We start from the raw sequence: 461,373 nt of genomic DNA on the forward strand, positions 1-461,373 counted from the left end.
AGTCCGGCGCCGACCTCGAAGGCAACGGACTCAAGCGCACGATGGGTCTCTTCCAGCTCATCTGCTTCGGCGTCGGCGCCATCGTCGGCACCGGCATCTTCGTCGGACTCTCCGACTCGGTCGCCCAGGCCGGACCCGCCGTGGTCGTCTCCTTCGTCCTCGCCGCGATCACCTGCGTCTTCACCGCCTTCGCCTTCGCGGAGCTGGGCGGCGCCATCCCGGTCTCCGGATCCTCGTACTCCTTCGCCTACGCCGGGCTCGGCGAGAGCACGGCCTTCCTGGTCGGCTGGTGCCTGCTGCTGGAGTACGGCGTCTCCGTGTCGGCCGTCGCGGTCGGCTGGAGCCAGTACGTCAACGAGCTGCTCGTCAGCCTCACCGGCCTGCACCTCCCCGCCATGCTCTCCGCGGGCCCGTCCGACGGCGGGATCATCAACCTCCCCGCGGTCGTCGTGATCGCGCTCGCCTCGGTCCTGCTGGTGCGCGGTGTCCGCGAGAGCGCCCGCGCGACCGCCGCCATGGCCGTGCTGAAGCTCGTCGTGCTCGTGCTGTTCTGCGCGATCGGGTTCAGCGCCTTCAAGGACGGCAACCTCACGCCGTTCTCGCCCGCCGGACTCGGCGGCATCGGCGCCGGCACCACGGCCGCCTTCTTCTCGTACATCGGCTTCGACGCGATCACCACCGCCGGCGAGGAGGCCAAGAACCCCCGCCGCAACATCCCCATCGCCATCCTGGTCTGCATCGGCGTGGTCACCGTGCTGTACTGCGCCGTGGCCCTCGCCGCGATCGGCGCCATCGGCGGGGACAAGGTCGGCAGCCGCCCCGCCGCGCTGTCCTACGTCGTCAACGAGGTCACCGGGTCCACCGTCGGCGGCGGAGTGATCGCCTTCGGCGCGGTCGTCGCCATCGCCTCCGTGGTGCTCGCCGTGATGTACGGCCAGACCCGCATCCTGATGTCGATGTCCCGCGACGGCCTGGTCCCGCGCGTCTTCGAGAAGGTCTCCCCGAGGACGTCGACGCCGGTCGCCGGCACGTTGATCGTCGCGCTCGTCTTCGCGCTCCCCGCGGCCTTCGCGTCGCTGGACTCCGTGGTCAACCTGTGCACCATCGGCACCCTCGCCGTCATGGTGGCCGTCAACATCGCGGTGATCGCGCTGCGCCGCCGCGAGCCGGGCCTCGCCCGTACCTTCCGGGTGCCGCTCTACCCCGTGGTGCCGGTCCTCGGCGTGGGTTTCTGCCTCTACCTGATGTACGAGACCGGCTGGACGACCTGGCTCCAGTTCGCCGGGTTCCTCGCGGCCGGACTGCTGGTGTACCTCGTCTACGGGCGCCGTAATTCCCGGCTGGCCCGTACCGGGGCCGACACCGCCGTCAGCGCACCGGACGCCGCTGAGCGGGAACCACAGGCAGTCTGAACCAGACCGCCTTGCCGGAGTCGGTGGGGCGGTGCCCGCAGGACGAGCTGAGGGTGCGGATCAGCAGCAGACCGCGCCCGTGCTCCTGCCAGGGGTCGGGCTCGGCCGGGTGCGGAACCGTGAGGTCGCCCGGCGGCGCCGGGTCGGGGTCGTGCACCTCGACCTGGCAGCCGGTCGGCAGCAGTTCCACGACCAGCTCTATCGGCCCGTCGCCCGCGGTGTGCTCGACGGCGTTCGCGACCAGTTCCGCGGTGAGCAGCTCGGCGGTGTCGCTGTCGGCCGCGTGCTCCAGCTCGGCGAGGGCGGTACGGACCAGCGCACGGGCGACGGGCACGGCCGCGACGGAGTGCGGCAGCGCGATGCGCCAGGAGGTGGGGGCGGGGGTGTCGTGCAAGGCGGGTCCGTTCATGGAGCAGGCTGTCCTGCTTTCAACCTTAGGAATGGTACGGCTCTGTCGGGCAAACGTGCCCGGCGGGCTTTCTCCGGACATCTGCCGCTGTGTCCCCGGGCCGTCCGGGGCTCCTTTCGGGACGTTCGGTCCGATACGGGGCTCTGTACCCAGGGGAACGGTCCCGCTCCCGTGTGTGCTCCCGCCGTTACACGGCTATCGAAGATCCGTGACGCCGTGACGGACGGGCCGACGGTTCTCCCGCCCCTCCAGGCCCCAGGGCCCCGACATCCCCTCGCGGCGCGGGCCCGGCGAGGACACCCGCGGAGCGCCCTATCGCGCACTCGTGACGACAGTCACGAATGAGTGATAACTTCGGAGAGCAGTCGCAGCGTCGCCCCCGCCCGAGGAGGCCGCACCTCATGAGTCCCTTCACCGGCTCCGCCGCCCGCACCCCCGAGTGGGAGCATCTGGGCTACGAGCTCACCGACGGGGTCGCCACGGTGACCCTGGCCCGCCCCGAGAAACTCAACGCCCTCACCTTCGGCGCCTACGCCGACCTGCGGGACCTGCTCGCCGAGCTGTCCCGCGAGCGGTCCGTCCGCGCCCTGGTGCTGGCCGGGGAGGGACGCGGATTCTGCTCCGGCGGCGACGTCGACGAGATCATCGGCGCGACCCTCGCCATGGACACCGCCCAGCTCCTGGACTTCAACCGGATGACCGGCCAGGTGGTCCGTGCCGTCCGGGAGTGCCCGTTCCCGGTGATCGCCGCGGTGCACGGCGTCGCCGCGGGCGCCGGAGCCGTCCTCGCGCTCGCCGCCGACTTCCGGGTGGCCGACCCGAGCGCCCGGTTCGCCTTCCTCTTCACCCGCGTCGGCCTCTCCGGCGGCGACATGGGCGCCGCCTATCTGCTGCCCCGCGTGGTCGGGCTCGGTCACGCGACCCGGCTGCTGATGCTCGGCGAACCCGTGCGCGCGCCCGAGGCCGAGCGCATCGGCCTCATCAGCGAACTCACCGACGAGGGGCACGCCGACGAGGCCGCGCAGGCGCTGGCCCGCCGGCTCGCCGAGGGGCCCGCCCTCGCGTACGCCCAGACCAAGGCGCTGCTCACCGCCGAGCTGGACATGCCGCTCGCCGCCGCCGTCGAACTGGACGCCGCGACCCAGGCCCTGCTGATGAACGGCGACGACTACGCGGAGTTCCACGCCGCGTTCACCGAGAAGCGGGCACCGAAGTGGCGGGGGAGGTGACCGGCGGATGCGCGCGGACGACGGACAGGGGAACGGGACCGACGACACGGGCGCCGGGCGCGGTCCGGGAGCCGGGACGGGCGCGCGGCGCGTCGCGGTGATCGGCGGCGGACCCGGCGGCCTCTACACCGCGGCCCTGCTCAAACGCCTCGATCCCGCCCGCGAGATCACCGTCTGGGAGCGCAACGCCCCCGACGACACCTTCGGCTTCGGCGTCGTCCTGTCCGACGAGACCCTCGGCGGCATCGAACACGCCGACCCGGTCGTCTACGCGGCGCTCCGTGCGGAGTTCGTCCGCTGGGACGACATCGACGTCGTGCACCGCGGCGTCCGGCACACCTCGGGCGGCCACGGCTTCGCCGCGCTCGGCCGCCGCCGGCTCCTCGCGATCCTCCACGAACGCTGCCGTTCCCTCGGCGTCGACCTCCGCTTCAGGGCCGAGGCCCCGCCGGTCGCCGACCTGATGACCGCGTACGACCTCGTGGTCGCCGCCGACGGCGCGGGCAGCCTCACCCGCGCGGCGCACGCGGACGTGTTCCGCCCGTCCGTCGAGGAACACCGCTGCCGCTACATCTGGCTGGCCGCCGACTTCGCCTTCGACGCCTTCCGCTTCGAGATCGCCGAGACCGAACACGGCGTGATGCAGCTGCACGGCTACCCGTTCGCGGCCGACGCCTCCACCGTCATCGTCGAGATGCGCGAGGAGGTCTGGCGGGCGGCGGGGTTCGCGGACCTCGACGAGAGCGGATCCGTCGAGCGGTGCGGCAAGATCTTCGCGGACGCGCTCGGCGGACGCCCGCTCACCTCCAACACGTCGGCGTGGACGCGCTTCCGCACCGTCGTCAACGCCCGCTGGTCGCACCGGAATCTGGTGCTGCTCGGTGACGCCGCGCACACCGCGCACTTCTCCATCGGCTCCGGCACCAAGCTCGCCGTCGAGGACGCCCTCGCGCTGGCCGCCTGCCTGGAGGAGCACCCCTCGCTCGACCGGGCGCTGACCGCCTACGAGGAGGAGCGACGCCCCGTCGTCACCTCCACCCAGCGGGCCGCCCGCGCCAGCCTGGAGTGGTTCGAGGACATCGACCGCCATCTCGGCCAGCCCTCACGGCAGTTCACATTCAACCTGCTCACCCGCAGCCGCCGGGTCACGCACGACAACCTGCGGCTGCGCGACCCGCGCTTCGTGGCCGCCGTCGAGCGGGAGTTCCGCTGCCCGCCCGGGACCCCGCCCATGTTCACCCCGTTCAGGCTGCGCGGCCTGACCCTGCGCAACCGGGTCGTCGTCTCGCCGATGGACATGTACTCCGCCCAGGACGGCGTGCCGGGCGACTTCCACCTCGTCCACCTGGGAGCACGCGCCCTCGGCGGCGCCGGCCTGGTGATGACCGAGATGGTGTGCGTCAGCGCCGAGGGCCGCATCACCCCGGGCTGCGCGACGCTCCAGACGCCCCGGCAGGCCGACGCCTGGCGGCGGATCGTCGAGTTCACGCACCGGCAGGCACCCGGCACCGCCATCGGCGTCCAGCTCGGCCACGCGGGGCGCAAGGGCTCGACCCGGCTGATGTGGGAGGGCATCGACGAACCCCTGCCCGACGGCAACTGGCCGCTCGTCGCCGCCTCCCCGCTCCCGTACCGGCCGGACAGCCAGACCCCCCGCGAACTGACCCGCGCGCAACTCACCGACCTGCGGCAGCAGTTCACCGAGGCCGCCTGCCGCGCCGCCCGCTGCGGCTTCGACCTCCTCGAACTGCACTGCGCCCACGGCTATCTGCTCTCCGGCTTCCTCTCCCCGCTGACCAACCGGCGGACCGACGCCTATGGCGGATCGCTGGAGAAACGGCTCCGCTTCCCGCTCGAAGTGTTCGACGCGGTACGGGCCGTGTGGCCGGAGGAACGGCCGATGACCGTGCGCATCTCCGCCACCGACTGGGTCGAGGGCGGCACCACCGGGGACGACGCGGTCGCCGTCGCCCGGGCGTTCGCCGCGCACGGCGCCGACGCGATCGACGTGTCGACCGGCCAGGTGGTCGCGGACGAACGCCCCGACTACGGCCGCTCGTACCAGACGCCGTACGCCGACCGGATCCGCCACGAGACCGGTGCCCCGGTGATCGCCGTCGGTGCGATCTCGTCCTGGGACGACGTCAACTCCCTGATCCTGGCGGGCCGGACGGACCTGTGCGCGCTCGCCCGGCCGCACCTCTACGACCCGAACTGGACGCTCCACGCGGCGGCCGAGCAGGGCTACGAGGGCCCCGGCGTCAGCTGGCCGGAGCCCTACCGCGCGGGCAGCAGGCGCCCGCAGACCGGCCGTACGGACGCTCCCCGGCCGCGCCTCACACTGGGCCCGTAGGAGAAGGGGTGTCGCAGGCCGGGTGCGGGGTCACTCCGCCCCGGGATGCCCCGACCGCGGGGACACCCCGGCGAACTCGGCTCCCGCGTCCCGCAGTCGGTCGTGCAGGGCCCCGAAGACCTGCGCCGAGCGGGAGCCCGGCCAGTCCTCGGGGAGGAGGGCCGCGGGCAGTCCCGGGTCCGTGTAGGGGAGGTGCCGCCAGGAGTCCAGAGCGAGGAGGTAGTCGCGGTAGGCGTCCTCGTGCGAGGTGTCACCGCGCGCCTCCCAGGCACGCAGGACGGGCTCGTGCTGGTCGAGGAACGCCTCGTGCTCCTTGGCGATCGCGGCCAGGTCCCACCAGCGGGCGACCGCGTCGGCTGTCGGGGCGAACCCGAGGTGCTCGCCGCGGAACAGCTCGACGTACGCGTCGAGGCGCAGCCGCTCCAGGGTGTGCCGGGTCTCCTCGTACAGCCGGGCGGGCGCGAGCCATACGCCGGGGGCGGCCGTGCCGAAGCCGAGACCGGCGAGCCGCGAGCGCAGGACGTGGCGCTTCTGCCGCTCCGACTCGGGCACCGAGAAGACCGCGAGCACCCAGCCGTCGTCCTCGGGTGCCGCCGACGCGTACACCCGGCGGTCGCCGTCGTCGAGGAGCTGCCGCGCGTCCGGCGACAGCGCGTACCCGGCCGCGCCCCCGGCCGTGCGCGCCGGTTCCAGGAGCCCGCGCCGCTTGAGCCGGGACACCGACGAGCGTACGGAGGGCGCGTCCACGCCGACCGCCGCGAGCAGCCGGATCAGCTCGGCCACGGGCACCGGACCGGGCATGAAGCGGCCGTACGCGCCGTAGAACGTGACGATGAGGGACCGGGGGGCGTGCTGCTCTGACACGTTGATCACTCTAGTGCGCGAAGATCACTTGGGGCCCCCGCCGGGGGACGTATCACCCTCCGGCGCGACGGGTGACGGTGCGTCAGCGACAGGTTCCGCCCGCAGCAGGAACCGCTGGAGCTTGCCCGTGGCGGTGCGCGGCAGCGCGTCCGGGAAGACGATCTCGCGGGGGCACTTGTACGGCGCCAGCTCGGACTTCAGGAAGACGCGCAGCTCCTCGGCGTCCCGGCGGGCGCCCTCCGTCAGCACCACATGGGCCACCACGATCTGGCCGCGCTCCTCGTCGGCCCGCCCGACCACCGCCGCCTCGACCACGTCGGGGTGCCGCAGCAGCGCGTCCTCGACCTCGGGTCCCGCGATGTTGTACCCCGCCGAGATGATCATGTCGTCGGCGCGGGCCACGTACCGGAAGTAGCCGTCGGGGTCGCGCACGTAGGTGTCGCCGGTGATGTTCCAGCCGCCGCGCACGTACTCCCGCTGGCGGGGGTCCGCCAGGTAGCGGCAGCCGACCGGGCCTCGCACCGCGAGCAGCCCCGGCTCGCCGTCCGGCAGCGCGGTCCCCTCGGCGTCGACCACCCGCGCGCGCCAGCCGGGCACCGGCACGCCGGTCGTGCCGGGCCGGATGTCGCCGTCGGCGGCGGAGATGAAGATGTGCAGCAGCTCGGTCGCGCCGATGCCGTTGATGATGCGCAGCCCGGTGCGCTCGTGCCAGTCCCGCCAGGTCGCCGCCGGCAGGTTCTCGCCCGCGGACACGCAGCGCCGCAGCGACCCGGTGTCGTGGCCGTCCAGGTCCGCGAGCATCGCCCGGTAGGCGGTCGGTGCCGTGAACAGGACGGAGACGCGGTGCTCGGCGATCGCCGGCAACAGCTGCCTCGGGCCCGCCTGTTCGAGCAGCAGGGAACTGGCACCGGCGCGCAGCGGGAAGACGACGAGTCCGCCGAGTCCGAAGGTGAAACCCAGCGGAGGGCTCCCCGCGAAGACGTCGTCCTCACGCGGGCGCAGCACATGCTCGGAGAAAGTGTCCGCCGTCGCCAGCAGATCGCGGTGGAAGTGCATGCAGCCCTTGGGCCGGCCGGTGGTGCCCGAGGTGAAGGCGATCAGCGCCACGTCGTCGGCGGCCGTGTCCGCCGGTTCGAACGGCCCGTCGGGAGCGCCGGTGATGCGCAGCAGCAGGTCGTCCGGCGCGTCACCGCCGTACGGCGTGATCCGCAGGCCGGGGACGCCCGCCCGGGCCAGGTCGTCGACCGAGCGGAGGTCGCACAGGGCGTGGGTCACCCGCGCGATCCCGCAGATGGTGCGCAGCTCGTGCGGCCGCTGCTGCGCGAGCACGGTGACCGCGACGGCGCCCGCCTTCAGCACCGCCAGCCAGCACGCGGCCAGCCACGGGGTGGTGGGTCCGCGCAGCAGCACCCGGTTGCCCGGCACGACGCCCAGTTGGCCCGTGAGGACGTGGGCGATGCGGTCGACGCGGTCGCGCAGGTGCCCGTACGTCCAGGGAGGGCCGGACGGGGTGTGGAAGGCGGGGCGTCCGGGATCGGTCCCGGCGAGGAGTTCCGCGGCGCAGTTCAGCCGGTCGGGGTAACGCAGCCCCGGCAGGTCGAAGAGGAGCTCGGGCCACTGCTCGGGGGGCGGGAGATGGTCGCGCGCGAAGGTGTCGACGTGGGCCGAGTGTGCCGGCGCCAAGGTGTCCGCGGGGTCCACGGGATGCATGGCGGTTCGCCCCCTTGCCTTTGTGGGCTGCCTTCGTGGGCGTCGTGGTGGGCTCGCACAAGGAGCGTATCGTGTTGGTGACGACAGTCAACGGTTCGCGATAACGTGGGACGGTGTCCGACGGGGAGAGGGACCGGCAATGACCGCATTCTCACTGGAACCGGGACAGACCGCCTGGTGCGCCGAACTGCGCACCCTGGCCGCCGACCACCTGCGTCCGCTGGCCGACAAGGGCGAGCCGGGCCACGTCAACCGCCCGCTGGTCGCCGAGCTCGGCCGACTCGGACTGCTCGGCCGCCTGTTCACCTCCGGCGCACTCGACCTCTGCCTGATGCGCGAATCCCTCGCCCAGGTCAGCACCGAGGCCGAGACCGCGCTCGCCCTCCAGGGCCTCGGCGCCCACCCGGTCCACGCCCATGGCACCGCCGCCCAGCGCGAGCGCTGGCTGCCCCGCGTCGCGGACGGCGAGGCGGTCGCCGCCTTCGCGCTGAGCGAGCCCGGCGCAGGCTCCGACGCGGCCGCGCTGGCGCTCCGCGCGGACGAGGACGGCTCCGGCGGCTGGCGGCTCACCGGCGAGAAGTGCTGGATCTCCAACGCCCCCGAGGCCGACCTCTACACGGTCTTCGCCCGCACGGGACCCGCCTCCGGCGCCCGCGGCGTCACCGCGTTCCTCGTCCCGGCCGACCGCCCCGGCCTCACCGGCACCCCGCTCGACCTGCTCTCGCCGCACCCCATCGGCGCCCTCGCCTTCGACGCCGTCCCCGTCACCACCGACGACGTCCTCGGCGAGCCCGGCCACGGCTTCCGGGTCGCCATGAGCACCCTCAACCTTTTCCGGCCCAGCGTGGGCGCCTTCGCCGTCGGCATGGCCCAGGCCGCGCTGGACGCCACCCTCGCCCACACCACGCGCCGCACCGCGTTCGACGGCCCGCTCAAGGACCTCCAGACCGTGTCCCACCAGGTCGCCGAGATGGCCCTGCGCACCGAGGCGGCCCGCCTGATGGTCTACGCGGCCGCCGCGGCTCACGACGCCGGGGCCCCCGACGTGCCCCGCCGCGCCGCGATGGCCAAGCTGCTCGCGACCGAGACCGCCCAGTACGTCGTCGACGCCGCCGTCCAACTGCACGGAGCACGCGCCCTGCAGCGCGGCCACCTCCTCGAACACCTCTACCGCGAGGTGCGCGCGCCGCGCATCTACGAGGGAGCGAGCGAGGTCCAACGAGCCGTCATCGCAAAAGAGTTGTACCGAAAGGCCGCACAGCCCCGGCCGACGGGATCGGAGACCGTATGACCGCCGAACGCGTCAACCCGCCCGAGCTGTCCCCGCCGACGGGCTTCTCCCACGCCGTCGTCGCCACCGGCTCCCGCGTCGTCTTCCTGGCCGGCCAGACCGCGCTCGACGCCGACGGCAAGGTGGCGGGGGAGACCCTGCCCCTCCAGTTCGAACGGGCACTGGAGAACCTGCTGACCGCGCTGCGCGCGGCGGGCGGCGCTCCCGCCGACCTCGCCCGCGTCACCGTCTACACCACGGACGTCGCCGACTACCGGCTCAACGCACCCGAACTCGGCCGCATCTGGCACCGGTTGGCGGGCCGCGACTACCCCGCGATGGCCGTCGTCGGGATCACGCGCCTGTGGGACGAACAGGCGATGGTCGAACTCGACGGCTTCGCCGTGCTCCCGTAGGGCCCGGGACCAAGAGCCGGAGGCCCGGGAACAGCACGGGGAGCGGATCAGGCGGCGACGACGAGCCGCTCGGCGAACAGCCGGTGCGGAGCGACCACGCTGCCGTCGGGGAGCAGTTCACCGCTGTCGTCGAAGACGATCGCGCCGTTGCACAGGAGATTCCAGCCCTGCTCGGGGTGGGCCGAGACGATGTGCGGGGCGACGGCGTCCACGGACGGGCACGAAGACCGGTGGGAACACATGGTGCACCTCCACGTCGGATGCGAAGAGTGTCGGCGGCGTTGTCGTCGCCCTCGCATATACAGACCATGCGCGCTCGGCGAACTCACCGGAACCGCGGGCGGTGAAGCGTGACAACACGGGGACAACTCTCGAACGGGGCCGCGACGGACGTGGCCAACTCGCCACCAATGGGGTGATGATCACCGGCCCCGGGGCGTCGGACCGGTACCTGTTGAGCGCTCGTTCCCGGGCCCTCAGCGGGCCCCGTTCCAGGAGGTACCCCATGTTCGTCCGCCAGACCGTCGGTACGGCCGCCGCCGCGGCGCTGTTGCTGCTGCTCGCCCCGTCCGCCGTCGCCCGGTCCGCCGTGTCCGACGAGGTGACCGTCGACCCCACCGCCACGGTCGCCGCCGACGGCACCATCACCCTCTCCGGCACCTACCGCTGCGCCTCCGCCGCGGGACCCGTCTTCGTCTCCTCGTCGGTGTCCCAGGGCGACCCCCGGGTCCGTCACGGCATCGGCGGCTCCTCGGCCGTCTGCGACGGCGCCGAACACCGCTGGACCAACTCCGAGAAGCGCGCCCAGGACACGCTGACCCCGGGAACGGCCCACGTCGAGGCCACGCTGATGGAACTCGCCGGCACGGGCCTCCCGCTCCCGACGTTCCACGCGAGCCGGGAGCAGGACGTGACCGTCAAGCAGGGCTGAGCCGTCCGGGGCGCCGGGTGCGACGCGGCGCCCCGGACACACGAGTGCCGCCGCACCCGGCCCCGTCCTGCGTCCAGCAGGCCGGGGCCGGTCACGACGGCATCCGTGCGGGCCGTGCTCAGATGTCCCGGAAGATCTCGATCTGCGCCCCGATCGAGTTCAGGCGCTCCGCGAGGTCCTCGTAGCCGCGGTTGATGACGTACACGTTGCGCAGCACCGAGGTGCCGTCGGCGGCCATCATCGCGAGGAGGACGACCACGGCGGGGCGCAGTGCGGGCGGGCACATCATCTCGGCGGCGCGCCAGCGGGTCGGGCCCTCGACGAGGACGCGGTGCGGGTCGAGGAGCTGGAGCCGGCCGCCGAGGCGGTTCAGGTCCGTGAGGTAGATCGCCCGGTTGTCGTAGACCCAGTCGTGGATCAGCGTCTTGCCCTGCGCGGAGGCCGCGATGGCCGCGAAGAACGGGACGTTGTCGATGTTCAGGCCGGGGAACGGCATCGGGTGGATCTTGTCGATGGGCGCCTCCAGCTTGGAGGGCCGCACCGTCAGGTCCACCAGTCGCGTACGTCCGTTGTCCGCGAAGTACTCGGGCGTGCGGTCGTGGTCGAGGCCCATCTCCTCCAGGACCGCGAGCTCGATCTCCAGGAACTCGATCGGCACCCGCCGCACCGTCAGCTCCGACTCGGTGACCACGGCGGCGGCGAGCAGGCTCATCGCCTCGACCGGGTCCTCGGAGGGCGAGTAGTCGACGTCGACGTCGATGTTCGGCACGCCGTGCACGGTGAGGGTCGTGGTGCCGATGCCCTCCACCCGTACGCCCAGGGCCTCCAGGAAGAAGCACAGGTCCTGGACCATGTAGTTGGACGAGGCGTTGCGGATGACGGTGACGCCGTCGTGGCGGGCGGCGGCGAGCAGCGCGTTCTCGGTGACGGTGTCCCCGCGCTCGGTCAGCACGATCGGCCGCCCGGGGGTGACGGACCGGTCGACCTGGGCGTGGTACAGCCCCTCGGTCGCCGCGATGTCGAGCCCGAACCGGCGCAGCGCGATCATGTGCGGCTCGATGGTCCGGGTACCGAGGTCGCAACCGCCCGCGTACGGCAGCTTGAAGGCGTCCAGGCGGTGCAGCAGCGGGCCCAGGAACATGATGATGGAGCGCGTACGACGGGCGGCGGCCGCGTCGATCGCCTCCATGTCCAGCTCGCTCGGCGGCACGATCTCCAGGTCGACGCCGTCGTTGATCCAGCGGGTGCGGACACCGATCGAGCCGAGTACCTCCAGAAGGCGGTACACCTCTTCGATGCGGGCGACCCGGCGCAGCACCGTGCGGCCCTTGTTCAGCAGCGTCGCGCACAGCAGCGCGACACACGCGTTCTTGCTGGTCTTGACGTCGATCGAGCCGGACAGACGACGCCCGCCCACGACACGCAGATGCATCGGACCCGCGTAGCCGAGCGAGACGATCTCGCTGTCCAGCGCTTCACCGATACGGGCGATCATCTCAAGGCTGATGTTCTGGTTGCCGCGCTCGATGCGATTGACGGCGCTCTGACTGGTGCCGAGCGCCTCGGCAAGCTGCGACTGTGTCCAGCCCCGGTGTTGCCGGGCGTCACGGATGAGCTTGCCGATACGTACGAGGTAGTCGTCTGCCATGGCGCGACCGTATATCGGATGTGAGATAAAAAGAAATGGAGCGCCGCCTTCCGGGTGACGGGCTCCATCGGTGGGCGGGCGTGGGGGAGTTCGGGTGTCGCGGGCCTGCGCATCACGGCACGGCGGCGACCGTCGAGGGGCTCCCGAAGGTGCCGCCCGTCGACGTCGCCGCCGGTGAGTGCCGTGAAGGAACGCGTCTGTGACGGTTCGTCGAGACTGCCGACCTATGTCTCTCTTGCGTCACTTTGCCTTGCGGGTCTTGCGCCAGCCGAACGGACCCGGCAGGTCCATCGACGTCGTCCTGCGCCCGGTGGTGCTGTGCGTGTAGCGCGGGCCGTGGTCGCCGCCCGTGGTGATGGACATCGACTTGCGGTTGATGTTCAGGCGCACGCCGGGAAAGATCTTGAAGCTCTTGCGGAATGTCAGCGGCATGACTGCCCCCTGGTCTCGGTGTCCGCCGGGCCCTCCCCGGCAGACACCGGATACCCCGAAAGTGCTCCGACGTGCCTGCCTCTGTGGAGCGGGTCCGCCAACTTCCGGCTCCGGGCGAGAAGTTGGCATGGTTCGCCCGGTTTCGGGGGTGCGGCGGTGGAATTCTGCCGCCGAGGGGCACTCCTCGGAGGCCGTCGCGGGCCCGCGACCGGCGTACGGCCGGCCTGCTGCTGCTTGCGCCCGCGGTGCGGCGCCGTCCCGGCGGAGGCGTGGTGACGACCCTCGCGACCCGATGACACGGGTCACGGGCGCCCGGACATGACCTGCCCGCCCCCATGTACTAGAGTTATCTCGACATCGAGATATCTGCCGAGGCGTACCGCAGCCCCACTGCTTCGTCGATCCGGTGGTAAGGGTTACCTAACTTAGCCTTACCTTAGCGGATTGGCCAGGACGCCGTGGCGGCAGGATGCGGTGGGAACGCGCACATCAATGAAGGAGACTGTCGTGTCGGCGAACAGCTTCGACGCCCGCAGCACGCTGCAGGTGGGCGACGAGTCGTACGAGATCTTCCGGCTGGACAAGGTGGAAGGCTCGGCTCGCCTTCCGTACAGCCTGAAGGTGCTGCTGGAGAACCTCCTCCGGACCGAGGACGGCGCGAACATCACCGCCGACCACATCCGGTCCATCGGTGCCTGGGACTCCCAGGCCCAGCCCAGCCAGGAGATCCAGTTCACGCCCGCCCGCGTGATCATGCAGGACTTCACCGGCGTGCCCTGCGTCGTCGACCTCGCCACCATGCGTGAGGCCGTCAAGGAGCTCGGCGGTGACCCGGCCAAGGTCAACCCGCTCTCCCCGGCCGAGCTGGTCATCGACCACTCCGTCATCGCGGACAAGTTCGGCACGAAGGAAGCCTTCGGCCAGAACGTGGAGCTGGAGTACGGCCGCAACAAGGAGCGCTACCAGTTCCTGCGCTGGGGCCAGACCGCCTTCGACGACTTCAAGGTCGTCCCGCCGGGCACCGGCATCGTCCACCAGGTCAACATCGAGCACCTGGCCCGCACGGTCATGGTCCGCAACGGCCAGGCGTACCCGGACACCCTCGTCGGCACCGACTCGCACACCACGATGGTCAACGGCCTGGGCGTCCTCGGCTGGGGCGTCGGCGGCATCGAGGCCGAGGCCGCGATGCTCGGCCAGCCGGTCTCCATGCTCATCCCGCGCGTCGTCGGCTTCAAGCTCACCGGTGAGCTGACCCCCGGCACCACCGCCACCGACCTGGTCCTCACGATCACCGAGATGCTGCGCAAGCACGGCGTCGTCGGCAAGTTCGTCGAGTTCTACGGTGAGGGCGTCGCCGCCACCTCGCTGGCCAACCGCGCCACCATCGGCAACATGTCGCCGGAGTTCGGCTCCACCGCCGCGATCTTCCCGATCGACGGCGAGACCATCAAGTACCTCAAGCTCACCGGCCGCTCCGAGCAGCAGCTCGCGCTCGTCGAGGCGTACGCCAAGGAGCAGGGCCTCTGGCTCGACCCGGCCGCCGAGCCCGACTTCTCCGAGAAGCTGGAGCTCGACCTCTCGACGGTCGTCCCCTCGATCGCCGGCCCGAAGCGCCCGCAGGACCGCATCGTCCTCGCGAACGCCGCCGAGCAGTTCAAGAGCGACGTGCGCAACTACGTCGCCGACGACGACGAGGCGGGCAAGGAGTCCTTCCCGGCCTCCGACTCCCCGGCCGCCACCAACGGCGTCCCCTCCAACCCGGTCCAGGTCACGGCCCCCGACGGCTCGACCTACGAGCTCGACCACGGTGCGGTGACGGTCGCGGCCATCACCTCCTGCACCAACACCTCGAACCCGTACGTCATGGTCGCCGCCGCGCTCGTCGCGAAGAAGGCCGTGGAGAAGGGCCTGACCCGCAAGCCGTGGGTCAAGACCACCCTCGCCCCGGGCTCCAAGGTCGTCACCGACTACTTCGACAAGGCGGGGCTCACCCCCTACCTCGACAAGGTCGGCTTCAACCTCGTCGGCTACGGCTGCACCACCTGCATCGGCAACTCCGGCCCGCTGCCGGACGAGGTCTCCAAGGCCGTCAACGACCACGACCTCGCCGTCACCTCGGTCCTCTCCGGCAACCGGAACTTCGAGGGCCGGATCAACCCCGACGTCAAGATGAACTACCTGGCCTCCCCGCCGCTGGTCGTCGCGTACGCCCTCGCCGGGTCCATGAAGGTGGACATCACCAAGGACGCCCTCGGCACCGACCAGGACGGCAAGCCGGTCTACCTCGAGGACATCTGGCCCTCCGAGGCCGAGGTCAACGACGTCGTGGCGAACGCCATCGGCGAGGACATGTTCAACAAGTCCTACCAGGACGTCTTCGCGGGCGACGCCCAGTGGCAGGCGCTGCCGATCCCCGAGGGCAACACCTTCGAGTGGGACGCGCAGTCGACCTACGTGCGCAAGCCCCCCTACTTCGAGGGCATGACGATGGAGACCACCCCGGTCTCGGACATCGCCGGCGCGCGCGTCCTCGCCAAGCTCGGTGACTCGGTCACCACCGACCACATCTCCCCGGCCGGTGCGATCAAGGCCGACACGCCCGGAGGCAAGTACCTCACCGAGCACGGTGTCGAGCGTCGTGACTTCAACAGCTACGGCTCGCGCCGCGGCAACCACGAGGTCATGATCCGCGGCACGTTCGCCAACATCCGCCTGCGCAACCAGATCGCGCCGGGCACCGAGGGCGGCTACACCCGCGACTTCACGCAGGACGGCGCCCCCGTCTCCTTCATCTACGACGCCTCGCGCAACTACATCGACCAGGGCATCCCGCTGGTCATCCTGGCGGGCAAGGAGTACGGCTCCGGCTCGTCCCGCGACTGGGCCGCCAAGGGCACCGCGCTCCTCGGCGTCAAGGCCGTCATCGCCGAGTCGTACGAGCGCATCCACCGCTCGAACCTCATCGGCATGGGCGTCCTGCCGCTCCAGTTCCCGGAGGGCGCCACGGCCGAGTCCCTCGGCCTGACCGGCGAGGAGACCTTCTCCTTCACCGGTGTCGAGGAGCTCAACAACGGCACCACCCCGCGCACGGTGAAGGTCACCACCGACACCGGCGTCGAGTTCGACGCGGTCGTGCGCATCGACACCCCCGGCGAGGCGGACTACTACCGCAACGGCGGCATCATGCAGTACGTGCTGCGCAACCTGATCCGCAACTAAGCGGTCCGGCAAGCCAGTAGAGGGCCGCATTCCCGTCCGGCGGGGGTGCGGCCCTTCGCGTTGTCCGCCACCGCCCGCGACGACGACGCCCGGCGGTGCGGGCCGTCGACGGGCCCGCACCGCCGGGCGGGTGGAAGCTCAGGGCGGACCGGGCGGGTGGGTTCGGGCCCGTCCGGTCCGCGAGCCCGGACAGATCGGGGGGAGTCCTGCCCAGGATGGTGCGGCTTGTGACGACCAGGGTGCGCGACAACGTTGTCTGCCTGGTCTGCGATCGACTCTACCGCCTCAACGGACAACGATGTCAAGGTAGTTGCCGGACCACTCGACCGCCGCACCCGTCCCTCTGGCCGGAACGCGCCTGCCCGCCGGAGCCGGCGACGAGCGCGTCGTCCGGGACGCACGCGGTCTTCCGTGGTACCCGTGGCGCACGTTACTGTCCCAGCGGCTTGTGCGACCCGTGGTGCGCGACCCGTCCGAAGGAGGAGGGGCCGCGTCATGCGTTTCCGTCCGTCAACCGTCCTGCTGGCCGTCGCTCTGACGGTCGCCGGCGCCACTCCGGCGCTCGCCGCACCCCCGACCGGTCCACCGGACCTCGTCCAGGACCCCACCGTCCACGTCGACCCGCTCATCGGCACCAAGAACGGCGGCAACGTCTTCCCCGGCGCCGTCACCCCCTTCGGCATGCTCTCCTGGAGCCCCGAGAACACCCGCGGGGACGCCACCCGCACGGCCGCGCCCGGCGGCTACCAGTACGACGCCACCCGCATCCGCGGCTTCAGCCTGACCCACATGTCCGGCACCGGCTGCGCGGGCGGCAGCGGCGACATCCCCTTCTTCCCGTACGCCGGTGAGGTCACCTCCTCCCCGGCGAGCGACACCAAGGACGCCGTCTACGCGGCCGACTTCACGCACACGGACGAACAGGCCGAGCCCGGCCACTACCGGGTCGGCCTCGCCTCCGGGGTGAGCGCCGACCTCACCGCCACCGCGCGCACCGGCTCGGGCCGCTTCACCTTCCCCGAGGACAAGCCCGCCTCGCTGCTGATCCGCACCGCCAACTCCGAGGTCGGCTCCACGGACTCGACCGTGCGGATCGACCCCAGGACCCGCACCGTCTCCGGCTCCGTCACCTCCGGCAACTTCTGCGGCTACCTCGACCCCGAGGGCCAACGCTCCTACTACACCCTGTACTTCACCGCCCGCTTCGACCGCGCCTTCAAGACGACCGGCACCTGGCAGGACGACCGGCTCAGCCCCGGCTCCACCGAGGCGAGCGGCGGCACCGGAGGGTTCGCGCAGGGCGGCCGTCCCGTCGCGGGCAAGGGCGCCGGCGGCTACGTGCAGTTCGAGCCCGGCGCCGACCCGGTGAACGTGAAGGTCGGCATCTCCTACGTCAGCCAGGCCGGCGCCGCCGCCAACCTCGCGGCCGAGAACCCGCCGCACCGCACCTTCGCCTCGGTCGAAAGCGCCGCCCACCGCGCCTGGCGGGACCGGCTCGGCGCGATCGGCGTCGGCGGCGGCACCGACGGCGACCGCACCACCTTCTACACCGCGCTCTACCACTCCCTCCTGCACCCGAACGTCATCAGCGACGCCGACCGCAGATACCGGGGCGCCGACGACAAGGTGCACACCGTGAGCCGGGGGCACACCGCGCAGTACGGCACCTTCTCCGGCTGGGACGTCTACCGCTCCCAGGTCCAGCTGCTGACCCTGCTCGACCCGGACACGGGCTCCGACATCGCACAGTCCCTGCTCGAACTCGCCCGGCAGAACGGTGGCGTCTGGGACCGCTGGCTGCACGGCGCGAGCGGCACGCACGTCATGAACGGCGACCCGTCACCCGCCGCCCTCGCCGGCATCCGCGCCTTCGGGGGCACCGACTTCGACCTGCGCGGCGCGCTCGACTCCCTGGTGCAGGCGGCCACCGTGCCGACCGAGGGCGACCTGTCCTCGGCGGGCAAGCCCGTCCTCTCCGCCGGCCAGCGGCCCTCCCTCGACAAGTACCTCGACCACCACTACATGCCGTCCGTGACCAACGCCTGGGGCGGCGCGGCCGAGACCCTGGAGATGTCCGGCGCCGACTTCGCCATCTCCCAGCTCGCCGGAGCGGCGGGCCGGAGGAAGACCGCCGCCGACTTCGCCGAACGCTCCCAGTGGTGGCAGAACAACTTCAACATCGCGGCCGACCCCGGCGGCGGCTACATCGCCAACCGCAAGGCCGACGGCAGCTGGGTCACCGGCTTCACCCCCGCGACCGGCAACGGCTTCGTGGAGGGCACGGCCGCCCAGTACACCTGGATGGTGCAGCACGACCCCGCGGGCCTCTTCGCCGCGATGGGCGGCCGGGACAAGGCCCTCGAACGCCTCGACACCTTCTTCCACGACGCCGACGGCGGCTGGGCGTTCACCGGCAGCGGCGGCGACAAGTCCGAGCTGGACAACGAACCCTCGATCAACGTCCCCTACCTGTACGACTACGCGGGCGCCCCGTACAAGGCGCAGGAGACCGTCCGCGCCGCGATGACACGACTCTGGTCGACCAAGCCCGAGGGCATCCCCGGCAACGACGACCTCGGCGAGATGTCGTCCTGGTACGTCTTCTCCGCGCTCGGCATGTACCCCCAGGTCCCCTCCCGCGCCGAACTCACCCTGGCCTCACCGCTGTTCCCGAGGATCGAGATCGACCGGCCCGGCGGTCGCGACATCGAGATCCGGGCCCGCGGCGCGGCGGCGGACGCCCCCTACGTCCGGTCGCTGCGCGTCGACGGCCGCACGACCGACCGGCCCTGGCTCCCTGCCTCCTTCGTCCGCGACGGCGGCACCCTGGACTACACCCTCTCCGGAACACCCGACAAGGCCTGGGGCAGCGCCGAGAACGCGGCGCCGCCCTCCTTCCGCACCGGTGAGCAGCCGTACCAGATCGGAGTCGGTCCCACGGCGGCGACGCTGGCGCCCGGCGGCAGCACCGCGCTCGACATCCGCGCCCTCGCCCTGAGCGGCGGCACCGGACCCGACGTGCGCTTCCACGTGGACACCCCCGACGGCGTGACGGCCACACCGGCCGAGGGCACCGTCACCGACGGCGCCCAGCGGATCACCCTCACCGCCGCGGACGACGCCGAGCAGGGGTTCTACGACGTCAAGGTCACGGTGACCTCCGCCGACACCTCCTACGCGCAGCCGGTCGCCCTGACCGTCGCCGCCCCGGGTTCCCTGCTCGCGGCCTACGACAACACCGGGGTCTCCGACGACGCCGGTGACCACGACGAGGCCGACTTCGACGGAGGCGGCTGGAGCTACTCCCGGCAGGCCCTCGCCGACGCCGGCGTGACTCCGGGCGGCCGGGGAACGGTGGACGGCCTCACCTTCACCTGGCCCGACTCGCCCCCCGGCCGGCCCGACAACGCCTCGGCGGCCGGCCAGACCATCGAACTGGCCGATCCGGCCGCCCGGTTGTCCTTCGTCGGCAGTGCCGTCAACGGCAACCAGGAGAGCCACGCGACCGTGACCTACACCGACGGCGGCACCGACTCGGTCGACCTGGCCTTCACCGACTGGACCGTCGGCGGAGGAGGCGGCACCGTCCAGTACGGCAACGCCACCGTGGCCAAGGCCGCCTACCGCAACGTCGCGGGCGCGGACAGGGACCCGGTGGCCACGTACGTCTTCGCCACCAAGCCCTTCGAGGCCCCCTCGGGCCGCACCGTCCAGAGCGTCAAGCTCCCCGACAACGCGGACCTGCACGTCTTCGCCCTCGCCGTGAACAAGTGAGGCCGTAGCGGAACGAGCTGATCCGTCCGGAACGCGGGGCGGGCCCGGAGTCTCCTCCGGGCCCGCCCCTTTCCGCCGTGCAGCGCGCGTCAGGCGAGCAGTTCCACCTCCGCGAGGGTCGCCGCGTCGTCGAGCACGAGACGGTAGTGGGCGTAGGAGCCCGGATGCGCCACGGTGAACGCCCGGGTCTGCTTGTCCCAGGGGAACGACTCGCCGGACCGCTTGTCGAGGTCCTTCCACGTCGTGCCGTCCGAGGACCCCTGGAGCGTCCAGCCGGCCGGCGCCTTGGTGTGGTCCGCGGAGGTCAGCGTGTACTGGACCCCCTTGGTGGCGTCGCCCGCCGGCAGGTCCACCGAGGTGACGGTGGCGTCGGTGCCCGAGGTGTTGTCGAAGAGCGGGCCGTCACCCTTGAGGGTGTCCGAGCGCGGCGACGGCACCTTGTCGTCCTGGGCGATCGACGGCGGAGCCGCGTTCTTGCCGGTGCCCCACGAGGACGGCTTCGCGCCCATGTCGAACTCCAGCACCCCGCCCTTCGAGATCAGCGAGTTCGGGAGCGAGGTCGAGCTCCACCGCTTGCCGTTGACCCTGACGCCCTGCACGTAGATGTTCTTCGCGCTGTTGCGCGGGGCCTTGATCACCAGGTCCCGGCCGTTCTCCAGGTGGACGGTCGCCTTCGTGAACAGCGGGGAGCCGATGGCGTACTCGCCGCTGCCCATCACCAGCGGGTAGAAGCCGAGCGAGGAGAACAGGTACCAGGCCGACTGCTCGCCGTTGTCCTCGTCGCCGTGGTAGCCCTGCCCGATCTCGCTGCCGGCGTAGAGCCGGGAGAGGACCTCGCGGACGTTCTTCTGCGTCTTCCAGGGCTGCCCGGCCGCGTCGTACATGTAGTTGACGTGGTGGGCGACCTGGTTGGAGTGCCCGTACATGCCCATCCGGACGTCCCGGGCCTCGGTCATCTCGTGGATGACACCGCCGTAGGAGCCGACCACGTCCGGCGAGGCCGTCTCGGGGGTCGCGAAGTACGTGTCGAGCTTGTCCGCGAGCGCGGCCCGGCCGCCGTACAGGTTGGCCAGCCCCCGGGAGTCCTGCGGCGCGGTGAAGGCGTAGCCCCAGCCGTTGGTCTCCGTGTAGTCGTAGCCCCACACGCGCGGGTCGTACTTCGCGGAGTCGACCCGCCAGTCGCCCTTCGCGTCACGGCCCTGGAAGAAGCCGGCCTTGGAGTCGAAGAGGTTCACGTAGTCCTGGGCGCGGTTGAGGAAGTAGTCCGACTCCTCCTTGTAGCGCTTCTCGCCGGTCTTCTTGTAGAGCGCCCGGCCCATCTCGGCGATGCCGTAGTCGTTGTTGTAGCCCTCCATGGCCCACGACAGGCCCTCACCCGTGTCGGTGTTCGTGTAGCCGAGGAAGGGGGAGGTGGACATGCCCTTGCGGCCGACGCCGGAGGTCGGCGGGACGACCGTCGCGTTCTTCAGGGCCGCCTCGTACGCCGCCTTGGCGTCGAACTTGACCCCCTTGACGTACGCGTCCGCGAACGCCACGTCCGAGGAGGTGCCCGTCATCAGGTCCGCGTAGCCGGGCGAGGACCAGCGCGAGGTCCAGCCGCCGTCCTTGTACTGCTGCACGAACCCGTCGACCATCTCACCCGCCTGACCGGGCGTCAGGAAGGAGTAGGCCGGCCAGGTCGTCCGGTAGGTGTCCCAGAAACCGTTGTTGACGTACACCTTGCCGTCGACGATCTTCGCCCCGGTGTGGGTCGGGGTGTCCGGGTTCGGCATGGGGGAGAACGGCGAGGCGTACTGGTACGTCGAACCGACCTTCTCGAAACCGGAGTTGGGGTACAGATACAGCCGGTACATGCTGGAGTACAGCGTGGTCAGCTGGTCCGGGGTCGCGCCCTGGACCTCGATCTTGCCGAGCAGCCGGTCCCACTGCTTCTGCGCCCCGGCCTTCACGGCCGCGAACGAGGTGCCGTCCGGGATCTCCTGGCGCAGGTTGTCCTTGGCCTGGTCCACGCTGATCAGCGAGGTCGCCAGGCGCAGCGTGACGGAGTGGTCGGCGCCGGGCTTGAACTTCATGTAGCCCTTGACGCCCTTGGAGCTGCCCTCGGTGACGGGGGCGTCGAAGACCCCGTAGACGAAGAGCCGGGTGGCGCCGGTCGACAGGCCGGACTTCACGTCCGAGTAGCCGGTGACCACACCCGCGTCGCTGTCCAGCGTCAGCCCGGCCTGCTCGGTGACGTTGTCGAACACCACGTTCGCGTCGTCACCGGGGTAGGTGAAGCGCAGGGCCGCCGCGTGGTCCGTCGGCGCCATCTCCGCCTTCAGGCCGTTCTCGAAGGTCACCCCGTAGTAGTACGGGCGCGCGGTCTCGTTCTCGTGCCGGAAGGCCAGCTCGCGGGCGTCCCGGGCGGTGTCCGGGGTTCCGGCCGCGACGGACGGCATCACCTGGAAGGTCTGCCGGTCGCCCATCCACGGGCTCGGCTCGTGGCTCGCGCTGAACGCCTCTATGGTCGGCAGGTTGTCCGCGTTGTTCGCACGTGCGTAGTCGTACAGCCAGCTGAGCGAACCCGCGTTGGTCACCGGCGTCCAGAAGTTGAAGCCGTGCGGGACCGCCGTCGCCGGGAAGTTGTTGCCGCGCGAGAAGCCGCCGCTGGAGTTCGTGCCGCGGGTGGTGAGCGCGTAGTCGGACAGATGCGCCTTGGGCTTCTCCGGCGCGACCGTCCTCAGTGACACGTCGTCCAGCCAGCCGCGGAACTTCGCGGGGCCCTTCGGCGAGTCGTACGCGAGGAGGATCCGGTCGACGGTCTTCCCGGCCGCGACGGAACCGATCCGCGAGGTCACGTTGTTCCACTGGTTGACGTACAGCACCTTGGACGCGCCCTGGCCCTGCGGGGTGAGCGCGAACCCGTGCTGGTCCACGGCGTTCAGCCCGCTCAGCGAGGTGCCGTCGGTGAAGACCAGGTCCACCGACACGTTGGTCGCGTCGTAGTCCCGGTCACCGTCCGCCATCGCGGGGAAGATCCGGTATCCCAGCTCGGTGTCCCGGCCCACGCGCACGTTCACGTCGAAGACCTTGTTGTAGGAGTACGCCCGGCCGTCGCCCTTGTGGGTGCCGGCGTAGCGCAGGGCCCGCTTGCCCGTGAAGCCGGCGCCCGCCTTCGCGGTGGGCGAGCCGCTCGGCCCGCGGTCCACGAGCGAGAGCATGTCCTTGGGCGTCGGGTCGTCGCTCTGCCCGGTCGAGAACTGGACGTCGGCGAGCTGGAGTATGTCGCCGCCGTTGTTCTTCGTGACGTCGAGGCGGAAGTGCTGGTACTCGGCCGGGCTCGCGATGTCGTACGACTTCGTCTGGAACCGCTCGCCGAAGGACTCCCCGGTGCGGGTGTCGAGGGTCTTCCAGTCCTTGCCGTCGGTGGAGCCCTGGAGGGTCCAGTCCTTCGGGTCGCGCTCGTCGTGGTCGTTCGCGGAGGTGAGCGCGTACGTGACCACCTTCACCGGCGCGTCCAGGTCGAACTCCGCCCAGCCGGTGGTGTCGAAGGTCAGCCACTTGCTGCTGGGCTCGCCGTCGACGAGGTTCTCCTTGACCTCCCCGCCGCCGGTGTTCTCGTCGCTGGCCCGTACGTCGGTGACGTGGTCGGTCACGTTTCCGGGGATACCGGTGCTGTAGCCGCCGTCGACACCGGAGGATCTTTTCGTCCCGTCCGGTGCCGTATCCACCGTGTTGATCCAGTCCGGCGCCGGATCACCCGATTCGAACGACGAGCTGAAGTCCCGGTCGGGCGCCGCCGCTTGGACCGGCAGCGCGACCGCCACGCCCTGTGAGGCGGCCACCAGGGAAAGTGCCGCCACCCCCAGAGCGACGGGGGAAAGCCGTCCGACGCGACCCGTGGAACTCCGTCTGTACCGAGCTCTCTGCTGCATGCCCGAGCCCTCCCAAGACATCGACAACGTTGTCAATTTCAGTACGCAAGGACCATTGGGGCGTCAAGTTGTCTGTGCTGTCAAGGGTGTTGGATGTGGCATCCGGGGTGAATGCGTGCGACGAACCAGGCATTGGTTCCATTGCGGGAGGTTGGCCCCCTGGGGGCCTTCGCCGGGGTGATCCGTGGCTGCCCCATATTTCCGGGAGGTCTCAACTCGGAAAAGACCGACGGGCAAACCTGCATTCGATCTTGCTCCGCTGGCGGGAAGTGGACTATACCTGTCGCGTCCGGCCAGTCGATCGACTGGCTCTGGACAGGCAGGACCCAGGGGGGAAATTCGAGGGCCGGCGGACCGTGGTCGATACACCTACCGCCGATTCGTCCCAGTGAATCCCCCATGCACGACCCCAGCTTGACCTAACCGCGGTGCCGGGGAGGATCCGGTTCACCGCCTGAGTCCTGGAGAAGGCGAGGACTTGAGCATGGGATCCACTTCCGCCGAGAACAGCAGCCCCGAGGGTGTCGGCCGCCGTGACCTCATCAAGAGGTCGGCCGCACTTGGTCTGATCACCGTTCCGACGATGAGCTTCCTGTCCGCCTGCGCGAGCGGCGGCGGCGACGACACGTCGGACGACAAGGGCGCCGGCAAGACCAGCAAGGACAACCCCTTCGGCGTGAAGAAGGGCGGCGGCAAGCTCGATGTCGTCGTCTTCAAGGGCGGCTACGGCGACGACTACGCCAAGGCCTGGGAAGCGGCCTTCGACAAGAAGTGGGGCACCAAGAGCGCCCACACCGGCACCCAGGAGATCACCGGCAAGCTTCAGCCGCGCTTCAACGGCGGCAACCCGCCGGACATCGTCGACGACTCGGGCGCCCAGCAGATCAAGCTGGACGTGCTCTACAAGAGCGGCCAGCTCCTCGACCTGGCCGCGGTGCTCGACGCCCCGTCCATCGACGACCCGAGCAAGAAGGTCCGCGACACCCTGATCCCGGGCACGCTGGACCCGGGCCTGCAGGGCGGCAAGGTCGTCTCCCTGAACTACATCTACACGGTGTGGGGCCTCTGGTACTCCGGCAAGCTCTTCAAGGAGAAGGGCTGGGACGTCCCCAAGACCTGGGACGACTTCCTCGCCATCTGCAAGGACGCCAAGTCGCAGGGCATCGGCGGCCTCGCCCACCAGGGCAAGTACCCGTACTACATCAACGTCGCCATCATGGACCTGATCGCCAAGAAGGGCGGTCTGGACGCCATGAAGGCGATCGACAACCTCGACCCCAAGGCGTTCGTCGGTTCCGACGCCGCCCTGGCCGCCGTCGAGGCGATCTACGAGGTGGTCGAAAAGGGCTACCTGATGCCGGGTACGAACGGCCTGACGCACACCGAGTCCCAGACCCGGTGGAACCAGTACAAGGCCGCGTTCATCACCTGTGGATCCTGGCTGGAGAACGAGCAGCTCAAGCAGACCCCGGACGACTTCGACATGAAGTTCATGCCGATGCCCAACCTGCCGGACAGCGCGCTGCCGTTCGAGGCGATCCGGGCCGGCTCCGGCGAGCCGTTCATCATCCCGGCGAAGGCCGCGAACCTGCCCGAGGCCAAGGAGTTCATGCGCTCCATGCTCTCCAAGGAGTGGTCGACGGTCTTCGCGCAGAAGGCCAACTCGCTCACCATCCTCAAGGACGGTGTCTCCGACGGCGTGCAGCTGCGTCCCGGTACGCAGTCCACGGTCGAGGCCTCCAAGGCGGCCGGCGACAACACGTTCAACTACCTGTACCCCAACTGGTACAGCGAGATGGGCACCTCCATCGAGAACGCGTCCAACGAGCTGATGTCGAAGCGCATTCAGCCGAAGGAATGGCTGAAGCGGGCCCAGGCAGCGGTCGACAAGGCGGCCAAGGACCCGGAGTCCAAGAAGAACCACCGCGACTGATCACGTAAACCCGGCACACCAGGGGCAGGATGCCATGCGAAAAGGGCAGTACCGGTTCGTCGCGGGGTTTCTCCTCGCACCTTTGGCGCTGTATCTGATCTTCGTGATCTGGCCTTACATACAGACCATCGGCTACTCCTTCACCGACTGGAAGGGCCAGTCGCAGACGTTCAGTTTCGTCGGCCTGGACAATTACAAGGCGCTGTTCCAGGACGACGTATTCCTCGGAGCGATCTGGCACAACATCCTGTTCCTGGTGTTCATCCCGGTGATCACCATCCTGCTCGCCCTCTTCTTCGCCTTCATGGTGAACGCGGGCGGGCGGGGCGGCGCCGGTGGCGTGCAGGGCGTCGCCGGCTCGCGCTTCTACAAGATCGTGTACTTCTTCCCGCAGGTGCTGTCGCTCGCGATCGTGGCGGTGCTCTTCGGAGCCCTCTACCGCAGTGACAGCGGCGGTCTGCTCAACGGCCTGCTGATCAAGCTGGGCCTGGTCGACGCCGCCAACCCCATCGAGTGGATGAACGAGCCCAACCTGGTGCTCTGGTGCCTGATGGCGGTCGTCGTCTGGCACGGCGTCGGCTTCTACCTGGTGCTGTTCTCCGCCGCCATGCAGTCCATCCCGAAGGACATCTACGAGGCCGCGCTGCTGGACGGCGCGAGCCGCACCCACACGTTCTTCCGGGTCACCCTGCCCCTGCTGTGGGACACGGTGCAGACCGCCTGGGTCTATCTCGGCATCATCGCGATGGACATGTTCGTCCTTGTCTCGACCATGACCCAGGGCACGGGGTACGGCGGCGGACCGGACCACCACAGCGAGGTCATGTCGAACGTCATGATGCGCAACTTCCTCTACTACGGAAAGAGCGGCTACGCCTGTGCCATGGGCGTCATCATGCTCCTTCTCACCCTGATCCTGTCCGTGGTCACGCTGCGCGCCACCCGCCGCGAGCGCATCGAGTTCTGAGCGGGAGACACGACTATGAGCGCACCCATCACGGAGCCGGCGAAGGTCGACGGCGCCGGAGTACCCCCGCAACGAACCGTCAAGAAGGCCCCGCCCCGGCCGGGTGACAAGCGCACCGAGGGCATGGCCCTCAACGTCTTCTCGCACGGCTTCCTGGCCCTCTGGGCGATCCTGATCATCCTGCCGCTGCTGTGGCTCGTGCTGAGCTCGTTCAAGACGGACACCCAGATCGGCGGCTCGGCCCTCGGCTGGCCGACCAACTGGCAGCTCGACGTCTTCAGCAGGGCCTGGAACAAGGGCATCGGCGACTACTTCGCCAACACCCTGATCGTGCTGGTCTTCTCGGTCCCGCTGACCATGCTCCTCGGGGCGATGGCGGCGTACGTCCTGGCCCGCTACGAGTTCCCGGGCAACCGGCTCATCTACTACTTCTTCGTCGGCGGGGCCATGTTCCCCGTCTTCCTCGCCCTGGTCCCGCTGTTCTTCATGGTCAAACGCCTCGACATGTTGAACTCGTACCAAGGTCTGATCCTGGTGTACGTCGCCTACTCGCTGCCGTTCACCGTGTTCTTCATGCACGCGTTCTTCCGGACACTGCCCGGGGCGGTGTTCGAGGCGGCGGTCCTCGACGGGGCCTCGCACACCCGGGCGTTCTTCCAGGTCATGCTCCCGATGGCCAAGCCCGGACTGCTCAGCGTCGGCATCTTCAACGTGCTGGGCCAGTGGAACCAGTACATCCTGCCCTCGGTCCTGATGCAGCCGCAGAGCAGCTCCGACCCGGAGCGCTACGTCCTCACGCAGGGCCTCATCCAGCTCCAGCAGCAGCAGGGATACGCCACCGACCTCCCCGTCCTCTTCGCGGGCGTGACGATCGCGATGATCCCGATGCTCATCGTGTACCTGTCCTTCCAGCGCCAGGTACAGGCCGGCCTCACGTCGGCGACGCTCAAGTAGGTCTCCGGCCCCTTCCGCGCCAACGCCACCCCCGTCTCGCGGGGGTGGCGTCCGCGTGTCCGGGCGGTGACGGAAATCGAACAAGACTGGACGGACCCGATTTCCGTCAAGGACTTGACTGCGGTAACCCGTTCAGCGGAGCTTGGAGTTCACAACTTGTAAGTGACCGGCGTCCCGTTGCTGTGACCCGGATCACACGGGTGGCATCGGGGCCGCCCGGCTGAGGGCAGGAGTGGATGAGTCGATGGAGACTCCGGGGTCGCAGTCGTCGCTGCACCGAGCCAATCTGGAGCGCGTCGTAAGAGCGGTGCGCCTTGCCGGATCGCTCACGCAGGCGGAGATCGCGAGGACGACGGGCCTGTCGGCCGCGACCGTTTCCAATATCGTCCGTGAACTCAAGGACGGGGGAACGGTCGAGGTCACTCCCACTTCGGCGGGCGGGCGCAGGGCCCGCAGCGTGTCCCTGAGCGGGGATGCCGGCATCGTCATCGGGGTCGACTTCGGTCACACCCATTTGCGCGTCGCGGTCGGGAATCTGGCCCATCAGGTGCTGGCGGAGGAGTCCGAGCCGCTGGACGTGGACGCCTCGGCCGCGCAGGGCTTCGACCGGGCCGAGGAGCTGGTCAGTCGCCTGATCGCGGCAACCGGTGTCGACCGGTCCAAGATCGCGGGTGTGGGGCTCGGTGTGCCGGGTCCGATCGACGTGGAGTCGGGGACCCTCGGGTCCACCTCGATCCTGCCGGGCTGGACCGGTGCGAGGCCCGCCGAGGAGCTGCGGGGGCGGCTCGGCGTGCCCGTGCACGTGGACAACGACGCCAACCTGGGCGCGCTCGGCGAGATGGTCTGGGGGAGCGGGCGCGGGGTCAGGGACCTCGCGTACATCAAGGTCGCGAGCGGTGTCGGCGCGGGCCTGGTGATCGACGGGAAGATCTACCGCGGCCCGGGTGGCACAGCGGGAGAAATCGGGCATATTACTCTTGATGAATCCGGCCCCGTGTGCCGTTGCGGCAATCGCGGCTGCCTGGAGACCTTTGCGGCGGCGCGCTATGTGCTGCCGCTCCTCCAGTCCAGCCACGGGACGGACCTGACCATGGAAGGCGTGGTCAGGCTGGCGCGGGACGGTGATCCGGGCTGCCGTCGGGTGATCGCCGACGTCGGCCGACATATCGGGAGTGGAGTCGCGAATCTCTGCAATTTGCTGAACCCGAGTCGGGTGGTCCTCGGCGGCGATCTCGCCGAGGCCGGAGAGCTCGTCCTCGGGCCCATCAGGGAGTCTGTCGGCCGCTATGCGATCCCCAGCGCCGCACGTCAACTCTCGGTGTTGCCAGGGGCACTTGGAGGCCGCGCGGAGGTGCTCGGGGCGCTCGCTCTCGCGCTCAGCGAGATGGGCGATTCGACCCTTTTGGACGGGTCTCTGAATGCCGTCACGCCTGCCTTCACTTAGAGAACGCATGGCACCGTTGCCATCTCGTTAAGTATTTACTTCTTGACGTCGCACGTGTGGCCGAGTTGACTTCCAGCCACCTCGGCCGCAACGACGCGGCCTCGTCAGGGAGGTTTCAAAGTGAACACGCAGATGCGTCGTGCCGCTGTTGCCGTTGCCGCTGGTGCGATGGCCGTTTCGCTGGCCGCTTGTGGCAGCGCCAAGGAGTCCGGTGGCGGGAGCGACAGCTCCAGCAGCTCCGCCAAGAAGGGCGACGCGATCAAGGTCGGTCTGCTCCTTCCGGAGAACCAGACGGCCCGCTACGAGAAGTTCGACAAGCCGCTCATCGAGAAGAAGGTCTCGGAGCTCACGAACGGCAAGGGCAAGGTCATCTACGCCAATGCCAAGCAGGACGCGAGCACCCAGAACCAGCAGGTCGACACCATGATCACCAACAAGGTGGACGTGCTGATCGTCGACGCTGTGGACTCCGCCGCCATCAAGAGCTCGGTCCAGAAGGCCAAGGACGCCGGCATCCCGGTCGTCGCCTACGACCGCCTCGCGCAGGGTCCGATCTCCGCCTACACGTCGTTCGACAACAAGACCGTCGGCAAGACGCAGGGTGAGGCCCTCCTCAAGGCCCTTGGCTCCAAGGCCAAGGACGGCAAGATCGTCATGATGAACGGTTCGGTCACCGACCCGAACGCCGCTCAGTTCAAGGCCGGCGCCCACGAGGTGCTCGACGGCAAGGTGAACGTGGGCAAGGAGTACGACACCAAGGAGTGGAAGCCGGAGAACGCCAACTCCAACATGGAGGCCGCGATCTCGGCGATCGGCAAGAAGAACATCGTCGGTGTCTACTCCGCCAACGACGGCATGGCCGGCGGTATCATCACCGCCCTCAAGGCCGCCGGCATCAAGGTTCCGGTCACCGGTCAGGACGCCGAGCTCGCGGGCGTGCAGCGGATCGTCTCCGGCGACCAGTTCATGAGCGTCTACAAGCCCTACGCCCCGGAGGCCGACGCCGCCGCGGAGATGGCCGTCTCGCTCGCTCAGGGCAAGTCGCTCGACTCCGTCGCCAAGGACAAGGTCGACAGCCCCACCACCAAGCAGGTCCCGTCGGTGCTCGTCCCGGTCACCTCGCTGACCAAGGACAACATCAAGGACACCGTCGTCAAGGACGGCGTCTACACGGTCCAGGACATCTGCACCCCGGCCTACGCCGCGGCCTGCAAGAAGATCGGCCTGCAGTAACAACCCTCGCAAGTCTCTATCCGCGTACGGGAATTCGGACTTGAATTCCCGTACGGGACTTGCGTGATTCGAAGCCCCTCCGGCGCCCCGCATCCAACAGCCCCGCAAGCTAGGCGGGGCGCCGGACGGAACACCCCTCCAGAAACTTCTGCACAACCTCCCGCCGGGTCAGGCGGCGAAGGAGATGGTTCACGTGTCCGCTACGCCTGTTCTGGCGTTGCGCGGGATCTCCAAGCGATTCGGTGCCGTCCAGGCGCTCACCGACGTCGAGCTCGAGGTCCACGCCGGTGAAGTGGTCGCCCTGGTGGGCGACAACGGCGCCGGAAAGTCCACGCTGGTCAAGACGATCGCCGGCGTGCATCCCATCGATGAGGGCGCCATCGAGTGGGACGGCAAGCCCGTCCAGATCAACCGCCCGCACGACGCCCAGCACCTGGGCATCGCGACGGTCTACCAGGACCTCGCGCTGTGCGACAACATCGATGTCGTCGGCAACCTCTACCTGGGTCGCGAGCTGAAGAAGCGCGGCATCCTGGACGAGGTCGAGATGGAGCGCCGCTCCCGCGAGCTGCTGGACACGCTGTCGATCCGCATCCCCAGCGTCCGCATCCCGATCGCCTCGCTCTCCGGCGGTCAGCGCCAGACGGTCGCGATCGCCCGATCGATGCTCGGTGAGCCGAAGCTCGTCATCCTCGACGAGCCCACCGCCGCCCTCGGCGTCGAGCAGACCGCCCAGGTCCTCGACCTGGTCGAGCGACTCCGCGAGCGGGGTCACGCGGTCATCCTCATCAGCCACAACATGGCCGACGTCAAGGCCGTGGCCGACAAGGTCGCCGTCCTGCGCCTCGGGCGCAACAACGGCATCTTCGAGGTCAAGTCGACCTCCCAGGAAGAGATCATTTCCGCCATCACGGGCGCCACGGAGAACGCCGTGACCCGTCGTGCGGCGCGCAGCAGCAACGGGGAGGCTCAGAAGTGAGCATCGACAAGACTTCTGAGACCCCTGAGGGTGCCGTGGAGAACCCCGAGGCGGCCGCCAAGGCCGTCACCGTGGTCGACCCCCGGCTCCTGGTCCGCGAGCAGGGCTTCGCCGGCTACGTGGGCGAGTTCAAGCGCAAGATCAAGGCGGGCGACCTCGGTTCCATCCCGGTCGTCATCGGCCTGATCATCATCTGGGCGATCTTCGCGTCGCTGAACTCGAACTTCCTCACCGCGGGCAACCTGTCCGACATCTCCGTCGCCATGGTCGGCACGGGCATGATCGCGGTGGGCATCGTGTTCGTGCTGCTGCTCGGTGAGATCGACCTGTCGGTCGGTTCGCTCTCCGGTGTGGCCGGCGCGACGTTCGCCGTGCTCAGCGTCACGCACGGCATGAACGAATGGCTCGCGTTCGTCCTGGCCATCCTCACCGGCACGGTCGCCGGTGCGATCCAGGGCTTCTTCTTCGCGCGGATCGGTGTGCCGGCGTTCGCCGTCACGCTGGCGGGTCTGCTGTTCTGGAACGGCCTCATGCTCCAGATCCTCGGCAGCAACGGCACCATCAACCTGGACAGCGAAGGCGTCGTCGCCAAGCTGACCAGCTACTACTTCACCGATGTGGCCGCCTCGTACGTCCTCGCGATCGTCGTGACCGCCGGGTTCTTCCTCAGCTCCTTCCTCGGCAACCGTCGCCGTGAGGCGGCCGGTGTGCCGTCGCGTCCGCTGAGCGAGACCATCGCCCGCACGGTGCTGCTGGGCATCCTGACCTTCGCCGTGGCGATCGTCTACAACCAGTACAAGGGCCTGCCGCTCGCCGTGGTGATCTTCGTCGCGGTCCTGCTGCTCACGGACTTCGTGCTGCGCCGCACCTCCTACGGCCGGAAGATCTTCGCGCTCGGTGGCAGCGTCGAGGCCTCCCGTCGTGCCGGTATCAACGTCGAGCTGATCCGCATCTCGGTCTTCTCGATCTCCGGCACCTTCGCCGCGGTCGGCGGTCTGTTCATCGCCTCGAAGATCGCCTCCGCCAACCAGGGCGCCGGCGGTGGTGACCTCCTGATGAACGCCATCGCGGCGGCCGTCATCGGTGGCACCAGCCTCTTCGGTGGCCGGGGCCGCACGTGGAACGCCCTCCTGGGTGTCCTCGTGATCGTCTCGATCCAGTACGGCCTGGCCCTGCAGGGCATCGCCTCGCCGGTCCAGTACATGATCACCGGTGGTGTGCTTCTCGCCACGGTCGTCATCGACGCCGTCACCCGCAAGACCCAGAAGACGGCGGGTCGCGCGTAGGGTTCACGCCCTTCACAGCCCTGTGCCCGGCACCAATGGCGGTGCCGGGCACAGTCATGTCCGGAAAGCGAATGCGTGTTCCCGTCCGGTACGGCCGATCGTGTGGCGTGGATCGCCGGGCCCGGCCCGCGGCCGCAAAGGCGGAACATTAGACTCGACAAGCCCGGCAACAGCTCTACTGCAAGGAGGCACGGGTGCCGCTGCTGACCCGCATCACGGGACCGCGCGATCTGGACCGGCTCAGCCTGGAGCAGCTGGACCAGCTGGCCGGCGAGATCAGGACCTTCCTCGTGGACGCGGTCTCCAAGACCGGCGGCCACCTCGGCCCCAACCTCGGTGTCGTGGAGCTGACCCTCGCCCTGCACCGCGTCTTCGAGTCGCCCAAGGACAGGGTGCTGTGGGACACCGGCCACCAGTCCTACGTCCACAAGCTGCTCACCGGCCGCCAGGACTTCTCCCGGCTGAAGATGAAGGGCGGCCTGTCCGGCTACCCCTCGCAGGCCGAGTCCGAGCACGACGTCATCGAGAACTCGCACGCCTCCACGGTCCTCGGCTGGGCCGACGGTCTGGCGAAGGCGAACGAGGTGCTCGGCCGTGAGGACCACGTGGTGGCCGTCATCGGTGACGGCGCCCTCACCGGCGGCATGGCCTGGGAGGCGCTGAACAACATCGCCGACGCCAAGGACCGCCCGCTGATCATCGTCGTCAACGACAACGAGCGGTCGTACGCACCGACCATCGGCGGCCTCGCGAACCATCTGGCGACCCTGCGGACCACCGACGGCTACGAGCGCTTCCTGGCCCGCGGCAAGGACCTCCTGGGGCGTACTCCGGTCGTCGGCAAGCCCCTCTACGAGACGCTGCACGGCGCGAAGAAGGGTCTGAAGGACTTCATCGCCCCGCAGGGCATGTTCGAGGACCTCGGCCTGAAGTACGTCGGACCGATCGACGGCCACGACATCGAGGCCCTGGAGTCCGCCCTCGCCCGCGCCAAGCGGTTCGGCGGCCCGGTCATCGTGCACTGTCTCACCGAGAAGGGCCGCGGCTACCAGCCCGCCCTCCAGGACGAGGCGGACCGCTTCCACGGCATCGGCCCGATCCACCCCGACACCGGCCTGCCCATCAAGGCCTCCGGCGCCGACTGGACCTCCGTCTTCGGCGACGAGATGGTCGCGCTCGGCACGGAGCGCGAGGACATCGTCGCGATCACCGCAGCGATGCTCCAGCCGGTCGGCCTGAAGAAGTTCGCCGACGCCTTCCCGAACCGCATCTACGACGTCGGCATCGCCGAGCAGCACGGCGCCGTCTCCGCGGCGGGCCTCGCCACCGGCGGACTCCACCCGGTCTTCGCCGTCTACGCGACGTTCCTCAACCGGGCCTTCGACCAGGTCCTGATGGACGTGGCCCTGCACAAGTGCGGAGTCACCTTCGTGCTGGACCGCGCGGGTGTCACCGGCACCGACGGCGCCTCGCACAACGGCATGTGGGACATGTCGATCCTCCAGATCGTCCCCACCCTCCGGCTCGCCGCACCGCGCGACGCCGACCAGGTCCGTGCCCAGCTCCGCGAGGCCGTCGAGGTGACGGACGCGCCCACCGTGGTCCGCTTCTCCAAGGGTGCGGTCGGCCCGGCCGTGCCCGCCGTGGGCCGGATCGGCGGCATGGACGTCCTGCGGGCGCCCGGCACCGACGCACCGGACGTGCTCCTGGTCTCCATCGGCGCGCTCGCCCCGATGTGCCTGGAGATCGCGACGCTCCTCGACCAGCAGGGCATCTCCACCACCGTCGTCGACCCGCGCTGGGTCAAGCCGGTCGACGAGGCGATGGCGCCGCTCGCCGAGCAGCACCGCGTCGTCGTCACCGTCGAGGACAACTCGCGCGTCGGCGGTGTCGGTTCCACGATCGCCCAGGCACTGCGCGACGCGGGCATCGACGTACCGCTGCGCGACTTCGGCATCCCGCCGCGCTTCCTCGACCACGCCTCGCGCGCCGAGGTCATGGCGGAGATCGGGCTGACCGCGCCGGACATCGCCCGGCAGGTCACCGGCCTCGTCGCCAAGCTCGACGGGCGCTACGAGCGCAGCACCCCGCAGGCCGTGGACGCGGTGGAGCCCGCGCGCGACTGACGCGGGGACAGCGCGACAGCAGGGCCGAAGGGCCGGTTTCAGCACCCTGGACGGGTGGTGAAACCGGCCGTTCGCGTTAACGGGGCCCGCGTCGGGGCATACGTGTCACCCGCCCTCTCGATGATGTCGAGGACGACAAGCGTGGGAGGTACGCCCGTGAGGAACACCCTCTTCAGGACGAAGAAGATCGAACAGTCGATCTCCGACACCGAGGAGCCGGAGCACGCACTCAAGAAGTCGCTGTCGGCTCTGGATCTCACCGTGTTCGGTGTCGGTGTCATCATCGGCACCGGCATCTTCGTCCTCACCGGCAAGGTCGCCAAGGAGAACGCGGGGCCGGGCGTCTCGCTGGCCTTCGTCGTCGCGGGCGTCGCCTGCGGCCTGGCCGCCCTCTGCTACGCGGAGTTCGCCTCCACGGTCCCGGTCGCGGGGTCCGCGTACACCTTCTCCTACGCCTCCCTGGGGGAGCTGCCCGCCTGGATCATCGGCTGGGACCTCGTCCTGGAGTTCGCGCTCGGCACGGCGGTGGTCGCCGTCGGCTGGTCGGGCTACGTCCGATCGCTGATGGACAACGCGGGCTGGCATCTGCCCGAGTCCCTGAGCGGCCGTGACGGGGCCACCGGGTTCGGCTTCGACATCCTCGCCGCCGCCCTGGTGCTGGTCCTGACCGCCATCCTCGTCGTCGGCGTGAAGCTCTCCGCCCGGATCACCACCCTGGTCGTGGCCATCAAGGTCACCGTCGTCATGATCGTGATCATCGCGGGCGCCTTCTTCATCAAGGGCGACAACTACAAGCCGTTCATCCCCAAGGCGCAGAACGTGGAGGCGGGCAGCGGCATCAAATCGCCGCTGATCCAGCTCATGTTCGGCTGGGCCCCCACCAACTTCGGCCTGCTCGGCATCTTCACCGCCGCCTCCGTGGTGTTCTTCGCCTTCATCGGCTTCGACGTGGTCGCGACGGCCGCCGAGGAGACGAAGAACCCGCAGCGGGACATGCCGCGCGGCATCCTCGGCTCGCTCTTCATCTGCACCGCGCTCTACGTCCTCGTGTCGATCGTGGTCACGGGCATGCAGAAGTACACCGAGCTGTCCGTCGACGCGCCGCTCGCCGACGCGTTCAAGGCCACGGGGCATCCCTGGTACGCGGGTGTCATCAGCTTCGGCGCCGCCGTCGGTCTCACCACGGTCTGCATGATCCTGCTGCTCGGCCAGACCCGCGTCTTCTTCGCGATGAGCCGCGACGGGCTGCTGCCGCGGTTCTTCTCCCGCGTCCACCCCCGCTTCCGCACCCCGCACCGGCCGACGATCCTGCTCGGGGTGATCATCGCGATCGTCGCGGGCTTCACGAGCCTCAGCGAGCTGGCCGAACTGGTCAACATCGGTACGCTCTTCGCCTTCGTCGTGGTCGCGGTCGGCGTCGTCATCCTCCGCCACACCCGCCCCGACCTGCACCGTGCCTTCCGCACCCCGCTGGTGCCCTGGGTGCCGATCCTGTCGGTGCTCGCGTCCCTGTGGCTGATGCTGAACCTGCCCGCCGAGACCTGGCTGCGATTCGGGATCTGGATGGTCATCGGCTGCGCCGTGTACTTCCTGTACGGCCGCACGCACAGCCGCCTGGCCGGCTCCCAGGACCCGTCCCCGAGCACCGGCGGCACCCCGCCGGCAGGCCCCCCGTCGAGCGGCCCCACGGCCTAGCAGGCCCTTCGCGCCACAGCCCTCCGGCCCCGTACTTTCCCCGCCCCGGCGTGGACGTACGGGGCCGGAGGCGCGCGAGGGACGGGTTCGGAGCCTGTTCGGAGGCCGGTTTCGCAAGCCGGTTCGAAACGGTTCAGGAAGCGGGGCGTACGGTGCGCGGGCCGGTGACCTCGGCGCCCAGTTCGGTCACCCGCCGCCGCAGTTCGCGGTCGGCCGTGACGACCAGCCGGGGGCGGTCGGGTGACCCGGCCACGAGCTCCACGATCCGGTCGTCACCGCTGCCCGGGGCCTCGTCCACCCGGACCCCGGGGACGGAAGCGACGCCCCGGGCGGCGCCCTCCACCACGAGGACGATCTCCAGCGGGCCGGGACGACCGGGCACCCCGGCCTCCGCGAGACCGGCCAGCCCCTCCCGGAGCCGCTCGGCCGCTCCACGTCGGTCGCGCCACCATCCGTCGGGCACGGATCCGACCACGTTGGCGCCGTCCACGATGAGCAGAGTCGTCATGCCCTCACCCTGCCAGAGCGCTCCCGGCCCAGCCCCGCGTCACGACGGCCAGGGCTTCGGCGGCCCGGGCCGCCTGACGACTGTTCCTTCGCGGTCCCGGGGCGAATTCCACGTGCAGGAACGGTACCCGTGCGTCGGCCGCCGTCCGGCCCTGCACGTTGTCCCGCCCGGCGAGCGGGCAGGAACGTGCCCAGGCACGGCACACGGCGAAGTCCCGGTCGCCCAGCGCGTCGGCGAGCCGGCGGCCGTCGGTGAGACCGTCCTCGCCGGCTCCCGTCGAGGCGATGACGTCGTAGTGCGGGGCCGACTTCTCGGCGAACCCGTGCAGTTGGATGCCGGGGACAGCGCGTCGGACGAGTTCGGCGCAGATCGTGTGGAACACCGTGTCCCGTCGGTGGGCCACGTCCGCCGCATTACCCTCTCCCGATTTGCGATGTGCGCCAGCAATCACAAGGAGACCTCCTGGCGCACCCCTGAGGACCCGTATCCCGAGCAGCTCCGTATCCTGGTCGGCGACCGGATGGGGGACCTGCACCGACCATCGGACCGGGTGTTCCAGGTCGACGAAGACGCGTCCCCAGCCGCGTGGTGACGGTCCCTGGTCGACGCGGTCGTACACCTCTGCGAATCGTCGGCCGGTCGAGCCGTCGACGACGGTGCGCAGGGCGAAGTCCACCTCGGCGAGTCGCTGTTCAGCCTGCTCACGGCGGCCCTCGAGGAGGAGGCCGACCCCCTCTGCGATGGTTTCCCGCTCGGTGCGGGACGGTGGCTGGAAGGCGCCGTCCGGGGCGAACCGGTCGGTGTAGGCGCCGACGGAGCGCGCCAGGTCGACGGACGGAAGGCCGTCTCCGTTCTCGTCGACGGAGGGGCTCTTTCCCTTGTCGTGGCTTCCGCGCACGACAACCGTGCCCAAACCGGCCAGAGTGGTGAGGAGTAGGAGAAGTGTTGCGATCGTTATCGTTCTGGAGCGGTTTGCCCTCATGGTTGTATCAAGATATCTCGGTGACCAGACGTCGTAGCCGCCGCACCCTGCCCGCTCTCCTGACCCCGCTCGCCCTCGCCGGCGCCCTGGCGGGGTGCGGTCTCGTCGGAGGCGGCGAGGACTCCGACTCCTCGCCGAAGGGCGGTGGCCGGTCGTTCACCGTCGCCGCGGCCGGGGACATCCTGATCCATCCTCAGCTGATCGACCAGGCCGGTGCCGACGCCAAGAAGACGGGCAAAGGGACGAACGGCCTGGACTTCGGCCCGCTGATGGCCGGGATCAAGCCCGTGATCAGCAAGGCGGACCTGGGGATCTGCCACATGGAGCCGGTGATCGGCAAGCCGAAGGGCCCCTTCGAGAGCTACCCGAACTTCCTCATTCCGCCGCAGATCGCCGGGACCATCAAGGACGTCGGCTACGACACCTGCTCCACCGCCTCCAACCACTCGATCGACCACGGGTACGAGGGAGTGAAGCGCACCCTGGACACCTTGGACGCGGCCGGCCTGAAGCACACGGGCTCCTTCCGGACGAAGAAGGACGCCCTCACCCCGCTGATCATGGACGTGAAGGGCGTGAAGGTCGCACAGATCTCCTTCGCCTTCGGCTTCAACGCGCACGAGCTGCCCAAGGACAAGCCCTGGCTGGTCAATCAGAACGACCTGAGCCGGATCAAGGCGGCGGAGAAGCGGGCCCGCGCGGCCGGCGCCGAGGTCGTGATCCTGTCCATCCACTGGGGTCGCGAACACCATCCCAACCCCTCGACCCCGCAGCTCAAGTTCGCCCGGCAACTCGCGCGCGAGACCACGGTCGACCTGGTCATCGGCCATCACGCGCATGTCGTGCAGCCGATGGAGAAGGTCGACGGCACGTGGATCGCGTACGGCCTCGGCAACCAGGTCGCGCGTCACGACGTACCCACGGGGTTGACCGAGGAGGGCGTGATCGGCTGGTTCACCTTCACGCAGCACGGTGGCACGTGGGACGTCCAGGCACGTTACGAGCCGACCCTCGTGGAGATTCCGCCGGACCCCGAGGTCACCACGGACGGCACTCCGGCCGAGCCCGCCAAGGGGCAGGTCGAGAACTATCGGCTGGTGGACGTGGCAGCCGAGCTCAAGCGGGACGACCTCAGCGACCAGGAACGCTCCCGCCTCCGGCTGGCCTTCGAGCGGACCGAGGGAACCATGCTGAACCGCGGCGCGGCGAAGGACGGCCTGGAGCCCCTCACGGAACTGCCCGGCTGAGAGAACCGGACCTCAGGACGCGCCCGGCCCCCGCGAGGGGCCGGGCGCGCACCACGTCCGAGACCGGACTGTGTTCGGCGAGGTGGAGGTGTCCCCGGCCGGATGTCCGAAGCCCGACATCTGCCTGAACTTCACCTGAACCGGAATTGACGACTCCTGCCCGAAGATGCCCATCTAAAACATGATGTTGCCCAGATCACTTTTGATCTGTGCAACTTCCTGACGGCTTCGCTGGTCTGACACGCGCGGAGACTCGGTTTTCCCACTTGTGTTCCCGCGCCACACCCGCACCCGAACGCGGGCCGTTTCCGTGCCCGCACGCCCGTACAACCGCTTGAGAGGAACCGTCCGTTGGCGCCATCGCCCCCGGCGCGGCAGCACCGTGCTCGCCGCAGAGCTGACATGTCGCTGCTTGGCGGCATACGACCGCCCATTGGGGTTCTGTCGGCGCTCCTCCTCTCCCTGGCGGCCGTCACAGCACTCGTCCTGGGCCCGGCTGGGGACACCTCCGTGCCCAAGGCCGTGCAGACCTCGCAGCAGCACTTCGCGGAGGACGGCGCCATCGCGATGCGTGCCTCCATCGATGAGTCGGTGACCGACCTCGACCGCTCCGCCGCGCTGTTCAGCGCCGGTGCCCCGGTCTCCGCCGACACCGTCCTCGACAAACTGGGCAACACGTACCAGAAGTGGATGGGCACGGCGGTCGTCGAGATCCGGTCCGGCAAACTCGTCGCGACCCGCGGCGAGACTGTGCCGCTGACCTCCCTCGACCGGTCCACGCTCGGTGACGAGGGCGGACTCGCGCCCCGCATGGTGCGCCTCGAGAACGGCGAGATCCGGCTGCTGTCGTTCGCGCTGCTCTCCTGGCCGGGGAAGCCGCAACTGCTGCTCGTCGCCTCCAACAGCCTCAAGTTCCCCGGCATCAGCCTCGGCCAGTTCCGTTCGATCGCGGTCGTGGACCGCTCCGGGACGATCCTCAGCAGCGACGGCATCCCCGAGCCCGAGCAGGTGCTCACCGACCTCCAGCGCGAAGAGGTAGCCGCCTCCAACAAGCAGCTCAAGGCCTTCGCCAAGAAGGCCGCCGGCCGTGCCGCTCAGCACCCGCTCAGTAGCAAGGAGCCCGGCTCCGGCGGCTACCTGGGAGTCAGCGGCAGCCTGCTCGGCGGCAGCTTCCTCAGCGACCGGTCCGTGGCCGGCTACGCCGCCCTCTCCTCGCCCGAACCCGGCGAGACCACGACCGCGACGGCCCTCGGCCTCACCGTGGTCGCCATGGTGAAGGTCGCCGAGGACCCCACCCGATCGACCTCACCCGTCTTCGGGCTGATCGCTGCCGGAGCGCTCCTCGTCGTCGGCGGCATCGCCGTCGCCGTCCTGCTCGGCACGGTGCAACGACCTCTCATCCGGCTCTTCCTGGAGTCGCGCCGCCTCACCCGCGGCGACCTGGCCCGCCCGGTGAGCGTCCCCGGCTACGGCGAGGCACGCCGGATCGGCCTGGCCCTGGAACGGCTGCGCGGACAACTGCTCGGCGGACCCGCGGAACGGGACGACTCCGCGCCGCGCCCGCGTGGCCTGCGCCGCGTCGGCACCCGCGCCCTCCTCGCCGTCTGCGCCGTCCTCCTCCTGGCCTGGTCCGCCCCGCTGCTGCTCATCCTGAACCGCGCCGACGGCACCGTCGTCGTCCCGCAGCAGCTCGTCAACGACCAGCGGGAACGGACCGACACGCTCACCGACCGGGTGCGCCGCGCGCTCAACGAGGGCGAGGCCGACCTCCAGTCCGTCGCCACCCTGATCGGCGACCGCACCACCCCGGCGGACATGACCAAGGTCCTCGACCGCACCCTCAACCAGCACCTGCGCTACCAGGCGCTCTACGTCGTCGACGCCTCGGGGGACGTGGTCGCGGGGGTCGGCGACGAGCCCCGCGAGGCTCGGCCCAAGCCCGCCACCGCCGACCCGCTGCAGCTGCTCGGCCGGGGCGGCAAGAAGCCGCTCGTCGTCGGTACCGCGGAAATCCCCGGCCGTGACGGCTCGGCGCTTGTCGGCGAGTTCCGCATCGACTTCCTCAACTCCGTGCTCAAGCGGCCCGGCCTCGGCGTCGTCCGCCTCGTCGACGAGAAGGGCGAGGTCATCGCCGGCAACACCGGCTACCTCGCCTTCCAGTCGCTGCCCGACGAGCGCCTCAAGGACCTGGTCTCCGCGTCCGGCCAGAAGGTCGGCAAGTCCGCGCACGCCGCCGGTGTCCTCTACCGGGAGAACGGCGTGCAGATCGCCGCGGCGGCCCCCTTCGTGGGCGGTGGCGCGGCCAAACAGCTCGGCTGGACCGTCGTCAGCTGGCAGCCCGCCGACCGGCTCGCCATCCCGGAGTACGACGTCCAGCACCGCACGGTGCTCGCCGGACTGCTCGGCGCCGCGGCGGCGGCCGCCTGCCTCGGCTGGATGCACATCGTGGTGGCCCGCCCGCTGCGTGCCCTGGCCGCCCAGGGCGAGTCACTGGCCGACGGCGACCGCAAGACCGTCCTGTTCCCGCGCAACCACGACGAGGTCGGCGCGGTAACCCGCTCCTTCGAGCTCGTCCGCCAGCAGCTCCAGGAGCAGCGCAGACAGCAGCCAACGCCACGCCGGAGCGCACCCGGCACGGCCCAGCAGCAGCACGTTAGGAACTGATCGGCCGTGCTCTTCCTCTACACCGTCCTTATGGTGTGCTGCGCGATCCTGCTCGTGGCGGGCATCGTCGAACAGCGGCGCCATTTCACCAACCTGGACAACATCCCCACCCGCGTGCTGGTCAACGGCATCCGCGGCAAGTCGTCCATCACCCGGCTCTGCGCCGGCGCGCTGCGCGGCGGCGGCCTCACCACCGTCGCCAAGACCACCGGCACCGCCGCCCGGTTCATCCATCCCGACGCCACCGAGGAGCCGGTCTACCGCAAGTTCGGCATCGCCAACGTCGTCGAGCAGATCGGCATCGTCCGGCGCGCTGCCGCGTACAACCCGGACGCGCTCGTCATCGAGTGCATGGCAGTGATGCCGGCGCTCCAGGAGATCAACCAGTCCAAGCTGATCCGCTCCACGATCGGCGTGCTGTGCAACGTCCGTGAGGACCACCTGGCGGAGATGGGCCCCACCCTCGACGACGTGGCCCGTTCGCTCTCGCGGTCCATGCCGGAGGGCGGCATCTGCGTCACCGCCGAGCAGGAGCGCTTCGCGATCCTCCAGGAGGAGGCCGACTCCCGCGACTGCAAGCTCATCTACGCCGACCCGGAGACGGTCTCGGACGACGAGCTGCGCGGGTTCAGCTGGTTCACCTTCAAAGAGAACGTGGCGATCGCGCTCACCGTCGCCGAACTGCTCGGCGTGGAGCGGGAGACGGCCCTCCAGGGCATGTACGACGCCCCGCCGGACCCCGGTGTCCTCTCCGTCGAGCGGTATGTCACCGAGGACGGCAAGAAGGTCCGCTTCGCCAACGTGTTCGCGGCCAACGACCCCGAGTCGACACTGATGAACATCAACCAGCTCCTCGACCTCGGCGCCATCCACCGCCCCCTCAACGTGGTCATCAACTGCCGCCCCGACCGCGTCGAGCGCAACGGCCAGATGGGCGAGATCATCCCGGAACTGGACCCCGACAAGGTCTTCGTCATCGGCCACCCGGCGAAGAGCGCCATCGACGCCATGCCCGCCGAGTACCGCTCCCGTGCGGTCGACCTCGGGGGCGACCGCCGTGACCCGGACGAGTTCATGCGGCGCCTGCTCGCCGAACTCGGTCCGGACAGCTCGCTGGTGGCCATCGGCAACATCCACGGCCAGGGCGAGCACCTGCTGGAGCACCTCGCCGAACTTCCCGCCGACGAGAGCGCCGACGACGGAGCCGGGAGCGACGCCGTCGGCCGAAGGGACGCCAAGGGGAACGGGCCCGGCGCCTCCGCCGCCCCGCACACCGCGGTGGCGGTGCGCGAGCACGTCGAGACCGTCCAGCTGTACGCGCCGCGGATCGACCCGTACCAGCGGTACTCGGAGGCGTACGAGACGCGGTACGCACCGCAGACCAACCAGCCCCCGGCCCACGTCCCGACGCAGCGTTCCGCGGACAACCCGTACCCGCAGTCGGCGCAGTACGCGAACCGGCCGCAGCATCCGCACCCGACCGAGGGGGCGGCACGCGAGAGCCGCCGGCCGGAGCAGGCGCGCGCTACCTGGCCGGACGTATCGCAGGGACCCGCCGCCGCGCGGCCCCAGCCGCCCGGGCGCGGCGAACAGCCCCCGTCCCGGGGGCTGTTCGAACCCCGTGTTCCTCCCACCCACCCCGCCGACGACCAGCAGTGGCACAGCCCAGGAGAGCCCCGTTGATCCCCTCCGTCCTCACCCCCGAGATCGCCGCGATCGGCATCGGCCTGGGCCTGATGTTCTCGCTGATCTGCTATCTCACGACCAACCTCTCACCCGGCGGCATGATCACGCCGGGCTGGCTGGCGCTCACCCTCATCGAGGACCTGCAGCGCGCCGCCCTCGTCGTGGGTGTCACCGTCCTGACGTACGTCACCACGCTGCTCCTCCAGCGCTTCGTGATCCTCTACGGCAAGCGTCTCTTCGCCGCCGTCGTGCTGTCCGGCGTGCTGATCCAGGCGACCGTGATCATCGTGCTCCAGATGGAGTTCCCGCTGCTCTACGCCAACCAGACCCTGGGCTTCATCGTCCCGGGTCTCGTCGGCTACCAGCTGGTGCGCCAGCCCAAGGCGGCGACGCTGCTGTCGACCGGCTCGGTCACGCTCGCCACCTATGTCGTGCTGACCGCCGGAATCCTTCTCGGCGCCATGCCGACCGCCTGACCCGCCTTCTCTTCGGAACCTCTGGAGCCGTCACCATGCCGAAGCGCAAAGGCCGTCCCGTTCTTCACGCGGCCACCGTCCTCGTGCTGCTCACCGGCAGCGCCTTCCTCACCTTCGAACTCCGCAAGGACGAGGAGGCGAAGGTCCCGGCCGTGCAGGCCGTCACCGACCGGCCCGACCTGGAGAACTCGGGGAAGGCCACCGGCAAGCAGACCTGGGAGCGGCTGAACAATCCCACGCGCTCCGTCCTGCGCGGGGAGAACGGCGACATCCTTGCGACCTTCACGGACGGAGCCCGCACCGCGACCCTCCGCGGCCCCTCTCGCACCTTCACCGAGCCGGCCAACACCCAGTCCCGCGTGGTCACCCAGGACTGGGTGCGTCTCATGCCGGAGGCCTGGCGGAAGGGCGCCGAGAAGGAGAAGTGGTTCAAGGACTGGTTCAAGGAGTTCTACGGCAGCGAGGCCGACGACATCTTCGCGATCGCCTTCCAGTACGTCGACGGCGCGCCGGTGAAGAAGGACGACGAGGGCGTTCCGTACGCGGGTGACGCGGTCTTCGGTCCGTTCAAGGACGACGGTGTCGACCGTCTCGAACAGAATGACTTCTACGACTACCTCGGTATCAACTACACGTTCCGCGACGGTTCCACCATGCAGGCCCGCAAGGAGCGCTACCGGGCCCTGGACTGTTCCGGCTTCATGCGGATGATCTGGGGCTACAGGGCCCGCTACCCCCTGATGGCCAGCAACACGTCCGGCGACGGACTGCCGCGCAGTGCCGACGGCATGGCCCGCTCCAAGGTGGGAGTCGACATCCTGAAACTCTCCGGTCCCGCCCCCTGGTACACCCGTCCCAAGAACATCGATGTCGTCCAGCCCGGTGACCTGCTGTTCTTCAAGATGGACCACCGCACCGGCAACCACCTCGACCATGTGGCCCTGTATCTGGGCGTCGACACCGACGGGCACCGCGTCTTCATCTCCAGCCGTAAGGAGGTCAACGGGCCGACCATGGGTGACAAGGGCGGCGCGTCCCGGATCGACGGCAACGGCTTCTACGCCGGGCTGCTGCGCAGCGCCAAGCGCCTGTGAGCGGGCGGGGGCGGGCCTCGGCGGGCGGCGCGTCCCCGATTAAGGTGAACCGGTGAACGTCGACTGGCTCATACGCGGCCGCGACGGCAGGCTCAGTGTGTACCTGCTGTCGGAGGCCGCCGTCCGCTGCCGGGCGGAGCGTGGACCCGGTGGCCCCTGGGACCCGCCGCGCACCGTGGGCGGCGGCCAACGCCTGCACCCCGTACTGGCCCTGGGCCAGGGATCCGACCGTTACGCCCACCTCGTCTCCTGGCGTCCGACGGTCCGTGACGAGTCCGGCCTCGTCCACTCGACCCACTACCGGCCGGACCTCGCCGCGCTCGACTGGCACCCGATCGGGCATCCCAACCGCACCGGGGACCGGACCGGCACCCCGGCCGTCGCCGTCGACGCGCAGGGGCGTGCCCATGTCTTCGTCCGCAACAAGGGCGGCGGGGTGAGCATGATCGCGCAGAAGCTCAAGGGCGGCTGGGGGCCCTGGCGCGACCTCAAGGGGCGCGATGTCCAAGGGGACTTGGCGGCCGTCACGGGAACGTCCGGCCTGGTCGAGCTGTACGCGGCCGTGCCGGACGGTGTCCTGCACTGGCGCCAGGAGGAGGCGGGTGGCCAACCGGCCCTGGAGGAGGCGCTGGAGGCACCGGTCCGCGCGGACACCCTGCGCGCGCTCGCGACGTCCTTCGACTCCACCACGCTCTTCTTCACCGACGCGTCGGGCGACGTGTGCGCCTGGCGTCCCGGCGCCAAGCCCGCGCCCGTCCTCGCCTCCGCCGGACCCGGGCCCGTCTGCGCCATCCGCTGCGAACTCGACGGGCACGACTGCACGTTGCTCGCTCAGCGGTCCGCGAGCGGGCGGGTGGCGTTCGCCGCGTATCCCACCGAGGACGAGGCGGCCGGGGCGTGGTGGACGGAGTCGGGGCCCGAGCTTCCCGCCGACGCGTTGGTGTCGTTGGCGGAGGACGAGCACGGGCGGGTCGTCGCCGCGAGTCTCTCCCCGGCGACCGGGGAACTCCTGCTCACCCGGCGCAAGCCCGAACCGGTTCTCGCCCTGGAGCCCTGGCACCCGGTGTGACCCGGGAGGCTCCTTTCGCCCCCTCCGCCCCTGTCCGTCCCGTACCCGGGGCGCTGCCGTGGGACCCCGTTCCCAATCGCCGGAGGGGCTGGATTCTCCTCGTCGGCTCCCCGGACACGACGGTGCCCCGCAGGCCGACTGGCCTGCGGGGCACCGGTGTGACTCAGCGGAGCGTCACGCGGGGACCGAGGCGAGGCCCTGCGCGAGGAAACGCTTGCCGGTGGCCCGCTCGGAGACACCCTCGCGGTCCAGGTACGGCGTGATCCCACCGAGGTGGAACGGCCAGCCGGCACCGGTGATCAGGCAGAGGTCGATGTCCTGCGCCTCGGCGACGACACCCTCGTCGAGCATGAGCCGGATCTCCTGGGCGACGGCGTCCAGGACGCGGTCACGGACCTGCTCCTCGGTCAGGACGGAATCGCCCTGCTGGAGGAGAGCCGCCACCTCGGGGTCCAGCTCCGGCTTGAAGCCGTTCTCGGCGGAGTAGACGTAGAAGCCGCGCTTGCCCGCCTTGACGACCGCCGCGAGGTTCGGGGAGACCGTGAAGCGGTCCGGGAAGGCCCGGTTGAGGGTCTCCGAGACGTGCAGACCGATCGCGGGACCGACCAGCTCCAGGAGGACCAGGGGAGACATCGGCAGGCCCAGGGGCTCGACCGCCTTCTCCGCGACCTCGACCGGCGTGCCCTCGTCGATGACGTTCTGGATCTCGCCCATGAAGCGGGTGAGGATGCGGTTCACGACGAACGCCGGGGCGTCCTTCACCAGAACCGCGGTCTTCTTCAGCTTCTTGGCGACGGCGAACGCCGTGGCGAGCGAGGCGTCGTCCGTCTGCTCGCCGCGCACGATCTCCAGGAGCGGGAGGATCGCGACGGGGTTGAAGAAGTGGAAGCCGACGACCCGCTCGGGGTTCTTCAGCTTCGACGCCATCTCGCTGACCGACAGCGAGGAGGTGTTGGTGGCGAGGATCGCGTGCGCCGGGGCGACCGCCTCGACCTCCGCGAACACCTGCTGCTTGACACCGATCTCCTCGAACACGGCCTCGATGATGAAGTCCGCGTCGGAGAAGCCCTCGGCCTTGTCGAGCACACCGGAGACCAGGGCCTTCAGGCGGTTGGCCTTGTCCTGGTTGACGCGGCCCTTGAGGAGCAGCTTGTCGATCTCGGCGTGGACGTAGCCCACACCCTTGTCGACGCGCTCCTGGTCGATGTCGGTCAGCACGACCGGCACCTCCAGGCGGCGCAGGAACAGCAGCGCCAGCTGGGAGGCCATCAGGCCCGCGCCGACGACGCCGACCTTGGTGACCGGACGCGCGAGGGACTTGTCCGGCGCGCCCGCCGGACGCTTGCCGCGCTTCTGGACCAGGTTGAAGGCGTAGATGCCCGCCCGCAGTTCGCCGCCCATGATCAGGTCGGCGAGCGCCGTGTCCTCGGCGTCGAAGCCCTTCTGCAGGTCCCCGTCCTTCGCCGCGGCGATGATGTCGAGCGCGCGGTAGGCGGCCGGAGCGGCCCCGTGCACCTTGCCGTCGGCGATGCCCCGGCCGCGCGCGACGGCCTGGTCCCAGGCCTCACCGCGGTCGATCGCCGGGCGCTCGATGGCGATGTCGCCCTTGAGGACGGCGGCCGTCCACAGCAGCGACTGCTCCAGGAAGTCCGCGCCCTCGAACAGCGCGTCGGCGATGCCGAGGTCGTAGACCTGGCCGCCCTTGAGCTGCTTGTTCTGGTTGAGCGAGTTCTCGATGATCACCGAGACGGCCTTGTCGGCGCCGATCAGGTTCGGCAGGATCGTGCAGCCGCCCCAGCCGGGGACCAGACCGAGGAAGACCTCGGGCAGCGAGAACGCCGGCAGGGCCGCGGAGACGGTCCGGTAGGTGCAGTGCAGACCGACCTCGACGCCACCGCCCATCGCCGCGCCGTTGTAGTAGGCGAAGGTCGGGACCGCGAGGCCCGACAGCCGCTTGAAGACCTCGTGGCCGCCCTTGCCGATGGCGAGCGCGTCCTCGTGCCGCTTGAGCAGCTCGACACCCTTGAGGTCGGCGCCGACCGCGAAGATGAACGGCTTGCCGGTGATGCCGATACCGACGATCTCGCCGGCCGCGGCCTCCTTCTCGACCTGGTCGAGGGCGGCGTCGAGGTTCGCCAGCGACGCCGGGCCGAAGGTGGTCGGCTTGGTGTGGTCGAAGCCGTTGTCGAGCGTGATCAGCGCGAAGCGCCCGGCGTTGAACGGCAGGTCGAGGTGGCGTACGTGCGCGGACGTCACGACCTCGTCGGGGAACAGCTCGGCCGCGCCCTTGAGGAGTTCGGTGGTGCTCACTTGTCGCCTCCGGCGTCCTTGTGGTGCGGGTTCTCCCAGATGACCGTGGCGCCCATGCCGAAGCCGACGCACATGGTCGTGAGGCCGTAGCGGACCTCCGGCTGCTCCTCGAACTGGCGGGCCAGCTGCGTCATCAGACGGACGCCGGAGGAGGCGAGCGGGTGGCCGTAGGCGATGGCGCCGCCGTACTGGTTGACGCGCGCGTCGTCGTCGGCGATGCCGTAGTGCTCCAGGAACGCGAGCACCTGGACGGCGAAGGCCTCGTTGATCTCGAAGAGGTTGATGTCCTCGATCGACAGACCGGCCTTCGCGAGCGCCTTCTCCGTCGCCGGGATCGGGCCGTAACCCATGACCTCCGGCTCGACACCCGCGAAGGCGTACGAGACGAGGCGCATCCGCACGGGCAGGTCGTGCTCGCGGGCGAAGTCCTCGGAGGCGATGATCGAGGCGGTCGCGCCGTCGTTCAGACCGGCCGCGTTGCCCGCGGTGACCCGGCCGTGCACGCGGAACGGGGTCTTGAGACCGGAGAGGTTCTCCAGCGTGGTGCCCGGACGCATCGGCTCGTCGGCGGTGACCAGGCCCCAGCCCGTCTCACCGACCTCCGCGTTGGTGTTGCGCACCGAGACGGGCACCAGGTCCTGCTGGATCTTGCCGTTGGCGTACGCCTTGGCGGCCTTCTCCTGCGAGCGCACGGCGTACTCGTCGGCGCGACGCTTGGTGATCGTGGGGTAGCGGTCGTGCAGGTTCTCGGCGGTCATGCCCATGAACAGGGCGGACTCGTCGACCAGCTTCTCGCTGACGAACCGCGGGTTCGGGTCCACGCCCTCGCCCATGGGGTGACGGCCCATGTGCTCGACACCGCCGGCGATGACGGCGTCGTACGCGCCGAAGGCGATGGAGCCCGCGGTGCTGGTGACGGCGGTCAGCGCGCCCGCGCACATGCGGTCGATGGAGTAGCCGGGGACCGACTGGGGCAGCCCGGCGAGGATGCCGGCCGTGCGCCCCAGGGTGAGGCCCTGGTCGCCGATCTGCGTGGTCGCGGCGATGGCGACCTCGTCGATCTTCTGGGGGTCAAGACCGGGGTTGCGGCGCAGCAGCTCCCGGATGGCCTTCACGACGAGGTCGTCGGCGCGGGTCTCGTGGTAGATGCCCTTCGGGCCCGCCTTGCCGAACGGGGTGCGGACGCCGTCGACGAAGACGACGTCCCTGACGGTACGAGGCACGATGGCTCTCCTCCAGATGCGGGATGGCACTGCTGCGCGGGCACACGCCTGAGCGCGCGCTCAGCACCCATGCTACTTACGAGTAACCATCGTGCCCAGTCCCGCGGCCGGGAGCGGCGAAGGTCACATCCGTAAGGCGTACGCAGGGATCCGCGGGCAGGGCGGCGTGTGCTCCCGCCCGGCTCGCGGATCTTGGCGTGATCTCGACGCTCCGGGCCGGCCTCCGGAGCCCGTTCGGCGTAGTCCCGGTGGCCACAGGCGTCGCGGCGCGCCCCTTCAGGGGCTGTCCAAGGCCCTACGAGGGGTCTCTAGGCCGCCTTCAGGGACAGCGCGGTCACCAGGACGGGCGTGACCAGCTCGACCTGCCAGGGCCGCGCCCCGTACCCGGTGAGGGCCGCGCCCACGGACTCGGCGTCCGGGGTCGCCGGCGGTTCCCAGCACACCCGCCGCACGGTGTCCGGGGTGATCAGGTTCTCCTGCGGCATGTTCAGCTGCTCGGCCAGTGCCGACACGGCGGCCCGCGCGGCGGAGAGCCGGGCGGCGGCGGCCGGGTCCTTGTCGGCCCACGCGCGCGGCGGCGGCGGACCGGTCACCGGCTGCCCGGGCTGCGGCAGCTCGGCGTCCGGCAGTTCCCTGGCCCGGTCGACCGCGGCCTGCCACTGGTCCAGCTGGCGCCGTCCCATGCGGTGTCCGAAGCCGTTCAGCGCGGACAGCGCGTGCACGTTGGCCGGCAGACCCAGTGCGGCCTCGACGATGGCCGCGTCCCCGAGCACCTTGCCCGGCGAGATGTCCCGGCGCTGCGCCACCCGGTCCCGGGTCTCCCACAGTTCCCGCACGACGGCCATCTGCCGGCGGCGGCGGACCTTGTGCATGCCGGACGTGCGGCGCCACGGGTCCTTGCGCGGCGGGGCGGGCTCGGCCGCGGCGATGGCGTCGAACTCCTGGCGGGCCCAGTCCAGCTTGCCCTGCCGGTCGAGCTCCTTCTCCAGGGCGTCGCGGAGGTCGACGAGGAGTTCCACGTCGAGCGCGGCGTAGCGCAGCCAGGGCTCGGGCAGCGGGCGGGTGGACCAGTCGACGGCGGAGTGGCCCTTCTCCAGGACGAAGCCGAGGACGCTCTCGACCATGGCGCCGAGGCCCACGCGGGGGAACCCGGCGAGCCGGCCGGCCAGCTCGGTGTCGAAGAGGCTGGTGGGGATCATGCCTATCTCGCGGAGACAGGGCAGGTCCTGGGTCGCGGCGTGCAGCACCCACTCGGCGCCGGAGATCGCCTCGCCGAGGCCCGACAGATCGGGACAGGCGACGGGGTCGATCAGCGCGCTGCCCGCGCCCTCGCGGCGCAGCTGCACGAGATAGGCGCGCTGGCCGTATCGGTACCCGGACGCGCGTTCGGCGTCGACGGCCACCGGGCCGGTGCCCGCGGCGAACGCCGCGACCACCTCGGCGAGGGCGGCCTCGTCGGCGATCACCGGCGGAATGCCCTCGCGGGGCTCGAGCAAGGGGATCGGCGCCGATTCGACGTCGTCCGGAGGGCCGCCTCCGGTGGTTCGCAGTGAGCTGTCTGCTGCGGTCTCTTGGGCGTCGGTCACCTGTCAAGGGTATCCGTGTATGGACAACGCCCGTCGACGGAACGTTCCGTCGACGGGCGTCTGAGGGTCGTAAACCAGTCAGCTCGGTGAAAGATCCGGTTCACGCACAGGGGGGAGGAGGCCGGGTGGGGGAGTGCGGAGCGGTGCGGGGGAGAGGTCAGTGGATGATGCCGGTCCGCAGCGCGACCGCGACCATCCCGGCGCGGTCACCCGTGCCGAGCTTGCGGGCGATGCGGGCGAGGTGGCTCTTGACGGTCAGCGCGGACAGGCCCATGGAGACGCCGATGGCCTTGTTCGACTGGCCCTCCGCGACCAGGCGCAGGACCTCGACCTCGCGGCCGGACAGTTCGCGGTAGCCGCCCGGGTGGCTCGGGGCACCCGGGGGGCGGCGGTGCATACGGGCGGCGGCCGAGCCGATGGGCGCGGCGCCGGGCCGGGTGGGGAGCCCGACGTTCGTACGGGTGCCGGTGACGACGTAGCCCTTGACACCGCCCGCGAGGGCGTTGCGCACGGCGCCGATGTCGTCGGCGGCGGAGAGGGCGAGGCCGTTGGGCCAGCCCGCGGCTCGGGTTTCGGACAGAAGGGTGAGGCCGGAACCATCCGGCAGGTGGACATCGGCGACGCAGATGTCGCGCGGGTTGCCGATGCGGGGACGGGCCTCCGCGACGGACGACGCCTCGATGACGTCGCGCACTCCGAGCGCCCACAGATGGCGGGTGACGGTGGAGCGGACCCGAGGGTCGGCCACGACCACCATGGCGGTCGGCTTGTTCGGGCGGTAGGCGACCAGGCTTGCGGGCTGCTCGAGGAGAACGGACACCAGGCCTCCTGGGGGTGCGGGGACGGGGACCGGCTCTGGGGGGCGAGCCAGGACGAACCGTGCTTTCAAGGTCACAGACGTCTTCGGCATCAAACCCGTGGACCTTTAGAGAATGATCACGATGTGGTGAGTAACAATCCGTGCAATTCGGACACGCGATCGATCATCCGAAGATCGAACCGAGTCGCTCCACGTCGATACGCGGCCGAAAGTGGTCGTATCGACAAAGAAACCGGCAAGCGGGTGAAGACCGGCGGTCGGACGGACGGGGGTGTGGGGGTCGGACGGATCGGGGTCGGGACATGCGAAAGGCGCGCGTCGGAACGCGCGCCTCTCGCGGGGGGGGGGGGGGGGGGAACGGGATCAGCGGGACTGCGGCCCCCGGCGCTGCGGCAGGGTGACCACCGAGGCGTCTCCCGGAGGCACCGGCGGCAGACCGGCGATCTGGCACAGCAGGTCGCACCAGGCCGCGAGGTGCGCGGCGGTGTCCGGAACACCTCCGAGGCCCTCCCGCGGCGTCCAGGACGCCCGGATCTCGATCTGTGAGGCGGCGGGGCGTTCCGAGAGCCCGCCGAAGTAGTGGGAGCTCGCGCGCGTGACGGTGCCGCTCGGTTCGCCGTACGACAGCCCGCGGGCCTTCAGCGCGCCCGTCAGCCACGACCAGCAGACCTCGGGGAGGAGCGGGTCCGCGGCCATCTCGGGCTCCAGCTCCGCCCGGACCAGGGTCACCAGACGGAACGAGCCCTGCCAGGCGTCGTGCCCGGCCGGATCGTGCAGCAGGACGAGCCGGCCGTCGGCCAGATCCTCGTCGTCCGCGACGACCGCGGCCTCCAGCGCGTAGGCGTGAGGCGCCAGGCGCTGCGGTGGTCGCGTCGGGTCGATCTCGATGTCCGGCCGCAGTCGCGCGGCCCTCAGGGCGTCGACGGCCGCCCGGAAGGGCAACGGGGCCGTCTCCACCGCATTCCTGTCCTCCTCCTTCGCGTCGTCCATTCCGCCAGCGCCGTCCGACAGTCGTCCCTGAGCCGCAGCCATGCGGGGAAGATTAAGGGGAACGGAGCCCGCGTGCAGGGAGAGACACCCGTGCGTGGGACCCCTGTCCGGATCGCGCCGCGCGAACACCGCTTTCCGCGCACCCCCTGCGAGGGGGCGCGGTGGTCACCGGGGGTCGCCGGAGCCCGGGACCGGGCGGTCCGCGCGCCGTGGGAGACTTTCCGTCGTGAGCGCCAACCACAGCCCCGCCGGGCAGCAGCCGACAGCCACGTACGAGTCCGCCTTCCTCAAGGCGTGCAGGCGCGAGCCCGTGCCGCACACCCCTGTGTGGTTCATGCGGCAGGCGGGTCGCTCACTGCCCGAGTACCTCAAGGTGCGCGAGGGCATCCCCATGCTGGAGTCCTGCATGCGGCCCGAGCTCGTCGCCGAGATCACGCTCCAGCCGGTCCGCCGGCACGGCGTGGACGCCGCGATCTACTTCAGCGACATCGTCGTCCCGCTGAAGGCCATCGGTGTCGACCTGGACATCAAGCCGGGCGTCGGCCCCGTCGTGCAGAACCCGATCCGCACCCGCGCCGACCTGGCCCAGCTGCGCGATCTGACCCCCGAGGACGTCTGGTACGTCACCGAGGCCATCCAGCTCCTGACGGCCGAGCTGGGCGAGACCCCGCTCATCGGGTTCGCGGGCGCGCCGTTCACCCTCGCGAGTTACCTCGTCGAGGGCGGACCGTCGAAGAACCACGAGCACACCAAGGCGCTCATGTACGGCGACCCGCAGCTGTGGGCCGACCTGCTCGACCGTCTCGCCGAGATCACCTCCGCCTTCCTGAAGGTGCAGATCGAGGCGGGCGCGAGCGCCGTCCAGCTGTTCGACTCCTGGGTCGGCGCCCTGGCCCCCGCGGACTACCGCCGCTCGATCCTGCCCGCGTCCACGAAGGTCTTCGACGCCGTCGCCGGATACGGCGTCCCCCGCATCCACTTCGGCGTCGGCACGGGCGAGATCCTCGGCCTCATGGGCGAGGCCGGCGCGGACGTGGTGGGTGTCGACTGGCGCGTCCCGCTCGACGAGGCCGCCCGCCGTGTCGGCCCCGGCAAGGCGCTCCAGGGCAACCTCGACCCGGCGGTGCTGTTCGCGCCGACCTCGGCCGTGGAGGCCAAGACCCGCGAGGTGCTGGACGCCGCCGCCGGTCTGGAGGGCCACGTCTTCAACCTCGGCCACGGCGTCCTGCCCTCGATGGACCCGGACTCCCTGACCCGGCTCGTGGAGTACGTCCACACCCGGACGGCGCGCTAGCACCGGCCCCGCCGTGACGGCCGGCCCCGCCGGCTCACCAGCCGTGCCGCGCCTGTCTGCCGAACAGCAGGCGGCGCGGTTCGGGCGGCGGCGGGGTGCCGGGGCGCAGCGGCCAGGCCAGCAGCATGCCGGCGAGGAAGCCCACGACGTGCGCGGCGTACGCGACGGTGCCCGCGTCCGGCACCGCCGCACCCGACGAGTACGCGGCCTGGAGCACGAACCAGAAGCCCAGCACGATCCACGCGGGCAGCCGGAGCGGCAGGAACACCAGGAACGGGACCAGCACCCAGACCCTGGCCCTCGGATACAGCACCAGGTAGGCGCCGAGGACCCCCGCGATCGCTCCCGAGGCGCCGATCAGCGGGTCGCCCGAGTCCGCGTTGACCAGCGCGAAGCCGTAGGCCGCGGCGTAGCCGCACGCCCCGTAGAAGAGCGTGAAGCGGACGTGGCCCAGGCGGTCCTCGATGTTGTTGCCGAAGATCAGCAGGAAGAGCATGTTGCCCAGCAGGTGCAGCCAGCTCCCGTGCAGGAACATCGCCGTCAGCACCGACAGTGGGGGCGACTTGTCGTAGTCCGGCGGCCCCAGCACGCATCCCGCGCCGTGCGCTCCGGCCCCGACCTCGCCGGTCGGCACCAGACGCGCCATCCGATGGTGGATCAGTTCCTGCGGCACGGCCGCGTACTGGTCCGTGAACGCGTGCAGGTGGCACAGCTGCGAGAGGGCGCTGTCACCCGCCGCGGATCCGGCCAGACCGGGTGTGTAGAGGAACACGATGACATTGGCGGCGATCAGGGCGTACGTCACATAGGGCGTGCGCCGCGCCGGGTTCACGTCATGGACGGGGATGACCACAAGGAAGTACTGCCCGCGATGCACGGGGTGAATGCGCGGGCCGTCCAGCCCCAGGGCCCCCGCGCCCGGCCGGAGTTCACCACCTCGCCCCACTGAACACACCTGCCCCGCCGGCCGTATGTGTCCTCAACCGCCCCCGCCGTGACGGATGTTCCGGCGTGGGTTCGACGCGACGACGTGATGACGTGAGGACACAGGCGATGAACGACCGAGTTACTCCTCCGATGCAGGCCCTGCCCGACGGCGAGGCGGAGATCGCCCTCGTGGTCCACCTCCCCTGGGAGGACGTGGCCGCGCTCGGCCAGGAGGCCGGACGGCTCGCGGCCCGGATGCAGCGCCCGGTGACCCTGGACGAGGCCGTGAGCCACCGCCTGCGGTCCACCCGCTCGGCGGCGCACGCCAAGCCCGCCCAGACCCCGCCCGCGGTCACCCCGCCCGCCTCCGTCTCGTCGCTGCCCGCCCGGCCGCCGGGGGAGCAGGCCCGCCAGGCGATAGACCGCATTAACGGATCGGCGGGCCACGAGTCCGCCTAGCGGCCGGCGTGACGACGGACGCGACGAGGTCCACCGTGGGGCCGTCGGCGTGGGGGAGCGGCGCGCGCCGTCACGAGGCGCCGGCCCGCACCTTCGCCGTCGCCTTGCGGGCCGCCACCAGGACGGGGTCCCAGACGGGGGAGAACGGCGGCGCGTAGCCGAGGTCGAGGGTCGTCATCCGTTCCACCGTCATGCCCGCGGTCAGCGCCACCGCCGCGACGTCCACCCGCTTGCCCGCCCCCTCCCGGCCGACGATCTGCACGCCGAGGAGCCGCCCGGTGCGCCGCTCCGCGAGCATCTTCACCGTCATGACCTCGGCCCCCGGGTAGTAGCCCGCGCGGCTCGTCGACTCGACGGTGACGGTCTCGAACCGCAGGCCCGCCCGGTGCGCGTCCTTCTCGCGCAGACCGGTGCGGGCGATCTCCAGGTCGCACACCTTGCTCACCGCGGTCCCGACGACCCCGGGGAACGTCGCGTACCCGCCGCCCACGTTGGTGCCGATCACCTGGCCGTGCTTGTTCGCGTGGGTGCCCAGCGCGATGTGCCGCTCGCCTCCCGAGACCAGGTCGAGCACCTCGACGCAGTCGCCGCCGGCCCAGATGTTCTCGTGCCCGCGCACCCGCATCGCCAGGTCGGTGAGCAGACCCCCGTGGTCGCCCACCGGCAGCCCCGCCGCCCGCGCCAGCGCCGTCTCGGGGCGAACGCCGATGCCGAGCACCACCACGTCCGCCGGATACTCGGCGTCGTCCGTGACGACCGCGCGGACCCTGTCGTCGTCACCCGTGAGCACCTTGGTGACCTCTGCGTCGTCGACCATCGTGATGCCGAGGCCCTCCATGGCCGTGTGCACCAGGCGGCCCATGTCCGGGTCGAGCGTGGACATCGGCTCCTTGCCGCGGTTGACGACCGTCACCTCGTACCCGCGGTTGATGAGCGCCTCGGCCATCTCCACCCCGATGTAGCCCGCCCCCACGACCACGGCACGGCGCCCCCGCGACCTCTCCAGCGTGTCGAGCAGGGCCTGCCCGTCGTCCAGGGTCTGCACGCCGTGCACGCCCGGCGCGTCGATGCCCGGCAGATCGGGCCGCACGGGCCGCGCGCCGGTCGCGATCACGAGCTTGTCGTACGGCGTCCACGCCTCGGTCCCGGTGTCCAGCTCGCGGGACCGCACCCGGGCGCCCTCGACGTCGATCTCCGTCACCTCCGTGCGCATCCGCAGGTCGATGTCGCGTTCCCGGTGCTCCTCCGGGGTCCGCGCCACCAGCCGGTCGCGGTCCGTGACGTCGCCGCCCACCCAGTAGGGGATGCCGCACGCCGAGTACGAGGCGAAGTTGCCCCGTTCGAAGGCGACGATCTCCAGTTCGTCGGGCCCGCGCAGCCGGCGCGCCTGTGACGCGGCGGACATGCCCGCCGCGTCACCGCCGATCACGACCAGTCGTTCCCGGCCCCCACCACTACCGCTCGTTCGGCTCATGCTCATACGAACACGCTACGGGGGCCCGGCATTTCAGTCCCGCTCACCGCCGCCCTCGGCCCTGCCGCCCGCCGGGGGGCCGGCCTGCGGAGCCGCGGTGCCCGCGTCGGGGCCCGGGGACGGGCGTGACGCCGGGACGGCGGCCGGTCCCGCGGCGGTCGCCGGACCCGCGGCCGCGGCGGCGGGCCGGTGACGCAGCCGGGGCCGCACCACGAACAGCCACACCGCGGCGATCAGCGCGACGCCCGCCGCGAAGGGGAGGACCGCCCCGATCGCGAGAGCAAGCCAGCGGATCATGGTGACCAGCACGTTCCAGCCGCCGGCGAGCGCGTCCAGGAAGCCCGGGTCGTCGTCCTTCTTCTCGGCGTGCCGCACCGCCGTCTGGGACAGCGACAGCGTGATCGTCGCCAGACTCGTACGGTCCTTCAGCGAGGCCTGCCGTGCGAGCAGCGCCTCCAGATCGGCCTCGCGGCTGCTCAACTCCCCTTCCAGGGTGACCACATCGCTGAGCTTGGTCGCCTTGTCCATCAGCTCGCGGACCCGGGCCACGCTCGCGCGCTGCGAGGCGATGCGGCTCCGCACGTCCACGACCTCGTCGGTGACGTCCTGCGCCTTGGCCGTGCGCTCCAGGACCTTTCCCGTGCCCTCCAGGTCGCCGAGCACCTGGTCGTACCGCTCGGTGGGCACCCGCAGGACGACACGGGTGCGTTCCCGGCCCTCGCCGTCCCGCGTGGTCGTCTCGTCGCCCACGTAGCCCCCGGCGCTCTCGACGGTGGTCCGCGTGTCGTCCAGGGCCTGGGGGACGTCCTTGACCCGAACCGTCAGCGAGGCGGTGCGGATGATGCTGTTCGCGGACAGCTTCGGCGGGGCGGTGGCCCTGCGGCCCGTCGCGCTGTCACTGCCCGCGGCGCCCGAGTCCGCCTTCTGCGCGCTCCCACCCCCGTCGTCCGCCGCGGCCGCCTTGCTGTCGCCGGCGCTGTCGGACGAGCTGTCGCCGGCACCGCATCCCGTCAGGGCGAGCGCGGTGACGAGGAGCACCCCGGCCAGGACACGCGACGGCCGGGACGGGCGCGACGGGAGAGCGGGAAGAGGGGACGGTTCCGGCGACGCCGATCGTGCCGGTCGTGCTGACGTACGTGTGCGCATGGCCTACCCCCGGGACGGTGACTGACTGACGCTCCTTCGACGCCCGGCCGCCCCAGGACGTTGGCCGGATCCGGTCCCGATGCGGTCACGGTCCGGACTCGCACCGGACACCGGGCTCCCCGGCAAAGGCGCCGCCGGGGTCTGAGAAGGTGGAGACATGCGCGAAGAGGACGTTCGTACGGGTTCGGGACACGTCGTGGTCGTCGGGGGCGGCATCGCCGGGCTGGCCGCCGCCCACCGCCTGCTGGGGCGCGGGTTCCGCGTCACCGTGCTGGAGGCGTCGGACCGTCTCGGCGGCAAGCTGCTGACCGGCGAGATCGCGGGCGCGCGCGTGGACCTCGGCGCCGAGTCGATGCTGGCGCGCCGCCCCGAGGCCCTGGCCCTCGCCCGTGAGACCGGCCTCGGCGACCTCCTCCAGCCGCCCGCCACCGCCTCGGCCTCGCTGTGGAACCGGGGCGTCCTGCGCCCCATGCCCAAGGGACACGTCATGGGCGTCCCCGGCACCGCCTCCGCCCTCGCGGACGTCCTCTCCCCGGAGGGCCTGCGCCGCGTCGAGCGCGACGCCGACCTCCCGCGCACCGAGGTCGGCGACGACATCGCGGTGGGCGAGTACGTGGCCGCCCGCATGGGCCGCGAGGTCGTCGACCGTCTCGTCGAACCCCTCCTCGGCGGGGTGTACGCGGGCGACGCCTACCGGATCTCCCTGCGCCTCGCCGTCCCCCAGCTGTACGCCGCCGCCCGCACCCACACCTCCCTCACGGAAGCGGTCCGCGAGATCCAGGCCAGGGCCGCCGCCGCGCAGCAGACCGGGCCGGTGTTCATGGGCATCGACGGTGGTGTCGGCCGACTGCCCCTCGCCGTGGCCGGGTCGGTGACCGCACGCGGCGGCGAGATCCTCACCGGGACCCCGGTCACCGAACTGCGCAGGACGAGCCGCGCGTCCGACGAGCGGCCCGGGTCCGCCTGGCGCATCGTCGCGGGCGGCCGGGTCCTGCACGCCGACGCGGTCGTCCTCGCCGTGCCCGCCCCGGCCGCCGCCGCGCTGCTGCGCGCCGAGGCACCCGCCGCCGCGACCGAACTGGCCGCCGTCGAGTACGCGTCGATGGCCCTCGTGACCCTCGCCTACCGCAGCGCCGACGCCACCCTCCCCGAGGGCAGCGGATTCCTGGTCCCGCCGGTCGACGGACACACCATCAAGGCCTCGACGTTCGCCTCCCGTAAATGGGGCTGGATCGCCGACCGGAACCCGGACCTGACCGTGCTGCGCACCTCCGTCGGGCGGTACGGCGAGACGGAGGTGCTCGGCCGCCCCGACGACGACCTGGTCCGGGTGTCCCGGCACGACCTGCGGGAGGCCACCGGCCTCGACGCGGACCCGGTGGAGACCCGGGTGACACGCTGGGACGACGGACTGCCCCAGTACCCGGTGGGCCACCACGCGCGCGTGGCCCGGGTCCGCGAGCACGTCGGCAAGCTGCCGGGCCTCGCCGTCTGCGGAGCCGCCTACGACGGCGTCGGCATCCCCGCCTGCATCGCCTCCGCGTACGCCGCCGTGGACGGCCTCGGCGGCGACTTCGGCGGCCTGGACGCGTTGCGGGCCGACCCGGTGCAGAGCCTGCACGGCGGAGCGGGAGAATAGCCCCATGAGTGACGACGCCCCCACCACCGAGTCCGGCAGGGTCCCGAACAAGGGCAAGCTGGCCAAGGACCTCAACGAGGCCATCCGCTACACCTTGTGGTCCGTCTTCCGGCTGAGGGACGTACTGCCGGAGGACCGCGCCGGTTACGCCGACGAGGTCCAGGAGCTGTTCGACCAGCTCGCCGCGAAGGACGTCACCGTCCGCGGCACCTATGACGTCTCGGGGCTGCGGGCCGACGCCGATCTCATGATCTGGTGGCACGCCGAGACCAGCGACCAGCTCCAGGAGGCGTACAACCTCTTCCGGCGCACCCGCCTCGGCCGCGCGCTGGAGCCGGTCTGGTCGAACATGGCGCTCCACCGGCCCGCCGAGTTCAACCGCTCGCACATCCCGGCGTTCCTCGCCGACGAGACGCCCCGCGACTACGTGAGCGTCTACCCCTTCGTGCGCTCCTACGACTGGTACCTGCTGGCCGACGAGGACCGTCGCCGGATGCTCGCCGACCACGGCAAGATGGCCCGCGGCTACCCGGACGTGCGCGCCAACACGGTCGCCTCGTTCTCCCTCGGCGACTACGAGTGGATCCTCGCGTTCGAGGCCGACGAGCTGTACCGCATCGTGGACCTGATGCGTCATCTGCGCGCCTCCGAGGCCCGGATGCACGTGCGCGAGGAGGTCCCGTTCTACACGGGCCGTCGCAAGCACATCACCGAACTGGTGGCAGGACTCGCCTGACCGGCACGACACGACGGCGGGCGCCCCTGTTCCGGGGGCGCCCGCCGTCGTCATGTCACCGAACCGTCCGTCAGGGCGCCTGCCCGGCGCTCCGGGCGGCCGGCCCGGCCTGTTCCGCTTCCCCGGGCGTCGCCGCCGCGCCCTTCGTGCCCTCGGTGCCGCGCTCACCGTCGGGCGTCTGCGCCGCCGGCTCCTTGTGCGGTGCGCATCCGGCGTCCCGCCCGGGAAGCCGCCCCTCCAGCAGGTAGGCGTCCAGATAGCCGTTGACGCACTTGTTGGGGCCGCCGCCGATCCCGTGGGTCCCGGCGCCGTTCTCCGTCACCAGCACCGAACCCCACAGCCGCCTGTGCAGCTCCTTCGCCCCGTCGTACGGCGTCGCCGCGTCCCGCTCGGCCGCCAGGATCAGCGTCGGCGGCAACTCTCCGGGCAGCGTCCGCACGTCGAGCGGCTTCTGCCGCGGCACCGGCCAGTACGCGCACGGCAGGTTCATCCACACGTTGTCCCAGGTCTCGAACGGCGCCACCCGCGCGAGCCGCGTGTTGTCGCGGTCCCAGGTGCGCCAGTCGGTCGGCCAGGACGCGTCGTTGCACTCCACGGCCGTGTAGACCGCGCTGCCGTTCTCCTGCTCCGCCGCCGCCTCCGGATGCGGCCCCGCGATCTGCACCAGCGGCTTCGGGTCACCCTTCAGATAGGCGGACAGCGCCAGGGCACGCCGCGGCCAGTAGTCGTCGTAGTACCCGGCCTGCAGGAAAGCCCCCTGGAGCTGGGCCGGCCCCACCTTGCCCCCGGCCGGCTTCGCGGCGAGCCGGGCCCGCGCCCTCTCGTACGAGTGCAGCACCTCATCGGGTGTGCCGCCGAGGCCGTACACCTCGTCGTGACGCGCGATCCAGCCGCGGAAGTCCGCCCAGCGGCCCTCGAACGCGGCCGACTGGTCGAGGTTGTTGCGGTACCAGATCTGCTCGGGATCCGGGTTCACCGCCGAGTCGAAGACCATCCGGCGCACGTGCGAGGGGAACAGGGTCGCGTACAGGGCACCGAAGTACGTCCCGTACGACGCGCCCATGAACGTCAGCTTCCGCTCGCCGAGCCCCGCGCGCAGCACGTCCAGGTCTCGGGCGTTGTTCAGCGACGTGTAGTGGCGCAGGCCCGCTCCGGAGCGCTGCGCGCAGCCGCGCGCGTACGCCTTCGCCTCCGCGATCCGCTCCTTCTTGTACGACTCGGAGGGAAACGTCGGGGACAGCGAGGGCGCCTTCTGGAACCGCTTCGGGTCCTGGCAGGACAGCGGCGCGGAACGGTCGACACCGCGCGGCGCGTAGCCGACGAGGTCGTAGGCGGCGCCGATCGGCTTCCACTCGGGGAGGAAACCGATCAGCGGGAAGTACATGCCGGACGCGCCGGGCCCGCCGGGGTTGTAGACGAGGGCGCCCTGGCGGGGGACCTTGCGCTTCGGGTTCCGCACGTCCTTGCCGGTGGCCTTCACACGGCTGACGGTCAGCTTGATCCGCCTGCCGTCGGGGTGGGCGTAGTCGAGGGGCACGGTGACCGTGCCGCACTGGAGGTTGCCGGGCAGCTCCTCCACCTTGGGGCACGCGCCGAAACGGATGCCGGCGGCCGCCGCGCGCTGTGCCGCGACGACGGCGCCGCGCGCCTCGGCCGAGGCGGAACCGGTCCCGTCCGGCCAGGCGGTGGTGCCGCCGGCCGGGGCGGCGACGAGCGCCGTCAGGAGCAGGGACCCCGCGGTTCCGTGGAGGACGGCAGCTCTCATCGCGAATCCCTTCGGCGCACGGCAGCGACAGAAGGATGCTTCGTTCGGCCGTCGGCGATGTAAAGCACCGGCCGCCGGTGTCGGCCTCAATGACCCCGATGCGCCCCCCGGGGCGCCTCCCAGCCCCCGTGCGAGCCCCCGCCGTCAGGCGCCGTGGCCGGCGCCGCGGTCCCGGTGGGCGAGTGCCGCGCGCACCTCCGGTTCGCCGATGGCCCGGACACCGCGCACGGCGACCGAGGTGAGATACGTACGGTCGTCGCCCGACGCGTCGGAGTGCCGGGCGAGGGTGCCGAGCAGCCGCTGACCGGCGGGAGAGGCCCACCGCGTGTACGGGTGCACCTCGATGCGGGCGATCGCGAGACAGCTCAGGGTCAGGACGAGCGGGAGGGCGAACCAGACGGCCACCGGGACCCCGCTCCCGCTGGGCCCGGCCGGCAGCAACAGGGCCGCGACGGCGAGCACGAGGACCGCCGCCGCGGCGGCCTGGACCTGGCGGACGGCGCCCGCCACCGTGGTGCGCGCCCCGTCGGGCACGGCGAGCCCCGCCGCGACCAGACCGTCCGCCAGCCGGTGCACCGAGTCCGCGGCGGCCGTGGCCGCCCGCACCGGAGCTATCCGCGACTGGCCCTCCGGACCGATCGCCCCGAGCACCGAGCGCTCCATGTCGTCCCGCCCGCGCGGGTCCACCACGGTCGCCCAGCCGGTGTGCGCGAGCAGCAGCCGGCGTTGGCGGGCCATCGAGACCAGGGTCAGATCGGCCACCCGCGCCGGGCCGCCCGACAGGAACGCCGCCTCGTACAGCGTCAGGTCGTGCCCGTGCGCCTCCCGGGCGTCGACCGTCGCGGCGCGCACGGCGGCCAGGCACAGCCGCGTGCACGATATGCCGGCCGCGGCCCAGGCCAGCAGCAGGAGAAGGACCCAGAACATGGCGTGTTTCTATGCGAAGTCCGGGGCGGGCGCCATGCCTTATTCACCATGTGGACGGAGCGTTGCGGGTCTGTGACGTTCCGCTCGACCCGGTGAGGAGCGGGCGCGCGGGACGCGGACCGGTGGCGGGCGGCCCGGTGCCGTCAGGGACTCGACGTCGGCCGGGGGCGCGTCGCCGGCGGCGGGAGCGGATACCCCGAGGACGGTGTCACCGGGACCGGCGACCGCGGGGCCTCGGTCGGGCCGGGCGGCGCGGGGGAACTGGTGAGCGGTGGCGGGCTCGCCGTCGCGGCGTCCCGGGCCAGCGCGTCGAAGTCGACGTAGCCGGTCGCCTCCAGCACCTTGATGTGGTCGAGCACGGTGGTGTTCGCGTCGTCGGCGAGATCGCGGACCAGGGAGTTGCGGGTGGTCGCGCGGACCTGCGCGACCACGGCGAACACCTTGCCGTGCGCCGCGCGCAGGAGGTTCGCGAAGTCCCGGTCGTACGCGGTGCCGTGGGCCGCGCTCAGCGTGGCCAGCCACCCGCGCTGCTGCGGGTTGGGCTGGTTGGGCAGCTCCAGGCCGAGGCGGGCGGCGACGTTGCGGACGCGTGCGTCGAGGAACGTGTGCCCCTCGATGAGGTGCTCGCCGGCCGTCCGTACGGCCTGGGTGGTGCCGCGTTCCTGGGCCTGCTGGCCCGCGGGCAGCTCCCAGAGCCCGGCCAGCCGGACCTTGGTGACGAACTCCCGGTCCAGGGCCGACAGCGGTCCGTACCGGGTCGGCACGGACTGCGCGTTCAGGGTGTCGAGGCCGGTGCCGGAGCGGTCCGCGTACGACCAGATCGGAAAGGCCAGGGCGGCGAGGGTCGCCAGGAGGGCGGTGATGATGAGCCCTGTTCCACTGACCAATCCGGTGCGGTTGATGGATCGCATGGTGCCTCCTGTTGCGGCACCGCACGCTAATGCGCTTCGCGTGCGGGTTGGCATGCTACTGCGGGGGCTACGCCAACTGCCGTACAGGAAGATGGGGTTGCGCGGAGGGTGGAAGGCGCCGGTTGCGGTGGTTCGTGCCTACGTCAGACCGCACGGAACCCACCGGAAACGGACGCGCACCCCTCCTTCACGGAGAGCGGTGTTAGTCCGGGCACACTCCGCGGACGGCTCGTGTCGCCCACGCGTGCTCGAAGCGGGGCACCGCCGCCGGGCCCGGGCCGCGCTCCCGCCCCGCCGCGGGGCGCGTCCGCACCCCGCGACCCGTCCGCTCAGCGACCCAGCAGCACCCTGCGGGTGGCGCGGACCAGCCGTGCCCCCGGGCGCCGGGACAGCGGGGCCGGCCCCGATCGCTCCAGCCACCACTCGCGCAGCAGCCGGGTCTCCGCGCTCTCCGGGAGCCCCGCGAGCAGCAGGTGCTCGGCGAAGTCCAGGGCGTCGCGCCGGTAACCGCCGGACATCGGGTGCCCCTGCGCGTACGCCAGGAAGGCCGGCCGGTACACCTCCGCGAGGATCTCCGGCAGTTCGGGGGCGACCTTGGCGACCACGTCCGCCCGCTTCGCGGCGAGGGCGCGCGCCTGCACCCCGAGGCGGACCCGGTCGAACCCCTCGGGCGCGGGGGTCCCCGCGACCAGCGCCGACAGCAGGGCGGCCTGCGCGAGGGCGAGCCGCTGCCGTGCGGCGTCCTCGACCCCCGTCGCCGGCTCCACGGGGGCCGCGGCAGTGTGCTCCGGGCGTCCGGCGGCCCCGGGGTCCGGCACCACGCCGTCGCCGGTGATCGCCTTCGGCGGGGTCGGCGCGTACGTCACGCCTCCTCGCGTGCCCGCCCCGACCGTGGCGCGCGCCCGCGCCCTCGTCACCGTGCGCCGGATCGCCGCCAGTTCCCGCTCCAGTTCGGCGGGCCCGGGGAAGTTCTCGTCCCGTTCGAGGAGGACGCCGGGCGGTGCGACCCGGGACGCGAGGTCGGCGAGGATGCCGAGAACGGCCTCGGGGACGGGGTGGGCGTGGCTGTCGTGCCAGACGCCGTCGCGTTCGAAGCCCCCGGCGACGTGGACGTAGGCGATGGCCTCGACGGGGAGTTCGTCGAGTGCCTTGGAGGGGTCCTCGCCGCGGTTGACGTGGTTGGTGTGCAGGTTGGCGACGTCGATGAGCAGATGGACGCCGGTGCGGTCGGCCAGGTCGTAGAGGAACTGTCCCTCGGTCATCTCCTCGCCGGGCCAGGAGATCAGCGCGGCGATGTTCTCCACGGCGAGCGGCACGGGCAGCGCGGCCTGCGCGGCCCGGACGTTCGCGCACAGGACGTCCAGCGCGTCCCGGGTCCGCGGCACCGGCAGCAGGTGGCCGGCCTCCAGGAGCGGCGAGGCGGTGAGCGGTCCGCCCGCCCGGACGAACGCGATGTGCTCCGTGACGAGCGGCGACCCCAGTGCCTCGGCGCGCTCGGCGAGCGCGGTGAGCCGGGACTCGTCGGGACGGTCGGCGCCGCCGAGGCCCAGCGAGACGCCGTGCGGCACGACCGTGACACCCCGCTCGCGCAGCCGCAGCAGCGACTCCGGAACGTGGCCCGGGCACACGTTCTCCGCCACGGCCTCGACCCAGTCGATGCCGGGCATGCGCTCCACGGCCTCGGCGATCTCCGGCCGCCATCCGATTCCCGTCCCCAGCCGCCTCAGCTGCTGCATGTCCCCTCCTCCGTCACGGTGCCCGTCCGGCCTGCCTGTGTGTCGTCTCCTCACGACGGCCCGTCCCCCGGCGTGACGGTGTCATGGCCCAGTCGGCGAGCGTCCAACCCGTCGGGGCGGACGTTCAGAGCAACATTTGAGGTTCGGGACCGCCGGCGCGGGGACCGGACCGGCCGGCGGAGCATGTTGACCGGGGCGCGGGTTCCGGCCGGCCGGGCCCGCCTCGGAGGGAGGCGGGGCAGACGGCCGCGGAATGTTCCGGCTTCCGGGACGGTCCGGCACGGTGTGCGGGATGGTGGAGGGCGAGGCCGGGGGCCCGTCCTCCACCTCCTGCTCCGTCGGGGGACTGGTAACGCCAACTTCCGCTTACCTACTATGTATTGACCGTCGGGCCAGTTCTTTGGCGCGGCACTGATCTGGGGGAATGATGCAGCCTGACCAGCAGCTGTCCACGGCGATCGATGCCACCGTGCCCACGGCCGCGCGCATGTACGACCACTATCTCGGCGGCAAGGACAACTACGCCGCGGACCGGGCGGCGTGCGAGGAGCTGGACAAGGTCGTGCCGAGCACGCGCGCGCTGGCGCTGAACAACCGGCGCTTCCTCCAGCGCGTGGTGAAGACCCTCGCCGAGGACTACGGGATCCGGCAGTTCCTGGACCACGGATCCGGCCTGCCCACGCAGAACAACGTGCACCAGGTCGCTCAGCAGATCGACGAGACGTCCCGCGTGGTCTACGTCGACAGCGACCCGATGGTCCTCGTGCACGGCCGGGCCCTGCTGGACCAGAACGACCGCACCGCCGTCATCCACGCCGACCTGCGCGAGACCGAGCAGATCTTCACGCACCCCGACACCGAACGGCTGATCGACTTCTCGCAGCCCGTCGCGGTGCTGTTCAACTCGGTGTTCCACTGCATCCCGGACAGTGACACGGACGGGCCTCTCTCCGTGATCGCCCGCGTCTCCGAACGGCTCGCCCCCGGCAGCTTCATGGTGATGTGCCAGCTGGTCAGCGAGGACCCCGAAGTCCGCGCGTTCGTCACCGACTTCATGGACACGGCGACGCAGGGCCACTGGGGCCGGGTGCGCCAGGAAAAGGACGTGGCGGAGTACTTCGCCGGCCTGGAGATCCTGGACCCCGGGCTCGTGGAGGTGTCCACCTGGCGTCCCGACACCGACGTGGTGGCACGGCAACTCACCCAGGAGTGGATCGAGTTCGGCGGGGTCGGCCGCATCGGGTGAAGCGGAGAGGGTGCTTCGGCGTGCCGCGCCGAAGCACCGCGGGGCCGTGCCCCGTGAAGCAGGGGGCGGCCCTCCGGCGCGTGGGTGCCGGAGACGGCGGTGTCAGTCCGCCACGCTGTAGCGCCGCTCCATCGTCTCGCGCAGCAGCGCCAAGGACTCGCGCGGGTTGAGGGCCTCGTCGGCGAGCCGGTCGAGCACCACGCGGTACTCCTCCGTCTCGTCGCGGTCCTCCAGGAAGTTGGCGCTCCTGATGTGCTCCAGGTAGACCACGTCGGGCAGTTCGACACCGCCGAAGCGCAGATAGGTGACCGGAATGGCCGGCGCGGACGCGTTCGTCACGTCCAACGGCACGATCTGGACGATCACATGGGGGCGCTCGGCCATCTCCACGAGGTGCTCCAGCTGCCGGCGCATCACCTCGGGGCTGCCGAGGACCCGCAGCAGCACGGACTCGTCCACGACCGCCCACAGATGGGGCGCGTCCTCCCGGTCCAGGAGCTCCCGCCGGCGCATGCGCAGCTCCACCCGGCGTTCGACCTCGCCGGCCGGGGCCGTCGGCAGGCCGCGCTGCACGACCGCCCGTGTGTAGTCGGCGGTCTGCAACAGGCCCGGCACGTACTGGATCTCGAAGGTGCGGATGGTGGTGGCCGCCTCCTGGAGCCCGACCAGCCGGTCGAACCACTCGGGCATCAGCCGCTTGTCGTAGCGCTGCCACCATCCCGGCTCACCGGCGCGCCGGAGAAGCCGCAGCAGGACCGACACCTCGTAGTCGTCGGTCCCGTACAGGTCGAGGAGGGCCCGGACGTCGGCCTCCGTGGGGGGCTTGCGGCCCTTGCCCGCCTCGATGCGCGACAGCTTCGCCGGGCTGAACCCGAGGGCCCGCGCCGCCTGTTCCTGGGAGAGGCCGGCGTCGTCGCGGGCACCCGTCAGCTGTACGCCGACCAGCATCTTCAGCAGAGTGGGCGCGGGCTCCTGCCGACTCAGATACGGTTCGAGGCGGGAGGCGCGGGGTGACTCGACAGACATCCTGGCTCCCAGTCGACCGGCAGAAGACAGCTCAAATTATCGCACCGATGCGGTCTGCGCCGCATGCGTCGACAGAAGTGGAAAATCACTCCTCCGCTTCGCCGGGACCGGGATCCGGGCTCCGTGACGCGGGAGACCGATCACAGGAGGTGGTCGAACTCGCCACCCTTCGCACCCGCCAGGAAAGCGGCCACCTCCGCCGGGGTGTAGACGAGGGCCGGGCCCTCCGGGTCGCGGGAGTTGCGCACCGCGATGCCCTCTTCGCCCAGGCTGGCCACCTCGACACAGTTCCCCTCGGCGTTGCTGTGGCTGCTCTTGATCCAGCGAGCGGCCAGTGAACTCGCCCGCACTCCGTTCGGCACCGATCGCACCACGCACTCTCCTTGCTGACGTTCCATCACGCGGTCACCGGCCACCCCGTCCCGGAATCGGGCGGACACCACGTGGCTTGATCTTCTCCCTCCACCGTCGTGCAATTTCTCGTGCAATTGCACGAAGGTGGTGTCAGGTGGATACTAGCGGCGGCGCCAACGGGCTTGCCAGCACCGGTTACTGACGTTCTTTCAGAAAGCGCCCCCAAGGGGGGTACCGGTGCCGGGACGTCGAGCGGCCCGCACCGCCTGACACTGTCCGACGCCCTCGGAGGGAGCGGAAATGGCAACACCACTCGAGAACCTGGAACACGTGTCGTGGGAGGAGATCAAGGACTCCAGCGGCTCCGCTCAGGCCATCCCGTTCCTGCTGAACGCCGTCGCCTGGGGTGACGAACCGACGGCCCGGGCAGCACTTCACGACCTGCGGGAACGAATCTGCCAGTACGGATTCGTGGTCGAACAGGCCACCGCCGCCACGGTCCCCTTCCTGTGGGAACTCGTCGAACTCCCGCAGGTCACCTGCCGCGTGCAGATCGTCCAGCTCCTCAAGGACATCGCCGACGCCCGCCAGTGGGAACGCACGGCCCGCGCCTGGCCCAAGCTGCTCAACCGCCGCGAGAACTATGTGGGGTGGGAGCGCGAGGCCCGCCAGGCGGTGCGGGCCCGCCGTGGCGCACTCCAGCACCTGCTCGACGAACCCGACACCGAACTCGTCCGGGTCACCACCGAACTCGCCTCCGCGCTGGCCGACTGACCCGGCCGGCCGCCCGTCCGTACCGGGTGGCGCCCTGCCCGCTCGCCGCGATCGCGGAGCGGACGGCACCACCGGGGCCTCGGCGGCACGGGTGCCGGCGTCGTCGCGGCCGGAGAGACGTCAGACGGCCGGACCCGGCTGTCCGAGGGTCCGACGGACCGCGTCGCGCAGCCAGTGATGGCCGCCGTCGGCCGCGTGCCGCGGATGCCAGGCCATGCCGATGGACAGTGGCGGCAGGGGCAGCGGGATCTCCAGGAGCCGCAGGCCGAGCGCGCCGGCCGCGTCCGTGAGCGGTGACGGCGCGACGCCCGGCGGCGAGGCGGGGATGAGACACACGAGGTCGCTCCCGGCGGCCAGCGTCATCGCGGCCAGATGTCCGGGCAGGACGACAGCGACCCTGCGCCGCAGGTTCCGCTCGGCCAGGGCACTGTCCAGCGGGCCGGTGAACCGCCCCCGGCGGCTCACCACCACATGCTCGGCGGCGGCGAGCCGTTCCGGCGTCAGGGCGCCCTCCGTGAGCGGGTGCCCCGGCCGTACGGCGGCCGTCATCCGCAGGGTGACCAGTTCCTCGACCCTCGTCTCGGGGTCGACGTGGTCGATCGAGCCGACCTCCAGGTCGATCCGTCCGTCGCGGAGCGCCGGACCGGCCTCCAGTTCCTCGGCCCTGAACCGCAGCGAGACCGCGGGAGCCTCCTGGCGCGCGAGCCGCAGCAGGCCCGGGGCGAGGGCCGCGCCGACCAGGTCGGCGGCCTGGAGCGTGAACGTGCCGCGCAGCGCGGCCGGATCGACACCGGTGCCCGGCGAGAGCAGCGCCCCGACACGGCGCACCACCGCGGCGGCCTCGTCCCGCAGGGCCTGGGCGCGGGGGGTGGGGACCATGCCCTGACCGGCCCGGACCAGCAGCGGGTCCTGGAGGACACGGCGAAGGCGGGCGAGGGTCCGGCTCATGGCCGCGGGCGACGTGTGCAGACGGGCGGCGGCCCGCGTGACGCTCTGCTCGGTCAGCAGAGCGTCCAGCGCGACCGCGAGATTCGCGTCGACGACGGGCTCTGGTGTGCTGGTCATGGGGATTGTTCCGTTCCAGGCAATGATCCCTTGCTTAAGTTCCCATTGTGGCAACACCGGCGGGCTCCGCACGATGAGGGACGTACCGATCCGGCACGACCCACGAGGTTTTCATGATCGTCATCACTGCTCCCACCGGGAACATCGGCCGCCACCTGCTGCCCCTGCTCCTGGAGTCCGCACCCGGCCACGGCGAGGAACTGCGCGTGATCGTGCGCGACCCCGCCCGCCTCCCCGACGCGGTGCGCGAGCGCGTCGAGGTGGTCACCGGTTCGCACGGCGACGCCGACGTCGTCGACCGTGCCTTCGAGCGCCGACGCCGTCTTCTGGCTCGTCCCGCCGGACTCCTCCCGGACCCCCGAGGAGGCCTACAGCGGCTTCAGCCGTCCCGCCGCGAAGGCCCTCGCCACCCACGGTGTCGGTCACGTCGTCGGCGTCTCGGCACTCGGCCGCGGCACAGCGGCCGCCGGACGCGCGGGACTGGTCACCGCCTCCCTCGCCCTGGACGACCTCATCGCCGGCACCGGCGTGGCCTACCGGGCGCTCGCCAACCCATCGTTCTTCGAGAACCTGCTGGAGGAGGCCGACTCCCTCCGCGACAAGGGCGTCTTCACCGACGTCGTGACCGCCGACCGCAGGGCTCCGCTCGTGGCCGTCGCCGACATCGCGGCCGTCGCCGCCGGCCTGCTGCTGGACCGCTCGTGGACCGGCAGCGACAGCGTTCCGGTGCTCGGCCCCGAGGACCTGTCGCCCGACGACCTCGCCCGCATCATGACCGAGCAGCTCGGCCGCCCCGTCCGCTACGAACGGCAGCCCCTCGACGAGCTGTACTCCACCCTCGTCGGACACGGACTCGACGAGGCGTTCGTCCAGGGCATCGCCGACATGAAGCGCGCCAAGGACGAGGGCCTCGACGCCGGGGTCGTCCGCACCCCGGAGACCGCGACCCCCACCACCTTCGAACAGTGGTGCGCCCGGACCCTCAAGCCGGCCGTCCTCGCCCGATGACGCATCACCCCACCACGGACCGCACGAGGTCCGGCGCACCCCAGACGTCCGTCACCACGGAGGCACACGCCATGTCCAGCCCCGCGGCCGCACCGCCGGTCACCGCGTTCATGCTCATCAAGACCAGGCCCGAATGGCTCGCCATGACCCCGCAGGAACGCATGAACGCGTTCACCGGCCAGGTCGTCCCCGCCATCGAGGCCAGGACACGCGGCGTCCGGTCACGTTTCTACGACACGGAGTTCTACTCCACCCGCGTCACCGACGTGTGGGTCTGGGAGGCCGACGACCACGACGCGTACCAGCGCCTGGTCGACGCGCTGCGCGAAACCGCGTTCTGGGACCACTACTTCGAGGTCGTCGACCTGCTGGTCGGCACCGAGAACGGCTACGCCCGCACCTACGGCTTCGACCCCGTCGCCACCATCACCACCTGAGCGACGCCCGACCGTGCCGACGGCCCTCCGCTTCGCCGAACCCGAGGCCGTCGGCGCCGGACGGACCCGCACGGGGCGCGGCCCGTCGCGGGGGCGACGTCCGGCGTCAGTGCTTCAGCGACCTGACACGGTCCACGCCCTCGACGGCGACGGTCTCCCCGGGCGCGATCTCCGTGAAGCCCGCGTCGCGCACCAACGGCCCGTCGGACAGCATGAGTTCGCCCCAGTGGGCCGGCCGCGCGGTACGTACGGTGAGGGGGAAGCCCGCGTCCCGCCAGGCCGCCTTCTCCTCGTCCGACAGCTCCCACCAGGTCAGTTGGGCGCCATGGCCGGTCTGCGCCATCGTCTTGCCGGCCGACATGTCGAGCCCCGGATTGAGCCACAGCACGGGCGCGTCCGGATCGGCCTCGCCCGGCGGCTCCGGATCGTCGAGATCCGTCCCGGAGACCTGGAGGCGGGCCAGGTCCTTGGGCCAACCGTCCAACGGCACCGGCGGGAAGACCCGCACCTCGGCGGACCCGCCGGTCACCGTGATGCCGGGGAGCGCCTCGGCCCGCCGCCACTCGGCGCCGCGGGCCCGCCGGACGACCTTGCGGATCCGGGCGTCCTGCCAGTCCCGCATCGCCCGCGCCCACTCCCCGTCGCCGAGCGACCGCTCGTCGCTCAGGATCGTCAGGACCGCCCGGGCCGACGTCTCCAGCGCGTCGGTGCGCGCGGGCGGAGCCGCCTTCTCGATGTGCACGACCAGCGGCAGCACGAACTGCGGTGCCTCGTCGCGCGCGGTGGGCTCGGTACGGAAGGGACTGTCGTCGGCGGGGGTCGGCTCGCTGGTCACGCGTTCCAGTCTGCCAGGCGCAAGATCGGTCCCGAACGGACGGTTCGTACGGCCGTCCGGCCGCGTTCCGCGCGGGTCAGCCCGAACAGGCGGTGCGCTGCGCTTCCTGCCACGCGCAGACGGGGCACAGGGTGACGCCCTTGTGCGACTCCGGGTACTCGGTGGGTTTCCGGCACAGGACGCACTCCGCGTACGGCGGACCCGGATCGCCCGCCGCCCCGGGGTCGCGGGACTCCCCGCCCGGCCCGTCCGCGCCGGTGGCGCAGTAGTCGTCGCTCATGCCACCAGCGTACGGACGAGGCGTGGGCCCGGGGAGGCGCGGGGAGGGTCAGTGCCGTCCGGCGGAGGCGCCGATCAGCTGCGACACCTTCACGAACCGGAAGCCCTTCTTGCGCAGCTCGGGCACGATCGTCCGCAGCGCGCGCTCGGTGACGGGGGCCGCGCTCCGTGTGCAGTGCATGACCACCACCGAGCCGGGCCGGACGCCGTCGAGCACCTGCCGCGCCACGGCGTCGGCGTCCGTCGCGAAGGCGTCACCGCTGATCACGTCCCACTGCACGGCGGTGACGCCCACCGAGCTGAGGGTCCGCAGCGACCGCTGGTCGTAGCATCCGCCGGGGAAGCGGAAGTACGGCATCGCGTTCCGCACCCCCGCCCGCTCGAAGGCGGCGTACGCCCGCTCCACGTCGGCCCGCATCCTGTCCTCGGACACCGTCGGCAGCCCGTAGCAGTCGCCCGTGAAGGCGTAGTGGCTGTACGAGTGGTTGGCGATCTCGAACTGCGGGTCCTGCCCGATGTCCCGGGCCTCCCGCGGGTACTCGTCGGCCCACCGGCCCGTCATGAACACGGTCGCGGGAACCTTGAACGCCCGCAGGGTCGCGATCAGCCGCGGGTTGTCGAAGTGCTCCCCGGCGGCGGCCCGGGGCCCTTCGTCGGCGGTCATGTCGGCGTCGAACGTCAGCGCCACGGTCTTGCCCCGCGTCCGCGGTCCGTTCTTGAAGACGGGGGTCAGCCCGGCCGGACCCGGCGCGAGCGTGGGCGGGCGCGAGGGCGCGGCGCTGGTGGCGGGTGCGTGGTGGCCCTGGCGCGCGACGGGCGGGCCGGCCGGGCCGCCGCACGCGGTGAGTGCGGCGCCGAGGGCTCCGAGGGCACAGGTCAGGGCGAGACTCCGTACGGAAAGGATCACCGCACGAAGATATGAAATGAAAAGTGACTAATCGCCCGTCTTGGGCGTGTGGCGCCCGCATACGGTCACCACGTCACCCGGCTGGTGCCGTGCCCGGACCGGTGTCACCGGTGAGGAGCTGCCTCCGGCACTCCTCCACGTCGAAGTCCGCCTTCGGGTACTGCGGATCGAGGGCCTCCAGGTGCTCCTGGAGAAGCCTGCCGATCGCCCAGTTGCGGTACCACTTGCGGTCGGCGGGGACGACGAACCAGGGCGCGCCCGGGGTGGAGCAGCGGTCGAGGGCGATCTCGTACGCCTTCTGGTACGCGGGCCAGGCGGCGCGCTCGGTGATGTCGCCCGGGTTGAACTTCCAGTACTTCTCCGGGTTGTCGAGGCGGGCCAGGAGACGGCGGCGCTGCTGTTCGTAGGAGACGTGCAGGAAGCACTTCACCACGGTGACGCCCTCCTCCGCGAGGGACTCCTCGAAGCGGTTGATCTCGCCGTAGCGGCGGGCGATCTCCTTGCGCGGGGCCAGTTCGCGCACGCGGCCGATCAGTACGTCCTCGTAGTGCGAGCGGTCGAAGATGCCGATCTCGCCGGGCTCGGGCAGGGCCCGCCTGATCCGCCAGAGGAAGGAGTGCCTGCGCTCCTCCGGTGTGGGGGCCTTGAACGCCCGGATGCGGCAGCCCGACGGGTTCAGCTGGCCGATCACGTGCTTGACGACACCCCCCTTGCCGCTGGTGTCCATGCCCTGGAGGACCAGCAGGATCCGCCGCTGGTCGCCTGCCGTGCTCGCCGCGTAGAGGCGCTCCTGGAGGTCGGCGAGCTGTTCGCCCATCCGGGCGGCGGCGTCCAGGCCGGAGGCCTTGTCGTGCGGTCCGCCGGGAGTCGCCTCGGCGTCGTAGGCGGAGAGGTCCACACCCTGCCCGCCGGGCACGCGCAGCAGTTCCCGGAGCCGCGCGGGGGGCCTGGCCTCGTCCTGTCCGTGGTGCTTGTGCTTGCCGCTGTGCTTCTTGTCGTGCTTCTTCTCGTCCTTGTCGTGCTTCCCGCCGTGCTTCTTGCCCACCGCGCGCCCCTTCCGGCCGTGTTCCTCGATGGTGCGCCGGGTGTCCGGGGCCCGCTACCCGTTCGGTGCGCCCGGACGGCCGGTCACCACGTGCCCGCAGCGGGTGCCCCGAGCCGGACGGGGTCAGTCCAGCGGCTTCTCCCCGAGTTCCTCCGGAGCCTCCGGCTCCCGGGACTCCGGCAGCCTCCCCGGGGCGTCCAGATCCCCGAAGGCGCCCGGTATCCCGAGCCCGTCCGTGTCGCCGAAGGCGTCCGGAACGCCGAGGCCCTCCGGCAGCCGGCCGGCTCCGTTCGCCAGGGCGGGCGGCTCGGTGTCCTCGGTCACCTGCCGCGCGTCCGTCGGCGGCGGTGTCTCCGGCGGACGCTCGGCCTGCGGCTCCGGAGCGACCGGAGCCTGTCCGGACTGTGCCCGCTCCAGGAAGCGGAGCAGTTCGACGGGGAAGGGCAGGACGAGGGTGGAGTTCTTCTCGGCGGCGACGGCCACCACGGTCTGCAGCAGCCTCAGTTGGAGGGCGGCCGGCTGTTCCGACATCACCTCGGCGGCCTGTGCGAGCTTCTTCGAGGCCTGCAACTCGGCGTCGGCGTTGATGATCCGGGCCCGCCGCTCACGGTCGGCCTCGGCCTGCCGGGCCATGGAGCGCTTCATCGTCTCGGGCAGCGACACGTCCTTGATCTCGACGCGGTCGATCTGCACGCCCCAGCCGATCGCCGGGCTGTCGATCATCAACTCCAGTCCCTGGTTGAGCTTTTCGCGGTTGGACAGCAGGTCGTCCAGGTCGCTCTTGCCGATGATCGAGCGCAGCGAGGTCTGCGCCATCTGCGAGACCGCGAAACGGTAGTCCTCGACCTGGATGACCGCGTCGGCGGCGTTCACGACCTTGAAGTAGACGACGGCGTCGACGCGGACCGTGACGTTGTCGCGGGTGATGCCCTCCTGGGCCGGGATCGGCAGCGTCACGATCTGGATGTTGACCTTGCGGAGCCGGTCCACGAACGGAACGATCATGGTGAAGCCGGGGGAGCGGATCTCGCCCGCGAGCCGTCCGAGGCGCAGGACGACCCCGCGCTCGTACTGCTTGACGACCCGGGCGCCGGCCGCGACGTAGACCACTCCGGCAGAGCCTGCCACCGCGATCGCCGCGATGATTTCCTCGACCATGACGACCCCCTTCCGAGTCGTCCGGTGCGGGCGGTCCCCTTCCGGGCCGTCCGACATGCCTGACACGTCCAGGTTACGTCGCCGGGTCGGTGTCCCCGCGGGCCGCCCGGCACGCCTCCCTGCGGGGCTGGGCGGCGGGATCGGCCGGGCCCGCCGGAGGGCGGGCCCGGCCTCCGGGTCACATGTCCGGGGTGACCCTCACCGGCTCGGTCCCGGCGGCGCTGTGCCGCGTCGACCAGGTCTCCAGCGCTGACCGGCACGCGTGGTCGAGGTGGTGCAGACCGGAGACGTTCAGCTCGACCGGACGGTCCTGCGGCAGCGCCTCCAGGCTGCCGAGGATCCTGGGCAGCCGCAGGAAGGTGGCGTTGCCCGACAGGTACACCTGGACGGGACCGGCGCCCTTGTCTATGACGTCGAGCCGCACGTGCGAGGCCTCCCACGCCGTCTTGGCCACCGCCAGCGCGAGGCCGATCAGTACGCCCTCGAACATGCTGACGGCGACGATCGACACGGCGGTCACGACGAGGATCAGCGCCTCGCCCCGGTGCTCACGCCACAGGGACGCGACCTCGCGCAGCGGGATCAGCTTCCAGCCCGCGTGCACCAGGACGCCGGCGAGGGCGGGCAGCGGGATGACACCGAGCGCGGCCGGCAGCAGCGCGGCGAAGAGCAGGAGCCAGACGCCGTGCAGCACCCGGGACGCCTTCGTGCGGGCGCCCGCCCGCACGTTCGCCGCGCTGCGGACGATCACGGCGGTCATCGGCAGTGCCCCGAGGAGGCCGCAGACCGTGTTGCCCGCGCCCTGTGCCATCAGTTCCTTGTCGTACGCGGTCCGCGGGCCGTCGTGCATCCGGTCCACGGCCGCCGCGCTGAACAGCGACTCGGCGGAGGCGATCAGGGTGAACGCGAGGATCGTGCCGAGCAGCCCGACCGTCGCCAGACCGCCGAACGCGTCGAGGGGCGGCGGCTGGATCGAGCCCAGGAGCCCCCGGACCTCGACCGTGGCGACGGGCAGGCCGAGGAGCGGCACCGCGACGGTGGCGAGGAGCACGGCGCCGAGCGCCGCCGGAACCGCCCGCACCCGCCGAGGCAGCCGTGGCCACAGGACGAGGACGGCGACGGTGCCGACGCCGAGGCCGAGCGAGGCCAGCGCGTCCGGGTCCCCGACGGCGTCCGCGAGCGCCCGTGGCAGCCCGGTGAGCTTGTCGACGCCGGACGCCGGTGCCTTCAGACCGGCCATCGCGTAGAGCTGGCCCGCGATGAGGACGAGCCCGATGCCGGCCAGCATCCCCTCGACGACCGAGAGGGAGATCGCCCGGAACCAGCGCCCCAGTTTCAGCGCGCCCATGAGGAGTTGGAGCAGCCCGGTGACGAGCACGATCACCCCGAGGGACGCGAGGCCGTACTCCCGCACCGCCTCGAAGACCAGCACGGTCAGTCCCGCGGCGGGGCCCGACACCTGGAGGCTGCTGCCGCGCATCAGACCGGTGACGACGCCGCCCACGATGCCGGTGACCAGGCCGATTTCGGCCGGCACGCCCGAGGCGACCGCGACGCCGACGCAGAGCGGCAGCGCGACCAGGAACACGACGACGGAGGCGGCGAGGTCCTGCCGCAGATGGGGGAACCTCGCCGGGAGGCTCCCGAGGCCGGACCCGCGGGTGGGGCCCTCGGTGTTGTGGGGGTCGGTCATCGCGCGCCTCACAGCGCTTCGAAGGTGTCGGTGTCCGGGCGGTGTTCGAGCACCGCGCCGGTGTGGACCTCGTAGTACCAGCCGTGCAGCCGGAGCCGACGGGCCGTCAGGGCCCGTTTTACGCAGGGGTAGGAGCGGAGGCGGAGCAGTTGCGCGAGCACGTGGGACCGGACCGCCCCGGCGACGGCGGGGTCGTCGTCCGGCACGTCCGCCGGCGGCTCGGTCTGGGCCAGCCAGTCGCGGACGGCCGGTACGGCGGTGAGGTCCTCGCCGCGCACCAGGGCGCCGACGGCGCCGCAGTGCGAGTGGCCGCAGACCACGATCTCGCGGACGCCGAGCACGTCCACCGCGTACTCGACGGTCGCCGCCTCGGAGGTGGGGCGGCCGGGGACGTAGGGCGGGACGATGCTGCCCGCGGTACGCAGTTCGAAGAGCTCGCCGGGGCGGGCACCGGTGATCAGGGCGGGAACGACCCGTGAGTCGGAGCAGGTGACGAACAGCACCTGCGGGGACTGGCCTTGGGCGAGCGAGGCGAAGTCCTCGGGTCGCCGGCCGAAGGAGCGGGCATGGTCGATGAGAGGCTGCATGTCGGATCCTCCTGGCGCGCCGTCGGGGCGCGTCGGCTTGCAGAGCGGGGTGTGGGGGGAGGTGCCCTGCTCAGCAGCGGAAGACCTGAAGTCCCGCGGGGGAGTGCGCGGTCGAGGCTCTGGACGTGCCCGGGTGCGCGGTACGAAGGGGTGCGGGCCGGCAGTCGGCGGCGGGGTCGGACGCCTGCGGGACGAGGACCGGCGGTCCCGGCTCGGGGTCCTCGTCGTGGACGCGCCGCCGGGTTCCCTGGGCCGGTGCCACCTTGTGCGGGTGTTCCGCCTCGGCGCAGGCGACGACCTCACCCCGGTGCGCGGACGCGAACGACTCGGCGGGGGCGAGGGGTTGCAGGCTCAGCAGGACGGCGGCGAGCACCACGAACAGGGTCCGGGCCGTCGTACCTCGGAACATGGGCCCCCTCCCGGCTGCTCACGCATGGCGACGGTCAGCTTCGTTCCGTAGCGTAACGGGCGGAGTTGTTTGCAGGGTCAACTGCGCGTTCCGCCCGTGAAGACCGCCCGAAAGGGGGCGGGCGGTTGGCGTGAACCCGCTCTCCGCCGGGCCGTGCTCAGTCCCCCGGCTTCTCCACGAGGCCCTTCGCGTCGCGGGCCAGCGCCGTGAGCCGGGAGATCGCACGGAAGTACTTCTTGCGGTAGCCGCCGTTCAGCATCTCCTCGCTGAACAGCTGGTCGAAGGGTTCTCCGGAGGCGAGGACGGGGACCTCGCGGTCGTACAGCCGGTCCGCGAGCACGACGAGCCGCAGCGCCGTCGACTGGTCGGGGACGGGCCGGACGTCGGTGAGGCAGACCGCGGCGATCCCGTCGGTCAGGGCGCCGTAGCGGCTGGGGTGGACGCGTGCGAGGTGTTCCAGCAGGTGCGGGAAGTCGTCCAGGGAGGCGCCCTCGGTGGCGTACGCCGCCTTGGTGACCTGCTCCTCGGAGAACGGCGCCGGAGCCTCGGGCAGCCCGCGGTGCCGGTAGTCCTCGCCGTCGATGCGCAGCGGCCGGAAGTGCGCGGACAGGCCCTGGATCTCCCGCAGGAAGTCCGCCGAGGCGAACCGGCCCTCACCGAGCTTGCCCGGCAGGGTGTTCGACGTGGCGGCGAGCGCGACGCCCGCGTCGACGAGCTTGCCGAGCAGGGTCGAGACGAGGACGGTGTCGCCCGGATCGTCGAGCTCGAACTCGTCGATGCACAGGAGGCGGTGCCCGGAGAGGGTCTGCACCGTCTTCTGGAAGCCGAGCGCGCCCACCAGGTTCGTCAGCTCCACGAAGGTGCCGAACGCCTTGAGCGCCGGCTCCGCCGGGGTCGCGTGCCACAGGGAGGCGAGCAGGTGGGTCTTGCCGACGCCGTACCCGCCGTCGAGGTAGACGCCCCGCGGGCCGGCCGGGGTCTTCGGGGCCTTGCCGAAACCGAACAGCTTCCGCTTGGGGCCGCCCAGGGCGTGCGCCCCGCCGAGTCCGGCGGCGAAGGTTTCGAGGACCCCCACCGCCTCGGTCTGGCTGGGCTGGTTCGGGTCCGGGATGTACGTGGCGAAGCGGACCGAGTCGAAGCGCGGCGGCGGCACCATCTCGGCGACGAGCCGGTCGGCGGGCACGTGCGGCTCGCGGGCGCACAGGGACAGGGGGGCCGCTTCGGCTATCGGGTCGATCCCGGAGGCGGTGGTGGAGGACGACACGGTCACCCACTCTATGCGCCGTGCCACACTGCACGTCATGCGACGCCTGTTCCCTGTGACCTACGAAACAGCAGCCCAGGCCTCCGCGGGGGCTCCCGGGGCGGATGTGACGGACCGCGAGTGGGGTCTCGGAGAACTGGCCGAGGCCTACGCCTACCCCGAGACCGACGGACCCTGGCTGCGGGCCAACATGGTGTCCACCCTGGACGGCGCCGCCCAGCACGAAGGGCGCTCGCAGCCCATCTCCAGCCCCACCGACATGCGGGTCTTCGGGGTTCTCAGGGGTCTCGCCGATGTCGTCCTGGCCGGTGCGGAAACGGTACGCCAGGAGGGTTACCGGCCGGCCCGCGCGCGGGAGGCCTTCGCGGACCTGCGGAAGGCGGCGGGCCAGGGTCCCGCCCCCGCCGTCGCGGTGGTCACCGCGGGTCTCGACCTGGACTTCTCGCTGCCGCTCTTCACCTCGCCCCTGGTGCCCACGCTGATCCTCACCGGCGCGACGGCCCCGTCGGACCGGGTCGCGGCGGCCGAGAAGGCGGGCGCCCGCGTGGTGATCGCCGGGGACGGGGCGGGGGTCGACCCGGCCCGTGCCGTCCGGGCGCTCGGCGACCTCGGCCACCCCCGGCTGCTGACGGAGGGCGGCCCGCGTCTGCTGGGCCAACTGATCGCGGCCGACGTGCTCGACGAGATGTGTCTGACGCTGTCCCCGATGCTCGCCGCCGGAGAATCCCAGCGCATCGCGGGCGGGCCCCCGGTGCCGCTGCCGCGCCGGTTCGAACTAGTGTCGCTGCTGGAAGAGGCCGGGTTTGTGTACAGCCGATACCGTCGGCCCTGACACGTAATCGGAGTATCACGTTCCGTTTGCTGTCCGCCGGGCACACTAAATCGCGCAGTCCCCGTGCGGTCACGGGGCAGGATGGTTTTTGCAGGGGGCCGGGACGGCCCACGGACGAGAAGGGCGCCTGTCGTGTTCACAAGCGTATTGATGATCGAGAAGGCCCTGACGTCCGCCGACGTGGAGTTCGTCACCACCTTGCACGGTGACGAGACGGTCGCCTTCCACGTGCTGCTCCAGCCCCGGGGCGATCAGGCGGACCGGCTGCTGCGGGCCATCGACGACGTGGCGCTGGGCGAGATCGACGAGGCGGCGCGCGAGGGCGAGACACCGGAGGGCGAGGCCGCAGCGAGCCAGGGCGAGCGGGCACTGGAGGTCTCACTGATCGCCCTGCGGGCGTCCGGCAGCGAGGCGGAGGGCCGGCTCATCGAGGACCACCCGCTCGACGCGCTGAAGGACCTGGTCGACGAGGTCAAGGCCGACGAGGTCATCGTGCTGACCGACCCGCACTACGTGGAGGAGTTCTTCCACCGCGACTGGGCCTCCAAGGCCCGCCACAAGGTGGGCGTGCCGGTGCTGAAGCTGTTCTCGCACAGCAAGGCGTGAGGTCCGCACCGAACTGAACAGCGGGATGCGGCTCCGGTGTCCCTTGTGGGGCGGCGCCGGACGCACCCCATAGGCTGGGGGCGCGTTCTCCGCGGAGGACGCGCCCACCTTCGTACCGGATCTTGGGGAGAAACACGCATGGCACCCGGCCTTCCTACCGCGATGGACCGACCGCACTTCATCGGCATCGGCGGCGCCGGGATGTCGGGCATCGCGAAGATCCTCGCGCAGCGCGGGGCCCGGGTGGCGGGCAGCGACGCCAAGGACTCCGCCACCGCCGAGGCGCTGCGCGCGCTCGGCGTCACGGTCCACATCGGGCACGCGGCCGACCACCTCGCCCCCGACGCCAGCTGTGTCGTGGTCTCCTCCGCCATCCGCGCGGACAACCCGGAGCTGGCCCGCGCGGCCGAGCTGGACATCCCCGTGGTCCACCGGTCGGACGCCCTCGCCCGCCTGATGGACGGCCTGCGGCCGATCGCGGTCGCCGGCACCCACGGCAAGACGACCACCACGTCGATGCTCGCCGTCTCCCTCTCCTCCCTCGGCCTCTCCCCGTCGTACGCCATCGGCGGCGACCTCGACGCCCCCGGCTCGAACGCCCTGCACGGCGACGGCGAGATCTTCGTCGCCGAGGCCGACGAGTCCGACCGCAGCTTCCACAAGTACGCCCCCGAGGTCGCGATCGTCCTCAACGTCGAACTCGACCACCACGCCAACTACGCCTCCATGGACGAGATCTACGCGTCCTTCGAGACCTTCGTCGACCGCGTCACCGAGGGCGGCACGCTGGTGATCTCCGCGGACCACGAGGGCGCCCGCGAGCTGACCCGCCGGGTGAGGGCGGGCGACGTGAACGTGGTGACGTACGGCGACGCCGCCGACGCGGACCTCAGGGTCCTCTCCGTCGTCCCGCGTGGCCTCACCAGCGAGGTGACCGTCCTGCTGGACGGCGCCGAACTGACCTTCGCGGTCTCCGTCCCCGGCAAGCACTACGCGCACAACGCGGTGGCGGCCCTCGCGGCCGGTGTCGCCCTCGGGATCCCGGCGGCCGAGCTGGCCCCCGCGCTCGCCTCCTACACCGGCGTGAAGCGCCGCCTCCAGCTCAAGGGCGAGGCGGCCGGCGTCCAGGTCGTCGACTCCTACGCGCACCACCCGACCGAGATGACGGCCGACCTGGAGGCCATGCGCGCCGGCACCTCGGGCCGCATCCTCGTCGTCTTCCAGCCGCACCTCTTCTCCCGCACCCAGGAGCTGGGCAAGGAGATGGGCGAGTCCCTGGCCCTCGCGGACGCCTCCGTCGTCCTGGACATCTACCCGGCCCGCGAGGACCCGATCCCGGGCGTCACCAGCGAGCTGATCCTCCAGGCCGCACGCGCCGCGGGCGCGGACGTGACGCCGGTCCACGACACGGCGGACGTGCCGTCCGTCGTCGCGGGAATGGCGAAGCCCGGTGATCTCGTTCTCACCATGGGCGCGGGTGACGTGACGGATCTCGGACCGGAGATCCTCGCCCGCCTGTCCGAGTAGCAGTGGGCCCCAGCGGGCCTCCCGGAATGTGAGGGGTTGAGCTTCATGTCGTACGACATCGAAAAGCCGGACGAAGAGTGGCGCGCGGAGCTGACCCCGGCCGAATACGCGGTGCTGCGCCAGGCCGGCACCGAGCCCGCGTTCAAGGGTGAGTACACCGACACCAAGACGAAGGGCGTCTACTCCTGTCGCGCCTGCGGCGCGGAGCTGTTCACCTCGACGGAGAAGTTCGAGTCGCACTGCGGCTGGCCGTCCTTCTACGACCCGAAGGACACCGACGCCGTCGAGCTGATCCAGGACCGCTCCCACGGCATGGTCCGCACCGAGGTCCGCTGCTCCCGCTGCGGATCGCACCTCGGCCACGTCTTCGAGGGCGAGGGCTACCCGACGCCGACGGACCAGCGGTACTGCATCAACAGCATTTCGCTGCGGCTGGCGGCCGAGGAGGGCTGAGTTCCACCCCGGGGCGGGCCGCACGGCGTGCCCCGGGGATCGGTCCGGTCACCTGTGGCCGAGCGGCGCCGGGGACGGTGGGGCCGGGTGGGGCGCGGCCTGGAGTGCGGTCATGCGGTCGATCAGCCGGATGGCGAGGACTCCGGCGGCGCACATGAGGGCCTCTCCCAGGACGAGAACGGGCAGCGACGTGGGGGCCGTGAGCGAGCCGACCGGGACGAGCAGGGCGTGGGCGAGCCAGACGCCCCACCAGACGTTCACCAGGATCTCGTCGCGCCCCCGCTTCCCTCCGGTGCTCGCCCGCAGGACGTCGAGCACGAACCGGCGCGGCAGCACGAGATTGACGAACGGCACGAACCAGCCGACGACGGGCCAGGCACCGGTCGCGAGCCCGGCGTCACCACTGATGACCTGGGCGTTGTGCCGGCTCTGGTCGAACCAGACCAGGAACAGGACCGCCGCCCCGAGCATCACGTAGGTGAACACCAACGACGTGGTCCCCGAGGCGTCCTGGTTGGCGGCGGTGTCATGCACGGCCCGGGCTCTGTGCGCGGTCGCGCGGAACACGTCCGCGACCGCGGCCACGGCTATCGCCCCCTGGGCGCAACGGGCGAGGATCCAGGGTGCCTTGACGGTGGGACCGGTCACGTGGGCCGACCTGCTTCTCTTGGGCGGCACGCGCCGCGACGGGCGCCGCGGAGGAGCGGCGGATCGGATCATATGGCCGGACGGGTCGTCACAGAACCTTGCGGTGGACCAGCGCGGACAGCACGAGGGTGCCGGGCAGCAGCGGCACCCACACCGTCAGCACGCGGTAGCCGATCACGGTCGCCGTCGACAGGCTCATCGGGGCGCCCAGCGCGACCATGGTGAACACCAGGGCGGCGTCCATCGGGCCGATACCGCCGGGCGCGGGCACGGCGCCCGCGGCGGTACTGGCGACCAGGAGGGCGAACATCACCTGGGCCCATGACAACGGCAGTCCGAGCGAGAACCCGACCGACGCGATCACGCTCCCCTGGAGCAGCGGGGCCGCGGCGGACCCGCCCCAGAGAGCGATGACCCGGCTGGGCCGGGTGTGCAGGATCCGTATGTCGGTCAGCGCGGTGCGCAGGAAGTCGAGGAGCGGACGGCGCAGCGGGCGGACGAGTGCCGGCAGTGCGAGGACGACGGTGAGCGCGAGCGCCGCACCGCCCGCGGCGGGCAGCACCGTCCAGCGGTCCGGGGCGAGCCGGCCGAGCCGGAGGGTGTCCTCGGAGGCCACCAGGAACACGATCAGGACCGGCATCTTGGCCAGCGGTTTGACCAGCGAGTAGAGGGCGACCGACGCGGTGGCGCGAGGCAGCGGGATGCCCTGTCGCCGCAGGAAGCGCAGGGTGACGGCGTGGGCGCCGATTCCCGCCGGCAGGACGTGGTTGGCGGCACCGGCGGCGAACTGCGACGCCAGCAGCAGCCCCGGAGGCAGCCGTTCCGGAAGGGCGCCCTGTCGTACGCAGGCGGCGGCCACCCAGCCGAGAGCCGTGAAGAGGGCTCCGGCCAGCAGCCACCAGGGGTCGGCAGCACCCAGCCGGACGGCTCCGTCCAGCAGCGCGTGCCGGTCCAGTACGACCCACACCCCGATCACCAGGAGCGGCAGCAGGACCATCGTGAGACGGGTGAGGCGTCCGAGGGGCGTGAGGCGCTCGGCGGTGGGGGCGCCGACCGGCGCCGGGACGTCGACGGGCACGGCGGCCGGGCAGGTGGCGGGGGCTTCGGGGGCCGCGGTGAGACTTTCGAGCGGAAGCAGGGACACGGCGCACGTCGTCCTTCCGCGTCACGCCCGCATGCGGACGGACGGATCCAAGGCGATGCAACGGGGACAGGAGAAACGTTCCCGTACGGGGTGGCGTCCATGTGTCCGGCAGCGGAAGGGGGGCGAGCTTGTGGGCGACACGGCAGGGGGTCCGGGGGGAGGGCGCGGGGCAGGAACGGTACCGACCGGGGATGGGGGAGGGCCCCGCGGCCGGGACGTGTGCGCGGCGTGGAGTACGCCTCGACGGGCCGTGCCCGGCCCGCCCCGCGTCCAGGGCCCGGCAATCGGTGTGCCGTCGACCTCGGATTCCTCAAGATCCCTCTGATGAGCAGGAGTTGATGAACTGTCAGAGGCCGACCGACTTCCGCTCGCCGTCCGTCAGGGGCGGACCGTCCAGGAGAGGCTTCTTACGGCCCAGGAACACCCTCCACAGCATGTCGGGGGCGAGAAGCCGGACGGGTGCCCGCTCCATGCTCATCACGTCCAACAGGGCGCGCAGAGCATGCGGGTTGCGGGCTCCGGCGTCCACCGCGCGGTCGATGAACGCGGCCATGAGGCGCTCGATCCGGGACGGCGCCTCCGCGGTGGCTCCGGGATAGAACGCGTCCTGCCCGACGGCGAGATCCCAGGCCTGCCCCACCGGGCGGGCCGCTGCGCGCTGAACGAGCCGAGCGGCCTTGGCCGAGCCGAGGTCATGTCGGGCCAGCACCTCCCGCATCGCGACCACGCTCTGCGCCGCCGCGGTCAGGCCGTGCCCGTACACCGGGTTGTATCCGGCGACGGCGTCGCCGAGCACGGCGAATCCGGCCGGCCAGCGGTCCAGCTTCTCGAAGTAGCGCCGTTTGTTGGCGGTGCTCCGTGTGGTGACCACGTCGGTGACCGGCTCGGCCCGGGTGAGGAGCTCACCGATGACCGGGTGGGCGAGCGACTCGGCGAAGGACACGAACGCGTCGTTGTCCCGGCTCGGCCGGCCGCCCCGGGTGCCCGCCAGGGTGACGAGCCACTGCCCGTTCTCGATGGGAAGGATGATGCCGCCCTTGCCCGGTGGGCGGGTGGGCTCGGCCTGTACGTTGACGATCGGGAAGTCGTCCGACGCGGAGGCCGGGGGGCGGTACATCCGGCTGGCGTAGCCCACGCCGGCGTCGACGACGCGTTCGCCCACCGCCGGGAGGCCAAGCCCGGTGAGCCACGCCGGTGCCCGGCTCCCGCGCCCGCTCGCGTCCACGACCAGGTCGGCGTTCAGGGTGCCGGCGCCCGCCGCGTCCCGTGTCCGGACCCCGGTCACACGGTCGGCGGTGCCCTCCAGCCCCACGGTCTCGGTCCGCTCCAGCACCGTGATGCCGGGCCGCGCCACGACCTCGGCCCGGATCGTCGCGTCGAGCAGGTCGCGCGAGCACACGATGTTCACGTGGTGGGCGTGCTCGAACCGGCGGAACCACTGTCCGGACGGCGCCTTGCTCACCATGCCGGACATGATCGGCACGCGCCGCGCCCCGCGCTCCAGCAGTCGCTCCGTGATCCCGGGCAGCAACTGCTCGATCGCCCCGACCCCGCCGGACCACAGCACATGGGCGTGCCGGGCCTGTGGCAACCCCCTGCGAGGGGACGGCTGTTCGGGCAGAGTGTCCGCCTCGACGACCGTGACGTCCCCGAAGCGGGCGAGCACGGAGGCCGCGAGCATGCCGGTCATACCGCCACCGACCACCACGGCGGTGGGCCGGTGGCCCGACGTTCTTTCAGACATCGGCGCAAGCACCCTCTCTGGCGGCCGTGCGGCCGCGGTCGTTCCGGGCAGCCGGTGTGCGGAGACGAACCGGGCCGCCGTACACCGTCGTACCGCCCCCGGCCCCGTGTTCGTCGGCTCGTGCCTCGCTCGGCCCGGCACGTTCATGATCGGGCCTGAGCTGAGGCGCGCGCACCGGAACGGCCACCGAAGAAACGGACTTGGGTCCGCCAGCCGGTGTGGCAATCGAACATTACGTGAGGAATCGATTCGGCACGGGGTGGTCGTCCTTCTCCGTCAGGTGCGGAGAAGGCTCCTCGGCGGCGGGAACCCCATGTTCCCCGGCGGGCGGGGGGCGGTGCGGCCTCCGGGCGGCCCGACGGACGTGTCAGTTCCGGCGGACGTCGTGCAGAGCGGCCCGGCGACGGGCCGCGGCGACGACGGGCGAGGATCTCAGTGCCTGGGCGAGGCCGACCCGCAGATGCGGCTTCTCCATGCTGTCCAGCGATCCCGTCCGGTCCGCGTCGCAGGGATCGTGACGTCCCGCCATCCGGACGCGGGCGGCGGCGAGCATCGCCGCCTCGGCGACCACCGTCGCGTGTTCCTGCGGCGTCAGGCGCACGGTCGTTCCCGGCACCGCCCGGGGAGGTGAGTCCGGCGCCGGCTGTCCGGAGACCTCCGCGTAGGCGGTGTCCCGCACCTCCGGGTCCAGATAGGGCCCGCAGGCCAGCACGCCGTCCAGTATCGCGATCTCCTGCTGTGTCAGCCGGACCACGGGAGGTGTCCACCAAGGGATACCCGCGCCGGACGGGGTCGGCAGGCCGCGGACCTCGGCCCACAGCGGCCTCAGCAGCCGGCAACGGCGCCGGGCGCGCAGCGAGTCCGCGACGGAGGGGCCGAGCCGGGGCAGCGCGAATCCGGTCGCGACGAAGATGCCGGCGGTCGCCACCAGCGGGGGTGACACGTCGGTGCTGAGGAAGTCCCAGTCCCGTCCGCTCCAACGTGCCGCGATGGCGGTGTACTTGGCCGCCTGGAACGACAGGTCGAAGCAGGCGCCGATCACGACCAGGACGAGGCCGGTCCGTGTGATGCCGCTGACCGCACGCACCCAGCTGAGGCACATGCCCGTCAGGAGCAGACTCGCGACGGAGTGGAACGCCAGGTACAGCAGGATCATCTCGCGCATGTACGGGGTGCCGGCGTAGTACGTGTCCAGGTCCCGGGTGCGCTCGACGGGCACGTCCGCGAGCGCGAACAGGACCACGATCCCGAGGACGACCGCGGTGCAGAAGGAGGCGATCAGCAGGATGCGCCGGTCGAGCCGGTGCCGTGGTCCGCCCCGCCAGGCGGTCATCAGGACGAGGTAGCCGCCGCTGAGCGCCGTCATGCCGCAGTACACCAGCGGGGCACTGAAGTTGGAGATCCCGGTGGCGGCGTTGACGACCGTGATCGTCGGAGGCGCGGACAGGACGCACACCACCGCGCCGATCAGCAGGATGGCGTTGCTGGAGGCGATCAGTGGATCCCGCCACGTGTCCTTGAGGGAACGGGCCTTGAGCGCGAGTACGACGGTGAGCGCGACACCGGGAACGTAGAAGACGACTCCGCTGTCCATCGCTCACAGACCTCCGGTCCGCGGGCCCGGCGGCCGTCGGCGGTGGGGCACGGTCGGCGTCATGTGCGGGACCTCTCGCCGTCCTGGACGGCCGTGGGGGACAGCGCGTTCGCTTCCGGGAGGGGCTCCATGACGCCGGGGGAGGCACGCAGCGCGCGCGACAGCCCCGGCAGGTCGGCGCGCAGGGAGGCGACCGACGCGTCCGTGGCCACGAGCGACGCGGCAGGGTGGCCGTCCCGCGTGGCGCGCACGGCGGCGTGGACCATCGCGGCATCGCCCGCGAGCGCGGCCTGCTCAGGAGCCGCCCCGGCAGCCGTGGCCGCCGCCCGGGCACGGGCGCGCACTGTTTCGTCGAGGTGCGGTCGGATCAGGCTGAGGCCGTCCTGGATGCCCGCCTCCCGCCGGGTGAGTCGGACGCGGGGAGAGGCGTACCAGGTGACCGGGCCGGTGAGCTGCACACCGGGTGCGGCCCTGCTGAGCTCCCGCCACAGGGCGCCGAGCCGGCGGCAGGCTGCGAATGCCCGGAGGGAGGCGGCGGCCCGGGGGCCGATCAGCGGCAGCAGGAAGCCCACGGTGGCGCACGGCGCGGCCACGGCCGAGACGAGCGGGGAGAAGGTCGTGCTGAGGGTGTCCCAGTCACTGCCGGTCCAACGGGCGCTCACCGCGGCCAGTTTGAGGGAACTGAAGGACAGGTTCAGCAGCCACCCCGCGCACAGCACCACCAGACCGGCCCGCAGCCAGCCGTGCACCTGGAGCGCCCAGCGCCAGCACAGCGACGTGGTGACGATCGCCGCGGTCATGTGGGCGAGCAGGTAGAGCACGATCATCTCGGCGATGAACGGCTCCGAGGCGTAGTGCGTGTCGAAGTCGGTGCGCCGTTCGACCGGTGCGTCACCGAGCGCGAACAGGGCGATCAGCGCGGCGATGATCAGGAGGTAGGCGATCCGCCAGCGCCGCGAGACCCGCCGCACGTACTCGGGGGGCCCACCCCGCCAGTGCACGATGAGCAGCAGGCACGACGCGCTGAACGCGGAGATGATGACGTAGACGAGCAGGGAGGACGCGTTCGGGATGCCGCTGACGTCGTTCACCGCGGCGATGGTCGGCGGCGCGGCGAAGACGAAGCCGGCGCCGCCGAGGGCGATCACGAGGCCGACCGACCGGACCAGCGGGTCACGCCAGTCCCTCAGCAACCCGGGGAGCCGCACGGCGAGACAGGCCCACAGCGCGAGCGCCGGTATGTAGTAGTCCGAGGATTCCATGGCTCAGACCTGCCGACGACGGCTTCCCAGCGAGGCGCCGATCCGTCCGGCGATCTCGCCGAGGTCGGCGGACGGCCCGTCGTCCTCGCCCTCCAGCCACATACGGAACCGGGTGACGGCGAGAAGGCCGAACCGCTCGGCGTCCGCCTCCTCGACCCGGCTGAAGTCCGAGCGCGCCGCCACCCGCCGAACGGTTTCCGCCAGTTGGGGGAGATCAGGACGGGTCGAGAGCATGCGTGCCGCCACGGGACGGCCGACGACGTGGCTTGCGCAGGTACCCGTCTCCAAGTGCCACACCTCGTGGAAGAAGATCGCCAACTGGTGCAGCGGGGTGGCCCGTTGCTCCACCACGACGAGGTCCCGGTCGGGCAGGTCCAGCCACAGGCCGCTGGCCGTCCCGTAGGGGAACCGCTCCTTCACCAGCTCCAGTTCCCGCCCGGTCCCCTTGCCCACGGCTCGGATCAGCTCTCCGAACAGGGCGTCCGGAGTGGTGGGCACCGGTAGCCGGACCTCGTCGACCAGTGTGTCGACGAGGCGCCGCATGACCTTTCCTTTGCGCACGCTTCTCCCCGGGAACGTGAGGTACGGGAACGCCGTGGAAGCGGGACCACCCTCTCGTCCCGCGGCTCCGTCGATCCCTCGGCGGACCGCCGCGTCATCCGGTGTGGCCCGTGTCCGAGTGCCCGTCAGGTTATCGCGGCCGTCAACCGGTCGGTCGGCGCGTCGGCGGCCGTGATGCCCGGGGACGACCGATCCTGGCCTGACCTGCGGCCCCGGATCCCCGGCCGGGCCGCGCGCCCCCGACGGTCCCGTGCCGCCCGGACCCTATGGAGAAGCATGGACGCCGACAGCAAGCACCCCGACGACGACGGCCATCGCGACCCGGTGGGTGACCCCGTCGGTGACCCGGTCGGAGACGCGACCGGTGACGGCCTCATCAGCGGCGGCCGTGGCGGCCGTGGCGGCGGAAGCGGCGGTGTCGGGTCGGGGGCCGGAGGAGGGCCGCGGGGGTCGGGAGGTGGCGCCCGGGCCGGCGCGTTGCTGTCGCGGCCGAAACTGTGGATCTTCCCCACCGTACTGACGGCGCTGCTCGCCCTGCTGCTGTCGCTGCTCTACATGGGCGGCATCGTCAATCCGGAGCGGAACCTGCACGACCTGCCGATCGGGCTCGTCAACGCGGACCTCGGCAAGCCCCTCCCGGGGCAGCGCCAGAACGTCGGCACCCAGGTCACCACCGCCATCGTCTCGGACGGCACGTCCGACACGGTCGAGTGGCGCCGGCTGACCCCCGCCGAGGCGCAGGACGAACTCGCCTCCGGGAAGATCTACGGCGCCCTGGAGGTCCCGACGAACTTCACCGACTCCCTCGCCGCCCTCACGACGGCGAACGCCACGAAACGGCCCACCCTCACGGTGCTGACCAACCCCGGTATGGGCAGCCTCGGTTCCTCCCTGGCGAGCCGCATCACCACGGCCGCGGCACAGCAGGCCTCAACCACCATCGGCAAGCAGCTGACGGCGTCCCCCGCGACCGCGAAGGCCGACCCCACCACGCGCCTGCTCCTCGCCCAGCCCGTCCAGGTCGTCACCCGCGTCGGACACCCCATCGGACGGCACAGCGGCCTCGGGCTGAGCGCCTTCTACTACACCCTGCTCCTGGTGCTCGCCGGGTTCCTCGGCGCCAACCTCATCAGCACCGGAGTCGACACGGCCCTCGGCTACGCCGACAGTGAGATCGGCCCCTGGCACACCCGCCGGCCGACCGTGCCGATCAACCGCACGCAGACGCTGCTCCTGAAGATGGGCATGACCGTGGGGATCACCCTGCTGACGGTCTCCCTGGTCATGCTGGCCACCGTCGCGATCCTCGGCATGGACGCCACACACCTGCCCCTGCTGTGGATCTACTCGTACTGCGCGAGCCTCGCCGTCGGGCTGGGCGTGCAGGCCATCAACGCGGCGTTCGGCGGCATCGGCCAGCTCGTCTCGATGTTCGTGTTCATCGTGCTGGGCCTGCCGTCCTCGGGAGCCACCGTGCCGCTCCAGGCCGTCCCCGGCTTCTACCGCTTCCTCTCGATCTTCGAGCCCATGCGGCAGCTGAGCGACGGAGTGCGGGCCATCCTCTTCTTCGACGCGCGGGCCGACGCGGGCCTCGACCGGGCCTGGCTGATGATCGGCGTCGGGACCGCGATCGGCCTCCTCTTCGGCTTCGCGATGACCCGCTACTACGACCGCAAGGGGCTGCACCGCATGACCCCGCAGCCCGTCCCGCCCGTCGGGCCGGCCGGATCCGCGTGAACAGTCCTGTAGAGCGGGCCGCCTGACGGGTTCTCAGGTCATGTGGCGCAGCAGCGCGGCGACCACCGGCGGGGGTTCGCCGGCGGGGCGTACCAGCATGACCTTCCAGTGCGGCGCGTGCCGGTCGAACCTGTGGGTGCCGAGGTCGGGGAACCGCGCGGCGATCGAGGCGGGCATGACGCAGACGCCGAGGTCGTTGCGGACGAGTTCGGCCGCGGCGACGATGTCGTTGACCTCGAAGGTCGTCTCCCGTTCCACCGCGGCCGCGCGGAACGCCCGGTCCACGGAGAGCCGGATCGCCCAGCCGGGCACGAAGTCCACGAGCGGCAGCCGCGCCGTCTCGGCGAGCGTGACCGTACCGTCGGGGCCGGACGCGGCGAGCGTCCGCCGCGGGGCGGAGACCAGCACCATCTCCTCGTGGGAGAGCAGCCGGGTCACCAGACCGCGCTGCTGCTGCCGGTCCAGCGCGACCACGGCCAGGTCGACCGTGCCCTCGCGCAGCGCCTGCCGGATGTCGGTCACCGCGGCCTGCCGCAGCCGCACCACCACGCCCGGATGCTCGGCGCGCAGCGCGGCCAGCGGCTTGTGGAGGTCGGCCCAGACACCCTGCATCGTGCCCACGGTGAGCCTCCCGCGCAGTTGTCCCCGCGCCAGGTCGACGGCCGCCCGGGCCTGCTCCGCCGCCCGCAGGGCCAGACGCGCCGCGGGGACGAACGCCTCACCGGCCGCGGTCAGCGACACCCGGTGCGTGGTGCGGTCGAACAGCGGCGTTCCCAGCTCCCGTTCCAGCGTGCGGACCGTGCTCGACACGGCGGACTGCACCACGTGCAGCCGCTGGGCGGCCGCGGTGAATCCGCCCTCCTCGGCCACCGCGACGACGACCTCCATCTGCCGCAGATCCATCTCCACTCCCGAAGCAGCCCGTCACCGGCCCCGGCCCGCCCATCTCCGAACGAGATGACGTCCTGTGCCGATTGTCGCAGGTGACGATCGTGCGGGGTGGTGCCGAGCGGCGTCCGGGGGTCAGCGGCGGCGGCGCAGGGTGACGGCGACCCCGCCGGTGAGCAGCAGCGCCGCCGCGGCTCCGGCGGCCAGGGGGAGGGTCGCGCCGCCGCCGCCGGACGTGCTGTCGGCGGCGGGCGTCAGGTGGTCGGTGCCCGCCGACTCGGTGGGTGACGAGGTGACCAGGGAGGGCGACTCGGAAGGGGAGGGCTTCGACGTCCGGCCGGCCGACGACGCCACCGACGGGGACGACGTGTGGGTGTGCGTGGTCCTGCCGCCGGCCGACGTGCCCGCCTTCGCCGACGCGGTCCGGGTGGGCGTGGACGCCGCGCGCGCTCCGGAGAGCACCACGTCCGAGCAGGAGTAGTACGTGTCGGTCGTGCTGGTGTTCTGCCAGATGGTGAACAGCATCTGGCGGCCGGTGCGGTCGGACGGCAGCTTCGCCCGGATGCGGTACGCGCCGTCGACGAGCGCCGGATCGGTGGCCGTCGCGAACGGCTGCGCGGGCAGGTCCGACCACCGCAGCGGTCGTGTCGGGTCGTAACCGGGCTTCGTCAGGAAGAGCTTGAAGGTTCCCGTGTGCGGGATCGTCGAGCTGTAGGCGAGGGTGAAGGACGCGCCGGGCGTCAGGCGCGTGGACGGGAAGTCGGCGCGCGCCAGATCGAGCCCCTTGTAGGCGGGCAGGCCGCCGCTGCACAGCTTGCCGTCCGGAATCACCGAGCGGTCCCGGCCGTTCACACCGCCCACACGCAGGTTGTCCCACGCGGTGAAGGGCGCGCCGTTCGCGGCGATCGCGGCCCGGCAGGCGTTCGTCCGGTTCAGGCCACCACCCTCGGGAGAGCACGCGAACACCCTGCTGACCGGTGACGTCGGGGCGCCGTGCGCCGACGCGGGGCCCGCGGCCCACGTCGTGAGGAGCAGCGGGGCCGCCAGGGCGACAGCGGCCGCGGTGGCGGTGCGGTAGGCGGTCATCCGGAGATCTCCTCGGTGCGTCGGCGAAGCGGCGTGCCGCCGCGGGCGACCGGACGGTCACCCGCGCGGGGCACCGTGAAGTACGGGGCCGCCGTGCCGTGTGTTCAGGCCGGGGGCGGGCGGCAGCCGCCGGGCCGGCGCTGGGCCCTCCGGGGGAGCGGCCTCCGGCGCGCCCCCGCCACGGCGGGCCGGTCCCGCCCGGCCGGTACGGTGAACGGCATGCCCGATCCCCACGCCACCGCCCCGTCCACCGCCCCCGACGACGCTCCGGTGGTCGTCTCCTCGGTGCGCGGCTCGTTCCCGTGGAGCGTGCTGGCCGAACGGCATCCGGCCCTCCTCGCGAAGGTCGAGGACGCCTTCCCGTACGGACCCGAGCAGCGCCGCGCGCTCGCCGCGCTGCTCACGAACAGCTCCGAGGGCGTGATCGAACCGCTCCCTGCGTCGGCGCCGGACCGCGCGCGATGGGACGCCTGGGGCGGCAGGGCGTACTACGGCCGCTCCTGGTTCGACGTGCCCTTCCTCTGGTCCGAGAGCTACTTCTACCGCCAACTCCTCGAAGCCGTCGACTACTTCACGCCTGGTCCGTGGCAGGGCATCGACCCCTTCCGGCCCTTCAAGCTCGCCGAGCTGGACAGTGCGGAGGCCGAAGAGGAACTCGCCGCGCTGGACGAGCTCGCGTCCCGGCCGGTCGAGGAACAGGAGAAGGCACTCCTGCACGGTTCGCTGTGGGGCAACCGGGCCGACCTCGGCTTCCGGCTTCAGGCCGCCGGAGGCGAGTCCACGGCCGACTCCCAACTCGTCGCGGACGACAGCACGATGCTGCGCTCCCTCCTCGCCGGAGGCACGCTCTGCCTGGTCGCGGACAACGCGGGCCGCGAGCTCGTCCCCGACCTGCTCCTCGTCGACCACCTGCTCCGCCACGGCCGGGCCCGACACGTCGTCCTGCACCTGAAGCCGTACCCGTACTACGTCTCCGACGCCACCACCGCCGACGTCCTCGACGCCCTGCGCCGGCTCCCCGCGGCCGACGGAGCGGCGGGCGAGGCGGGCCGGCGGCTCTGGGCGGCCCTCGCCGACGGCCGGCTCACCCTGCGCGCCCACCCCTTCGCCTGCGCCCCGCTCCCGTACGCCGACCTGCCCGCGAACCTCCGGCAGGAGTTCGCCGCGGCCGACGTCACCGTCCTGAAGGGCGACCTCAACTACCGCCGCCTCATCGGCGACCGCCTGCACCCGGCCACCACCCCGTTCGCCGAGGCCACCGCGTACTTCCCCGGAGCGGTGGCGGCGCTGCGCACCCTCAAGTCCGATGTCGTCGTCGGGCTCGCCCCCGCCACCGAGGCCGCCCTCGACGCGGCCGAGGGCGGCCACTGGCGAACCGGGGGCACCCACGCGCTGATCCAGGCGCGACGCTAGGACGGGGCCGGTGCCAGGTCCCGCCGCCGGACCCGAAACCGTGCCGCCGTGCGCGGCTTTCGCACCGATTCACGCGATGGTGTGATCATGTCCGGGCCTGCGGATGCTCGCGTGGGGCCGTGGGTAGGGCCCGGCCATGACGCAGCCGTTCGAACTCCCGCACTTCTACATGCCGTACACCGCCCGGCTGAACCCGCATCTGGACGAGGCACGGGCCCACACCGTCGACTGGGCCCGCGGAATGGGCATGCTGGAAGGTTCAGGCATCTGGGAGCAGTCCGACCTCGACGCCCACGACTACGGCCTGTTGTGCGCGTACACCCACCCCGACTGCGACGGGCCGGCCCTGTCTCTGATCACCGACTGGTACGTGTGGGTGTTCTTCTTCGACGACCACTTCCTGGAGACCTTCAAGCGCACGCAGGACCGCGAGGGCGGCAAGGCCTACCTCGACCGGTTGCCGCTGTTCATGCCGCTCGACCTGTCGGCTCCCGTACCGGAGCCGGAGAACCCGGTCGAGGCGGGCCTCGCCGACCTGTGGGCGCGCACCGTGCCCGCGATGACGGAGGACTGGCGCAGGCGGTTCGCGGTCTCCACCGAGCACCTGCTGAACGAGTCGATGTGGGAGCTGTCCAACATCAACGAAGGGCGGGTCTCCAATCCCGTCGAGTACATCGAGATGCGCCGCAAGGTCGGCGGCGCGCCCTGGTCCGCCGGTCTCGTCGAGTACGCCACCGCCGAGGTCCCGGCGTCCGTCGCCGAGACCAGGCCGCTGCGCGTCCTGATGGAGACGTTCTCGGACGGCGTCCATCTGCGCAACGACCTCTTCTCCTACCAGCGCGAGGTGGAGGACGAGGGCGAACTGAGCAACGGGGTCCTGGTCCTGGAGACGTTCTTCGGCTGCACGACCCAGGAAGCCGCCGAGACCGTCAACGACATCCTCACCTCACGGCTGCACCAGTTCGAGCACACGGCGCTCACCGAAGTGCCCGCGCTGGCCCTGGAGAAGGGACTCACCCCGCCGGAGGTCGGCGCGGTCGCCGCGTACACACAGGGACTCGTGGACTGGCAGTCCGGCGGCCACGAGTGGCACATGCGCTCCAGCCGCTACATGAACCAGGGCGCCACGGACGAGCCGCGGCCCTTCGCCATGGGCGGTCTCGGCACGTCCGCCGCGGACATCGGCGGTCTGCTCTCCGCGGCCGGTGCCGAGCGGATGCGCGCGTACACCCACGTCCCGTTCCAGAAGGTCGGGCCCTCCCGACTTCCCGACTTCCACATGCCGTTCGAGGTCACCCTCAGCCCGCACCTCGCCGGGGCCCGCGAGCGGCTCACCGGCTGGATGCACGGCACGGGCATGCTCCAGGAGGGCGTCTGGGACGAGGACAAGCTCATCGCCTACGACCTGCCGCTCTGCGCGGCCGGCATCCATCCGGACGCCACGCCCGAGGCCCTCGACCTCAGCTCGCAGTGGCTGGCCTGGGGTACGTACGGCGACGACTACTACCCGCTGCTGTTCGGCAACCGGCGCGACCTGGCCGCCGCCAAGGTGACCACCGCGCGCCTGTCGGCCTGCATGCCCATCGACGGCGACGAGGTCCCCGTACCGGTCAACGCGATGGAGCGTGGACTGATCGACCTGTGGCGGCGGACCACCGCGGAGATGCCACCGGAGGCACGCAGGACCGTGCGCGCGTCGGTGGACGTGATGACCGAGAGCTGGCTGTGGGAGCTGTCCAACCAGATCCAGAACCGCATCCCGGACCCGATCGACTACCTGGAGATGCGCCGGGCCACCTTCGGTTCCGACCTGACCATGGGCCTGTGCCGGCTCGGCCACGGCCCCGCCGTCCCGCCGGAGGTGTACCGCAGCGGCCCCGTCCGCTCGCTGGAGAACGCGGCCATGGACTACGCCATGCTCCTGAACGACGTGTTCTCGTACCAGAAGGAGATCGAGTACGAGGGGGAGGTCCACAACGGCATCCTCGTCGTGCAGAACTTCTTCGGCTGCGACTATCCGAGCGCGCTCGGGATCATCCACGATCTGATGACCCAGCGCATGGAGCAGTTCCAGCACGTCGCGGCCCACGAATTCCCCATCCTGTTCGAGGACTTCAAGCTCTCGGAGGAGGTGCGGGGGATCATGCGGGGCTATGTGGTCGAGCTGCAGAACTGGCTGGCGGGCATCCTGAAGTGGCACCAGGACTGCCGCCGCTACGGTGCGGCGGACCTGGCCCGGCGCGCCCACGGGTTCGTGCCCGACCAGGCCCCCGGCCTGCCGTTCGCCTGGCGGGCGGAGCCCGTCGCCCTCTGAACGGCCCGCACACCGCCATGAGTCCGGGGTGAGTCCCTGTGACCGACAGCGTCGGCGGTGCGGGGTCCGGTTCGCACGGACCCCGCACCGCCTTCCGTCATGTCACCGTGCAGGTACCCCGTACCACCGGCCCGGAGGGGGATTTCTCGAACAGGGGCGCCAGTCTCACTCGTTGGGGAACCATCGCGCACCGGGGTGCGGGGTAGGGCAGAAGCCGCAGGCGATCCGCAGAGCATCCGCCGGAGGCGACCCCATGGAACAGACCGCGTTGCGTCCCAAGCCGATGCCCGGGCAGGAACCGGGCACGGGGGAGCGTCCCTCCGGCGGAGTCCGGCGACCGCACGCGGCGAAGCGCCGCGGCAGGCGGCTGGTCACGCTGCTGTTCAGCCTCTTCGTCGGGGTGGTGCTGGTGCTCTCCGGAGTGGGGCTTGGCACGGTGGGCGCGACCGTGATCGGCATGAGCAGGCTGGCCGCCCTGCAGAAGCAGGCCGGAGCGGCCGGACAGGCGCACGGGCCGTCCGGCGGACCGGGCACCTCGGCGGCGCCGCGGCCGGGCGGGACCACGACCGCGTCCGGCGGCGGCGCCCCGCTCCCGCCGGCGAAAGCCGCCGGGGCGCCGGAGCGGGCGGCGCTCGGGGTGGAGGCCGTCGACGCGCCCAAGGGCGGAGGCGCCCTGCTCATCGGAGTGCACACGCCTGGCCCCGGTTACACCGCCGGTCTGGTCCGTGGAGACGTCCTGCTCGGCGTCGGCGGCAGAGGGATCACATCGGCGGCTGACCTCGCCCACGCGGTCGCCGGCGCCGAGCCCGGCCGGGACCTCACCCTCGACGTCCGGCACGCGAACGGCACCCGGGCCCGCCTGTCGGCCGTCCCGGGCATCGCGACATGAGGGCGGCGCCGCCGGCTCGCACCGTCCTCCCGGTCGGCGCGTTCCGCGGCGACGAGGAGCGGAGCCGGCCCTCCGCCCCGGCGTGGGGTCGCGGGAAACGGAGGCGGCCCCGGGGACCGGCTCGCGCGGGCTCCGGCGGAGGGGGAAGATGCTGCCCGTAGCCCTCTGGGGAACTCCGCACACGGAGGCATGGATGACCGCCGCCACACCCGCGCCCTTCACCGCCGTCGACTACGCGGCCCGTATGCGGCGTGCCGCCGAGGCCGCCGCCGACGCCGGCCTGGACGGTGTCCTCGTGGCGCCGGGACCCGACATGGTGTGGCTGACCGGATACCGCCCGGTCGAGACGGAGCGGCTCACCCTCCTCGTGCTCAGGGCCGGCCAGGATCCGGCGCTCGTCGTGCCCACCCTGGAGGCACCCGACGCGGCCAAGTCGACCGGCGCTCCCGCGCTGACCCTCCACGAGTGGACCGACGGCACGAACCCCTACGAGGCCGCCGCGCCCCTCATCGCCCCCGCCGGCCGCTACGGCATCAGCGACAACGGCTGGGCGCTGCACCTGCTCGGTTTGCAGAAACGGCTGCCCGGCACCCGGTACGCGGCCCTGACGGAGGCGCTGCCGATGCTCCGCGCCGTCAAGGACGCGGCGGAACTGGAGCGGCTCGCCGCGGCCGGAGCGGCCGCCGACGCGGCGTTCGAGGAGATCCGGAAGGTCACCTTCGCCGGCCGCAGGGAGGCGGAGGTCTCCGCCGACCTCGCCGACCTGCTGCGCCGCTTCGGCCACTCCCAGGTCGACTTCACCATCGTCGCCTCGGGACCGAACGGCGCCGACCCGCACCACGAGGCCGACGAGCGCGTCATCGAGCACGGCGACATGGTCGTCCTGGACTTCGGCGGCCTCAAGGACGGCTACGGCTCGGACACCTCCCGCACGGTCCACGTCGGGGAACCGGACGACGAGGAACGCGCGGTGCACGACATCGTGCGCGCGGCCCAGGAGGCCGGCGTCCGCGCCGTCCGCCCGGGAGCCGCCTGCCAGGACATCGACCGAGCGGCCCGTGCCGTCATCGAAGAGGCCGGGTACGGCAAGTACTTCATCCACCGCACCGGACACGGCATCGGCGTCACCACCCACGAACCGCCCTACATGGTCGAGGGCGAGGAACAGCCTCTCGTCCCCGGCATGTGCTTCTCCGTCGAACCCGGCATCTACCTGCCGGGCCGTTTCGGGGTCCGGATCGAGGACATCGTCACGGTGACGGAGGACGGCGGCCGCCGGCTCAACAACACCTCCCGCGAGATGGTCGTCGTCGACTGACGTGGACGCACCGACCGCGCGGCGACCGCTCCGCCCCCGCCCCCGGACGACAAGGGCGCGACCATGAGCCAACCGCCACCGACCCCCACCCCGGACACGGTCAGCCGGCTGGTCCGCTCGCTGCTCGCCGACGACGGCGCCCCGAGTCCCGGACCGGACGTACGGCCGGTCACCGAGGAGGGCGACCACCTCACCTGGTGGGTGGGTCCACGCCATGTGCTGCGGCTCGCCGGGGACCGCGACGCCTCCGTGCGGCAGCGCCGGGAGCTGCGGCTGCGTGACCTGGTCCGCCCGCACATCGGGGTGCCGGTCCCGGTCAGCGTCGCACGGGGCGAATGGGCGGCCGGCCTGGCCTACACGCTCGACACCCGGCTGCCCGGCGCCTCCGCCGAGGAACAGGGCGTCACGGCCGTCGGGGAGGCCGACCTGGCGAGCCTGCTGACCGGGCTGCGCGAGGTGCCCGTACGCCAGGCGGGGACCCTCGGCGTGCCACAGGTCCGGCCGCGGTCGCTGGAGACCCTGAGGTCCGCCGCGATCCGCGCGGCCCGCGGGCTGCCCGCCGAGGAGTTCGACCCGGTGGAGCTCGACCAGCTCGCCGAGCCCGCCGCCGTCCAGCTCGCCGCGCAGCAGGGCGTCGCGTTCCTCGTCCACCACGGCCTGCGGGGCGACCACCTCGTGACCGCCGCCGGCGGACGGGTGCGGGGCGTCCTCGGCTGGAGCGGAGCGACGGTCGGTGACCCGGCCGAGGACATCGCCGGACTCGCCGTCGCCGTCGGCGCCCCCGCCGCCGTCCGGGCCGCCACGCTCGCCGGCTACGGCGCCCGGCCCTGCCTGCGCGGTCTGTGGCTGGCCCGCTGCGACACCGTCGTCCGCCTCGCCGACCGCCTCCGCGGCCGGAGCGGCGACCCCGTGCCGCTCCTGGAGGCACAGCTGCGGCGGGCCTGGGAGACCATCCTGCTGGAACGCGTGACGGACCTGCGGGACGGGCCGGACGAGGCGCCCTAGGGGCGGCGCCCGGTCCGTCCCGCACGGCGTCTCACGCCTGGGTCAGCACCACGCACGACTCGCCCGGCACGTTCAGTACGCCGTCCGTGAGCGGCGCCGCGACCGGGTCCCAGGACGCCAGCACACGCCCCTTGCGGACGCCGAGCGGGATCACCGCCGGATCCTTGGACAGGTTCACCGCCACCCGGACGTCACCGCGCCGCACGGCCAGCCAGCGGGCCTCCGGATCGTGCGCCACCCGGACCGCCGCGAGATCGGGGTCCGAGAGGTCGGCCTGCCGGTGGCGCAGCGCGATCAGCTCGCGGTACCAGGCGAGCAGACGCGCGTGGGCCGGTGCCTCCGGCTCCGACCAGTCCAGACAGGACCGGTCCCGGGTCGCCGGGTCCTGCGGGTCCGGCACGTCCTCCTCCGCCCAGCCGTGCGCCGCGAACTCCCGCCGCCTGCCCCGGCGTACGGCCTCCGCGAGCTCGGGGTCCGTGTGATCGGTGAAGAACTGCCACGGCGTTCCCGCGCCCCACTCCTCGCCCATGAACAGCATCGGCGTGAACGGCGCGGTGAGTGTCAGCGCCGCCGCGCAGGCCAGCAGCCCGGGGGAGAGGGAGGCGGACAGCCGGTCGCCCTGGGCGCGGTTGCCGATCTGGTCGTGGGTCTGTGTGTACCCGAGGAGACGCTGCGCCGAGATCCGCGCGCGGTCGATCGGCCTGCCGTGGTGCCGGCCGCGGAAGCTGGAGTAGCTGCCGTTGTGGAAGAAGCCCGAGGTCAGCGTCTTGCTCAGGGCCGCGAGCGGCGCCCGCGCGAAGTCGGCGTAATAGCCCTGCCCCTCGCCGGTCAGCGTGGTGTGCAGGGCGTGGTGGAAGTCGTCGTTCCACTGGGCGTCCAGACCGAGACCGCCCTCCTCGCGGGAGGTGATGAGCCGCGGGTCGTTCAGGTCCGACTCGCCGATCAGGAACAGCGGCCGGCCCAGCTCGCCCGCGACCGCGCCCACCGCCGCCGACAACTCCTCCAGGAAGTGCAGCGCCCGGGTGTCCTTCAGCGCGTGCACCGCGTCCAGGCGCAGCCCGTCGAGCCGGTAGTCGCGCAGCCAGGCCAGCGCACTGCCCACGAAGTAGTCGCGCACCTCGTCCGAGCCCGGCGCGTCCAGGTTCACCGCCGAACCCCACGGCGTCTGATGCGTGTCCGTGAAGTAGGGCCCGAACGCGGGCAGGTAGTTGCCGGACGGCCCGAGGTGGTTGTGCACGACGTCCAGGACGACGCCCAGGCCGAGTTCGTGCGCCCGGTCGACGAAACGCTTCAACGCCTCGGGGCCGCCGTACGGTTCGTGCACCGCCCACAGGGAGACGCCCTCGTACCCCCAGCCGTGCCGCCCGGGGAACGGACACAGAGGCATCAACTCGACGTGAGTGATGCCCAGTTCGGCCAGATGGCCGAGCCGCTCGGCCGCCGCGTCCAGCGTGCCCTCGGGTGTGTACGTCCCCACGTGCAGCTCGTACAGGACCGCTCCCGGCAGCGCGCGCCCGGCCCACTCGGACCGCCACGCGTACCGCGCCTGGTCGACCACCGCGCTCAGCCCGTCAGGACCGTCGGGCTGCCGTCGCGAGCGCGGATCGGGCAGTACGGGCCCGTCGTCGACCGCGAAGCCGTACCGCGTCCCGTCCCGCGCGTCCGCCTCGGCACTCCACCATCCCGGACGGCCCGGATCGCGCTCCATCGCGCTCGTGACGTCGTCGCAGTGGAGTGTCAACCGGTCGGCGTGCGGTGCCCACACCTCGAATCGCACAGAGTTCCCCCTTGTCGGCTCAGCGTGACCCAGCCCGTCCATGGTGCTCCACGCGAGATCAATGCGCTTTCCGATCCACCCTTTTGCCGCGTGTCCGTCGCCCATTGGGCGCGAACCGACCCTGTCGGCTTCCCCTGCTCTCGACCGGTTTTCTGGACACGTCGTCGTCGCTGACCGACAATCACGAGCGTGACGTCGTCCTTCGAGTTCCACACGTACCCCGCGCGGCTGTCCGACGCGGAGCGCGACCGGGCGCTCAAGTCGCTCCGTGACGGCGTCGCCCTCGGCCGCCTCTCGCACGACACGTTCATCCGCCGGATGGAGCTGGCCCTGGCCGCCCGACGGTCCGAGGAACTCGCCGTGCTCACCGCCGACCTGCCGACCGAGAACCGCTGGTCGAAGGCGGTCTTCGGGACCGTGGAGGCCGTCTCCGGCTTCACCGTCCGGCTGCGCAGGGCCTGGCAGGCCGAGCGGCTCCCCAAGCTCCAGCTGCCCAACCCCGGCAGCCCGTACCCGCTGCGGATAGGCCGCGACCCGGCCAGCGGGCTCCGGCTCAACCACGAGACGGTCTCCCGCGTCCACGCCGAACTCAGCAGGCAGAGCGGCGTATGGGTGCTGCGCGACCTCGGCTCGACCAACGGCACGACGGTCAACGGCCGCCGCGTCGTCGGCGTCTCCGTCGTCCGGGACGGCGACCAGATCGGCTTCGGCCGCATGCTGTTCCGCCTCACCTCGGACTGACCCGGCGCGGTCCGGCGCCACGGACCGTCCCGGGTGCCTGCCCGTCGGCCGGGGGCGGCCGACCGGACATCGGTGCCCTCGACATCCTTCGCGCGCAGAGGTGTTGACGTGGACCGGAGCCCGTGACTGACTGTAGGGACACCGTGTACACCAGGTGAGCCGACGGCACCGCGTGAGGGGGTGTGTCCTGCCGCCTCTGCGCCGCTACCCGACCGTGCACGAACTCGGCGTCCACGCCGCCGCGCTCGCCGCCCGCCGCCCCGAGGACGTCCGGCTGCGCCGCGTGGGCACCTCCCGGGCCGGCGCGCCGCTGTGGCTCCTGTCGGTCGGACACGGCAGCCGGCAGGCCCTCGTCGTCGCCGGACCGCACGCCAACGAACCCGTGGGCGGGGCCACCGCCCTGCGACTGGCCGAGCGGGTCCTCGCCGACCCCCGGCTCACCGAGGGCGCCGACGCCACCTGGAACCTGCTGCTGTGCCTCGACCCCGACGGCTCCCGCCGCAACGAGACCTGGCTGTCCGGCCCGTACACACTCGGCCACTACTTCCGGCACTTCTTCCGGCCCGGCTTCCTGGAGCAGCCCGAGTGGCTGCCCGAGGGCGAGGGCGGCGCCGTCCTGCCGGAGACCCGCACCCTGCTCGACCTCCAGGACGAACTGCGGCCCTTCCTCCAGTGCTCGCTGCACGGCGTCGACGTGGGCGGCGCCTTCGTCGAGCTGACCCGCGACCTGCCGGGACTCGCCCAGCGCGTCGCACACAGCGCCGCACGCCTCGGCATCCCGCGCGAACTCGGCCCGTACGACACCCTGTACTGGCCGATGCTCGGGCCCGCCGTCTACCGCGTCCCGCCGCCGCGTACCGGCGATCTCGCCGCCGCCATCACGGAGGCCGCCGTCGAGTCCACCTGGTTCCACCCTCAGCCGTACGGCACGGTGACCGCGATCGTCGAGGCGCCCATGTGGGGCGTCGACGCCGTCGAGGACCCCGCACGGCCCGCCGACCCCGACGCCGTCCTGCGCTCGGTGAGCCATGTCCTGCGCCGCGGCACGCAGCACCTGGAGAGCGTCCTCGCGCGCGTGCGGCCCGGCCTGGGCACCTCGCCGGCGGTCGCGCGGCTGCTCGCCCCGGTCGACGACTATTTACTGGTCGGCCCCGGCATCGCCGACTCCTGGGACCCCGACGTACGGGACTCCACGACCCGCGCCCTGCCGCCCCTCGACACCGCCCGGCTGACCGCCCTGCGGCTCGCCGGGCGCCGGGTCGCCCTGCGCACGGCGGGACTGCTGCACCAGCTCGTGACCGCCACCGGCCGCGATCCGGGGGGTGTGCTGCCCGAGCTCGACCGGCTCATCGACCTGTGGTGCGCCGACTACCGCGACGGCTGCGGCGCGTACTGGATACCGGTGGCCCGTCAGGTCGAGTACCAGGCGCGCGTGGTGCTCGCCGTGTTCGACCTGGCGGGACGGCACCCGCGCGTGAGCCCCGCCGCGCGCGACTCCGGGTGGGGCGCGGTGCCGCGGCCCACGGCACCCGTGCGCCGGGACTGACCCGGGCGCGGGGACAGGGGCGGAGCGACCGTTCGCGGGGTCAGGCGGCGCTGTCGCGCGCGTGGCGGGCCGCCGCGACGACCGTACGGGCCTGGTGCTCGACCTGGTTCTCCAACGGCACCCAGCGCGCCCGGAACCGCTCGGCGAAGGCCTCGCTCCAGGAGGCGACCAGATCCGCGAGCAGCGGGACCTCGGAGTCGTCCACCTCCTGGAGGACCCGCAGCAGCATCGACGCGGCCCGCAGCGGAAGACGCCGGCCGAACGCGTCGACGCTGCCCACGTACGCCATCGTCAGGTCCGCCGGGGGAGTCTGCGACCAGTCACCGGCGAGACCCGGCACCAGTTCCAGGGCCCACTTCGCGGCCCGCAGCAGCGGACCGTCGGGTCCCCGCAGCCGGGGCGCGGCCCGCCCGAGCACCGCCTCCACCTGCACCGCGTCCGTCAGCAGCCGACGGGCCAGCCGGCGCAGCGCCGCGGCGGGATCGGGGTGCGGCGCCGGATCGTCGACCAGGTCGCTCGCCCACATCGGCACCTCGACGACCGCCGTCAGACCGCCGTAGCGGTGGGCGTGGTACCAGGTGCTGTGCCGCGCGTCGTCCGGCATGCTCGGGTACGCGGTGTCCGAGCCGGGCGCCGGCATCACATGCACCCCGGGCCCGGAGGCGGGCCAGCCCGCCGCGTCCGACGCGGCCGTCTCGACGGGTATGTGCAGCTCGGCGGCCGACTTGGCGAACGGCTCGGCGAGACCGGGGATGTCCTTGGTCAACTGCACCCAGCTGCCGCCCAGATCGGTCCCGTGCAGGGTCACCTGGAGGTAGGGCCGCAGCTCGTCGATGACCCGGGTGAGCGCGCGGGTCTCCGGCGGCAGCCGGTCGGGCGGCAGCACGGAGGGCGACCACTCCGGCTGCTCGGGACCCGCGGGGCGGAAGAAGCCCAGGTGGTAGTCGAGGAGCGTGCGTGGAGCGGGCGTCACATGCAGGCTCGCCCCGTCCGGGTCCGCGCAGAGCAGGAAGTGCCACGAGGTGTCCCTGCGCAACTCCCGCTGGAGCAGGATGCGTTCGGCCAGATGCAACGACGTCGAACCACCGGTCGGTTCGTTCGCGTGGGCACCCGCGACGACGAGGACCGCGCGCCGCGCGCGCCCGACCGACAGCAGGTGGAGGGGTCTTCCCCCGCGGGAGACGCCCACCTGCCTGAGGACACACAGGTCCGGTCGGTGGGCCGCCAACGCCCGCGCGGACGTCACGATTTCGGTCACACTGGGGTAGCGCAACTCCGGCAGGTGACTCACCCCCGACCTGTCCGCCCTGCGTCGCTTTCGGCAGTACTCCACGCTCTTGGAGAACTGTCGAGGATTTGAAGGGGCGGCGCCAGAGGGCACCCGGCGGCACTTCTCCCCGCGCCGGGCCGAACCGGCCGGACGGACCGGCCCGTCCCGCACGCGCGCCCCGTTCCGGGCCGGCGCGGAACAGCCCACCGGCCTGCGGAGAACCCGGCGGCCGTCCGTGAGGAACGGCGGCGCAGCCGTGCGCGTGACCGGCCCCACGGTGCCTCCTCCCGCGGAGCCCGGCACGGCGATTCACCCGTACGGGCGTACGTGGACGGCGGCCCGACCCGCGCGATGGTCCGCTGGGAGGAACGCGCGCCCGGTCCGGCGCTCAGACCCGAGATGGAGGCCCGCGGTGCTCTGTCCACACGGCCTTCCCGGCGAAGGCGCCCCGGCCGCCCCGCGATCCGCCCCGTCCCTCCCGGCCGGCCCGCCGTCCGGGCGTCCGTTTCCACCGTCGGCGCCCGCCGGGCACCTGTCGGACGTGCCGCCGGCAGCCTCGCCCGCCGTCCCGACGGCCCCGCCGCGTCCCGCGCGAGGAGGCCCGTACGGAGCCCCGCCGCTCCGGCCCGCGCCCGCGGGCAGCGCGCCGAGCCTGCTCGACCCCGGCACCGAGCGCGACCCGTACCCCCTCTACCGCACCCTGCGCGGGCGCTTCCCCCTGCTGTACGACGAGCCCTTCGGCGCCTGGCTGATCAGCCGGTACGCCGACGTGCGCGCCGCCCTCGCCGACCCCCGGCTCGCCGCTCCGGAGCCCGGCCCCGCCCTGGCCCACCTGGACACCGGCGCACCCGACGCCCACCGGGCCCTCGTGTCCGCGGCGTTCCAGGACGGCGCGCCCGCCGCCCTGGCCGCCGGCGTCGAGCGCGCCGCGTACGTCCTGGCCCTGCGCCTGGCTGGCCGTCAGGACGTCGATCTCGTGGCCGAGTTCTGCCAGTGGCTGCCGACCGCGGCGGTCGTCTCCGCCCTCGGGCTGCCGTACGAGGCCACCGCGCGGGTGCACTCCCGGTGCCGGGCGGGCCTCGACCACCTCGGGGGTCACCACCCCGCACTGGCGGACCTGCTGGGCCCCCACATCGCCCGCCGCCGCGCCCACCCCGGCGACGATCTGCTGTCCCTGCTGTGCACGGCCCGGACCGACGGGCGGCCGCTCACCGACGAGGCCGTGACGGTCGTGGCCGGGGTCCTGCTGGGCGCGGGCGGCGGCACCACCGCGCGGGCCCTCGCCACCTTCCTCGCCAACCTTCTCGACCACCCGGGCCAGTTGGACGAGATCCGGAACCGCCCCGAGCTGGCGGACGGCGCCTGGGCCGAGTCGCTGCGCCGCGATCCGCCGCTGCACGTGGTGCCGCGCCGGGCGCTGGAGACGATCGGCCCGATCCCCGCCGGCGCCACCGTGGCCTGCCTGCTCGGCGCCGCGGGGCGCGACCCGCGGCGGTTCGCCGACCCCGACCGCTACGACGCCTTCCGCGCCGACCCGGGCGCCCTCGCGTACGGCTCGGGGCGGCACTTCTGCCCGGGCACCTCACTCGCCCGGCTGACCGCGGTGCACGGACTGCGGGCCCTCCTCGACGTCCTGCCGCACCTCCGCCGGGTACCGGGGGACCGGCCCCCGGCGGAGGGACTGGTCAGCCGCTCGCCGCGGACCCTGCCGGTCCGGCTGTGCCGACCCGCTCCAGCAGCACCGCGGGCGACCGCCCGAAGAGGTCCGCCACACGTGCGTGGCCGGTGAACACCCGCTCCGGGGTGTCCGGGGAGAGCACGTCGGCCCATCGTCCTTCGGGGAGCGCGAGACGGGTGTCGCCCCAGCCGCCGGCCTCCGCGAGCCGCAGCGACAGCCGGGTGACCGCCGTGACCACGTCACCGGACCGGACGAACGCCAGGCAGTGCCCGGCAGCGGGGCCCTCGGCGGACAGCGGCGTGTACGTCGCCGCGTCACCGAAGACGTCCGGGCGCCGGGCCCGCAGCCGCAGCGCGGCCACCGTGAGCGCCACCTTCTCCTCGGAGGTGTCCCGGGGGGCGAACGCCCCCCGGTTGTCCGGGTCGACCAGCGCCCGGTACTCGCCCTCCGTCCCCTGGTACACGTCCGGCACCCCGGGCATCGTCAGATGGACCAGAGCGGCCCCGAGGACGTTCGCCCGGACGTGCGGCGCCAGCGAGGCGCGGAAGGCGGCTACGCGCCGCCCGGGAGGCCCGCACGGCCCCGCGGCCACGAACGCCGCCACCGCGTCCTCGTAGGCGGGGTCCCGCTCCGTCCAGGCGGTGTGCGTGCCGGCCTCCCGGATGTGCTTCAGCAGCGCGTCCTGGACCCGTGCCTCGTGGGCCGCGGCGGATCCGGCCGCGGCGCCGTCGCCGGTGACCGCCTCCTCCGCCGGGCCGAGGCCGAACACCGTCTGCCACGCCGCCCACGCCACCTGCGGGTCCGGCATCCCCGCACCCTCGCCGGACACCTCCTCCAGGACGTCGGACCAGCGGTCCGGGCACTGGGAGAGGACCGAGACGGCGGCGCGCACGTCGGCGCTGCGTTTCGCGTCGTGGGTCGACAGGACGGTCCCGGCGACGGGCCAGTCGCGCTGGACGCGCGCGCAATAGGCGTGGAAGTCCTCCGGGGACACCGCGGGCCTGCCCGGATCCCCGCCCACCTCGTTCGCCGACAGCAGCGGCACATAGCGGTAGAACGCGGTGTCCTCCACGGACTTGGCCCGCAGCGCCGACGACGTCTGCGCGAACCGGGCCCGGAACTCGGCCCGCTCCGGCCCGTCGCCGCCCCGGCCGAGCACCAGGTCCCGGACGACGTCCACGGCGTGCGCCTCCTCCGGCACCGTGAACGCGGCCCTGGCCTCGTCGGCGGCCTGCTCGGTCACCACCAGGGAGGCGTCCGTGGACGGGTACGGCCGGTACACCTCCATTCGGACCAGCAGCTCGCGGAGCGCGGCGCCGAGCGCCCAGGGGGCGTGATCGCGCAGGGCGGGGTCGGGGGAGGCGGCGCACAGCCGGCTCACCACGCGCGTGAGGCGGTCGACCTCCGTGGCCAGTTCGTGCGTGACCACCTTGTACGCGGCCCGCCGCACCGTCGTCGCCCAGTGACCGCCCCGGTCCGCCTGCGGGGCCGCGAACCGCCGGTAGCGACCGAGCAACTGGCTCGCGCCCGCCGCATCGGCGAACAGGCCGTCGACCTGGCGCAGCGCGTCGTACCCGGTGGTGCCCGCCACGGGCCACGCGGCCGGCAGGGGCTCGCCGTCCGCGAGGATCTTCTCCACCACCGTCCACCGCCCGCCGGTCGCCTCGTGCAGCCGGCGCAGATACGCGTCCGGGTCCGCGAGGCCGTCCGGGTGGTCGATGCGCAGCCCTTCGACCACCCCCTCGTCGAGCAGTTCCAGGATCTTCGCGTGGGTGGCCGTGAACACCTCGGGATCCTCGACCCGCACCCCGATCAGCTCCGAGATGCTGAAGAAGCGGCGGTAGTTCAGCTCGGTGCGGGCCAGCCGCCACCACGCCGGGCGGTACCACTGGGCGTCCAGGAGCTGCGGCATCGGCAGCTTCTCGGTGCCCGCGCGCAGCGGGAACACGTGGTCGTAGTAGCGCAGTATGTCGCCGTCGACCTTCAGGTGCCCGATCTCGGCACCGAGCCGGTCCCCGAGCACCGGCAGCAGCAGCCGGCCGCCCTGGGCCTCCCAGTCGATGTCGAACCACCGCGCGTACGGCGACTCGGGGCCCTCGCGCAGCACCTCCCACAGGGCACGGTTGTGGCGCGGGGCCATCGCCATGTGGTTCGGCACGATGTCGACGACGAGGCCGAGACCGTGCTCCCGCGCGGTGCGGGCCAGCGAGCGCAGGCCCTCCTCGCCGCCCAGTTCGGCCCGCACGCGCGCGTGGTCCACGACGTCGTAGCCGTGCGTCGAGCCCGGCACCGCCTCCAGGATCGGCGACAGGTGCAGATGGGAGACGCCGAGCGAGGCCAGGTACGGCACGGCCGCCTCCGCCCTCGCGAAGGGGAACTCCGGCTGGAGCTGGAGCCGGTAGGTGGAGGTGGGGACGACGGGGGGCACCGGGCCGGGGACCACCGAGTCCGCCAACGTCGGTTCGGGACGCTCAGGTGTCATGGGGACTTACGTACCCGCCCCGCAGCCTTTCCTGTCACCCCTGCGCCGCACAGCGCTCGCACGGCGTCGGCGGGGGCCCGGCGCGGGCCGCCCCCGCGCGGTGAGGCGCACACGAACGCGTGCGCCTCCGGGAAGGGAGGCGCACGCGCGTGTGCCGGTGGCCGGGCGGTCCTAGGCGGGCCGCTGAAGCACCGTCATGCTCCGGTCGACGAGGGTCAGCCGGTCACCGGCGTCGACCTTCGCGCCCGCCCCCGGCGCGATGCCCCCGGGGAGGGAGGTGTCGACGACGACCTGCCACTGGCGGCCGTGGTCGACCGGCACGACGAAGTCCAGGGACTTCGGCGAGGCGTTGAACAGCAGCAGGAAGGAGTCGTCGGCGATGCGCTCCCCGCGCGGGCCCGGTTCGGAGATCGCGTTGCCGTTGAGGAAGACCGACAGCGCCCGGGCCGTCGCGGAGCCCCAGTCGTGCTCGGTCATCTCCTGGCCCTCGGGCGTGAACCACGCGATGTCGGACAGCTCGTCGTGGGTCCCCTGGACGGGCCGCCCGTGGAAGAAGCGCCGCCGCCGGAAGACCGGGTGGTCGCGGCGCAGCCACACCATCGCGCGCGTGAAGTCGAGGAGTTCGCAGTCCTCCTCCGGCCACGGCACCCAGGCCAGCTCGCTGTCCTGGCAGTACGCGTTGTTGTTGCCGCCCTGGGAGCGCGCGAACTCGTCGCCGTGGCTGAGCATCGGCACGCCCTGGGAGAGCATCAGCGTGGCGATGAAGTTGCGCCGCTGTCGGCCGCGCAGCGCCAGGACGCCCTCGTCGTCCGTCTCGCCCTCGGCGCCGCAGTTCCACGAACGGTTGTGGCTCTCGCCGTCGCGGTTCTCCTCCCCGTTGGCGTCGTTGTGCTTGTCGTTGTACGAGACGAGGTCGTTCAGGGTGAAGCCGTCGTGGCAGGTGACGAAGTTGATGGAGGCGAGGGGCCGCCGTCCGTCGTCCTGGTAGAGGTCGGAGGAGCCGGTCAGCCGCCCGGCGAACTCGGCGAGCGTGCGCGGCTCCCCCCGCCACATGTCCCGCACGGTGTCGCGGTACTTGCCGTTCCACTCGGTCCACAGGGGCGGGAAGTTGCCGACCTGGTAGCCGCCCTCGCCGACGTCCCAGGGTTCGGCGATCAGCTTCACCTGGGAGACCACCGGGTCCTGCTGGACGAGGTCGAAGAACGACGACAGCCGGTCCACCTCGTGGAACTGGCGGGCCAGGGTGGCCGCCAGGTCGAAGCGGAAGCCGTCCACGTGCATCTCGGTGACCCAGTAGCGCAGCGAGTCCATGATGAGCTGGAGCACGTGCGGGGAGCGCATGAGCAGCGAGTTGCCGGTGCCCGTGGTGTCCATGTAGTAGCGGGGGTCGTCCGCCAGCCGGTAGTACGAGGCGTTGTCGAGGCCGCGGAAGGACAGCGTGGGGCCCAGGTGGTTGCCCTCGGCCGTGTGGTTGTAGACCACGTCGAGGATGACCTCGATGTTCGCCTCGTGCAGGGCCCGGACGGCCGATTTGAACTCCAGGACCTGCTGGCCGCGGTCGCCCCAGGAGGCGTACGCGTTGTGCGGGGCGAAGAAGCCGATGGTGTTGTAGCCCCAGTAGTTGTTGAGGCCCATGTCGACCAGACGGTGGTCGTTCACGAACTGGTGTACGGGCATCAGCTCCAGTGCCGTGACGCCCAGTTCCGTCAGGTGTTCGATGATCGCCGGATGGGCGAGGGCCGCGTACGTGCCGCGCAGTTCGTCGGGAAGCGCCGGATGGCGCATCGTGAGGCCCTTGACGTGGGCCTCGTAGAGCACGGTGTGGTGGTACTCCGTACGGGGGCGCCGGTCGTCGCCCCAGTCGAAGTACGGATTCACCACGACGGACGTCATCATGTGGGGGGCGGAGTCCAGGTCGTTGCGCTTGTCGGGCGACCCGAACGGATAGCTGTACACCTCCTCGCCCCACTTGATGGCGCCGGAGATCGCCTTCGCGTACGGATCGAGCAGCAGCTTCGCCGAATTGGCGCGCTGCCCGTGCTCGGGCGCGTACCGCCCGTGCACCCGGAAGCCGTAGCGCTGCCCGGGCATGACGCCGGGCAGGTAGGCGTGCCGGACGAACGCGTCCGTCTCGCGCAGTTCCACGGCCGTCTCCGAGCCGTCGTCGTCCAGAAGACACAGCTCAATACGGTCGGCGGCCTCCGAGAAGACCGCGAAATTGGTACCGGCACCGTCGTACGTGGCACCGAGTGGATATGCCTCACCAGGCCAGACCTGCATGGATATGACTCTTCCAGTAGTGCCGTGCCCCTGGGGGCGAGTCCGAGTCGAGTCTCCCCGAAAGTGATGGAACCTCCTATGACTTACATCCCTCTTACCCCGCGACCAGGCATACCTCGTATGCCGAACCAGTGGGGCTTCGAACGACTCCTGCAAACGCAGGGGGAGTAGGGGGAAATGTGCGCAGGACAGTGCACCGCCATCTGGGCAAGGTGGTGGCGGGCGCGGCCATCGCGGTGGCCGGTACGGCCGTGATGATCGGCATCACTCTTCCGGGGTCGGCGGGGGCCGACGACACCGGCGGGGGCAAAGGGGGCGGGGGGAGCGCCGAGCAGGTGGCGCAGGGCCAGGCGCCGGACGGCGCGGTGCGGCCCGGTGTCGTCGAGCAGGCGCCGGCCCAGGGGGAGAAGGGGACCGGACGTGACCCGCTGACCGACGACGAGATGAAGCGCGTCGAGCGCATCGCGGTGAGCCGGCAGCTCTTCGACTCCAGCGAGAACGTCGAGGGCGCGCGCGGACCGCAGCGCCTCGGCATCGACCTCACCGAACCCGAGACGTCCGAACTGGACGACCCGAACGCGCCACGCCGCGCCGACGTCTCGTTCTACGACTACAAGGACGACACGCTCGTCACCCGGACCGTCAACCTCGACACCGGCAAGGTCGAGCACACGGGCGTCCAGCACGACGTGCAGCCGCCGATCAGCCGGGCCGAGATGACCGAGGCCGCCGACCTGCTGATCGCCGACCCGCTCGGCGCGGGTCTGAAGGCCGACTACAAGGACGCGACCGGCGAGGCACTGACCTCGTCCGGACAGCTCGTCCTGAACAGCATGGTCTACCGCGCCACGCCCGGCGCGCAGCCCGCCGTCCTGGACGCCTGTGGCGTGCACCGGTGCGTGCGGCTCTTCCCGAAGGTCAAGAACGGGCCCTGGATCGACAGCCGTGACCTGGTGATCGACCTGAGCGCCCGCAAGGTCGGCAGGCTCGGCTGAGCGCCGGCTTCCCGCCCCGTCTTCCTTCCCACCTTCACCGCTTTCCGCAAGGAGTCACGTCCTCATGCGCGTCAACAGAAACAGCCGTGTCCGCAGCCGGGCGGCGGCGGGCCTCTCGGTGCTCGCCCTGGCCGCCGGCGCCACGACGGCGGCGGGACCGGCCGTCGCCCAGCCCAAGGCCGCACCCGCTCCGGCCCCCGACTGCAGCGCCGCCTACCGCATCGAGCAGAAGCTCGCCACCGGCACCACCTGGCGGATGTGCTGGCACTACGAGAGCGAGGCCGGACTGGTCCTGGAGGACATCTCCTACCAGCCCCCCGGCGAGGCAGCCCCGATCAAGGTCCTCAGCACCGCGAAGCTCGCCCAGATCGACGTCCCCTACGACGACGGCTCCGTCGAGTACAGCGACCTGACGGGCGCGGGGTTCGGACAGGGCCTGATGAACATGGCCCCCACCGAGTGCCCCGGCGGCACCATCAAGACGGTCAAGGTCCCCGAGGCCTGGGACCCGCAGCACGCGAACGTCAAGGGCCTGTGCACCACGACCCGTTCACGCGGGCACGCCTACCGGATGCAGGCCGACACCGGCAACAAGGTCTTCCAGAAGCAGGGCAAGGACCTGCTCGTCTACACCGTCAACAAGGTCGGCTGGTACGAGTACATCACCGAGTGGCGCTTCCAGGACGACGGCACCCTCAACATGAACGTCGGCGCCACCGGCAGTCTCTCGCCCGGTGACTACGACGCGGGCGACGGCCGCGGCTGGCCGCTCGGCAAGGGCGCCAAGGACTACGCCACCAGCCACAGCCACAACGTCTTCTGGCGGCTCAACTTCGGCCTCGACGGCTCCTCCAAGGCCAAGGTCGAGCAGTACGACTCGACGGTCAGTCCGCCCGCGCGCGGTGCCGAGGCGCCCAGCAAGAAGACCACGCTCACCAAGGTCACCAAGGAACTGGCGGGCGACGCCAAGAACTCACGCTGGTGGCGGGTCGTCAGCAACTCCGGCAAGAACAAGGACAACCACGCCCGCTCCTACGAGCTGATCCCGGGCGCGACCACCAAGTACCTCGGCCGCACCTTCACCCAGCACGACGTCTACTTCACCGAGTACAACAAGTGCGAGCAGTTCGCCAGCGACAACCTGCGCAACTGCGGTGCCGGACACGGCAAGTCCGTCGACAAGTGGGTCGGCGGACAGACCCTCACGCACCCCGTGGTCTGGGTCAACGTGGGCTTCCACCACATCGCCCGTGACGAGGACCAGCAGCCCATGCCGGTCCACTGGCAGGGCTTCTCCATCGCCCCGCGCGACGTCACCGCTATGAATCCGCTCACTCCGCCGGAGCTGGCGGACCAGAACGGGCAAGCGCAACCGCGGTAGTTGGGAAACAGCCTGTCCATCGGGCTGCACCGCCGACCGCTCCCGGAGTACCCTTCCTTGATCGTTGATTGGGGCCTGGCCCCTGGGGATTGCTCGGGGGAGCGGAAGGCGGTGCGTGGGTGGGCTCGGGAGGGCTGGAGCTGCCTCCTGGTGACGAGGGTCACGAGGGGAACTCCACAGATGTCCCACCCGGCGCGGTGTCCCTGGCACGGCCGATGGAGATGGGATCCATTGGACCGGAACTGGACTGGGGCGCCGACGCCTGGCGCGAGGTGCGCACCCGCGCGCAGCGGGCCGGCCGCGCCTACATCTGGCTGAACCTGGTCGAACAGCGGCTGCGCGCGGTCGTGGCCGCCGTCCTGCGCCCCATCTACGAACCCGTCCACGGCGACGACTGGGTGGTCGCCGCCGCGGGACCGGCCGGACAGGAATGGGTGCAGCGCGCGGTCGCCGTACGCGAAGTCAGCCGCCGCAAGGGGTACTTGCTCGATCCGGCCGACGACAACGTGCTGAGCTTCCTCACCCTGCCGCAGCTGCGCGAGCTGATGGTGCAGCACTGGCCCTGCTTCGAGCCGTACTTCGACGAGCGCCGTGACGTCGAACTCGCCCTGGACGAACTGGAAGTGACCCGGAACGTCGTCTCGCGCAACCGCGCCCTGTCCGAGGCGGTCCTCGGTCAGGCGGAGCGGGCCGCGGGGAAGCTCCTGGAGATCCTCGGCGCCGGGAGCGACGTGCCCTCCGCGCGCCGGCTGCCCGTCGACGCCGTCGAGGAGCTCGTCGGCGACCGGTACGCGGACGTCGTCGGGGTGCACTCCGACCGCGTGCGGCTGCTGCGCCAGTTCCCCGCCGAGGACCTCTTCGGGGACGCCCGCCGGCTCGACGCGATCGGCATCGGCCTCAACCTGCTGGTGCAGAACTTCTCCGGACGCCGGCTCGTCCGCCTCGCCGAGTCCGGCTGCCGGGTCCGGCTGCTGTTCCTGAACCCCGCCTCCAGCGCCGTCAAGCGGCGGGAGCGTGAACTGGGCATCAAGCGGGGCGAGTTGAGCCGCGCCGTCGAGATGAACATCCTGCACATGCGGCGGGTGCGGTCCAAGCTGCGGGACCCGGACGCCTTCGAGATCCAGGTCTTCGACGAGACCCCCCGCTTCACCGCCTACCTGGTGGACGGGGACGGCTCGGACGGCATCGCGGTCGTGCAGTCGTACCTGCGCCGCACGCGCGGCATGGAGGCGCCGGTGCTCGTGCTGAGAGGCGGCAGCCGGACGGTCAAACCGGACGACAAGGGTGAAGAGGGCCTTTTCCCGACCTACCGCGAGGAGTTCGAGGTGGCTTGGGCGGATTCACGGCCCGTGTCCTGAAACGGCACACCCGGCGCACCCGTCCCGCGCGCACCCCTCCGTCGGCGAGCGGAACGCGGTCCACGGATTGTCAGTGGCCCGTGCGATCGTGGAGACCACTGGGGGAAAGCACCACGAAGAAGGGGGGCCATCCATGGGCTGGCACCGGGAGCTGCTGATCGGCTTCGACCTGGAGACGACCGGGACCGATCCGCAGGAGGCGCGCATCGTCACGGGTGCCGTGATCGAGGTCAGGGACGGCGAGCCGAGAGGGCGCCGCGAGTGGCTGGCCGATCCGGGCGTGGAGATCCCGGCCGACGCGGTGGCCGTGCACGGGATCACGAACGAGCGGGCGGCCGCGGAGGGCCGCCCCGCCGACGAGGTCGCCGAAGCGCTCGCCGACGTCCTCACCGGCTACTGGAAGACGGGCGTCCCCGTCGTCGCGTACAACGCCGCCTTCGACCTCACGCTGCTCTCCGCCGAACTGCGGCGCCACGGGCTGCCGTCGCTGCGCGACCGGCTCGGTGGCAGCGACCCGGCGCCGGTCATCGACCCGTACACGATCGACCGCTCCATCGACCGATACCGCCGGGGCAAGCGCAACCTGGAAGCCGTCTGCACCGAGTACGGCGTGGCCCTGGACACCGCGCACGACGCCTCGGCCGACGCCCTCGCCGCCGCCCGCCTCGCCTGCGCGATAGCCGACCGCCACCCCAAGGTGGCGAGCCTCGGCCCCGCCGAACTGCACCGCAGCCAGATCGACTGGTATGCGGCGTGGGCGGCCGACTTCCAGAGCTTCCTGCGTCGCAAGGGCGAGGCCGACGCCGTGGTGGACGGCACCTGGCCCCTGCGCGACCTGGCCGGCGAACGCGTCTGAGGCGGCCCGCCCCGCCGTCCTGCGCCCTGCCCCGCTCCGCCCCTCAAGGGCTCGGCCCGTGGGTCAGAAGGGATACCAGCGCACGGTCTCGTCCCCGTCCCGCAGGGAAGCCACCCGGCGTGCGAACTCGGCCCGCGCCTTGGGATTGGCCGGCGCGTGCTGGGCGACCCAGGCGCAACTGGCGGTCTCCCGGGCGCCCCGCAGCACCGAGCAGCCCTCCCACGCCCGGACGTCCCAGCCGTAGGTCCCGGTGAACGCGTCGTACGCCTCGGCCGGAAGTCCGTAGCGGTCGCGGGAGAGCGCCATGACCACGAGGTCGTGCTCGCGCAGATCCGCCGAGAAGGTCTCCAGGTCGACCAGCACCGGTCCGTCCGGGCCGACATGGACGTTGCGGGGCAGCGCGTCGCCGTGGATCGGCCCCGGCGGCAGATGCGGGGTGAGCGCGGCGGCGGCCGAGGCGAATCCGTCGCGTCGCTCCCGCAGGTACGCGGCGTCGGCGGGATCGATCGCGTCGCCCGCCAGGCGCAGCCAGCGCTCCACCCCGCCGAGGAGCTCCCGGGGCGGCAGGGCGAAGCCGGGAGAGGGCAGCGCGTGCACGATCAGCAGCAGCTCGGCCAGATCGCGGGGCTCGGCGGGGCGTACGGCATCGGGCAGCCGGTGCCACACCGTCACCGGATGTCCGTCGACCAGCAGCGGCGCCGGCTCGGCGGCCCGCACGGCGGGAACCTCCGACGCGGCGAGCCAGCCGGCGATGTCCAGTTCCCGCCGTGCGCGGTCGAGGAGTTCGGCGTCCCGGCCGACCTTCACGACCAGGTCGCCCGCGGCGAACACCGCGTTCTCGCCGAGTGCGAGGAGCGTCGCGTCCCGCGCCGGACCCGGCAGTACGTCCGCCGCGGCCAGTACGTCCCGCGCCCGTGCCTCGTCCATCGCTCGCCTCCGTGTCCTCGCGCGCGGCCCGCGCGCTGTCGCTCGTCACGGCGTCGGGTTCACGCCATCCGTCCGCCAGTGTCGCATTGCCACAGGTCGGACCAGGTGCACGGTGTCTTGACGACCTCCACCGCCTTCACGACCATGACGGGGGCCGCCTGGACGGCCGGTCCCCGCGAGCCGCCCGAAGGAGCTGAGTCACGTGACCTTGACGGCCGGGGCGGAGCGGTCCGCGCGGGGAACGCCCCGCGCCACGGGCCGGGAGGGCGGGCCCGGCGATCACGGCGCCTGGTTCCTGGTGCTGCCCGCGCTCATCCCCATCCTGGTGCTCAGCGTCGGACCGCTGCTGTACGGGATCGGGCTGGCGTTCACCGACTCCCAGTCCGGGCGGACGGCGCCCACGCGGTGGGTCGGCACGCTGAACTTCCAGGACCTGCTCCACGACACCCTGTTCTGGGAGTCGTTCCGCATCGGCCTGGTGTGGGCGGTCGGGGTGACCGTCCCGCAGTTCCTCCTCGCGCTCGGGCTCGCGCTGCTGCTCAGCCAGGACCTCAGGCTGCGCTGGCTGGCCCGGGCCCTCGCGATCGTCCCCTGGGCCATGCCCGAGGTCGTCGTCGGCATCATGTGGCGGCTCGTCTACAACCCGGACGCGGGCATCCTCAACGAGACCCTGCGCGACCTCGGTCTCGGTGACGGCCGCGACTGGCTGAGCGGACTCGCCACCCGTCCTGGTGATCATCCCGCTGTTCCTCGTGCTGAAGAACCTGCGGCTCATCGACTCGATGACGGGGCTGATCATGGTGTACGTGGTGTGGGCGCTGCCGTTCGCGCTGTGGATGCTCGTCGGGTACGTACGGGCGGTGCCCACCGAGCTGGAGGAGGCCGCCGCGGTCGACGGCGCCGGCCGCGTGCGCACGCTGGTGTCCGTGACCGCGCCGCTGCTGGCGCCGGGCATCGTGGCGACGGCGCTGTTCGCGTTCATCAGTGCCTGGAACGAGTTCTTCTTCGCGCTGGTCCTGCTCAAGACCCCGGAGAAACAGACCCTTCCGGTCGTCCTGACGCACTTCATCGGCGCGGAGGGCGTCGCGGACCTCGGACCGTTGGCCGCGGCGGCATTCCTCGCGACCTTGCCGTCGCTGGTGGTGTTCGCGCTCATCCAGAAGCGGATCACGGGCGGCATGCTCGCCGGGGCGGTGAAGAGCTGATGCGCACCCGCCTCCTGACGGTCCTCGCCGTCCTCGGTCTGCTCCTCACCGCCTGCACGGACGGCGACGGCGGCCGTTCGCACGGCGTGATCACCCTGCGCTTCCAGTCGCTGGCCTGGCAGCAGGACTCCGTCACCGCCAACAAGGAGCTGGTGAAGGAGTGGAACGCGACCCATCCCGGCGTCAAGGTGGAATACGTGCAGGGCAGTTGGGACAGCGTCCACGACCAGCTGCTCACCTCCTTCGAGGGCGGCGAGGCCCCCGACATCATCCACGACGCCTCGGACGACCTCGCCGACTTCGCGTACGGCGGCTATCTCGCCGACCTGCGCGGGCTGTTGCCCACCCGACTGAAGTCGGAGATCCCGCAGCGGAGTTGGGAGGCCGCCACCTTCGGCGACGGGGTCTACGGCGTGCCCTTCCTCCAGGAGCCGCGCGTCCTCGTCGCCAACTCCCGTCTGCTGAAGGCGTCCGGCGTGCGCGTGCCCACCCCGGACAGGCCCTGGAGCTGGGACGAGTTCCGCTCGGTGGCGAGGAAGCTCACCGGGAAGGGCACGTACGGCGTCGCGTGGCCGCTGAAGGAACCGGTCTCGGCGACACTCAACCTCTCCCTTTCGACGGGCGGGCGGCTCTTCCACCGGGGCGCGGACGGCAAGGTGACCGTACGGTTCGGGGACGCCGACGCCGTGGTGCCGCAGACCGTGCGCGACCAGGTGGCCACCGACCACAGCGCGTCGGGCGCCACGCTCGGCATGGGCGGATCCGACACGCTGCCCGGCTTCTTCGGCGGCAAGTACGCGCTGGTCCCCCTCGGCCTCTCCTACCGCCAGCAGATCGCGCAGCAGGCACCGAAGGGCTTCGACTGGCAGGTGCTGCCCGCACCCGCAGGAGCGGACGGGCTCACCCAGGGCGTCAGCCCGCAGACGCTCTCCATCGCCGAGGACAGCCCGCACAAGAAGGAGGCCGCCGCGTTCCTCGACTTCCTGCTGCGGCCGAAGAACATGGTGCGGCTCGCCCTCGGCGACTGGATGCTGCCCACCGGTACACAGGCGCTGCGCGATCCGGCCCTGCACACCGCCAAGGACGACTGGGCCACCGGCACCGCGCTCGCGGACCGGCTGCGCCCGGCGCCCGCCCAGTCCGTGCGCGGCTATCCGGAGTGGAAGGACAAGGTGGCGACCCCCGCGTTCCAGGAGTACTACAGCGGCGCGATCGGACTCCGCGAGCTGCGCGAGCGGCTGGAGAGGGACGGGAATCTGGTGCTGGCCCGCTACCAGCGCTGAGGTCGCGGACCTCGTTAATGGTTGGACGAGACGTCTCGTCTCGCTTATGGTCGACGCATGACCAGTCGACCTGCCCATATCGCCATGTTCTCCATCGCCGCGCACGGCCATGTGAACCCGAGCATCGAGGTGATCAGGGAACTCGTCGCCCGTGGCCACCGGGTCACGTACGCGATCCCGCCCGCGTTCGCCGACAAGGTCGCGGAGACGGGCGCCGAACCGAAGCTGTGGAACTCGACCCTGCCCACCGACGACGACCCGGACGCGTGGGGGACCGAGCTGATCGACCACATCGAGCCGTTCCTCGCCGACGCCCTGCAGGCCGAACCGCAGCTCGCGGCGGCGTACGCGGGGGACGAGCCGGACCTCGTGCTGTACGACATCACCGCCTATCCGGCCCGGGTCCTCGCCCACCGCTGGGGCGTCCCCCTCGTGCAGCTCTCGACGAGCATGGTGGCCTGGGAGGGGTACGACGAGGAGGTCGGCAAGCCCCTGTTCGAGCCGCTCAAGCAGACCCCGCGCGGCAAGGCCTTCTACGAGACCTTCGGCGGCTGGATCGCCGGGAACGGCATGGACCTGAGCGTCGAGGACTTCATGGGCCGCCCCGACCGCTGCCTGGTGCTGATGCCGCGGGCCCTGCAGCCCAACGCCGACCGGGTCGACGAGGAGCGCTACACCTTCGTCGGCGCCTGCCAGGGCGACCGTTCCGCACAGGGGGAGTGGCGGCGTCCCGCCGGTGCCGGACGGGTGCTGCTCGTCTCGCTGGGCTCCAGCTTCACCAAGCAGCCCGCCTTCTACCGGGCGTGCGCGGAGGCGTTCGCGGACCTGCCGGACTGGCATGTCGTCCTGCAGATCGGCAAGTTCGTCGACCCCGCGGAGCTGGGCGAGCTGCCGGGCAACGTGGAGGTCCACTCCTGGGTGCCGCAGCTGTCCGTCCTGCGCCAGGCCGACGCGTTCGTCACCCACGCCGGCTCGGGCGGGAGTCAGGAGGGCCTCGCCACCGCCACGCCGATGGTCGCCGTACCGCAGGCGGCCGACCAGTTCGGCAACGCCGACATGCTCCAGGCGCTCGGGGTGGCCCGCCACCTCCCGGCGGCCGAGGCGTCGGCCGCGGCGCTGCGGGAGGCGGTCCTCGCGGTGGCCGACGATCCCGCGGTGGCGCGGCGCCTCAAGGAGATCCAGGAAGGGATGGCGGGGGAGGGCGGCACCGGCAGGGCGGCGGATCTCATCGAGGCGCAGTTGCGCCGCTGAGCCGGCCCGACGGCCCGACGGCCCGACGGCCCGACGGCCCGACGGCCCGACGGAGCGGCGGCGCAACGGAGCAGCGGCGCGACGGAGTGGCGGCGGCACACGAAAGACCCCCGGAATCTCACCGTCCAGGGGTCGTGCGGTGCCGCCGCGTCACGGTTGCGCGCGAACCGTGAAGTCCTGGCGCGCTTTGGATCACGGTCGGGTATTTATGTAACGCTCAGGTAACGCGGGGCTCGCCGGGCATATCCATCGACTCGGTATTCAGGAAGACCGTTACCCCTTCCAAAAGGTTGCACGGAGCGGATCTTGCGACTTTGGTGAGGGGATTCCTAGCGTGAGGTTAATTCCAGTCGAACACCAGGAAGTTGACCCATGCGATCCACACGCCGAGACATACCGCACCTCGCCGAGGTACGCCGCATCACGGAGAAGAAGCGCGACGCCTGGTGGACGGTGCTGCTCGTCGATCCGGTCGCCACGCCCCTGGTGCGGCAGCTCGCCCTGCGGACGAGGGTCACGCCGAACCAGATCACCTGGGGCGCCTTCCTCCTCGGACTGGCCTCGGCGGCCTGCTTCGCGCTCGGCGACTGGCGCTGGCTCGTCGCGGGCGCGGTCATCTACCACGTGAGCTTCATCTTCGACTGCATGGACGGCAAGCTCGCCCGGCTGACCGGCCAGGGCTCGGTGTTCGGCGCCTGGCTCGACTTCGTCTTCGACCGCATCCGGGTGGCCGTGTGCGCCGTGGCGCTGATGGGCGGCCAGTACGAGCGCACGGGGGAGACGCTGTACATCTGGCTGGCGCTCGCCGTCGTCGGCCTCGACACCCTGCGCTACATCAACTCCCTGGAGATCTTCAAGATCCGCCACACGATGCGGAAGCAGATCAAGTCCAGGATGCGGGAGGCGCGCCGCGCGGAGAACCAGGCCGAACTGAGCTTCATGGAGGACCTGCTCCGCGACAACCCCGAGGCCGACATCGAGCAGGACATGACGAGGGCCGAGGAAGCGGCCAACGCCGCGGCGAAGGGCGACGAGACGGCGGAAGAGGCGCTGGTCGAGACCCTGGCGGGCCCGGTGGCTGTCGCCCCGGCCCGTGTCATCGACCTCCAGCAGGAGTTCCGCCGGCGCTTCCCGACGTATCTGCGGCTGCGGTCGTTCCTGCTGCGGCACCGGATTCGCGCGCACCTGGTGAGCGGCATCGAATTCCAGATGGGTGTCTTCATGATCGGCCCGCTGCTCGACTCCGTCATGGGGGCGACCATTGTCTCCGGAGTGCTCCTCCTCGTCTTCGAACTCGCCATCATCTACAAGCTCCTGCTGTCCACCCGGGACTTCACGCGCACGATCGACTCCTTCGAGCGTGACGCGGTGGCCAAGGCCGCCTGAGCCCTCCGCGCCCTCACGGCGGGACGGCGAGGTGGCCGGGGCGAGCACGCGCCCCGGCCACCCGATCCGACCGGCCCCCGGCGACCTCGCCGACGGGCCGGTCCTGTGTCAGGCCCCCACCCGCTCGCCCTCCACCGCCGCCGCCGGCGGGGTCGGTGCGACCGCCTCGGCCGCCTCGTCGTGGGTCAGGTCGGGCATCCGGTTCAGCCACTTCGGCAGGTACCAGTTGCGCTCGCCGAGCAGCGCCATCACCGCGGGGAGCAGGACACCCCGGATGATCGTCGCGTCGATGAGCACCGCGGCCGCCAGGCCCACGCCCATCTGCTTCATGGACTGCATCGACAGGGTCCCGAAGATCGCGAAGACGGCCACCATGATGACGGCGGCGCTGGTGACCACGCCCGCGGTGGTGACCACCCCGTGCCGGATCGCGTCCTTGGTGTCGCGGCCCCGCAGCCGTGCCTCACGGATCCGGGAGACCACGAACACGTGGTAGTCCATCGAGAGCCCGAAGAGGATCACGAAGAGGAACAGCGGCAGCCAGGCCACGATGGCGCCGACGCCCTCCGCCCCCACCAGGGAGGCACCCCAGCCGTGCTGGAAGACGGCGACCAGGATTCCGTACGCGGCGGCCACGGACAGGAGGTTGAGCACGATCGAGGTGATCGCGATCGTCAGCGAACGGAAGGAGACGAGCATCAGCAGGAAGGCGAAGACGACCACGAAGGCGAAGACCGGCGTCACCGAGCCGATCAGCTGGTCGTTGAAGTCGTGCGACCCCGCGACCTGTCCGGTGATCGGCGCCTGGACGCCCTCGACCTTGCCCAGCGTCTCGGGCCGCACCGTGTCCCGCAGCAGTTGCAGGCTCTTCTCCGCCTTGTCCTGGTCGGAGCCGCCGACCAGCGGTACGTACACGAAGGCCACGTCGTGCTCGGCGTGCACCTTGATGTCTACCGGCCCGCGTGAGGCGCCCGAAGCGACCGCCCGCTCACGGAAGTCGGCGAGTGCCGCCTTCACGTCGCCGGCGTTGATGTTCCGCGCCTTGACGACCACCTCGGCGGGCTCGGAACCGCCGGGGAAGGCGTCGTTGACCCGGTTGTAGGTGCCCACGATCGGCAGCGAGTTGCCGAACTCCTGGTCCAGGGTGAGCTGCTGGGTCTTCATACCGAGGGCCGGCGCCGCGATGGCGAGCAGGGCGCCCGTCGCGACCACGAGGGAGATCGCGGGCCTGGCGAGCACGACCCGCAGGACCGCTCCCCAGAACCGGCTGCCCTCGGCCGCCGGACGACGGTTCTTCCGGCCTCCGCCGGCGTCGCGGCGCTTGGCCCGGTGCAGGAACGGCACACGGCCCTTCTCGACGCGCTCGCCGAGCAGGGAGAGCAGTGCCGGCAGCACGGTGACCGAGCCGACCATGGCGACCGCGACGACCATCAGCGAGGCCAGGCCCATCGCCTCGAACTCGGCGAGCCCGGTGAAGAGCATGCCCGCCATCGCCACGCACACCGTGACACCGGAGACGATGATGGCGCGGCCACTGGTCGCGGCGGCGATCCGCAGGGCGGTCGCGGCGTCCCGTCCGGCCTCGCGCTCCTCGCGCTCACGCCGCAGGTAGAACAGGCAGTAGTCGACACCGACGGCCAGACCCACCAGCAGCATCACGGAGTTGGCCGTGTCGCTCATCGGCATCAGATGGCTGACGACACCCATGAGGCCCATCGTCGCCATGATGGCGGTGACCGCGAGCGCGACCGGGAGCAGCGCCGCCACCAGCGCGCCGAACGCGATGAGCAGGATGCCCAGCGCCACCGGCACGGCGGACAGTTCGGCCTTCTGGAAGTCGTCGCCGAACGCGTCGTCGTACTGCTTCATCATGCTCGCGCCGCCGATCTCCTCGATCCGCAGCCCGGCGTGGTCCTTACCGACGCTCTCGACGGCCTTGAGCACGGGTTCGACGCGCTCGCCCGCCGTGTCGGAGTCACCGCGCATGTCGAACTGCACGAGCGCGCTGCGGCCGTCCTTGGAGATCGTCCCGGTGTCGTACGGCGAGGTCACGTCGGTGACCTTCCCGGTGGCGCCGACGGCCTCGACCACGGCGGCGACCGCGCTCCTGAAGTCGGAGTCGGTGGCCTTGCCGCCCGCGTCCTTCGCCTGCACCAGCACCGACTCGCTCGCCGGCTCCTCGATGCCCGCGTCCTCGATGATCTTGGCAGCGGTGTGCGTCTCGCCCTTGAGCTGGTCGCTCTCGTTGACGTCGACACGGCCCGCCGCCGAGCCGAGGCCCATCGCCAGGACGACGAACAGCACCCAGATCCCGACGGCCGCCCATCGGTGCCGGGCGCTCCAGCCGCCTGCCCGGGCGGCGATGCCCCGCACCCGTGTGTGTCCGTTAGCCATGACGGGCCAGCCCCCTTGTGCGCGGTGACGGCCCCTGCCGCCACCTTCCACCTCGACGGTATGGGCCGCGTAAGAGCGTCTCGTCGTGCTGTCCGGTGAGCCCCGGGCCCGGCGTCTCCTCCCCGCGGACCCCGCGGCCTCCGCACTGCGGAGGAGTAAGCCCCCTACATCTAAAAGGAGTTCTCGGGGGCGACCGTCAGGGGCGGGCGGCCCGGTCGGTCTGCCGAAGGGGACCCGGCCCAGCGCGCCGCCGCCCTCACCGGCGGCGCCACCGCGGACACGATCCCCCACCCGGCCCGGGCACGCCCGACGCACTCCTGAAGTCCGTCGGGCAGCCCCACGGGCCGCGGTCGTCGTGCCCACCCCCACGGGGCCCGACGGCCGCTTTATGGTGTGCGGATGACGACGACGTACGCGGCGCTGTTGCGCGGCATCAATGTGGGTGGCGCGAAGAAGGTGCCGATGGCCGAGCTGCGCACCCTGATGGAGGGACTCGGGCACGGCGACGTCCGTACGTATCTGCAGAGCGGGAACGTCGCGTTCAGCAGCGCGCACGGTGACGAGGAGAGCCTCGCCGCCGAGCTGTCCGCGGCCATCGAGCAGCGGTTCGGGTTCGACGTCGGCGTCCTCGTCCGCGACCACCGCTATCTGAAGGCCGTACGGGAGGCGTGCCCCTTCCCCGCCGCCGAGCTGGAGGCCAAGCAGCTGCACGTCACCTATTTCTCGGACCCCGTCGACGCCGAACGCTTCGCCTCCGTCGAACCCGCGGCCTTCCTCCCCGAGGAGTTCCGCCTCGGCGACCGCGCCCTGTACCTGTACGCGCCCGACGGCCTCGGCCGGTCCAAGCTCGCGGACGTACTGGCCAGGCCCCGGCTGCTCAAGGGTGTCCTCGCCACCACGCGGAACTGGAACACCGTCGTCAAGATGGAGGAGCTCACCGGTGTCTGAGCGCAACCCCGCCGTCGAGGCCGCCGTCGAGGGCGAACTGCGCCTGCTCGACCCCGAGGTCCGCCGCTCCGCCGATCTCGTCGGCGCCCTGCTGCACCCCGACTTCTACGAGTTCGGCTCGTCCGGCCACATCTGGGACCGCGCCTCGATCATCGCGGCCCTGGCCGCGGAGACGGAGACCGGCGGCCACAGCACCACCTCACGCATGAAGGGCGTCCAGCTCGCCGAGGATCTCGTGCATCTGACGTTCGACACCGACAACAACGGCCGCCGCGCGCACCGGAGTTCGCTGTGGCGGCGCTCCGGTGACGGCTGGCTGCTCTACTTCCACCAGGGCACCCCCTTCGGCGCCACCGAGGCCTGACCGGCCGCGGCGTTGCGGGTGGCCGCTACACCCTTCTGTGCGAGGCTCGTCGTATGCGCTACATCATCATCGGGGCGGGAGCGGTCGGCGGCGCCGTCGGCGGGCGGCTGGCGGAGGCCGGGCACGAGGTCGTCCTCGCCGCGCGGGGAGCCCATCTCGCGGCGCTGCGCGCCGACGGCCTGCGCCTCGTGACCCCCGAGGGCCCGCGCGTCCACCGGCTCCCCACCGTGGCGGGTCCGGCCGAACTCGGCGAACTGCGTGCCGACGACGTGCTCGTGCTCACCGTCAAGACCCAGGACGGCGCGGCCGCGCTCGGCGAGTGGGGCGCCGCCCCCGTGGCGGGTGGCGGTTCGGCCGCCGAACGGCTCCCGGTCGTGTGCGCGCAGAACGGCGTCGAGAGCGGACGTCTCGCGCTGCGCCGCTTCCGCCGGGTGTACGGCGTCTGCGTCTGGCTGCCCGCCACCTTCGTCGAACCCGGCACCGTGGCGGCGGCCGGCTCCCCGCTCACCGGGATCCTGCACCTCGGCCGGTACCCGGACGGCACCGACGACACCGTCCGCCGGATCGCCGCCGACCTGGAGACGGCGCACTTCGAGGCGCCGGTCGTGCCGGACGTCGCGCGCTGGCAGTACGCCAAACTGCTCGGCAACCTCGCCAACGCGATCGAGGCGGTCAGCGGCGTCCTCACCAGCGAGGCGGGCCTGGAACTGTTCACACGGGTACGGGCGGAGGGCACCGCGGTCCTCGACGCCGCCGGGATCGCGTACGCCGGCGAGGAGGAGCAGGCCGAGGCCCGCGGCGACAAGATCACCTTCAAGCCCTTCGACGGCTCACCGCGCCGCGGCGGCTCCTCCTGGCAGTCCCTCGACCGGGGCACCGGCACCATCGAGGCCGACTACCTCAACGGTGAGATCGCCCTGCTGGGCCGGCTGCACGGCGTTCCGACCCCGCTCAACGACCTGCTCCAGCGGCTGGCGAACACCTTCGCCCGCGAACGCCGGCCCGCGGGGTCGATGCCGGTGACGGAACTGGTCCGCCTCGCCGACGAGGCCGTCGCGTCCGTACCGGAGGGCGGGGCCCCGCGGCCCCGTTGAGGGCGCCACCGCGCGCACGCCCCGAACGGCAGGGGACCGGGCGCGGAAGGGAGCCCGGGCGGTCCCGCACGGCGAGCGGGCCGCCGAACTCTTCGACGGTTTCCGCGTCCTGGCCGCCGAAGCCGGCTTCTTCGAGCTCAAGCGGTCCCGCACCGGCGGGCTCTCCTTCGGCCGAGCGTCGAGGAAGCCCGGCCGCGCCTCAGGCGCCGAGCGCCGCCAGGGCCGGCAGCCGGGCCTCGTCGTAGCGGTCCAGCAGAACCCGGGCGACCTCCGGCGCGGGACCGAGGACGTCGGCGAGGACGTCCGCCCGTTCCGCGCCCCGCGCGATGCGGTCCGGGAGGAAACCGGGCGCCAGCACGTACGGGGCGACGGCGACGCGCTCGCAGCCGAGCGCCCGCAGGTCGCGCACCGCGTCCTCGGTGCGCGGCAGGGACGCGGAGGCGAACGCGGGCCGCACGGCGCACCAACCGGTGTGCCGCCACTCCCGCGCGATTGCTGCGATCACCGCGATCGCCTCCGGGTCGGTGGACCCCGCCGAGGCCAGTACGACCCCGGTCGAGGACTTGTCGGCGGGCGTCAGCCCCGCCTCGTACAGCCGGCGTTCGAGCGCCGCCGTGAGCAGCGGCGACGGACCGAGCACCTCCGCCTGCCGCACGCGCATCCTGGACGGTGCCTCGCGCAGCACCGCGGGAATGTCCGACTTGGCGTGGAAGGCGCGCGTCAGCAGCAGCGGCAGCGCCACCACGTCCCGTACGCCCTCCGCGTCCAGGGACGCCAACACGCCCTGGACGGAAGGGACGTTGAAGTCGAGGAACCCCGTCTCCACGCGCAGGCCCGGGCGCTGGGCGCGCACCCGCCGTACCAGGGCGTGCACCGTCGCGGCATGCCGCGGATCGCGGCTGCCGTGGGCGATGACGACGAGGACGGGACGCTCGGGCCTGCTCATGACGGTGTCAGCCCTTCACCAGGAGTCCGCGGCTGCGCAGCACCCACCGCTCCACCGGGCTGAAGATCAGCAGGTCGATGGCGATGCCGACGAACAGGATGAGGAAGATGGCGAGGAAGACCATCGACATGGAGCTGGCGTTGCGGCCGTTCTCCAGCAACTGGCCGAGGCCCACGCCGAGGTCGGGCGAGGAGGCGATGATCTCCGCGGCCATCAGCGACCGCCAGGAGAACGCCCAGCCCTGCTTCAGACCGGCGAGATAGCCGGGCAGCGCGGCCGGCATCACGACGTGCCAGGTGCCGCGCAGGCCCGTCGCACCCATCGTGCGGCCCGCCCGAAGGAACAGCGGCGGCACCTGGTCGACGCCCGACACCAGACCGTTGGCGATCGAGGGAACCGCGCCCAGCAGGATCACGGCGTACATCATCGAGTTGTTCAGACCCAGCCAGATCACGGCCGGCGGCACCCAGGCCACCGACGGGAGCGACTGGAGGCCGGACAGGATCGGGCCGATCGCGGCGCGCACGAACTTCACCCGGGCGACCAGCAGACCCAGCGGCGTCCCGATCACCAGGGCGAACAGGAAGCCGAGCAGACCGCGCGAGACGCTGGTCCAGATGTAGTCGAGCAGTGTGCCCTTGAGCCAGGCGTCCTGCACCTCGCCCCACACGTCGGACGGCGAGGGCAGCTTGGTCGGATCGTCGACGATCTTGAAGGTGATCAGGGCCTGCCAGGCGATCAGTACCACCGCGGCCGCGATGAGCGGCGGCAGCACCTTCTCCCGGAACGTCGTCCCGTAGGACCTGCGGCGGGTGACGGAGGACTCCAGCGCGTCGAGTCCCGCCTCCAGGCCGCCCAGTCCGTCGGTCTCCCTGACGGCGGCGTCGGCCTTGGTCTCAGTGCTGGCCATGGCGGCGGATCTCCCCACGCAGTTCTTCGGTGATCTCGATGGACAGTTCGGCCACGGGGGCGTCCTCGATGCGGCGCGGCTGCGGGATGTCGACCGTCCACTCGCGGGCCACGCGTCCCGGTCGCGACGACAGCAGGACCACGCGCTGCGCGAGCCGCACCGCCTCGCGCACGTTGTGCGTGACGAACAGGACGGACACGCCCGTCTCGCGCCAGATCCGGGTCAGCTCGTCGTGCAGTACGTCTCGGGTGATCGCGTCCAGCGCCGCGAACGGCTCGTCCATCAGCAGGATCTGGCTGTCCTGCGCGAGCGCCCGCGCCAGTGCCACCCGCTGGCGCATACCGCCGGACAGCTCGTGCACGCGCTTGCCGTACGCGCCCTGGAGCCGGACGAGCCCGAGCAGCTCCTCGGCCCTGCCGCGCCGCTCGGCCTTCGGAACTCCCCGCAGACGCAGGGCGAGTTCGATGTTCTTGCCCGCGGTGAGCCACGGGAACAGGGCGTGCTCCTGGAACATCAGAGCGGGGCGCCCCTGGGTCGTGATGTCACCGGCGGAGGGCTTGTCGAGGCCCGCCACCAGGTTCAGCAGGGTGGACTTGCCGCACCCCGAGGCCCCCAGGAGGGTGACGAACTCGCCCGGCGCGACATCGAGGGTGATGTCGTCCAGGACGAGCTGGGGCCCCGCAGGTCCGGCGAAGGACTTCGAGACGTGCTCGATGCGGGCGGCGTACTCCGTCGTACCGACGCCGTCCGCGGCCTTGGCGAGGGTCGTGGCCATGGTCGTCACCTCCTGGGAACTCTTCGGGATCCGGGCTTACTTGACGCCGAGACCGGCGTTGTCGACCGGGCTCTCGCCCGCGTCCTTGAGGACCTTGTTCAGGAGCGTGAGGTCATAGATGCCGTTCAGGTCGGGCTTCTCCAGAAGACCGGCCTTCACCGCGTGGTCCGCCTCGGTGGTCAGGGTGGAGGCCAGCGGGTCGTTGGTGATCTGGATGGACTTCCAGGCCGGGTCGAGGACATCGGCCGGCAGGGCCTTGCCGGAGTCCGCCTCCAACTGCTTGTTCGCCGACGCCTTCGCCTCGTCCGGGTTGGCGTTGATCCACTTGTTGGTCTCGACGGAACCCTTCAGGACCGCCTCGACGACCTTCGGGTGCTCCTTGAGGAACTTCTGCGACACGATGATGTTCGTGATCACGAACTTCTTGTCGGGCCACAGGTCCCGCTCGTCGAGCAGCACCTTGCCGCCCTCGGCGACCAGCTTGGACGCGGTCGGCTCCGGCACCCAGGCGCCGTCGATGGAGCCGGACTTGTAGGCGTCCGGGGTGATCTTGTTGTCGGTGCGGACGACCGAGACGTCACCCTTGCCGCTCTGCGCGTCGACCTTCCAGCCCTGCTCCGCCGCCCAGTTGAGGAAGGCGACGTCCTGGGTGTTGCCGAGCTGCGGCGTCGCGATCTTCTTGCCCTTGACGTCCTTCAGGGACGTGATCTTCTTGGGGTTGACCACGAGCTTGACGCCGCCCGAAGCCGAACCGCCGATGATGCGCAGGCTCTTGCCCTGGGACTTCGTGAAGCCGTTGATCGAGGGCGAGGGGCCGATCCAGCCGATGTCGATGGACCCCGAGTTGAGGGCCTCGATCTCGGAGGGGCCGGCGTTGAAGATCTGGTACTTCGCCGAGGTGGCGCCGAGCTCCTTCTGGAAGAAGCCCTTCTGGTTGCCGACCAGCGCGGTGGCGTGCGTCAGGTTGCCGAAGTAGCCGATCTTCACGGAGTCGAGTCCGTCGATCTTCTTCGATCCGGCGGCGACCTTCGCCTTGGTGTCGTCCTTGGCGTCGGAGCCGTAGCTGCACGCCGCGAGGGCGAGCAGGGGCAGCGCGGTGGCGACGGCGAGGCCGCGGCGCACCAGGGCGGAGCGGTGGGAGCGGATGGCAGGCACGGGAGGTGTTCCTCTCGTTGGCCCGGCGGTCACGCCTTTCTCAGGTCGTGGCCGGGAGGTCGGCAGGTCTTCGTCTTCGCTGGCTGTGGGGGGACGGGGCGCGCAGGCAGTGCGCGTACGTCATCGCGCACATCGCGCGACTCCGCCCTGCCCGCTGCCGAGGGCGCCGCTGCCGACGCGGCCGCCCTCCTTCGCGAACGTGGAGTAGTAGTCGATGGGGTTCATGTCAGAAGTCCCAGCCCTCGGCACCGGCGTCGACTGCCTCGTCGGTGACCGGCTGCGGCGCGGCGAACGACTCGCCGACCATGCCCGCGGTCAGGGTCGTGCCGTCGGCCGGGTCGATCAGGATGAACGCGCCGGTGCGCCGGGAGTCGGCGTACGCGTCGAGCGGGAGCGGTTCGGCGGTGCGGATCTTGACGCGGCCGATGTCGTTGGCGACCAGCCGGCCCGGGTGCGGGTGCAGCGAGAGGTCGTCCAGGGTCAGCCGGGACGGGATGTCCTTGACGATCCCCTTGACCGTGCGGGTGCCGTGCTTGAGCAAAACCCGGTGGCCCACGGTGAGCGGCTCGTCCGCCACGTGGCAGACCGTCGCCTCGACGTCCTGGGTGGTCGGCGGCGCGTCCTTGCTCGGCACGAGCAGGTCGCCGCGCGAGACGTCGATGTCGTCCTCCAGCAGGAGGGTCACCGACTGCGGGGTCCAGGCGACGTCGACCGGGGTGCCCAGCAGGTCGATGCCGGCCACCTTCGAGGTGCGGCCGGACGGCAGCACGGTGACGCTCTCGCCGACGCGGAACGTACCGGCGGCTATCTGGCCCGCGTACCCCCGGTAGTCGGGGTGCTCGGCGGTCTGCGGGCGGATCACGTACTGCACGGGCAGCCGCGCGTGGCAGTGCGCCAGGTCGTGGCTGACGGGCACGGTCTCCAGGTGTTCGAGCACCGTGGGACCGCCGTACCAGTCCATGTTCGCGGAGGGTTCCACCACGTTGTCGCCGGCCAGTGCCGAGATGGGGATCGCGGTGATCTCGGGGACGCCCAGCTCGGAGGCGTACGCCGTGAACTCCTCGGCGATCGTCGCGAAGACGGTCTCCTCGTACGCGACGAGGTCCATCTTGTTCACCGCGAGGACCACGTGCGGGACGCGGAGCAGGGCGGCGACCGCGGCGTGCCGGCGGGTCTGCTCGATGACGCCGTTGCGGGCGTCGACGAGGACGACGGCCAGGTCCGCGGTGGAGGCACCGGTGACCATGTTCCGGGTGTACTGCACGTGCCCGGGGGTGTCGGCGAGGATGAACCGGCGCCGCGCGGTGGCGAAGTAGCGGTAGGCGACGTCGATCGTGATGCCCTGTTCCCGCTCGGCGCGCAGCCCGTCGGTGAGCAGGGCGAGGTCCGGGGTGTCCTGGCCGCGGCCGGCCGAGACACGCTCCACGGCCTCCAGCTGGTCCGTCAGGATCGACTTGGAGTCGTGCAGCAGCCGGCCGACGAGGGTGGACTTGCCGTCGTCGACGGAACCGGCGGTCGCGAAGCGCAGCAGGGTGGTCGCCGACAACTGCTCGACCGACAGCGGCTCGGTGGGTTCGGTGGTGCTGGTCATGTCTAGAAGTACCCCTCGCGCTTGCGGTCTTCCATCGCGGCCTCGGACATCTTGTCGTCGGCGCGGGTCGCGCCGCGCTCGGTGAGACGGGAGGCGGCGATCTCGGCGATGACGGCGTCCAGGGTGGTCGCCTCGGAGTCGACGGCGCCGGTGCAGGACATGTCGCCGACGGTGCGATAGCGGACGAGCCGCCGCTCGACCGTCTCGCCGTCCTTCGGGCCGCCCCACTCACCGGCGGTCAGCCACATGTTGGACCGCTGGAAGACGTCCCGCTCGTGCGCGAAGTAGATGTCGGGCAGCTCGATGCCCTCGCGGGCGATGTACTGCCAGACGTCCAGCTCCGTCCAGTTGGACAGCGGGAAGACGCGGACGTGCTCGCCGGGCGCGTGCCGGCCGTTGTACAGCTGCCACAGCTCGGGGCGCTGGCGGCGCGGGTCCCACTGGGAGAACTCGTCGCGCAGCGAGAACACCCGCTCCTTGGCGCGTGCCTTCTCCTCGTCGCGGCGCCCGCCGCCGAAGACGGCGTCGAAGCGCTCCGCCTGGATCTTCTCCGTGAGGGGCAGGGTCTGCAGCGGGTTGCGGGTGCCGTCGGGGCGTTCGCGCAGCACCCCGCGGTCGATGTAGTCCTGCACGGAGGCGACGTGGAGCCGCAGCCCGTGCTCCGCCACCGTGCGGTCGCGGTAGGCGAGGACCTCGGGGAAGTTGTGCCCGGTGTCCACGTGCAGCAGCGTGAAGGGGATCGCGGCGGGCGCGAACGCCTTCAGCGCGAGGTGCAGCATGACGATGGAGTCCTTGCCGCCGGAGAAGAGGATCACCGGCCGCTCGAACTCGCCCGCGACCTCGCGGAAGATGTGCACGGCCTCGGACTCCAGGGCGTCCAGGTGCGACAGCGCGTACGGGCTGCTGTCCGTGTCCCCGGTGACACTGGCGACGGTCGTCATGCGAGACCCCTCTCGGTGAGCAGCGCGTGCAGCGCGGCCGCGGACTCCTGCACGGTCTGGGTGTGCGACGCGATGCGCAGATCGGGTGACTCGGGCTCCTCGTAGGGGTCGTCGACGCCGGTCAGGCCCGAGATCTCGCCCGCCGCCTGCTTGGCGTACAGCCCCTTCACGTCCCGCACCGAGCAGACCTCGACCGGTGTCGCCACGTGCACCTCCAGGTAGGCGGTGTCCCCGGCCCGGTGACGGTCCCGGACCGCCGCGCGGCTGTCCGCGTACGGCGCGATCACCGGGACGAGCGCCTTGACGCCGTTGCGTGCCAGCAGTTCGGCGAGGTAGCCGATCCGCCGTACGTTCGTGTCGCGGTCCGCGCGGGAGAAGCCGAGGCCGGCGGAGAGGAACTCGCGGACCTCGTCGCCGTCGAGCACCTCGACGCGGTGGCCCTCCTCGCGCAGCCGGCCGGCCAGTTCGTACGCGATGGTGGTCTTGCCGGCACTCGGCAGACCCGTGAGCCAGACGGTGGCTCCGGTCGTCACTTGCTGCTCCTGGGAGATCGTGGGGTTCGCGGCCGTCGCGGCTGCCGTCGTCGTCGGCGTCATCCGTGCAGCCCGCACTCGGTCTTCGAACGGCCGGCCCAGCGGCCCGCGCGCGCGTCCTCGCCCGCCTGCACCCGTCGGGTGCAGGGCGCGCAGCCGACGGAGGCGTAACCGTCCGTCAGCAGGGGGTTGGTGAGGACCCCGTGCTCGGCGACGTACGCGTCGACGTCGTCCTGCGTCCAGCGGGCGATGGGCGAGATCTTGACCTTCCGGCGCTTCTCGTCCCAGCCGACGACCGGGGTGTTCGCCCGGGTCGGGGACTCGTCGCGGCGCAGCCCGGTCGCCCACGCGTCATAGGCCGTCAGGCCCTCTTCGAGCGGCTGGACCTTGCGCATCCTGCAGCACAGGTCGGGGTCGCGGTCGTGCAGCCGGGGCCCGAACTCGGCGTCCTGCTCGGCGACCGTGCGGCGCGGGGTGAGGGTGATGACGTTGACGTCCATCACGGCCTCGACGGCGTCCCGGGTGCCGATGGTCTCGGGGAAGTGGTAGCCGGTGTCGAGGAACACCACGTCGACGCGGCGGTCGCCCGGGAACGCGCGGGAGGCCAGATGGGCGACGACCGCGTCCTCCATCGAGGACGTGACGCAGAACTTCCCGCCGAAGGTGTCCGCGGCCCAGCGGAGGATCTCCGGCGCGGAGGCGTCCTCCAGGTCGCGCCCCGCCCGCTCGGCGAGGTTCTTCAAGTCCTCGTCCGTACGCTCTTGCTGAAGTGCCGTCATATCTCCGCCCCTCCACGGTCGTCCTGCCGAAGGCCCCGGGACAGCAGCCCGAGGAACTTCAGCTGGAAGGCCCGGTTGCACGCCGCGCATTCCCACGCGCCGTGACCTTCTTCGCTGGGCCGCAGGTCCTCGTCCCCGCAGTAGGGGCAGTAGAACGGTGCCGCTCGCTCGCTCATGACAGCGCCTCCTCGGAGGCGCGCGAGGCCCAGAGCGCGAAGCGTTCGCCGTCCTCACGCTCCGCCTGGAAGCGCTTGAGGACCCGCTCGACGTAGTCCGGCAGTTCGTCCGAGGTGACCTTCAGACCGCGGACCTTGCGGCCGAACCCGGCCTCCAGGCCGAGCGCCCCGCCCAGGTGCACCTGGAAGCCCTCGACCTGTTCGCCCTGTTCGTTGAGGACCAGCTGGCCCTTGAGGCCGATGTCCGCGACCTGGATGCGGGCGCAGGCGTTCGGGCAGCCGTTGATGTTGATGGTGATGGGCTCTTCGAACTCGGGGATGCGGCGCTCGAGTTCGTCGATGAGGGAAGCTCCGCGCGCCTTGGTCTCGACGATCGCGAGCTTGCAGTACTCGATGCCGGTGCAGGCCATCGTGCCGCGCCGGAACGTGGAAGGACGGGCCGTCAGGTCGAGGGCCTCCAGGCCTTCGACGAGCGAGTCGATCCGCGTCTCGTCCACGTCGAGCACGATCATCTTCTGCTCGACCGTCGTGCGCAGCCGGCCCGAGCCGTGCGCCTCGGCCAGCTCGGCGATCTTGGTCAGGGTCGCGCCGTCCACGCGGCCGACACGCGGCGCGAAGCCGACGTAGTACAGCCCGTCCTTCTGCCGGTGCACGCCGACGTGGTCGCGCCAGCGGGCGACGGGCTGCGCGGGGGCGGGTCCGTCGACCAGCTTCCGCTGCAGGTACTCGTCCTCCAGGATCTGGCGGAACTTCTCCACGCCCCAGTCGGCGACCAGGAACTTCAGGCGGGCGCGGGTGCGCAGCCGGCGGTAGCCGTAGTCACGGAAGATCGAGATGACGCCCTCGTAGACGTCCGCGACCTCGTCCAGCGGGACCCAGGCGCCCAGGCGCTGGCCGATCTTCGGGTTCGTGGAGAGGCCGCCGCCGACCCACAGGTCGAAGCCGGGGCCGTGCTCGGGGTGGTGCACCCCGACGAAGGCGATGTCGTTGATCTCGTGCGCCACGTCGAGCAGCGGCGAGCCGGAGATCGCCGACTTGAACTTGCGGGGGAGGTTCGAGAAGTCCTTGTTGCCGATGATCCGGCGGTGGATCTCCTCGACGGCGGGCGTGCCGTCGATGATCTCGTCCTCGGCGATGCCGGCGACGGGCGAGCCGAGGATGACGCGAGGGGTGTCGCCACAGGCCTCGGTCGTGGACAGGCCCACGGCCTCCAGGCGGTCCCAGATCTCCGGGACGTCCTCGATGCGGATCCAGTGGTACTGCACGTTCTGCCGGTCGGTGAGGTCGGCGGTACCGCGCGCGAACTCCTGCGAGATCTCGCCGATGACGCGCAGCTGTTCGGTGGTCAGCCGACCGCCGTCGATACGGACGCGCAGCATGAAGTACTTGTCGTCCAGCTCCTCCGGCTCCAGGATCGCGGTCTTGCCGCCGTCGATCCCGGGCTTGCGCTGGGTGTAGAGACCCCACCAGCGCATCCGGCCGCGCAGGTCGTTGGGGTCGATCGAGTCGAAGCCCCGCTTGGAGTAGATCGTCTCAATGCGTGTCCGCACGTTGAGACCGTCGTCGTCCTTCTTGAACTGCTCGTTGCCGTTGAGGGGGGTGAAGTGGCCCACGGCCCACTGACCCTCACCACGGTGACGGCTCACCTTGCGGCGGGGCGCGGCGTCGGGATTCTGCGGGGTGGCGGCCATGGCTGTTACGTCCTTCGAGACTGCGGGACAGGTCTGTCTGCGGCTCTGACCTGCGCGTACGGGCGCATACGGAGGTATGGGCGCGAGGCTGCGCGGGGAGTGCAGAAAGGGAGGAAGTCGGCGTCGCTGTGCTGATCAGCTCGCCGGACAGATGGCGCTGGACATGCGGCCGAGGTCGACGTGCCGCCGACTCACCAAGGCAATCCCAGTTCCAGACATGACGGAAGCGTGTCACGCGGATCTCGGGCCAGTCCACCATCATCCAAAATGTGGACACCCTTGTCCCGGATGGCGAGACAAGGGTGTCGCCGGTCACAGAACCGGGTTCGCGCGCGTGCGCGGGAAGAGGCGAGGAGAAGGGGAAGAACGCGGCTCAGGCGGTGTGGGCTCCGGGCCACGGGCCCGGGGTGGCCACCTCGCGCTCCTCCTCGACCTTGGTGTCGAAGAGCTTGAAGCCGCGGCGCTGGTAGTTGTCCATCGCGTGCTCGCCGTCCTTGCTGCAGGTGTGCAGCCAGACGCGCTTCGTCTCGGCCAGCCCGGGCCAGCGCCCGGCGAGGTCCCAGGCGCGCGCGGTCCCGTAGGACAGCAGGTGCCCGCCGATGCGGCGGCCGCGGAACGCGGGGAGGAGTCCGAAGTAGGCGACCTCGACGACCCCGTCGTCCTGTGCGCTCAGCTCGACGTAGCCCGCGGGCGTTCCCCGGTCGTAGGCGACCCAGGTCTCCACGCCCGGCCTGTCGAGGACCTCCTGCCACTGCGCGTACGTCCAGGAGAGCCGGTCGGTCCAGCGGATGTCGCCGCCGACGGAGGCGTACAGGAAGCGGCTGAACTCGGGGGAGGGGACCTCGGCGCGGACGATGCGGACGTCGCCGTCGGGGGCCATCGCGGGGAGCAGGTCGGTCGGTGCCGTCTGCTCCAGGGACCAGGTGGTCACGCTGACGTTGCTCATGCCGGTCAGGGAACCACGAGAGCCGGGGCCCCTCCAAAAACGGCCCCGGGCGGGCGGCCGCCGCTCCTACTCCAGCGACTTGTCGACCGACGACAGCGGTACCGCGTACAGCACCCGTCGCGCCGCCGCGTCCGTGAGGGTCCACAGTTCGCCGGTCTGCGGCCAGTAGGAGAGGGCCCCGGGGCCGACACCCCAGCAGGCGTGCGACTGGTCCGCCGTGCAGATGGCCGCCTGTGCGCCGTCGCCGTTCTGCCGCCACAGCGAACCGTGCAGGCCCCCGCCGTTGTCGGACGGCCGGCCCACGTACCACCGGGCCTCCCGCGTGCCCGCGGACCGGTGCGAGAGGACGCCGGACACGCCGGTGCCCTTCGTCGAGTAGGCCTCGACCGCGTCCACGTGTCCCTGGGCGTCGGCGAGCAGCCCCGTGCGGTACGCGGCGGTGCTGAACGGATAACGCCACACACGGGTCCGCTCCGCGCGGCCGCCCGCGGCCTCCGTGGCCACCAGGCTGGCCGGCGTGGTCGTACGGTCCAGGGAGAGCGAGCCGAAACAGGGGACCGCCCCGTCGCGGCCGCGCGTACAGGAGCCGCCGTCGGGGTCGTACGAGCCGATGGCGGGCATCACGTACCGGTAGCCGGCGGCCGAGTAGCCGTCCCCGGTACGGCCCACGGCGGCGCCGGCCACCCCGGTGCGCAGCACGCGGTGCAGGTCGAAGACGAGGAGGCCCGCGCCGTGCGCCGCGGTGACGATCAGCTTGTCCTGGTACCAGACCATGCCGCCGAGGCCCGAGCGGACCGCCGTGAAGTCCTTGCCGCCGGAACGCGGGGCGACCAGCAGGACCCATCGGTACCGGAGTGCCTCCGGGTCGGTGGCGTCGACGAAGGCGACCTTGGCGAAGCCCTCACGCCCGGCCGCCGGGGCGGTCTCCGCGCCGTGGCGGGTCCAGCCCGCCAGGATCACCCGGCGGGTGCCCCACTGTCCGGTGACGTCGGCGTCCCCTGAGGTGGTCACGGAGCGTGGCTGCCACTGTCCGGACCGCGCGTCCGCGCGGTCCCAGCAGTACGCGCGCGTGGCCGTCGGTTCGACGGGCAGCGCGGACCGTTCCCGGGCGGAGCAGTCGGCGGTGTTGCGCAGGGCGTGGTCGGTGTCGTCCAGGACGCCCTCGACGCCGACGTTGCCGCCCATGTTCCCGCTGAGCGTGTCGAGCGACTCCCGGGACGTGAGGTTCTCGTGCAGGCCCAGTTGCTGGGAGGCCGAGCCGGCCCGGAGTTCGGTGAGGCCGCCCGGGCTGTTGCCGCCGGTGGCCTGCGAGGTGCTGATCAGGGTGGCGGCCGCGGTGAGCGCGAGCGCGGTTCCGGCAAGGGTGGCGCGCAGCGCCTGACCCCTTCTGCGACGACGATGCCTGCCGCGCTGCTTCATGCGTCCTCCCGACTAGGCCAACTGCCTCCCCCGCCGAGGGCGTTGACGGAGAGACGGGTGGGGTGGCCTGTGAAGGGGATGCTACGACAGAGACCCCCGGGCCAGGACAAAGTCCACGGAAGACGCTCACTAAATACGCTCACGTCATACCCTTCGTCGGTCCTGCGGGGAGACACACGGCCTGCCCGTCCCCGCCATCCGTCCGCCCCATCCGCTCTCAGGACCGTCCGGGTCCGGCCGCCGACCGGGCTCCGAGCACCGCCGGAGCCGTCGAGTGCGGCAGCAGGTCCAGCGGGTCCTCGGGCAGCAGGACCTCGACCTCCAGCTCCTCGCGGAAGCGGTAGGGCCGGTGGTCGAGGAGCCCCGTGAGCCGCCGCCGGACCCGCGACAGTTCGGCCCGCACGGTGACCGTGCGGGTCGGGTCGCCGAACAGGTCCACCGCGAGCTGCGCCGCACTGCGTCCCTGCCGGTGCACGGCGAGGACGTACAGCAGCTCCGCGTGGCGGGGGCTCAGGTCCTGGGCCCAACTGCCCGCCGTGCCCGACACGGTGACACGGGGCCGCCGCGGGTCGGCGAGGTCGAGGAGGATCCGGGCGGCGCCGGCGCCCGCGTCGTCCCCGGTCCCGGTGACGCGCAGCAGCCAGCCGCCCGGCATCGGCTCGGCGACGCACGCCCCGAGCGTGGGCAGCCAGGTCCGGCCCGCGCCGAAGTCGTCCGGCAGCGGGACCCGGTCGACGGGCGGCATTCCGGTGACGGCGGCGAGCCAGCCGTGCGTGTCCACCACCATCGCCCGGCCGGACAGCCGTGACAGCAGGGGGGCGGCGACCGCCCGTAACCGTTCGATGGCCGTCAGGTGCCGGGTGCGCAGTTCACTTTCGGCCAGCCGTGACACCGTGTCGACCAGGGCGAGCGTGGCCGGGTGGAAGGTGGTGTCCGGGCCGCTCACGTCGACGACACCGAGCAGCCGTCCGTCGCGCGGGTCGTGGACGGGAGCTGCGGCGCACGTCCACTCGTGCAGGGCGCGGACGAAGTGCTCGGCCGCGTGCACCTGCACCGGGGCGTCCACCGAGAGGGCCGTGCCGATGGCGTTGGTGCCCGTGGCGTCCTCGCTCCAGTCGGCGCCTTCGGCCAGGCAGACGGCGTCGGCGCGGCGCAGCACGCCCGCGTTGCCCTCCCGCCACAGCACCCTGCCCTCCGGGTCCGCGACCACCATGATCTGCAGGGAGGCGTCGGCGACCGCTCCGAGCCCGGCGCTGAGCGTCGGCAGCACATCGGCGAGGACGGTGGACGTCCGCCGGTGTTCGAGTTCGTCCGACGGCAACCGCACACTGTCCGTTCCCTGTTCGGGATCGACGCCCAGGCGTCTCATCCGCTGCCACGACTGGCCGATCACCGGCCGTGGAGCGATCAGCGCGCGTCCGCCCTTGACCGACGACGTCCAGCTCCCCCGGAGAGGGGCGGACGTTTCGGACGCGTCGAGCGGTGCGAACGGGGTGGGACGGATCGATGTGGTCTTCACTGGGCACTCCCGGAACGAGGACCGCGGACGAGCCACGACGCCGCCGTCCTCCCACATCGTGCCTGCTCTGGGCCCGGTCCGCGCGCACTTCGCACAAGGTGCACAAAGGAATGCAACGGTCTGCAACTCTCGCCAACGGTCACAAGGTTCCCTGAAACTGACAGCGACGCCGCCTGAGCGGCGTCCGAGCTCCTGAACGGGGCCAAGCCGGGGGTGGTGCCGTGTCGGCGCAGCACCACCCCCGCGCCGGGACCCCGTCAGGCCACCGGCCGGGCCCGCTCCACCACCGTGGCCAGATCCAGACTGTGCGGCAGCGTGCCGAACGCGGAACCCCAGTCCCCGCCCAGCCGTGACGCGCAGAACGCGTCCGCGACCTCCGGCGGTGCGTACCGGACCAGCAGCGACCCCTGCAGCACCGTCGCGATCCGCTCGACCAGCCGGCGGGCCCGGCCCTCGATGCCGTCCAGGTCGGCGAGTTCGGCCAGCAGGTTCTTGATGGCGCCGTCCAGCCGGTGGTCGGCACCGCGCGCCTGTCCCACCTCCCGCAGATAGGCGTCCAGCGCGTCCGGCTCCCGCTGCAGCGCGCGCAGCACGTCCAGCGCCTGCACATTGCCCGCTCCCTCCCAGACGGAGTTGAGAGGGGACTCGCGCAACAGCCTCGGCATGCCCGACTCCTCGACGTAGCCGTTGCCGCCCAGACACTCCAGGGCCTCCGCCGCGACCGGCGTACACCGCTTGGTCACCCAGTACTTGGCGGCCGGCACGGCGAGCCGCAGGAAGGCCCGCTCCTGCTCGCTGTCGTCGTCGTAGGCCGCGGCCAGCCGCATCGCCAGCGTGGTGGCCGCCTCCGACTCCAGCGCCAGGTCCGCGAGGACGTTGCGCATCAGCGGCTTGTCGACGAGCCGGCCGCCGAACGCCTCGCGGTACGTGCAGTGGTGCACCGCCTGCGCGACGGCCTGCCGCATCAGCGCGGCCGACCCGAGCACACAGTCCAGCCGGGTCGCCGCGACCATCTCGATGATGGTCCGCACCCCGCGGCCCTCCTCGCCCACCCGGCGCGCCCAGGTCCCGTCGAACTCGACCTCGCTCGACGCGTTGGAACGGTTGCCGAGCTTGTCCTTCAGCCGCTGGATGCGGAAGACGTTGCGGGTGTCGTCCTCCAGGACGCGCGGCACCAGGAAGCAGGTCAGGCCGCCCGGCGCCTGAGCCAGCACGAGGAAGCCGTCCGACATCGGCGCCGAACAGAACCACTTGTGTCCGGTCAGCCCGTACGTCCCCTCCTCGGCGAGCGGACGCGCCTCGGTCGTGTTGGCCCGTACGTCGCTGCCGCCCTGCTTCTCGGTCATGCCCATACCGAAGATCACGCCGGGCTTCCGGGAGGCGGGCCGCAGCTCCTGGTCGTAGATCGTGGACGTCAGCCGCGGCTCCCACTCGGCGGCGAGCGCCGGATCGGTGCGCAGCGCGGGCACGGCCGCGTGGGTCATCGACAGCGGGCAGCCGTTGCCCGCCTCGGCCTGGGCCCAGACGACGAAGCCCGCCGCGCGCCGCAGGTGTCCCCCGGGCCGGTTCCACGCGGAGGTGAGCCCCGCCGACACGCCCTTGCCGAGGAGGCGGTGCCACGCCGGGTGGAAGTCGACCTGGTCGATCCGGTTGCCGTAGCGGTCGTGAGTGCGCAGCTTGGGCGGGTTCTCGTTGGCCAGCGCACCCCACTCCTGCACCTGGGCGGAACCGGAGGACCGGCCGAGCGCGGACAGTTCGTCGTGGGCCTCGTCGAGAAGCCCTGGATCGAGGTGCCGGTCGACCGCCTCGGTGAGGGCCCGGTCGGCGGCGAATACGTCATATCCGACCAGGGGCGGAGCCTGGTTGGTCACGGTGTGGGTGCTGGCTGCCATACGGATACGGTAAGGACGTGCACCAGGCAAAAGAAACACCTGAACGGCCCCGCCCGGGCCGCTTCCACCGCGCACGCGCGCTGTACCGGAACGTTTCGAAGCGCAGGACCGCCTGGCTGCTGCTCAAGGACACCGTCAACTCGTGCATGGAGTACCGGATCCTGGGACTGGCGGCCGAGGCCGCCTTCTTCACGCTCCTGTCCGTGCCTCCGCTGCTGCTCAGCATGATCGGGCTGCTCGGTTACGTGGACGACTGGACCGGCGCCGACACCATCGCCAGCCTGGAGTCCAACCTGCTGGAGGCGTCCCGCACCGTCCTCACCGAGAAGGGCGTGCACCAGATCGCCGAGCCGATCCTGCACGACGTGATGAAGGGCGGCCGGCCCGACATCATCTCGCTCGGCTTCCTGTTCGCCCTGTGGTCGGGCTCGCGCGCGGTCAACGTCTTCATCGACACCATCACCGTGATGTACGGCCTCGACGGCACCCGCGGGATCGTGAAGACCCGTGTCATGTCGTTCCTGCTGTTCATCGTGGCGCTGCTGATCGGCTCGGTCGCCCTGCCGCTGATGGTGGCGGGACCGGACGCCGTGGTGAACTTCGTGCCCTGGTCGACGACCGTCGTGCAGGTCCTGTACTGGCCCGTCGTCATCGTGCTGTCGGTCGTCTTCCTGACCACGCTCTACCACGTGTCCGTGCCCGTCCGTTCACCGTGGGTGGAGGACGTGCCGGGCGCCCTGGTCGCCCTCGCCATGTGGGTGCTCGGCAGTTTCCTGCTCCGCATCTATCTCACCAACACCGTCGAGGGCCCCACCATCTACGGCTCGCTCGCCGCGCCGGTCGCCGTCCTGCTGTGGATCGGTGTGTCCGCGTTCGCCGTCCTCGTCGGCGCCGCGGTGAACGCCGCGATCGACCGGGTCTGGCCGGCCGCCGCCACGGCCGCGGCCCGCGCCGCCAACGAGCGGATGCGCGAGGCCCAGGCAGCCGAGTACGTGGCCCGCGTCGCCGCGACCCGCTCGTACGACTCCGACTACGACGCCGATCCCGACGACCCCGACATGCCCTCCGAGTTCCCGGAGCGCTGGTCGCGCTTCCTGCCCCCGGAGGACGTCACCTCCCGCCTGCGCACCCACATCAGGAACACCCAGCACGGCCACCGCCCCGAGAAGGACGGCGAGGAGCACCCCCCGCACGACACCCCCTGACCCGCACGTCCCTCGCGTCCGTCAGGCCTTCCACACCCCCGCCGCGGCGGCCTCCCGCGCGAACTCCGTGAAGTCCCGCGGCGCCCGCCCGAGGATCTCCGGGACACCGTCCGACAGATGCGCGTTCCGCCCGTCGAGCAGGCTTCCGAACAGCTCGACGAGGAACGTGACCTCCTCGGCGGGCACCCCGGACCCCGCGAGGACCTCGCCGTACTCCCGTGCCGACACCGGGGTGTACGTCATCGCCTCGCCGGTGGCCGCGGAGACCTCCGCGACCGCCTCCCGGAACGTCAGCAGCCGCGGCCCCGACACCTCCACCTCCCGCCCGGTGCACCGCCCGCCGCCGGTCAGCACCGCCACCACCACGTCCGCGATGTCCCGGACGTCCACGAACGGCTCCCGCACCTCACCGGCCGGGAAGACCAGCTCTCCGTGGCGCAGCCCCTCCACCAGCGGACCCTCGCTGAAGTTCTGCGCGAACCACGCAGCCCGTACGACCGTCCAGTCCGCGCCGGACGACCTGAGCGAATCCTCCGTCGCCAGGGCCTGCTCCTCGCCCCGCGACGACAGCAGCACCAGCCGCCGCACACCGAGCCCCACCGCCTCCCGGGCCAGGGCGCCGACCGCCTCCGTGGCGGCGGGCGAGCCCACGTCGGTGGGATGTACGAGGTACGCCGCGCCGGCGCCCGCGAGCGCCCCCGCCCAGGTCGACGGCTCGTCCCAGTCGAAGCCCGTCGCGCGCGACCCGGGCCGGACCGCCAGTCCGGCCGCCCGCGCGGCCGCCGCGACCCGGCTCCCGGTCCGTCCCGTCGCGCCTGTCACCAACACCGTCATGTTCCGCGTGTTCTCCGTCATGTCTTCGAGTCAACTGCCGTGCCGGGCACGGAACCATCGCCGAGCGGCTCGTCCCCATAAGCGGACGTCCACGGCGTCCACCCGGCCGGTCTACGCTGGCGCCATGGACGCTCGCCCGGGCTCGGACCCGCTGACGCGGGGGGACCCCCTTGCCGGCCTGCTGGAGGGTCCCCGCGCGCGGGGCGCCTTCATGATCCGCGCGTGCTTCGACCCGCCCTGGTCGCTCCGCGTCGAGGACCGCGCCCCGCTGACGATCATGCTCGTGGTGCGCGGTGACGCCTGGGTCGTACCGGACCGCGGCGACCGCGTCCGACTGCGGGCCGGTGACCTCGCCATCGCGCGCGGCCCCGACCCGTACGTCTGCGCCGACGACCCCGACACCCCCACGCAGGCCGTGATCCTGCCGGGCGGCGCGTGCTCCTACCCCGACGGGCGCTCGCTGAGCGGCCACTGGGACCTCGGGGTGCGCACCTGGGGCGACCGGCTCGACGGCTCCACGGTGCTGCTCATCGGCACCTACCTGATGCGGGGCGAGGTCGACGGCCGGCTGCTGGACGCCCTGCCGCCGCTGCTGTCGCTCACCTCCGACGTGTGGGAGTGCCCGCTCACCTCGATCCTCGCGGACGAGATGGTGCGCGACGAACCCGGTCAGGAGGTCGTCCTCGACCGGCTGCTCGACCTGCTGATGATCGCCGCCCTGCGGGCCTGGTTCTCCCGCCCCGAGGCCGCGACGCCCGCCTGGTACCGGGCCCTCGCCGACCCCGTCGTCGGCCGCGTCCTGCGGCTCGTGCGGGACGATCCCGCACACCCGTGGACGGTCGCGACGCTCGCCGCCAAGGCCGGTGTCTCGCGGGCCGCCCTGGCCAGGCGCTTCAGCGACCTCGTGGGGGAGCCCCCGATGACGTACCTGACCGGCCGGCGGCTCGCGCTGGCCGCCGACCGGCTCCGCGAGAGCGACGACACCCTGGAGACCATCGCCCGCCACGTCGGCTACGGCAGCGCCTTCGCCCTCTCCAGCGCCTTCAAGCGGGTGTACGGGGTCAGCCCGCAGGAACACCGGACGGGTGCGGCGTAGCCTGGCCACCATGTACGCGGAACGGGCGTCCAGGCTGCCCGGCGCGGTCGTGTGGAGCCGCGTCCCGGGCCCGCCCGCGCCCGGCGCGGACAACCGGAGCGCGGCATCGGGCGGCGGCCCGGGTGAGCCGCCCGCCACGCCCGTCGCGGCCGTTCTGCCGGACGGCTGCATGGACCTGCTGTGGACCGAGGGCCGCCTGCTGGTGGCCGGCCCCGACACAGGCCCCTACGTCCCGGACGAGGTGTCCTCCGGCGGCGGCTGGGCGGGCGTCCGCTTCTTCCCGGGCACGGCGCCCACCTACCTGGGCGTCCCGGCGGACGAACTCCGCGACCGGCGCGTCGAGTTGACCGACCTGTGGGCCGCTTCCGAGGTACGCCGCCTCGCCGCGCGGATCGACGCCGCCGACGACCCCGTGACCGCGCTCGAAGACGTCGCCCTGCGCCGGGCGGCCGACACCGAGCAGCCCGATCCGGTGCTCCTGGACGTCGTGGCCGCCCTGGACGCGGGGCGCCCGGTCGCCCGGACGGCGGATGAACTGGGCCTGGGCGCACGGCAGTTGCACCGGCGCTCCCTCAGGGCCTTCGGGTACGGACCCAAGACCCTGGCCCGCGTCCTGCGTCTGCAACGCGCCCTCGCCCTGGCCCGCGACGGCGTGCCCTTCGCGGAGACGGCGCTCCGAGCCGGATTCGCCGACCAGGCCCATCTGGCGCGCGACGTGCGGGAGCTGGCGGGCGCGACGCTCGGTGAACTGGTCGCCCGCCGATAGCCGCCCGTACTACTGGGCGGCCGCCCCGCCGCCGGGCAGCGGAGCGAACAGGTCCACGCCGTTGCCGTCCGGGTCGTGCACGACGGCGTACCGCATGCCCCAGAAGGCGTCCCAGGGCTTCAGCTCGCCGTGATGCCCGGCTCCGACCAGCGCCTCGTACACCGAGTCGACCTCGGCCGGGTCGTCGCAGCGGAAGGCGAGGGACGTCCGGCCGCCGCCGGACGGGGGCCGCCACCCCGGGTGGAAGGACCGCACGGTCTCCTCCGTGTCCAGGGCGAGACGCAGTCCGCCGGGCAGCGCGGCCTCGACGTGCGGCTCGGCCTCGGCACCCGCGGGGAAGTCGAGCCCGAGACGGCGGTAGAAGGCGAGAGAGGCGGCCATGTCGGAGACGACGAGGCCGATCACATGGAATCGAGGAGTCATACAGCCACGGTAGGGGGCCCACGAGACGGGGTCTTGAAGGAAACGGACAGGGTGGCCGGGCCCGGGGCAGCGGGGCGGAGGAGGCGGGCATCCTGGGGTCATGACCTTCCGCGTCCTCGTGTACACCCGTACGGCCGACTACCGGCACGACTCCATCCCGGCCGGGATCGCCGCCGTGCGGGGTCTCGGGGAGGCGTGCGGCTTCGCCGTCGACGCCACCGAGGACCCGGCCGTCTTCGAGGATCCGCTCGACGCGTACGCGGTGGTCGTCTTCCTGTCGACCAGCGGCGAGGTGCTGACGCCCGCCGGGCGCGACCGGCTCGCGGCCCACGTCGACGGGGGCGGCGGGTTCGCCGGGGTGCACGCCGCCGCCTGCACCGAGTACGACTGGCCGTACTACGGAGAACTGCTCGGTGCCCGATTCGACCGGCACCCCGACCTCCAGCCGGGCCGCGCCGTCGTCGAGGACCACGGACATCCGGCCACCCGACACCTCCCGCCCGTCTGGGAGTTCACGGACGAGTGGTACGACTTCCGCGCCAGCCCGCGCAGTTCGGTGCGCGTGCTCGTGTCGGCCGACGAATCCTCCTACGCGGGTGGAGGGATGGGGGATGACCACCCCCTCGCGTGGTCCCGGTCCCAGGGCGCGGGCCGCGTCTTCTACACCGCCCTCGGACACACCGCGCGGGCCTACGACGACGAGGACTTCCGCCGGCACCTCCTCGGCGGCATCACCTGGGCGGCGGCCGGCGCCTGAGCCGACTCCGCGGTGACGCGCGGACCAGGGGCGCACCGCGATATGGGCCGAATGGGGACGTCCGCAGGAATACCGGGACGTGATGTGATGCTCTGATCTTTACGACGCGCGACGACGAGGAGCTGGTCCCGGATGGTGGTGGACGCGGTGGAATCGGCGGAGACGAAGGACCCGGTGGCCGTCACCCCGCACGGCAGGGTGCGCGGCCGGTACGAGAACGGCATCGCCGTCTTCCGGGGCATCCCCTACGCCGCTCCGCCCTTCGGCCCCCACCGCTTCCGCCCGCCCGTGCCGCCCGAGCCGTGGGACGGCGTGCGGGACGCGGGCGCGTTCGGCCCGACGCCACCGAAACCGCCGTACTCCGAGGCGTTCGGGCGGCTGCTGTCCGACCCCAGCGTGCCCGGCGACGACTGCCTCAACCTCAACGTGTGGACCCCGGCCCCGGATCCCGCCGCCCGGCTCCCCGTCATGGTGTGGATCCACGGCGGCGCCCTCACCCGCGGTTCCTCGGCGGTTCCGGTCTACGACGGGCGCGCGTTCGCCCGGGACGGCGTCGTCCTCGTGTCCATCAACTACCGCCTGGGGGTGGAGGGGTACGGCCTCTTCCCGGATGCCCCCGCCAACCCCGGGCTGCGTGACCAGCTGGCCGCGCTGGAGTGGGTGCGGGCGTCCGTCGCCGCGTTCGGCGGCGATCCCGACCGGGTCACCGTCTTCGGCGAGTCCGCGGGGGCCATCAGCATCGGCGCGCTGCTCGCGAGCCCGCGGGCCCAGGGTCTCTTCCACCGGGCCGTCCTGCAGAGCGGCCCGCCCGAGGCGAGCGACCGGGACAAGGTGCGCCGGATGGTGCGCAGGATGGCCGCCCGGCTGAAGATCCCGGCGACGGCCGAGGCGTTCGCCGCCGTCGACCGCGGCCTTCTCCTGCGCACCCAGGCCGAGGTGGGCCGGCTCAGCAGCCCCGTCCTCGGCGGTCCCGCCTTCGGCATCGTCGTCGACGGCGACCTCGTCCCCCGCGACCCGTTGGAGGCACTCGTCGAGGGCGCCGCGCCGGACGTCGGCCTCCTCCTCGGCTGGACCCGCGACGAGTACCGGCTGTGGCTCGTGCCGGGCGGCCTCCTGGAACGCGTGGACCGTCTCGGCCCGGTCGCCCTGGCCGGAGCCAGGGCCCGCTGCCACTGCGGCCACGAGGTCCCCCGCGGCTACCGTGCCCTCCACCCGGAAGCGGGCACCGCCGATCTCGTCGGCCAGATGGTCACCGACCACATCCTGCGGGTCCCGCTGCACCGCCTCGCCGACGCCCGCGACGGCCGGCCCACCGCCGCCCTCGACGCGGACGCCCGAGGCGTCCCGCGGGCTCCGGCGTACGTCTACGAGTTCGCCTGGCCGTCCAACGTGCCGGACCTCGGCGCCTGCCACGCCCTGGAACTGGGCTTCGTCTTCGACACGCCCGACGTGCCCGAGTCGGAGAAGCTCGCGGGCGAGGGAGCCCCGCAGGAGCTCGCGGACGCCATGCACGGGGCGTGGGTGCGGTTCGCCGTCGACGGCGATCCGGGGTGGGACGCCTGGGACAGCTCGCATCCGGTCCGGATCTTCGGCGCCGGCGACCCGCACACCGTGCACGGCCCGCGCGACCGCGAACTGGCCCTGTGGGACGAGGACGCCGCGCGGCCCTCCCCGCCCCCGGCCGAGCTCGCGGACGGACTCCCCGAACCCGGAACCCCGGCACACCGGACCTTCTCCACGACGACCCGCACGGTGGCTCCCCTGTCCGTCGTCCGGCGTTTCCGCAGGCCGGGCGCGCGGGACGCCCCCGAGGGCGGCACCGGCACAGGTCGCCCGTGAGCGGCGGGGCGCTGTGGGCCGTGCGGGCGGGCGGCGGCGCGGGACACCAGGGAGGGTGGGGAGCCGCGGGCCATGCCGGTGGACGGACCGCGGCAGTGGCATCGGGCGGTCCTGCGCGTGAGGCGCCGCGGGTCGCGCCGGTGGGCGGCACCGGCCGATGACCGGCGGTTCGGTGCGGGCCACGTCGGGAGGAGCCGGGGTCGGGAGGGCCCTACGGGCGAGAGCGGGCGCCCCCGCGTCGACCGCGCTCAGTCGCCCCGCACCGCTGTCGCGATTCCCGCGATCGCCTCCGGACCCACCCGGCAGCACCCGCCGACGAGCCGCGCCCCGGCCCGCTCCCACCCGGCCACCTGACCGGCGGTGAACGACGAACTGCCCTTCCAGGCGCGGGCCTCGGCGTCCCAGGCCTCGCCGCTGTTCGGATAGACCACGACGGGCTTGCCGGTCACGCGGGCCGCGACGGCGACCGCCGCGTCCACGTCCTCGGGCGCGCAGCAGTTGACCCCGACCGCGACGATCTCGTCGGCCTCGGCGGCCGGTGCGAAGGCCTCCTCCAGCCGCTGACCGGCCCGCGTCCGGTCACCGGAGACGCTGTACGACAGCCAGGCCGGGACACCGAGCCCGCGCACCCCCCGCAGCAGGGCCAGCGCTTCGTCGGAGTCCGGGACCGTCTCCAGGGCCAGCACGTCGGGCTCCGCGGCGGCCAGCACCTCCAGGCGCGGGCGGTGGAACCGCTCCAGCTCGCCGACGCTCAGCCCGTACCGCCCCCGGTACTCCGAACCGTCCGCGAGCATCGCCCCGTACGGACCGACCGACGCCGCCACCCACAGCGGGCGCGCGACGCCCTTGGTGACCGCGCGCCGGGCCGCCTCGCGCGCCGACCCGACGCTCAGGGCGAGGAGCTCGGCCGCCCGCTCGTGCGTGATGCCGCGCCGCGCGAAACCCTCGAACGTCGCCTGGTAACTGGCGGTGATCGCGACGTCCGCGCCCGCCTCGTAGTAGGCGAGGTGTGCCTCGACGACCGCCTCGGGCCGCTCCGCCAGCAGCCGTGCCGACCACAGCGCGTCACTCAGGTCGTGCCCGGCCGACTCCAGCTGGTTGGACATGCCGCCGTCGAGCACGACCGTGCCGCGGGAGAGCGCCTCGGCGAAGGTACGGGGGGTGTCGCGGGCCGGGCGGCCGGCCGTGTCGCTGGTCATGCCACCGACGCTAGCCGATCCGGTCCCCGTCCTGCCGGGGAGGCCCGGACGGCACCGGGCCCGGAAGATCCTGACGGCACCCTGCCGGGAGAGGACCGGGCGGAGGCGCGCCGGCCCGCCCCCACTGGTTCGCCGACACCGGGATGCCGTCCTCGACGACGCCGCCGACCGCGGTCGACGAGAGGTCGGACGCCCGCTTCCTCGGGATCGTGCCCGAGGAACTGGAGCCGCTCCGGGCCGAGTTCGTCTCCTCTGGGAGTACGCGCCGATCGGTGGCAGCACCGTCGGTCACCGGTCGGACGACGCCCCCCCGCGGAGCCCCCTCATCGGGGAACGAAGGCGCGGTGCGGCCGAGGTTGTTTACCGGGGGCCCTGGGGGCCCGCACTCCTGACAGGGCGACAGCGGCCGCCCTCCGGGGTGAACGTCCTAGCCTGGACGCATGCTGCGAGACGTGTTCGACGAGGACGCCGAGCTCTACGACCGCGCCCGTCCCGCCTACCCGCCCGCCCTGGTCGAGGCCTTGATCGGCGAGGCGGCCCTGACCCGGGACACGCGTGTCCTGGAGGTGGGCCCGGGAACGGGACAGCTGACCGTGCCCCTGGCCCGGACCGGCTGCCGCCTCACGGCGGTCGAACTGGGGCCCTCCCTCGCGGCGGTGACCCGGCGCAACCTGCGGCCGTTCCCGGCGGCCCGCGTCGAGGTCGCCGCGTTCGAGGAGTGGACGCCACCGGGTCCGGTCTTCGGACTGGCGGTCTGCGCCACCGCCTTCCACTGGATCGACCCGGCCCTGCGCCTGCCCAGGCTGACCGCCGCCCTCGCTCCGGGCGGCACCCTCGCCCTGGTCACCACCCACCATGTGGCGGGCGGTTCCGAGGAGTTCTTCGCCCGGGCCCAGCGCTGCTACGAACGCTGGGACCCCGCCACCCCGCCCGGCCTGCGCGCGTCGGACGAGAAAGACGTCACCTCCGACACCGGCGAACTCGACGCCTGCGACCGGCTCGGGCCGGTCGAGGTCCGGCGCTTCTCCTGGGAGATCACCTACACCACCGAGGCCTACCTCGACGTCCTGCGCACCTACTCCGGACACCGGGCGCTGCCCACGCCGGCCCGCGACGGCCTCCTCGCCTGCCTCGCCGGCCTGATCGACGACCGCCACGGAGGCAGGGTCACCAAGCGCTACCTGCATGAGCTGATCACGGCCCGCCGGGTGGAGCGGCCGGTCGCGTAGTCGTGGGATCCGGGCCCCGGACCCCGGGCCCCTGGTCCGGGCGGCAGGCGGCAGGCGGAGAGCTGCGGGCTCGGACCGGCGCGCTGACCGGGTGGCGGCACCCCGGCGGCCCGGAGTCTAGAAAGCGCTTGCCCAAAGGGGGTAGCGTCCTGCCGCCAGGCGGTGCTGCCCTGCCGCACCGCCACGCCTTCCCGGACGCCCCTGAGACAGGAAGCCCACCTGATGCACGCCGAGCCCGCCGAGGACCGCAGCCTGAGCCCGTACACCGGCCGTACGCGCGCCCACTGGGAGGCGACCGCCGACTCCCTGCTCGCCGCCGTGGCGCCGTACGCGACCGACGGGGGCGCCCTCTACCACCTCCCCGGAAACCGCCCGAGCGCCTCCGGAAGGCTCTCCGACGGCCTGGAGGGCTACGCCCGCACGCTGCTGCTGGCCGGCTTCCGGCGGGACGAGAAGGTCCTGGAGCGGTACGCGGACGGGCTCGCCGCCGGAACGGCGGGAGTCTGGCCCCGGGTCGAGAGCCGCAGTCAGCCGCTCGTGGAGGCGGCGTCCATCGCGCTCGCGCTCCGGCTGACCCGCTCCCAGCTGTGGGACCGCCTGGACGACAGTGTGCGTCAGCGCGCCGCCGGCTGGCTGGGCGACGCGCTGAGGGCCGAACCCTGGCCCAACAACTGGGAGTTGTTCCCGGTGACGGTCGGCGGATTCCTCGCGGACGTCGGCTACGAGCCGGACCTCGCCCGCGCGGTGATCGACCGGGGCCTGGAGCGCATCGAGCAGTGGTACCTCGGCGACGGCTGGTACACCGACGGCCACGGCCGCAAGGTCGACTACTACAACGGCTGGGCGATGCACCTCTACCCGGTGCTGCACGCCTGGCTCGGCGACGACACCCGCCTCCTCGACCTGTACGCGGGCCGTCTGGAGGCCCATCTCGCCGACTACGCGCGCCTGTTCGGCGGCGACGGGGCGCCGATGCTGCAGGGCCGCTCCCTGACCTACCGCTTCGCGGCCACCGCACCGCTGTGGCTCGGCGCGCTCACCGGCCGCACGCCGTTGGCGCCGGGCGAGACCCGGCGCCTCGCCTCCGGAGCCCTGCGCTACTTCCTCGACCGGGGCGCCGTCGACGCCGACGGCCTGCTCACCCGCGGCTGGCGCGGCCCCGACGAGGCGTTCCTGCAGGCATACTCCGGCCCCGCCTCGCCGTACTGGGCCGCCAAGGCGTTCGTCTGCCTGCTGCTGCCCCCCGACCACGAGGTGTGGACGGCCCGCGAGGAGCCGGGCCCGGCGGAACGCGCCGACGCGGTCACCCCGGTCCGGCCGGCCAACTGGCTGATCCAGTCCACCCGTTCGGACGGCCTGGTCCGCCTCCACAACCACGGCAGCGAGGACGCCCGCTACGACCCGTACTACACGCGGCTCGCCTACTCGACCGTCACGGAGCCCTCGCCCTCGTACGACAACAGCGTGATCGTCGGTGGCGAAGCGAGCCGTACCGGGATCGTGCCGCTCGGTGCCGGCGACGGCTGGGCGGCGTCCCGGCACACCGTCGCGGAGGGCGTCGCCGTGGCCGGCCTCGTCGTCGCGCGGGGCGCCGTCGAGGTGCGGGCCCACCTGGTGTCGGGCGCGGCCCCGGGGACCCCGGTACGGGTCACGGGCTGGGCGGCGCGGGACGGTGCGCGCTCCGAACTCCACGCGGCGCACGGCCTGTCGGGGGCGGGCACGTCCGTGGACGGGCTGCCGGAGGCGGCGGAGGGGACCACCGGAACCGACGCCTCCCTCTTCGTCGCCCTCGTCCGTCTCACCGCGGACCCGGACCCGCGCCCGCTCACCGACCTGGTCTCGGTGCGGGTGACACCGGCGGAGGACGCGGGACCCGGCGCGCACGACCTCACGGTGACCTGGGCATCCGGCGAGGGGGCGACCTTCCGGTTCACCTCCGCGGACCCGGACGGCCCGTCGCAGGACGGCCCGGAGACAGGGCCGCGGGAGTCCTCCCGCGGCCCCTCCCCGAGCGTGTTCGTCCGAACTCCCTAGAGTGGAGAGGCCAGTGCCGACGCGGACGCGGATCCGCAGGGGGAGGGGAACGGGCCATGGGCGGACCGGACAGGACCACACGGGCGGGCCGGGGAGCGGCCGACCCCGAGCAGATGATCGCGGAGGCGCGGAAGGCGTTCTTCGTGATGTTCGCCTTCCTCGCGATCGTGTGGCTGGTGCAACTGGCCAACTCCGCCGACCACTACGCCCTCTCGCGTGACCACGGAGTCGTCTCCGGAGACCCGGGTACCCTTCCCGGCATCCTCAGCGCACCCTTCCTGCACTGGAGCTGGGCCCACATCGAGAGCAACTCGGGCCCGCTGTTCGTCTTCGGCTTCCTCGCGGCGTACCGCGGAGTGGTCCGCTTCCTCGGGCTGAGCCTCCTCGTCGCCGTGACGAGCGGCCTCACGGTGTGGCTCTTCGAGAGCGGCGGCGTGGACACGGTGGGCGCGAGCGGCCTGATCTTCGGGTACTTCGGCTACGTCGTGGTCCGCGGTCTCTTCGACCGCCACCTGATCGACGCGCTCATCGGCGTCGTCATGGCCGCCTCGTTCGCCTACATGCTCACCGTCACCGTCCCGGGGACCCCGGGCGTGAGCTGGCTCGGACACCTCGGGGGGCTTGCCGGCGGCCTCCTCGGCGCCTGGCTCCTCCGCGACCGCCGCCCCCGCAACACCCCGCCCCCCACCCCACCGGGCACACCGTCCCCGGGCACGGCGCAGCCCACCACTCCGGACAGCCCCCGCGCGGACCTTCACAAGGAGCTGGGGGATCTGGGGCTTCTCTAGGGCCGCACGAGCGCGCCCGACGGTTCGGCCGGTGCCGAACCGTCGCGGCGCTATCGTCCCCGTATGACCGCTGCCCCGAGTGAGGACCCGGTCGGCGCCGCCGCGTTCGCCGCGCTGCACCGTGCCGACGCCCCCCTGCTGCTGCCCAACGCCTGGGACCACGCCTCCGCGCTCGCGCTGGCCGGTCAGGGGTTCGAGGCCGTGGGGACCACGAGTCTCGGGGTCGCCGCCGCCGCCGGGCTGCCGGACGGCGCGGCCGCCACCCGCGACCTCACCGTCCGGCTCGCCCGGCAGCTCGCCGGGGGCGGAATCCTGCTGTCGGTGGACGCGGAGGACGGCTTCGGCCGGGACCCCGACGAGGTGGCCGCGTCGGCACGCGAACTGGCCGACGCCGGAGCGGTCGGTGTCAACATCGAGGACGGCCTCGGATCCGCCGCACTGCACGCCGCGAAGATCGCGGCGGTCAAGGCCGCGGTGCCGCACCTGTTCGTGAACGCGCGGACGGACACCTACTGGCTCGGCGACGGAAGCCACGCCGAGACGTGCCGCCGCCTCGACGCCTACCTCCGGGCGGGAGCCGACGGTGTGTTCGTGCCGGGCCTCAGCGACCCGGACCGCATCGCCGATCTGGTGAAGACGTTCGACGCGCCGCTCAACATCCTGTACTCGCCGCTCGGCCCGACCGTCGCCCGGCTCGGCGACCTCGGTGTCCGCCGGGTCAGCCTCGGCTCCCTGCTGTACCGCCGTTCCCTGGGCGCCGCCCTCGACACGGCCCTGGACATCCGCGCCGGCCGGACCCCGCAGGGCACCACCCCGACCTACGCGGACGTGCAGGCCCTCAGCGCGCCGCGGCTCGACCCCTGACCCGGAAATCCTGCTGATCGAGGGGCGGTTCAGGCCCGGCGTTCGATCACGACCGAGCGTCCGGACGTGCCGTCCGGCCCACCAGCGCCTCCGCCAGGAGGTCCGCGAACTCGACCGGGTGTTCCAGACAGCCGAGGTGGCCGCCGGGGAAGTCGAGCAGCGTGGCCCCCGTGGCCGCGGCGAGCGACTCGGCCGTACGGCGCGGGAGTTGCCCCCCGGAGGCGCGGCCCGCGCCGAGGACGAACCGGTCGGACAGCTCCTTGAGCCCGTCCACGTCCGGCGCGCGCGTGGCGAACGGGCGCAGGACGTGGGCCAGGAAGACGGCCATCGGGGTGTCCGCGGGGATCTCCGCGGGCCCGGCCGTCCGCGCGCCGGGCAGAGGTCCGTCCGGCGTCTCCGCGGGCTCCGCGCTCGCGTCCTTCCGGCCGCTCGCCGCGCCTCCCCAGGCCCGGCCCTCCAGGCCCGCGGCCAGCCGCGCCGTCGCCACCGAAGGGCCCTCCGTGCGGCAGAGCCGGCCCACTTCCCCGACCATCGCGATCTGGGCCTCCGCGTCCGGCAGCACGGTGACGCTCGGCGGTTCGTGGGCCACCACCCGGCGCAGCCGCTCGGGGTGCCGGGCCAGCAGGTCGAGGGCCACGATGGCGCCCGAGCTGCTGCCGAAGACGTACGCCGACTCGCCGTCCGGGAGGACGGAGCCGAGGAGCCGGTGGGCGTCGTCGCTCCAGTCCTCCACGCGCTGGTCGCCGACCGGGCCGTCCAGCGGTGTGTGCGCCAGACCGAGCGGGTCGAACGTCACCACGGTGAACCGCTCGCGGAGCCGGTCCGTGAGGCCCTCCAGGCCCATGGGGTGGCCTGCCCCTCCCGGTACGACCAGCAGTACGGGACCGCTGCCGCGCACCTCGTGGTGGTACGCGCGTGATCGGTGCGCGGGGTCGTTCATCGTCCTCGTCCCTTGTCGTCCGTGAACCGGTCTCCGGCGTCCCGATGTGGCACACCGGCCTTCTCCGGCCGGTCCACCGGCAGATCGTAGGTGCGGCCGGGCACGCAACTCCACGGAATTCCGCCCCGGCGGACGCGACCGGGCCGGACGGGTCGAGGACCCGCCCGGCCCGTCGGTCCGGTCCGGGCGCCAGGCGTCGCCGGGCAGGCGAGACCTTGCGGATCCGCCCTAGCGGACGCCCGAGAAGACGAACGAGAACTCCGCAGGTTCCGCGTCCAGCCGGTACGGCGGAAGCACACCGGGACCGCACGACTGGGAGCCGATCCCCTGCTGGCCGTGGTCGAGGTTGACCCAGACCGTGTCGCCGGCCCGGAGATCCGACAAGTGGTCCGCCGCGTCCAGTTGTTCGGTCGTCCAGCGTCGTGCCGTGAACCAGAACCGCGGATCGCCCTCGACACGCAGACCGCCGATCTCCGCCCAGCGGACGTCGGGCCGGGCACCGTTCTCCTGCGGGCGCACGTACGGGGTCTGCAGGGCGTCCACGGTCGACTCCCACCGGCCGCTCATGGAGGCCGTCCCGGTGTCGGGGTAGCCCTCGCCCGGGCCGCCGCCGAACCAGGTCACGCGATCCGCCGGGCCGGAGAGCCCGAGCCGGACGCCGAGCCGGGGCAACGGCAGCCTCCAGTCGCCCTCGGGTGCCACGGACACGGTCAGCCGCAGCCGGGTGCCGTCGGACGTCCAGCGGTACACCGTGCGCAGGCCGACCGCGCGGGCGGCGGGCGCCACCCTGGTCCGTACGGTCAACGCGTCCTCGCCCGGCTCCACCGCGTCCAGCCGGTGCCGCATCCGGTGCAGGCCCAGCGCGCGCCAGAGCGGACCGAAGCGGGCGTCGGGCTGCCAGTGCGCGCCGTTGTCGTTGTCGGTCGGGGCCCGCCACACGTCCAGCCGCAGCCCCGTGACACCGACACCGCCGAGGGTGAGCGGCTCCCCGGTGCGGGCGTCGAAGGTGCCCGGTCCCAGGGTGATGACGCCGTCACCGGCCACCGGGGCGACGAACCGCCCGAGGGGCGCGGACACGGCCTCGGCGGAGGGGAGTTGGGCCCAGGCGATCTCATGGCCGCGGGGCGCCCACGCCGTGTCCTCGGCGAGGACCGCCCGTACGGTCCAGTGCGCCTCGGCGCCCGCCGGGTCCACGGGCGGCGCGGGGAGTTTCACGTCCGCCGACTCGCCGGGGGCCAGCTCGGGCACCTGGAGGGCGCCCGTCGCGACGGTCTCGCCGTCCACCTGGTAGGACCAGGAGAAGGCGAGCGCGGCGAGGTCGGCGAAGTCGTAGCCGTTGGTGACGCGCACGACGCCGTCGGCACGGGCGGCGTCCAGAGGCCGGTCCAACACCCCTTCCCCGTCCCGGAGCCGGTCCGGTCCGGGGAGGCCGGACGTCCCGCCGGTGTCGATGCGGACGGGTTCGATCACCTTCTTGTACTCGACGAGCCCGGGGGAGGGTGTCCGGTCCGGGAAGAGCAACCCGTCGCAGACGAAGTTCCCGTCGTGCAGTTCCTCGCCGAAGTCGCCGCCGTACGCGAACCCGTGGCGCTCGTCCTTGATGCCGTGGTCGATCCACTCCCAGATGAAGCCGCCCTGGACCCGGTCGTACGCGGTGAACAGTCGCTGGTAGTCGGCGAGACCGCCGGGACCGTTGCCCATGGCGTGGCCGTACTCGCAGAGGATGAAGGGGAGCCCGCGTCGCTTCGCGTCGCCGTCGTCCTCGTGGCGGCCGATGCGCTCGACCTCGGCGTGATCGGCGTACATGCGCGAATAGACGTCCGTGTCCCGGCAGGTGGCGTCACCCTCGTAGTGGATGAGGCGTGAGCCGTCGCGGTCCCGGATCCAGTCGGCCATCGCGGTCAGTCCCCGTCCCGTGCCCGCTTCGTTGCCGAGCGACCACATCACGACGGACGGATGGTTCTTGTCGCGCTCGACCATGCGGGCCGCCCGGTCGAGAAGGGCGGGCGTCCAGCGGTCGTCGTCGACGGGGTTGCCCTGCCAGCCCTCCTCGGTGAAGCCGTGGGTCTCCAGGTCGCACTCGTCGACGACCCACAGGCCGTAGGTGTCGCACAGGTCGAGGAAGGCGGGATGCGGCGGGTAGTGCGAGGTACGGACGGCGTTGATGTTGTGCCGCTTCATCAGCAGCACGTCGGCGAGCATCGTCTCCGCGTCGAGGGCGCGGCCCCTCTCCGGGTGCCACTCGTGCCGGTTGACGCCCTTGAACAGCACCGCGCGGCCGTTGACCGTGATCTGTCCGTCCCGCAGAGCGACGGTGCGGAAGCCGATCCGCAGGGGTACGCGCTCGCCCTCCGTGACCAGTTCGCCGTCGTACAGCCGGGGCGTCTCGGCCGTCCACGGCGCCACCGGCACCGTGACCTCCACACCGGTCGCCACGTCGACGCCCAGGGCCGGCACGAGGACCCGTCCGTCGACGTCGGAGTCGACGCGCAGCGTTCCGAGGCCCGCGCGGTGGTCGTACCCGGCATGCACGAAGAAGTCGAGCACGCCGCCCGGGGGGCGGTGCAGCAGGGTCACGTCACGGAAGATGCCGGGCAGCCACCACTGGTCCTGGTCCTCCAGGTACGAGCCCGCCGACCACTGGTGCACCCGGACGGCGAGCGCGTTGCGCCCCGGCCTCAGCAGATGGCCCACGGCCAACTCGTGCGGCAGCCGGGACCCCTTGAACTCGCCGAGGTCCGTGCCGTTCAGCCAGACCCGGGCGCAGGACTCGACCCCGTCGAAGCGCAGCACCGTACCGCCGTCGGCGGGCCAGTGGGCCGGCAGGTCGAAGAAGCGCAGATGGTCGCCGGTCGGGTTCTCGGTCGGCACGTGCGGCGGGTCGACCGGGAACGGATAGAGGTGGTTGGTGTAGATCGGCGCGCCGTGCCCCTGCAGCACCCAGTGGCCGGGGACCTGGACCTCGGCCCAGCTCTCGGCGTCCTGGTCCTCGTGCGGCGCGTACCCCTCGGCGGCGAACGAGTCGTCGCGCGCGTCGGCGGTGGGGGACAGCCGGAAGTGCCAACGCCCGTTCAGGGAAAGGCTCGCGGCGTCCGAGGCCGCGTAATGGGCGCGCGGCGGCAGCGCGCCGTGGCCGGGGGACACGTCCTCGACGTAGCCGGTGTCGGAGGGTGCGGCGGTCGGATGCGAGGGGGAGGTGCGGAAGGACATGCGTCTCCTAGATCAGCCCGTGGATCAGCCCGTGCGTCGTGGTTCCGGTCGGTGCGGTTCTCCCGGGGCCCGCGCCCGGTCTCTCAGGAGCGGGGAGGGAGGAGGTCCGCCACGAAGGCGTTGGTGAAGGTGCCGGCCGGGTCGAGGCCGTCGACCAGCGTCCGGAAGTCGGTCATGCGCGCGTAGCGTTCCCGCAGGATCCGCGGCGGTACGGCGAAGACCTTGCCCCAGTGCGGTCGCGGCGCGAACGGCTCCAGCGCCCGCTCGACGCTCCGCACCACGGGCAGCACGGCCTCCGTGTCGTCGACCCAGGTGAAGTGCAGTGCCACGGTGTCCCGTCCGTACGCCGGGCTCAGCCACTGCCGGTCGGCGGCGACGGTCCGCACCTCGCAGATCTGCAGCAGCGGCGCGATCGTCCCGCGGATCGCGTCCAGGGCGTGCAGCGCGGCGAGGGCGTCCGAGCGCGCCAGCAGATACTCGGACTGCAGCTCGGAGCCGCTGCTCGGCGTGAACTCCGCCCGGAAGTGCGGGAGTCGCTCGTGCCAGGGGCCGGGCACGCCGAACTGCCGGGTGCAGTTGCGGGCGGGCATCCCCGGCACCGGGTGCATGGCCTCGGTCGCGGGCTCCGCCCAGGGGAAGTCCGGCAGGGGCCGGTCGGTGCGCCGCTTCAGCCACACCTGGCGGAAACCGGGCCGCTTCCAGTCGGTGAACAGGCTCACGCTGTACGCGGAGGCCGCGACCGCCTCGAAGTCCAGTCCCTCCAGCGGGAGTTCGGTGAAGACGTGCTGGCTGACCTCGAAGTCCGGCTCGACGTCGAGCGTGAGAGCGGTGACCACGCCGAGGGCGCCCAGAGCCGTCACGGCGCCGTCGAAGCGGTCGTCGCCGCGGCCGATGACCGACGCGGAACCGTCCGCGGTGACCAGCTCGATCTCACGGACCGCCGACGCCAGCGAACCGTTCGCGACCCCCGAGCCGTGCGTGCCGGTGGCGACCGAACCGGCCACCGAGATGTGCGGCAGCGAGGCCATGTTGTGCAGCGCGAACCCCTTCGCGTGGACGGCGCCGGCGAGTTCCGCGTAGCGCACGCCGCCCGACACCCGGACCGTACGGGCCGCCGTGTCGACGTCGATCGCGGGCGGCAGCGCGGCCAGCGACAGCAGGACGCCGTCGGCACCCGGTTCGGCGATCCGGTTGAACGAGTGGCCGCTGCCCAGTACCCGCACCCGGGGGCTCCGCGCGACCAGCGCGCGCAGCGCGTCGAGCGAGGCGGGCCGGTGCAACTCCTCGGCCGCGTACGTGATGTTGCCGGCCCAGTTGGTCAGCGTCCCAGTCATCCTGCTGTTCCTCCTCGGATGTCCGCCGCCCGTGCGATGACCGCCCGGCGAACGTACCGCGCCGGTCCGCCCAGGTGACAGACCTCTTCGTTGACCCTCTCACGCGCTGCGATCTACCGTAGAGAGCGGTTGCTGCCGCTGTCACGAGGCCGTCGACGCTCGCCGACCCTCACGCGCTCGCGGCGAGGCCCCGCACCGCCGCCGGACGCCGTCGGGCGTCTCCCGAACCGGAAGGCCCCTCCGTGCCGAAGCGTCCCTTGGCGATGTTCGCCATGACGGCCGAGAACGTGCCGCGCGTCTTTCCGCCGGACCTGCTCGTCCGGCTGCGCGAGCTGGTGGAGATCGATCCCGCCCTGGTGGCGGGAGATTTCACCGACCCCCGGGTGCGGGAGCGTCTCGCCACGACCGAGGTCCTGATCACCGGCTGGGGCTGTCCCGTCCTCGACGCCGGCGCGCTGGAGGCGGCGCCGCGGCTGCGGGCCGTGCTGCACGCCGCGGGCTCCGTGAAGGGGTTCACCACCCAGGCGGTGTGGGACCGTGGGATCGCCGTGTCGTCGGCGGCCGCCGCGAACGCGCTGCCCGTCGCCGAGTACACGCTCGCCATGATCCTGCTCGCCGGCAAGAGCGTCTTCACGCACCGCGACCGCCTCCGCGACGAACGGGCCTTCCCGTACGGCGAGATCCTGCCCGGCGTCGGCAACTTCGGCCGTCGCGTCGGCGTCGTCGGCGCCTCCCGCGTCGGCCGACGCCTCATCGAGCTGCTCCGGCCCTTCGACCTGGAGGTCGGCCTCGCCGACCCCTACGTCACCGAAGCCGGCGCGGCGGCGCTCGGGGTGCCGTTGCTGCCGCTCGACGCCCTGCTCGCCGGCAGCGACGTCGTCACCGTGCACGCCCCGCAGACCCCCGAGACCCGGCATCTCGTCGGCCGCCGCGAACTCGCCCTGATGCCCGACGGATCGGTCCTCGTGAACACCGCGCGCGGCTCCCTCGTCGACCACGACGCGCTCGTCGGGGAACTGCGGTCCGGCCGGATCAGCGCCGTCCTCGACGTCACGGACCCGGAACCGCTCCCGGCGGACTCCCCGCTCCTCGACCTCCCGAACGCCTTCGTCACCCCTCACCTGGCCGGTTCCCAGGGCAACGAGGTCGCCCGGCTCGGCGCGGCCGTCCTCGGCGAGCTGGAACGGCTGCTGGTGGGGCGGGAGCTGGAGTTCCGGGTGGACGAGACGGAGCTGGGACGGACGGCCTGACGGAGGGGACCGCGAGGCCGGCGTCGGCAGGGGGCCACCCGCGCCGCGGGGCTGCCGGCCTGCCGGGCCTCCGCGCGCCGGGCGGCTACCCGGCCGGTCGTCCGAGGAAAGCGCCGATGGTCCGGGTGAACCGCTCCGCGTCGTCGAGCCACGGAAAGTGTCCGGCCCCGGCCTGGACGACCAGCTCGGCACGCGGGAACACGGCGGCGAGGGCGGCCACCGCGGGAGGCGGGGAGTTCAGGTCCACCTCACCGGCGAGCACGAGCACCGGACAGGGCAGACGGCCGAGGGCCGCCCGGGTGACGTCCGGCGTGAACGCGCCGTCACCGAAGCGGCCCGCGGCCTCCTGGTTCCGGTGGGCGTCCTCCGCGGCCCGGTGCGCCCGCGCGCTCTCGTCCCAACGGCCGTACCAGAAGGGGGCGATGGCCAGGAAGGCGGCGCTGTCCCCGTCTCCCGCGACGATCCGTTCCAGCGCGGCGAAGGCCTCCGGGAACCACGGCTCCGCGGCCCGCAGCAGCGCCGTCTCCCGCCGGACCTCCCCGGTGACGTCGATGCCGGCCGCGTACGGGCTCGGCGTGATGAGCGCGAGCCGCTCGACCCGGTCCGGGTGACGCTCCGCGTACAGCATCGCCAGGTTCGTCCCCGCGGAGTGCGCGAGCAGGTCCAGCCGGTCCCGGCCGAGGTGCTCGCGCAGCGCCTCCACGTCGTCGACGAGCCGGTCGCAGCGGTACGTGCCGGGGTCCTCGGGGACCGCCGAGCCGCCGGTGCCGCGCGGGTCCGCCATGACCAGGGCGCGCTGCGCCGACAGACCGCCCAGCTCCCCGAGGTAGGCGCAGTCCTGCATCGGCCCGCCCGGGAGACACACCATGGGTGGTCCGTCCCCGAGGACCTCGTAGGCCAGCTCTGTTCCGTCGTACGCGGCGAAGGTGGGCATGGCGGCGACTCTCGCAGCGGGGGCCGTGCGGGGCAAACGGCTTCTTGGGCTGCCCCGGCATCGCTCCGCCGTACAGGGAGTGCGAATTCCGTTGTTCATGATGCTGGAAAGTGCTGATTCGGTTGTCTTGTAGTCAATGTGCGATGGATATCGTTACTCTGTCGCTCATGACCTACGGACCGCTTCCCGACACCGACCTCACCCGGCACCGCCGACTGCGCGAGCAGGGCAGCCTCGACCGCGCCGACCTCGACGCCGTCCTGGACGCGGGGTTCGTCTGCCACCTCGGAGTGATCGTCGACGGACGCCCGATGGTGGTGCCGACCGTGTACGGGCGGGGCGAGCGTGACCTCTACGTCCACGGCTCCGTGGCGAGCCGGAGCCTGGCGGGGGACGCGCCCGTCTGCGTCACCGTGACGCACGTCGACGGACTCGTCCTCGCGCGGTCCGTGTTCGAGCACGGCGTGAACTACCGCAGCGCGATGATCCACGGCGTGCCCCGGAAGGTCGTCGACCCTGACGAGAAGACCGAGGCGCTGCGCCTCCTCACGGAGCACACCGCCCCCGGCCAGTGGGACTACGCGCGCGCCCCCAGCCGCAAGGAGCTGGCCGCGACCACCGTCCTCGCCCTGTCCCTCGACATGGCCTCCGTCAAGATCCGCACCGGCGCCCCGGACGACGGGGACGGCCCGGACGCCGCACTGGGCCTGTGGGCCGGCACGCTCCCGCTCACGGCCACCTGGGGAGCGCCCGTCCCCGACCCGCTGCTGCCGTCCGGACAGCCCGTTCCGGACCACGTCGCGCGCCGCGAGGGGACCCGGCACGGCTGACGCCGGACCGGGGGCATACCGTGAGGAGTCGAACACGACAGACGAAGCAGGTCGGGAGCGAGGAGAACGGGATGGGCAGCCGCACCGCGCTGGTCGAGGATCTGATGGAGCGGTTCCCGCACGTGCCGCGGGAGGCCGTCTTCAAGGAGGACCTGCTCCGCGGGGGTGTGGCCTTCGACGCGTCCGCTCTCAGCGACAACGAGCAGGGCGAGGTCAAGCCGAAGTCGTACTTCATCTTCTCGTTCGACCACGGCACCCTCCCCGAGCTGGGCGAGGCCGCGCTCAGGCGCCCGCCGGAGGAGATCATCCTCACCGGCGGCCCGTACGACCTGCGACGCACCGTGGTCTCCGTGCGTGTGAACCCGGCCTCGCCCTACCGGGTCGCCGCCGACGACGAGGGCGTCCTCGGGCTCTACCTCGACGGGAAGCGGATCTCCGACGTCGGCGTGCCGCCGATGCCCGAGTACTACAAGCACAAGCTCTCCAACGGGAAGTCCGTGATGGAGGTGGCCCCCACGATCCAGTGGGGCTACCTGATCTACCTCACGGTCTTCCGGGTCTGCCAGTACTTCGGCGCCAAGGAGGAGTGCCAGTACTGCGACATCAACCACAACTGGCGCCAGCACAAGGCGGCCGGCCGCCCGTACACCGGGGTGAAGGACGTCGAGGAGGTCCTCGAAGCCCTGGAGATCATCGACCGGTACGACACCGCGAAGGCGTCCACGGCCTACACCCTCACCGGCGGCGCGATCACCAAGACCGTGTCCGGCCGCGACGAGGCCGACTTCTACGGCCACTACGCCAAGGCCATCGAGGAGCGGTTCCCCGGACGCTGGATCGGCAAGGTGGTGGCCCAGGCGCTGCCCCGCGACGACGTCCAGCGGTTCAAGGACTACGGCGTGCAGATCTACCACCCCAACTACGAGGTGTGGGACGAGTACCTGTTCAAGATGTACTGCCCCGGCAAAGAGCGTTACGTCGGCCGGGACGAGTGGCACAAGCGCATCCTTGACTCCGCCGAGATCTTCGGCGCGCGCAACGTGATCCCCAACTTCGTGGCGGGCGTGGAGATGGCCGAGCCGTTCGGGTTCACCAGCGTCGACGAGGCCATCGCTTCGACGACCGAGGGGCTGCGCTTCTTCATGTCCCACGGCATCACGCCCCGCTTCACCACCTGGTGCCCGGAGCCGACGACGCCGCTCGGCAAGGCCAACCCGCAGGGCGCGCCGCTGGAGTACCACATCCGCCTGCTGGAGGCCTACCGCGCCACCATGGACGACTTCGGTCTCAAGTCGCCCCCCGGGTACGGACAGCCGGGCCCCGGACGGGCGGTCTTCTCCGTCAGCTCCTTCATGGACAGCCTGCCCGCCGAGGAGCCGGCCACCCGGCTCTGACCCACCGCCGCGCCACCGACGCGCCGTGCCTCCGGGCACGGCGCGTCCGGCGTGCGCGGTCCGGCGGACACGCGTGTGCCCCCCTCGGGTCCATCGCACCCCCGTCCATCGCACCCCCGTACACCACGCCCCCTCACACCCTGAACGCCTCGCGCGGCCCGGACGTCCTCCACGTGTCCGGGCCGTGCCCGTTCCCCGGCGCCGGGGGCTGTCGCCATCACCGACGCGTGACCGTCCGGTCGCGCGATGTGAGGGAACGGCTTGTCAGTTGTGTCGGAGGCGTGAAAGGCTCGGGCCTGTTGTCGGGACGGTCTCCAACTCCCCGGTGCAGCAAGCCGAGTTGGGCGTTACCTGACGTTGCACATGGACGCAGTGGATGCAGGAGCCCCCCATGCCCGACCTGCCGACCCCTCAGGACGCCGCCGAGGCCGCGCTGTTCTCGGACTGCTGGGACGCGGTGCTCTCGTACGCCGACCTGTGCACCTCCGGCTCGGCGGCCGCGACCCAACTCGCCACCGAGGCCTTCACGCACGGCGTCCACGAGGCCCGCGCGGCCGAGGCCCGCGCGAGGAGCACCGGGCGCAGGACACCGGGGCTGCCCCGGATCCCCCTGCTGCTCAACTCCGTACGCACCACCGCCGCGGGCTGGGAGGCGCACGGCCAGGGGCACCGGCTGGACCCCGACCTCAGGCTGTGGCTCAACTCCGAGAAGGCCGCCCGCTTCACCGGGCCCCCGCTGCACCGTCCGATCGCCCTGCGCGGTCTCAGGGACCTCCAGGACGCCGACGCGGCCCTGCTGTGGCTGGTCGAGGTCGAGGCACTCCCGCTGCCCGCCGTGGCACGGCGCCTCGGCCTGGATCCGGTGGCGGCGGCCGAGGAACTCGGCGAGGTGCGCGCCCTGTTCAGGGCCCGCTGCCACCGCGGCCACCTCGACACCCCGATGGACGCCGCCTGCCGCAGCTACGCACGCCTCCTCGACGCGGTCACCCGCTCCCCGGCGGCCGAGACGCCCGAGGACCTCTCCCGGCACCTCGCCCACTGCGCGGAGTGCGCGGAGGCCGCCGCCTGCCTGCGCCTGCACGGCGGCGGACTGCCCGCCGCGCTCGCGGGCGGGGTGATCGGCTGGGGCGGCCTCGCCTACCTCGAACGCCGCCGCCGTGCCGCCGAAGCGGGACTCGGCGGCGGCCGCACGGAGGCCGCCGTGGACACCGGCATCGCCGAGAACCGGGAGCCCGCGCCCCGGATCGGCCGTACCGGGGTCCTGGTCGCCGCCCTCATCGTCTCCGGACTCGCGCTCACCGTCTCCCTGATGCCCTTCGGCCCCGACGGCGACGCCGCCGTCGAGCCGCGCGGCGACACCGCCGTCGCCGACCGGCCGGTGGCCGCCCCGGCCGTGTCCTCGTCCCCGCCGGCCACCACCCGAGCCGACGGCACGCTCGTCTCGCCCGAGCCGACGCGGGCGACCGCCGACGCGCGGCCCGATCCCGAACCCCAGGGCCCGACCTCGCCGCCGGCCCGCGTCGTCGACCACACCCCGGAGCCGACGAGGAAGTCCCCCCGCTGCGCGGCGAAGTACACCCTCGACAACGAATGGCCGGACGGCTTCCAGGCGACCGTCTCCGTCACGACCACCGAGCCCCTCGACACCTGGCGGCTCGGCTGGACCTTCGACGACGGCCAGCGGGTCACGCAGATGTGGGACGGCACCGCCGACCAGCACGGCTCCCGGGTGACGGCCACCGCCGCCGACTACAACAGAACCGTCGCCGCGGGCGGTTCCGTCACCGTGGGCTTCCTCGGTTCCTGGCAGCACACGAACACGGCACCCGACACCATCACCCTCAATGGGGCGTCCTGCGCGATGGCGCGCTGAATCCACGCGCGGGCCCTTTCCCCGAGGCCTCGTGAATTGGCCCGATCCCTTCGCGGAGAGGCCGGAAATCGCACAACCTTCGAAGTCGTGTCGGGAGTCACATCGTTCGGGCGTGCGGAGTTTCCCGTCGCGCCGATCGGGCGACCGTCATAGGTCTGTTCGCGCGGTGGCGGGTGCCTTAGCGTGCTCGCGGGATCTTCTTCCGGAAGTTCCTTCACGGGGAGCGGGGGACGTGTTCATGGTGTGCGGTACGGCTGACGGGGAATGCCGACGCCTTCCGGGGGACCGGGAGCGAGGAACGACGGTCCGGTAGCCCCGAACGCGCCGTCCTGTGCCCGCCCTCGGAGCGTTCTCCCTGGCCGGACGGGTCGGCGCCCTCCAACACCCCGGTCCGCGCCGCGTGTTGCGCGACGGTGGCCGGAACGGCACCCCTCGGTGGCCGAACACTTCCAGTACGCCCTCCCCTTTCCTTTCGACTCACACTCTCGTGCGGCCCGGTGCCGTATGACCGGAGACAGGAAAAGACTTGGCAGACGAGAAAGTCCTCGAAGCGCAGAAATGGGTGAACTCCACCTACGGCACCGTGGCCGGATACGTTCCGTGTCCGGAAGACGGCCGTACCGGCTGGGGCACCATGAACTCCCTGATCATGGCCCTTCAGCACGAACTCGGCATCAGTCCCGTGGTCGCCAGTTTCGGCCCGGGAACGATGTCCAAAATGCAGGCATTAGGTGATATCGGATTCGGCTGGGACGCGAACCGCAACATCGTCGCCATCCTCGAACACGGCCTGTTCTGCAAGGGCTACTGGGCCGTCGAGCCCGACAGCTACGGCTGGTTCACCGGCGTCACCCGCGAAGCGGTGAAGAGCCTGCGGTCCAACATGGGCATCCCCGAGGGTGACGGCGTCATCAACGCCAAGCTCGCCAAGTGCATCCTCAACATGGACGCCTACGTCGTCGTCGCGGGCGGCACCGACAAGATCCGCGGCATCCAGCGGTGGCTCAACGGCGGCTACTGGCAGAAGGACGCCTACAGCATCGGCCCCTGCGACGGGATCTACTCCCGCGACGTGCAGAAGGCCCTCATGATCGCCCTGCAGTACGAACTCGGACTCAGCCCCACCGGCAACTTCGGCCCGGGCACCCAGGCCGGCCTGAAGAACCACACGCTCACCGAGGGCAACTCCGGCATCTTCGTCCAGCTCTTCACGGCCGCCTGCGTCTTCAACGAGCCGGTCATCCTGCACGGCCAGGACGACCAGGAGGTCCGCACCACCTTCAAGGACAACTTCGACTCCAAGACCAAGGAGTTCGTCCAGGTCTTCCAGAAGTTCTCGCAGCTCCCCGAGACCGGCCTCGGGGACTACCAGACCTGGTCCCAGCTCCTCGTCTCCATGGGCGACCCGGACCGCGAGGCCCACGGCAGCGACACCCGCTACGAGATAACCGCCTCCCGCGCCAGATGGCTCTACGACAACGGCTTCCGCATCGTCGGCCGCTATCTGTACGACCCGCCCGGCTCCACCCTCGACAAGGAGATCAAGCCCGGCGAACTCAAGACCATCTTCGACGCGGGCCTGCGCGTCTTCCCCATCTACCAGGACAACGCACGCCAGTTGGCGGACTTCACCTACACGGCCGGCTACCAGCACGCCCTCAACGCCCACGCCCTCGCCACCGGCTACGGCTTCAACCGCGGCACCACCATCTACTTCGCCTGCGACTACGACGCCACCCAGGAGGCGATCGACGGCTATCCGCAGGGCATCGTCACGTACTTCAACGGCGTGGTGGCGGGCCTCGCCAGCCAGGGCAAGAAATACCTCCACGGCGTCTACGGCTCCCGCAACGTCTGCACCAACGTCACCGAGAAGACCCTCGCCCGGTACTCCTTCGTCTCCGGCATGTCCTACGGCTTCTCCGGCAACCTGGGCTTCCCGCTGCCGGACAACTGGTCCATGAACCAGATCAAGGAGTTCAAGGTCACCAACGGCTCCGACACCTTCGACCTGGACCGCGACGTCTGGCGCACCGGAAGCGACCCCGGCACCAACTCCGTGAACAGCACGGCGGGTCCGGCCGACGGCTTCATCGCCTACGTCGAGAAGCTGTACGGCATGGCCGTCGCGTACGGACACGACAAGAACGCCAGCCAGCTCGTCATGGAGTACATCCGCCACGAGAAGTACGCGGGCATGGCCTGGTGGTGGCTCGCCGGCAGCTACGACTCCGGCTTCGTCGAGTACTGCAACAACCGGGGCATGTCGGTGATGGACAGCTTCAAGGACCCCATCTCCGGCTACGACCTCGACGCCACGCACCTCATGGCCACCGCCAACGGCTTCCTCGTCAACTCCGACCCCAGCGACAAGAAGTCCGCGACCGGCGGCGACATCGCCGGCTGGGGCGGCGACATCATGACCTTCTACGCCGACTGGCGGAACTCCGAGGAGCAGTACGCCTCCGGGCACGCCTTCTGCGACGCCAAGCTCGCCAAGCCCGCCGTCGTCTCCAGCTTCGGCTTCACCGACATGGTCGAGGACGCCGACGGATACCTGCTGGCCAAGGCCGTCGCGGGCGGCCAGAACATCGTCGACTGGGTCAAGGCCCAGTACAACGGAGGCGGCGGGCTGCGCCGGTTCCGCAACAACTACGACACCCGCTGGCAGAACGGCGGGAACTGCTACCAGTCCTGCTGGAACATCCTCACGGCCGCCGACGACGTCACCGTCGACCTCGCCCGGAAGAAGCTCATCATGGCCTCCGGTGCCATGCTGCCGTCCGTGATGATCAATCTTCCCGGCGGCGGCGACAAGCTCGACGCGTTCGTCCTCGGCTTCAGCGACCGCATGCTCGGCCTCGTCGGCCTGGAGAACAGCCTGGCCGCCACGTACAAGAGCAACCTGCAGAAGTACCTCAAGGCCGCCGAGCAGCGAGCCGCCGTACGGGCCGGCCACTGATCGATGGGTGTCATCGCGAACTTCCTCCTCCTCGCCGTTCCCGTCCTGATCGTGCTGGGACTGTGGAGCCGGCCCCTCCTCACCGGCCGGTGGAGGACACCCGGCTGGTTCCTCGTGACAGCGGGGCTCTGTCTCATGGCCATGCTCGTCACCTGGATCGTCGGAGCCCTCGCCGGTTCCTCGATGGACGCAGAGGAGTCCTGCCACGCGGCCGGCACCACCTACGACCGCGCCTACCGCTCCGTCCACTGGCAGGAACCTTCGCGATGGTTCCCCCTGCACGACAAGTGCAACGCCGGCTACGACCTGGTCCCGGTATGGGTCAACCCGGCCCTGGTGATCCTGCCCCTGCTGGCCGTCACCTTCCTGGGCCTGGCCGTACGGCTGGCCGTCGTCAAACAACGCACCGAGAAGGGCACAGCGTGAACGAGCTGACCAGGCGCCACTTCGTGGGCGCAGCCGCCGGGTTCGCCGGAGCCGCCGCGATCGGGTCGCTGGGGGCGGCCCCCGCCTCCGCCGCCCCCCGCCGGACGGACTGGGCGGGGAGCCGCTCCGCCAACGGCTGGGAGATCCTGCCCGAGGCGAAGAGCTACCGCATCGAGGGCAGCGACCAGTCCGTCCACCTCGCCGGAGGCACGGCCGCGACCCTGCTCCTGTACGTCGCACGGCGCTTCCACTACGAGATCGACCAGCTCCGCGACGGCGACGTCCGGGGCCACCGCACCTCGCGTCGCGTCCAGGACCCGCACGAGTCCAACTACCTGTCCGGGACGGCCGTCGAGATCAGACCCCAGGCCTACCCGCTGGGTGCCAAGGACGGCTTCTATCCCCGGGAGCTGGTCGTCGTCCGCGACATCCTCGCCGAACTCGACGGTGCCGTGGTGTGGGGCGGCGACTTCGCCACGCCCAAGGAGTCCCACTTCGAGGTCGCGCACAAGCCCGGGCATCCCAAGGTGAAGGGGGTCGCCCGGAAGATCGACGCCTGGAACTCCGGTCCCGGCAACGAAGGCGCGGGCGCCACCGACGCCTTCGACCCCGCCCGCCGCAGACGCGCCACGTCCTTCGCCCGCCGCACGGCTTCGTAGGCCCGCGGGGGAAGGACAGCCGTCCGCCGGCGCGGGGTGCCGCGCCGGCGGACGGCGCGGCACCGACGGCTTTGCGTACCCGCTGGGGCGCCCCGCCTTGTGTACGCGGCCCAAAGACTGGAAAATCAGCCGGCGAACCCAGGAACACCTTCCGTCACAGGAAGAACTGGGTTTCGCGTACGCGGCGGATCCGGGGAATCCGTGCGCGGGGGTGTGCGGTCGACGGTGCTCGGGGGAGGACTTTCATGAACCTGCGACAGATTCGTGCGCGTCTGGACGAGATCCAGGACTGGTCGCTCACGACGGAGGAGTGGCGCACGGTCGGCGATGTGCTGACCAGGCTGGAGTCCGTGCTCCCCGAAGAGGACGACGCCGAGACCCTTCGGGTTCTGGCCCTTCTGGAGCCGCTGGACCGAGAAGGGGCGCGTCGCGCGCAGGCCCGGTTGGGCCCGGGGCGCACCCCCATTCCGGCACAACAGCGCGAGCAGCGGAATCACCTGATCGCACGGCTCACCGCTGACATGGGCGGGGCGAACGACCGCCCCCGGGACGGCAGGAACGCCCGAGGAGAGACGGCGTGAGCGGCCGCGGCCGAACCGCTCGTCCGCGTTCGCACGCGTAGGAACACGCATCGACGAAGCCTCGGTGCTCGTCGACAGCCCCTCGGGATCCCGGAAGCAGGTCGCACGGCATGAGCGGAATCACCAAGCCTGCTTTGCTCGTCATGGCGTTCGCGCCCGCCGAAACCGACATCGGTGGCCGCGCTCGCGACCACCTCGCCCGCATGTGGCGAGCATGCGGTTCGTTGGGCATGCGTGAGCCGGTCCCCGGGACCTCCGTGCCGGCGGACCGCATCGACTTCGGCTCGGCGCCCCCGGTCGCGCCCCGGTTCACCTTGTTGGCGGCCGCGCAGCGGACGGGCGACGACTCCGTCTATTCCGCCTTCGCCTTCGCCGACCACGATGTCGTCGGCGTGGTCGCCCTGCTGGCACCCAACGACACGGCCGGAGGCCTCACCCAGTGGGCCGATCTCGACGCCGAGTGGAATGCCGCCGTGGCCGCCGCCGGCAGACCGCCTGGACCCCCGGACTTATTGGGGGAGTTCCGCGTGTTCGAGGCGCTGCACGGCCCCTGGCTCGGGCGGCGTGACCGCGCGATGTGCGAGCTCGTCCGTCGGCACGCTCCCCGGACCGGCAGCGAGCCCTGGTGGGCCGGCTTCGACCGCACGGAGCACGGCTTCTCCGTGTGGAGGTCCACCGAGGCCGCCGAACCCGGGGATGCCACCGACCTCTACGTCCTGGCACCGGCCCGGTACGAGGCCGACCTGGACGAATGGGCCTGGGCCGCCGACGGCCGGAACGGACTGAGGCCGCTCGCGCGTTATCTGCTCCAGCTCTCGAAGATCCGGTACCAAGGACGGCTGTACGCCTTGTCGGAGCCGTCGCGCGCCCAGATAGCGGAGAGCGACGAGCGGACCACGGCGCTCCTGCGGGAGCTGGACTCCGCCGCCCGGCGTCCGGTGCCCCTCGAACGCCTGCTGAGGACGTCGCACCTGCTGGACGAGACGCAGTTCGGGCCCCAGGGGCTGCTGTGGACCATCACCCGCCAGCGACAGTTGACCCGCAGTCTCTCCACCGCCGTCGCCAACATGGCCTTGCACACCCCCGATCCGCGCAGGCACGGCGCGGGCGTCTCCTGGACCGTGACGGACCTCGCCGACGCCGAATGGCTCATCAAGCAGGTGGACGAGGACCGGCTGCATCTGGAAGCCGCCCGCGAACGGGCGGACAGTGTGCGGGCCGCGGTCTCGGTCCTGGTCGAGCGGGAACTGGTCAGCCACCGCAGCTGGCTGACGCTGGTCCAGACCTCCATCCTGGGATCGCTCCTCACCGCGCTGGCAGCCGTGCAGACCATGAACTACAAGATGCCGCTGCGCAAGGCCCTCGAGTCCCCGGTCATCGTCGCGGTCGCGGCCCTGGCCCTCGCCCTGCCGCTGGCCACCCTGCGCTGGGCGGGCGTGGCGCCGACGACGTCCCGCTACCGATGGCTCGACTCGGGCGTCGCGGGGCTGTTCGGCGCGTCCCTGGGATGGCTGGCCGTCACATGTGTGGCGCTGGGCAGAGGAGGAGGGCCTCCCGCCACCCCGTGGTCGCTCACGGGTGCCGTCGTGGCGGGTCTGATCGCTTCCGCCGGTACGCACCTTCTGACCCGACCGCGCTAGCGCGCCCCCTCTCCCTCCCGCTCCGGGCACCGCCGCGAGCCCGCGGTTCCGGAGCCACGAACCCGACGGAACCACCGAGGAGTTCTCCGCATGCGTCAGGACAACGGGCGGCACCCGCAGGACCCCAGCTCCGCGATCAGGGCGTTCGTCGAGGCACTGGACGTCGAGGATCTGATCATGAGGTTCGACATCGACTTCGACGCCCCGATGCGCCAGGCGGACGCCATCGGCATGTTACGCATGGCGCGAGCCCACACCAAGGAGCCGCAGGCCGGTGCCCGGGGCATCGCCCGACGGGTCGGCGCCCACTGGTGCGAGATCGTCCAGGCGGACATGGGATACGAGTTGCTCTCGGCGCTGCGGCTGATCGAGGCGTCACGGCCGGACGCCGAGCGGCTGCTGGCGTCGCGGAGCGACGGCACGGTCGACCCCGAGGACCCCTTCGCCGCCTACGCCCTCGCGCGGTGGTACGACGGAGTGGGCAGGATCCGCTACCGGCTGGGGAGTTACACCGCCTCCCGGCGGGTCTTCGGGACAGCCGTGCGGGTGGCCGAGTCGGCCCGGCTGTGGTGGGTGCTGCCCGACCTGCTCAGCAACCACACCCGCGCCGAGTTCGAGGAACGCGAGCAGGCGGCGCGTGAGAAGGACGACGGCAGGACCACGGGGAGGGACGCCGACGCGAGGGTCGCGCCGATGCGGCGGAACCACGACCGACTCGTCGAGCAGGCGAACGAGCACGGTGTCGCCATCGATACCGTGCCGGATCAGGAAACACCCCTGAGGCACAGGGAGTTCCTCCGCGGCTACTCCAATGCCCTCCACAACCTCGCCACCGCTCTGCGCCAGGCAGGGGACACGGAGCAGTCGCTGCGCGTCACCGCACGCTCCAAGGCCATCTCGCGGGGCCTGAACGACACCTACCGCACGGCGCAGTCGCTGTTGAACGAGGCCTTCTGCGGCGACAGCCCCGAGAGGAGCTTCGCGACCCTGCGCGATCTGGGTCACGGCCGCGGGGAGCACGCGGGGCCGGGGTGGGAACGCGGACGGCGGATCGCCCGCCAGAACCTCGCCCGACGCGCCGGCGGCCCCGACGGTCTGGCCGATCTGGGGAACCTTCTGGACGAGCTGGAGGACGACGCCGTCGGAACGGGCCGACGAGCCGGGCTGGACGTCGACTTCTACGCCTACACCGTGCGCTACTACCGGGAGACGGCCGCCGCCCTCCCCGCCGCCGACCGACCGCGGGACGTCCTGGACCGCCGGCTGAGGATGGCGGAGTCGGTGCGCGAGGCGATCGCGCTGCCCGTGTACAAACGTGCCTACGCCCACCACGTGAGACCCGCGTATCTGCGCGCCATCGGTGCCCGGATGGCACGCGGCGGTCACCGGCAGGAGGACCTGGAGAAGATCGTGTCCCTGGTGGAGGAGTCCTCGGGCCGGGAACTCCTGGACCTGCTCGCGTCGTCCCGCCCACCCGTCCTCGGCCGCCCCGCGCATCCGCTGCCCACGGCTCCCGAAGGATCCCGGGCCGGGAGGGACTCCTCGGAGGGGCGCCGCACGCCCCTGCGCACACAGGAACCTGCCGGGGCGGCCCAGGGGCGGGAGTGGAGGGAACTCCTCATCGAACGGGAGCAGCAGTACGAGGACCACTTCCTCCAGCACCCGCTGACATCGGCGACCCACGACGAGGACATCGCCCACCAGCTGGTCCAGTACACCCTCAACCACGAGGGCTCCTGTGTCGTGCGGTACTTCCGCTTCGGTACGTCCGACGCGCCGCTGGAGGGCGAGGAGGCGACCGCGCCCGACTCGCTCGGCATCGTGGTCTGCCGGGCCGGGGTGCTCACGCTGCTGCCCTCCGTTCCGTACACGGATGTGGCCGACCTCGCGCGCACGGTCTTCGAGGACCTCGCGGACCCCGCGTTCCCGGTCCCGAAGGAAGGAACCTGCCGGCGCATCTGGGAGCTGCTCGTCGGGCCGGTGTGGGAGAGCGCCGGCGAAGGAGGGCCGCCCGACCACCTCACCCTGATCCCCACCGACGACATCTTCGCGATCCCGCTGCACGTCGCCACCGCGCCGGGTGACAACCGGCCGCTCGCCGCCCGGGTCCCGCTGTCGCACTCGGTGAGCGTGGCCGCCTTCGTCACACGGGGCCGTCACCTGCTCAAGAAGCAGCTCATGGAACACGACGACGACCTGGCCGCGCTGCTGTCCACCGACACACGGGCGACGGGCGACGAGATCGTCGACGTCGGCTGGACGGCGGAGCACGTCCATGTGGCCGGAGAGGTCCCCGACGCCCTCAAGGGCAAGGTCGCGGGCGCTTTCACCGCCGACTGGGACGGACTCGAGCAACTGGTGTCCGTGAAACCGGAGTTCTTCGTCTACGCCGGGCACGGCGTGTACGTGGAGGAGCCCGAGGTCTCCGGCCCGCTCATCCACCTGGGAAGGACGGACATGCTGTCGCAGTTCGACCTCGCGTTGCGCGTCAGCCTGCCGAGGAACAAACTCACCGTGCTCGGCGCCTGCCTGGCCGGACAGGGCATGCGGTCCGACGGCGGCGACGTCCTCGGGTTCATGCGGTCGCTGATCATCAGCGGTGCGGGTGCCATCGGCGTGCCGCTGTGGTCCGTCCGTGACTCGGCGATGGTGGCGACGGTCGGTACGTTGCTCCGCGAGAGCAGAGCGGTCCTCGGATCCTCGGCCACCGGCGTCTTCGACGTCGTGCAGACCCTGCACGACCACTACCGGGAGAGTATCGAGACGTACACCTCGGTGGAGGCCCGGGTCGATCGGCTCCCCATCGCCCTGTATCTATGATCCGGTCGTGATCGCCCCGGCGCGGCGCCGCGACCGACAGCGCACGCGGACGACACGCGGACAAGCGGACAAGAGGAGAGCCATGGGCGCACACGACGCAGCCACCGGCAAGCAGACCGCACTCACCGACTACGAGGCACTGCGGGAGCACCGTCCCGAACTCTTCGTGAACCCCCCCGGCGCGGCCTTCGAAATCCTCTTCGACCGAGCCGACCAGGACCGGGCAGCCGACGCCATGGCACGGCTGGCCGTCGCGGCGGGGCTGCCCGAGAGCGTCGGAGACATCGGTGTCGTCTATCGCGACGCCTACTTCTGCCTGGTCCGTGACGCCGTACGGTTCGCGAACGGCCGACTGGGGACGTACATCCGTATCGTGCCCGCGTCCGCGTCCGGAGGAGCCGCCGTGCTTCCCCTGCTCGCCGACGGACGAGTCGTCCTGCTGCGTCACTTCCGCCACGCGAGCCGGGAATGGCACTGGGAGATCCCCCGTGGCTTCGGTGCTCCGGGAGAGGACGGCGCCGGCACTGCCGCGCGGGAGCTTCAGGAAGAACTGGGCGTCCACGTCGTGGACTTCACCTATCTCGGCGCGCTCTCTCCCGACACCGGCCTGCGTGCGGGCGTGGACCATCTGTACCTCGCGCACGTGGGGACGGACCAGGTGGCCGACGAGCCGGCCGGGGACGCCCGGGCGGAGGGGATCCAGGCGTACCGGGCCGTATCGCAGGGGGAGTTCCGGACGATGGTCGCGGACCGGCGGATCTCCGACGCGTTCACCCTGTCCGCCTACGCGCTGGCCACGGCCCAGGGCGTGCTGAAGGCCGACCCGGGCTGACCGGCCCGACGGGGAGACCACCCACGGTGCGGGCAGCGGCCTCTGTCCGTAATTCGATGGCGCCGTCGCCGCGGGCTCTCTAAAGTGGTGCCCGTTGGAGCGGCGACGGGGTTCGTTGTCGCGGGTGACCTGGATTGTGCACTGGGAGGTGTGACCGATGGCTGTCATTGAGATGGGCGCTGCCCGCATCCAGAAGTTCATCAAGTCCACCTCCGTGGCCGCCGGCTGACCTTCCTCTTCCTTCGCGCCGTAGTGCGCGTCGCCGGGGCCGCCCTTGTGAAGGGTCTCCCTTGACTTCCAGCTCCGCCCTCCCGACCTCGTTCGCGTCCCTGGACCTCTCCCCGCTCGTGTCCTACGGCTGGGACGACGCCTGGGCCGACGAGTTCGCTCCCCACCTCTCCGAAGGTCTCGTCGCCGGACGCGTGATCCGCGTCGACCGCGGTCAGTGCGACGTGGCCACCGCCGACGGGGTCATCCGCGCGGACACCGCGTTCGTGACACCGCACGACCCGATGCGGGTCGTGTGCACCGGCGACTGGGTCGCCGTCGAACCCTCCAGCCATCCCCGCTACGTCCGGGCGTACCTGCCGCGCCGCACCGCTTTCGTACGCTCCACCTCCTCCAAGCGGTCCGAGGGGCAGATCCTCGCCGCGAACGTCGACCACGCGGTCGTCGCCGTGTCGCTCGCCGTCGAACTCGACCTCGGCAGGGTCGAACGCTTCCTGGCCCTGGCCTGGGAGTCCGGCGCACAGCCCGTGGTCGTCCTCACCAAGGCCGACCTGGTGCCCGACCCGGTGACGCTCGGCCATCTCGTCCAGGACGTGGAGACCTCGGCACCGGGCGTGCCCGTGCTCACCGTCAGCTCCGCGACCGGCGAGGGGCTCGACGTCCTCGAAGCCGTGCTCGCCGGGGGGACCGCGGTCCTGCTCGGCCAGTCCGGCGCCGGCAAGTCCACCCTCGCCAACGCCCTGCTGGGCGCGGACGTGATGGAGGTCCAGGCCACCCGTGACATGGACGGCAAGGGCCGGCACACCACCACGACCCGCAACCTGCTCGTCCTGCCGGGTGGCGGCGTCCTCATCGACACCCCGGGACTGCGCGGCGTCGGCCTCTGGGACGCCGAGACCGGCGTCGGCCAGGTGTTCGCCGAGATCGAGGAGTTCGCCGCCGACTGCCACTTCCAGGACTGCGCCCATGTCGCCGAACCCGGCTGCGCGGTGCTGGAGGCCGTCGACTCCGGGGCGCTGCCGGAGCGGCGGCTCGACAGCTACCGCAAGCTGATCCGGGAGAACCAGCGGATCGTCGCCAAGACGGACGCCCGGGTACGCGCCGAGATCCGCCGGGACTGGAAGCGCAAGGGCGCGGAGGGCCGCGCCGCCATGGAGGCCAAGCGGGGCCGCTGGTAGCCGCACCCGCGGAGGGCCGCCGGTTCTGGCTCTCCGCTTCCTCCACCGGTCCGGCCGGGGTACGGCGACGGCGCGCCCGCCGCTCCACCCCGGCCGGCCGTGGCCGCTGCCTCCGGCGCCTCCACCCGGCCCGCAGCATGGTGTCCGAATCCCGCCAGCCGCGCTGTCCGCTCCGGGCCACACTGGAAGGGTGATCGACGACGACACCAGGTACGAAGCCGTACGCAGCCGGGACGCCCGCTTCGACGGGGAGTTCTTCTTCGCCGTGCGGACGACCGGGATCTACTGCAGGCCCAGCTGCCCCGCGGTGACGCCGAAGCGGCAGAACGTCCGCTTCTACGCGACGGCCGCCGCCGCGCAGGGCTCCGGCTTCCGCGCCTGCCGCCGGTGCCGGCCCGACGCCGTGCCCGGCTCCGCGGCCTGGAACGTACGCGCCGACGCCGTCGGCCGCGCCATGCGCCTGATCGGCGACGGCGTGGTGGACCGCGAGGGCGTCGGCGGGCTCGCCGCGCGCCTCGGCTACAGCGCCCGCCAGGTACAGCGCCAGCTCACCGCCGAGGTCGGCGCGGGCCCCGTCGCCCTCGCCCGGGCCCAGCGGGCGCACACCGCGCGCATCCTCCTGCAGACCACCGGCCTCCCCATCACCCAGATCGCCTTCGCGGCCGGATTCGCCAGCGTGCGCCAGTTCAACGACACGATCCGCGCGGTGTACGCGTCGACGCCGAGCGGGCTCCGGGCCGCCGCGCCCCGCACCGGCCCCGCCGTCCGTCGCGCCGCCACCCCCACCGCCGGTGTGCCCCTCCGCCTCGCCTACCGCGGCCCCTACCAGTCCATCGCCGTCTTCGACCTGCTGGCCGCGGAGGCGGTGCCCGGCGTCGAGTCCGTCAGCGGCCACCGCGGTCGCCGCACCTACCGGCGCACCCTCCGACTGCCCTACGGGACGGGGATCGTCGCCGTCGACGAGCGCGCGGGCGGAGGAAGAGGCCGTACGGCACCGGCCGCGGTGGGCGGCGAAGGCCCGGGCGGGGCGAGTCACGGTGCGCCGCACGGCACGGACGCCACCGAGGCAGAGCGGGACCGGTCCATCCGAGACGGGTCCGACGGCCGCCCGGGCGGCTGGCTGGACGCCCGGCTGCACCTCACGGACCTCCGCGACCTCACCACCGCGGTCCAGCGGCTGCGCCGCCTGTTCGACCTCGACGCCGACCCGTACGCCGTCGACGAGAGGCTGGGAGCCGACGCGCGGCTGGCCCCGCTCGTCGCGGCACGACCGGGACTGCGCTCACCGGGCACCGCCGATCCGGACGAGCTGGCGGTGCGCGCGCTGGTCGGGAAGGACGAGTCGGAACGCCTCGTGCTGCGCTACGGAAAGGCGCTGGACGCCCCGTGCGGCCCGCTCACGCACCTCTTCCCGGAGGCCGCCGTGCTCGCGGAGGCGGAGCCGGACGGTCCCCTCGGCGCACTGACCGCCGCTCTCGCCGACGGGGCCCTGCGCCTCGACCCCGGCGCCGACCGCGACGCGGCACAGGAGTCCCTGCTCACCCTGCCCGGCATGGACAGCGCCACCGCCACCGTCATCCGCACGCGCGCCCTCGGCGACCCGGACACGGCGCCCCCCGGCACCGACCTCCCGGACACCTGGCGCCCCTGGCGGTCGTACGCGGTCCAACACCTGCGCGGGGCCGGGCAGCTGTAGACGGACGCGGGGAGGACCGAGCACCGACGGGGCAAGGGCCGGACGGCATCATGTCTCCCGGACCCGGGCGCGCGGGTGCCGCCGGCCGTTCCGGGAGCCCACCGGCGAACAGGCGGCTCTCAGACGCCCGGCGCGGCCAGTTCGCGGGGTTCGATGCGGGACTCCGTCGCCGTGTCGCCCTCGCGGGTGACGACGTAGGCGGCCTTGCCGGGGAGCTCCGTGACGGCTTCGGCGAGGCGCGTGCCGCGGTAGACCAGGCCCACGCCGTCGTCGGTGCAGTGGGTCTCGGGGAGGGTGCCGTCGGCCACCAGCCGGTGGACCAGGGGGCGGCGGCCCGGGTCGCTGTCGTAGTGGACGCCGTTGCCGAACGGCAGATAGCCCAGTCCGTCGGTGAGCGCGCGCAGTTCGGGGCCGAAGGAGTCCGTGGTCCCGCCCTGGAACCAGCAGAGCGAACCGGCGCTCACCCCGCTGAGCACGACCCCCGCCTCCCAGGCGCGGCGGAACACCGCGTCGAGTCCGTGGACCCGCCACACGGCGAGCAGGTTCGCCGCCGAACCACCCATCACCCACACGACGTCCTGTTCGAGGACGGCGCCCTCGACGTCCTCGACGTTCGGCATCGGGAACAGGTGCAGCGGTGTCAGGTCGAAGCCCGCCACCCGCGCCGCCTCGCTCATCCTGGACGCGAAGTGCTCGGCGTCGCCGATCGCCGTCCCGACGTACATGACGCGGGGGCGGCGGCCCTCGACCCGGGCCAGTTCCACCGCGTGGTGGACGAGCGGCCCGAACAGGACGCGGGTGCGGTCGCCGACGCGGTGACCACCCGAGGTGGCCAGGATCGTGGGTTCCGTGGCGGTCATGGCTCGGGACCCTACCAAGGTCCAACGGCCCGGCGATCTTGGGCCGTTGTGTCTCCAGATGGCCCCTCATCAACGGGTTCGGGCCGCTTGGCCGTTCAGTCCTCCAGGCCCCAACTGTGGATCCGCCGCGGGTGGATCCGGATCAGCTCCTCACTGAAGTGCGGGCCCAAGTCGTGCTTTCCGGTGAGGAGTTCGGCCTCCCCGCGGATATCGAGACCCCGCACCTTCCACGGAGACACGCTGACGATGTCGTCGACGACCAACGCGACCTTCGGGTTCTTCTGCAGATTGCGCCACTTCTTGGTCGTTCCCATCGCGTATCCGCCGATCAGGATCGTCCCGTCGTCCTGCGGGAAGAAGCCGACAGGGTTGGCCTGGGGCTGCCCGAGAGGGTCCACGGTGGCCAGTCGCCCCAGCCGCTGCGACCTGAGGTACGCACGCTCCGCCTCGCTGAATTCGGTCATGACAGCAGCCAAACACGCGCCATCCCTCGACGCATCGGGTTCCGGACCTACGTCCGTCGGACGACACCGGTTCGGTTGCGGTGGGGGAGGGCGGTGCGCGTGAGGAACGGGCCGTTCACCGACCGTCCCGGACGCCGCGGGCCGGCGTCCCGCCGCCATTGGTGTGACCCCGCGTTGCGCGGTCCCGTGGTCAGGGAAGCCATGGCCCCATGACCCGCGCGATCATGCTCAGGCGTCTCCTCGTCGTCCTGGTGACCACTCTGGTTCTCATCCCGCCGGGCGTGCTCGCCGAGGCGGCGGACTCAGGCCCCGGCCCTCTCGCCGCACCACGGCCGGAGAACCGGAGCGCTGCCCGGGACACCTGGACCGGCACCTGGGAGGGCGCCGCCTCCGGCACGGCTCCCGCACTGCCCGGCGCCTCGATCCGCAACGTCGTGCACACCAGCGTCGGCGGCCGGGCGGCCCGCGTCCGCCTCTCGAACCGGCTCGGTACCGCGCCCCTCCAACTCGGCTCCGTCACCCTGGCGTTGCAGCTCCCGGGCAGGCCGACAGGACCGGGCGCCGTGGCCGGCAGCGTGCGTACGGTCACCTTCGGCGGCGCCCGTTCGCTCACCCTCCGCGCGGGCCGGGACGTGGTCAGCGACCCCGTCGCCCTGACGGTGCCCGCCGACGCCAACCTCCTGGTGTCCGTGCACACACCGGCCGACTCGGGCCCGGCGACGTTCCACCGCTCCGCGCTCCAGGCCAACTTCGTCGCCCCCGGCGGCGACCGCACCAGCGACGAGAGCGGCGCGGCGTACACCCGGACGATCGGCAACTGGTATTACGTCACCGGCGTCGACGTGCTCCGCTCCTCGACCGCCGGCAGCGTCGTCGCGCTCGGTGACTCCATCACCGACGGGACGGGCTCCTCGTTCAGCGCCGACCACCGCTGGCCGGACCGGCTCGCCGACCGGCTGCGCGACCTCCCCGCCGGTCGCCGCCCCGGCGTCCTCAACGCGGGCATCTCCGGCAACCGGGTCCTGCGCGAAGGACGCGGCCCGAGCGCGCTGACCCGCCTCGACACCGACGTCCTCTCCCGCGCGGGCGTCCGCACCGTGATCGTGCTGGAGGGCATCAACGACATCAAGGGCAGCCCCGAGGTGACGGACCCCCTCGACCTGGAGAACGCCTACCGCCTCCTCGTGCGCCGCGCCCACGCCCGCGGCCTGCGCGTCATCGGTGCCACCATCACCCCGTACGGCGGCCACAGCGCCTGCACCCCGGCCCGCGAAGCGGTGCGGCTCGCCGTCAACCACGCCATCCGCACCGGGCGGATCTTCGACGCCGTCGCGGACTTCGACGCGACGGTCCGCGACCCGCGCCGCCCGAACCGGATCCTCCCCGCCTACGACCCCGGCGACCATCTGCACTTCAACGACACCGGCATGCGCGCGCTCGCCGACACGATCGACCTGACCGCCCTCGTCCCGACCGGCGCGGCGCTCCACCCGTAGCCCCCGCCGCTCCGGAGGCGCCGCCGTCAGCCCGCGATCACGGCACCCAGCCACCCGCCCAGGATCAGCAGACAGGCGAAGAACTCCGTCAGGACGCTCCAGCCGCCCGACCGCATCGCGGTCCGCACCGACGTCCACGCCTCGCCCCGGCCGCCCAGACGCAGCCGCTCACAGAGGTAGATGCCGCCGAGGAAACCCGGGATCGCGCCCACCACCGGCACCAGCACGAAACCCAGGAGGGACCCGGCCCCGGCGTACACCGCCATTCGGGTGGTGGCGCCGCTCTCCCGCAGCCGGCGCGGGGGCAGGACGAAGCGGACGGCCTGCGCGAGCAGCAGGACCACCGTCGCGCCGACGAGAACCCCCCAGGACGAGGGCCGGGGATCGGACAGCGCCCACCACAGAATCGCGGCCCAGACGAGCCACGACCCCGGCAGACCGGGCACCAGTACTCCGGACAGGCCGAGCAGAATCACCACGCCGACCAGCAGGAGTTCCCACACTCCCATCTGCCCAGCCTGCCCGAGCGGACGCGGAACCGCAGATCAGTCCCGCGCGACCCAGCCCCGTTCGTAGGCGTGCCAGCCCAGCTGGAGCCGGGTCGCGACGCCCGTCAGCTCCATCAGCCGCTTCACCCGGCGCTGTACCGTCCGCAGCCCCAGATCGAGCTGTTTGGCCACGCTCGCGTCGGTCAGCCCCGCGAGGAGCAGGGAGAGGATCTCCAGGTCGGCGCCGTCCGGGCCGTCCGGCTCCTGCTGCAGTACGCCCCGGCTGCCCAGGCGCAGCGGCAGCGCGTCCCGCCACACCGACTGGAACAGCCCCGACAGCAGCTCCAGGAGCCCGCTCGCGTGCACCACCAGCGCCGCCGGCTCCGCCGTGTGCGAGGTCAGCGGCACCATCGCCAGCGAGCGGTCGGCGATGACCAGCTTGGTCGGCACCTGGTCCACGACCCGCACCTGCTCCTCGCGGCCGAGCGCGGCGGACAGCTCGGTGATGCCGTTCGGCAGGTCGAGGACGGACCGCTCGACGACGACGCGGTAGCGCACGCCCCGGTCCGCCGCCTGCTCCTCGGCGTCGTTGTCCGTCCCGGACACCACCAGCGGGTTCCCGGTGACCAGCGCGCAGACCTCCTCGGCCGCGCCGAGCTGGAGCTGGAGGAACCGCTGGGAGACCGCCGCCGCGCCGATCACCACCTCCACCAGGTCGTGCACGGCCGGCTCGGCGGCGGAGGCCCGGTACTCCTCGGCCAGCAGGGCCGCCGCCAGCTCCGCCTTCTCCAGTTCGTGGCGCTGCTGGGTGAGCAGCGCGCCCAGCGCGACCCCCGGCGGCGCGGCGACCCAGCGACCCGGCCGGGCGGAGGACTGCGCGGCCAGACCGTGCCGCTCCAGGATGCGCAGCGCGCGCTCCGTGTCGTACTCACCGAGCGTGAGCCGGCGCGCGAGATCGGGTACGTCGGCGGCGCCCACGGACACCAGTGCCCGGTACGCCGACTCGTGGGTCTCGTCCAGACCTATCGCTCCCAGCATGCGGCGATGTCCCTCCCCAGAAATGCGTTCCGGCCGGTCGGCGGCACCGTGGCGGGAAAAGGCCACGGCGCAAACCCGCCTCCGCACATCATCGCCGCACCCCCCGCCCCTCTGACAAGCTCACGCCACCGCAGCACCAACCACCGCCCGTAATGCCCTGCTTGGGCCTGGCCTGCGCGAACGCGAGCCGAACCGGCCCCGCGGACCGCGCCGGCACCGGCACGCGCGGCCGGGCGGACGACCTTGGGGAGTGGGACTTTTGGGGAGAGGGATATCGCGTACGGCCATGGGGGCGGCGACCGCCGCCCTCCTCGCCGTCACGACAGCCGTACCCGTGGCGGAGGCCGCGGAACAGCCGCGGCCGCTGACCGGCACCGGGGCCGCCGCCTCGGGCTCCGTCGTCACCCTCGTCACCGGTGACCGCGTCCTGGTGACGAAGGACGCGGCGAACGTCCTGCCCGCCGCCGACGGCAGCACCCCCTTCGTCCAGACCCGGCAGTCCGGCAAGGACCTGTACGTGTACCCGCAGGGAGCCGTCGCCGCGATCGCCGCGGGCCGCGTCGACGAGGAACTCTTCAACGTCACCGGCCTGGTCCGGCAGGGCTACGACGACGCGCACACCTCGACCGTGCCGGTCATCGCCACGTACGACACCTCGGTCGCCCGGAGCCTGCCGGTCACCCCGCGCGGCGCGAAGCGCGGCCCGGTCCTCGACCCGATCGACGGTGTCGCGCTGGAGGCCGACAAGAAGAAGGCCGCCGAGTTCTGGGCCGACGTCACGAACTCCCGCAGCCGTGCGGCCGGTTCGCTGAAGAAGCTGTGGCTCGACGCCAAGGTGCAGGCCACGCTGGACCGCTCGACCAAGCAGGTGCACGCCCCCGAGGCGTGGGCCGCCGGATACGACGGCAAGGGCACCAAGGTCGCCGTCCTCGACACCGGCGTCGACGCGGACCACCCCGACCTCAAGGGCCGGATCACCGCGTCCGAGAACTTCACCGACTCCCCGGACACGAGTGACCACCAGGGTCACGGCACCCACACCACCTCCACGGTCGGCGGCACGGGCGCGGCCGGCGGCGGCAGGAAGAAGGGGGTCGCCCCCGGCGCCGACCTGCTGAACGGCAAGGTCCTCAACGACTACGGCTCCGGCGAGACGTCGTGGATCATCGCCGGCATGCAGTGGGCGGTCGACCAGGGCGCCGACGTCGTCTCGATGAGCCTCGGCAACCCGGCGCCCACCGACTGCACCGACCCGATGAGCGCGGCGACCGAGGAACTCGCCCGGTCGCGCAGGAACACCCTCTTCGTGATCGCGGCCGGCAACACCGGCCCGACCCTCAACTCCGTGTCCTCGCCCGGCTGCGCGCCCGGCGTCCTCACCGTCGGCGCCGTCGACCGCGACGACTCCACGGCCTCCTTCTCCAGCCGCGGCCCGGCCTACGGCTCGCACACCCTGAAGCCGGAGATCACCGCGCCGGGCGTGGACATCTCCGCCGCCAACGCGGGCGGACGGGGCGTCCACGCCTACCAGTCCATGAGCGGTACGTCGATGGCGACCCCGCACGTCGCGGGCGCCGCCGCGATCGTCAAGCAACGCCACCCCGACTGGAACGCCCAGCAGATCAAGGCCGCCCTCGTCTCCGCCGCCGACACGGACATCCCCGGCGACGTACGGGAGACCGGCGGCGGACGCCTCGACGTGAAGGCCGCCGTCGACGAGAGCGTCCTCGGCACACCCGCACTCCAGGGCGGTTCCTTCACCTGGCCGCAGGACAGGAGCGACCGCACCACCGTCGACGTGCCCTACACCAACACCGGCACGAAGCAGGTCGAGTTGAAGCTCACCCTCGACGGGGTCACCGGCAACGACGGCTCCGCCGTGCGCAGTTCCGTCGCACGCCTCGGCGCGCGTACGGTGACCGTCGCCCCGGGTGCCACCGCCACCGTCCCGCTGAAGCTCGAACCGGACGCCGGCCTGACCCGCGCCCAGTACGGCGACGTCACCGGCCGCGTCCTCGCCACCGCCGACGGCGTCGCGGTCTCCACCCCCTTCTCCCTCTACGTCCAGCCGGAGACCGTCACTCTCCGCGTCGAACTCGTCGACCGGCTCGGCCGACCCGCCGGCTCCGCCTCCTCCCTCGACCTCATCGGCACGGACGACGCGAGCGGCGAACGCCGCTTCAACGAGGGCGCGGCCGACCAGACCTACGAGATCCGCCCCGGCAGCTACTTCCTCTCCAGTTTCGTCGCCACGCCCGAGACCGAGGGCACCCTCGTCAACTCCCTGACCTACCTGGCCCGTCCGCAGCTGGAGATCCGCAAGGACACCACCGTCGTGCTCGACGCCCGCACGGCCCACCGACTGAACGTGCGGACCGACCGGCCCTCCGAACTGCGCGGCGCCACCCTCGGGTTCGCCCGCTCCTGGGACGACACCTGGCTGCACGCCGGAACCGCCGCCGGAGGCCGTTCCGTACGCGGCTACTACGCCTCGGTCGACGGCCGGGCCAGTGACGGCACCTTCGAGTTCGACAGCTTCTGGCGGGCCGCGGCCCCGCAGATCTCCGAACTCGCCGTCGTCGGAGGGCCGGCCCTGCACCCGGTGACCGGCTCCACCTCGTCCGCCAACCTGGACGGGACCGGACGCGCCGCGCTCGTCGACGCCAAGTCCGGCACCGCGGACGAACTCGCGGGCGCCAAGGGGAGGATCGCGCTCGTCAAGCTCCCCGACACCGGCAACGCCAACGCCGTCGCGACGGCCGCGAAGGCGGCGGGAGCGCTCGCGGTCCTCGCCTACCGTGACGCACCCGGCCGCTGGTACCCCTCCACCGGCTTCACCGGCGGCCCGCTCCCGGTCCTCGGCATCCCGGCCGACGAGGCGCGCGCCCTGCTCGCCTCGACGGACGTGACGCTGCGCTGGAAGGCGACCGCCAAGAGCCCCTACCTCTACAACCTGTCCTTCCCCGAGACGGGACAGCTCCAGCACGCCGTCACCTACCGGGTCCGTGACCGTGACCTGGCGGCGAACCGGGCCACCTACCGCGCGATGGGCACCGCCACCGACTACGTCGACCTGCCCTCCTTCACCCGCCCGAGCGGACTCACCGGCGCCTTCGCCGACATCGAGACCGTCCCCGCGCCCTTCGAGCGCACCGAGTACTTCTCCGCCGGCACCACCGGCTGGGGGCACGAGGTGTCCAGCAGCTTCCCGTTCGGCGAGTACATGATCGACCCGGTGCGCACCTACACCAAGGGCGAGCAGCGCACGGAGGAGTGGTACGGCGGGGTCCTCTCCCCGGTGGCCCCCCTCGACGCCTCCGGTGAACAGGCGCTCGCCGCGGAGCGCCAGGGCAACCTGATCGGCGTCGCCCCCGGTTTCTGGGGTGACGCCCGGCATCAGGGAGTCCAGGGGAGCTTCGGGGACATCGGCTCCATGGAACTGCGGCGCGACGGCGTATCGATCGGCGAGTCCTCCGTCCCGTACGGCGTGTTCGACGTACCGGCCGAGGACGCCTCGTACCGACTCACCCTCGCCACCGCGAAGATCGGATCCCGTGTCTGGAACCGGTCGACGCAGACCGTGACCACCTGGTCGTTCCGCTCGCACCTGGACGAGGACGCCTTCTCGCAGGGCATCCCGCTGCTCTTCCCGCGCTACGCCCTGCCGGAGGACGGACTCAAGACCCTTCCGGCGAAGGACGGTCAGCGGATCACGCTGTCCGCGACCGGACACGCCGGCTACCGGCCCGGAGCGCTCACCGCGGTGAAACTGTCGTACTCCTACGACGACGGGAAGACCTGGACGTCCGCCGCGACCGCCCGGCACGACGGACGGTGGACGGCGACCGTCGATCACAGCGGAGCCCAAGGGAAGCAGGTCACACTCAAGGCCGAACTGACCGACGCCAACGGCAACTCGGTCGGCCAGACCGTGAACCGGGCCTACGACGTGCGCTGAGCCCGGGCACACCAGGACGCCGCCGGGCGGTTCTCCCGTGGGGGGTGGGACCGCCCGGCGGTCATGCGCGGGGGCGTTCCGCCCCGCATTCCTGTTCGACGACTCCCTCGACACGCCGTTCGACGGCCAGCACCTTGGCCGGTTTTTCCGGATGCCCCGTTTTCAACAGGCCACCGCGGTGGACAATTACGGGCATGAGCCAGCAGGGGGAGAAGCCCACCGGTCACGAGGACGCATGGTGGGGGGAGTTGTACGACGACTCCACCGAGGACACGGGACCCGCGCCGGCGGCCGACTCCCTGGACGACCGGTTCGCGTCGGCGGCCGGGACACTGGGCGACGGCACCGGAACCGACCAGGAGGCCGCGGCCGACGGGGAGTCCGGATCTCGACGGGGGCTCGACCCGGGGCCGGAGCACGCGCCCGGAGCGGGGTCGGTACCCCGGCCGGGGTCGGCGCCGTGGACCGTACCCGCGGCGGAGCCCGTGCCGGAACCGGGGCGCGACGGGGGAGGGATCCCGGGCCCGGGATCCCCCACCGCGCCGGTGCCCGGGTCCGGGGCCGCGCCCGGACCGGGGTCCGAATGGGGACCCGCGCCGGGCCGCGGCAGCGGGACCACCCAGCCCTCCGACTCCTTCGACGACGAGACTCGGGCGCCGTACCCCGGCCGGCGGGCGCCCGGTGCTCCGGACGTGCCGCGGCCGGTGACCGGGGAGGAGTCCCCGGGCGTCCCCGGGCAGGCCCCCTCCGGCTGGGACCGCCCGTCCCCTTCCCCGGCCTCCCCGGCCTCCCCGGATTTCCCGGCTTCCGGTGAAGCGGACGAACAGGCCGCGCCGTACCCCGGCCGGCGGGCGCCCGGCGCACCGGATGTGCCCGGCCCCGAGGCGGGGGAACAGCCTCCCGCCGTGCCCGGCCCGGCCCCCGCCGCCTGGGACCGGCCGTCCGCCTCCTCGACGGACTGGAACGGAGCCCCGGCGCCCGGTGCCTGGACCGGCGCCACCCCCCGCGGTGAGGCGGCGGCACGCCCCGGCCGGTGGGAGCGCGGCCCGGGGACGGGAACGGATTCCGCCGGGACCGCGCATCCGGACAGGGACACGCATCCCGAGCCGGACCGGCCCACCCCGGGAGGGCTCGGGCAACGGCCCGGCTTCTGGGACGCCCCGCCCGCCGACCCCGCGACTCCGGCTCCCTTCCCGCCGGGCCCGACCCCGCCGGGGTTCACCCCTCAGACGTCCCACCCGGAGGCGCACACCGAGGCGGCGTCGGGCCGGGTGCCCGGATCGAGGATTCCGGCCGACGCGCCCCCGCCACCGGTGGACGCACCACCGAGGCCAACGTCGGCGCCCGGACTCCCGAACACGGCGGGGCCCGCCGGTTCGGCGGGCGGCCCGGGTTCCGCCGGCCCCGCACCCGCGGGTCCGCCCCCTGCCGGCCCGCCGCGGACGGGCCCGGGGCGGGCCGACGAGACGCCCACCGCTTCCGCACCGGCCGGCCCGGGCCCCGCAGGGCCTGCGCACGGGGGGCGGCCCCCTGCCGGTTCTCCACCGGCCGACCCGGTTCCTGCCGGTCCCGCGCCCACGGGCCCGTCACCTTCCGGCCCCGCATCCGCGGGTCCGCCTCCTGCCGGTCCGCCCGCAGGGCCGGGACCGGTGGAGTCGGCCCCCGCCGGGTCCGGCGACCGCCCGGCACCGGGTGATCGCGGCCGGTCCGGCTCCGTCCCCGCCGGCCTGCCTCCTGCCGGTTCCGCACCGACGGTCCCGGGTCCCGTGGGCCCCGTACCCGCAGACCCCGTAGCGGCCGCACCAGGACCGGCAAGGCCCACGCCCGCCGGGCCGAACCCTTCCGGGCCGCACCAGGCCGGTGCGGGCCCCGCAGGGCAGGCAGCGAGTGAGCCCGTGCCCGCCGCCCCTACCGGGCTCCCGCGGACCACCGGCGGTTTTCGGACGCCCGGGGTCGCGGCCGAGCCCGCGGACGTCCGGGCCGGGGCGCCCCGGGAACCCGTGCTCTCCGTGCCCCAGCAGCCACCCGCCGTCGGTCACGTCGGGTCCGGTCCGCCCACCTACGACGCCGAACCGACCGCGCTCCCGCCCGCCGACCCGGACGAACTCGACGATCTGGTCGCCGACACCGTGCTCGACGGAGCCCGCTACGGGACGAGCACCCTGCGGGCCGTGTCCGTGCGCGGGGACTCCGCCCGGTACCGGGGCGAGCCGCGCCGGGACGCGCTGCTCACCGCCCGGTTCGGGGCGGGCGAGCAGGCGCTCGTGCTGGTGGCGATGGCGACCGGCGCCCGGGCCACCCCGGGGGCGCACCGGGCCGCGGCGGAGGCGTGCCGGTGGATCGCGCGCGCCGTCGGCCGCAGCCACGACCGGCTGGCCGACGACATCCGTGCCGCGCGCCGCGGCGACCTGAAGTCGGGGCTGCACCGCCTCACCGACCGCAGCCTCGGCAAGCTGCGGGCGAGCGCGGCGGAGCAGGGCGTCGAGCCGGAGGAGTACACCGCCAGCCTGCGCTGTCTGCTGCTGCCCGCCGACCCCGAGTGCCGTACCCGGGTCTTCTTCGGCGTCGGCGCCGGCGGCCTGTTCCGGCTGCGCGACGGCGAGTGGCAGGACATCGAGCCGCGCGTCGCCGAGGCCACCGGGGAGCCCGTGGTCGGCTTCGGCTCGCCGCCGCACGAGACCCCGGAGGGCGACCGGCTCACCATGGATCTCGGGATCACGACACCCCCGAGCCCCTACGAGCCCGCGCCCCGCCCACCACGGCCCCCGTTCCGGTTCCGGGCCTCGATCGCCCGCCCGGGTGACACGCTCCTGCTCTGCACCGGAGGCATGGCGGAGCCCCTGCGCGGGGAGCCGGAGCTGGCCGAGTACCTCACGACACGGTGGTCGGAGGGGGGACCGCCCGGCCTCGCGGCCTTCCTCGCGGACAGCCAGGTCCGGGTCAAGGGGTACGCCGACGACAGGACCGCGGCGGCCGTTTGGGAGGCGTAACCGCGCACGGTGTGAATTCATGGAGCCGGGGGACGGACGACGGGACGGGGGACCCGGGACGCCTGAGGGCTTCGAGGATCACGAAGAGGTGCGTGCAGCATGGCCAAGCAGAACGTCGCCGAGCAGTTCGTCGACATCCTCGTCCGTGCGGGCGTCAAGCGGCTGTACGGGGTCGTGGGCGACAGCCTCAACCCCGTCGTGGACGCGATCCGGCGCAACGCGGCCATCGACTGGATCCACGTCCGGCACGAGGAGACGGCCGCGTTCGCCGCGGGAGCCGAGGCGCAGATCACCGGCAAGCTGGCGGCCTGCGCCGGCTCCTGCGGGCCGGGCAACCTGCACCTGATCAACGGTCTCTACGACGCGCACCGCTCCATGGCGCCCGTGCTGGCCCTCGCGTCGCAGATCCCCTCCAGCGAGATCGGCCTCGGCTACTTCCAGGAGACCCACCCCGACCAGCTGTTCCGCGAGTGCAGTCACTACAGCGAGCTGATCTCCAGCCCGAAGCAGATGCCGCGGCTGCTCCAGACCGCCATCCAGCACGCGGTCGGCCAGTCCGGGGTCAGTGTCGTCTCGCTTCCCGGTGACATCGCCGCCGAGCCCGCCCCCGACCGGACGATCGAGACCGCCCTCGTCACCTCCCGGCCCAGTGTCCGGCCGGGCGACACCGAGATCGACGAACTCGTCGCGATGATCGACGACGCGCAGAAGGTCACGCTCTTCTGCGGCAGCGGCACGGCGGGCGCGCACGCCGAGGTCATGGAGTTCGCCGAGAAGATCAAGTCGCCGGTCGGGCACGCCCTGCGCGGCAAGGAATGGATCCAGTACGACAACCCGTTCGACGTCGGGATGAGCGGTCTCCTCGGCTACGGCGCCGCCTACGAGGCGACCCACGAGTGCGACCTGCTGATCCTGCTGGGCACCGACTTCCCGTACAACGCGTTCCTGCCCGACGACGTCAAGATCGTCCAGGTCGACGTCCGGCCCGAACACCTGGGGCGGCGCTCGAAGCTGGACCTCGCGGTGTGGGGGGACGTCAAGGAGACCCTGCGCTGTCTGACCCCGCGGGTGCGGCCCAAGGGCAACCGGCGCTTCCTCGACAAGATGCTGAAGAAGCACGCGGACGCGCTCGAGGGCGTCGTCAAGGCCTACACCCGCAAGGTCGACAAGCACGTCCCGATCCACCCCGAGTACGTCGCCTCCGTGCTCGACGAACTCGCCGACGACAACGCGGTGTTCACGGTGGACACCGGGATGTGCAACGTCTGGGCGGCCCGCTACATCACGCCCAACGGCAGCCGCCGGGTGATCGGTTCGTTCTCGCACGGGTCGATGGCGAACGCGCTGCCGATGGCGATCGGCGCCCAGTTCACCGACCGGAACCGGCAGGTCGTGTCGATGTCCGGCGACGGCGGGTTCTCCATGCTGATGGGCGACTTCCTCACGCTCGTCCAGTACGACCTGCCCGTGAAGGTGGTCCTCTTCAACAACTCCGCCCTCGGCATGGTCGAGTTGGAGATGCTCGTCGCCGGTCTGCCCTCGTACGGCACCACCAACAAGAACCCGGACTTCGCGGCCGTGGCGCAGGCGTGCGGGGCGTACGGCGTCCGCGTGGAGAAGCCCAAACAGCTCGCCGGAGCCCTCAGGGACGCCTTCGCGCACAAGGGCCCCGCGCTCGTCGACGTCGTCACCGACCCGAACGCCCTGTCCATCCCGCCGAAGATCAGCTCGGACATGGTGACGGGCTTCGCGCTCTCGGCGTCGAAGATCGTGCTGGACGGCGGGGTCGGGCGCATGCTCCAGATGGCCCGGTCCAATCTGCGCAACGTGCCCCGGCCGTAGGCGGCGGCTTCCGCGCGGGTTCTGTCAGGGGCCCGGATCATGTGCCGTCCGGGTCCCGCCGACCGTCGGGCGGCGAACTCCTGAGGGTTCGCCTCCTCTTCGTGTACGGCGAGTTCGGCAGACGCGTGTCGGCGGTTCGGCTGACTGCCGGCGGTCGGCGCGTCTCCCGAACGTGTAGTCCCGGAGCCGTCCCGTGCACACGGCCGGCCGCTCGCCCCGCCGTAGACGCGACGCCGCACCCCTCCCTCGCCGGAGTCCGGACGCCGGACGGGGCGAGGTCTCCGTGAGAGCGGACCGGAGTGTCGTGCTGCACCGGCCCCGGCCGGAGACCGGGACCGCCGACGACGGGACGGCTGCCGCTCGCGGACCGTCGCCGCCGGGGCCGTCGATTCCGCGCACGCCCGGTCCCGGCGCGACCCACTCCGTCACCCCCTTCGTCGACCAGGGGATTTGCGCGACCGCGGCGGTCCTGAGCCGCCCGCGGGCGATCCGGAACTCCCGTACCCCGTCAGCCGGATCGTCCCGAACATGCCACAGGTCCACGCCGGTGGCACCTGGTGCGCCCCGCCGTGCGGCGCGTGGTGACGGCCACGGGGCCCGTCCCCGGTCCGCCCCGGCGGACACCGCGCCGGCGCACGGAGTGGATCCGCGGCGTCCGGGCGGCTCCGTCGCGCCGATCGGTGCCCGGTGCAGGCGTCGCGCGACCGTTTCCGTGGACGCGGCGACGGGCGATCCGACATGACTGTCACGTTCCCGTTGGGGCATGGATCCCGTGAACGTGTTCGAGCAGGGGGGATCCGACATCGGCACGCAGGCGGGGGTCATGAAGAGGCAGGCAAGCGGAGGCGCTCCGACGGCCGGGGGGACCTCCTCCACCGATCCGGTGGACGACATGTCCGACGGGGCGGCCGACCAGCCGGACACGACGCAACTCCGGCGCCGGCTCGTCAAGGCGGACCTGCGGGCGGTTCCCGAGGTGCGCAGGGCGCTGCGTGAGCTGTTACGTCACTGGGGGATGCCGGGCCGGTCCGAGACGGCCGAGCTGCTGACCAGCGAGCTCGTCACCAACGCGCTGGTCCACACCGACCACGACGCCGTCCTGACGGCGACCGTCGGAGCGCGCCGACTGCACGTGGAGGTGCGGGACTTCGTGGGACGCAGGCCCCGGCTGCGCGTCCCCGACGCCGACGACGGCACCCACGGCAGAGGTCTGGTCCTCGTGCAGTCCCTGGCGGACGCGTGGGGCGTGCGGGCGCACGGCGTGGGCAAAGCGGTGTGGTTCGAACTGGACGGCGGCACGGTGTAGAACACCGTGCCGCCGTCGTCGTACGTGTCCGGGCCCGGCCGGAGCCGGACCCGCCCGGACTGTCGCCCGGGCGGAACAGTGCCTCAGCCGAACTGCTGCTCCAGATCCTTGAGCTTGCGTTCGAGGGAGTCGAGCCGCGGAAGGGCCATCGTGTCGTCCTCCGTGGTGAGGTCGACGGTGATCGGCTCAGTGCTCTTGCGGACCGGGGTGAGGGAGGGCCGCGAGCGTACGGGCAGCTGCTCCGCGGTGGATATGGCAGGCTCCGCGGAGCCCGCGGCGGGTGCCCGCTCCACGGTCGCCGTCTCCAGTTCCCGGCCGCCACCCCGCCCGGCGAAGCCGCGGTGTCCACGGCTCAGGGCCTTGAGGTGGGCCCGCTCGACCCGCTCCTCGTTCCGGCGGCGCAGGCGGTTCTGCTCCTTCTGACGCCGGTCCTCGCGTACCTCGTCCACGGCCTCGTCCAGCGTGCGGACGTTCTCCAGGAGCATCAGCGACCACGCGCTGTACGTCTCACGGGGGGCCCGCAGCCAACGGACGATGCGGATCTGCGGCAGCGGACGCGGCACCAGACCCTGCTCGCGCAGTGCGGCACGACGGGTCTGCTTCAGCGCGCGGTCGAACAGCACCGCGGCCGACAGGGACATGCCCGCGAAGAACTGCGGGGCACCGGCGTGGGCCATGCCCCGGGGCGCGTGGACCCAGTTGAACCAGGCCGCTGCACCCGCGAACGTCCACACGAGTATGCGGGAACCGAGAGCCGCGTCACCGTGGCTGGCCTCGCGCACGGCGAGGACGGAGCAGAACATGGCCGCGCCGTCCAGGCCGAACGGGACGAGGTACTCCCAGCCGTCGGAGAGGCCCAGGTTCTGCTGGCCGAAGCCGACCAGGCCGTGGAAGGAGAGTGCCGCCGCGACCGCGGCACAGCAGAACAACAGCACATAGGAGGCCGAGCCGTAGATGGCCTCCTTACGCCTGCGGCGCTCCTCGCTGCGTTCCCAGGAGTCGTCGCCGCTCGTGTCCCCGGACCGCTTGCCGCGCGCGAGCACCGCCACCGCCGCCAGCAGGCCCAGGAGCAGAACGGCGCCTGGAAGCAGCCAGTTCAGCGATATGTCGGTCAGTCTCATCTGGGGTCCCTTGCATTGGGATAGGGCGTAACGCCCGCCATAGTGGCCCAATCACGTCGGCCCTCAGGGGGTTTCGGGGCAAGAGGCCGCCAAGGGAGTGCAAGGGGATGCGCAGGGCGACGTTCTGCTCGAACTGCCGCGCGAGGGACGGGAGTTGAGTGCGAATAAGATTACCCGTACGGATGGTTCGACGGAAAGTTCCTGCGACAAGTGAGGAACTTGTGAAGTACCTGTGATCCGGGGAACGTCTCCGAGATGCCCTCGGGCGATGTTGATCTTAGGGCACGTGCGGGCCCGCGCCCGACCGGGGTGCCTCAACTGGCGTCGGCGGCCGTCAACTTGCGGACACGGTCCGCGTCGCAGGTGCGCGGGCAGGTCACGCAGGTGTCCTCGGGGTCCAGCGTGTAGAAGAGGCAGCAGCTCGCCCGGTCGCGGGTGGGCAGCGACCGGCCGGCGGGGCCGGTCAGTTCACGGAACGCCGCGGAGCCGACGTACGGCCGGGTGGCGCCGGGGAGCAGCAGCTCCAGCTCGCGCCGGCCGCGCGCCTCCTCGCCGAACAGGGGTGCGAGGTACCAGAGGCCTTCGACGATCTCGTCGGTCGCCATGCCCCACAGGGCCCGGCCGCGCCGCCGCATGCGCGGCCCGAAACCGCCGAGGACCGGCTCCAGGTGCTCGGCCACCGCGGCCCGCACCTCGGCGCGCAGCGCCTCCTCGTCCGGCACGACCCGCGCGCCGGGCAGCGCGGCGGCCGGGTCGTCCGGCAGGCAGGCGAACGTGGTGACGCGGACGGCGAACCGGCCGAGCTCGCGGTGGTAGGTGACGTGCTCCACAGGCATACGGGGCACCCGGCGCTGCAGAAACCACGGCACGGTGATCAGGAGGCAGGCGGGCCAGGCGTACCGGTGCAGTCCGAAGCTCGCCACGACATCCGGCCGCGCCCGCTGGCCGTAGTCCCGGGCCACCTGCGCCTCGTCCCACGCGAGGAACGCGTCGAGCGCGGGTCCGCCCTCCGCGAGCCCGGCGGCGTGGGCCCAGCCCGCACCGCGGGGCGCCGCCTCTCCGGCGGTCAGTTCCGTGACGCTCAGGTCGGGCATCACCTCGGTCATCCGCGCGTAGGCGTCCGCGACGGGCGACACGGCGCCGAGTGTGCCGGGGCCGGTCGGGCCGGCGGCGCCGGTCGGGGCGGCCACGACGGCCTGGACGGAGAGAGCGGGAGCGGACATGCGGAACCATCGCTTCACGATCGTTTGCAGGTAAGCCTTACCTTACCCTCCCTTTCGAATGTTTGAACTGAGGCGATGTGCGCCTATCGTGCTTGACGGACAAGTGACAATCGCCGCAATGACCCCATGCGGCACCCAGCCGGAGGAGGACCCGTGGAGCAGGCCGGTCCGCGCAGCGCCCACGCCTCCGAAGGGGCGGGGGTCCCGGGCGCCGCAGCGGCAGCCTCGCGGATTCCGGCACAGCCCCGGCCCACTGAACGGAGCCGGCCCGGAGACGTCCCCTCGGACGCCGTCGGCGACGGGACCGGCAGTCGGCCGGGAGGCGCCACCACCGCGGCCCGCGGTGAGCACACCCACGGCGAGACGCCGGTCCCGGGCGGCACCCGTTCCCCTTCCGCCGTCCCCGCACAGGGCACCCGCCCCGGAACACGGGACAGCGGCGGACGGGCCCGGGTCCCCGACGGGCACCGGTCCGCCGGACCGGCGGACGCCCACCGTCCCGGCGCACCGGCCGACGACCCGGCATCCGGATTCCGTGCCCGGCCCGTCGTGCAACGGGCCTCGGTGCGCGGGCAGATCCTCGACGCGCTGCGCACCGCGCTCGTCGCGGGCGAACTCGCGCCCGGTGAGGTGTACTCGGCGCCCGCGCTCGGCGATCGCTTCGGGGTGTCCGCCACGCCGGTGCGCGAGGCCATGCAGCAGCTCGCCCTCGAAGGTGCCGTCGAGGTGGTCCCGAACCGGGGATTCCGTGTGATCGAGCGCGGTACCCGCGAACTGGCCGAACTCGCCGAGATCCGCGGGCTGATCGAGGTCCCCGTGATGCTCCGGCTCGCCCGCACGGTGTCCGCCGCGCAGTGGACCGAACTGCGCCCGCTCGCCGAGGCCACCGTCCGCGCCGCGTCCTCGGGCTGCCGCGCCACCTACGCCGAGACCGACCGCACCTTCCACCGTGCGGTCCTCGCCCTCGCGGGCAACGCCCAGTTGGTGCGCATCGCCGACGACCTGCACCGCCGCGCGCAGTGGCCCCTCGTCGGCGGTCCCGTCTCCCGGGGGCGCGCCGATCTGGTGGCGGACGCCGCCGAACACACCGCGCTCTTGGACGCGTTGATCGCCGGAGACCTCGCGGTCGTCCAGGCACTGGTGCGGGAGCACTTCACCGGCGCGTCCTGAACCGGGCTGTCGCCATGCCGTACCGGCCCGGCAGCCCCGAGCGCGCCCCCTGTGCAACCGTCCGGAGTGCCTCCGTCACGGAACCGTACGGTCCGCGCAACACTCTCCGCCGCCGGGAACCCGCACCGCCCGCGGTCGCGTGCCCCGGTGCACAGGGTCCGGGCGAGAGCCCGACCGCAACCGGGGGAGAAAGCCATGCCAGACCCTTCCTGGGCGGCGCAGCAGCAGGCGCAGCAGGCCGCTCATCAGGCCCAGCGGATCCACCAGAACCACGTCCGCATCCACCACCAGGCGCACGACATGGCCCGCCTCCACGGGGGTTCTCCCCGCACCCATCGCCCGACGGCCCGCACCGGCGCCGGCCGGGGCGGCGGCCTCGGCGGCTTCCTGACGTTCCTCGTCGTGGTGGCGGTCGTCGTCTGCCTGGTCCGTGACCCCGGACTCCGGCACGACGCAACCACGTTCGCACGCGACCTGCTGGCACGGATCCAGAACGGCTGACGGCCGCCCGGCCTCCCGCGCGAAGGCGGGGACACGGCCACGGCACCTCGCCGGGTCACCGGCACGACTCGTCCTCGGTGGTGTCGTCCGCCCGGCGTGGTGCCTCCCCGACCGGAACCGCCGTGGGCGCACATGTCGTGCGTGCGCCCACGGGGCCGGTCAGGCCGTCGCCGCGGGGGGTGCCAACTGGGCGGCCAGCCAGGTGGGTACGCCCCCCAGCAGGCGGAACAGGCGGCCCGCCTCCGCGCGGAGCCGGGAGGCCTCGGGCTCCGACTCGGCGTCCGCGAGCGACGCCAGCGCCGGGGCCGTACCGACGAGATAGCCCAACTCCTCGCGGATGCGCAGGGACTCGGCGAAGCCGTGCCGGGCCTCCGTCAACTCCCCCTCCCGCAGGGCGAGTCCGGCGAGATGCCGCCAGGTGAAGGACATCAGCAGGGGATCGTCCTGGGCGGTCGCGCCCGCGTGCGCCCGCCGGTACGCCGCCCGGGCCGCCTGCGGCGCCCGGGCCAGGTTCTCGGCGAGCAGGCCGCGCCGGAAGTCCAGCAGGGCTCGTCCCGGAGCGCCGGGGGCGATCAGGGCGGCGGCCCGGCCGAGCGCGGCGCGCGCCTCGTCGGCCCGGTCGCGCACGCTCAGCAGGGTGGAGGCATAGGCGAGCTGACCGCGCTCACAGGCCGCCGCGCCACGCTCGTCGTCGCTCTGCGCGAGAGCCTCGGCGGTGCGCAGCGCGTCCTCCGCCTCCGCCCACCCCTGCTCCGTGTAGAGACAGCGTTCGACGAGCAGGGAAGCTCTCTGGAGCGAGGCCTCCGCCGTGTGCGGCTGGAGCAGCGCCGCCGCGTCGGCCCAGCAGGCGCGCGAGCGCAGCCGCCATATCGCCGTCTGGAGTGGATCGTCCCCTGCAGTCGTTCCGGAACCAGACATGGCGGTATGCGCCACGTTGCCCTCCCCGAGCACACCATTGAGCTGTTGAGTGGTGGCATCTCAGCACGGATCACCGGGCCCGGCCAAGAGGGTGGGTGAAGGATTTCACAAAGTGGCGGGGCGGGGCCGGCCCTCCGGGACCCCGCCGGGGTTCAGCTCATCCGCAGGGCCAGGAAGAAGTCCAACTTGTCCTCCAGGCGCGACAGGTCACGGCTCGTCAACTGCTCGATCCGCCCGACGCGGTAGCGCAGCGTGTTGACATGCAGGTGGAGACGGGCCGCGCAGCGCGTCCAGGAGCCGTCGCAGTCGAGGAACGCCTCCAGGGTGGGGATCAGCTCGGCACGGTGCCGGCTGTCGTAGTCGCGCAGCGGGTCCAGCAGTCGCGCGGTGAAGGCGCGGCGGACGTCGTCCGGCACGAAGGGCAGCAGCAGGACGTGCGAGGCCAGCTCCTGGTGCCCGGCGGCGCAGACCCGCCCGGGGCGCGCCGCCGCGACCCGGCGGGCGTGCCGGGCCTCCTCCAGGGCGCCGCGCAGCCCCTCGGCCGAGTGCACGGCGGCACTCACCCCGAGCGTGAGCCGCCCGTCGTCGTTCAGCCCGGCCGACAGCGGGGCCCGTACGGCCTCCAGGAGCCGGTCGGCGTGCAGACCCGCGCCGGAGCCGTCGTCGTCGGTCGAGACCGCGGGAAGGGGGACCAGCGCGATGGCCTCGTCACCCGTGTGGGCGACGGCTATCCGGTCGGAATGTTCCGGGCCCGGGGACAGGGGGTCCACGAGGATCTCCTCCAGCAGCGTCTGGGCCACCGGACCGCCCTCGATGTCGCCGCCGTCCCACTCCACGCGGGCCACCACGACCTGCCAGTGCGGGGCCGCGCCGAGGCCGGGCAGCAGCACCGGCGCCGCGACCCGCAGCCGTGCCGCGATCTCGGCGGGCGCCGCCCCCGTCTGGACCAGCTCCAGGACCTCCTGCGCGAGCCGCCGCCGCACGGTGCGCGCCGCGTCCCGCCGGTCCCGCTCCACGGCGATGAGCTGGGTGACGCCCTGCAGCAGGTCGAGACGCTCCTCGGGCCAGTCCCCGGCGTCCGCCTCGACGGCGAGCAGCCAGTCGGAGAGCACCGTCTCGCGCACGTCCCGCGAGGCGGTCGCGGCGCGCGCGGTGGAGCGGATCGGGAAGAGCGAGTACGTCGCCTGGCCGGCCGTGACCCGGTGCGGCCCGCGGCGCCCGGTACGGACCGCCGCGAGGTGCTCGGCGGCCAGCCTGGCGCAGATGTCGGCGGGCAGCTCGCCGCCCGCCGCCTTCGACCCGGCGACGGTCCGGCCGGCGGGGGACAGCACCCAGGCGCGCAGGTCGAGGTCGGTGCCGAGCAGGTCGAGGACCACGTCGGGGCCCCCGCCCGCGGGGCCCGACGTCATCATCCGGCGGTGCCGGTCGACCACGGCGGCCAGGTCGCCCGCCCGCTCGCCCGAGACCTGGCGCACGACGTGCTCGGTGATGGTCGCGAACGCGACCGACTCGTTCACGGCGAACAGCGGCAGGCGGTGCCGGGCACAGGCGAGGACCAGGTCGTCGGGGATGTCGCCCAGCTCCGCCTCACCCGCCGCGAGGCCCGCGACGCCGGTGCTCGCGAGGATGCGGACGAACGGCTCGGAGTCACTCGCGTCGTGCCGCCAGGCGAGGCCCGTCAGGACCAGCTCCCCGCCCGAGAGGTACCGGCTCGGGTCCTTGAGGTCCGTGGTCATCACACCGCGGACGGTGCGGTCGAGCTCGTCCTCGCCGCCGAGCAGCCGCAGGCCCAGCGCGTCGGTGTCCAGCAGTGCGCGCAGCCGCATTCTCGTCGCCGCCGTTCTTTGTCTCGAAATCTACGATGAAGCGTCGGTGAGGTTCCCGCGAGCGGGTCCCCGGGCCACGCGGAGCCGGTCCGCGGGCGCCGGGCGTCAGTGAGCCCGTCCCCGGGTCGTGGCCTGGGCTTCCGTGATCCGCGCTCGCTGTTTCCAGGGGGCTGTGGTCACTGTTTCCAGGGGAAACCGAGGAGGTAACTGATGGCCTCCGTTCATACGAATCTACAAGATGCGCGCGCTGGCCAGCCAACTCCTTCATGGTTTCGGTGACTGACCCCCGTATGGGACAGCGCTGTGTACTGGCCTCACTCCGCGTTAACACCTCATGAACGAGCCGGGCCGCCCGCACACGATCTGGCTTGATCAGAACGACCGACGACACGAATGAAGAGAGCCACTCATGGACTTCCTTCGCCCCGCCAGCTGGGAGGAGGCGCTCGCCGCCAAGGCTGAGCACCCCACGGCTGTGCCGATTGCGGGTGGCACCGATGTGATGGTCGAGATCAACTTCGACCACCGCAGGCCCGAGTACCTGCTGGACCTCAACCGCATCGGCGAGCTGAGCGAATGGGAGGTCGGCGAGGAGAGCGTGCGTCTGGGCGCCTCCGTTCCGTACACCCACATCATGGAGAACCTGCGCGGCGAGCTGCCGGGCCTCGCCCTCGCCTCCCACACCGTGGCCTCCCCGCAGATCCGCAACCGCGGCGGAGTCGGCGGCAACCTCGGCACCGCCTCCCCGGCCGGTGACGCCCACCCCGCCCTCCTCGCCGCCGGCGCCGAGGTCGAGGCCGCATCCGTCCGCGGAACGCGCCTGATCCCGATCGACGCGTTCTACACGGGTGTGAAGCGCAACGCGCTCGAGCCCGACGAGCTGATCAGGGCCGTGCACGTCAAGAAGGCGGACGGCCCGCAGCAGTACTCGAAGGTCGGCACCCGCAACGCGATGGTGATCGCCGTGTGCGCCTTCGGCCTGGCCCTGCACCCCGACACCCGGACGGTCCGCACCGGCATCGGCTCGGCGGCGCCGACCCCGGTCCGCGCCAAGGCCGCCGAGGACTTCCTGAACGCCGCGCTCGACGAGGGCGGCTTCTGGGACAACGGAAAGATCATCACCCCGTCGGTCGCCAAGCAGTTCGCGGACCTGTGCTCCGCCTCCTGCAACCCGATCGACGACGTCCGCGGCACCGCGAGCTACCGCCGCCACGCGGTGGGCATCATGGCCCGCCGGACGCTGACCTGGACCTGGGAGTCGTACCGCGGCGGCGCCGCCCGCACGGAGGGAGTCGCGTAATGCGCGTCAATTTCACGGTCAACGGCCGCCGGCAGGAGGCCGACGACGTCTGGGAGGGCGAGAGCCTCCTCTACGTCCTGCGCGAGCGCATGGGCCTGCCCGGTTCCAAGAACGCCTGCGAGCAGGGCGAGTGCGGTTCCTGCACCGTCCGTCTGGACGGCGTGCCGGTGTGTTCCTGTCTGGTGGCCGCGGGGCAGGTGCAGGACCGCGACGTCGTCACCGTCGAGGGGCTCGCCGACTTCGCCAAGCAGCGTGCCGAGCACGGCGGTTGCGCCACCGGCGCCTGCGGCAGCGGCGAGAAGGGCGGCACATCGCTCGACGCCGCGAAGGGCTGGGCCGCCAAGGGCCAGGACTCGCAGACCGGCGAGGGCACCGAACTCTCCCCGATCCAGCAGGCGTTCATCGACGCCGGCGCCGTCCAGTGCGGCTTCTGCACCCCGGGTCTGCTGGTCGCGGCCGACGAGATGCTGGAGCGCACGCCGAACCCGACCGACGCGGACATCCGCGAAGCGCTGTCGGGCAACCTGTGCCGCTGCACCGGCTACGAGAAGATCATGGACGCGGTCCGCCTGGCGGCCGCCCGGCAGTCCGAGGGGGTCTGACCATGGGAACCACCGGCACGCCCACGAACATCACGCAGGGCTCCAAGACCAAGGGCGGCATCGGCGAGTCCACGCTCCGCCCGGACGGCACCCTCAAGGTCACCGGAGAGTTCGCGTACTCCTCCGACATGTGGCACGAGGACATGCTGTGGGGGCAGATCCTGCGCTCCACCGTCGCGCACGCCGAGATCGTGTCGATCGACACCTCCGAGGCCCTCGCGCAGGCAGGCGTCTACGCCGTCCTGACCTACGACGACCTGCCCACCGCGGTGAAGACCTACGGCCTGGAGATCCAGGACACCCCGGTCCTCGCGCACGGCAAGGTACGCCACCACGGCGAGCCCGTCGCGATCGTCGCCGCCGACCACCCGGAGACCGCGCGCCGCGCGGCCGCCAAGATCAAGGTGGAGTACAGGGAACTGCCGGTCATCACGGACGAGGCGTCCGCGACCGCGCCCGACGCGATCCTCATCCACGAGGGCCGCGACGACCACCACATCGGCCATGTACCGCACCCCAACATCGTGCACCGGCAGCCGATCGTCCGCGGAGACGTCGAAGAGGCCGCCAAGAAGGCCGACTTCGTCGTCAGGGGCGAGTACACCTTCGGCATGCAGGACCAGGCCTTCCTCGGCCCCGAGTCCGGACTGGCCGTGCCCTCCGAGGACGGCGGCGTCGAGCTCTACGTCGCCACCCAGTGGCTGCACTCGGACCTCAAGCAGATCGCCCCCGTCCTCGGACTGCCCGAGGACAAGGTCCGGATGACGCTCTCCGGCGTCGGCGGTGCCTTCGGAGGCCGCGAGGACCTGTCGATGCAGATCCACGCCTGCCTGCTGGCGCTGCGCACCGGCAAGCCCGTCAAGATCGTCTACAACCGCTTCGAGTCCTTCTTCGGACACGTCCACCGCCATCCCGCCAAGCTCTTCTACGAGCACGGGGCGACCAAGGACGGCAAGCTCACGCACATGAAGGCGCGGATCGTGCTGGACGGCGGCGCCTACGCGTCGGCCTCCCCGGCGGTCGTCGGCAACGCGTCCTCGCTCAGCGTCGGCCCGTACGTCGTCGAGGACGTCGACATCGAGGCCATCGCGCTGTACACCAACAACCCGCCCTGCGGCGCGATGCGCGGCTTCGGCGCGGTCCAGGCGTGCTTCGCCTACGAGGCCCAGATGGACAGGCTCGCCGACAAGGTGGGCATGGACCGGGTCGCGTTCCGCCAGCTCAACGCCATGGAGCAGGGCACCCTCCTGCCCACCGGACAGCCCGTGGACTCGCCGGCCCCGGTCGCCGAACTCCTGCGCCGCGTCCAGGCGATGCCGCTGCCGCCCGAGCAGCAGTGGCTCGCGGCCGGCGAGGAGGCCGACGTACGGCAGCTGCCCGGCGGCCTGTCCAACACCACGCACGGCGAAGGCGTCGTCCGCGGCATCGGCTACGCCGTCGGCATCAAGAACGTCGGCTTCTCCGAGGGCTTCGACGACTACTCCACCGCCAAGGTGCGCATGGAGGTCGTCGGCGGCGAGCCGGTGGCCACCGTGCACACCGCGATGGCGGAGGTCGGCCAGGGCGGCGTCACCGTCCACGCGCAGATCGCCCGCACCGAGCTGGGCGTCACCCAGGTGACGATCCACCCCGCCGACACCCAGGTGGGCAGCGCCGGTTCGACGTCCGCGTCCCGTCAGACGTACGTCACCGGCGGCGCCGTCAAGAACTCCTGCGAGCTGGTCCGGGAGAAGGTCCTGGAACTCGGCCGCCGCAAGTTCGGCACGTACCACCCGGCGTGGGCCACCGCCGAACTCCTGCTGGAGGGCGGCAAGGTCGTCACCGACGGCGGCGAGGTCCTCGCCGACCTGGCCGACGTGCTGGAGGGCGAGGCCGTGGAGATCGAGGCCGAGTGGCGGCACCGCCCCACCGAGGCCTTCGACCTGCGTACCGGTCAGGGCAACGGACACGTCCAGTACTCCTTCGCCGCGCACCGCGCGGTGGTGGAGGTGGACACCGAACTCGGACTGGTCAAGGTCATCGAACTGGCCTGCGCCCAGGACGTCGGCAAGGCGCTCAACCCGCTGTCCGTCATCGGACAGATCCAGGGTGGCACCACCCAGGGACTGGGCGTGGCGGTGATGGAGGAGATCATCGTCGACCCGAAGACCGCGAAGGTGCGCAACCCCTCCTTCACGGACTACCTGATCCCCACCATCCTCGACACGCCGACCATCCCCGTCGACGTGCTCGAACTCGCCGACGACCACGCGCCGTACGGGCTCCGTGGCATCGGCGAGGCCCCGACCCTGTCGTCCACGCCGGCCGTCCTCGCGGCGATCCGGAACGCGACGGGTCTGGAACTCAACCGGACGCCGGTCCGCCCCGAGCACCTCACGGGCACGGGCGCCGCGTAGCACCGGGCAGAACTCTCCGGGCGGCGCCGGGAACGTCACACTTCACCGCGCCGCCCGGAGTCCCGGAACCGCACCGCTCGCGGCCCCGGGAACCGTCGGAGAGCAGCACAACAGGCACGTACCGCAGCAGAGTTCCTCTGGTTTCACTCGTTCGCCTCGGGCCGTCCCCCGGGTCGTGCGGCCGAAGCACCTTCCCAAATCCCGTAACCGCGTTCGCGGTTCCAGCAGCCGTCAGGGCGGCTGTCGCGGGTGCCCCTTTGAACCTTGGGAGTAGGCCCACATGACCCAGCAGTCACTGGAGCCGAAGACCGCCGCGACGGACGCGGGCGCGGGCAGCCGCGTTCCGGCCGGACGGTCTTGGCTCGACCGGTACTTTCACATATCCCAGCGGGGAAGCTCGATCGCGCGTGAGGTGCGCGGCGGCGTCACGACCTTCATGGCGATGGCGTACATCCTGCTGCTCAACCCCCTCATCCTGTCCGGCAAGGACGTGGCGGGGGACGTGCTCGGCCAGAAGGCGCTGATCACCGCGACCGCCTTCGCGGCGGCCTTCACCACGCTTCTCATGGGGTTCGTCGGCAAGGTGCCGCTGGCCCTGGCCGCCGGACTCTCCGTGTCCGGTGTGCTCTCCTCGCAGGTCGCCCCTCAGATGACCTGGCCGCAGGCCATGGGCATGTGCGTGATGTACGGCGCGGTCATCATGCTCCTGGTCGTCACCGGCCTGCGCGAGATGATCATGAACGCGATCCCGCTGGCGCTCAAGCACGCCATCACCATGGGCATCGGCCTGTTCATCGCCCTCATCGGCCTCGTGAAGGCCGGCTTCGTCCACCAGGGCAAGGCGACCCCGGTCAGCCTGGGTGCCACCGGTGAACTCGCCGGCTGGCCCGTCCTGCTCTTCGCCGCCACGCTGCTGCTGATCTTCATGCTCCAGGCGCGTGGCGTCCCCGGCGCGATCCTCATCGGGATCGTCTCCGGCACCGTGCTCTCGGTCGTCCTCAACGCCACCGGGGTCATCGACCCCAAGCAGTGGGCCAGCGGGGCCCCCGAGCTGCACGGCAGCGCGGTCTCCATGCCGGACTTCTCGCTCTTCGGACACGTGGAGTTCGGCGGCTGGGGCGGGGTCGGCGCGATGACGGTCGGCATGATCGTCTTCACGCTGGTGCTCGCCGGGTTCTTCGACGCGATGGCCACCATCATCGGTGTCGGCACCGAGGCCAACCTCGCCGACGCCCAGGGCCGGATGCCGGGCCTGTCGAAGGCGCTGTTCATCGACGGTGCGGGCGGCGCGGTCGGCGGTGTGGCCGGAGCCTCCGGCCAGACGGTCTTCGTCGAGTCCGCGACCGGCGTCGGTGAGGGGGCCCGCACCGGCCTCTCCTCCGTCGTCACCGGCCTGTTCTTCGCGGCCTGCCTCTTCTTCACCCCGCTCACGGCCATCGTGCCCGGCGAGGTCGCGGCGGCGGCCCTGGTGGTCATCGGCGCGATGATGATGATGAACGCCCGCCACGTGGACTGGGCCGACCGCGCCACCGCGATCCCCGTCTTCCTGACCGTGGTGATCATGCCCTTCACCTATTCGATCACCGCGGGCGTGGCGGCCGGTGTGATCAGCTACGTCGCCATCAAGATCGCCCAGGGCAAGGCCCGCGAGATCGGGGCCTTCATGTGGGGCCTCACGGTGATCTTCTTCGTGTACTTCGCGCTCAATCCGATCGAGAGCTGGATGGGCGTCCACTGACGCTCCGGCTCGCTCCACGCAACCGCTGTTAAGGAGACCGAGATGCTGGACATCGCCGAAGAGCTGCACCGGTGGGTCGAGCAGGGCCGTGACTTCGCCGTCGCCACCGTGGTGGCGGTCGGGGGCAGCGCGCCCCGCCAGCCGGGCGCCGCACTGGCGGTCGACGCCGAGGGCACGGCCATCGGCTCGGTCTCCGGCGGTTGCGTGGAGGGAGCGGTCTACGAGCTGTGCCGGCAGGCCCTGGAGGACGGGGAGACCGTCCTCGAACGCTTCGGCTACAGCGACGACGACGCCTTCGCGGTCGGACTGACCTGCGGAGGTGTCATCGACATCCTCGTCACCCCGGTCCGCGCGCGGGACACCGCCCGCCGGGCCGTGCTCGCGACGGCGCTGGCCGCCGTCGCGGACGGGCGGGCGACGGCCGTCGCCCGGATCGTGAGCGGCCCCGCCGACCTGATGGGCCGCGCCCTCCTCGTACGATCCGACGGATCCCACGAGGGCGGCTTCGGGGCCCATCCCGAACTCGACCGCACCGTGGTGGGCGAGACGGTGGCCCAGCTGGACGCGGGCCGGACCGGCGTCCTGGAGATCGGTGAGCAGGGCTCTCGCTGCGGAGCGCCGCTCACCGTCCTCGTGGAGTCGTCCGTCCCGCCGCCGCGCATGATCGTCTTCGGTGCCATCGACTTCGCCTCGGCACTGGTCCGCATGGGCAAGTTCCTCGGTTACCGGGTCACCGTGTGCGACGCCCGCCCGGTGTTCGCGACCCGGACCCGCTTCCCCGACGCCGACGAGATCGTCGTGGACTGGCCGCACCGCTACCTGGAGAGCACGGACGTCGACGCGCGGACCGTCCTGTGCGTCCTCACCCACGACGCCAAGTTCGACGTCCCGCTGCTCCGGCTCGCCCTGCGGCTCCCGGTGGCGTACGTCGGCGCCATGGGCTCCCGGCGTACCCACCTCGACCGCAACCGGCGGCTGCGCGAGGTCGGCGTGACCGAGCTGGAACTGGCCCGGCTCAGGTCGCCCATCGGCCTGGACCTCGGGGCACGCACCCCCGAGGAGACCGCGCTGTCCATCGCCTCGGAGATCGTGGCCAACCGGCGTGGCGGCAGCGGCACTTCACTGACCGGCGCGCACACGCCGATCCACCACGACCCGAACTCGGTCCCGGCCCGGCGCATCGGCTCCGTGGCCTGAGCGGCGACCCGAGCGAGGCCCGTCACGGAAGTGGCGGGCCTTTTCCGTCTCCCCGCCCTCGCCCCCTCCCCCCTCTCGCTCTCTCCCCCTCGCTCCGGCGCGCACCGCGTCCCCGCCCGGTCGGCCCCGGCACGCCGACTCCCCGCTCGTTCCACCGATTCCGACGCGTGTATTGACGTAGGCATGCCGCTCGACGAGTCTCCTGTGGGAGCGCTCCCGCACGTCCCTCGTGACCGTTGTGACCCAGGAGTGAACCCGGATGAGACGACGTACCCCCACATGGCTCGCGGCCGTGTCCCTCGGCCTCACGGCCCTGCTCGGCGCACCCCCGGCGCACGCCGCGGAGACCCCGGACCCCGCCGGGCACGGGTCCGCGCTGTACGTCCCCGACGCCAACCCGGCGGCTTACCGGCAGGCCCTCGACCTCGCCAGGACGGGTCGGCTCCGCGACGCGGCGGGCATCCTGACGATGGTGAGCACCCCGCAGGCCGTGTGGTTCGGCGACCAGACGCCGGCCGAGGTGGAGCGGCAGGTCAGGGCGGTGGTGCGGGACGGGGGACACGATCACGCGACCGTCGTGCTCGCGCTGTACAACATCCCCGGCCGCGACTGCGCCAACTACTCGGCGGGCGGCGCCGCGACCACCGCGGAGTACGAGACGTGGATCGACGCCGTGGCGCGGGGGATCGGCCACGGCGACACGATCGTCACCCTCGAACCCGACGCCCTCGCCCTGCTGCCGAACGACTGCGGCCAGGACGACGCGCAGGGCACGAAGACCGCGGCCCGCTACACCGAGGTCAACTACGCGGTCGACGCGCTGGAGCCGCTGTCCGGCACGCGGGTCTACCTCGACACCGGGCACCCCGGGTGGCACACGGTCGACTCCATCGTGCCGCGCCTGATCAAGGGCGGTGTCGGCCGGGCCTCCGGCTTCTACACCAACGCGTCGAACTACAACACCGACGACGCCAACTCCTGGTACGGCAAGCTGATCTCGTCCTGCCTGGCGTACGTGGCCGGCGGGGGAGACGCGGCCGCGTGTCCGAGTCAGGGATGGCCGAGGGCCGACGCGCAGGCCTGGCTCGACACGCACGTGCACACGCCCCCCTCGCGGATGAAGCACTTCGTCACCGACTCCAGCCGCAACGGCCGGGGCCCCTGGACTCCGCCGGCCGGCAAGTACACCGACGCGCAGGACTGGTGCAACCCGCCGGACCGGGGTCTCGGCGCGCGCCCGACGCTGCGCACAGGCGACCCGTTGCAGGACGCGCGTCTGTGGATCAAGACGCCCGGCGAGTCGGACGGCCTCTGCCTGCGGGGAACGGCGGGCCCGCAGGACCCGGAGCGCGGGACGATCGACCCGGACGCGGGGGACTGGTTCCCGCAACAGGCCCTGGAACTCGCACGGTTGGCCAACCCGCCGCTCCTGTAGGCGAGTTGACGCTCGATGGACTCGGTGCCCCGCCCCTCCCGGGCGGCGGGGCACCGCTGTCGGCGAGGCGGTGCCGTTCTCCGGCCCTTGGACGGTGCCGCCCGCTGACCGACCGTGGACCGGGGGTCGCCGACCGGGCCGGGCGGCTGCCGCGGGCGTGAAGTCGAACTGGAGGCAGCGGAGTTGCGCGCCGGACTGGCGCCTCGGCCAGGTGTTCTCAGTCCCGCCGCAGCAGCGCGTCCGTCGCCCGCCCGAACATCCACCGCGCCGACCGTTCCAGCGGGCGGTCGGCCACACCGGGCAGCCCGCGTACGTTCACGTCCTCGCGCCAGACCACCCGTGAACCTCCGTCCTCCGCCGGGTGGACCTCGATCTCCGCCCAGCCGGTGACGAACCTGCCGCGCTTCTCCAGCCGGCACCGCCCCGGACCCCCGTCGAGCGGCGGCCGCCAGGCGGTGACTTCCATCGGGTCGTCGAACGCGAGGGGCCCGATCCCCGACCGGGCGACGAACACGGTGCCGCGCCCTGTCGGCGGCGGGGTGCGCACGGTGACCCGGGTCAGCGGCACGACGTCCGCGTGCCGCGGCCAGTCGGTGAGGCGGCGCCAGCTCTCGGCGACGGAGAGCGGGGTCACGCGTTCCAGGACGAAGAGGGCCACGGGGCGAGCCTACGGGCGTTCGTCGCGATCGGGTCCCGGACAGGGCCGGGGCGCCGTGACGGCGTGACTCAGGGCCGGTACACGGTGCCCGGTTCGGCCTTCCCCGGTGCCAGCAGCTGGGGGACGGTGACGAACACGTAGCCGCGTTCCTTCAGTGCGTCGATGATGCCGGGCACGGCGGGCACCGTGCCCGGGTAGAGGTCGTGCAGCAGGATGATCCCGTCCCGGGACGACTGCTGCTGGACGCGCTTCGTGATGAGCGCGGAGTCGTCGGTCTGGTAGTCCTTGGCCGTCACGCTCCACAGGACCTCCGCGAGCCCCTCCTCGCGCGCGATCCTGTGCACGGTGTCGTCCGTGCGGCCCTGCGGCGGACGCATCAGCGTCGGCCTGTGGCCGGTGAGCCGTTCTATGGCCTCGTCCGGGCGGCGCAGTTCCTCCCGTATCTCCTTCGGGGATATCCGGGTGAGGATCCGATGGTCCCACGTGTGGCTGGCCACCTCGTGGCCCTCGGCCGCCATGCGCCGGACCAGCTCCGGGTACTTCTCGATGTGCCGCTTGCCCAGCAGGAAGAACGTCGCCGGGACCTTCTTCTCCTCGAGGATGTCGAGCAGCCGGGCCGAGTGCTCGCTCGGGCCGGCGTCGAAGGTCAGCGCGATGCACTTGGCCTTCCGGCAGTCGACGGCTCCGAAGCCGACCCGCAGTACGGCGTCCTCCGCGTCGGCCCGTGCGGCGCTCGGCGCGGTGGTGTGCAGTGTCGTGCACCCCGTGAGCGGGAGGGCCAGAGCCACGGCGGCGGAGATCGTGGCCACGGCACGGAACCCGGGCAGGGGTCTTTTCATCTTCCAGGGCAGAGAAGGCATGCCCGCACTATACATACCGTGTATACACGGTATGTATAGTGCGGAGTGCTGGGCTGAAGCGCTGGTCGGCAGCCTGTTGCGGGCCGGGCGGAGGACTCGGGGGACGCTCTTCGGGGGAGTGCTCAGGCCGCCACGCGCAGCCCCGCCGTCCGCCGGACCCGGCGTTCCGCGCCGACCGCGAAGACCCCGCCGGGTCTTGAGGTGTTCGGGGGCGACCGCTCGGGGCCGGCTTCACGTCTTCGGGGCATGCCCGGCTCTCCGGGCGGCGGCGTGCCGGTCAGACGAGCTTGCGCAGGGTGTCCGGCCCCGGCGGCCGGTGCCCCGGGCGTCGTACGCCGGCCGTGCGGCCCACGAGCAGGGCCAGCGACAGGAGGCGCCGCCAGTCGAGGGCGGGCTTCGCCGTCGGGACACCGGGCCGGTTCCTCGGGACGCGCACCCGGAGCGCACCCGGCACGACCCGGCAGTGCACCGGCGTCGGCAGGACCATGGCCTCGCCGTCGATGCCGACCTCCAGTTCGGCGCTGTCGGCACCGACGACGACCTCGCGGGCGGTGAGGACGGAGAGGCCGCCCGGGTCCGGGGCGAGCAGCAGCGCGGCGGCCTCCACGGCGCTGTCGACCTTGACGCCGAGGATGCCGAGCAGCCCGGAGTCGAGCCGCTCGCGGCGGCCCAGACCGGCGGACTCGTTCGTGCGGTAGGGGTTGTTGCTCACCAGCAGGGCCTGCGGGGCGTCGAGGGTCGTGCCGGCGGCCTCCGCGGTCAGCTGCGGCCCGCGCTGGCGGGTGAGCAGGTCCGGGAGGAGTTGCAGCGAGGTGCCGATCTTGTCGTCCCGGTAGGCGGGATCCTGGACGACGGCCGCGTAAGCGCCGAACGACGCGTTGTTGACGAAGGGGTGGCCGCCCGCGAAGCCGAGGTCGACGCGCAGCTCCACACCGTTCGGCAGGGCGTCGAGGCATGTGGACGGGTCGTCGCGGTCGAGACCCAGGTCCATCGCGAAGTGGTTGCGGGTGCCGGCCGAGATCACCAGGAACGGCAGGCCGTGTTCGACGGCGACGGCCGCGACGAGGGCCTGCGTCCCGTCGCCGCCCGCGACGCCGAGCAGATCCGCGCCGTCCGCGACCGCCTGCCGGGCCAGCTCGGTCACGTCCTGATGGTTCTCCGGGTCGAGCAGCACGACCCGTGCACCGAGCCGCTCGGCCTTCTCCACGAGGCCGAACTGCTCCACCTTGCCGCCGCCGGAGCGCGGGTTCATCAGGACGAACGGGCGGCGCGGTGGCGGGGTGCGGTGCTCCTTCATCGGCCGCACCCGGCCCCGGGCGCTCCGCAGCGCGTACCGGCCGCACCAGACCGCGAGGACCCACAGCACCGGCGACAGCAGCAGCGTCCACAGCAGCGTGACCGCGAGGACCACGATGACGCCGAGGGGTACCGCGATCGCCAGCAGCCCCGCGATCCAGCGCGCGGGGCCCCGCCGGGTGAGCATCCACCACAGCGCCGCCGCGGCGACGGCCATGCCGACGACGGCGGCGATCAGGAGCAGCACGCCGCGCACCCCACCGGTGAAGAGCGGCACGGCCACCGCGAGTGCCGCCGCGGCGAGCGACGCCCTCGCCGCCCACCGCTCCCGGGCCGGCGGTCTCGTGTCCGTCATCGTTCCTCCACCGCTCGGTCCCTCACGCACTGACCTCACCGTACGAGAGGAACCGCTCCTCCGGTCACGCGGACCCGGTCCGCCGGGCTCCCGAGGGGCTGGGCCCGAGGTCGGGGAACCCCCGCTCGCGGCCGAGCCCGCCGCGGGCGGGCCGTGCGCGTCAGGGGGCGGTGGCGGCGCCGTCGGCGCGTTTCGCGGAGGGGCCGGGGCGGGTCCGCGCGTCGGGCGGGATCAGCTCGCCGTGATCCGCGCCGCAGACGACCACCGCGCGGACCTGCTCGCCGCAGCCGTCGTGCACGACCTCCAGGGGCGGGCCCTCGGGGTCCGCGGTGTGGCGGTCGCCCCACTGCTTCAGCGCGATCATGGCGGGCCACAGCTCCCAGCCCTTGCGGGTGAGCCGGTACTCGTGCCGGGTGCGGCTGCCCGGTTCGCTGTAGGGGACGGTGTCCAGGATCCCGGCCGCGACGAGCTTGCGCAGCCGGTCGGCCAGCACGCTCTCGGACAGGCCGACATGGCGGCGGAAGTCGTCGAACCGCCGCACGCCGTTCATGGAGTCCCGCAGGACCAGCATCGACCACTTCTCGCCGATCAGGTCGAGCGTCCGCTGGACCGTGCAGTTGTCGGTGCTGGTGTCGAGCCACGTCATGGGGCCATCGTAGGCTGGCTGTGTCATTGACAGCCAGGTCTCGTGCTGGCTAACTTCGAAAAAAGAAGACAGACCGGGTCGAGCGGAACGGGGAACGGCATGGGCAGGTCACGCACATACGACTGGGAGGACCCGGCCGTCTCCGCGTCCGCCGTCGGGCACCACAGCGGCCTCGACTTCCTCCGCGAGGTGCAGGCCGGACGGCTCCCCGCACCACCGATCGCCGCGACCCTCGGCATGACCCTCGAAGAGGTCGAGCACGGCCGCGCGGTCTTCTCCCTGATCCCGGGGGAGGAGCACTACAACCCCATCGGCAGCGTCCACGGCGGGGTGTACGCCACGCTGCTCGACTCCGCCGCGGGGTGCGCGGTGCAGTCCGTGCTGCCCCCGGCCATGGGCTACACGTCGCTGGACCTGACCGTGAAGTTCCTGCGGCCGGTCACCGTGGACACCGGCAGGATCCGCGCCGTCGGCACCGTCCTCAACAGCGGCCGCCGTACGGCCCTCGCCCAGGCGGAACTCCTCGACGGGGCCGACCGGCTGCTCGCCCACACCACCAGCAGTTGCCTGCTGTTCCCCGTCCCCGTCTGAGCCCCCGATCGAGCGCCGCGGGCACCGACCGGCCTACAGGGGCGTGTGACCCTCCAGGTACTGGCGTACGGCCCCGGGCAGCCCGGTACCGATGGCCTCCGCGAACGGGGTCCAGCGGAGCTGCTCCGCGCCGAGCCGGGCCTCCGCCGACGGGGTGTCGCTCAGCAGCCGGCACACCACGGTCGACGGGCCGGCCACCGGACCCTCCACCGCGTCGCCGTCCGCCTCCAGGAGCGAGGAACCGTCCACGAGGTAGCCGGTGAGTTCGTAGACCACACGCGCCGCCGTGGCCTGCGGACGCTCGGCCGGTTCCGGGGGTCCGGACGGCAGCCCCCAGCCGTTCGGCGCGTCGACGAGCAGCAGCAGGCCGTCGTCCACGACGACCGCCTCCACCGTGTCCCGGGCGGTCTGCTCCAGAGTCATGGCCCAACCGTTCCTTCCGTTGCCGCGCGACCGTCGGGCCGGTCCCGTCCGGGTGTCCCGTTCCTACCCGGCGGGAGCCGGTTCACGCGGCGCGGACACCTCCCCGCGCCGAGCCCCCGCCCGTGCCTCTCCCCGCCGGGCTGCGGGGTCGCAACGGGACTAACGTGACGGTGTATGAGGATGAAGCTCCCCCTGGACGCCGTGCCGCGCCTGACCGGCGCGATCGTCCTCGGCGCCGCCGTCGGCGTGGCCGTGGGTCTGCCCACCGACATCCTGCTGGGCCTGCTGGCCGGGATCGCCGCGACGGAACTGTTCTTCGTCCTGGCGGGCTGGGCGGTGCTGTGGCCCATGGACGCCGCGGCCACCCGGCGCAACACCCGGCGCGAGGACTTCCGGCCCGTGACCGACGAGTTCGTCGTCGTCGCGGTCGCCCTGTGCGGGCTGTTCGCGATCGTGCTGCTGCTCGTGCGCGGAGGCAAGGCGGACGACGGACACGCGGCCGCGGTCACGGCCCTGTGCGGCGTCTTCCTCGCCTGGTCCGCGCTGCACCTGATGTACGCCACCCGCTACGCCTACCTGTACTACGAGCACAACGGCGGCATCGACTTCAATTCCGACGACCCGCCCTCGTACCGCGACTTCTTCTATTTCAGCTACAACCTCGGAATGACGTACCAGGTCTCCGACACCGACGTGTCGAGTTCCGCCATCCGTTCCATCGTGCTCAGGCATTCCCTCCTTTCGTATGTGTTCGGCACCAGCATTCTCGCCACCGCCATCAACGTCGTCGTGGGAATCGTCAGCGGCTGACGCGCCGGACGCCGGACACGGGGGTGCTGACGAGTTCCCGGCGCCGGGAACTCGTGCGGATTCCTCCGGCACCCAGCAGGATGGGGAGAGGTACCGACCGTCCCGCACGCGAGGGACACTCCCGCGTCTCACGAGGAGGCCGACTCTTGGCTGAGCGACAGGCCGTCATCTCCCGGCCGGCCAGGGCCACCGTCTTCCTCGTGCTCACCGTCACGCCGGGCCACGAGGACACGGTCCGCGACCTCCTGGAGGACGTGTCGGGCCTGCGCCGCTCCGTCGGCTTCCGCGCCCCCGGCGACCGGCTCGCCTGCATCGTCGGCATCGGCTCCGAGGTCTGGGACCGGCTGTTCGACGGGCCCCGCCCGCGGGAACTGCACCCCTTCACCGAGCTGACCGGCAAACGCCACCGGGCCCCGTCCACCCCCGGCGACCTGCTCTTCCACCTCCGGGCCGACCGGATGGACCTCTGCTTCGAACTGGCCCGGCTCATCATGGAACGCCTCGACGGCGCGGTCAGGACCGTCGACGAGGTCCACGGGTTCAAGTACTTCGACGAGCGCGACCTGCTCGGCTTCGTCGACGGCAGCGAGAACCCGGAAGGGCAGCTCGCCGCCGACTCCGTGTTCGTCGGCGACGAGGACCCGGACTTCGCGGACGGCAGCTACGTGATCATCCAGAAGTACCTGCACGACATGGCCGCGTGGAACGCCCTGCCCGACACCGAGCAGGAGAAGGTCATCGGCCGCACCAAGGCGGCCAACGTCGAACTCCCCGACGACGTCAAACCGGCCGACTCCCACGTCGCGCTCAACACCATCACCGACGACGACGGCGACGAACGCAAGATCGTGCGGGAGAACATGCCGTTCGGCGCGCCCGGAGAGAGCGAGTTCGGCACCTTCTTCATCGGCTACGCGCGCACCCCCGACGTGACCGAGCAGATGCTGCGGAACATGTTCCTCGGCGACGGCCCGGCCCCGCACGACCGCATCCTCGACTTCTCGACCGCGATCACCGGCTGCCTCTTCCACGTCCCGACCGTCGACTTCCTCGACGACCTGCCCGCACCCCCCGGCGAGGACTGGACGGACGTCGCCGCGGCCTCCGGCGAGGAGACGGCGGCGGACCCGCCCGCCCCGCCCGCGGAGCGGCCCACGGCGGACGGCTCGCTGGGCATCGGCAGCCTCAAAGGAGTCTGAACATGACCACGTTCGACGGCACCGGCAACCTGCACCGTGAACTCGCCCCCATCACGCCCGCGGCCTGGGCCGAGATCGAGGACGAGGCGCGCCGCACCTTCCGGCGCAACCTCGCCGGACGGCGCGTCGTGGACGTCACCGGCCCCGAAGGCCCGGAACTCGCCGCCGTGGGCACCGGCCACCTCGCCGGCATCGACGGCCCCTCGCCCGGGGTCACCGCCCGGCTGCGCCAGGTCCGGCCCCTCGTCGAACTGACCGTGCCGTTCCGCGTCGGCCGCGACGCCGTCGACGACGTCGACCGGGGCGCCAAGGACTCCGACTGGCAGCCGGTCAAGGACGCCGCCCGCACCATGGCGTTCGCCGAGGACCAGACCGTCTTCAACGGCTACGCCGCCGCGAGCGTCGACGGGCTGCGGGCCCGCACCTCCAACCCGGTACTCCGCCTGCCCGCCGAACCGCGCGACTTCCCCGACGCCGTCAGCCACGCCCTGAGCACCCTGCGGCTGGCCGGCGTGCAGGGCCCGTACACGCTGCTGCTCGGCGCCGAGGCCTACACGGCGGTCAGCGAGACCTCCGACCACGGTTACCCCATCGCCGCCCACCTCGGCCGGATGCTCGACGGCCGGCTGATCTGGGCGCCCGCCGTCGAAGGGGCCTTCCTGCTCACCACCCGGGGCGGCGACTACGAGCTGCGGCTCGGCGAGGACCTCGCCATCGGCTACACCTCGCACGACGCCGACGGCATCGACTTGTACTTCCGCCAGACCCTGACCTTCCTCGTGTACACGGACGAGGCCGTGGTGGCGCTCGACCCGTGGACCGACGCCGGCACGGACCGGGCCTGACAGTCCCTGACAGGCCCCGGCAGGGACCGACCCTGCGCCGAGGATGCCGAGGGACGCCGAGGGACGACCACAGACACGGCCCCGGCGGACCGACGTCCGCTCCGCGTGTACGCGCTCCCGTGCCGTGGTCCTGCCCAACCCGCCTTTCCCCGAAGCGAGTTCATCGTGTGCCGGTGCATTGCCGCCGCCCGCGGAACCGGCCCGGGCGATGCCGTCTCCGGTTGCGGAGCAATGGGCCCCGCGAAATGGTGGAGAGTACTCATCGCCGCTCCGGGAGCTGCTCATGTCGATGTCGACGTACGGTTTCGGCTCGTCCGATCCTTTCGGCGAATTGCTGAACCGCTTTTTCGGTATGTCACCCGCGTCGTCCCCGCCCGCGGTGCAGCGCGTACCGATCGGGCGGCTGCTGACCGAGTCGTCGCAGGAACTCCTCAATCTGGCCGCGCAGCGCGCCATGGAGGACGGCACCTCGGACCTCGACACGGAGCAGCTGCTCTGGGCCGCCACGAAGGTCGAACCCTCGCGCTCACTGCTGGCCCAGGCCGGGGTCGACCCCGACGCCCTCGCCGCGCAGCTCGCCGAGGTGCTGCCGCGCGAGGCCAGTGAGCCGTCGTCGGAACCGGGCCTCACCCCGGCGGCCAAGCGCACCCTCGCCACCGCCTACGCCCGCTCGCAGGCCTCGGGGGTCTCCTACATCGGCCCCGAGCACATCCTGGGCGCCCTGCTCGGCGACGCCGACAGCGGCGCGGCGCAGCTTCTGCGCGCCGACGGACAGGACGCGCAGAAGCTGGCGGGTCTCACGGAACGCGCCGCACGTCAGGAGAACCGCTCGTCCGCCGAGCCCGAGAAGCCCGCGACGACCCTCGACGAGTTCGGGCGGGACCTGACCGAGGAGGCCAAGGCCGGAAAGCTCGACCCGGTGGTCGGGCGGGCCGAGGAGATCGAGCAGACCATCGAGATCCTCTCCCGCCGCTCCAAGAACAACCCCGTCCTCATCGGCGAGCCCGGCGTCGGCAAGACCGCCATCGTCGAAGGGCTCGCCCAGCGCATCGTCTCCGGCGACGTCCCCGAGACGCTGAAGGGCAAGCGGGTCGTCTCGCTCGACCTGTCCGGCATGGTCGCGGGCGCCCAGTACCGCGGGCAGTTCGAGGAACGCCTGAAGAAGGTCATCGAGGATGTCCAGGACTCGGACGGCGAGATCATCCTCTTCATCGACGAACTCCACACCGTGGTCGGCGCGGGCGCGTCGGGCGAGAGCTCGATGGACGCGGGCAACATGCTCAAGCCCGCCCTCGCCCGCGGAGAACTGCACGTCGTCGGCGCCACGACCATCGACGAGTACCGCAAGTACGTCGAGAAGGACGCCGCGCTCGAACGCCGCTTCCAGCCCGTGATGGTCCCGGAGCCGACGGTCGAGGAGACCGTGCAGATCCTGGAGGGGCTGCGCGACGCCTACGAGGCGCACCACCAGGTCCGCTTCGCCGACGGCGCCCTCGCGGCGGCGGCCGAGCTGTCCGACCGCTACATCAGCGACCGGTTCCTGCCCGACAAGGCGATCGACGTGATGGACCAGGCGGGCGCGCGCGTACGGCTGCGCAGCGCGAGCCGCTCGACCGAGGTCGCCGAACGCGAGGACCGCGTCGCCAAACTGCGCCGCGAACGCGACCAGTCCGTCGCCGCCGAGGACTTCGAGCGGGCGGGCCGGCTCAAGCAGCGGATCGCCGAGGCCGAGGGCGAACTCGCGGGCATCGAGGAGCGCCGGGCCGGCGTCGTGTCCGTGACCGCCCGCGACATCGCCGACATCGTCTCCCGGCGCACCGGTATCCCGGTCTCCCAGCTCACCGCCAGCGAGAAGGAGAAGCTCCTCAAGCTGGAGGAGGAGATGCACTCCCGCATCGTCGGCCAGGACGAGGCGGTCACCGCCGTGTCGCAGGCGGTGCGCCGCAACCGCGCCGGCATGGGCGACCCCAACCGCCCCGTCGGCTCCTTCCTCTTCCTCGGTCCGACCGGCGTCGGCAAGACCGAACTGGCCAAGACCCTCGCGGAACTGCTCTTCGGTGACGAGAACCGCATGACCCGCTTCGACATGAGCGAGTTCCAGGAGAAGCACACGGTGGCCCGCCTGGTCGGCGCGCCTCCCGGATACGTGGGCTACGACGAGGCCGGCCAGCTCACCGAGAAGGTCCGCCGGCAGCCGTACAGCGTCGTGCTGTTCGACGAGGTGGAGAAGGCCCACCCCGACGTCTTCAACACCCTGCTCCAGATCCTCGACGACGGACGGCTCACGGACGGCCAGGGCCGCACCGTCGACTTCCGGCACTGCGTCGTGATCATGACGTCCAACATCGGCGCGCACCTGATCCTCGACCACAAGGGCGACGTGTCCGAGCTGAAGGACGTGCTGATGGACGAGTTGCGGACGCGGTTCCTGCCGGAGTTCCTCAACCGCATCGACGACATCATCATCTTCCACGGCCTCAGCGAGGACGACCTCTCGGAGATCGTCGACCACTTGCTCGGACAGAGCGAACGCCGGGTGCACGCGCAGGGGATGAAGCTGGAGGTGACGGACGCGGCCAAGAAGCTGCTCGTCGCCCACGGCCACCAGCCCGAGTTCGGCGCACGGCCCCTGCGTCGGACCATCCAGACCGAACTCGACAACCGCATCGCCGAGTTGCTGCTCAGCGGCGAGGCCGAACCCGGCGACACGATCGTCGCCGACGTCCGGGACGACACGGTCGACTGCACCGTGCGCAAGGGGGAGGGCCCGGCGGCGGAGGACCCGGGCGGCGACGGGACCGCGGACGAGCAGGACGGCGTGACGAACGACGGGACGGAGGACTCCTGACACCGAAAGGCGTGCCCGGGCGGGCGTGCGTCCGTCCCGGGCAGTCCATTTGAGGAGGCTGCGCATGACGCACCACAAGTCCAACCGAGCTGTCGAAGGCGATCCGGAGCACGGCCACAGCAGGGGCATGCCCCGGCGGGTCGACGAGGACGAGCTCCAGGCACGCACGGAACGCGACCGGCGCGAGGCCGGTCTGCCGGGCGGACCCACGGAGGACCCGGACACCGCGTACCGGCAGGAGCGCGAGGAGATCGACCGCGAGGTCGGCACCGGTGAGATGCCCGCGGGCCGGATCACCCGGCGTGAACGGGATCCCTTCCCGCCGTCGCACTACGAGCGCTGACGCAATGACGACGGCCGGCCGCGGGATCACCTGAGGGTGGTCGCGCGGTCGGCCGTCCTGCTGTCCCGGTCCGGTGGCCCGACGGTCACCCGTCGGTGGCGGACCCGGATCCGTCGCCGAGAGAGACCACCTCCGCGCTCTCCTGTCCGTCGGGCGCGTCGAAGTCCACCGTGTCCCCCGGCCGGCGGCCGAGCAGCGCGCGCCCGAGGGGGCTGTCGGCGGTGACCAGCGTGCCGTCCTGCGCCACGGCGGTCTCGCCGATCTGCACGGTCTCCACGGTGCCGTCGCCGAACCGGACGGTCACCGTGCTGCCGACCCCGACCAGACCGGTGGGGGGAGGCCCCGCCACGTCCGCCTGACGCAGTCGCGTGGTGATGTCCCTGATGCGGTCGTCCAGCCGCCGCTCGTCGTCGGCGCGCTGCAGCTCGTCCGCCTCGTCGGCCCGGTCGCCCACGTCGGCGTCCGAACCCCGCAGGGTCGCGTGGACGGTGGCCCGCTCGGTGCGGAGGTCGGCGAGTTCCTGTTCGAGGGCCTGCCGGGCGGTCTCGCTGATCGGCGCTGGTTCGGTGGCCATGCCTGCTCCTCGGGAGGGGGGATGTGCAGCACGTTCCGGTGCGGGACGCCGCAAATAAGTCGATCGTAGGTCGAATCGCGACGAAATGTGATGTATGGAATCGTGGAGCGCGGTGTACCCGACCATCAGGGCACCTCACGGTGCCCCGCGCACGAGGGAGGCTCCGCATGTCGTCGAAGCGACGCCGGAAGAAGAAGAGCAGGCGCAAGCACGCGGCGAACCACGGGAAACGGCCCCAGTCCTAGGCGCGGTGAGACTCTTGAACGCATCCCAGAACGGACACGACGGAGTGGAACCCAACGTGGGGCCCACCCCGGAGGGTGAACCGGAGTTCCATCCGTACCACCACCCGGCGGCCGGCTGGGGTGCGGCCAAGAGCGTCACCCGCGTCCTGGTGGGTGAGAAGGCCCTGGTCGACGGACCCCGCGCGATCATGCGCATGAACCACGAGCGCACGGGCTTCGACTGTCCGGGATGCGCGTGGCCCGACGACACCAAGGGCCTGCACCTGGACATCTGCGAGAACGGCATCAAGCACGTCACGTGGGAGATGACCGGCAAGCGGGTCGGCCCCGAGTTCTTCGCCGCGCACTCGGTGAGCGAACTCTTCGAGTGGAGCGACTTCGACCTGGAGGACCAGGGCCGTCTCACCGGGCCGATGGTCTACGACCCCGAGTCGGACCACTACGTGCCGATCAGCTGGCGTGACGCGTTCGAACTGGTCGGGCGGACCCTGCGGGAGCTCGACGACCCGAATCAGGCCTCCTTCTACACCTCGGGCCGCCTCGGCAACGAAGCCACGTTCCTCTACCAGTTGATGGCCCGGGAGCTGGGCACGAACAACCTGCCCGACTGCTCGAACATGTGCCACGAAGCCAGCGGCCGCGCGCTCACGGCGTCCCTCGGCACCGGCAAGGGAACCGCCGACCTCAAGGACTGGGAGACCACCGACGCCCTCTTCATCATGGGGGTCAACGCCGCCTCCAACGCGCCCCGGATGCTCACCGCGCTCGCCGAGGCCTACGACCGCGGCGCGCAGATCGTGCACATCAACCCGCTCGTCGAAGCCGCCGCGACCCGCACCATCGTGCCCCACGACTTCACGGACATGGCCCTCTTCAAGTCGACGCGGACCAGCACCCTGAACCTCCAGGTCCGTATCGGCGGCGACATGGCGCTCCTGCGGGGCATGTCCAAGGCCGTCCTGGAACAGGCCAAGACCGACCCCAAGGCGCTCGACCAGGAGTTCATCGACCGGCACACGGCCTACTTCGACGACTACCGCGCGGTCTGCGAGGCCACGCCCTGGGACGAGATCGAGCGGCAGTCCGGCATCGACCGCGACGGCATCCTCAAGGCCGCACAGGTGTACCGCGAGGCGGACCGCTCCATCATGAGCTGGTGCCTCGGTGTCAGCCAGCACGAACACGGCGTCGACACCGTACGGGAGATCGTCAACCTCCTTCTGCTGCGCGGCAATCTGGGCCGAGAGGGGGCCGGACCGTCACCGGTGCGCGGCCACAGCAACGTCCAGGGCAACCGGACCTGCGGCATCGACCACCGGCCCGGCGAGGAGTTCCTGAACCGGCTGGGCGAGGTCTGCGGGATCGACCCGCCGCGCGAGCACGGCATGGACACCGTCGCCACGATCCAGGCCATGCGGCGCGGCGACGTGAAGGTGTTCGTCGGCATGGGCGGCAACTTCGCCCTGGCCGCGCCCGACACCCCGTACACCTACGCCGCACTCCGCACGTGCGACCTCACCGTCCAGGTGAGCACCAAGCTCAACCGCAGCCACCTCGTGCACGGGCGGCGGGCGCTCATCCTGCCGTGCCTCGGCCGGACCGAGAAGGACCACCAGCGCGGCGGCATCCAGAGCACCTCCGTCGAGGACTCGATGAGCATGGTCCACCTGTCCATCGGCATGAAGCGCCCCGCCTCGAAGCACCTGCTGTCCGAGCCCGCCATCATCGCCGGCATGGCCCGCGCCGCCCTCCCCGACAGTGCCACCCCCTGGGAGTGGTACATCGAGGACTACGACCGCATCCGCGACACGATGGCGCAGACCCTCGACGGCTTCGAGGACTGCAACCGCCGCGTCCGTCTGCCGCTCGGCTTCCGCATCAAACAGCCCGCCCGCGAACTGGTCTTCCTCACCCCGAGCGGCCAGGCCGAGTTCTCCACCGCGCCCCTGCCCGACGTGGTCCCCGCGCCCGGCACCCTGGCGCTCGGCACGATGCGCTCCCACGACCAGTGGAACACGACCATCTACTCGGACAACGACCGCTACCGGGGGATCAAGAACCTCCGCACCCTCGTCTTCATGAACGAGGACGACATGCGCGAACGAGGCGTCTGCGAGTTCGACCCGGTCGACATCGTCGCCACCGCCAAGGACGGCACACACCGCCGCCTCGACGGCTACCTCGCCATCCCGTACGACATCCCCCGGGGCTGCGCCGCCGGCTACATGCCGGAGATGAACGTCCTCTGCGCCATCGGCGACTACAGCCTCCAGAGCGACCAGCCCCTGATGAAACACGTCAAGGTGACGATCGAGGCGCACGCCTGAACTCAGGCGTACGGGGCCGGCGGTGTGCGACCGCCGGCCCCGTGCCGTCCCCCGTGGTCCCGCCCCCGTTCCCCCGTCTCCTCGTTCAGCCGTGGCGACCCGGCGTGAGGTCAGCGGACCCGGATGAAGAGGACGTCGTAATTGCTGTTCGTGCTGCGGCTCTTGACGTAGACGCCGTCGTTGCCGCCGTTGGGATTTCCGGTGTTGCCCTCGACGGCGGTGAAGCTGGAGCCGGACACCGATCGCACGATGCCTATGTGCTCGTGACCGCCGGTGAAGTCGTTGCCGCCGTTCCAGTCGTAGGCCACGATGTCGCCCGGCTGCGGGCTGGTCGTCACCGACAGGTGGTAGTTGCCGGCCCGTGCCTGCTTCACCCAGCCGGACACGTAGGTGTTGCGGTAGGACGTGGCGCCGGTCTGCTTGCCGACCCAGCTCACGAACGTGGCGCACCAGGCGTAGTCGTCGGTGGACAGCGACAGGCCCACGGCGGACCCGTAGCTGTTCGCGCGGGCGCTGCCCTCGACCGTTCCGGCCTCCGCCTCGGCCACGGTGAGGATCTTGGCGTAGCCGCCGCCGGGCGCGGGCGACGACGGCGGGGTGACCGCCCCGTACAGCGCGGCCTTGGTGTTCGTGCCGACGTGGCCGTCGACCGAGAGGCCCTTCTCGGCCTGGAAGTCCCGCACGGCACTGTCGGTCAGCGACCCGAAGTCGCCGTCGACGGCGAGGTCGGCACCGTGGTGGTTGAGCAGACTCTGCAACTCGGTGACGCAGCCGCTCTTCTGCCCCTTCACGATCTCACTCGGGCACGAGCCGGAGTTCAGGTTGATCGGCGCCGGCGCTCCGTTGCCGCCGCCACCGCCGATGTTCGAGTACAGCGCGGCCTTGGTGTTCGCGCCCACCTCACCGTCGGCCGACAGTCCGCTCGCGGACTGGAAGGACTTCACGGCCGCCAGGGTCAGGGGGCCGAACCCGCCGTCGACGTCGAGGTGCTGGCCCTTGCCGTTCAGCAGGGCCTGCAGCGTGGCGACGCACCCGCCGCTCTGCCCCTCCACGATGTTCGCCGGGCAGGAGGCCGACCGCAGGTCCAGGCCCGTCGACGGCGACTCGTCGGTGTCGTACAGCTCCCGTTTGGTGTTCGCGCCGACCTGACCGTCGACCGACAGACCGTGGGCGGACTGGAAGCTGCGGACCGCGGTCTCCGTCCCCGCCCCGAAGTCCCCGTCCACCTCGACCGAGTAGCCGTGGTGGCGGAGCAGCCGCTGCAGTTCGCTGACGCAGCCGCCCTTGGCGCCCTTGACGACGTTCGCCGGGCACGAGGAGGACATGAGGTTGACCGGCGCGGGCGCCGAACCGCCGGTCGCGTACAGCTTGCTCTTGGTCTGGGGGCCCACCCGCCCGTCCACGGCGATCGCCGTGGCGGCCTGGTACTCGCGCACCGCGTAGTAGGTGTTCGCCCCGAACTCGCCGTCCACCTGCAGCCCGGCACCGTGCGCGTTGAGCAGGTTCTGCAACTCCGTGACGCAGCCGCTCGTCTGGCCCTGCACGATGTCGGTGGGGCAGGACGACGAGGTCAGCTTGATCGCCGCCGGCGCCGCCGCCGCGGGGCCGGCACCGAGCAGGACGCCGGCCGAGAGCATCGCCGCGGTGGCGGCGAACGTCCCGATCCGGACCCGCCACCCCGGGCCGCCGCAGACGGGGTCCCGGTGGTGAGGGCTCTCGCCGGCGGCGGGAGCGTGGATCGCAAGTCTTCCCATGGGCGGGGGACATCTCCTTCGATGATGGGTGGGTCTGCCTCGGCGAGCCGTCTCCGGCCTCGCCGCGACGTCCGCGGGGCCTGTGCCCGGCCGCCGTGGCGCGGCCCGCCCTCCCGGAGCGGGAAAGCGGGCCGCGGGGTGGGTTCACACGGCGATCGGACCGGTCAGCACGGGTAGAGCGACGCGAAGTCGTTCGCGAACCGCTTGAACGCGGCCTTGGTGTCCGCGCCCGGGTCGCCGTCGATGGCGTCGTTGTAGCCCCAGCCGAACTTGAGCATGCGCTGCAGCGCCTTGATGGTGTTCGGGCCGGGGTCGCCGTCGATGGTGTCGGTGTAGCTCCAGTACGCCTTGAGGTGGCGCTGCATGGCCTTCCAGCTGTTGGTGCCCAGCTGGCCGTCGATGCTGCCCGTGTAGCTCGCCGGAGCGTCCCGCATGAAGCACTGGACGTACTTGGCCTGCGTGGTGCTCAGGCCCAGGTTGTTCGTCGCGAGGATGGAGACGGACTGGGTCCGCGGGGTCTGGGCGGGCGCGGCGAAGCCGGGTCCGGCTGTCGCCAGACCGCCGGCGGCGAGTCCGATCACTGCGGCGGTACCCACCAGGGCCCTGGCCAGAACTGTCGATCGCATACGTCGTTTCCCTCTCGGATCGTCGAGCGCACCTTCCACGGCTGTGGTGCAGGTGGCGAGACGAGAGTGCGGCGTGCGGGGCGACGGGCACCAGCGGTGCGCCGCAAGTGAGGTCCCGACGGGACGTCCCTCACGCTGACCTGCGGGGACACCGTCCCGGGAGACGGTTCGGTGGGACGGCGGTGACGGTCGTGACGGGATGACACTTGGGTGCAGCAACCACGTTGCCGTGCGGCCCGGTGTCCGCTGATGCACAATGCGACGGCACAGGGGGCACTGACCATGGCCACTGATCAGGAACGCGTGGTGGGGGAACATGTCGCGTTGGAAAGCGCTGCCTGCGGAACTCGACCCGCGTGTACGGCAGTTGCTGGTGCGCTTACGCCGGCTGAAGGATCACAACGGGCTGACGATGCGGCAGTTGGCGGTCCGGACCGGGTACAGCGCCAAGTCCTGGGAGCGGTATCTGAGCGGCCGGTCGGTGCCGCCGCGCGACGCGGTGGAGGCCATGGCCCGCATCGGTGGTGAGGACCCGACCCGGCTCCTCGCCCTGCACGAGGTCGCCGTCGCGGCATGGCGGGACAGGCCGCTGGGCTCGCCGGGGCAGGGCGCACCGGAAGAAGGTGTGCCGGAAGAGGGCGTGCCGGAACACGCCGTCACGGAACACGCCCCGGCGGAAACGGTGACGACGGACGCGGGCCCGTCGGCCGTGGCCGCGGTCGCACCGGCCCCGGCCGGAGCGGAGGCGGCCGCACCCGAGCCGGAGCAGGCGACGACATCCGCGACGCGGGCCGCCGAAGGACCCCGAATATCCCGGCGGGCGCTGAGCATCGCCCTTGTCTCGGGCTCCGTGGCCCTGGTGCTCGCCGCGTCGGCGGCGGTGCTCGTGGCCGTACGGATCATGGACGACGACAAGGGCGGCGCACCGGCGCCCGCCGGGCACGCCGTTTCCACCGCCGCGACGACGCCGGCCGCCACGAGGGCCGCGTACAGCTGTCACCTCGCACGAGCCGACGGGCACTGGTACGCGGGCAACAGCCGTGCCACCGACTCCACCGTGGCGTACGGCGACTCGGGACCCCAGGTGGCCGAGGTGCAGTGCCTGCTCCGCAGGGCGGGGATCTCACCGGGCGGCATCGACGGGATGTTCGGCCCGTTGACGATGGGCGCGGTCGAGCGCTTCCAGAGGCAGGCGCACCTCGACGTGGACGGCATCGCCGGGCCGCGCACCTGGAAGGCCCTCCGGGGATGACACCGTCGCCCGAACACGCCCGGCTCGCCTCCGAGTTGAGGGCGTTGCGGGAACGCACCGGTCTGAGCCTGTCCGGCCTCGCGGCGAAGACCGCGTACAGCAGGTCGTCCTGGGAGCGCTACCTCAACGGCAAGGCGCTGCCGCCGCGGCAGGCGGTGCGGGAGCTGTGTCTGCTGGCCGGTGAGCCGGAGGGGCGGGCCCTCGCACTCTGGGAGATCACGGAGTCCGGATGGAGCGGCCGGGCGAAGGAGGCACCGAGGGCCGTGACGGCACCGCAGGCGTCGCCGTCACGGCCGACGCCGACGCCGACGCCGACGCCGACACCGGAGCCCGAGGCGACCGCTCGGCCGACGGGAACGCCGCCGACGGTGGTCCACGCCCAGGTCGCGCCGCCCGCTCACCAGGTGCCGCACCGGCCGGTCTCCGCCCCGCCCGACCGTCGGACGGTGACCCTCCTGGCCGTCCTGGCGACGGTGTGCGCCGTGGCCGTCGCGGGAGCGACGGTGGTGCTCGTCGTGCTGACCCGCGACCACGGCGCCGCGCGGCACACCGCCGCGCCGGCCTCGTCGGCGGTGACGCCCCCGACCCGTCCGACCTGCCGTGGAGCGGACTGCGAGGGGCTGAGCCCCATGGTCACGAAGTGCGGCGCCCAGCCCGAGACCCTCGTCCGCCGCCGCATGTCCACCGGTGCCTGGATGGAGGTGCGCTACAACCGCTGGTGCGCGGCGAGTTGGGCGCGGACCTGGGGCGCCCGCGTCGGCGACCGGATCGAGATGAGCGCGGACGGCGCGGGAAGCCCGGTGCGCCGCGCCAAGATCAAGGACGACGTCGACACCGATTCCTTCGTCTACACGCCGATGACGGCGACGCTCCCCGGCGCGGTCGTCACGGCCTGCTTCCTGCCGGCGGCGAGCGACACCAAGGAGTGCTTCGACAGCAGGGTGGCGCCGTGACAGCAGAGTGGCGCAGTGTCGGCGGGGTGACGTGAGGTGCCGGGGTGACGGCGGGACCCGGTGCCCCGCCGGCCCCGCCCCGCCCTACAGCCAGTGCCGCCGCTTGAAGATGAAGTACAGGCTCACGCACACCACACCCATCAGACCGATGGCGAACGGGTAGCCGAACTGCCAGGTGAGCTCCGGCATGTGGTCGAAGTTCATGCCGTAGATCGTCCCGACCAGCGTCGGGGCGAACAGGATGGCGGCCCAGGACGAGATCTTCTTGATCTCCTCGTTCTGTTCGAAGCCCGCCTCCGCCAACGCCCGCATCTCCGCGTTCTGTTGCTGGGTCACGAGCGTCGCGTTGACCGTCAGGATGTCCGTGAGTGCCTGGCGGAAGCCGTCGACGCGTTCGCTGGTGTGGGTGACGTGGTCGGCGACGTCGCGGAGGTAGCGCTGGAGTTCGTCGTCCGTGCCGTACTTGGCGAAGCCGGCCATCAGGCCGTGCAGCATGCCGACGAGCGGGCGGGTGGCACGCTGGAACTCGACCATCTCGCGGGAGAGTTCGTAGATGCGCCGGGACACCGCGGGGTCGCCGCGGAACACCTCGGTCTCGATCTCGTCGATGTCGTTCTGGACTCCGGAGACGACCGGTACGTAGCCGTCGACGACCGAGTCGAGGATGGCGTAGAGCACGGCCTCGGGTCCGAGCCGGAGCAGTTCGGGGCTGTCCTCCATGCGGCGGCGCACCGCGGAGAGGTCCGGTGCCGCGCCGTGCCGGACGGTGATCACGAAGTCCGGCCCCACGAACACGTGCAGCTCGCCGAAATCGACCTCCTCGACCGCGTCGAGATAGCGGGCGGCGCTCAGGACGACGAACAGTGTCTCGCCGTAGCGCTCCAGCTTCGGCCGCTGGTGCGCCTCCATCGCGTCCTCGACCGCCAGCGGATGCAGGTCGAACTCCGCCGCCAGCGACAGCAGTTCGGCCTCGGTCGGACGGGCCAGGCCGATCCACGCCATGCCGTCCGGCTGCTCGCGCAGCTCACGGAAGGTGTCGGCGAGGGACTCCGGGGTCGAGACCCGCACCCCGTCGCGGTACAGCGCGGCCTGGACGACGCTGGCGACCTCGGAGGGCTCGGCCGCGGACGGCTCGGCGTCCGTCGACGGAGGCCGCGTGGGCGCGGGGGACGGCGCGGCGAGAGCGCGGCGCCAGACGGACTTCCGCGTCTCCTTGGCGCTCTTGGGGCTCCCGGACGTCCTCGGCTCCCCGGCGTTGCCCGCCGTGTCTCCCGGGTCCTTCCGGTCCCGCTGGTGGCGCGGGTTCTTCGAGGCTGAGCGGGCGCGTCGCTCCGACATCGCGGCTGCCTCCAGAGTCGACCGTACGTCTGTGTGATCACTGAGCAGGATATACGGGGCATACGGCCTGGGAGCATCCGGCGGGGGCGCCATCGCGACGGAGTTGCGGACCGTAGGTGTCCGCGAGCGGGACTAGCGTGCGGAGCATGACGAAGACGACTGCGACGGCCCCCGTGCTCGGCACCCGCGCCCTCAACCGGGCGACCCTCGATCGTCAGCTCCTGCTGCGCCGCTCCACGCTGTCCGCGACCGCGGCCGTCGAGCACCTCCTCGGTCTCCAGGCGCAGAACGTGAAGCCGCCGTACTACGCGCTCGCCGCCCGGCTGGACGGTTTCCGGCCCGACGAGCTGTCGGCCGCGATGGACGCGCGCGACGTCGTCCGGATCGTCACCATGCGCTCCACGATCCACACGCACACCGCCGACGACGCCCTCACCCTGCGTCCCCTGGTGCAGGCCGCCCGCGACCGGGAGCTGGGCCAGTTCCGCAAGGGTCTCACCGGCGTCGATCTGGACCGGCTCGCCGCGATCAGCCGTGAACTGGTGGAGGCCGGGCCGCGCACGATGAAGGAACTGCGCGAGGCGCTGCTCGTCGAGTGGCCGGACGCCGACCCGTTCGCCCTCTCCGTCGCCGCCCGCTGCACCCTGCCCCTCGTGCAGGTCACCCCGCGCGGCCTGTGGGGGCGCAGCGGCCAGGTCGCCCTCACCACGGCAGAGCACTGGCTGGGCCGCCGCGCCGAACCGGTCCCCGCTCCGGACGCGACCGTCCTGCGTTACCTGGCCGCCTACGGGCCCGCCTCGGTCAAGGACATGCAGACGTGGGCCGGCCTGACCCGGCTCCGGGAGGTCTTCGAGCGGCTCCGGCCCGGGCTGCTGGTCTTCCGCGACGAGAACGGCGTGGAACTCTTCGACCTCCCCGACGCCTCCCGTCCGGAGGCCGACATCCCCGCGCCGCCGCGCTTCCTGCCCGAGTTCGACAACCTGCTGCTCTCCCACGCCGACCGCTCCCGGGTCGTGCCCGCCGACCTCAAGGGGCGCGCCTGGCAGGGCAACCAGGCCTACTGCACCCTGCTCGTCGACGGATTCCTCGCCGGGCTGTGGCGGCTGGAGGAGAGCGCGCTCGTCGTCGAGCCCTTCGGGGAGCTGACCAAGGGGCGGCGTGCCGAGGTCGTCGCCGAGGGGGAGCGGATGCTCGCGGTGATGCACCCGGGCGAGGGGCACGACGTGCGGTTCGGGACGGTCGCCCGGCCCTGACCGGCGCGGCACGGCGACGGGACGTGACGGGCGGGACGGCGCCGGGACGTGAGGGGCCGGCGGACAGGGGGCACTGCGGGGAAGCTGTCCGCCGGCACGCGGGGGTGGCCGGGAGGTGGATGGGGAGCGTTGCGGGCCGCTCGTGGAGGCCCGCAACGCCCCCCTGCTGCTACCTGAGGGGTGCTCAGGAAGTTATCGGTGGCTACGAGGTGACCTGCGCGGTCACGAGGCCGGAGAACGTCGTCAGGCGGGTGTAGACACCCGGGTAGCCGGCCTCCGCGCAGCCCTCGCCCCAGGACGTGATGCCGGCCAGCACCCCGCCGATGAGCAGCGGGCCGCCGCTGTCGCCCTGGCAGGTGTCGACGCCTCCCGACGTGTAGCCGGCGCAGACCATGTCGGAGGCCACGTAGTCGGAGCCGTAGGAGCTCGCGCAACTGGCGCTGGAGACGATCGGCACGGTCGCGGTGCGCAGCTGGTTGGAGGAGCCGCCGTTCTCCGAGGTGGTGCCCCAGCCGACGATGCGGGCCGAGGTGCCGGTCGCGTACACACCCGTGTCCGAGGAGGAGACGTACTTGGCCGTGGCGTACGACATCGCCGTCGACAGGGTCAGGACGGCCACGTCGTCGCCGTTGGTCGCGTCGGTGTAGTCGGGGTTGATCCAGATCTTGCTGACCTTGCTGACGGTGCCGTTCGTGCCGTTGAGGTACGTTCTCCCGCCCACGACACGGACGCTGCCGGTGGACTCGCCGACCATGCAGTGCGCGGCCGTCACCACCTTGTTGGCGGCGACCAGGGTGCCGCCGCAGAACTGGTTCTGCGAGGCGTCGGTGATCTGCATCATGAACGGATAGGCGGTCGTGGTGGTGGTCGTACCGCCCACGATGGGCTGGGGTTCGGCCACGGCGGAGGGGGCGCCGAGCAGCGCGGTCGCGGCGGCGGCAGCGGTCGCCACGCAGACGGCGGCGGTCTTCTTGGCACGGTCGAGCCCGGACATGGGTCTCCTTGGAAGTTGCCGGTGGGGGGACGCACGGGTGTGGGGGGTGAGTCACGGCACCCATGGCGGGGGAGCCGTGTGCCCGAGCGAGCGGCACGGCCACACGCTAGGGCGTGCGGTCACTCTTCCCCAAGGAGGGAAGCCCCTCGTGGGGTCGGCGGAGGGAAAACCCTTGGCCGGACCGGTCGGGGTTTGACGCGCGCGCCGCCCGGTTGATCCCGGCCCGGACCGCCCGCCCGGCATCGGCCGGTTCACCCGAAGGGGGCAGCGCGGGGCGCCGTTTCACGCAGGACGGCGGAGCGGAAATCCGCTCAGTCGGCCCTGCGTTCCGCCGCCAACCGGACGATGTCGACCCGCGACCGTATCCCCAGCTTCCGGTAGACCCGGGTGAGCGTGGCCTCCACGGTCTTCACGCTGATGAACAGACGAGCCGCGATCTCACGGTTGGTCGCGCCCTCCATGACGAGGGCGGCGACCTGCCGCTCGGTGGTGGCGAGGGTGTCGAGGGCGGCCGGGGCGAGCGGCGGCGCGGCCGGGCGGTGCGCGGCGGCGGCCGTCTCGACCTGCCGGAGCCAGGGCAGCGCGCGGCACCGGCGGAACAGGCGGGCCGCCTCGTCGTACGAGGCGGGTCCCGGCACGGGAGTCCCCCCGGCCCGGGCGGAGCCGAGCGGGTGGGGGAGCGCCCGCAGCCCGGCCAGGGCGTACGCGGCACGCGCCTCCTCCAGACCGTGGCCGAGCTTGGCCAGGCGGTCCTGCGCGGAGGACAACTGTCGCTCGGCGGGGCCCTGTTCACCGCGGGCGGCACGGACCAGGGCCTCCGCGCGGTCGAGCACGGCGAGTACGCTCTCGCGTTCCAGCCGCAGCGCGCGCTGCCGGGTCACGTCGATGACGTCCTGCGCCTCCGCGGCCTCGCCGACCCGGACCAGTGCCTCGGCGAGGTCCCCGTGCCAGCGCCCGCGCGCGGGGTCGACCACACCGAGTCCCTCCTCCAACTCCCGCACGCGGCGCAGGGACCGGACGCACGCGGGTGCGTCCCCGGCGACCAGCTGGGCGTGCCCCAGGGCACCGAGGGCGCGGGACAGGTAGACGAGGTCGCCGTCCTCCTCGGCCCGGTCCACGGCCTCCCGGGCGAGCGCGAGAGCCCGGTCGACGTCACCGCCCGCCGCCTCCGCAAGCGAGGTGAGCATCGCGGTCGCGGCCTCCCCGATGCCCGTGTCGCGGGCCAGCCGCAGGCTCTCCCGGGACAGGTCGAGGGCGCGGCCGCAGTGCCCCGAACGCAGTTCCGTCTCGGCGAGTCCGCGCAGGAAGTGCAGTTCGCTCTCGACCATGCCGCGCCGCTGCGCCTCGCGGAGGAGCGCGGTGATGGTCGTACGGGCCTCGGCGAGCCGGTCTCCCATGACCAGCCAGCGGAAGCGGGCGGCACCGGCGCCGTTGTGGTCGCAGGCCACCCGGGGGTCCTGCGGTTCACGCATCGCCCGCTGGATGGTCGAGGGCGCGTCCGAGTGCCCCATCAGGGTCTCCATCTGCGCCTGGAAGCCGAGCGCGAGGAGTTCGGTGCGCCGGTCCCCGGCGCGGGCCGCGAGGCGCGCGGCGTGGGCGGCCTCCTCGCGCGCCGTGGCCATCTCGCCGTCCATGAGCAGGGCGCGCCAGGCGAGTTGGTAGCGGACGAGGGCGACGAGACCGGGATCGTCGCCGGCGTCCGCGAGGGCCTGCGGGAAGACGGCGTCGATCTCGGCCATGGCCTGTCCGGCGGAGTCCACGACGACCATCCAGGCCCGCACCCGGTCGGCGGGGGCGGTGGCCCGTGCCAGCACCTGCCGCGCGATGTCCCGCGCGAGGTCCGTCTCCCCGGCCGTCAGCGCGTCCTCCGCCGCCTGCAGGCGGCGTTCGTCCGGGCCGGGCCGGGTTCCCGCCGGGGTGTGCCGGGCGGCGAGCAGCCCGAGTCCGACCGCGACCGAGGGCGCGCCCCGGTCCCGGGCCGCGGTCGCCGCCTCACCGAGCCGGGCGGCGACGGCGGGATCGGTGCCGGTGGTGGACAGCGCCAGGTGGCGGGCCCGTTCGATCGGGTCGGAGGCGGCCCCGGACAGGGCGGCGTGCGCGGCGCGCCGCTCCTGGGCGTCCGCCTCCGCGTAGAGCGCCGCCGAGACGAGGGGGTGCGCGAAGCGGATGCCGGGGGTCTCGCGTTCGGTGGCGAGCAGTCCGAGCGCCGCCGCCGAGGCCGTCTCCGCCTCGGCGTTCACCCGGCCCGCCGCGTGCAGCAGGGCCAGGGTCGGGCGGGCCCCCGCGCTCGCGACGAGGAGGGTGCGGCGGGCCTCGGGGGAGAGCATCTCCAGGCGGCTGAGGACGAGCGCGCGCAGGGACGTCGGGACCGGGAGGGGCTCGCCGGGACTCGGCGGCGTGGGGGACTCGGCGAGGGCGCGGCCGAGTTCGAGGGCGAAGAGCGGGTTGCCGCCGCTGGTGCGGTGGATGTCGCGCACCGTGGAGCGGGACAGGCCCGTGTAGCCGCGCCGGCCGAGGAGTTCGGTCACGTGGGTGCGCGACAGCGGGGTGACCCGGACGGCCAGGGTCTCCGGCGGGGACGCGCGTAGATAGCCGTCGTGCTCCTGGGCCTGCGGCTCGGTGTCCGTACGGACGGCGCAGAGCATGCGGACGGGCATGCCGCCGAGCCGGCGGGCGGCGAAGCCGAGCAGTTCGGCGCTGGCCGGATCGAGCCACTGGAGGTCGTCGGCGACGATCAGCACCGGACCGCGCGCGGCCAGGGCCCGGAACGCGGAGAGCACCGCGAGCCGCAGGGCGAGCCCGTCGCGCTGGAGGGTGGACTCACCGCGTCCGGTGAGGGCCGACTCCAGGGCGGTGCGCTGCGGAGGGGGCAGCCGGTCGGCTATCTCGTCGACGACCAGGCCGAGGAGATCGGCCAGCGCGAGGAAGGGGAGATGGGATTCGGTCTCGGTGGACGAGCAGCGCAACACGGTCCGCGCCGATTCGGCGCATTCGGCGGCCAGCGCGCGCAGGACGGTCGATTTCCCAATTCCCGCGGGGCCGTGCACGAGCACACTGCCACCGCCGGAGAGTTGCTCGCGGGCGCGGGCGAAGAGCTCCTCCCGGCCGATGACCAGGTCGGGGCGCGCTCTCGCAGGTTCCTGGAAGTCCCCTCGCACGGTCACCGCTCCCCTCACGTGTCGTGTCCGGGCCAATGTTAGGCAATGTCTCTTTGAATTTCGGACAGTCGGGGTGGTGAGGGAAATAACAACGGCTCCGCATAGCTGATTTCAGAGCACGACGGATTGAATGGCAGCCCCCAGGACGGCAGTTCCGCCGGACCGGCGGGCCTCGCCACCCCGCGGAACGAAGCGTCCCGCAACGGCGGCGCGCGCGCCACCGTCACGGACACGTGTTCCTGTCACGGCAGCAGCCCGGCACGGCGCGCGGCGACGACCGCCTCCAGACGGGTGTGGGCGCCGAGCTTGCGCATGGCCGAGCGCAGATACCCCTTCACCGTCTCCGGACGCACGCCCAGCCGGGCGGCGGCGATCGCGTTCGTCGCGCCCGCCGCCACACACGCGAGGACGTCCAGCTCGCGGGGCGCGAGACCCGCGTCCCGCGGTGCCGCCTCCTCGGCCGGTGCCGCGGCACCGGCCAGCCGGCCGCACACGGCCAGCAGTTCGTCCCGCAGCCGCGGGTCGGCGATCCGCGGGGCCAGCGCCCGCAGTGCCCCGTGCGCCTCCCGCACCTCCTCCCAGGCCGCGCCGCCCGTGCCGCGGGCACCGTCCGCCGCGGGGCCGGACGCGCGGACGACGCCGAGCAGCGCCCGCGCCTCGTCCCGGACCACCAGCGCCTGCTCCACGTCCCGGGCCGCCGCGACGGCCGCCCCGAGCGTGCGGTCACCGAGCGGCTGCGGCGAACGCAGAGCCCCGTACAGCACACCGCGCACCCGCCGTCGTACGACCACCGGGACGGCGAGGACGGAACAGAGCCCCTCCGTCGCCACCGCCATGTCGTACTCGTGGCTGATCTGCCGAGACGCCGAGTAGTCGGTCACCGCGCACGGCCGGGCGAGAGCCACCGCCTTGCCGCCCAGGCCGTTGCCCGAGGAGACCCCGAGGGAGCTCAGCGCCGCCGTCGACGTGCCGCTCAGCTCGCTGATGCGGATCAGCCGGCCGCCCGGGTCGACCAGGCCGCCGAAGGCGACGGGCAGCCCCGTCGCGCGGCGCAGCCGCACCAGCGCGCCCCGCACCTCCACCGCCTCGGCTGTGTCAGCTGCCACCTGCTCGCCCCTTCGTCGCGGCGCACCCCCGTCCGGGGGTGGTGAGACCTGCATCACGGAATACACGATGGTAGGCGGCGGTCCGGCAACGAGGAGGAAACATGACGGCGACCACGGGTGCGACGGAGGAGTTCCGCGCCGCGCGGGACTTCCTGCTGAAGCACCGCGAGGACTGGACGACGGCCTACGAGGGCTTCCGCTGGCCCCGTCCGGAACGCTTCAACTGGGCCCTCGACTGGTTCGACGTCATCGCGCGCGGCAACGACCGCACCGCCCTGCACATCGTCGAGGAGAACGGCGACCGCGTCCAGGTCTCCTTCGCCGAGATGGCCGAGCGCTCCGACCGGGTCGCCACCTGGCTGCGCGAGCTGGGCGTGCGGGCCGAGGACCGCGTCCTCGTCATGCTCGGCAACCAGGTCGAGCTGTGGGAGACCGCCCTCGCCGCGATGAAGCTGCGGGCCGTCGTGATCCCCGCCACCCCGCTCCTCGGTCCCGCCGACCTGGCCGACCGGGTCGAGCGCGGCCGGGTGCGGCACGTGATCGTACGCACCGAGGACGCCGCGAAGTTCGACGCCGTGCCCGGCCGCTACACCCGCGTCACCGTCGGCGGCGCGCGCCCCGGCTGGCAGTCGTACGAGGACGCGGCCGCGGCCGACGCCGCCTTCGAGCCCGACGGGCCCACCCACGCGGACGATCCGCTGATGCTCTACTTCACCTCGGGCACCACCGCCCGGCCCAAGCTGGTGGAGCACACCCACGTCTCGTACCCGATCGGCCACCTGTCCACCATGTACTGGATCGGCCTCCGGCCCGGCGACGTGCACCTGAACATCTCCTCGCCCGGCTGGGCCAAGCACGCCTGGTCGAACCTCTTCGCTCCGTGGAACGCGGAGGCGACCGTGTTCCTGCACAACTACACCCGCTTCGACGCGGGCCGCCTGATGGCGGAGATGGACGGCGCGGGCGTCACCACCTTCTGCGCCCCGCCCACCGTGTGGCGGATGCTCATCCAGGCCGACCTGACCCAGCTGCGCACCCCGCCGCGCGAGGCCGTCGCCGCGGGCGAGCCGCTGAACCCCGAGGTCATCGAGCAGGTCCGGCGTTCCTGGGGCGTCACCGTCCGGGACGGCTTCGGGCAGACGGAGACCGCCGTCCAGGTGTCCAACAGCCCCGGCCAGCCGCTCAAGACCGGCTCCATGGGCCGGCCCAGCCCCGGCTTCCGCGTCGAACTCCTCGACCCCGTGTCCGGCGCGCCCGGTGCGTCCGAGGGAGAGATCTCCCTCGACCTGTCCGACCACCCGGTGGGCGTGATGACCGGCTACCACGGCGAACCGGACCGTACGGCCGAGTCGATGGCGGGCGGCTACTACCGCACCGGCGACATCGGCTCCCGCGACGCGGACGGCTACATCACCTACGTCGGCCGCGCCGACGACGTGTTCAAGGCCTCCGACTACAAGATCTCGCCGTTCGAGCTGGAGAGCGCGCTCCTGGAGCACGAGGCGGTCGCCGAGGCCGCCGTGGTCCCGGCCCCCGACGCACTGCGCCTCGCCGTCCCGAAGGCGTACGTCGTCCTCGCCGCCGGCTACGAGCCGGGGCCCGACACCGCCAAGGTGCTCTTCGAGCACGCCCGTTCGGTGCTCGCGCCCTACAAGCGCATCCGCCGCCTGGAGTTCGGCGAGCTGCCCAAGACCGTCTCCGGCAAGATCCGCCGGATCGAGCTGCGCGAGGCCACGGCCGCCGGCTCGGACGCCGAGTACCGCGAGGAGGACTTCCGGTGAGTGAACCGTCGTACACGCACGGGACGAGCGGTACCCCGCTGCTCGGCGACACGATCGGCGCCAACCTCGACCGCGCGGTGGCTGCCTGGCCGGACCGCGAGGCGCTCGTCGACGTGCCGTCCGGTCGCCGCTGGACGTACGCCGCGTTCGGCGCCGCCGTCGACGAGCTGGCGTACGCGCTGCTCGCCAGTGGCGTCGCCAAGGGCGACCGGGTGGGCATCTGGGCCGTCAACTGCCCCGAGTGGGTGCTCGTCCAGTACGCCACCGCCCGCGTCGGCGCGATCATGGTGAACATCAACCCGGCCTACCGCACCCACGAGGTCGAGTACGTCCTCAAGCAGGCCGGGATCTCGCTGCTGTTCGCCTCCCTCAGCCACAAGGGCAGCGACTACCGGGCGATGGTCGAGGAAGTGCGGGGCGCCTGTCCGGAGTTGAGGGAGACCGTCTACATCGGTGACCCGAGCTGGGACGGGCTGGTGCGGCGCGGGACCCCCGACCTGTACGAGGACCTCCACGCCCGCGCGGCCGAGCTGTCCTGCGACGACCCCATCAACATCCAGTACACCTCGGGCACCACGGGCTTCCCCAAGGGGGCCACGCTCTCCCACCACAACATCCTCAACAACGGCTACTTCGTGGGAGAGTCGGTCGCCTACTCCGAGCAGGACCGCATCTGCATCCCGGTGCCCTTCTACCACTGCTTCGGCATGGTGATGGGGAATCTGGCGGCGACCTCGCACGGCGCGTGCATGGTCGTCCCGGCGCCGTCGTTCGACCCGGCGGCGACCCTTGAGGCCGTGCAGCGGGAGAAGTGCACCTCGCTCTACGGCGTCCCCACCATGTTCATCGCCGAGCTGAACCTTCCTGCCTTCGCGACGTACGACCTGTCCACCCTGCGCACCGGCATCATGGCGGGCTCGCCGTGCCCGGTCGAGGTGATGAAACGGGTGGTCGCCGAGATGCACATGGCCGAGGTGTCCATCTGCTACGGCATGACCGAGACCTCCCCGGTCTCCCTGCAGACCCGCCGGGACGACGACCTGGAGCACCGCACCGGCACCGTCGGACGGGTCCTGCCGCACCTGGAGGTCAAGGTCGTCGGCCCGGACGGCGTGACCGTGCCGCGCGGCAGCTCCGGAGAGCTGTGCACCCGCGGCTACAGCGTCATGCTCGGCTACTGGGAGGAGCCCGAGCGGACCGCCGAGGCCGTCGACGACGGGCGCTGGATGCACACCGGGGACCTCGCGACGATGCGTGAGGACGGCTACGTGGAGATCGTCGGCCGCATCAAGGACATGATCATCCGCGGCGGCGAGAACATCTACCCGCGCGAGATCGAGGAGTTCCTGTACGCCCACCCGAAGATCGCCGACGTCCAGGTGGTCGGCATCCCGCACGAGCGTTACGGCGAGGAGGTGCTCGCCTGTGTCATCCCGCGCGACCCGGCGGACCCGCTCACGCTGGAGGAACTGCGGGCCTACTGCGAGGGCCGGCTCGCGCACTACAAGATCCCCAGCCGGCTGCGGGTCCTGGAGTCCTTCCCGATGACGGTGTCGGGCAAGGTGCGGAAGGTCGAACTGCGGGAGACGTACGCCGAGTAGGGCCCCGGGTGCGGATGGGCGCGCGGCTGCCGGTCCCGGGGCCCGGGTCCGCGGGTTCCCCGCCGGTGGTCAGCCCCCGACCGCGACCAGGTCGTCGGCCGGGCTGTTCACCGGCTGCGGGGTGCCCGTGAGGTCCAGGACGAACAGCGGTACGCCGAGGGCGTCGGCCCGGGCGAGGGCGTCCTCGGCGTAGCCCGCGAGGGAGAAGTACACGCAGGCCGCCGACTCCGTCATCGCCGTAAGCCACAGGCACTCCACGTCCCGCAGCGAGGCCGGGCGCACGGTGGGGTCGACCTGCGCCAGGATGCCGCGCGCGGCGAGCCCGATCCCCGAGGGCGGCCGCTGGTCGGCGCGCCGGACGTCGGGGTAGCCCAGCCAGCGCAGATACAGCGCGGCGGCGGTGACCGCGTCCCGCGCGGTCCGGATGGTCACGGGCCGGAACGGGCCCCGCCGTCCGGCACCGTCGTCCGACGTCCCGCCATCCACCGTCACGCCGGTGCCGGTGCCGGTGCCGGTGCCGGTGCCCGGCGCACCGTCGTCACTCGCGTCCCGGCCCCCGTCCGGACCGATGCCCGTGGTCGCGCCGGCACCGAGGTCGTGGCCCTCGCCGGGCGGGGTGTCGTGTCCCGCGTCCGGGCTTCGGTCCGGGGTGTCCGCCGTCGCCTCGTCGCCGGCGCCGCGGCGCTCGTCCCGGCCGGTGTCGGCCGCCGGGGCGGCGGCCTCGGCGGGGGTCGTGTCCCGCGTCCCGGCTCCGCCGCCGCCCGGATGCGCCGGGCCGTCGACGGACGGCGTTCCGTGTCGACCGCCGCTCCTGGGCCTCTCCTCATCCCCGACGGGAGCCCGGACCTCCTCGGTTCCCGCGTCAGTGCGGTGGTCAGGGCCGGTGGGCCGACGGATGTCGCCCTCGGCCGGCAGGCCACCGGGGAGGTCGTGGGCCGCGGGTCCGCCCGCGTCGGCGCCGGCACGGCGATCGGGCCCGGTGGCGCGGTCCGTGTCCCGCGGGGGAGGAAGCGCCCCGGCCGCCCGGACGGGGATCCGCAGCATCGTCCCGCAGTCGCAGCCCAGTTCCGGGTGCGGCCACTGTGTCTCGCGGGCGCAGGCCCCGCAGCGCACGGTGGCCCACTCGTCGTCCCACGCGCGCACGGTCACGACCGTCGGTTCCACCAGGGCGTCGAGCGAGGGCGCGACGGGCACCCCGCACACACAGGGATAGGACTGCGCCGCGTACCGGTGCTCGCGGCGGCAGGCCGGACACCGCACGGGCACGCTCTCGGCCATGGCCCACTCCAGGACGTCACGTCGGGTCAGCGTGCCCATCGTCCTCCAGCCGGGCCGCCTTCGGCAGCGAAACGGCCCGACGTCCCGCGACAGGACGGGAAGGGCGGCCCGCCCTTGACGCTCCCTCCTCCTCCGCCTACATTGCTTCCAGATAGTAGAAGTTAGTTTCCGCAATACGGAATCTAAAGCTCTCCGCGGGGCGCGACGGGAGCGGGAGAATCCGACATCCGAAGCAGGAGAACTCCATGGCTCGTATGACCGCTGCCCGCGCGGCAGTCGAGATCCTCAAGCGCGAGGGCGTCAGCAACGCGTTCGGCGTCCCGGGTGCGGCGATCAACCCCTTCTACGCGGCGCTCAAGGCGTCCGGCGGCATCAACCACACCCTCGCCCGGCACGTCGAGGGCGCCTCCCACATGGCCGAGGGCTACACCCGTACGCACCCCGGCAACATCGGCGTCTGCATCGGGACCTCGGGTCCGGCGGGCACCGACATGATCACCGGCCTGTACTCCGCGACCGGCGACTCGATCCCGATCCTGTGCATCACCGGCCAGGCGCCGACCGCGGTGATCCACAAGGAGGACTTCCAGGCCGTCGACATCGCGTCGATCGCCAAGCCCGTCACGAAGATGGCCGTCACGGTGCTGGAGGCCGCGCAGGTCCCCGGCGTCTTCCAGCAGGCGTTCCACCTGATGCGCTCGGGGCGCCCCGGGCCGGTCCTCATCGACCTGCCCATCGACGTCCAGCTCACCGAGATCGAGTTCGACCCCGACACCTACGAGCCGCTCCAGGCGTACAAGCCGGCCGCGACCCGCGCCCAGATCGAGAAGGCGATCGGACTGCTCAACGCGTCCGAGCGCCCCCTGATCGTGGCCGGCGGCGGCGTCATCAACGCCGACGCGTCCGAACTCCTCGTCGAGTTCGCCGAGTTGACCGGCACCCCGGTCGTCCCGACGCTCATGGGCTGGGGCATCCTGCCCGATGACCACGAGCTGAACGCCGGCATGGTGGGCCTGCAGACCTCGCACCGCTACGGCAACGCGACGTTCCTGGAGTCCGACTTCGTCCTCGGCATCGGCAACCGCTGGGCCAACCGCCACACCGGCAAGCTGGACGTCTACACCGCCGGCCGCACCTTCGTGCACGTCGACATCGAGCCCACCCAGATCGGCAAGATCTTCGCCCCGGAGTTCGGCATCGCCTCCGACGCCAAGGCCGCTCTGGAGCTCTTCGTCGAGGTGGCACGGGAGTTGAAGGCGGCGGGCAAGCTGCCCGACCGCTCCGCATGGTCCGCCTCCGCACAGGAGAAGCGGGCCACGCTCCAGCGGCGCACGCACTTCGACGACATCCCGATCAAGCCGCAGCGGGTCTACGAGGAGATGAACAAGGCCTTCGGACCGGAGACCCGGTACGTCTCCACCATCGGCCTCTCGCAGATCGCCGGCGCCCAGATGCTGCACGTCTACCGGCCGCGCCACTGGATCAACTGCGGCCAGGCGGGCCCGCTCGGCTGGACGATCCCGGCCGCCCTCGGTGTCGCCAAGGCGGACCCGGACGCGCAGGTCGTCGCTCTCTCCGGCGACTACGACTTCCAGTTCATGATCGAGGAACTGGCCGTCGGTGCCCAGCACCGGATCCCCTATGTCCACGTTCTCGTGAACAACGCCTACCTGGGCCTGATCCGGCAGGCGCAGATCGGTCTGGACATCAACTTCCAGGTCAACCTGGAGTTTGAGAACATCAACTCCCCGGAGCTCGGCGTCTACGGCGTCGACCACGTGAAGGTCGTCGAGGGGCTCGGCTGCAAGGCGATCCGGGTCACCGACCCGAGCGAACTCGGCGCCGCCTTCGAGCAGGCGAAGAAGCTCGCCGCCGAGTTCCAGGTCCCCGTCGTCGTCGAGGCGATCCTGGAGCGCGTCACCAACATCGCCATGAGCAAGACCAACGACATCAGTGCCGTCGTGGAGTTCGAGGAGGTCGCGACCGAGCCGGGCCACACGCCCACCTCGATCCGGACCCTCAAGGTCTGACGCGGCCCACACCCGAACAGAAGCAACCGCGTGAACGAAGGGGCGGCCCATCCCGGGAGGATGGGCCGCCCCGGCGCGTTGTTCCCAGGAGCGGACCCTTCCGGCATCCTCGGCTCATGCGGATGACCGTCCCCACCCCCCTCGGCGACATCGCCGTACGCTGCCTCGCGGAGCCCGTCGGCCCCACCGGGCCCGGGCGGGGTCCTGACCGGGCCGAGGCGCCCGCACTGCTCCTGCTGCACGCCAACCCCGGCGACGGACGCGACTTCGACGCCGTGCTGCCCGCCCTGGCCGACCGGCACCGCACCTATGTCGTCGACTGGCCCGGCTACGGCGGCTCGACCGCGCGCGACCCCGAACGGGTCACTCCCGAAGGTCTGGTGGCCGTCGCGGAACGGGTGATCGACGTGCTCGCCGCACGCCACGGGGTGCGCCGGATCGCCGTCCTCGGCAACAGCGTCGGCGGCTATGTCGCCTGCCGGCTCGCCCAGGGTCCGCGCGCCGCGGCGGTCACCGCGCTCGTCCTGGTGGACCCCGCGGGCTTCACCCGGCACACCGCGCTCACCCGCTGGTTCTGCCGCGAGGTGATGGGCCGTCCCGTCCGCGCCCGCCGCCTGGTGGTCCCCCTGGCCCGCGTCTACCTCGGCCGCCTCGGCTCGCCGAGCGCGCGGGAGACGTACGCCCGCACCCGTCAACTCCCTTACGAGGAGCGGAGGCTGGCCGTGCACTGCGCGATCTGGCGCGCTCTGGCCGACCCGGGCTTCGGGCTCGCCGACCCGGCCGGTCTGGACCTGCCGATCCTGCTGCTGTGGGGGAGCCGCGACCCGGTCGTCCCCGCGCTTCTCGACGGCCGCCGCGCCCGGCGCGCGCTTCCCGCACGGGCGTCGAGCGTACTGCTGCCGACCGGCCACGAACCGTACAACGAACGCCCGGGACTCTTCCTGCGGCACGTCCTGCCCTTCCTGGACGATCCGGGAGCCGTCGCCCCGAGCCGCGTCAGAAGCCCCAGCCGTCCCCGCGGCGGGTGAACCCCGTCGGAAGTGACGGGCACCGAAGCCGGTGAGGTCCCGCACGTGACAGCGCGACGGTCGAAGGCCCCCGGGCCTTCGCCGCCGCGCTGTCGTTCCCGTGCTTCCCCGTACCCCCGTGCGGGACCCGCCGCCCCCGTGCCGGCGGGCCCCGTGTGCCGAGAATGGGCCCCAACCGGCGGGAGTTGAAGCCCCCGGGGCGGTGTTCAGAGCTTGATTTGAGGGTTCCGTAGGCCCGCTACGCCCGCTGGTGTACGTCCAGGGCCCGTTTGCCGCCCGTTTCGGCGCCCGGGTGCTTCCGGCAGCGCGCCGCCGAGCCGGGCGCTCTCGTGTGCCGCCGGACTCACCGCCCGGGGACTCCGTCCTCCGGGTACTCGGAGAGCCCGGGCCAGTCGTCGGGACCGCCGCCCACCCACTCGATGATGTCCGTCTTCTCGACTTCGATCGCGTCGAGGTCGACGTCCGCCTGGCGCAGGATCTCGACCACGTCGTCCAGGTGGTACGCGATGCCGAGCAACCGGTCGCCCGCGGTGACCCGCCGCGATCCGTCCAGGCCGGGCGGGTGCACCACCGTCCGGGGAAAGTCCATGCCGTCAGCCTCCATGCTCCCAGGCTGCTGCGCCCGGCCGTATTCCGCACCCGGAGGTCCCGCCGCGGAGCGGCCCGCCGGGCCCTCGACGCCGACGGCCGGGTGCCGGGTACGGGACCGTCCGTACCCGGCACCCGGCCGGTGAGCTGTGAGGCTGTTCGTGCTGTGAGGTTGTTGCCGTCCGACGGCGCGAGGCTGGGCGCGACAGGACGTTCGCGCCGCCGGACGGGGCGTGTGGGGCCCGTACGGGCCGGTGGAACGGGTGTGGCTGGGACCGCGGCGGATGCGACGGAACCGTGACGCCTCTTCCCTCAGGTCGAGAAGGGGGTCGCGGAACCTTCACCACCGCACTGGCTCGTATGCCGCCGCGGTCCTCGCCTCGCCCGCGGATGGTCCTGCGGCCACCCCTCATCCGGGCCGCATGGTTTCCGCGGGCTACGCGCGCCGCCCTGACCTCCCGTCAGAGGCGGCACGCGAGCCGGGATCAGTCCTCGCGCAGGGCGCGGACCGCCTCCTCCACGCGCTTGCCGTACTCCGGGTCGGCGGCGTGGAAGTGGGCGAGATTCTTCTCGATGACGTCGTCGAGGGAGACCTGGGAGAGGCCGCCGGCGATGTTCGCCACGAGCCGTGAGCGCTCGTCCTCGGACATCAGCCGGTAGAGCTCGCCCGCCTGGAAGAAGTGGTCGTCCTTGGTGTGCAGCGGGGCCTCGTGCGTGCCGGTGTGGCCGTTCACGGCGAGCGGAGCGGCCAGCGGGCGGCCGGTCTCGACGGGGCCGTCGTAGGAGTTCGGCTCGTAGTTCTTCGCGGCGCGGCCCTGGGCGTTGGACGCCATGAGGCCGTCACGGCCGTAGTTGTGCGCGGTCGTGGCCTTCGGCGCGTTCACGGCGAGCTGCGTGTGGTTGACGCCCAGGCGGTAGCGGTGCGCGTCCGCGTAGGCGAACAGCCGGCCCTGGAGCATCTTGTCGGGGGAGGGGCCGATGCCCGGAACGAAGTTGTTCGGGGAGAACGCGGCCTGCTCGACCTCGGCGAAGACGTTGTCGGGGTTGCGGTCCAGGACCAGCCGTCCCACGCGCTGGAGCGGGTAGTCCTTGTGCGGCCACACCTTGGTGAGGTCGAACGGGTTGAAGCGGTAGTCCGCCGCCTCGGCCGCCGGCATGAGCTGCACGTGCAGCGTCCAGGACGGGTTCACGCCGCGCTCGATCGCCTGGAGCAGGTCCGTCTGGTGGGAGTTCGGGTCCTTGCCCGCGAGCTCCTGACCCTGCTCGCTCGAGAGGCTGCGGACACCCTGGTTCGTCTTGAAGTGGTACTTGACGAAGAAGGCCTCGCCCTCGGCGTTCGTCCACTGGTAGGTGTGCGAACCGTAGCCGTTCATGTGCCGGTACGAGGCCGGGATGCCGCGGTCGCCCATCAGCCAGGTCACCTGGTGCGTGGCCTCGGGGGCGTGCGCCCAGAAGTCCCAGACGTTGTCCGGCTCCTGCTTGCCCGTGAACGGGTCGCGCTTCTGGGAGTGGATGAAGTCGGGGAACTTGATGGGGTCCTTGATGAAGAAGACCGGGGTGTTGTTGCCGACGAGGTCGTAGTTGCCCTCCTCGGTGTAGAACTTCAGCGCGAAGCCGCGGGGGTCGCGGACCGCGTCGGCGCCGCCGAGGTTGTCGGCGACGGTCGAGAAGCGGAGGAAGACCTCGGTGCGCTTGCCCACCGTGTCCAGGAAGTCGGCGTGCGTGAAGCCGGTGACGTCGTCGGTGACCTCGAAGTAGCCGTACGCGCCGGAGCCGCGGGCGTGCACCACGCGCTCCGGGATGCGCTCACGGTTGAAGCGGGCGAGCTTCTCCAGGAGATGCTGGTCCTGGAGGAGGATCGGGCCACCGACGCCGGCGGTGGCGGAGTTCTGGTTGTCGGCGACTGGGGCGCCGGACTCGGTCGTGAGCACGCGCTTCGACATCGTGGACCTTCCGTACGTGTGGGCAGCGGGGTCAGCGGAAACCTTCTTCCGCTATGTGGACCACTTCCGCTTCGTGGAGCCTAGGTTCGGGGCGAACGAGACGTCAACAGTTTGTTGAAGGGGATCCGGGCCGCGGTGGCGCCTGGGCGCGACAGGACAGGTGTCAGCGCCACCGCGGCCCGGAGGTTCGGGAGCCCGGACGGAACCGGGCCGGCTCGTCGCCTCGTTCAGATCTGCGCGCCGGAGAGGCGCTCGACCGCGCGCAGCAGCGCGGAGTGGTCCAGGCCGCCGTCGCCCTGCGCGCGCAGGCTGGCGACGAGCTGGGCGACCACGGCGCCGACGGGCAGCGCGGCACCGACGTTGCGGGCGGCGTCCGTGACGATGCCCATGTCCTTGTGGTGCAGGTCGATGCGGAAGCCCGGCTTGAAGTCGCGGTTCAGGAAGTTGTCCTTCTTGCGCGCGAGCACGGTGGAGCCCGCGAGGCCGCCGCCGAGGACGTCGAGCGCGGCCTTCAGGTCGACGCCGGACTTCTCCAGGAAGACCACGGCCTCGGCGCACGCCTGGATGTTCACGGCGACGATCAGCTGGTTGGCGGCCTTCACGGTCTGGCCCGAGCCGTGCGGACCGCACAGCACGATGGTCTTGCCGAGCGCCTCGAAGAGGGGCTCCGCCGTGTCGAAGTCGGCCTGCTCGCCGCCGACCATGATGGACAGCACGGCCTCGATCGCACCGGCCTCACCGCCCGAGACCGGGGCGTCCAGCACACGGATGCCCTTGTCCTTCGCCGCCTTCGCGAGGTCCACCGAGGTCTGCGGGGTGATCGAGGACATGTCGATCAGCAGCGCGCCGGACCTCGCGTTCTCCAGGATGCCGTCGGCGCCGTACGCGATGGCCTCGACCTGCGGGGAGGCGGGCACCATCGTGATGACCACGTCGGCGTCCCGGACGGCCTCGGCGATCGACCCCGCGGCGGTGCCGCCGGCGGCGGACAGGCGCTCCAGCTTGTCCTTCTCCAGGGTGAAGCCGGTGACGTCGTACCCGGCCTTGATCAGGTTCTCCGCCATGGGCGAGCCCATGATGCCGAGACCGATCCACGCGACCTTGGGCAGATTCGTGTTGCTCATGAGGGTGCCTCTCTGGAATCTCTGCTACGTCTTCGGGGTGCCGCTCAGCGGGCGGCTCGGGCGGCGGCGGGCAGCCAGTCGAAGGCCTCCGCGCTCGGCCGGTCGCCCGGCTTGTACTCCAGGCCGACGAAGCCCTCGTAGCCGGCCTTGGCCAGCTGGTCGAGGAGCTCCTCCAGCGGGAGCGTGCCGGTGCCCGGGGCGCCCCGGCCGGGGTTGTCGGCGATCTGCACGTGACCGGTCCGGTCGGCGTACGCGGCGATCACCTGCTGGAGGTCCTCGCCGTTCATGGACAGGTGGTAGAGGTCCATGAGGAACTTGGCGTTGCCGAGTCCCGTCGCCTCGTTGACCTTGTCGACGACCGCGATGCCGGCCGGGGCGCTCACCAGCGGATAGAGCGGCGACTCGGGCCGGTTGAGCGTCTCGATCAGGAGGATCGCTCCGACGCGGTCGGCGGCGCGGGCCGCGAGGACCAGGTTCTCCAGTGCGAGCGCGTCCTGCTCGGCCGGGTCCACGCCCTCGACCCGGTTGCCGTACAGCGCGTTGAGCGCCGTGCACCCGAGCGAACGGGCGAAGTCGGCGGCCACGTCGATGTTGGCGCGGAAACGCTCCGACTCCTCGCCGGGGAGCGACAGGGCGCCCCGGTCCGGACCCGGGAGCTGCCCGGCATAGAAGTTCAGGCCCGTGAGCTGGACGCCCGCGTCCTCGATCGCCTTCTTCAGGGCGTCGAGCTCGGACTGCTCGGGGGTGGGGGAGTCGACCCAGGGCCACCACAGCTCGACCGCGGTGAAGCCCGCCGCGGCGGCGGCCGCGGGGCGCTCCAGGAGCGGGAGTTCCGTGAAGAGGATCGACAGGTTGACGTTGAAGCGCTGGTCTGCGAATCCCATGGGGGTCGGCGCTCCCTTCCGTACTGGCGGCCGTGCTGTCGGCCGGGCCGGCTGTTTCGCAGCGACTCCGTGTTCGCGGAGTCCGGAGATTCCGTATCGCGGAATTTCGTTTCTGCTTAATGGAAGATTGCCGTCGTGTGTCGGAGCTTGTCAAGGGGGTGCCACCGGAAAGCCGCCCCCGTGCGGAGGGGACTGCCGGGGTGGCGGCGCCGCGCAGTAGGTTGAGCCCGTGCGATTGAGAGTGGAGTTCACGACCGAGCCCTTCGATCTCGACGAGGCGCCCCGGCACGCGCTGGTCGCCCGCGAGGTCATCGAGGCGGCCGACCTGGAGGCCGTGGATGTCGGCCCGTTCGGCAACACCGCGGAAGGCGGCGCGGACTCCGTGCTGACCGCGGTCGACGCGCTGCTGCGCAGAACCCTGGAGGCGGGCGCCACCCGGGTCTCCCTCCAGGTCAACGTCGTGGGTGCCGTCGGGGAGGGCGATAAGTGACCGGTATCGGGGACGACCCCTTCGTCACGGCGGTCAAGCCGCTGGTCGACGCGATGGGGGGCGAGATGCTGCCGCCCGACCAGGCCGGCGCCGACGACGTGGTGCTGTCCTGGGAGGGCGCCGACGTCGTCGCCGTGCGCCTGCCCCAGCTCGCCGACTCGCTGGACCACATCCTCGCCGCCCTGGAGCGCAAGCAGGGCAAGCCGCTCGCGGACCTCGACCGCAGGGCCAAGCAGGAGGTCGTCCGCATCCTGGAGGCGCGCGGCGCGTTCTCCGTGCGGCACGGCGTGGAGACCGTGGCCGGTGCGCTCGGTGTCAGCCGCTTCACCGTCTACAACTATCTGAACCGCGAGAAGGGCGCCTGACCAGCGACAACGCCCTGGCCGACGACGGGCTTCTGCCCGCCGTCGGCCGCCGCCGCCCGGACCCTCCGGGCGGCGGTTTTTGTTACCCGAAGTTTTCAACAAAGTGTTGACGTGGTGTTTCCGAGAGCGTTAGCTATCCGCAGCCCGTCCAGCACAAGGCCACGGAGGCTTCCCGTGACGTCGAGTACGACACCTGGCGGCCTCGCCCGGTTCAACGCACTGGCACGGAACGCGGCCTTCGCCGCGCTCCACGAGGCATGCGCCTCCCGGGCGTGGGCCGAGCGGCTCCTCGCCGCCCGCCCGTACGCCACCGCCGACGACCTGTACACCGCGAGCGACGCCGCCATGGCCGAGCTGACCGACGCGGACCTGGCCGAGGCGATGGCCGGGCATCCGCCCATCGGGCGGCCGAAGCCCGGCGACCCGACCTCCTCGCGGGAGCAGCGCGGCATGGCCGGCGCCTCCGAGGAACTCAAGGAGGAGATGCTCGAACTGAACCTGGCCTACCAGGAGAAGTTCGGCCACGTCTTCCTCATCTGCGCCACCGGCCGGACCGGCGAGCAGATGCGCGACGCGGTCAAGGAGCGGATCGGCAACTCCTCCGAGCAGGAGCGCGAGATCGTCCGCGTCGAACTGGGGAAGATCAACCGCATCCGGCTCGGCAATCTCGTACAGGAAGAAGAGGCATGAGCACCGACACCACCGCCTCCGTGTCCACCCACATCCTGGACACCAGCGTCGGCCGCCCCGCCGGGGGCGTCGCCGTCCAACTCGCCGCCCGCGCCGGGCGCGAGGCCGACTGGCGGGCGCTCGGCGGTTCCGCGACCGACGCGGACGGCCGGTGCAAGGACCTTCCGGCGCTGCCGGAGGGCACGACCCACGTACGGCTCGACTTCGCGGTCGAGGCGTACTTCGAGTCGGAATCAGCGACACAGCAAGCCGATGCGCAGCAGGACGCCCCCGCGAATCGGGACAGCGAGACGTTTTTCCCCGAGGTGGCCATCACCTTCGCCGTCAGGCCGGGCGAGCACTACCACGTACCGCTGCTGCTCAACCCGTTCGGCTACTCCGTTTACCGAGGGAGCTAGCAGACATGCCCACGATTCTGGGACAGAACCAGTACGGCAAGGCCGAGAACCGCGTCGTCAAGATCACCCGCGACGGCGACACGCACCACATCAAGGACCTGAACGTGTCCGTCGCGCTCAGCGGCGACATGTCCGAGGTCCACCTCTCGGGCTCCAACGCGAACGTCCTGCCGACGGACACCACCAAGAACACGGTGTACGCCTTCGCCAAGGAGCACGGCATCGAGTCCGCCGAGCAGTTCGGCATCCACCTGGCCCGGCACTTCGTCACCAGCCAGGAGCCGATCAAGCAGGCGCGCATCCGCATCGAGGAGTACTCCTGGGAGCGGATCGCGACCTCGGACGCCAACTCCCGCTTCATCGGCGCCGACGAGGTCAAGCACTCCTTCGTCCGCAAGGGCCAGGAGACCAGGGTCACCCAGATCACCTTCGACGGTGAGAACTGGGAGGTCATCTCGGGCCTGAAGGACCTCGTCGTGATGAACTCGACCAACTCCGAGTTCTGGGGCTACGTCAAGGACAAGTACACGACGCTCCAGGAGGCCTACGACCGCATCCTGGCCACCCAGGTCTCCAGCCGCTGGCGCTTCAACTGGACCGGCGACGACCAGAAGATGCCCAACTGGGAGAAGTCCTACGACCAGGTCAGGAAGCACATGCTCCAGGCCTTCGCGGAGACCTACTCGCTCTCGCTCCAGCAGACCCTGTACCAGATGGGCTCGCGGATCATCAACAACCGCAGCGAGATCGACGAGGTCCGCTTCTCCCTGCCGAACAAGCACCACTTCCTGGTGGACCTGAAGCCGTTCGGCCTCGAGAACGACAACGAGGTCTACTTCGCGGCCGACCGTCCGTACGGGCTGATCGAAGCCACCATCCTGCGCGACGGCTGCGAGCCGCACATCCCGGTGGACCTCACCAACCTGTAGTACTGCACGGGCGGTCCGCACGGGCCGCCCCCCGCGGTACTTCCGCTACAGCCCAGCCCCGACGCGTGCGCCGGCGTCAAGTCCCAGGGGAGAGCGGGGGCATCTGCGCAACACAGCACCACGGACCCGGTCGTCACCCCGCTCGGCCCCCGGGTCCGTCCACCAATGGGAAGAACGAGGAACCGCCGTGGCAGTCCAGCGCATCGTCATCGAGAACTGCGCCATCGCGACCGTGGACGCGGACGACACCGAGTACGTCTCGGGGCACATCGTCGTCGCCGACAACAGGATCGAGTCGGTGGGCGCCGGAAAGGCCCCCGAGAACCTGGAGAACGTGGTCCGCCGCATCGACGGCACCGGGCACCTGGCCACCCCCGGCCTGGTCAACACCCACCACCACTTCTACCAGTGGATCACCCGCGGCCTCGCCACGGACCACAACCTCTTCAACTGGCTCGTCGCGCTGTACCCGACCTGGGCGCGCATCGACGAGCAGATGGCCTACTCGGCCGCGCAGGGCTCCCTCGCCATGATGGCGCGCGGCGGAGTCACCACGGCCATGGACCACCACTACGTCTTCCCGAAGGGCTCCGGCGACCTGTCCGGCGCCATCATCCGGGCCGCCCGCGAGACCGGTGTCCGCTTCACCCTCGCCCGCGGCTCCATGGACCGCAGCGAGAAGGACGGCGGACTGCCGCCGGACTTCGCCGTCGAGACCCTCGACGGCGCGCTCGCCGCCACCGAGGCGACCGTCGACGAGCACCACGACGCCTCCTTCGACGCCATGACCCAGGTCGCCGTCGCGCCCTGCTCGCCCTTCTCCGTCTCCACCGAACTCATGAAGCAGGGCGCCGAGCTGGCCCGCCGCAAGGGCGTACGGCTCCACACGCACGGCTCGGAGACCGTCGAGGAGGAGCAGTTCTGCAAGGAACTGTTCGGGATGGGCCCGACCGACTACTTCGAGTCGACCGGCTGGCTCGGCGAGGACGTGTGGATGGCGCACTGCGTCCACATGAACGACTCCGACATCGCCGCCTTCGCCCGCACGAAGACCGGTGTCGCCCACTGCCCGTCCTCCAACGCCCGGCTCGCCGCCGGCATCGCCCGGGTCCCCGACATGCTCGCCGCGGGCGTCCCGGTCGGCCTCGGCGTCGACGGCACCGCCTCGAACGAGTCCGGCGAACTCCACACCGAACTGCGCAACGCGCTCCTCATCAACCGTCTCGGCGCCCACCGCGAGGCCGCCCTGAACGCCCGTCAGGCGCTGCGTCTCGGCACCTTCGGCGGCGCCCAGGTGCTCGGCCGCGCGAGCCAGATCGGCTCCCTGGAGGCGGGCAAGCTCGCCGACCTCGTGCTGTGGAACCTGGACACCCTGGCGCACGCGTCGATCGCCGACCCGGTGACGGCGCTCGTCTTCGGCGCTGCGGCGCCGGTCTCCCTCTCCCTCGTCAACGGAAAGCCGGTCGTCGAGGACAGCCGGCTCCTCAACGTCGACGAGGACGCCATCGCCCGCTCCACGCGGGCGGAGGCGCAGCGCCTCGCGCGGATCGCCGCGCAGGCCTGACCAACCGAAGATCTCCGGCCGAGGGGGACGGCCCTCGGCCGGTAGCCGTGGACCCGAGCGGGGTCCATGGCGGCCGTATCCGGGGCGTGCATGGACGTGCGCGCCCCGGAACGGTCTCCGCCGCGTGGACACCGCGTCCCCGCGACGGTCATCGTCCCGGTCCCGCACGACCGCGCATCACCTCCCTGACACCCACGTCGACGGCGACGTGTACCCGACCGGAGGAGCCGCCGTGGCCGCCCAGCCCGAGCCCAGCACCGATGCACGACCAACTGGAGCAACTGGAGCACCTGGCCAGTCGAAGCACCCGGTTGACGAGAAACTGCCCGCCCTGAAGATGGCGACGAGCGGTCTGCAGCACGTGGCCGCCATGTACGCCGGAGTCGTCGCGCCGCCCCTGATCGTGGGCGCCGCCATCGGTCTCTCCGCCACCGAACTCACCTTCCTCACCGGCGCCTGCCTGTTCACCGCGGGCCTCGCCACCTTCCTCCAGACGCTCGGCTTCTGGAAGATCGGAGCCCGGCTGCCCTTCGTCAACGGCGTCACGTTCGCCGGCGTCGCCCCGATGACCGCGGTCGTCGCCGCCGCCAAGGACAAGAGCGACGCCCTGCCGATCATCTACGGCGCGGTCATCGTCGCCGGAGTCCTCGGTTTCATCGCGGCCCCCTTCTTCAGCAAGGCCGTCCGCTTCTTCCCACCCGTCGTCACCGGCAGCGTCATCACGCTCATCGGCGTCTCCCTGCTGCCGGTCGCGTTCGGCTGGGCGCAGGGCCCCGACCCCGCCGCGCACGACTACGGCTCGCAGACCTACCTCGGTCTCGCGGGAGTGACCCTCGTCATCGTCCTGCTGCTGCGCCGCTTCACCCGCGGCTTCGTCAAGCAGATCGCGGTCCTGCTCGGCCTGGTCGCCGGCACGCTCGTCGCGATCCCGTTCGGTGTCACGGACTTCGGCCCGGTCGCCGACGCGGACGTCGTCGGCTTCCCGACGCCGTTCCACTTCGGCGCCCCGCAGTTCCACCTCGCCGCGATCATCTCGCTGTGCGTGGTGATGGTCGTCTCGATGACCGAGTCGACCGCGGACATGCTGGCGCTCGGCGAGATAGTCGAGCGGCCGGCCGACGAGAGGACCATCGCGGCCGGACTGCGCGCCGACACCCTGGGCTCGGCCCTGAGCCCGCTGTTCAACGGCTTCATGTGCAGCGCCTTCGCGCAGAACATCGGCCTGGTCGCGATGACCCGCATCCGCAGCCGGTACGTCGTCGCCACCGGCGGTGGCTTCCTGGTGCTGATGGGGCTGTGCCCGATGGCGGCGTCCCTGATAGCCGTGGTGCCGCGCCCGGTGCTCGGCGGCGCGGGGGTCGTCCTCTTCGGCTCGGTCGCGGCCAGCGGCATCCAGACCCTGGTCAGGGCCGGCCTGGAGAAGGACAACAACGTGCTCATCGTGGCCGTCTCCCTCGCGGTCGGCATCATCCCGATCACCGCGCCGGGTTTCTACCACGCGTTCCCGGAGACGGCGCGGATCGTCCTCGACTCCGGCATCTCGACCGGCTGCGTCGCGGCCGTGGTCCTCAACCTCGTCTTCAACCACCTCGGCAGGGGCCGCGAGGACGCCGGCGAGGTCACCCATCCCATGGAGGCGGGCGAGGACCTCAAGGCGGTACCGGCCCACTGACCGAAGGGCTGCGGCACACGGAGGGCGCGGCACGCGGACGTGCCGCGCCCTCCGCCGTTCCCCGGCCGGATCAGCCGATGTGGTAGCTGTCGCCGTAGACCTTCCAGTCCAGCGGCGTGTTCAGGTTCAGGTTCTTGTTGCGGACGAAGACCCGCTGCTCGGTGTCGACGCGGCTGGTGTCGGAGTGGGCCTCCTCCTGCTTCATGGCCCACACCCGCGCGTCGAGGAAGGCGTTCAGCCACGTCACCTCGTCGCCGCCCTGGGCCGGGGGCTTGGCCTTCGCCAGCGCGCGCTTGCGGATGCTGCCGAAACTCGTGCTGTCGCCGCCGTCGCCGTGCATGACGATGGCGTCGTAGTAGGTGAACTGCCCGAGCGCGCCGATGCCGTCGGCCTTGCCCTGCTTCACGGCGGGGTTGAAGTAGACCCGGTCGCGCTCGTCGTTCTGGGCCTGCTGGAACGCGGTGTCCTGAGCGGCCTTGCGCCAGTCGGCGGGGAAGCCGGGGTCCAGTCCCTCGTGGGAGTCGCTGCCGTCCACCTCACGCAGCGCGGGCAGGTACTTGGCCAGTACGTTGCCGGGCTTGCGCTGGGTGTACAGCTCGACGAGGTCGAGCATGTCGTGGGTTCCGGAGCAGAAGCCGATGATGCCGGCGGTGTAGCCGCGGCCGTCGCCGATGTCCTCGATGTACTTGTACTGCGCCTTCCAGTCCAGCGAGGAGTTCTCCGCGCTGGAGACCAGCTTCATGGCGATCTCCTTCTTCGCCGGGTCGTCCAGTCCGACGGGCGCGGCCGTCGCGCTCTGGGTGGTGAGGAGGGGGACGGCCACGAGCGACGCGCCGAGCAGGCCGAGCAGGGCGCGACGCGAGGTGCCTATGTGGGGGGTGTTCACGGTGCCTCCGGTAGGGGAGTGATGGTGCCGCGTATTGTTAGGAAGGTTTCCTACCAGAGATTCGGAAGTGCGTACACCCGTTCGGCGAGGGCTGGTTGAATGCGTCACGCACCTCATGCGTCCCGGATTCCGCTTCCGTGGCGGGAGTTGAGGAGCTCGGGCGCGGACGCAGCAGTACGGCGGCCGAGGTCAGGGCGGTGGCGGCGATCACGGCGGCGACGCTGAAGGCCAGCCGGTAGCCGTCCGCCGTCGCCGTCACGACGTGCTCGCCCGCGCCCGTGAGTTTCCCGGTGCGGCTCGCCGCCAGGGTCGTCAGGACGGCGAGCCCGAGCGAACCACCCACCACCTGCGTGGTGTTGAACAGGCCCGAGGCGAGCCCCGCGTCCTCCGGGCGGGCGCCCGACATCGCGAGTCCGGTCACCGCGGGCATCGCGGCCGCGAAACCGGCGGAGAGCAGGAGGAGGGCGGGCAGGACGTCGGCGGCGTAGGACCCGTCGACCGGCGCCCGGCCGAGCAGCGCGAGCCCCGCCGTGATCAGGGTGAGTCCGGCGAGCAGCACCCGGTACCGGCCGAAGCGGGCGACCGTGCGCGCCGACAGGGTCAGCATCAGCACGCCGATGGCGACCGGCGCCGGAAGGAATGCCGTCCCCGTCAGCAACTCGCTGTAACCGAGGACCCGTTGGAGATACAGCGCGCCGATGTACTGAAAGCCGTACATGCCGGCGATCATCAGGACCTGTACGCCGTTGGCGCTCGTCAGGGTCCGGGAGCGGAACAGCCGCAGGCGCAGCAGGGGTCGGGCGGCCCGGGTCTGGCGGACGGTGAAACCCGCGAAGAGGGCGAGCGTGAGGGCGCCGAGGGCGAGTGTGCCGCCGAGGGGCCGGTCGCCGGCGCCGACGATCGTGTACACCGTCACCATCAGCGCGCCCGTGACGAGGGCTGCGCCGGGGTGGTCGGCGCCCCGCCCGACGCCGTCTCCCCGGTCCGGTCGGTCCGGCGCGAGGATCCGCAGCGCGGCGACCCAGGCCAGGACGCCGATCGGCAGGTTGATCAGGAAGATCCAGTGCCAGCCGAGCGCCTGCGTCAGAGCGCCGCCGAGGAACGTGCCGAGCGCGCCGCCCGCCGCGCCGACCGCGCTGAACACCGCGATGGCGCGGCCCTGTTCGCGGTCGCCGGGGAAGAGCGACACGAGCATGCCGAGGACGACCGCCGAGGTCATCGCCCCGCCGACGCCCTGGAGGGCGCGGGCCGCGACCAGCGCGGCGGTGTTGGTCGCGACCCCGCACAGGACGGACGCCGCGGTGAACACGGCGAGCCCCGCGGTGAACATCCGCCGGCGGCCCACCAGGTCGCCGAGCCGCCCGGCGAGCAGCAGCAGTCCGCCGAACGAGATCAGGTAGGCGTTCACGACCCAGGCCAGTCCGGCGGCCGAGAAGCCCAGGTCCTCCTGGATCGCGGGCAGGGCGACGGTGACGATGTTCCCGTCCAGGACGGTCATCAGCGTTCCCGCGCAGAGCACCACGAGCGAGGCCCGGCGCGAGTACGTTCGTGGTGTCGGGGGGCTCGCGGGCCCGGTCCGGAACGACATGACGACCTCCGTGTTCTCCACGGACGGTGACCGGCCCGTGGACGTTCTCCCTTGGTGCACGACTTGTAACGGGGTACATCGTGAGTGACCATGGGAGACGGCATAAGGAGGCACCCGGATGTCCCAGGGGAACACCGGTGTTACGTCGCAGGCAGTGCTCGCGCAGGCGTGCCCGGTCCGCGAGGTTCTTGACAGGGTCGCCGGAAAATGGAGCGTGCTGATCATCGTGGCCGCCGCGCACGGCCCGATCCGCTTCACCGAACTGGAGCGCAGCATCGAGGGGATCAGCCGGCGCATGCTGACCCTCACCCTGCGTCACCTGGAGCGCGACGGGCTCGTCACCCGCACCGTCCACCCGACGGTGCCACCGAAGGTGGAGTACGAACTCACCCCGGTGGCCCGCGAGTTGCACGCGACGCTGCTCTCCCTGACCGACTGGGCCGAGCGGCACCGCGTGACCATCGCGGAGTCCCGCGCGGCCTATGACGCCGAGCACCGGCCGGAGCTGCCGGACACGTAGGGCCTGTCGCCCGGCCTACAGGCCCAGCGGGCCCGGGTCGGTGGCGAGGGCCTTGAAGGCGTCGCGCGGGCCGGGGACCAGCCGGCGCTCCGCGAGGTCCATCAGACCGCCGACGGCCGTGATCTCCGCCGCGACCGTGCCGTCCGTCCTGCGGATGATCTGCTCGATGCGGAAGGTCTTTCCCTCACCCCACAGGAAGACGCACGTCACCTCGACCTCGTCGCCGGCCCGCAGCTCCCGCCGGTAGCGGATGGTGGTCTCCAGGGCGACCGGGCCGACCCCCCGGGCCGCCAGGACCGCCTGACTGATGCCGGCCGCCTGGAGCACCGACCAGCGGGCGTGTTCGGCGTACTGCAGGTACACGGCCTGGTTGAGATGGCCCTGCACATCGGTCTCGTACCCGCGCACGGTCACGGGCACGAAAAACGGCTCTGCCACGAGGTTCCCTTCGACGACGGTGATGCGACGGTCCCGGCGGCCGCTCCGCCTGCCCCGGCCGCCCGGCCGGGGCGGCTCGTGCCGCGACCCGCGCACGGTGGAGCGGGCCACCCTCGGGAAGCCGCCAACTCCCTTCTACCCCACACCCGTCCGGGCGCGTGACACCGCCCCGCGAGGGCGGTGCGCGTCAGGCCCTGCGGGGCGAGGCCAGGACGTAGCGGGCGCCGGTGCGCGGCTCGGTGTGTTCGCCCGTCTGCCAGCCCGCCCCGTCCAGGGTGGCGGCACAGGCGCGCAGCGCGGCGGGGTCCGGTTCGTGGACGGCGACCGCCTCGGGCTGGGGGGTCGCCCGTACCCGGTACCCGCCGCCCTCCGCCGCGGCCGGACGATGGCCCGCCGCCTCCAGGGCGAGTGCGGCGGCCTGCACCAGATGGGTGCGCTCCCAGGCGCACGGACGGTCGGTGGCGCCGTCCGTGCGGGTCATGCGGCGCAGCTCCAGCAGGCCCTGCCAGGCGCTGTGCACCTCCCGCAGCCGGGCCGGCCCCGACGTGGCGCCCTCCTCGCCGCCGATCCGCGCGGAGAAGACCCCGGAGGCCGCCGCGCCGGACGGCTCCGCGACCTCACCCGGTGCGGCGGGCGGCGGAACGGGCTCCCGCGGTGCCTCCCGCATCCGGTGCCCCGCCGGGGTCAGGAAGTGGTCGCGCGGCGGACGCGGATGGCGAAAGGCGAGCCCCCGCTTCACCAGCGCGGCGAGCTGTGTCTCGGTTCCCCTCAGCCGCCCGGTCACGGGATCGGCGGCCTCGATGAGGCGCAGCTGCGCGGCGGTCGGCGGTCGTGTCACGGCGCGCTCCCTCCACCCGGTGGTGCCACGGCGTTCCGCCTCCGCCGCAGGTCACTGCTGCTCGGGCAGCTCCCCTGCGGGGGTGAGCGGACCATGGGAACAGTACGCGTCGGGTCTGACATTCCACCCGGCCACCACATGCCGCCGGTGCTCGGTGCTCAGCCGGCTCATCGTCCCCGTGCCGAGCTGGAACAGCGCGCCGGACTGAGCGGTCAGCCCGAGCCGCCGCGCGGTCAGCACCCGCAGGAAGTGACCGTGCGAGACGACGACCACGCTGCCCTCCGACTCGGCGAGCGACGCGTCGATCTTGGCCAGCATCCGCTCGGCGCGGGCCCCGACCTCCGCCGGGCTCTCCCCGGGATGCTCCGGCGGCCCGGCCGCCACACCGTCCGTGAACAGGAACCAGTCGGGCCGCTCGCGGTGGATCTCGACGGTGGTGATCCCCTCGTACCCGCCGTAGTCCCATTCGGAGAGGTCGGCGTCCACGCGGGCGCCGCCGATCCCGGCCAGCTGGGCCGTCTCGCGGGCTCGTCGCATCGGGCTGACGAACGCCGCCGCGATGTGGTGCCGGGCGATCAGCGGGGCGAGCCGCCGCGCCTGCTCCCGGCCGTTGTCGGTCAGCGGGACATCCGTCGACCCCGTGTGCCGTCCGGACAACGACCACTCGGTCTCGCCGTGCCGTACGAGGAGCAGGTCACCCATCGCCGCACCCTTTCCGTCCCTGCCTCAGATGCTGTCCCCCGTACGGTGACACCGACCGGGCGGGAACGCAGCACCGGCTCCTCCGGTCGGCCCTACCGGGGCCGCCGGGCCGGTCCCTCCTGCCGGTACCCGCCGAGGAAGCGTCCGATCCTGCTGATCGCCGCGTCCAGGTCGTCGGCGTGCGGGAGGGTGAGGATGCGGAAGTGGTCGGGGCGCGGCCAGTTGAAGCCGGTGCCCTGCACGACCTGGATCTTCTCGCGCAGCAGCAGGTCGAGGACGAACTTCTCGTCGTCGTGGATGGGGTGCACCGCCGGGTCGATGCGCGGGAACGCGTAGAGGGCGCCCTTGGGCTTGACGCACGAGACGCCCGGGATCTCGTTGAGCTTCTCCCACGCGCGGTCGCGCTGCTCGCGGAGCCGTCCGCCGGGCCCGGTCAGTTCGTGGATCGACTGCCGGCCGCCGAGCGCGGCCTGGATGGCGTACTGCGCCGGGGCGTTGGCGCACAGCCGCATGGAGGCCAGCATCGTCAGCCCCTCCAGATAGCTGCGGGCGTGCTGCTTGGGACCGGTGACGACCAGCCAGCCGGACCGGAAACCGGCGACGCGGTAGGTCTTCGACAGGCCGCAGAACGTGAGGACGACCAGGTCGGGGGCGAGGGCGGCGGCCGAGTGGTGCACCTCGTCGTCGTACAGGATCTGGTCGTAGATCTCGTCCGCGAACACCATCAGGCCGTGCCGGCGGGCCAGGTCGAGGATGCCCTCGACGATCTCCTTCGGATAGACCGCGCCCGTCGGGTTGTTGGGGTTGATGATGACGACCGCGCGGGTCCGGTCGGTGATCTTCGACGCCATGTCGTCCAGGTCCGGGTACCAGTCGGCCTGCTCGTCGCAGAGGTAGTGCACCGCCTTGCCGCCGGCGAGGGTGGTGACGGCCGTCCACAGGGGGAAGTCCGGTGCGGGGATGAGGACTTCGTCGCCGTCCTCGACGAGGGCCTGCACGGCCATGGAGACCAGCTCGGACACGCCGTTGCCGAGGAAGACGTCGTCCACGTCGACGGCCAGCCCCCGGTCCTGGTAGCGCTGGGCGACCGCTCGGCGGGCGGACAGGACACCGCGGGAGTCCGTGTAGCCGTGTGCCCGGGGCAGCATCCGGATCATGTCCTGGAGGATCTCCTCCGGCGCCTCGAAGCCGAAGAGCGCCGGGTTGCCGGTGTTCAGGCGGAGCACGCTGTGGCCCGCCGCCTCCAGCGCGTCGGCCTGCTCGATGACCGGACCGCGGATCTCGTAACAGACCTCGCTGAGCTTGCTCGACTGCCGGAACTCCATGCGCTGTGCCCTCCGGTTGTGGTGTTGCTTGGTTTTACCAAGTGGGAGCTTGGAAAGTCCAACAAGATAGCTAGACTGCGTCGCATGTCACCGCGCCGAAGCTACGACCAGTACTGTTCCGCCGCCCGTGCCCTCGACGCCGTCGGGGACCGGTGGACCCTCCTGATCGTCCGCGAACTGCTCGGCGGCCCGCGCCGCTACACCGACCTGCACGCCGATCTGCCGGGCGTCAGCACCGACGTCCTGGCCTCCCGGCTGAAGGACATGGAGCGCGACGGCCTGTCCACCCGGCGCCGTCTGCCGCCTCCCGGCGCGGCCTACGTCTACGAACTCACCGAGCGCGGGGCGGAGTTGCTGCCGGTCCTCCAGGCCCTCGGGGAATGGGGCGCGCCCGCGCTCGACGGGCGGCGGCCCACCGACGCCGTACGGGCGCACTGGTTCGCGCTGCCCCTGCTGCGAGGCCTTCGGTCGCTGGGCGTGGGAGAGGGGCTGCTCGAAGTCCGCCTGGACGAGGGGCGGTTCCATCTCCGCCTCGGCGACGAGGCGGCACCGCCCTACGGCGACGGTGCGGCGCCCGGCGAGCCGGACGCCCGGATGACCCTGGACACCCCGGCGTGCGAGGCGGTGAGCCGCGGCGAGGCCACGCTGGCTGACCTGTTGCGGGAGGGACGGGTCGAGGTGACGGGCGACGGACCCCTGGCCAAGGAACTGCGCTCCGTGTGAACGCCGTTGGCCCGCCGGGGCCGTTCCCGGACCGGGCACCTGCGGAGGGTGCGGTAACGGTGAGGCCCGCCGCATCCCGGAAGGGCTGCGACGGGCCGTGGGCGGAGTGTCCGGTCAGGCGCCCGGCGGCACCCGGCGCGGGCGGCCGTTCCCGCGCGTCAGCGCGTAGCCGCCGATCCCCGCGAGGGCCGCGAGGACACCCCCGATCCCGGTCCACACCCAGCGGTCGGACCACCAGCCGGACGTCCAGCCGTCGTCGGGTTCGAGCGAGGACAGAGCGGCCGAGGCCGAACCGGACTCCTCGTCGGAGTCCGCCTTCTCGGACGTCGTCGCGACGCCCGGGACGAGCGGCTCGGCGAGCGAACCGTCCACCGCGGCCGAACCGCCGATGTCCTTGGAATCCACCCGCACCTCGGCGCCCACCGGCTGCCCGAGGTCGCCCGCGCCGAGCCCGACGGCGGTCAGCCGGATGTAGTACGTGCCGGGCAGCGGGTCGTCGGCCCACGGCTCCGACCATGCGCGGACGGTGCGCAGGGTGCAGGCCAGCTCGACCGACGCCGCGTCCGCCGCGGCCGTCCGGGTCTGGGCCCCGTACTGACAGGCCTGGCGTCGCCGCAGACCGTCGTACACGTCGATCTGCCAGGTCTGCGAGGCGGAGGGCCTGGAGGCCTCGGGCAGTTTCACCGTCGCCTTCACGGTGGGACGCTGCCCGGCGTCGGCGGGGAACGACCAGTACAGGTAGTCACCCGTGGAGCCGTTCGCGGTGGCGTCGACGCCCTGCTCGACCTCGGTCGCCGTACGGAACGACGTACCGGCCTGGGTGGGCGCGCCGTCACCGCCGTCGTCGTCGGACGGGCTCGCCGACGGCGAGGCGTCCGCGGCGGCGGGGGAGGCGGTGGCACCGAGCAGGGCGGGCGCCGCGGCGACCCCCAGCAACAGTGCGGCTGTGCTCAACACACTTCGGACACGCATCAGTTGGTCCTCCAGACCGCGAACCGCCAGCGTGAGATCCAGCCCCACAGGACACCGGCGAGGAAGCCGGCGATCACCAGGGCGCCGAGCAGCCACCAGCCGCGTCCGAGGCCGAACGAGGCCACGTCCGCGGCCTGGTCGGGACCGTCGACGACATCGACGGTCAGTTCCAGCGGCAGACCGGGCGTGGTCTTCACGCCCGCCGCCGCGGAGAAGGAGTTGGAGACCTGGAGGCACACGACCTCGGCGGGCGCGTCCTCGTCGTCGCTCTCGGCCTTCGGGTAGCGCAGACCGGTCGACACCACGTCGGTGCGGCCGTGTCCGGCCGCCTCGCCGCGCACGATCTCCCGGCCGTGCTGGGTGACCGCCCTCAGCAGCACCCCGTGGTCCGGGTTGACCTGCCGGTCGGCGGCGATGCTCACCGAGGCGCGCAGCTCCTTGCCGGGATCGAGCTCCACGCGGTACCAGCGCTGCTGCGTGAACTCCTCGCGGTCGGTGTACAGGCCCGACTTGACGACGGGCGCGCCGGTGCACGCGGAGGCGCCCTCGACGGCCACCGGCTTCACCACCGGATCGGCGGCCCGGTCGACCAACTGATTGACCCGGTCGCTGAGTTGTTCCTTGTGCTCGACCGAGGTGTAGGTGCCCCCGGTCGCCTCGGCGATGCAGCTCAGCTGCTTGCGCATCGTGACGTTCGGGACCAGGCCGAGGGTGTCGATGGTGAGGTCGATGCCCTTGGCGGCGATCTCACGCGCCACCTCGCACGGGTCGAGGGGCCGGCAGGTGTCCTCTCCGTCGCTGATCAGCACGATCCGCCGGGTGCCCTCACCGCCCTGAAGGTCGTCGGCCGCCTTCAGGAGGGCGGGGCCTATCGGGGTCCAGCCGGTCGGACTGAGGGTCGCGACGGCGGTCTTGGCCTCGGTGCGGTCCAGTGTCCCCACCGGGTAGAGCTGGGCCGTGTCCTTGCAGCCCGTCTTGCGGTCGTCCCCGGGGTAGTTGGCCCCGAGCGTGCGGATGCCGAGCTGCACCTCCTCCGGCGTCGCGTCGAGCACCTCGTTGAACGCCTGCTTGGCCGCGGACATCCGCGACTCGCCGTCGATGTCCCGGGCGCGCATCGAACCGCTGACGTCCAGCAGCAGTTCGACCTTGGGGGCGGTCGCCGTGGTTTCGTCGGCGACCGCTCCGGCCGGGAACGCGATCCCCGCGGTCAGGGCGGCGAGCAGGGCGCAGACGCCCGCCGCCAGCCGTTGTCTTGTGATCATCGGCGGATCCTATTGATCAAAGGTGCCGCGCTTCAAAACGAGAGGCGCCGCGTCTCACAACGGGACGGGGCCGCCGAGCGGTTGAGGGAGCAGTGTCCACTGGTCACCGGGGGTGCCGGGGGAGAGCCGCATCAAGGTGAGCGCCTTGGTGGGAAGTGGCTCACTCAGCAGCGCGGGCAGGTCCGCCGTGCGCGGAAGGTCCGGCGCGACCGTCTCCAGCGCGTCGCGGAGCGCGGCCGTCGAACCCGCCGTCGCGCCGAGCGCGCCGCCCACGAGCGAGCCGAAGAGCTTGCGGCGCAGGGCGGTCTCGTCGTCCGTGACGATGCGGCCGGACAGGCCGGGAACGGAGACGCCGTGGCGCGCCAGCCGGGCCGGACTGACCCGGATGTCGGCCAGGTCGCGGTAGACGAGACGTACGGGGGTGCCCGCGCCGTCCAGCACCACCAGCAGGTTCTGGCCGTGTGCCTCCAGCGCCACGCCCAGTTCCAGCAGCCGCAGCCCCACTCCGAGGACGAGGCGGGTGAACTCGGCCAGCCACACGGGCTTTTCGGGCAGCCGGGTCAGCGGCAGCGCGGCCACCGGCACGCAGCTCTCGCCGTCGCCCGCGTACGCGTCGGGGGACTCCCGCGCCACCGCCGCGAGATCGGCGACACCCGCCGAGGCCGCTCCGAGCGTGCGGGTGACGTGCAGCGGCGCGTCCAGCCGGGCCGTCAGCCCCTCCATGAACGCCGAGACGGTGTCCGCCGTCCGGACCGAGTACACCGAGATGTCCCGCACCGACGAGGTGAGCCGGGCACTCAGGGCCGTCTTCACATGCGCTCCCTCCGGCACGGCGAGCGTGCGCAGGGACATCAACGGGCGCGCGGGGAAGCCTTCCTGGACCTCGGCGTCCAGCACGTGCGCGGTCTGCCAGGGATGCACCGGGACCAGCACCCGCTCGCCGTCCCGCAGCCACGTGGGCCACTCGCCCGTCACGAGGGCGTCGTCGACCGCCACCAGGCCCAGGTCCACCGACGGCCGGTGCTCCGGCGCGTAGGCGAACTGCTCGGCCACCGAGAACCCCGGCCGGGAGCGGCAGTTGGGGTGGTACGGATGTCCGTCCACGATCCGCTGCTCCCACTCCCAGCTCGCCGCGGACGCCTCCGGGACACCGGGCACCCGGTCGGCCCGCGACAGAGCCAAGGAGGCGACGCTGTTGCCGAGTTCGGCCGAGAAGGAGGCCCCGTGCGGGACACCGAGGGCGTCCACGAGCCGCTCCGGGCGCTCGAACGGCACCCCGTCCAGCCACACTTCGCTGACGGACCCGTCCGTCGCGTACGGGTCCGGGCGCGGCCCGTGCAGCCGGCGGCCGTCCCGCAGCCGCAGCGTCAGACCGCCGCCGCCGCCGCTGTCACGGTCACCGGTGCCGTCGGCGGAGCGCTCGGCGATCCACGGCAGCGGCTCGTGGGCCAGCGCGCGCCACAGCCGGGTCAGCACGGCAGCCCGGGCGCCGGGCAGCGCGGCCGTGTACGGCGCCGACAGGTCGGGTCGCACGCCGGTCAGTTCGTCGGCGAACACGGCCTCGGTGTCGGTCGTGGAAGGACGGGGCACGGGCGGGCTCCTTGGGTACGGGACTGCGTCGTGGTCGTCCGCCGGGGCAGACATACTGATCACCAGTGCACCGTATGGATCGAATGGACCGGATGGATCGCGTGGACTTCAAGCCGACCGTGTTCCCCGCTCTCACCAGGGGCGACACGGACGAGGCCGCCGACGCGTACGCCGCCGCGCCGTTGCTCAATTGTCTCCTTCGCGAAGTCGCGGCGCCCACACCGGAACCGGGCGTCCACCGCCTGCCCGGCGGCGGCGCGCTGCTGCGGGTCCGAGGCACCCGGCGGCCCGCCGAACCCGAGGTGTACGCCGACGGGGCCTGGCGCCCGCTCGGTCACGCGGAGCTGGTCCGGCTCACCGCCGACGAACTGTTCCGCGCCACCGGCGTCGCCAACACCGAACTGCCCGCCGAGATGACCGGCAGCCGGGACGTCGTCGCCGCGCTCCTGCGGGCCCGCGCGCTGACGACGCCGTCGGAGGATCCGTACCGGCGTTCCGAGCAGTCCCTGATCCTGGGCCACCCGCACCACCCCGCGCCCAAGATCCGCGGCGGCGGCCCCGTGGCCGACTGGCTGCCGTACGCCCCGGAGGCGTACGCCTCCTTCCCCGTGGACCTCCTCGCGGTGCGCGACGATGCCGTCGTCGAGGACGGCGACACGACCGCCCTCGACGCGTTCGGCGAGGCCCCGCCCGGTTACCGGCTGCTGCCCGCCCACCCCTGGCAGCTCGCGCTCACCCGGTCCTCCCCGGCGATCCGCGAGGCCTTCGCGGACGGCCGGCTCCTGCGCCTCGGACGCACCGGCCGCCCCCTGTGGCCGACGGCGGCCATCCGCACGCTCTACGCCTCCGACGAGGACCTGTTCGTCAAGTTCAGCCTGGACGTGCGGATCACCAACGACATCCGCCGGCTGTGGCGGCACGACCTGCTGAAGCTGCGCGCCACGGACGCGGCGGCCGCCGCCGCCTTCGCCTCCCTCGGCCCCGCCGCCTGGCTCAGCGACCGCGGCTACCGCACCGCCGCCTTCGCCTTCGAGGAACTCGCCGTCCTGGTCCGCGACGGATTCGCCGGCCACCTCCTCCCCGGAGCCACCCCGCTGCTCGCCGCCGCCCTCGTGGAGGGGTTCGAGGGCAGCCCGCTCGACCGCCTCACCGACCCCGCCGAATGGTGGGCGGCCTACCTCCGTCAGGTGGTGCCCCCGGTCCTGGAGGCGTTCGCCCGGCACGGCGTCGTCGTCGAGGCCCATCTGCAGAACACGGTCGTGGCCGTCGACGCCCAGGGCCTGCCCGTCCAGGCCCTGTTCCGGGACGCGGAAGGCGTGAAACTGCTGCCCGGAGTGACCCGCGAGGCCGGCTGGGAACGCCTCGTGTACTGCCTGGTCGTCAACCACCTCGCCGAACTGGCCGCGCTGCTCGCCGAGCGGTTCCCCGGCGCGGACCCCTGGCCCGCCGTACGGGCGGAACTCCTGCGCCACGCCACGGACGGGGACCTTCCCGAGATCGCCGCCCTGCTCACCTCACCCACGCTGCCCGGCAAGACCAACCTGCTGCTCCGCTGGACGCAGGCGGACGGCGCGGACGCCCGCTACGTGCCGCTGCCGAACCCGCTGGCCACGTCGTGATCCGAGGCTCCGCGGGCCTGGCGCGCCGTCGGGGGAGAAGGGACCGAAGGCCATGACGGGCGACGACGTGCTGGAGATCCTGGACGTCCTCCGAGCGGCCGGGACCGGCACGACTTGGCCCGGCTCCGCGAGGCGTTCGGCATCGCCAGGCACCTCTGAACGCGACGCGGCGCGGCGAGACAGACCGCCGGGTAAAGCTTTTCCGCTGAACGGGCAACGGGATTCCCTCCCGCCGCAGGTGGGCGGAGCGGCCCAAGTGATGCGTGCGTGCGGCATCTTGACCGCCCTGTTGGTCCAGACCAATCATGGGGCCGCTCGTAGTCCGCCCCGGCGCGCAGGGCGGTCACCCGCACCGTCCACCCCCCCCATTGCCGGGAGTCTCCATGAGACCAGCCGTCACCATCCGCCCCCTCGCCGCCCTGACCGCGGTGCTCGCCGGGGCCGGCGCCCTGCTCGCCACGGCCGTCCCCGCCCACGCCGACGCCGCTCCGCTGCCGGCGCACGTGGTCGCGCCCTACGTCGAGACGTACCAGCCCGACGACATCTCCGACCTCGCGGCCGCGTCCGGCAACAAGTACCTGACCCTGGCCTTCCTGCAGACCGAGAAGAAGGGGTCCTGCACCCCCTACTGGGACGGCGACACCTCGCTGCCGGTCGGGCAGGCGGCGTTCGGCGGCGAGATCGCCGACCTCCAGGGCCGGGGCGGCAACGCCATCCCGTCCTTCGGCGGTTACGCCGCCGACAACGGCGGCACCGAACTCGCCGACAGCTGCACCGACGTGAACGCGATCGCCGCCGCGTTCGAGAAGGTCGTCACCACCTACAACGTGCCCCGCATCGACCTGGACGTCGAGGACAACTCCCTGACGAACACGGCCGGCATCGACCGCCGCAACCAGGCGATCAAGAAGGTGCAGGACTGGGCCGCCGCCAACGGGCGCTCCGTCCAGTTCTCGTACACCCTCCCGACCACCACCAGCGGCCTGGCCGCCGACGGTCTGAAGGTGCTGAAGAGCGCGAAGACCGCGGGCGCCCGCATCGACGTCGTCAACCTCATGACGTTCGACTACTACGACAACGCCACGCACCACATGGCGGACGACACGAAGACCGCGACGGCCGGCCTCGCGAGCCAACTCGTCGCACTGCACCCGGAGATGACGACCACGCAGATCTGGGCGTCGATCGGCGTCACCGAGATGCCGGGCATCGACGACTTCGGAGCGGCGGAGACGTTCACCACCGCCGACGCCGCGGCGGTGGACTCCTGGGCGAAGACGCGGGGGATCAACAATCTCTCGTTCTGGGCCCTCCAGCGGGACAACGGCGGCTGCCCCGGCACCGGCGGCAGCGACACCTGCTCCGGCATCGCCCAGGACACCTGGGCCTTCAGCCACGCTTTCGCGGACTTCAGCGGCCCCGGCACGCCGGTCCCCGACGACTTCGGGGTGGCCGTCGCCCCCGGCGCGGCCTCGGTCGCACCCGGCGGCGGCACCTCGGCCACCGTCTCCACCTCGGTGGTGTCCGGCGCGGCCCAGCAGGTGGCCCTGAAGGTGACGGGAGCCCCGACGGGCGTGACCGCCACACTCAGTCCGGCCACGGTGAAGGCCGGCGCCACCTCCGCGCTCTCGGTGACCACCACCTCGGCCACGGCGCCCGGAACCTACCCCCTCACGATCACCGGCACGGCGGGCTCCACCGCGCACACGGCGACGTTCACCCTGACCGTCACCGGCACCGGGGGCGGTGGCGGCGGAGCCATCGTCAACGGCGGTCTGGAGACCGGCTCGCTCGCCCCGTGGACCTGCGCCGCGGGCAGCGGGATCACCACCACGACGGCGCACACCGGCACGCACGCCCTGGAGTCCGTGCCCACCTCCTCGGCGACCGGCCAGTGCGAGCAGACGCTGACGCTGCTGCCGAAGACGAAGTACACCCTCAGCGGATGGGTGCAGGGCTCCTACGCCTACCTGGGCGTGAGCGGAGGCGCGACGGCCAGTGGCTGGGCCTCGTCCGGCACCTGGACGAAGGTCTCGGTGCCGTTCACGACCGGCACCTCCGGCACCGTGACCGTGTACCTGCACGGCTGGTACGGCCAGGGCGCGGTCCACGGGGACGACCTCACCGTCGGCTGAGCCCCTTTTCCGGACGCGGGCGGCCCGGTACGCCGGGCCGCCCGCGTCCGGCCGCCCCCGACGCCGGACGGCTCCGGGACCTGCTGTTCTACAGTGGCCAGTGTGCTCCGCGACGTGACTGCTGTTCGATACGTGACCCCGCTGACGGCGGGCGGCTCCGTTCCCGGAGTCGTCGAAGCCGACGACCTGGGGACCTACGTCGTGAAGTTCACCGGCGCGGCCCAGGGCCGCAAGGCGCTCGTCGCCGAGATCGTCGTCGGCGAACTGGCCCGCGCCCTCGGGCTGCGCTTCCCCGAGCTGGTCCTGGTCCACTTCGACCCGGCCGTCGGCGGGCACGAACCCCACCAGGAGGTCCAGGACCTGCTGCGGGCCAGCGCCGGGCTCAATCTCGGCATGGATTACCTCCCGGGCGCCCGCGACCTCACTCCCGAGGTCGCGCGGGCCTTCCCGGTCGACCCGCTGGAGGCGGGCAAGGTGGTCTGGCTGGACGCCCTCACCGTCAACGTGGACCGCACGGTGCACAGCTCGAACCTGATGGTGTGGCCCACCCTCGGGGTCGCGCCGCCCCGGCTGTGGCTGATCGACCACGGCGCCGCCCTCGTCTTCCACCACCGCTGGGACGCCTCGGCGCCGGAGAAGGCGTACGACTTCAGGAGCCACGCGCTCGGCGGCTACGGCCCGGACACCCGGGCCGCCGACGCCGAACTCGCGCCGAAGGTGACGGAGGAACTGCTGCGCGCGGTGCTGGCCGAGGTGCCCGACGCCTGGCTCACCGACGAGCCGGGCTTCGCGGGCCCCGACGCGCTCCGTGAGGCCTACGTCGGCTACCTCCTCGCGCGGGTGCGGGCCTCCGCGGCCTGGCTCCCCACGGACTTCCCGAGCCGCGAACAGCTCGCGGCGGAGGACGCCGACCGCGCGGAGCGGACCCAGCAGGGCCGCCCGGACTGGCTCAAACGCGTCCCTGACCTGCACGGCAAACCGGCGGCGGAACAGGACTGGTCGGTGCACCTCGGATGACCGACCGTACGACGACGGATCGGACCACGGATCGGATGGCGGAGCGGATGACGGACCCCCAGCGCGTGCAGATCGAGTACTGCACGCAGTGCCGCTGGCTGCCCCGCGCGGCCTGGCTCGCCCAGGAACTGCTCACCACCTTCGAGACCGAGCTGGACGAGCTGTCGCTCAAGCCGGGCACCGGCGGCGTCTTCGTCGTCCGGGTCAACGACGAGGTGGTGTGGGACCGCCGCGAGCAGGGCTTCCCCGAACCCACGGTGGTCAAGCGCCTCGTACGCGACCGAGTGGCCCCGGAGAGATCCCTGGGCCACTCGGACCGTACGACGGACTGAGCCGGATCAGCCGGCGAGCTGCTCGTAGGCCGGCAGCGTGAGGAAGTCCGCGTAGTCCTCGTCCAGCGCGACCTTCAGGAGCAGGTCGTGCGCCTGCTGCCAGGAGCCGGCCTCGAACGCCTCCTCGCCGATCTCGGCGCGGATGTCCGCGAGTTCCTGCGCGGCGATCTCGCGGGCCAGCTCCGGGGTGGCCGCCACGGTCTTCCCGTCGTGCTCGAAGACGACACCGGCGTTGATCCACTGCCAGATCTGCGAGCGCGAGATCTCGGCGGTGGCGGCGTCCTCCATGAGGTTGAAGATCGCGACCGCGCCGAGCCCGCGCAGCCAGGCCTCGATGTAACGGATGCCGACCTGCACGGCGTTGACGAGACCGTCGTACGTCGGGCTCGCGTCGAGCGAGTCGACGGCGATGAGGTCACCGGCCGCGACCGACACGTCCTCGCGCAGCCGCTCCTTCTGGTTCGGCCGGTCGCCGAGCACCGCGTCGAAGGAGGCCATCGCGATCGGGACGAGGTCGGGGTGGGCCACCCACGAGCCGTCGAATCCGTCGCCGGCCTCACGGTCCTTGTCGGCCTTGACCTTCTCGAAGGCGACCTTGTTGACCTCCTCGTCCCGGCGCGAGGGGATGAACGCGGCCATGCCGCCGATCGCGTGCGCGCCCCGCCGGTGGCAGGTACGGACGAGGAGCTCGGTGTACGCGCGCATGAACGGCGCGGTCATCGTCACCGCGTTGCGGTCCGGCAGGACGAACTTGGCACCGCCGTCACGGAAGTTCTTGACGATGGAGAACAGGTAGTCCCAGCGGCCCGCGTTCAACCCGGCGGCGTGGTCGCGGAGTTCGTAGAGGATCTCGTCCATCTCGTAGGCGGCCGTGATCGTCTCGATCAGGACGGTCGCGCGGACCGTGCCCTGCGGGACGCCGACGTAGTCCTGCGCGAAGACGAACACCTCGTTCCACAGGCGCGCTTCGAGGTGCGACTCCGTCTTCGGCAGGTAGAAGTACGGGCCCTTGCCGAGATCGATGAGCCGCTGCGCGTTGTGGAAGAAGTACAGGCCGAAGTCGACCAGGGCGCCGGGCACGGGCGTGCCGTCGGCGGCGACGAGGTGACGTTCGTTCAGGTGCCAGCCGCGCGGACGCATCACGACCGTCGCGAGCTCCTCGTTCGCCTTGAGGGCGTACGACTTGCCGGACCTCGCGTCGGTGAAGTCGATGTTCCGGGTGTAGGCGTCGATCAGGTTGACCTGACCGAGGACCACGTTCTCCCAGGTGGGGGCCGAGGCGTCCTCGAAGTCCGCGAGCCACACGCGGGCACCGGAGTTGAGGGCGTTGATGGTCATCTTGCGGTCGGTGGGGCCGGTGATCTCGACACGGCGGTCGTTCAGCGCGGCCGGAGCGGGGGCGACCTTCCAGGAGTCGTCCGCGCGGACGGCCGCGGTCTCCGGGAGGAAGTCGAGGGTGGAGGTGCGGGCGATCTCGGCGCGGCGCTCGGCACGGCGGGCGAGGAGCTCGTCACGCCGGGGCGTGAACAGCCGGTGCAGCTCGGCCACGAAGGCGAGGGCCGCGTCGGTGAGGACCTCTTCCTGCCGGGGCAGGGGCTCGGCGTCGACGATGGCCAGCGGGGACGGCGCTGGTGCGGACATGAGCTGTCACTTCCTTCAGCGAACTACGTGCGGGCTGCTACGGGCTGTGCGGGTGGACCATGGCGGCGTCGACGCGCCGTGGCACCCGGTGCCAGGGCGCGGGGGGACGGCGCCGGGCGCCCTCGACACGGCGGGGCGCTTCTGATCAGTGGATACTAGTTTCCTCATGGTGGAAGTTCAATGGTTTGTTGATGTCGAGATTCTCTGAGTCGACAGAAGGTGGCGCTCAGTGCCATCCCGTTCACTCAAGGTGGACCAGGTCGGCCTCCGTGTCGATGTCGAAGGCCCGCGCGACGTCGCCGCACTCCACGAGTGTGATCGCGTCCTGATGGGCCTTCAGGTAGGCGCGCGCACCCCGGTCGCCGGTGGCGGCCGCCGCGATCCCCTCCCAGTGGTCCGCGCCGAAGAGCACCGGATGGCCGCGCTCCCCGTCGTACGCCGCCGCGGCGAGCGTCCGGGGCGAGCCGTACGCCCCGAGCACCCGCGCCACCGCCTCCGGGCCGATCCCCGGCTGGTCGACCAGCGACACCAGTGCGGCGGGTACCCCCGAGTCCGCCAGCGAACCGAGCCCCGCCCGCAGTGAGGAGCCCATGCCCTCCTCCCAGTCCGGGTTGTCCACGAGCACGCAGCCGGACAGAGCGGCCCGCTCCCGTACCTCCTTCGCCTGCGCGCCCAGTACGACATGGACGCTCGCGCAGCCACCGGCCCGCAACACCTCGACCGCGTGTTCGACGAGGGGGTGTCCCCGGTGGGACAGGAGTGCCTTGGGACGACCCCCGAGGCGCCGCCCGCCACCGGCGGCCAGCAACAGCCCGGCCACCTGGTCCTTGTTCTCCGTCATGTCCCCTGCATACCCGACCGGCCCCCGGACCGCCTCGGAACCGGGCCGTGGCCCGCGATGTCCCCGGGCTGAATTTCGGTCCGGGCAGTGGCGCCCGGCACACCGGGTGGCGTTTACTGGCCCGCGTCCCTCGGCGCCCGACCACCGCCACGGGGCGCGGTGCCGACGCGAGAAGGACCGACGCACGACGGTGTGCGAGGGGGAGAGCTGTGTTGCGGAGCTTGGGGCAGAGACCAGTGACGGGCAGCGACGAGGATCCGAGGGTGGCGGAACTGCGCACCGCCGTCTCCCGGCTGCGCCGTGAACTCGCCACGCATCCGGCCGAGTTCCCCGACCGGGGCATCGCCGAGGACGAACTGGCCGCGCTCGCCGCGATGGTGGCCGGCGGAGTCCCCGAGACACCCCGGCTGCGCCGCTCCCTGTTACTCATCGCCGGTTCGATCGGCTCGGTCAGCGCCCTCGCGACCCGCCTCGCGGACGTCCGCAACGCGGTCGACCTCTTCGGGGAGCCCCCGAGCGGGAACCGCCGCTGACACCACGGCGGTGCCGCCGGGCCGCCCCGGCCTGCGTCCGGCGGCTCACCCCCGCCTGCGGATGACTCCGCGCTCGGTGGCCGCCGCCACCGCCGACGTGCGGGAGTCCACGCCCAACTTGGCGTAGATGTGCACCAGATGAGACTTCACGGTGGCCTGGCTCAGGAACAGCTTCTTGCTGATCTGCTGGTTCGAGAGGCCGTCCTTGACCAGTTCGAGGACCTCCAGCTCGCGGCGGCTCAGCGCGGCGGCCGGCGTACGCATCCGGTCCATCAGACGGTCGGCGACCGCCGGGGCGAGCGCCGAGTGACCCGAGGCCGCCGTCCGCACGGCCGCCGACAGCTCCTCGGGCGGGGCGTCCTTGAGGAGGTAGCCGCAGGCGCCCGCCTCGACGGCGGCGAGAATGTCGGCGTCGGTGTCGTACGTCGTGAGGACCAGGACCCGCGGGGCGCCGGGGCGCGCCGTGATCGCCGCGGTGGCCTCGGCGCCGTGCAGGCCGGCACCGAACTGCAGGTCCATGAGGACGACGTCCACCCCGCCCGCCAGAGCGCGTTCCACCGCGGCCTCCGCCGTCGGCGCCTCCCCGACGATCTCGAAGTCCGGCTCCGCGGACAGCACCGCGCGCAGTCCGGCGCGGACGACCGGGTGATCGTCCGCGAGCAGCAGCCTGACGCTCACGCGGGGCTCCCGACGGTGTGCGGCCGGGGACGGCGGCCATCACTCCCGAGCGGGTTCCCCGCGGGCTCCGCGGCGGCGGGCAGCGGCAGGGTGACAGCCACCGCCGTACCCTGCCCGGGCGCCGACTCGACGGTGAACGTGCCGCCCAGCGACGCCGCGCGCGAACGCATCGCGGGCAGCCCGAAGCCGCCGTCCGTACGTTCCTCGTCCCCGCCGCCCGCATACGGTCCGACCGCGCCGGGGGCGAAGCCGACACCGTCGTCGACCACGTCCAGCGCGACCGCGGTGTCCATGAAGCTGAGCGTGATCTCCGCACGGCCCGCGCGCGCGTGCCGCAGCGTGTTGCCGAGCGCCGACTGCGCGATCCGCAGCAGCGCCACCTCGTACGGCGTCGGGAGAGCCGCGGGCGGCCCGCTCACCGAGAAGCGAACCGAGGGACCGCCCACGGCGGACGCACGGCACAACCGCTCCAGCGCCGCGCCGAGCGAGCCCCCGTCCAGGGCGGGCGGCGTGAGGGCGCGGACGAATCGGCGGGCCTCGGCCAGGTTGTCCTGCGCCGTCGAGCGGGCCTGCTCCAGGTGCGGGGCCGCCGGGGAGTCCGGGGGCAGCAGGCGCTGCGCGGCCCGCAGCAGCAGCTGGATGCTGGACAGACCCTGGGCGAGCGTGTCGTGGATCTCGTGGGCGAGCCGTTCCCGTTCGGCGAGCGTGCCCGCGGTGCGCTCGGCCTCGGCCAGTTCCGCGCGGGTGGCGACGAGTTCCTCGATCAGGGCACGGCGGCGCTCGCTCTCCTGGTGGAGCGCTTCGTAGCCGAGCACCGTGGCCGCCGCGACGGCCGCCCCGAGGAGCGGTCCGATGAACGCCCCGGGGGTCAGCGGCGAGCCGTGCGCCACGAAGCTCGCGATGGCCGCTCCCGCGGTCAGCGTCACGGCCGGCACGCTCCAGCGCGCGGGCAGCAGGTGCAGCTGCAGGAAGTAGAGGGGGAACGCCACCCACAGCGCGTCGGGTGACAGCGCGACGAGGACCAGCCAGCTCGCGGTCAGCGCCGTCAGCCAGACCGCGGCCGCGCGGCGTGAGCGCCGCACCCTCGTACTGAACGAGCCCGCCGCGAACACCGCGCCGGTCATGATCACCGCCAGGACGACGCCCCGCGGACGGGCACTGTCCCCGGAACGGACGGCGGCCAGCGCCAGCAGCCCCGCGAGCAGGGCGTACAGGCACAGGCGCAGGGTGGTCAGGACGGGGGAGCGGCGGGGGACATTCATGGTCGTTCCAGGGTAGGCGGGTGCCCGCGGACCCCGGTCAACCGAAAGGTTGAAAGCCGTCGCCCCCCTTCGCTCCCCTCGCCGCCTCGGCGGACCCGGGCGCGTCCGCCTTCCGACGCGGCTCCGCTCCGCCTTCCGACGCGGCTCCGCTCCGCCTTTCGGCGCGGCGGAACCATGCCCGGGTGCGATGCCCCGGAGCGGGCCCGGGCGGCAGCCTGGGAGGCATGTTCGTCGCATGGAGAGACCTCCGGTTCGCCAAGGGGCGGTTCACCCTGATGGGCGCCGTGGTCGTGCTGATCACCCTGCTCGTGGGGCTGCTGTCCGGCCTGACCGCCGGGCTCGCCGAGGAGAACACCTCGGCCGTCACCGGGCTGCCCGCCGACCACCTCGCCTTCGCCGCGCCGCCCACCGGGCAGTCGGTGTCCTTCACCGGCGCCGAGATCTCCTCGCGCGCCGTACGGACCTGGGCGGACCGTCCGGGGGTCGTCTCCGCCGAGCCGGTCGGCGTGCGCACCCTGAACGCGTCCGCCGGGCACCGTACGGCCGCGGTGTCGTCGTTCGCCGTGCGACCGGGCTCCGGGATCGCGCCGGCCGGGGTCGGCCCCGGCCGCGTCGTCCTCTCCGAGAAGGCGGCCGCCGAGCTGGCCGCCGGCCCCGGGGACCGGGTGACGCTCGGCGGAACCGCGCGGACCGTCGCCGCGGTGTCCGGACGCGCCGCGTACAGCCACACCCCGGTGGTGTGGACCGAGCCCGCCGGGCCGGCGACCGTGATCGCGCTGCGGACCGACGGCGCGGATCTGCCGGCCGGTGACCGGGCGGCGGGCACGAAGACCCTGGCCAAGGCCGACGCCCTCACCGCCATCGGCTCCTACCGGGCCGAGAACGGCTCCCTCCAGCTCATGCGCGGATTCCTCTTCGCCATCTCGGCCCTGGTGATCGGCGCGTTCTTCACGGTCTGGACGATCCAGCGGTCCCCCGACATCGCCGTCCTGAAGGCGCTCGGCGCCTCGACGCCGTACCTGCTGCGCGACGCGCTCGGCCAGGCGGCCCTGATGCTCACCGCCGGAAGCCTGTTCGGCACCGGACTCGCCGCCGGAGCCGGCGCCCTCGTGCGCGGCGCCGACGTCCCGTTCGTCCTGGACGGCCCGACCGTGCTCGTACCCGCCGCCGTGCTGATCGCCCTCGGCACGCTCGGCGCGGGTCTCTCCGTCCGCCGGATCACCGCCGTCGACCCGCTGACCGCGCTGGGAAGCGCCCGCTGAAGGCGCCGGGACCATCGGACCGACCACCAGGAAGTGCCCTCATGAGCCTGACCCTCGACACCGTCACCCTCACCTACCCGGACGGCGACGGGCGCCTGACCGCGCTGGACGCGGTCCGCCTCGCCGCGGCGCCCGGTACCGTCACCGCCGTCGTCGGCCCCTCGGGATCCGGCAAGTCCAGCCTCCTCGCGGTCGCGGCGACCCTGGCCACCCCCGACCGCGGGCGCGTCCTGGTCGGCGGCAGGGACACGGCGACGCTGCGGCCCGCGGAACGGGCCGTCCTGCGCAGGCGCGAGATCGGGATCGTGTTCCAGCAGCCGAACCTGCTGCCCTCGCTGACCGCCCTGGAACAGCTCCAGGTCATGGGACACCTGGACGGGAGACGTCATGTGACGTCCCGTGCGCGGGAGTTGCTGGCGGCGGTGGGGCTCGGCGACCTCGCGCACCGCCGGCCGCACCAGCTCTCGGGCGGCCAGCGGCAGCGGGTGAACATCGCCCGCGCCCTGGTCAACGAACCGTCCGTGCTCCTGGTCGACGAACCGACCAGCGCCCTCGACCACGAGCGCGGCGCGGCCGTCCTCGGCCTGCTGCTGCGGCTGACCCGTGAGCGCCGAACGGCCACCGTCCTCGTGACGCACGACCGCGCCCGCCTCGAGGAGGCGGACGCGGTGCGGGAGATGCGGGACGGGCGGCTGGACCCGCTCGCCGTGACGGCCGCGAACGGCTGACGCCTGCGACGCCGAGCGGGACCGGGGACGCGGTCGAGCGGTCAGACGGCGCCGGGTCCCGAACTGGCCAGCGCCTGCGACAGCTCGGCCGCGACCTGCTGGAGCACCGGCACGATCTTGTCGGTGGCGGCCTCGGTGACCCGGCCCGCGGGGCCGGAGATGGAGATCGCGGCGGCGGTGGGGGAGTCGGGCACCGGGACGGCCAGGCAGCGGACGCCGATCTCCTGCTCGTTGTCGTCCACCGCGTACCCGGTGCGGCGCACGTCTTCCAGCGCCGCGAGGAATCCGTCCGGTGTGGTGATCGTCTTCTCCGTCGCCGCCGGCATGCCGGTACGGGCGAGGAGCGCGCGCACCTCGTCGGCCGAGGCGTGGGCCAGCAGGGCCTTGCCGACGCCCGTGGAGTGCGGCAGCACCCGGCGGCCCACCTCGGTGAACATGCGCATCGAGTGCTTGGAGGGCACCTGCGCCACGTACACGATCTCGTCGCCGTCGAGCAGTGCCATGTTCGCCGTCTCGCCGGTCTCCTCGACGAGGCGCGCGAGGTAGGGGCGGGCCCAGGTGCCGAGCAGCCGGGAGGCGGACTCGCCGAGGCGGATGAGGCGGGGGCCCAGCGCGTACCGGCGGTTGGTCTGCTGGCGTACGTACCCGCAGGCCACCAGGGTGCGCATCAGGCGGTGGATGGTGGGCAGCGGCAGCCCGCTGCTCGCGGAGAGCTCGCTCAGGCCGACCTCGCCCCCGGCGTCCGCCATGCGCTCCAGCAGATCGAAGGCGCGCTCCAGGGACTGGACGCCACCACTGGGAGCGGGTGATTTGGCGGCGTCGGTGGTGCTGGCGCTGGACGGCGACACGGCGGCGGTCCTTTCAGGGCGCAGAATCGAGAGACATGACCCGAAGGCTCTCGATCAGGGCGGTGGCCGGTGACGGACGGGCAGGGACGCAGCCTACCCGGCAGTCGGTTGACTCCCTGGTTGTACGTCACTACGTTCTGCTTGCCGGAAGTCTACTTCCGCTTTGTGGAAACATCCAGAGAGTGGGGGTGGCGGATGGAGAGCGCGGGGGACTCTTGACGACACGGGGGTCGGAGTGAAGACTCCTTCAACAGAACGTTGAATTTCGTTACGTGGAAGTAAACCCGCGTCGACGGGGGTCAACGGCGGCAGAGAGAGGGGTCCGGGTGTCCGACGTCGAACTGGTGCTGCGCTCGACGCGCGTCATCACTCCCGAAGGGACGCGCGCCGCTTCGGTCGCGGTCACCGCGGGGAAGATCACGGCCGTGCTTCCGCACGACGCCGAGGTGCCGGCCGGTGCCCGGTTCGAGGACTTCGGCGACGACGTCCTGCTGCCCGGCCTGGTGGACACGCACGTCCATGTGAACGACCCCGGCCGCACCGAGTGGGAGGGGTTCTGGACCGCGACCCGCGCCGCGGCCGCCGGCGGCATCACCACCCTCGTCGACATGCCGCTCAACTCCCTGCCGCCGACGACGACGGTGGACAACCTCCGCACCAAGCGGGATGTCGCCCGGCCCAAGGCGCACATCGACGTCGGCTTCTGGGGCGGCGCGCTCCCGGACAACGTCAAGGACCTGCGACCGCTGCACGAGGCGGGCGTCTTCGGGTTCAAGGCGTTCCTCTCGCCCTCCGGTGTCGAGGAGTTCCCCGAGCTGGACCAGGAGCAGCTGACCCGCTCCCTCGCCGAGATCGCGGGCTTCGGCGGCCTGCTGATCGTCCACGCCGAGGACCCGCACCACCTGGCCGCCGCCCCGCAGAAGGGCGGCCAGAAGTACGCCGACTTCCTCGCCTCGCGCCCCCGCGACGCCGAGGACACCGCCATCGAGAGCCTCGTCGCGCAGGCCCGGCGCCTCGACGCCCGGGTGCACGTGCTGCACCTGTCGTCGAGCGACGCCCTCCCGCTGATCGCCGCCGCGAAGGCCGACGGCGTCCGGCTCACCGTGGAGACCTGCCCGCACTACCTCACCCTGACCGCCGAGGAAGTCCCGGACGGCGCCAGCGAGTTCAAGTGCTGCCCGCCCATCCGCGAGGCCGCCAACCAGGACCTGCTCTGGCAGGCGCTGGCCGACGGCACCATCGACTGTGTCGTCACCGACCACTCGCCGTCGACCGCCGACCTCAAGACGGACGACTTCGCCACCGCCTGGGGCGGCATCTCCGGACTCCAGCTCAGCCTGTCCGCCGTCTGGACCGAGGCCCGCAAGCGCGGCCACGGACTGGAGGACGTGGTCCGCTGGATGTCCTCCCGCACGGCCGAACTGGTCGGCCTCGGCGACCGCAAGGGCGCCATCGCACCGGGCCGGGACGCCGACTTCGCGGTTCTCGCCCCCGACGAGACCTTCACCGTCGACCCGGCGGCGCTCCAGCATCGCAACCGGGTCACGGCCTACGCCGGCAAGACCCTCAGCGGTGTCGTCAGGTCGACCTGGCTGCGCGGCGAACGCATCGTCGCCGCGGGCGAGTTCACCGGGCCCACCGGACAGCTCCTCACCCGGAACCCGTAGCCCTCCGGCCCCCGGGGTCCGCCCTCCGCCCCCTCGCGGGACGCGTCGACCCCGGCCCCCCAACCCCCGAACCGCACCACCGACCGCCGTACCGCACTCCGGCATCCGCACCCGCATCCGCAACGGCCGACCCCCGAAAGGCAGATCGATCATCGTGACGGCGCAGAACCCGCCCGTTTTGGCCACCTTCACCGGAGACGCGAACCCCTACGGAGGCGGCGACCCGTACGCGGACTACCGCACCGCCGACTTCCCGTTCACCCAGTACGCCAACCTCGCCGACCGGCAGCTCGGCGCCGGGGTGGTGGCCGCCAACGACGAGTTCTTCGCCCAGCGCGAGAACCTGCTCGTGCCCGGCGCCGCCGAGTTCGACCCCGAGCACTTCGGGCACAAGGGCAAGATCATGGACGGCTGGGAGACCCGGCGCCGCCGCGGCGTCTCGGCCGGGCACCCGTGGCCGACCGCCGAGGACCACGACTGGGCCCTGGTCCGCCTCGGCGCCCCCGGCGTGATCCGCGGCATCGTGGTCGACACGGCCCACTTCCGCGGCAACTACCCGCAGGCGGTGTCCGTCGAGGGCACCTCGCTGCCGGGTTCGCCGTCCCCCGAGGAACTCCTCGCGGACGACGTGAAGTGGACGACCCTCGTACCCCGAACGGCGGTCGGCGGCCACGCGGCCAACGGGTTCTCCGTCCTGGCCGAACAGCGCTTCACCCACCTGCGCGTCAACCAGCACCCCGACGGCGGCATCGCCCGGCTGCGCGTGTACGGCGAGGTCGTGCCCGACCCGCGCTGGCTGTCCGTCCTCGGCGCCTTCGACGTCGTCGCCCTGGGGAACGGCGGCCAGGTCGAGGACGCCTCCGACCGCTTCTACTCCCCGGCCACGAACACCATCCAGCCGGGCCGCTCCCGCAAGATGGACGACGGCTGGGAGACCCGCCGTCGCCGTGACGACGGCAACGACTGGATCCGCTACCAGCTCGTCGCCCAGTCCGAGATCCGCGCGATCGAGATCGACACGGCGTACCTGAAGGGCAACAGCGCCGGATGGGCGTCGGTGTCGGTCCGCGACGGCGACGAGGGGGAGTGGACCGAGGTCCTGCCCCGCACCCGCCTCCAGCCCGACACCAACCACCGCTTCACCCTCGACGCACCGGTCGTCGGCACCCACGCGCGCGTGGACATCTTCCCGGACGGCGGCATCTCCCGCCTGCGCCTCTTCGGCTCCCTGACGGAGGACGGCGCCTCCCGGCTGGCCGCCCGCCACCAGGAACTGGGCGGCTGACCCCTCCGGCCCACCCGCCCGCGGTACGCGTCACCGCCCCGCCCGACCGCCGTACCGCGTCACCGCCCACCCGGCCGATGGCCGCGCACCTGGGGGCCGCATCGGAATCGATGCGGCCCCCAGGCCGGGACGGCGCCCGGTGCGCCCGGACGGACTCCGCCTTCGGGTGACCCAGGGGGTGCTCCCGTGCCTCGGGGTGCACTCTCCGGTCACTTCACCGGACGGCCGACCTCAGGCGTGAGCGTGGCCCGCCCCTGAGAGGCCCACGTCCGGTCGTGTCACGCCGCGTGGCCGCCGTCCACGGCGAACTCCGCGCCGGTGACGAAGGCGGCCCCGCTCCCGGCCAGGTACGCGACCATCGACGCCACCTCGTCGGCGGCGGCGAAGCGGCCCACGGCGGTCAGGGCGACCTGGCCGGACGCGAACGGGCCGTCCGCCGGGTTCATGTCGGTGTCGGTCGGGCCGGGGTGGACGATGTTGGCGGTCACTCCGCGCCCTCCCAGTTCCCGCGCGAGGGCCTTGGTCAGACCGATCAGCGCGGACTTGCTCGTCGCGTAGAGGGTGCCGCCGGGACCGGGGACCCGCTGGGTCATGCAGCTGCCGATCGTGATGATCCGGCCGCCCGCCCCGAGGTGCGGCGCGGCCGCCTGCGAGGTCAGGAAGACCCCCCGGACATTGACGGCGAGCACGTGGTCGACGTCCGCCAGGGACAGCGACTCCAGGGGGCCCAGCACGCCCGCACCCGCGTTGTTGACGAGCACGTCGAGCCGCCCGAACTCCTCGACGACCCGGTCCACGACCGCGCCGGCCCGGACCGCGTCGGAGGAGTCCGCGCACAGCGCGAGCCCCCGGACACCGAGCGCCTCGACGGCCCGTACGACCTCCGCCGCCGCCTCCTTGCCGCGCACATAGGTGACGGCCACGTCCGCACCCTCACGGGCGAGGCGCAGCGCGGTCGCGGCCCCGATGCCCCGGGCGCCCCCGGTCACGAGGGCCACCTTTCCCTGCATTCCCCTACCGCCGTCCCTGCCGTCCCTGCCGTCCCTGCTGTCCACGCCGTCCATGCCGTCCGTTCCCGTGCCGCTGTTCGTGCCGCTCGCGATGTCCTGAGAAGTCATGGGTCCATCCCAGCGGCCGGGAGCCGGCGGAACCGGCGGCCAACGGACGTCGTGCTCACCGCGACCCGACCCGACCCGACCCGGCCCCTGTCCCAACAGCTCGCCCGATGGGCCGGAACCTTCAGCTCCGCTTCTCTCGTTCTTCCGGGGTGACCCTTCAGCAAGAGATCGTCGGCAACGCCATGCAGATGGCGGTCGTGAGCCTGCACCCCGGCCAGACCGTGTACTGCGAGGCGGGGAAGTTCCTCTTCAAGACGACCGGCGTGACCATGGAGACCCGCCTCTCCGGTCCGCCGGGCGGCGCCGGGGCAGCCGGAGGCGGTGCGCCGCAGGCCGGCGGCGGAGGCATGGGCGGGATGCTGCGCCAGGCCATGGGCACCGCCATGCAGGCCGGTCAGCGCGCTCTGGCGGGCGAGTCCCTGGCGTTCCAGTACTTCACGGCGGTGGGCGGCGAGGGAACCGTCGGGTTCGCGGGCGTGCTGCCCGGCGAGATGCGCGCCCTGGAACTGGACGGCACACGCGCGTGGTTCGCCGAGAAGGACGCCTTCGTGGCGGCGGAGTCGAGCGTGCGGTTCGGAATCGCCTTCCAGGGCGGCCGGACCGGGCGCAGCGGCGGCGAGGGATTCGTCCTGGAGAAGTTCACCGGGCAGGGCACGGTGATCATCGCGGGTGCGGGCAACTTCATCGATCTGAACCCGGCGGACTTCGGCGGCCGCGTCGAGGTCGACACGGGCTGTGTCGTCGCCTTCGAGGACGGCATCCGCTACGGGGTCCAGCGCATCGGCGGCCTGAACCGACAGGGCCTGATGAACGCGGTCTTCGGCGGTGAGGGGCTGTCGCTCGCCACCCTGGAGGGTGACGGCCAGGTCATCCTCCAGTCCCTCACCATCGAGGGCCTCGCCAACGCCCTGAGGAAGGCCCAGGGCGGCGACAAGCAGGGTCCGACGGGCGGGCTCTTCTCGACGAACGAGGGGTGAGGCGGGCGACCGCCGTCCCGGCCGACGGGGGCGGAGGCGTCCGGGCCGCCGGGGCGGAGTCCACCGGGCGCGGGCGAGGACCGGTGCGTCGGCCGGGCCTGTGGAGGTCGCGGGGATGCCCTGCGGGGACTCCGTGCAGGCCGTTAACTCGGGGAAAAATCATCGGACGCGCCGGGAGAAAACAGCCGCCTTGACATTGACATGCCATGGTCTACGCGCGTCAGGGTGGTTCCATGAGATTCCCCCCACGTACCACTCGTACCGGTGCCCTCGTGGCCCTCATGTCCGCCCTCCTCGTGGGCGGCACCGCCGTCGCCCCGGCCAACGCCGCGGCGGCCTCCGTCGGCAGCATCTGTTACAGCGCGCTGCCGTCGCAGGCGCACGACACGCTCGACCTGATCGACGCGGGAGGGCCCTTCCCCTACTCGCAGGACGGGGTCGTCTTCCAGAACCGCGAGGGCGTCCTGCCCTCCCGGTCCTCCGGGTACTACCACGAGTACACGGTCATCACCCCGGGCTCGTCGACCCGGGGAGCCCGCCGCATCGTCACCGGCGAGGAGACCCAGGAGGACTACTACACGGCCGACCACTACGTGACGTTCGACCTGGTCGACTTCGGCTGCTGACGCCGCCCGACGCCGAGTCCCCACGGCTCGGCGCGACGGCCGACGGCCTGATCGCGCGACGACTGCACAGTGCGGCGGCGTGATGGTGTGACGGCCTGACGGCGCGAGGAACGGAGCGGGACTGCGGGGTCGGCCCCTGTGTGCGCGGGTGGCCGGCCCCGCGGTGCGTCTCGGGGCAGTCGTCGCCCTCTTCAGGTGCGGCTGCTCTCCGCGGCCGCGAACAGGGCGAACGCCAGGACCACGAGTGCGGCGCTCGCGTAGATCTCGTAGCCGTCCAGAAAGCCGAGCCGCTGCACGATGCCCCATCCGCGCAGCAGCCCGGTGATCTCCTGGACCAGACCGAGAACGCCCTGCACCAGGGAGATGAACCCGAGCACCTCCAGCAGCTGCTTCATGCCACGACCCTCGCCCCGCGCGCGTGCCGCGCGCATCGGCCGCGGGGCGCGTGCGGGCGGCGGAAGGTCGGCCCGTGCGGCGGCCCGCTCCGACGAAAGTCTGAAGCCTGCCGACTTTGGTCGGTGAAGGCGCCGACGGGGAGGTGGCCGCGGGTTCGGCTGCGTAGATTTGTCGACCGTGAGTGGTGACGATTCGGCCCGCGTGCCGCGAGACGTGCCGGTGCCGACCCTGCGGGGCCGGCGCTGGCTGCTGCCGTCCGCCGTGGCCGCGGATCTCGACCCCGAAGCCGAGCGGAACGGCCGCTCCGGTCGCCCCCGGCGCACGGTGCGTGACTGGATCGTCGACTTCGGCTGTTTCCTTCTGGCCGTCGGAGTGGGTATCGCGGCGGCGAACACGCTGGCCGACGACCCCAACACCCCGCATGCCCTCGCGGTCGCCGACCAGTGGATCGGAGCGGTCGCCTGCGCCGCCGTCTGGCTGCGGCGCCGCTGGCCGCTCGGGCTGGCCGTCGCGCTCATCCCCGTCGGACTCGTCTCGACCACCTCGGGCGGCGCCGGTCTCGTCGCCCTGTTCACCCTCGCCGTCCACCGGCCCTTCCGGTACGTCGCCTGGATCGCCGGAGCGCAGCTCGCGCTCCTCCCGGCGTACTTCCTGCTGCGGCCCGACCCGGACCTGTCGTACCCCGTCGCCCTCGCGGTCACCGTGCTGCTCACCTCGGCGGTGGTCGGCTGGGGCATGTTCGTACGGTCCAAGCGCCAGCTCATGCTGAGTCTGCGGGACCGGGCGCGACGGGCCGAGACCGAGGCGGCGCTGCGGGCGGAGCAGGCGCAGCAGCTCGCGCGCGAGTCCATCGCGCGCGAGATGCACGACGTGCTCGCCCACCGGCTCACCCTCCTGAGCGTGCACGCGGGGGCCCTGGAGTTCCGGCCCGACGCGCCGCGGGAGGAGGTCGCCAGGGCCGCCGGGATCATCCGGGAGAGCGCGCACGAGGCACTGCAGGATCTGCGGGAGATCATCGGAGTGCTGCGGGCGTCGGACTCCGACGACGGGGGACGGCCGCAGCCCACGCTCGCGGCGCTCGACGGGCTGGTCGCGGAGTCGCGCTCCGCGGGCATGAAGGTGGTCCTCGACAACCAGGTCGCCGACCCCGACGCCGTGCCCGCGTCCGTCGGCCGCACGGCGTACCGCATCGCGCAGGAGGGACTGACCAACGCGCGCAAGCACGCGCCGGGCACGGAGGTCACCGTGTCGGTGCGGGGAGCGGCAGGGGACGGTCTGACCGTGTCCGTCGTCAACCCCGCCCCGTCGGGAGAGGTGCCGTCGGTTCCGGGGTCCGGGCAGGGGCTGATCGGGCTGCGGGAGCGGGCCACGCTCGCGGGTGGGCGGCTTCAGCACGGGCACGAGGGCGACGGGGGGTTCCGGGTGGTGGCCTGGTTGCCGTGGGGGTGACTGGTCCGTGCCGGCGGCTGCGCGCCGGGCGTTCCGGGTGCCTCCGGCCTCGGCTCCGGTTCCGTTCCGGTCCGGTTCCGGTTCCGGTCCGGTGGGTGGGTCGGGGCCGTGCCGGTACATCCGCCCGTCGCCGTTGGATCAGACGTGGGTCGAGAGGCGGGAGCTGCTCGATCCGGGCGTGGGCGACGGGCATGTGATGTACCGGCACGGCCCCTGACGCCGGATGCCGGGTGCGGGCAGTACGTGGCTGAGGAGACTTCGGCTCTTACGGCGCTCGGGAAATCAGCCCCTCCGGCGATTGGGGAGCGGGGTTCGGGGCGGAGCCTGGGTCGGGTCGGGTCGGGTAGGGGTGGAGGGGGCGGGAAACATCTTCGGGAGCTGGTTAGGTGGGGGGATGACTGCGATTCGGCTGGTGCTCGTCGACGACGACCCTCTGGTGCGAGCGGGGCTGGCCCTCATGATGGGCGGCGCCGAGGACGTCGAGATCGTCGGCGAGGCCGCCGACGGCGCCGAGGTCGAGGAACTGGTGGACCGCACGAGGCCCGACGTCGTCCTGATGGACATCCGGATGCCGAACGTCGACGGCCTCACCGCCACCGAGCGGCTGCGCGCCCGCAAGGAGGCACCCCAGGTGGTGGTCCTGACGACGTTTCACGCCGACGATCAGGTGCTGCGTGCCCTGCGCGCGGGCGCGGCCGGGTTCGTCCTGAAGGACACACCGCCCGCCGAGATCCTGGACGCGGTGCGCCGGGTGGCGGCCGGGGACCCGGTGCTGTCGCCCACCGTCACACGCCAGTTGATGGAGCACGCCGCCGGTTCCTCCGCCGACGCCCGCAGGTCCGGGGCCCGTTCGCGGATCGCCGTCCTGAACGAGCGGGAGCGCGAGGTCGCGGTGGCGGTCGGCCGGGGCGGTTCGAACGCCGACATCGCCGCCGAGCTGTTCATGAGCGTCGCCACGGTCAAGACGCACGTCTCCCGGATCCTCGCGAAGCTCGACCTCAACAACCGTGTCCAGGTCGCGTTGTTGACGTACGACGCGGGGCTGCTGGAGGAGGACGGGCACTGAGCGGGGGGCTCGCGCGTTGTGCGGGGTGACGGGGAGGGGAAGGCGTGATCGATCTGGGGGAGTACGGGACGGGGTTCACCGAGAACCCGCACCCGGTCTACGCCGAGTTGCGCGCGCTCGGCCCGGTGCACCGGGTGCGGCTGCCACCGCCGGACGCGCATCACGAGACCTGGCTCGTGGTCGGGTACGAGGAGGCGCGGGCAGCGCTGGCCGATCCGCGGCTGGCCAAGGACGCCGGGAAGATCGGCATCACGTTCCTCGACGAGGAGCTGATCGGCAAGTATCTGCTGGTCGCCGACCCGCCGCAGCACACGAGGCTGCGAAGCCTGATCGCCCGTGAGTTCACCCCCCGGCGCGTCGCGGCCCTGGCCCCGCGGATCCAGGAGATCACCGACGAACTGCTCGACGCGATGCTCCCGCGCGGTCACGCCGACCTGGTCGAGTCGTTCGCCTATCCGCTCCCGCTGACCGTCATCTGCGAGCTGCTCGGAGTGCCCGCGCCGGACCGGGCCACCTTCCGCGCGCTGTCCAGCGAGGCGGTCGCGCCCACCAGCGCCGACAGCGAGTACGACGCCTTCGTCCGGCTCGCCGCCTACCTGCGCGATCTGATCGAGGACAAGCGCTCCGCCGGTCCCGCGGACGACCTCCTCAGCGGGCTGATCCGCACCACCGCCGAGGACGGCGACCGGCTCTCGCCCGAGGAACTGCGCGGCATGGCCTTCGTGCTGCTCGTCGCCGGACACGAGACGACGGTCAACCTCATCGCCGGCGCGGTGCACGCCCTGCTCACCCACCCGGACCAACTCGCCGCCCTGCGCGCCGACATGACGCTGCTGGACGTCACCGTCGAGGAGACCCTGCGCTACGAGGGACCGGTGGAGAACGCGACCTTCCGCTACGCCGCGGAGCCGCTCGACATCGGCGGCACGAGAATGGCCTCCGGCGACGCGGTGATGATCGGCCTCACGGCGGCCGACCGCGACGGCACCCGGTACCCTGCCCCCGACCGTTTCGACATCCGGCGCGAGGCCCGCGGCCACCTCGCCTTCGGACACGGCATCCACTACTGCCTCGGCGCCCCGCTCGCCCGGCTCGAAGCGCGCGTGGCCCTCGGCTCCCTGCTGGAGCGCTGCCCGGACCTGGCCCTCGACGGGCCGCCGAGCGGCTGGCTGCCCGGCATGCTGATGCGCGGGGCGCGCCGGGTGCCGGTGCGATGGTGAACCGGGCTCAGGAAGGAAGGGAGCGGCGACCGTGCTGCGTACGGCGGAGATCAGAGCCGAGCTGACCGACCGTGAGGACACGCACCTGCTCTACTGGCGTTCCTCGCTGGAGTTCAGCCTGGACTGTTTCATCTGCGAGCGGACGGGGCGCACGACACTGTTCGACGTCGGAGCCGAGCAGGCGCTGTGCTCCGGCAGCCGCAGTGGCTTCGAGCGGCACCACGCACCCGCCAGGATCGCCGGCTTCGACACCACCGACGGCCGGGAGCGCCTGGCGCTCCGGGCCCTGGTCGACTTCTGGTGGGCACCTTTCACCGGCAGCCGCGACAGCGGGAAGGCGGCCGTACCCACCCGTCACCCGTGGGTGCGCCTGCACCTCGCCTACTACTGCCCCGTCGCGAAGAAGGCCGGGACCGGCAGCATCCAGAGCAACCTGGTCCGGCCCGCCCGGATCACCTGCGAGCACTGTGATCTGCCGCTCGCCGTGGACCGGGAGGCTCCCGCCGTGCGGCTTCTCGGCTGAGGAGAGCCGGGGAGACGGAACCGGGCCGAGGGCGGCGCCCGCCGCGAGGGCGGGTCAGTCCCGGCCGCCCGGGATCTCCGCCGGGGACACCGGGCGGCGTTCGCGGCGGGACAGTTCGCAGGCCTCGGCGATGCGGAGGGCCTCCAGGGCCTCGCGGCCGTCGCAGGGGTTGGCGCGCTCGCCGCGGACCACCTCGACGAAGGCGGCCAGCTCCGCCTCGTACGCGGGGCCGAAGCGTTCCAGGAACCCCGTCCACGGTTTGTCCGCGGCCGGCGGACCGGCCGGTTCGGTCGACGCGATCGGTGTGCGGTCGTCCAGGCCGACGCCGATCTGGTCCCGTTCGCCGGCCAGCTCCATGCGGACGTCGTAGCCCGCGCCGTTCAGCCGGGTGGCCGTCGCCGTGGCGAGCATGCCGTCGTCGAAGGTGAGGACCGCGGCGGCGGTGTCGATGTCACCCGCCTCGCGGAACATCGAGGGCCCGGCGTCGGACCCGGCCGCGTACACCTGGACGACCTCGCGGCCCGTCACCCAGCGCAGCACGTCGAAATCGTGGATCAGACAGTCGCGGTACAGCCCGCCGGAGAGCGGGAGATAGCCGGCCGGCGGCGGCGACTGGTCGGAGGTCATCGCGCGGACGGTGTGCAGCCGGCCGAGCCGGCCCGACCGCACCGCCTCACGGGCAGCGCTGTAGCCCACGTCGAAGCGGCGCTGGAAGCCCATCTGAAGAACCGTTCCCGCGGCGTCGACCTCGGCGAGGGCGCTCAGGGTGCCCGGCAGATCGACGGCGATGGGCTTCTCGCAGAAGACCGGGAGCCCGGAGCGGGCCGCCCGGCCGATCAGCTCGGCGTGGGCCGACGTGGCGGCGGTGATGACCACCGCGTCCACGCCCCAGGTGAAGATCTCGTTCACGCTCGGCGCCGCGGTCGCGCCCAGCCGGTCCGCCAGCCGCTGGGCCCGTACCGGGTCCGCGTCCGTGACGATGAGGGAGCCGCCGACCTCACGGTGGCGGCTGAGAGTCGTGGCATGGAATGTGCCGATACGACCCGCTCCGATGAGTCCGATGCGCATGGGAACAAACTGAGGGCCGACCCGCCACCCTGTCAATGGTTTGTCCGGACAATCGAACTTCACAACTTCCCGTCAACATCTCACGGAGCTACGCTCGGGCCGTGCCGAAACCAGATGTGGATCCGACCGTGTCGCTCCAGCTCAGCGTCGACCGCAGCAGCCCGGTCCCGCTCTACTTCCAGCTGTCGCAGCAACTCGAGGCCGCCATCGAGCACGGAGCGCTGACCCCGGGAAGTCTCCTCGGCAACGAGATCGATCTCGCCGGACGGCTCGGCCTGTCCCGCCCCACGGTCCGCCAGGCCATCCAGTCCCTCGTCGACAAGGGCCTGCTCGTACGGCGCCGAGGCGTGGGCACCCAGGTCGTGCACAGCCAGGTCAAGCGCCCTCTGGAACTCAGCAGCCTCTACGACGACCTGGAGTCGGCGGGCCAGCGCCCCGCCACCCAGGTGGTCGTCAACACCGTCGAGCCGGCGTCCACCGAGGTCGCGGCCGCCCTGGGGGTCACCGAGACCAGCGACGTGCACCGCGTCGAGCGGCTGCGTCTCGCGCACGGTGAGCCGATGGCGTACCTCTGCAACTACCTGCCCCCCGGCCTGCTGGACCTCGACGGCGACCGGATGGAGGCCACCGGCCTGTACCGGCTGATGCGCACCGCCGGCATCACCCTCCACAGCGCCCGCCAGTCCGTCGGCGCCCGCGCCGCCACCGAGGAGGAGGGCGGGCGGCTCGGTGAGCCGGCGGGCTCACCCCTGCTCACCATGCAGCGCACCACCTTCGACGACACCGGCCGCGCCGTCGAGTTCGGCACACACATCTACCGCGCCTCGCGCTACTCCTTCGAGTTCCAGCTCCTCGTCCGGCCGTGAACCGCACGCCCGCCGCGCCCCGGCACCGCCGGCACGCGTGACCGACGGACGCGCGCCGGTACGCCGGAAGCGCCGCCGCCGTCACCGGAAAGGCCGTACCGCGCCGCGTGGCCGCACCGCGTGCGGGACCCGCTGGTCGGGCGGACGGTGTCCGTGATTGATACTTGGTCGTTTGGGCCGGTACGAAGCCGGTCCGAAAGGGCCTGCGGAACGGCCCCCGGGCAGGACCGCAGGGCCCGGCACACCAAGGAGCACGCAAGAAGGGCACGGCCTCGTGGCACGGACTCGGACCTGGGTAAGCATCGCGCTCGCAGGGGCGCTGGGAGTGTCCCTCGCGGGATGCAGCAGCACCGGCGGGAAGCGGGCCGAGGACGCCCGCAAGGCCGCCGCGGCCCAGGGCAGGGCCGCGGTGAACACGCCGAAGTGGACCTTCGCCATGATCACCCACTCGGGCGACGGCGACACCTTCTGGGACATCGTCCAGAACGGCGCCAAGCAGGCCGCCGTCAAGGACAACATCAACTTCCTCTACTCGCACGACGACGAGGCCCAGCAGCAGGCACAGCTCGTGGACGCCGCGATCGACAAGAAGGTCGACGGCATCATCGTCTCGCTGGCCAAGCCCGACGCCATGAAGGCCGCCGTCGCCCGCGCCCGCAAGGCCGGCATCCCGGTGATCACGGTGAACTCCGGTTCCGCGGAGTCCAAGGCCTTCGGCGCGCTCACCCACATCGGCCAGGACGAGACGATCGCCGGTGAGGCCGTCGGCGAGGAGCTGAACAAGCGGGGCCGCAAGAAGGCCCTGTGCGTCCTGCACGAGCAGGGCAACGTCGGTCACGAGCAGCGCTGCGCCGGCATCAAGAAGACCTTCCACGGCACCGTGCAGAACATCTACGTCCAGGGCACCAGCATGCCGGACGTGCAGTCCTCCATCGGCGCCAAGCTCCAGGCCGACGGGTCGATCGACTCCGTCGTGACGCTCGGCGCCCCGTTCGCGGACACCGCCGTCAAGGCCAAGAAGGACGCGGGCAGCAAGGCCGAGATCGACACCTTCGACCTGAACGCCAAGGTGGCCGCCGAGCTCAAGGACGGCACCCTCGGCTTCGCCGTCGACCAGCAGCCCTACCTCCAGGGCTACGAGGCCGTGGACCTGCTCTGGCTGTACAAGTACAACGCGGACGTCCTCGGCGGCGGCAAGCCGGTCCTCACCGGCCCGCAGATCATCACCAAGGACCAGGCGTCCAAGCTGGAGCAGTACGCGGACCGGGGGACCCGATGACCGCCACCGCACCCGCGCCAGCGCCCGGCCCCGCGAGCGACGAGCGCCTCCTGAAGACCTCGCCGCTGCGCAAGCTGATGGGCCGCCCCGAACTCGGCTCCGTGGTCGGCGCGATCGCCGTCTTCCTCTTCTTCGCGATCTTCGCCGACAGCTTCGTCCGGGCGTCGAGCCTCAGCACCGTCCTGTACGCCGCCTCGACCATCGGCATCATGGCCGTCCCCGTCGCGCTGCTCATGATCGGCGGCGAGTTCGACCTCTCGGCGGGCGTCATGGTCACCACCTCGGCGCTGATCTCGTCGATGTTCAGCTACCAGATGACGGCCAACGTCTGGGTCGGCGTGCTCGTCTCGCTGCTCGTCACCCTCGCCATCGGCGTCTTCAACGGCGTCATGCTCACCCGGACCGACCCGCCGAGCTTCATCATCACGCTCGGCACCTTCCTCATGCTCACCGGCATCAACCTCGGCTTCACCAAGCTGATCAGCGGCACCGTCTCCACCAAGTCGATCTCCGACATGGAGGGCTTCTCCTCCGCGAAGGACGTCTTCGCCTCCACCCTCACCATCGGCGGCGTCGACTTCAAGATCACCATCCTGTGGTGGCTGGTCCTGGTCGCGGTCGCCACCTGGATCCTCCTGCGCACCCGCGTCGGCAACTGGATCTACGCCGTCGGCGGCGGCGAGGAGGCCGCCCGCGCGGTCGGTGTCCCCGTCGACAAGACCAAGATCGGCCTCTACATGGGCGTCGCCTTCGGCGCCTGGATCTCCGGCCAGCACCTGCTGTTCTCGTTCGACGTCGTCCAGTCCGGCGAGGGCGTCGGCAACGAACTGATCTACATCATCGCGGCCGTCATCGGCGGCTGCCTGATCACCGGCGGCTACGGCTCCGCGGTCGGCGCGGCGGTCGGCGCCCTGATCTTCGGCATGGTCAGCAAGGGCATCGTGTTCGCCGAGTGGAACCCGGACTGGTTCAAGTTCTTCCTCGGCGTGATGCTGCTCCTCGCGACCCTGCTCAACCACTGGGTCCGCAAGCGCGCGGAGGCGACGAAATGACCACGGACACGAACATGACCAAGGAACCCGCCGCCGGGGAACGCGCGCCGCTCGTCGAACTCGACGACGTCAGCAAGTACTACGGCAACATCCGAGCCCTCGAAGGCGTCTCGCTGGAGGTCCACGCGGGCGAGATCACCTGTGTGCTCGGCGACAACGGCGCGGGCAAGTCCACCCTCATCAAGATCATCGCGGGCCGGCACCGGCACGACGCGGGCACGCTGCGCATCGAGGGCGAGGAGACCCGCCTCTCCTCCCCGCGCGAGGCCCTGGACCTCGGCATCGCGACCGTCTACCAGGACCTCGCGGTCGTCCCGCTGATGCCGGTCTGGCGAAACTTCTTCCTCGGCTCCGAGCCGCGCAAGGGCGTCGGCCCCTTCAAGCACCTCGACGTCGACTTCATGCGCCGCACCACCCACGCGGAGCTCCTGCGCATGGGCATCGACCTGCGCGACGTCGACCAGCCGATCGGCACCCTCTCCGGCGGCGAACGCCAGTGCGTGGCGATCGCCCGCGCCGTGTACTTCGGCGCCAAGGTCCTCGTCCTCGACGAGCCCACGGCCGCCCTCGGCGTGAAGCAGTCCGGTGTCGTCCTCAAATACGTGGCCGCCGCCCGTGACGCCGGACTGGGTGTTGTCTTGATCACCCACAACCCGCATCACGCCTATCTCGTGGGCGACCGCTTCGTCCTCCTCAAGCGCGGAGCCATGTCGGGCAGCCACACCCGCGACGACATCACCCTCGACGAGCTGACACGCCAGATGGCGGGCGGCAGCGAGCTCGACGACCTGCGGCACGAACTGGAGAACCGCACGGCGTGAGGGGCGCGGGGGAGTGACCCGTTCGGCTCCGCCGGCATGCCGGGACCGGCCCCGGACGGGCCGCGGGTCACCCCCGTCCCCGCTCTTCCGCGGTGCGGCCCCGGTACGGCGTAAGGCAGAATCGGCGCGATGAGCACCTACCGCGACCTCGCGCTCCCCCGAGCTCTCGGCTCCACTCGGGCAGGGAGCACCTCCATGGGCTCCGCGCGGGCCACCGTCCTGCGGACCGTGGGAACACGCGAGCGCCGTTCGCACCTGACGGCACCCCGTGTCCCCACCGTCGGCATCGACATCGGCGGTACGAAGGTGATGGCGGGCGTCGTGGACGCCGACGGGAACATCCTGGAGAAGGTCCGCGCCGAGACACCGGACAAGTCCAAGAGCCCCAAGGTCGTCGAGGACACCATCCTCGAACTGGTGCTGGACCTCTCCGACCGGCACGACGTGCACGCCGTCGGCATCGGCGCGGCCGGCTGGGTCGACGCCGACCGCAACCGCATCCTGTTCGCCCCCCACCTGTCCTGGCGCAACGAGCCGCTGCGCGACCGCCTCGCCGGCCGCCTCGCCGTGCCCGTCCTCGTCGACAACGACGCGAACGCGGCAGCCTGGGCCGAGTGGCGGTTCGGCGCCGGCCGGGGCGAGGACCACCTCGTCATGATCACGCTCGGCACCGGCATCGGCGGCGCGATCCTGGAGGACGGCCAGGTCAAGCGCGGCAAGTTCGGCGTCGCCGGCGAATTCGGGCACATGCAGGTCGTGCCCGGCGGCCACCGCTGCCCGTGCGGCAACCGTGGCTGCTGGGAGCAGTACAGCTCCGGCAACGCACTGGTCCGCGAGGCCCGGGAGCTCGCCGCCGCCGACTCCCCGGTGGCGTACGGGATCATCGAGCACGTCAAGGGCAGCATCGGCGACATCACCGGCCCGATGATCACCGAGCTGGCCCGCGAGGGCGACGCCATGTGCATCGAGCTCCTCCAGGACATCGGGCAGTGGCTCGGCGTCGGCATCGCCAACCTGGCCGCCGCCCTCGACCCCTCCTGCTTCGTCATCGGCGGCGGTGTCAGCGCCGCCGACGACCTCCTCATCGGGCCCGCCCGCGACGCCTTCCGCCGCCACCTCACCGGCCGCGGCTACCGCCCCGAGGCCCGGATCGCACGCGCCCAGCTCGGTCCCGAGGCCGGCATGGTCGGTGCCGCCGACCTCGCGCGCCTCGTCGCCCGCCGCTTCCGGCGCGCCAAGCGCCGCCGCGTGGAGCGCTACGAACGGTACGAGCGCTACACCGAGTCGCGTCGCTCGACCGGCCAGGAGTCGATGTGACGGCCTCGCTGCCCCGCCAGGCGACCTCCCCGGACGAGCCCGAGCGCCCCCCCGAGGACCCCCGGCACCGGTTCCGCCGCCGCGCCCTGACGCTGCTGATCATCGTGCTGCTCATCGGCGTACCGGCCGGCTATCTGGTGATCTCCGCCAACCAGAGCCGCGACAGCGGCAAGGACAAGGAGGAGAAGTACTCGGCGACCGGCCTCACCGCGGGCTGGCCCTCCCGCGTGCAGCGCCGCCTCTACCAGATCCCGATCCCCGGCCGGTCCACCGACGTCGCGTACTACGAGACGAACAACTGGAAGACCAGCCGCCTCTACGTCCAGTTCGGGACTACCGAGGCGGGCCTCGCCGGCTTCCTCAAGGGCGTCGGCGCCAAGGCCGACGACCTCAAGAAGGACGACATCACCATCGGCGACCGCGACCAGAAGGTCGTCGGCTGGGAGTTCGAAGGGCCCGGCCCCTGGTCGGGTCTGGTGCACAGGCAGAAGGACCCCGCGCCCACCCAGGACATCGTGGTGAACCGCTCCGAGCCCGGACACCCCATGGTGTACGTCGTCTCGCGCACCATTCCGTAACGAGCCCCGCGACCCGCCGCCCGGAGTCCCGATCCGCACGGGTTCCCACGCCACTCGGCGGATACCGCGACGGCCGCACCGGCACACTGCGGCACCGACTCACCGACCCCGCCCGATCCGCGGCCCGAGCCCCCGGCCGGGCCGCTCCCCGCCCCGCGTGGCCGTGGGAGCCGATTGTCCGACCCCGCCCGTAGAGTCGAAGACAACTGACGCGACACAGGGGCGGGAGGTGACCGGACGTATGCGCGACGCGATCGACGCGGTGGCCGAGCGGGCGCCGGTCTGGCCTTCCCCGGCCCAGGTGCCCGCCGCACCCGCCCTCCCGGACCGGACGCCTTCCGCCGGGCCGCCCACCGCCCCGCTGCCCTCCGTGCGGCTCGCCGCCGTCTTCCTGCCCGCACCGCTGCCCCGGGAAGGACGGATCGCGTTCTGGGACCCGGTCGGCGCGTCGGCACCCGCCGCCGACCAGGACGACCCAGCGCTCACCGAGGAGCCCGAGGCCGCCGCGCCGGCCGCGAGCCCCGCCGCCGCGCCCGCGCGCGACCGGACCGAGCTGACCGTCGTACGCCCGCACGGCTCCGGAATCCGCCGCGCCACCGTGCCTGCCCTCACCCTCTCCGTCGGTGAGGCCCTGCCCCTGCTCGCCGCGGCCCGCAGCAACCCCGCCGCCCACCCCGCCACCGCCTGCTGGGGCGCCGCCGCACTCCACGCGCTGCGCCTCGTCGCCCGCGGACGCCTGCTCCCCGGCCTCACCCCCGACGGCTTCGACTCCTGGCGCGCGGGCCCCCTCGACCAGGACGACGTCGCCCACCTGCGAGCGATCGCCGGTGCCCTGCCGTACGAGGGACACGCCGTCCCGCTCCCCGGCCAGGGACCCCTCCGGCTCCCCGAGCCGGAAGCCCTCATGCGCTCCTTCCTGGACGCGGTCGCCGACACCCTCCCGCGCACCCCCGCCGCGCCCTACGTCTCCGGCCTCCCCTTCGCGGCCCGCGCCCCCCAGCGGCTGCCCGGAGCCCACGACTGGGCGGCCGAGGTCGCCGCGGGCATGGACGCGGGCGTACGGATCTCCCTGCGCCTGGACCTGTCCGCCTACCAGCTCTTCGACGACAGCGAGGGCGCCCGGCGCGCCGGCGCCGCCGTCGTCCAGGTGCACAGCCTCGCCGACCCCACCCTCGTCATCGACGCGGCGGCCCTCTGGTCGGGGGAGGCCGACGACGTCTTCGGGCCCCGCGCGCGCGTCGACGCCGCCCTCGCCGTACGCCGCGCGGCCCGCGTCTGGCCACCGCTCGACCGTCTCTCGGAGCAGGACGTGCCGGACGTGCTCGCCCTCTCCGAGGAGGAGCTGTCGGACCTCCTCGGCGTCGCCGCGGCCCGCCTCGGCACCGCAGGTGTCGCCGTGCACTGGCCGCGCGACCTCGCCCAGGACCTCAGCGCCGCCGCCGTGGTGCGCCCCGCCCCCGGCTCGGCGACGGACGGCACCGGCTTCTTCGAGAGCGAGGAACTGCTCCAGTTCCGCTGGCAGCTCGCCCTCGGCGGAGACCCCCTCAGCGAGGCCGAGATGGACACCCTGGCCGAGGCACACCGGCCCGTCGTCCGGCTGCGCGACCAGTGGGTCCTGGTGGACCCGGCACTCGTCCGCAAGGCACGCAAGCGTGAACTGGGCCTCCTCGACCCCGTCGACGCGCTCTCCGTCGCCCTCACCGGCACCGCCGAGGTCGACGGCGAGACCGTCGAGGCCGTCCCGGTCGGCGCGCTCGCCACCCTGCGCGACCGCCTCACGGCCGGCCTCACCCCCGTCGAGCCGCCCCCCGGCCTCCAGGCCCGCCTGCGGGACTACCAGCTGCGCGGCCTCGCCTGGCTGGACCTCATGACCTCCCTGGGCCTCGGCGGCTGCCTCGCCGACGACATGGGACTCGGCAAGACGGTCACCCTCATCGCCCTCCACCTGCGGCGGGCCCGCAGCGAACCGACCCTGGTCGTCTGCCCCGCCTCCCTCCTGGGCAACTGGCAGCGGGAGATCACCCGCTTCGCACCCGGCGTCCCCGTGCGCCGCTTCCACGGCTCCGACCGCACCCTCGACGACCTCGACGGCGGCTTCGTCCTGACCACGTACGGGACGATGCGCTCGGCCGCCGCCCACCTCGCCGACCAGCCGTGGGGCATGGTCGTCGCCGACGAGGCACAACACGTCAAGAACCCCTACTCGGCGACGGCGAAGGCCCTGCGCACCATCCCGGCCCCCGCGCGCGTGGCCCTCACCGGCACCCCCGTGGAGAACAACCTCTCCGAGCTGTGGGCCCTGCTGGACTGGACGACCCCCGGACTGCTCGGCCCCCTCAAGTCCTTCCGCGCCCGCCACGCCCGCGCCGTGGAGAACGGCGAGGACGAGGAAGCGGTGGCCCGGCTCGCGCGGCTGATCCGCCCGTTCCTGCTCCGCCGCAAGAAGTCCGACCCGGGCATCGTCCCCGAGCTGCCGCCCAAGACGGAGACGGACCACCCGGTCCCGCTGACCCGCGAACAGGCCTCCCTCTACGAGGCCGTGGTCCGCGAGTCGCTGCTCGCGATCGAGACCACCGACGGCATCGCCCGCAGGGGACTCGTCCTCAAGCTCCTGACCTCCCTCAAGCAGATCTGCAACCACCCGGCCCTGTTCCTGAAGGAGGACGCGGAGGCCGCCGCCCACGGACCGTCCGCCCGGTCCGGCAAACTCGCCCTGCTGGACGAGCTGTTGGACACCCTGCTCTCCGAGGACGGCTCGGCCCTGGTCTTCACGCAGTACGTCGGCATGGCCCGCCTCATCACCGCCCACCTGACCGCGCGGGCCGTTCCGGTGGAGCTGCTGCACGGCGGCACCCCGGTCGCCGAACGCGAACGCATGGTGGACCGCTTCCAGAGCGGCGGCACCCCGATCCTGGTGCTGTCCCTCAAGGCCGCGGGCACCGGCCTGAACCTCACCCGCGCCGGCCATGTCGTCCACTTCGACCGCTGGTGGAACCCAGCGGTAGAGGAGCAGGCCACCGACCGCGCGTACCGCATCGGCCAGACCCAGCCCGTCCAGGTCCACCGCCTCATCACCGAGGGCACGGTGGAGGACCGCATCGCCGAGATGCTGGAAGCGAAGCGTGCCCTCGCCGACGCGATCCTCGGCTCCGGCGAGGCGTCCCTGACGGAGCTGACCGACCGCGAGCTGTCCGACCTCGTCTCGCTCCGGAGGCCGACGTGAGCGGGACGGAGGGAGAGGAGCACCGCGTGGACGGCTCCGGTGCCGGCGAACCGGCCGAGGGCACGGACGTGGCGGGCACGGACACGGAGGGCACGGACACGGAGGGTGCGGACGCCGAGGGCATCGACCTGTCCCGACCGGCACCGGGAGAGCGCCCCGCGGACGCGGCCCGCCGGGCGCTGCGGGCTGCCCGGGAGCGGGACAGCAGGGAGCGGAACGGGGAGAGGGGGCGGGAGAGCGGGGAGCGGGGCGGCCGGGCGACGGGCGCGGCCGGCGGGGCGGTGAGGGCGGCCGTGGATGCCGGTGCGGATGCGGGAGCCCCGAGCGAGGGTTCGACTGGGCCTGCGGCTGCGACTTCGGCAGCGGGTTCGTCGTCGGCGTCGCCCTCCCTCTCGCCCTCGGTTTCGGGTGAGGGTGATGGCGGGCGGGCCGAGCCGGATGAGGTGTCCTCGTCGGCCGGGTCGGCGGCGCCTTCTGCGTCCTCGCCGTCGGCGGGCTCGTCCTCCACGTCCTCCACGTCCTCCACGTCTGCCTCGCTTGGGGGCAGTGCGGGCAGGTCTTCTCGGCCGGGGTCCGCCCCGGTCTCGCGCCCTGGTGACGTGGCACGCGAGGCCCTGCGACGGGCGACGGAGGCGGCGAGGGCCGCCGGGGCCCGAGGGGGCCGGACGAGCGCTGTCGGGTCTGCCGGTGCCCGAGCCGATGGCCATGACGGCGGCGGCGGTGACGACGAGCGGGCCGACACCGGTGGGCGGACGTCGCCGGCCGGGCACGCCGTGTCCGACGCGGGTTCCGGTGCGGCGGCGGAGAGGGACCGGACCGTCCGCGGTCGAGGTGCCGACTCTCCTTCTGCCACGCGGAGTTGGCGTGGCGGTGGTGACGTGTCGGGATCGGTGCCTGGCGACGGCGACAGCGACGGCGACGGAGATGGGCGCGGGGCGGAGGCCGTGGCCGGCGGTGGTGCCCATGAGCTCCATGACGGCGTCGCGGCGGACCGTTCGGGTGGGGACGGTGACGAGGGCGCGGCGGGAGGTACCGAGGCGGCGGGGTCCGTCCCGCCCGGTGCCCGGGGTGCGGGGACGACCGAGGGCGCACGCCCGGGCGACATCGCCCGTGAGGCGTTGCGTGCCGCGCGGGACGAAGCGAAGCGGGCGCGGACGGCCGGGGGCGTCGAAGGGGGAGCCGCCACGGGTGCGGGGGGCCGTGGAGCCGGCGCCAAGCGAGGTGCGCGGACCCGGCCCGACAAGGGGACGACCGGGGGCACCCGAGGACGTCGGGACGTCGGGAGCCCGGCGAACTCCGAGGGTGCGTCTCGTGCCCAGGAGCTGAGGGAACTGCTCGCCGGTGCCTTCCAGCTCCCCTCCGACGTGTCCGACCCCTGGATTCCGTCGCACCCCGCCGACGAGCGGGGCGACGAGCGGGCGGCCGGACGTGCCCTCGCGCATCCGGAAGGGGAAGGCGACGGTGCGGAACAGTTCGGTTACCGCGCCTCCGAGCCCCGGACGCCCGCTTCCCTCCCGCCGGCGACCCCCTCCCCGGAGCCACTCCGTTCCGACCCGCCCCCGGCGTCGTCCGGGCCGCGGCCCACATCCTCGGAAGAGGGCCGCGCGGCGGACGAGGCGGAGCTGGACATGGCCTCGCCGCACCCCGAAGCGCAGCCCGCCCCACACCCCGCATCGGGCTCCGGCCGATACCCCGCGTCCGGCCGTGGCGCCCAGGGGAACCCCGCTCCCGCCGAGCGGTTGCCGCGTTCCATGGCATCCCCGGGCCGGGACGGGGAGTTGCGCCGTACGTTCCCCAGATTCCCGGCGCGGGACACCGCGGACGGGGCGTTCGCGGAGACGTGGTGGGGCAACGCGTGGGTCACGGCGCTGGAGGAAGGGGCCCTGGACGCCGGGCGGTTGGCGCGAGGCCGGACGTACGCCGGGCAGGGACACGTCGACGCCATCACGGTCACCCCCGGCCTGGTCCTCGCATACGTGCACGGCAGCCGACCGCGGCCGTACCGCGTGCAGATCAGGGTGCGGACCCTCGCCGACGCCGACTGGGACCGCTTCCTCGACGCGGCCGCCGAGCGGCCCGGACACATCGCCGCACTCCTCGACAAGGAGATGCCCAAGTCGCTGGCGGAGTGCGGGGTCGACCTGCTCCCCGGTCCCGGCGAGCTCGAACCGCACTGCAGTTGCCCCGACTTCGGACATCCCTGCAAGCACGCGGCCGCGCTCTGCTATCAGACGGCCCGGTTGCTCGACCAGGACCCGTTCGTGCTGCTCCTGCTGCGCGGCCGGGGCGAGCGCGAACTGCTCGACGCGCTGTCGCGGCGCAACGCCACCCGCGCAGCCCGCGCGTCCCAGGAGCGGGAACCGGCGCCGCTGCCCGGGGTGCGCGCCCGTGACGTCCTGGCCCGGGGTGCGCTCCCGCCCCTGCCCGTACCGCTGCCACCGCCCGCTCATCCCGAGCAGCCACCGGCCTATCCGGGTGCTCCGGGCGGCCCGGACCCGTTCGCGCTGGACCAGTTGGCGACGGACGCGGCAGCCCGTGCGCATGCCCTGCTCACCGCGGGACGCGACCCCGTGGCGGACCTGACGCTCTGGCAGGACGCGGTGCGTATCGCCGCCGGCCGCCCCGGATCGGGCCTCACCGCCGGCACCAGGGCCCTCTACGCCTCGCTCGCGAAGGCGACCCGGCGGACCCCCGCGGATCTGGCGCGTGCGGTGGCAGCCTGGCGGCAGGGCGGGTTCGACGCGCTCGGCGTGCTCGAAGAGCCCTGGGACCCGCCGGCGGGCCGGTTCGACCGGGCGAGGCCGCTGCTGCTGGCCGCGGACCTCCCCGCCTTCCGTCCGTGGCGCAACCACCTGACCCACCCGGGCGGCCACGCCCAACTCCGCCTCGGCCGCAACGGTCTCTGGTACGCCTTCGAGTCCGAGCCCGGCCACGACGACTGGTGGCCCCGGGGCACCCCCGACCTCGACCCCGTCGGCGCCCTGACGGGCCTGGGCGCACCGGGCGACCTCTGACGCGGCCTCCGCGCCCCGCCGGAGGGCGGCTGCCCCCGGCGGACCCGCCCAGGCCGGTCCGTGGGGCGGCGGACCCGCCTAGGCCGGTCCGTGGGGCAGGACCGGCAGTGCGGCCAGTCGCCGGTGCAGGTAGCCACCGCCCCATGCCAGTTCGTGCAGCGGCACCGCCGGCTCCAGCCGGTGCCAGCGGCCGAGGACGGCGGTGAGGGTCACCGTGAGCTCCAGGCGGGCGAGGGCCGACCCGGGGCAGTAGTGCGGACCCAGACCGAAGCTCAGGTGACGGCCGGCGGTACCGCGGTCGGGGTCCAGCGTCGCGGGGTCGGCGTGGCAGCGCGGGTCGTGATTGGCCGCCGCCACGGACAGCAGGACACCGCTGCCCGCCGGAATGACGGTGTCCCCGAACCGTACGTCCTCCAGTGCCACCCTCTTGGTGCTGAAGGGGCCCGGGGTGTCCCAGCGCAGCAACTCGTCGACCGCGCGCGGGATCCGCCCCGGCTCGCTCCGCAGGGACTCCTGCACGTCCGGGTGGCCCAGCAGCGCCACCACGCTCATGCCGATCGCCTGCACCGTGCTGTCGAAGCCGGCCAGCAGCAGCATCGCCAGGAGCGAGGCGACCTCGTCCTCGCTCGCACCCCCCTGCTCGTGCCAGGCGGCGAGGACCCGGGACACGACGTCCTCACCCGGAGCGGCCTCGCGGCGGGCCATCTCGCCGCGCACGAAGCCGTCGATGCGGGCCACGCTCTCCTCGACGGCACGAGCGGTGCGGCCCGTCTTGTCCGCGAGCAGCGCGACCGGTTCGTACAGCGCGGCCCGCTCCTCCTCGCGCACCGCGAAGACCTCGCACAGCGACCGGAAGGCGAACGGCCGCGCGAACGCGTCCATCAGCTCCACGGGTCCGCGCCCGCGGGCGGCGTCGGCCGCTTCGAGGAGTTCACCGGCGGCCTGTTCGATGCGTTCCCGGTGGGCGGTCATACGGGCCGGGGTGAGGGCCGGTGTCGCCAGGCGACGGATGCGCGTGTGGTCCGGCGGGTCGTAGTTGACGAGGGTCACGTCCAGGGCGCGTCGCCGCACGTCCGGGTCGGGAACACGGCCGCCGCTCAGGGAGAGGCGCGGGTCAAGGAATCCGGCGCGCACGTCCTCGGCACGGGTCACCAGCCACGCCGGACGTCCCGCGGGCGTCCTGATCCGGGCCACGGGACAGGTCTCCCGGATCTCGGCGAGAGTCTCCTCCGGCCGGGCCAGGAATCCCGGCCCGAGCGGTTCCGGCAACGGCTGCCGTCCTGCCGCTGCGGGAGGGGCGGCCGTGACGGCGGGCTCGGTGTCCATACGGAGGCGTCCTCTCGCGGTCGCGGAGTGTGCGGCGGTCACCGTAGGAAAGGCCGGTTGCCCGCCGGTTCGGGCCGGGTGCGATTCCGGTATGCCCGGCCTCGACGGGCCAGTCGAAGCGCGCCCCTTGCCGGCTCCGCGCCGAACCACCGCGTGCCACCCGTTGACTGTCACCGCGCCGAACCACCCGCGTGACACCCATCGACCCCCTATGCGCCGAACCACCGCGGGACACCCGGCGACCGCCCACCTGTCGAACCACCTCCGTGCCACCCGTCGGCCGGCTCCGTGCCGAACCACGGTGCGACACCCGGCGGCCGCCTCCGTCGCGCCGTGCGGAGCGGCGTCCGGCGGCGGCGTTCGCGGCGCCTGCGGCCTCGCGTACTCCAGGAGCGCTGTCCCCCGGGGGCCTCCGACTCCGCCGCGTCGGTCGCACCCCGGCGCACCGTGCTCACCCGGCGCGCCCACCAGGGGGATTCACCGTCGCACAACCGGCGGCGAACCGGTGCCGAACCCGCTGCTCCTAGCTTCCTGCCGGTCGGCGCAGTGCTGCCGTCCGTCGTCCCGAACGCCCGTCGTATGGAGGACCAACATGGCCGAGAACGTCGAGCCCAACGAGGAGACCACCGAGACCCCCGCGGAGGAGACTCCCGAGGTCGTCGCGCACGCCGCCTCGAACGTCGCCTGGTGCGGTGTGCACCAGGAGTCGGTGGACGAGCCCGAGGTGGTCGCGCACGCCGCCTCCAACGTCGCCTGGTGCGGCGTGCACCAGGAGCACCTCGACGAGCCGGAGGTGGTCGCGCACTCCGAGGAGGGCGAGGACACCCCGTGGTGCGGCGTCCACCAGGAGCACAACGCCTGATCGGCTCACCACCGGCGCGGTCCTTCCGGTCGCGGCGGCGCCTGACGCCGTCGCGACCGGGCCGCGCCCGCCTCCCAACTCCCGCCCTCGCTCCGGAGGTTGCCGTGCCCGGTACGCAGTCCGTCGCCGTCCCCACCGCCGGGGCCCGTCTGATCCGTGCCCGCAGGGGGTGGTGGTTCCTGGGCGCCGGCGGCTACGCCCTGATGCGGCCCGGCCAGGTGGAGCCCGACGGCACCCTGCGGCCCTCGGCCGAGCGCTATCTCCGCGAGGCCGGCCTGTACGAGGTGAAGCCCTACAACTCGTACTCACTGACCGTGCTGACCAGCACGGACTGCAACCTCGGCTGTGGCTACTGCTTCCAGAACACCGCGCAGGACCCGAAGGGCGGCAGCAGGCCGCCGCGGATCAGCCACGCACGCCTCACTCCCGAAGGCGTGACCCAGGTACTGGACTTCACCCGCGAGCGCATGGCCGCCGCGGAGATGGACCGACTGTCGCTGCTGCTGTTCGGCGGCGAACCGCTGCTCAACCCGCGAGGCTGCCGCGACCTGCTCACCCGGGCCGGCCGACTCGGCACCCTCACCGCGTCGATGACGTCCAACGGCACGCTGCTCACACCGCTGATCGCCAAGGAACTGAACGCGGCCGGACTCGGCTCCGTGCAGGTCACCTTCGACGGCGACCGTGCCGACCACGACGCCATCCGGGTCAGGCGCTCCGGTGGCGGCACCTTCGACGTCATCGTCTCCAACATCGCGCGCGCCATCGAGAAGACCTCCCTGCGCTGGATGCTGCGGGTCAACGTCTCGCACCTGAACCGCAACGGCGTGGACGAACTGGTGGAGCGGCTCGGCACGCAGCTCGATCCGGCACGCTGCGGCATCCACTTCGCCCGGGTCGGCGACGTCGGCGTCGGCTACGCCAACAACCTGCTGCACGAGAACGGACTCGTCGACGACTTCGTCCGCTGGCACGCCCGCGCGCTGGAACTCGGCTTCACGGTGTCCCGCCCGCGTGCCCATGTCCCGTGCCAGGCCTGCTCCTTCACCGACGGCCGCTACGGCGCGGTCGTCAACGCCGACGGCGTGCTGGCCAGTTGCTGGGAGACCGCCGGCAAACCCGGTATGGAGGTCGGCACCATCGCCGACGGCTATCTCGACGCCGAGCAGACCGAAGGCCGCTGGGTCAGCTGCCACGACCACTACCAGTACGACGAGGAGGCGGCCGTCCGCGCCGTCTTCCAGGACCGGGTCGACGCCGGCGTCCTGGACTGCCTCGACGCCGTCGGACGGCTGGGATGACAGGCGCCGGCATCCTGCGCACCAACCCCGACTTCCGCCGCTTCTGGCTCAGTTCGACGCTGTCCACCCTCGGATCGCAGCTGTCGCTGCTCGCCTTCCCGCTGCTCGTGCTGTCCATCGGGGGCAGCGCGGCACAGGCCGGTACGGTCGCGACCTGCTCGCTGGTGACCCGGACGCTGCTGCGCCTTCCGGCGGGCCATCTCGCCGACCGGTTCGACCGACGGATGATCATGGTCGGGACCGACCTGGTGCGGCTGGTGGCCCTGGCCAGCATTCCGCTGGTGTCGGCACTGGGGGACCTCGGGCAGGCGCATCTCCTCGGCGTCGCCGTGGTCGAGGGCGCGGCGACCGCCCTCTTCGCCCCCGCGGCCACGATCGCCGTGCGCGACGTGGTGCCGGAGAAGGACCTCACCGACGCACTGAGCCGCAGCCAGGCCGCGATGGCGTCGAGTTCGCTCATCGGCCCGTTCCTCGGCGGCTGGCTGTTCACCCTGGACCCGATCCTGCCGTTCGCCGCCGACGCGCTGTCCTACGGTGTGTCCGCCGTGCTGCTGCTGCGGATCGCCTCCCGGCCCGCCCGCCAGGTCGCGGGGGCCGAGCGCGACAACCGGCTCACGGCGGGGCTGCGCTGGCTCACGCACCAACGGGCCCTGCTGGCCGCCCTCCTCTTCGCCGCGGGCATCAACGTCGTCTCGGCGGCGGCCCAGACGACCATGGTCGTCTCCCTGCGGCAGAGCGGCGCGGGCGGCACGGCGATCGGCGCGGTGATGGCCTGCGCGGGCGTCGGTGCGATGCTGGGCGCCGCCTCGGCACCGTGGCTGATCAAGAGGATTCCCGCCGCCCGGCTGTTCCTGCTCATCGGCGCGGTCTGGGCGGTGGGTCTCGCCGTCTTCTCCGGGACCACGCAGCCCTGGACGATCGGCCCGGTGCTCGTCGTGGTCGTCTTCTTCAGTCCGCCGGCGGGCATCGTCGTCGGCCGCGCGATGCTGGTCCTCGCCCCCCGGGACCTGCTCGGCAGGGTCAGCACGGCGACCGGACTCCTCATGGCCGGCCTCGCCTCCCTCGGTCCGCTCCTCGCCGGCTCCTTCGTGGATTCCCTCGGGTCGAGCCACACCTGGCTCGCCCTGGCCGGAACGGCGGCGGTGGTGACCGTGCTGTCCTCGGTGCCCCTGCTGCGCGAGACCAGCCTGGACGCCGTGGCGGACGACACGAAGAAGGCCGAGGCGGACACCACGAAGAAGGGGGAGCCCGCTGTCCGGCCGGCAGGTCCCCGGGACGCTCCGGCTCCCTCGGACACCACGGCGACCAACGCTCTCGACGAGGCTGCCGCCGCCGGTGCGCCTGCCGCCGCTGCTGCACCTTTCGCCTCTGGGGTGCCGTCCGCCCCTGCTGTACCGGCGCGTTCCGCGCCCGCCGCTGACGTCCCGCACTCCGCGGGACCCCTCGACGGGAGGCCCGCCGACCGGGCAGAGGTCATGGCGCACGGGGAGCCGGACGCTTCGGGCCTGGCAGCACCGAAGGCCGAGCCCGCACCTGCGGACCCCGCCGCCCCGCCTCCCGGCAACGGCGCATCCTGAGACCGGCGTCCGCCCGCCGTACCCGGCCAGGGCATCCGTCCCCGTCCGCACCCGCGGACGCCGGACGTGTCTCCTCCCGTGACCGTGACCGTGAGCGTGACCGACGTGATCCGTTCTCCCGGCCCGTTCTCCCTGTCCGCCGCCCTGCCCGTTCTCCCTGGAGCGCCGCGATGACCCAGTCCCCGCCCCGTGACGCGGGGCCGGTGCCCGGCCGGTACACCTACCCGTCCGCCCCGCGCAGCGGACCGCGGGAGATCGTCCACGGAGTGCGCGTGGCCGACCCGTACCGCTGGCTGGAGGATCCGCGGGACCCCGCGACCGCCGCCTGGTGCGCCGCACAGGACGTGCTGTACGCCGACGAGGAGGCTCGCTGGCCGGCCCGGGACGCCCTGCTCGCGCGGATGACCGCCCTGCTCGCGGGCGGCGGGGCCCGGCCTCCGGTGGCGCGCGGCGGACGGGAGTTCCATCTGCGCAGGGAACCGGGACGTGAACTGGCCGCGCTGGCCGTCCGCGAGGCCGGCCGGACCCGGGTCCTGCTCGACCCGATGGACGCCGACCCGTCCGGCACGACGCTGCTCGACGCCTGGGAACCGTCGTGGGAGGGCGACCTCGTGGCCGTCCAGCTGTCCTCGGGCGGTACGGAGCACTCGGTGCTGCGCGTGCTCGACACGGCGACCGGCGAGACGGTCGACGGGCCCGTGGACCGGGTCCGCCGTTCCCCGGTGGCCTGGCTGCCGGGCGGCCACGCCTTCTACTACGTCCGCCGGCTGTCCTCCGAACACACCGGGGGCGGCACGGGACTTCGGCGCCGCGTCTACCTGCACCGGGTCGGTACACCGGCGGACCAGGACACGGAGATCTTCGGGGCCGGACGGTCGGACACCCAGTACTACACCGTGGCCACCGCCCCCGACGGCCGGCTCCTGGTCGTCGGCGCCGGCGAGGGCACCTCACCGCGCACCGACCTGTGGACCGCCGACCTGACCGCGACCGCCCCCGACCGGCCGCGACTGCGCCGCCTCCAGCACGGCGACGACGGCCGCACCACCGTCCGCCTCAGGCCCGGCCGGGGACCGCTGCTGCTGCGGACGACGGCCCGCGCCCCGCGGGGCCGCATCGCCGAGGCCGCCCGCGACGCCGCTGATCCCGGCCGCTGGCGCACCCTCGTCGCCGAGCAACCCGGCACCGTGCTCCAGGACTTCGCGGTCCTCGACGGCCCGGCGCTGGACCGGCCCCTGCTCGCGGTCGTACGGACCCGGCACGCCGTCGCCGAGTTGACCCTGCACGACGCCCGGAACGGCGCCCTGACCGGAACCGTGCCCCTGCCCGGACAGGGAACCGTCAGCCCTCTGACGTCTCGTCAAGACGCTGGACACGAACTGTGGTTCGCGTACACCGACCACATCACACCCGCCGTCGTCCTGCACTACGACGCCGTCACCGAACGCCTGCGCTCCTGGCCGGGAGGCTCCCCTGTGGCACCGCCCGCCGAGGGCGTCAAGGTCACCCAGGAGGTCCTGCGCTCCCGCGACGGCACCGAGGTGCGCCTCTTCGTGATGTCTCCCACGGGACGTCCCGACACGCCCCGGCCCACCGTCGTCACCGGCTACGGCGGCTTCGGCGCCTCGATGACCCCCGGCTTCACCCCGCAGGCCGTGCCCTGGGTCCGCGCGGGCGGCGTGTACGCGGTGGCCTGCGTCCGCGGCGGGGGAGAGGAGGGCGAGGACTGGCACCGGGCCGGACGCCGCGAGCACAAGCACAACACCTTCGACGACTTCGACGCCGCGGCGGACCACCTGCTCCGTGCCGGATGGGCCGCACCCGGCCGGCTCGGTGTCCTCGGCAGCTCCAACGGCGGTCTGCTGGCCGCCGCCGCGCTGACCCGGCGGCCGGAGACGTACGCCGCCGTCGTGTGCGCGGCGCCGCTGCTCGACATGGTCCGCTACGAGCTGTCCGGCATGGGCGCGAGCTGGCGCGACGAGTACGGCAGCGCGGCGGACCCCGCACAGTTCGCGCGACTGCTCTCGTACTCGCCTTACCACCAGGTGCGCGAGGGAGCCCGGTACCCGGCCGTGCTGCTGGCCGTCTTCGACGGAGACACCCGCGTCGACCCCGCGCACGCCCGGAAGATGTGCGCCGCACTCCAGTGGGCCGGCACCGGTCCCGGGCCGGTCGTGCTGCGCACCGAGCGCGGCGTCGGACACGGCGCGCGCGGCGCCTCGCGCAGCGCACGCCTCTACGCGGACGTCATGGCCTTCCTCGCCCACCACCTGGGCCTCCTTCTGCCCGAGGACGACTGACATGAAGGTGCTGCTGTGCCCGCTGAACGACCCGGGCTACCTGTATCCCGCCCTCGCCGTCGGCGCCGAACTGCGCCGCCGCGCCCACACCGTGCACGTCCTCGCCGGTCCGCGGGCCGTACCGACGGCCACCGAGGCAGGTCTGGAGACGGTCGCCGTCGCGGACGCCACGGCACTCTCGGTGTCCCACTGGACGGTCCGGGGGCCCGAGCAGTACACGGAGGTGGCGCGGGCGGTCCGGCAGACGCGGCCCGACGTCCTGGTCACCTCCGTCCTCTGTCACGGCGCACTGGTGGCCGCCGAGGCGGCCGACCTCCCGGTGGTCGTCCTCGGACTGGCGGCCCACCTGTGGCCCTACCGCTCCGCCACCGACGCGGTGGACGCGCACGACCGCACCTGGCGGCTCACGGAGACCTTGAAGCACTACGGGGCGATACGGGAGGCGGCCGGCCTCGCCCCACGGCGCGACCGGTTCCCCGACACCCCGCTGCTCGGCGCGGCCTTCCTGCTCCGCGGGCATCCCGCCCTGGAGCCGCCCGGCGCCGAACTCCCCCCGGCCGTACGGCATGTCGGCCCCTGCTGGTGGGAGCCGGAACCCACGGCGGCCGATCCGCCGCCCGAATCCAAGCCGCTGGCGTACGTCCATCTCGGCCGGACCTTCGGCGGCGCCTCCCTCTGGCCCCGCCTCAACGCCGCCTTCACCTCCGGCACCCACCGGGCCGTCGTGGAACTGGGCCGGTCCGGCGCCCCCGAGGCCGCCCCGGACGCCGACCTGATCGTCGGCCGCCGCCCCTGGATGGGACCGATCGTCGACCGGGCCGACCTCGTTCTGACGAACGCGACGTCCGCGCCCGTACTCGCCGCCCTTCTGCGCGGCACACCGCTGCTCGTCGCCCCCAACGGGTCGGAGCAGCAGGTTCTCGCCGCCGGCTGTCTGCGCGCGGGCGTCGCCCGCCGGCTGCCGGAGCCCGGTGCCTCGGCCGCCGCCCTGCGCGCCGCGGTCGAGGCGACCGCCCACGATCCCGAACTCCGCTTCCGCGTACGGGAGATGGCGGGCCTGCTCGTCGGCGGAAAGAGCGAGACCCACGCGGCGGACGCCGTGGAAGCCGCGTCCCGCTGACGCGGAGGACGCCGCTCGCACCGCCCGGGCGGGGTCCCGACCGGACACGGATCGACGCCGGTCGCCCCCGGCCGGGCGAACGGGCAGCGTCCGAAGACGACTTGGATCTGCCGGGCGAACGGGCAGCGTCCGAAGACGACTTGGATCTGCCGGGCGAACGGGCTGTGTCCGAAGACGACTTGGGTCTGCCGGGCGCGCAGGCCGGCGTCTCGGAGCCGCTACCGTCCGGGCGTGGCCGACACGGATGCCGGTCGATGCCGCCTGGTCGCTCCTGGCCCGAGAGGACCCCGGCAATCGGGCCACCGTGGAGTGTGACGCAGCACGCTGGGCGGACGGCCGTGGCCTTCCCAGGGTGCTGCGTCACACTCCGCGGGCCTCAACCCCCGGTCCCCGAGGCTCCCTTCGTCAGGCGAGCGCCCGGGGCTGCCCGATGGCCCGGCAGCCCCGCGTCTCAGCCCTCGTGGGCCGCCTGCGGCGGTACCCCGTCGAGGAGTACGTCCCGGAGTGCGGCGAGGAGTTCCAGGCCCCGGGCGCGGACCGCCGAGGGTGTCTCCTCGTGGCGGCGGTCGGCGATGACCGCGAGGGCCGCCGCGGCCTGGCGGGCGAAGAGGGCGAGCAGATCGAGTTCGGAGAGGCTGGAGCGGGACTGCTCGGCGGGATCCAGCACTTCGAGGACGCCGAGGACCCGGTCGTGGTGGGCGAGCGGGGCGGCCATCAGCGCGTCCGGCACGTACCCCGTCGACTTGGCGACGTCCCGGGCGAACATGCCCTGTTCCCGCAGGTCGTCCGCGATCATGGGCTCGCCCGACACGAGGACCCAGCCGGCGAGGCCCCGGTCGGCGGGGAACCGCGAGCCCACGAGGGACTTCTCGCCCTCGCCCGCCACGGCCTGGAAGACGAGTTCGTCGGCGTCCCGGTCGTGCAGCAGGACGGAACTGGCCGCGGCGCCGAAGATCGCCCGCGCGGTGTCGACGACGGACTGCAGCAGATCGTGCTCCGCGCTGCCGGGGCGCGTGGCGGGGTCCACGCCTGCGGCGGGGACGAGGCCGGGGGACTGGCTCATGATTCACCTCGGGTTCCTGGTTCGCCGATGCGCACGTTCGCGGCGGAGAGGTAGAGCGCGTGCTTGATCTGAAACGGTGTCAGCTTCGGGCGGGTGCCGAGCAGGCGTGCGCACATCCCGCTGATGAAGGGGGTGGCGAAACTGTTGCCCGTGGTGCGGATGGTCCTGCCGCCCGTCCAGGCCACCTGCACGTTCTGGCCGGGTGCGAAGAACTCCACGGGCGGTGCGGGGTTGTAGAGGAAGAGCCCGGAGTCGTCCTCGCGGTGCGTGCCGACCGAGATGACCGACGAGAACCGCCAGGGAAAGCTCTCCACCGGGGTGTTGTGGGCGGACGCCACCAGCGTGGTGCCGGTGAAGAACGCCTGGTCCGCCAGCGACCGCAGGGTCTCCAGGAACTTCGGCCGGGTCGTGGACAGGCTGAGGTTGACCACGTCGAAGCCTTGGTCGACGGCCCACCGCAGCCCGGTCAGCAGGGCCTCGCCGCTGCCGGTGAACCCCTCGCCGAGCACCCGCACGCTGTACAGCTCGCAGTCCGGTGCCACCCGGCGGACGATGCCCGCGCACGCCGTTCCGTGCCCGCAGCCGTCTCCGGCGCCGTCGGGCAGCGGGCCGCTGTCGACGACGCGCAGGGTGCCGTCGGGGGCGGGCGCCACCTCGTAGGACCCCTGGACGGCGCCGACCGAGGGATGGCCGCACTCCACCCCGGTGTCGACCACGCACACGCGCACCCCGCCGCCGTCCGACCACGCCGAGGGGTCGGCGGGCAGATCCGGCACCGTGTCGGCGAGCATCGTGAGGTCTTCGGGCGAGCGGTCACGCAGGCTCCAGGTGAGCCCTCCTGCCGTTCCTGTGGTCATCCGGTCCTGCCTTCCCGTCCGGCCGGGCGGTCCGCGCCCCGGGCCGTGGCCGTGTTCTCGTCGGCGAACGCGGACGCGCGGTCCGTGCCCGGCCGGTGCCCCTTGGCGGCGAAGTGCCCCAGAGCCGTGCCTGCCCCCCGCGCCGCGTCCGCGGACAGCCCGAGGGCGCGCAGGGTGTGGGCGAGGTCGAGGGCCGCGGTGCCCCGCACGACCGGAGAGTCGGTGGCACCCGCCGCGGCGACGGCCCGGTCCGCGCAGACGCGCGCCGGGTCCCCCTCTCCGGCGAGTGCCAGGGCGCGGCCCCGCAGCCCGTACGCGTCGGCGGACTCGGCCGGCGGCAGGCCCGCCCGTTCCGGGTCCGGCAGAGCCAGCGCCTCGGCGGGCTCCCCGCCGTCCAGCAGGATGCGGGCCCGCTCCCGGGCGATGCCGGGCAGGGCGCCCGTGGCGCCGAGTTCACGGCCGGCGCGCGCCGCCTCCTCCAGCAGGGCGAGCCGTCGCGCGGGCGTACCGGTCACGGCCTCGACCTCCGCGGCGAACAGCGGGACGAACAGCGCGCTCTCCGCATAGCCGAGACCACGGGCGAGGCGTGCCGCCTCGGCCAGCCGCTCGTGCGCCTCCTCGTGCCGGCCCTGCAGCGCCAGGAGCACGGCCAACGGGCAGCCCAGCGTGGCCCGTACGGTGGGACGGCCCGCGCCGTGGGCCGTCAGCAACTCCTCGCAGCGTGCCACGGCCCGCGCCACCGGGGTGGGGCCGCGCCACAGCGAGATGCCGACCGCGCCGAGCGCCAGCGCCCGTTCGGGTTCGGCGTCCGCACGGTCGGCGTGGTCCAGAGCCCGCCGGAGCGACTCCTCGGCCTCGGCGTGCAGCCCGCGCCGCTGACGGTCCTGGGCGATCCGGACGCAGGCGCGGGCGATGCCCTGGTCGTCGCCCGCTCCGGTGAACAGCGGGAGCGCGGCCTCGGCCACCTCGGCGGCGGACCCGTGCCGGGGGTCGAGCGCGGTCAGCGCGAGCCGGGCGTGGGCGGCGCTCAGCCGGTCACCCGTCCGGTCGGCGGCACCGAGCGCCTCGGCCAGCAGTTCGCGGCCCCGCTCCGGTTCGCCGCGGGCGACCTTCGTCTCCCCGAGCCGCCGGGCGGCCTCTCCGGCGAAGGGCTCGCCGGGCGCGGCCAGTTCCCGGGCCTGAGTGAGGAGGTCGTCGGCCCACGGCAGGTCGGAACGTGCCAGGGCGGCCGCCCCGGCCCGGGTCAGCAGACCGGCGGCGCGCGCCCGCAGCGCGTCGGAGTCGTCGTCGTGGACGCCCAGTTCGGAGAGCAGCCGGTGAGCACGCGCCAGATGAGAGCCGACGGCGGCATCGCCCGCGTCGTGGTCGGCGAGGACCCGGGCGGCGTGCTCGTGACGCCGCGCGCGCACCTTCTTCGCCATCCCCCGGTAGGCGGTCTCCTGCACCAGGGCGCTGCCGAACCGGAGCACCGAACGCGTGGACAGGGTGCGCCCGGCGGCCTCGATGAGCCGCCGTCGTACGAGACCGCGCAGCAGACCGCCGGGTGAGTCCGCCGGTCCCGCGGGTTCCTCGGCGCCGGCCAGTTCGGTCAGGTCGGCGCGCTGGAACTCCCGCCCCAGGACGGCGGCTACCTGGAGCAGGGTCCGCTCCTCGGGCGGCAGCGCGTCGATACGGGCGCCGAGCAGGGCATGCACGGTCAGTGGCAGGTCGTCGCACTCGGCCGCCATCGCCGTCAGATGCTCCAGGTACAGGGGATTGCCCTCGGCGCGGTCGAGCGCGCCCTCCAGTACGCCCTGCCGGTGGGCGGCCACCTCGACCAGTTCGTCGGCGAGAGCGGCGGCCTCCTCCCGGGTGAGCGGGGTGAGCAGCAGCGACGCGGACCGCATCCGGCCGCTGCCCCAGCCGGGACGGGTCTCCAGCAGCTCCGGGCGCGCGACGCACACCAGGGCGACGGGGGAGCGGTCGAGCTCGTCCAGCAGCCGGTCCGCCATGTCGAGCAGCGGTCCGGACGCCCAGTGACAGTCGTCGAGCACCACGACCACCGGCCGCTCACGCGCGAGCGCGTCCAGGAGACAGGCCAGCGCCATGAGGGTGTCGTCCGCCGAGGGGCTGGGCGTACCGTCCGCGAGCAGCCCGGCCCGCAGCAGCCGCAGGGCCTGCTCCGCCTCCGTCCGCTCGGGGGCCGGCAGCGCGGTGAGGGCCGCTTCCTCGCCGACGGCGGCGAGGACCTGGCGCACCGCTTCGGCGAGCGGCGACAGCGATCCGGTCTCGCCGTAGGGACGGCACCGGCCCTCGCCGTAGGCCGGGCAGTCCCGCAGCCACTCGCGCAGCAGGCGGGTCTTGCCGAGGCCCGCCTCGCCGTAGACCGTCACCAGGTGCGAGCGCGGGTCCGTCTCCAACTTGCGCAGCAGCAGCCGGAGTTCGGCCATCTCCTGGGCGCGGCCGATGAAGGGGGTGTCGAAGCGGCGGACCCGCTCGGGGTCGTCCTCGTGCAGGGCGACCAGGCGGTGGGCCGGCACGGGGACACCGACTCCCTTCAGGGACAACGCTCCCGCGGACTCGGTGACCGCGGAGGGGCCGGCGGCGTGCAGCGTGGCCGGCCCGATGAGGATGTCCCCCGCCCCGGCGTGCTGTTCGAGCCGGGCACCGATGTTGACGACCTCGCCGGACACCAGTGCCTGCCGGGCGGCGGGGTCGACGCTGACCACGACCTCGCCGGTGTTCACACCGATGCGCACGGCGAGCCGCACACCGTGCTCCCGCGCCAGCTCGGCGTTGAGCCCGTCGAGGCCGGTGACCATGCCGCGCGCGGCGGCCAGCGCCCGGTGGGCGTCGTCCTCGTGGCGCACGGGAACCCCGAACACCGCCATCACGGCGTCGCCGATGAACTTCTCGACCGTTCCGCCGTGTTCCTCGATGCGCGCCCGCATCAGCGCGAAGTACCGGAGCGTCACCGTGCGCAGGGTCTCGGGGTCGAGCCGCCCGGACAGGGCCGTCGACCCGACCAGGTCGCAGAAGAGCACCGTCACCACCCGGCGCTCCTCGGCCGTGGCGGTGTCGCCCGCGGCCACGCACGCGGTGCCGCACCGGGGGCAGAACGCGGCGCCCTCCGGAGGGGGTTCGGGGCACCGGGGGCATTTCACACGTGCGCCGTCGGTCATCAGAACAGCGCTCCGCCGGCGATCTCGCTGTGCGCCTGCACCTCCGGCTCGGCCGCGTCCAGCCGCTCCTTCAGGCCCAGCAGCAGGGTGAGTTCCTCCGTACTGAGGTCCTGGAGCACCTCCCGCTGCTCGGGGGAGAGGCTGTGCAGCGGGAACCCGGCGTCCTCCAGGGCGCGGAGGCGATCGGGTGCGGGGTCAGTCATGGGCGCTCTCCCATCCGGTTGGTGCCGCGGCGATGCGGTCGAACAGCTCGGCGAGGGAGGCGACCGTGTGCAGGGCGCTCACGGCGACCAGGGAACGCCGTGCGGCGTCCAGAGGCAGTTCGTCGATCAGCCGGTCCAGGTCCGCGCTGTGTCCGTCGTCGAGGTCCGCGTGGAGACGTACGGTCGCGAACGCCGCCTGCGGCAGCCCGGTCTCCCGGGCCAGCCGGTCGGCCAGTCCCGGCGCGGGAGCGTTGCCCTCCAGGACCGCGATGTAGCCGAGGAGGGCCACCGGATGACCGTGTTCGAGCCAGTAGTACTGCGCCCCCACCAGGGCGGCCACGTGGGCGGGCGTCACCGCGTCGGTCAGCTCACCGGGTGCCGCTCCGGTCACCGCCGCGTCGGCGAGCAGCCACTCGTCGTGACCCCGTTCCTCCTCGGCGTGTGCCCGCAGGTACCGGGCGAGCGGCCGGCCGACCGGATCCCGGGGGAGCGACTCGCAGCGTTCGGCCGCCCGCTCCATCAGCGGGACGGAGGCGCGGATCACCTGGTGCATGGCGCTCAGATAGTGCCGGTAACGGTCGGCGAGTCCGGGGCCCGAGCGCCACATGCGGGCGGCCGACGTCCACAGGACGGGCTCCACGAGGGACAGTTCGAGTCGCAGGTTCGCGACGGCCGACGGACTCACGCGGGAACCTCCTCGTCGCCGGCACCCGCTCCGTCGCGGGTACCGTCCAAAAGCACGAGTGGCGCGTACCGGTCGCTTCCGTAGCGCCGCAGCAGTGCGGCGGCTCCCGCGTCGCGCTGGAGCCGGGCGCCGAGCACGTCCATCGCGCCCGCCGCCGGACGCGAACCGGACCGCTCGGCCGCCGCCAGCGCGCCGGGCCGCCGGGCCAGAGCGCGGCAGTCCGCGCACGACCCGACCCCGGCGGTACGGACGGTGCGCAGCACGGGCGACTCCTGGCAGCGGCGCCGTACGGCGGCCCAGTCGTCCTCCGCGATGTGTCCGAGCCGCAGATGCTCCGGAACCGGGCGGGCGTCCACCACCACCTGGTTGCAGCAGGCCGCGACGGTGCCGTCGAAGGCGACCACCGGCCAGGCCGCCATCGCGCACGGCGCCGCCGGTACGTCGGACGGATCCGTGTCCGCGGTGTCCCGGAGCGGGACCGTGCGCGCGGTCGCCCAGCCCGCCGCACGCCCCACCGGCCTGACGTGATTGACCAGAACCGCCGCCTGGTCCCGGAATTCGCTGCGAATGGACCGGGTGACGTCCGCGAGATACGCGTCGTCCGCAGCGGTTCCCGCCACATGGAAACTCACGTCGATTCCGCTTTCCATGATTTGGTGCATCGCGCGAAAGACCGCCGCGCGCGGTACTTCACGTTCGTGGAACACGTCGATGCTCGCCGAGAAATGGGCGACGTTCCGCAGCGCGCGCAGGATGCGGTCGGGCACCCGGCCCTCGCCCGCGAAGAACATGCCGCTGAGGACCGAGGTCCGCGTTCCGGCCGCCGACGCGAGCGCCGCGAGGTCCGCCACGAGCGCGGGCCGCAGCAACGGCTCACCGCCCGTGAGCATCAGGACCTCCGGACGGTCCGCCGGGGTGAAGCCGGCGACGAAGCGGCGCAGCGCACCGCCCGGCGTGTCCTCGCCGCGCGGCCCCGAGGACGTGGAGCAGTGGGCGCAGCTCAGCGGGCAGCGCCTGGTGAGGGTGGCGAGCAGCCCCGCCGCGGGTACCGGACGTAGCTCGATGATCTCCGCCAGCCGCATCTCGTCACCTCCGTCGGTCCCCGGGACGTGCTGCCCCACCGTGCGGGACAGCGGTTCGGTCACGGTTCGCGGCCGGTTCGGCGCCGGTACGCGACGCGGGGCCCGCAGCAGCGATCCGGAGAGCACCACGCCCCGTCGAATCGCCCCGCTTTAGAAGCCTGCAACCCCTTTGTCCCGGCGGGTCTGTTGCTGCATGCACCTTGAGCCATCCTCGAGTCCATGGCCCCCGAACCGGCGTGTGCGCATGCTGTGAAGGCCGAAGGAATTGCACCGAATTCCCGACGCGTTCACGGCTCCTCGCGGATTCCCTCACCCCCTGCCGCTCCTCGGAGGCTTTCGTGTACGGAATGATTTCCCTCGCCCAGAACCCCGACGACACCGGTTGGGGAAGGGGCTGAGGGGGAGATGGTCGATTCGCTCACGGAAAGCCGCGGCGCGGATTCGGCTCCCGGAATTCCGCGCGAGCCCGCCGATGGGATCGGCGGCGAGACCGCCGCCCCCCTGCGGCTGACCCTCCTCGGCCCGCTGCGGGCCTCCCGCGACGGACTGCCCCTGGAACTCGGACCGTTGAAGCAGCGCCTGGTCCTCGCGGTCCTGCTCACCCGCCCGAACACGCCGGTGTCGCTGGAGGAACTGACCGACGCCGTCTGGCCGGACGACCCGCCCCGCACGGCCCGCAAGAACCTCCAGGTGTACGTGTCGACCCTGCGCCGGGTGCTCGACCCCGACGACCTGGGCCGGCTGCGCCACGGACCCGGCGGCTACGTCCTGCACCTCACCCCGCAGGAGTGCGACACCCTGCTCTTCGACGAACTGGCCCGGCACGGCGACGCCGAGATGCGCGCCGGCGCGTCGAGCCGCGCGGCCCGCACGTACCGCCAGGCGCTGAACCTGTGGCGGCACGCCCCGTTCAGCGACCTCGCGGCCCGCGCCGACGTACTGCGCGCGGCCGTCGACCGGCAGTACGCCCGACGGCTGGCCGTCTACGAGGCGTGGGCGGAGGCCCAGCTGGAGATCGGGGACCCGGGTCCGGTCGCGGACACCGTGGACGAGATGGTGAGCCGCCACCCCCTGCGGGAGCGGCTGCGTGCCGTCCAGCTCACCGCGCTGCACCAGGTCGGCCGCAGGACGGAGGCATTGGCCGCCTACGACGACTGCCGGCAACTCCTGTCCAGGGAACTGGGCCTGGAGCCCGGCGCCGCCCTGCAGAGCGCCTACCGCTCCCTGCTGGTCGACCTGGCGCCGCCCCGGCCGCGCGGCGCCCCCACCGGGTCACGCCTGCTCCCCCCGGACCTCTCCGACTTCACCGGCCGCACCGGCGAACTGGAGGCGGTCGGCGCGCAGTTGGACACCGAGGGCGGCCCCCCGGTCCTGGTGACCGGTGCCGCGGGCGCCGGCAAGACCGCCTTCGCCGTGCACGTCGCCCACCGCCTCGCCGCGCGCTACCCCGACGGCGTGGTCGCCACCCGGCTGTGCGCCGAGGACGGCTCCCCCCGCCCCTGGACGTCGGTCCTGGCGGAGCTGGCCCGCTCGCTCGGCTGCACGGAACGGCTGCCCGCGGGCCGCGAGGAGGCCGCCACCGTCTGGCGGTCCTGGCTGTCCGGACGCCGGATCCTGCTGCTCCTGGACGACGCCCCCGACGCCGCCGCCCTCGGCCCACTGCTGCCCCCGTCCGGCACCACGGCCGCGCTGATCACCTCCCGCGGCCGGCTCCCCTGTCTGGAGTCCGCCCACCGGGTCGAACTCCCGCCCCTGTCCACCGAGGAGGCCCTGGACCTGCTCGGCGGTGTCATCGGGCTCCCCCGGCTGACCGCCGAACCCGCCGCGGCCGCCCGGATCGCCGCCGCCACAGGTCACCTTCCGTTCGCCCTGCGAGCCGCCGGGAACCGCCTGTCCGTGCTGCGCCACATGCCGCTCGCCCAGTACGCGGACCGTCTCGAACACCCCCGGGAGGCGCTGGACGAACTCGCGTCGGGCGGCCTCGGGGTCCGCGCCCGCCTCGCCGCGGCGTGGGCCCGGCTTCCCGCCCCCGCCCGCGCCTCCCTCGACGCGCTGGCCGCACTGCCGGGTTCCTCCTTCACCCTCCCCGCCGCCACCCGCGCCCTCGGCCGTGACCGACGGGACACCCAGCGCGCCCTGGAGGAACTGATCGACGTCGGCGTCCTGCCGCCGCCGGCGCTGCCCGAGGTCACCGCGCACCTCGCCGTCCTCCCGGACGAGATGCGCTACGAACTGCCGTGGCTGACGCTCCTGTTCGCGCGCGAACAGGCCGCCGCGGCGGGAGACCGGTGCTAGGCCGTGTCCGCAAAGTCTCGCCTCCCCGGCGACGCCTGGCACGCACGCTCGCCGCACCGGCCCCAGGCCGAGTACATCCGGTACGCAGGCCTGGGGCCGGCGCACCGAGAGCACGCTTCCCCGAGCTCTCGGCAGCGCCCGAGCAGGGGAGGCCCCGATGACGCCGCCGGGCCCGCCCACCGGGCGGACGACGCGACGTTGCGGACACGGCCTAGGTGGTCGCCGCGCGGCCGTGGCAGGGGAACCGGCGACCGGCCACGGTGGCCGCGGCCGCGTTCGGACGCCTCGCGGGCCGGGGCCGACAACGGTGGTGCTCCGCCCGGGGCGGGTGCGGCTCCCCCCGCGGCGCGGCGGCGGACAGCGCCGTCGGGACGGCGGTGCCCTGCGCCCCGTACCAGACGTGCCACGGCCTGACGCCCTTCTGACGGCCGGCTCGCCGCGGAGCCGTGCCACGACGGAACGGCGGACAGGTCGTGCCCCTTCGGAACCGCGGCTGCGGCCGCCTCCCCGGGCGGGCCGGGCCCCTGCCTCGGACGCCTCGGCACCGGCTCGGGGCCGTTCCGGCGGAGCGGGATCCCGGCGGGCCGCGTCCGGTCCGACGCGGTCGGCGCCCGGCGGCCGAAGGTCCGCTCCGGCGAGGCCCTCAGGTCCCGCCCGCTGCCGCCGAGGCCGGACCGGAGGACTGTACGCGGGCCAGGTAACCGGCCTGGAAGCGGCTGGCCGCGCCGAGTTGCTCCATGATCTCGGCGATGTGCTTGCGGCAGGTGCGCAGCGACATCCCCAGCCGCCGGGCCACCATCTCGTCCTTCATGCCTTCGGCCAGCAGCCGCACGATGGCCTGCTTCACCTCGTCACGCGCCGAACTCTCCGTCCAGGCCGGGTGGTAGGGCTCGGCCAGCGACCAGGCGTGATCGAAGGTCGCGCAGAGATAGGAGACGGTGGACGGCTCCTGGATGACGATGGCCGCGTCCAGATCGTCCTGGTGCGGGATGAACACCGTCTCCGCGTCGAAGGCCACCATGCGGCCGAACAGTTCGCTCAACGTCCGGATCTCGGCGCCCTCGTCGGTCATCCGTCGCGCGTACTCCTGGGTGGGCAGGTGATAGCGGGCCGTGTGCTGGTACAGCGTGCGCATCCGCACCCCGCGCCGCAGCATGTCGCGGTCCTGCACGAACGCCTGCTCCAGCAGCGCCGGGGAACGGCCGCCCCCCGGGTGACAGGTGCGGACCTCCTGACGGCACCGCATGGTCGCCTCGGTGATCATTCCCACGACGGTCTTGAGGTCGGTGACCTCCGTCAGCGGCGCCCGGCCCCGCCACTGCCGCCGGCCCTCCGCGTAGAAGGGCGCCAGGACGGACAGTTCGGCCCGCAGCCGGTCGATCTCGGCGAGCTGCCGGCGCAGCCCGGCCTCCCTCGGCGCGACCAGCGCCGCGAGCGCCTCGTCCGGCGCCACCGCGACCAGCTCCTCGGGGTTCCCCGGAGGGTGACGCAGCAGCAACAATTCGGTCAGCGTCGTCACCGCGGACGCCGCGCGGGTCTCCGGCAATCCCAGAGTCGCGCCCAGCGTCCTCGCGTCGCACGATCCCTGGTCGCTCACCCACCGGAACACCCGGACGGCGTCCTCGGACAACTGCGCCTCGTGCGACGCCCACCCGCCCGCCGTACGCAGGCCCGGTATCTCGCCGTCCTCACCGATGCCGCCCACCCAACCCCCTCATCAGCCAGATGACCCCAACAGCCCCTGTCATGTTCATTGTTCAGATCTGCGATGGATTTTCCCAGACCCTCTCGGAAGGAATCGCCGTGAAGCGGAACAAAGCCGCATTCGTTCTGTTCCTCGAACGTCTGGCCCTCGTCGGCGGCCTGACACGGGCCCGCCGGCGCGGGGCCCGGGGCCACGGAGTCACGGCCCGCGAGGTCCTCGACCAGCCACCACGGCCCGTCCGCGACAGTGACGGCGACGCGCCGAGCGTCCCCACACCGCACTGGTGACCCGCCCGGCGGCGGAGCACGACGGGCACCCGCCCCGCCCAGCCGTGCCGGTCAAGAGGGCCGCCCGGCCCACGACCGGACGACCCTCGACGAGACCTCGGCGCACCGCTAGCCCATCAGCTGGCGGATCTCGGTGATGAGACCCACGAGGGCCTCACGCTCGGGCACCGTCGTCTCCGGATGCCACAGGTCCACGAGAAGACAGGTGCGCGGCCGGGAGCCGTTGTTCCACGCCTCGTGCACGAAGGAGTAGTCGAAGAGCAGGCACTCGCCCTCCTGCCAGTGCCGGGTCTCGTCGGCGACCGTGATGCCGCACCCCTCGGGGATGTCGACCGCCAGGTGCAGATTGATGCTGAAGTTCCACAGGTCGCAGTGCGGGGCGATCGAGGCACCGGGAAGCAGCGTCGAGAAGTGGCTCTCCAGGAGGGGGCAGAGCTTGCCCTGCTCGACGACCTCCTGGGTCAGGACGGTGTACGCGGTGGGCACCAGGGCGGCGGAGGACTCGACCGGCCCGCCGTCACGGAAGAGGTACAGCGCCTGCCAGTTCTCCTGGCGGCTCAGATAGTGCTCGTAGTCGGAGAAGGCGCTCTTGCGATCGGACCACGCGTCCGCGAGCTCCTGCTTGATGGCGCCGTGCGCGGCTTCGAAGGCGCGCACCACGGGCGCGATCTCGGGGTGCTCGTAGGGATCGTGCCAGGGCGTCCGGGAGATCCCGGGCATGATCCACTTGGCGTCCTTCTGCAGCGGATGGCGCTCCTGCCGCTTGGCGTACACCATCTCCTCGACGCGGGTGATGGATCCGGCTCCGTGCCGGTCCTTCACGTCCTGGAAGATCTGATCTATCTCGGGTGTCATGTCTCGCTCTTTCTGGCCACGCAGGCCTGCTCGGCGTGCTCGTGCGGGGTGACAAGGCGTGGGGGCGACGAGGTCCTGATCGCGGGCCGCAGGACGGGTGCTCCGGAGTGCGGTGGAAGCGCCGGTGCCACGCTCGGCGCCGAGGCGTCCGTCACCGCGACGGTCACCTCGCCGCGACTTCTCGTCGCTGTACGGGAGTTGCCCGCCGCTGGACGGCCAGACGGTCGATCAGGGCGAGTCCGGGGGCCGTCAGCACCGTGGTGACCAGCGTCATCACCACCAGCATGGCGAACACGGTGGGATTGATGATCTTGAGTTCCAGCCCGACGCCGAGCACCACGAGCTCGGTCAGCCCCCGGCAGTTCATCAGGGCTCCGAGGGAGAGCGAGTCCTGCCAGCCGAGGCCGGTGAGCCGGGCCGCACCCGTGCTCCCCGCCCACTTCGTGACGATCGCGACGGCGACGACGAGGGCGCACCAGCCCCACAGGACGGCATCCGCTCCGATCAGCCGGAAGTCGGTCCGCAAGCCGGAGTAGGTGAAGAACAGCGGCAGCAGCAGCACCACGGTGACGCCTCGCACCTGTTCCACGGCCGCCGTCTGCACCGCACCGCGCGGAACGACGACGCCGAACAGGAAGGCCCCGAAGATCGGGTGGATGCCGATCCAGTCGGTGGCGAAGGACGCCAGCAGGATGCCCGCGAGGAGCATGAGCAGGAGTGGTGCACCTCCCGCCGGCCGGTCCGCGTGACGCTCGGCCAGCCTGGCGAGCATCGGCCGCAGCCCGTACATCATCACGGAGATGAACACAGCGGTCAGCGCGACGGTGGTGAGCACCGAGGTCCAGGACGTGCCCCGTCCCAGCGCCGTCGCCAGAGCGAGCAGACACCAGGCGGTGATGTCGTCGACGGCCGCGCACGTGAGGGCGAGGGCGCCGACAGGAGTGCGGTCGATCTTCCGGTCCGTCAGAATCCGCGCCAGCACGGGGAACGCGGTGATGCTCATGGACACGGCGATGAAGAGCGCGAACGCCGGGAACCCGATCCCGGGGTCGGCGAAGCGCCCGTACATCGCGAACGCGAGGAGCACCCCGCCGATCATGGGCACGGCCACGCTCACATGGCTGACCAACGCGGCGACCCTTCCGCGACCGCGGACGTGCTCCACGTTCAACTCGTAGCCGACCAGGAACATGAAGAGGACCAGACCGACCTGGGCCAGTGCGTTGATCACAGGCAGCAGGTCCGCGGGAAAGAGCCATCGCTGCCCCGAGGGCCAGACGGCTCCGAGAAGTGAGGGGCCCAGTGCTATACCGGTCAAGATCTCACCGATCACCGGAGGCTGCCCCAGCCGTCGGCAGAGACGGCCCGCGACATGACAGCAGGCCATGATCAGGGCAAGCACCAGGAACAGATGGGACAGTCCGGATACGGCCGGCAGGCCGGGAGCGAGCGCAGTCGTCATCGGCTGAACACCTTCTCTGAGTTGATGAACATGTCGGCGAATCGCACGCGGATCCGCGTCCACCCTTGAATTCCTACCGTCAGCCCACCGGGGCGATGACCTGCCATATCTGCGCCAGCGATTCCGGGCGGGCCATTTCCGCATGACTGCAGGCGATGCGCGCGATGTCGAGGCGCCCCGACACGTGCGATTTCCAGGCGGTGGCCGCGCACACGTCGGTGGGCCTTTCGCGGCCCGCCTCGTAGAACCGGACGTCCCCGTCGAATTCGCCGGGAACGTGCTCCGTCATGATCCGGTGGTTGTTCCGGTAGATCGCGGCGATGTCCGCGAGATGCCGCTCGGCGAGTTCGGTGAACATGCTGCGGTCCCGGCGCAGTGCCGCCACGATCCCTGTCATCGTGAGGGGCTCCTCACCGTCCCCCGCCCGCACTCCGAAGAACTCGGCGAGTCCCGCCGTCACGTCCTCCTCCGTGATCGGGAGCTGCGTCGCCGTCTCGTGTGCCGGATAGGAGTCCAGCAGCGCGAGGGTCTCCACCCGTTCGCCCCGCGCCCGCAGTTGGACGGCCATCTCATGGGCGACGACACCGCCGAAGGACCATCCCATCAGGTGGTACGGGCCCGATTCCTGCACGGCACGGATCTGCCGGACGTAGTCGGCCGCCATCTCCCGTAGCGAACCCGGGAGTGACTCCTCGCCGTCCAGACCTCGTGCCTGCAGCGCGAATACGGAGTGTCCCGGTGAGGCGATTCCGGCCAGGGGCGCGTAGCACCAGCCGATTCCGCTCACGGGGTGGACGCAGAAGAGCGACGAGCCGCCTCCGTGGTCCTTGATGGGCAGGAGCACGTCGAACTCCGCACCGCCCGAGGACCGGCCCAGCTGTTCCACCAGAGTGGCGACGGTGGGCGCCGCGAACAGGGCTCGTATGGCAAGCCCGTCGCCCAGGACGTCCCGGATGCGGCTGATCAGCTGAACCGCCAGCAGCGAGTGTCCGCCCAGCTCGAAGAAATTGTCGTCGATACCGACCGTCGGCACGCCCAGGATCTCCGCGAACAGCCCGCAGAGGATCTCCTCCCGCGGATTCCGTGGACCACGCCCGGCGGCGTCCGCTGCGAACACGGGCGCCGGCAGGGCCCGCCGGTTCAGTTTGCCGTTGGTGGTCAGCGGGAGCCGGTCGAGCACCACGAACGCGGAGGGGACCATGTACTCCGGCAGCAGACCCGCCGCGTGCGCGCGCAGGGCCTCCGTGTCCGGCGCGTCGTTGCCGGGCTCGGCGACCACGTAGGCCACGAGGCGTTTGTCGCCCGGCTGGTCCTCACGAGCCAGGACCGCGACCTGCGCCAACCCGGCGACGCGGCTCAGCACCGCTTCGATCTCGCCGAGTTCGATGCGGAAGCCGCGGATCTTCACCTGGTCGTCCACTCGGCCCAGGAACTCCAGCAGCCCCTCACCGGACCACCGGGCCAGGTCGCCCGTGCGGTACATGCGGGTTCCGGCCGGGCCGAAGGGATCGGCCACGAACCGCCCGGCGGTCAGATCCGGACGACCGAAGTACCCCCGGGCCAGCCCCGCACCCGCGATGTACAGCTCCCCGGTGACCCCCGCCGGAACCGGCCGCAGACTGCCGTCCAGGACGTAGGTCTGCGTGTTGTGCAGCGGGCGGCCGATCGAGGGCGCCCCCGTGACGGGGCCGTCCGTGGACCAGACCGTGGCGTACACGGTTGCCTCGGTCGGGCCGTAGATGTTGTAGACGCGGCCGGCCCCGAGTTCGTCCCTGACCTCGGTGGCCGCCTGTGCGGTGAGGGCCTCGCCGCAGAACACCACGGTGTCCGCGGCGGCCCGCACGTCGCCCTGGGACACGATCCGGGCGAGCGCGGACGGGACCCCGCTCACCAGGACCGGCGAACGGTCGTCGGCGTCCCGGTCGCCGAGGGCCAGCAGATCCCGCAGCACCTCGATGCGACCACCGGTCAGCAACGGGCCGAACATCTCGAACACGGAGACGTCGAAGTTCAGTGACGTACTGAACAGGACGTGAGCCAGGCGCTGTTCGCCGAACTCGTCACGGGCCCAGGCGACCAGGTTGGCCACGTTGGCGTGGGTGACGACGACGCCCTTGGGGCGTCCGGTGGAGCCCGAGGTGTAGATGATGTACGCCGGATGCGCCTGTCGCAGGACGCCGATCCGGTCCCGGTCGGTCGGATCGGTGGCGGGACGGCTCTCCAGGGCGGCGACGACCTCGGGAGAGTCCAGGACCAGGCGCGGGGTCCGGGAGCCGTCCGGGAGCATCCGCTCGGTCTCCTCGACGGTGAGGACCAGCGCCGGATCGGCATCCTGCAGCATGTAGGCGATCCGGTCCGCCGGGTACGCGGGGTCGACCGGCATGTAGGCGGCTCCCGCCTTGAGTACGGCGAGCAGCGCCACCATGGTCTGCGCGGTACGCGGCAGGGAGAGTGCGACGAACTGTTCGGGGCCGACCCCCTGCGCGATCAGATGGTGGGCCAGGCGGTTGGCCCGCTCGTTCAGCTCGCCGTAGCTCAGATCGGTGTCCGGGGCCAGGACCGCGGGGCGCCGCGGCGTGAGGGCGACCTGCGACTGGAAGAGGGCGGGAAGCGTCGCGTCGGTCAGCGCGGCCCCGGTCTCGTTCCACGTTTCCAGGATCTGCCGTTGCTCCCCCGCGGAAAGGATCTCGATCCGGCCGAGCGGCCGGTCCGGATCCGCGACCGCCGCTTCCACCACGCGCACCATCCGGGTCACGAGCGCTTCCACGCTCTCCCGGTCGAACAGGTCGGTGCTGTAGTGCAGCAGGCCGCTGATCCCGGCCGGACCGCTGTCGACCCCGTACTGCTCGACGAAGTTGAAGCCCAGGTCGAACCTGCTGAACTCGATCGGGACCGACTCCTGGGCCACTGTCAGGCCGGGCAGGTTCAGCGCACTGCCGCCGGTGGCGTCCACCCCGAAGATGACCTGGAACAGGGGATGGCGGGCCAGTGACCGCTGAGGGTTGATCGCCTCCACCAGGCGTTCGAACGGGACGTCCTGGTGGGAGTAGGCGGCGAGGTCGGTCGCGCGGGTCCGGGCGAGGAGTTCTCGGAAGGTCGGGTTTCCGGAGGTGTCGTTGCGCAGGACCAGGGTGTTGACGAAGAAGCCGACGAGGTCGTCGAGTGCTTCGTCGGTGCGGCCCGCGACCGGGGTTCCGAGGGGGATGTCGGAGCCCGCGCCGAGCCGGCTGAGCAGGGTGGCGAGGGCGGCCTGGAGGACCATGAACAGCGTGGTGTTGCTCTCCCGGGCCAGACCGAGCAGGGCACGGTGCAGGTCGGCGTCGATCCGGATGGGGACCGTGTCGCCGCGATAGTCGGCCACCTTCGGACGAGGACGGTCGAAGGGCAGCTCCAACTGGTCGGGAATGCCGTCCAGGGCGGCCGTCCAGAAGGCGAGCTGCCGACTCACCGAGGAATCGGGATCGTCTTCGGAACCGAGGAGTTCCTGCAGCCACAGGGTGTAGTCGGCGTACTGCACCGGCAGCGCGGACCACTCGGGCGCCCGGCCGAGGAGTCGGGCACGGAACGCGGCCTCCAGATCGCGTCCGAGCGGCCCCATCGAAGCGCCGTCGCTCGCGATGTGGTGCACGAGCAGCAGCAGAACGTACTCGTCGCGGCCGACGGTGAAGAGCGTGGTCCGGAGCGGGAGTTCGGCGGCCAGATCGAAGGCGTACCCGCCCGCATCGCGCAACGCGTCGAACAACTCGCCCGCGGAGCAGCCGACGTGGTGCAGCTCCAGGTCCACGGCATCGGCTTCCAGCACCACTTGGGCCGAACGTCCGTCGACGTCCTGGAAGACCGTCCGCAGGCTCTCGTGCCGTGCCACCACATCGTTCAACGCCCGTTCCAGAGCACCCGCGTCCAGGTCCCCGGTGATCCGGAACGCCACCGGGACGTTGTACGTGGCATTCGCACCCTCCAGCTTGTTCAGGAACCACAGCCGGTTCTGCGCCGGTGACAGCGGGATCCGCGTCGGGCGCTCCCTCGCCGTCAGCGCGAACCTGGCCGAACCGGCCTCCTCGATCTGGGCCATGAGAGTGGCGATGGTGGGGGTCTCGAAGAGGGCGGTCACCGGGAGTTCGACGTCCAGGGTGGTGCGGATGCGGCTGACCAGCCGAGAGGCGAGGAGGGAGTGTCCGCCGAGTGCGAAGAAGTTGTCGTCGATGCCGACGGTGGGCACGCCCAGGACCTCGGCGAACAGGCCGCACAGGATCTCCTCGCGCGGAGTCCGCGGTCCCCGCCCGGTTCCCGCGGCGGGCAGGTCGGGGGCCGGCAGCGCGCGGTGGTCGACCTTGCTGTTGCTGGTCAGCGGGAGCCGGTCGAGCACCACGAACGCGGAGGGAACCATGTACTCGGGCAGGAGCCCGGCGGCGTGCGCGCGCAGGGCCTCGGTGTCCAGGGCGTGGCCGCCGGCCTCGGCGACCACATAGGCCACCAGGCGTTTGTCGCCCGGCTGGTCCTCGCGAGCCAGCACCGCGACCTGGGACAGGCCGGCGAAGCGACCCAGTACGGCTTCGATTTCGGCGAGTTCGATGCGGTAGCCGCGGATCTTGACTTGGTCGTCGGCTCGGCCGGCGAATTCGAGGAGGCCTTGGGGGGACCAGCGGGCGAGGTCGCCGGTGCGGTACATGCGGGTTCCGGCGGGGCCGTAGGGGTCGGCGACGAACCTTTCGGCGGTGAGGTCCGGTCGTGCGAAGTAGCCTCGGGCCAGTCCGGTGCCGGCGAGGTGGAGTTCTCCGGTCACGCCTGTTGGGACGGGCTGGAGGTTGGTGTCGAGGATGTAGGCGCGCATGCCGTCCAGGGGGCGTCCGACGGGTATGGGTGCGGGCACGGTGTCGGTGGTGGTCCAGGGGGCCTGGGTGGCGAAGAGGGTTGTTTCGGTGGGGCCGTAGGCGCAGCGGACGATGGTGTCGGGGCAGTGCTGGAGTACTCGGCGTACGGCGGTGGGGGAGATCAGGTCGCCGCCGGTGATGACTTCGCGTACTCCTGTGAGGCAGCGGGGGTTTTCTTCGGCCATGAGGCGGAAGAGTCCGGCGGTGATGTCGAGGCCGGTGATCTGTTCCTCGGTGATGATCCGGGCGAGTTCGGCGACGCCGAGTTCGCCTTCGGGGGTGATGACGGTGCGTCCGCCGTGCAGGAGGGGGACCCAGAAGGCGTAGGTGGAGGGGTCGAAGGCGTACGAGGCCAGGAGCAGGACCCGTTCGTGTGCACCCGCGCCGAACATGCCGTCGACGCTGAGGTCGAGGATGGCGCGGTGGGTGACCGCCACGCCCTTGGGACGCCCGGTCGAACCGGAGGTGTACATCACATAGGCGAGCTGCTCGGCCCGGCTTTCGATACCTGGGTCACCGACGGGCAGGCCGGCGAGTTCCTCGTGCTCGTCCACTGTCACAGTCACGGGGGCGACGGGCAGCCCGCGGTCGCGCATCGCTTGATCGGTGAGCAGTACCGGCGTGGAGGTCTCGTCGACGATCCACTGCATCCGCTCCAGCGGATACCCACTGTGCAACGGCAGATAGAAGGCTCCGGCCTTGAGCACGGCGAGGAGCGCGACCGCCAGATCCACGGAGCGTTCCATCAGCACGGCGACCGGCGCTTCCCGCTGCACACCCAACCCGGCCAGACGATGAGCGAGTTGGTTGGCCTGCTCGTCCAACTCCCGGTAGGAAAGCTCGCGTCCGGCACACCGCACCGCCACCGCGTCCGGCGTCCGCCGCGCCTGGGCCGCGAAGGCCGCCGGCACCGAAGCAGCCCCGAGCCCCTCACCAGCCTCCGCGCCGGCCGACAACTCCATCAGCCGTACGCGCTCCTGTGCCTCGATCACGTCGATCCGGCTGAGCGGCCGGGCCGGATCGGCGATCACGGATTCCAGGACACGGACCAGGCGGGTGAACAGACGCTCCACGGTCTCCCGGTCGAAGAGCTCCGTCGCGTAGGTGACATACGCCCGGACCGGCCCGGGGAGCCCCTGATCGGTGTACCTCATGAGGAAGTTCAGCGACAGGTCGAATTTCGCTGTCTGCTGTTCCTTCACGATCTCCTGGACTGACAGGCCCGGCAGATCCAGGGCGTGCCCGTCGCCGTTCTGAAGATTGAGCAGGACCTGGAACAGGGGGTGACGGGCCAGTGAGCGCTGGGGGTTGACCGCCTCGACCAGCCGCTCGAACGGCACGTCCTGGTGGGAGTAGGCGGCCAGGTCGGTCTCCCGGACCTGTTCCAGCAGTTCCAGGAACGTCGGATTCCCCGAGGTGTCCGTCCGCAGGACCAAGGTGTTGACGAAGAAGCCGACGAGGTCGTCCAGTGCTTCGTCGGCGCGTCCGGCGACCGGGGTTCCGATCGGGATGTCCGTGCCCGCGCCCATCTTCGTCAGCGCCACCGCCAGCGCCGCCTGCGCCACCATGAACGTGGTGGCGCCCGTCGCATGTGCCAGATCGGCCATGCCGCGGTGCACGTCCGCGTCCAGCTCGAAGAAGACGGAGTCGCCGCGATAGTCGGCCACCTTCGGACGAGGGCGGTCGTAGGGCAGTTCGAGCTGGTCCGGTATGCCGTCCAATGCCCGTGTCCAGAAAGCCAGTTGTTCACTCAGCAGGGATTCGGGGTCTTCGTCCTCGCCGAGGAGATCACGCTGCCACAACGTGTAGTCCGCGTACTGCACCGGGAGGGCCGGCCACGACGGTCGGAGTCCCTGGAGCCGGGCCCGGAACGCGATCTCCAGGTCACGCCCCAGCGGCCCCATGGAGGCACCGTCACTGGCGATGTGGTGCATGAGCAGCAGCAGCACCCGCTCGTCGGCACCGACGGTGAACAGCGTCGCCCGCAGCGGAAACTCGGTCGACAGGTCGAACGCGTACTGACCGGCCTCCCGCAGCTCCCGGTCCAACTCGTCCGCGGCACAGCTGACGTGGTGCAGTTTCACGCCGGCGGCATCCTCGTCCAGGATCACCTGGACAGGGCTCCCGTCCATTTCCTGGAACACCGTGCGCAGGCTCTCGTGCCGTGCGACGACATCGCTCAACGCCTGTTCGAGCACGTCGGCGTCGAGTTCCCCGACGATCCGGAAGGCGACCGGAACGTTGTAGGTGGTACTCGTCTCCTCGAGCTTGTCGAGGAACCACAGCCGGTTCTGTGCCGGTGACAGGGGGATCCGCTCCGGACGGGGCATCGCGGTCAACGCGGGCCTGGCCGCTCCTGCTTCCGCGAGCCGGTCGGCGAGGGCGGCGACCGTGGGCGCCTCGAACACGGTTCGCACCACCAGCTCGACGCCCAGCACCGAACGGATGCGGCCGGCGAGGCGGGTGACGAGGAGGGAGTGCCCGCCGAGGTCGAAGAAGTCGTCGTCGATGCCGACCGCGGGCACGCCCAGGATCTCAGCGAACAGGCCGCACAGGATCTCCTCCTGGACGGTGCGCGGACCACGCCCGCCCGCCTCCGTCTCGTACACGGGCGCCGGCAGAGCCCGCCGGTCCAGCTTGCCGTTCGTCGTCAACGGCAGACGGTCCAGCACCACGAACGCCGACGGGACCATGAACTCCGGCAGCAGGCCGCCGACATGGGCACGCAGGGCATCTGCGTCCGGCCCCTCGCTCCCGGTCTCGGCGACGACGTAGGCCACCAGACGCTTGTCGCCCTGGCGCTCTTCCCGCACCACGACCGCGACCTCCGCCAGGCCCGGGAAACGACCCAGCACCGACTCGATCCCACCCAGCTCGACCCGCAGTCCGCGGATCTTCACCTGGTCGTCGACCCGGCCCACGAACTCCAGCTCGCCGTCCGCGCGCCACCGCACCACATCGCCACTGCGGTACACACGCGCCTGAGGATCGTCCGAGAAGGGGTGCTTGACGAACCGTTCCGCGGTGAGCTCCGGACGGTTCCAGTAGCCCCTGGCCAGTCCGGGGCCGCCGACCCACAGTTCGCCGGGAACGCCCGGGGGCACCAGGACGCCGTTCTCGTCCATGACGAACACCTCGGTGTTCGCCACCGGCCGGCCGATGGGTATCTGCCCGTCGCGGGGGGTGTTCCGGTCCACCCTGTAGCTCGTGGTGAAGACCGTCGCCTCGCTGGGCCCGTACCCATGGATGAGCCGCTCGGGTGCCCAAGGCCCGTCCACCAGGGCGTCCACCGCCGGCCGGTCGATCGCCTCACCGCCGTAGAAGACGGACGTGACCCCGGCGAGGAGGCCGGGGCAGTCCAGCAGGTGCTGGCGCAGGAGGGGCGCCGTCAGCCACATCATGCTCACCTTGTGGCGACGGAGGGCGGCCTTGAGCGTGGCGGCGTCGAGGAGAACCTCCTTGTCCATGACGGCCATGGCCGCTCCGGACGTCAGCGCGGGCCAGCACTCGAAGGTGAACGCGTCCCAGGAGAAGCTGGAGGGCTGGGCCACGACGTCGCCGGGCCCGAGGCCGGCGAACAGGTCGCTGTCGACGATCCGGCAGAGCGAGCGGTGCTCGATCATGACCCCCTTGGGGGTGCCGGTCGAACCGGAGGTGAAGATCACGTGGGCGAGGCCCTCGGGGCCGACCGGCACATCAGGGTCCGTGTCCGGCCGGGCGGCGATCTCGTGCCAGTCCTGGTCCATCAGCACGCGCTCGGCGGAGGTCGCCCCCAGTCGCTCCTGGAGGTGGGCCTGGGTGACGACGAGCGGAGCATGGACGTCCGCGACCATGAACTCGATCTGGTGCACCGGGAACTCATGGTTCAGCGGCACATAGACAGCGCCGGCCTTCAGCACGCCCAGGACGGCGACGACCGCGTCGAAGCCCCGTTCGACGCAGATCGGAACCAGCTGTTCCGGGCCGACCCCCCGGGCGATCAGATGGTGGGCGAGCCGGTTCGCCCGCGCGTCGAGTTCGCCGTAGGTCAGTTCCTCCGCGCCGCAGAGCACGGCCGGCGCGTCCGGCGTCCGGGCCGCCTGCTCCTGGACCATCCGGTGCAGGGTGGTGTTGTCGGCGTAGGGCACCGCCGTGTCGTTCCGCTCGACGACGAGCCGGCGGTGCTCCTCGGGGGAGAGGAGGTCGATGCGGCTCAGGGAGAGGTCCGGGTCCGCAGCGACCGCGGCGAGCAGGCGCTCGAAGCAGGCAGCGATCCGCTGCGCGGTGTCCGCGGTGAACAGATCGAGGGCATACCCCAACCGTCCGCTGATCCCGTCGGGGACATCCTCCTCCGCGTGCTGCTCGAAGAGTTCGAGAGTGAGATCGAACTTGGCGACGTCGCTGTCCCCGAGACGCACGTCCGTGGTCAGCTCCGGAAGGTCCAAGCGGACGGACGCGTTGTTCTGCATGGCGAGCAGAACCTGGAAGAGAGGGTGCTGGGCAGGAGAGCGCACCGGGTTGAGCTCGTTCACCACGAGCTCGAAGGGGACGTCCTGGTGGGCGAAGGCCTTCAGGGACACCTCGCGCACCCGGGCCAGCAGCTGCCGGAAGGAGGGATCGCCGGTGGTGTCGGTCCGCACGACCAGGGTGTTCACGAAGAACCCGACCAGGTCGGCCATCGCCTCGTCGGTGCGGTTGGCGACGGGGGTGCCCACCGGAATGTCGTTCCCCGCGCCCAGCCGGGAGAGCAGCGCGGCGAAGGCGGCCTGGACCACCATGAACAGACTGGCCTGATGGGTACGGCTCAGATCGATCAGGCGTTGGTGCAGCTCGGCGTCGAGCTCGAAGGAGGCCGTGTCGCCGCGATGGCTCGCCACCTTCGGCCGGGGGTGGTCGTAGGGCAGTTCGAGCTGGTCCGGGATGCCGGCCAACGCCTGCGTCCAGAACGCCAGCTGTCCGCTCACCAGGGAGTCGGGGTCCTCCTCCGCACCGAGGAGCTCACGCTGCCACAAGGTGTAGTCCGCGTACTGCACCGGCAGCGCGGACCACGACGGTCCCGCCCCCGCGCACCGTGCCGCGTACGCGCGGCTGATGTCGCGGGTCAGCGGAGCCAGCGACCAGCCGTCGGACGCGATGTGATGCGTCAGGAGGAACAGGACATGTTCGGTCGCCGACAGGGCGAACAGACGGAACCTGACCGGCGGGTCCACCGCCAGATCGAAACGCTCCCCGGCACGCGCCGAGATCTCCCCGGGCAGGGCGGCCTCGTCGGTCTCCACCACCTCGAAGTCCCGCATCGCCCGCATCGCCGGCAGGACCAGCTGGAACGGAACGCCCTGGGCGTCCTCGGGAAAGACGGTACGCAGGCTCTCGTGCCGGTCCACCACGTCCTCGAGCGCGGCTCGCAGCGCGGCCCGGTCCAGTCGTCCCGAAAGACGCACCACGAGGGGAAGGTTGTAGGTGGCACTCGTCTCCTCGAGCTTGTCGAGGAACCACAGGCGGTTCTGTGCCGGTGACAGCGGCATCCGCTCCGGACGGCTCATCGCGGTCAACGCGGGGCGGGCCACCCCTGCTTCCGCGACCCGGTCCGCGAGCGCGGCGACCGTCGGGGCCTCGAACACGGTCCCCACCACCAGCTCGGCGCCCAGGGCCGAACGGATCCGGCTGGCCAGGCGGGTGGCGAGGAGGGAGTGGCCGCCCAGCGCGAAGAAGTCGTCGTCGATGCCGACGACGGGCACGCCCAGCACCTCGGCGAACAGACCGCACAGGATCTCCTCCCGTGCGGTGCGCGGACCGCGTCCGGCGCCGGCCCGCGTCGGCAGGTCGGGAGCGGGCAGGGCCCGCCGGTCCAGCTTGCCGTTGGTGGTCAGCGGAAGCCGGTCCAGGACCACGAGTACGGAGGGGACCATGAACTCCGGCAGCAGACCGGCCGCATGGACCCGCAGGGACTCGACGTCCACCTGCTCGCCGCGGCCCGGATCGGCGACCACATAGCCGACGAGGCGTTTGTCGCCCGGCTGGTCCTCGCGCGCTATGACCGCGACCTGTGACACCCCCGGAGCACGGCTCAACACCGTTTCGATCTCGCCGAGTTCGATGCGGAAGCCCCGGATCTTCACCTGGTCGTCGGCCCGGCCCAGGAACTCCAGCACGCCCTCGCCGGAGCAGCGGGCGAGATCGCCGGTGCGGTACATGCGGCTGCCGGCCGGGCCGTACGGGTCGGCCACGAACCGCTCCGCCGTCAGGTCCGGACGCCCGAAGTAGCCCCGGGCCAACCCCGCGCCCGCCAGATACAGCTCCCCGGTGGCCCCTGCCGGGACCAGCGACAGGGTGTCGTCCAGAACGTAGGCACGCATGCCGTCCAGCGGGCGCCCGATCGGCAGCGGCGCGGGCAGCTCACCGCCACCCGTCCACGGATGCTGCGTCGCGTACAGCGTGGTCTCGGTGGGACCGTACGCGCTGCGCACGACGATGCCCGGGCAGTGGTCCAGCACCCTCCGCACCGCGGTGGGGGAGACCACGTCTCCCCCCGTGATCACCTCACGCGCCCCCGCGAAGCAGCCGGGGTCCTCCTCCGCCATCACCTGGAACAGACCCGCGGAGACGTCCAGGGCGGTGATCGCCTCCTGGGTGATCAGCCGGGCGAGCGTCGCCACACTCAGATCACCCTCCGGCGTGATGACCGTCCGGCCACCGTTCAGCAACGGCACCCACAGGCCGTAGATCGAGGGATCGAACGCATACGGAATGACCATGAGGACCCGCTCATGCGCACCCGGCTCGAACATGCTGTCCACGACGAGGTCGAGGACGTCCCGGTGGGTGACCGCCACCCCCTTGGGACGCCCGGTCGAACCGGAGGTGTACATCACGTAGGCGAGCTGCTCGGGCCGGCTCTCGACGCCCGGATCACCGACCGGCAGACCGGCCAGTTCCGCGTCCTCGTCCACCGTCACGGTCACGGGGGCGACGGGCAGCCCGCGGTGCCGCATGGCCCGGTCGGTGAGCAGTACGGGCGTGGAGGTCTCGTCGACGATCCACTGCATCCGCTCCAGCGGATACCCACTGTGCAACGGCAGATAGAAGCCTCCCGCTTTGAGCACCGCGAGGAGGGAGACGACCAGATCGACCGAGCGTTCCATCAGCACCGCGACCGGCGCTTCCGCACCTACCCCCAAACCGATGAGCCGGTGCGCGAGTTGATTGGCCCGCTGGTCCAACTCCCGGTACGACAGCTCCCGTCCGGCACACCGCACCGCCACCGCGTCCGGCGACCGCTGCGCCTGAGCCGCGAAGGCCGCCGGCACCGAGTCGCCGACCAGCGCCACGTGCGACTCGAACGACGCACCCTCAACAGAATCAACAGCATCTGCAGTACGCATTGCCAATTACTCTCTTTCGGTGTTGAGATCGCACGAATTCGCAGCTACTCGGCAGTGCGGGACCACGGCAGCACAGATCGGCGCGGGAGAGGACGTTGCCCTGCGCGCGAAAGCGCGCGGCAAAGGATGACCGAATTACTCCGCCGGTCGATCCGGCGTGGCGGCGCCCAGCCGGCGGTCGCGGAATCGCTGGAGGACCTCCACCGCGGGAACCGTGGAGCCCGGCGTGCGGAGACTCGATTCACGGTCGCCGCCGAACCGCGAGCAGACCGAGATGTGCGCGTCATAGGCCGTCGACATCGCGTCGAGCAGCAGCCGGTAGGACTTGTCGACGGCCGGAGCGGGCGACGCGACCAGCGGCTTGACCCGGTGGAGCAACTTGAGCAGTATCCGGTGATCACGCAACTGCAGGCCGCTGAACTTGGCATTGATGTGCGGCGGCATCATCGCCGGACGCACCGAATCCGCGTAGTGCGTGCGCGTGAAATCGCCGGCGTACCGCAGCGAGGCGCCGGACCCGATCATCAGTGCCGTCGCGTCCTCCAGCAGCCGGCAGGCGCTGTCGACGTCATCCGGATCGTCCCTGAGGCATTCCTCGAGGCAGCCGACCGAAACAATCAGCCCCTGGATGAGCGCGAAGAACACCTGGTGGCCCAGACGCCAGCGAATCAGGGGCCCCCCTTTCACATCACCCGCCCTCACGTCCGTCACCCACGCGCGAGCACGGGCCGCGCTCTCGAACGGCGTGCCGGCCACCCCGATACGCCACACCATGTGGAACGTCGTCCAGAACGCCTCCCGCAGATCGGCCCGTTCGCCGCTGCTGAGGGTGATCCCGGCCGACAGGGCGTCGTCGAGCTGGCTGCGGAGGGCTTCGAGCATCGTGGAGACGAACGTCTCCACCGGGTTCCCGGTGACCCTGATCGCACCGAAGAACAGGTCGTGCTCCTCGTAGAGATCGTCCGGCAGGGCCTTTCGCTCCGCATCGGTGTACGTGGCGGCGGCGGGGGGTGAGGCCAGGCACGTCAGGGCGGCGTCGACGGCGGCCAGCGCGCGACGGTCGGAGTCCTGTGGAGTGATGTCGATGACGGTCCGCAAGGCGTCCGCGACGCGCTGGTTCATCGTGCCGATGACGGCGCCTCTCGAGGCGGGAAGCTGCTCCGCCTTCAACAGGTGGAGGGGTGGGACGTCCGCAGAGTGAGCCTGTATGTCGACCTCAATCACTTCGTGAACTCCTTCGAGTCGAACGGAATGTGCGTGATGCGGCACGCCGGGAAAGGAAGCGCTCTACTCCGTGGTGGACGGGCCGGCGATGAGAGAGACCGGCAGGCTGCTGTAGCCGCGCAGGAACGTCGAATAGAGCGCCTTGGGATCACCCGTGAGCTCGATCCGGTCCACCCTGTTGACGAGGGTCTTCAGTACGGCGGCGATCTCGGCCCGGCCGAGGTACGACCCGAAGCAGAAATGGGGCCCGAACCCGAAGCCCAGGTGCTTGTTGGGAGTCCTCGCCAGGTCGAACCTGTGCGGATCCGGGAAGACGCTCTCGTCGCGGTTCGCGGAAGTGATCCAGAGGATGACGTGCTCGCCTTCGCGGATCGTCCGCCCGCCGATGGTGACGTCGGCCGTCGCGGTACGCCCGATGTGCATCGCCGGCGTCGTCCAGCGCACGATCTCCTCGACCGCGCTCGCTATGGAGATGCGGCCGTCCTTCAACGCCCGCCACTGATCCGGGTGCTGGGCGAAGGCGAGCAGCGCGCCGACCATGGCCAGGCGGCTGGTGTGGTCTCCGGCGAGGATGAACCCGTAGCAGTTGACGACCACTTCGTCGTCGGTCATCGGCTCACCGTTGATCCGGCAGGTGGCCATCGCGCTGATCAAGTCGTCCTGCGGGTCCTCGCGGCGGGTCTCGATGATCTCCTGCGAATAGATGAGGAGTTCGTTGCGGGAGAGCCAGACGTCCTCCTCGGTCTGCCCCTCGTCGTCCGCGCTGACCGCCTCCCGGCTCAGATCGAGCACGTACTTGTGGTCCGTCGACGGAAAACCCAGCAGATCGCAGATCGTCCCCATGGGGATCACTTCCGCGACCTCCTTGGCGAAGTCGAAGGTCCCGGTGCCGACGGCGTGACCGAGGATCTGGTCGACCCGCTGCTGGAGTTTGTCCGTCACCCCTTTGCGGATCCGGGGACTGAACGCCTTCAGCAGGATCGTCCGCATGGCGTTGTGGCGCGGCGCGTCCGTGAGCGCCAGGATCTTGCCGGCCGCGGGATCCCCACCGGGCTTGTGCAGCGAGGACATCATGTTCCCGGGCTGCGAACTGAAGCGCTCGGCGTCCTGCAGAACGGCCATGACGTCCGCGTGGCGGGACACCACCCAGAAGGGGGATCCCCGGTCGGTGGCCGGGTGCAGATAGACGGGCTGCTCGGTCCGAACCCGCCGCCAGAAATCTTCCATGTCGGTATGCAGGAAGGTGCTCGGGTCCGTGAGGTCCACCCGGTTGAGATCGTCGGCGGGTATACCTTTGTTCGGCATGGAAATCTCCTGGCCTCAGAATCGGTGACTACTGCGTAGGTTTTCCTTGCCGGAAAGGTCGGCGATCAGCATCGCCAGTCGATCCAGTCCCGCTTCCATCTCGTCCGGCGACACCACGCTCACCGACAGGCGCAGCTGGTTCTCGCCGCCGCTGCCGTCGTAGAAATGGCTCATGGGTGTCCACAGGACGCCGTATTTCCCGGCTCCGTATTCCAGTGCGGTGTCATCGGCGAGGAACGGAACAGTGACCACCACGAAGAATCCACCGCCGGGGGTGTTCCACGAGACCTGGTGATCCCCGCCCCGGGGGAACCGCCGGCTCATCCCCTCCAGCAGCAGCCGCATGTTTCGGCTGTAGAGCCGGGTCTCCCTGTCGTTCGCCTTGACCAGACTGCAGCCGTGCTCCAGCAGCTTGCCTCCCGCGACGGCCTGGGCCAGGGGCGAGGTGTTCACGGTGAGCATGCTCTTGATCTTGGACAGCTCGTCCGCGAACAGCGTGGAGCCTCCGTCGCCGGACACGCGCTGATCCGCGACCACGAACCCGACCCTGGCTCCGGGGAAGCAGGTCTTCGCGAGCGAGCCGAGATAGACGACCCGCCGCGATGTGTCGAGAGCCTTGAGCGTGGGCAGGCGCCGACCGTCTTCGGCCTGGAACAATCCGTACGGATTGTCCTCGAGGATCAGCAGATCGTGCTCCGCCGCGATGGCGAGCAACCGCCGCCTGGCCTCCAGGTCGAGACTCGCGCCGGACGGATTGGCGAAGTCCGGGACGAGGTAGAAGGCCCGTGGCCGCTTCCCCGCGGCGCGAGCCGCCTCGATCTGCTCGACCAGGTGGTCGAGGTCGACACCGTCCTCGTTCTCCCGCACCGGCCAGAGCGGCATGTCCACCAGCCTCGCGGCACCGGCCAGACCGACGTAGCCCGGCGAAACCGTCAGCGCGACGTCCCGCTCGTCCCGGCGAAGCGCCCGGAGCACCAGGAACATCGCCTCCTGGCAGCCGACCGTGACGACGATGGACTCAGGGTCGACGTCAATTCCCTCGTCACAGACGAGATTCCGGGCGAGCAGCTCGTGAATGACGCCCTTGGTCCGGCCGTACTGAAAGAGGGTTCGGCGTATGCCGTCCTCGTCCGCACCCGTCTCGGCGGCGAGGTAGTCGCAGAAGATCTTCAGATACCGAGGAAGGTCGTCGACGTCGAAGAATTCCTCACTGGGCCGGCCGGCGGCGAGTGAAATGGCCTCCGGGAAGCGGCCGGCCACTTCGTTCAGGAAGTTCATGGAAGCGAGCGCGGGATCCTGCAGCGCTGCGTGCAGCTGATCCGTGCTCAGGTCGGCGGTCAGGATTTCCACTCCACTGGCGTTCATGCAACCTCGCTTTCCTCGGAGGAAGGGTGGTGTCCGGCTACTTCGTTGTGGCGTGCTTCGGGGTGGTGTCGGCGGTTTCTTCTGATGGTTCGGTGGTGGGGGTTGTTTCGTTGGTGGCGTGGTGGGTGGCTTGTTGGATGGCGTGGTTGCTGAGGGCGGGGAGGCTGGCGAGGGCGACGATGATCATGAGGAGGCCGCCGGTGATGAAGGGGGTGCGCAGGCTGGTGGTGCTGGCGAGGTAGCCGGCGAGGATGCCGCCGAAGGGGGCGCCCATGAGGGAGATGAGGCGGCTTGCGGACAGGACGCGTCCGCGGATTTCGGTGGGGGCCAGGCGTTGGCGCAGGGCGCCGACGATGACGATCTGGACGCTCATGGAGAAGCCGATGGTGGCCATCATGGCGCCGGCGATCCAGGGGCTGGTGGTGAGGCCGAGGCCCAGGACGGCGAGTCCTTCGATGGACATGCCGACGCAGCGCATGGTGCCGACCTGGATTTTTTTGGAGATGGGGGCGGAGAGGAAGCTGCCGATGAAGGCGCCGACGGCGGTGGAGCTGAGGAGGAGGCCGTAGCCGATGTCGCCGAGTCCGAGCTGGTTTTTGGCGAGGAGGACCAGGAGGGACATTTTGGCGGTGAAGACGAGGTTGCCGATGGCGGCGGTGCCGGCGAGGGTGCGCAGGACGCGGTGTTTGAGGAGCCAGCGCAGTCCTTCGGCTACTTCGGTGCGCAGGCTGGTGGTGGTGGGTTGGGTGGTGGGGGGGTTGGCGAAGTTGCCTTTGAGGGAGGTGACGCACAGGGCGCTGGTGAGGAAGGAGAGGGCGTTGCCGAGGAAGGGCAGGGAGTGGGAGAGGGAGAAGAGGATGCCGCCGATGGGGGGTCCGGCGAGTTGTTCGCCGTTGATCTGTGCGGCGGAGATGCGGCTGTTGGCGCGGATGAGTGCTTGGTCGCCGGTGACGACGACGGGCAGGACGGCCTGGGCGGAGATGTCGAAGAAGATGTCTCCGCAGCCCAGGGCGAATCCGGCGGCGATGAGGAGGGTGATGTTGGCGTGGTCGGTCAGGACGGCGAGGGTGAGCAGGGTGAGGATGGTGAAGCGGACGAGGTCGGCGCGGAGCATGACTTTTCTGCGGTCCCAGCGGTCGACGAGGGCGCCGGCGGGGAGGCCGAGGAGGAACCAGGGCAGGGTGCCGATGGCGCCGACGGCGCCGATGAGGAGGGGGTCGGTGGTGAGTTGGATGGCGAGCAGGGGCAGTGCGGCCATCTGGACGCCGTCGCCCCAGGACGAGGCGATCGCGGCGACCCATACCTTGTTGAAATTGCTTCCCAGGCCCGGCTGGGCCGTCTTGTCCTTCGTGTTTTTACTGGTGACGTTCAACGAATCTCCCGGGAACGGATGGTGAGGACAGCAACGGTGGGACGGAGACAACACCCCGAAACGGGGCGGGAAGAACTCACGCCTTTCCCTGCTTTCCCGCGTTACCGGCCAACTTCGCGGCCAATATCTGTCCTATGTCGGACAGCGGGCGGGGCTGGGTCATAGCCCCGTGCACGCAGTCGATGGCGTGTACTTCGACGCGTCCGTTCGTATGCGGGGACCAGACATCGGGAGCGGGTTCACTGCCCGCCTTGTCGGCGGCCGCGGCAAAGAACAGGATGTCGCCCATGAACTTGCCGACATTGATGCGCTCGCTCAAGTTGGCGATATCCACGAAGACTTCGACCAATGACGAGAACCCATCCGTGCCGAGACCGGCGAGAGGACTGTCGGGTGACGTCGGGTCATGTCCGATGGACTCGGCAATGGCACCCAGTACCTCGGGGCTGTCGTACGACAGCCGCCCGCTCTCCCAGCCGTCGGCGGGCAGGTAACTGTCCATCATGGCGAGCAGCGCGACGTCCTCGCCTTCCTCCTGCAGGCGCACCGCGATCGCGTGAGCCACGATGCCGCCGAAGGACCAGCCGAGGAGGGAGTACGGACCGGAGGGCTGAACCGAACGGATCTCGTTCAGGTAGTCCTCGACCATCTCCTCCACACCGGGTGCCGCTGCGTCCGGATCGCTGAACTTACGGGCCTGCAAGCCGTAAAGAGGCTGCTGACGATCCAGATGACGCAAGAGGCCGGAGTACGCCCAACTGAGCCCGATCGCCGGATGGACACAGAACAACGGGTCGAGATCCCCCTCGGTGCGCAGGGGAAGCAGGACCCCGAACGAGTCCCCGGAGGAGCACCCCGGTGCCCGGTCCAACTGCTCCACGAGCGTGGCGATGGTGGGGGTCTCGAAGAGGGCGGTCACCGGGAGTTCGACGTTCAGGATGGTGCGGATGCGGCTGACCAGCCGAGGCGCCAGGAGCGAGTGTCCCCCGAGTGCGAAGAAGTTGTCGTCGATGCCGACGGTGGGTACGCCCAGGACTTCGGCGAACAGGCCGCACAGGATCTCTTCCCGTGGGGTGCGCGGACCGCGTCCGGTGCCGGCCGTCGTCGGCAGGTCGGGAGCGGGCAGGACCCGCCGATCGACCTTGCCGTTGGTGGTGAGCGGGAGCCGGTCGAGCACCACGAACGCGGAGGGAACCATGTATTCCGGCAGTTGATCCGCCATCTGCGTGCGCAGGGTCTCGACGTCCACCTGCCCGCCGCGGCCCGGATCGGCGACCACATAGCCGACGAGACGCTTGTCGCCCGGCTGGTCCTCGCGCGCTATGACCGCGACCTGCGCCAGCCCCGGAGCACGGCTCAACACGGCTTCGATTTCGGCGAGTTCGATGCGGTAGCCGCGGATCTTGACTTGGTCGTCGGCTCGGCCGGCGAATTCGAGGAGGCCTTGGGGGGACCAGCGGGCGAGGTCGCCGGTGCGGTACATGCGGGTTCCGGCGGGGCCGTAGGGGTCGGCGACGAACCTTTCGGCGGTGAGGTCCGGTCGTGCGAAGTAGCCTCGGGCCAGTCCGGTGCCGGCGAGGTGGAGTTCTCCGGTCACGCCTGTTGGGACGGGCTGGAGGTTGGTGTCGAGGATGTAGGCGCGCATGCCGTCCAGGGGGCGTCCGACGGGTATCGGTGCGGGCACGGTGTCGGTGGTGGTCCAGGGGGCCTGGGTGGCGAAGAGGGTTGTTTCGGTGGGGCCGTAGGCGCAGCGGACGATGGTGTCGGGGCAGTGCTGGAGTACTCGGCGTACGGCGGTGGGGGAGATCAGGTCGCCGCCGGTGATGACTTCGCGTACTCCTGTGAGGCAGCGGGGGTTTTCTTCGGCCATGAGGCGGAAGAGTCCGGCGGTGATGTCGAGGCCGGTGATCTGTTCCTCGGTGATGATCCGGGCGAGTTCGGCGACGCCGAGTTCGCCTTCGGGGGTGATGACGGTGCGTCCGCCGTGCAGGAGGGGGACCCAGAAGGCGTAGGTGGAGGGGTCGAAGGCGTACGAGGCCAGGAGCAGGACCCGTTCGTGTGCACCCGCGCCGAACATGCCGTCGACGGTGAGGTCGAGGATGGCGCGGTGGGTGACCGCCACGCCCTTGGGACGCCCGGTCGAACCGGAGGTGTACATCACGTAGGCGAGCTGCTCGGGCCGGCTCTCGATACCTGGGTCACCGACGGGCAGGCCGGCGAGTTCCGCGTCCTCGTCCACCACGACCAAGGCGCCGGCGTCGGGCAGCCCGCGGTCGCGCATGGCGCGATCGGTCAGCAGGACCGGTGCGGAGGTCTCGTCGACGATCCACTGCATCCGCTCCAGCGGATACCCACTGTGCAACGGCAGATAGAAGGCACCCGCCTTGAGCACCGCGAGGAGCGCGACCACGAGGTCGACCGAGCGTTCCATCAGCACGGCGACCGGCGCTTCCCGCTGCACACCCAACCCGGCCAGGCGATGGGCGAGTTGGTTGGCCTGCTCGTCCAACTCCCGGTAGGAAAGCTCCCGTCCGGCGCACCGCACCGCCACCGCGTCCGGCGTCCGCCGCGCCTGGGCCGCGAAGGCCGCCGGCACCGAAGCAGCCCCGAGCCCCTCACCAGCCTCCGCGCCGGCCGACAACTCCATCAGCCGTACGCGCTCCGTCTTGGACAGAAGATCGGCTTCACCGATCCGGCGGTCGGGAGCGGTGCTGAGCTGTGTCAGCACCCGCACCAGCTGTGCCACCGTCCGTTCTGCGGTCTCCTGCTCGAAGACGTCGGTGTTGTACTCCAGCATCCCGTCGAGCCCGGCCGGACGGTTGTCGGCCTCGTAGTGCTCGTTGACGATGAAGCCAAGATCGAACTTGGCCGTACGGGTGCTGAAGACGTCCTCGGCCTTCGTCGCGAGACCGGGCAGCGACAACTCCTGGCCACCGGTGTTCTGCAGGACCACCATGACCTGGAAGAGCGGATGCCAGGACAGTGAGCGCGTCGGATTGACGGCCTCGACCACGCGCTCGAACGGCACGTCCTGGTGCATGTAGGCGGTCAGCGCCGTCCTGCGGACTTGCTCCAGAAGTTCCCGGAACGTCGGGTTGCCCGAGGTGTCGGTCCTCAATACGAGCGTGTTGAGGAAGAGGCCGACCAGATTGTCGAGCGCCTCGTCGGTGCGGCCCGCGCTCGGGGTGCCGATCGGTATGTCCGACCCCGCGCCCAGGCGGCTCAGCAGGGTGGCGACGGCGGCCTGGAGCACCATGAACACCGTGGTGTTGGTGGCCCGGGCCAGGTCGACGAGCCTGCCGTGCAGCTCGGGGCCCATGTGGAGGGGAACCATGTCGCCGCGGTGGCCTGCCACCTTGGGCCGGGGGCGGTCGAAGGGCAGCTCAAGTCGGTCCGGCATGCCTTCCAACGCCTCCTGCCAGTAAGCGAGTTGCTTGCGCACCACGGAATGGGGGTCCTCCTCCGCGCCGAGGAGATCGCGCTGCCACAGGGTGTAGTCCGCGTACTGCACCGGAAGTACGGGCCACGTCGGGGCCCGTCCCTGGAGCCGGGCGCCGAACGCGGTCTCCAGATCGCGTCCGAGCGGCCCCATCGAAGCGCCGTCACTGGCGATGTGGTGCATGAGCAGCAGCAGCACCCGCTGCCCGGGACCGACGGTGAACAGTGTCGCGCGAAGCGGCGGTTCGGCGGACAGGTCGAAGACGTACTGCCCGGCCGACCGCAGTGTCGCGGCGATGTCCTCCTCGTCGCAGCGGACATGATGCAGTGTCAGGTCGACGGCGTCCGCCGCCAGTACTGTCTGGGCCGGGATCCCGCCGATCTCCCGGAAGACCGTGCGCAGGCTCTCGTGCCGTACCACCACGTCGTTCAGCGCCTGTTCGAGGACATCCGCGTCCAGGTCTCCGGTGATCCGGAACGCCACCGGGACGTTGTAGGTGGCACTCGGGCCTTCCAGCTTGTTCAGGAACCACAGCCGGTTCTGCGCCGGCGACAGCGGAACCAGTTCCGGACGCTCCACCACGGTCAGCGCCGGCCGGGCCGAACCGGCCTCCGCCTCCGCGACCCGACCCGTCAGCTCCGCGACCGTGGGCGCCTCGAACAGGGTCCGCACCGCCAGCTCGACACCCAGCACCGACCTGATCCGGCTGACCACCCGGGTCGCCAGCAGCGAGTGGCCGCCCAGCTCGAAGAAGCTGTCGTCGACACCCACCGCCGGGACGTCCAGGATCTCGGCGAACAGTCCGCACAGAATCTCCTCCAGTGGAGTCCGCGCAGCACGACCGCTCACCCCCGCCTCGTACACGGGCGCCGGCAGAGCCCGCCGGTCCAGCTTGCCGTTCGTCGTCAACGGCAGACGGTCCAGCACCACGAACGCCGAAGGGACCATGAACTCCGGCAGCGATCCGCCCGCGTGAGCACGCAGGGCGTCCGCGCCCGCCCCACCGCTCCCGGCCTCGGCCACCACATAGCCCACCAGGCGCTTGTCACCCGGCTGGTCCTCCCGCACCACGACCGCGACCTGTGACACCGCCGGGTGACGACCCAGCACCGCCTCGATCTCGCCCAGCTCGATGCGGAAGCCGCGGATCTTCACCTGGTCGTCCGCCCGGCCGACGAACTCGAGCTGGCCGTCACCACGCCACCGCACCAGGTCACCGGTGCGGTACATACGACTGCCGGCCGATCCGAACGGATCGGCGACGAACCGCTCCGCCGTCAGGCCCGGGCGACGCAGGTACCCCCGGGCCACGCCCGTGCCCGCGATGTACAGCTCACCCGGCACACCTCGTGGAGCCAGCCGCAGCCGCTCGTCCAGGACGTACGCCCGGGCGCCCCTCACCGGGGCTCCGATCGGGGTCGAGGCGGACGCATCGGTACCGGACAGCGGCTCGCTGGCCGTCGCCGAGATCGTCGACTCGGTCGGCCCGTAGAGGTTCAGCATCCGCCGTCCGTCCGCCCAGCGCGCGGTCAGGGCGGGGGGACACGCCTCGCCTCCGACGCTCAGCACCCGCAGGGCGGGGAAGGGCCGCGCCGGCAGGGTGGCGAGCACACTCGGCGGCATGTCGGCGCAGGAGATCCGGCGCTGCTCCAGATAGTCGCCGAGAGCGTCTCCGACCAGGGGGCCGGGGGAGGGGACGACGAGGGTCGCGCCGAAGCAGAACGCCCGGATGAAGTCTTCGAACGCCATGTCGAAGCTGATCGAGGCCAGCTGCAGGACCCGGTCGTCCGGCCGGACCTGGTACTTCTCCGCCACGGTGGCGGCCAGCGCGCAGATACCGCGGTGGGTGACGGCCACGCCCTTGGGGCGGCCGGTCGAGCCCGACGTGTAGACGGTGTACGCCAGTCCGTCGGTCCGGAGCCGGGCGGTCCGCTCGGCGTCCGTGGGATCGGCGCCGTCGAGTCCGGCGAGGGTCGCGGGGTCGTCGAGGACCACGGCGGCCGGGCCACCCCGGGGGAGCCGTCCGGCCATCTCCCGGCTGGTGAGCACGCGGACCGGGGCGGCGTCCTCGAGCATGAACGCGATGCGGTCCGCCGGGTACTCCGGATCGACGGGCAGGAAAGCGGCGCCGGCCTTCAGGATGCCCAGCAGTGCCGCCACCATCTCCACCGACCGGGGTACCGCCAGCGCCACCAGCTGCTCGGGGCCGACCCCGTGCGCGATCAGCAGGCGGGCCACCTGGTTGGCCCGCGTGTTCAACTCGGCATAGGTGAGCACGGTGCCTTCGTGCTCCAGCGCCGGCGCGTCGGGGCGGAGCGCCGCCTGCTCCTGGAACAGGTCGCTGAAGAAACGGTGTTCAGGTGCCGGCCCCCCTGCTCCCTCGGTGAGCAGTTCGCTCCGCTCGGCCGGGTAGAGCAGCTCGGCGGCGCTGATCGGAAGGTCGGGTCGCTCGGCGACGGCCGCCAGCAGCAGCCGGAGACCTTCGATGAACCGCTTCGCGGTACCCGCGTCGGACAGATCGGTCCGGTACTCCAGGAAGCCGTCGAGTCCCGCGGGTTCCCCCGCGCCGTCCGCGACCTCGTAGAAATTGAAGGTCAGATCGAAGCTGGTCACGTCTTTGGTGAGGTCTTCGGCGACGGCCGACAGACCGGGCAGCTCGAACACGGGGGCCGCGGTGCTGTGCATCACCAGCATGACCTGGAACAGGGGATTGCGGGCCAGCGAACGCTCCGGGTTGAGGATCTCCACCAGGCGTTCGAACGGGACGTCCTGGTGGGAGTAGGCGGCGAGGTCGGTCGCGCGGGTCCGGGCGAGGAGTTCTCGGAAGCTCGGGTTTCCGGAGGTGTCGTTGCGCAGGACCAGGGTGTTGACGAAGAAGCCGACGAGGTCGTCGAGTGCTTCGTCGGTGCGGCCCGCGACCGGGGTTCCGAGGGGGATGTCGGAGCCCGCGCCGAGCCGGCTGAGCAGGGTGGCGAGGGCGGCCTGGAGGACCGTGAACAGCGTGGTGTTGCTCTCCCGGGCCAGACCGAGCAGGGCACGGTGCAGGTCGGCGTCGATCCGGATGGGGACCGTGTCGCCGCGATAGTCGGCCACCTTCGGACGAGGACGGTCGAAGGGCAGCTCCAACTGGTCGGGAATGCCGTCCAGGGCGGCCTTCCAGAAAGCCAGTTGCTCGCTCATGAGGGAACCGGGGTCGTCCTCCGAACCGAGGAGCTCGCGCTGCCACAACGTGAAGTCCGCGTACTGCACGGGCAAGGGCGACCAGCTCGGGGCCGTACCCGCGCACCGTGCGGCGTAAGCAAGGCTGATGTCACGGGCCAGCGGGGCCAGCGACGAGCCGTCGTTCGCGATGTGATGCTGGATCAGGAGCAGGACGTGGTGCTCCGGACCGGTGGTGAACAGACGGGCCCGCAGCGGCAGATCGACGGTGACGTCGAAGGCGGTGTTGCCGGCGGCTCGAAGTGCCTCGTCAAGGTTCGCGGCCTCGACTTCCACCACCGGCAGCTCGGGGCGGACCTGGTCGGGCTCCAGAATGAGCTGCTGAGGCTCCCCGTCGACCTCTGGGAACACCGTCCGCAGCGTCTCGTGCCGGCCGATCACGTCGACTATCGCCGCCTCCAGAGCCGCTCGATCGAGATCACCTGAAAGCCGTACGGCGAGTGGCAGGACGTAGGTGGCGCTCGTCCTCTCCAGGTTGTTGAGGAACCAGAGACGGTTCTGCGCGGCGGACAGCGGGATCCTCGCGGGACGCTCCATCGCGGTCAGCGCGGGCCTGGCCGCGTCCGCCTCCGTGAGCCGGTCGGCGAGGGCGGCGACGGTGGGGGCCTCGAAGAGGGTCGGTACCGCAAGTTCGACGCCCAGGGTCGACCGGATGCGGCTGGCCAGGCGGGTGGCGAGGAGGGAGTGTCCGCCGAGTGCGAGGAAGTCGTCGTCGATGCCGATGGTGGGTACGCCCAGGACTTCGGCGAACAGGCCGCACAGGATCTCCTCGCGCGGGGTGCGTGGGCCGCGTCCGGTGCCGGTCTTCGTCGGTGCGTCGGGTTCGGGCAGGGCCCGCCGGTCGAGTTTGCCGTTGGTGGTCAGCGGGAGCTGGTCGAGGATGACGAACGCTGAGGGGACCATGTACTCGGGCAGCAGACCCGCCGCATGGGTGCGCAGGGCTTCGGCATCAATGGTGGTGCCGGCGTTCAAAGGGGTGCCGGTGCTCTCGGCGACGACGTAGGCCACGAGGCGTTTGTCGCCCGACCGGTCCTCACGGGCCACGACCGCGACCTGCGCGAGCCCGGTGAAGCGGCTCAACACCGCCTCGATCTCGCCGAGTTCGATGCGAAACCCGCGGATCTTCACCTGGTCGTCGGCGCGGCCGACGAACTCCAGCAGGCCGTCGCCCGACCAGCGGGCCAGATCGCCGGTGCGGTACATACGGGTTCCGGCCGGGCCGTAGGGGTCGGCCACGAACCGCTCCGCGGTCAGGTCCGGGCGCCCGAAGTAGCCGCGGGCCAACCCCGCACCCGCCAGATACAGCTCCCCGGTGCCCCCTGCCGGAACCGCCTGCAGAGCGCCGTCCAGGACACGGGCCCGCATGCCGTCCAGCGGACGCCCGACGGGTATCGGAGCCGGCACCTCGTCAGCCACGTCCCACGGCGCCTGAGTCGCGAACAGCGTCGTCTCGGTCGGACCGTACGTCGACCGCACGACCGTGTCGGGGCAGTGTTCCAGCACCCGCTGGACGGCGTTCGGGGAGATCACATCACCGCCGGTGATCACTTCCCGCACCCCGGCGAAGCAGCCGGGGTCCTCCTCCGCCATCACCCGGAACAGGCCCGCCGTCACCTGAAGTCCGGTGATCTCCTCCTGCGCGATGAGGCGGGCGAGCGTCGCGACACTGAGATCATCGCCGGGCGTCACCACTGTCCGGCCGCCGTGCAGCAGCGGCACCCACAGCTCGTAGGTCGAAGGGTCGAAGGCGTACGGCGCCACCATCAGCACTCGTTCGTGGGCACCCGCGCCGAACATGCCGTCCACGACGAGGTCGAGGACGTCGCGGTGGGTGACCGCCACCCCCTTGGGACGCCCGGTCGAACCGGAGGTGTACATCACGTAGGCGAGCTGCTCGGGCCGGCTCTCGACGCCCAGGTCACCGACCGGCAGACCGGCCAGCTCCTCGTCCTCGTCCACCACGACCACGCTGCTCGCACCCGGTACACCTCGGTCCCGCATGGCGCGATCGGTCAGCAGGACCGGCGCGGAGGTCTCGTCGACGATCCACTGCATCCGCTCCAGCGGATACCCACTGTGCAACGGCAGATAGAAGGCACCCGCCTTGAGCACCGCGAGGAGCGCGACCACGAGATCCACGGAACGCTCCATCAGCACCGCGACCGGCGTCTCGGATCCGACGCCCAACCCGGCCATTCGGTGAGCGAGTTGGTTGGCCCGCTCGTCCAACTCCCGGTACGACAGCTCCCGTCCGGCACACCGCACCGCCACCGCGTCCGGGGACCGCAGCGCCTGAGCCGCGAAAGCCGCCGGCACCGAGTCGCCGACCGGCGCCACGTGCGACTCGAACGACGCACCCTCGACAGAATCGACAGCATCTGCGGTGTGCATTGCCAATCACCCTCTTTCGGTGTTGAGACCGCGCGAAGTTCAGGGGGACCAGCGACGCGGATGATCTTTGCGGAATGGGTGGCCCGGATGACGCGTGATCGTCACGGAATGCAAGGCCTCGGACGACACGGGATCGTCGCGGAATGATGATTCCGGCATCTCCGCAGTCACATTAAGGGAGCGGCCACGGGCGGTCACTCCGCGATCCGGTGGGGAAGCCCGGATCTCGAGCGGTCCTGGATCGCACTTCCAGTACGGCCGGGGTCCTCGAATTCGAATCCAGGTCCGCTTGAGGATCACTCTGGTCCCGTGCGGCCGCATCAAGTCGAGGGATATCGTGCCGACACTGGCGCATCCGAGAGTTGCCCCGCAGAGATCAAAGTAATGCCGCCCCGGCGAATTGAAAACCGTGCACCCGTGAGGAGCAGAAGGAGCGAGGCCATGACCAACCCTTTCGACAACCCCGAGGCCGAGTACCTCGTGCTGGTCAACGAAGAGAAGCAGTATTCGCTCTGGCCGAAGTTCGCCGAGGTGCCGGCCGGTTGGACCGCGGTGCATGCGGATGACCGCGCATCGTGCATCGACTACATCGACTCGAACTGGAAGGAAATGCGCCCGCACAGCCTCGTACGGCACATGAACTCGGTGGCGTGAACCCTCCCCGCTCTCGCCGACCCGGGTTCCCGCCCACAGTCAATCGGGATAGTGAAGCAAATGGCGAATTCTAACGTGTCCATTTTTGATGAACTCTCCATTGACCATGTCGAGTTCTACGTGCACGACATGGCCGTGGCCGCAGCGCAGTTCACAGACAGCTATGGGTTCGAGATCTACGGAGCTTCCGAAACGTCGGATTCCGACGAGGCCATCCGTTCGGTGGCGCTCGGCAAGAATCAGATCCGGCTGGTGCTGACGACGGCGCGGGGCGCCGACCACCCCGCGGCCGCGTACGTCGAGCAGCACGGTGACGGGGTGGCCAATATCGCGCTCACCACCTCCGATGCCGCCGGGGCCTTCACCGAGGCGGTGCGCCGGGGCGCGGCGGCGGTGGCGGAACCGGCCGAGCGGGACGGACTCGTCACGGCCTCGATCAGGGGCTTCGGAGATGTGATCCACACCTTCGTGCAGCGTCCCGCGCTCACCGACGCACGGACCCTTCCGGGCTTCTCGGCGGTTCCGGAGAAGAGTGCCCGGTTCGACAGTGGCCTGGGCGAGATCGACCACTTCGCGGTCTGCCTCGAACCAGGGCAGCTCGCGTCCACCGTCGAGTTCTACGAGAAGGTCCTGGACTTCCGGATGATCTTCGAAGAGCGCATCGTCGTGGGCAGTCAGGCGATGGACTCCAAGGTGGTCCAGAGTCGATCCGGCTCTGTCACGCTCACGCTGATCGAACCCGACACCTCGCTGGAGCCGGGGCAGATAGACAAGTTCCTGAAGAACCACGGCGGAGCCGGCGTCCAGCACATCGCCTTCACGGCGGACAACATCGTGGAGTCGGTGGGCCTGCTCAAGTCGCTGGGTGTGTCGTTCCTGAGCACTCCGGACGCCTACTACCGGCTGCTCTCCGTGGATCTGGCCAAGCACTCCGTTTCCCGGCTGCGGGAACTGGACGTACTGGTCGACGAGGACCACGACGGTCAGTTGTTCCAGATCTTCACCGCCTCGGTCCACCCGCTCGGCACCTTCTTCCTGGAGGTCATCGAGCGTCTGGGGGCTCGCACCTTCGGGAGCGGGAACATCAAGGCGCTCTACGAAGCCGTCGAGCGGCAGCGGGTCGAAGAGGGGGCTGAGAAGTAATGGCCCTGCCGTCCGGGGGAGTGGTCGACACAGCGGGAACGCAGCCCGTGTGCGTGAAGGATCTGCGACAGTCGGCCGCCGCGCGGCTGGCGCCCGAGGTATGGGACTTCATCGCCGGCGGCAGCGGCACGGAATCCACCCTGGACGCCAACCGTGCGGCCCTGGACAGCGTGTCCCTCGTGCCCCGAGTGCTGGCAGGCGTCAAGACGACCGACACCGGCGCGCAGCTCCTGGACACGCCGGCAGCGCTGCCCCTCGCCGTCGCGCCGATGGCGTACCAGCGTCTGCTGCATCCGCAGGGCGATCTCGCCGCCGCGGAGGGCGCGTCGGCGGCGCAGGTGCCCTTCGTGGTCAGCACGATCAGCAGCCACGCGCTGGAGGAGATCGCCGAGGTCGGGGCGACCCTGTGGTTCCAGCTGTACTGGCTGCACGACCGTGGCCGCGTGGTCGAGCTGATCCGTCGCGCCGAACGCGTCGGCTGCCAGGCGCTGATGGTGACCGTGGACGTCCCGATCATGGGCCGTCGGCTGCGCGACCTGCGCAACGAGTTCGCGCTCCCGTCCTGGATCCGCAGTGCCAACCTCGAACCCGACGGCCCCTCCGCGGCGCACTCCCGCCGGCCCGGCGCGTCGGCCGTGGCCGCGCACACGAAGCTCGCCTTCGACTCCACGTTCGGCTGGTCCGACCTGGAATGGCTCCGGGAGCAGACCCGACTCCCCCTGGTGATCAAGGGCGTCCTTGATCCCAGGGACGCGGAACAGGCTGTCCGACTCGGCGCCGACGCCCTGGTGGTCTCCAATCACGGCGGCCGGCAGCTGGACGGTGCACTGCCCAGCATCACCGCGCTGCCATGGGTGGTCGAAGCGGTGGCCGGGCAGTGCCAGGTCCTCATGGACAGCGGTGTCCGCAGCGGCACCGACATCCTGCGAGCACTGGCGCTGGGTGCTGACGGGGTCCTGATCGGGCGTCCGGTGCTGTGGGGGCTGAGCACAGCCGGGGCGCCGGGCGTCGCTCAGGTGCTCTCGCTCCTGCGGACGGAACTCGAGGAGGCCCTCCTCCTGGCCGGCTGTGCCGACCTGGCCGCCGCACGCACCCTGCGGTCGTTCGTCTCCGGTGCGCGGGCCTGACACGGACATCTTTCATTCCCCTGAACACACTCTTGAGGAGAAGGCGTCATGCAAGTCGAAGACCACGAGTTCGATGTCGTTGTCGTCGGTGGTGGGCCGGGTGGCTCCACCGTGTCCACCCTGGTGGCCATGCAGGGTCACCGTGTTCTTCTCCTGGAGAAGGAAGAATTCCCCCGGTACCAGATCGGGGAGTCCCTGCTGCCCTCGACGGTGCACGGAATCTGCCGGCTCCTCGGTGTCTCGGAGGAACTGGAGAAGGCCGCTTTCATGCCCAAGCGCGGCGGCACCTTCCGGTGGGGAAGCAGCCCCGAGCCGTGGACCTTCTCCTTCTCCGTCTCCGCGACCTTCTCGGGCCCGACCTCCCTGGCCTACCAGGTCGAACGGATGAAGTTCGACCAGATCCTTCTGGACAACGCGCGCGCCAAGGGTGTCGAGGTCCGCGAGAAGAGCTCCGTGGTGGACGTCATCGAGGAGGACGGCCGCGTCTGCGGGGTCGTCTACAGCGACGCCGACGGAATCCGCCACGAGATACGCAGCCGCTTCGTCGTGGACGCCTCCGGCAACAAGAGCCGCATCCAGAGCCGCATCGGCGGCAAGCGGCACTACTCGGACTTCTTCCAGAACATCGCGCTCTTCGGCTACTTCGAGGGCGGGAAGCGGCTTCCCGCCCCCAACTCCGGCAACATACTCTGCGCCGCCTTCAACTCCGGCTGGTTCTGGTACATCCCGCTCACCGACGAGCTCACCAGCGTCGGCGCGGTCCTGCGGCGCGACGCTCTGGAGCGGGTCCAGGGCGACCGGGAGAAGGCCCTGATGGGCCTGATCGACGAATGTCCGCTCATCGCCGAGTATCTCTCCGAAGCACGTCGGGTGGAGAGCGGACCCTACGGCGAGATCCGCGTCCGCAAGGACTACTCGTACTGCCAGGACACCTTCTGGCGCCCCGGCATGGTCCTCGTCGGCGACGCGGCGTGCTTCATCGACCCCGTCTTCTCCTCCGGCGTCCACCTCGCCACCTACAGCGGACTTCTGGCCGCCCGCTCCATCAACTCGTCTCTGAGCGGCGACTTCGAAGAGACGAAGTGCTTCGAGGAGTACGAACTCCGGTACCGCAACGAGTACTCGCTCTTCCACGACTTCCTGGTGGCGTTCTACGACATGCACCAGGACGAGGACTCGTACTTCTGGACCGCCAAGAAGGTCATGAACAGCTCGGCACCCGGACTCGAGTCCTTCGTCGAACTGGTCGGCGGCGGAGCCTCGCACGAAAGCGGACTGGTCAACGCCACCTCCTACACCGAACAGCGCGAATCCACCTTCCGGGAGTTCTCCGAGCTGGCCGACCGGCCCGCGGGCGAGAGCGGAACGGACCGCGACCTGTTCGACTCGACGCTCGTCCAGTCGGTCCTCGAAGAGGGCGCCAAGATCCAGGTCCATGCCGCGCTGGGAGACGTCGACGACGACGAAGGCCCGTTGCGGGACGGCGGCCTCGTGCCCTCCGCCGACGGCATGCGCTGGGCGGAATTCGGCTACTGACCCGACCCCGACCCCGCCCTCGCGCCCCGATGCGGGCGGGCCGGCCACGTCGGCCGGGTGAACCCTTCGGTGGCCGACGGCCACCCACAGGCTGAAGGAGGTAACGATGATACGAACGATGGCTGTGGTCGGCACGGGCTTGATCGGCACCTCAATCGGCCTGGCCCTCAGTCGACATGGCACGACAGTGCATCTGCTCGACAAGGACGAGGTGGCCGCTCGCACCGCCGCCGCGCTCGGCGCGGGAGTGGTGGCCGCCTGGGACGACCCGGTCGACCTGGCGGTGATCGCAGTCCCCCCGGGCGCGGTCGGCGACGTACTCGCCGAGATGCAGGCACGCGGGCTGGCCCGGAGCTACACCGACGTGGCCAGTGTGAAGGCGCAGCTGGCACGGGACATCCGGAAGTCCGCGCACACCCCGTCCAGTTACGTGGGCGGACACCCCCTGGCCGGCCGCGAGCGCTGCGGCCCGCTCGCCGCTCGCGCGGATCTGTTCGAGAACCGTGCCTGGGTCCTGACCCCCTCGGAGTCGACGTCACAGGACGCGGTGAACCGAGCGCTCGAAATGATCGCGTTGTGCGGCGCAGTCCCGGTGATCATGGAGAGTCGCGCGCACGACAACGCGGTGGCGTTGACGTCGCACGCCCCTCACCTCGTCGCCAGCCTCATGGCCGCGCGACTTCAGCACAGCCCCCGGGAGGCGGTCCGGCTCGCGGGGCAAGGACTGCGCGACGTGACCCGGACAGCCGTCAGGGACACCGGACTGTGGAGCGACATCCTCCAGGCCAACGCATCGGCCGTCGCCGCGGTGCTCCGCGAACTCAGCGACGACCTGACCACCCTCCTGGCCACGCTCGACGACATGTCCACCGCACCGCGGGACCTGGGAAGCCGGGAACTGGAGCCGATGGTGGACCTGCTGAACAGGGGCGCCGCCGGACTGGCGGCGGTCCAGGACCGGCAGCCCGCCGACGGGGAGACACACGTGGAGGTTCCCGTCGCGGAAGGCCCGGGACAACTGGTGCGCCTGCTCGACGCGCTCAAGACCCTCCACGTGGAGGCGGAGGACGTGGTGCCGCGGTACTCCGCGGAGGAAGGAACCTTCTCCATCACCTTCGCCGTGCCGGCGCAGCGTGCCGGCCGGATCGTCGTGGAACTGGGCCGAGCGGGCTGGAGCGCCGAACCGGTCCCCGCCACGCGGCAGCAGGAAATAGCGCAGGCCCCCCGTACGCATCTCGTCGGCCGAACCCGGTCCGACGCCCACAGCATCGAGACTGCGGATAGAGGTTAGGTGAATGCACCCACAAGAAGATTCCCTTGCTGATCCTCTTCGCGTGGCCATCATAGGCACGGGAAACATCGGCTGTGACCTGCTGCTCAAGGTCATGGCATCGCCCCGACTCCGGTGCGACTCGTTCGCCGGCCGACGTATCAGCTCTCCAGGCATGGAACTCGCCGATTCTCGCGGGATCCCGACGACCGCCGGCGGGATCGACGCCGTCGCCGACATCGCGGACCGCATCGATCTCGTCTTCGACGCGACCTCGGCAAAGGACGCGGTGCACAACTGGAACATCCTCGAAGGACTGGGCATTCCGGTCGTCGACCTCACCCCGTCGCACCTCGGCAAGTTCTGCGTACCGGCCCTGAACCTCGAGGAGTGCCTCACCGAGCAGAACGTGAGCATGGTGACCTGCGGAGGACAAGCCGCCGTTCCCATCGCCCGCTGCTTCAGCGACGCCTCCGACGGCGGCCTGGGATACCTGGAAATCGCCACAGCCAGTTCATCCGCGAGCGTCGGCCCCGCGACGAGGGCCAACATTGATGAATACGCCTTCACCACTCAGCATGCCACTCATGAATTCTGCCGGGTGGACACCGCCAAGACCATTCTCGTCATCAACCCGGCAGAGCCGGGAATGGTCATGCGGAACACCATCGCGGTCCCCGCTTCCGAGAACGTCGACATGGAAGCCCTGCGCGTCTCCGTCGACACCATGGAGAAGCGCATTAATTCCTACGTCCCGGGCTATCGCGTCGTCGTCCCGCCCGTCGCCACCGGCGATCGCATCATGGTGACCATCGAAGTGGAAGGACTCGGCGACTGGTTGCCGCGCTACGCCGGGAACCTGGACGTCATCACCTGCGCGGCCGTGGCCGTCGCCGAGGGGCGAGCGGAGGCACGCCGATGAACACCCCTGCCGAGCGGCAGCTCACGATCTGCGACACGACCCTGCGGGACGGAAATCACGCCGTGGCGCACCAACTGGGCCACGCGGACATCGTCGCCTACGCCGAGGCCGCCGAACGCGCGGGCGCGGACCTCCTCGAGGTCGGGCACGGCAACGGCCTCGGCGCCTCGTCCATCCAGGTCGGACGCGCCGCACTGACCGACAAGGAGATGCTCACAGCCGCCCGCGCCCAGCTGAAGCAGACCCGGCTCGGCGTCCTGTCCATCCCCGGATTCGCGACGGTCGAACGCGACCTGAAGCCCGCACTGGACTGCGGCGTCGACGAGGTCAGGGTCGGCGCGCACTGCACGGAAGCGGACGTGACCCGCCAACAGATCACCATGCTCCGCGACATGGACGTCACGGTCAAAGGCATGCTGCTCATGAGCCACATGGCATCGACCAGGACGCTCATCGAGCAGGCACGACTCATCCAGGAGTACGGCGCACACGCGGTCATCCTGATGGACTCGGCAGGCGCCTACACACCGGCGGCGGTCGAGGAAAAGGTCGGAGCGCTCGTCGAGGAACTCGACATCGAGATCGGCTTCCACGGCCACAACAACCTCGGCCTCTCGGTCATGAACAGCATGGCCGCCGTCAAGGCCGGCGCGACCATCGTGGACGTGACGGCCCGCGGTTTCGGCGCCGGAGCCGGCAACGCCCCGCTGGAACTCGTCGCGGCGAACCTGCACCTGGAACAGATCGAGACCAGGCTCCAGCTGTACGCGGCACTCGACGCGGCCGATCTCGCGGAATCCACATTCGTCAAGCGCATTCCGACGAACGACAGCGTCACCATCGCGAGCGGTATCGCCGGCGTCTTCTCCGGATTCGCCGCACCCACACGCCGCGCCGCCGAGCGCTTCGACGTGGACCCGCGGGAAATCCTGATGGAGCTGGGCCGCAGGGGAGTCGTCGCCGGCCAGGAGGACGCCATCATCGAAGTGGCCATGGGCCTCGCCCAGAAGAATTCCCTGTACGACGTCATGTGACGACCGCTCAGAAAAGCGAGGAGCAAAGGTGAAACTGGATTCCGCACGCGAAGTGGGAGCGGATTACGCGGCGGTCGCCGCACTGCTCCAGATCGGCGCCGAGATCGGCGTCGACCAGGTACTGGACTCGGGCCGCACATTCGGCACAGCCGACCTGGCCGAAGCGACAGGCCTTCCCCAGGACCGCCTCAAGGAGTACGTGCACGCACTGGCGTCCGCCGGGCTGGTCACCGCCGAGGACGGAAACGACCTGTACCGCGCGTCCGACGACTACCCGGACTGGAGGCACGAGGTCGGATACCTGTCCTGGGCGCTGACCGCCAACAGCCCGTTCCTGCAGAACGCCCGAGCCTTCCTCTCCGACAGCGGCTCCGCCGCTGACGACCACCAGCGTGACGGACGCCGGGTGGCGGTCAGTTCACGCTGGATCGGAGACCGCGCCTTCTACCCCGCCGTGGTCGAACGGGTCGTGGCCGCCGACGCCCGACACGTCGTCGACCTCGGCGCGGGCGCCGCCGGACTGCTCATCGGTCTCCTCGACCAGGACGACCGGCGCACCGGCGTCGCCGTCGACCTGAGCCCGGCCGCATGCGCCGCCGCGCGAGAAGCCGCGGGACGAGCCGGCGTCGACGACCGACTGCAGGTCATCGAGCGCTCGGTCGAGTCCCTGATCACCGACCCCAGTCCGCTCGAAGGGGCTGATGTCATCCAGGCCTGCTTCGTGATGCACGACGTCCTGCAGAACGAATCCGTCTTCGACGACGTGCTGCGCACCTGCCGCAAGGCACTCGCACCCGGTGGTGTCCTGGCCGTCGTCGACGCGGTCTCGTACGGACAGGAAACCCGCGAACGCAAGTTCAGCGCCCTCTTCACCTACCTGCACGCGAACTTCATGGGCATCAAGCTGCCCACCGCGGACCAATGGGTGGAGAAGTTCCGCAGCGCCGGCTTCTCGGACGTCGAGTGCGTCTCGAACATCATGCCGGGCGGCCGGCTGTTCGTGGCGACCAAGTAACTTCCCGAGGCCCGAATGGAGGCGTGCCGAGACGGCGACAGCCGCGCGGATCACCTGCGCGGACGTCGATTCGGCCACGAGTCATGCTGCAGGATCCACTCGTCGTTCACGAGCACATAGCCCTCGAACTCTGGAACGCCAAGAACGAGCGCGGGGCGATACCGCCCATCTCCGCCCGGTATCCCGAGTTCACCGCGCTGGACGCCTACGCCGTCCAGCGCGCCCTCCGCACCCTTGAACACAAGAACGGGGCGGTGCACGCCGGATACAAGATCGGAGCCACCAGCATCGCCATCCAGGAGATGTTCGGCGTCGACCAACCGGACTTCGGGTTCCTGACCGAAGGCATGCTTCTCGCCGACGGCGCCCGCCTCGATCCGGGACGGTTCATCTCACCCAAGGTCGAGGGGGAGATCGCGTTCCGGATCGGCGCCGACCTCTCCGATCCCCGTACGACGGCCGCGGACGTACTGAACGTCACCACCGAGGTCTTCCCGGCCCTGGAGGTGCTCGACAGCCGTATCGAGAACTGGGACATCGCCTGGGTGGACACCGTCGCGGACAACGCCTCGTCGGCCATGGCCGTCCTGGGCGCCGCCGTTCCCTTCGACGGGCGGGACCTCGCCACCGAGACCATGGTGTTCACGGCGGGGGAGTCCGTTCAGACGGCCGACGGTTCGGCCGTGATGGGGCACCCGGCGGAGTCCGTTGCCTGCCTCGTCCGCATATTGGCCTCCTTCGGCGAGGGGATCGCCGCGGGCGACCTGGTCCTCGCCGGATCGCTGGCCGCGGCGGTCGACCTCGAAGCCGGCGCCACCGTCAGCGCGTCCTTCGCGTCCTTGGGATCCGTGTCCCTTTCCACCATCGGCAAGTGAGCTCTCAGACAGCTCTCCATGCGACACACGCTCGACCCCACAACCGAAAGAGGGTGATTGGCAATGCGTGCTGCAGATACTGTTGATTTTGTCGAGGATCGGTCATCTGAGTCGAATATGGCGATGATCGATGCATCGGTGCCGGCGGCTTTCGCGACTCAGGCGCTGCGGTCCCCGGACGCGGTGGCGGTGCGGTGTGCCGGACGGGAGCTGTCGTACCGGGAGTTGGACGAGCGGGCCAACCAACTCGCGCACCGACTGGCCGGGTTGGGCGTGGGATCCGAGACGCCGGTCGCGGTGCTGATGGAACGCTCGGTCGACCTCGTGGTCGCGCTCCTCGCGGTGCTCAAGGCAGGGGGTTTCTATCTGCCGTTGCACAGTGGGTATCCGCTGGAGCGGATGCAGTGGATCGTCGACGAGACCTCCGCGCCGGTCCTGCTGACCGACCGCGCCATGCGGAACCGCGGTGTACCGGGTGCGAGCAGCGTGGTCGTGGTGGACGAGGACGAGGAGCTGGCCGGTCTGCCGGTCGGTGACCTGGGCGTCGAGAGCCGGCCCGAGCAGCTCGCCTACGTGATGTACACGTCGGGTTCGACCGGGCGTCCCAAGGGGGTGGCGGTCACCCACCGCGACGTCCTCGACCTCGTCGTGGACGGCATGTTCGGCGCGGGTGCACACGAGCGGGTCCTGATGGTGGCGCCGTACGCCTTCGACCCTTCGACCTACGAGCTGTGGGTGCCGCTGCTGCACGGCGGCCGGACGGTGGTGACGCCCGGCGATGATCTCAGTGTCGCGACGCTCGCCCGCCTCATCGCCGAGGAATCGATCACCGGGCTTCAGGTGACGGCGGGCCTGTTCCGGGTGATGGCGGAGGAGGATCCCGGCTGCTTCGCCGGGGTGCGGGAAGTGATCACCGGCGGTGATGTGATCTCCCCGACCGCGGTGGAGCGGGTACTGGAACACTGCCCCGACACCGTCGTGCGCTGCGCCTACGGGCCCACCGAGACGACACTGTTCGCGACGCAGGCGCCGTGGGACGTGGCTGACGAGGTGCCGGCGCCGATACCCGTCGGACGCCCCCTGGACGGCATGCGCGCCTATGTCCTCGACGAGACCCTGGCGCCGGCCCCGGTGGCCGTGACCGGGGAGCTGTATCTGGCGGGCGCGGGGTTGGCCCGCGGCTACTTCGGGCGCCCGGACCTGACCGCTGAGCGGTTCGTGGCCGACCCCTACGGCCCGGCCGGAACCCGCATGTACCGCACCGGCGACCTGGCCCGCTGGTCGGGCGACGGCCTGCTGGAGTTCGTCGGCCGCGCCGACGACCAGGTGAAGATCCGCGGGTTCCGCATCGAACTCGGCGAGATCGAGGCGGTGTTGAGCCGCTTCACCGGGCTCGCGCAGGTCGCGGTCGTGGCCCGTGAGGACCGGTCGGGCGACAAACGCCTCGTGGCCTACGTCGTCGCCGAGAGCACCGGCACCCCTTTGGACGCCGAAGCCCTGCGCACCCATGCGGCGGGTCTGCTGCCCGAGTACATGGTCCCCTCAGCGTTCGTCATCCTCGACCAGCTCCCGCTGACCACCAACGGCAAACTCGACCGGCGGGCCCTGCCCGAACCCGACGCACCGACGAAGACCGGCACCGGACGCGGCCCACGCACCCCGCGCGAGGAGATCCTGTGCGGCCTGTTCGCCGAAGTCCTGGGCGTACCCACCGTCGGCATCTACGACAGTTTCTTCGAGTTGGGCGGACACTCCCTCCTCGCCACCCGCCTGGCCAGCCGCATCCGGTCCATCCTGGGCGTGAAGCTCTCGATCCACAAGCTGCTCAAAACCCCCACCGTGGCCGCCCTGTCGACCCTGGGCCAGGCCGACGACGAGGAGCAGGACAGCGCACTGGAGCCCGTGCTGAACCTGCGATCGGTCGGCAGCCGCCCGCCGCTGTTCTGCGTGCACCCCGGCGGCGGCATGGCCTGGTGCTACGCAGGACTGCTGCGCTACGTCCCGAGGGAACACCCGGTGTACGGGCTCCAGGCCCGCGGTCTGGCCACGGACGAGCCGTACCCCGCCGACCTCGACGAGATGGTCGAGGACTACCTCGGCCGGATCCGGGAGATCCAGCCGTCCGGCCCGTACGCCCTCCTCGGCTGGTCCTTCGGCGGCAAGGTCGCCCACAACCTCGCGGCCCGCCTCCAGCAGGAAGGCGAGCAGGTGTCCCTGCTGGCCGTGCTCGACGCCGGCACCGCAGGACACGCCAGCTCGGACAGCACGCGCAGCCAACGAGACCTCCTGGAGCTCGCGTTCGACGGAATCGGGGCCTTCCACGCCGAACCGGGCAACGACCCGATCGAGATGCCACGCATCCTGGAGATCCTCCAGGCCCGTGGCGGAACACTGGCCAGCCTCGAGGAACGAACCGTCGCCGCGCTCATCGACATCACGGAGAACAACCTCAGGATCAGCCGCGCTACCGCCCCCGAGCAGTTCGACGGCGACATGCTCTTCTTCGAGGCGGCCGGGCCGGACGGCGCGTCCACCGGACTCGCGAAGGTCTGGGACCCGTACGTGAGCGGCCACATCGAACAGCACGTGACCCCTTTCCAGCACATGCAGCTGATGAGTTCCGATGCGCTCGCGGACCTTGCTCCGGTTCTGGCTCGCGCGCTGAAGAAGCAGTCCTGATCAATGAAGCAGGCAAGGAGCCTTTGATGTCCGACAACCCGACGCCCAACAGGTCGAGGCTGCACCGAGGGCGGGTGCTGCGCGTCGAGTGGGTGACCCCGCACATGGCCAGGGTCGTGCTGGGCGGTGAGGGCCTGAAGGAGTTCACCGCCGGCCGGTACACCGATCACTACGTCAAGTTGATCTTCCCGCTGGAGGAGGTGCGGTACCCCGAGCCCTTCGACATTTCGGCCATTCGCCGGGACTTCCCCCAGGACCAGTGGCCCAAGACCCGTACGTACACGGTCCGCCGGTGGGACCCGGACGCCGTCGAGCTGTCCGTGGACTTCGTCTACCACGGCGAGAGCGGCCTGGCCGGCCCCTGGGCCGCGAAGGTCAAGCCCGGGGAGGAGATCTACTTCATCGGTCCCGGCGGCGGCTACGCGCCCAGTGCGGAGGCCGACTGGCATCTGTTCGTGGGAGACGAGAGCGTCCTGCCCGCGATCGGCGCCTCCCTGGAGGCGCTGCCGTCAGGAGCGGTCGCCAAGGCGTTCATCGAGGTCTCCGGACCGGAGGAGGAGCAGGAGATCCGGACGTCGGCCGACGCCGACATCGTCTGGCTGCACCGCGGGGAGCGCCAGATCGGCGACGCGCTCCAAGAGGCCGTCTCCGCCCTGGACTTCCCGGCCGGCACGGTGGACGCCTTCGTCCACGGCGAGGCGCACTTCGTGAAGGCCGTCCGCCGCCACCTGCGGGTGGAACGCGGCCTGACACGCGATCAGTTGTCCATTTCCGGCTACTGGCGACGCGGGGCCGACGAAGAGGGCTGGCAGTCCTCGAAGTCCGAGTGGAACCGTGACGTGGAGGACGCGCCCACCGCGTAGCTCTCACGCGTCGGCGGTGTCGACGGTCCGACCCCCTCTTCCCTCCGTCCGGGGTGTTGTCTCCGTCCCACCGTTGCTGTCCTCACCATCCGTTCCCGGGAGATTCGTTGAACGTCACCAGTGAAAACACGAAGGACAAGACGGCCCAGCCGGGCCTGGGAAGCAATTTCAACAAGGTATGGGTCGCCGCGATCGCCTCGTCCTGGGGCGACGGCGTCCAGATGGCCGCACTGCCCCTGCTCGCCATCCAACTCACCACCGACCCCCTCCTCATCGGCGCCGTCGGCGCCATCGGCACCCTGCCCTGGTTCCTCCTCGGCCTCCCCGCCGGCGCCCTCGTCGACCGCTGGGACCGCAGAAAAGTCATGCTCCGCGCCGACCTCGTCCGCTTCACCATCCTCACCCTGCTCACCCTCGCCGTCCTGACCGACCACGCCAACATCACCCTCCTCATCGCCGCCGGATTCGCCCTGGGCTGCGGAGACATCTTCTTCGACATCTCCGCCCAGGCCGTCCTGCCCGTCGTCGTCACCGGCGACCAAGCACTCATCCGCGCCAACAGCCGCATCTCCGCCGCACAGATCAACGGCGAACAACTCGCCGGACCCCCCATCGGCGGCATCCTCTTCTCCCTCTCCCACTCCCTGCCCTTCCTCGGCAACGCCCTCTCCTTCCTCACCAGCGCCCTGTGCGTCACCTCCCTCAAAGGCAACTTCGCCAACCCCCCCACCACCCAACCCACCACCACCAGCCTGCGCACCGAAGTAGCCGAAGGACTGCGCTGGCTCCTCAAACACCGCGTCCTGCGCACCCTCGCCGGCACCGCCGCCATCGGCAACCTCGTCTTCACCGCCAAAATGTCCCTCCTGGTCCTCCTCGCCAAAAACCAGCTCGGACTCGGCGACATCGGCTACGGACTCCTCCTCAGCTCCACCGCCGTCGGCGCCTTCATCGGCAGCTTCCTCTCCGCCCCCATCTCCAAAAAAATCCAGGTCGGCACCATGCGCTGCGTCGGCATGTCCATCGAAGGACTCGCCGTCCTGGGCCTCGGCCTCACCACCAGCCCCTGGATCGCCGGCGCCATGATGGCCACCATCGGCTTCTCCATGAGCGTCCAGATCGTCATCGTCGGCGCCCTGCGCCAACGCCTGGCCCCCACCGAAATCCGCGGACGCGTCCTGTCCGCAAGCCGCCTCATCTCCCTCATGGGCGCCCCCTTCGGCGGCATCCTCGCCGGCTACCTCGCCAGCACCACCAGCCTGCGCACCCCCTTCATCACCGGCGGCCTCCTCATGATCATCGTCGCCCTCGCCAGCCTCCCCGCCCTCAGCAACCACGCCATCCAACAAGCCACCCACCACGCCACCAACGAAACAACCCCCACCACCGAGACACAGCACGCAGCGACGAAGTAGCCGGACACCACCCTTCCTCCGAGAGCGCGTGACACGGTCGCGGCGGGGTGCTCCTGAGGTGTCCGGTGACGCTCGAACGGCGGCGTCGTGCCGGTCGCACTCGACCAGGGCACCGCAACGAGACCGTGTCACGAACTCCGAGGAGGAGAAGAAGCATGACCGCTGTCCCGACAACCGCGGCTTCCGACGCCGCCGGGCAGTTGCCCCGCATCCGTTCCGCGCTCGACCGGCTCGTGAGCTTCAAGCAGGGCCAGTCCCCTCGCTCGCCCGAGGGGCACACCTTCCCGCTGTCCGCCAACGAGTCCCCGTACGAGCCGGTCCCCGCGGTCGTGGAGGCGATCCAGGAGGCGGCCCTGGGCGTCAACCGCTACCCGGACAACACCTGCGCGGACCTGATCTCCGAGATATCTTCACGCTTCGCCGTACCGGAGGACAGCGTCGCCGTGGGCTGCGGCTCTGTCGGTGTCTCCCAGATGCTTCTGGAAGCGGTCGCCGAGCCCGGCGGTGAAGTCCTCTACGCCTGGCGCTCGTTCGAGGCCTACCCGATCCTGACCAGACTCTCCGGTGCCACGCCGGTCGAGGTCCCCCTCAAGGACGGGGCCCACGACCTCGACGCGATGGCCGCCGCGATCACCGACCGGACACGCCTGATCTTCGTCTGCAACCCCAACAACCCCACGGGAACCGTGATTTCCCGGTCCGACCTCGAAACCTTCCTCGACCGGGTCCCGGCCGATCTCCTGGTGGTCATCGACGAGGCCTACATCGAGTACGTGCGCGACGACGACGTCGCCGACGGCCTCACGCTGCGGCCCGGGCGACCCAACGTGGTGGTCCTGCGTACCTTCTCCAAGGCCTATGGCCTGGCCGGGCTCAGAGTCGGCTTCGTCGTCGGCCACCCCACCGTGATCGAAGCCCTGCGCAAGGCGTTCCTCCCCTTCAGCGTGAACGCCGTCGCGCAGGCCGCGGCGGTCGCCGCACTCCGCTCCGAGGACGCCCTGATGGCCCGCGTGGAGACCACGGTCAAGGAACGCGAGCGACTCCACCACACCCTCACCGCGCAGGGCCGGCCCGTCACCTCCAGCAACGCCAACTTCCTCTGGCTCCGGCTCGGCGACCGGGCCCTGGCCTTCGCCCGTCACTGCGCGGCGGCGGGCGTGTCGATCCGGCCGTTCCCGGGCGAGGGAGTCCGCGTCTCGATCGGCTCTCCCGCGGAGAACGACGCCTTCCTCGCGGCGTCGGCCACCTTCCCCACCACGCCCGGCCACCCCGGACCCGGCGAGGGCACCCTCCACGACATTCGGCGGTAACGGCCCTCCCGCACGCGCCGCGGACCAGGCGCCCGGCCCCCGTGCCCGACGGCGACCGGCCCGCCCTGGAGAGGGGACCGCAGCCACTAGGTTGGGACCGGCCATGTGAGTTCTCGCGAGAGATGAGAGGGTCTGTCGGGTGAGCGAGACACCACCTAACACCCTGCAATACCGCTTTGACGGGCCGGAAGACGCACCTGTCCTGATCCTGGGACCCTCCCTGGGCACCACCTGGCACATGTGGGACCGACAGGTCCCGGAGCTCGCGAAGAGCTTCCGGGTCTTCCGTTTCGACCTGCCCGGACACGGCGGAGCCCTCGCGTACCCGGCCGGCTCGGTCGCCGAACTGGCGGGGCGGCTGCTCGCCACGCTCGACCAGCTCGGCGTCCAGCGCTTCGGATACGCGGGCTGCGCGTTCAGCGGCGCCCTCGGCATCGAGCTGGCCCTGCGCCGCCCGGAACGCGTCGCCTCCCTCGCCCTCATCGCGGCCTCACCCCGCTTCGGCACGGCCGACGAGTTCCGCCAGCGCGGAGTGATCGTCCGGTCCAACGGACTCGACCCCATCGCGCGGACCTCGCCCGAGCGCTGGTTCACCACCGGCTTCGCCGCCGCCCAGCCCGCCATCACCGAGTGGGCCGTCCAGATGGTGCGCACCACCGACCCCGGCTGCTACATCGCCGCCTGCGAGGCCCTCGCCGCCTTCGACGTACGGTCCGAACTGGGCCGCATCGGCGTGCCCACCCTCGTCCTCGTCGGCTCCGACGACCAGGTCACCGGCCCCGCCGAGGCCCGCACCCTGGTCGCCGGCATACCGGACGCGCGCCTCGCCGTCGTCCCCGGCGCCTCCCACCTCGTCCCGGTCGAGCAGCCCGCCGCCGTCACCGACCTCCTCGTGCGCCACTTCTCCACCGCCTGGCAGCCCGCCGCCTTCGACTCCGCGACCGGACAGATGGCGATCCAGTCCGCTCCCGTGCACGCCGCCCTGTCCGCGCCGCCGCCGGTCGCCCCGTTCGCCGAGATCGGCCCAGCCGCCGCACCGTCCGAGGTCATGGGCCGGCCCGACCCCTACGACGCCGGGATCAAGGTGCGGCGCGAGGTGCTGGGCGACGCGCACGTGGACCGCGCCCTGGGCGCGGCCGACGAGTTCTCCGGCGACTTCCAGGACTTCATCACCCGCTACGCGTGGGGAGAGGTCTGGAACCGGCCCGGACTCGACCGGCGCTCCCGCAGCTGTGTCACCCTCACCGCCCTCGTCGCCGGCGGACACCTCGACGAACTGGCCTTCCACACCCGCGCCGCCCTCCGCAACGGCCTCACCCCCGTCGAGATCAGGGAAGTTCTCCTCCAGGCGGCCGTCTACTGCGGCGTACCGGCCGCGAACAGCGCCTTCAAGGTGGCGCAGCAAGTGATCCGCGAGGAGACCACCCCGGAGGAGTGACCACGGGCGCGAGCGGTCCCCGCGTCCGGCCGGTGGAGCCCCGGCGCGGCCACGGGGGCAGGATGGGACGCATGAAGCTCACGAAGAAGTCGCACGCCTGCGTCCGTCTCGAGAAGGACGGACGCACGCTCGTCATCGACCCCGGCGCTTTCAGCGAGGAGGACGCGGCCCTCGGCGCGGACGTCATCCTCGTGACGCACGAGCATCCCGACCACTTCAGCGAGGAGCGGCTGCGGGCCGGCATGGAGGCCGACCCGGCGGCGGAGATCTGGACGCTGCGCTCGGTGGCGGAGAAGATCTCGGCGGCCTTCCCCGGGCGGGTGCACACCGTCGGCCACGGCGACACGTTCAGCGCGGCCGGCTTCGACGTGCAGGTGCACGGCGAACTCCACGCCGTCATCCACCCGGACATCCCGCGCATCACCAACGTCGGCTTCCTCGTCGACGGCGGCCGCGTCTTCCACCCCGGCGACGCGCTCACCGTCCCCGGCGGCCCGGTCGAGACGCTGATGCTCCCGGTCATGGCCCCGTGGAACAAGATCTCCGAGGTCATCGAGTACGTCCGCGAGGTCAAGCCGCAACGCGCCTACGACATCCACGACGCCCTGCTCACGGATCTGGCCCGGCCCATCTACGACAGCCAGATCGGCTCCCTGGGCGGCGCCGAGCACCTGCGGCTCGCCCCGGGAACGTCGGCCGAGGTCTGACCGCCGGGCCGAGCTCCGACCGTCGGGCCGAGGTCTGGCCGTCGGGCCGGGGGCCGAGCTCCGACCGCCGGGCCGAGGTCTGGCCGTCGGGCCGGGGTCCGACAGGGACCCGCCCTCACCCGCGTCGCCCCCCCCTTGCGAGCACCTTCCCCGCCGCACGCGAGAGGGGCCCGGGTGTCTCCCGCGGACCCGTTGTCGTACCCGCCGGGTAGGTTGTGGGGCATGCGCATCGCCACCTGGAACGTGAACTCGATCACCGCCCGCCTGCCGAGGCTGCTGGCCTGGCTGGAGAGCACCGGCACGGACGTGCTGTGCCTCCAGGAGGCCAAGATCGCCGCCGAGCAGTTCCCCACGGACGCGCTGCGCGAGCTGGGCTACGAGGCGGCGGTGCACGCCACCGGCCGGTGGAACGGCGTGGCGGTGATCTCCCGCGTCGGCCTGGAGGACGTCGTCAAGGGCCTGCCCGGCGACCCCGGCTACGAGGGCGTCGAGGAGCCCCGCGCCGTGTCGGCGACCTGCGGCCCCGTCCGCGTCTGGTCGGTGTACGTGCCGAACGGCCGCGAGGTCGGCCACCCGCACTACACGTACAAGCTCCAGTGGTTCGACGCCCTGAGGGCGGCCGTCGCGGGCGACGCGGCGGGCAGCCGCCCGTTCGCCGTGATGGGCGACTACAACGTGGCGCCGACGGACGACGACGTCTTCGACATCGCCGCCTTCGAGGGCCTCACCCACGTCACCCCGGCCGAGCGCGACGCCCTCGCGGCCCTGCGCGGGACCGGCCTGTCGGACGTGGTCCCGCGCCCCCTGAAGTACGACCAGCCCTTCACGTACTGGGACTACCGCCAGCTCGGCTTCCCGAAGAACCGGGGCATGCGTATCGACCTCGTCTACGGCAACGAGGCGTTCTCCACAGCGGTCAAGGACGCCTACGTGGACCGTGAGGAGCGCAAGGGCAAGGGCGCCTCCGACCACGCGCCGGTCGTCGTGGACCTGGACGTCTAGGAAACACCGCAGCCCTGCGCCCCGGCACACCGACGGCGCGGCGCCCCGCGCCAGACGCCGCCCGCCGCCCGCGGCGCCCGGCACGGGACGAACCGGCGCCACGGCCGCCCAGGCCACCCGGCGTCGGCCCCGCCGGTCAGCCGACCGTCAGGACGAGCTTCCCGCGTACACCACCCCGCTCGCCCGCCCGGTGCGCCTCGGCGACCTCGGCGAGCGGGAACGTCTGTGCGACGGGGAGGGTGAAGCGTCCGGACTCGATCAGTTCCCCGATGTCACCGAGCGCGTGGAGCGCGCGGCCGCCGTCCCCGCTGCTGAACTCCACCCCGTGCTGCCGCGCTCCGGCGAAGTCGGCGACCGTGAGGACGTGCCCGGCCCCACCGGCGAGACCGATCAGCTCGGGGAGCACCCCGCTCCCGGCGACGTCGAGCGCCAGGTCCACCCCGTCGGGCGCGAGCGCACGGACCCGCTCGACGAGGCCGGCACCGTAGACGACGGGCTCGGCGCCCAGCGAGCGGACATGGTCCTGGTTCCCGGGACCGGCGGTGCCGATCACCCGCGCACCGCGTTCCACGGCGAGCTGGACGGCGGCGCCGCCGACGCTCCCGGAGGCGCCGTTGACGAGGAGCAGCAGGCCGCCCCCGACCCCGAGCCGGTCGAGCGCCCGGGTGGCGGTCTCCACCGCGGCGGGCAGCGCGGCGGCGCCGGGGAAGTCGAGCGAGGCCGGGATCGGCGCGTACGCGGACAGCACCGTCAGCTCGGCCTGGGCCGCGCCGTCCGGGGAGAAGCCGTACACGCGGTCGCCGACGGTCACATCCGTGACGCCCTCGCCGAGGTCGTCGACGACGCCGGCCGCCTCGTGGCCCAGGGTCTGCGGAAGCTCCTCGTCCATCAGCCCCGCGCGCTTCTTCCAGTCGCTCGGGTTGACCCCGGCGGCACGCACCGCGATCCGCACCTGACCGGGACCCGGAACCGGATCCGGAAGATCGACGATCTCCAGCACCTCGGGCCCTCCGAACCGGCCGAACCACACTGCTTTCACGACTGCCTCCGCTCTCGCCCCCGCACACCGGCCGCGCGCCCGACGGTGCGCGCGCCTCCGCACGGGCACCGTACGGAACGTACGACACCCGTGCGGGCACCTCACCGGGCGCGTCGAACCCCGTAGGCGGCCGGACCGTGTTCCTTCACGTGGTTTCGGGCATGCGGCAGCAACACGGCGACGCATCAGGGGTGTTGAAGGTGTCAGCGGTGTCGGGAGTGCCGGGGAGTCGAGGGGGCCGAGGGGGCCGAGGCCGGAACGCCCGGCCCGGTCAGACGGCGGGCGTCCGCGGTCCAGGGGATGCCGGTGTGGTCCGGAGGGCTTGTGGCACGACGGCTTCGGAACGGCCGGCGGGGCGGACCGTGCGGTCTGGGCGAGCAGCGTGAGGGCGGCACGCGAGGACGAGCCCGAAGCGCCGCGGCGACGATGGCGTGGGGCCCCGAACCGTCACCGAGCGTCTGCTGCGTGACGGTCGGCGCACCGACCAGCGGATGCCGCATCGCGTAGGCAGCGACGCTGCCCGCCCTGACCCGGTGGTCCGCCCAGCCGGGCGCGCCGCGTCCGCAGGAAGTCCCCGAGGTGCGATGTTCCGTTCATGGCTCGGGTGTCGGCGCCCCGGCGCCACCTGGCCTGCCCCGGCCAGGGATAGGCAACGGCGGTCCGCTACGTCGCCGATTCGCCCCATTCCGTGATCAACCGCCGCAAGATAGGCTCGTGGAAATGCCGGGAACGCGGAGCCGTCGGCGATCGCACCCCACGGAGAGGCCGGTCATGAACATCCCCTTCTTGGAAAAATGGCGCAGGCGCCATCCGGCGCAGCAGGACCGGGCGCTCGCCGCCGCTTTCGAGGACGACCCGGACGGTGTCGCCGAACTCCTCTCGGAGTGCGAGCTGCTCCGCTCCCAGGCCGCGGCCGCAGGACTCGAACTGGACGACACCCCGGCGTCGTTGGCGGCGCTGGATCAACTGCTGCCGCTGTGGCGCGACGACCCTGAGGCACTTCCCTGGCTGGGCAACGACGCCGGCCTCTATCTCGGCACGGTCGTCGTGCGTACGGTCCCCGGCGCGTCCTGGCACGTCTGGCCCGGTGGCAGTCCCGCCGTCCGGCTGCCGTCGGGCCGGGAGATCGCGGTCGTCGAGGCGGGGCTCGACTGGGCGGTCCAGGGTGTCCCCGAACTGTCCCAGACCTATGCCGAGGCCTCCGAGGGGTAGCGGGAGCCTTCCGGCCGGTCCCGGCGGCGGCCCGCCTCCCGTGGCCCGGACGTGCCGGTCGGAATGCCATCCGGGGGATCGTACGGAGTGTCGTGATGAGGTCGTAATGCAGCCTCAAATACGGTTAATTGCTCTGCGTGCGTGTCGCCCCTTAAGTCCGGTTTCGCGTCGATAGTTTGCTGACCGACCCAGCCGAGAGTGGACAGGACCGGAATGGCCGTCGATCCCTTGATCGAGCTGCACGACGTCAACACGTACTTCGGGGAGCCGCATGTTCCGCAGGACGTCGACCTCACCGTCGGCACACGGGAGGCGACCGCCGTCACCGGCCCGCCGGCACCCCCGAAAGGAGGGAAGCCCGCCCGCTGAGCGGCCCGTACCCCGAAGGGACCCCAACTGCCCTACGGCACACGGGATCCCTCGCCCGGGAACATCGCTCGGCGAGCGGACACGCCGGACACGCCGGACCCGCGGGCACGTCCGCGACACCGGGACCACCCTGCCCCACAACCCCCGCGCCCCGCACGGCGTGGGCCGTCGGATCCGCACCGGGAAGCCGACCGCGTCGAACCTCGACTACGATGTGGCGTTCATCCCCGCGGTGACGGCGACCCGGCCGCTCCGCACCGGGATGTGCGCGCCGCTCACCCGGGCCGACCGGTGGGAGCGGAGCAGTCCCGAGACCGAGGCCGTGGACGTGGCACCGGCCGAACCAGGGACGCTGCTGCCGGGTGGGGTACCCCCCACCGCCCCGCCACCGTAGGGGAGCAGCAGCTCACAGGGCCAGGCCCGGCCGGCGGCAGCCGGAGATCACTGTTCGCGCAGGGGCACCGTCACATACGACGGGTCGTGCTCCGGCGAGGAGAAGGTCAGCTGCGCGCCGGACGGGTTGTGCTCGATGTAGAGCGGGTCCACCGTGTCGACGACCAGGGCCAGCCGATGCCCTGCCGGGACGTCGTAGGCCGTGGAGAACAACTCCAGGTCCACACCGAACGGCTTGCCGGGCGTCCGCCCGTGGAAGGTGTACGGCGCGTTGCTGACCAGCTTGCCGAGGCCGAGCGGCCCCACGTCGTACAGATAGGCGACGAGGGTGCCGCTCTCCTTGGTCGCGGTGACCGTGGTGTGCACCCGCGCCGCACCCCGCACCCGCTGTCCGCTCGTGTACTTTCCCGACTGCCAGACCGCGGCCCAGGTGCGCGGGAGCAGCGGGATCGAGGCCATCGGCGGGGTCCGCGTCAACTGGTCGAGGATGCTGGACAGGAAGACCACGCCACCGTCGGCGCCGGAGTCGACGTTCGTACGGATCGTGGTGGTGCCGCCGAGGGCGATCTTCCGCGTGGTCGCGCCGACCGACTTCCAGTCCGGGTAGCCCTCGTAGCCGCCGGTGGAGCGGGACTTGAGCCGCACGGGCCGCTCCCGGTCGACTCCGTTGTCCTCGCCCTTGAGATAGTGGTCGAACCAGCGGCCGGTGTCGGACCACACGTCGTTGGGGAGCCCGAACAGGCCGGTCAGCTCGGCCGTGGCGTGGTCGCCGGGCCGGAACTCCAGGCGCTTGGGGCCGGTCAGCTCCTCGTAGAACCTGGCGTACTGGTTGGGTGAGAAGACCGTGTCACCCCAGGCGTTGGCGAGGAGGACGGCGGTGCCGTTCCTGTTGAGCCGGTCGACGTAGGTCGCGGGGGAGCGCTTCCTGCCCCAGTCGATGAGGTTCTGCTCCTTGGACAGGTTCGAGGAGAAGAAGTCCGAGAACACCTGCCGGAGTTCGGGTCCGGGGCGGCCCGTGAGACGGCCGGCGCCGTCCAGTACGGCGGCCGCCTGGGCGTGCTGGGTGCGGTTGGAATAGATCGAGTCGATCAGGTCGGCCCAGCCGCTGAGCGCGGCGACGGCCTTGACGCGCCGGTCGTGGGCGGCGGCGAGCAGACTGATGCCGGCCCCGTACGACACACCCGCCATACCGATCTTCCCCGGATCCGCCGGGGTGTTGGCGAGCGCCCAGTCGATCACCTTGGAGGCGTCGGCGGTGTCGGGCGGGCCCGCGACCTCGATCTGCCCGCCGGACTGCCAGAATCCGCGGACGTTGTAACCGACCACCACATAGCCGGAGTTCGCGAGCTTCCGGGCCTGCGCGAGGTACTCGACCTGCGGCAGGCCCCAGCTCGTCGGGAGCACGACGAGCGGGTAGGCGCGGGTGCCGTCGGCTCCCGCGGGCGTGACGACGTTGGCCTTGAGGGGCGTTCCGCCGTCGCCGGCGATGTCGACGAACCGTATACCGCCGCCCGCGCCCCCCGCGGCCTGGGCGGCGGGGGCCGATCCGAGGCCGGCGGCGGCGATCAGCGTCGCGGAGACGGCACCGACGGCGGACGTGCGCAGGGCGTTGCGACCGGGTCCCACAGGTCACTCCTCACTGGTCGGTGCAAAGTGACCCGACGGTAACCTCGGCGTCTTACCGGAAGTAACCCGTGAGTAAGTTACGTGCGAGTAACGATCGTTGAAGAGTTCATCTCCTCCCCGGCCCCCAACCGCGCCCGATACGGCGCCCCCCGGCCACCACCACGCACCCTCCGCCGCGCCTCCCCCTCGACGCCCCCCGGCTCAGGACTCCGCCCGATGCCTGGAGCCCGCCCCCGCGGCCGGCGCCGGCACCGGAGTCGGCAACGGCGCCTGGGCGGCCCGCGTCACGTCCGCGACGACCTCGACGACATCGGGACCGTACGCCTGCGAGTTCACGACCTTCAGCAACAGGACGAAGCTGCTGCCACCATGCTTACGGGCCAACCGCGCATGATTCCGCGCCAGATAACGCGTCGCCGCCTGGTTGGTGATCGCGCGCTGCCCGCAGAACAGGAACACCGGCCGCGCGTCCCGGCCCTGACCCGCCGTGAGCCGCCCCAGAAGCACATACTCCGCCCGACCCGACTCCAGACGGTAACGCTCACTCCCGATCTGGAACGCACCCCGGTCCGGACCCGGCTCGGAATCGACGTTCACCCGTATCCCGGGCAACAACGAATGCAGATGAGCCGCCATACGCCGATTCGACGACGGGCCCCCCACACAGAACTCCGTCCGCTCCCCGAAACCCTGCTGCGTGGCATCGTGCGCGATGACCTGGGCATGCGCCCCACAGTCCTTGATCAGCGCCGACAACTCCAGCAGCGCGAACACGTCATGACGCATCACCGTCAGCTCCGGCCCACCCGCCTCCCGATTCACCACCAGCAGCGACTCGGAATTGTCGGGCAGCCCGAAGAACGCCTGCTTGCGCCGCAGCCTGCGCTTCCACAGATAGGTACGAGCGAGCCAGCCGAGCGCGGCACTGATGCCGGCCGCCAGGACTCCGAGGACGATGTTCCGCACGTCGTCATTCATGGGCGCGCATGCTAGCGGGCCCACCGAAACACGTTCGAGGGGGTCCTGACGCGAGCATGGCATCGACGTTACGCTGCGCCCACAGCTGTTGACTGGAGGTACGGATGCGTCGCCCTGTTGCGCGGAATCTGGCGGTCCTGGCGGTTTCGGCCACGGTGATGACGGTCGGTGCCGCTGCACCCCCCGCGGCACCGGCCGCAACCACCACCGCGAGAACCACCGGCACCAAGACACCCGTCGCCGTCGGCTACGGCGGCGCCGTCGCCAGCGTCGACCAGGACGCCTCCGCCGCCGGCATCGAGGTCCTGAAGAACGGCGGCAACGCCGTCGACGCCGCCGTCGCCACCGCGGCCGCCCTCGGCGTCACCGAGCCCTACTCCTCCGGCATCGGCGGAGGCGGCTACTTCGTCTACTACGACGCCAAGTCCCGCACGGTGCACACCATCGACGGACGCGAGACGGCCCCCCTGACCGCCGACTCCGGACTGTTCCTGGAGAACGGCAAACCCCTCGCCTTCGCCGACGCCGTCACCAGCGGCCTCAGCGTGGGCACACCAGGCACCCCCGCGACCTGGCAGACGGCCCTGGACACCTGGGGCAGCAAACGCCTCCGCAACGTCCTGAAGCCCGCCGAGCGCCTCGCCCGCGACGGATTCACCGTCGACGACACCTTCCGCTCCCAGACCGAAGCCAACCAGGCCCGGTTCGCGAACTTCCCCGCCACCGCGCAACTGTTCCTGCCCGGCGGCTCCCTCCCCGTCGTCGGCTCCACGTTCAAGAACCCCGACCTCGCCCGCACCTACACCGAGTTGGGCGAGAAGGGAACGGACGCCGTCTACCACGGCCGCCTCGGCCGCGAGATCGTCGCCACCGCCGACAAACCGCCCGTCGACCCCGCCTCCGGCTACAACGCCCGCCCCGGCCGACTCACCACACGCGACCTCGCCGCCTACGAGGCGAAACGCCAGGCACCCACCCGGACCGCGTACCGCGGCCTGAACGTCTACTCCATCGCCCCGTCCTCCTCCGGCGGAAGCACCGTCGGCGAAGCCCTCAACATCCTGGAGAACACAGACCTCTCCCGGGCGAGCGAGGCACGCTACCTGCACCGCTTCATCGAGGCGAGCCGCATCGCGTTCGCCGACCGCGGCCGCTGGGTCGGCGACCCGGCCTTCGAGGACGTCCCCACCAGGGGCCTGCTGGCACAGAAGTACGCCGACTCCCGCGGCTGCCTCATCAAGGACGACGCCGTCCTCACCAGCCCCCTCGCACCCGGCGACCCCCACCACCCCACCGCCTGCACCGCCGGCGGAAAAGCCGCCCCGACGACGTACGAGGGCGAGAACACCACCCACCTGACGGTCGCCGACAAGTGGGGCAACGTCGTCTCCTACACCCTCACCATCGAGCAGACCGGCGGCAGCGGCATCACCGTCCCCGGACGCGGATTCCTCCTCAACAACGAACTCACCGACTTCTCCTTCGCCCCCGCGAGCCCCGCCGTCCACGACCCCAACCTGCCCGGCCCCGGCAAACGCCCCCGCTCGTCGATCTCCCCGACCATCGTCCTCGACCGCCACAACCGCCCCGTCGTGGCCCTCGGCTCACCCGGCGGCGCCACCATCATCACCACCGTCCTGCAGACACTCACCGAGTTCGTCGACCGGGGCCTCCCCCTCGTCGACGCGATCGCCGCACCCCGCGCCAGCCAGCGCAACGCCGCCCAGACCGAACTCGAACCCGCCCTCTACGACAGCCCGCTGAGGGCACGGCTCGAAGCCATCGGCCACTCCTTCAAGTCCAACCCGGAGATCGGCGCGGCCACCGGCGTCCAACGCCTCCCGAACGGCGCATGGCTGGCCGCGGCGGAGAAGGTACGCCGAGGCGGCGGCTCGGCGATGGTGGTACGACCGGCACCGTAGACACCCACCCGCGACACGACACACGTCGCGACGTGACGCGACGTCGTGCGACGTGACGATCCGGGCGAGGACCCACCTCGCCCGGATCACCCGCGCCAGGCCCGGACCCGCCCGAAGAAACCGGAGCCCGCCCCCGGCAACAACCTGAGCCCGCCCCCGGCGACAACCGGGCCCCAACGGCGCCCGACGGACCGTCACAACGCCCCGACACCGCCGAACCAGCTCCCACCCCCACCGTCCCGCCGACAGCGAGCCACCCATCACCGCCCCGACCTGACCGACCCCCAACACGCGGACGGGGCAGGGGAGTAGGGTCGCCCCACATTCGGCGCGCCGAAGCGGAGCACACCGAAGTGATCCATCGTTGAGGGCACTGCGCCCGCGCCGAAAACTCCCTGTAGCCGATCCGTAACACGGCTGGTGTTTTCTACCGGACCGGAGCACTCCAGTCGGGCGGGAGTTGGGTGATGACCGTAGAACAACTCCCAGGACAAGTCCGGGAGTTCGCACGCTACCTCAACGAGCTGATGAACCGGCTCGACCAAAGCGCCGGCTGGTGCGGAGTCTTCTGGCAACGCGACCCCGACGGCATGCGCGCCTGCCTCGACGGCTCGGAAGTACCCCCCTGGGACGTCGTGGAAGCACTCCTCCAAGACCTCCTCGCCGGATACGGAGACCGCGCCGCAACCCAGGAGACCCACCGCGCCCGCACCCTCCACCAGGCCTCACTCACCGCCCACGACGCCCGACCCGGCGGCAGAAACGCCCTCGGCGACCGCCTCGACGTCATGCTCCGCGAACAACGCTACGCCGCCGAACGCCAGACCGAACTGGCCCGCCTCCTCCACACCGCCACCACCCCCGAGGAAGCCGACACCATCCGCCTCGACCTCGCATGGGCCCACGACGACCACGAACGCGCCACCGCCCGCTGCACCGAACTCCGCCACCGCATCGACCGCCTCGACCGCCGCGCCCCCCACACACACCCACGGACCGCACCCGGCGGCACCTGGACCCCGCACCCGGACAACCGGCCCCACCCCGCCGAACAGGACACCCACCCGCGCGACCCCGCACCCGGCGCCCCCAGCCCGTACGCCGACCCCTACGCCCCCGGAGCCCCCACCACCCCGGCCCCCGCACACGACCCCCACGCATGGGTCCCCGCACAAGGCGGCCCGAGGAACACACCCGCCGACCCCACACACCACGACCAGCAACGCCACACACCCGAAGACCACCACGACGGCACCCGGACACCCGACAACCACCCCCAACCACCCACCGCCCACACCGCGTTCGACCCCGCCGCAACCGACCACCCCGCCCCGCCCGCCACCAAACGCCCCAAACGCCGAACCCGGGGCAGCGCACGCTTCGCCGGCATGACCGAAGCCGACAACGACCCCACCCCCGTACCCGACACGACACCCACCCTCCCCAACCCCACCGCACCCGGCCGCCGCACACCACGCGGCGCCCGCTTCGCCGGAGCCGCCGAAGAACCCGCCCCCCACCCCACCCCCGCCACCACCCCACCCGACGACGACGCACGCCACCACACCACCCACACCGTCACCACCCTCACCCGGCTCCGCGCCGAAGGCCGCAGCGGCGAAGCACACGCCCTCCTCGTCGAAGCCGCCCACTGGCCCGCCGCACGCTTCCCCCACCTCGCCGCCGAACTCCACCACCACGGACTCGACGCCGACTGGGCCACCCTCCTGTGGGAAGCCGCCTCCCTGCCCGCCGACCGGCTCGTCGCCGCCGCCGACGCCCTCACCGCCGCAGGCCGCACCACCGACGGACAACAAATGCTCCGCCAAGGCGCCGCCCGCCCCGCCCCCGAGATCGGCGCCGCCGTCCTCGACCTCGCCGACCAGGGCCGCCACCGCGAACTCCGCGCCCTCCTCAGCGCCTACGTCCGCGTCCGCACCCCGGAAGAAGCCGCCCGCAGCGCCCAGCCCGACCCGCAACGCCTCGTCCCGCTCCTCCTCGAAGCCGCGCGCACCGTCTCCGACCAACGCCACTGGGACCTCGTCCACGCCCTGCGCGTCGCCGGCCTCACCACCTGAGGGCCCGCCGCCGAGACGACCGCACCACGCTCACACCCACTCCACCTGCCAGGTCCGGCAGCCACACGCGCCGACCACGTCCGCCGACCGCGTCCGTCGACCACAGCCGCCGGCCACCCGCCCGTCCGCCGATCGGGCTCCATCGCCCGGGCCACCGGCCACGTCCTTCACCCGTGGGAGTGGGAAACGTGATCGACTCAGCGGGGTAACGACGACGGTCTTGGCAAGGCTGTCCGGGGGGCTTACCTTCGAGCCTCTACCGCCTTTGTCTACGGGCGTAGAAGCTCTCTGACGTCCCGTCGAAGGAGAAGCTCATGGCCAACGTCGTACGCGCCGCCCTCGTCCAGGCCACCTGGACCGGCGACACCGCATCCATGATCGCCAAGCACGAGGAACACGCCCGCGAGGCCGCCCGGCAAGGCGCCAAAGTCATCGGATTCCAAGAAGTCTTCAACGCCCCCTACTTCTGCCAGGTCCAGGAACCCGAGCACTACGACTGGGCCGAACCCGTCCCCGACGGCCCCACCGTCACCCGCATGCGCGAACTCGCACGCGAAACCGGCATGGTCATCATCGTCCCCGTGTTCGAAGTCGAACAGACCGGCTTCTACTACAACACCGCGGCCGTGATCAACGCCGACGGCACCTACCTCGGCAAATACCGCAAGCACCACATCCCCCAGGTCAAAGGCTTCTGGGAGAAGTACTACTTCAAGCCCGGAAACCTCGGCTGGCCCGTCTTCGACACCGCCGTCGGCAAAATCGGCGTCTACATCTGCTACGACCGCCACTTCCCCGAAGGCTGGCGCCAACTCGGCCTCAACGGCGCCCAACTCGTCTACAACCCCTCCGCCACCTCCCGCGGCCTCTCCGCCCACCTCTGGCAACTCGAACAACCCGCCGCAGCCGTCGCCAACGAATACTTCATCGCCGCCATCAACCGCGTCGGCCAAGAGGAATACGGCGACAACGACTTCTACGGCACCTCCTACTTCGTCGACCCCCGCGGCCAGTTCGTCGGAGACCCCGCCAGCGACAAAACAGAAGAACTCGTCGTCCGCGACCTCGACTTCGACCTCATCGAAGAAGTCCGCCAGCAATGGGCCTTCTACCGCGACCGCCGCCCCGACGCCTACGAGGGGCTGGTGCAGCCGTGACCGACCTCCACACCCGCCACCAAGCCGTCCTCCCCGACTGGCTCACCCTCTACTACGAAGACCCCATCGAGATCACCCACGGCGAAGGCCGCCACGTCTGGGACACCGACGGCAACAAATACCTCGACTTCTTCGGCGGCATCCTCACCACCATGACCGCCCACGCACTCCCCGAAGTCACCAAAGCCGTCAGCGAACAAGCCGGCCGCATCATCCACACCTCGACCCTCTACCTCAACCGCCAGATGGTCGACCTCGCCGAACGCATCGCCCAACTCTCCGGCATCCCCGACGCCCGCGTCTTCTTCACCACCTCCGGCACCGAAGCCAACGACACGGCCCTCCTGCTCGCCACCACCTACCGGCAGAGCAACCAGATCCTCGCCATGCGCAACAGCTACCACGGCCGCTCGTTCAGCTCCGTCGGCATCACCGGCAACAAAGGCTGGTCACCCACCAGCCTCTCCCCCCTCCAGACCCAGTACGTCCACGGCGGCGTCCGCACCCGCGGCCCCTACGCCCACCTCGACGACGACGCCTTCATCACCGCCTGCGTCGACGACCTCAAAGACCTCCTCGGCCACACCCGCACCCCCGCCGCCCTCATCGCCGAACCCGTCCAAGGCGTCGGAGGCTTCACCGCACCACCCGACGGCCTCTACGCCGCCTTCCGCGACGTCCTCCACCAACACGGCATCCTCTGGATCGCCGACGAAGTACAAACCGGCTGGGGACGCACCGGCGAACACTTCTGGGGCTGGCAGGCCCACGCCGCCTCCGGACCACCCGACATCCTCACCTTCGCCAAAGGCATCGGGAACGGCATGTCCATCGGCGGCGTCGTCGCCCGCGCCGACATCATGAACACCCTCGACTCCAACTCCATCTCCACCTTCGGCGGCTCACCCATCACCATGGCCGCCGGACTCGCCAACCTCACCTACCTCCTCGAACACGACCTCCAAGGCAACGCCCGACGCGTCGGCGGCCTCCTCATCGAACGCCTCCGCGCCATCACCGCCCAACTCGACGGCGTACGCGAAGTCCGCGGCCGCGGCCTCATGATCGGCATCGAACTCGTCAAGCCCGGCACCGACGAAGCCGACCCCCAAGCCGCCGCAGCCGTCCTCGAAACAGCCCGCCGAGAAGGCCTCCTCATCGGCAAGGGCGGCGGCCACAACACCAGCGTCCTCCGCATCGCACCACCCCTCACCCTCACCGTCGCCGAAGCCGAAGAAGGCGCCGCCATCCTCGAACGCGCCCTCAGCACGGCTCGCTGACACCCGCCCACACACGCCGAACCACACCGCCGACACCCGCGGCCCCCCGGCACGCACCACCCCGCCGCCCCGTCGAACCGGGCCTCGGAGTCGGCGAACCGTTCACCGGCGACGGCGACGGCGACGGCGGCGGGCACCGACGGCGGGCACCGACGACGCCGGCTGCGGCAAATCGATCGAGCTGCCAGAGGGACGAAGACGCCGCGGGAGAAGACGGAGGGCCGCCGGAGGAGACGGAAGGGGCCGCCGGAGATCGCCGACGACGGACAACCCGAACTCGCCGCCCCCGACCTCGACATGAACCGCCGCCCCTCCGCAACCACCGGCAAATCGCCCCCGACCGCCACCCGACACCGACGGCCGCCTCACAGCCCCCCGACCACCCACCCCACACCCATCACCACTCCCACGCACACACAACCGGAAGGAGAGGGAGCATGAGCCGAACCGTCATCCGTGGCGGACTCGTCATCACCGCATCCGACGAGATCCACGCCGACGTCCTGATCGAGGACGGCCGCATCGCCGCCCTCGCCGCGACCGGCACCCCCACGGCAGAGACCTGGACCGCCGACCGCACCATCGACGCCACCGGCAAATACGTCATCCCCGGCGGCGTCGACGCACACACCCACATGGAACTCCCCTTCGGCGGCACCTTCGCCTCCGACACCTTCGAAACCGGCACCCGCGCCGCCGCCTGGGGAGGCACCACCACCATCATCGACTTCGCCGTCCAGAGCGTCGGCCACACCCTCCGCGAAGGACTCGACACCTGGAACGCCAAAGCCGACGGCAACTGCGCCATCGACTACGGCTTCCACATGATCGTCTCCGACGTCAACCAGGACACCCTCAAGGAAATGGACCTGCTCGTCGAAGAAGGAGTCACCTCCTTCAAGCAGTTCATGGCCTACCCCGGCGTCTTCTACAGCGACGACGGCCAGATCCTCCGCGCCATGCAACGCTCCGCCGAGAACGGCGGGCTCATCATGATGCACGCCGAGAACGGCATCGCCATCGACGTCCTCGTCGAACAGGCCCTCGCCCGCGGCGAAACAGACCCCCGCTACCACGGCGAAGTACGCAAAGCCCTCCTCGAAGCCGAAGCCACCCACCGCGCCATCAAACTCGCCCAGGTCGCCGGCGCACCCCTCTACGTCGTCCACGTCTCCGCCACCGAAGCCCTCGCCGAAATCGCCCACGCCCGCGACGAAGGCCTCAACGTCTTCGGCGAAACCTGCCCCCAATACCTCTTCCTGTCGACCGACAACCTCGCCGAACCCGACTTCGAAGGCTCCAAATACGTCTGCAGCACCCCCCTCCGCCCCAAGGAACACCAAGCCGCCCTCTGGCGCGGCCTGCGCACCAACGACCTCCAGGTCGTCTCCACCGACCACTGCCCCTTCTGCTTCACCGGCCAGAAAGAACTCGGCCGCGGCGACTTCTCCAAGATCCCCAACGGCCTCCCCGGTGTCGAGAACCGCATGGACCTCCTCCACCAGGCCGTCGTCGACGGACACATCACCCGCCGCCGCTGGATCGAGATCGCCTGCGCCACCCCCGCCCGCATGTTCGGCCTCTACCCGAAGAAGGGCACCATCGCCCCCGGCGCCGACGCCGACATCGTCATCTACGACCCGCACGCCGAACAGACCATGTCCGTCGAGACCCACCACATGAACGTCGACTACTCCGCCTACGAGGGCAAACGCGTCACCGGCCAGGTCGAGACCGTCCTCTCCCGCGGCGAACCCGTCATCACCGAGCGGGAGTTCACCGGACGCGCCGGCCACGGCGTCTACACCCCCCGCTCCACCTGTCAGTACCTTCTCTGAGACCAGGAGCGGCGCCATGGACTTCGGACTCGTCCTGCAGACAGACCCCCCGGCCTCCCGCGTCATCGAACTGATGCAACGCGCCGAGGCCAACGGCTTCACCCACGGCTGGACCTTCGACTCGGCCGTCCTGTGGCAGGAACCCTTCGTCATCTACAGCCAGATCCTCGCCAACACCCGGACCCTGACCGTCGGCCCCATGGTCACCAACCCCGGCACCCGCACCTGGGAAGTCACCGCCTCCACCTTCGCCACCCTCAACGACATGTACGGCAACCGCACCGTCTGCGGCATCGGCCGCGGCGACTCCGCCATGCGCGTCGCCGGCCGCAAACCCAACACCCTCGCCCGCATCAGCGACGCCATGAAGGTCATCCGCGCCCTCGCCCGCGGCGACGAAGCCGACCTCGGCGGCACCGTCATCAAGTTCCCCTGGGTCAGGCCCGGCGCCGAACTGCCCGTCTGGATGGCCGCCTACGGCCCCAAGGCCCTCAAAATGACCGGCGAGGAAGCAGACGGCTTCATCCTCCAGCTCGCCGACCTCTACCTCACCGAATACATGGTCAAGACCGTCAAGGACGCCGCCGCCGACGCCGGACGCGACCCCGCCGACGTGAAGATCTGCGTCGCCGCCCCCGCCTACATCACCGAGGACGACTCACCCGAGGCACTCGCCCACGCCCGCGACCAATGCCGCTGGTTCGGCGGCATGGTCGGCAACCACGTCGCCGACCTCGTCACCAAGTACGGCGAACACTCCGCCGCCGTCCCCGACGAACTCACCGACTACATCAAGGCCCGCGAAGGCTACGACTACGCCCACCACGGCCGCGCCGACAACCCCGACACCGCGTTCGTCCCCGACGAGATCATCGACCGCTTCTGCCTGATCGGCCCCGCGGAACGGCACATCGAGAAGCTGAACGCACTGCGCGCACTCGGCGTCGACCAGTTCGCGGTGTACGACATGCACGACGCGCAGGAAGCCACCATCGACGCCTACGGCAAGAAGGTCATTCCGGGCGTCAACGGGCAGTAATGGAAATCTGTCATCTGTCATCCGTTATCTGACATCTGTCAGTCGTCATCCGTCGACGGTCCGACCTGATGGCAGGGTCCTTGAGGCCCGCCCCCCGTTCGCCCCTTCCCGCCGTCCCGGGAAGGGGAACAGGGCGCTCTCTCCGCGCACCCCCCCCCGCAGGATGTCCCCGCACGGCCTCTCCTGTCACTCCTCACTGATTGGCCTGCCCATGACAGAGACCGTTCCTCCGGACAGTCCGTCCGGCTCCGGACACGTCACGCTTCCCGACGGCCGCGTGGAGATCGCACCCGACGCTCCCGCGCCGAGCGGACCCTATGCGAACGAGGACCTGCTCCCGGTCCCCGTCGAGAAGCGGACCTGGACCACCTACAATTTTTCCGCCCTCTGGGTCGGCATGGCCCACAACACCGCTTCCTGGACCCTGGCTTCGGGGCTGATAGCCGTCGGCATGGACTGGAAGCAGGCCGTCTTCACGATCGCGCTCGCCAACCTGATCGTGCTGGTCCCGATGCTTCTGACCGGGCACGCGGGGCCGAAGTACGGTATCCCGTTCCCGGTCTTCGCCCGCGCCTCCTTCGGGGTTCGCGGGGCGAATCTTCCCGCGGTCGTCCGGGCGCTGGTGGCGTGCGGCTGGTTCGGCATCCAGACCTGGATCGGCGGTGAGGCGATCTACTTCCTCGCCGGCAAGCTCTTCGGCGAAGGGTGGCGCAACGCCTCCCAGGTGGGCGGGCACGCCTGGACGATGTGGCTGTCCTTCGCCCTCTTCTGGGTGCTGCAGCTCGCCATCATCTACCGGGGCATGGAGACCATCCGCCGCTTCGAGAACTGGGCCGCGCCCTTCGTCCTCGTCGGTGCCGGGGTGATGCTCTGGTGGATGAGCAGCAAGGCCGGCGGGTTCGGGCCGTTGCTCGACCAGCCGTCCAAGCTGGGCTGGGGCGGGGACTTCTGGAAGCTGTTCTGGCCGTCGCTGATGGGCATGATCGGGTTCTGGTCGACGCTGTCGCTGAACATCCCGGACTTCACCCGGTACGGGAAGAGCCAGCGGGCGCAGACCTGGGGTCAGGCCCTCGGTCTGCCGACCACGATGACCTTGTTCGCGTTCCTGTCGGTCATGGTGACGTCGGGTTCGCAGGCGGTGTACGGGGAGGCGGTCTGGGATCCGGTGCAGCTGGCCGCGAAGACGGACAACGTGGTGGGGCTGTTGTTCGCGCTGGTCACCGTGCTGGTGGCGACGCTGTCGGTGAACATCGCGGCGAACCTGGTCTCTCCGGCGTTCGACTTCTCCAACGTCGCGCCGCGGAGGATCAGTTTCCGGATGGGCGCTCTCGCCACGTGCGTGCTCGGGGTGCTGATCTTCCCGTGGAAGCTGTACGCGGACCCGCAGGGTTACATCTTCACGTGGCTGGGGCTGGTGGGGGGTCTGCTGGGGACGGTCGCGGGCATCCTCATCGCGGACTACTGGATCCTGCGCCGGACCAGGCTGGATCTCGCGGACCTGTACCGCGCGGGTGGCCGTTACTGGTACGACGGCGGGTGGAACTGGCGTGCCGTGGTGGCGTTCCTGACCGGCGGTGTTCTCGCGGTGGGCGGGGCCGACTTCCATCCGCTGGTCGACGGCCGTCCCATCGGGGCGCTGAAGTCGCTGGCCGACTACGGCTGGGCGGTCGGGCTCGGTACGTCGATGGTGCTGTATCTGGCGCTGATGCTGCTGCGGGGGAAGGGCCGGGCGGCGGCCGTCTGAGTGGGGCGGACCGGGAGGGCGGTCAGACTTTCTGGCCGCCCTTCAGTGTGTTCACCGCGTCCTTGGCCGCCTTGATGGCGCCCTTGTTGATCTCGTCGGTGCCGGGTGCCTTCTTCGTCTCGAAGTCGCTGCCGTTGTAGGTGATGACGACCAGGGCGTTGGACACCTGGGCGATCACGACGCCTTCGCGGGTCTGCTGCTTGTCCTCGGTGGTGAGGTTGACGACGGAGTAGGCGGAGTCGCCGAGGCCGGGGACGGCTCCGCCGCCGCTCTTGTCGGAGACGCGGTCCTTGTAGGCCTTCGCCGCGGCGGCGTCGGAGGACTTGATCTCGTACGAGACGTCGAGCCAGCGGTAGTCGAAGCCCTTCAGGGCGTTCCACGAGCAGGTGCGGCGCAGGGACTTGTCGGTCGACGCGATCTCCTGGCCGGCGGTCTTGGCTCCGGGGACGAGGGTCTTGACCGAGGCGACGGGGATGCCGGCGCAGGGGGCGGGGGAGGCGGTGTACGTCTTCGTGGCGGTGGACGCGGTCGAGGGTGCCGATGCCGTGTCGGTGGGGTCGTCCTGCGTCGGGTTGTGCTCGGCGGTGGGGGTCGCGGCGAAGGGGTCCGCGGCCAGGGCCCAGCCCGCGGCGGCGAGCACGGCGACGGGCAGCAGACGCGCGGTGAGCGCGAGCGGCAGAGGCAGAGAACGCAAGGCGCACTTCTCGTGGGGGACGGTGCGGAGGTCGTGGTCCGCACGGCGGACGGGACGCCAGTGTCACACGAGTCCCTGTGGTGGGGAAGTGCCAACTCGCTCCGTGCCCGGGTGGTGACAGGGGCCGTCGTGCGTGGGCCGGTTGGGGGACGCAGTGGGACAGTCTGCCCTTTTCGGGGCCTTGGGTGGGTGGGGTGCGGGATCGTGTCGCGGGTGGGTGGCGGGTGGGCGGCGGGTGTGGCTCCGTGTCCCTCAACTGGGCTGTTCCGTAAGGGAGTCGGGTCGTGGCGGCCTTGTGGTGGGTCGGAGTGGGGCCGTCCGGAGGGGGCGCGTGCCATGATCGGCTGATGATCGTGATACGTCCGAGGGGCGGGTGGGTGCGGCAGGTCGTCGCGGCCTGTGTGGTGATGACGGTCACGAGCGGGTGCGGGCTGTCCGCCGAGCTGGACCGTGAGCGTGACCCGGCGCGTACGGCGGTTCCGGGCGCGGTCGGGACGGACGGGTCGGGGGCGCTGCGGATCGAGCCGCCCGGGCTCCCGTCGTCCGTGCCGTCGCCGTCGGCGTCGCCTTCTGCGTCGCGGGTGGTGCCCGGGCAGCAGGGCGGTGGGTGTCCCGCGTCGGGGCTGCGGTTCGGGACGGGTCCGGTGGACGCGGCGATGGGGCTGCGGGGCATGACGCTCACCCTCACGAACTGCGGGAAAAGGCCGTACAGGGTCGACGGGTACCCGGATGTCGTGGCGGTCCTCGGACCCGAGGGCGCGCGGGTCAGCGGTGTGCGTGCGGTGGCGGGGACGGACCAGGTGCCGATGGCACCTCCGGATCCGGGGCCGAAGGCGTTCGTGCTGCGGCCGGGTGAGCGTGCCCGTGCGGGTCTGTACTGGCGGATGGCGGCCGAGGAGGGCTCGTATCTGCGGGTGGCTCCGCGCACGGGGCAGGCGGTCGTCACGCTGCCGTTGCCGGACCCGCTGGACATCGGTCCGCGGAACACGCTGGGCGCGACGGCGTGGGTGCCGGCGGGCTGATCGTGCTCCTGCCGCCCGCTCTGCTGTCCGGGTGCGGGCAAGTGTCATAGTCGGAGCCGAGGTTGATCGCTCCGTACAGCGAGGTGGCAGGCATGTTCACGACCCGACCGACGCTCCAGGGCACCTTCGGCATGGTGTCCTCCACGCACTGGCTCGCCTCGCAGTCCGCGATGGCGGTCCTGGAGGACGGTGGCAACGCGTTCGACGCCGCGGTCGCGGCCGGTTTCGTCCTGCATGTGGTGGAGCCCCATCTGAACGGTCCGGCGGGTGAGGTCCCGATCGTCCTGGCTCCGGCGGGCGGTCCGGTGCGGGTGCTGTGCGGGCAGGGTGTGGCGCCCGCCGGGGCGTCGGTCGCCCACTACCGGGGGCTGGGCCTGGATCTCGTGCCGGGGACGGGCCCGCTCGCCGCAGCGGTGCCGGGTGCGTTCGACGCGTGGATGGTGCTGCTGCGCGACCACGGCACCAGGACGCTCGCGGACGTCCTGAAGTACGCCATCGGGTACGCCGAGGACGGTCACGTTCCCGTGGAGCGGGTCGGCGAGACGGTGGAGACCGTGCGCGAGCTGTTCGAGACGGAGTGGACGTCGTCGGCGGAGGTGTATCTGCCGGGTGGCCGGGCGCCGCGTCCGGGCGGGCTGTTCCGCAATCCGGCGCTGGCGGGGACGTGGCGGCGGCTGCTGGCCGAGGTCGCCGGTGCCGGTGGCCGGGAGGCGGAGATCGAGGCGGCGCGGGAGGTGTGGCGCTCCGGGTTCGTCGCGCGGGCGTTGGTCCGGCAGGCGCAGCGGCCCACCGTGGACACCAGCGGTGAGCGGCACGTGGGTACGTTGACGGCCGCCGATCTGGCCGGGTGGTCGGCGACGTACGAGGAGCCGGTGACGTACGACTGGCGGGGCTGGACGCTGTGCAAGGCGGGTCCGTGGAGTCAGGGGCCCGTCCTGTTGCAGCAGTTGGCGCTGCTCCCGGCGGAGCTGCCGGCGTACGGTTCGGCGGCGTACGTGCATCTGCTGGTGGAGGGCTGCAAGCTGGCGATGGCCGACCGGGAGGCCTGGTACGGGGACGCGGCGGGGGTGCCGTTGGACGATCTGCTGTCGGAGTCGTACAACGCGGCGCGGCGGGCGCTGGTCGGTGAGAAGGCGTCGTTCGAGCTGCGGCCGGGCGGGCCGGGTGGCCGGGAGCCGGTGATGAGCGGGCACGCGCGCGTGGTGGCCTCGGGGGAGGGCGGTTTCGACGCGCTGGGTGTGCCGGGCGCGGGGGAGCCGACCGTGGCGCGGGCGGCGGCCGAGCCCGAGGTGGCGCCGGACGGGGGCACCCGGGGGGACACCTGTCATCTGGATGTCGTGGACCGGTGGGGCAACATGGTCGCGGCGACGCCGAGCGGTGGCTGGCTGCAGTCCAATCCGGTGGTTCCGGAGCTGGGGTTCCCGCTCGGTACGCGGCTCCAGATGGCGTGGCTGGAGGAGGGTCTGCCGAACGCGCTGACTCCGGGGCGGCGGCCGCGTACGACGTTGACGCCGTCGCTGGCGTTGCGTGACGGGGTGCCGGTGATGGCGTTCGGTACGCCGGGCGGTGACCAGCAGGATCAGTGGCAGACGCATTTCTTCCTGTCGGTGGCGTTGCGTCCGCGGGTGCGGGGCGGGCTGGATCTGCAGGGGGCGATCGATGCCCCGAACTGGCACAACGACAGTTTCCCGGGCTCTTTCTATCCGCGGGGTATGCGTCCGGGCAGTCTGACGGTGGAGTCGCGCATGGAGGAGGCGGTGGTGGAGGAGCTGCGTCGGCGGGGCCATGACGTGACGGTCGCCGGGGCGTGGACGGAGGGGAGGCTGTGCGCGGTGGCCCGGGATCCGGAGACGGGTGTGCTGTCGGCGGCGGCCAACGCGCGCGGGATGCAGGGGTACGCGGTCGGCCGGTGATCGTCCGGCACCGGGAGTTCATGGTGATTCCACCCCGAGTACCCGGGAGGGGTGGGGATTGTCAGTGGCGCGTGCTGTGATGGAGCCATGATCGAAGACATCGAAACCATCGACGAGTTTCTCGCGCACCGCACGTCCGACGTGGAAGAAGTGATCCGGCGGGCGGCGGCCGCCGAGATCATGCCCCGGTTCCGGCAGCTCGCCGCGCACGAGATCGACCAGAAGTCCGGCCCGCACGACCTGGTGACGGACGCGGACCGCAAGGCCGAGGAGTTCCTGACCGAGGCGTTGACCGCGCTGCTGCCCGGCTCGGTGGTGGTCGGCGAGGAGGCGGTGCACGCCGACCCCGCCAGCTACGGGGCGATCGGGGGCTCGGCGCCGGTGTGGATCGTGGACCCGGTCGACGGCACCCGGCAGTTCGTGCACGGCGACTCCGGTTTCTGCACCCTGGTGGCGCTCGTCCTGGACGGTGTGGTGCACGCGTCGTGGACGTTCGCGCCGGCGCGGGAGGAGTTCGCCGTCGCGATCCGGGGGAGGGGCGCCGTTCTGGACGGTGTGCCCCTGCGTTCGGGTTCGCCCGAGCCGGGCCGTGACCTCGACATAGCGATGTCGCACCCGGACTACACGACGGACGACCAGAAGCGTGCTCTGCTCGGGCTGCGTTCCGAGGGGGTCGTCGCGCGCCCGTGCGGTTCGGCGGGCCTGGAGTATCTGGCGGTCGCCCGCGGCGAGTTGGACGCGACCGCCTTCTCGTGGGAGGCGGCCTGGGACCACGCGGCGGGGCTGCTGCTGGTGGAGGAGGCGGGTGGCGCGCACCGGACGCTCGGCGGCGAGCCGTTCCGCGTGACCGGGGGGAACGCGCTGCCGTTCACGGCCGCCCGGGACGAGGCCACGGCGCGTCGGGTGGTGGCCTTGCTGGAGCCGCGGTCCGAGCAGGTGGCCGCCGGGGCCTGAGCGGTCGGCGGGGTGCCGGGTCCGTCGTGCGGAGGTGCCGGGTCCGGTTCCGTCCCGGGGGGTGGCGTGCGGCCTGCCGGGCCTGTACGGGGGTGCTCCCGGTGACCCGGGCCGTCCGGTGCGTCGGTCCACCGGCATATCCTGAACCTCAGTGGCCGTCGGCTGACGAAGGAGTCCGAAGGTGCCGTCGATGCTCGATGCGGTCGTGGTGGGTGCGGGGCCGAACGGACTGACGGCTGCCGTGGAGCTGGCCCGCCGGGGGTTCTCCGTGGCCGTGTTCGAGGCGCGGGGCACGGTGGGCGGGGGAGCGCGTACCGAGGAGCTGACGCTGCCCGGGTTCCTGCACGACCCGTGTTCGGCGGCGCATCCGCTGGGGGTCAACTCGCCGGCGTTCCGCGCGATGCCGCTGGAGCGGTACGGCTTGGAGTGGCTGCACGCGGAGCTGCCCATGGCGCACCCGTTCCTGGACGGGTCGGCGGCGGTGCTGGCGCGGTCGGTGGCGGAGACGGCCGCGTCGTTCGGATCTCGTGACGCGGGCGCGTATCGCAGGCTCGTGACGCCGTTCCTGTCGAAGTGGGACACCCTGGCGCACGACTTCATGTCACTGCCGCTGACGTCGCTGCCCCGGGACCCGGTGACGCTCGCCCGGTTCGGGCTGGCCGGGCTGCCGCCGTCGACGTGGCTGATGCGCCGTTTCCGCGACGAGCGGGCCCGGGCACTGTTCGCGGGGCTGGTGGCGCATGTGATCGCCCCGCTCGGGGGGATCGGCACGGGCGCGGTGGGGCTGGTCTTCGCGCTGGCCGCGCACGCCCGGGGCTGGCCGGTGGCCCGCGGCGGTTCGCAGTCGGTGTCGGACGCGCTCACCGCCTATCTGCTGGATCTCGGCGGCACCGTCCACACGGACTACGAGGTGAAGCGGCTGGACGATCTGCCGCCCGCGCGCGCGTACGTCTTCGACACCTCGCCGACGGCGCTGGCCCGTATCGCCGGGTTCGGGCGCTACTACGAGGGTTACCGGTACGGGGCGGGTGTCTTCAAGGTGGACTATGCGCTGGACGGGCCGGTGCCGTGGACCGCGCGGGAGGCCCGGTCGGCCGGCACGGTGCAGGTGGGGGCGAGCAGGGCGGAGATCGGTACGGCGTTGCGGGCGGCCTCGCGCGAGGGCCGGGCTCCGGACGCGCCGTTCCTGATCACCGTGCAGCCGAGTGTGGTGGACCCCTCCCGGGCTCCGGAGGGCAAGCAGGTGTTCTGGGCGTACGGTCATGTTCCGAACGGCTGGACCGGTGACCTCACGGACGCGATCGAGCGGCAGTTGGAGCGGTTCGCGCCGGGTTTCCGTGACCGGGTCCTGGCCCGTGCGACGGCCGGACCGCCCGAGCTCGCGGCGCGTGACGCCAACTACGTGGGCGGTGACATCGCGTGCGGTGCCGCCTCCGGGCTCCAGTTGCTGCTGCGGCCCAGGTTGTCCGCGTTCCCGTACCGCACTCCGCATCCGGCCGTGTTCCTGTGTTCCTCGGCCACACCGCCGGGTCCGGGGGTGCACGGCATGTCGGGGCACAACGCGGCGAAGGCCGTGTGGAGGAGGCTGAGGCAGGGATGACCACGATCACGCTGGTGAAGGGTGACATCACCCGGCAGAGTGCCGACGCCGTGGTCAACGCGGCGAACTCCTCGCTGCTGGGCGGCGGGGGTGTCGACGGGGCGATCCACCGGCGGGGCGGCCCCGCGATCCTCGCCGACTGCCGCAGGCTCCGCGCCGGCCACTACGGCAAGGGTCTCGCCACCGGCCGGGCGGTCGCCACCACGGCGGGCGAACTCGACGCCCGCTGGGTGATCCACACCGTCGGCCCGCGCTACGCCCGGGACGAGGACCGCTCGGAGCTGCTGGCGTCCTGCTACCGGGAGTCGCTGCGGGTCGCCGACGAACTGGGCGCCCGCACGGTCGCCTTCCCCGCCGTCTCCGCGGGGATCTACGGCTGGCCGATGGACGACGCGGCCCGGATCGCGGTGGAGACGGTGCGCGCCACGAGGACCGATGTCGAGGAGGTCCGTTTCGTGCTGTTCGACGAGTCCGCTTATGGCGCGTTCGAGGCGCGGATCTGAACCAGTGGGTCCGCGGGCCCCGGGGGGCGGACGGCGGGAAGGGCCGTCGGGCCCTGGTCACAGGGGCAGTTCGAGGACCAGCGGGCGGTGGTCGGAGACCTCGGTCGGCGGCGTGGCCACGCCGGTGGCCGCGTCCGGCGCGATCCCGTTCGCGAGGACGTGGTCGAACTGGACGAGAGGGCGGTGCGCCGGATAGGTCGGCGTGCGGGCCAGGTCGTGCCAGGAGCGCGACAGCCCGGGAGAGGCGCCCGGTGTCCGCCGGGGTTCCGTGCGGCCTGTGCGCGCGGGGGAGTTGAGGACGGCTCTCGGGAGGACGCCGGTCAGGTTGAGGTCGCCGAGCAGGAGCCGGGGGCCGGGGAGGTCGGCCGTCCAGGCGCGGACGTCGAGCAACTGGCGGACGTTCCAGCCCGGGACGAACGACAGATGCAGCGCCACCACGGTGAACGGGCCGCGGCCGCCCTCCAGTACGGCGGCCAGCGCGGCCCGCGGCTGGTCCCACGACATGGTGAGTCCGCGCCGCCCCGGTGTCCGCAGGGGCATGGGCACCGGTGCCGGTGCCAGCCGGCGCGCTCTCCAGTGCCGTACGGGCAGCCGGGACAGCAGGGCGATGCCGTGCGAGGGAACGCCGTCGTCCAGCCCTGCCCCGGCGCCGGTCCGGCCGGGGCCGTACACGCGGAGCGCCCGCTCGTCCGGTTCGGGTGTCCGTCCGCCCGCCGGTGCCGCACCGGCGGTGAACGCGGACGCGTAGCGCCAGTACGGCGCTTCGGCGCCCTCGGCGGCGGCCCGCGCCTGGTCCACCCGGCCCGATCGCTCCTGGAGGCGGTCCAGTTCCTGAAGGGCCAGCACGTCGGCGTCCAGGGAGGCGACGGCCCGCACCAGCGGTGCCTCGGGCCCGTATCCGGACGGGAGGGCGACGGGCCTTCCCTCGCGCATCGGCCGGCCGTGCAGCACGTTGAACGTCGCGAACCGCACCCGGCCGGCACGCGCCCGGCCGCGGGGATCCGCCTCGGAGGCTGTCATGGGCGCGACCGTATCGGGCGGGCGGCGGGAGCGGCGGGCCGATCCCGCGGACCGTCACAAGCGCGTCGGCCCCGGACTTCAGTCGCCCCTCAGGAGGGCCCGCAGTGCCTGCTCCTCCTGAGGGCTGAGGGCGGTCACGAAGTGCTGGAGCGCGGCGATCGGGTCGGGCCCGCGGTCGAGGGCCTCGCGCATGGCGGCGGCGGTCAGCTCCGCCGCGTCCTTGGCGGGCCGGTACGCGCCGCGCCGGCCGTCCACGTCACGCAGCACCAGACCCTTGTCGTACAGACGCTTGAGGATCGTGTGGACCGTGTTGTAGGCGAGACCGCCCGCGATCTCGGCCTGGATCTCGGCGGGGGTGAGCGCGTCCTCGGTGGCCCACAGGGCGGCGAGCACTTCACTCTCCAGCATGCCCGCGCTGCGCCGCTGCGCCCTTCTGTCGGGGCCTGTCCCAGCCATGCCCCTCACCTTACAGCGCGTAGGGGCGCCCGAAACGGCTCCGGATCAGGGGCTGGTCGCCGCCTGCGTGCCGCCCCGGGCGGCGGCGCGGCGCGACGCTAGCCCGGTTGCCCGTCCCACCCGGCGTCTTGTGCCGGTGCGAGGTAGCTTGTCGCATATTTCCCCGACTCTTACCTTGCCCGGATGGAGCGCGGAGCGGCCGAACCCTACGGTTTGTAGGGCTGAAGGGAGGACGATGCTCAAGACGCCCAACGTCCCGCTGCTCGGTGCCCGGCGCAACGGACCGACCGCCGCCCCCGCCGTCCGAACGCTCGGCCATCCGGCGGGAACAGGCCTCCTCGCCCTGGTCGCGGTCGCCTTCACCCTCGCCCAACTCGCCCTCGTGACACCGGCGATGGGCCTCGGCTGGGATGAGACGGTCTATGTCAGCCAGGTCTCCGGGCACGCCCCGGCGGCCTTCTTCAGCGCCCCGCGCGCCCGCGGCGTCTCCGTCCTGGTGGCGCCGATCGCCACCTGGTCGTCGTCGACCGTGCTGCTGCGGGTGTACCTCGCCGTCCTGTCGGGACTCGCCCTGTTCGTGGCGCTGCGCGTCTGGCGCGGACTGTTCCCGGCGCGAGTGCTCGCCGCGGCGGGCGCCCTGTTCGCGACGCTGTGGGTGACGCTCTTCTACGGGCCGCAGGCCATGCCCAACTACTGGGTCGCCGTCGGTGCGCTGGCCTGCGCCGGCTGCTTCCTGCGGGCGACCGCGGACCGCGCGGACCGGGCCGCCCTGTGGGGCATCGGACTGAGCGCCGCGCTGATGACGTTGATGCGGCCCACCGACGCCGTCTGGGCGACCCTGCCCCTCCTCGTCGCCGCCGTGGCGCTTCCCCGGTGGCGGCGCGCGCGGCCCCTCGCGGTGCTTGTCGCGGGCCTGCTGGCCGGTGGCGTCGAGTGGATCGCCGAGGCGTACGCCTTCTACGGCGGCCTGGGACAGCGGCTCGACGACGCCTCCCGCATCCAGGGCGGCCTCGGCTGGAACATCGCGATCCTCGACCAGGCCCGCAGTCTCGGCGGACGGGCCCTGTGCCGGCCCTGCACCGGCGGACTGCCCGGCCCCACCACGACGCTGTGGTGGTTCGCCCTGCCGCTCGCCGCCGCCCTGGCCCTCGTGATCGCCGTCCGCGCCCGCCGCCCGGCGGCCACCGTGCTGCTCGTGGCCTGCGCCGGGACCGCCGCCCTGCCGTACCTCTTCATGATCGGCTACGCCGCCCCGCGCTTCCTGCTCCCCGCGTACGCCCTCCTCGCGATCCCCGTCGCCGACGCCGTCGTCCACCTCGTCGCCGCCCCCGGCAGATCGTGGCGTCCGGTGGCCGTGACCGTCGTGGCCCTCGGCCTCGCCGCCCACCTGGCCGTCCAGTTCGCGGTCCTGCAGACCACCGTGCGGCGCACCACGGAAGCGCACCGGGGCTGGGCCGCGACGGCGGCGGAACTCCACCGTCTCGGCGTGCGCCCGCCCTGCCGGCTGACCGGCCACCAGGCCATCCCCGTCGCCTTCTACACCCGCTGCTCCGCCCTCGCAGCCGCCGGGCACAACGCGAACGCCACCGAGCAGGGCCTCGCACGGGCCGCCCGCTCGCTGCCGTTCGCCGTGGTCACCAAGCCGGGGAACCGGCCGCCCGCGTACGCCCGCGACTGGACCCCGCACCGCGCCGGCGGCCTGGACGTCTACGTGTCCCCCCTGACCGGGAGCCGCGCGCCGTGACCGGTCCGCCCGGCGTGCCGTCGACGTCCCCGTCGCGCGGGGACGACGCCGGCATGCCGGCGGCCACGTACCGGCGTGATGCCGTGTACCGGCGGGCGGCCGTGCCGGGCGGGGAGCCGTCGACGGCGCTGCCGGAGCCGGCGCCCCGGCCGCGCGGACGGATCTCCTGGCATGCCGGGTTCTCGCTGATCGTGCTCGTGTGCGCGGCCTACCTCGCCCACCGGCACTGGCCCGTGGTCGTGTCCGGAGCGGCCCGGCTCGCGGACGCCGACCGGGGCTGGCTGCTCGTGGCGACCGCCGCGGCCGGCGCGACCTGGGCCTCCTCGGCCCTCGCCCAACAGGGCGCGACCACGGTGCCGTTACCCGCCGGACGGCTCGTCGCGGTGCAGTTCGCCGCGGCCTCCGCGAACCACGTCCTGCCCTCCGGACTCGGCGCGAGCGCCGTCAACCTGCGCTTCCTGACCCGCTGCGGCCTGCCCGTCCCCCAGGCCGCGACCGCGCTCGCCGTGAAGGCCGGTGCCGGAGCCGTCGCGCGGAGCTGTCTGATCGCCGGCCTCGCACTGGTCTGCCCCGGCGCGCTGCGGATCCCGCGGGCCCCGGTGACGGCGTGGACGGTGGCGGCCTGCGCGACGGCCGTCGCGGTGGCCGCCGTCGCCGTGGTGCTCCTGGCCGGACCGCTGCGGCGCGCCGTGCGCCGCGTCCTGCTCGACGTGCGCGCCGTCCACGAGGTGCCCGCGCGGGCGGCCGCCCTGTGGGGCGGCTCCCTCGGGTCCGCCGCGCTGCACTCCGCCGTCGTCGTCGCCGTCACCCAGGCCATCGGCCTGCCCCTGCCGCCCGCGCGGGTGGCCCTCGCCTTCCTCGCCGCGAGCAGCGCCGCCGTCCTGCTGCCCACCCCCGGCGTCCTCGGCTCCCTCGACGCCGCGCTCGCCCTCGCCCTCACCCTCGCGGGCGCGCCCCTCGGCGCGGCGGCGTCCACGGTGCTCGGCTACCGGCTGCTGACCAGCTGGCTCCCCCTCGTCCCGGGGCTGGTGACGCTGGGCGTCCTGGTCCGGCGCCGAATCCTGTGAGCGGTACGCCGCCACACCGCGCCACCCCCGTACCGCCACAGCGCCGCACCCCCGCGGCGTCCGGGAACGAGCGTGCGAGGGGATGGTCCGGGGTGCAGGCCGGGCGAGCCTGATGTCGGATTTCCGCCAGCCCGACCCTCCGGGGTGACGGATGCTTGAGGCATGCAGAACGGGATGCACACCGAAACGGAGCGCTGTCTGCGTGCCGTCCAGTCGAAGGACGCGCGCTTCGACGGATGGTTCTTCACCGCCGTCACCACCACGAGGATCTACTGCCGGCCCAGTTGCCCGGTCGTGCCGCCGAAGCCGCAGAACATGACGTTCTTCCCCAGTGCGGCCGCCTGTCAGCAGGCCGGGTTCCGCGCCTGCAAGCGGTGCCGCCCGGACACCAGCCCCGGCTCGCCCGAGTGGAACCACCGCGCCGACCTGGTCGCCCGCGCGATGCGGCTGATCGGCGACGGGATCGTCGACCGCGAAGGCGTGCCCGGCCTCGCCACCCGCCTCGGCTACAGCACCCGGCAGATCGAGCGGCAGCTGCTCGCCGAACTGGGCGCGGGCCCCCTCTCCCTCGCCCGGGCGCAGCGCGCCCAGACCGCCCGGCTGCTCATCGAGACGACGCCGCTGCCGATGGCCGAGATCGCCTTCGCCGCGGGCTTCTCGTCGATCCGCACCTTCAACGACACGGTGCGCGAGGTCTTCGCCCTGTCGCCGACCGAGCTGCGGGCCCGCCTGCCCAGGAAGGGGACCGCGGGAGTCACGCACACCCCGGGGGTCCTGAACCTCCGGCTGCCGTTCCGCGCCCCGCTCCATCCGGACAACCTCTTCGGACACCTCGCCGCCACCGCCGTACCCGGTGTGGAGGAGTGGCGCGACGGCGCCTACCGGCGGACCCTGAGGCTGCCCTACGGACACGGGATCGTCGGCCTCACCCCCACGCCGGACCACATCGCGTGCCGGCTCAGCCTCAGCGACCTGCGCGATCTGCCCGTCGCGATCAGCCGTTGCCGCCGCCTGCTCGACCTGGACGCCGACCCGGTCGCCGTCGACGACCAACTGCGCGGGGACCCGGTGCTCGCACCCCTGGTCGGCAAGGCGCCCGGCCGCCGGGTGCCGCGCACGGTCGACGAGGCCGAGTTCGCCGTACGGGCCGTGCTGGGGCAACAGGTGTCCACGGCCGCCGCCCGGACGCACGCGGCCCGGCTGGTCGTCGCGCACGGCGACCCGGTCGACGACCCGGAGGGCGGCCTCACCCACCTCTTCCCCACGCCGGCGGCGCTCGCCGCGCTCGACCCCGAGTCGCTCGCCATGCCCCGGACCCGCCGCGCCACCTTCACCACCCTGGTGGCCGAACTCGCCGAGGGAAGGCTGCACTTGGGGATGGAGAGCGACTGGGCGGAGGCCAGGGCGCGGCTGCTGGAGCTGCCCGGGTTCGGCCCCTGGACCGTCGACGTGATCGCGATGCGGGCCCTCGGGGACCCGGACGCCTTCCTCCCCACCGACCTCGGCATCCGGTACGCGGCCAAGGAGCTGGGTCTGCCGTCCACGCCCGCGGCCCTCACCGCTCGGGCCGCGGCCTGGCGCCCCTGGCGGGCCTACGCGGTCCAGTACCTGTGGGCCACGGCCAGTCACCCGATCAACTTCCTCCCCGCGTGAGCGGGCCCCCTGCCCGCCGCGCGGTACGCGTCACCACGGCCACCACGCAGCAAGGACCCCCAGTGAAACAGCACATGGTCATCGACAGCCCCTACGGGCCCCTCACCCTCGTCGCCGACGACGGTGTCCTGTGCGGCCTCTATATGGTCGGCCAGCGCCACCGCCCCCAGGAGGAGACCTTCGGCGAGCGCGACGACACCCTCTTCGGCGAGGTGAGGGAGCAGCTCGACGCCTACTTCGCGGGCGAGTTGAAGGAGTTCACCGTCGAGCTGCGGCTGGCGGGAACACCGTTCCAGCGCAGCGTGTGGGACCGGTTGCGGCAGATCCCCTACGGCGAGACCCGCTCGTACGGCGAACTCGCCGACGCCCTCGGCAACCTGGGCGCCTCCCGCGCGGTCGGCCTCGCCAACGGGAGGAACCCCGTCGGCATCATCGTGCCCTGCCACCGCGTCGTCGGCGCGAACGGCGGCCTCACGGGCTACGGCGGCGGTCTGGACCGCAAGCAGCGCCTGCTGGACTTCGAGAGCGGAGCGGCCCTCTTCTGACCGCCCCGCCCGGCACCCCTAGCCGCCTTCGGAACCGAGCGCGCCCAACAGCGCGGGCAGCGCGCTGCCGATCGGCTCCCGTACGACCTCGTCGGCGATCTCGTCGTACGGGGTGGCCTCGGCGTTGACGACGACGAGGCGGGCCCCGTGGTCGGCGGCCACGCCCGCGAGCCCGGCGGCGGGATGGACCTGGAGACTGCTGCCGACGGCGATGAACACCTGGCAGGCCTTGGCGATCGCGGCCGCCTGACCGAGGACGACCGGGTCGAGCCGTTCACCGAACAGCACGGTCGCCGGCTTGAGGATCCCGCCGCAGGCCAGGCAGACGGGATCGTCCTCACCGGCGTCGACACGGGCGAGGGCGTCCTCCATGGGCGTCCGCTCGTGACACGCGGTGCACACCACGGCCCGCGCGGTGCCGTGCAGTTCGAGGACCTTGCGGGCGGGCATCCCGGCGAGCTGGTGCAGCCCGTCGACGTTCTGCGTGATCACCCGCACCGGCACCCCGGACCTCTCCAGCTCCGCGACCGCCCGGTGCGCGCCGTTCGGCTCCGCGCCGAGGGCCCCGCTGTCCCGCCGCATCCGCCAGGCCCGCCGCCTGATCTCCGGATCGCCCATGTAGTACTCGTAGGTGACGAGCTTCTCGGCCTCCGGGTCCTGCCGCCACAGCCCGTTCGGACCGCGGTAGTCGGGGATGCCGGAGTCGGTGGAGATGCCTGCGCCACTGAGGACGGCGACGAGGGGCCTGGTCATGTCGTCGAGGGTAGGGCGACGGGGGCGGCGCGGCGAACGGATATCCTCGCGCGGGCCAGAGGCCAGAGGCCAGAGACCAGAGACCAGAGGTGCTGGACGTCGGAGGGGCGGCGGGTCAGCGGGCCCGCGGGTCGAGGGCGCGGTCCAGGGACTCGTCCAGCGTCGTCGCCGCCATGATGAGCGACAGGTGGGTGAAGGCCTGCGGGACGTTGCCGAGCTGTTCGCCGCTCGGGCCGATCTCCTCCGCGAACAGGCCGACATGGTTGGCGTACGTCTGCATCTTCTCGAACGTGTACCGGGCCTGGGGGAGGCGTCCCGCGCGGGCGAGGGCGTCGACGTACAGGAACGTGCAGAGGCTGAACGTCCCCTCGGATCCGCGCAGTCCGTCGGGCGAGGCCTCGGGGTCGTAGCGGTAGACCAGGCTGTCGGAGACGAGGACGCGTTCCATGGCGTCGAGGGTGGACAGCCAGCCGGGGCTGCGCGGCGCGATGAAGCCGACGCGGGGCGCCAGCAGCAGTGACGCGTCCAGCACGTCGTCCTCGTACTGCTGGACCAGCGCCTGTTCCTTCTCGCTCCAGCCCCGCTCCATGACCTGTTCGAGGATGGCGTCCCTGGCCCGGGTCCAGCGCTGGGTGTCGCCGGGCCTGCTGAAGTCGGCGGCCAGTTTCAGACCCCGGTCGAAGGCCGCCCAGCACATCACCCGGCTGTACGTGAAGTCCTTGCGGCCGCCGCGGGTCTCCCAGATGCCCTCGTCGGGCCGGTCCCAGGAGTCGGCGAGCCAGTCGAGCACGCCGGCCAGGCTCTTCCAGCCGTGATAGCCCGCCTGTTCGCCCACCTCGCGGCCCTGCGCCAGGGCGTACAGGGCCTCGCCGTAGATGTCGAGCTGCAACTGGTCCGAGGCGGCGTTGCCCACGCGGACGGGGGAGGAGCCGCGATAGCCCTCGAAGTGCTCCAGGATCTCCTCCGTCAGGTGCGGGTCCCCGTCGACCCGGTACATGATCTGGAGGGGCTCGCCCTCGGTCCCCGCGCGGTCCGCGAAACGTTCGCCGAGCCAGTGCGTGAACTGCGTCGCCTCCTCCACGTGTCCGAGGTCGAGGAGCGCGCGCACCGACAGGGAGCCGTCCCGCACCCACGTGTAGCGGTAGTCCCAGTTGCGTTCCCCGCCGACCTGCTCGGGCAGCCCCATCGTGGCGGCGGCGACCGGGGCGCCGCTGGGCGCGTACGTGAGGAGCTTGAGGGTGATCGCGGAGCGGTGCACCATCTCCGTCCAGCGGCCCCGGTAGTTGGAGGTGCGCACCCATCGCTGCCAGAAGTCGACGTTGTTCCACAGGTCTTCGGTGATCGTGTCGACGCTGGGTGCCGGCGGGGCGTCGTCGTCCGCCCCGCACACCGTGAACACGGCACCCGCCGTCTCCCCGTTGCGCAGGGTGATACCGCCCCGGACGTCCTTCCCGTCGCGCTCGAACGGGATGCCGCCCTGGAGGTGGGCCGTCGTGCCCGGTGCCCGGAACGTGGCCCGGTCGGCGGTCAGTTCGAGTTCGTGGTCCGCCCGCGCGTAGTCGAACCGGGGCCGGCACTCCAGGGCGAAGTGCACGGTGCCGCGCACACAGCGCACCACCCGCACGATGGTGTGGCGGTCCGAGGGTGTCCTGTCGGTGAGGACCGGCATGTGGTCGATGACCTCGCCCACGCCGTCCGGGGACATGAAGCGGGTCACCAGCAGGGCGGTGTCCGGGTAGTAGAGCTGTTTCCAGCTTCCCTCGGGGTGCTCGGGCGCGAGCCGGAAGTACCCGCCGCCGTCGTGGTCCAGGAGCGAGGCGAAGACGCTGGGGGAGTCGAAGCGCGGCGCCGCGAACCAGTTGATCACGCCCTGGGAGGACACCAGAGCCGCCGTCTGCAGGTCCCCGATGAGCCCGTGGTCGGCGATCGGCGGATAGCGTTCCATGCTGGTCTCCTTCTCAGGCCGCCCGGGCCTCGACCCGTCCCGAGCGGACGGCGTCGACGAGGGCCCGGTGGTCCTTCTCGTTCTGGTCGGCGTAGCGCTCGGCGAACGTGGCCAGCGCGCGGTCGAAGACGTCACCGCCGCCCAGATACGCGGCGATCGCGATCCGGTCGCCCGAGCGGGCGTGGGCGCGGGCCAGCGTCGCGCCGCAGAGCTCGCCGAAGGCGCGCATGCCCGACGGCACCATGGCCTCGGGCTGCGCGATGCCCTTCCAGTCCCTCAACTGCCGCAGGTAGAAGTCCCGTCGGCGGCCGTCGATGCCGTCGGCCCGTTCCCAGCCGAGGAAGATGTCGCTGGTGGCCTGCATGAGCCGCTGCCCCGCGACGACCCGCTCGCCCTGCGTGCGGTATTCGCTGGCGCCGGCGAACGGCGCGAGCACCGATTCGTCGGCCTCCTTGGCCTGGAGGAGCAGCGGATCGCCGTCGTCCCGGCCGAGCAGCAGGATGATCCAGCAGCGGGTGCCCACACTGCCCACGCCGACTACCTTGCGGGCCACGTCGGCGATCCGGTACTGCTCCAGCAGGAACCGCCGGTCCGAGTTCAGGCTGTGCCCGTAGCGCCCGAGCAGTCTGCGGAACTCCCGTTCCAGCGCGCTGCGTTCGACGTCGGGGAGCAGCTCGTCCAGCGGGGTGATGAGCGGCGGGTCCGAGGTGATGCGGGCCCTGCCGTCCACGATGTGGGTGAGCTTGCCGAAGGCGTGGGCGCTGTCCCGGGTCCGTGCCTTGGCGGCCGACTGCGACCAGCGGTCGCGGGCCCGCGCGCTCAGCTCCCCGGCGAAGTGGGTCTTCACCCACTCCTCGTCGAACTGCGTGTACCAGACGGGGAGGTTGCCCATCTCCGCGAAGCGGCGCATCCACTCCCGGTAGGAGCGCACGGTCGCCCGCACGATGGCGGCCCGCTCCTTGGTGCTGAAGCCGTTGGCCCGGCCCGCGATGACGAAGCTGGCGGACAGCCGCTTGACGTCCCACTCCCAGGGTCCCGGCAGCGTCTCGTCGAAGTCGTTGATGTCGAACATCAGCCGGCGCTCCGGGGAGGCGAGCAGCCGGAAGTTCAACAGGTGGGCGTCACCGCAGAGTTGGGTCCTGATTCCGGAGCGGGGGGTGTCGGCTAGGTCGGCGGCCATGATGGCGGCGGCCCCGCGGTAGAAGCGGAACGGCGACTCGGTCATCCGGCCGTAGCGGATCGGGACGAGTTCGGACAGCCGGTTCGCCGACTGCCCCTCCACGACGTCCACCGGGTCGGTCCGCTTCGGGGAGGGCGTGAAGTCCGCGTGGCTGGAGCGGGGCACCGAGGCGCGGGCGGCCTTGCCGAGCGCGGCCCGTTCCTTCGGCGTGCGGTGCGGGGTCCGGCCGTCGGCCGGATGTCTGGGGGTCATACGGCCACCGTCCTGGCGTCGTGGTCCGGGCCCGCCGGTCGAAGCCGGTCGAAGAGGACACCCGGCCCCGTCATCACGGTATCGCCGGGCGATATGTCCGGCGAGTCGGCGGGAGGACCCCCGGTCGGTCCCCGCCCTGCCGCTCAGGTGGACCCCGTCGGCCCCCGCCCCGCCGCTGATTTGTGGAGCGGGACGGGGGAGCGGACGATGAGGACGTGTGCGGTGCCGCGACGGTGGGCCGTGCGAGAAGACGCGGGAGCGGCGATGGTCCTTGACCTGGTCCTCATCGGTCTGGCGATCGCCCTGAACCCGCTGCCGGTCACCGGGTTCGTGCTGGTGCTCTCGGCCCGCAACGGCATCTGGAAGGGCCTCGCCTTCCTCCTCACGTGGCTCGCCACCTTCGTCGGCATCATCGCCGTCGTGCTGCTCATGACCGGCGGCGAGCCACCGGCCGCGAACTCCTCGCCGTCCACCGCCGCCCTGGCCGTCAAACTGGCCGTCGGCGTCGGCCTCCTCTGCTACGCGGAACGCACCCGCCGCCGGATCGGCACACGGCACAGGTCCTCCGGGTTCATGTCACGCGTCGAACGCATCTCCCCGTGGTCCGCGGCCGGTCTCGCGCTGCTCCTCCAGCCCTGGGGCATGGTCGCGGCCGGCGCCGCCACCGTCGTCGAGGCCGACCTCGCGCACTTCGCGTCGTACGCGGCACTCATGGGCTACTGCCTGTTGGCCTCGTCCAGCCTGCTGGCCATGGAGCTCTACGCGACGTTCGCCCCCCGCTCGGCCGCCGTGCGGCTCGGGAAACTGCGCACCTGGCTGGAGAGCCACCAGGAACAGGCCCTCGTGTCGCTGGTGCTGTTCCTGGGCCTGTGGCTGGTCGGCAAGAGCATCTACGGACTGACCGCGTGACGCGTACGTCACCGGCCGCGTGCGCGGCACATCGCGAAAGTGCGTCGGCATCCGTCCGGTGCTGCAATGGAGAGGAATGGGGGGCAGGGGGAATTCCGCGACCACCCAGGGATGAAGCCGTGAGCGAAGACGAATTCGTCGAGATGGGACCGATCGACTATGTGGTCATCGAGTTTCCCGGCAGCCGAATGACCGGCGAGGGATTTCCCCTCCTGGTCGACCTGGTGGACCGCGGACTCATCCGCATCCTCGACCTGCTGTTCGTGAAGAAGGACGAGGACGGATCCGTGGTCGGCCTGGAGATCGCCGACCTGACCGGCGACGGGGCACTCGACCTCGCCGTGTTCGAGGGCGCCTCCTCGGGCCTGCTGGGCGAGGACGACATCGCGGAGGCCGGCCAGGCGCTGGAGCCCGGCAACTCCGCCGGCATCCTCGTCTACGAGAACCTGTGGGCCGCGCCCTTCGCCACCGCCCTGCGCCGCGGCGGCGCCCAGATGGTCGCCTCCGGCCGCATCCCCGTACCGGCCGTCCTCGCCGCCCTCGACGAGACGGACGCCGGATAGGACCCGGCCCGGCAGGACCCGGCCCGCCGGCAGCGAAGACCTGACAGGGGAGTGGCCCCGCACCACGGTGCGGGGCCACTCCCCTGTCAGGTCGGACCCCGGGTGACCGGGGTGCCGCGGCGGTCTACCGGGCGTGCGCCTCGCGGCCCGGGCCCACACACAGCGCCCAGATGACGAACGCGTCGATGGCGATGAGGACGATCGCCCACACCGGCTGGTACGGCAGCCACATGAAGTTGGCGATCATGGAGAGGCCGGCCAGGGCGACACCGACGATGCGGGCCCACAGCATGCCCCGGAACAGGGCGAGGCCCGCGATCACGACGAGGATGCCGAGGACGAGGTGGATCCAGCCCCAGCTCGTCAGATTGAAGCTGTACGTGTAGTTGCGCGTGGTGACGAAGACGTCGTCCTTCGCGATGGCGGAGATGCCCTCGAAGATGGCCATCGCGCCACCGAAGATCATCATGACCCCGGCGAAGGCGGTCCAGCCGGACACCCACGTTCCCGAACTGCCACCGGTGTCGCGCCGGTGCGTATCCGTCGTAGTCATCACGAGCTCCTTGTGCCTAGACGTCACCATCGACCGGTGACGGCCGGTGGCCCACGATTCAGCTTGCCACGGGAATGACGGACCGGCAGATCTCGGGAAAGGGGGGAGGCCGAACCCGGATCGAGGTGCGGAAGAGGCCCCGCGGTGCTGGAATGGAAGGGTCTGTCCGGAGCGGTCCGACCCGGAACGCAGGGATTTCTTCCGACCGTGCGCGTCAGGCGTCGGAATGCTCCGCGCGCCGGCAGGAACGGGCGCGCGGCGGAATTCCGTTCCGGCTCTTCTGATTGCTTTGTGCGTGAAAGGAAAACGCCGTGCCAGGTCTCCTTCGCGGGGTCGCCCGCACCGCCGTGGTGGCCGGTACGGCCACCGCCGTCTCCAACCGCGTGTCACGCCGTCAGGCGGGGCGCTGGGCCCAGCAGGAGGCGCCGGCCCAGGCCTACCAGGAGCCCGCGCCGGCCGCCGCGCCCCCGCCCCCGCCGCCCGGCGCCGACATGACCAGCAAGATCGACCAGCTGAAGCAGCTGGGCGACCTCAAGAACCAGGGCGTCCTCACCGAGGCGGAGTTCGAGGAGCAGAAGCGCCGCATCCTCGGCTGAGCGGTTCCTCGGGCGTTCAGCCCACCCGGTGGCCGTTCTCCAGCTCCGCCGCTCCCGCGCCCTCCCGCTGCAGCACGTCCAGCGCCACGAGGACGCGCCGGCCCGAGGCGCCCGGCAGATAGGCGGACAGCTCCGCGCGCGGCACCAGACGCCAGGACAGCAGCTCCTCCTCCTGCAGCCGGATCGCGTCGAAGTCGCCGTCGCCGAGGACGCCGCCGTCGTACAGGTAGGCCACCAGCGGCGGGCGGCCGGGTCCCCGCACCCAGTCGACCGCCAGGAGCCGGCCGAGTTCCACGTCGAGGCCGATCTCCTCGGCCGTCTCACGGCGCGCTCCCTGGCGCGGACTCTCGCCGTCGTCCGACTCCACCGTGCCGCCCGGAAGACCCCAGCCCTCGCGATAGTTCGGCTCGACGAGCAGGACGTTCCCTTCGGCGTCGCGGAAGAGAGCGGCGGCCGCGGCGAGCACACGCGGCAGGCCGGCGATGTACGCGGCGAAGTCCGAAGTGGTCATCCGGAAAGGGTAGCGAGGCCGCCGCCCACAGCCCGGACGCGCGGCCCCGGGCGCCCGCACGCCCGCCTCGACCGGCCGCACACCCCGGCCCGCCCGTCACCGAGCGTCACGTTCCGCGGGCCCCCGGCGCGGGGCCGGGAGCGCGGCCGCGGGCCGTCCCGCAGGTCGGGCGGGGCATGACGGCGAGGGCTTCCTGCGGTTAAGGTCGCAGCGGCGCGACTGCCTTGACGTGTGCAAGGCCCGAAAGCAAGGGGAATGCAAGGTGGCGGACGCTGCAGTGGATCGGACCCCCCGTGTGCTCATCGCCGCGGACAAGTTCAAGGGATCGCTGACGGCCGTACAGGTCGCGGAGCGTGTGACGGCCGGACTGCGCCGGGCCGTGCCGCAGATCGAGGTCGAGTCGCTGCCCGTGGCGGACGGCGGAGACGGCACCGTCGACGCGGCGGTCGCGGCCGGCTTCGAGCGCCGCGAGGTGCGGGTCGCCGGGCCGCTGGGCGACGAGGTGACCGCCGCGTACGCGCTGCGCGGGGACACCGCGGTGGTGGAGATGGCCGAGGCGAGCGGCTTGCAGCGGCTGCCCGAGGGTGTCTTCGCGCCCCTCACGGCCTCGACGTACGGGTCCGGTGAACTGCTGCGCGCCGCGCTCGACGCCGGTGCGCGCACCATCGTCTTCGGTGTCGGCGGCAGCGCGACCACGGACGGCGGCGCGGGCATGCTGGCCGCGCTCGGCGCGCGCTTCCTCGACGCGGACGGCACGCCGGTGGCACCCGGCGGCGCCGCGCTGCGTGACGTGGACACCGTGGACCTGTCCGGCCTGGACGAGCGGCTCGCCTCCGTCGACCTCGTCCTCGCCAGCGACGTGGACAACCCGCTGACGGGGCCCAAGGGCGCGCCCGCCGTCTACGGCCCGCAGAAGGGCGCGAGCCCCGACGACGTGGCGACGCTGGACGCCGCGCTCGCGCACTTCGCCACGGTTCTGGAGAAGGCGATCGGGCCGAAGGCCGCCGAGTACGCCGCCGCGCCCGGCGCGGGTGCCGCGGGCGGCATCGGCTACGGCGCACTCGTCCTCGGCGCACGCTTCCGGGCCGGGATCGAGGTCATGCTCGACGTCCTCGGGTTCGCGCCCGCGCTGGAGCGGGCCACCCTGGTGATCACCGGCGAGGGGTCACTCGACGAGCAGACCCTGCACGGCAAGGCTCCCGCCGGGGTCGCGGCCGCCGCCCGCGCCGGGGGCAAGGACGTCGTCGCGGTCTGCGGCCGGCTCGCCCTGCGGCCGGAGGCCCTCGGCACCGCCGGGATCCGGCGGGCCTACCCCCTCACCGAGGTCGAGCCCGACATCGCCAAGTGCATCGCCGACGCGGGCCCCATCCTGGAACGCGTCGCGGAGAACATCGGGCGCGACTTCCTGGCCTGACCGCACGGGGCGCACCGGCCACGGCCCCCGGGTCCCGGCCGGAGCCGCCCCGCAGGCCCCCACACCGCCCCCGTACCGCCCGCGGCGGCCCTCCCCGGGCTCTCGGACCGGGCGCCCGCCACCCGTACCCTCCGGCGGTGGCGGCCCGGCTCACCGCGCCGTCGCCGGTCCCGATCCCGTTCCCGCCAGGCGGTACGCGTCCAGGGCCAGGGTCATCTCGATCAGGTCGCGGGGGCGGGCCAGGGAGCGGGACGTCAGCTGCTCCAGGCGGCGCAGCCGGTTGAAGACGGTGTTCCGGTGGCAGTACAGGCGGGCCGCGGCCCGGCCCGCCGAGCCCTCGCAGGCCAGCCACATGTCCAGCGTCTCGATCAGCACGGCCCGGTCGCCGGGTTCGAGCTCCAGCAGCGCGCCGAACACGTCCGACACCAGCCGGCCCGCCAGTTCCGGCTGGCTCACCACCAGCGCGGTCGCCATCCGCTGGTCGAGGCGTACGACACCGGTCGCGTCCGGCAGGCACGTGCGCAGCGCCAGCTCCGCCCAGCGCCGCGCCCGCCCCAGCTCGCCGAGCCCCGACACGACCGGGCTGATCCCGCCCGGACCCGAGCGCCGTCCGTCCAGCAGCCGGGCCACGGCGTCCAGGCCCTGCCCGGGGTCCAGCGCCACCACGCCGATCTCGCAGTCGGCCCGCATCCGCCAGATGAACCGCAGCCCCGCGCCGAGCATCGGCCGGACACAGCCGTCCCGCCCCTCCCGCGCGTCCCGTCCGTCCCGCGCGTCATGGCGCTCGGTGCGCAGGACGACGACGGCGTACGGGCCGTGCTCCGGAAGATCGAGCCCGGCGGCGGCCCGGGCCGCGAGCCCCGGGGCCTCCTGACCCTCCAGCAGCGCGTCGAGCAGGGCCTGCAACTGTTCGTCGGTGCGCCGCCGCAGTTCCCGTTCGGTCGCGAGATAGGACTCCGAGGCGGTCGCGGCCTGCACGTCGACCGCCGACCACACCATCGTGGCGCACCGCATGAGCACGGAGAGCCGCTCGGGCTCCCGGCTCGCCGCGCTCTCCATCAGCGCGTCCCACACCAGATAGCCCGCGGATCGGTAGGCGTGCACGAGGAGTTCGAGCGGCAGCCCCTGCTGGGCCCGCCGCCGGCCGGCCTCCTCGGCGTGCTCCAGATCGCGGCGCGGTGAGTCCCGCGGCGCGGAGATGGCCTGGATGCCGATGCGCATCGCGGTCTCCGCCTCCCGCCACTGCTGGTCGTGCGGCAGCACCTGCCCGTAGACGGGGGAGTACTCGGTGAGCTGCCTGATGTGCTCGTCGACGAGCTCGGGCAGCCGTTCCAGCAGAGCCACACACGACTCCGCGAGCAGCTTCCAGTCATGACCGGTTCGCGGTCTGCGCCCACCCATGGCCGGAGGATGCCACCCCGGCAGGGGCCCGCACAGGCCCCTGACACGCGGTGTTGTGCGCGTGCACAACGGGCGGGCACCCCCGCTGGGCTGCCGCCGCGATTCGGGCGCGGGCCGTGGACGGGCCGGTGCGCCGGTGCTGAGGTGAGCGCCACACCGAGCGAGAACAAGGGAGGTGCCATGGGCGGTTCCGCTCTGCTCGTGCGGGAACTGTCGGTCGGATACGGCCCCGTACGCGCACTGCGCCACGTGTCGTTGGAGGTGCCCGAGGGGACCGTCGTGACGGTCCTCGGCGGCAACGGCGCGGGCAAGTCGACGCTCCTGCGGGCGGTGTGCCGGACGCTCTCCTTCCACGGGGGAGCGGTGACCGGCGGCACGGTCACGCTGGGAGGACGGCCGCTGGACCGGCTGGCGCCGGACCGGGTGGTGGCCGCCGGGGTGTCCCAGGTCCCGGAGGGACGGCGGGTGTTCGCCCGGATGACCGTCGCGGACAACCTGCGCGCCGGGGCGCTCGGCGGCAGCGGCGGCCGGGCCGACCGGGCGCGGGCCCTGCGCCGCGTTCACGACCTGTTCCCGGTGCTCGCCGACCGCGCCCAGCAACGGGCGGGGCTGCTGTCCGGAGGGGAACAGCAGATGCTCGCCGTGGGCCGTGCCCTGATGGGCGCCCCCAAGGTGCTGCTGCTCGACGAACCCTCGCTCGGGCTCGCCCCGCTGATGGCCGCGCGGATCGCCGACACCGTGCGGGAGATCAACGAACAGGGCACCTCCGTCCTGCTCGTCGAACAGAACGCCGCCCTCGCCCTGAGGCTCGCCACCACCGCCTACGTGCTGGAGGTCGGCGAGGTGACCCTGTCGGGGGCCGCGGACGAACTCGCCGCCTCCGACGAGGTGCGCCGCCGCTACCTCGGCGTCGTCGACGAGGACGCGGCGGCCGACGGGGCGACCGCACGCGACGGCCTTCCGTCCCTGTCCCGCTGGAAGGGGTGAGCCGCCGTGCAGGAACGCGACGCAACGGCACCGCACGACACCACGCAGACCACCGGCGCGGCACGGACGGGGCAGCCGGCCGGGCCCGCACCGGACGCCCCGGCCGGCCCGCCCGGACACGGACCCGGCCCCGGCACCGGGGGAGCCGGCGGCGCCCGGGACGGCGCGGACCCCGGCATCCCGGCCCTGGAGGTCACGGATGTGACGGTCCGGTTCGCCGGGCTGACCGCACTCGACGCGGTCGGCTTCACCGTCCGCCCCGGCACCGTGCACGCCCTGATCGGACCGAACGGCGCGGGCAAGTCGACCTGCTTCAACGTGCTGTCCGGTGTCTGCCGGCCCGCCTCCGGCAGCGTCCGGCTCGGCGACCGCGAACTGACCGGGCTGCCCCCGCACCGCATCGCCGGTCTCGGCGTGGCCCGCATCTTCCAGAACCTCGCCCTGCCGCCGCACGCCACCGTCGAGGACTGCCTGCTGCTCGGCCGGCACCGGCTGACCCGCACCGGTTTCCTCGCCGCCGGACTGCGGCTGCCCGCGGCGGCCCGTGAGGACCGGCGGCACCGCGAACGCGTCCGCGAGATCGCCGCGTTCGTCGGCATCGAAGGACAGCTCGACCGGCCCGCCGGCTCCCTCCCCTACGGGCAACAGAAACTCGCCGAGCTGGCACGGGCGCTGTGCATGGAGCCCCGGGTGCTGCTCCTCGACGAGCCCGTCGCCGGCATGACCGCCGACGAACGGCGCCGTACCGCGGCGGTCGTCGCGGGCGTCCGCGACAGCCTCGGCATCTCGATCGTCCTGGTGGAACACGACATGGGGGTGGTGATGCGGCTCGCGGACGCGGTGACCGTACTGGACTTCGGGCGCCGTATCGCCGACGGCGCCCCCGCAGACGTACAGAACGACCCGGCGGTGGTGCGGGCCTACCTGGGCGAGCGCGCCGAGCCAGAGGAGACCGCTTCATGAGCACCTTCGTCGAACTCCTGCTCAACGGCCTGTCCATGGGCTCCGTCTACGCCCTCATCGCCCTCGGCTTCGTCGTCATCTTCCGCGCCACCGAGGTCGTGAACTTCGCGCACGCCTCGCTGCTCCTCGCGGGCGGCTACGTCACCGCGACCCTCCACGACGACATCGGCTTCTGGCCCGCCCTGCTCGCCGGGGTCGCGGGCGCGGCCCTGGTGGGGGCGGCCGTGGAGTTCCTCGTGATGCGGCGCTACCGGGGCACCGACCAGAGCGTCCTCGCCATCGTCACCATCGGCGTCGACATCCTGCTCACCACCGAACTGACCCGGCGCATCGGCACGGACGTCCTCGCGATGGGCGACCCCTGGGGCAACGCCGTCCTCACCGTCGGACCGGTCTCCCTCGCGCACACCCGGATCGCAGCGCTCGTCACCGCGGCCCTGCTGATCACGGTGTTCCTGCTCGCCTTCCGCTTCACCTCCTGGGGGGTGGCCATGCGGGCCGCCGCCGAGAGCCCGGAGACCGCGGCGCTGATGGGCGTGCGCCTCGGGCGGGTGTCGCTGGGCGCCTGGGCGGTCGCGGGCGCTCTCGCCGCCGTCGCCGCGCTCTTCCTGACCGTCTTCCCGACGCCCGGACTGGAACGCGCCACCTCGCTCGCCGCGCTCAAGGCGTTCCCCGCGGCGATCCTCGGCGGCCTCGACTCGACGACCGGCGCACTCGTCGGCGGCCTCCTCGTCGGGGTCACCGAGTCGCTCGCCACCGGCTACCAGAGCGACCTCACCTTCCTCGGGCGCGGCCTCGGCGACCTCGCGCCCTACCTCGTGATGGTCGCGATCCTGCTCATCCGGCCCGCCGGGCTGTTCGGTACGAAGGAGCTCGCCCGTGTCTGAGGTCCTCACCCGCGACGAGGCGAGCAGCGCGCCGCCGACCGCTCCACGCCGGGCCGTCCGGCGGCCCGGGGTCCGGCCCCTGCTGTGGGTGGCCGGTGGTCTGCTGCTGGCGGCCCTGCCGTTCTACCTCGACCGGTTCTGGCTCCAGGCGGGACTGTTCGCGATGGCCGCCGCGATCGGCGCCATCGGCCTGAACCTCCTCACCGGCGCGACCGGCCAGCTCTCCATGGGCCACGCCTTCTTCCTCGCGGTCGGCGCCTACGGCTACTGCGTGTTCGCCGCCGACGGAGGCGGGGGCCTGACCGGCCTGGGGCTGCCGACCTGGCTGGCGGCCGTGCTCGCCGTGGCCGTCTCCGGGATCGCCGGAGGACTGTTCAGCCCGATCGCGGGCCGGCTGCGCGGCGCCTACCTCGGCATCGCCACGCTCGCCCTGATCTTCATCGGGCAGCACGTCCTGTTCAACGCGACGGATCTGACCGGCGGCTTCAACGGCCGCGACGTACCGCCGCTGAGCCTCTTCGGCCTCACCTTCGACGAGCGCGAGGTCGTCGTCGCGGCCGTGCCCTTCGGTTCGGCGGAGAAGCTCTGGTACGCGGGTCTCGTGCTGCTCCTCGGCTGCGGGCTGTTCGCCCGCGGGGTGCTGCGCGGCCGCCCGGGGCGGGCCATGAACGCGATCCGCGACCACCGGATCGCGGCCGGGGTGATCGGCGTGCCGGTCGCCCGCTACCGCGCCGCCGTGTTCGTCCTGTCCTCGATGTACGCGGGACTCGCGGGGGTGCTGCTCGCGCTCGTCTTCCAGCGGACGGTGCCCGACTACTTCGGGATCACGCTCTCGCTCGAATACCTCGCCATGATCGTCATCGGCGGGCTCGGTTCGGTCTCGGGGGCGGTGGTGGGAGCCGTCTTCGTCTCGCTGCTGCCCCAGCTGCTCACCCGCTACAGCGACGCGCTGCCCCTGGTCTCCGACCCGGGCACCGGCGGGGTCGCACCCGGTGAGGCAGCCCGGTACCTGTACGGCGCCGCCGTCGTGGCGGTGGTGCTCTTTCTGCCGGGCGGCCTGGTCAGGGTGGCCGCCCGGTTCCGTGTCCGGCCCCGTCCCGGGGCCACTGCAGGGGAGGAACGATGAGAACGACACATACGGCCAGGATGGCCGCCGGGGCGCTGGCCGCACTGCTCGTGCTGGCCGGCTGCAGCTCCAAGGCCAAGGACGACGACGGCGCCGGCAAGCCCGCGGCCGGCGGGGTGAAGACCGGCGACGGGATCTCCGGCAAGACGATCAACCTCGGCGTGCTCACCGACATGACCGGGGTGTACGCGACACTCGGCAAGAGCGTCACCCAGGCCCAGCAGCTGTACGTGAAGCAGACCAACGCCGACGGCGGGGTCTGCGGGTACAAACTGGCGCTGACCGTACGGGACCACGGCTACGACCCGCAGAAGGCCGTCTCCGGCTACACGGAGCTGGCCCCGAAGGTACTGGGCTTCACCCAGTTCATCGGCTCGCCCTTCGTGGCCGCCGTCAAACAGCGCATCGACGGGCAGGACAAGGCGCTCGTGCTGCCGCAGGCCTGGTCGGCGACACTGCTGGGCAGCCCCTACATACGGGTCATCGGCTCCACGTACGACATCGAGACGATCAACGCGATCGACTTCCTGATGAAGGAGAAGGGCCTCAAGAAGGGCGACAAGGTCGGGCACGTGTACTTCGAGGGGGACTACGGCGAGAACGCCCTGACCGGCTCCCGGTACATGGCGAAGAAGGCGGGTCTCAAGGTCGTCGAGCAGAAGATCAAGCCGACCGACAACGACATGACCGGGCAGGTCGTCGCCCTGAAGAAGGCCGGGGTCAAGGCCATCGTGATCAGCGCGGGCCCGCGCCAGGCGGCCTCGCTCGTCGGGGTCGCGGCGGCGAGCAGGTTCGGGGTCCCGATCATCGGGAACAACTCGGCGTACGCCCCGCAGCTCCTCGCCACCCCCGCCGCGCCCGCGCTGGAGGCGAACTACTACGTGGCCTCGCCCTCGCTGCCGATCGGGGCCGACACCCCGCAGGCGAAGAAGCTGGTCGCCGACTACAAGGCCGCCTACCCGAAGGACAGCCTGGACAACGGCGTGGTGGCCGGCTGGACCGCCGCCTCGGCGTTCGGTGAGGCCCTGAAGAAGGCCTGCGCCGCCAAGGACCTCACCCGTGAGGGCGTGGACAAGGCCCTGCTGACCATCGACGCGTTCGACCCGGGCTTCGGCGTCACCCAGAACTTCGGCGACCCGAAGGCCGCCTCCTCCAAGGAGAGCGTCATCCTGCGGCCCGACAAGAGCGCCGTGGGCGGCATGAAGGTCGTCCAGGAGGCCGAGGCCTCGTCCGCAGCCCAGGGATACACCCCCGGCGCCTCCTGACCCGTCCCGCTGACGCACAAGGGCCCCGAACCGGATGGTTCGGGGCCCTTGTGACGATGTACGCGGGGTTACGGGAGCTGAGCGGCCCGTGCCTCGCGGCGGTTGTCCCGGAAGTTGTTCACCCGGCGGGCCGTGGCGAACAGCGGGATGACCGCTCCCATGACCAGCTGGAGCGCACAGCCGGTCTGCAGGAGCAACTGACCGCTCGGGGCGTCGAACGCCCACGCGGCCAGGAGACCCATCGACAGGACGATCCAGGAGAGCATCGCGACCGCGAGGCGGCCCCGCGGCTTCGGGTACTCGACCCGGCTCACCATCAGCCAGGCGGTGCCGATGATCGCCATGAGCGTGGCGACGAACGGCAGCTCCAGCAGCACGATGGAGACGACGGTGAGGGCTCCGAACGGGGACGGCATGCCCTGGAAGGTGCCGTCCTTGACCGTCACGCACGAGAAGCGCGCCAGTCTCAGCACCACCGCCAGCAGCACCACGATGGCACCGACCGCCGCGACCCGCTGATGCGCGTCGTCCGCGACCATGCCGTAGACCAGGACGAAGTACGCCGGCGCGAGCCCGAAGCTGATCAGGTCCGACAGGTTGTCCAGCTCGGCGCCCATGGGGGAGGAGCGCAGCTTGCGGGCGACCAGACCGTCGAAGAGGTCGAAGACGGCCGCGCAGAGCATGAGGATGACGGCCGTCGCGGCGCTGTGCCGCGCCATGCCCGTCTCCTGGCTGCCGGTGAGGTGCGGGATCAGAATGCCCGTGGTGGTGAAGTACACCGCCATGAACCCGCACGTGGCGTTGCCGAGGGTGAGGGTGTCCGCTATCGACAGACGGAGCGAGAGGGGCATCTCCTCGTCGTCGTCGATGTCGTCGGCCTCCGGCACCCAGCCGGCCTGTGTCTCAGGATCAACCACGGTCAATTCGAGTCACCCCAGCCACGGTCTTCTGACCGACCTCCACATCGACCTCGACACCCTCGGGCAGGTAGATGTCGACGCGCGAGCCGAAGCGGATCAGTCCGATCCGGTCGCCCTGCTCGACCTTGGTGCCCTGCGGGATGTACGGGACGATGCGACGAGCCACGGCGCCGGCGATCTGGATCATCTCGATGTCACCGAGTTCGGTGTCGAAGTGCCAGACGACGCGCTCGTTGTTCTCGCTCTCCTTGTTGAACGCCGGAACGAACCCGCCGGGGATGTGCTCCACCGACGTCACCGTGCCGGAGAGGGGCGCACGGTTGACGTGGACGTTGAGCGGGCTCATGAAGATCGCGACGCGGGTCCGTCCGTCCTTCCACGGCATGATGCTCTGCACCACGCCGTCGGCGGGCGAGATCACCCGGCCCTGAGCGATCTCGCGCTCGGGGTCGCGGAAGAACCACAGCATCCCGGCCGCGAGCGCGGTGGCGGGTACGGCCACGGCCCGGGCCGCGCCGGAGCGGCGCGAACGGGCCAGGCTGAGTGCTGCGGTGGCGACGGTCGGGAGGAGCCACGGCGATGCTCCGCGCGCGAGGCGGACGCCGGTCCGGCTGTCGCGAGGTGCAGAGGTTTGGCTGTGGGGCATGGATGACCTTCGTAGCGGATGATGCCGCGCTCTTACGGGGGACGGCGGCTTTCACGCGATCGTACCGGTCGCGCACCACAACTGGGCAAGCCAGGAAGCGGAGTCGACGGCCGAAGAGTGTTGACGGGGTGTGATCTTCTTCGCGAAGAAAACACCCCGAACCAGGACATCTAACCCTGGAGTCGATACTCTTCGAGCAGCCGGCGGCCGATGATCATTTTCTGGATTTCGGCGGTACCTTCACCGATCAACAGCATCGGCGCCTCGCGGTAGAGGCGCTCGATCTCGTACTCCTTGGAGAAGCCGTAGCCGCCGTGGATCCGGAAAGCATCCTCCACGACCTCCTTGCAGTACTCGGAGGCGAGGTACTTCGCCATCCCTGCTTCGAGGTCGTTTCGTTCCCCGGAGTCCTTTTTGCGAGCCGCGTTCACCATCATTGCATGGGCGGCCTCGACCTTGGTAGCCATCTCGGCCAGCTTGAACTGGATGGCCTGGTGCTGGGCGATCGCCTTGCCGAAAGTGTGGCGTTGCTGGGCATACGAGACGCCCAGCTCGAAAGCACGCTGGGCGACACCGCAGCCACGCGCCGCGACGTTGACGCGGCCGACCTCGACTCCGTCCATCATTTGGTAAAACCCTCGGCCCGTGGTCCCGCCGAGCACCCGATCGGCCGGAATGCGCAGTCCGTCCATGATGAGTTCGGTGGTGTCGACCCCCTTGTACCCCATCTTGTCGATCTTCCCGGGAATGGTGAGGCCGGGACGGACCTCTCCGAAGCCGGGCTCCTTCTCCACCAGGAAGGTCGTCATCGACTTGTGGGGCGCCGTGCCCTCGGGGTGTCCTTCGTCACTTCGGACCAGAACGGCCACCAGCGTCGACGTCCCGCCGTTCGTCAGCCACATCTTCTGGCCGTTCAGGACGTACTCGTCGCCGTCCTTCACCGCCTTCGACGAGATCGCCGACACGTCCGAGCCGAGCGCCGGCTCCGACATCGAGAACGCGCCGCGCACCTCGCCGAGCGCCATCCGCGGCAGGAAGTGGTCCTTCTGCTCCTGCGTGCCGTGCTGCTTGAGCATGTACGCGACGATGAAGTGCGTGTTGATGATGCCGGAGACGGACATCCAGCCGCGCGCGATCTCCTCGACGCACAGCGCGTACGTCAGGAGGGACTCGCCGAGACCGCCGTACTCCTCGGGGATCATCAGACCGAACAGGCCGAGTTCCTTCAGGCCGTCGACGATGTCCTGCGGATACTCGTCGCGGTGCTCCAGCTCGGTCGCGACCGGAATGATCTCCTTGTCCACGAAGTCCCGGACGGTGGAGAGGATCTCCCGCTGGACGTCCGTGAGACCGGCGGTCTGGGCGAGTCGCGCCATGGCTACTTCTCCTGCTCCTTGAGCTGGGGGCGGCCGGGCTGTTCGCCGCCGCGCTCCTTGATGTACGTCTCGGTGGGGACCATCACCTTGCGGCGGAAGACACAGACCAGCGTGCCGTCCTGCTTGTAGCCCTTGGTCTCGACGTACACGATCCCGCGGTCCGTCTTGGAGCGGGAGGGCGTCTTGTCGAGGACCGTCGTCTCGCCGTAGACCGTGTCGCCGTGGAAGGTCGGCGCCACGTGCTTCAGCGACTCGACCTCCAGGTTGGCGATCGCCTTGCCCGAGACGTCCGGCACGGACATGCCCAGCAGCAGCGAGTAGATGTAGTTCCCCACGACCACGTTCTTGCCGAAATCGGTCGTCTTCTCCGCATAGTTGCTGTCCATGTGGAGCGGGTGGTGGTTCATGGTCAGCAGGCAGAAGAGGTGGTCGTCGTACTCGGTGACCGTCTTGCCGGGCCAGTGCTTGTAGACCGCGCCGACCTCGAACTCCTCGTAGGTGCGTCCGAACTGCATGGTGCTCAGGCCTCCGGGGCTTCGAAGCTGGACGTGCGCCGCATGCCGGCGGCCCGGCCCTTGCCCGAGATGACCAGGGCCATCTTGCGGCTGGCCTCGTCGATCATCTCGTCGCCGAGCATCGCGGAGCCCTTCTTGCCGCCCGCCTCGGACGTGTAGTAGTCGTACGCGTCCAGGATCAGCTCGGCGTGGTCGTAGTCCTCCTGGGAGGGCGAGAAGATCTCGTTGGAGGCCTCCACCTGGCCCGGGTGCAGCACCCACTTGCCGTCGAAGCCGAGCGCGGCGGCGCGCTGCGCGACCTCGCGGTAGCCCTCGACGTTGCGGATCTGCAGGTAGGGGCCGTCGATCGCCTGAAGGTTGTTGGCGCGGGCGGCCATCAGGATCTTCATCAGGATGTAGTGGTAGGCGTCCGCGGGGTAGCCGGGCGGCTGCTCGCCGACGACCAGCGACTTCATGTTGATCGACGCCATGAAGTCGGCCGGGCCGAAGATGATCGTCTCCACGCGCGGGGAGGCCTGCGCGATCGCGTTGACGTTGTTGAGCCCCTGGGCGTTCTCGATCTGCGCCTCGATGCCGATCTTGCCGACCTCGAAGCCCATCGTCTTCTCGATCTGCGTCAGCAGCAGGTCGAGCGCCACCACCTGCTGGGCGTCCTGGACCTTCGGCAGCATGATGCAGTCGAGGTTCGGCCCCGCGCCCTCGACGACCGTGACGACGTCGCGGTACGTCCACTCGGTGGTCCAGTCGTTGACGCGCACGACCCGCGTCTTGCCGGTCCAGTCGCCCTCGTTGAGGAACTTGACGATGGTGTGCCGGGCGTCGGGCTTGGCCAGCGGCGCGCACGCGTCCTCCAGGTCGAGGAAGACCTGGTCCGCGGGGAGCCCCTGCGCCTTCTCCAGGAAGCGCGGGTTGCTTCCGGGGACCGCGAGACAGGAGCGGCGCGGACGCAGACGGTTGACGGGCGATGTCATGCGGGGACCTCCAGGGGGCCGAGCTTGTTCGCTTTGCGGATCTCGTCGACGATACGGCCGATGATTCCGGTGATGTCGAAGTCCTTCGGGGTGAAGACGGCGGCCACTCCCGCGGCACGCAGTTGTTCGGCGTCGGCGTTCGGGATGATCCCGCCCGCGATCACCGGGATGTCGGCGGCGCCGGCCTTGCGCAGTTTCTCCAGGACGTCCGGCACCAACTGGGCGTGCGAGCCGGACAGGATGGACAGGCCCACGGCGTGCACGTCCTCGTCGACGGCCGCGTCCACGATCTGTTCCGGGGTGAGCCGGATGCCCTGGTAGACCACCTCGAACCCGGCGTCGCGGGCCCGCACGGCGATCTGCTCGGCGCCGTTGGAGTGCCCGTCGAGGCCCGGCTTGCCCACCAGGAACCGGAGCTTGCCGACGCCCAGGTCGCGGGCCGTCAGTTCCACCTTGCGGCGCACCAGGGCGAGCCCGGTGCCCTCGCCGGCGCTGACCGCGACGGGCGCGGAGGAGACGCCGGTGGGGGCGCGGAACTCACCGAACACCTCGCGCAGCGCCCCGGCCCACTCGCCGGTCGTGACGCCGGCGCGGGCGCACTCCAGGGTGGCCTCCATGAGGTTGCCGGTGCCCTCGGCGGCCTCCTTCAGCCGCTCCAGCGCCTTGCACGGGCGCGGGTGGTTGAAGGGCGGCTGGTAGCGCGTGTCCCGCCAGGTCTGGAGCGCGGAGACGACCCGGGCCTCGACGGCCGGGTCGACCGTCTGGATCGCGGCGTCCAGGTCGGCCGTGAGCGGGTTGGGCTCGGTCGACTCGTAGATGTTGACGCCGACGATCTTCTCCTGGCCGGACTCGATCCGGCCCCGCCGCTCGGCGTGCGAGGAGACGAGCTGCGACTTCAGGTAGCCCGACTCGACGGCGGCCATCGCGCCGCCCATCTCCTCGATCCGGTCCATCTCGGCCAGCGACTCCTCGACGAGGGCCGCGACCTTGGCCTCGATCACGTGCGAACCCTCGAAGATGTCCTCGTACTCCAGCAGGTCGCTCTCGTGCGCGAGGACCTGCTGGATGCGCAGCGACCACTGCTGGTCCCAGGGGCGGGGCAGGCCCAGCGCCTCGTTCCAGGCGGGCAGTTGGACGGCGCGGGCGCGGGCGTCCTTGGACAGCGTCACGGCCAGCATCTCCAGCACGATCCGCTGGACGTTGTTCTCCGGCTGCGCCTCGGTCAGGCCGAGGGAGTTGACCTGGACGCCGTAGCGGAAGCGGCGCTGTTTGGGGTTCTCGATGCCGTACCGCTCGCGGGTGATCTTGTCCCAGATGCGGCCGAACGCCCGCATCTTGCACATCTCCTCGATGAAGCGGACGCCCGCGTTCACGAAGAAGGAGATCCGGGCCACGACATCGCCCTTGCGGTCCTCGGCGATCTGCCCGGACGCGAACACCGCGTCCAGGACGGCGATCGCGGTGGACATCGCGTAGGCGATCTCCTGGACCGGTGTGGCGCCCGCCTCCTGCAGGTGGTAGCTGCAGATGTTGATCGGGTTCCACTTGGGGATGTGGTTCACCGTGTACGTGATCATGTCCGTCGTGAGACGGAGGGAGGGGACCGGCGGGAACACGTGCGTGCCCCGCGACAGGTACTCCTTCACGATGTCGTTCTGGGTGGTGCCCTGGAGCCGGGTGATGTCGACGCCCTGCTCCTCGGCGACGACCTGATAGAGCGCCAGCAGCCACATGGCGGTGGCGTTGATGGTCATCGAGGTGTTCATCTGGTCCAGGGGGATGTCCTGGAACAGCCGGCGCATGTCACCGACGTGCGAGACCGGGACCCCGACCCGGCCCACCTCGCCGCGGGCGAGGATGTGGTCGGGGTCGTAGCCGGTCTGCGTGGGCAGGTCGAAGGCCACGGACAGGCCCGTCTGCCCCTTGGCGAGGTTGCGGCGGTACAACTCGTTGGACGCCTCGGCGGTGGAGTGTCCGGCGTACGTGCGCATGAGCCACGGCCGGTCCTTCTCCGCCCTCGCCGGGGCGGGCTGACGCTCGGTCATGGCGGACCTCAGACGTTCCGGAAGCGGTTGATGGCGTCGATGTGCCGGGCGCGCTTCTCCTCGTCGCGCACGCCCAGACCCTCCTGGGGTGCCAGCGCGAGCACGCCGACCTTGCCCTGGTGGAGGTTGCGGTGCACGTCGTAGGCGGCCTGCCCGGTGTCCTCCAGGGAGTACACCTTGGAGAGCGTGGGGTGGATCTTGCCCTTGGCGACGAGCCGGTTGGCCTCCCAGGCCTCGCGGTAGTTCGCGAAGTGCGAGCCGATGATCCGCTTGAGGGACATCCACAGGTAGCGGTTGTCGTACTCGTGCATGTAGCCCGACGTCGAGGCGCAGGTGGTGATGGTGCCGCCCTTGCGGGTGACGTAGACGCTCGCGCCGAAGGTCTCGCGGCCGGGGTGCTCGAAGACGATGTCGATGTCCTCGCCGCCGGTGAACTCGCGGATGCGCTTGCCGAAGCGCTTCCACTCCTTCGGGTCCTGGGTGGTCTCGTCCTTCCAGAACTTGTAGCCCTCGGCGTTGCGGTCGATGATCGCCTCGGCGCCCATCGCGCGGCAGATGTCCGCCTTCTGCGGGCTGCTCACGACGCAGATCGGGTTGGCGCCGCCGGCCAGCGCGAACTGCGTGGCGTAGGAGCCGAGTCCGCCGCTGGCGCCCCAGATGAGGACGTTGTCGCCCTGCTTCATGCCGGCGCCGTTGCGGGAGACGAGCTGCCGGTAGGCGGTGGAGTTCACCAGGCCGGGAGCGGCGGCCTCCTCCCAGCTCAGGTGGTCCGGCTTCGGCATGAGCTGGTTGGACTTGACGAGCGCGATCTCGGCGAGGCCGCCGAAGTTGGTCTCGAAGCCCCAGATCCGCTGCTCGGGGTCGAGCATCGTGTCGTTGTGACCGTCCGAGGACTCCAGCTCGACCGAGAGGCAGTGCGCGACGACCTCGTCCCCGGGCTTCCAGGAGTTCACGCCGGGGCCGGTGCGCAGCACGACGCCCGCGAGGTCCGAGCCGATGATGTGGTACGGCAGGTCGTGGCGCTTGCTGAGCTCGCTGAGCCGCCCGTAGCGCTCCAGGAAGCTGAAGGTCGAGACCGGCTCGAAGATCGACGTCCAGACCGAGTTGTAGTTCACGGAGGACGCCATGACGGCCACCAGGGCCTCGCCGGGGCCGAGCTCCGGCACCGGCACGTCGTCCAGGTGGATCGACTTGCGGGGGTCCTTGTCGCGGGAACCGAGCCCCGCGAACATCTCCGCCTCGTCCTTGTGCACGGTGATCGCGCGGTAGGACTCGGGGAGCGGAAGAGCGGCGAAGTCGGCGGACGTGGCCGTCTGCGACTGGATCGCGTCCAGGATTTCCTTCACGTGGTGCCTCCGGCGATGAGCGTCCTGAGGGGAACGCTGAGGGTTACGTCGGTGCTGCTGCTGAGGGTGGGGGTGTGCCGTCGGTCCGGCGGAGGTGGTGCTGGGCAGCGCTTGGTGTGCGCGAGAGGGTGCCTGTGACGCAGGCGTCCGGGCGCGCAGGCCGTCGGCTTGCGGGGACAGCCGGCGTACGAAGGGTCTCTGCACGCCGGCCGCCCGGACTCCTTCAACGTATGGCACGCCGTGTCACCTGACAAGGCACGCAGTGCCAAAAGTTGCGCTCAGATGAAATCTTTACGTAACACGTGAGCGATGATCGATCAGATCAGGGCATAAAAACACCGGACGCGCTCAAAAGGAGCCCGTCCGGTGCTGAATCAACCCGTCCGGCCACTGCGGACGGGCGGTACTGCCCAAGGTGTGCGAGGGGCCGGCTAGGGCCGGTCCTTGAGTGCCTGCTCGATGGTGCGCATCACCTGGTCCAGGGGGGCGTCCACCCGGGCCACGGTCACCAGCACATCCCCCTCGGTGAAGGACGAGGCGGCGGCGGCCGGTCGCGGCGCGGTCTCCCGTCCCGCGCCGATCCCCGTGCCGAACGTCTTGCGGACGATGGCGAAGGCGTGGTCCAGCTGGGTCTCCACGTCACCCTGGCCACCGGCCCGCAGCCACCGCCGCAGCACGTGGTTGTGCGCCGTGACCACGGCCGACGCGGCGACCTCCGCGAGCAGCGGATCGTCATTGGCGTCGTCGTCGTGCGCGTGCTCGTCGAAGTGGCCGAGGAGATAGCGCGTGAAGAGCCGCTCGTAGCGCGCCACGGAGGCGATCTCGGCCTCGCGCAGCGTCGGTACCTCGCGGGTCAGTTTGTAGCGGGAGACGGAGATCTCCGGCTGCGCCGCGTACATCCGCATGACTTCCTTGATGCCGCGGCACACGGTGTCGAGCGGATGCTCGTGCGCGGGCGCCGCGTTGAGCACCGCCTCGGCCCGGATCAGGGTGTCGTCGTGGTCCGGGAAGATCGCCTCTTCCTTGGAGCGGAAGTGGCGGAAGAAGGTGCGGCGGGCCACCCCCGCCCGGGCGGCGATCTCGTCGACGGTGGTCGCCTCGTACCCCTTGGTCGCGAACAGCTCCATGGCCGCGGCCGCCAGCTCCCGGCGCATCTTGAGCCGTTGGGCCGCCGCGCGGTTGCCCGCGGCGCTCTCCGGAGGAGCGTCGGACGTGGCGGGGGTACGTGAGGACTTGGCGGGCTGGGGCATGACCCGAACGTACTGCATGGGTGCAGGAGAGCGCGCATGTCCGGGGATCCCCCCGCCCGGGACGGGCGAGGGGTTTCCGGCCGGTTCGAGCAGTCCGCCCCAGTCGGCGTCCGCCGTGAACGAGTCGCCCGGACGCTCAGCGGCGGGCATATTCGCGGAAACCGCGGCCCGTCTTGCGGCCGAGGCAGCCCGCGGCCACCAGGTGCTCCAGGAGTGGCGCGGGGGCCAGTCCCGGGTCGCGGAACTCGCGGTGCAGGACCTTCTCGATGGCCAGCGACACGTCGAGACCGACCACGTCGAGCAGTTCGAACGGGCCCATCGGGTAGCCGCCGCCCAGCTTCATCGCCGCGTCGATGTCGTCGAGCGAGGCGTAGTGCTCCTGCACCATCTTGATCGCGTTGTTGAGGTACGGGAACAGCAGCGCGTTCACGATGAAGCCGGCCCGGTCGCCGCAGTCCACCGGGTGCTTGCGGATCGTCGCGCAGACCTCGCGCACGGTGGCGTGCACGTCGTCCGCGGTCAGCACGGTCCGCACGACCTCGACGAGCTTCATCGCGGGGGCCGGGTTGAAGAAGTGCATGCCGATCACGTCCTGCGGGCGCGAGGTGGCGCGCGCGCAGGCGACGACGGGGAGCGACGAGGTGGTGGTGGCGAGGATCGCGCCCGGCTTGCAGACCTTGTCGAAGACGCCGAACAGCTGCTGCTTGACCTCCAGGTCCTCCGCGACCGCCTCCAGCGCCAGATCGACGTCGGCGAAGTCGTCGTAGCTGCCGGTCGGCGTGATCCGCTCCAGGGTCTGCGCCGCCGCCTCGGCCGTCAGCCGGCCCTTGTCGACGGAGCGGGAGAGGGACTTGCCGATCCGTGCCTTCGCGGCCTGCGCCTTCTCCTCGCTGCGGGCCGCGAGGACGACGGTGTGGCCGGCCTTGGCGAAGACCTCCGCGATGCCGGAGGCCATCGTCCCGGAGCCCGCGACACCGACCGAGCGGACGGTGCGGCCGGGGGCCTGCGTGCCGTCCTGCGACGGCGTCAGCGCGTCCCGCACGACGGTGGCGCCGCCGGGGGCGTCGTAGGAGTAGAAACCGCGGCCGGACTTGCGCCCGGTCAGGCCCGCCTCGCTGAGCTGCTTGAGGATGGGCGCGGGGGCGTGCAGCCGGTCCTGGGACTCGGCGTACATGGCCTCCAGGACCGTGCGCGCGGTGTCCACGCCGATCAGGTCGAGCAGCGCGAGCGGGCCCATGGGCAGTCCGCAGCCGAGCTTCATGGCCGCGTCGATGTCCTCGCGCGAGGCGTACTTCGCCTCGTACATCGCGGCCGCCTGGTTGAGGTAGCCGAACAGCAGTCCGTCGGCGACGAATCCGGGGCGGTCCCCGACCGCGACGGGCTCCTTGCCGAGTTCCAGGGCCAGATCGGTGACCGCGGCGACGGCGGCCGGCGCGGTCAGCACCGAGGAGACGACCTCGACCAGCTTCATGGCCGGCGCCGGGTTGAAGAAGTGCAGGCCGAGCACGCGCTCGGGGCGGGAGGAGTCGGCGGCGAGCCGGGTCACGGACAGCGCGTTGGTGCCCGTCGCGAGGATCGTCTCGGGCCGCACGATGCCGTCCAGCGCCCGGAAGACCTGCTGCTTGATGTCGTACGACTCCGGGGTCACCTCGATGACGAGGTCGGCGTCGGCGGCGGCCGCGAGGTCGGTGGAGGTGCGGAACCGGCCGAGGGCGTCCGTGCGCTCCTGCTCACTGAGCCGCCCGCGCCCCACGGCGCGTCCGGTGGAGGCTTCGAGGGCGGCGACGGCCTGGACGGCCGCGGCCTCGCTGATGTCGATGCCGATGACGTCGCGGCCGGCCCGGGCCAGGACTTCGGCGATGCCGGTGCCCATGGTGCCGAGGCCGACGACGGCGACGGTCTTCAGCGGGGACAGAGGGGTGTCGGACAGGGGAGTGGCCATCGCGGGACTCCTGGGAGAGGGTGACGACTGAGGGGTGCGCCCGGGTACGCCGAACAGGCGCACACGGTGCGGAGGTTGCGGGTGTCGACCGGGCTGACGAGCGCACACGCCCGGTGGCGAACGGGGCGCCGAAGAGAGCGCGCCCGTGTGGCGGTGGAGCCGACCGGCCCTGTCCCGGAGCCGTGTCGTACTGCGGTACCTGAGGTACCGGACCGACTGCTCTCCCGGCGGCTGCGTCACCAGGCCACCGAGAGGTCCAACACGAGTGGGTAACTCGCTCGTCTGAGCTTAACCCGCCGGTAACGAGCGCGCCAGCCCCCGACTTTGTGATGTAGGTCCCCGCACCTCACGGGCGTGCCTAAGCTCGGCCCATGGACGAAGCGTTGCGATCACTCACGGAGCGTGTACGGGCCGAGGCGGGGGCGTCACCGGGGTACGAACGCCTCGCGGCGACCGAGGACCCCGAAGTCCTGGCGGCCGCGCTGACCGAACCCGGACAGCCCTTGTGGGCGCGGGAGTTGGTCGCCTTCCGGCTCGGCACCGCCGGTGACCGGCGGGCCTTCGAGGCGCTCGTCCTGCTGCTGAACCACCGCGATCCCGAGCGCTGCGCCTCCGCGGCCCGTGCCCTGGCCCGGCTCGGCGACGCCCGCACGGCCCGCGCCGCCGCCGCGCTCGCCACGAACGAACTGCGCGTCGCCTACGCCCTCCAGCCGGTCCGGCTGCTGGCCGAACTCCGCGCCCCCGAGGCCGTACCCGCGCTGATCACCGTCCTGCGCCGCAGGCTGCACCCGCACGACCCGTACCGCAGGGTCGCGCTCGCCTGCGTCGAGGGCCTCGGGACCCTGGGTGACGCCCGGGCCCGCCCGGTCCTGACCGAGGCGCTGGCCCACCCGGCGCTCGCGCAGGCCGCCGTCCGCGCACTGGACCGGCTTCCCGAGGGGGGAGCCGGCGGCACGCGCTGACGCACCCGGGGGAGGCGGCCCCGTGCGCGGACGGCGGCAGCCGGGTCACGCGCGCGGCAGGGTCCGGACGTAGCGCACCTCGGGCACCTCGACGCCGGCCGCCTCGAAGGGCTCCTCCGCCCCGTCGGCGCCGAAGCCGGCCCGCTCGTAGAACCGGCGGGCCGGGATGTTGTCCCTGAGGACCCACAGCAGCATGCGCTCCCGCCCGGCGGCCACGCACCGGTCGACGGATGCCCGCAACAGGGCCTGCCCGACTCCCCGGCCCACCAGATCCGGATGGACGTAGATCGCGTACAGCTCGACGTCCGCGGGGCCGGCTTCGCCGTCGCGGTAGGGGCCGTGGCACGCCCAGCCCACCACCGTGCCCTCGCGCTCGCAGACCAGGTTCACCACGGAGCCGTCGGCGCGTTCGAGGTGGCCGCGGCGCCGTGCCGCGTCCTCGGACACGCTGAGCGCGTCCAGATACGACTGCGGCATGAGGCCCTTGTACGCGCTCTGCCAGCCGCGCACCCGGATCTCGGCCACGCGCGGACAGTCGGCGAGGGTCATCTCACGGACCCGGAGCGCGCTCACGCGCCGACCACCGCGAACGCCTCGATCTCCATCAGGAACTCGGGTCTCACCAGGGCGGCGACCTGGACGGCCGAGGCGGCCGGCAGCCGGTCGGCGGGCAGGTGCGCGGCCCGGGCGGCCCGGATGGCGGGCAGGTGGGCCATGTCCGTGACGAAGAAGGTCAGTTTGACCACGTCCTCGAAGGTGGCGCCCGCCGCCGCCAGACAGCGGCGCAGGTTCTCGAAGACCTGGCGGGCCTGCGCCTCGGCGTCGCCCTCCCCGACGATCGCGCCGTCCTCGTCCAGCGGGAGCTGGCCCGAGACGGCCACGAAGCGCCCCGTGGCCGCCACCACGTGGGAGTACGCGGTGGCGGGGGCGACCCCGTCGGGGGCGGGGATGCGGGTCGGATCACTCATGGGTCCATCGTGGACCACGGGTCCGACAGCGCCCCCGACGGGGCCTCGCCCGGCTGAGGGTTCAGCCCCGGAAGCCGAGCAGCCCGTGCAGCGCCGAGCCCCGTGCCGAGGTGGACGCGGCCTTCGTGGTCAGCGGCTTGGGGTCGGGCAGCGTCTTGCACACCGCGTCGGCCTCACCGTCGCCGCGCGGCACCTTGCCGTCGGTCAGATACGTCGCCAGGTACTTGTCCAGGCAGGCGTTGCCGCTCAGTGTGATCCCGTGGTTCCCGCCGCCCTGTTCGACGACCAGGCTGGAACCGCGCAGCTGCTGATGGACCGTGACGCCGCCCTCGTACGGGGTGGCCGCGTCGTTGGTCGCCTGGAACAGCAGCGTGGGCGGCAGCCGGTGGTTGGAGATGTCCACCGGCCGCAGCGAGTCCGTCGGCCAGAACGCGCACGGCGCGTTGTACCAGGCGTTGTTCCAGGCCATGAACGGCGCCTTGTCGTACACCGCCCAGTTGTCCTTGCGCCACTTACGCCAGTCGCGTGGCCAGGAGGCGTCACGGCACTGCACGGACGTGTAGACGCTGTACCCGTTGTCGCCCGAGGCGTCGACGGCCGCGAAGTTGTCGTAGGCCTCGACGAGCGCGTCCGAGTCCTTGCCGTTCACATAGGACGCGAACGCCTGGGCGAGGTAGGGCCAGTAGCCGTTGTAGTAGCCGCCCGGGATGAAGGTGTCCTCCAGTTCGGAGGCGCCCACCTTCTTCTGCGCGGGCTTCTTGGCGAGCGCCGCGCGCATCGCGTACCACTTGGCCTCGACCTTGGCCGGATCGGTGCCGAGCTTGTAGGTGGTGTTGTTCTTCGCGACCCACGCGAGGAACGCCAGGTGACGGTCGTTGAAGGCGTAGTCCTGGCTGAGGTTGTCCTCGTACCAGACGCCGGTGGGGTCGACGATGGAGTCCAGCACGAGCCGGCGGACCCGCTGCGGGTACAGCTTGGCGTAGACGGCCCCGAGGTAGGTGCCGTACGAGTACCCGAAGTAGTTGATCTTCTTGGCGCCGAGTGCGGCACGGATCGCGTCCATGTCGCGGACGGCGCTCACCGTGTCGATGTACGGCAGCAGCTCCGCGTACTTGGTGCCGCACGCCGCGGCGAAGGACTTCGCACGGTCGAGATTGGCCTTCTCCAGGGCCTTGGTGCTCGGCACGGAGTCCGGCCGGACCGGCTTGAACTGGCCCGGCCTGCAGTCGAGGGCGGGCTTGCTCGCGCCCACGCCGCGCGGGTCGAAGCCGATCACGTCGTACTGCGCCGCCACGGCCTTGGGCAGTGCGGAGGCGACGAACCCGGCCAGCGTGAGACCGCTGCCGCCGGGACCGCCGGGGTTCACCAGGAGCGGGCCCTGGTACGTCTTCGCGGTGTGCGGGACGCGGGACAGGGCGAGGGTGATGCGCTCGCTGTAGGGGTTCGAGTGGTCCAGCGGCACCTTCAGGGAGGCGCACTGGAGGGTCGGGTAGTCGCTGGTGGCGCACTTCTTCCAGCCGAGCTTCGCGGCCGGGGCGCTGCGCGGTGCGGCCGCGGGGCCGGCGCTCGCGTCGGCGGGGGCCGACGTGATCACCCCGGCCAGTACGGCGGCAGCCCCGCACAGAGCAGCTGCGCGTTTCTTCACAAGGCCTCCCAGGACGGAGGATTTCGAGCCGTGCACGCCACGGCCTTCGCCGTATCGTCCCGGAGCCGGGCCCCGGACGAACGCGTTCCGGCAAGACTCGACCCGATTGGTCCGCCCGATGCGCTCGGATGCCGCCGCGGGTCGCCCCTCGGCCCTTTCCGGCCAGGTGTCCTGAGGGAGCGTCAGAGGAGCGTGAGCTGGGTGGGTTCCGGGGCTGCCGGGGCCGGTGGCTCGGGGGTGGTGATCCGGCGCGGCATCCCCGCGCGCGTGGGGCCGATGCCGTACTCCTCGGCCAGCTCGTGGACCTGGCGGGTGATCCGGCGCTGGTACCACTTCGGGGCGTAGGCGCCCTCCGCGTACAGCCGCTCGTAACGCGGTACGAGATGCGGGTGGTGGTGCCCGAGCCAGGCCATGAACCACTCGCGGGCGCCGGGCCGCAGATGCAGCACCAGCGGGGTCACGGAGGACGCCCCGGAGGCCGCGATCGCCCGTACGGTGGCGCGCAGTTGGGCGGGATGGTCACCGAGGAACGGGATCACGGGCGCCATCAGGACGCCGCAGTCGATGCCGTGGTCCGTGAGGGTGCGGACGACGTCCAGACGGCGCTCCGGGGCCGGCGTGCCCGGCTCGACGGTGCGCCACAGCTCGGCGTCGGTGAAGCCCACGGACACCGAGATCCCGACGTCGGTCACCTCGGCCGCCTGCCTCAGCAGGTCCAGGTCGCGCAGGATGAGCGTGCCCTTGGTCAGGATGGAGAAGGGGTTCGCGTGGTCGCGCAGGGCCGCGATGATGCCCGGCATCAGCCGGTACCGGCCCTCGGCGCGCTGGTAGCAGTCGACGTTGGTGCCCATCGCGATGTGCTCGCCGTGCCAGCGGTGCGAGGCGAGCTGGCGGTGCAGCAGCTCCGGAGCGTTGACCTTGACCACGATCTGCGAGTCGAAGCCGAGGCCGGTGTCGAGGTCCAGGTAGCTGTGCGTCTTGCGCGCGAAACAGTAGACGCACGCGTGCGTGCAGCCCCGGTACGGGTTGACGGTCCACTCGAACGGCATCCGGGACGCCCCCGGCACCCGGTTCACGATCGAGCGCGCCCGGATCTCGTGGAAGGTGATCCCCCGGAACTCGGGGGTGTCGAACGTTCGTGTCGTCACCCGGTCCGCGCCGAACAGCGCGGCGTCCCGGGCGGGGTCCCCGGCGGGGTCCACGGTCAGGTTCTCCCAGCGCATGACGCCTCCTCGGTAGCACTGACCACAGAATAGAACATATGTTCCCTTGATCGTGCGACCGCGTTTCCCGGAAGCCCGGCCGACCCGGCCCGTACCCCACGGGCACCCCGATTTGGGCGCCCGGGCCGCCGGGTGGTTGGCTGACCGCACACCCGAGGAACCAACTGCTGGAGGAAGTGCCATGGCGCAGGTCGAGGCGACGACGGAGCGGGTCATCGCGGCGGACGCGGAGGCGGTGTTCGACGCCCTGGCCGACTACAGCGGCACGCGGCAGAAGCTGCTGCCCGAGCACTTCAGCGAGTACGAGGTCCGCGAGGGCGGCGACGGCGAGGGCACCCTCGTGCACTGGAAGCTCCAGGCCACCAGCAAGCGCGTCCGGGACTGCCTCCTGGAGGTGACCGAGCCCACCGACGGTGAACTCGTCGAGAAGGACCGCAACTCCTCCATGGTGACCACCTGGCGGGTGACCCCGGCCGGTGAGGGGGCGTCGCGTGTCGTGGTGACCAGCGTCTGGAACGGCGCGGGCGGCATCGGGGGCTTCTTCGAGCGGACCTTCGCGCCCAAGGGTCTCGCCCGCATCTACGACGCGGAGCTCGCCAACCTCGCCGCCCACGCCGAGAAGTGACACCGTCGACGCGGCGGTAACCCCCGGCGGGGCTCGCCGACCTCAAGAAGGGCCGCCCGAGGGCGTGTTGATCTCTCACCGGTTCGAGTGGATCTCCCGTCCTCCGGCGTTCGTGCCGTAACTCGTCGCGCTTGCTCGCAGTTGTCGCCATAAGCGGCAATTGTGCGCGGGTGCGACGAGGGGAGCGGTACGTGGGCGGGATCACTCTGGTGCAGGACGAACCGGTCGTCGCACCCCCGCCGGAGGCCGCGCCGCCGGCCGTCGAACCCGCCGGACTCGCCCCGCGCCAGGTGCGGTTGGTCTTCTGCGGGCTCATGCTGGCGCTGCTCCTCGCCGCCCTGGAGCAGATGATCGTCGCCACCGCGCTCCCCAGGATCGTCGGCGAGCTGCACGGCCTGGACAAGATGTCCTGGGCGATCACCGCCTACCTGCTCACCTCCACCGTCGGACTCCCGGTCTACGGCAAGCTCGGCGACCTCTTCGGCCGCAAGGGCGTCTTCCAGTTCGCCATCGTCGTCTTCGTGATCGGCTCGGCGCTCGCCGGCCGCGCGCAGACCATGGACCAGCTCATCGCCTTCCGCGCGGTCCAGGGCACCGGTGCCGGCGGCCTGATGATCGGTGTGCAGGCGATCATCGCGGACATCGTGCCGCCCCGGCAGCGCGGCCGCTACATGGGCCTGATCGGCGCCGCGTTCGGGCTCGCGTCGGTCGCGGGCCCGCTGCTCGGCGGCTACTTCACGGACCACCTCTCCTGGCGCTGGTGCTTCTACGTCAACGTGCCCTTCGGACTGCTCACCCTCGCGGTCGTCACCGTCGTGCTCAAGCTGCCGAAACCGTCCGTCCGCCGGCGCGTCGACGTCCTCGGCATCCTCCTCCTCGCCGCCGCGTCCACCTGCCTCGTCCTGCTGACCAGTTGGGGCGGCACCGAGTACGCCTGGGGCTCCCGCGCCATCCTCGGGCTCGCCGCCGGAGCCCTCGCCGCGACCGCGCTGTTCCTCGTCGTCGAACGCTTCGCCGTCGAACCCCTCATCCCGCTGCGGCTGTTCAAGGACGGCGTCTTCAACGTCACCGCGCTCGTCGGCCTGGTCGTCGGGGTCGCCCTCTTCGGCGCCGCCAGCTACCTGCCGACCTTCCTGCAGATGGTCGACGGCGCCAGCGCCACCGAGTCCGGACTGCTGATGCTGCCCATGATGGGCGGCATCGTCGGCGCCTCCATCGTCTCCGGCCAGCTCATCAGCCGCACCGGCCGCTACAAGCTCTTCCCGATCCTCGGCGGCGCCCTCTCCGTCGTCGGCATGTGGCTGCTCTCGCACCTGGAGGTCGACACCCCCCGGCTGCACTACAGCCTGTGGATGGCGATCCTCGGTGCCGGCATCGGCATGGTGATGCCGGTCTTGGTGCTCGCCGTGCAGAACTCCGTGCGCCCGGCCGACCTCGGCACCGCGACGAGCGCCAACAACTACTTCCGGCAGATCGGCGGAAGCGTCGGCGCAGCCGTCTTCGGCACCCTGTTCGCCGACCGGCTGGCCGACGCCCTCGCCGAACGCCTCCCCGCGCGCCCCGGCGCCCCCGCCGGGGAGGCCGAGTCCATCACCCCGCAGCTCGTCCACGCGATGCCCGCCGCCCTGCGCGACCAGTACATCGGCGCCTACGCGGACGCCATGCCGCGGATCTTCCTCTACCTCGTGCCGGTCCTCGTCCTCGGACTGGTCATCGCCTTCTTCCTCAAGGAGAAACCGCTGGTGTCCCACAACGCCCCCACCGCCGAGCCGGAGTCCGCGCAGGTGAACACCCCCATCCCGCCGGCCCGTTCGGGACACGCCGCCGGGATCCCCGTCTGCGGCACGGTGCAGCACTCCGACGGCACGGTCGTCCCCCGGGCCGCCCTCACCCTCATCGACGTCGGGGGACAGCAGATCGGGCGGGGCGCCAGCGGCGAGGACGGGCGCTACGCGCTGTCCACACCCGGCGCGGGATCGTACGTGCTGATCGCCGCGGCCGGCGGACACCAGCCGCAGGCCGTCTCCGTGACCGTCGGCGAACGACCCGTCGAACTCGACGTCGTGCTCGGCGGCGCGGGCCGCCTCGCCGGCAGCGTGCTGACCGCGGACGGCACCCCGGTGCGGGAGGCCACCGTCACCCTCACCAACGTGCACGGCGAGGTCGTCGCCACCACGCGCAGCGGACGCGAGGGCGGGTACGTGATCACCGAGCTGGTGGCCGGCGAGTACACCCTGGCCTCCAGCGCGCCCGCGTTCCGCCCCGCCGCCCTCCCCGTGACCGTCCAGGCCGCGCGCGAGACCCGCCAGGACGTCGAACTCGCGGGCGGCGCCGTACTGCGCGGCACCGTCCGGGCGGGCGGCGGACGCCCCGTCGAGGACGCGCGCGTGACTCTCCTGGACGCCGCGGGCAACGTGGTGGACACCCTCACCACCGGACCCGACGGCACGTTCCGGTTCGTCGACCTGGCGTCCGGGGAGTACACCGTCATCGCGGCCGGCTACCCGCCCGTGGCCACCGTGCTCCAGGTCGCCGGCGGAGGCCGCACGGAACGGGACCTGCGACTGGGACACGAGGACTGACCCGGCAGGAACGCGCTCCCCGACGGGTGCGTTCGACCGCACGGCAGGGCTCCCTCCGCCGCCCGCGCGACGGAGGAGCCGCGCCGCGGACCGTGTCGAAAGAGCTGATGGCGGGGCGTACCGAGTGACGCCAGTGGTCTGGACCGGTGAGAGTTGTCCACAGGCTCTGCCGGGCCCGGGCACAAGCGCGTACGGTTTCCGGCATGAAGATCCTCATCAGCGCCGACATGGAAGGCGCCACCGGTGTGACCTGGCCGGCCGACGTGCTGCCGGGCACCCCGCAGTGGGAGCGCTGCCGCGCGATGTTCACCTCGGACGTGAACGCCGCGGTGCTCGGCTTCTTCGACGGCGGCGCCGACGAGGTGCTGATCAACGAGGCCCACTGGACCATGCGCAACCTCCTGCTGGAGCAGCTCGACGAGAGAGCCGAGATGCTCACGGGCCGGCACAAGTCGCTGTCCATGGTCGAGGGCGTGCAGCACGACGACGTGGACGGCATCGCGTTCGTCGGCTATCACGCCGGCGCCGGCATGGAGGGCGTCCTCGCCCACACCTACCTCGCGAACTCCATCACCGGCGTGTGGGTCGACGGGGTGCGCGCGAGCGAGGGCCTGCTGAACGCCCGCGTGGTCGCCGAGTACGGCGTGCCGGTGGTGCTGGTCACCGGCGACGACGTGGCGTGCGAGGACGCCCTCGGGTACGCGCCCGGTGCCCTGAAGGTCGCCGTGAAGGACCACGTGTCGCGGTACGCGGCCGTGTGCCGCACCCCCGCCAGGACCGCCGCCGACATCCGGGCCGCCGCCAAGGAGGCCGCGGCGCTCGCCGTGCGGCACGAGCCCGTCGCCGCGGGACCGTTCACCGTCGCCCTGGAGTTCGACGCCGAACATCTGGCGATGGCCGCCACCGTCGTGCCCGGGGTGGACCGTACCGGCGAGCGGAAGATCGCCTACACCAGCGACACCATGTACGAGGGGATCCGGACGTTCAAGGCGGTCACCACGATCGTCTCGGCGGCGGTGGAGGAGCAGTATGGCTGACGCACAGGCACTGGACGAGGTCGTCCGGTTCACCTCCGACCTCATCCGGATCGACACCACCAACCGGGGCGGCGGGGACTGCCGCGAGCGCCCGGCCGCCGAGTACGCCGCGGCGCTCCTGGCCGAGGCGGGCCTGGAGCCCACCCTCCTGGAGCGCACGGCGGGGCGGACCAACGTCGTCGCCCGCGTGCCGGGCACCGACCCGTCCGCCGACGCCCTCCTCGTCCACGGTCACCTGGACGTGGTGCCCGCGCAGGCGGAGGACTGGACCGTCCACCCCTTCTCCGGTGAGGTCCGCGACGGCGTCGTCTGGGGGCGCGGCGCGGTCGACATGAAGAACATGGACGCGATGATCCTCGCCGTCCTCCGCTCCTGGGCCCGCGAAGGTGTACGGCCCCGCCGCGACCTCGTCATCGCCTTCACCGCGGACGAGGAGGCGAGCGCCGAGGACGGCTCGGGCTTCCTCGCCGACCGGCATCCGGGACTCTTCGAGGGCTGCACCGAGGGGATCAGCGAGTCGGGGGCCTTCACCTTCCACGACGGCAGCGGCCGGCAGCTCTACCCGATCGCGGCGGGCGAGCGCGGCACCGGCTGGCTCAGGCTCACCGCGCGGGGCCGCGCCGGCCACGGCTCCAAGGTGAACCGGAGCAACGCGGTGACCCGTCTCGCCGCCGCCGTCACCCGCATCGGCGACCACGAGTGGCCGTTGCGCCTCACCCCGACCGTCCGGGCCGCCCTCACCGAACTCGCCGCCGTCTACGGCGTGGACGCGGACCTGGGCGACCCGGGCGGCGTCGACAACCTGCTCCAGAAGCTCGGCCCGGCAGCGGCCCTCGTCGAGCCGACGGTCCGCAACAGCTCCAACCCGACGATGCTGAGCGCCGGTTACAAGATCAACGTGATTCCGGGAGAGGCCGTCGCCCATGTGGACGGCCGCTATCTCCCCGGCGGCGAGGACGAGTTCCGCGCCACCATGGACCGGCTCACCGGGCCCGACGTGGAGTGGGAGTTCGAGCACCACGAGGTGGCGCTCCAGGCCCCCCTCGACACCCCGACGTACGCGCGGATGCGGGCGGCCGTCGAGGAGTTCGCCCCCGAGGGCCGTGTCGTGCCGTACTGCATGTCCGGCGGCACGGACGCCAAGCAGTTCTCCCGCCTCGGCATCACCGGCTACGGATTCGCCCCGTTGAAGCTGCCCGAGGGCTTCGACTACCAAGCCCTGTTCCACGGAGTCGACGAGCGGGTGCCGGTCGAGGCGCTCCACTTCGGCGTCCGCGTTCTCGACCGCTTTCTGCGCACGGCCTAGGGGGACGACATGCAGACCTTGCCCTACGGATCCTGGCCCTCGCCGATCGACGCGACGCTCGCCGCCGCGCACGACGGGCACCCCGAGTTCGTCGGCTTCGTCGGCGCCGAGGTCTGGTGGACCGAACCCCGGCCCACCGAGGGCGGGCGGCGCACCCTGGTGCGCCGGACGGAGGACGGCCGGCAGGAGTCGGTCCTGCCCGCACCGTGGAACGTGCGCAGTCGCGTCATCGAGTACGGAGGCCTCCCCTGGGCCGGTGTCATGCGCGCCGAGGGGCCCCTGATCGTCTTCGTCGACTTCTCCGACCAGCGCCTCTACCGCTGGGAACCCGGCGCCGAACCCATCCCGCTGACCCCCGTCTCGGACGTGGGCGGCGGACTGCGCTGGGTCGACCCGCAGATCCGCGGGGAGCGGGACGAGGTGTGGTGCGTTCTGGAGGAGTTCACCGGCGACGGGCCGAGCGACGTGCGCCGGGTCCTCGCCGCCGTGCCCCTCGACGGCTCGGCGGCGCGGGACCGCGACGCCGTCCGTGAACTGTCCGACGGCCGGCACCGGTTCGTCACCGGACCCCGGGTCTCGCCCGACGGCCGGCAGGCGGCGTGGCTCGCCTGGGACCACCCCCGGATGCCCTGGGACGGCACCGAGGTGATCCTCGCGGACGTCACCGAGGGCGGCACGCTGTCCGGCCCGTGCACCGTCGCGGGAGGCCCGGAGGAGTCCGTCGTCCAGACCGAGTGGGCGCCGGACGGCACCCTCCTGTACGTCAGCGACCGCACCGGCTGGTGGAACCTCCACCGACTCGGCGCGGGCGGCGAGGGCGTGGCCGTCTGCCCGCGCGAGGAGGAGTTCGGCGGATCGCTCTGGCGCGTCGGGAACCGCTGGTTCGCCCCCCTGGAGAGCGGTCTGATCGCGGTCGTGCACGGGCTGGGGTCCACCGCGCTCGGGATACTCGACCCGGAGACCGGCGAGCTCGTCGACGCGGCCGGACCCTGGACGGAGTTCGCGCCGACCCTCGCCGCACAGGGCACCAGGATCGTCGGCGTCGGAGCGAGCCCCCGCAGCGCGTACGAGGTCGTCGAGCTGGACGCGCGCACCGGGCGCGCCCGGGTGGTCGGCGCCGCGCACGACGACCCGGTGGACCCCGCGCACTACCCCGAGCCCCAGATCCGCTCCTTCACCGGACCAGCCGGGCGCGAGATCCACGCGCACGTCTACCCGCCGCACCACCCGGGCCATGTCGCGCCCGGCGACGAACTGCCGCCGTACGTCGTGTGGGTGCACGGCGGCCCCACCGGCCGCTCGCCCCTCGTCCTGGACCTGGAGATCGCCTACTTCACCTCCCGGGGCATCGGGGTCGCCGAGGTCAACTACGGCGGTTCGACGGGCTACGGGCGCGAGTACCGCAACCGGCTGCGCGAGCAGTGGGGCGTCGTCGACGTCGAGGACTGCGCGGCCGTGGCGCTCGCGCTCGCGGCGGAGGGCACCGCCGACCGGCGGCGCCTCGCGATCCGCGGCGGCAGCGCGGGCGGCTGGACGACCGCAGCCTCCCTCGCCGTCACCGACGTGTACGCCTGCGGCACGATCATCTACCCGATCCTGGACCTCACCGGCTGGGCCTCCGGGGAGACCCACGACTTCGAGTCGCAGTACCTGGAGTCGCTGGTCGGGCCCATCGCCGAGGTGCCCGGCCGCTACGCCGAGCGGTCGCCGTCCGAGCACGCCGACCGGATCACCGCCCCGTTCCTGCTGCTCCAGGGACTCGACGACGCCATCTGTCCGCCGGTGCAGTGCGAGCGCTTCCTGGCCCGGCTGGCGGAGGAGGGCCGCCGCGTCCCGCACGCCTACATCGCCTTCGAGGGCGAAGGCCACGGCTTCCGGCGCGCCGAGACGATGGTCCGCGCACTGGAGGCCGAACTCTCCCTGTACGCGCAGGTTTTCGGGCTGAACCCGCCGGACGTCCCCACCCTGGAGCTGACCAAGTGAGGCCGGCGCGGCCCGGGAGCCCGACCGGCACCGGCCCCGCTCGGGCCGGGGCGGCGGACCGGATGCCCGCGCACCCCCACGACCGGTACACGAAAGACCACCGTCCGGACGGCCACCCTGCGAACGGCCGCGGCGCGAACGGCGACCTCGCGAACGGCCGCTGTACGGAAGGCCGCTGTACGGAAGGCCTTCGCACGAACGGCCGCTGTACGGAAAGCCGTCGCACGAGTGACAGTCACCCGCACGACCAGCAGGACCCGCACGAAGATCGGCACCAGGAACGGGAGCAGTACGCGTGACCCGAACGACCTCGACCGTCAACCCCCTGACCCGGCCGGCGCGGCTCGCCGCCGGGGCGCGCGTCGCCGTGGTCGCGCCCAGCGGACCCGTCCCCGAGGAGCGTCTCGAGGCCGGACTCGACATCCTGCGCGGCTGGGACCTCGACCCGGTGGTGGGCCCCCATGTCCTCGACCGGCACGGCGAGTTCCGCTACCTCGCCGGGACGGACGCCGACCGGGCCGCCGACCTCCAGGCCGCCTGGTGCGACCCGGACGTGACCGCGGTGCTGTGCGCCCGCGGCGGTTACGGCGCGCAGCGCATGGTCGACCTGCTCGACTGGGACGCGATCCGGGCCGCCGGCCCCAAGGTCTTCCTCGGGTTCAGCGACATCACCGCACTGCACGAGGCGTTCGCGACCCGCGTCGGGCTCGCCACCCTGCACGGACCGATGATCGCGGCCCTCGACTTCCTGAAGAACGCGCGGGCGCAGGAACACCTGCGGGCCACCCTCTTCGAACCGGACTCCGTGCGGACCCTCTCCTCCGGTGAGGCCGGCGCGCTGGTGCCCGGCCGGGCGAGCGGCGTCACCCTGGGCGGCTGCGTGTCCCTGCTCGCCGCCGACCTCGGCACCCCGCACGCCCGCCCGTCCGCCCGCGGCGGACTCCTGCTGATCGAGGACATCGGCGAGGAGGCCTACCGCACGGACCGGATCCTGACCCAACTGCTGCGCGCCGGCTGGCTGGACGGGGTGGCCGGGATCGCCCTCGGCTCGTGGGTCGACTGCGGGCCCTACGAGGAACTCCGCGCGGTGTTCGCCGACCGTCTCGGGGACCTCGGGGTGCCCGTCGTCGAGCACTTCGGCTTCGGGCACGCCGAGGGCGCGCTGACGATGCCGTTCGGCGTCCGGGCCGAACTCGACGCGGACGCCGGGACGCTGACCCTGGAGGAGCCCGCGCTGGCCTGACGGCACGGGACGCGCGACGCGGTCACCGCAGCCCGGTCGAGAACCACTCTTACCGGTGATTGACCCCGGATGACACGTGTCACAGCATGACTACCGACCGGTATGTACCGGTCGGTAGCGCGGCGCGTCCCCCGGGTCCCGGCCCGGCGGACCCGCCGCGGCCCGTCGGTCGTCCTCAGCGTGGAGGTCTTCGTTGTCCGGTCGCTCGCGCGGGTCCGCGTCCCGTGCACCGCTCGCCCTGGCGCTCGGTGCGGCGCTGGCCGCGCCGCTCGCGTTCACCGCGCCCGCCGCCTCGGCCACCGACCGGTACACGGTCACGCCGCTCACCTTCACCGTCCGGGCAGGCGACCGCGACTGCACGGTCGACGCCGACCTGTACCGGCCCGCCGGAGTGGACCGGGAGCATCCAGCGCCCGCCGTCCTCGCGACCAACGGCTTCGGCGGCAGCAAGGCGGACGGCTCCACGGACGGCATCGGCAAGGCGTTCGCCGCCCGCGGCTACGTGAGCCTCGTCTACTCGGGGCTCGGCTTCGGGAAGTCGGGATGCCTGATCTCCCTCGACGACCCGAGGACCGACGGGCGCGCCGCCTCCGCACTCGTCGACTTCCTCGCGGGCACCCGCGCCGCCGACGACGGCACGACGGCCGACTACGTCACCCGGGACGGCCGGGACGACCCCCGCGTCGGCATGATCGGCGGATCGTACGGAGGCGCCGTCCAGCTGGCCACGGCCGCCGTCGACCACCGCGTCGACGCCCTGGTCCCGCTCATCACCTGGAACGACCTCGCGTACGCCCTCGCCCCGAACAACGCGGCCGGAGCCCGGCAGGTGCCCGGCGCCTTCAAATGGCAGTGGGGCAACGGCTTCTACCTGATCGGCGAGAGCCAGCCGCTCACCACGGCCAACCTCGACCCCACCCGCGTCAACACCCTCGGCTGCCTGCACTTCGTGACCGAAGCCTGCGCCATCATGCGCACCCTGAACTCGGGGACCTATCCGGCCGCCCGGACCGAGTCGCTGCTGCGGTACGCGCGCCGCGTCTCGCCCGCCTCGTACCTGCGGAGCGTGCGGGCACCCACCCTGCTCGTCCAGGGGCAGGCCGACAGCCTCTTCAACCTCACCGAGGCGACAGCGACGTACAGGACGCTGACGGCACAGGGCACCGAGGCCCGGATGATCTGGCAGTCCTGGGGACACAGCGGGGGCCTCACCGACCCCGCGACCGGTGAACTCAGCCTGAGCCAGGGCAATCTGGAGACCAGCTATGTCGGCCGGCGGGTCCTCGCCTGGTTCGACCGCCACCTCCACCGCCGATCGGGCGCCGGCACCGGGCCGGCCCTCGCCTACTACCGCGACTGGATCACGGACCCCGACGCCAGGTACGCCACCGCCCCACGGGTGCCCGTGCCCGACCGGACGCTGTACCTCTCCGGCGACGGGAAGCTGGTCGACAACCGCGCGAAGGTCGCCCGCGGCAGCCGGGTGTACCGCAACCTGCTGGTGCCGAGCAGTCACTCAGAGCGTTCCCTCGCCGCGCCGGCCGGACTGGCCGACCCGGCTCCGTACGACACCGCGGGCACCTTCCTCGGCTGGACCGGCGAACCGCTGCCCCGGCCCCTCGACGTCGTCGGCTCGCCCCGGGCCCGGCTGAAGGTCGTCTCCCCGGTGACCGAGCGGGTCCAGCACTCGGGAGACGCCGCCGACAAGCTGGTCCTCTTCGCCAAGCTGTACGACGTGGCACCCGACGGCAGCAAGGCGCTCGTGCACCGGCTGGTGGCCCCGGTTCGCGTCCCGGACGTGACGAAGAGCTTCACCATCACCCTGCCGGGCATCGTCCACCGGTACGAGGCCGGCCACCGGCTCCGGTTCGTCGTCGCCGCCAGCGACGACGCGTACACCGGGAACAGGGGAGTGAAGCCGGTGACCGTGACGAGCGCGCCCGGCGACACCGGGACCCTGGAGCTGCCGGTCGTCGCCGGCTGAGCCCCGGGACCGGGCGCGGGGGACCGGCGCCGGGAGCCGCGAGGGGTGTCCCGCCCCCCCCGAGATCCTTCCGTCGTGCGGACGCGTGCCGTCGGGCCCATGCTGGACGCATGAGCCGCAAGACCACCGAGAACGCACCCACCAGCGGCAAGAGCACCCGCGAAGGGCCGATGACGCCCGCCAGGATCGTCGTCGCCGTGCTGGGCGTCCTCGCCCTGATCTTCATCTTCGAGAACACCCGCAGCACCAGGATCCGGCTGATCGTCCCCGAGGTGACCATGCCGCTGTGGGTGGCCCTCCTCGCCACCGGGCTGATCGGCGCGCTGTGCGGTGCGTACGCCATGCGACGCAGGCGCTGATCACGGGCTCGACTAGGGTGACGGGATGCCTGAGAACGCCGGTTATCTCGCCGAGGGCCCGCGGGTGGGCCTGCGCCACTTCACCCTCGACGACGGTGACGAGTTCACCGCGCGGGCCAGGGAGAGCAGGAGCCTCCACCAGCCGTGGCTGTTCCCGCCCGGCAGCCCCGACGGCTACGCCGCGTACGCGGGACGGCTCATCGAGGACCGGACCAAGGCCGGGTTCCTCGTCTGCGAACGCGACAGCGGGGGCATCGCCGGCTTCGTCAACATCAACAACATCGTCGAGGGCGGCTTCCTGTGCGGCGCCCTCGGCTACGGGGCGTTCGCGCACGCCGCCGGCCGCGGGCTCATGTCCGAGGGCCTCGGACTCGTCGTCCGGTACGCCTTCGGGACGATGGGGCTCCACCGGCTGGAGCTCAACGTGCAGCCGGGCAACGCCGCGTCCATCGCCCTCGCCCGGCGGTGCGGCTTCCGCCTCGAAGGGTTCTCGCCGGCCTTCATCCACGTCGACGGCGCCTGGCGCGACCACGAACGGTGGGCGATCACGGCGGAGATGACCGCAGCCCGCTGACCGCCCGGCCGCGCGCGCCGGACGCGGACCGGCACCTCGTCCGACCGTTCCGCGATCCCCTTCCACGGGCGCCGTCCGACGGGTGAGGATGATCCCATGCGGAACATCGTCGTACTGGACGCCCCCTCCAACCTGGGCCTGCGGCCACCCGCCCCCGGCACCGTGCCCGGCTGCTACAAACTGGCGGGCGCACTGCGGGAACAGCGGATCGTGCAGCGGCTCGGCGCCCTGGAGGGCGGGGTCGTCGTGCCCCCGCGCTACGACCGGGGCGACTGGAAGGAGGGCGACGGCGTCTTCAACGCGGCGGCCATCGCCCACTACACGCGGATCCTCGCCGACCGCGTCGAGCGGCACGTCCGCGCCGGCGACCTGCCCGTCGTCCTCGGCGGGGACTGCTCCATCCAGCTCGGCGCGTCCCTCGCGCTGCGCCGCATCGGACGGTTCGGGCTCGCGGCCGTCGACGGTTCCGCCGACTTCCGGCACCCCGGCAACTCCGACCGGATCGGCGCGGCGGGCGGCGAGGAAGTCGCGATCGCCACCGGGCGCGGCCAGGAGGACCTGTCCGATCTCGAAGGGCTGCGGCCCTACCTGAGGGACGAGGACGTCCACCTCTTCGGGATGCGCGACGACGACTCCGACCTGGAGGAGCTCGCCGCCCTGAGGATTCCCACGACGACCGTCGGGGAACTGCGCACCCGGGGCGCCGACGCGACCGCCCGTGCCTCCCTGGCCGCCCTCGAACTCCCGCGGCTGGACGGCTTCTGGGTGCACCTCGACGCCGACTGCCTCGACCCTGCGGTGATGCCCGCCGTGGACAGCCCGGACCCGGGCGGCCTGTTCCCCGACGAACTCCTGGCGCTGCTCGGCCCCTTGGTCCGCTCCCCGCGCTGCGTCGGCCTCAACATCACCATCTACGACCCCGACCTGGACCCCGACGGCACCGCGGGCGCGCTCCTCGCGGACGTCGTCGTCGGGGCCTTTGCGCAATCCTGACCCGAACCTGACGAGCGGAGACCCTGGTCAGCTGACCGATGACCATGTTCCATGGTCATCGTGACGACGATCCGACGTGACGTACTGACCCTCCCGGCGGCGGACTTGGGACCGAGCAACCCGCTGCCGCCCCTGCGGACCCTCGACGAGACCCACACCATCGACGACCGCGACCGCGTCGGCCTGCCGCGCGACATGGCCCGCCAGATAGGTTACGAGCCGCTGCACAGCGTGCTGCCGGAGCGCATCCGCGACGGCTACGGACGCGAGCGCCGGCCCGCGGAGCTCGACACCGTCGTGATCGAGAACGACCGGCTGCGGGCCACCGTGCTGCCCGGCCACGGAGGCCGCGTCGTCTCCCTCTTCCACAAGCCCACCCACCGGGAACTCCTCTACCGCAACCCGGTGATGCAGCCCGCCTGCTTCGCCCTCAACGGCGCGTGGTTCTCCGGCGGCATCGAATGGAACATCGGCGCCACCGGGCACACCACCCTGTCGTGCTCACCCGTGCACGCCGCGCGGGTACCCGCCCCCGACGGCGGCGAGATGCTGCGCCTGTGGGAATGGGAGCGGCTGCGCGACCTCCCCTTCCAGGTCGACCTCTGGCTGCCGGACGGCTCCGACTTCCTGTACGTCGGCGTCCGCGTCCGCAACCCGCACGAGCGGCCCGCGCCCCTGTACTGGTGGTCCAACATCGCGGTCCCCGAGGAGCGCCGCGTGATCGCCCCGGCCGAGGAGGCCTGGCTCCCCCACAGCCCCGAGGGCGTGGGAGGTGCCCCCATCGGCTACGAGCGGCGGCTGCGCCCGGTGCCCGTGCCGGAGTACGACGGAACCGACCGCACCTATCCGCTGAACAGCACCTTCCCCGCGGACTACTTCTACGAGGTGCCCGACGGGCAGCGCCGCTGGATCACCGCGCTCGACGACGCGGGCGAGGGACTCGTGCAGACCTCGACCGACACCCTGCGCGGGCGCAAGCTCTTCGTCTGGGGCTCGGGACCCGGCGGCCGGCGCTGGCAGGAGTGGCTCACCGAACCGGGCACCGGCGGGTACTGCGAGATCCAGGCCGGACTCGCCCGCACCCAGCTCGAACACGTGCGGCTCGAAGCGGAGAGCGACATCTCCTGGCTGGAGGCGTACGGCCCGCTGTCCGTCGACGCGGCGACCGTCCACGGAACGGACTGGGACGCCGCGCGGGCGGAGACCGGACGCCGGCTGGACGGCGCCCTGCCCCGGGACGCCGTCGACGCCGCGTACGCCGCCTGGCTGCCGCACGCCGACACCGAACCGGGCGAGGTGCTCGCCACCGGATCGGGCTGGGGAGCGCTCGAAGTCCTGCGCGCCGCCCACAAGCTGCCGGGGACACCCTTCGACGAGTCCACACTCGGCGAGGACCAGGCGCCGTGGCGCGAACTGCTGCGCTCGGGTGCCTTCCCCGAGCCCCGCCGGGCCGGCCCGCCCGGGGAGTCGCTGGTCGCCCCGCACTGGCGGGACATGCTGGAGACGGCACCCGCGGTGCCCGCCGCCGAGTACCACCTGGGCGTGGCCCAGTGGCACGCCGGTGACCTCGCCCAGGCCGTGCGGAGCTGGGAGCGCGCGCTCGAACTCGCCCCGTCGATCTGGCCGTTGCTGCGCTGCCTCGCCGTCGCCGACCAGCAGAGCGGGAACCCGGAGCGGGCCGCCGACCGCTACCGGGAGGCCTTCGACGACCTGTGCCGTGAGCGGCGCGACGACGGGGAGCGCTGGACCGCGGCGACGGCCGCGCTCGGCCGCGAGGCCATCGAGGCGCTGCTCGCCGTACGACGCACCGCCGACGCCCGTGCCGTGTGGGAGCGGCTGCCGCAGGGCGTGCGGGAGCGCGGCCGGTTCCGCCTCGTCGAGGCCGGGCTGCTGCTCGCCGAGGGGAACCGCGCGGGTGCGCGGGCGGTCTTCGACGCCGGTTTCGAGGTCGCCGACCTGCGGGAGGGGGCGGAGACCATCGGGCTGCTGTGGTCCCGGCTCAGCGACGAACCCCTGCCCGCGCGCTACGACTTCCGTATGCGGCCGCCGTCCGCCCTCTGAACGGCCCTCGCCGCGCCGTGTCCACGGTCCCGGACTCCCACCGCACGGCGGGAGTCCGGGGTCCGTCGGTCAGCCGTCGCGGTCGGCGTACTCGTACACCGAGCCGTCCGGATGCAGGGCGATGAGATTGCGGCCGCCCGGTGTCGCCACCGGGCCCGCGATGACGCGGGCCCCCAGCTCGGTGAGGACCCGGCCGGTCTCCTCGACGTCCTTGACGGCGATCGTCGCGGCGACCTTGCGCAGCACCTCCAGCTCCGACTCGGGCCCGCTCATCAGCAGGAAGCAGCCGATCGCGGCGACCGACACACCGCCGCGCTCGAAGCGCAGCGCGCGGCCGCCGGCGAGCCGCTCGTAGAAGGGGACCGCAGTCTCCAGGTCGTCGACGCAGACGCGCAGCGTGGCTCCCAGAATCTCCATGAGGACGAGCCTAGTTGGGGTCGGCCCGGGACGGAGATCGTTTCGGACGATCGCCGTCCGACGCCACTCCGGGACGGCCGGTACGGCCCGACGGCGCCTACAGGGCGGTCCGTTACGCGGACGGACACCCGGGTACCCGCACACCATGAAGCCCATCGAGCACCTGGATCACCTGGAGCATCTGGACAAAGGACTCGTCGACGAACTGACCGCGGTGGCCCGCGAGACCATCCGTGACGAACTGCGCGAGCAGACGCGCAAGCAGCGGCGCACGGCCGCGCTGTACGCCGCTTCGGGCGCCGCCGCCCTGTACGGCGGAGCCGCGCTGGCGCTGGCCCTCGGTCTCGCGCTCGCCCTCGGGCTGCCCGGCTGGGCCGCCGCCCTGGTCACCGCGGCGGCCCTCGGTGTCGCCGCCTTCGTGCTGCGCGGCATGGCCCGGCCCGCCACCGCCGACCGTCCGGACACCGGTCACGCGAGCGAGCCGACCCCGCCGGGACGGATCCTCGGCGGTACCGCGCCGGCCTCCCCGCCCGGCGGCATGGGGGTCCTGTACCCGCCGGTCCCGGCCGTGACGCCCGGCGTGTCCGACCCCGGCGCCCACCGCGCGAGCGACCCCGACACGTACCTCCACCAGGCGCGCTGACGCTCCGACTGCCCGGTCCGCCCCTGCCGGGGCGGACCGGGCAGCCGTGCGCGGGTGTCCCGCCCGTCGTGCCGAAGGGGGTCCGCCGGGAGCAGACTGGAAACCGTCGAGGCCCAGCGGGACGAGCCGGCCACAGGGCCGGGCCCGGCCCTGTGGCCCTTCTCGCCGGAGCGGCGAAACGCCGGGGGTGCCCGTGTTTGGGCCGTCCCGTCGGGGGGACGTGGAAAGCCCGTAGGAGCGACACCGCAAGCGACACCGCCAGAGGAGCATCGTGAGGCGACCCCGCATTCTGATCGTCGGCGCCGGTTTCGCCGGTTACCGGACGGCCCGCACCCTGTCGCGGCTGGCCCGGGGCAAGGCCGAGATCACTCTGCTGAACCCGACCGACTACTTCCTGTACCTGCCGCTGCTGCCCCAGGTCGCCTCCGGTGTCCTGGAGCCACGCCGGGTCACCGTCTCGCTGACCGGGACGCTGCCCGGGGTCCGCCTCGTGCTCGGCGAGGCGGCGGCCGACGGGATCGACCTCGACGCCCGCACCGTGCGCTACACCGACCCCGAGGGCGACAGCGGCACGCTGACGTACGACCGTCTCGTGCTGGCCGTCGGCAGCGTCAACAAGCTGCTGCCCGTGCCCGGAGTCGCCGAGCACGCGCACGGCTTCCGCGGCCTGCCCGAGGCGCTCTACCTGCGGGACCACGTGACCCGGCAGATCGAACTCGCCGCCGGGTCGGACGACCCGAAGAGCGCCACCGCCCGCACCACCTTCGTGGTGGTCGGCGCCGGCTACACCGGAACCGAAGTCGCCGCGCAGGGACAGCTGTTCACCGACGCCCTGGTCCGCGAGCGGTCGCTGCCCGAGGGTGTCCGGCCGCGCTGGCTGCTGCTCGACACCGCGGACCGCGTCCTGCCCGAACTGGACGAGCGGCTCTCGCGCACCGCCGACCGCGTGCTGCGCGAGCGCGGCGTCGACGTGCGCACGGGCACCTCGGTCGAGGAGGCCACCCCCGACGGAGTCCGCCTCAGCGACGGCGAGTTCGTCGACACCAGGACCCTGGCATGGTGCGTCGGCGTCCGCCCCGACCCCCTGGTCGCGGGGCTCGGCCGGCCCCTCGAACGCGGCCGGCTCCTCGTCGATCCGTTCCTGCAGGTGCCGGGCCACGCCGATGTGTTCGCCTGCGGTGACGCGGCGGCCGTACCCGACCTGGAGAAGCCCGGCGAGTACACCCCGATGACGGCCCAGCACGCCTGGCGTCAGGGGAAGATCGCGGCGCACAACGTCGCCGCCTCGCTCGGTGTCGGCGAACGCCGCGCCTACCGCCACCGCGACCTCGGCTTCACCGTCGACCTCGGCGGCGTCGACGCGGCGGCCAACCCCCTCGGTGTGCCCCTGTCGGGACCGCTCGCCGGAGCCGTCACCCGCGGCTACCACCTCGCCGCCATGCCCGCCAACCGCGTCCGCGTCGCGGCCGACTGGCTCCTGGACGCCGTACTGCCGCGCCAGTCGGTGCAGTTGGGCCTGGTCCGCGCCTGGTCGGTGCCCCTGGACACCTCCGCGCCCGAACTGGCGCGGGTCGCCGGAGCGCCGCCCGGCCCGGCGAACCCCGCCGCGCCCGCCGGGACGGCCGGACCCGGCGACGACCGTCCCGAGGCCGCGAGCCGCCCGGAAGGAGACTCGTGAACACCGGCCGACTCGTCGGCCTGGTGCAGCGCTGCGGGCAGGCAGCGTGAGGGCCGACACCGCCGACTCGGCACCTGATCACCGTCGAGGACCACCGCGAGGAGCGCGGTCGCGGCGACGGGGTGCTCGACGCCTTCACCGACGGCCGTCCGGTGCCCCGCCCCGCCCGGCTCGCCGTCCGGAGCGTGCCCGGCTCGGCGGGCCCGGCCGGGCGGCTGCGCACCGCCGGTATCGGCGCGCGGTCGATCGCCGCCGCGGCCCGGCTGCTCGTCGAGACGGCCGTGGTGCGCTGAGCCCGGAACGGAGAGCACGATGGTGACAAGGCCCCTGAGGCGGCCCGGTGCCGTGCGCCGGGTCCCCGCAGGCCCGGGGACCCGCGGGAGGAGAGACCCCATGAGTGGACTGCCGTACGTCTATGCGATCTGCCGCCCTTTCCCGGCCGCGCTGTCGGCCGAGCTGACCGGTGTCGCGGGCGTCCCGCCCAAGCTGCTGCGGCACGACGACCTCGTCGCCGTGGTCGGCTCCGTCCCGGACGAGGAGTTCGCCGCGGAACCGCTGCGCCGCAGGCTGGAGGACGTGGCCTGGCTGGAGGCGACGGCGCGCGCCCACCAGGGCGTCATCGACGCCCTCACCGGCGTCACCAGCCCGCTGCCGCTGCGGCTCGCCACGGTCCTGCGGGACGAGAGCGGCGTGCGCGTGATGATGGAGGAGCGCCGGGAGGAGTTCCTCACGACGCTGGACCGGCTCGACGGCCGGGTCGAGTGGGACGTGAAGGTGTACGCGGACACGGCGGGGGCCTCCGGGTACACGGGGGAGCGGGCGGACGGGCTCGCGCACCGGCTGCACGCCACCCTCGCCGGCCGCGCCACGGAGAGCAGGCTGCACGCCCCGCAGAGCGCGGCGCCCTCCGATCTGGCCTACTCCCAGGTGCTCAACGCCGCCTATCTGGTGCCGCGCGCGGAGTCCGAGCAGTTCGTCGAGCGGGTGAACCGCGGCGTCCGCGAGCAGCCCGGACTGCGGGTGGAACTCACCGGTCCCTGGGCCGCGTACTCCTTCACCGAGCTGCCCGGCCTCAGCGGTTTCACGGACCTCGCGGGGTTCACGCGCACCGCCCCGTGACGGCGCCGGGCGGTCCCTGAACCCGACGACGCCCGCCCCGGGACCAGCTCTCTGGTCCCGGGGCGGGCGCCGTGACGGCTCAGACCGCCTTGCGGCCCAGTACCTCGCCGTGCAGCACGGCGAACCAGCCGTCCTCAGCCCGCCCCCACTGCCGCCAGGCGTCCGACACCGCGCGCAGCTGTTCCGGCGTCGCGTGACCGCCCTCCGTGGCCCGCTCCGCGTACGCCGAGGCCACCGTGCGGTCGGCCCACAGGCCGCTCCACCAGGCGCGCTCGTCCTCGGTGGCGTAGGTCCAGGTGCTCGACGAGGACGTGATGTCCCGGATGCCGGCGGCCATCGCCCACGACGTGAGACGCCGGCCGGCGTCCGGCTCGCCCCCGTTCGCGCGGGCCACCCGCCGGTACAGGTCCAGCCAGTCGTCCATGCCCGGCACCGCCGGGTACCAGGTCATGGCCGCGTAGTCCGAGTCGCGGACCGCGATGAAGCCGCCCGGTTTCGTGACCCGGTGCATCTCGCGCAGGGCCTGGACCGGATCGCCCACGTGCTGGAGCACCTGATGGGCGTGGACCACGCAGAACGTGTCGTCCGGGAAGTCCAGCGCGTGCACGTCGGCGACCGCGAAGTCGACGTTGCGCAGTCCGCGTCCGGCGGCCTCCTGCCGTGCCCGGTCCAGGACGCCCGCCGCGTGGTCGACGCCGGTGACGTGCCCGTCAGGCACCCGTTCCGCCAGGTCGGCGGTGATGGTGCCCGGTCCGCAGCCGATGTCGAGGATCTTCATGTGGGGCTTCAGCGAGTCGAGGAGGTACGCCGCCGAGTTGGCGGCGGTGCGCCAGGTGTGCGAGCGCAGCACCGACTCGTGATGGCCGTGCGTGTAGACGGCGGTCTCCTGCGACTTCGACATGACCGGTCCCCTTCGATGTGTACGGGGCCTCGGCGGGGCGTGCACGCACTCCGCGGGGCGATGGCTTCACCGTACGCGGTCATGTCGAATGATGAGACCAGCATCTTGCTATATGGACATGCGTGGTTGGGTGCCGCGTGTGTGCCGGTCGGACCGTCAGGAGGGAATCGGAGGAAGGGCCGAAGGGCCGGAGGAAGGGGCCGGGCCGGAGGGGGTCCGGCCGCCCGGCTCACCCCGCCGGCTGCGGGCGGTACACGGTCAGCGCCTCGCGGCTCTTGCGGAGCGTCACCCGGTCGCTGACCTCGGTGACCTCGCCGTCGTAGGCGAGGAGCGTGCCGGGGTCGACGCCGTCGATGGTCAGGTGGCCCACCCGCACGGCGGCGTGCGCGGGGGAGCGGGTGAGCGGACCGGCGAAGGCCGCGGCGAGCAGCCGCACCGCAGGATGGCGCCCGCCGTGCACGACACGGACGTCGAGACGCCCGTCCGCGAGATCGAAACGACGGGCGGGCGCGAGGCCCACCCGGTGGTAGGTGCCGTTCCCGGCGAACAGCAGCCACAACGGGTGCGTCCGGCCGTTCAGTTCGGCCCGCAGCGGATGGTGGTCCGCCCGCAGCACCCGCAGCGCGCCGAGCACCCCGGCGGGCCAGCTGCCGATCACGTTCGACCAGTTCTCCCGCTCCCGCACCAGCTCCGGGTAGATGCCCAGGCTGCACGTGTTGAGGAAGATTCCCTCCTGGGTGCCGGCCACGAACCGGCCGACGTCCACCTTGACCGCCTCGCCCTGCTGGAGCGCGCGGACGAGATCGTGGTCGCCCTCCACCCCGAGGTCGTGGGCGAAGTGGTTGAGGGTGCCGCCCGGGAGGACGGCGAGCGGGACGTCGTGGCGCAGGGCGATCTCGGCGGCGGCGTTCACCGTGCCGTCGCCGCCGCACACGCCCAGCACCGTGGCGCGGGCCGCCGCCTTCTCCAGCTCCTGCCGTATGTCCGCCGGTTCGCACTCGACGAGCTCGGCCGCCGGCAGTGCGTCGGCCAGCGCGCGGACCCGCTCCGGAGTCCCCGCGCCCGTGTTGGCCACCATGACCAGGCCCGCGCCGTCGGGCAGCGCGGGCGCCTCCACCCGCGGCCGCGCCGGCGCGGTCAGCTGGTCCCGGGTGGGCACCAGGCCGCGGACGGCGTACGCCGCGCCCACGCCCAGCGCCGCGCCCGCGAGGACGTCGCTCGGGAAGTGGACCCCGGTGTACACACGGGAGAGGGCCACCGCCGCGGCGAGCGGCGCCACGGCCGCTCCCCAGCCACGGGACTCCAGCGCCACCCCCGTCGCGAAGGCGGCGGCCGAGGCGGCGTGTCCCGAGGGGAACGACGTGGTGATCGGCTGCCGCTTCAGCTGCCGGATCGCCGGCACCGGGTCCAGCGCGGGACGGCTGCGGCGCACCGACCGCTTGCCGACGGTGTTGATCGTCGCGGAGGCGAGAGCGAGCGAGGCGAGGCCCCGGGTGGCGGCCCGGCGCGCCCGCGGCGTGCGGCTCGCCGCCACGGCGGCGGCCGTCGCGAACCACAGCAGCCCGTGGTTGGCGCTGCGGCTCAGCCGCGGCAGCACGGGATCGCCGCCCGGCCAGTGGCGCGCCGCGACCGACTCGAAGACCCGGAGGTCCACGGACAGAAGGCGGTCCCGGAGGCCGTGGCGGCCCGGAACGAGGGCGGTCAGGTCGACGTCAGGGGTGCGGGTCATGGGAGTCCGTCTACCCCGGATCAGGCGTTTTCCTCGCCTCTGTGACGGGCGCCCCGGCCGATACGCGTTTGCCCCGCACCCCCCGTGCCCCGGAGAATGCCTGCCCATGGGACACCTCGAAGCCGCACATCTTGAGTACTACCTTCCCGACGGGAGGGCGCTGCTCGGCGATGTGTCGTTCCGGGTGGGAGAAGGGGCCGTCGTGGCCCTCGTGGGGCCCAACGGCGCCGGCAAGACGACCCTGCTGCGGCTGATCTCGGGCGAACTGAAGCCGCACGGCGGCACCGTGAACGTGAGCGGCGGACTCGGTGTGATGCGCCAGTTCGTGGGATCCGTCCGCGACGAGACGACCGTACGGGAACTGCTCGTGTCCGTGGCACCGCCCCGGATCCGGGAAGCGGCCCGGGCCGTCGACACCGCCGAGCACGCCATGATGACCGTCGACGACGAGGCGTCCCAGCTGCGGTACGCGCAGGCGCTGTCCGACTGGGCCGAGGCCCGTGGCTACGAGGCCGAGACGCTCTGGGACATGTGCACCACGGCCGCGCTCGGCGTCCCCTACGAGAAGGCGCAGTGGCGGCAGGTGCGCACCCTGTCCGGCGGCGAGCAGAAGCGTCTGGTCCTGGAGGCCCTGCTGCGCGGCACCGACGAGGTGCTGCTGCTCGACGAACCGGACAACTACCTCGACGTGCCCGGCAAGCGCTGGCTGGAGGAGCGCCTGGCGGAGACCCGCAAGACGGTCCTGTTCGTCTCCCACGACCGTGAACTCCTCGCCCGCTCCGCCCAGAAGATCATCAGCGTCGAGCCCAGCCCGACCGGCGCGGACGCCTGGGTGCACGGCGGCGGTTTCTCGACGTACCACGAGGCCAGGCGGGAGCGGTTCGCGCGCTTCGAGGAACTGCGCAGGCGCTGGGACGAGAAGCACGCCCAGCTCAAGAAGCTCGTGCTGAGCCTCCGTCAGGCCGCCTCCATCAGCCATGAACTGGCGTCCCGCTACGCGGCGGCCCAGACCCGGCTGCGCAAGTTCGAGGAGGCCGGACCGCCGCCGGAGCCGCCGCGCGAGCAGGACATCACCATGCGCCTGCACGGCGGACGCACCGGCGTACGGGCCGTGACCTGCAAGGGACTTGAACTCACCGGCCTGATGAAGCCCTTCGACCTGGAGGTCTTCTACGGCGAGCGGGTCGCCGTCCTCGGCTCCAACGGCTCGGGAAAGTCGCACTTCCTGCGGCTCCTCGCGGGCGGCGACGTCGCGCACACCGGCGAGTGGAAGCTCGGCGCGCGCGTCGTGGCGGGCCACTTCGCGCAGACGCACGCCCATCCGGAGCTGGAGGGCCGCACGCTGCTCGACATCCTGTGGAGCGAGCACTCCCAGGACCGCGGCGCCGCCATGTCACGGCTGCGGCGCTACGAGCTGACGGCCCAGGCCGAGCAGCGGTTCGAGAAGCTGTCGGGCGGCCAGCAGGCACGTTTCCAGATTTTGCTCCTGGAGCTGGAGGGCTCCACGGCCCTGCTCCTGGACGAGCCCACGGACAACCTCGACCTGGAGTCGGCCGAGGCGCTCCAGGAAGGCCTCGAGGCGTACGAGGGGACGGTCCTGTCCGTCACCCACGACCGCTGGTTCGCCCGCTCCTTCGACCGCTACCTGGTGTTCGGCTCCGACGGACGGGTCCGGGAGACCCAGGAGCCGGTCTGGGACGAGCGCCGGGTGGAGCGGGACCGCTAGACCGCATTCCCGTGCGGTCCGTCCGGGCCCGGGTCGACCGGGAGCCGGTGACCGGTGCCCGCGCGTTCCCGCGCTCCGGGTTCCCGGAGAGGCCCGGACCACCCGATGTTCGTAGAGTGGTGGGTGGAGGTCACCTATCCATGGCTCCCTTCCGGCCGCCTCCGGGCGACGTTCGCCGGGGGGCGCCCGGACCGCGCCGACGGCCACGACGAGCGGGGTAGCACCATGACCGGAGTCGACCCGGGCCGGCTGGACGACCAGCAGCTGATGAAAGAGCTGGAGGCCATCCACCGCACCCGCCACGACACGCTGCTGCACGGTTCGAACGACGCGCTGCGCACGCACAACGGGCGCATGGCCCAGCTGGAGGGCGAGTACCTGCGCCGCCATCCACGCCGGCCCGTCTCGGCGGGCCGCACCCGCGAGGGCGCACGCGAACGGGGCCCCGCGGCCGCCCCGCCGGCCTGACCGGTCCCGAGCCGTCCGGCCGGCCGTGACCGCACCGGCGTACGGGCCGCCCGAGGCGGTCCCGCACGCCGGCGTCGGCCGCGCCCCGGCTAGCTGCCGGCGGAGCCCACGACCGCGAGCGCCAGCTCGTGCGCGTTGGCGTAGCGCTCCTTGTCCGGCAGACCTTCCAGCGAGTCGGCCAGCTGTTCGGGTGCGTTCTTCTCGCGCAGGACGTCGATCAGCGCACGCGGACCGGCGGGGAACGAGGTACGGCCGAGGAACCGCGCCAGTTCGAGGCGCAGCGTCTCCAGCGATTCCGGTGCCGTGTTCGGCACCACCGGTCCTCCCGCGATCGCCGGGTCGTCGTCGGCGGCCGGCTCCGGGTCCTGCCACTCCTCGGTCCGGGTGGGGTGCCCTGACCTGAGGAAGTCGCGCAGTTCGTGCTTCATCTCGTCGTCCCGGTGAGCGCTCATCCGGTCACTGCCTCGCTGCATGAAATCCCCTCCAGAGGTTCGAGGTGGGGAGCGCGTACCCGACGACCTTCACGCGACACGTCGAGAGGCGCCCCGTCCGGGACGGAGCGACACGTCGAGAGGCGCCCCGTCCGGGACGGCCTCCGCGCGACGAGGCGTCCGCGATCGGGGAGAATCGGGGTGTGTTTGCTCCGCATGGCCCGGGGCAGACGCAGATGCAGTGCTTCGGACAGGAGGCACGTCCGTGGGAGCGGCGATCCGCGCCACGGGTGTATCCGTCCGGATCACGGATGCGCTCCCACGATGACTGTCCTATACCAGGCACCATCAAGGGAGTTGCGACGCATCATGCGAACTCAAGCGAGCGCGACGCACCATCCGCACGACGACGCCCCCGACACCTCGGAGGCGTTCCGCCGGCTCGCCACACTCCCTCAGGGCCCGCAGCGCGACGCCCTCCGCGAGGAGATCGTCGAGTCCTGGCTGCCGATGGCCGACCGTCTCGCGGGCCGGTTCCGCAACCGTGGCGAGAACTCCGACGACCTGCGGCAGGTGGCGGCGCTCGGCCTCGTCAAGGCCGTCGACCGCTACGACCCCGAACTCGGCAACGCCTTCGAGAGCTACGCCGTGCCGACGATCACCGGCGAGATCAAGCGCCACTTCCGTGACCACATGTGGACGCTGCACGTGCCGCGCCGCGTCCAGGACCTGCGCAACCGGGTCCGCTTCGCCGCCCAGGATCTGTCGCAGACCATCTCGGGCCGACGTCCCACCGTCGCCGAGATCGCCGAGCGCGCCCGGCTGAGCGAGGAGGACGTGCTGACCGGCCTGGAGGCGCTGGAGAGCTTCACCGCGCTCTCGCTGGACGCCGAACTGCCCGGCAGCGACGACGGCTACTCCCTCAGCGACGCCCTCGGATCCGCCGACCCGGCGCTCGACACGGTCATCGACCGCGAGGCCGTCAAGCCGCGGCTCCAGGCGCTCCCCGAGCGGGAACGCGCCATCCTCTACATGCGGTTCTTCGACGACATGACGCAGAGCCGCATCGCCGACGAGCTGGGCATCTCCCAGATGCACGTCTCCCGGCTCATCACCCGCTGCTGCTCGCGGCTGCGCGACCAGGTCATGCGCGACGCCGCCTAAAGGGTGTTGCAGAAGGTTCGGTTCTGGGCATTTTGCCTGTATGGGTGCGGTGTTACGGGCTGAGCCGTTGTGGGTGGAGACGTTCACCGGCTTGCGGATGGACCGGTTCGCGAAGCTGGTGAAGGCGGTACGCGAACGGGGCGGGAACGGGCCCGGCGGCGGTCGGCCGTGGTGTCTGCCGCTGCCGGACCGGGTGCTGCTGGTGGCCGTGTACTACCGCACGAACCTCACGATGCGGCAGCTCGCGCCGCTGTTCGGCATCTCGCCGGCGACGGTGTGCCGGGTCATCCAGCGGCTCCGTCCGCTGCTGGCGCTCGAGCGGGCTCCGCGGCCGGTGACGGACACCGAACGGCTGTGGATCGTGGACGGCACTCTCATTCCGGTCCGTGACCGCAAGGTCGGTGCCTCGTCCCGCAACTACCGATTCTCGGCGAACGTGCAGGTCATCATCGATGCGGACACCCGCCTGGTCATCGCGGCGGCCCGGCCAGCGCCAGGTAACAAGGCCGACGCGCATGTCTGGCGGGAGTCAGACCTGCCCGCTCTGGTGGCGGGCACGACGGTCATCGCGGACGGCGCCTACCTCGGCACCGGCCTGATCGTCCCGCACCGCAAAAGAGCCGGCCGCCCCCTCCTGCGCGGGCAGGAGGAGGACAACGCCGAGCACCGAAGGGTGCGAGCCCGTGTCGAGCACACCTTGGCCAGGATGAAGAACTGGAAGATCCTGCGCGACTGCCGCCAGAAGGGAGACGGCCTTCACCACGCGGTCCAGGCCGTCGCCACCATGCACAACCTCGCCATGGCGCGGTGAAACAGCAGGCCAGGCGCCACTTCACCCGCCAAAGCCGGACCTTCTGCAACACCCTTTAGGGCGTGTCCGCTCCGTCTCGCCTGCCCGGCGACGCCCGGCACGCACGCTCGCCGCGCCGGCCCCGGACCCGAGTACGTCCAGTACGCAGGCCTGGGGCCGGCACACCGAGAGCACGCTTTCCCGAGCTCTCGGCCGCGCTCGAGCTGGGGAGGCCCCGATGACGCCGCCGGGCCCGCCCTCCGGGCGGACGACGCGACTTCGCGGACACGGCCCGGGCTCCTCCCCTTGCGCCTCCCTTCGCGTCCGGCGGCCGGGGAAGCCGCCCGGGCGGAGACGCCGCTCGCACCGCGAGGCCGTCGGCACCGCGAGGCCGCCTGCACCGCGAGGCCGTCGGCACCGTGAGGCCGTTCGCGCCGACAAACACCGAGCCCGTCGCGTGACCCCGCAGACGCGGTGCCCGCGGCGGGCCGCCGCGTGGGAGCAGCGCTCGTCGGCGCAGGCGCCATCACCCGCTCGGGCCCCTGTTGTCCCGCGAATGGTGCCCGGCCGATAGCGCGCCGGGGCAGGCCGGGCTCTGATGGGCCCGAGGGACACGACGGCCGTGGCTCTCGGACCGCAGCCCCGCCGAAGGAGCCCCGCTCATGCGCCGTACCGCCCGTGTCCTGTACGCCACCGCCCTCGCCGGCGCCGCGCTGGGCGTCGCCGCGTCGGCCGCGTCCGCGGATCCGGCCGCGGAGGTCAGCCCGGGCTCCGTCGAACCCGGGGGCACCATCACCATCACCGTCACCTGCGACGGGGTCGGCGGCGCCCCGCCCGAGGCCATCGACGCCAGCTCCCGGGGATTCGAGGAGGGCAAGGTGCGACTGCACCGCGTCGAGGGCGACGCCGCGCACGCCGCGGGAGCCGCCGCCTATCGCGGCACGGCCCGCATCCCGTCCGGAGCCCCCGAGGGCGCGGGCGGTCCGGCCGCGTCGGACTCCGGTCCGGGGACGGTCTCCGACCCGGGGACGGGCTACGACGGGACGGGCGTCCTCGACAGGACGGTCTCCTCCGTCGCGGGGACGACCGACGCCGAGAACGGTGACGTGCCGCCCGCCGACCCCGACTCCGGCGGCTCGGACACGGTCGCGCCCGACGCCATGGAGCCGCCCGCCGTCGCCACCGACCCCGAACAGCCCGGCTCCGGTTACCCCGACCCCGTGACCCCCGACGACGTGGGGCCGGACGCCGTGGGTCCGGACACCGTTCCCGAACCCGCGGCGCCGGAGACGGCGCCCGAACCCCTGGTCCCCGACACCGCGCCGGCCGCCCCGGTGGCCCCCGAAGTCGGCGGCGCCGCCCGCGGAGAGTGGGGCGTCGACGGTGTCTGCCCCGCGCCGCAGGGCGGCCAGGGGAAGCAGTGGACCGCCTCGTACTCCGTCGCCCGGGGCGCCCCGGCGCACGAGCCGAGCACGGGAACGGGAGAGCGTCCTCCCACCGTCCAGCAGGGTGTGCACGCCGGCCGCGGCGGTGCCTTCACCGACTCCGTGCCCGCACTGGTCGCGGGCGGTCTGCTGATCGCCGGTGCCGGATGTGCTGCCGTCCACCGCCTGCGCAACCGCCGCGGCTGACCGACCGGACGGCACGACGACGCCCACGGCGTGATCGGTGACGACGGGACAGGCGTGACCCCGGAGGCAGTCATGGGTCGGCGTGCCGCCGGGTACGGACAGTCCGACGGCCCGGAACGCCGAGCCCCGCAACCGGAACCGCGGGAGGGGACCCCGGCCCCCGGACCGTGCGGCGGGGGGGGGGGGAAGACACCGGGACGGCACAGGTCGACCCGGGCCACTCCAGGTCAGGGCAGCACAGGGCGGATCAGGGTGGATCAGGGCAGAGCAGGTCGGGTCGGGCCTGGACGTCGCAGGGCGGATCAGGCCAGGTCGGGGTACGGAACGCAAGGCATCACCCACGGCGCGGAGGCACACATGCGGCGGACGGACCCGGAAGGCCGCGGACCGGTCCGTTACGGCCCGCCCCTCCCCGACCAGGGCCTGCCCGTGCTCCCCGAGCTGCGCACGGAGCTGGCCGCCGCGGCCGGCCGGGCGGACACCGAACTCTTCGGCGGCGGCCCCGCGTTCCTCGACGCCGCCTGCGGCTACTGGACCCGCCGCGGACTCCCCACCGCCGCCGACCGGGTGGCCGTCGCCGCCGGAGCCCCCGCGCTCCTGCTCGCCCTGACCGGCGCGCTCGGCGGCGACGTCCTCGCGCCCCGGCCCTGCGCCGCCTGGTGGGCGCCCCAGGCCCGCCTCCTCGGCCGCTCCGTGTTCCGGGTGGCGACGCCCGCCGAATGCGGTGGCGTCCCCGACCCGTACGCCCTCCTGGAGACCCTGCGCAGAGTCCGGGCCGAGGGCGGCGACCCGCGGCTGCTGGTGCTGTCCGTCGCCGACGACCCCACCGCCACCGTCGCGCCGCCCGAGCTGGTCCACGAGGCCGTCGAGGCCGCCGTGGGGGAGGGACTGCACGTGGTGAGCGACGAGACCTGGCGCGACACCCTGCACCGGCCGCACGACACGGTGCTCCTCAGCCCCGCCGAGATGGCCCCCGACGACGTCACCGTGATCACCGACCTCGCGGGCGCGTTCCTGCCGCAGGGCTGGCCGGCCGCCGTCGCCCGCTTCCCCGCCGGGGAGGAGGGCGGCCGCCTGAGGTCCCGCGTCCTCGACGTGCTCACCGCGGTCGGCGCGCGCGTCGCCGAACCCGTCGCCGCCGCGGCCGCCCACGCGATCGAGGAGCCCGCCGCGGTCACCGGGCGGATCGCCGCAGCCGCCCGCCTGCACGCGGAGGTGGCAGGCGCCGCCCACCGCGTGGTGACCGCGGCCGGTGCCGTGGCGCGCCCCCCGCAGGCCGGCAGGCATCTGTACGTCGACCTCGGACCGCTCCGCTCCGTGCTCGGCGCGCGGGGAGTCGGCGACGCGCAGGACCTGGAGGACCACCTGTCCGCCCGGCTCGGCATGCCCGCGCCCGGCGGGCACCGCTTCGGCGACGACCTCGCCGCCCTCCGCGTCCGGCTGGGCAGCGGACCCCTGCTCGGCAGTACGGACGAGGAACGGACGCAGTCCCTCACGTCCCCCGCGCCCCTGGAACTGCCGCATGTGCGACGCGCGTTGACCCGGTTGGGGTCGGCCTTCGACGATCTCCGCGACGACGCTCGGTGATGGGAGCCTCCCGATGACGCAGCAGTCCGAGTCGACCACGAGCACGACGGCACAGGACACCGAAGGCCTCGCGCCCCCGACGCCCCCGCCGGCGGAGCACCCCGCCGTCGTCCCCCCGCCCCTCGCGGAACCCCGCCCGCTCGGCGAACGCCGTGTCTGGCCGCGCTCCTTCGTGGACCGGCTGACCGCCCCGCTGCCCGGGCTGCGGGCCTTCGCCCGGTTCGCCCGCGAGGGCGCGCTGCGGCCCGGCGCCGACGGGCTCGCCGACATCCCCCTGCTGCCCTTCGAACCGGCACCGCTGCCCGGCGTGGACACCCGCACGGTCGCCGTCTCCTGGGCGGGGCACGCGAGTTGGGTGATCCGGATCGGCGGGCTCACCGTCCTCACCGACCCCGTCTGGTCCCGCAGGATCATCGGCACCCCGGCCCGGATCACCCCGGTCG

361 protein-coding genes and 8 pseudogenes (2 of these 369 only partly in view) are annotated in these 461,373 nt (G+C 72.0%); 211 read left to right on the plus strand and 158 right to left on the minus strand.

The genetic code is table 11. The features are described 5' to 3' along the window. Positions 1-1,412, plus strand: the 3' portion of a protein-coding gene (locus B0675_RS18400) for an amino acid permease (RefSeq protein ID WP_081219909.1). Its footprint begins 43 nt before the window's first position; 1,412 of the gene's 1,455 nt are visible here — the last part of the coding sequence; the start codon falls outside the window, past its left edge; it ends in the stop codon at positions 1,410-1,412. Here the strand turns inward: B0675_RS18400 and B0675_RS18405 are convergent. Next, positions 1,369-1,821: an ATP-binding protein gene (locus B0675_RS18405; protein WP_081219910.1), complete on the minus strand. Its 453-nt coding sequence runs from the start codon at positions 1,819-1,821 to the stop codon at positions 1,369-1,371. The two genes, B0675_RS18400 and B0675_RS18405, sit on opposite strands and share 44 nt — an antisense overlap. Positions 1,822-2,222: 401 nt before the next feature. Between B0675_RS18405 and B0675_RS18410 the strand changes: the two genes are divergently transcribed. Next, positions 2,223-3,050, plus strand: coding sequence for an enoyl-CoA hydratase family protein (locus B0675_RS18410; RefSeq protein ID WP_081219911.1), 828 nt, complete (start codon positions 2,223-2,225; stop codon positions 3,048-3,050). A 7-nt stretch (positions 3,051-3,057) separates the two neighbouring features. Beyond that, positions 3,058-5,403: a bifunctional salicylyl-CoA 5-hydroxylase/oxidoreductase gene (locus tag B0675_RS18415; RefSeq protein ID WP_081219912.1), complete on the plus strand. Its 2,346-nt coding sequence runs from the start codon at positions 3,058-3,060 to the stop codon at positions 5,401-5,403. 30 nt (positions 5,404-5,433) lie between these two features. Here B0675_RS18415 and B0675_RS18420 read toward each other — a convergent pair whose 3' ends face one another. Then, positions 5,434-6,276, minus strand: coding sequence for a PaaX family transcriptional regulator C-terminal domain-containing protein (locus tag B0675_RS18420; protein WP_081219913.1), 843 nt, complete (start codon positions 6,274-6,276; stop codon positions 5,434-5,436). Between the two features lie 15 nt (positions 6,277-6,291). After that, positions 6,292-7,977 carry an AMP-binding protein gene (locus B0675_RS18425; protein ID WP_081219914.1) on the minus strand — a complete coding sequence of 562 codons (1,686 nt, stop codon included), beginning with the start codon at positions 7,975-7,977 and terminating at the stop codon, positions 6,292-6,294. 139 nt (positions 7,978-8,116) lie between these two features. Between B0675_RS18425 and B0675_RS18430 the strand changes: the two genes are divergently transcribed. Then, positions 8,117-9,268 (plus strand): acyl-CoA dehydrogenase family protein, encoded by a 1,152-nt coding sequence (locus B0675_RS18430; RefSeq protein WP_081219915.1) that lies wholly within the window; start codon positions 8,117-8,119, stop codon positions 9,266-9,268. Further along, on the plus strand, positions 9,265-9,663 hold the full coding sequence (locus tag B0675_RS18435) for a RidA family protein (protein WP_081219916.1): 399 nt from the start codon (positions 9,265-9,267) through the stop codon (positions 9,661-9,663). Before B0675_RS18430 ends, B0675_RS18435 begins: the two co-directional genes overlap by 4 nt. Before the next feature lie 47 nt (positions 9,664-9,710). Here the strand turns inward: B0675_RS18435 and B0675_RS18440 are convergent, their stop codons facing one another. Continuing rightward, complete coding sequence (locus B0675_RS18440) at positions 9,711-9,905, minus strand: DUF5999 family protein (RefSeq protein WP_081219917.1); 195 nt, start codon at positions 9,903-9,905, stop codon at positions 9,711-9,713. 263 nt (positions 9,906-10,168) lie between these two features. Between B0675_RS18440 and B0675_RS18445 the strand changes: the two genes are divergently transcribed. Beyond that, complete coding sequence (locus tag B0675_RS18445) at positions 10,169-10,594, plus strand: DUF6299 family protein (RefSeq protein ID WP_081219918.1); 426 nt, start codon at positions 10,169-10,171, stop codon at positions 10,592-10,594. Between the two features lie 118 nt (positions 10,595-10,712). On the opposite strand, the gene B0675_RS18450 is transcribed toward B0675_RS18445, so the two are convergent. Further along, positions 10,713-12,242 (minus strand): UDP-N-acetylglucosamine 1-carboxyvinyltransferase, encoded by a 1,530-nt coding sequence (locus tag B0675_RS18450; RefSeq protein ID WP_081219919.1) that lies wholly within the window; start codon positions 12,240-12,242, stop codon positions 10,713-10,715. Positions 12,243-12,482: 240 nt separating this feature from the next. Further along, positions 12,483-12,674, minus strand: a complete 192-nt coding sequence (locus B0675_RS18455) for a DUF4236 domain-containing protein (RefSeq protein WP_081219920.1) — start codon at positions 12,672-12,674, stop codon at positions 12,483-12,485. Positions 12,675-13,181: 507 nt separating this feature from the next. Here B0675_RS18455 and acnA point away from each other — a divergent pair. Both acnA and B0675_RS18465 read left to right on the plus strand, forming a co-directional pair. Further along, positions 13,182-15,896 (plus strand): aconitate hydratase AcnA, encoded by a 2,715-nt coding sequence (gene acnA / locus B0675_RS18460; RefSeq protein ID WP_081219921.1) that lies wholly within the window; start codon positions 13,182-13,184, stop codon positions 15,894-15,896. Between the two features lie 495 nt (positions 15,897-16,391). Further along, entirely contained in the window at positions 16,392-19,670 is a 3,279-nt protein-coding gene (locus tag B0675_RS18465) for a GH92 family glycosyl hydrolase (protein ID WP_081219922.1), read from the plus strand. Positions 19,671-19,759: 89 nt separating this feature from the next. Here B0675_RS18465 and B0675_RS18470 read toward each other — a convergent pair whose 3' ends face one another. Continuing rightward, positions 19,760-23,497: a GH92 family glycosyl hydrolase gene (locus tag B0675_RS18470; protein ID WP_107482810.1), complete on the minus strand. Its 3,738-nt coding sequence runs from the start codon at positions 23,495-23,497 to the stop codon at positions 19,760-19,762. A 571-nt stretch (positions 23,498-24,068) separates the two neighbouring features. Here B0675_RS18470 and ngcE point away from each other — a divergent pair. The 9 genes from ngcE to B0675_RS18515 all read left to right on the plus strand — a co-directional run bounded on the left by ngcE (position 24,069) and on the right by B0675_RS18515 (position 36,201). Beyond that, positions 24,069-25,517: an N-acetylglucosamine/diacetylchitobiose ABC transporter substrate-binding protein gene (gene ngcE, locus B0675_RS18475; protein ID WP_081219924.1), complete on the plus strand. Its 1,449-nt coding sequence runs from the start codon at positions 24,069-24,071 to the stop codon at positions 25,515-25,517. A 34-nt stretch (positions 25,518-25,551) separates the two neighbouring features. Further along, positions 25,552-26,484 (plus strand): sugar ABC transporter permease, encoded by a 933-nt coding sequence (locus B0675_RS18480; RefSeq protein ID WP_081219925.1) that lies wholly within the window; start codon positions 25,552-25,554, stop codon positions 26,482-26,484. Between the two features lie 15 nt (positions 26,485-26,499). After that, positions 26,500-27,438: a carbohydrate ABC transporter permease gene (locus tag B0675_RS18485; protein ID WP_081219926.1), complete on the plus strand. Its 939-nt coding sequence runs from the start codon at positions 26,500-26,502 to the stop codon at positions 27,436-27,438. Positions 27,439-27,682: 244 nt separating this feature from the next. Next, a complete protein-coding gene (locus B0675_RS18490) occupies positions 27,683-28,882 on the plus strand; it encodes an ROK family transcriptional regulator (RefSeq protein WP_081221858.1) in 1,200 nt (399 codons plus the stop codon). A 132-nt stretch (positions 28,883-29,014) separates the two neighbouring features. Further along, positions 29,015-30,115 carry a sugar ABC transporter substrate-binding protein gene (locus B0675_RS18495; protein ID WP_081221859.1) on the plus strand — a complete coding sequence of 367 codons (1,101 nt, stop codon included), beginning with the start codon at positions 29,015-29,017 and terminating at the stop codon, positions 30,113-30,115. A gap of 184 nt (positions 30,116-30,299) precedes the next feature. Then, positions 30,300-31,094, plus strand: a complete 795-nt coding sequence (locus tag B0675_RS18500) for an ATP-binding cassette domain-containing protein (RefSeq protein WP_081219927.1) — start codon at positions 30,300-30,302, stop codon at positions 31,092-31,094. Continuing rightward, positions 31,091-32,380, plus strand: a complete 1,290-nt coding sequence (locus tag B0675_RS18505; RefSeq protein ID WP_081219928.1) for an ABC transporter permease — start codon at positions 31,091-31,093, stop codon at positions 32,378-32,380. Before B0675_RS18500 ends, B0675_RS18505 begins: the two co-directional genes overlap by 4 nt. A 194-nt stretch (positions 32,381-32,574) precedes the next feature. Further along, positions 32,575-34,506, plus strand: coding sequence for a 1-deoxy-D-xylulose-5-phosphate synthase (gene dxs, locus B0675_RS18510; RefSeq protein WP_081219929.1), 1,932 nt, complete (start codon positions 32,575-32,577; stop codon positions 34,504-34,506). A gap of 156 nt (positions 34,507-34,662) precedes the next feature. Next, the gene (locus B0675_RS18515) at positions 34,663-36,201 is read left to right on the plus strand and encodes an amino acid permease (RefSeq protein WP_081219930.1); all 1,539 of its coding nucleotides are present in this window, start codon (positions 34,663-34,665) and stop codon (positions 36,199-36,201) included. Positions 36,202-36,334: 133 nt separating this feature from the next. Here B0675_RS18515 and B0675_RS41005 read toward each other — a convergent pair whose 3' ends face one another. Together B0675_RS41005 and B0675_RS18525 are read right to left on the minus strand one after the other, a co-directional pair. Further along, on the minus strand, positions 36,335-36,709 hold the full coding sequence (locus B0675_RS41005; RefSeq protein WP_081219931.1) for an NTP pyrophosphohydrolase: 375 nt from the start codon (positions 36,707-36,709) through the stop codon (positions 36,335-36,337). Between the two features lie 4 nt (positions 36,710-36,713). Beyond that, on the minus strand, positions 36,714-37,622 hold the full coding sequence (locus tag B0675_RS18525; RefSeq protein ID WP_241539810.1) for a hypothetical protein: 909 nt from the start codon (positions 37,620-37,622) through the stop codon (positions 36,714-36,716). A gap of 155 nt (positions 37,623-37,777) precedes the next feature. Between B0675_RS18525 and B0675_RS18530 the strand changes: the two genes are divergently transcribed. The 6 genes from B0675_RS18530 to B0675_RS18555 all read left to right on the plus strand — a co-directional run bounded on the left by B0675_RS18530 (position 37,778) and on the right by B0675_RS18555 (position 45,927). Next, the gene (locus tag B0675_RS18530; protein WP_241539957.1) at positions 37,778-38,938 is read left to right on the plus strand and encodes a CapA family protein; all 1,161 of its coding nucleotides are present in this window, start codon (positions 37,778-37,780) and stop codon (positions 38,936-38,938) included. 402 nt (positions 38,939-39,340) lie between these two features. Further along, positions 39,341-41,602, plus strand: a complete 2,262-nt coding sequence (locus B0675_RS18535) for a cache and HAMP domain-containing protein (RefSeq protein ID WP_081219933.1) — start codon at positions 39,341-39,343, stop codon at positions 41,600-41,602. 6 nt (positions 41,603-41,608) lie between these two features. Beyond that, positions 41,609-43,285, plus strand: coding sequence for a poly-gamma-glutamate synthase PgsB (pgsB, locus tag B0675_RS18540; RefSeq protein ID WP_081219934.1), 1,677 nt, complete (start codon positions 41,609-41,611; stop codon positions 43,283-43,285). Then, positions 43,282-43,764: a poly-gamma-glutamate biosynthesis protein PgsC/CapC gene (locus B0675_RS18545; protein WP_081219935.1), complete on the plus strand. Its 483-nt coding sequence runs from the start codon at positions 43,282-43,284 to the stop codon at positions 43,762-43,764. The genes pgsB and B0675_RS18545 overlap by 4 nt, the downstream gene beginning before the upstream one ends. 35 nt (positions 43,765-43,799) lie before the next feature. Next, on the plus strand, positions 43,800-44,858 hold the full coding sequence (locus tag B0675_RS18550; protein WP_081219936.1) for an NlpC/P60 family protein: 1,059 nt from the start codon (positions 43,800-43,802) through the stop codon (positions 44,856-44,858). Positions 44,859-44,910: 52 nt separating this feature from the next. Next, positions 44,911-45,927 carry a hypothetical protein gene (locus tag B0675_RS18555; protein ID WP_081219937.1) on the plus strand — a complete coding sequence of 339 codons (1,017 nt, stop codon included), beginning with the start codon at positions 44,911-44,913 and terminating at the stop codon, positions 45,925-45,927. A gap of 174 nt (positions 45,928-46,101) precedes the next feature. On the opposite strand, the gene B0675_RS18560 is transcribed toward B0675_RS18555, so the two are convergent. The 5 genes from B0675_RS18560 to B0675_RS18580 form a co-directional block, all read right to left on the minus strand. Beyond that, positions 46,102-48,237, minus strand: a complete 2,136-nt coding sequence (locus tag B0675_RS18560) for a 3-hydroxyacyl-CoA dehydrogenase NAD-binding domain-containing protein (RefSeq protein WP_081219938.1) — start codon at positions 48,235-48,237, stop codon at positions 46,102-46,104. Next, positions 48,234-49,460, minus strand: coding sequence for an acetyl-CoA C-acyltransferase (locus tag B0675_RS18565; protein ID WP_081219939.1), 1,227 nt, complete (start codon positions 49,458-49,460; stop codon positions 48,234-48,236). The genes B0675_RS18560 and B0675_RS18565 overlap by 4 nt, the downstream gene beginning before the upstream one ends. A 308-nt stretch (positions 49,461-49,768) precedes the next feature. Continuing rightward, entirely contained in the window at positions 49,769-51,046 is a 1,278-nt protein-coding gene (locus B0675_RS18570) for a ribonuclease D (RefSeq protein WP_081219940.1), read from the minus strand. Positions 51,047-51,203: 157 nt separating this feature from the next. Then, positions 51,204-51,866, minus strand: coding sequence for a response regulator transcription factor (locus B0675_RS18575; RefSeq protein WP_019073943.1), 663 nt, complete (start codon positions 51,864-51,866; stop codon positions 51,204-51,206). A gap of 363 nt (positions 51,867-52,229) precedes the next feature. Further along, entirely contained in the window at positions 52,230-52,856 is a 627-nt protein-coding gene (locus B0675_RS18580; RefSeq protein WP_179165410.1) for a DUF3000 domain-containing protein, read from the minus strand. A 226-nt stretch (positions 52,857-53,082) separates the two neighbouring features. On the opposite strand from B0675_RS18580, the gene hemE reads away from it, so the two are divergent. Further along, on the plus strand, positions 53,083-54,150 hold the full coding sequence (gene hemE / locus B0675_RS18585; protein ID WP_081219942.1) for a uroporphyrinogen decarboxylase: 1,068 nt from the start codon (positions 53,083-53,085) through the stop codon (positions 54,148-54,150). Between the two features lie 34 nt (positions 54,151-54,184). Here the strand turns inward: hemE and B0675_RS18590 are convergent, their stop codons facing one another. Further along, on the minus strand, positions 54,185-55,003 hold the full coding sequence (locus B0675_RS18590) for a rhomboid family intramembrane serine protease (protein WP_081221861.1): 819 nt from the start codon (positions 55,001-55,003) through the stop codon (positions 54,185-54,187). 200 nt (positions 55,004-55,203) lie between these two features. Between B0675_RS18590 and B0675_RS18595 the strand changes: the two genes are divergently transcribed. After that, positions 55,204-55,536 (plus strand): hypothetical protein, encoded by a 333-nt coding sequence (locus tag B0675_RS18595; RefSeq protein ID WP_081219943.1) that lies wholly within the window; start codon positions 55,204-55,206, stop codon positions 55,534-55,536. A 70-nt stretch (positions 55,537-55,606) separates the two neighbouring features. Here B0675_RS18595 and B0675_RS18600 read toward each other — a convergent pair whose 3' ends face one another. Both B0675_RS18600 and B0675_RS18605 read right to left on the minus strand, forming a co-directional pair. Then, positions 55,607-57,016, minus strand: coding sequence for an FAD-dependent oxidoreductase (locus B0675_RS18600; protein ID WP_081219944.1), 1,410 nt, complete (start codon positions 57,014-57,016; stop codon positions 55,607-55,609). A 27-nt stretch (positions 57,017-57,043) separates the two neighbouring features. After that, positions 57,044-58,156, minus strand: a complete 1,113-nt coding sequence (locus tag B0675_RS18605; protein ID WP_081219945.1) for a DUF4349 domain-containing protein — start codon at positions 58,154-58,156, stop codon at positions 57,044-57,046. A gap of 157 nt (positions 58,157-58,313) precedes the next feature. On the opposite strand from B0675_RS18605, the gene hemG reads away from it, so the two are divergent. Together hemG and hemQ are read left to right on the plus strand one after the other, a co-directional pair. Then, on the plus strand, positions 58,314-59,795 hold the full coding sequence (gene hemG, locus B0675_RS18610) for a protoporphyrinogen oxidase (protein WP_081219946.1): 1,482 nt from the start codon (positions 58,314-58,316) through the stop codon (positions 59,793-59,795). 4 nt (positions 59,796-59,799) lie between these two features. Beyond that, the gene (gene hemQ / locus B0675_RS18615) at positions 59,800-60,531 is read left to right on the plus strand and encodes a hydrogen peroxide-dependent heme synthase (RefSeq protein ID WP_081219947.1); all 732 of its coding nucleotides are present in this window, start codon (positions 59,800-59,802) and stop codon (positions 60,529-60,531) included. 70 nt (positions 60,532-60,601) lie between these two features. On the opposite strand, the gene B0675_RS18620 is transcribed toward hemQ, so the two are convergent. The 4 genes from B0675_RS18620 to B0675_RS18635 all read right to left on the minus strand — a co-directional run bounded on the left by B0675_RS18620 (position 60,602) and on the right by B0675_RS18635 (position 65,870). Next, a complete protein-coding gene (locus B0675_RS18620; RefSeq protein ID WP_081219948.1) occupies positions 60,602-62,296 on the minus strand; it encodes an alpha/beta hydrolase in 1,695 nt (564 codons plus the stop codon). Positions 62,297-62,440: 144 nt separating this feature from the next. Further along, on the minus strand, positions 62,441-63,223 hold the full coding sequence (locus tag B0675_RS18625) for a TIGR04222 domain-containing membrane protein (RefSeq protein WP_081219949.1): 783 nt from the start codon (positions 63,221-63,223) through the stop codon (positions 62,441-62,443). Between the two features lie 143 nt (positions 63,224-63,366). Further along, positions 63,367-64,134, minus strand: coding sequence for a DUF4142 domain-containing protein (locus B0675_RS18630; RefSeq protein WP_081219950.1), 768 nt, complete (start codon positions 64,132-64,134; stop codon positions 63,367-63,369). A gap of 329 nt (positions 64,135-64,463) precedes the next feature. After that, positions 64,464-65,870: a DUF692 domain-containing protein gene (locus tag B0675_RS18635; RefSeq protein WP_081219951.1), complete on the minus strand. Its 1,407-nt coding sequence runs from the start codon at positions 65,868-65,870 to the stop codon at positions 64,464-64,466. Between the two features lie 427 nt (positions 65,871-66,297). Here B0675_RS18635 and B0675_RS18640 point away from each other — a divergent pair, with 427 nt between their 5' ends. After that, positions 66,298-67,116, plus strand: a complete 819-nt coding sequence (locus B0675_RS18640; RefSeq protein ID WP_081221862.1) for an SAM-dependent methyltransferase — start codon at positions 66,298-66,300, stop codon at positions 67,114-67,116. A 102-nt stretch (positions 67,117-67,218) separates the two neighbouring features. Here B0675_RS18640 and B0675_RS18645 read toward each other — a convergent pair whose 3' ends face one another. After that, complete coding sequence (locus B0675_RS18645; protein ID WP_081219952.1) at positions 67,219-68,142, minus strand: helix-turn-helix transcriptional regulator; 924 nt, start codon at positions 68,140-68,142, stop codon at positions 67,219-67,221. A gap of 140 nt (positions 68,143-68,282) precedes the next feature. Next, entirely contained in the window at positions 68,283-68,513 is a 231-nt protein-coding gene (locus B0675_RS18650; RefSeq protein ID WP_241539958.1) for a DUF397 domain-containing protein, read from the minus strand. A 283-nt stretch (positions 68,514-68,796) separates the two neighbouring features. On the opposite strand from B0675_RS18650, the gene B0675_RS18655 reads away from it, so the two are divergent. Beyond that, on the plus strand, positions 68,797-69,270 hold the full coding sequence (locus B0675_RS18655; protein ID WP_081219953.1) for a hypothetical protein: 474 nt from the start codon (positions 68,797-68,799) through the stop codon (positions 69,268-69,270). A gap of 120 nt (positions 69,271-69,390) precedes the next feature. Here the strand turns inward: B0675_RS18655 and B0675_RS18660 are convergent, their stop codons facing one another. Next, the gene (locus tag B0675_RS18660) at positions 69,391-70,335 is read right to left on the minus strand and encodes a LysR family transcriptional regulator (RefSeq protein ID WP_179165318.1); all 945 of its coding nucleotides are present in this window, start codon (positions 70,333-70,335) and stop codon (positions 69,391-69,393) included. A 113-nt stretch (positions 70,336-70,448) separates the two neighbouring features. Between B0675_RS18660 and B0675_RS18665 the strand changes: the two are divergent. Next, a pseudogene (locus B0675_RS18665) lies at positions 70,449-71,343 on the plus strand (NAD(P)H-binding protein). A 71-nt stretch (positions 71,344-71,414) separates the two neighbouring features. After that, complete coding sequence (locus tag B0675_RS18670; RefSeq protein WP_081221865.1) at positions 71,415-71,780, plus strand: darcynin family protein; 366 nt, start codon at positions 71,415-71,417, stop codon at positions 71,778-71,780. A gap of 106 nt (positions 71,781-71,886) precedes the next feature. On the opposite strand, the gene B0675_RS18675 is transcribed toward B0675_RS18670, so the two are convergent. The 9 genes from B0675_RS18675 to zapE form a co-directional block, all read right to left on the minus strand. Further along, positions 71,887-72,615, minus strand: coding sequence for a peptidyl-tRNA hydrolase (locus B0675_RS18675; protein ID WP_081219954.1), 729 nt, complete (start codon positions 72,613-72,615; stop codon positions 71,887-71,889). Positions 72,616-72,691: 76 nt separating this feature from the next. Further along, the gene (locus B0675_RS18680; protein WP_081219955.1) at positions 72,692-72,895 is read right to left on the minus strand and encodes a hypothetical protein; all 204 of its coding nucleotides are present in this window, start codon (positions 72,893-72,895) and stop codon (positions 72,692-72,694) included. A gap of 48 nt (positions 72,896-72,943) precedes the next feature. Then, entirely contained in the window at positions 72,944-73,801 is an 858-nt protein-coding gene (locus tag B0675_RS18685; RefSeq protein ID WP_081219956.1) for a polysaccharide deacetylase family protein, read from the minus strand. 73 nt (positions 73,802-73,874) lie between these two features. Continuing rightward, positions 73,875-74,726, minus strand: a complete 852-nt coding sequence (locus B0675_RS18690; RefSeq protein ID WP_241539959.1) for a PPK2 family polyphosphate kinase — start codon at positions 74,724-74,726, stop codon at positions 73,875-73,877. A gap of 243 nt (positions 74,727-74,969) precedes the next feature. After that, positions 74,970-76,004, minus strand: a complete 1,035-nt coding sequence (locus B0675_RS18695; protein WP_081219958.1) for a slipin family protein — start codon at positions 76,002-76,004, stop codon at positions 74,970-74,972. A gap of 178 nt (positions 76,005-76,182) precedes the next feature. Further along, a complete protein-coding gene (locus tag B0675_RS18700; RefSeq protein ID WP_081219959.1) occupies positions 76,183-77,697 on the minus strand; it encodes a SulP family inorganic anion transporter in 1,515 nt (504 codons plus the stop codon). A gap of 8 nt (positions 77,698-77,705) precedes the next feature. Beyond that, the gene (locus B0675_RS18705) at positions 77,706-78,284 is read right to left on the minus strand and encodes a carbonic anhydrase (protein ID WP_081219960.1); all 579 of its coding nucleotides are present in this window, start codon (positions 78,282-78,284) and stop codon (positions 77,706-77,708) included. 70 nt (positions 78,285-78,354) lie between these two features. Beyond that, a complete protein-coding gene (locus tag B0675_RS18710; protein ID WP_081219961.1) occupies positions 78,355-78,693 on the minus strand; it encodes a hypothetical protein in 339 nt (112 codons plus the stop codon). A gap of 157 nt (positions 78,694-78,850) precedes the next feature. After that, positions 78,851-79,957: a cell division protein ZapE gene (zapE, locus tag B0675_RS18715; protein ID WP_081219962.1), complete on the minus strand. Its 1,107-nt coding sequence runs from the start codon at positions 79,955-79,957 to the stop codon at positions 78,851-78,853. Positions 79,958-79,994: 37 nt separating this feature from the next. Here zapE and B0675_RS18720 point away from each other — a divergent pair, with 37 nt between their 5' ends. The 4 genes from B0675_RS18720 (at position 79,995) to msrB (ending at position 83,375) form a co-directional block, all read left to right on the plus strand. Then, positions 79,995-80,789, plus strand: coding sequence for a pyrimidine reductase family protein (locus B0675_RS18720; protein ID WP_081221866.1), 795 nt, complete (start codon positions 79,995-79,997; stop codon positions 80,787-80,789). Positions 80,790-80,921: 132 nt separating this feature from the next. Beyond that, positions 80,922-81,395 (plus strand): indole-3-glycerol phosphate synthase, encoded by a 474-nt coding sequence (locus B0675_RS18725; protein WP_179165319.1) that lies wholly within the window; start codon positions 80,922-80,924, stop codon positions 81,393-81,395. A 138-nt stretch (positions 81,396-81,533) separates the two neighbouring features. Further along, complete coding sequence (gene murC / locus B0675_RS18730; RefSeq protein WP_081219964.1) at positions 81,534-82,922, plus strand: UDP-N-acetylmuramate--L-alanine ligase; 1,389 nt, start codon at positions 81,534-81,536, stop codon at positions 82,920-82,922. Between the two features lie 45 nt (positions 82,923-82,967). Then, positions 82,968-83,375: a peptide-methionine (R)-S-oxide reductase MsrB gene (gene msrB, locus B0675_RS18735; protein WP_081221867.1), complete on the plus strand. Its 408-nt coding sequence runs from the start codon at positions 82,968-82,970 to the stop codon at positions 83,373-83,375. A 48-nt stretch (positions 83,376-83,423) separates the two neighbouring features. On the opposite strand, the gene B0675_RS18740 is transcribed toward msrB, so the two are convergent. The 6 genes from B0675_RS18740 to B0675_RS18770 form a co-directional block, all read right to left on the minus strand. Continuing rightward, a complete protein-coding gene (locus tag B0675_RS18740) occupies positions 83,424-84,023 on the minus strand; it encodes a DUF4328 domain-containing protein (RefSeq protein WP_081219965.1) in 600 nt (199 codons plus the stop codon). 88 nt (positions 84,024-84,111) lie between these two features. Further along, complete coding sequence (locus tag B0675_RS18745; RefSeq protein WP_241539811.1) at positions 84,112-85,167, minus strand: lysylphosphatidylglycerol synthase transmembrane domain-containing protein; 1,056 nt, start codon at positions 85,165-85,167, stop codon at positions 84,112-84,114. Between the two features lie 346 nt (positions 85,168-85,513). Next, positions 85,514-86,911, minus strand: coding sequence for an FAD-dependent monooxygenase (locus B0675_RS18755; RefSeq protein WP_081219967.1), 1,398 nt, complete (start codon positions 86,909-86,911; stop codon positions 85,514-85,516). A 367-nt stretch (positions 86,912-87,278) separates the two neighbouring features. Beyond that, entirely contained in the window at positions 87,279-88,505 is a 1,227-nt protein-coding gene (locus B0675_RS18760; protein ID WP_081219968.1) for a DUF6545 domain-containing protein, read from the minus strand. Positions 88,506-88,564: 59 nt separating this feature from the next. Next, on the minus strand, positions 88,565-89,767 hold the full coding sequence (locus tag B0675_RS18765) for an MAB_1171c family putative transporter (protein ID WP_179165320.1): 1,203 nt from the start codon (positions 89,765-89,767) through the stop codon (positions 88,565-88,567). 3 nt (positions 89,768-89,770) lie between these two features. Further along, positions 89,771-90,310, minus strand: a complete 540-nt coding sequence (locus tag B0675_RS18770; RefSeq protein ID WP_081219969.1) for a hypothetical protein — start codon at positions 90,308-90,310, stop codon at positions 89,771-89,773. Positions 90,311-90,604: 294 nt separating this feature from the next. Between B0675_RS18770 and B0675_RS18775 the strand changes: the two genes are divergently transcribed. Further along, positions 90,605-92,065 carry a DUF3533 domain-containing protein gene (locus B0675_RS18775; RefSeq protein ID WP_081219970.1) on the plus strand — a complete coding sequence of 487 codons (1,461 nt, stop codon included), beginning with the start codon at positions 90,605-90,607 and terminating at the stop codon, positions 92,063-92,065. Between the two features lie 33 nt (positions 92,066-92,098). On the opposite strand, the gene B0675_RS18780 is transcribed toward B0675_RS18775, so the two are convergent. Together B0675_RS18780 and B0675_RS18785 are read right to left on the minus strand one after the other, a co-directional pair. Then, positions 92,099-92,968, minus strand: a complete 870-nt coding sequence (locus B0675_RS18780) for a LysR family transcriptional regulator (protein ID WP_081219971.1) — start codon at positions 92,966-92,968, stop codon at positions 92,099-92,101. A 120-nt stretch (positions 92,969-93,088) separates the two neighbouring features. Then, on the minus strand, positions 93,089-94,039 hold the full coding sequence (locus B0675_RS18785) for a lytic polysaccharide monooxygenase (protein ID WP_081219972.1): 951 nt from the start codon (positions 94,037-94,039) through the stop codon (positions 93,089-93,091). A 219-nt stretch (positions 94,040-94,258) separates the two neighbouring features. Here B0675_RS18785 and B0675_RS18790 point away from each other — a divergent pair, with 219 nt between their 5' ends. The 5 genes from B0675_RS18790 (at position 94,259) to B0675_RS18810 (ending at position 100,978) form a co-directional block, all read left to right on the plus strand. Continuing rightward, the gene (locus B0675_RS18790; protein ID WP_081219973.1) at positions 94,259-95,452 is read left to right on the plus strand and encodes a damage-control phosphatase ARMT1 family protein; all 1,194 of its coding nucleotides are present in this window, start codon (positions 94,259-94,261) and stop codon (positions 95,450-95,452) included. 136 nt (positions 95,453-95,588) lie between these two features. Then, the gene (gene cyc2 / locus B0675_RS18795; protein WP_081219974.1) at positions 95,589-97,766 is read left to right on the plus strand and encodes a germacradienol/geosmin synthase Cyc2; all 2,178 of its coding nucleotides are present in this window, start codon (positions 95,589-95,591) and stop codon (positions 97,764-97,766) included. A gap of 253 nt (positions 97,767-98,019) precedes the next feature. Next, positions 98,020-98,655, plus strand: coding sequence for a PDZ domain-containing protein (locus B0675_RS18800; protein ID WP_081219975.1), 636 nt, complete (start codon positions 98,020-98,022; stop codon positions 98,653-98,655). A gap of 193 nt (positions 98,656-98,848) precedes the next feature. Continuing rightward, on the plus strand, positions 98,849-99,973 hold the full coding sequence (locus tag B0675_RS18805) for an aminopeptidase P family protein (RefSeq protein WP_081219976.1): 1,125 nt from the start codon (positions 98,849-98,851) through the stop codon (positions 99,971-99,973). Positions 99,974-100,036: 63 nt separating this feature from the next. Beyond that, complete coding sequence (locus B0675_RS18810; protein ID WP_081219977.1) at positions 100,037-100,978, plus strand: aminoglycoside phosphotransferase family protein; 942 nt, start codon at positions 100,037-100,039, stop codon at positions 100,976-100,978. Between the two features lie 31 nt (positions 100,979-101,009). Here B0675_RS18810 and treZ read toward each other — a convergent pair whose 3' ends face one another. After that, entirely contained in the window at positions 101,010-102,755 is a 1,746-nt protein-coding gene (treZ, locus tag B0675_RS18815) for a malto-oligosyltrehalose trehalohydrolase (protein WP_081219978.1), read from the minus strand. Positions 102,756-102,944: 189 nt separating this feature from the next. On the opposite strand from treZ, the gene B0675_RS18820 reads away from it, so the two are divergent. Continuing rightward, complete coding sequence (locus tag B0675_RS18820; protein ID WP_081219979.1) at positions 102,945-103,496, plus strand: DUF1707 and FHA domain-containing protein; 552 nt, start codon at positions 102,945-102,947, stop codon at positions 103,494-103,496. 172 nt (positions 103,497-103,668) lie between these two features. After that, positions 103,669-105,042 (plus strand): M14 family zinc carboxypeptidase, encoded by a 1,374-nt coding sequence (locus B0675_RS18825; protein WP_107482667.1) that lies wholly within the window; start codon positions 103,669-103,671, stop codon positions 105,040-105,042. A gap of 40 nt (positions 105,043-105,082) precedes the next feature. On the opposite strand, the gene B0675_RS18830 is transcribed toward B0675_RS18825, so the two are convergent. Beyond that, positions 105,083-106,333 (minus strand): M14 family zinc carboxypeptidase, encoded by a 1,251-nt coding sequence (locus tag B0675_RS18830; protein WP_081219980.1) that lies wholly within the window; start codon positions 106,331-106,333, stop codon positions 105,083-105,085. A gap of 520 nt (positions 106,334-106,853) precedes the next feature. Here B0675_RS18830 and B0675_RS18835 point away from each other — a divergent pair. Next, positions 106,854-108,101, plus strand: coding sequence for a cytochrome P450 (locus B0675_RS18835; RefSeq protein WP_241539812.1), 1,248 nt, complete (start codon positions 106,854-106,856; stop codon positions 108,099-108,101). Here the strand turns inward: B0675_RS18835 and treY are convergent. Together treY and glgX are read right to left on the minus strand one after the other, a co-directional pair. Further along, positions 107,998-110,472, minus strand: a complete 2,475-nt coding sequence (treY, locus tag B0675_RS18840; RefSeq protein ID WP_081219981.1) for a malto-oligosyltrehalose synthase — start codon at positions 110,470-110,472, stop codon at positions 107,998-108,000. The genes B0675_RS18835 and treY overlap by 104 nt on opposite strands. 171 nt (positions 110,473-110,643) lie before the next feature. Beyond that, complete coding sequence (glgX, locus tag B0675_RS18845; protein WP_081219982.1) at positions 110,644-112,752, minus strand: glycogen debranching protein GlgX; 2,109 nt, start codon at positions 112,750-112,752, stop codon at positions 110,644-110,646. 179 nt (positions 112,753-112,931) lie between these two features. Between glgX and B0675_RS18850 the strand changes: the two genes are divergently transcribed. The 4 genes from B0675_RS18850 (at position 112,932) to B0675_RS18865 (ending at position 117,342) form a co-directional block, all read left to right on the plus strand. After that, positions 112,932-113,747: a Tat pathway signal sequence domain protein gene (locus B0675_RS18850; RefSeq protein WP_081219983.1), complete on the plus strand. Its 816-nt coding sequence runs from the start codon at positions 112,932-112,934 to the stop codon at positions 113,745-113,747. Positions 113,748-113,811: 64 nt separating this feature from the next. Then, a complete protein-coding gene (locus B0675_RS18855; RefSeq protein ID WP_081219984.1) occupies positions 113,812-115,128 on the plus strand; it encodes a copper amine oxidase in 1,317 nt (438 codons plus the stop codon). A 119-nt stretch (positions 115,129-115,247) separates the two neighbouring features. Beyond that, complete coding sequence (locus B0675_RS18860) at positions 115,248-116,486, plus strand: SAV2148 family HEPN domain-containing protein (protein ID WP_081219985.1); 1,239 nt, start codon at positions 115,248-115,250, stop codon at positions 116,484-116,486. A 133-nt stretch (positions 116,487-116,619) separates the two neighbouring features. After that, positions 116,620-117,342: a 3'-5' exonuclease gene (locus B0675_RS18865; RefSeq protein ID WP_081219986.1), complete on the plus strand. Its 723-nt coding sequence runs from the start codon at positions 116,620-116,622 to the stop codon at positions 117,340-117,342. 63 nt (positions 117,343-117,405) lie between these two features. On the opposite strand, the gene B0675_RS18870 is transcribed toward B0675_RS18865, so the two are convergent. Together B0675_RS18870 and B0675_RS18875 are read right to left on the minus strand one after the other, a co-directional pair. Continuing rightward, on the minus strand, positions 117,406-118,269 hold the full coding sequence (locus tag B0675_RS18870) for an aminoglycoside phosphotransferase family protein (protein ID WP_081219987.1): 864 nt from the start codon (positions 118,267-118,269) through the stop codon (positions 117,406-117,408). 279 nt (positions 118,270-118,548) lie between these two features. Beyond that, the gene (locus B0675_RS18875) at positions 118,549-118,893 is read right to left on the minus strand and encodes a hypothetical protein (RefSeq protein WP_081219988.1); all 345 of its coding nucleotides are present in this window, start codon (positions 118,891-118,893) and stop codon (positions 118,549-118,551) included. 101 nt (positions 118,894-118,994) lie between these two features. On the opposite strand from B0675_RS18875, the pseudogene B0675_RS18880 reads away from it, so the two are divergent. The 4 genes and pseudogenes from B0675_RS18880 to B0675_RS18895 all read left to right on the plus strand — a co-directional run. Beyond that, positions 118,995-119,474, plus strand: a pseudogene (locus B0675_RS18880) (carbohydrate ABC transporter permease); the annotation flags it as partial. Continuing rightward, positions 119,474-120,757 (plus strand): sugar ABC transporter substrate-binding protein, encoded by a 1,284-nt coding sequence (locus B0675_RS18885; RefSeq protein ID WP_081219989.1) that lies wholly within the window; start codon positions 119,474-119,476, stop codon positions 120,755-120,757. The pseudogene B0675_RS18880 and the gene B0675_RS18885, both read left to right, overlap by 1 nt. Before the next feature lie 57 nt (positions 120,758-120,814). Next, the gene (mgt, locus tag B0675_RS18890; RefSeq protein ID WP_081219990.1) at positions 120,815-122,008 is read left to right on the plus strand and encodes a macrolide-inactivating glycosyltransferase; all 1,194 of its coding nucleotides are present in this window, start codon (positions 120,815-120,817) and stop codon (positions 122,006-122,008) included. Between the two features lie 372 nt (positions 122,009-122,380). Beyond that, entirely contained in the window at positions 122,381-123,394 is a 1,014-nt protein-coding gene (locus B0675_RS18895; RefSeq protein ID WP_081219991.1) for a CDP-alcohol phosphatidyltransferase family protein, read from the plus strand. 108 nt (positions 123,395-123,502) lie between these two features. On the opposite strand, the gene B0675_RS18900 is transcribed toward B0675_RS18895, so the two are convergent. Further along, positions 123,503-125,788 carry an MMPL family transporter gene (locus tag B0675_RS18900; RefSeq protein ID WP_081219992.1) on the minus strand — a complete coding sequence of 762 codons (2,286 nt, stop codon included), beginning with the start codon at positions 125,786-125,788 and terminating at the stop codon, positions 123,503-123,505. Positions 125,789-126,187: 399 nt separating this feature from the next. On the opposite strand from B0675_RS18900, the gene B0675_RS18905 reads away from it, so the two are divergent. The 4 genes and pseudogenes from B0675_RS18905 to B0675_RS41995 form a co-directional block, all read left to right on the plus strand. Beyond that, on the plus strand, positions 126,188-126,736 hold the full coding sequence (locus B0675_RS18905) for a DUF1697 domain-containing protein (RefSeq protein WP_081219993.1): 549 nt from the start codon (positions 126,188-126,190) through the stop codon (positions 126,734-126,736). Continuing rightward, complete coding sequence (locus B0675_RS18910) at positions 126,729-127,100, plus strand: nuclear transport factor 2 family protein (protein ID WP_081219994.1); 372 nt, start codon at positions 126,729-126,731, stop codon at positions 127,098-127,100. Before B0675_RS18905 ends, B0675_RS18910 begins: the two co-directional genes overlap by 8 nt. A gap of 53 nt (positions 127,101-127,153) precedes the next feature. Then, positions 127,154-128,194, plus strand: a complete 1,041-nt coding sequence (locus B0675_RS18915) for a 2-dehydropantoate 2-reductase N-terminal domain-containing protein (protein ID WP_081219995.1) — start codon at positions 127,154-127,156, stop codon at positions 128,192-128,194. 58 nt (positions 128,195-128,252) lie between these two features. Next, positions 128,253-128,363 (plus strand): annotated as a pseudogene (locus B0675_RS41995) (disulfide bond formation protein DsbA); the annotation flags it as partial. A gap of 30 nt (positions 128,364-128,393) precedes the next feature. Here the strand turns inward: B0675_RS41995 and B0675_RS18925 are convergent. The 15 genes from B0675_RS18925 to B0675_RS18995 form a co-directional block, all read right to left on the minus strand. Beyond that, positions 128,394-129,140 carry a sirohydrochlorin chelatase gene (locus tag B0675_RS18925; protein ID WP_081219996.1) on the minus strand — a complete coding sequence of 249 codons (747 nt, stop codon included), beginning with the start codon at positions 129,138-129,140 and terminating at the stop codon, positions 128,394-128,396. Between the two features lie 7 nt (positions 129,141-129,147). Beyond that, positions 129,148-130,050, minus strand: coding sequence for an ABC transporter permease (locus tag B0675_RS18930; protein ID WP_081219997.1), 903 nt, complete (start codon positions 130,048-130,050; stop codon positions 129,148-129,150). After that, positions 130,037-130,825 (minus strand): ABC transporter ATP-binding protein, encoded by a 789-nt coding sequence (locus B0675_RS18935; RefSeq protein ID WP_081219998.1) that lies wholly within the window; start codon positions 130,823-130,825, stop codon positions 130,037-130,039. The genes B0675_RS18930 and B0675_RS18935 overlap by 14 nt, the downstream gene beginning before the upstream one ends. 36 nt (positions 130,826-130,861) lie before the next feature. Beyond that, entirely contained in the window at positions 130,862-131,971 is a 1,110-nt protein-coding gene (locus B0675_RS18940; RefSeq protein ID WP_081221871.1) for an aliphatic sulfonate ABC transporter substrate-binding protein, read from the minus strand. Positions 131,972-132,206: 235 nt separating this feature from the next. After that, positions 132,207-133,571, minus strand: coding sequence for a GTP-binding protein (locus tag B0675_RS18950; RefSeq protein WP_081220000.1), 1,365 nt, complete (start codon positions 133,569-133,571; stop codon positions 132,207-132,209). 2 nt (positions 133,572-133,573) lie between these two features. Further along, on the minus strand, positions 133,574-134,512 hold the full coding sequence (gene cysD / locus B0675_RS18955) for a sulfate adenylyltransferase subunit CysD (protein WP_081220001.1): 939 nt from the start codon (positions 134,510-134,512) through the stop codon (positions 133,574-133,576). Continuing rightward, the gene (gene cysC / locus B0675_RS18960; RefSeq protein WP_081220002.1) at positions 134,509-135,045 is read right to left on the minus strand and encodes an adenylyl-sulfate kinase; all 537 of its coding nucleotides are present in this window, start codon (positions 135,043-135,045) and stop codon (positions 134,509-134,511) included. The genes cysD and cysC overlap by 4 nt, the downstream gene beginning before the upstream one ends. A gap of 59 nt (positions 135,046-135,104) precedes the next feature. Next, positions 135,105-135,824 (minus strand): phosphoadenylyl-sulfate reductase, encoded by a 720-nt coding sequence (locus tag B0675_RS18965; protein ID WP_081220003.1) that lies wholly within the window; start codon positions 135,822-135,824, stop codon positions 135,105-135,107. Further along, positions 135,821-136,000 carry a hypothetical protein gene (locus tag B0675_RS18970; RefSeq protein WP_081220004.1) on the minus strand — a complete coding sequence of 60 codons (180 nt, stop codon included), beginning with the start codon at positions 135,998-136,000 and terminating at the stop codon, positions 135,821-135,823. Before B0675_RS18970 ends, B0675_RS18965 begins: the two co-directional genes overlap by 4 nt. Further along, complete coding sequence (locus B0675_RS18975; RefSeq protein WP_081220005.1) at positions 135,997-137,691, minus strand: nitrite/sulfite reductase; 1,695 nt, start codon at positions 137,689-137,691, stop codon at positions 135,997-135,999. The genes B0675_RS18970 and B0675_RS18975 overlap by 4 nt, the downstream gene beginning before the upstream one ends. 135 nt (positions 137,692-137,826) lie before the next feature. Further along, positions 137,827-137,910 (minus strand): putative leader peptide, encoded by an 84-nt coding sequence (locus B0675_RS42575; protein ID WP_309486338.1) that lies wholly within the window; start codon positions 137,908-137,910, stop codon positions 137,827-137,829. A 154-nt stretch (positions 137,911-138,064) separates the two neighbouring features. Continuing rightward, the gene (locus B0675_RS18980) at positions 138,065-138,637 is read right to left on the minus strand and encodes a GNAT family N-acetyltransferase (protein WP_081220006.1); all 573 of its coding nucleotides are present in this window, start codon (positions 138,635-138,637) and stop codon (positions 138,065-138,067) included. A 66-nt stretch (positions 138,638-138,703) separates the two neighbouring features. Beyond that, the gene (locus tag B0675_RS18985) at positions 138,704-140,056 is read right to left on the minus strand and encodes a hypothetical protein (RefSeq protein WP_081220007.1); all 1,353 of its coding nucleotides are present in this window, start codon (positions 140,054-140,056) and stop codon (positions 138,704-138,706) included. 217 nt (positions 140,057-140,273) lie between these two features. Beyond that, positions 140,274-141,425: a GAF domain-containing protein gene (locus B0675_RS18990; RefSeq protein ID WP_241539960.1), complete on the minus strand. Its 1,152-nt coding sequence runs from the start codon at positions 141,423-141,425 to the stop codon at positions 140,274-140,276. A 407-nt stretch (positions 141,426-141,832) separates the two neighbouring features. After that, complete coding sequence (locus B0675_RS18995; protein ID WP_081220009.1) at positions 141,833-143,467, minus strand: acyl-CoA dehydrogenase family protein; 1,635 nt, start codon at positions 143,465-143,467, stop codon at positions 141,833-141,835. A 17-nt stretch (positions 143,468-143,484) separates the two neighbouring features. Here B0675_RS18995 and B0675_RS19000 point away from each other — a divergent pair, with 17 nt between their 5' ends. Further along, positions 143,485-144,672, plus strand: coding sequence for a YihY/virulence factor BrkB family protein (locus B0675_RS19000; protein WP_081220010.1), 1,188 nt, complete (start codon positions 143,485-143,487; stop codon positions 144,670-144,672). A gap of 21 nt (positions 144,673-144,693) precedes the next feature. Here B0675_RS19000 and B0675_RS19005 read toward each other — a convergent pair whose 3' ends face one another. Then, a complete protein-coding gene (locus tag B0675_RS19005; RefSeq protein ID WP_081220011.1) occupies positions 144,694-145,527 on the minus strand; it encodes an NmrA family transcriptional regulator in 834 nt (277 codons plus the stop codon). A gap of 103 nt (positions 145,528-145,630) precedes the next feature. Between B0675_RS19005 and B0675_RS19010 the strand changes: the two genes are divergently transcribed. After that, positions 145,631-146,602, plus strand: a complete 972-nt coding sequence (locus tag B0675_RS19010; protein ID WP_081220012.1) for an AraC family transcriptional regulator — start codon at positions 145,631-145,633, stop codon at positions 146,600-146,602. Positions 146,603-146,612: 10 nt separating this feature from the next. After that, complete coding sequence (locus B0675_RS19015) at positions 146,613-147,368, plus strand: helix-turn-helix transcriptional regulator (protein ID WP_081221872.1); 756 nt, start codon at positions 146,613-146,615, stop codon at positions 147,366-147,368. A 9-nt stretch (positions 147,369-147,377) separates the two neighbouring features. Here the strand turns inward: B0675_RS19015 and B0675_RS19020 are convergent, their stop codons facing one another. After that, the gene (locus tag B0675_RS19020) at positions 147,378-147,791 is read right to left on the minus strand and encodes a VOC family protein (protein WP_081220013.1); all 414 of its coding nucleotides are present in this window, start codon (positions 147,789-147,791) and stop codon (positions 147,378-147,380) included. Positions 147,792-147,891: 100 nt separating this feature from the next. Between B0675_RS19020 and B0675_RS19025 the strand changes: the two genes are divergently transcribed. Continuing rightward, on the plus strand, positions 147,892-148,548 hold the full coding sequence (locus tag B0675_RS19025) for a ThuA domain-containing protein (RefSeq protein WP_081220014.1): 657 nt from the start codon (positions 147,892-147,894) through the stop codon (positions 148,546-148,548). A gap of 132 nt (positions 148,549-148,680) precedes the next feature. Then, positions 148,681-150,387 (plus strand): carboxylesterase family protein, encoded by a 1,707-nt coding sequence (locus tag B0675_RS19030; protein ID WP_081220015.1) that lies wholly within the window; start codon positions 148,681-148,683, stop codon positions 150,385-150,387. A 248-nt stretch (positions 150,388-150,635) separates the two neighbouring features. Here the strand turns inward: B0675_RS19030 and mmuM are convergent, their stop codons facing one another. Further along, the gene (gene mmuM / locus B0675_RS19035; RefSeq protein WP_081220016.1) at positions 150,636-151,586 is read right to left on the minus strand and encodes a homocysteine S-methyltransferase; all 951 of its coding nucleotides are present in this window, start codon (positions 151,584-151,586) and stop codon (positions 150,636-150,638) included. Positions 151,587-152,026: 440 nt separating this feature from the next. On the opposite strand from mmuM, the gene B0675_RS19040 reads away from it, so the two are divergent. The 4 genes from B0675_RS19040 to B0675_RS19055 all read left to right on the plus strand — a co-directional run bounded on the left by B0675_RS19040 (position 152,027) and on the right by B0675_RS19055 (position 156,501). Continuing rightward, positions 152,027-152,815 (plus strand): class I SAM-dependent methyltransferase, encoded by a 789-nt coding sequence (locus tag B0675_RS19040; RefSeq protein WP_081220017.1) that lies wholly within the window; start codon positions 152,027-152,029, stop codon positions 152,813-152,815. Positions 152,816-153,037: 222 nt separating this feature from the next. Then, entirely contained in the window at positions 153,038-154,849 is a 1,812-nt protein-coding gene (locus B0675_RS19045) for a DUF2264 domain-containing protein (protein ID WP_081220018.1), read from the plus strand. Between the two features lie 56 nt (positions 154,850-154,905). Then, a complete protein-coding gene (locus tag B0675_RS19050; protein WP_081220019.1) occupies positions 154,906-155,637 on the plus strand; it encodes a rhomboid family intramembrane serine protease in 732 nt (243 codons plus the stop codon). Between the two features lie 63 nt (positions 155,638-155,700). After that, positions 155,701-156,501, plus strand: coding sequence for an isocitrate lyase/phosphoenolpyruvate mutase family protein (locus B0675_RS19055; RefSeq protein ID WP_081220020.1), 801 nt, complete (start codon positions 155,701-155,703; stop codon positions 156,499-156,501). A 46-nt stretch (positions 156,502-156,547) separates the two neighbouring features. Here B0675_RS19055 and B0675_RS19060 read toward each other — a convergent pair whose 3' ends face one another. The 3 genes from B0675_RS19060 to B0675_RS19070 form a co-directional block, all read right to left on the minus strand. Beyond that, positions 156,548-157,441, minus strand: a complete 894-nt coding sequence (locus B0675_RS19060) for an alpha/beta hydrolase (RefSeq protein ID WP_081220021.1) — start codon at positions 157,439-157,441, stop codon at positions 156,548-156,550. Positions 157,442-157,669: 228 nt separating this feature from the next. Next, positions 157,670-160,651 carry a glycoside hydrolase family 2 TIM barrel-domain containing protein gene (locus B0675_RS19065; RefSeq protein WP_081220022.1) on the minus strand — a complete coding sequence of 994 codons (2,982 nt, stop codon included), beginning with the start codon at positions 160,649-160,651 and terminating at the stop codon, positions 157,670-157,672. An 83-nt stretch (positions 160,652-160,734) separates the two neighbouring features. Then, complete coding sequence (locus tag B0675_RS19070) at positions 160,735-161,985, minus strand: FAD-binding protein (protein ID WP_081220023.1); 1,251 nt, start codon at positions 161,983-161,985, stop codon at positions 160,735-160,737. A 242-nt stretch (positions 161,986-162,227) separates the two neighbouring features. Here B0675_RS19070 and B0675_RS19075 point away from each other — a divergent pair, with 242 nt between their 5' ends. Beyond that, positions 162,228-163,235, plus strand: a complete 1,008-nt coding sequence (locus B0675_RS19075) for a hydroxyacid dehydrogenase (RefSeq protein WP_081220024.1) — start codon at positions 162,228-162,230, stop codon at positions 163,233-163,235. 85 nt (positions 163,236-163,320) lie between these two features. Here the strand turns inward: B0675_RS19075 and B0675_RS19080 are convergent, their stop codons facing one another. Further along, positions 163,321-164,169 carry an alpha/beta hydrolase gene (locus B0675_RS19080; protein WP_081220025.1) on the minus strand — a complete coding sequence of 283 codons (849 nt, stop codon included), beginning with the start codon at positions 164,167-164,169 and terminating at the stop codon, positions 163,321-163,323. A gap of 167 nt (positions 164,170-164,336) precedes the next feature. On the opposite strand from B0675_RS19080, the gene B0675_RS19085 reads away from it, so the two are divergent. The 12 genes from B0675_RS19085 to B0675_RS19140 all read left to right on the plus strand — a co-directional run bounded on the left by B0675_RS19085 (position 164,337) and on the right by B0675_RS19140 (position 181,288). Then, positions 164,337-164,999 (plus strand): pyridoxamine 5'-phosphate oxidase family protein, encoded by a 663-nt coding sequence (locus B0675_RS19085; protein ID WP_081220026.1) that lies wholly within the window; start codon positions 164,337-164,339, stop codon positions 164,997-164,999. Positions 165,000-165,070: 71 nt separating this feature from the next. Further along, complete coding sequence (locus B0675_RS19090) at positions 165,071-166,393, plus strand: radical SAM protein (RefSeq protein ID WP_081220027.1); 1,323 nt, start codon at positions 165,071-165,073, stop codon at positions 166,391-166,393. Between the two features lie 391 nt (positions 166,394-166,784). Further along, entirely contained in the window at positions 166,785-168,266 is a 1,482-nt protein-coding gene (locus tag B0675_RS19095; protein WP_081220028.1) for a cellulose-binding domain-containing protein, read from the plus strand. Positions 168,267-168,792: 526 nt separating this feature from the next. Beyond that, a complete protein-coding gene (locus B0675_RS19100; protein WP_081220029.1) occupies positions 168,793-171,228 on the plus strand; it encodes a glycoside hydrolase domain-containing protein in 2,436 nt (811 codons plus the stop codon). A 3-nt stretch (positions 171,229-171,231) separates the two neighbouring features. Continuing rightward, on the plus strand, positions 171,232-171,654 hold the full coding sequence (locus tag B0675_RS19105; protein WP_081220030.1) for a hypothetical protein: 423 nt from the start codon (positions 171,232-171,234) through the stop codon (positions 171,652-171,654). Beyond that, positions 171,651-172,313, plus strand: coding sequence for a hypothetical protein (locus B0675_RS19110; protein WP_081220031.1), 663 nt, complete (start codon positions 171,651-171,653; stop codon positions 172,311-172,313). The genes B0675_RS19105 and B0675_RS19110 overlap by 4 nt, the downstream gene beginning before the upstream one ends. A 245-nt stretch (positions 172,314-172,558) precedes the next feature. Next, on the plus strand, positions 172,559-172,894 hold the full coding sequence (locus B0675_RS19115; RefSeq protein WP_081220032.1) for a CATRA system-associated protein: 336 nt from the start codon (positions 172,559-172,561) through the stop codon (positions 172,892-172,894). 110 nt (positions 172,895-173,004) lie between these two features. Further along, complete coding sequence (locus B0675_RS19120) at positions 173,005-174,534, plus strand: CATRA conflict system CASPASE/TPR repeat-associated protein (protein ID WP_143661075.1); 1,530 nt, start codon at positions 173,005-173,007, stop codon at positions 174,532-174,534. A 90-nt stretch (positions 174,535-174,624) separates the two neighbouring features. Beyond that, complete coding sequence (locus B0675_RS19125; protein ID WP_081220034.1) at positions 174,625-177,354, plus strand: CHAT domain-containing protein; 2,730 nt, start codon at positions 174,625-174,627, stop codon at positions 177,352-177,354. A gap of 82 nt (positions 177,355-177,436) precedes the next feature. Next, a complete protein-coding gene (locus B0675_RS19130; protein WP_081220035.1) occupies positions 177,437-178,186 on the plus strand; it encodes an NUDIX hydrolase in 750 nt (249 codons plus the stop codon). 329 nt (positions 178,187-178,515) lie between these two features. After that, on the plus strand, positions 178,516-179,592 hold the full coding sequence (gene rsgA / locus B0675_RS19135) for a ribosome small subunit-dependent GTPase A (RefSeq protein ID WP_241539962.1): 1,077 nt from the start codon (positions 178,516-178,518) through the stop codon (positions 179,590-179,592). A 193-nt stretch (positions 179,593-179,785) separates the two neighbouring features. Next, positions 179,786-181,288, plus strand: a complete 1,503-nt coding sequence (locus B0675_RS19140) for a DNA-3-methyladenine glycosylase 2 family protein (RefSeq protein WP_081221873.1) — start codon at positions 179,786-179,788, stop codon at positions 181,286-181,288. Between the two features lie 119 nt (positions 181,289-181,407). Here B0675_RS19140 and B0675_RS19145 read toward each other — a convergent pair whose 3' ends face one another. Together B0675_RS19145 and B0675_RS19150 are read right to left on the minus strand one after the other, a co-directional pair. Beyond that, complete coding sequence (locus B0675_RS19145) at positions 181,408-182,148, minus strand: peptidase E (protein WP_081220037.1); 741 nt, start codon at positions 182,146-182,148, stop codon at positions 181,408-181,410. Positions 182,149-182,243: 95 nt separating this feature from the next. After that, the gene (locus tag B0675_RS19150; RefSeq protein ID WP_081220038.1) at positions 182,244-182,612 is read right to left on the minus strand and encodes a PPOX class F420-dependent oxidoreductase; all 369 of its coding nucleotides are present in this window, start codon (positions 182,610-182,612) and stop codon (positions 182,244-182,246) included. Positions 182,613-182,821: 209 nt separating this feature from the next. On the opposite strand from B0675_RS19150, the gene B0675_RS19155 reads away from it, so the two are divergent. Further along, the gene (locus B0675_RS19155) at positions 182,822-184,108 is read left to right on the plus strand and encodes an SGNH/GDSL hydrolase family protein (RefSeq protein ID WP_081220039.1); all 1,287 of its coding nucleotides are present in this window, start codon (positions 182,822-182,824) and stop codon (positions 184,106-184,108) included. A 26-nt stretch (positions 184,109-184,134) separates the two neighbouring features. Here the strand turns inward: B0675_RS19155 and B0675_RS19160 are convergent, their stop codons facing one another. Then, positions 184,135-184,617: a DUF456 domain-containing protein gene (locus B0675_RS19160; RefSeq protein ID WP_081220040.1), complete on the minus strand. Its 483-nt coding sequence runs from the start codon at positions 184,615-184,617 to the stop codon at positions 184,135-184,137. Positions 184,618-184,653: 36 nt separating this feature from the next. Continuing rightward, complete coding sequence (locus tag B0675_RS19165; RefSeq protein WP_081220041.1) at positions 184,654-185,634, minus strand: LuxR family transcriptional regulator; 981 nt, start codon at positions 185,632-185,634, stop codon at positions 184,654-184,656. Between the two features lie 286 nt (positions 185,635-185,920). Between B0675_RS19165 and B0675_RS19170 the strand changes: the two genes are divergently transcribed. The 4 genes from B0675_RS19170 (at position 185,921) to B0675_RS19185 (ending at position 195,730) form a co-directional block, all read left to right on the plus strand. Further along, a complete protein-coding gene (locus B0675_RS19170) occupies positions 185,921-189,592 on the plus strand; it encodes a S8 family serine peptidase (protein WP_081220042.1) in 3,672 nt (1,223 codons plus the stop codon). Between the two features lie 1,313 nt (positions 189,593-190,905). After that, positions 190,906-192,582: a protein phosphatase 2C domain-containing protein gene (locus tag B0675_RS19175; RefSeq protein WP_241539963.1), complete on the plus strand. Its 1,677-nt coding sequence runs from the start codon at positions 190,906-190,908 to the stop codon at positions 192,580-192,582. Between the two features lie 99 nt (positions 192,583-192,681). Continuing rightward, a complete protein-coding gene (locus tag B0675_RS19180) occupies positions 192,682-194,424 on the plus strand; it encodes a pyruvate dehydrogenase (RefSeq protein ID WP_081220043.1) in 1,743 nt (580 codons plus the stop codon). A gap of 883 nt (positions 194,425-195,307) precedes the next feature. After that, positions 195,308-195,730, plus strand: coding sequence for an ATP-binding protein (locus B0675_RS19185; protein WP_081221875.1), 423 nt, complete (start codon positions 195,308-195,310; stop codon positions 195,728-195,730). 83 nt (positions 195,731-195,813) lie between these two features. On the opposite strand, the gene B0675_RS19190 is transcribed toward B0675_RS19185, so the two are convergent. Then, positions 195,814-196,851, minus strand: a complete 1,038-nt coding sequence (locus B0675_RS19190) for a DUF2637 domain-containing protein (protein ID WP_081220044.1) — start codon at positions 196,849-196,851, stop codon at positions 195,814-195,816. Between the two features lie 314 nt (positions 196,852-197,165). Beyond that, the gene (locus tag B0675_RS19195) at positions 197,166-197,957 is read right to left on the minus strand and encodes a (2Fe-2S)-binding protein (RefSeq protein ID WP_241539964.1); all 792 of its coding nucleotides are present in this window, start codon (positions 197,955-197,957) and stop codon (positions 197,166-197,168) included. A 270-nt stretch (positions 197,958-198,227) separates the two neighbouring features. Between B0675_RS19195 and B0675_RS42000 the strand changes: the two genes are divergently transcribed. After that, positions 198,228-199,244 (plus strand): GntR family transcriptional regulator, encoded by a 1,017-nt coding sequence (locus B0675_RS42000; RefSeq protein WP_081220045.1) that lies wholly within the window; start codon positions 198,228-198,230, stop codon positions 199,242-199,244. Positions 199,245-199,439: 195 nt separating this feature from the next. Further along, positions 199,440-199,745, plus strand: coding sequence for a hypothetical protein (locus tag B0675_RS40600; RefSeq protein WP_107482669.1), 306 nt, complete (start codon positions 199,440-199,442; stop codon positions 199,743-199,745). Positions 199,746-199,904: 159 nt separating this feature from the next. Here the strand turns inward: B0675_RS40600 and B0675_RS19210 are convergent, their stop codons facing one another. Together B0675_RS19210 and B0675_RS19215 are read right to left on the minus strand one after the other, a co-directional pair. Beyond that, positions 199,905-200,678 carry a hypothetical protein gene (locus B0675_RS19210; protein WP_081221877.1) on the minus strand — a complete coding sequence of 258 codons (774 nt, stop codon included), beginning with the start codon at positions 200,676-200,678 and terminating at the stop codon, positions 199,905-199,907. 137 nt (positions 200,679-200,815) lie between these two features. Continuing rightward, positions 200,816-202,489 carry a PucR family transcriptional regulator ligand-binding domain-containing protein gene (locus tag B0675_RS19215; RefSeq protein ID WP_081220047.1) on the minus strand — a complete coding sequence of 558 codons (1,674 nt, stop codon included), beginning with the start codon at positions 202,487-202,489 and terminating at the stop codon, positions 200,816-200,818. A gap of 409 nt (positions 202,490-202,898) precedes the next feature. Here B0675_RS19215 and B0675_RS19220 point away from each other — a divergent pair, with 409 nt between their 5' ends. The 6 genes from B0675_RS19220 to B0675_RS19245 all read left to right on the plus strand — a co-directional run bounded on the left by B0675_RS19220 (position 202,899) and on the right by B0675_RS19245 (position 211,157). Beyond that, positions 202,899-203,789 (plus strand): xanthine dehydrogenase family protein subunit M, encoded by an 891-nt coding sequence (locus tag B0675_RS19220; protein WP_081220048.1) that lies wholly within the window; start codon positions 202,899-202,901, stop codon positions 203,787-203,789. Further along, positions 203,789-204,391: a (2Fe-2S)-binding protein gene (locus tag B0675_RS19225; RefSeq protein ID WP_081220049.1), complete on the plus strand. Its 603-nt coding sequence runs from the start codon at positions 203,789-203,791 to the stop codon at positions 204,389-204,391. Before B0675_RS19220 ends, B0675_RS19225 begins: the two co-directional genes overlap by 1 nt. Positions 204,392-204,393: 2 nt before the next feature. Continuing rightward, positions 204,394-206,787, plus strand: a complete 2,394-nt coding sequence (locus B0675_RS19230; protein ID WP_081220050.1) for a molybdopterin cofactor-binding domain-containing protein — start codon at positions 204,394-204,396, stop codon at positions 206,785-206,787. 280 nt (positions 206,788-207,067) lie between these two features. Beyond that, complete coding sequence (locus tag B0675_RS19235; RefSeq protein WP_081220051.1) at positions 207,068-208,525, plus strand: NCS2 family permease; 1,458 nt, start codon at positions 207,068-207,070, stop codon at positions 208,523-208,525. A 42-nt stretch (positions 208,526-208,567) separates the two neighbouring features. Then, on the plus strand, positions 208,568-209,722 hold the full coding sequence (locus B0675_RS19240) for an XdhC/CoxI family protein (RefSeq protein ID WP_081220052.1): 1,155 nt from the start codon (positions 208,568-208,570) through the stop codon (positions 209,720-209,722). Between the two features lie 259 nt (positions 209,723-209,981). Next, positions 209,982-211,157: a glycoside hydrolase family 6 protein gene (locus B0675_RS19245; RefSeq protein WP_081220053.1), complete on the plus strand. Its 1,176-nt coding sequence runs from the start codon at positions 209,982-209,984 to the stop codon at positions 211,155-211,157. A gap of 217 nt (positions 211,158-211,374) precedes the next feature. On the opposite strand, the gene B0675_RS19250 is transcribed toward B0675_RS19245, so the two are convergent. From B0675_RS19250 to B0675_RS19265, 4 genes are all read right to left on the minus strand, one after another. Further along, complete coding sequence (locus B0675_RS19250) at positions 211,375-211,815, minus strand: Immediate-early protein 2 (RefSeq protein ID WP_107482670.1); 441 nt, start codon at positions 211,813-211,815, stop codon at positions 211,375-211,377. A gap of 68 nt (positions 211,816-211,883) precedes the next feature. Next, positions 211,884-212,654, minus strand: a complete 771-nt coding sequence (locus tag B0675_RS19255; protein ID WP_081220054.1) for a polysaccharide deacetylase family protein — start codon at positions 212,652-212,654, stop codon at positions 211,884-211,886. A gap of 298 nt (positions 212,655-212,952) precedes the next feature. Further along, the gene (locus tag B0675_RS19260; protein WP_081220055.1) at positions 212,953-214,326 is read right to left on the minus strand and encodes a diacylglycerol kinase family protein; all 1,374 of its coding nucleotides are present in this window, start codon (positions 214,324-214,326) and stop codon (positions 212,953-212,955) included. Positions 214,327-214,486: 160 nt separating this feature from the next. After that, positions 214,487-214,972, minus strand: coding sequence for a helix-turn-helix domain-containing protein (locus B0675_RS19265; RefSeq protein ID WP_081220056.1), 486 nt, complete (start codon positions 214,970-214,972; stop codon positions 214,487-214,489). A 99-nt stretch (positions 214,973-215,071) separates the two neighbouring features. Here B0675_RS19265 and B0675_RS19270 point away from each other — a divergent pair, with 99 nt between their 5' ends. Next, positions 215,072-215,563, plus strand: coding sequence for a PaaI family thioesterase (locus tag B0675_RS19270; protein ID WP_081220057.1), 492 nt, complete (start codon positions 215,072-215,074; stop codon positions 215,561-215,563). A 33-nt stretch (positions 215,564-215,596) separates the two neighbouring features. Here B0675_RS19270 and B0675_RS19275 read toward each other — a convergent pair whose 3' ends face one another. Beyond that, positions 215,597-215,986 carry an NUDIX domain-containing protein gene (locus tag B0675_RS19275; protein ID WP_081220058.1) on the minus strand — a complete coding sequence of 130 codons (390 nt, stop codon included), beginning with the start codon at positions 215,984-215,986 and terminating at the stop codon, positions 215,597-215,599. A 174-nt stretch (positions 215,987-216,160) separates the two neighbouring features. Here B0675_RS19275 and B0675_RS19280 point away from each other — a divergent pair, with 174 nt between their 5' ends. The 5 genes from B0675_RS19280 to B0675_RS19300 all read left to right on the plus strand — a co-directional run bounded on the left by B0675_RS19280 (position 216,161) and on the right by B0675_RS19300 (position 222,031). After that, positions 216,161-216,796, plus strand: coding sequence for a DUF1345 domain-containing protein (locus B0675_RS19280; RefSeq protein ID WP_081220059.1), 636 nt, complete (start codon positions 216,161-216,163; stop codon positions 216,794-216,796). Positions 216,797-216,942: 146 nt separating this feature from the next. After that, positions 216,943-217,995, plus strand: coding sequence for a Dyp-type peroxidase (locus tag B0675_RS19285; RefSeq protein ID WP_081220060.1), 1,053 nt, complete (start codon positions 216,943-216,945; stop codon positions 217,993-217,995). A gap of 2 nt (positions 217,996-217,997) precedes the next feature. After that, on the plus strand, positions 217,998-218,840 hold the full coding sequence (locus B0675_RS19290; protein ID WP_081220061.1) for a family 1 encapsulin nanocompartment shell protein: 843 nt from the start codon (positions 217,998-218,000) through the stop codon (positions 218,838-218,840). 283 nt (positions 218,841-219,123) lie between these two features. After that, complete coding sequence (locus B0675_RS19295) at positions 219,124-221,688, plus strand: ATP-dependent Clp protease ATP-binding subunit (protein ID WP_081220062.1); 2,565 nt, start codon at positions 219,124-219,126, stop codon at positions 221,686-221,688. A gap of 64 nt (positions 221,689-221,752) precedes the next feature. Then, on the plus strand, positions 221,753-222,031 hold the full coding sequence (locus B0675_RS19300) for a hypothetical protein (protein ID WP_081220063.1): 279 nt from the start codon (positions 221,753-221,755) through the stop codon (positions 222,029-222,031). An 85-nt stretch (positions 222,032-222,116) separates the two neighbouring features. On the opposite strand, the gene B0675_RS19305 is transcribed toward B0675_RS19300, so the two are convergent. Next, on the minus strand, positions 222,117-222,605 hold the full coding sequence (locus B0675_RS19305) for a GreA/GreB family elongation factor (protein ID WP_081220064.1): 489 nt from the start codon (positions 222,603-222,605) through the stop codon (positions 222,117-222,119). A 259-nt stretch (positions 222,606-222,864) separates the two neighbouring features. Here B0675_RS19305 and B0675_RS19310 point away from each other — a divergent pair, with 259 nt between their 5' ends. Next, positions 222,865-225,177 carry an FdhF/YdeP family oxidoreductase gene (locus B0675_RS19310; protein WP_081220065.1) on the plus strand — a complete coding sequence of 771 codons (2,313 nt, stop codon included), beginning with the start codon at positions 222,865-222,867 and terminating at the stop codon, positions 225,175-225,177. A 110-nt stretch (positions 225,178-225,287) separates the two neighbouring features. On the opposite strand, the gene B0675_RS19315 is transcribed toward B0675_RS19310, so the two are convergent. Next, positions 225,288-226,931, minus strand: a complete 1,644-nt coding sequence (locus B0675_RS19315) for a peptidoglycan-binding protein (protein ID WP_081220066.1) — start codon at positions 226,929-226,931, stop codon at positions 225,288-225,290. 164 nt (positions 226,932-227,095) lie between these two features. After that, a complete protein-coding gene (locus tag B0675_RS19320; protein WP_081220067.1) occupies positions 227,096-227,557 on the minus strand; it encodes a peptidoglycan-binding protein in 462 nt (153 codons plus the stop codon). Between the two features lie 316 nt (positions 227,558-227,873). Here B0675_RS19320 and B0675_RS19325 point away from each other — a divergent pair, with 316 nt between their 5' ends. Continuing rightward, positions 227,874-228,809 carry a peptidoglycan-binding protein gene (locus B0675_RS19325; protein ID WP_081220068.1) on the plus strand — a complete coding sequence of 312 codons (936 nt, stop codon included), beginning with the start codon at positions 227,874-227,876 and terminating at the stop codon, positions 228,807-228,809. Continuing rightward, entirely contained in the window at positions 228,806-229,762 is a 957-nt protein-coding gene (locus tag B0675_RS19330; protein ID WP_081220069.1) for an XRE family transcriptional regulator, read from the plus strand. The genes B0675_RS19325 and B0675_RS19330 overlap by 4 nt, the downstream gene beginning before the upstream one ends. An 84-nt stretch (positions 229,763-229,846) precedes the next feature. Here the strand turns inward: B0675_RS19330 and B0675_RS19335 are convergent, their stop codons facing one another. Beyond that, positions 229,847-231,100 (minus strand): magnesium and cobalt transport protein CorA, encoded by a 1,254-nt coding sequence (locus B0675_RS19335; protein WP_081220070.1) that lies wholly within the window; start codon positions 231,098-231,100, stop codon positions 229,847-229,849. Positions 231,101-231,246: 146 nt separating this feature from the next. Between B0675_RS19335 and B0675_RS19340 the strand changes: the two genes are divergently transcribed. After that, on the plus strand, positions 231,247-232,353 hold the full coding sequence (locus B0675_RS19340; protein ID WP_081220071.1) for a winged helix DNA-binding domain-containing protein: 1,107 nt from the start codon (positions 231,247-231,249) through the stop codon (positions 232,351-232,353). Between the two features lie 202 nt (positions 232,354-232,555). On the opposite strand, the gene B0675_RS19345 is transcribed toward B0675_RS19340, so the two are convergent. From B0675_RS19345 to B0675_RS19355, 3 genes are all read right to left on the minus strand, one after another. Beyond that, complete coding sequence (locus tag B0675_RS19345; RefSeq protein ID WP_081220072.1) at positions 232,556-233,347, minus strand: serine protease; 792 nt, start codon at positions 233,345-233,347, stop codon at positions 232,556-232,558. 311 nt (positions 233,348-233,658) lie between these two features. Continuing rightward, positions 233,659-236,511, minus strand: a complete 2,853-nt coding sequence (locus B0675_RS19350; RefSeq protein WP_179165323.1) for a helix-turn-helix transcriptional regulator — start codon at positions 236,509-236,511, stop codon at positions 233,659-233,661. Positions 236,512-236,747: 236 nt separating this feature from the next. After that, positions 236,748-237,611 carry a helix-turn-helix transcriptional regulator gene (locus tag B0675_RS19355; RefSeq protein ID WP_081220073.1) on the minus strand — a complete coding sequence of 288 codons (864 nt, stop codon included), beginning with the start codon at positions 237,609-237,611 and terminating at the stop codon, positions 236,748-236,750. A gap of 101 nt (positions 237,612-237,712) precedes the next feature. Here B0675_RS19355 and B0675_RS19360 point away from each other — a divergent pair, with 101 nt between their 5' ends. Together B0675_RS19360 and B0675_RS19365 are read left to right on the plus strand one after the other, a co-directional pair. Next, positions 237,713-239,392 carry an AMP-binding protein gene (locus B0675_RS19360; RefSeq protein WP_081220074.1) on the plus strand — a complete coding sequence of 560 codons (1,680 nt, stop codon included), beginning with the start codon at positions 237,713-237,715 and terminating at the stop codon, positions 239,390-239,392. Then, positions 239,389-240,993, plus strand: a complete 1,605-nt coding sequence (locus B0675_RS19365) for an AMP-binding protein (RefSeq protein WP_081220075.1) — start codon at positions 239,389-239,391, stop codon at positions 240,991-240,993. The genes B0675_RS19360 and B0675_RS19365 overlap by 4 nt, the downstream gene beginning before the upstream one ends. 69 nt (positions 240,994-241,062) lie before the next feature. Here B0675_RS19365 and B0675_RS19370 read toward each other — a convergent pair. Continuing rightward, positions 241,063-241,434, minus strand: a pseudogene (locus B0675_RS19370) (hypothetical protein); the annotation flags it as partial. Between the two features lie 585 nt (positions 241,435-242,019). Beyond that, positions 242,020-242,271: pseudogene (locus B0675_RS42005) on the minus strand (hypothetical protein); the annotation flags it as partial. 245 nt (positions 242,272-242,516) lie between these two features. On the opposite strand from B0675_RS42005, the gene gcl reads away from it, so the two are divergent. After that, positions 242,517-244,301, plus strand: a complete 1,785-nt coding sequence (gcl, locus tag B0675_RS19380; RefSeq protein ID WP_081220076.1) for a glyoxylate carboligase — start codon at positions 242,517-242,519, stop codon at positions 244,299-244,301. Between the two features lie 116 nt (positions 244,302-244,417). Further along, the gene (locus tag B0675_RS19385) at positions 244,418-245,329 is read left to right on the plus strand and encodes an alpha/beta fold hydrolase (protein WP_081220077.1); all 912 of its coding nucleotides are present in this window, start codon (positions 244,418-244,420) and stop codon (positions 245,327-245,329) included. 343 nt (positions 245,330-245,672) lie between these two features. Here B0675_RS19385 and B0675_RS19390 read toward each other — a convergent pair whose 3' ends face one another. From B0675_RS19390 to B0675_RS19405, 4 genes are all read right to left on the minus strand, one after another. Beyond that, complete coding sequence (locus tag B0675_RS19390; RefSeq protein ID WP_081220078.1) at positions 245,673-245,918, minus strand: hypothetical protein; 246 nt, start codon at positions 245,916-245,918, stop codon at positions 245,673-245,675. A gap of 484 nt (positions 245,919-246,402) precedes the next feature. Then, on the minus strand, positions 246,403-247,860 hold the full coding sequence (locus tag B0675_RS19395) for a catalase (protein WP_081220079.1): 1,458 nt from the start codon (positions 247,858-247,860) through the stop codon (positions 246,403-246,405). Between the two features lie 227 nt (positions 247,861-248,087). Then, positions 248,088-248,984 carry a 2-hydroxy-3-oxopropionate reductase gene (locus B0675_RS19400; protein WP_081220080.1) on the minus strand — a complete coding sequence of 299 codons (897 nt, stop codon included), beginning with the start codon at positions 248,982-248,984 and terminating at the stop codon, positions 248,088-248,090. 44 nt (positions 248,985-249,028) lie between these two features. Then, the gene (locus B0675_RS19405) at positions 249,029-249,868 is read right to left on the minus strand and encodes a TIM barrel protein (protein WP_081220081.1); all 840 of its coding nucleotides are present in this window, start codon (positions 249,866-249,868) and stop codon (positions 249,029-249,031) included. A 229-nt stretch (positions 249,869-250,097) separates the two neighbouring features. Here B0675_RS19405 and B0675_RS19410 point away from each other — a divergent pair, with 229 nt between their 5' ends. The 7 genes from B0675_RS19410 (at position 250,098) to B0675_RS19440 (ending at position 255,976) form a co-directional block, all read left to right on the plus strand. Further along, positions 250,098-250,358: a hypothetical protein gene (locus tag B0675_RS19410; RefSeq protein WP_081220082.1), complete on the plus strand. Its 261-nt coding sequence runs from the start codon at positions 250,098-250,100 to the stop codon at positions 250,356-250,358. Beyond that, on the plus strand, positions 250,355-250,723 hold the full coding sequence (locus tag B0675_RS19415) for a helix-turn-helix domain-containing protein (protein ID WP_081220083.1): 369 nt from the start codon (positions 250,355-250,357) through the stop codon (positions 250,721-250,723). Before B0675_RS19410 ends, B0675_RS19415 begins: the two co-directional genes overlap by 4 nt. A gap of 174 nt (positions 250,724-250,897) precedes the next feature. Continuing rightward, entirely contained in the window at positions 250,898-251,413 is a 516-nt protein-coding gene (uraD, locus tag B0675_RS19420; RefSeq protein ID WP_081220084.1) for a 2-oxo-4-hydroxy-4-carboxy-5-ureidoimidazoline decarboxylase, read from the plus strand. After that, a complete protein-coding gene (gene uraH / locus B0675_RS19425) occupies positions 251,410-251,811 on the plus strand; it encodes a hydroxyisourate hydrolase (protein WP_081220085.1) in 402 nt (133 codons plus the stop codon). Before uraD ends, uraH begins: the two co-directional genes overlap by 4 nt. Positions 251,812-251,816: 5 nt before the next feature. Further along, on the plus strand, positions 251,817-252,740 hold the full coding sequence (gene pucL, locus B0675_RS19430) for a factor-independent urate hydroxylase (protein ID WP_081220086.1): 924 nt from the start codon (positions 251,817-251,819) through the stop codon (positions 252,738-252,740). Between the two features lie 187 nt (positions 252,741-252,927). Continuing rightward, on the plus strand, positions 252,928-254,304 hold the full coding sequence (locus B0675_RS19435; RefSeq protein WP_081220087.1) for an 8-oxoguanine deaminase: 1,377 nt from the start codon (positions 252,928-252,930) through the stop codon (positions 254,302-254,304). Between the two features lie 322 nt (positions 254,305-254,626). Then, positions 254,627-255,976 (plus strand): nucleobase:cation symporter-2 family protein, encoded by a 1,350-nt coding sequence (locus B0675_RS19440; RefSeq protein WP_277625252.1) that lies wholly within the window; start codon positions 254,627-254,629, stop codon positions 255,974-255,976. Positions 255,977-256,046: 70 nt separating this feature from the next. Here B0675_RS19440 and B0675_RS19445 read toward each other — a convergent pair whose 3' ends face one another. Further along, positions 256,047-256,862: a chitosanase gene (locus B0675_RS19445; protein ID WP_241539814.1), complete on the minus strand. Its 816-nt coding sequence runs from the start codon at positions 256,860-256,862 to the stop codon at positions 256,047-256,049. A gap of 37 nt (positions 256,863-256,899) precedes the next feature. Beyond that, complete coding sequence (locus B0675_RS19450) at positions 256,900-258,360, minus strand: MFS transporter (protein WP_179165414.1); 1,461 nt, start codon at positions 258,358-258,360, stop codon at positions 256,900-256,902. 208 nt (positions 258,361-258,568) lie between these two features. On the opposite strand from B0675_RS19450, the gene B0675_RS19455 reads away from it, so the two are divergent. Continuing rightward, the gene (locus B0675_RS19455; RefSeq protein ID WP_081220090.1) at positions 258,569-258,970 is read left to right on the plus strand and encodes a helix-turn-helix domain-containing protein; all 402 of its coding nucleotides are present in this window, start codon (positions 258,569-258,571) and stop codon (positions 258,968-258,970) included. 15 nt (positions 258,971-258,985) lie between these two features. On the opposite strand, the gene B0675_RS19460 is transcribed toward B0675_RS19455, so the two are convergent. From B0675_RS19460 to B0675_RS19475, 4 genes are all read right to left on the minus strand, one after another. Then, complete coding sequence (locus B0675_RS19460; protein ID WP_081221880.1) at positions 258,986-259,408, minus strand: acyl-CoA thioesterase; 423 nt, start codon at positions 259,406-259,408, stop codon at positions 258,986-258,988. Positions 259,409-259,595: 187 nt separating this feature from the next. Next, positions 259,596-260,246 carry a hypothetical protein gene (locus B0675_RS19465; RefSeq protein WP_081220091.1) on the minus strand — a complete coding sequence of 217 codons (651 nt, stop codon included), beginning with the start codon at positions 260,244-260,246 and terminating at the stop codon, positions 259,596-259,598. A 51-nt stretch (positions 260,247-260,297) separates the two neighbouring features. Beyond that, positions 260,298-260,948, minus strand: a complete 651-nt coding sequence (locus B0675_RS19470; RefSeq protein WP_081220092.1) for a histidine phosphatase family protein — start codon at positions 260,946-260,948, stop codon at positions 260,298-260,300. 92 nt (positions 260,949-261,040) lie between these two features. Continuing rightward, positions 261,041-262,273: a pyridoxal phosphate-dependent aminotransferase gene (locus tag B0675_RS19475; RefSeq protein WP_081220093.1), complete on the minus strand. Its 1,233-nt coding sequence runs from the start codon at positions 262,271-262,273 to the stop codon at positions 261,041-261,043. A gap of 84 nt (positions 262,274-262,357) precedes the next feature. On the opposite strand from B0675_RS19475, the gene B0675_RS19480 reads away from it, so the two are divergent. Beyond that, complete coding sequence (locus B0675_RS19480; RefSeq protein WP_081220094.1) at positions 262,358-262,996, plus strand: winged helix-turn-helix transcriptional regulator; 639 nt, start codon at positions 262,358-262,360, stop codon at positions 262,994-262,996. Between the two features lie 114 nt (positions 262,997-263,110). On the opposite strand, the gene B0675_RS19485 is transcribed toward B0675_RS19480, so the two are convergent. From B0675_RS19485 to B0675_RS19495, 3 genes are read right to left on the minus strand one after another with little or no spacing between them, the layout of a single operon-like run. After that, positions 263,111-263,968: a hypothetical protein gene (locus B0675_RS19485; RefSeq protein ID WP_081220095.1), complete on the minus strand. Its 858-nt coding sequence runs from the start codon at positions 263,966-263,968 to the stop codon at positions 263,111-263,113. Next, a complete protein-coding gene (locus tag B0675_RS19490) occupies positions 263,968-265,230 on the minus strand; it encodes a VWA domain-containing protein (protein WP_081220096.1) in 1,263 nt (420 codons plus the stop codon). The genes B0675_RS19485 and B0675_RS19490 overlap by 1 nt, the downstream gene beginning before the upstream one ends. Positions 265,231-265,284: 54 nt before the next feature. After that, positions 265,285-266,820 (minus strand): IucA/IucC family siderophore biosynthesis protein, encoded by a 1,536-nt coding sequence (locus B0675_RS19495; RefSeq protein WP_081220097.1) that lies wholly within the window; start codon positions 266,818-266,820, stop codon positions 265,285-265,287. Between the two features lie 92 nt (positions 266,821-266,912). Between B0675_RS19495 and B0675_RS19500 the strand changes: the two genes are divergently transcribed. From B0675_RS19500 to B0675_RS19515, 4 genes are all read left to right on the plus strand, one after another. Then, positions 266,913-268,439, plus strand: coding sequence for an IucA/IucC family protein (locus B0675_RS19500; RefSeq protein WP_081221881.1), 1,527 nt, complete (start codon positions 266,913-266,915; stop codon positions 268,437-268,439). 383 nt (positions 268,440-268,822) lie between these two features. Next, on the plus strand, positions 268,823-270,574 hold the full coding sequence (locus B0675_RS19505) for a chitinase (protein ID WP_081220098.1): 1,752 nt from the start codon (positions 268,823-268,825) through the stop codon (positions 270,572-270,574). A 102-nt stretch (positions 270,575-270,676) separates the two neighbouring features. Further along, positions 270,677-271,591: a HipA family kinase gene (locus B0675_RS19510; protein ID WP_081221882.1), complete on the plus strand. Its 915-nt coding sequence runs from the start codon at positions 270,677-270,679 to the stop codon at positions 271,589-271,591. Between the two features lie 47 nt (positions 271,592-271,638). Continuing rightward, positions 271,639-271,923: a SelT/SelW/SelH family protein gene (locus B0675_RS19515; protein ID WP_081221883.1), complete on the plus strand. Its 285-nt coding sequence runs from the start codon at positions 271,639-271,641 to the stop codon at positions 271,921-271,923. A 6-nt stretch (positions 271,924-271,929) separates the two neighbouring features. Here B0675_RS19515 and aceB read toward each other — a convergent pair whose 3' ends face one another. Further along, entirely contained in the window at positions 271,930-273,564 is a 1,635-nt protein-coding gene (aceB, locus tag B0675_RS19520) for a malate synthase A (RefSeq protein ID WP_081220099.1), read from the minus strand. Positions 273,565-273,805: 241 nt separating this feature from the next. Beyond that, the gene (locus B0675_RS19525; RefSeq protein ID WP_081220100.1) at positions 273,806-274,405 is read right to left on the minus strand and encodes a nucleotidyltransferase family protein; all 600 of its coding nucleotides are present in this window, start codon (positions 274,403-274,405) and stop codon (positions 273,806-273,808) included. Between the two features lie 209 nt (positions 274,406-274,614). Between B0675_RS19525 and B0675_RS19530 the strand changes: the two genes are divergently transcribed. Beyond that, complete coding sequence (locus B0675_RS19530) at positions 274,615-274,938, plus strand: DUF5955 family protein (RefSeq protein ID WP_081220101.1); 324 nt, start codon at positions 274,615-274,617, stop codon at positions 274,936-274,938. Positions 274,939-274,983: 45 nt separating this feature from the next. Here B0675_RS19530 and B0675_RS19535 read toward each other — a convergent pair whose 3' ends face one another. Both B0675_RS19535 and B0675_RS19540 read right to left on the minus strand, forming a co-directional pair. Then, positions 274,984-275,616: a response regulator transcription factor gene (locus B0675_RS19535; protein WP_081220102.1), complete on the minus strand. Its 633-nt coding sequence runs from the start codon at positions 275,614-275,616 to the stop codon at positions 274,984-274,986. Beyond that, a complete protein-coding gene (locus B0675_RS19540; protein ID WP_081220103.1) occupies positions 275,613-276,878 on the minus strand; it encodes a sensor histidine kinase in 1,266 nt (421 codons plus the stop codon). Before B0675_RS19540 ends, B0675_RS19535 begins: the two co-directional genes overlap by 4 nt. Positions 276,879-277,102: 224 nt before the next feature. Here B0675_RS19540 and B0675_RS19545 point away from each other — a divergent pair, with 224 nt between their 5' ends. Both B0675_RS19545 and B0675_RS19550 read left to right on the plus strand, forming a co-directional pair. After that, entirely contained in the window at positions 277,103-278,140 is a 1,038-nt protein-coding gene (locus B0675_RS19545; protein WP_081220104.1) for an ABC transporter permease, read from the plus strand. Positions 278,141-278,181: 41 nt separating this feature from the next. Continuing rightward, a complete protein-coding gene (locus B0675_RS19550; RefSeq protein WP_081220105.1) occupies positions 278,182-278,868 on the plus strand; it encodes an ABC transporter ATP-binding protein in 687 nt (228 codons plus the stop codon). A 41-nt stretch (positions 278,869-278,909) separates the two neighbouring features. Here B0675_RS19550 and B0675_RS19555 read toward each other — a convergent pair whose 3' ends face one another. Continuing rightward, entirely contained in the window at positions 278,910-279,716 is an 807-nt protein-coding gene (locus B0675_RS19555) for an IclR family transcriptional regulator (RefSeq protein ID WP_081220106.1), read from the minus strand. 326 nt (positions 279,717-280,042) lie between these two features. Here B0675_RS19555 and allB point away from each other — a divergent pair, with 326 nt between their 5' ends. Together allB and alc are read left to right on the plus strand one after the other, a co-directional pair. Continuing rightward, a complete protein-coding gene (gene allB / locus B0675_RS19560; RefSeq protein WP_081220107.1) occupies positions 280,043-281,383 on the plus strand; it encodes an allantoinase AllB in 1,341 nt (446 codons plus the stop codon). A 154-nt stretch (positions 281,384-281,537) separates the two neighbouring features. Next, on the plus strand, positions 281,538-282,668 hold the full coding sequence (gene alc / locus B0675_RS19565; protein WP_081220108.1) for an allantoicase: 1,131 nt from the start codon (positions 281,538-281,540) through the stop codon (positions 282,666-282,668). A 278-nt stretch (positions 282,669-282,946) separates the two neighbouring features. Here the strand turns inward: alc and B0675_RS19570 are convergent, their stop codons facing one another. Next, positions 282,947-283,678, minus strand: coding sequence for a 3-oxoacyl-ACP reductase family protein (locus tag B0675_RS19570; protein ID WP_107482675.1), 732 nt, complete (start codon positions 283,676-283,678; stop codon positions 282,947-282,949). 257 nt (positions 283,679-283,935) lie between these two features. Between B0675_RS19570 and B0675_RS19575 the strand changes: the two genes are divergently transcribed. Then, complete coding sequence (locus B0675_RS19575; protein ID WP_081220109.1) at positions 283,936-284,763, plus strand: AIM24 family protein; 828 nt, start codon at positions 283,936-283,938, stop codon at positions 284,761-284,763. 233 nt (positions 284,764-284,996) lie between these two features. Further along, entirely contained in the window at positions 284,997-285,389 is a 393-nt protein-coding gene (locus B0675_RS19580; protein ID WP_081221885.1) for a ribonuclease, read from the plus strand. 191 nt (positions 285,390-285,580) lie between these two features. Here the strand turns inward: B0675_RS19580 and B0675_RS19585 are convergent, their stop codons facing one another. Beyond that, positions 285,581-285,784 carry a hypothetical protein gene (locus B0675_RS19585; RefSeq protein ID WP_081220110.1) on the minus strand — a complete coding sequence of 68 codons (204 nt, stop codon included), beginning with the start codon at positions 285,782-285,784 and terminating at the stop codon, positions 285,581-285,583. Between the two features lie 178 nt (positions 285,785-285,962). Here B0675_RS19585 and B0675_RS19590 point away from each other — a divergent pair, with 178 nt between their 5' ends. The 4 genes from B0675_RS19590 to B0675_RS19605 all read left to right on the plus strand — a co-directional run bounded on the left by B0675_RS19590 (position 285,963) and on the right by B0675_RS19605 (position 290,043). After that, positions 285,963-287,234 (plus strand): histidine kinase, encoded by a 1,272-nt coding sequence (locus tag B0675_RS19590; RefSeq protein WP_241539815.1) that lies wholly within the window; start codon positions 285,963-285,965, stop codon positions 287,232-287,234. A gap of 394 nt (positions 287,235-287,628) precedes the next feature. Then, positions 287,629-288,300 (plus strand): response regulator transcription factor, encoded by a 672-nt coding sequence (locus B0675_RS19595; protein WP_081220112.1) that lies wholly within the window; start codon positions 287,629-287,631, stop codon positions 288,298-288,300. A 44-nt stretch (positions 288,301-288,344) separates the two neighbouring features. Continuing rightward, positions 288,345-289,520 carry a cytochrome P450 gene (locus tag B0675_RS19600; RefSeq protein WP_081220113.1) on the plus strand — a complete coding sequence of 392 codons (1,176 nt, stop codon included), beginning with the start codon at positions 288,345-288,347 and terminating at the stop codon, positions 289,518-289,520. 31 nt (positions 289,521-289,551) lie between these two features. Further along, positions 289,552-290,043 carry a hypothetical protein gene (locus tag B0675_RS19605; protein ID WP_081220114.1) on the plus strand — a complete coding sequence of 164 codons (492 nt, stop codon included), beginning with the start codon at positions 289,552-289,554 and terminating at the stop codon, positions 290,041-290,043. 54 nt (positions 290,044-290,097) lie between these two features. Here the strand turns inward: B0675_RS19605 and B0675_RS19610 are convergent, their stop codons facing one another. Then, the gene (locus B0675_RS19610; protein ID WP_081220115.1) at positions 290,098-291,111 is read right to left on the minus strand and encodes a Gfo/Idh/MocA family oxidoreductase; all 1,014 of its coding nucleotides are present in this window, start codon (positions 291,109-291,111) and stop codon (positions 290,098-290,100) included. Between the two features lie 128 nt (positions 291,112-291,239). On the opposite strand from B0675_RS19610, the gene B0675_RS19615 reads away from it, so the two are divergent. The 8 genes from B0675_RS19615 (at position 291,240) to B0675_RS19650 (ending at position 303,261) form a co-directional block, all read left to right on the plus strand. After that, on the plus strand, positions 291,240-291,977 hold the full coding sequence (locus B0675_RS19615; RefSeq protein ID WP_107482815.1) for a GntR family transcriptional regulator: 738 nt from the start codon (positions 291,240-291,242) through the stop codon (positions 291,975-291,977). Between the two features lie 274 nt (positions 291,978-292,251). Further along, complete coding sequence (locus B0675_RS19620) at positions 292,252-293,256, plus strand: sugar ABC transporter substrate-binding protein (RefSeq protein ID WP_081220117.1); 1,005 nt, start codon at positions 292,252-292,254, stop codon at positions 293,254-293,256. Next, on the plus strand, positions 293,253-294,308 hold the full coding sequence (locus tag B0675_RS19625) for an ABC transporter permease (protein WP_081220118.1): 1,056 nt from the start codon (positions 293,253-293,255) through the stop codon (positions 294,306-294,308). Before B0675_RS19620 ends, B0675_RS19625 begins: the two co-directional genes overlap by 4 nt. Then, positions 294,305-295,129 (plus strand): ATP-binding cassette domain-containing protein, encoded by an 825-nt coding sequence (locus B0675_RS19630; protein WP_179165324.1) that lies wholly within the window; start codon positions 294,305-294,307, stop codon positions 295,127-295,129. The genes B0675_RS19625 and B0675_RS19630 overlap by 4 nt, the downstream gene beginning before the upstream one ends. Before the next feature lie 195 nt (positions 295,130-295,324). Then, complete coding sequence (locus tag B0675_RS19635) at positions 295,325-296,446, plus strand: ROK family glucokinase (RefSeq protein WP_107482676.1); 1,122 nt, start codon at positions 295,325-295,327, stop codon at positions 296,444-296,446. Beyond that, positions 296,443-297,024 (plus strand): sugar kinase, encoded by a 582-nt coding sequence (locus B0675_RS19640; protein WP_081220120.1) that lies wholly within the window; start codon positions 296,443-296,445, stop codon positions 297,022-297,024. The genes B0675_RS19635 and B0675_RS19640 overlap by 4 nt, the downstream gene beginning before the upstream one ends. Positions 297,025-297,265: 241 nt before the next feature. Next, positions 297,266-300,247: a DEAD/DEAH box helicase gene (locus B0675_RS19645; protein WP_081220121.1), complete on the plus strand. Its 2,982-nt coding sequence runs from the start codon at positions 297,266-297,268 to the stop codon at positions 300,245-300,247. 773 nt (positions 300,248-301,020) lie between these two features. After that, positions 301,021-303,261, plus strand: a complete 2,241-nt coding sequence (locus B0675_RS19650; RefSeq protein ID WP_107482677.1) for an SWIM zinc finger family protein — start codon at positions 301,021-301,023, stop codon at positions 303,259-303,261. A 78-nt stretch (positions 303,262-303,339) separates the two neighbouring features. Here B0675_RS19650 and B0675_RS19655 read toward each other — a convergent pair whose 3' ends face one another. After that, a complete protein-coding gene (locus B0675_RS19655; protein WP_081220122.1) occupies positions 303,340-304,587 on the minus strand; it encodes a cytochrome P450 in 1,248 nt (415 codons plus the stop codon). A 592-nt stretch (positions 304,588-305,179) separates the two neighbouring features. On the opposite strand from B0675_RS19655, the gene B0675_RS19660 reads away from it, so the two are divergent. From B0675_RS19660 to B0675_RS19680, 5 genes are all read left to right on the plus strand, one after another. After that, on the plus strand, positions 305,180-305,449 hold the full coding sequence (locus B0675_RS19660) for a hypothetical protein (RefSeq protein WP_081220123.1): 270 nt from the start codon (positions 305,180-305,182) through the stop codon (positions 305,447-305,449). 104 nt (positions 305,450-305,553) lie between these two features. Continuing rightward, complete coding sequence (locus tag B0675_RS19665) at positions 305,554-306,750, plus strand: radical SAM protein (protein WP_081220124.1); 1,197 nt, start codon at positions 305,554-305,556, stop codon at positions 306,748-306,750. Next, a complete protein-coding gene (locus B0675_RS19670; RefSeq protein WP_081220125.1) occupies positions 306,747-308,327 on the plus strand; it encodes an MFS transporter in 1,581 nt (526 codons plus the stop codon). Before B0675_RS19665 ends, B0675_RS19670 begins: the two co-directional genes overlap by 4 nt. A gap of 170 nt (positions 308,328-308,497) precedes the next feature. After that, the gene (locus tag B0675_RS19675; protein ID WP_081220126.1) at positions 308,498-310,627 is read left to right on the plus strand and encodes a prolyl oligopeptidase family serine peptidase; all 2,130 of its coding nucleotides are present in this window, start codon (positions 308,498-308,500) and stop codon (positions 310,625-310,627) included. A gap of 1 nt (position 310,628) precedes the next feature. After that, positions 310,629-311,747, plus strand: a complete 1,119-nt coding sequence (locus B0675_RS19680) for a hypothetical protein (protein WP_081220127.1) — start codon at positions 310,629-310,631, stop codon at positions 311,745-311,747. 451 nt (positions 311,748-312,198) lie between these two features. Here B0675_RS19680 and B0675_RS19685 read toward each other — a convergent pair whose 3' ends face one another. From B0675_RS19685 to B0675_RS19710, 6 genes are all read right to left on the minus strand, one after another. Further along, positions 312,199-312,810, minus strand: coding sequence for a GAF domain-containing protein (locus B0675_RS19685; RefSeq protein WP_081220128.1), 612 nt, complete (start codon positions 312,808-312,810; stop codon positions 312,199-312,201). Next, a complete protein-coding gene (locus B0675_RS19690) occupies positions 312,807-313,667 on the minus strand; it encodes a S8 family serine peptidase (protein ID WP_081220129.1) in 861 nt (286 codons plus the stop codon). Before B0675_RS19690 ends, B0675_RS19685 begins: the two co-directional genes overlap by 4 nt. Next, positions 313,664-316,738, minus strand: coding sequence for an adenylate/guanylate cyclase domain-containing protein (locus B0675_RS19695; RefSeq protein ID WP_241539816.1), 3,075 nt, complete (start codon positions 316,736-316,738; stop codon positions 313,664-313,666). Before B0675_RS19695 ends, B0675_RS19690 begins: the two co-directional genes overlap by 4 nt. 89 nt (positions 316,739-316,827) lie before the next feature. Next, on the minus strand, positions 316,828-317,031 hold the full coding sequence (locus tag B0675_RS19700) for an aroma-sacti cluster domain-containing protein (protein ID WP_081220130.1): 204 nt from the start codon (positions 317,029-317,031) through the stop codon (positions 316,828-316,830). After that, positions 317,024-317,716, minus strand: a complete 693-nt coding sequence (locus B0675_RS19705; protein ID WP_081220131.1) for an iron-containing redox enzyme family protein — start codon at positions 317,714-317,716, stop codon at positions 317,024-317,026. The genes B0675_RS19700 and B0675_RS19705 overlap by 8 nt, the downstream gene beginning before the upstream one ends. Then, positions 317,713-318,861, minus strand: coding sequence for a radical SAM protein (locus tag B0675_RS19710; RefSeq protein ID WP_347109176.1), 1,149 nt, complete (start codon positions 318,859-318,861; stop codon positions 317,713-317,715). The genes B0675_RS19705 and B0675_RS19710 overlap by 4 nt, the downstream gene beginning before the upstream one ends. Positions 318,862-319,203: 342 nt before the next feature. On the opposite strand from B0675_RS19710, the gene B0675_RS19715 reads away from it, so the two are divergent. Beyond that, positions 319,204-321,093, plus strand: coding sequence for a BTAD domain-containing putative transcriptional regulator (locus tag B0675_RS19715; RefSeq protein ID WP_081220132.1), 1,890 nt, complete (start codon positions 319,204-319,206; stop codon positions 321,091-321,093). A gap of 643 nt (positions 321,094-321,736) precedes the next feature. Here B0675_RS19715 and B0675_RS19720 read toward each other — a convergent pair. Continuing rightward, positions 321,737-322,798 (minus strand): LuxR C-terminal-related transcriptional regulator, encoded by a 1,062-nt coding sequence (locus tag B0675_RS19720; protein ID WP_081220133.1) that lies wholly within the window; start codon positions 322,796-322,798, stop codon positions 321,737-321,739. 98 nt (positions 322,799-322,896) lie between these two features. Between B0675_RS19720 and B0675_RS19725 the strand changes: the two genes are divergently transcribed. Continuing rightward, positions 322,897-323,085, plus strand: coding sequence for a hypothetical protein (locus tag B0675_RS19725; RefSeq protein ID WP_081220134.1), 189 nt, complete (start codon positions 322,897-322,899; stop codon positions 323,083-323,085). Positions 323,086-323,193: 108 nt separating this feature from the next. Here the strand turns inward: B0675_RS19725 and B0675_RS19730 are convergent, their stop codons facing one another. The 8 genes from B0675_RS19730 to B0675_RS19765 all read right to left on the minus strand — a co-directional run bounded on the left by B0675_RS19730 (position 323,194) and on the right by B0675_RS19765 (position 351,949). Further along, positions 323,194-323,940, minus strand: a complete 747-nt coding sequence (locus B0675_RS19730; RefSeq protein WP_081220135.1) for an aspartyl/asparaginyl beta-hydroxylase domain-containing protein — start codon at positions 323,938-323,940, stop codon at positions 323,194-323,196. Between the two features lie 163 nt (positions 323,941-324,103). After that, positions 324,104-325,402, minus strand: a complete 1,299-nt coding sequence (locus B0675_RS19735) for a cation:proton antiporter (RefSeq protein WP_081220136.1) — start codon at positions 325,400-325,402, stop codon at positions 324,104-324,106. Positions 325,403-325,481: 79 nt separating this feature from the next. Beyond that, positions 325,482-337,634 (minus strand): non-ribosomal peptide synthetase, encoded by a 12,153-nt coding sequence (locus B0675_RS19740; protein WP_081220137.1) that lies wholly within the window; start codon positions 337,632-337,634, stop codon positions 325,482-325,484. Between the two features lie 135 nt (positions 337,635-337,769). Further along, on the minus strand, positions 337,770-338,903 hold the full coding sequence (locus tag B0675_RS19745) for a hypothetical protein (protein ID WP_143661076.1): 1,134 nt from the start codon (positions 338,901-338,903) through the stop codon (positions 337,770-337,772). Between the two features lie 18 nt (positions 338,904-338,921). Then, positions 338,922-340,163, minus strand: a complete 1,242-nt coding sequence (locus B0675_RS19750) for a cytochrome P450 (protein WP_081220139.1) — start codon at positions 340,161-340,163, stop codon at positions 338,922-338,924. Positions 340,164-340,178: 15 nt separating this feature from the next. Next, entirely contained in the window at positions 340,179-341,528 is a 1,350-nt protein-coding gene (locus B0675_RS19755; protein WP_081220140.1) for a PLP-dependent aminotransferase family protein, read from the minus strand. Positions 341,529-341,565: 37 nt separating this feature from the next. Beyond that, complete coding sequence (locus tag B0675_RS19760) at positions 341,566-342,900, minus strand: MFS transporter (RefSeq protein ID WP_179165325.1); 1,335 nt, start codon at positions 342,898-342,900, stop codon at positions 341,566-341,568. Between the two features lie 76 nt (positions 342,901-342,976). Beyond that, on the minus strand, positions 342,977-351,949 hold the full coding sequence (locus B0675_RS19765; protein ID WP_081220142.1) for a non-ribosomal peptide synthetase: 8,973 nt from the start codon (positions 351,947-351,949) through the stop codon (positions 342,977-342,979). Between the two features lie 441 nt (positions 351,950-352,390). Between B0675_RS19765 and B0675_RS19770 the strand changes: the two genes are divergently transcribed. The 16 genes from B0675_RS19770 to B0675_RS19845 all read left to right on the plus strand — a co-directional run bounded on the left by B0675_RS19770 (position 352,391) and on the right by B0675_RS19845 (position 370,939). After that, the gene (locus B0675_RS19770) at positions 352,391-352,603 is read left to right on the plus strand and encodes an MbtH family protein (RefSeq protein ID WP_081220143.1); all 213 of its coding nucleotides are present in this window, start codon (positions 352,391-352,393) and stop codon (positions 352,601-352,603) included. A gap of 60 nt (positions 352,604-352,663) precedes the next feature. Continuing rightward, positions 352,664-353,746, plus strand: a complete 1,083-nt coding sequence (gene hppD / locus B0675_RS19775) for a 4-hydroxyphenylpyruvate dioxygenase (protein ID WP_081220144.1) — start codon at positions 352,664-352,666, stop codon at positions 353,744-353,746. Then, positions 353,746-354,873: an alpha-hydroxy acid oxidase gene (locus tag B0675_RS19780; protein WP_081220145.1), complete on the plus strand. Its 1,128-nt coding sequence runs from the start codon at positions 353,746-353,748 to the stop codon at positions 354,871-354,873. The genes hppD and B0675_RS19780 overlap by 1 nt, the downstream gene beginning before the upstream one ends. A 48-nt stretch (positions 354,874-354,921) precedes the next feature. After that, on the plus strand, positions 354,922-356,409 hold the full coding sequence (locus B0675_RS19785; protein WP_081220146.1) for a tryptophan 7-halogenase: 1,488 nt from the start codon (positions 354,922-354,924) through the stop codon (positions 356,407-356,409). 106 nt (positions 356,410-356,515) lie between these two features. Next, complete coding sequence (locus B0675_RS19790) at positions 356,516-357,700, plus strand: prephenate dehydrogenase (RefSeq protein WP_081220147.1); 1,185 nt, start codon at positions 356,516-356,518, stop codon at positions 357,698-357,700. Positions 357,701-357,704: 4 nt separating this feature from the next. Further along, on the plus strand, positions 357,705-358,601 hold the full coding sequence (locus tag B0675_RS19795) for an acetaldehyde dehydrogenase (acetylating) (RefSeq protein WP_081220148.1): 897 nt from the start codon (positions 357,705-357,707) through the stop codon (positions 358,599-358,601). Continuing rightward, on the plus strand, positions 358,598-359,635 hold the full coding sequence (gene dmpG, locus B0675_RS19800) for a 4-hydroxy-2-oxovalerate aldolase (RefSeq protein WP_081220149.1): 1,038 nt from the start codon (positions 358,598-358,600) through the stop codon (positions 359,633-359,635). The genes B0675_RS19795 and dmpG overlap by 4 nt, the downstream gene beginning before the upstream one ends. 28 nt (positions 359,636-359,663) lie before the next feature. Next, positions 359,664-360,650 carry a class I SAM-dependent methyltransferase gene (locus tag B0675_RS19805; RefSeq protein ID WP_179165326.1) on the plus strand — a complete coding sequence of 329 codons (987 nt, stop codon included), beginning with the start codon at positions 359,664-359,666 and terminating at the stop codon, positions 360,648-360,650. Positions 360,651-360,733: 83 nt separating this feature from the next. After that, on the plus strand, positions 360,734-361,525 hold the full coding sequence (locus B0675_RS19810; protein WP_179165327.1) for a fumarylacetoacetate hydrolase family protein: 792 nt from the start codon (positions 360,734-360,736) through the stop codon (positions 361,523-361,525). A 123-nt stretch (positions 361,526-361,648) separates the two neighbouring features. Then, positions 361,649-364,204 (plus strand): amino acid adenylation domain-containing protein, encoded by a 2,556-nt coding sequence (locus tag B0675_RS19815; protein ID WP_206602721.1) that lies wholly within the window; start codon positions 361,649-361,651, stop codon positions 364,202-364,204. A 26-nt stretch (positions 364,205-364,230) separates the two neighbouring features. After that, the gene (locus B0675_RS19820) at positions 364,231-365,067 is read left to right on the plus strand and encodes a siderophore-interacting protein (RefSeq protein ID WP_081220153.1); all 837 of its coding nucleotides are present in this window, start codon (positions 364,231-364,233) and stop codon (positions 365,065-365,067) included. 107 nt (positions 365,068-365,174) lie between these two features. Then, positions 365,175-366,482 (plus strand): MFS transporter, encoded by a 1,308-nt coding sequence (locus tag B0675_RS19825; protein ID WP_179165328.1) that lies wholly within the window; start codon positions 365,175-365,177, stop codon positions 366,480-366,482. A 155-nt stretch (positions 366,483-366,637) separates the two neighbouring features. Next, the gene (gene hisC, locus B0675_RS19830) at positions 366,638-367,792 is read left to right on the plus strand and encodes a histidinol-phosphate transaminase (RefSeq protein WP_081220155.1); all 1,155 of its coding nucleotides are present in this window, start codon (positions 366,638-366,640) and stop codon (positions 367,790-367,792) included. 139 nt (positions 367,793-367,931) lie between these two features. Beyond that, complete coding sequence (pcaC, locus tag B0675_RS19835; protein WP_081220156.1) at positions 367,932-369,230, plus strand: 4-carboxymuconolactone decarboxylase; 1,299 nt, start codon at positions 367,932-367,934, stop codon at positions 369,228-369,230. Positions 369,231-369,301: 71 nt separating this feature from the next. Beyond that, positions 369,302-369,937 (plus strand): MBL fold metallo-hydrolase, encoded by a 636-nt coding sequence (locus B0675_RS19840; RefSeq protein WP_081220157.1) that lies wholly within the window; start codon positions 369,302-369,304, stop codon positions 369,935-369,937. A 222-nt stretch (positions 369,938-370,159) separates the two neighbouring features. Next, the gene (locus B0675_RS19845) at positions 370,160-370,939 is read left to right on the plus strand and encodes an exodeoxyribonuclease III (protein WP_081220158.1); all 780 of its coding nucleotides are present in this window, start codon (positions 370,160-370,162) and stop codon (positions 370,937-370,939) included. 136 nt (positions 370,940-371,075) lie between these two features. Here B0675_RS19845 and B0675_RS19850 read toward each other — a convergent pair whose 3' ends face one another. Further along, a complete protein-coding gene (locus B0675_RS19850; protein WP_081220159.1) occupies positions 371,076-371,978 on the minus strand; it encodes an NADP-dependent oxidoreductase in 903 nt (300 codons plus the stop codon). A 771-nt stretch (positions 371,979-372,749) separates the two neighbouring features. On the opposite strand from B0675_RS19850, the gene B0675_RS19855 reads away from it, so the two are divergent. The 3 genes and pseudogenes from B0675_RS19855 to B0675_RS42010 all read left to right on the plus strand — a co-directional run. After that, positions 372,750-373,190: a DUF6278 family protein gene (locus B0675_RS19855; protein WP_081220160.1), complete on the plus strand. Its 441-nt coding sequence runs from the start codon at positions 372,750-372,752 to the stop codon at positions 373,188-373,190. A gap of 213 nt (positions 373,191-373,403) precedes the next feature. Further along, a pseudogene (locus B0675_RS40610) lies at positions 373,404-373,493 on the plus strand (amino acid ABC transporter ATP-binding protein); the annotation flags it as partial. A gap of 247 nt (positions 373,494-373,740) precedes the next feature. Beyond that, a pseudogene (locus tag B0675_RS42010) lies at positions 373,741-373,953 on the plus strand (amino acid ABC transporter permease); the annotation flags it as partial. A 47-nt stretch (positions 373,954-374,000) separates the two neighbouring features. Here the strand turns inward: B0675_RS42010 and B0675_RS19865 are convergent. Beyond that, positions 374,001-375,578, minus strand: coding sequence for an alpha/beta fold hydrolase (locus tag B0675_RS19865; protein ID WP_081220162.1), 1,578 nt, complete (start codon positions 375,576-375,578; stop codon positions 374,001-374,003). A 201-nt stretch (positions 375,579-375,779) separates the two neighbouring features. Then, positions 375,780-376,556, minus strand: coding sequence for a hypothetical protein (locus B0675_RS19870; protein WP_179165329.1), 777 nt, complete (start codon positions 376,554-376,556; stop codon positions 375,780-375,782). 104 nt (positions 376,557-376,660) lie between these two features. On the opposite strand from B0675_RS19870, the gene ggt reads away from it, so the two are divergent. The 7 genes from ggt to B0675_RS19905 all read left to right on the plus strand — a co-directional run bounded on the left by ggt (position 376,661) and on the right by B0675_RS19905 (position 387,614). After that, the gene (gene ggt, locus B0675_RS19875; protein WP_081220164.1) at positions 376,661-378,478 is read left to right on the plus strand and encodes a gamma-glutamyltransferase; all 1,818 of its coding nucleotides are present in this window, start codon (positions 376,661-376,663) and stop codon (positions 378,476-378,478) included. A 467-nt stretch (positions 378,479-378,945) separates the two neighbouring features. Further along, the gene (locus B0675_RS19880; protein ID WP_107482679.1) at positions 378,946-380,556 is read left to right on the plus strand and encodes a hypothetical protein; all 1,611 of its coding nucleotides are present in this window, start codon (positions 378,946-378,948) and stop codon (positions 380,554-380,556) included. 314 nt (positions 380,557-380,870) lie between these two features. Then, positions 380,871-381,713, plus strand: coding sequence for a nitrilase-related carbon-nitrogen hydrolase (locus B0675_RS19885; protein ID WP_081220165.1), 843 nt, complete (start codon positions 380,871-380,873; stop codon positions 381,711-381,713). Further along, positions 381,710-382,993: an aspartate aminotransferase family protein gene (locus B0675_RS19890; RefSeq protein WP_081220166.1), complete on the plus strand. Its 1,284-nt coding sequence runs from the start codon at positions 381,710-381,712 to the stop codon at positions 382,991-382,993. The genes B0675_RS19885 and B0675_RS19890 overlap by 4 nt, the downstream gene beginning before the upstream one ends. A gap of 437 nt (positions 382,994-383,430) precedes the next feature. Further along, positions 383,431-384,831 (plus strand): dihydropyrimidinase, encoded by a 1,401-nt coding sequence (hydA, locus tag B0675_RS19895; protein WP_081220167.1) that lies wholly within the window; start codon positions 383,431-383,433, stop codon positions 384,829-384,831. A 16-nt stretch (positions 384,832-384,847) separates the two neighbouring features. After that, positions 384,848-385,870 (plus strand): TIGR03842 family LLM class F420-dependent oxidoreductase, encoded by a 1,023-nt coding sequence (locus B0675_RS19900; protein ID WP_081220168.1) that lies wholly within the window; start codon positions 384,848-384,850, stop codon positions 385,868-385,870. Positions 385,871-386,081: 211 nt separating this feature from the next. Next, positions 386,082-387,614 (plus strand): NCS1 family nucleobase:cation symporter-1, encoded by a 1,533-nt coding sequence (locus B0675_RS19905; RefSeq protein ID WP_081220169.1) that lies wholly within the window; start codon positions 386,082-386,084, stop codon positions 387,612-387,614. A gap of 22 nt (positions 387,615-387,636) precedes the next feature. Here the strand turns inward: B0675_RS19905 and B0675_RS19910 are convergent, their stop codons facing one another. Then, the gene (locus B0675_RS19910; RefSeq protein ID WP_081220170.1) at positions 387,637-388,308 is read right to left on the minus strand and encodes a hypothetical protein; all 672 of its coding nucleotides are present in this window, start codon (positions 388,306-388,308) and stop codon (positions 387,637-387,639) included. A 347-nt stretch (positions 388,309-388,655) separates the two neighbouring features. Between B0675_RS19910 and B0675_RS19915 the strand changes: the two genes are divergently transcribed. The 5 genes from B0675_RS19915 (at position 388,656) to B0675_RS19935 (ending at position 394,300) form a co-directional block, all read left to right on the plus strand. Then, a complete protein-coding gene (locus B0675_RS19915; protein WP_081220171.1) occupies positions 388,656-389,330 on the plus strand; it encodes a DUF4232 domain-containing protein in 675 nt (224 codons plus the stop codon). Between the two features lie 92 nt (positions 389,331-389,422). Further along, entirely contained in the window at positions 389,423-391,243 is a 1,821-nt protein-coding gene (locus B0675_RS19920) for a gamma-glutamyltransferase (RefSeq protein ID WP_081220172.1), read from the plus strand. A gap of 87 nt (positions 391,244-391,330) precedes the next feature. Further along, positions 391,331-392,197, plus strand: a complete 867-nt coding sequence (locus B0675_RS19925) for an inositol monophosphatase family protein (RefSeq protein ID WP_081220173.1) — start codon at positions 391,331-391,333, stop codon at positions 392,195-392,197. 190 nt (positions 392,198-392,387) lie between these two features. Next, a complete protein-coding gene (locus B0675_RS19930) occupies positions 392,388-393,797 on the plus strand; it encodes an NAD(P)/FAD-dependent oxidoreductase (RefSeq protein ID WP_081221890.1) in 1,410 nt (469 codons plus the stop codon). Then, positions 393,794-394,300: an O-acetyl-ADP-ribose deacetylase gene (locus B0675_RS19935; RefSeq protein WP_081220174.1), complete on the plus strand. Its 507-nt coding sequence runs from the start codon at positions 393,794-393,796 to the stop codon at positions 394,298-394,300. The genes B0675_RS19930 and B0675_RS19935 overlap by 4 nt, the downstream gene beginning before the upstream one ends. 57 nt (positions 394,301-394,357) lie before the next feature. Here the strand turns inward: B0675_RS19935 and B0675_RS19940 are convergent, their stop codons facing one another. Both B0675_RS19940 and B0675_RS19945 read right to left on the minus strand, forming a co-directional pair. Continuing rightward, positions 394,358-395,320, minus strand: a complete 963-nt coding sequence (locus B0675_RS19940; protein WP_107482680.1) for an endonuclease/exonuclease/phosphatase family protein — start codon at positions 395,318-395,320, stop codon at positions 394,358-394,360. Between the two features lie 78 nt (positions 395,321-395,398). Continuing rightward, positions 395,399-395,776: a BlaI/MecI/CopY family transcriptional regulator gene (locus tag B0675_RS19945; RefSeq protein ID WP_081220175.1), complete on the minus strand. Its 378-nt coding sequence runs from the start codon at positions 395,774-395,776 to the stop codon at positions 395,399-395,401. Between the two features lie 235 nt (positions 395,777-396,011). On the opposite strand from B0675_RS19945, the gene B0675_RS19950 reads away from it, so the two are divergent. From B0675_RS19950 to B0675_RS19965, 4 genes are all read left to right on the plus strand, one after another. After that, a complete protein-coding gene (locus B0675_RS19950) occupies positions 396,012-397,520 on the plus strand; it encodes a hypothetical protein (RefSeq protein ID WP_081220176.1) in 1,509 nt (502 codons plus the stop codon). Continuing rightward, positions 397,517-398,587 (plus strand): lysylphosphatidylglycerol synthase domain-containing protein, encoded by a 1,071-nt coding sequence (locus B0675_RS19955; protein WP_241539817.1) that lies wholly within the window; start codon positions 397,517-397,519, stop codon positions 398,585-398,587. Before B0675_RS19950 ends, B0675_RS19955 begins: the two co-directional genes overlap by 4 nt. 174 nt (positions 398,588-398,761) lie before the next feature. After that, the gene (locus B0675_RS19960; protein ID WP_081221893.1) at positions 398,762-400,240 is read left to right on the plus strand and encodes an AlkA N-terminal domain-containing protein; all 1,479 of its coding nucleotides are present in this window, start codon (positions 398,762-398,764) and stop codon (positions 400,238-400,240) included. Positions 400,241-400,302: 62 nt separating this feature from the next. Further along, positions 400,303-400,785 carry a methylated-DNA--[protein]-cysteine S-methyltransferase gene (locus B0675_RS19965; protein ID WP_081220177.1) on the plus strand — a complete coding sequence of 161 codons (483 nt, stop codon included), beginning with the start codon at positions 400,303-400,305 and terminating at the stop codon, positions 400,783-400,785. Between the two features lie 18 nt (positions 400,786-400,803). On the opposite strand, the gene B0675_RS19970 is transcribed toward B0675_RS19965, so the two are convergent. The 3 genes from B0675_RS19970 to B0675_RS19980 form a co-directional block, all read right to left on the minus strand. Further along, positions 400,804-401,538 (minus strand): Sir2 family NAD-dependent protein deacetylase, encoded by a 735-nt coding sequence (locus tag B0675_RS19970; protein ID WP_081220178.1) that lies wholly within the window; start codon positions 401,536-401,538, stop codon positions 400,804-400,806. Positions 401,539-401,653: 115 nt separating this feature from the next. Next, positions 401,654-403,483 carry a glycoside hydrolase family 15 protein gene (locus B0675_RS19975; RefSeq protein ID WP_081220179.1) on the minus strand — a complete coding sequence of 610 codons (1,830 nt, stop codon included), beginning with the start codon at positions 403,481-403,483 and terminating at the stop codon, positions 401,654-401,656. A 13-nt stretch (positions 403,484-403,496) separates the two neighbouring features. Beyond that, on the minus strand, positions 403,497-404,915 hold the full coding sequence (locus tag B0675_RS19980; RefSeq protein ID WP_081220180.1) for a DUF2252 domain-containing protein: 1,419 nt from the start codon (positions 404,913-404,915) through the stop codon (positions 403,497-403,499). Between the two features lie 264 nt (positions 404,916-405,179). On the opposite strand from B0675_RS19980, the gene B0675_RS19985 reads away from it, so the two are divergent. Together B0675_RS19985 and B0675_RS19990 are read left to right on the plus strand one after the other, a co-directional pair. After that, on the plus strand, positions 405,180-405,824 hold the full coding sequence (locus B0675_RS19985) for a GAP family protein (RefSeq protein WP_081220181.1): 645 nt from the start codon (positions 405,180-405,182) through the stop codon (positions 405,822-405,824). Positions 405,825-405,967: 143 nt separating this feature from the next. Further along, a complete protein-coding gene (locus B0675_RS19990) occupies positions 405,968-406,387 on the plus strand; it encodes a DUF6325 family protein (protein ID WP_081221894.1) in 420 nt (139 codons plus the stop codon). A gap of 124 nt (positions 406,388-406,511) precedes the next feature. Here B0675_RS19990 and B0675_RS19995 read toward each other — a convergent pair whose 3' ends face one another. Next, positions 406,512-406,940 carry a hypothetical protein gene (locus B0675_RS19995; protein ID WP_081220182.1) on the minus strand — a complete coding sequence of 143 codons (429 nt, stop codon included), beginning with the start codon at positions 406,938-406,940 and terminating at the stop codon, positions 406,512-406,514. Between the two features lie 311 nt (positions 406,941-407,251). On the opposite strand from B0675_RS19995, the gene B0675_RS20000 reads away from it, so the two are divergent. Beyond that, complete coding sequence (locus B0675_RS20000; RefSeq protein WP_081220183.1) at positions 407,252-407,536, plus strand: SHOCT domain-containing protein; 285 nt, start codon at positions 407,252-407,254, stop codon at positions 407,534-407,536. Positions 407,537-407,552: 16 nt separating this feature from the next. Here the strand turns inward: B0675_RS20000 and B0675_RS20005 are convergent, their stop codons facing one another. Continuing rightward, positions 407,553-408,047: an NUDIX hydrolase gene (locus B0675_RS20005; RefSeq protein ID WP_081220184.1), complete on the minus strand. Its 495-nt coding sequence runs from the start codon at positions 408,045-408,047 to the stop codon at positions 407,553-407,555. A gap of 277 nt (positions 408,048-408,324) precedes the next feature. Here B0675_RS20005 and B0675_RS20010 point away from each other — a divergent pair, with 277 nt between their 5' ends. Then, positions 408,325-409,461: a glycerate kinase gene (locus B0675_RS20010; protein ID WP_241539818.1), complete on the plus strand. Its 1,137-nt coding sequence runs from the start codon at positions 408,325-408,327 to the stop codon at positions 409,459-409,461. Positions 409,462-409,611: 150 nt separating this feature from the next. On the opposite strand, the gene B0675_RS20020 is transcribed toward B0675_RS20010, so the two are convergent. Continuing rightward, positions 409,612-410,862, minus strand: coding sequence for a helix-turn-helix domain-containing protein (locus B0675_RS20020; protein ID WP_081220187.1), 1,251 nt, complete (start codon positions 410,860-410,862; stop codon positions 409,612-409,614). A gap of 180 nt (positions 410,863-411,042) precedes the next feature. On the opposite strand from B0675_RS20020, the gene B0675_RS20025 reads away from it, so the two are divergent. The 5 genes from B0675_RS20025 (at position 411,043) to B0675_RS20045 (ending at position 416,090) form a co-directional block, all read left to right on the plus strand. Next, positions 411,043-411,849, plus strand: a complete 807-nt coding sequence (locus tag B0675_RS20025) for an ABC transporter ATP-binding protein (RefSeq protein WP_081220188.1) — start codon at positions 411,043-411,045, stop codon at positions 411,847-411,849. A 177-nt stretch (positions 411,850-412,026) separates the two neighbouring features. Beyond that, positions 412,027-412,812, plus strand: coding sequence for an ABC transporter ATP-binding protein (locus B0675_RS20030; RefSeq protein ID WP_081221895.1), 786 nt, complete (start codon positions 412,027-412,029; stop codon positions 412,810-412,812). Then, complete coding sequence (locus B0675_RS20035) at positions 412,809-413,699, plus strand: branched-chain amino acid ABC transporter permease (protein WP_081220189.1); 891 nt, start codon at positions 412,809-412,811, stop codon at positions 413,697-413,699. The genes B0675_RS20030 and B0675_RS20035 overlap by 4 nt, the downstream gene beginning before the upstream one ends. Positions 413,700-413,778: 79 nt before the next feature. Further along, positions 413,779-414,825: a branched-chain amino acid ABC transporter permease gene (locus B0675_RS20040; protein WP_241539966.1), complete on the plus strand. Its 1,047-nt coding sequence runs from the start codon at positions 413,779-413,781 to the stop codon at positions 414,823-414,825. Continuing rightward, the gene (locus B0675_RS20045) at positions 414,822-416,090 is read left to right on the plus strand and encodes an ABC transporter substrate-binding protein (protein ID WP_107482681.1); all 1,269 of its coding nucleotides are present in this window, start codon (positions 414,822-414,824) and stop codon (positions 416,088-416,090) included. Before B0675_RS20040 ends, B0675_RS20045 begins: the two co-directional genes overlap by 4 nt. A gap of 68 nt (positions 416,091-416,158) precedes the next feature. Here B0675_RS20045 and pssA read toward each other — a convergent pair whose 3' ends face one another. From pssA to B0675_RS20090, 9 genes are all read right to left on the minus strand, one after another. Then, complete coding sequence (gene pssA, locus B0675_RS20050) at positions 416,159-416,977, minus strand: CDP-diacylglycerol--serine O-phosphatidyltransferase (RefSeq protein ID WP_081220192.1); 819 nt, start codon at positions 416,975-416,977, stop codon at positions 416,159-416,161. A 22-nt stretch (positions 416,978-416,999) separates the two neighbouring features. Continuing rightward, positions 417,000-417,656 carry a phosphatidylserine decarboxylase gene (locus B0675_RS20055; RefSeq protein WP_081220193.1) on the minus strand — a complete coding sequence of 219 codons (657 nt, stop codon included), beginning with the start codon at positions 417,654-417,656 and terminating at the stop codon, positions 417,000-417,002. Positions 417,657-417,826: 170 nt separating this feature from the next. Next, positions 417,827-419,032 (minus strand): acyl-CoA dehydrogenase family protein, encoded by a 1,206-nt coding sequence (locus tag B0675_RS20060; protein WP_081220194.1) that lies wholly within the window; start codon positions 419,030-419,032, stop codon positions 417,827-417,829. A gap of 2 nt (positions 419,033-419,034) precedes the next feature. Continuing rightward, positions 419,035-419,547, minus strand: a complete 513-nt coding sequence (locus tag B0675_RS20065) for a MaoC family dehydratase (RefSeq protein WP_081220195.1) — start codon at positions 419,545-419,547, stop codon at positions 419,035-419,037. Between the two features lie 5 nt (positions 419,548-419,552). Then, positions 419,553-420,518 carry a CoA ester lyase gene (locus B0675_RS20070; RefSeq protein WP_081220196.1) on the minus strand — a complete coding sequence of 322 codons (966 nt, stop codon included), beginning with the start codon at positions 420,516-420,518 and terminating at the stop codon, positions 419,553-419,555. Continuing rightward, complete coding sequence (locus B0675_RS20075) at positions 420,515-422,563, minus strand: protein meaA (RefSeq protein ID WP_081220197.1); 2,049 nt, start codon at positions 422,561-422,563, stop codon at positions 420,515-420,517. Before B0675_RS20075 ends, B0675_RS20070 begins: the two co-directional genes overlap by 4 nt. Positions 422,564-422,571: 8 nt before the next feature. After that, positions 422,572-423,909, minus strand: a complete 1,338-nt coding sequence (ccrA, locus tag B0675_RS20080; RefSeq protein ID WP_081220198.1) for a crotonyl-CoA carboxylase/reductase — start codon at positions 423,907-423,909, stop codon at positions 422,572-422,574. A 431-nt stretch (positions 423,910-424,340) separates the two neighbouring features. Continuing rightward, the gene (locus B0675_RS20085) at positions 424,341-425,159 is read right to left on the minus strand and encodes a TetR family transcriptional regulator (protein ID WP_241539819.1); all 819 of its coding nucleotides are present in this window, start codon (positions 425,157-425,159) and stop codon (positions 424,341-424,343) included. Positions 425,160-425,295: 136 nt separating this feature from the next. Further along, positions 425,296-427,101 (minus strand): 3-hydroxyacyl-CoA dehydrogenase family protein, encoded by a 1,806-nt coding sequence (locus B0675_RS20090; RefSeq protein ID WP_081220200.1) that lies wholly within the window; start codon positions 427,099-427,101, stop codon positions 425,296-425,298. Positions 427,102-427,472: 371 nt separating this feature from the next. Here B0675_RS20090 and B0675_RS20095 point away from each other — a divergent pair, with 371 nt between their 5' ends. Beyond that, entirely contained in the window at positions 427,473-428,063 is a 591-nt protein-coding gene (locus B0675_RS20095) for an adenylosuccinate lyase (protein WP_081220201.1), read from the plus strand. A 45-nt stretch (positions 428,064-428,108) separates the two neighbouring features. On the opposite strand, the gene B0675_RS20100 is transcribed toward B0675_RS20095, so the two are convergent. The 4 genes from B0675_RS20100 to B0675_RS20115 form a co-directional block, all read right to left on the minus strand. After that, positions 428,109-428,612 carry a GNAT family N-acetyltransferase gene (locus tag B0675_RS20100; protein ID WP_179165416.1) on the minus strand — a complete coding sequence of 168 codons (504 nt, stop codon included), beginning with the start codon at positions 428,610-428,612 and terminating at the stop codon, positions 428,109-428,111. A 20-nt stretch (positions 428,613-428,632) separates the two neighbouring features. Beyond that, positions 428,633-429,031, minus strand: a complete 399-nt coding sequence (locus B0675_RS20105; RefSeq protein WP_081220203.1) for a RidA family protein — start codon at positions 429,029-429,031, stop codon at positions 428,633-428,635. A gap of 61 nt (positions 429,032-429,092) precedes the next feature. After that, complete coding sequence (locus tag B0675_RS20110) at positions 429,093-430,676, minus strand: alpha/beta hydrolase (protein WP_081220204.1); 1,584 nt, start codon at positions 430,674-430,676, stop codon at positions 429,093-429,095. A 182-nt stretch (positions 430,677-430,858) separates the two neighbouring features. Further along, the gene (locus tag B0675_RS20115) at positions 430,859-431,899 is read right to left on the minus strand and encodes an Rv2578c family radical SAM protein (RefSeq protein WP_081220205.1); all 1,041 of its coding nucleotides are present in this window, start codon (positions 431,897-431,899) and stop codon (positions 430,859-430,861) included. Positions 431,900-432,080: 181 nt separating this feature from the next. Here B0675_RS20115 and B0675_RS20120 point away from each other — a divergent pair, with 181 nt between their 5' ends. The 11 genes from B0675_RS20120 (at position 432,081) to B0675_RS20170 (ending at position 446,646) form a co-directional block, all read left to right on the plus strand. Next, entirely contained in the window at positions 432,081-432,524 is a 444-nt protein-coding gene (locus B0675_RS20120; RefSeq protein ID WP_081220206.1) for an SRPBCC family protein, read from the plus strand. 191 nt (positions 432,525-432,715) lie between these two features. Further along, the gene (locus B0675_RS20125; protein WP_081220207.1) at positions 432,716-435,106 is read left to right on the plus strand and encodes an MFS transporter; all 2,391 of its coding nucleotides are present in this window, start codon (positions 432,716-432,718) and stop codon (positions 435,104-435,106) included. Positions 435,107-435,309: 203 nt separating this feature from the next. Continuing rightward, positions 435,310-436,143, plus strand: coding sequence for a M55 family metallopeptidase (locus tag B0675_RS20130; protein ID WP_081220208.1), 834 nt, complete (start codon positions 435,310-435,312; stop codon positions 436,141-436,143). Further along, positions 436,136-437,449 (plus strand): M20/M25/M40 family metallo-hydrolase, encoded by a 1,314-nt coding sequence (locus tag B0675_RS20135; RefSeq protein ID WP_081220209.1) that lies wholly within the window; start codon positions 436,136-436,138, stop codon positions 437,447-437,449. Before B0675_RS20130 ends, B0675_RS20135 begins: the two co-directional genes overlap by 8 nt. Before the next feature lie 9 nt (positions 437,450-437,458). Then, positions 437,459-439,432 (plus strand): prolyl oligopeptidase family serine peptidase, encoded by a 1,974-nt coding sequence (locus B0675_RS20140; protein WP_081220210.1) that lies wholly within the window; start codon positions 437,459-437,461, stop codon positions 439,430-439,432. A 295-nt stretch (positions 439,433-439,727) separates the two neighbouring features. Further along, the gene (locus B0675_RS20145; RefSeq protein ID WP_081220211.1) at positions 439,728-440,675 is read left to right on the plus strand and encodes an LD-carboxypeptidase; all 948 of its coding nucleotides are present in this window, start codon (positions 439,728-439,730) and stop codon (positions 440,673-440,675) included. Positions 440,676-440,868: 193 nt separating this feature from the next. Beyond that, entirely contained in the window at positions 440,869-442,659 is a 1,791-nt protein-coding gene (locus B0675_RS20150; RefSeq protein ID WP_107482682.1) for a CocE/NonD family hydrolase, read from the plus strand. Between the two features lie 110 nt (positions 442,660-442,769). After that, complete coding sequence (locus tag B0675_RS20155; RefSeq protein ID WP_081220212.1) at positions 442,770-443,018, plus strand: DUF1049 domain-containing protein; 249 nt, start codon at positions 442,770-442,772, stop codon at positions 443,016-443,018. A 25-nt stretch (positions 443,019-443,043) separates the two neighbouring features. After that, positions 443,044-443,592 (plus strand): GNAT family protein, encoded by a 549-nt coding sequence (locus tag B0675_RS20160; protein ID WP_081220213.1) that lies wholly within the window; start codon positions 443,044-443,046, stop codon positions 443,590-443,592. A gap of 96 nt (positions 443,593-443,688) precedes the next feature. Further along, entirely contained in the window at positions 443,689-444,585 is an 897-nt protein-coding gene (locus B0675_RS20165; protein ID WP_081220214.1) for an arginase family protein, read from the plus strand. Between the two features lie 51 nt (positions 444,586-444,636). After that, the gene (locus B0675_RS20170; RefSeq protein WP_081220215.1) at positions 444,637-446,646 is read left to right on the plus strand and encodes a DUF5107 domain-containing protein; all 2,010 of its coding nucleotides are present in this window, start codon (positions 444,637-444,639) and stop codon (positions 446,644-446,646) included. A gap of 69 nt (positions 446,647-446,715) precedes the next feature. Here B0675_RS20170 and B0675_RS20175 read toward each other — a convergent pair whose 3' ends face one another. Then, positions 446,716-447,063: a VOC family protein gene (locus tag B0675_RS20175; protein WP_081220216.1), complete on the minus strand. Its 348-nt coding sequence runs from the start codon at positions 447,061-447,063 to the stop codon at positions 446,716-446,718. 145 nt (positions 447,064-447,208) lie between these two features. On the opposite strand from B0675_RS20175, the gene B0675_RS20180 reads away from it, so the two are divergent. The 4 genes and pseudogenes from B0675_RS20180 to B0675_RS20195 all read left to right on the plus strand — a co-directional run bounded on the left by B0675_RS20180 (position 447,209) and on the right by B0675_RS20195 (position 450,503). Continuing rightward, on the plus strand, positions 447,209-447,706 hold the full coding sequence (locus B0675_RS20180; protein ID WP_241539820.1) for a phage holin family protein: 498 nt from the start codon (positions 447,209-447,211) through the stop codon (positions 447,704-447,706). Positions 447,707-447,977: 271 nt separating this feature from the next. Further along, positions 447,978-449,384 (plus strand): NAD(P)/FAD-dependent oxidoreductase, encoded by a 1,407-nt coding sequence (locus tag B0675_RS20185; protein ID WP_081220217.1) that lies wholly within the window; start codon positions 447,978-447,980, stop codon positions 449,382-449,384. A gap of 74 nt (positions 449,385-449,458) precedes the next feature. Then, a pseudogene (locus tag B0675_RS20190) lies at positions 449,459-449,677 on the plus strand (transketolase); the annotation flags it as partial. Positions 449,678-449,777: 100 nt separating this feature from the next. Continuing rightward, positions 449,778-450,503: a GvpL/GvpF family gas vesicle protein gene (locus B0675_RS20195; RefSeq protein WP_081220218.1), complete on the plus strand. Its 726-nt coding sequence runs from the start codon at positions 449,778-449,780 to the stop codon at positions 450,501-450,503. Between the two features lie 79 nt (positions 450,504-450,582). Here the strand turns inward: B0675_RS20195 and B0675_RS20200 are convergent, their stop codons facing one another. Then, a complete protein-coding gene (locus B0675_RS20200; protein WP_081220219.1) occupies positions 450,583-451,404 on the minus strand; it encodes a class I SAM-dependent methyltransferase in 822 nt (273 codons plus the stop codon). Positions 451,405-451,633: 229 nt separating this feature from the next. Next, on the minus strand, positions 451,634-453,133 hold the full coding sequence (locus B0675_RS20205) for a bifunctional phosphatase PAP2/diacylglycerol kinase family protein (RefSeq protein WP_081220220.1): 1,500 nt from the start codon (positions 453,131-453,133) through the stop codon (positions 451,634-451,636). A gap of 106 nt (positions 453,134-453,239) precedes the next feature. Between B0675_RS20205 and B0675_RS20210 the strand changes: the two genes are divergently transcribed. After that, on the plus strand, positions 453,240-454,859 hold the full coding sequence (locus B0675_RS20210; RefSeq protein WP_081220221.1) for an ATP-binding cassette domain-containing protein: 1,620 nt from the start codon (positions 453,240-453,242) through the stop codon (positions 454,857-454,859). A 225-nt stretch (positions 454,860-455,084) separates the two neighbouring features. After that, complete coding sequence (locus tag B0675_RS20215) at positions 455,085-455,327, plus strand: DUF6158 family protein (protein ID WP_081221897.1); 243 nt, start codon at positions 455,085-455,087, stop codon at positions 455,325-455,327. A gap of 89 nt (positions 455,328-455,416) precedes the next feature. Here B0675_RS20215 and B0675_RS20220 read toward each other — a convergent pair whose 3' ends face one another. Next, positions 455,417-455,800, minus strand: a complete 384-nt coding sequence (locus tag B0675_RS20220) for a DUF2795 domain-containing protein (RefSeq protein WP_081220222.1) — start codon at positions 455,798-455,800, stop codon at positions 455,417-455,419. A 327-nt stretch (positions 455,801-456,127) separates the two neighbouring features. On the opposite strand from B0675_RS20220, the gene B0675_RS20225 reads away from it, so the two are divergent. From B0675_RS20225 to B0675_RS20250, 5 genes are all read left to right on the plus strand, one after another. Further along, a complete protein-coding gene (locus tag B0675_RS20225; protein ID WP_081220223.1) occupies positions 456,128-456,922 on the plus strand; it encodes an RNA polymerase sigma factor SigF in 795 nt (264 codons plus the stop codon). Positions 456,923-456,962: 40 nt separating this feature from the next. Next, a complete protein-coding gene (locus tag B0675_RS20230; RefSeq protein WP_081220224.1) occupies positions 456,963-457,733 on the plus strand; it encodes a transposase in 771 nt (256 codons plus the stop codon). A 641-nt stretch (positions 457,734-458,374) separates the two neighbouring features. Continuing rightward, the gene (locus B0675_RS20240; RefSeq protein WP_081220225.1) at positions 458,375-459,343 is read left to right on the plus strand and encodes a hypothetical protein; all 969 of its coding nucleotides are present in this window, start codon (positions 458,375-458,377) and stop codon (positions 459,341-459,343) included. Positions 459,344-459,700: 357 nt separating this feature from the next. Further along, positions 459,701-460,930, plus strand: a complete 1,230-nt coding sequence (locus B0675_RS20245; protein WP_081220226.1) for an aminotransferase class I/II-fold pyridoxal phosphate-dependent enzyme — start codon at positions 459,701-459,703, stop codon at positions 460,928-460,930. 13 nt (positions 460,931-460,943) lie between these two features. Continuing rightward, positions 460,944-461,373: the start of an MBL fold metallo-hydrolase gene (locus B0675_RS20250; RefSeq protein ID WP_081220227.1), read on the plus strand. 641 nt of this gene lie beyond the right edge of the window; 430 of the gene's 1,071 nt are visible here — the first part of the coding sequence; the start codon lies at positions 460,944-460,946; its stop codon lies beyond the right edge, outside the window.

Source organism: Streptomyces sp. M41(2017), assembly GCF_002078175.1.
Classification (GTDB): domain Bacteria; phylum Actinomycetota; class Actinomycetes; order Streptomycetales; family Streptomycetaceae; genus Streptomyces.

Bases quoted from the DNA above. Each gene is read 5' to 3' on its own strand.
- B0675_RS20005 (WP_081220184.1), bottom strand. From the start codon at position 408,047: ATGACCACTTCGGACTTCGCCGCGTACATCGCCGGCCTGCCGCGTGTG.
- B0675_RS20020 (WP_081220187.1), bottom strand. From the start codon at position 410,862: ATGGGTGGGCGCAGACCGCGAACCGGTCATGACTGGAAGCTGCTCGCG.
- B0675_RS19985 (WP_081220181.1), top strand. From the start codon at position 405,180: ATGGTCCTTGACCTGGTCCTCATCGGTCTGGCGATCGCCCTGAACCCG.
- B0675_RS19095 (WP_081220028.1), top strand. From the start codon at position 166,785: ATGCCCGACCTGCCGACCCCTCAGGACGCCGCCGAGGCCGCGCTGTTC.
- B0675_RS18810 (WP_081219977.1), top strand. From the start codon at position 100,037: ATGAGCCAACCGCCACCGACCCCCACCCCGGACACGGTCAGCCGGCTG.
- B0675_RS19485 (WP_081220095.1), bottom strand. From the start codon at position 263,968: ATGCGTGTCCGAAGTGTGTTGAGCACAGCCGCACTGTTGCTGGGGGTC.
- B0675_RS18870 (WP_081219987.1), bottom strand. From the start codon at position 118,269: ATGGACGAGGCACGGGCGCGGGACGTACTGGCCGCGGCGGACGTACTG.
- B0675_RS19085 (WP_081220026.1), top strand. From the start codon at position 164,337: ATGACCTACGGACCGCTTCCCGACACCGACCTCACCCGGCACCGCCGA.
- B0675_RS18595 (WP_081219943.1), top strand. From the start codon at position 55,204: ATGAACGACCGAGTTACTCCTCCGATGCAGGCCCTGCCCGACGGCGAG.
- B0675_RS19190 (WP_081220044.1), bottom strand. From the start codon at position 196,851: ATGAGACTGACCGACATATCGCTGAACTGGCTGCTTCCAGGCGCCGTT.
- B0675_RS20170 (WP_081220215.1), top strand. From the start codon at position 444,637: ATGGTCATCGTGACGACGATCCGACGTGACGTACTGACCCTCCCGGCG.
- B0675_RS20100 (WP_179165416.1), bottom strand. From the start codon at position 428,612: ATGACCCTCGCCGACTGTCCGCGCGTGGCCGAGATCCGGGTGCGCGGC.
- B0675_RS19090 (WP_081220027.1), top strand. From the start codon at position 165,071: ATGGGCAGCCGCACCGCGCTGGTCGAGGATCTGATGGAGCGGTTCCCG.
- B0675_RS19060 (WP_081220021.1), bottom strand. From the start codon at position 157,441: ATGAACGACCCCGCGCACCGATCACGCGCGTACCACCACGAGGTGCGC.
- B0675_RS20055 (WP_081220193.1), bottom strand. From the start codon at position 417,656: ATGCCCCACAGCCAAACCTCTGCACCTCGCGACAGCCGGACCGGCGTC.
- B0675_RS19690 (WP_081220129.1), bottom strand. From the start codon at position 313,667: ATGACCACAGGAACGGCAGGAGGGCTCACCTGGAGCCTGCGTGACCGC.
- B0675_RS19795 (WP_081220148.1), top strand. From the start codon at position 357,705: ATGCACCCACAAGAAGATTCCCTTGCTGATCCTCTTCGCGTGGCCATC.
- B0675_RS19970 (WP_081220178.1), bottom strand. From the start codon at position 401,538: ATGACCAGGCCCCTCGTCGCCGTCCTCAGTGGCGCAGGCATCTCCACC.
- B0675_RS19730 (WP_081220135.1), bottom strand. From the start codon at position 323,940: ATGACACCCGAGATAGATCAGATCTTCCAGGACGTGAAGGACCGGCAC.
- B0675_RS18490 (WP_081221858.1), top strand. From the start codon at position 27,683: ATGGAGACTCCGGGGTCGCAGTCGTCGCTGCACCGAGCCAATCTGGAG.
- B0675_RS19475 (WP_081220093.1), bottom strand. From the start codon at position 262,273: ATGGAGTTCCGGCAGTCGAGCAAGCTCAGCGAGGTCTGTTACGAGATC.
- msrB (WP_081221867.1), top strand. From the start codon at position 82,968: ATGTCGTACGACATCGAAAAGCCGGACGAAGAGTGGCGCGCGGAGCTG.
- B0675_RS19980 (WP_081220180.1), bottom strand. From the start codon at position 404,915: ATGACCCCCAGACATCCGGCCGACGGCCGGACCCCGCACCGCACGCCG.
- B0675_RS18705 (WP_081219960.1), bottom strand. From the start codon at position 78,284: ATGCAGCCTCTCATCGACCATGCCCGCTCCTTCGGCCGGCGACCCGAG.
- B0675_RS19635 (WP_107482676.1), top strand. From the start codon at position 295,325: ATGGGCTCCGCGCGGGCCACCGTCCTGCGGACCGTGGGAACACGCGAG.
- B0675_RS18905 (WP_081219993.1), top strand. From the start codon at position 126,188: ATGACGACGACGTACGCGGCGCTGTTGCGCGGCATCAATGTGGGTGGC.
- B0675_RS19755 (WP_081220140.1), bottom strand. From the start codon at position 341,528: ATGAACGCCAGTGGAGTGGAAATCCTGACCGCCGACCTGAGCACGGAT.
- B0675_RS20160 (WP_081220213.1), top strand. From the start codon at position 443,044: ATGCCTGAGAACGCCGGTTATCTCGCCGAGGGCCCGCGGGTGGGCCTG.
- B0675_RS19595 (WP_081220112.1), top strand. From the start codon at position 287,629: ATGACTGCGATTCGGCTGGTGCTCGTCGACGACGACCCTCTGGTGCGA.
- B0675_RS19230 (WP_081220050.1), top strand. From the start codon at position 204,394: ATGGGAACCACCGGCACGCCCACGAACATCACGCAGGGCTCCAAGACC.
- B0675_RS19585 (WP_081220110.1), bottom strand. From the start codon at position 285,784: ATGAAGCAGCTGCTGGAGGTGCTCGGGTTCATCTCCCTGGTGCAGGGC.
- B0675_RS18900 (WP_081219992.1), bottom strand. From the start codon at position 125,788: ATGGCTAACGGACACACACGGGTGCGGGGCATCGCCGCCCGGGCAGGC.
- B0675_RS19165 (WP_081220041.1), bottom strand. From the start codon at position 185,634: ATGCTGGGAGCGATAGGTCTGGACGAGACCCACGAGTCGGCGTACCGG.
- B0675_RS19840 (WP_081220157.1), top strand. From the start codon at position 369,302: ATGAAGCTCACGAAGAAGTCGCACGCCTGCGTCCGTCTCGAGAAGGAC.
- B0675_RS19020 (WP_081220013.1), bottom strand. From the start codon at position 147,791: ATGACTCCTCGATTCCATGTGATCGGCCTCGTCGTCTCCGACATGGCC.
- B0675_RS18605 (WP_081219945.1), bottom strand. From the start codon at position 58,156: ATGCGCACACGTACGTCAGCACGACCGGCACGATCGGCGTCGCCGGAA.
- B0675_RS19770 (WP_081220143.1), top strand. From the start codon at position 352,391: ATGACCAACCCTTTCGACAACCCCGAGGCCGAGTACCTCGTGCTGGTC.
- cyc2 (WP_081219974.1), top strand. From the start codon at position 95,589: ATGACGCAGCCGTTCGAACTCCCGCACTTCTACATGCCGTACACCGCC.
- B0675_RS19260 (WP_081220055.1), bottom strand. From the start codon at position 214,326: ATGACGGACACGAGACCGCCGGCCCGGGAGCGGTGGGCGGCGAGGGCG.
- B0675_RS20085 (WP_241539819.1), bottom strand. From the start codon at position 425,159: ATGCCCCAGCCCGCCAAGTCCTCACGTACCCCCGCCACGTCCGACGCT.
- B0675_RS19785 (WP_081220146.1), top strand. From the start codon at position 354,922: ATGCAAGTCGAAGACCACGAGTTCGATGTCGTTGTCGTCGGTGGTGGG.
- B0675_RS19645 (WP_081220121.1), top strand. From the start codon at position 297,266: ATGCGCGACGCGATCGACGCGGTGGCCGAGCGGGCGCCGGTCTGGCCT.
- B0675_RS18710 (WP_081219961.1), bottom strand. From the start codon at position 78,693: ATGTTCCGAGGTACGACGGCCCGGACCCTGTTCGTGGTGCTCGCCGCC.
- B0675_RS19550 (WP_081220105.1), top strand. From the start codon at position 278,182: ATGAGCCTGACCCTCGACACCGTCACCCTCACCTACCCGGACGGCGAC.
- glgX (WP_081219982.1), bottom strand. From the start codon at position 112,752: ATGCAGGTCTGGCCTGGTGAGGCATATCCACTCGGTGCCACGTACGAC.
- B0675_RS19545 (WP_081220104.1), top strand. From the start codon at position 277,103: ATGTTCGTCGCATGGAGAGACCTCCGGTTCGCCAAGGGGCGGTTCACC.
- B0675_RS20230 (WP_081220224.1), top strand. From the start codon at position 456,963: ATGGGTGCGGTGTTACGGGCTGAGCCGTTGTGGGTGGAGACGTTCACC.
- B0675_RS19915 (WP_081220171.1), top strand. From the start codon at position 388,656: ATGATCGTGATACGTCCGAGGGGCGGGTGGGTGCGGCAGGTCGTCGCG.
- B0675_RS19810 (WP_179165327.1), top strand. From the start codon at position 360,734: ATGCTGCAGGATCCACTCGTCGTTCACGAGCACATAGCCCTCGAACTC.
- B0675_RS18720 (WP_081221866.1), top strand. From the start codon at position 79,995: ATGCGACGCCTGTTCCCTGTGACCTACGAAACAGCAGCCCAGGCCTCC.
- B0675_RS18580 (WP_179165410.1), bottom strand. From the start codon at position 52,856: ATGGACGACGCGAAGGAGGAGGACAGGAATGCGGTGGAGACGGCCCCG.
- treY (WP_081219981.1), bottom strand. From the start codon at position 110,472: ATGACACCTGAGCGTCCCGAACCGACGTTGGCGGACTCGGTGGTCCCC.
- mgt (WP_081219990.1), top strand. From the start codon at position 120,815: ATGACCAGTCGACCTGCCCATATCGCCATGTTCTCCATCGCCGCGCAC.
- B0675_RS19450 (WP_179165414.1), bottom strand. From the start codon at position 258,360: ATGACCGTCCTGGACGGGAACATCGTCACCGTCGCCCTGCCCGCGATC.
- B0675_RS19215 (WP_081220047.1), bottom strand. From the start codon at position 202,489: ATGCGGCTGCGCGCACTGCTGGACACCGACGCGCTGGGCCTGCGGCTG.
- B0675_RS19150 (WP_081220038.1), bottom strand. From the start codon at position 182,612: ATGACCGAATTCAGCGAGGCGGAGCGTGCGTACCTCAGGTCGCAGCGG.
- B0675_RS19670 (WP_081220125.1), top strand. From the start codon at position 306,747: ATGACAGGCGCCGGCATCCTGCGCACCAACCCCGACTTCCGCCGCTTC.
- B0675_RS20140 (WP_081220210.1), top strand. From the start codon at position 437,459: ATGCAGACCTTGCCCTACGGATCCTGGCCCTCGCCGATCGACGCGACG.
- B0675_RS19340 (WP_081220071.1), top strand. From the start codon at position 231,247: ATGACGAAGACGACTGCGACGGCCCCCGTGCTCGGCACCCGCGCCCTC.
- B0675_RS19155 (WP_081220039.1), top strand. From the start codon at position 182,822: ATGACCCGCGCGATCATGCTCAGGCGTCTCCTCGTCGTCCTGGTGACC.
- B0675_RS18755 (WP_081219967.1), bottom strand. From the start codon at position 86,911: ATGTCTGAAAGAACGTCGGGCCACCGGCCCACCGCCGTGGTGGTCGGT.
- B0675_RS19045 (WP_081220018.1), top strand. From the start codon at position 153,038: ATGCACGCCGAGCCCGCCGAGGACCGCAGCCTGAGCCCGTACACCGGC.
- B0675_RS20070 (WP_081220196.1), bottom strand. From the start codon at position 420,518: ATGACATCGCCCGTCAACCGTCTGCGTCCGCGCCGCTCCTGTCTCGCG.
- B0675_RS18495 (WP_081221859.1), top strand. From the start codon at position 29,015: ATGCGTCGTGCCGCTGTTGCCGTTGCCGCTGGTGCGATGGCCGTTTCG.
- B0675_RS19125 (WP_081220034.1), top strand. From the start codon at position 174,625: ATGCGTCAGGACAACGGGCGGCACCCGCAGGACCCCAGCTCCGCGATC.
- B0675_RS20240 (WP_081220225.1), top strand. From the start codon at position 458,375: ATGCGCCGTACCGCCCGTGTCCTGTACGCCACCGCCCTCGCCGGCGCC.
- B0675_RS19385 (WP_081220077.1), top strand. From the start codon at position 244,418: ATGCGGATGACCGTCCCCACCCCCCTCGGCGACATCGCCGTACGCTGC.
- B0675_RS18785 (WP_081219972.1), bottom strand. From the start codon at position 94,039: ATGACCGCCTACCGCACCGCCACCGCGGCCGCTGTCGCCCTGGCGGCC.
- B0675_RS18625 (WP_081219949.1), bottom strand. From the start codon at position 63,223: ATGTTCTGGGTCCTTCTCCTGCTGCTGGCCTGGGCCGCGGCCGGCATA.
- B0675_RS19030 (WP_081220015.1), top strand. From the start codon at position 148,681: ATGGTGGTGGACGCGGTGGAATCGGCGGAGACGAAGGACCCGGTGGCC.
- B0675_RS19945 (WP_081220175.1), bottom strand. From the start codon at position 395,776: ATGGCTGGGACAGGCCCCGACAGAAGGGCGCAGCGGCGCAGCGCGGGC.
- B0675_RS20090 (WP_081220200.1), bottom strand. From the start codon at position 427,101: ATGGCCACTCCCCTGTCCGACACCCCTCTGTCCCCGCTGAAGACCGTC.
- hemQ (WP_081219947.1), top strand. From the start codon at position 59,800: ATGAGTGACGACGCCCCCACCACCGAGTCCGGCAGGGTCCCGAACAAG.
- B0675_RS18440 (WP_081219917.1), bottom strand. From the start codon at position 9,905: ATGTGTTCCCACCGGTCTTCGTGCCCGTCCGTGGACGCCGTCGCCCCG.
- B0675_RS19765 (WP_081220142.1), bottom strand. From the start codon at position 351,949: ATGCACACCGCAGATGCTGTCGATTCTGTCGAGGGTGCGTCGTTCGAG.
- B0675_RS18430 (WP_081219915.1), top strand. From the start codon at position 8,117: ATGACCGCATTCTCACTGGAACCGGGACAGACCGCCTGGTGCGCCGAA.
- B0675_RS19540 (WP_081220103.1), bottom strand. From the start codon at position 276,878: ATGAATGTCCCCCGCCGCTCCCCCGTCCTGACCACCCTGCGCCTGTGC.
- B0675_RS19315 (WP_081220066.1), bottom strand. From the start codon at position 226,931: ATGGGAAGACTTGCGATCCACGCTCCCGCCGCCGGCGAGAGCCCTCAC.
- B0675_RS20195 (WP_081220218.1), top strand. From the start codon at position 449,778: ATGAGTGGACTGCCGTACGTCTATGCGATCTGCCGCCCTTTCCCGGCC.
- B0675_RS19660 (WP_081220123.1), top strand. From the start codon at position 305,180: ATGGCCGAGAACGTCGAGCCCAACGAGGAGACCACCGAGACCCCCGCG.
- B0675_RS19500 (WP_081221881.1), top strand. From the start codon at position 266,913: ATGGATCGCGTGGACTTCAAGCCGACCGTGTTCCCCGCTCTCACCAGG.
- mmuM (WP_081220016.1), bottom strand. From the start codon at position 151,586: ATGACCAGCGACACGGCCGGCCGCCCGGCCCGCGACACCCCCCGTACC.
- B0675_RS20165 (WP_081220214.1), top strand. From the start codon at position 443,689: ATGCGGAACATCGTCGTACTGGACGCCCCCTCCAACCTGGGCCTGCGG.
- B0675_RS19290 (WP_081220061.1), top strand. From the start codon at position 217,998: ATGACCACGTTCGACGGCACCGGCAACCTGCACCGTGAACTCGCCCCC.
- B0675_RS19905 (WP_081220169.1), top strand. From the start codon at position 386,082: ATGACAGAGACCGTTCCTCCGGACAGTCCGTCCGGCTCCGGACACGTC.
- B0675_RS19120 (WP_143661075.1), top strand. From the start codon at position 173,005: ATGAGCGGAATCACCAAGCCTGCTTTGCTCGTCATGGCGTTCGCGCCC.
- uraH (WP_081220085.1), top strand. From the start codon at position 251,410: ATGAGCACCGACACCACCGCCTCCGTGTCCACCCACATCCTGGACACC.
- B0675_RS19265 (WP_081220056.1), bottom strand. From the start codon at position 214,972: ATGACGTGGCTCGACACCAGCACCGACAACTGCACGGTCCAGCGGACG.
- B0675_RS18895 (WP_081219991.1), top strand. From the start codon at position 122,381: ATGCGATCCACACGCCGAGACATACCGCACCTCGCCGAGGTACGCCGC.
- B0675_RS20130 (WP_081220208.1), top strand. From the start codon at position 435,310: ATGAAGATCCTCATCAGCGCCGACATGGAAGGCGCCACCGGTGTGACC.
- hisC (WP_081220155.1), top strand. From the start codon at position 366,638: ATGACCGCTGTCCCGACAACCGCGGCTTCCGACGCCGCCGGGCAGTTG.
- B0675_RS19455 (WP_081220090.1), top strand. From the start codon at position 258,569: ATGTCCCAGGGGAACACCGGTGTTACGTCGCAGGCAGTGCTCGCGCAG.
- B0675_RS19570 (WP_107482675.1), bottom strand. From the start codon at position 283,678: ATGCAGGGAAAGGTGGCCCTCGTGACCGGGGGCGCCCGGGGCATCGGG.
- B0675_RS19655 (WP_081220122.1), bottom strand. From the start codon at position 304,587: ATGGACACCGAGCCCGCCGTCACGGCCGCCCCTCCCGCAGCGGCAGGA.
- B0675_RS20115 (WP_081220205.1), bottom strand. From the start codon at position 431,899: ATGCGCTGGGAGAACCTGACCGTGGACCCCGCCGGGGACCCCGCCCGG.
- B0675_RS20060 (WP_081220194.1), bottom strand. From the start codon at position 419,032: ATGGCGCGACTCGCCCAGACCGCCGGTCTCACGGACGTCCAGCGGGAG.
- B0675_RS19680 (WP_081220127.1), top strand. From the start codon at position 310,629: ATGAAGGTGCTGCTGTGCCCGCTGAACGACCCGGGCTACCTGTATCCC.
- B0675_RS19935 (WP_081220174.1), top strand. From the start codon at position 393,794: ATGACCACGATCACGCTGGTGAAGGGTGACATCACCCGGCAGAGTGCC.
- B0675_RS20075 (WP_081220197.1), bottom strand. From the start codon at position 422,563: ATGACCGAGCGTCAGCCCGCCCCGGCGAGGGCGGAGAAGGACCGGCCG.
- B0675_RS18700 (WP_081219959.1), bottom strand. From the start codon at position 77,697: ATGACCGACCCCCACAACACCGAGGGCCCCACCCGCGGGTCCGGCCTC.
- B0675_RS19685 (WP_081220128.1), bottom strand. From the start codon at position 312,810: ATGAGCCAGTCCCCCGGCCTCGTCCCCGCCGCAGGCGTGGACCCCGCC.
- B0675_RS19015 (WP_081221872.1), top strand. From the start codon at position 146,613: ATGTACGCGGAACGGGCGTCCAGGCTGCCCGGCGCGGTCGTGTGGAGC.
- B0675_RS18465 (WP_081219922.1), top strand. From the start codon at position 16,392: ATGCGTTTCCGTCCGTCAACCGTCCTGCTGGCCGTCGCTCTGACGGTC.
- B0675_RS18855 (WP_081219984.1), top strand. From the start codon at position 113,812: ATGCGCGTCAACAGAAACAGCCGTGTCCGCAGCCGGGCGGCGGCGGGC.
- B0675_RS19925 (WP_081220173.1), top strand. From the start codon at position 391,331: ATGATCGAAGACATCGAAACCATCGACGAGTTTCTCGCGCACCGCACG.
- B0675_RS19025 (WP_081220014.1), top strand. From the start codon at position 147,892: ATGACCTTCCGCGTCCTCGTGTACACCCGTACGGCCGACTACCGGCAC.
- B0675_RS18410 (WP_081219911.1), top strand. From the start codon at position 2,223: ATGAGTCCCTTCACCGGCTCCGCCGCCCGCACCCCCGAGTGGGAGCAT.
- B0675_RS18480 (WP_081219925.1), top strand. From the start codon at position 25,552: ATGCGAAAAGGGCAGTACCGGTTCGTCGCGGGGTTTCTCCTCGCACCT.
- B0675_RS19010 (WP_081220012.1), top strand. From the start codon at position 145,631: ATGGACGCTCGCCCGGGCTCGGACCCGCTGACGCGGGGGGACCCCCTT.
- dmpG (WP_081220149.1), top strand. From the start codon at position 358,598: ATGAACACCCCTGCCGAGCGGCAGCTCACGATCTGCGACACGACCCTG.
- B0675_RS20035 (WP_081220189.1), top strand. From the start codon at position 412,809: ATGAGCACCTTCGTCGAACTCCTGCTCAACGGCCTGTCCATGGGCTCC.
- B0675_RS18765 (WP_179165320.1), bottom strand. From the start codon at position 89,767: ATGGAATCCTCGGACTACTACATACCGGCGCTCGCGCTGTGGGCCTGT.
- B0675_RS20215 (WP_081221897.1), top strand. From the start codon at position 455,085: ATGACCGGAGTCGACCCGGGCCGGCTGGACGACCAGCAGCTGATGAAA.
- B0675_RS19750 (WP_081220139.1), bottom strand. From the start codon at position 340,163: ATGCCGAACAAAGGTATACCCGCCGACGATCTCAACCGGGTGGACCTC.
- B0675_RS20025 (WP_081220188.1), top strand. From the start codon at position 411,043: ATGGGCGGTTCCGCTCTGCTCGTGCGGGAACTGTCGGTCGGATACGGC.
- B0675_RS18630 (WP_081219950.1), bottom strand. From the start codon at position 64,134: ATGCGATCCATCAACCGCACCGGATTGGTCAGTGGAACAGGGCTCATC.
- B0675_RS19885 (WP_081220165.1), top strand. From the start codon at position 380,871: ATGGCCAACGTCGTACGCGCCGCCCTCGTCCAGGCCACCTGGACCGGC.
- B0675_RS20135 (WP_081220209.1), top strand. From the start codon at position 436,136: ATGGCTGACGCACAGGCACTGGACGAGGTCGTCCGGTTCACCTCCGAC.
- B0675_RS19080 (WP_081220025.1), bottom strand. From the start codon at position 164,169: ATGCCCACCTTCGCCGCGTACGACGGAACAGAGCTGGCCTACGAGGTC.
- B0675_RS19515 (WP_081221883.1), top strand. From the start codon at position 271,639: ATGACGGACCCCCAGCGCGTGCAGATCGAGTACTGCACGCAGTGCCGC.
- B0675_RS19330 (WP_081220069.1), top strand. From the start codon at position 228,806: ATGACACCGTCGCCCGAACACGCCCGGCTCGCCTCCGAGTTGAGGGCG.
- B0675_RS18425 (WP_081219914.1), bottom strand. From the start codon at position 7,977: ATGCATCCCGTGGACCCCGCGGACACCTTGGCGCCGGCACACTCGGCC.
- B0675_RS18970 (WP_081220004.1), bottom strand. From the start codon at position 136,000: ATGAGCGAGCGAGCGGCACCGTTCTACTGCCCCTACTGCGGGGACGAG.
- B0675_RS20225 (WP_081220223.1), top strand. From the start codon at position 456,128: ATGCGAACTCAAGCGAGCGCGACGCACCATCCGCACGACGACGCCCCC.
- B0675_RS19820 (WP_081220153.1), top strand. From the start codon at position 364,231: ATGTCCGACAACCCGACGCCCAACAGGTCGAGGCTGCACCGAGGGCGG.
- B0675_RS18695 (WP_081219958.1), bottom strand. From the start codon at position 76,004: ATGGTCGAGGAAATCATCGCGGCGATCGCGGTGGCAGGCTCTGCCGGA.
- B0675_RS18655 (WP_081219953.1), top strand. From the start codon at position 68,797: ATGGCAACACCACTCGAGAACCTGGAACACGTGTCGTGGGAGGAGATC.
- B0675_RS19160 (WP_081220040.1), bottom strand. From the start codon at position 184,617: ATGGGAGTGTGGGAACTCCTGCTGGTCGGCGTGGTGATTCTGCTCGGC.
- B0675_RS19180 (WP_081220043.1), top strand. From the start codon at position 192,682: ATGGCCAAGCAGAACGTCGCCGAGCAGTTCGTCGACATCCTCGTCCGT.
- B0675_RS18550 (WP_081219936.1), top strand. From the start codon at position 43,800: ATGCCGAAGCGCAAAGGCCGTCCCGTTCTTCACGCGGCCACCGTCCTC.
- B0675_RS19845 (WP_081220158.1), top strand. From the start codon at position 370,160: ATGCGCATCGCCACCTGGAACGTGAACTCGATCACCGCCCGCCTGCCG.
- B0675_RS18950 (WP_081220000.1), bottom strand. From the start codon at position 133,571: ATGACCAGCACCACCGAACCCACCGAGCCGCTGTCGGTCGAGCAGTTG.
- B0675_RS18980 (WP_081220006.1), bottom strand. From the start codon at position 138,637: ATGAGCAACGTCAGCGTGACCACCTGGTCCCTGGAGCAGACGGCACCG.
- B0675_RS18405 (WP_081219910.1), bottom strand. From the start codon at position 1,821: ATGAACGGACCCGCCTTGCACGACACCCCCGCCCCCACCTCCTGGCGC.
- B0675_RS20180 (WP_241539820.1), top strand. From the start codon at position 447,209: ATGAAGCCCATCGAGCACCTGGATCACCTGGAGCATCTGGACAAAGGA.
- B0675_RS19880 (WP_107482679.1), top strand. From the start codon at position 378,946: ATGACCGTAGAACAACTCCCAGGACAAGTCCGGGAGTTCGCACGCTAC.
- B0675_RS19065 (WP_081220022.1), bottom strand. From the start codon at position 160,651: ATGTCCTTCCGCACCTCCCCCTCGCATCCGACCGCCGCACCCTCCGAC.
- B0675_RS19480 (WP_081220094.1), top strand. From the start codon at position 262,358: ATGTCACCGCGCCGAAGCTACGACCAGTACTGTTCCGCCGCCCGTGCC.
- pucL (WP_081220086.1), top strand. From the start codon at position 251,817: ATGCCCACGATTCTGGGACAGAACCAGTACGGCAAGGCCGAGAACCGC.
- B0675_RS18925 (WP_081219996.1), bottom strand. From the start codon at position 129,140: ATGAGCAGGCCCGAGCGTCCCGTCCTCGTCGTCATCGCCCACGGCAGC.
- B0675_RS19345 (WP_081220072.1), bottom strand. From the start codon at position 233,347: ATGTCCGGGCTCGACCGTGCCAAGAAGACCGCCGCCGTCTGCGTGGCG.
- B0675_RS19630 (WP_179165324.1), top strand. From the start codon at position 294,305: ATGACCACGGACACGAACATGACCAAGGAACCCGCCGCCGGGGAACGC.
- B0675_RS19050 (WP_081220019.1), top strand. From the start codon at position 154,906: ATGGGCGGACCGGACAGGACCACACGGGCGGGCCGGGGAGCGGCCGAC.
- B0675_RS19995 (WP_081220182.1), bottom strand. From the start codon at position 406,940: ATGACTACGACGGATACGCACCGGCGCGACACCGGTGGCAGTTCGGGA.
- B0675_RS18930 (WP_081219997.1), bottom strand. From the start codon at position 130,050: ATGGCCAGCACTGAGACCAAGGCCGACGCCGCCGTCAGGGAGACCGAC.
- B0675_RS20175 (WP_081220216.1), bottom strand. From the start codon at position 447,063: ATGGAGATTCTGGGAGCCACGCTGCGCGTCTGCGTCGACGACCTGGAG.
- B0675_RS20045 (WP_107482681.1), top strand. From the start codon at position 414,822: ATGAGAACGACACATACGGCCAGGATGGCCGCCGGGGCGCTGGCCGCA.
- B0675_RS19940 (WP_107482680.1), bottom strand. From the start codon at position 395,320: ATGACAGCCTCCGAGGCGGATCCCCGCGGCCGGGCGCGTGCCGGCCGG.
- B0675_RS18965 (WP_081220003.1), bottom strand. From the start codon at position 135,824: ATGACGGCACTTCAGCAAGAGCGTACGGACGAGGACTTGAAGAACCTC.
- B0675_RS18935 (WP_081219998.1), bottom strand. From the start codon at position 130,825: ATGGCCACGACCCTCGCCAAGGCCGCGGACGGCGTCGGTACGACGGAG.
- B0675_RS19740 (WP_081220137.1), bottom strand. From the start codon at position 337,634: ATGCGTACTGCAGATGCTGTTGATTCTGTTGAGGGTGCGTCGTTCGAG.
- hemG (WP_081219946.1), top strand. From the start codon at position 58,314: ATGCGCGAAGAGGACGTTCGTACGGGTTCGGGACACGTCGTGGTCGTC.
- B0675_RS19735 (WP_081220136.1), bottom strand. From the start codon at position 325,402: ATGACGACTGCGCTCGCTCCCGGCCTGCCGGCCGTATCCGGACTGTCC.
- B0675_RS19700 (WP_081220130.1), bottom strand. From the start codon at position 317,031: ATGACTGACCCCGCACCCGATCGCCTCCGCGCCCTGGAGGACGCCGGG.
- B0675_RS19715 (WP_081220132.1), top strand. From the start codon at position 319,204: ATGGTCGATTCGCTCACGGAAAGCCGCGGCGCGGATTCGGCTCCCGGA.
- B0675_RS18780 (WP_081219971.1), bottom strand. From the start codon at position 92,968: ATGGATCTGCGGCAGATGGAGGTCGTCGTCGCGGTGGCCGAGGAGGGC.
- B0675_RS18800 (WP_081219975.1), top strand. From the start codon at position 98,020: ATGGAACAGACCGCGTTGCGTCCCAAGCCGATGCCCGGGCAGGAACCG.
- B0675_RS18865 (WP_081219986.1), top strand. From the start codon at position 116,620: ATGGGCTGGCACCGGGAGCTGCTGATCGGCTTCGACCTGGAGACGACC.
- B0675_RS20200 (WP_081220219.1), bottom strand. From the start codon at position 451,404: ATGTCGAAGTCGCAGGAGACCGCCGTCTACACGCACGGCCATCACGAG.
- B0675_RS19005 (WP_081220011.1), bottom strand. From the start codon at position 145,527: ATGACGGAGAACACGCGGAACATGACGGTGTTGGTGACAGGCGCGACG.
- B0675_RS40600 (WP_107482669.1), top strand. From the start codon at position 199,440: ATGCCAGACCCTTCCTGGGCGGCGCAGCAGCAGGCGCAGCAGGCCGCT.
- B0675_RS18415 (WP_081219912.1), top strand. From the start codon at position 3,058: ATGCGCGCGGACGACGGACAGGGGAACGGGACCGACGACACGGGCGCC.
- B0675_RS19960 (WP_081221893.1), top strand. From the start codon at position 398,762: ATGCACACCGAAACGGAGCGCTGTCTGCGTGCCGTCCAGTCGAAGGAC.
- B0675_RS19295 (WP_081220062.1), top strand. From the start codon at position 219,124: ATGTCGATGTCGACGTACGGTTTCGGCTCGTCCGATCCTTTCGGCGAA.
- B0675_RS19145 (WP_081220037.1), bottom strand. From the start codon at position 182,148: ATGACCGCCACGGAACCCACGATCCTGGCCACCTCGGGTGGTCACCGC.
- B0675_RS20105 (WP_081220203.1), bottom strand. From the start codon at position 429,031: ATGAGTGATCCGACCCGCATCCCCGCCCCCGACGGGGTCGCCCCCGCC.
- B0675_RS18640 (WP_081221862.1), top strand. From the start codon at position 66,298: ATGCAGCCTGACCAGCAGCTGTCCACGGCGATCGATGCCACCGTGCCC.
- B0675_RS18680 (WP_081219955.1), bottom strand. From the start codon at position 72,895: ATGAGCGACGACTACTGCGCCACCGGCGCGGACGGGCCGGGCGGGGAG.
- B0675_RS18770 (WP_081219969.1), bottom strand. From the start codon at position 90,310: ATGCGGCGCCTCGTCGACACACTGGTCGACGAGGTCCGGCTACCGGTG.
- B0675_RS18985 (WP_081220007.1), bottom strand. From the start codon at position 140,056: ATGAAGCAGCGCGGCAGGCATCGTCGTCGCAGAAGGGGTCAGGCGCTG.
- B0675_RS20155 (WP_081220212.1), top strand. From the start codon at position 442,770: ATGAGCCGCAAGACCACCGAGAACGCACCCACCAGCGGCAAGAGCACC.
- B0675_RS20205 (WP_081220220.1), bottom strand. From the start codon at position 453,133: ATGACCCGCACCCCTGACGTCGACCTGACCGCCCTCGTTCCGGGCCGC.
- B0675_RS19220 (WP_081220048.1), top strand. From the start codon at position 202,899: ATGGACTTCCTTCGCCCCGCCAGCTGGGAGGAGGCGCTCGCCGCCAAG.
- B0675_RS20220 (WP_081220222.1), bottom strand. From the start codon at position 455,800: ATGCAGCGAGGCAGTGACCGGATGAGCGCTCACCGGGACGACGAGATG.
- B0675_RS19950 (WP_081220176.1), top strand. From the start codon at position 396,012: ATGCTCAAGACGCCCAACGTCCCGCTGCTCGGTGCCCGGCGCAACGGA.
- B0675_RS19505 (WP_081220098.1), top strand. From the start codon at position 268,823: ATGAGACCAGCCGTCACCATCCGCCCCCTCGCCGCCCTGACCGCGGTG.
- B0675_RS19930 (WP_081221890.1), top strand. From the start codon at position 392,388: ATGCTCGATGCGGTCGTGGTGGGTGCGGGGCCGAACGGACTGACGGCT.
- B0675_RS19255 (WP_081220054.1), bottom strand. From the start codon at position 212,654: ATGAAAAGACCCCTGCCCGGGTTCCGTGCCGTGGCCACGATCTCCGCC.
- B0675_RS19280 (WP_081220059.1), top strand. From the start codon at position 216,161: ATGAGGATGAAGCTCCCCCTGGACGCCGTGCCGCGCCTGACCGGCGCG.
- B0675_RS19130 (WP_081220035.1), top strand. From the start codon at position 177,437: ATGGGCGCACACGACGCAGCCACCGGCAAGCAGACCGCACTCACCGAC.
- B0675_RS41005 (WP_081219931.1), bottom strand. From the start codon at position 36,709: ATGACGACTCTGCTCATCGTGGACGGCGCCAACGTGGTCGGATCCGTG.
- B0675_RS19900 (WP_081220168.1), top strand. From the start codon at position 384,848: ATGGACTTCGGACTCGTCCTGCAGACAGACCCCCCGGCCTCCCGCGTC.
- B0675_RS18535 (WP_081219933.1), top strand. From the start codon at position 39,341: ATGTCGCTGCTTGGCGGCATACGACCGCCCATTGGGGTTCTGTCGGCG.
- B0675_RS19525 (WP_081220100.1), bottom strand. From the start codon at position 274,405: ATGACGGAGAACAAGGACCAGGTGGCCGGGCTGTTGCTGGCCGCCGGT.
- hppD (WP_081220144.1), top strand. From the start codon at position 352,664: ATGGCGAATTCTAACGTGTCCATTTTTGATGAACTCTCCATTGACCAT.
- B0675_RS42575 (WP_309486338.1), bottom strand. From the start codon at position 137,910: ATGTCTGGAACTGGGATTGCCTTGGTGAGTCGGCGGCACGTCGACCTC.
- B0675_RS19305 (WP_081220064.1), bottom strand. From the start codon at position 222,605: ATGGCCACCGAACCAGCGCCGATCAGCGAGACCGCCCGGCAGGCCCTC.
- B0675_RS18790 (WP_081219973.1), top strand. From the start codon at position 94,259: ATGCCCGATCCCCACGCCACCGCCCCGTCCACCGCCCCCGACGACGCT.
- B0675_RS19320 (WP_081220067.1), bottom strand. From the start codon at position 227,557: ATGCGATCGACAGTTCTGGCCAGGGCCCTGGTGGGTACCGCCGCAGTG.
- B0675_RS19920 (WP_081220172.1), top strand. From the start codon at position 389,423: ATGTTCACGACCCGACCGACGCTCCAGGGCACCTTCGGCATGGTGTCC.
- B0675_RS18995 (WP_081220009.1), bottom strand. From the start codon at position 143,467: ATGGCAGCCAGCACCCACACCGTGACCAACCAGGCTCCGCCCCTGGTC.
- B0675_RS18485 (WP_081219926.1), top strand. From the start codon at position 26,500: ATGAGCGCACCCATCACGGAGCCGGCGAAGGTCGACGGCGCCGGAGTA.
- B0675_RS19105 (WP_081220030.1), top strand. From the start codon at position 171,232: ATGGGTGTCATCGCGAACTTCCTCCTCCTCGCCGTTCCCGTCCTGATC.
- B0675_RS19625 (WP_081220118.1), top strand. From the start codon at position 293,253: ATGACCGCCACCGCACCCGCGCCAGCGCCCGGCCCCGCGAGCGACGAG.
- B0675_RS18435 (WP_081219916.1), top strand. From the start codon at position 9,265: ATGACCGCCGAACGCGTCAACCCGCCCGAGCTGTCCCCGCCGACGGGC.
- B0675_RS19405 (WP_081220081.1), bottom strand. From the start codon at position 249,868: ATGGGATTCGCAGACCAGCGCTTCAACGTCAACCTGTCGATCCTCTTC.
- B0675_RS18875 (WP_081219988.1), bottom strand. From the start codon at position 118,893: ATGATGCCGACGACGACCTCGGGCATGGCCCAGGGGACGATCGCGAGG.
- B0675_RS19300 (WP_081220063.1), top strand. From the start codon at position 221,753: ATGACGCACCACAAGTCCAACCGAGCTGTCGAAGGCGATCCGGAGCAC.
- B0675_RS19395 (WP_081220079.1), bottom strand. From the start codon at position 247,860: ATGTCGAAGCGCGTGCTCACGACCGAGTCCGGCGCCCCAGTCGCCGAC.
- B0675_RS19855 (WP_081220160.1), top strand. From the start codon at position 372,750: ATGAACATCCCCTTCTTGGAAAAATGGCGCAGGCGCCATCCGGCGCAG.
- B0675_RS19990 (WP_081221894.1), top strand. From the start codon at position 405,968: ATGGGACCGATCGACTATGTGGTCATCGAGTTTCCCGGCAGCCGAATG.
- B0675_RS19170 (WP_081220042.1), top strand. From the start codon at position 185,921: ATGGGGGCGGCGACCGCCGCCCTCCTCGCCGTCACGACAGCCGTACCC.
- B0675_RS18450 (WP_081219919.1), bottom strand. From the start codon at position 12,242: ATGGCAGACGACTACCTCGTACGTATCGGCAAGCTCATCCGTGACGCC.
- B0675_RS19580 (WP_081221885.1), top strand. From the start codon at position 284,997: ATGAGATTCCCCCCACGTACCACTCGTACCGGTGCCCTCGTGGCCCTC.
- cysD (WP_081220001.1), bottom strand. From the start codon at position 134,512: ATGACGACCGTCGCCAGTGTCACCGGGGACACGGACAGCAGCCCGTAC.
- B0675_RS19225 (WP_081220049.1), top strand. From the start codon at position 203,789: ATGCGCGTCAATTTCACGGTCAACGGCCGCCGGCAGGAGGCCGACGAC.
- B0675_RS19470 (WP_081220092.1), bottom strand. From the start codon at position 260,948: ATGGGTGACCTGCTCCTCGTACGGCACGGCGAGACCGAGTGGTCGTTG.
- B0675_RS19815 (WP_206602721.1), top strand. From the start codon at position 361,649: ATGATCGATGCATCGGTGCCGGCGGCTTTCGCGACTCAGGCGCTGCGG.
- ggt (WP_081220164.1), top strand. From the start codon at position 376,661: ATGCGTCGCCCTGTTGCGCGGAATCTGGCGGTCCTGGCGGTTTCGGCC.
- B0675_RS19275 (WP_081220058.1), bottom strand. From the start codon at position 215,986: ATGACTCTGGAGCAGACCGCCCGGGACACGGTGGAGGCGGTCGTCGTG.
- B0675_RS19780 (WP_081220145.1), top strand. From the start codon at position 353,746: ATGGCCCTGCCGTCCGGGGGAGTGGTCGACACAGCGGGAACGCAGCCC.
- B0675_RS18455 (WP_081219920.1), bottom strand. From the start codon at position 12,674: ATGCCGCTGACATTCCGCAAGAGCTTCAAGATCTTTCCCGGCGTGCGC.
- B0675_RS18805 (WP_081219976.1), top strand. From the start codon at position 98,849: ATGACCGCCGCCACACCCGCGCCCTTCACCGCCGTCGACTACGCGGCC.
- B0675_RS18915 (WP_081219995.1), top strand. From the start codon at position 127,154: ATGCGCTACATCATCATCGGGGCGGGAGCGGTCGGCGGCGCCGTCGGC.
- B0675_RS19400 (WP_081220080.1), bottom strand. From the start codon at position 248,984: ATGAGCAACACGAATCTGCCCAAGGTCGCGTGGATCGGTCTCGGCATC.
- B0675_RS19070 (WP_081220023.1), bottom strand. From the start codon at position 161,985: ATGACTGGGACGCTGACCAACTGGGCCGGCAACATCACGTACGCGGCC.
- B0675_RS18885 (WP_081219989.1), top strand. From the start codon at position 119,474: ATGCGCACCCGCCTCCTGACGGTCCTCGCCGTCCTCGGTCTGCTCCTC.
- aceB (WP_081220099.1), bottom strand. From the start codon at position 273,564: ATGTCCGCACCAGCGCCGTCCCCGCTGGCCATCGTCGACGCCGAGCCC.
- B0675_RS19040 (WP_081220017.1), top strand. From the start codon at position 152,027: ATGCTGCGAGACGTGTTCGACGAGGACGCCGAGCTCTACGACCGCGCC.
- B0675_RS18975 (WP_081220005.1), bottom strand. From the start codon at position 137,691: ATGGCCGCCACCCCGCAGAATCCCGACGCCGCGCCCCGCCGCAAGGTG.
- B0675_RS19610 (WP_081220115.1), bottom strand. From the start codon at position 291,111: ATGCGCATCGGACTCATCGGAGCGGGTCGTATCGGCACATTCCATGCC.
- B0675_RS19325 (WP_081220068.1), top strand. From the start codon at position 227,874: ATGTCGCGTTGGAAAGCGCTGCCTGCGGAACTCGACCCGCGTGTACGG.
- B0675_RS18620 (WP_081219948.1), bottom strand. From the start codon at position 62,296: ATGAGAGCTGCCGTCCTCCACGGAACCGCGGGGTCCCTGCTCCTGACG.
- murC (WP_081219964.1), top strand. From the start codon at position 81,534: ATGGCACCCGGCCTTCCTACCGCGATGGACCGACCGCACTTCATCGGC.
- B0675_RS18645 (WP_081219952.1), bottom strand. From the start codon at position 68,142: ATGTCTGTCGAGTCACCCCGCGCCTCCCGCCTCGAACCGTATCTGAGT.
- B0675_RS19245 (WP_081220053.1), top strand. From the start codon at position 209,982: ATGAGACGACGTACCCCCACATGGCTCGCGGCCGTGTCCCTCGGCCTC.
- gcl (WP_081220076.1), top strand. From the start codon at position 242,517: ATGGCTCGTATGACCGCTGCCCGCGCGGCAGTCGAGATCCTCAAGCGC.
- B0675_RS19235 (WP_081220051.1), top strand. From the start codon at position 207,068: ATGACCCAGCAGTCACTGGAGCCGAAGACCGCCGCGACGGACGCGGGC.
- B0675_RS18500 (WP_081219927.1), top strand. From the start codon at position 30,300: ATGGTTCACGTGTCCGCTACGCCTGTTCTGGCGTTGCGCGGGATCTCC.
- B0675_RS18775 (WP_081219970.1), top strand. From the start codon at position 90,605: ATGGACGCCGACAGCAAGCACCCCGACGACGACGGCCATCGCGACCCG.
- B0675_RS20245 (WP_081220226.1), top strand. From the start codon at position 459,701: ATGCGGCGGACGGACCCGGAAGGCCGCGGACCGGTCCGTTACGGCCCG.
- B0675_RS19790 (WP_081220147.1), top strand. From the start codon at position 356,516: ATGATACGAACGATGGCTGTGGTCGGCACGGGCTTGATCGGCACCTCA.
- B0675_RS19270 (WP_081220057.1), top strand. From the start codon at position 215,072: ATGGGCAGGTCACGCACATACGACTGGGAGGACCCGGCCGTCTCCGCG.
- B0675_RS19390 (WP_081220078.1), bottom strand. From the start codon at position 245,918: ATGGACTTTCCCCGGACGGTGGTGCACCCGCCCGGCCTGGACGGATCG.
- B0675_RS18990 (WP_241539960.1), bottom strand. From the start codon at position 141,425: ATGAGACGCCTGGGCGTCGATCCCGAACAGGGAACGGACAGTGTGCGG.
- B0675_RS20065 (WP_081220195.1), bottom strand. From the start codon at position 419,547: ATGCAGTTCGGACGCACCTACGAGGAGTTCGAGGTCGGCGCGGTCTAC.
- B0675_RS19675 (WP_081220126.1), top strand. From the start codon at position 308,498: ATGACCCAGTCCCCGCCCCGTGACGCGGGGCCGGTGCCCGGCCGGTAC.
- B0675_RS18760 (WP_081219968.1), bottom strand. From the start codon at position 88,505: ATGGACAGCGGAGTCGTCTTCTACGTTCCCGGTGTCGCGCTCACCGTC.
- B0675_RS20120 (WP_081220206.1), top strand. From the start codon at position 432,081: ATGGCGCAGGTCGAGGCGACGACGGAGCGGGTCATCGCGGCGGACGCG.
- B0675_RS19360 (WP_081220074.1), top strand. From the start codon at position 237,713: ATGACGGCGACCACGGGTGCGACGGAGGAGTTCCGCGCCGCGCGGGAC.
- B0675_RS19055 (WP_081220020.1), top strand. From the start codon at position 155,701: ATGACCGCTGCCCCGAGTGAGGACCCGGTCGGCGCCGCCGCGTTCGCC.
- B0675_RS19490 (WP_081220096.1), bottom strand. From the start codon at position 265,230: ATGATCACAAGACAACGGCTGGCGGCGGGCGTCTGCGCCCTGCTCGCC.
- B0675_RS19115 (WP_081220032.1), top strand. From the start codon at position 172,559: ATGAACCTGCGACAGATTCGTGCGCGTCTGGACGAGATCCAGGACTGG.
- B0675_RS20210 (WP_081220221.1), top strand. From the start codon at position 453,240: ATGGGACACCTCGAAGCCGCACATCTTGAGTACTACCTTCCCGACGGG.
- B0675_RS18660 (WP_179165318.1), bottom strand. From the start codon at position 70,335: ATGACCAGCACACCAGAGCCCGTCGTCGACGCGAATCTCGCGGTCGCG.
- B0675_RS19870 (WP_179165329.1), bottom strand. From the start codon at position 376,556: ATGAATGACGACGTGCGGAACATCGTCCTCGGAGTCCTGGCGGCCGGC.
- B0675_RS19975 (WP_081220179.1), bottom strand. From the start codon at position 403,483: ATGGAACGCTATCCGCCGATCGCCGACCACGGGCTCATCGGGGACCTG.
- B0675_RS18445 (WP_081219918.1), top strand. From the start codon at position 10,169: ATGTTCGTCCGCCAGACCGTCGGTACGGCCGCCGCCGCGGCGCTGTTG.
- B0675_RS18635 (WP_081219951.1), bottom strand. From the start codon at position 65,870: ATGCAGCAGCTGAGGCGGCTGGGGACGGGAATCGGATGGCGGCCGGAG.
- B0675_RS19335 (WP_081220070.1), bottom strand. From the start codon at position 231,100: ATGTCGGAGCGACGCGCCCGCTCAGCCTCGAAGAACCCGCGCCACCAG.
- B0675_RS18600 (WP_081219944.1), bottom strand. From the start codon at position 57,016: ATGAGCATGAGCCGAACGAGCGGTAGTGGTGGGGGCCGGGAACGACTG.
- B0675_RS18670 (WP_081221865.1), top strand. From the start codon at position 71,415: ATGTCCAGCCCCGCGGCCGCACCGCCGGTCACCGCGTTCATGCTCATC.
- B0675_RS19195 (WP_241539964.1), bottom strand. From the start codon at position 197,957: ATGACCGAGGTGATGCCCGACCTGAGCGTCACGGAACTGACCGCCGGA.
- B0675_RS20095 (WP_081220201.1), top strand. From the start codon at position 427,473: ATGGACGAAGCGTTGCGATCACTCACGGAGCGTGTACGGGCCGAGGCG.
- B0675_RS19240 (WP_081220052.1), top strand. From the start codon at position 208,568: ATGCTGGACATCGCCGAAGAGCTGCACCGGTGGGTCGAGCAGGGCCGT.
- hydA (WP_081220167.1), top strand. From the start codon at position 383,431: ATGAGCCGAACCGTCATCCGTGGCGGACTCGTCATCACCGCATCCGAC.
- ngcE (WP_081219924.1), top strand. From the start codon at position 24,069: ATGGGATCCACTTCCGCCGAGAACAGCAGCCCCGAGGGTGTCGGCCGC.